Below are 451,063 nucleotides of genomic sequence, written 5' to 3'. Positions count from 1 at the left end.
TGATGCGGCAGGGGTGTTCGCGCGAGGCCTCGGAGGCCGCGCGTACGGCGTCGTAGGCGTTCTCCTCGTCGGTGACGATCACAAGGGTCAGCACCAGGCCCATGGTCGGGCTGCCTATCGCCCGGCGGGCTTCGAGCAGGGCCCGGTTGACCTTGCTGGACGTGGTGTCGGTGAGTTCGGTCCGCATGGGCCAGAGTCTGTCACCGCGTCACCGCCGCTTGCGCGCCGTACCGAAGATCGAGCGGGAGATCTCCCTTCCCAGTTGAGTGCCGATCGAGCGGGCCAGCGAGCGGAACAGCCCGCTCCCCACCACCTGCTCGGCCAGCGAGGGATCCGGCTTCGGTGCGCTGCGCGCGGCCCGCGCGGCTTCCTTCTCCGCCGCCTTGGCCTGCTTCTCGGCCTCGGCGGCGGCCGCGGCGGCCTCCGCCTGCGCCTCCGCGGCGGCCTGTTCGGCGGTGATCTTCTCGTACGCCGACTCGCGGTCGATCGGCTCCGCGTAGCGCGAGTGGAGCAGCGAGGACTTCACGGCCTGCTCCAGGTCCGCCGCCGCGATCGGCCCCATCAGCGACTGCGGGGCCCGCAGCCGGGTCGCCGCGACCGGGGTCGGGGCGCCGTTCTCGCTGAGCACGGTGATGACCGCCTCGCCGGTCCCCAGCCGGGTGAGCAGCTCCTCCAGGTCGTACGCGGAGCGGGGGAAGGTCTTCACGGTCGCCTTCAGCGCCTTGGCGTCGTCGGGGGTGAAGGCGCGCAGTGCGTGCTGCACCCGGTTGCCGAGCTGCGCGAGCACGTCCGCCGGCACGTCCTTGGGGGTCTGGGTGACGAAGAAGACGCCGACGCCCTTGGAGCGGATGAGGCGGACCGTCTGGGTGATGGACGCGAGGAAGGCCTTCGAGGCCCCGTTGAAGAGCAGGTGCGCCTCGTCGAAGAAGAAGACGAGCTTGGGCTTCTCCAGGTCGCCGACCTCCGGCAGGTCGTTGTAGAGGTCGGCGAGCAGCCACATCAGGAAGGTGGAGAAGAGCTGCGGCTTGTCCTGCACCGCCGGGAGTTCCAGTACGGAGACCAGTCCGCGCCCGTCGGCGGCCGTACGCAGGAACTCACTGGTGTCGAACTCGGGCTCGCCGAAGAACTCCGAGGCGCCCTGCTGCTCGAAGGCGGTCAGCGCCCGCAGGATCACCCCGGCCGTCACGGTGGACAGTCCGCCGATCCCCTTGAGTTCGGCTCTGCCCTGGTCGGAGACGAGGAAGGCGACGACCGCGCGCAGGTCCTTGAGGTCGATGAGCTCCAGGCCCTTGGTGTCGGCGTAGTGGAAGATCAGGCCGAGGGACTGCTCCTGCGTCTGGTTGAGCTGGAGCACCTTGGACATGAGCACCGGGCCGAAGCTGGTGACCGTCGACCGGACCGGGATCCCGGGGCCGATCCCGCCGAGCGAGTAGAACTCGCAGGGGTACCCGGTGGGCTCCCACGACTGGGCCACGTCGCGGGCACGTTCGTCGATCCGCCCGCCCGCCGTCCCGGGCGCCGAGATCCCCGAGATGTCGCCCTTGATGTCGGCGAGGAAGACGGGAACGCCGGCCGCCGAGAGCTGTTCGGCGATGAGCTGGAGCGTCTTGGTCTTGCCCGTGCCGGTGGCTCCGGCGACGAGCCCGTGGCGGTTGAGCATCGCGAGGGGGATGCGGATCTGACGCTCGGGCAGGCACCGGCCCTCCCAGAGGAGGGCTCCGAGGTCGAGGGCGGGTCCGGTGAAGGCGTACCCGGCGGCGATCTGCCCGGCGGGTCCCGCGTCGGCGGCGTCGGTTGCCTCGGCCGCGTCAGCCGCGTCGGCTGCCTCGGATGCCCCGGCCGTCCCGCCCGTCTGGTCCGCCGGGACGGCGGAGTCGGTGCTCTCGCTCATGCATCACTCCCCAAATAGCGCTGTTCGTCACTTTTGCACCACCGTCGCGAGGCTGCGCCCGCACGCACCGGCCCGGTAGGCTTTCCGTGTGATCTTCAAGCGCATCGGAAGCGGACGGCCCTACCCCGACCACGGCAGGGAAACCACCCGGCAGTGGGCGGACGTCGCGCCGCGCCCGGTCCGGCTCGACCAGCTCGTGACGACCAAGGGCCAGCTGGACCTCGAAACGCTGCTCGCCGAGGACTCCACGTTCTACGGCGACCTGTTCGCCCACGTCGTGAAGTGGCGTGGCGACCTCTACCTGGAGGACGGGCTGCACCGCGCCGTGCGCGCCGCCCTCCAGCAGCGCCAGGTCCTGCACGCGCGCGTCCTCGAGATGGACTGACGGCTTCGTCTGGATTGCGCCTTTCGGGTCACCATTGACCTATCAGCAGATCATTTAGTAGGCATCGCCACCGGGCCGCACTACGCTGCGCCCATGAGCATGCTCACTCCCCCCGGCATGGGCGGAAAGTACCGCGTCACGGGAGCCGCCTACCCCCGTATGAGTCGTAAGCGGAGCCGTACCCGGATCGTCCTCGCCGTGCTCGGCTCGATCCTTGCGCTGGCCCTGGTCGGCTACGGGGCCCTGCAGCTCATCGACGTGTTCCGGGGCGACAGCCCCAAGCGGAACACGGCTGCGGGTGCCAAGGACTGCCCGACCACGCCTCCCGAAGCCGCTGCCAAGGGCGGCCCCGCCGCCGCCTCCACCGCCTCGGCCGCCGCCAAACCGGCGGTCGTGCTCCCCCCGCCCGGGGAGATCACGGTCAACGTCTACAACGCGACCCCGCGCGCGGGTCTGGCCAAGGCCGTCGGTGACGAGCTGGCCAAGCGCGGCTTCGTGATCGGCAAGGTGGGCAACGCCCCGGCCGACTTCGACAAGAAGGTCCCCGGCACCGGGATACTGCTGGGCTCCCCCACGACCGACAAGGCCGTCTTCTCCGTACTCGGCACGCAGCTCGCCGGCACCACCCAGCAGACCGACACCCGCGAGACCGCGGACGTCGACCTGATCCTGGGCGACGCCTTCAAGGAGCTGAGTACGAAGGAGGACGCGGACAAGGCGCTGGCCCTCCTGGCCAACCCCGCGCCCGCGCCCAAGAACTGCTGAAGCGCCGAACCGCCGCCGTACGGCTCGACGGAGCCGTACGGCCGCAGCGGGCGCCCGTACGGCCCGTACCGCTCTGCTACTCGGCCGAGCCGTACATCCGGTCGCCCGCGTCGCCCAGGCCCGGCACGATGTAGCCGTGCTCGTTGAGCCGCTCGTCCACGGCGGCCGTCACCACCGTCACCGGCGTGCCCGCCAGCTCGCGCTCCATGATCTCGACGCCCTCGGGCGCGGCCAGCAGCACCACGGCCGTGACGTCGTCGGCGCCGCGCTTGATCAGCTCCTGGATCGCCGCGACCAGCGTGCCGCCGGTGGCGAGCATCGGGTCGACGACGTAGACCTGGCGGCCCGAGAGGTCCTCCGGCATGCGCGTCGCGTACGTGGAGGCCTCCAGGGTCTCCTCGTTGCGGACCATGCCCAGGAAGCCCACCTCGGCGGTCGGCAGCAGCCGCACCATGCCGTCGAGCATGCCGAGGCCGGCCCGCAGGATCGGGACGACCAGCGGGCGCGGGTGCGAGAGCTTCACACCGGTGGTCGGGGCGACCGGGGTCTCGATGTCGGCCTGCTCCGTGCGCACGTCCCGGGTGGCCTCGTACGCGAGCAGGGTCACCAGCTCGTCGGCGAGCCGCCGGAAGGTGGCGGAGTCGGTGCGCTTGTCGCGCAGGGTGGTGAGTTTGTGCGCCACCAAGGGGTGATCGACGACCTGCAAACGCACAACATCCTCCAAAACTCAGCCTGCGACCTGCAAAAACGGTCGCACGACGCGACCTGCACCCAAAAGGCTACGCGCTGACGCGGCCCCTTCGCGTCCGAAGCGGCGGCCGCGCCCGGCGCGGCCCTGCGCAAGCTCCCGGCGCGGCCCTGCGGATGCGCCCCGCTCGGACGCCCAGCAGGCTGGACTGATGAGCAACACACCGGTGATCGCGGCCGTCGACGGATCGGAACACAGCCTCAGGGCCCTGGACTGGGCGCGGACCGAGGCCCTCCGGCACGGCTGCCCGCTGTTGGTCGCCCATGTACTGCCCGACCACGCCCAGTTGTATGCGGGACGCCGGGCGTCGCTGCACGACGCCTCGCAGCCCGAGGAGTTCGCCGACCCCGTGCGCGACTGGATCCGGTCCCTGTTCGGTGGTGGCGGCGACGGCTCCGGCGAGGGCGCCGGCGAGGGCTCCGGGCTGCCCGACTGGGTCACGTACGAGGCGCTGGAGGGCTCGGTGCCGGAGGCGCTGCGGGTGATCGGGACGCGGGCCCGGATGCTGGTGATGGGCTCGCGGGGCCGCGGCGGCTTCGCCAGCCTGCTGCTGGGCTCCAGCAGCCGGGCCGTGGCCAGCACGGCCGCCTGCCCGGTGGTGGTGGTCCCGCACGCGGAACGCAGCGCGGACGCCGACGCCGAGGCGGAGGAGTCGGCCGGGCGGGTGGTGCTCGGGCTGCACGCCGCCGAGACCCCCGACGACGTACTGACCTTCGCCTTCATGGAAGCGGCCGTGCGGGGGACCACCGTCCAGGTGGTCTCCGCGTACGCCATCCCGCCCTCGCCGACCCTGGTGATCGACAGCCCCTTCGCCGTGATCCCGCCGGAAGGGCTGGCCGACGAAGGGGACGGCGTACCGGCCGAACGGGAGATGCTGCGGTCCCAGACGGAGCGGCTGGCGCCTTTCCGCGAGCGCTTTCCGGACGTCCCGGTCGAGCAGGCGGCGGTGCCCGGGGACCCGGCCGGCCGGCTGGTGACCGCCTCCCGCGCGGCGGCGCTGGTCGTGGTGGGCCGGCACCACCCCCGACGCACCGCCATGTCCATGATGATCGGCTCGGTGGCCCACGCGGTGCTCCACCACGCGCACGGCCCGGTCGCGGTGGTCCCGACCCTCAAGGACGATGCCTGACCTGCGGCGGGGTGGCATCAAACGGCCCGACCGGGGGAAGGTGGGTCCAAGGGGGGACGACCGACCAGCCCAGGGTGGTGGCCGATGCCCGAGACGCAGCCGAACGACGAGGCGCCGGAGACCGCGGCGCAGCGCCGGGCCCGCCGTGCGCAGTTCCTGCGCGACCTGATGGAGGCGCGCGAGCTGCGCGATCGCGTCCAGCCCCGCCGCGCCCGTGCGGCGCGTATGCGCCAGCAGATGCGGATGCGTACTTTCCGCTGGTAGTCCCCCGGAACTGGCCGACAAGCACCGGCACGCACCCCGATGCACCACCGGCCATCTCCACCACCACCGCCACCATCGCCACGCCACCGCCGACAGCCGCCGATCAGCGATGACCCGGGGCATTCCGGCCCCGCGGACCGGATCCGGCCCGGGCGGGCGTGCACCGCGCGGCCGCCGGCCCCGGCACGCCGCGACACGTCCGGGCCGCACCGCCCGCCCCACACTCCCCGATACGGCCCCGCCGCCCCGGCGCCGCAACCCCGCACGGCCCCCGCCGGGACACGGCGCGGCACGACGCAAGCGCGGAAGACCTCTCGCAAAGCCGCTGTTTCTGCCACGATGCCGATTGGGCGGGGTACGGGCGGCGAGCAGCACAGCCGTTCTGCCCCATCCTCCGGCCGGGGGGACCTCCAACCGGCACGCCTAAGACCAGTGGGAGAGTCACGGTGTATTTCGCCGCACTGCTCGCGCGCACCGAAGACGGGTGGGAAGCGAGCGACATGGAACTCGACGACGTCGAGTCCCTCAGTGATCTGATCGATCTCGCCCGGTCCGCCGCTGTCGACGACGACACGGTGGTCGCCCTCATCGAGCAGGAGGACGCCTGGTTCGGCGTCGTCCGCGTGGACGGCGAGGAGGACCCGCGGTACTTCGTATCGAACGCCTCCGCGGCCGCCCGCAGCTCCTACGGCTCGATGCTGACCAAAGAGCTGCTGGGCAGCGACGAGGAGGACGACGAACTCGACGACCTGGACCTCGACGGCACCGAGGACGGCGAGGAGGATGCCGTCGCCGCGTTCACGGACGAGGACGCCGACGAGGACGAGGCGGGCGGGGCCGGCGCGGAGCCGGTACCGGCCGGTCCGCTCGGCGACCCGATGCTGCTGGACGACCTCGGGGTGACCAACAAACAACTGATGACCCTGGACGGGGACGCCCTCTCGGAGATCGCCGAGTCCCTCGGCGCCACCGAGGTCCTGGAGGCCGTCCGCTAGTGCTCCCCGAGAACACCGGCGATCCCGTACGGGATCCGTGGCGGGACTCCATGCGCCTGGCGCTCCAGGAGGCCGCCCGGGCGGTGCCGGCCGGCGATGTGCCGGTCGGCGCCGTCGTGCTGGGCCCGGACGGGAGGGTCCTCGCCACCGGGTACAACGAACGCGAGGCGACCGGCGATCCCACGGCGCACGCCGAGGTACTGGCGCTGCGCCGGGCGGCCGCCGAGCTCGGGGAGTGGCGGCTTCCGGGGTGCACCCTCGTGGTGACCCTGGAGCCGTGCGTGATGTGCGCGGGCGCGCTCGTGCAGTCGCGGGTCGCCCGGGTCGTCTTCGGCGCGGACGACGAGAAGGCGGGCGCCGCGGGGTCGCTGTGGGACCTCGTGCGCGACCGCAGGCTCAACCACCGCCCGGAGGTGGTCCGCGGTGTCCTCGCGCAGGAGTGCGCGCAGCAGCTGAAGGACTTCTTCCGGGAACTCTGACCGGCCGGAGCGGGACCGGGGAAACCCTGCGCACGGCGTCTGCCACGCCCTCACAGACGCCCCGGAGAGGCTGCGCAGACACCCCGGGGACGCCGATTTCGGCGGATGGGGGTCCTTAGGCTAGGATCCATCTCGGTAGTGTGTCCGAGTGGCCGAAGGAGCTCGCCTCGAAAGCGAGTATGGGGCAACCCATCGGGGGTTCAAATCCCTCCACTACCGCTTCGATCGAGAGCCCCGCCCCGCAAGGGTCGGGGCTCTCGGCGTATGTCCGATCCGCTCTCCGGAGGACACCCGCGTGACCGCCCGCCCCTTCGGCCGTTGTCACGGCATGACCAAGACCCAGCGCATGCTCGCCGCCATCGCCCTCGCGGGGGCCGCCGCGGGCTTCGCCGCTCCCGCCGCCTCGGCCGCCCCGATCTCCCCGCTCACCCTGCCGGACCTGCCGGCGGCCGCCCCGGGCATGCCGGCGGGGGCCCAGCCCGCGTCCGTACAGGAGATCGGGTCGCAGCTCAGCGCCGGCGCGAACCAGCTCAACGCGCTGATGGAACTGCCCAACCATCTCGCCCCGGTCATCGCGCCCGTACAGCCCCTCACGGACCTCGCCGGCGGCCTGCAGTAGGACCCGGGAACATCGCCGGGGCCGGGACGACGCGTTGAAGGCCCCGACCACCGGTCGGGACCTTCGACGCACGGGACGGGGGAAGTGGCATCGGGGGGACAAGCCACTTCCCCCGACGAGGACGGACCTGCCGGTCCGGGCCGCAGTCAGGGGGAAGCTCGCGGCTCGGACCCCGCAGTGAGGTCCTGTCCCTCACCCACCGGTTTCCTGCCAGAACCGGTGGGCTCGCATCAATCGTGCGTCCGCCGCACCCCGCCGCTGCACGGCAAAGGACCCGGAGTACCGGGTCATTGGTCCTTAAAGGACAGGTGAGGGCCCAATCCTGACCGGTTAGACTCACCCGACTTGCAAGGACCGGTTGGGGAGGCCGCCCGCACGTGGACACCAAGAAGCTCATCACGGGTGCCCTCACCGTGTTCGTCCTCTTCGTGATCATCACCCAGCCGAAGAGGGCTGCCGAGATCGTCGAAATAGGCTTCCAGGGGATATCGGATGCCGCATCCGGCATCGGCGAGTTCATGACCGAACTGGTGCGCTGACCCGTACGCTGAAGCGGTTCCCGGACTTCCGGCCCCCCACTCCGACGGGTGGGGGGCTTTTTGTATACCCACCACTGGGCATAATGCCCCCTTATGCCCAACTTGCCCTCAACACGGCGATATACGGTGCTTGCACACAGTGCACATCTCTTGTGATGCTATGACCGCTTTTGATGGATGAGAGTTGACTGAAGGGGTGGCGTGACCGTGCCGGCCAGTACTGCGCCTCAAGTGCCACCCCAGCAGGACCCCCAGGTGCCGCCCCAGTCGGAGCCCCAGCGGGAGATGCGCCAGGAGCCCCTCCAGGCGCCGCCCGAGGAGCCCCCGGTCGCACCGAGACCCCCGAGCAGGGGTGCGGACACCCGGGCCCTCACCCAGGTCCTCTTCGGGCAGCTGAAGGGCCTGGAGCCGGGCACCAGCGAGCACAGCCGGGTGCGCGGGGCGCTGATCGAGGCCAACCTCCCGCTCGTCCGGTACGCGGCCGCCCGCTTCCGCAGCCGCAACGAGCCGATGGAGGACGTGGTCCAGGTCGGCACCATCGGCCTGATCAACGCCATCGACCGGTTCGACCCGGACCGCGGCGTGCAGTTCCCGACCTTCGCGATGCCGACCGTCGTGGGCGAGATCAAGCGGTACTTCCGCGACAACGTCCGCACCGTCCACGTACCGCGCCGCCTCCACGAGCTGTGGGTCCAGGTCAACGCCGCCACCGAGGACCTCACGACCCTCCACGGCCGCACCCCGACCACCGCCGAGATCGCCGAGCGGCTGCGCATCACCGAGGACGAGGTGCTGTCCTGCATCGAGGCCGGGCGCAGCTACCACGCGACCTCCCTGGAGGCGGCCCAGGAGGGCGACGGCATGCCCGGACTGCTGGACCGCCTCGGCTACGAGGACCCGGAGCTGGCCGGGGTCGAGCACCGCGACCTCGTCCGCCACCTCCTCGTACAACTGCCCGAACGCGAGCAACGGATCCTGCTCCTGCGGTACTACAACAATCTGACGCAGTCACAGATCAGCATGGAGCTCGGCGTCTCCCAGATGCACGTCTCCCGACTCCTGGCCCGGAGCTTCGCCCGACTGAGATCCGCAAACAGGATCGAGGCGTAACCGGAACGAGTGGAGATCATTCGCACGTTTCCCGACAGATCGGACTGATCGACTCCAGACCCCTTCTGTCGCTGGAGATATATGTCGACATGGCGCTACAGCGCGTTGCCGACATGTGACATTCTGCGTGAACCGCGTTTGCCGCAGCCCCGCCTCCGGTATTCAGGTGGAGGCTGCGTTCCTCCGACGGGCGCGCCGAACGCGACCGTCCGCGACCTCAAGGGGGTGGCATGTCCGTAGACCAGGGCAGCTCCAAGGTGCTCACGCTCGTCAAGAGCGTGCCTGCGCCGACAGCACCTGTAGCGTCCGACCGCTCGGAAGCCATCGACACCCGTACCCTCTCCCGCTCCCTCTTCCAGCGACTTGCCGCCCTGGATGCGGACAGCCCCGAACGGGCGTACGTACGGGACACCCTGATCGAGCTGAACCTGCCGCTCGTGCGCTACGCGGCCGCCCGGTTCCGCAGCCGCAACGAGCCGATGGAGGACATCGTCCAGGTCGGCACCATCGGCCTGATCAAGGCGATCGACCGCTTCGACTGCGAACGCGGCGTCGAGTTCCCGACGTTCGCGATGCCGACCGTCGTGGGCGAGATCAAACGATTCTTTCGGGACACCTCCTGGTCCGTCCGCGTCCCGCGCCGGCTCCAGGAACTGCGCCTGGCGCTGACCAAGGCCAGCGACGAGCTCGCCCAGAAGCTGGACCGCTCGCCGACCGTGCCGGAGCTCGCCGCCGTGCTCGGGGTCTCGGAGGAGGACGTGGTCGACGGCCTCGCCGTCGGCAACGCGTACACCGCCTCCTCGCTCGACTCGCCCTCCCCCGAGGACGAGGGCGGCGAGGGCTCCCTCGCGGACCGCCTCGGCTACGAGGACACCGCACTGGAGGGCGTCGAGTACCGCGAGTCCCTGAAGCCGCTGCTCGCCAAACTCCCGCCCCGGGAACGGCAGATCATCATGCTCCGGTTCTTCGCGAACATGACGCAGTCGCAGATCGGCGAGGAGGTCGGCATCTCCCAGATGCACGTCTCCCGGCTGCTGACCCGCACTCTGGCACAGCTGCGCGTGGGCCTCATCGGGGAGTGACCAGGCGCCTCGCGCTTCCCAATTGACGATGCGTCAGGAAAACTGGCGCGATGCGAAAGGGATCGCGAGCCGCCGCCACCACCCTCCTCGCCCTGTGCTGCACGGCCGCCGCCGGCCTCACCGGCTGCGGCGGCCCGGCCCGGGACGGCTATGTCGCCGTGGGCGCCGCGGCCCCGGGCCCCGAACGGGGCGCGGGGGAGAACGTGGCACCGCGCGGCCAGGTGGAATTCCAGCAGCTCGGCGCCCCGGACGCGGCGGGCGGAGCCTCCGCGTCCGCAGAATCCCCCGATACGACGTCCGGTCCCGCGGGATCTACGGCCCCGGGCGGTCCCGCCCCGGGCGGAGCCACGACCACCGCCCCCGGCGGCTCCGGGAACACCCCCGGCACGCCCGCAGGGCCGGGCAGCGCCCCACCGCCCCCCGGCACGCCCGCAGGGCCGGGCACGCCGAGGCCGCCCACCGGGCCGACCGCGCCGGGCACGCCGACCGGCCCGCCCACCGGGCCGGGCCCGACCGCGCCGGGCACGCCTGCCTCCACGCCGGCCCGCCTGACGCTGTCCGCGCCGGCCCGGTCGGCCGCGGCCGACCGCTGGTGCGAGCGGGTCACCGTGACCTTCACCAACACCGGGACCACCGCAGCCCGCTCGGGCACGGTGAGCTTCGCGACGCACATCATCGGCGCGCTCGGGGTTGACTGGGCCACGATCACCACGAGCCAGCCCCTGCCGGCGCCCCTGGCGGGCGGGGCCTCGAAGACCCAGGCCTACACGGTGTGCGTGGAGTCCTGGCGGGTGCCGCTGGGCATGCACGTGGACACCCGGAAGGTCACCGCCACCTGGAGCTGAGCCGGGGCGGCCGGGCCAGGGCTGTCGACCCGGGGTGCGCCGGGGCAGGGCGGGGCGAGGTCGGGGCGGGGCGTTCGCGGGGCGCCGCCCGGGGCCGTCAGGTCAGGGCCACCCAGGCCACCACGCCGATGACGAGCACGAGGGCGAGGACCAGCCCCACCTTCACGGCCGGGTTCGAGGACCCGGACCGCTCCTGCTGCTGCTCGGCGCGGCGCTGCTGACGGGATCCGGGACCCGCCTGGCGGGCCGGTGCGGCCTCCTCGACGAAGGCCCGGAACATCTGCGTGCTGCCCGCGGGGTCGTAGTTGCCCTCGGGGACCTGTGAGTTGTGGTTGTCAGCCATGGAGCAGGACCCTAGCCGGTTTTCCGATTCCTTTACCGCCCCACCCCCAGATTCATTTGCCTGTAGCAACCATTCGCTTCTATGGTTGCCTCAAGCAACAAGATGGGGGAACCCGGTGACCGTGCAGACCGCACCCACGACCGAGCGCACTCCGGCCGCCACGGCCATCACGACCACCTCCCCGAGCGCTCCCGGCACTCCGTACGCGGAGCTGGCCCGCCAGCTCACCGGGATCGGCGCGGTCAAGCGCGAGCTCGCCCGGAGCCTGCCCCCGGACTGCCCGCCCGGCGCGGCCGCCGTCCTGACGGTGCTGGACCGGCACGGGGAGATGCGCCTGAGCCGGCTGGCCGAGTTCATGGCGGTCGACATCTCGGTGACCAGCCGGCACGTCACGCACATCGCCGACCGCGGCTGGATCGAAAGAGAGATCGACCCGGTCGACGGACGCTGCCGGATCCTGCGGCTCACCCCGGCCGGACGGGCGCTGCTCGCCGAGCTCGGCGCCCGCTACACGGCCTCGCTGGAACGAGCCCTCCGCGGCTGGTCCCCCCAGGACATCGACGTACTCAACACCCTGCTGGCCCGACTCCGATCGAGCTTCTAGAGGTAAGGAAAGACATGGCCCAGTCGGAGACGACAACCGACACCCCACCCGCGTCCATGGACACCTCCGTGACCATGACCCACCCCCAGATCATGAAGGCGCTGTCCGGGCTGATGCTCGGCATGTTCGTGGCGATCCTGTCGTCCACGATCGTCTCGAACGCACTGCCCCAGATCATCAGCGACCTCGGCGGCACCCAGTCCTCGTACACGTGGGTGGTCACCGCCGCCCTGCTGTCGATGACGGCGGCCACCCCGCTGTGGGGCAAGCTGTCGGACCTCTTCAGCAAGAAGCTGCTGGTCCAGATATCCCTCGTGATCTACGTCCTCGGCTCCGTGGTCGCGGGCCTGTCCCAGAACACCGGCACGCTGATCGCCTGCCGCGTGGTCCAGGGCATCGGCGTCGGCGGCCTGTCGGCCCTGGCGCAGATCGTGATGGCCGCGATGATCTCCCCGCGCGAGCGCGGCCGCTACAGCGGCTACCTCGGTGCGGTCTTCGCCGTCGCCACCGTCGGCGGCCCGCTGCTGGGCGGTGTCATCACCGACACCGAGTGGCTGGGCTGGCGCTGGTGCTTCTACGTCGGCGTGCCGTTCGCGATCATCGCCCTGATCGTGCTCCAGCGCACCCTGCACCTCCCGGTCGTGCGCCGCGACGTCAAGGTCGACTGGCTGGGCGCCTTCCTGATCAGCGGCGCCGTCTCGCTGCTGCTGATCTGGGTCACGCAGGCCGGCGACTCCTACGAGTGGATCTCCTGGCAGACCTGGGCGATGACGGGCGGCGCGCTCGTGCTCGGCCTGCTCTTCCTCCTGGTCGAGTCCCGCGCGAGCGACCCGATCATCCCGCTGCGGCTGTTCCGCAACAAGACCATCAGCCTGGCCTCGGCGGCCTCCCTGTTCGTGGGCATCGCCATGTTCTCGGGCACCGTGTTTTTCAGCCAGTTCTTCCAGTTGGCCCGCGGTGAGTCCCCGACAATGTCCGGAATCCTCACGATTCCGATGATCGCCGGCCTCTTCGTCTCCTCCACCCTTTCCGGTCAGGTGATCACCAAGACCGGAAAGTGGAAGGCCTGGCTGGTCTCCGGCGGCGTCCTGCTGACGGCCGGCCTGGGCCTGCTCGGCACCCTCCGCTACGACACCCCCTACTGGCACATCGCGATCTACATGGCGGTGACCGGCCTCGGTCTCGGCATGATGATGCAGAACCTGGTCCTCGCCACCCAGAACCAGGTGGCCCCCGAGGACCTGGGGGCGGCCAGCTCGGTCGTCACCTTCTTCCGCTCCCTCGGCGGCGCCATGGGCGTCTCCGCACTGGGCGCGGTCATGGCCAACCGGGTCACCCACTACGTCCAGGACGGCCTCACCGCCCTCGGTCCGAAGGCCGCGGCCCTGGGCCACGGCGGCACCGCCGGGGGCGGGATCCCCGACCTGGACAAGCTGCCCGCGCCGTTCCGCGAGGTCATCGAGTCCGCGTACGGGCACGGCGTCGGCGACGTCTTCCTCTACGCCGCCCCGTTCGCGCTGCTCGGACTGGTGCTGGTGGTGTTCATCAAGGAGGTCGCCCTGAAGTCGAAGCCGGCGGCCCACGCCCCGGCCGCGGCTTCGACCGGGGCGACCCCCGCCGAGGCCGTCGTCAAGGCCTAGCCGGCGCCTGCCCGGCCGGTGCGTGAGCGGTGGACGCCCGCCCGGCCGGTGGTTGGCCGGCCAGTGCCTGAGCGGTCGACGCCCGCCCGGCCGGTGCCTTGGCCTCGATGCCCGCGATCAGGACGTCGAGCGCGAGGCAGAAGTCGCCCTCCGGCGCCCGCCGGACCGTCCCGCCGCATCCGTGCAGGAACTGCGAGACGGCCAGGTGGGCGCCGGTCCGTGCCGCGTCCACCAGGCCGGTGGCGTCCAACAGCCGCTGGAGAGCGGCGTCGAAGGCCCGCGCGTGCGGGCCGATGTTCGGGTACGCGGCGGTGAGCGGAGCCACCCATGGGTGGTCCGCCAGCACCCGCCGGTAGCTCCGGGCCAGCGTCTGCAACCGGCCCGGCCAGCCCGCCCCACCGCCCTCCGCCGCACCCGCCGCGGCCGCGGCCGGCAGCCTCACCTCGCCGAGCGCGCGGTCGAGGGCGAGTTCGAGCAGATCCTGCTTGGTGTCCACGTACCAGTACAGGGACATCGCGGTCACCCCCAGCCCGGCGGCGAGCCGCCGCATCGAGAACCGGGCCAGCCCGTCGGCGTCGAGCAGCCGCACGGTGGCGGCGGTGATCCGGTCCCGGTCCAGCCCGGAGGGTGCCTCGCTGCGGCGTCTGGCGGGTGCGGCGGGCCTCGCGGCCAACCACACACTGGTCCGGGTCTCGCCGGGATCGGCCGCGGTCACCATGCAGGCACCCTCCTCACGACAGGTGGATCAGCCCGGAATGCCCGGTCCGCCCTCTTGATGCTAGGGGGTGTCCTGCCGATCGGTCCGGATCAGCGGGCGCGGTCCGGTGCCGTGAGGCCGGATCAGGTCGTCGGAGCCGTCAGGTCGTAGAAGGTGGCTCCGCCGACCGTGGTCGCCTTGAAAGTGGCCTTGACCCAGGTCTCGATGGCCGTGCCGGCGCCGCCGCCCGGGCCGCCCCGGCCGCCGCCACCGGGCATGCCGCCCTCGGCGCCGCCCGTGGTGCCGCCCTGGCCGATGAACCAGTGGATCTTCCCGTCCCGCACGTACGTCCGGAACTGCTCCAGGGTCGGCGAGGGGTCGCTGCCGTTGAAGCCGCCGATCGGCATGACGGGCGCTCCGGAGGCCAGCTGGTAGCTCGCCGCGTTCTGGGAGCCGATGGCGGCCGCCGCCCAGGTGTAGTCGTCGGCGTCGGTGGTGAGGGCCTTCTTCGCCTCGGCGCTCACCCGGGCGCCGTTCAGCAGCCCGCCCGGACCGCCCGGACCGCCCTGGCCACCGCCGAACCGCTCGCCGCCGCGTCCGGCAACCGCACCGCCCGGAACGCCTTGGCCCTGCGGCATCCCGCCCCGGCCGTCCCGGCCCTGCGGCGCGGCGCCCTGCGGCGGGATGCCGCCCTGCTGCGCCCCGCCGGGGCCACCCGGGCCGCCCTGGAGCATCTCGCCGGGACCACCGAGGCCTCCGGGACCACCGGGGCCGCCCATCATTCCGCCCGGCCCGCCCCGGCCGCCCGCCACCGCCGGGCCCGCGGTCACGATGGAGCCGGTGTGCGCGGTGCTCACCGTGGTCAGGCAGTACGCGAACGGCCCGGCCAGGGCCGCCGCCACCCCGAGCGCCGCAGTGGCCTGGAGCATCCTGCGTCCGGCCCGCGCGGCGAAGGGCAGCGCGGCCGCGGCGAGCAGCCCGCCCGCCAGGACCGCCCAGCGCAGCCACGGCAGATAGCCGGTGGCGCGGCCGAGCAGCACGAACGACCAGACCGCCGTCAGGGCGAGCGTGCCGGACAGGGTGATCGCGGCGGCCGCGGCGCCCCGCTCCTCCCACAGCACGGCGACCCCCATGCCGATCACCGCGGCCACGAACGGCGCCAGCGCCACGGTGTAGTACTCGTGGAAGATGCCCTGCATGTAGCTGAAGACGACCGCGGTGATCAGCAGTGAACCGCCCCAGGCCAGGAACGCCGCCCGGGCCATGCCGTCCAGCGAGTCGGTGGCCCGGCGGGCCCGCCAGGTGATCACCAGACCGGCCACGAGCAGGACCAGGGCCGCCGGGAGCAGCCAGGCGATCTGCCCGCCGATGTTGCCCGAGAAGAGCCGGTCGATGCCGGTCTCGCCCCAGCCTCCGCCACCGCCGCCCCCGCGACCGCCGCCGCCGACGCTTCCGGTCTCGTTGCCGTTGATCCGGCCGAGGCCGTTGTAGCCGAGGGTCAGCTCCAGGAAGGAGTTGTTCTGCGAGCCGCCGATGTACGGGCGGGAGGAGGCCGGCCACAGTTCCACGATCGCGACCCACCAGCCGCCGGCCACCACCATCGCGAGCCCTGCCAGCAGCAGCTGCCCAAGCCTCCTGCGCAGCCCGGTGGGCGCGCAGACGGCGTACAGCAGGGCCAGCGGCGGCAGGATGACGAAGGCCTGCAGGGTCTTGGTGAGGAAGGCGAGGCCGACCGCGACCCCGGCCCACACCAGCCACTTGGTACGGGCTCCGTCGAGGGCGCGCAGTACGCAGTACACGGTGACGGTCAGCAGCAGGGTCAGCAGCGCGTCGGGGTTGTTGAAGCGGAACATCAGCGCGGCGACGGGGGTCAGCGCGAACGCGGCGCCGCTCAGCAGCGCGGCCCCGGGCCCGAACTGGCGGCGCACGGCGGCGTACAGCACACCGGTGGTGGCGACGCCCATCAGGGCCTGCGGGACGAGGATCTGCCAGGCGCCGAGCCCGAAGAGCCGGACGGACAGCATCATCGGCCACAGAGCCGCCGGGGGCTTGTCGACGGTGATGGAGTTCCCGGCGTCGGAGGATCCGAAGAAGAAGGCCTTCCAGCTCTCGCTGCCCGCCTGGACGGCGGCGGAGTAGAAGGAGTTGGCGTAGCCGGAGGAGCCCAGGTCCCACAGGAGCAGGACGGCGGTGGCGATCAGCAGGCCGGCGAGTGAGGGGAGTTCCCACCGGGGGCGGGCGACCGCACGGCGGCCGGTGCCGGTGCCGGCGCGGGCCTCGGGTACCGGGAAGAGCGAGGGTGCTGCGGTGGTCATCGAATGTCGTCCTTCGCGGGAGTGTCGCGCCGCTCGGGGAAGACCCAGGCGCGGAAGAGCAGGAAGCGCAGCACGGTGGCGGCGAGGTTGGCGGTGATCAGCACGGCCAGTTCGGTGCCGTGGGCGGGGTCGGCATTGGCCGCTGCGAGTGCGGCGAGCGAGCCGCTGGTGAGGGCCAGCCCGATGCCGAACACCACGAGGCCCTGGGCCTGGTGGCGCACGGCCCGGTCCCGGCCGCGCACCCCGAAGGTGAGGCGGCGGTTGGCGGCGGTGTTGGCGATCGCGGAGAGCAGCAGTGCGGCGCCGTTGGCGAACTGCGGGCCGGTCCCGGCCCGGAAGGCGGAGTACAGGAGCAGGTAGAGCACGGTGGACAGCGCTCCGACGGCGCAGAAGCCGAGCAGCTGGCGGGCCAGTCCGCCCTCGACCCCGGGCAGTGCGGCGCGGTCGCGCGGATCGTCACCGAAGGGGCGGGCGAGCCGGTCCAGCGGGAGCGCGCCGACCGCGAGTGCCCGGCCCACGCGCCAGACGCCCTTGAGGTCCTCGGTGGCGGTCCGGACGATGTGGACGGTGGAGTCGGGGTCGTCGACCCAGTCCACCGGAACCTCGTGGATCCGCAGCCCGGCGCGCTCCGCGAGCACGAGCAGTTCGGTGTCGAAGAACCAGCCGGTGTCCTCCACCAGCGGCAGCAGCCGCTGGGCCACCTCGCGCCGGATCGCCTTGAATCCGCACTGCGCGTCGCTGAACCGGGCCGCGAGGGAGGACCGCAGGAGGAGGTTGTAGGCGCGGGAGATGAACTCCCGCTTGGCTCCGCGCACCACCCGTGAGGACCGGGCCAGGCGGGTGCCGATGGCGAGGTCGGAATGGCCGGAGATCAGTGGTGCGACCAGCGGCAGCAGGGCGTTGAGGTCGGTGGAGAGGTCCACGTCCATGTAGGCGAGGACGGGGGCCTCGGAACCGGACCACACGGTGCGCAGGGCCCGTCCCCGGCCCTTCTCCTCCAGGCGGGTGCTGCGTACGCCGTCCAGTGCGGTGGCGAGCCCCCGCGCGACCTCGGGGGTACGGTCGGTGCTCGCGTTGTCGGCGACCGTGATCCGGAACGGGTAGGGGAAGGTCCGGGTCAGGTGCTCGTGCAGTCTGCGGACGCACGGGCCGAGGTCCTTCTCCTCGTTGAAGACAGGGATCACCACGTCGAGGACGGGCTCGCCGGGCACGGGCGCCAGGGGCGCCCGGGCCGGAAGGGCCCCGGGAGAGGTGTCGGTTCGCATGGTCCGACATTCGCGGGGCGCCCTGTCACCGCTGTGTGCTGAGCCTGTGCCCTGCCTGTGAGTCGCTGCGGTCCGGTCGCGCGTGCGGCAGCAGCACTTCGAAGCAGGTCCGTCCGGGCTCGCTCCGCACGTCGACCCGCCCGCCGTGCGCGGTGACGACGGCCTGGACGATGGCCAGTCCGAGCCCGGTGGAGCCCGCCGCGCGCGAGCGCGAGGCGTCGCCGCGGGCGAACCGCTCGAAAACGCGGGGGAGCAGGTCGGACGCGATGCCGGGCCCGTCGTCCTCGATGCGCAGCCGGACGGCGGATGTTTCACGTGAAACATGGGCGGTGACGGTGGTGCCCGGCGGAGTGTGCGCACGGGCGTTGGCGAGCAGGTTGACCAGAACCTGCTGGATCCGCGCCGGGTCGGCCCGTACCGGGGCCGGCTCGTCGGGCAGGTTCAGGCGCCAGTGGTGCTCGGGACCGGCGGCGCGGGCGTCGCTGACGGCATCGACCACGAGCGGGGCCAGGTCGGTATCGGCATCGGCAGTGGACAGGGGGCGGCCCGCGTCGAGCCGGGCCAGCAGCAGCAGGTCCTCGACCAGGCCGGTCATCCGGGTGGCTTCGGACTCGATCCGGCCCAGGGCGTGCCGGGTATCGGGGCCCGGCTCCTCGCGTCCGCGGCGGGTCAGTTCGGCGTAGCCGCGGATGGAGGCCAGCGGGGTGCGCAGCTCATGGCTGGCGTCGGCGACGAACTGCCGGACCCGCATCTCGCTCTGCTGGCGGGCGGTGAGGGCGGAGGAGACATGGCCCAGCATCCGGTTGAGGGCCGCGCCGACCTGGCCCACTTCGGTGCGGGGGTCGGCCTCGGCGTCCGGCACCCGCTCGTGGAGGGCGGGCTCGCCCTGGTGAAGGGGGAGTTCGGAGACCCGGGTGGCGGTGGCGGCGACCCGGCGCAGCGGGCGCAGGGCGACCCCGACCAGGGCCTGCCCGGCCAGCGAGGCCGCGATCAACCCGGCCAGGGTGACGCAGAGCTCCACCCCCACCAGGGTGCGCACAGTGGAATCGACGTCGCTCAGCGGGAAGCCGAGAGCGAAGCTCCCGTCGGCGGCGATCAGCACCCGGTAGCTGCCGAGGCCCGGAAGCTCGGCGTCCACGGGCTCCGGCTTGCCCTGCGCGGCCTTGCGGGCGGCCTGGGCGAGCGCCTTGCCCTGGGACTCGGTCAGCGGCGGCGGCGGGTCGGCCGACCAGCCGTCGACGCGGGCGTTGCGGGCGGTCCCGACGACGGCCCCGGCGGGATCGAGCCGGATCCCGGCGGCGTCCAGCGGGCTGCCCGGAGCCATGACGAAACCGGCGCTGTTCTCCCGGGCGGGCTTTCCGCCGGGCGCCCGGGCGGCCATCCTGACGGAGGTCTTCAGCTGTTCGTCGAGCTCGGTGACCAGGTACGAGCGCAGGGCGAAGGTGGTGACGGTCCCGATGGCCGCGCCCACCACGGCGATCAGTGCCACCGCCGAGACGACGAGCCGGGTGCGCAGCGACCAGGGCCGGCGGCGGCGCGGCCGCCGTTTCGTGCGCAGGGCCACTACTCGGCCGGCTTGATCAGGTATCCGGCGCCACGCCGGGTGTGGATCATCGGCGGCATGCCGATGCCGCTCTCCAGCTTCCTGCGCAGGTAGGAGATGTAGAGCTCGACCACGTTGGCCTGGCCGCCGAAGTCGTAGGACCACACCCGGTCCAGGATCTGCGCCTTGCTCAGCACGCGCCGCGGATTGCGCATCAGGTAGCGCAGCAGCTCGAACTCGGTGGCGGTCAGGTGGACCTCCCGGGTGCCCCGCACCACCTCGTGGCTGTCCTCGTCGAGGCGCAGATCGCCGACGGCCAGCACCGAGCCGCCGCGCGCGGCCTGCGCCGCGCCGGAGCGCCGGACCAGGCCGCGCAGCCGGGCGACGACCTCCTCCAGGCTGAAGGGCTTGGTGACGTAGTCGTCGCCGCCCGCGGTCAGGCCCGCGATGCGGTCCTCCAGGGAGTCCTTGGCGGTCAGGAACAGTACGGGGACCTGGGGGATCTCCCGGCGCAGCCGCCCCAGGACGGCAAGGCCGTCCATGTCGGGGAGCATGATGTCGAGGACGACCACGTCCGGCCGGAACTCCCGGGCCGCCCGTACCGCCCCGGCACCGTCGCCGGCGCTGCGGACCTCGCAGCCCTCGTAGCGCAGGGCCATGGACAGCAGCTCGGAGAGCGAGGCCTCGTCGTCGACGACGAGGACCCGGCAGGGCCCGCCGTCCGGCCGCACCAGGGCCGTGGGGTGCTGGGTGGACGTGGACGCATGGGAGGTGGTCGTCGCAGTCATACCGACCACGCTGGCCGGTGCCTCTGAGAGCGTTCTTGCGCCTACCTGTGAATTTCCTGAGAAAGGAAAAGGGGCCGGGTCAGCCGTCGAGGCGAAAGAGCCGGGCACCGTTGTCGTGGCAGACCGCGCGCAGCCAGTCGTCGCCGAGGCCGAGCCGTTCGAGGGCCACGAGCTGGTGCTCGTAGGGGTAGGGGATGTTCGGGAAGTCGGTGCCGAGCAGGATCCGGTCGCCGAGGTCCGCGAGCCGTCCGAGGTCACCGGGCGGGAAGCCGCTGAACTGCTCGGAGAAGTCGGTGAAGGCCATGGTGGTGTCCAGGCGGACCTCGGCGTACCGGTCGGCGAGGTCGAGGAAGTCGGCGTACTCGGGCATGCCCATGTGGGCGATGACCAGCGGGAGCCCCGGGTGGCGGGACAGCAGGCGGGCGATCGGATCGGGGCCGGTGTACTTGCCCGGGACGGGACCGGATCCGCAGTGGACCACGATCGGGACACCGGCCTCGGCGAGCAACCCCCAGACGGGGTCGAGCCGCTCGTCGTTCGGGTCGTAGCCGCCGACCTGGAGGTGCGCCTTGAAGATCCGGGCCCCGGAGTCGACGGCGCGCCGGACGTACGGGACCACGCCCTCCTCCGGGAAGAAGGTCGCGGTGTGCAGGCAGTCGGGGGTGCGGGCGGCGAAATCCGCGGACCAGGCATTGAGCCAGGCCGCCATCGCCGGCTTGTGCGGGTAGAGCATGGCGGTGAAGGCGCGGACCCCGAACTCCCGCAGCAGCGCCACGCGCTGCTCCTCCTCGTGCCGGTAGGTGATGGGCCACGCGACGCCGGTCAGCGGGCCGACCGCGTCGAAGTAGTCCCAGACCTTGTCCAGGACCCGCTCGGGCATGAAGTGCGTGTGGACGTCGACCAGTCCGGGCAGGCCGAGCCTTTCCCGGAAGGTGCGGACCGCCTCAGCCGTTGCGGACAAAGCCGTGGCTCCGCTCGACGGTCGCGACGTGCAGGGTGTAGCTCTCGTACCAGTCGGCGCGGCCCTGCTTCATCGCCGCGCGGTGCTCCAGGTCCTCCCGCCACACGGTGAGGGACTCGTGGTCGCGGAAGTAGGCGACGGTGATGCCGAGGCCGCCGGGAGTGCGCGCGGACTCGTACCCGAGGAAGCCGGGATTCGCCCGGACGATCTCGTTCATCCGCGCGAGGGTCTCGGGGTATCCGCTGTCTTCGGCGGTACGTGTGTTGCTGAAAACGGCCATGACATAAGGGGGTTCGAAGGCCGGAACCGGCTGAGTGGTCATGTCGAACACCCTCTGCGGAGAGCCCCCGGCATGTCCACCGGAAACGGCTCCGGGAGGCCAAAGGGATCCAAGTTTTGACCATGCTCGCCGCGGCCCGGACGCCGGCCCGGACGGCGGCCCGGCGCGGTCGGCGCCGGTGTCACGAAGATCAGAACAGCCCGTCCTGGGCGGCGGGAGCACCGGCGGCGGGCGGAATCTGCGCCGTCGGCACCGCCGTCACGGCCTCTTCCCCGGGGGCAGTGAGTTCCCAGCCGGCCAGCAGCCGGGTGTCCACCACGAGCCCGTCCGCGAGATGCAGGTCGGGACCGGCCGCGCCCACCAGCCGGCCCACGACGCAGGCGCCGGGCACCATCTCGGCGAGCACCCGCTCCGGCCCGGCCGCACCGGTCAGGGCGTCCAGCCCGAACACCCCGGCATGGTCGGCCACTTCGCAGTCCACCCGCTCCAGCGACTCGGGCCACCCGGGCAGCGCCGCCGCCCGCGCGTGCAGCTCGGCGACCTCCCGGGCCCGGTCGGTCGCGCCCGGCAGGTGCGCCCGTGCGGCGCGCTTGCGGCTGTACGCGATCCGGTCGGGCACCCCGAGCGCCGCCCGCAGCAGTTCCTCGGTGCGCCGGGTGGCCATCAGCGGACCGCGCCCGAGCCAGGCCCATGTCACCGCCCCCTGCTCCAGCAGCCGGGCGGGCCCGCGCTCCTCGGCGGTGATGCCCACCTTGACCATGCCGGGCCCGAACCAGGCCAGGTAGACCCGGTAGGTCCGCGGATCGGCGGCGTTGGTGTCGGCGGCCACGGAGAACGACCGGTCGAGGCGGGCGCATTCGGGGCACTGCGCGTTCCCGGTGCGGCCCGGCACGGTGTCAGCGGTGGGGCAGGGCGTCCGCTTCCCGGCCCGCCACACCCCGAGGCAGTGCCGCTCCCCGGCTGCGGTGAAGGCGATCCGCTGCCCGTACACGAGCTCGCTCACCCGCTCGCCGCGCCCGTCCCCGTACCACCCGATGGCGGGCCGGCCGTCCTTCCACCGGATCCCGGTGCACCACCACGTCACAGCGGGAGCGGCCGCTCGAAGAAGGTGTCCAGGACGACGGTGGCGTGCGTGCCGCTGACGCCTTTGATGGCGTAGAGGCGGCGCAGGACGTCCTGCAATTGCTCGGTCGACGCCGTGCGCACCTTGACCAGCACGGACGCGCTGCCCGCGATGATGTGCGCCTCCTGGATCTCGGGGATCGCCGCGAAGTCGGCGCCGGACTCGCCCATCCAGGCGTTGGAGTCGACCATCACGTAGGCCAGGACTCCGCTGCCGACGGCGGCCGGGTCGACGTCGACGGTGGTCCGCCGGATCACCCCGCGCTCGCGCAGTTTGCGTACGCGCTCGTGGGTCGCCCCCGCCGAGAGTCCGACGGCCGTGCCCAGGGCGGCGTACGACTGGCCGGCGTCCTGCTGCAGGCGCAGGACGAGCGCACGGTCGATGTCGTCCACGCAATCTTCCTCTCATGGGCCTGTCGACCCTTGCGAAGACGGTACCTGATCCTGCAATCTCACCATCAGACCGAACATAGTTCGGTAGAACTCTTCCAGGGGGAATCGTGTCTGCCATAGCTGACCTCACCTTGTACGAGATCCTGGACGAGCGCTTTCGGACCGGCCGCTGTACGAACGGCGACGCCCGGCTGGAGCGGCTCCACGACGACTGCCGCTGGGCGGAGGGCCCGCTCTACCTGCCCGCCTGGCGCCAACTGGTGTGGAGCGACATCCCCAACGACCGGATGCTGCGCTGGGACGAGGCGACGGGCGCGGTCTCCGTCTTCCGCTCGCCGGCCGGCCACCCCAACGGCAACACCCTGGACCGCGAGGGGCGTCTGGTCACCTGCGAGCAGGGCAACCGTCGGGTCACCCGCACCGAACCGGACGGCAGTCTCACCGTCATCGCCGAGCGCTTCGACGGCAAGCGGCTCAACAGCCCGAATGACGCGGTGGTCCGCTCGGACGGCTCCGTCTGGTTCTCCGACCCCGACTTCGGCATCACCAGCGACTACGAGGGCCACCGGGCGGCCGGCGAGATCGGCGCCTGCAATCTCTACCGCGCCGATCCCGCCACCGGCGAGGTCCGGATGGTCGCCGACGGATTCCTCGGCCCCAACGGCCTCGTCTTCTCCCCCGACGAGAGCGAGCTGTACGCGGCGGACACCCGGGCCGGCCACATCCGCGCCTTCGAGGTCACCGACGACGGCGCCCTCACCCACGACCGGATCTTCACCACCTGCCCCGGGGTCGACAACATCCGCTTCGACGACGGGGGCCGGTTGTGGGCGGCCGCAATGGAGGACGGCGTCCGGTGCTACGCGGCGGACGGCACCCTGATCGGCCGCCTCCGCGTCCCCGAACCGGTCTCGAACATCGCCTTCGGCGGCGCCAAGAACAACCGCCTCTTCATCACCGCCACCACCTCGCTCTACTCCCTGGTGATGTCGGTGACCGGCCTCCCGCGCGTCCTGCGGTAGCCGGCCCGGGCCGCCCCGCCCGGCTACCGGGCGACGAACTGCGTCAGGATCGCCTGCACCTCATAGATGTCGACCCCCTTGGTGAAGGTCTTCTCGATCGGCGTCGAGCTGCCGGATATCCAGATCTTGAGCTCGGCATCGAGATCGAAGTGCCCGGCGGTCTCGACGGAAAAGTGCGTGATGCTCCGGTACGGGATGGAGTGGTACTCCACCTTCTTGCCCGTGAGCCCCTGCTTGTCGACGAGCACCAGCCGCCGGTCCGTGAACAGGATCGTGTCCCGGATCAGCAGGTAGGCAGCATGGACCTGCTCCCCCTGCCCCAGCAGCCGCGCGTAGTCCCGCTGCGCCGACACGGGGTCGACGGTGTGCGCGTTCCCGAACAGTCCCATTGAATGCCCCCGATTTCCGACTTCGAACGATCTTCGGAAACCGTACCGAGGCCGGCGTATGGTCCGCGTCCCCCGCCAGAGCCATCCCACCCCTGACATCCTCCGGGGGACCCCGTCCCCATCAAGGAGGAGACGGGAGCATCGGGGCATACGACGAAGGCCCCGGACTTTCGTCCGGGGCCTTCGTCCTGCTGTGCACTCGGCAGGATTCGAACCTGCAACCTTCTGATCCGTAGTCAGATGCTCTATCCGTTAAGCTACGAGTGCTTGGGCTTCTCGGGGTTTTGCGCCCCGTTGGCCTTGCGAGAACAACAATACATGGACCTCGCCGGGACGCGAAATCCATTAGCCAAACCACTGCTGACCTGCGGAAACGGGCCGGATGAAGATCGTCCGGATGGGCTCGCGCGGAGGGTGCGGCCGACCGGATTGCCCCGGAACGCATCGAAGCCCCGGTCCGTCAGGACCGGGGCTTCGATGAGGTGCGGAGGCGGAGGGATTTGAACCCTCGATGGGTGGTAAGACCCAAACCGCATTAGCAGTGCGGCGCCATAGACCGGACTAGGCGACGCCTCCAGCACACCCTCGCGTACGAAGGTGCGTGCAGATGATGACACAGGCGCAGGGCCCCTCACCAATCCGCTCCCACGGTACTAGGCGGGACGGGCGGAGGGCAAAGCCTTAAAGCGGCCGTGCCACGCAACGTCGGCGGGCCCCTCGTCGTTGAGCAGGCGTACGACGTACGGACGACCTGGAGTGCCCCATGCTGCGTCTCGCCGCCTTCGCCGTCACCTCCGCCCTGGCCGCCGCGGCGGCCGGGCCGCTGCCCCCGCTGCCGCTGGGCCGGCTGCTGGCGACACCCGACCGCCTCACCATCGCCATGGCCGACACCGGGAACCGTCACTTGGACCGGGAGTACCGGCTCGAATGCGACCCCGTCGGCGGCGACCACCCCCAGGCGGAGGGCGCCTGCGCCCGGCTGGACCAGCTCGCCGGGCAGGGGAAGGACCCCTTCGCCCCCGTCTCCAAGCGACAGATCTGCACCATGCAGCACGGGGGCCCCGCGACCGCCCGGATCACCGGAACCTGGCACGGCCACAAGGTGGACGCCACCTTCCGTCGGACCAACGGATGCGAAATCAGCCGCTGGAACGAGTTGGAACCTCTGCTTCCGAGTGGGCGTTCCTGACCTGGGAGGATGCGCAGGATGGGCGGTATCCGCCGCACATCGGCCACCCCACCGCGGGCCTGTGGCCTTAGACTCCTCCCGTGACTTGCCGGTAGTTGTGGTCAGGGAGGAAGCTCGTCGTGAGCAGCAGGCCATCCCGAGGCGCTGCTCGCCTCGCAGCAATACTCGACGCTCTTCCGGACGCGCTGTTGCTCGTCAACGCCAACGGCACGGTCGTCAACGCCAATTCGATCGCTCTCGAGGTCATGGAGAGCCCGGGCACCGGGCTCGTCGGCCGCGGCGTGCTCGACCTCCTGCCCGAGTTCGACTCCAAGCTGATCCCCGGCTCCATGCGCCGGCCCGGCGAGGACGAGGGCGGCCGCGCCAAGCCCAAGCGCATGATCGCGCGCCGCACCGACGGCTCCGAGTTCCCCGTCGAGGTCACCAGCGCCCATCTCGACGGACGCGACGCCTACCGCGAGCCGCAGCCCTCGTACACCGGTGACGAGCTGCTGATGCTCGTGGTCCGGGACCTCTCGCAGACCGTGGACACCGAGGCCGAGCTGGCCCGCTCGCAGCGGCAGACCGAGATGATCCTGCGCGCCGCCGCCGAGGGCGTCGTGGGCACCGACACCGACGGACGGGTGGTGCTGGTCAACCCGGCCGCCGCCCAGATCCTCGGCTACCGTGCCACCGACCTCGGCAACCGCGAACTGCACGGCCTCGTCCAGCACTCCCGCGCCGACGGCTCCCCCTTCCCCTTCGAGGAGTCCCCGCTCGCCGACACCCTGCGCAGCGGACGCAAGCACCGCGTCCGCGGGCAGGTGCTGTGGAACAAGGCCGGGCAGCCGGTCGCCGTCGACCTGACCACCTCGCCCGTGCGGGACGGGGAGCAGCTCGTCGGCGCGGTCATGACCTTCACCGACCGGCGCCCCTACGACGCCCTGGCCGCCCGGCACGCGCAGCTGATGGCCGTCCTCGGCGACTCCCTGCGGGGGCCGCTGGACGAGCTGCGCGGTGAGCTGGCGACGCTGGCCGCCGACGACGCCGGACAGTTGTGGCCCGAGGCCAACCAGCTGCTGCACCACCTGGCCGCCGGATACTCGCGGATGACCACCCTGGTGGACAACGTCCTCGGCTACCAGCGCCTGGACTCCGGCCGTGACCGGCTCTCGAAGAAGAAAGTCCTGATCAACACCGTCGTCGCGGCGGGTGTCGACGGCGCCGTCGAGCTGATCGGCCCGGGGCGCGCGCAGTTCGCCGTCCACGCGCCGACCATCGAGGCCGAGGTGGACGCGGACCGGATCGCGACCGCGCTCGCCCACCTGGTCGCGGACGTCGCCGGCGTGGACGCCACCGGCAAGACCCGTCAGGGCAGTGGCTACAGCGATTCGACGATCGTGGTGGCGGCCGCGCAGCGCGGCGATGTCGTACGGATCGAGGTGCGCGGGCCGTACGAGGGCGGGAACCCGGTCCACGAGCCCATCGTGCGGGGGATCGTGGCCGCGCACGGCGGCGTGCTGCAGACGGTGGAGGTTCCGGGCGCGCCCGGCGGGGCGTACGTGCTGGAGCTCCCGCTCGGCTCGGGTGCCGGGACGGTGACCCTGCCGGAGCCGGCGGAGGAGCCTCCGACGGGTCCGACCACGGACGGCGCGGGCTCCGCCGGGGGCGCCGCTCCCGGCAAGGTTTCCGGCGGTCGGCGCGGCCGGCGCGGTGTGGACGCCTTCCTGGACGACGAGGCCCCAGGCCCCGGCGCCGCGCAGGCGGCACAGGGGGGTGGCGCACTGGCGCTGCCTTCCGGGCGGCGCCGGGCGGGCGAGGCCGGCGAGGCTCCCGAGGCGGGACCCGAGCTCGCGCAGTCCCCGGTGAACCCCGCGGGGCTCGGCACCGGACGCCGCCGCGGCCGGGCCGGTGACGGCAGTGACGGCGCCGACGGCCCGGGTGGACCGGGGCGGCCCGTGCCCCCGCAGGGCACGGCCATGCCCGCGCTCCCGCCCGTACCCGCGGTGCCTCCGGTCCCGGTGACCGAGCATCCCGCCGGACGCCGCCGCGCGCTCGGTGCGGCCGGTCCTGCGCAGCCCGGCGGTCCGGTCCCCGCGACCGGGCTCGGGCCGACGCCCGCTCCCGCGCGGCCCATCGCCCCCGAGGGCGGCTTCGCACTGCCCGCCGGCCCGACCCCGGCCCCCGCTCCTGCTCCCGTCGGGGCCGACTCCGACTCCGAGGCTCCCGCCGGGCGGCGCGGCCGCCGCGTGCTGGGCGCCCCCGCCGGCGAGCCCGAAGCCTCCGCTGTCCAGTCCGCCGAGTCCGCCGAGAACCCCACCGGTCGGCGCCGCGCGCTGGCCGGCGCCCCGGCCTGGCCCGTACCGGCGGCCCGTACGGCTCCCGAGGACGACGATGCCTCCGGCTCGGTCGCGGTCCCCGGTGCGCGCCGTCCGCAGGATGCCCCCGCAGAGGGCCAGACCGCGCAGCCGATCAGCGTGCGCGCCCTCGGCACCCTCGGCCAGGGCATTTCCGTGGACCCGGGCGGCTCCGGCCCGGCCTCCGCGCCCGGTGCGGCTTCCGGGTCCGGGCGCCGTCGCCGGCTGGCCGAGCCCGCCCCGCAGGGCCGGGCCTTTGCGATAGGAGCGCCCGAGGCGGGCGCCGACGAGGGTCCCGAGCCGCTGGACGGCCCTGGCGGCGCCGTCGAGGTGGTCAACCGGCCCGCACCGCGGCCCGTGGACGACGAGCTGCCGCCGGAGCCCCTGGACAACCCGCGCCGGCTGCTGGTGTGGCCCGCGCCCGATGTACAGACCCAGCAGGCGCTCAGCGACCGCGGCTACCGGCCGGTGATCGTGCACTCCCGCGAGGAGGTGGACGCGCAGATCGCCGCGTTCCCCGCCGCGCTGTTCGTCGACCCGCTGACCGGTCCGATCACCCGGACCGCCCTGCAGTCCCTGCGCCAGGCTGCCGTGGCCGCTGAGGTGCCCGTACTGGTCACGGCCGGGCTGGGGCACGCCACGCGCGAAGCGGCGTACGGCGCCGATCCGGCCGTACTCCTCAAGGCGCTGGCCCCGCGCGACAGCGAGCAGCATCCCTCCCGGGTCCTGCTGATCGAGGAGCACGAGGAGATCGCGACCGCGCTGACTGCCGCCCTGGAGCGGCGCGGCATGCAGGTCGCCCGGGCGGGCGCCGACACCGACGCCGTGGAACTGGCGACGCGGATGCGGCCCAACCTGGTGGTCATGGACCTGATGCAGGTGCGCCGCCGGCGGGCCGGGATCGTGGACTGGCTGCGCGCCAACGGGCAGCTGAACCGCACGCCCCTGGTCGTCTACACGACGACCGGCATCGACCCGGCCGAACTGCCGCGGCTCGCCTCCGGCGAGAGCGTCCTCTTCCTCGCGGAGCGTGCCACCACCGCGGACGTCCAGGGCCGCATCGTGGACCTGCTGGCCAAGATCGGCACGAACTAGTAATCCTGGGCCGATGGCCATCACCAACACGAGCGAGCACACCGTCCCCGCCGACAACGGGGAGGTGAACCTGCTCATCGCGCGGCAGGTGGAGCCCGGGCACGAGGAGACCTTCGAGGCCTGGGCGCACGGGATCCTGGAGACGGCCGCGGGCTTCCCGGACCATCTCGGCTACGGGCTCTTCCGCCCGGCGGCGGACGGCGGACCGTGGTTCCTGGTCCACCGCTTCCGCAATCAGGCCGCGTTCCAGCGCTGGCAGGACTCCCCGGAGCGGGCGCAGTGGTTCTCCAACTGCCTCGGCCACCACCACACCGAGATAGCCCGCCGGGAACTGCACGGCATGGAGACCTGGTTCGCGAAGCCGGGTACGACCCGGCCCGCGCCGCCGCGGTGGAAGATGGCGATCAGCTCGGGGCTGGCCATCTTCCCGATCTCGCTGATCGGCAACGCGGTGCTCGGGCCGTACCTGGTGGATCTGCACTTCGTACTGCGGACGGCCGCCTTCGCCGTCGTGTTCAGCACCTTGATGACCTACCTGGCCATGCCCGCGGTCAGCAGGCTGCTGCGGCCATGGCTCACCCGGGGCTAGGCCGGCGGGAACGGCCCGGCCCCGGCGCCCTCAGTCGAGCTTGGTGACGTCCAGCCCGCCGTCCGCGTACTGCTTGCGGATGACCTTCTTGTCGAACTTGCCGACGCTGGTCTTCGGCACCGCCTCGATGAACGTCCAGCGCTCCGGAAGCTGCCACTTGGCGACGGTCTGGGCGAGGAAGTCACGCAGACCCGTGTAATTCACGGTCGCGCCCTCCTTGAGGACGACCGTGGCCAGCGGGCGCTCCCCCCACTTCTCGTCGGGGACGGCGACGACCGCGGCCTCGGCGACCTCGGGGTGCGCCATCAGCGCGTTCTCCAGGTCCACGCTGGAGATCCACTCGCCGCCGGACTTGATGACGTCCTTGGCGCGGTCGGTGAGGGTGAGGAAGCCGTCGGCGCTGATGACACCGACATCGCCGGTCTTGAGCCAGCCGTCGGCGCTGAACTTGTCCTCGGGACGGAAGGGTTCGCCGGACGCGCCCCCGTAGTAGGAGCTCGCGATCCAGTTGCCGCGCACCTCCAGCTCGCCCGCCGACTCCCCGTCCCAGGGCAGGAAGTCGCCGTTCGGGCCGACCAGCCGGGCCTCGACACCCGCCGGGAAGCGGCCCTGGGTGATCCGGTAGGGCCACTCCTCCTCGGCGCTCAGGCCGGCCGGCGGGTGCGCCATCGTGCCGAGCGGGGAGGTCTCGGTCATGCCCCAGGCGTGGCAGACACGGACGCCGAGCTTGTCGTACGCCTCCATCAGGGCGGGCGGACAGGCCGAGCCGCCGATGGTGACCTGCTTCATCGAGGTCAGGTCGCGCGGGTTGGCGGTGACCTCGGCCAGCAGTCCCTGCCAGATGGTGGGGACGGCCGCGGCGTGCGTGGGCTTCTCCCGCTCGATCATCTCGGCGAGTGGGGCGGGCTGCAGGAAGCGGTCCGGCATCAGCATGTTGATACCGGTCATGAAGGTGGCGTGCGGCAGTCCCCAGGCGTTCACGTGGAACTGCGGGACCACGACGAGGGTGGTGTCCCGGTCCGTCAGACCCATCGACTCGGCCATGTTGACCTGCATGGAGTGCAGGTAGATCGAGCGGTGGGAGAAGACGACGCCCTTGGGTTCCCCGGTGGTGCCGGAGGTGTAGCACATCGCGGCCGCCTGGCGCTCGTCCAGCTCGGGCCAGTCGAAGCTGTCGGAGCTGCCGGCGAGGAGCTCCTCGTACTCGTGCACCTGCACGTTCAGGCCCTCGAGCGCGGAGCGGTCGCCGATGCCGCTGACCACCACGTGCTCGACGGTCGGCAGGTGCGGCAGCAGCGGCGCGAGCAGGGGCAGCAGGGTGCCGTTGACCAGTACCACCCGGTCGGCGGCGTGGTTGACGATGAAGACCAGCTGCTCAGGAGGGAGCCGCAGGTTGAGGGTGTGCAGGACCGCGCCCATGGAGGGGATCGCGAAGTACGCCTCGACGTGCTCGGCGTTGTTCCACATCAGAGTCGCAACAGCATCCGACTGCTGCACTCCGAGCTGCTCGCGCAGGGCGCCGGCGAGACGGGTGGCGCGGTTGCCGATCTCGGCGAAGCTGCGGCGGTGCGGCTCAGCCTCCCCGGTCCAGGTCGTGACCTGGGACTTCCCGTGGATCGTCATCCCGTGTCGGAGTATGCGGGTGACGAGGAGCGGTACGTCCTGCATGGTGCTGAGCAAAGCGTCCTCCCGGTGAGCGCTGCGGCGCTGCGGCGGCTACGGATGCTGCCGATTCTGCGCACGTACCGGTCGGCATGTCACTACCCGGGAGTAGAAAGCAGGGCGTGTTTCACGTGAAACATCCCCTGCCGTCCTCACGTTTCACGTGAAACGTCCTCCATCTCACCGGACCGGCGTGAGCTCGGGGTCCTCTCGGAGTTTGCCCAGCGCACGGGAGACCGCGCTCTTGACCGTGCCGACGGAGACGCCCAGCAGCTCCGCGGTCTGTACCTCGCTGAGGTCCTCGTAGTACCGCAGGACGACCATGGCCCGCTGGCGGTCGGGCAGCCGGGTCACGGCGCGCCACATCGCGTCGCGCAGCGCCTGCGCCTCGGCGGGGTCGGGGGTCGGGGCCGCCTCGGTCTCCGGGAGCTCGTCGCAGACGAACTCGTCCACCCTGCGCTTGCGCCACTGGGAGGTACGGGTGTTCACCAGGGTCCGCCGGACGTAGCCGTCCAGGGCCCGGTGGTCCTCGATCCGGTCCCAGGCCACGTACGTCTTCGCGAGGGCCGTCTGGAGCAGGTCCTCCGCATCGCACGGGTTGGCGGTGAGGGAGCGCGCAGTGCGCATCAGGACCGTGCCGCGGGTCCGGACGTACGCCGAGAACGACGGGTACGGCGTCGGGTTCGAGGCGAGCGTGCACACTGGCGTGGTCATGTCTCCACGCTAGGAGCGCCCGCCCGCCATGGGATCGGCCGCAGGTGCCGATGGTGGATCCACCTCAGGTTGTAGGAGTAGGGCCGTCCCCACCCCCTGAAGGTGGAGGGGGTGGGGTGCCGCACGTCGTGGATCTCAGCCGTCGGCGCCGAGGATCAGCCCGGAGGTCGGGACCCCGGTACCGGCCGTGACGAGCGCGTGCGCCGCGCCCGCCACCTGGTTGACCGAGGTCCCGCGGAGCTGGCGGACGGCCTCGGCAATGCCGTTCATGCCGTGCAGGTACGCCTCTCCGAGCTGGCCCCCGTGCGTGTTCAGCGGCAGGGCGTCGGCGGCCACGAAGTCCGCGGCCTCGCCCGGCGCGCAGAAGCCGAACTCCTCCAGCTGCATCAGCACGAAGGGGGTGAAGTGGTCGTAGAGGATGCCGACGTCGATGTCCGACGGCCGCAACCCGCTCGTCCGCCACAGCTGGCGGGCGACGACGTCCATCTCCGGCAGCCCGGTGAGGTCGTCGCGGTAGAAGGAGGTCATGCCCTCCTGCCGTCGTCCGGCCCCCTGTGCGGCCGCGGTGATCACGGCCGGCGCGTGCCGCAGGTCCCGGGCGCGCTCGGTCGTGGTGACGACGACCGCCTGGCCACCGTCGGTCTCCTGGCAGCAGTCCAGCAGCCGCAGCGGCTCCACGATCCAGCGCGAGGCGGCGTGGTCGGCGAGGGTGATGGGCTTGCCGTGGAAGTAGGCGGCGGGGTTGTTGGCGGCGTGTCGGCGGTCGGCGACGGCAACGTGCCCGAAGGCCTCCGGGGTGAGGTTGTAGGTGTGCAGGTAGCGCTGGGCGGTCATGGCCACCCAGGAGGCGGGGGTCAGCAGCCCCCAGGGCAGCGACCAGCCGAGGGCCGCCCCCTCCGCCGAGGGCTCCCGCTGCTGGACCCCGGACCCGAAGCGGCGCCCGGAACGCTCGTTGAAGGCGCGGTAGCAGACCACCACCTCCGCGACCCCGGTGGCGACGGCGAGGGCGGCCTGCTGGACGGTGGCGCAGGCCGCACCGCCGCCGTAGTGGATGCGGGAGAAGAAGGACAGGTCGCCGATGCCCGCCGCCTGGGCGACGGTGATCTCGGGGCTGGTGTCCATCGTGAAGGTGACCATGCCGTCGACGTCGGCGGGGGTGAGCCCTGCGTCGTCGAGGGCGGCGTGCACGGCCTCGACGGCGAGTTTGAGTTCGCTGCGGCCGGAGTCCTTGGAGAACTCGGTCGCTCCGATGCCGACGATGGCGGCGCGGCCGCCGAGCTCGTCGCGGGTGCGGACACTCATGCCGCCACCTCCGCGGTGACCGTTCCGGACACGTGGTGACCGATGCCGTTGGCGCCGACGACCCGGATCTCGACGGTGGTCCCCGACACGGCGGTGACGGTGCCCGTGAGGGTCATCGTGTCGCCCGGATAGTTGGGGGCGCCGAGCCGGATGGCCACCTTGCGCAGGACGGCGCGCGGCCCGAGCCGGTCGGTCACGTACCGGCCGACCAGGCCGTTCGTGGTCAGGATGTTCATGAAGATGTCCGGGGAGCCCTTCTCCTGCGCGAGCGCCGCGTCGTGGTGCACGTCCTGGTAGTCGCGGGAGGCGATCGCGCCCGCGACGATCAGGGTGCGGGTGACCGGAATCTCCAGGGGCGGCAGCGTGTCGCCGACGTTCATGCCTGCTCTCCCTCGGCTGTCGAAGCGGATGCGCCGGACTCGGCGATCGAGGCCCCCAGCTCGGCCAGCAGTTCGCTGCCGCAGCCCAGGTAGGCGTCCAGTTGGCGGCCCCACAGGAAGTGGCGGTGGACGGGGTGGTCCAGGTCGGCGCCCATACCGCCGTGCAGGTGCTGGCCCGCGTGCACGACCCGCTTGCCCGCCTCCGAGGCCCACCAGGCGGCCGTCAGCACGTGCTCCTGTGCCGGAAGGCCCTGGTCGATGCGCCAGGCCGCCTCGTACGCGGTGACCCGGATCGCCTCGGTGTCCATGTACGCGTCGGCCGCGCGCAGCATGACGCCCTGGTTGGTGGAGAGCGGCCTGCCGAACTGCTCACGGGTGGAGGTGTATTCGACCGCCCGGGCGAGGGAGCCCGCGCAGACGCCCGCCTGGAGTCCTGCGAAGGCGGTGCGGGCTGCGGCGAGCGTGTCCTCGTACGCGCCGTCGCGGCCGAGGCGTTCGGCCTCGGCTCCCGTCAGGGTCAGCCGGCCCGCCGACCAGGGGGCGGTGGTCTCCACCGGGGAGGTCCGCACGCCGGGCGCATCGGTCCGTACGAGCCACAGCGACCGGTTCGCGTCCGGGACCAGTACGTGCGTGGCGTCGCGCAACCAGGGCACCGCGGGGGCGGTCCCGGTGAGGCGGCCGCCCTCGGCGGTGATCCGGCCGCGCGCCGGGAAGGCTCCGGTGGCCACCGCGTCGCCCGTGCCGAGGGCGGGCAGCAGGCGGGCGCGCTGCTCGGGGCTGCCGTGGGCGGCCACGGGGAGGATCCCGTACACGCAGGTGGCGGCGTACGGGACCTGCGCCGTGGTACGGCCCTGTTCCTCCAGCAGCAGGACCAGCCCGAGCAGGCCGGTCTCCTCGACCGCGGCGATCAGTCCGGCGGCGGTGAGGGCCTTCCAGAGTTCGGCGTCGCTGCCGGTGCCCGCTTCGGCGAGGCGTTCGTGGGTGGCGAGATCGGAGAAGATCCGGGCGGCGAGGCCGGCCGCGGCGGTCTGTTCCTCGGTGGGGTGGAAATCCATCAGCCTTCGCTCCCTCGGAAGACGGGGAGTTCGAGGCCGTCGTCGACGCGCAGGAACTCCAGCTGGACGGGGAGGCCGATGCGCACCTTGTCGTAGGGCACGCCGGTGATGTTGCTGACCATCCGGACTCCCTCGGCGAGCTCGACGAGTGCGACCGCGTAGGGCGGGTCGAAGGCCGGGAAGGGCGGGTGGTGCATGACGACGTAGCTGAACACCGTGCCGGCGCCGCAGGCTTCGACGGTGTCCCAGTCGGGGCTCGCGCAGGCGTTGCAGCCGGGGAGCCACGGGAAGCGGAGGGTGGCGCAGGCGGTGCAGCGCTGGATCAGCAGTCTGTGCTCCCGCACGCCGTCCCAGAATCCCTGGTTGTCTCGGTTGATCACCGGACGGGGGCGCTGCGCCGGGGGCTGCTTCACCGGCCGGGCGGCGGGCGCGTACTTGAGGATGCGGAAGCGGTGGGTACCGGCGGGCTCACCGTCGGCGCGGACGTCCATGCGGGTGGTCACGAAGTGGCCGGTGCCCAGCTTGGTCGTCTTGCGGGGCGAGACCGACTCGATGACGGCGTCGAAGGTGATCACGTTGCCGGGGCGCAGCGGGCGGAGGTACTCCTGCTCGCAGTCGGTGGCGACCACGGAGGTGAAACCGGCGCTGTCGAGGAGCCCGAGGAGCTCGTCGTAGGCGGAGGAGCGGCCGGCATGGCCGGAGAGGCCACCCATGGTCCAGGCCTGGAGCATGGTGGGCGGGGCGACGGCGTCCGGTCCGGTGTACGCGGGGTTGGCGTCGCCCATCGCCTCGCACCAGTGGCGGATCATCGGCTCGTTGACCGCGTCCTTGCCCCGGCCCCCGGTGGCGGCCGGCTGCCCCTCGAAGGCCGCCAGCAGCCTGAGGAACCGGGCTGCCTCGTCGGCCTCGGTCGCGGCCGACGTCCCGGCCCCGGTCCCGGCCCCGGTCCCGGCCGACGTCCCGGCCGACGTCCCCGCCGCGTCCACCATCCCGTCCGCTTCCGCGTCCGCCGTCATCGCTTCCTCCCCTTCATCCCGAGCCGCATCATGGCGACGATCTCCCTCTGGACCTCGCTGACCCCGCCGCCGAAGGTGTTGATCTGGGCGGCCCGGTTCATCCGCTCCAGCTCGCCGCCCGCGAAGGCCGCGGGGCCCCGGATCAGGGCCTCCTCACCCACCACCTCCTGGCACATCCGGTACACCTCGACGGTGGACTCGGTGCCGAGGAACTTCACCCCGCTGGCATCGCCCGGGGCCAGGGCGCCGCTGCCCACGTCCTGGACCAGGCGCCAGTTGAGGAGGCGTACGGCGGCCAGTCGCGCGTGCGCCTCGGCCAGCCGGGACTGCACCCAGGGCAGGTCGGCGGGCCGCTCTCCGGTGACCGGGTCGGGGGTGCGGGCGTGGTCGAGCGCGTAGGCGTAGAAGTCCTCGGCCTGCATGCCGATGGCGGCGAGGGCCACACGCTCGTGGTTGAGCTGGTTGGTGATCAGGCCCCAGCCCCCGTGCGCGGGACCGACGAGGTGGCCGGCCGGCACGCGGACGGAGTCGTAGTAGGTCGCCGTGGTGGTGAGCCCGCCGACGGTGTCGATGGGGGTCCAGGAGAAGCCGGGGCTGTCGGTGGGCACCAGGACGATGGAGATGCCCTTGTGCTTGGGGGCCTGCGGGTCGGTACGGCAGGCGAGCCAGATCCAGTCCGCGTTCTGGGCGTTGGAGGTGAAGATCTTCTGCCCGTCGATCAGCCAGTCGGCGCCGTCGCGGACCGCCCGAGTGCGCAGGGCGGCGAGGTCGGTGCCGGCCTCCGGTTCGGAGTAGCCGATGGCGAAGACGATCTCGCCCGCGAGGATCCGGGGCAGGAAGTAGTCCTTCTGCTCCTCTGTCCCGTACTTCATCAGGGTGGGGCCGACGGTGTTGAGCGTGACCATGGAGACCGGGGCGCCGGCTCGGTAGGCCTCGTCGAAGAAGACGAACTGCTCGTCGGCGCCGCGGCCCTGGCCGCCGTATTCGACGGGCCAGCCGAGACCGAGCAGCCCGTCGGAGCCGATGCGCCGCAGCAGTTCACGCTGGCGGGCCGGATGCTCGGGCAGGCCGTCCGGCAGCAGATCCTTGAAGTACGCGCGCAGTTCGGCGCGGAGCCGCAACTGGCCTTCGGTCGGGGCGAGGTGCACGGCGCTGGCCTCCCGGCATCACATCATCGAGGGAACCTGACTGTCCGTCAGATTTACCCGTGGTGTCAAGGTCGGAGGACATGCGCGAGGGCGCCTGCGCTACCGGACCCCAGCCGGTCCGGTCGCACAGACGCCCTCAAGAATCGGAGCGGCTCAGGCCGCCACTACCACCAGGGGTAGAAGTTGACCGCGACCGTCGAGTTGGACTGGTCGATGGCGGTGAAGGCCGAGCCGTTCACCTGAGCGGTGTTGTTCTGGTTGGACGCGCCGGAACCGGTGGCCACCTGCTGCGACGTGGACGAGTTGCCGTTGTTGTTGCCGCCCACACCACTGCCGATGATGCTGGCGACGCTCGCATTCGATCCGTCGTTCGCGAAGGAGCCGTTGTCGGCCGAGGCCACACCGCCGAAGAGGGCGACGGCGAGGGGGAGAGCGGCGACAGCAGCGACGACGCGGGCGGTACGGATGCTTGCCATGTCTTTATCCTCCAGAAAACCGAAGTGGGACTTACTCCAAGGCAGTTGGCCGACCGCCTCGGTCGTTCCGTGTGGTGACGACGTCGCGACACCAGAGTTGCCCACCGAATCCCCGGCGAACCACCCCGGACTGCCCGATTCCCCCGCAAGCATGACCAACATCGGATAAACCTCATTCGCGCCCTCGAAGCCCCAGGTCAGCATCCTGGAGGCGACCGAATCCCGTGCCGCACAAGGGATGAAGCGTTCCGCCAGAACGCCGTGTCCCGGACATGCCGAAAAGGGCCGCGCCGTCCGGGAACCCCACCGTCTCCCGGGCCTGCGGCCCTGCAACACCAAGCTTCACGCCCCTTGCGCGCCCCGGCGCAAGCCGGGGTGTTCCAACCGTGCCCCGCTCCGGGGGCACCAGGCAGCGCGATCCACGGTCACGACCGACCGGGCTCCAGCGCCTGCCTCTGCATCTGACCTGCTCTTGTTCGTGCTCTTGCTCGTGCTCTTGCTCCTGCCCGGTGGCGGCGCGTACGCCAGCGAACCGGACCGTGCGACTGGGACTACGGCTGTGATGACGAGTACGACTGCGACTGCGACTGCGACTGCGAGTACGGCTGCGACTGCGACTGCGGTCAAGACCGGTGATACGGAGCTACGCGGCCAGCCGGAGCGCTTCCCGGGCGGCGCCGGCGGATGCTGCGGCGGGCACGGTGGCGAGTGCGGCGGCAGGTGCGGCGACCGGCGTCAGGGTGCGGGCATCGGTTCGCGATCCGGCGCCCATGGCCGCGGCGGTGGTGGAGCGGCGGACGGAGGGGGTCTTGCCATGCGCCTCGGCGCGGATCCGCTGCTTGATGGTCGGCGGCAGCGAACCGCCCCGCATCATCGCCCGCCAGGTCCGTCGGGCCATGACGGCCGGCCGGCGCACGGTGGCGGTGGGAGCGGCGCCCGCGGCGGCGGGGGCCGAGGCGGAGGCCGGGGCGGCCTTGCCGGCGAGGCCGAAGCAGGAGAGGAGGGCCATGAGGGCGGCGAGGACGGAGGTCCAGATCGACGTGAGGGCGCTGCGGTGAGCCATGACGAGGTGCCTCGATTCGTGATGTTCCGACGGGCGGATCTGAATACATTCGTCATGATGTGGCCGCAACCGCACCGCCCCCATCGCCCGCGCCGATCTTCCGACAAACACCACTCGGAAGGACCAAAGCCGGCGCTGGAGGGCCTGCCGGAATCACCGGGGAACGCAGAAGGGGCGCCCCGGAATCGGGGCGCCCCTTGCGCTCAGCACGTGTACTGAGGTGTGGCGGTGGGTGTGGGATTTGAACCCACGGTGACATCGCTGCCACGACGGTTTTCAAGACCGTTCCCTTAGGCCGCTCGGGCAACCCACCTGGCCGGTACAGAGTACCGGCCAGGTGAGGGTGGCGGGGGCGACTGAGGGGTCAGGACGCCTGGGCCTTGTCGTAGGCCGCCTTCACCTCGTTGCCGAAGTAGGGGCCGTACATCCGGTTCGGCAGGAAGGTGTAGCCGAAACTGTTCACCGAGACCTGGGTGCCCAGGCCCGTGGCCTCGTTGAAGTCCTGGAACCAGGGGCCGCCACTGGAGCCGCCGGTCATGTTGCAGCCCAGGCTGTGGTCCTTGGTCAGCAGGAAGTCCTTGCCGCTGTTGCCGCTGCAGTAGACCAGCTTGGTGCCGTCGTACGGGGCCGCCGCCGGGAAGCCGAAGGAGTACATCTTCTTGTTGTAGCCGCCGTTGAAGAGGATCCCCTGGGCGCCGACGGTCTGGCTCAGGGTGTTTCCGTTCAGCGGGGCGACGACGGCGAGGCCGACGTCCATGTTCATGTCCTCGCTCGCGGCCCACTGGTCGGTGGCGAAGGTCTTCGTGGCCGACCACTGCCCGTAGGGCGCGGAGCCATTGTTGTAGGCGGGGACGAAGACCCAGTTCGTGTGCCAGGCCCCCTGGTACTTCACGCAGTGGCCGGCCGTGATGACCGTGCTGCCGTTGGCGCTGGTGATCGAGTCTCCGGAGCAGGAGGCGGTGCGGCCGCCCATCGTGAAGAAGACCCGGCCCGAGGTCTTCACCACGGCGCCGCCGGTCCAGGCGCCGCCCGCCTGCGGGAAGGCCGTGGGGGACGCGGCGGCCGTCGGGGCGATGGCCGTGGGCGTGGCCGACGTGGCGACCGGGGTACGGGACCTGCCGGGTACCGCCGTCACGTCGAGCGGAGTGGCGCTGCGCATCCGCTCCGCGGTCCAGAAGCCCTGGGTGTGCTGCTGCCGGAAGGATGCGGGGGCGTCCGCGGCGAGCGAGGGGGTGGCCGCTGTCAGGGCGCCCGCGACCAGGGCTCCCGCCGCGAGCAGGACGGACAAGGCCGTGCGATGACGATTCACGCATGACTCCTTCTGCCGTGCCCGGGCCGGGTGAGGACACCGGGCAGGGTGGGGGTGAAGAGCGGTCGGTGCGGATCGGCTGTGCGCGGTGCGTCGTACGTGGTGCGGAATTCCGGGGGCAGAGTGGCACGGGAGCGTCGCAATGTCAGCGGGCAGTCAGAACGTTCGGTCGGTTCCGGCCATGAATTGGCCAACTCCCCGCCGTTGCAGCGTCATACGGTGAGCATCACGCCCGCGTACGAAACCCCCGCCACCACCACCCAGGCCCCGAGGCCCAGCGCCGCGGCCCGCCCACCGGTCCGGGCCAGCGTCGGCAGGTGCACGGCGGTCCCCAGACCGAACAGGGCCGCCGCGAGCAGCGCCTCCTGGGCGGTGTGCGCCCACTCCAGCGCTACGTCGGGCAGTACGCCGGTGGCGCGCAGCGCAGCCGCGGCCAGGAACCCGAGAACGAACAGCGGCACCGGCGCCGGCCGGCGGCCCGAGGTGGTGCGCACCCCGCGACGGCGGGCCCGTACCGAGAAGGCCACGGCCGCCACCAGTGGGGCGAGCAGCGCCACCCGCATCAGCTTCACCAGTACCGCCTCGCCGAGGGCGGCGGGGCCCGCTGTCTGCGCCGTGGCCACGACCTGGCCGACATCGTGGACTCCGGCGCCGACCCAGCGCCCGAAGGCGGGGTCGGAGAGTCCCAACGGACCCTGGAGGAGCGGAAGTACGGCTATGGCGAGCGTTCCGCACAGGGTGACCAGAGCCACCGAGGCGGCCACGTCCTCCTCGTCGCTGCCGGACACCTCGCTCACCGCGCCGATCGCCGAGGCGCCGCAGATCGAGTAGCCGGTGGCGATCAGCAGCGGCTGGTCGCCGGGGAGCCGCAGCCGACGGCCCAGCCAGAGGGTGCCGAAGAAGGTGGCCGCGACGACACCGACCACCATCGCCACGGTGGCCCAGCCCAGCCGGAGGACCTGGTCCAGGCCCAGGCCGAGGCCCAGCAGGACGATGCCCATCCGCATCAGCCGGCGCCCTGCCAGAGAGAGACCGGGACGGGCCCCCGCGCGGACGAAGGTCCGCAGCCGCGGCAGGTGGGCCACCGCGATGCCCAGCACCACGGATGCGGTCAGCATCGGCACGGCGGGCACGAGGCGATGGATGCACCATGCCGTCAGCGCTCCACCCGCGGCCATGGCCAACCCGGGCCAGGCAGTGGCTGTTTCACGTGAAACATGCCGGACCGGGGTCCCCTGCGGACGGTGGAGGAGGGCCATCAGTCGACGGGGAGCGTGTAGACGCGACGGATGCTGGTGCCCAGCCGGGAGACGTCGGCGCCATATATGTGCACCGATATCGCCTTGCTCGTACAGGAGTTGCGGACCATGTGGATGTCACCGGGCGGGGCGAAGCCGCAGACCTCGCCCTGGGCGTTGACCACGTCCTCGGTGGCCACCAGCCGGGCAGGGCCGGTGCCGGGCGCGAGGCGGAAGCGGCGTTCGCTCTCCTCCCCCTGGTGCACCCCGGCCACGCACCACGCAACGTGGTCGTGGATGCAGGTCTCCTGCCCGGGCAGCCAGACCAGGGCCACCACCGAGAAGCTGCCGTCGGACTCGGCGTGCAGGATGTGCTGCCGGTACCGCTCCGGGTCCCCTTCCTGCTGGGCCGGGGTCAGCAGGTCGGGCGCGCCGAGGTGCGGGGCGAGACGTTCGCCCACCAGGTACGCGGTGAGGTCGGGAGCCAGCCCCCGCTCCACGACCGTGCGGATCTCACTGACGAGGGCGGCCATCCTCGTGGTGGTACGGGCCGGTGTGGTGGTGGTCATACTGGCAGCGTGCTGCCGTCATTCCATCACGTCCAACGACAGTTATGACCTGAAATCCCTAGCAGGGCTTATGGGTTGGTCAGCATCCGACCCGGTTCCCGGCCACCTGCTTCAGCGCGTCCAGCACCACGGCCGTCGCCGGGATCCGCAAGTGGTCCCGGTAGACGTACGCCGCGATGTGCCGGCGAGCGGCGGGCTGGAGGGCTCGCCCGCAGACCCGGCTCAGCGAGAGGGAGGGCAGCACCAGCGCGGGCATCATCGCCACGCCGAGGCCCTGTGCGACCAGGCTCTGCACCACCAGGTTGTCGTCGGTGGCGAACCGGATGTCTGGCACGAACCCCAGCTCCGCGCACTCGTGCAGGAGGTTCGCGCGGCAGCGCGGACAGCCCGCGATCCACCGTTCCTCGGCGAGGTCGGCCAGGTGCACGGCGCGGCGCCGGGCCAGCGGATGCCCGGTGGGAAGCAGCACCGTCAGCTGGTCCTCCAGCAGCCTGACCTCGGCGACCTCATCCGGAATGGCCTCGTGCAGGCCGGGATAGGTGAAGGCCAGGGTGATGTCGCACTCTCCGCGCTCCAGCCGGCGCAGCGACTCGGGGGGCTCCCCCTCCAGCAGTTCCACCTGTATGCCCGGATGGTCCTTGGCCAGGCCGCTCAGGGCTTCGGGTACGAGGGTGACATTGGCGCTGGGGAAGCCGCACAGCCTGACCCGGCCGGTGCGCAGCCGGGCGTACGCCCTCAGCTGGGCCTCGGCGGCGGAGAGGTTGCCGAGGATGGTCTCGGCGTGCCGGGAGAGGGACTCGCCCGCCTCGGTGAGCTGCATCCTTCGGCCCACGCGGGTGAACAGCGGGGTGCCGACGGCGCGTTCGAGCGCCTTCATCTGCTGGGTGATGGCCGGCTGGGTGTAGCCCAGCACGCGGGCGGCGGCCGAGTACGACCCGGAGGCGACCACCGCGTGAAAGGTCCGTATGTGCCGAGAATCGAACACGACCGAAGCATAAGCGGACGTTGGAGGGGCCGTAGGCGATTCCCGCCTACGGCCCCTCCACGTCGGGTCGCCGCCGCGACCGCTGGTGCTACTTGTCGCCGACCCGGGAGCCGAGCGTGATGTCGACCGTGGTCGGCTTGCCGCCGCGCAGGTAGGTCAGCTTCACGGTGTCGCCGGGCTTGTACGTCCAGATCATGCTGATCAGGGTCGGGCCGCTGTCGACCGGCTTGCCGCCGAACTCGGTGATGACATCGCCCGGCTTCAGGCCCGCCTTGCCGGCGGGGCCGTTCGGGTCGACCAGCTCGTTGGCGGCCGCGCCCTGCTCGGAGATCTTGGCGCCCTCGGACTTGGCCTGGAGGTCCACGGAGACCGAGATCACCGGGTAGACCGGCTTGCCCGTCTTGATCAGCGATTCGGCGACGTTCTTCGCCTGGTTGACCGGGATGGCGAAGCCGAGGCCGATGGAGCCGGCCTGGCCGCCGCCGAAGCCGCCGTTGCCGGCCGACTGGATCGCGGAGTTGATACCGATCACCGCGCCGCGTCCGTCGAGCAGCGGGCCGCCGGAGTTGCCCGGGTTGATCGAGGCGTCCGTCTGGAGGGCGCTCATGTACGAGTTCTTGCTGCCGGTGCCGTCACCGGAGGCGACCGGGCGGTTCTTGGCGCTCACGATGCCGGTGGTGACCGTGTTCGACAGGCCGAAGGGGGCGCCGATCGCGATGGTCGAGTCGCCGACCGCGACCTTGTCGGAGTCGCCGAGCGGCAGCGGTTTGAGGCCGGCCGGCGGGTTCTTCAGCTTGAGGACGGCGACGTCGTAGCCCTGGGCGCGGCCCACGACCTCGGCGTCGTACCGCTTGCCGTCGGAGAACGTCGCGAAGAGCTTGCCGCCGTTCGCGGCCGAGGCCACGACGTGGTTGTTGGTGAGGATGTGGCCCTGCTGGTCGTAGACGAAGCCGGTGCCGGTGCCGCCCTCGCCGTCGCCGGCCGAGGCCTCGATGGTGACCACGCTGGGCAGGGCGCCCGCGGCCAGGCCGGCAATGGAGCCCGCTTCGCGCTTGATGTCCTTGGGGGTCGCGGCGCTGATGGTGGTGGAGCCGGTGCCGTTGTTGCTGCGCTCGGCGGCCCAGTAGCCGACGCCACCGCCGATACCGCCCGCGAGGAGGGCCGCCACCAGCACGCCCGCCACGAGGCCGCCCTTGCCCTTCGGCTTCGGTCCGTGGGCGCCGTCGGCGGCCGGGGGAGCACCCCAGGCACCGCCGCCATGGCCACCCGCTCCGTACGCCGGCACGGTCGGCGGCGGGGGCGGCCAGCCCTCGGCTCCGTGCGCGGCCGGGGCCTGGGGCTGGCCGTACGCGGGGGCGTGACCCTGGCCGTACGCCGGGGCGTGGCCCTCGCCGTAGGCCGGGGCCGGCGGGGCGGCCGGGGGCGCCGCTGCGGGCGGGATCTGCTGGGTGGGCTCGGTACCGGGGGCCGGAGTCGGCGGCAGCTGCTGGGTCACCGGCTCGGGGACGGCGGGCGCGGGGGCCGCATCCTGCGTCTCGGAGGCCGGAGCAGGGGGTGCGGACGGGGCCGCGGGGGGTGTCGGGGCCGCGGTGCCCTCGTTCTCGGTGCTCACAGCGCTCTCTCCTCGTCACACACGGCTTCGGAAAATTCTCTGGCGATATCGGTCCGACTGAACGTTCGACGTGCCGCACAAGTTCCTGGGCAAAGCCTTTCCCATGACCCGTCAGAGCACTGTAAGCCGGACCTGTGCATCTCATCCCATTCTTTATATCCGACATTTCGGATGCACTCATGGGGCCGATGTGTGCCCGAGCCCGGCGCCCGGGGACCTCTCGGTGGCACCATGACCCGGTGACCCACGCAATGCCGCGCACCATCCAGGTCGTCGCCCACCGCGGCGCCTCGGAGGATGCCCCCGAGCACACCCTGGCCGCCTACCGCAAGGCCATCGAGGATGGCGCCGACGGCCTCGAATGCGATGTCCGGCTGACCGCGGACGGCCATCTGGTCCTGGTCCACGACCGCCGGGTGAACCGCACCTCGAACGGCCGCGGCGCCGTCTCCGCCCTGGAGCTGGCCGATCTCGCCGCCCTCGACTTCGGCTCCTGGAAGGACCGCGAGGAGTCCCCCGACTGGGACGCGGACCCCGAGCGCACCTCGGTCCTCACCCTGGAGCGCCTGCTGGAGCTGGTCTCCGACGCCGGACGGCCGGTGCAGCTGGCGATCGAGACGAAGCATCCGACCCGCTGGGCCGGACAGGTGGAGGAGCGCCTCCTCGTCCTCCTCAAGCGCTTCGGCCTGGACGCCCCGCCCGCCGAGGGGCCTCACCCGGTGCGGGTCATGAGCTTCTCCGCACGCTCCCTGCACCGGATCCGCGCTTCCGCCCCGACGATCCCGACCGTGTACCTGATGCAGTTCATCTCGCCGCGGATGCGGGATGGGCGGCTGCCGGCCGGAGTGACCATCGCCGGCCCCGGCATGCGGATCGTGCGCAACCATCCCGGTTTCATCCACAAGCTCCAGGGCGCCGGCCACTCCGTGCACGTATGGACAGTGAACGAGCCGGCAGACGTTCAGCTCTGCGCTGATCTGGGCGTGGAGGCCATCATCACGAACAGACCCCGCCAAGTTCTGTCCCAACTCGGGCGCTGACATCCCGATTTGCACACCCACCACCCCTGGCACGCCAGTAACAGGGTGTGCTCCGGCGCATCCGCTCCGCATTTGGCCAGCATGAATGCGTCAGAGGGGCGCGCTTCGGACTCCTTCGGCGGTTTCCGGTCCAGGCCATTGGGGCATCCAGACCATGCGTGGGGCTAAGGAGGTTCCGGGGGTGGCGTTGGTGGTGGCACAAGAAGTGCCCACGTCGTCGTGCATGGACGTACGCCATGGTCCTGCGGGCGTGGGCGAGGCGAGACACCGGATGCGCGAGCAACTGCGTATCAGCGGTGTGCCCGAATCGGTCGTGGACGATGCCGTACTGATCCTTTCCGAACTGCTCAGCAACGCCTGTCGACACGGCAGGCCCCTGGGCTCTCGGGAAGTCGGGGACGGGGAGATACGCGCCGCCTGGCGCGTCGACAGAGCGGGACGACTGACGGTCGAGGTCACGGACGGCGGCGGGCCCACCCGCCCGGTCCCGGCCACGCCCTCGGTCACCGCACGGGGCGGCCGGGGGCTGAACATCATCAGCGCCCTGGCCCAGGACTGGGGTGTCCGGGACGGAGCGGCGGGTGAGGTCACCGTGTGGGTGATCGTTGCCTGTGGGCCCCGGCACGAGGATTTCGCTACGCGCGTTGCGCCCCCGGCGATCGACTTCAGCACGGCGTTCGACGACCTCGATCCCTGAGCCGGGATCGACGACCGCACGACCGCACGACCGAGCGTCCGCACAGAAGCACGACAGCACCGGCTCGACAGCACAGCAGGACAGCTCGACAGCTCGACAGCAGTACCGGTTCATCCGCACAGGCGGCCGTCCGGGAGCGCACGCCGACCGTGCTCCCGGCCGCACCCAACCGGTTCCGGCGGTACGAACGGCTAGGCTCGCGCCCAGACACGACGCCGTACCGCCGCAACCGGGAGACACGCACGATGGCCAAGAAGCGCCCCGCAGCCAAGACCGCAAAGCCGCAGCTCAACAACGGTGAGATCCCCGTCGTGGGCGCCCGCGAGCCCTGCCCCTGCGGGTCCGGCCGCCGCTACAAGGCCTGCCACGGCGCGGCCGCCGCGCACGCCGTCACCGAGCACGTGCAGCGACCCTTCGAGGGCCTGCCGGGCGAGTGCGACTGGGTCGCCCTGCGCGAGCTCGTGCCCGCAGCCACCGTTCCGCTGTCCCTCAAGGGCGGTCTGCCCGAGGGCGTGCCCTCCGTGACCCTGGTGACCGTACTGCCCATGGCCTGGCCGGCGCTGCGCCGCGAGGACGGGTCCGTCCTCCTCGGCCTGCAGAACGACTCCTCCTCCGGCGACCTCGGCCGCGACATGGCCGACACCCTGGAGCGTGCCCTCGTGGCGGAGCCGGGTACGCCGGTTGCCGCCCGCCGGGTTCCGGCCGAGGGTCCCCGACTTCAGGATCTCCTGGACTCCGACGGCGGTTTCGAGCCGGTTGTGCACAGCGGGTTCGAATTCTGGATTCCGGAATCCGAGAGCGCCCAGAGCGCCTCGCCGGAGATCGCCGCCTCGCTGGAGCGCGCCAACGCGGCCGCCATTCCCACCGTCAAGCTGACCGGCGTGGACGCCGCCTACTGGTGCGAGACCCCGGACAAGAACCACCTGCGCTGGGTCATGCCGCACCCCGAGGAGAAGCTGCTCGACGCCCTCGCGCGGCTGCACGCGGCCGGCACCTCCTCGCTCGGCGAGGGCACGAAGCTCGTCGGCTCCTTCCGCGCGCACGGCCTGATGGTCCCCGTCTGGGACCTGCCCACGGGGGTCACGGCCGACGACGTCGAGAAGCCCGCGGCGGAGTTCGCGGAGCGGCTGGCCGGGGCTCTGGCCACGGACGCCCCGCTGACCACGGAGGAGCGCCGGGCACGTGGCGGACTCACCAACCGCCAGGTGACCCTCAGCTGACCGGGCGCACGCGCGGAGCCGGTGACCGGAGTCACAACTCCCGCTAATCGTCTGCAAATCGGTGTCTGAATATCGGAGATCGAATTTGCGAACAGGCGATCTCTTGTTACCGTTCTTGTAGCCCGGTCGCTGGTGCATCCCCCGTCGCCAGCGACCGGGCCCTTGATTTTCAGGGTGCGGTCAACCGTCACCCGGTGCCGGTGAGTTGCTCCCGGACCTCAAGAGCAGTTCCCCTTCATCATCCGGAACTGCAAACTCCGCTACGGCCGAGTAACCCTCCGGCTCTCCGACCGAGACCTCCTTCGGCGTCTCGCACAGACCCGGCTCGTCGCCCGCTCCCACCGCGCAGCGGATCTGGACCGTGCGCCCGGCCGGCCCCATCATCGTCAGCACCGCATCGAGTGCGCGGCCACTCGTGTTCCGGTAGTAACTCCGGCCCCACGTCCGGCCGTCACCCACCAGGACGCAGGTCTGCGCCTCCACGCCGTGCGGCGAGGACAGTTCGGGACCGCAGCGGGAATCCGTACGCGGCTGCTCGGCCGGACCGGGCTGCTGCGGGCCGCCCGCCGGCGCCGAGTCCGCGGGGGACGTGCGGGAGCGGTCCGAAAGCCCGAGCGCCGAGAACAGGCCGCCGCCCTTTCCGTCGCCCTGACCGGCAAAATCCGGCCCGGCGATCGCTCCGGCGAGCGGGAGCGACAAGATGATCAGCACACCGGCGCCGATACCGATCAGGCGGAGATTCATTCGCCGAAGATAGCGAGGCGGGAAAGGGGCACGGAGATCCCCGCGCCCAATTCCCTTGGAAACTCGTCCCGCTGGCACCCGTACGAGTGATCCTCCGGAGTACCGCAGCTCAGTAGGCGAGCCTGCTGCCTCCGCCGGGCGCACCGCTGCTGGCCTCGACCAGAGCGTCCACGACCGCCTCGACCTCGGGCAACCAGAGACTTACCGCACCTCGCGCCCCTGACGGGCGCCACTCCGCGCGGGGCTCCCGTTCCCAGCGCACCTGGCCGCCGCTGGAGGCTGCGGAGGGCGGCAGCAACAGGTAGCCGCCCTCGCCGTGGAAGCGCAGCGAGGAAGGCACATGATCCTTCGCGTACAGGAGTTCGCCGAGCCGCTCCAGCGAGTACGGCGCCACCATCAGCGCCCAGCGGGTGGGCGTGGCCACGACCGGCCCGAGCCGCATGCCCTGGGCGTCCAGTCGCACGAGGGCACGCGCGGCCGCGCCGGCCGGCAGGCTCACCGCGCACGGCGCGGCCCCGCCGGTGGCCATCAGGACGGGAGCGGTGGGCCGGTTGGTCCACCACCAGGCCACCATCCGGGGATCGGTGGTGGCGGCGAGCAGTCCGGGGTCGAAGGGATGTGCGCCGGGGACGACGCAGTCGGGGTCGGGGCAGGCGCATCGGGCTCCGTCGGTGCCCGACCGGCCTACGCCGGGCAGGACGGGCCATTGCCAGGTGGTGGCGCAGACGAGCGCCGCGTCGAGCAGGGCGGACGTACCGCCGCTCTGTCCCGGGTCGGGGCGCAGGGATTGAAAGCGATCGCGGAGCCGCTGGAGACGCCTTCCGAGGATCTCGCGCATGTGCGCTCGTTCCTTTCCGTTGAACGCCGAGGGCCACATCACACCATGTAACCGGTGTCTCACCACACGTACAGGTTTCGCGTCACTGTCCGCCAGAAGCAGGTTCACACGGTTCGTGCAGATTTCTTACGGGTCCATCAAACGTCCCGCGGGGGTGGAGCGCGACCCGCGCCGACCGCCGCGTCCGGGTGCCGCCGCTAAGGACGACGGCCCGTGCCGAGCGGTTCCCGGCGGCGCCAACTGCCCCCGGGCATCTACGAGTACGTACCCGACCCCCTGAGGAGCCCGCTCAGTCGATCGCAAAAACCGACTGCTTCCAGCTTTTTCCGGCCAAGTTCTAGCCTTGGCTCGACGGTGAGTTGCCGTCCCACGGACACCAGGATTCCCACCTGGGCAATGCTGGACATGCATCCACGTGTGCGTGTAGATGTGGATTCCTTGATGGCGGCGCAGCACGGTCTGGGGGTTTGCGATGCTATTCGGCGAATCGCACCAGGTGGAAAGGCGGACGCCATGAGCGCCCCGCATCTGCCGAAAGTGGCTGGAATCGATCCAGCAGTCACCGTGTCACCGCACACTGCGGCGCCCACGCCCGCCCGGACCACCCCCGCACCGGCCCCTCCGCCCGGCCCGGGCAGTGTCATCCAGGACCGCCTGGCGGGCATGGTCTCGGATCTCACCACCCTGCACGAGCTCACCGAGCGCCTCGCCCGCGCCACTGACCTCGACACATCCCTGCGCGAGTTCCTGCGCGCCGGCGCCTCGCTCGTCGGCGCCCGCCGCGGCCTGATCGTCCTGGAACCCTCCGACGGACTCGGCCCGACCAGCACGATCGGCCTCGGGCTCGGCCACGCGGAGCTCGGCCACATCGAGACCGTGCCGCGCAGCGCCACCTCCTACGGGCGGATCCTCGACGGTCTGCCCGACGCCCAGGGCGGCTCCGAGTTCCTCCCCGAACCGGACGCGCCCCCCGGCACCGGGGGGTTCGCCGCCCCTGTCGACCCACGCCACCGGGAGGTCGCCGCCCGCCTCGGCTACGCCGCCAGCTACGCGCTCCCCCTGACCGCCGAGGCCACCGGCCGGCTCGGCGCGGCCGTCTGGCTCTACGACGAGCAGGCCGAGCCGAGCGACCGCCAGCGCGACCTCGCCGGGCTGTACGTGCGGCACGCCGCCGAGCACCTGGCCCGGATGCTGGAGGTGGAGCGCTCCCGCTCCCACCTGGCCACCGTCGCCGAGGAACTCCTGCCGAGCCGGCTCCCGCGGATCCCCGGGGTACAGCTCGCGGCCCGCCACCACGCGGGACCGCGCGGCGGCGGCGACTGGTACGACGCGCTGCCGCTGCCCGAGGGGGCCCTGGGGCTGGCCGTCGGCTCCGTCACCGGATCCGGGCCGAGCGCCGTCGCCGCGATGGGCCGGCTGCGCGCATCGCTGCGCGCCTACGCCGTCATGGAGGGCGAGGACCCCGTAGCGGTCCTGTCCGACCTCGAGCTGTTGCTGCGCCTGACCGAGCCCGCCCGCTCCGCCACCGCGCTCTTCGCCTACTGCGAGCCCACCGCGGGGTCGCAGTCGGGAGGCCGCGGCAGCAAGATCATCCTGGCTGGTGCCGGGCACACCCCGCCGCTGTTGATCGGCGAGCACCGCACCGAGTACGTGGAGACCTCGCTCTCCGCGCCGCTCGGCATGCTGTCCTGCTGGGAGGCGCCGAGCGTGGAGATCGAACCTGCTCCCGGAGAAACGGTGCTTCTCTACACCGACGGGTTGCTCCACCACACGGGCGACCCGATGGACAGGGCCTACGCCCGGCTCCACGCCGCGGCCGCGGGGGCACCCCGCAGCGCCCGCGACGACCCGGCGGCCCTGTGCGAGCACATCCTGCGGACCGTACTGCCCGGCGGGGAGCCGACCGAGGCCCCCGAGGACATCGTGCTGCTCGCCGCCCGCTTCGAATGATGCCCGCAGCATGTTCCGAATCGTGACGGACGGCACGATTCAGAACAGCCCTCTCCGTACACGCATACGATGGATACGGTCCACACCCAGGTCCGTACCGTCGTAGCTGAGGAGAAGACGTGGCTGACGAGCTCACCCCGGAGACCCCGGAAGAAGAGCAGCCCAAGAAGACGCACAAGCAGCGCAAGAACGGTCTGTACCCGGGCGTCAGCGACGAACTCGCAGAGAACATGCGCACCGGCTGGGCCGACACCGAGCTGCACGGACTGGAGCCGATCGCCCAGGCCACGCACACCCTCGCCCGCCGCGACGCGCTGTCGAGGCGCTTCCCGGGCGAGCGCCTCGTCGTCCCCGCGGGCCGTCTGAAGACCCGCTCGAACGACACCGAGTACCCCTTCCGCGCCTCGACCGAGTACGCCTACCTCACGGGCGACCAGACCGAGAACGGCGTCCTGGTCCTGGAGCCCACCGGGCCGAACGGGCACACCGCCACGATCTACCTGCTGCCGCGCTCCGACCGGGAGAACGGCGAGTTCTGGCTGTCCGGCCAGGGCGAGCTGTGGGTCGGCCGCCGCCACTCCCTCGCCGAGGCCGAGCAGCTCCTGGGCATCCCCGCGAAGGACGTCCGCGAGCTCGCCGAGGCCCTCACCGAGGCCGAGGGCCCGGTCCGCGTCGTGCGCGGACACGACACGGTCATCGAGTCCGCCCTCACCGACAAGGTGACCAAGGAGCGCGACGAGGAGCTGCGCGTCTACCTCTCCGAGGCCCGCGCCGTGAAGGACTCCTTCGAGATCGGCGAGCTGCAGAAGGCCGTGGACTCGACCGTCCGCGGCTTCGAGGACGTCGTGAAGGTCCTGGACAAGGCCGAGGCCACGTCCGAGCGCTACATCGAGGGCACCTTCTTCCTGCGCGCCCGCGTCGAGGGCAACGACATCGGCTACGGCTCCATCTGCGCCGCCGGCCCGCACGCCTGCACCCTGCACTGGGTCCGCAACGACGGCGACGTCCGCTCCGGCGACCTGCTGCTGCTCGACGCCGGTGTGGAGACCCACAGCCTCTACACCGCCGACGTCACGCGCACGCTGCCCATCAACGGCACGTACAGCGACATCCAGCGCAAGATCTACGACGCCGTGTACGAGTCCCAGGAAGCCGGCATCGCCGCGGTGAAGCCGGGTGCCAAGTTCCGCGACTTCCACGACGCCTCCCAGCACGTGCTGGCCGAGAAGCTCGTCGAGTGGGGCCTGCTGGAGGGACCGGTCGAGCGGGTCCTGGAGCTGGGCCTGCAGCGCCGCTGGACCCTGCACGGCACCGGTCACATGCTCGGCATGGACGTCCACGACTGCGCCGCCGCCCGCCGCGAGGCGTACGTCGACGGGACGCTGGAGCCGGGCATGTGCCTGACGGTCGAGCCCGGACTGTACTTCCAGGCCGACGACCTGACCGTGCCCGAGGAGTACCGCGGCATCGGCGTCCGGATCGAGGACGACATCCTCGTCACCGAGGACGGCAACCGGAACCTGTCGGCCGGACTGCCCCGTACCTCCGGCGACGTCGAAGCCTGGATGGCCGCCCTGAAGGGCTGACGTCCGCGCGTCGTACATCGGTGGGCGGGATCCCGTACGGGGTCCCGCCCATCGGCGTTCCTACGACACCTTCAGCAGCGCGTCGTCGCGCCACTTCAGCATCTTGTCGAAGCTCACCACGGCGCCCCGGCCCGGCCGGTTGCGGAAGCGGACGTGGTCGGCGAGCTCGGCGATCAGGTGCAGGCCCCGGCCGTGTTCGGCCAGGGAGGGTCTGCGGCGGGCCACCGTCGCGGGCGGGAACCCCGGACCGGAGTCGGTCACCTCGATGCGGCAGCGGTCCCCGTCCAGATAGGCCGTGACGTGGTACGCCTCGGCATCGTCCGGGATTTCGCCACCTCCGCCATGCTCCACCGCGTTCGCACACGCCTCGCTCAGCGCCACCGAGAGATCGAAGGAGATGTCCGGATCCACCCCCGCGGTCTCCATAGTCCCCAGCAGCAGTCGCCTGGCGAGCGGCACGCTCGCGGCTTCGCGCCTCAAGTGGAGAGACCACCAGATGCTCATACGGTTACCTATTGCCGCCCGCGAGGGGGCGTAAGCGCCCTGCGACCGTCCGAGACGTCAATACGCCCATTCGGCCGATGTGACTTTCCCGAGGAGCGGTGTATGCGGCGGACCCGGATGCTCCGTGCAGAGAGGACTCATGCGGACCTTCCGGACCTGCCGTATGAAGGGTCCAGGGGCAGTGCGATGATGACCCGGCCATGTCTGACCCCCACGCGACGCACGCCGGAGCCGGCCTCCGGCTGATTCGGGCCGCGGTGTTCACCGCGGTCTGTGTCGTGCTGTCCGCGACCGGGCACGCCCTGGCATCCTGCGCGACCGTGCCCTGGTGGTCCCTCTGCCTCGGCTTCCTCGCCGTCTTCGCGGTCGCCGCCCCGCTCGCCGGACGCCGGCGCAGCCTGCCGGGCCTCGCCGCCGCGCTCGCCGCCGGACAGCTCGGCCTGCACGCGCTGTTCGGCGTCGGCCAGCACGGCGCCGCAGCCGCGCAGGCACCGGCCGACGCCGCCGACGTCCCGCTCGCGGAGCTCGCCGCACGGCTGGTCTGCGGGGGCAACTCCGTACCGCTCAGCCAGGCCGATGCCCGGCAGATCCTGGAGGCCGCAGGCCTGGACCCGGCCGCCCTCGCCGAGCAGGCGGGACAGGCCGGGCAGGTCGCACAGGTCGTGGCGCAGGGGCACGGCGCACACGCCCATGTGGCCCAGGCCGTCACCACCGCACCCGCGACCGGTCTGTTCAGCCCGGCCATGCTGGCCGGTCACCTGCTGGCCGCTCTCGCCGCGGGCTGGCTGCTCGGCCGCGGGGACGCCGCACTCTTCCGACTCGTCGAGCTGTCCCGGCGTTCCGCCGAAGCGGCCCCGATCCGGCCGCTGCGCGCCGCGCTGGCGTTCGTACGCGCCCTCGGCGCCGGGCTCCCGGGTACGGCGGCCCGTACCCCGCGGGCCCTGCGGACCGGGTCGGATCCCGCCCTCTCGACCGGCCGGGAAGCACTCCAGCACACGGTGATCCGGCGCGGGCCGCCCGTGGCGCTCACCCTCGCAGCCTGACGCGGCAACCTCCTTCCCGACACTGATCGGGGGCACGGGTGCCGCGAAATCTCCGCGCGCGCCCGTGCGCGGAGCACCGCCATCACTGCTTCCGTGGAGTGTTCCTGCCATGAAGACCTCTCGCGTCTCCATCGCCGCCGCCATCGCCGCCGGTTCCGTCCTCCTCCTCTCCGGCCCTGCCTTCGCCCACGTCGGCGTGCAGCCCGTCGGCGAGGCCGCCAAGGGCGGCTACGCGACGCTCAACTTCAAGGTCCCCAACGAGCGGGACAATGCGTCGACCACCCAGCTGGAGGTCAACTTCCCGGTCGACCAGCCGCTCAGCTCCGTGATGCCGCAGGACGTTCCCGGCTGGACCGTGACGGTCGAGAAGAGCAAGCTCGCCACGCCGCTGACGGTGCACGGCAAGCAGATCAACGAGGCCGTCACCAAGGTGACCTGGTCCGGCGGCAAGATCGAGCCCGGGAAGTTCCAGCAGTTCCCGCTCTCCGTGGGCAAGCTGCCCGAGAACGCCGACCAGATGGTCTTCAAGTCCATCCAGACGTACGACAACGGTGAGGTCGTCCGCTGGATCGAGGAGGCCAAGGAAGGCGCAGCGGAGCCGCAGAACCCCGCACCCGTCCTGAAGCTGACCGCCCCCAAGGGGGACGACCACCACGACAGCGGTGCCAAGGCCGACGGGGCGAAGAACGCCGACAAGGACGCCGAGCACGGCCACGACAAGGCCGCCTCCGAGCACGGCTCCGACACCACCGCGCGCGTCCTCGGCATCGCCGGCATCGTCGTCGGACTCGGTGGCGTCGCCTTCGGCATCGCCTCGCGCCGCCGCTCCGCCTGACCTGACGCGCCCGATGGGCGCAGTCGCACCGATACGTCCGTAGCACCCCCCGATCCCAGGGACATTTCTCCATGCGCACCACACGTGTGACGGTCGCCGCGCTGCTCGCGGCGGCCGCACTCACGCTCACCGCCTGCGGCGGTGAACCCGCCAAGACGAGCGGCGTCACCCAGATCTCCGGCGGCCAGAACAACGCCAAGGCCGCGACCGTGCTGGACCGCCCCTTCGGCAAGCCCGAACTCGTCCTCACGGACACCACCGGCAAGCCGTGGAACCTGCGCGAGCAGACCAAGGGCAAGCCGACCCTCATCTACTTCGGCTACACCCACTGCCCCGACGTGTGCCCGCTGACGATGAGCAACATCGCCGTCGCCAAGAAGGCGCTCCCCCAGGCCGACCAGGACAACCTGCGGGTCGTCTTCGTCACCACGGACCCCGAGAGGGACACTCCCGAGTCCCTCGGCGCGTGGCTCAAGGCGCAGGACCCCTCCTTCGTCGGACTCACCGGGGACTTCGCGACCATCCAGGCCGCGGCCCGCACGCTCGGCATCGGCATCGACGCCGCCACGAAGGACGCCAACGGCAACGTCATCTCCATGCACGGCGCCCAGGTCATCGCGTTCTCGCCCAAGACCGACGAGGGCTACGTCCTCTACGGCGAGGGCACCACCGTCGACGACTACGCCAAGGACCTGCCGAAGCTCGTCAAGGGAGAGAACCCGTGAACGCCCGCACCACCCGCACCCTCGCCGTCGCCCTCTCCCTGACGGCAGCACTCGCCATATCCGGCTGCTCCGGCTCCGACGAGTCCGAGCCGAAGATGACCGTCAGCGGCGCCTTCATGCCCCAGCCCGTGAACGACAAGATGGCCGGCGGGTTCCTGGTCATCAAGAACGGCTCCGGGGCCGCCGACAAGCTCACCGGCGCCACCTCCCCGCTCTCCGACGATCTCCAGATCCACGAGACCAAGGACCAGAAGATGCAGCAGGTCCAGTCGATGGACGTGCCGGCCAACGGCGAGCTGCGGCTGGAGCGCGGCGGCAACCACATCATGTTCATGGGGCTCAAGAACACCCCCAAGGTCGGTGACAAGGTCACCGTCGAGCTCCGCTTCGAGAAGGCCGGCCCGGTCAAGGTCGAGCTGGACGTGAAGGACCGGACGTACAACGCGCAGGCTCCGACCTCTACGGCCGGCAACGGCCACTGACGGACCGAGGAACTGACACGCCATGACGGCCACCGCCCCCGCCCCCTCCACGGCCCGCGCCCGTGCCACGGCACTCCTGCCACGGCTCGCGCTGGTCCTCGCAGCTCTGCTGGCAACCCTGTTCACCGCGGCCTCCCCGGCCACGGCGCACGCCGCACTCACCGCGAGCGACCCCAAGGACGGGGCGGTGGTCGCCACGGCCCCCGCCCAGGTCACCCTGTCCTTCTCGGAGCAGGTGGCCATGGGTGACGACTCCATCCGCGTCCTGGACCCCCAGGGCAAGCGCGTGGACACCGGCGAGCTGCGCGACATGTGCAGCGGCAACACCGTGCGGTACGGCACCGCGCTGCACACCGGCCTGCCGAACGGCACCTACACGGTCGCCTGGCAGGCCGTGTCGGCCGACAGCCATCCGATCTCGGGCGCCTTCACCTTCTCCATCGGGGCGCCCTCGGCCACCGACGTCTCCCTCCCCACCGCGCAGGCGGGCGGCGGCCCCGTGGGGATCGCCTACGGGATCGCCCGCTACCTCTCCTACGCCGGGTTCACCGTGCTCGTGGGTGGCGCCGCCTTCATCCTGCTGTGCTGGCGCCGGGGTGCCGCCGAGCGGTCGCTGCAGAAGCTGGTCGTGCGCGCCTGGGTCACCCTGACCGCCGCCACCCTCGCGATGCTGGTGCTCCGGACCCCGTACACGGGCTCCGGCAACTTCTCCGACGTCTTCGACCTCGACGGGCTCCGGGCCGTGCTGGAGACCAAGACCGGAGCCTCGCTGGTCTCCCGGCTGCTCCTGCTGGGTGCGGCCGCCCTCTTCGTCGCCGTCCTCCTCGGCGTGTACGCGCGCCGCGTGGCGGGCGGCGGACCCGACGAGTCGGACGGGTACCGGACCGGGGACACGGAAGCGTCCGACGCGTCCGACGGAACTGAAGAGGCCGGAAAGCCGGACGGCACCAGCGATCTCACCTTCGGTCTGGCCATGGGCGGCGCTGTCGTCGCCGGCGGTATCGCCGCCACCTGGGCTCTCTCCGAGCACGCCTCCACCGGTATCCAGCCCGGTATAGCCATGCCGGCCGACATCCTGCACCTGATGGCCGTGGCCACCTGGCTCGGTGGTCTCGCCGCGCTGCTGGTCGCCCTCCACAAGGTTCCCGGGATCGAACGCGCGGCTGTCCGGCGCTTCTCCACCGTCGCCTTCGTCAGCGTCCTGGTGCTCGCCGTCACCGGCGTTTACCAGTCCTGGCGCCAGCTCGGCAGCTGGTCCGCTCTCACAGGCACCGACTACGGGCAGCTGCTGCTCCTGAAGGTCGCCCTTGTCGCCGTACTCCTCGGCATTGCCTTCGTCTCCCGCAAGTGGACCGGACGGCTCGCCGACGTCCCCGTTGCCCGTGGGGCAGTCGCCGGGCAGGCCTCGGTCGCTGTTTCACGTGAAACAGCGTCGGACGACGGATCGGAGGTCACCGGCGCCGATGTTTCACGTGAAACAGAGGCCGTGACCGTCCCAGCGGACCCGCAGCGCGCCGCCCAGCTCGCCCGGCAGCGTGCCGCCCGTGAGAGCGCCCGGGAGAAGCAGGTACGCGACGCGGACCCGGACCGTGCCGGTCTGCGGCGCTCCGTTCTCGCCGAGGCTGCCATCGCCGTGATCCTGCTCGCCGTCACCACCGTGCTCACCAGCACCGAGCCCGGACGGGCCGCGGAGCAGGAGACGGGCCGCGGCTCCAGCTCCACCGCCGTCCCCGATCGCGCCGTCAAGATCACCCTGCCGTTCGACACCGGCGGCCCGAACGGCAAGGGGTCCGTCCGGCTCGAACTCGATCCCGGACGGGTCGGCGCCAACACCCTGCACCTCTGGTCCGACTCCGCGGACGGCACGCCGCTCGACCTTCCCGAGATCAAGGTGGCCTTCACGCTTCCCGCCAAGGACATCGGCCCCCTGCCGCTCGTCCCCGAGCAGGCGGCGCCCGGGCACTGGACCGCGTCCGGGGTTCAGCTGCCGCTCGCCGGTGAATGGCGCATCGACGTGACCGTCCGTACCTCCGACATCGACCAGACCACCGTCCAGAAGACCGTGAAGATCGGCTGACCAGCGTGACCGAGAGCAACCCCGACATCGAGATCTCCCGGCGCAGGCTGCTGGGCACCGTCAGCGCCGCAGGCGCCGTCGGGATCGCCCTGGGAGGCACCGGCGGCGCCCTCGCGCACTCCGCGCTCACGGGCCCCGGGAACGGCTCCGCCTCGGGCGCGGCCGGAAGCCTGACCTCCCTCGGTGCCACCAGGGTGGCCTTCCACGGGGACCATCAGGCCGGTATCACCAACCCGCTCCAGGCCAAGGGCCACCTCGTCGCCTTCGACCTTGCCGCCGGAGCGGGCCGCACGGAGGCCGCCGCGCTGCTGCGGCGCTGGTCCGAGACCGCTCGCCGGCTGATGGCGGGCGAGCCGGCCGCGACCGCCGACAGCGGGATCGCCCTCGACGCCGGCCCGTCGTCCCTCACCGTCACCTTCGGCTTCGGCCATTCCTTCTTCGAGCGCACCGGCCTCACCGCCCGCCGCCCCGCCGCCCTCGACCCGCTGCCGGCCTTCTCCTCGGACCGGCTCGACGACCGGCGCAGCCACGGCGACCTGTGGGTGCAGATCGGCGCCAACGACGGGCTCGTGGCCTTCCACGCCCTGCGTGCCCTGCAGAAGGACGCCGGGGAGGCCGCCCGCATCCGCTGGCAGATGAACGGCTTCAACCGGTCTCCCGGCGCCACCGGCACCCCGATGACCGCCCGCAACCTGATGGGGCAGATCGACGGCACCGGCAACCCGAAGCCCTCGGAGCCCGACTTCGACAAGCGGATCTTCGTACCCGCCGCGGGCCCCGGACCGGCCGAGCACGCCTGGATGGGCGGGGGCTCGTACGCCGTGGTCCGGCGTATCCGCATGCTCCTCGACGACTGGGACAAGCAGTCCCTCGCCCAGCAGGAACAGGTCATCGGCCGTACCAAGGCCACCGGCGCCCCCCTGACGGGTGGCGGTGAGACCACCGAAATGGCGCTCGACAAGCTCGGAGCCGACGGCACGCCCGTCATCCCGTCCAACGCCCACGCCCGGATCTCCGCCCCCGAGCAGAACGGCGGGGCCGCCATGCTGCGGCGCCCCTTCTCCTTCCACGACGGGATCGGCGCGGACGGCGCTCCCGACGCCGGGCTCCTCTTCATCTGCTGGCAGGCCGACCCGCTGCGCGGATTCGTACCCGTCCAGCGCAAGCTCGACCGCGGCGACGCGCTGTCGGAATTCATCCGGCACGAGTCCAGCGGCCTGTACGCGGTTCCGCCCGGCCCCCGCAGCGACGAGTACGTGGGGCAGCGGCTGCTCGAAGGATGAACAGCAACCCGGTGGGCGGCACCCCGGCATTAGGCTGATCGCATGTCAGCCACCCGCTTCACGTATCTCGGTCCCGAGGGCACTTTCACCGAGGCCGCCCTGCGCACCCTGCCGGAAGCCGCGACCCGGGAACTCGTCCCGATGGTGTCGGTCCCGGCCGCCCTGGACGCCGTGCGCAACGGCGAGGCGGCCGCTGCCCTGGTCCCGATCGAGAACTCGGTGGAGGGCGGGGTCACCGCCACCCTCGACGAGCTGGCCTCGGGCGAACCGCTGATGATCTACCGCGAGGTGCTGCTGCCGATCGCCTTCGCGCTGCTCGTACGGCCCGGGACCGCCCTGTCGGACGTCAAGACCGTCACCGGGCACCCGGTCGCCCAGCCGCAGGTGCGCAACTGGCTGCGGGCGAACCTGCCCGACGCGATGTGGGAGTCGGCCGCCTCGAACGCCGACGGCGCCCGGCTGGTCCAGGAGGGCCGCTTCGACGCCGCCTTCGCGGGCGAGTTCGCCGCCACCACCTACGGACTCGTTCCGCTGGTGACCGAGATCCACGACGCGGAGAACGCCGAGACCCGTTTCGTGCTGGTGGGACGCCCCGCGCGGCCTGCCGCGCCGACCGGCGCCGACAAGACCTCCGTCGTCCTCTGGCTCGGCGACGACCACCCCGGTGCGCTGCTGGAGCTCCTCCAGGAGTTCGCGGTCCGCGGGGTGAACCTGATGTTGATCCAGTCCCGTCCGACCGGACAGGGCATCGGCAACTACTGCTTCGCGGTGGACGCCGAGGGCCACATCTCCGACCGGCGGGTCAGCGAGGCGCTCATGGGGCTCAAGCGGACGTGCCCGCAGGTCCGCTTCCTCGGGTCCTACCCGCGGGCCGGTGTTGCGCAGAGTGACGTGCGCGCCCCTCGGGCCGGCACCACCGACGGCGACTTCACGGCCGCTTCCGACTGGCTGGGGCGTTGCCTCGACGGTCGGGCGTAGGGCGTCGTCCACTGTCCACAGAGTTATCCACAGGCCGAGATGGGGACCTGGGGACAAGTCGACAGAACAGCCCGACAAGGTCGACAAATCGTCCGGGTGGCTCAGGTTTCGCTCTGGGGAGCGGAAGGTGAACGGTGTCACCTCCGCATCACCGATCAACTCTTTGGGGCGAGCCATTCCCACCCGAATGAGTGTGTGAGGGTGGTTTGAGCCCTGATTCGACCTGACCACCCACCGATCAGGAATGATCTATTCCTGTGTCCACAGATGCAGCACACAGCCTGTGGATAAGATCCGGCTGGGGACAATTCCTGTGGACAAGAACCCCCTCCGCCCCTGCTCAGAGCCTGCTCCGCCGTCGGCATTCTGCCCCTTTTCGGCGAATGGGACCGCTTTTATTGACGCCCCGAGAAGGACTACTTCCGGTCAGTCGCCAAGACTTATCCATTCGTTGCAATTAGGACATAGCGACACGCAGCGTGATATCGGTGTGATCCCCGGAACCCCAGCCCGGTAGCCTGGAGGGGTGATTGACCTCCGGCTGCTCCGTGAAGACCCTGACCGTGTCCGCGCCTCGCAGCGCGCTCGTGGAGAGGACGTCGAGCTCGTCGACGCCCTGCTCTCCGCGGACGAGCGCCGCAGGTCCTCTGGCATGCGCTTCGACGACCTGCGCAATGAGCAGAAGTCGCTCGGCAAGCTCATCCCGAAGGCCTCCCCGGAGGAGCGGGCGGATCTGCTGAAGAAGGCCGAGCAGCTCAAGCAGGACGTCAAGGCGGCCGAGGCCGAGCAGAACGAGGCCGACGAAGCCGCCAAGAGCCTTCTCCTCCAGCTCGGCAACATCGTCCACGAGGACGTCCCGGTCGGCGGCGAGGAGGACTTCACCGTCCTGGAGACGCACGGCACCATCCGCGACTTCGCCGCCGAGGGCTTCGAGCCCAAGGACCACCTGGAGCTCGGCGAGCTCCTGGGTGCCATCGATGTCGAGCGCGGTGCCAAGGTCTCGGGCTCGCGCTTCTACTACCTGACCGGTGTGGGCGCCCTGCTGGAGCTGGCGCTGGTCAACGCCGCGATCGCGCAGGCCACCGAGGCCGGCTTCATCCCGATGCTGACCCCCGCCCTGGTCCGCCCGCGCGCCATGGAGGGCACCGGCTTCCTCGGCCAGGCCGCCGAGAACGTGTACCACCTGGAGAAGGACGACTACTACCTGGTCGGCACCTCCGAGGTCCCGCTCGCCGCGTACCACATGGACGAGATCATCGACGGCGACAAGCTGCCGCTGCGGTACGCCGGCTTCTCCCCGTGCTTCCGCCGCGAGGCCGGTACGTACGGCAAGGACACCCGCGGCATCTTCCGCGTCCACCAGTTCGACAAGGTCGAGATGTTCTCGTACGTCGCGCCGGAGGAGGCCGAGGCCGAGCACCAGCGGCTCCTGGAATGGGAGAAGCAGTGGCTGACCAGCCTGGAGCTGCCGTTCCAGGTGATCGACGTGGCCACCGGTGACCTGGGCGCCTCCGCCTCCCGCAAGTTCGACTGCGAGGCGTGGATCCCCACCCAGGGCAAGTACCGCGAGCTGACCTCGGCCTCGAACTGCGACAGCTTCCAGGCCCGCCGTCTGTCGATCCGCTACCGCGACGGCAAGAAGACGCAGCCGCTGTCCACGCTGAACGGCACCCTGTGCGCCGTACCGCGCACGATCGTCGCGATCCTCGAGAACCACCAGCAGGCCGACGGTTCGGTGCGCGTGCCCCAGGCGCTCCGCCCCTACCTCGGCGGCCGCGAGGTCCTGGAGCCGATCACCAAGTGAGCCCGGCCCCGTTCCCGTACAAGCTCGTCGCGACCGATCTCGACGGCACGCTGCTGCGTGGCGACGACACCGTCTCGGAACGCACCCGTGAAGCGCTCGTCGCGGCCACCGCGGCGGGCGCGGCCCACATCATCGTCACCGGTCGGGCCGTTCCCTGGACCCGGCACGTACTGGACGATCTCGGCTACAAGGGGATCGCCGTCTGCGGGCAGGGCGCGCAGGTCTACGACGCGGGTGCGCACCGGCTGCTGACCTCGGTGACGCTGGACCGGCAGCTCGCCGGTCTGGCGCTGTCGAAGCTGGAGGCCGAGATCGGCCCCCTGGCCCTGGCTGCCAGCCGGGACGGGGTGGACGGCGAGGTGCTGTTCGGGCCCGGTTACCAGGTGCAGGAAGGCCTTCCGGCCATATACCTGGACGACACCAAGGCGCTCTGGACCGCTCCGCTGAACAAGCTCTACATCCAGCACCCGGAGCTGGACGACGACACGCTGGTCAAGGTGGCCCGGGCGACGGTGGGCAGCCTGGTCGACATCGTCATGGCCGGTCCCGGCATCGTCGAGATCCTGCCGCTGGGCCTGACCAAGGCCACGGGCCTGTCGCTGGCCGCGCGCCGGCTGGGGGTCAAGGCGGCGCAGACGATCGCCTTCGGTGACATGCCCAACGACATCCCGATGTTCGGCTGGGCCGCGCACGGGGTGGCGATGGCCAATGCCCATGCGGAGCTCAAGGCCGTGGCCGACGAGGTGACGACCTCCAACGAGGAGGACGGCATCGCCGTGGTGCTGGAGCGTCTGCTGGACGCCGCGTAGCGCGTACGACGGGGGAGAGGTCCGGGGAAGCCCGCGCCGGAAGGCGCGCTCGAAGTGGCTTCCCCGGACCTTTTGTTGCTCCCCGCACCACTCACTCTGCACCTGGGGCAGGTCGCTTACCAGCGAATTTCCGTGCATCAGCCGTGCATCCGGCGGCGGCGCCAGTACGCGACGGTGAGAACGCCCAGCAGCGGACCCCAGAGCAACAGGGGGACGTAGGAGAGGTCGAAGATCCAGCCGGCGAGCCCGGTGGGCGCATCGGGATTCGCCGCGTTGACCTCGCTCCACGTAGAGGCGCCGAGAACCGTGATACCGGTGACTGCGATCGCGCCCAGCGCCGCGGGAACGACGGCCACCAGGGGGTGGAAGCGGCGTCCGCCCAGCAAGGGAACCCAGCGGGGCAGTTCCTCGCCCCACCGCTGGACCAGACCGAGGCTCAACAGGCCCAGGCACTCCTGCAGGACGCTGACGAAGATGAGGACGAGGGACTCGCGGCCCGGGTAGTACGAGTGGTGCAGGTCGCTGCCCGGGCCCCATCCCATGGGGACACCGGCCGCGATCGCGAGCCGCCACGCACAGCTGGGGAGCACGGTCAGTGTGGTGATCCGGGCGAGTCGGCGAAGCCCGGGCGAGACTGCGGGCAGAGCCTGCGATGCGCGAACGACGGTGCGGGGGGTCATCTTCCAAGTCCTGTCCAGGAGGGGCTGGTTGCCGACTCAAGCCTGGTCGGGCGGGCCTGCCGGGACCATCGGCCGATCAGCAGGCCTGTGGCGGCGCCGCGGGGTCCGGCTCTGCCGAACGGCAGATGCTCCGACCCCGCGATCGCTCGTAGGGTCGGCCCCATGACCGTGAACACGCGTGCGCTGTATGCCCCGTTACTGATTGCCGGGTCCGTCGGCGGCCTCCTCGCCGCGTTCCTGGGGGTGCCGGCGGGGTGGGTATTGCTCTGGGTCGGCCTGCTGCTGCCGCTGCTGGCTCTGGTGGCGCGCTTCTCTCCCCTGCGCGCGGGGGCTGTCGCGGCCTCGCTGGGCGTGGCCGCCGTCGCGCTGTGGCCGGTCCCGCTGATGTGGGGGAAGGCCTCGTGGCTGGAGGCCTGCGGGGCGGTGGCGTTCTGGGCGTTGCCCGCGCTCGGGGCCCTGGCCGCCGGAGGCCATCTGCGCCGGCAGGCGAGCCAGATGCGGCAGGCCGTCCGGGACGGCCGACGTGATCAGCAGCTGGAACTGGCGCGGGATCTCCACGACTTCGTGGCGCACGATGTGAGCGCCATCGTGGTCCAGGCCCAGGCGGCCAGGTTCGTGGCGGACAAGGACCCCGAGCACGCGCTCCGGGCACTGGAGCGGATCGAGGCCGCGGGGCTGGGCGCGCTCGCCTCCATGGACCGGACGGTGCACGCCCTGCGGGAGGCGGCAGGCGCGCAGTCCGCCTCGGTCCCCGGGACCTCGGAGCTCGCGGGGCTGGTGGAGCGGTTCGAGGGCGGGGTGCTGGAGGCCGATCCGGCGGCCGTCCGGGAGCTGTCGCGGGAGGCGGACACCACCGCGTACCGGGTCGCGGTGGAGGCCCTGACGAACGTACGCCGGCACGCGCCGGGAGCGGCGGTGGTACGGGTGCGCCTGCACCGGGCCGCGGAGGGAATCGAGCTCAGCGTGGCCAACTCGGCGCCGGCCCGGGGCCCGAGCGCACTGCTGGGGCTGCGCAAGCGGGGCGGAGGAACCGGGCTGGCCGGTCTGCGCGGCAGGGTGGAGGCGGCGGGCGGGACGCTGCGGGCCGGGGCGAGCGCCGACGGCGGGTGGCGGGTCTGTGCCGTTTTCCCGGCGCGGGGACACTCCCTCGGGTGATCATGGCGGCGTGACCACTCGCATCCTGATAGCCGACGACCAAGAGGACATCCGCAGCGGTTTCCGGCTGATCCTCGATTCGCAGCCGGACATGACCGTGGTGGGGGAGGCGGCGGACGGCGAGAGCGCGCTGGCGCTGGCCCGGGAGCTGCGGCCGGACGTGGTGCTGGCGGACATCCGGATGCCGCGGCTCGACGGGCTGGAGGTGACCCGGCTGCTGGCTCCGCAGACGCGGGTGGTGGTGGTGACCACCTTCGACCTGGACGAGTACGTGCACACCGCGCTGCGCAACGGCGCCTGCGGCTTTCTGCTCAAGCGGTCCGGGCCGGCGCTGCTGATCGAGGGCGTGCGGGCGGCGATGGCCGGGGACACGCTGATCAGCCCGCAGATCACGGTGCGGCTGCTCAGCCGGCTGACGCAGGCGGGTCCGGTCGCCCGCCCCGCGGCGCATCCGCTGACGGAGCGGGAGGTGGACATCGTGCAGCTGGTGGCGCGCGGTCTGACCAACGCGGAGATCGGCGCGGAGCTGTTCATCAGTGCGGGAACGGCCAAGACCCACATCGCGAACGTCCAGGCCAAGCTGGGGGCCCGCAACCGGGTCGGCATCGCCGCCTGGGCGTGGGAGCACGGCATCGCGAAGACGGAGACGGAGACGGACACCCCTTAGCCGCCCCCGCCCCAGGAACCCGTGGAGCCCGTGGAGCTCCGGAGCTGCTCGTCATGTTTCACGTGAAACAACGTTGCGGGTGAGCGGCCAGGCGAGCAGGCCGACGGCGAGCGCGATGGCGTGCCCGAGGTCCGTGAAGGTGCCGCCGGTGACCAGAGGGATCCCGAAGAAGGCGAGTACTCCCGCCAGGTAGAGCCATTTCCAGGGGCCGGGCATCCGGTAGGTGAGGACACCGATGGAGGCCGCGAGACCGTAGCTGACGCCGATGTCGACGACGTGGGTCATGCTGTGCGGGGCCCGGTGGTGCTGGATGGCCGTCAGGAGGACCTTCTGGCTGACCAGGGTGGCGACGACATGGGCGGTCGCGACGATCAGGAACCAGCGCGGGGTGCCGAGCCAGCGCTCGACGGGAGCGTGGAACAGCTCGAAGAGCACGGCGTAGAGGGCCAGCGAGGCCGGGTTGGCGATCCAGAACCCGCTGCTGACGAGCGCCCGGACGGGGTATTTGACGAGCTGGGTGATGTTGCTGCTGTTGCGGTGCAGCAGGACCCGGTCGACCTGGTCGGGCGCGATCGCGACGATGATGCTGGTGATGGCGATGATCAGCAGCCAGATGTGCGTTCCGGGCGAGGAGCGTATCCAGGACCGCAGTGGCCTGGACGGCTCCGGCTCGGTGTGCTCGACCATGCACCGATGATGACGCGTGAACCTGTGCCCCGCCCGGCCGGTGGGCCGGGCGGGGCACAGGTTCACGGATTCCGCGGCGGACCTACTCCTCGCCGGCCAGGGTGAGGCGGCGGAGCTTCTGTCCTGCGTAGACGGTGGCTCCGACGGTGACCGCGCAGAGCAGGATCACGGCGGTGGGCAGGCCGACGGTGGCGTCGACGTACCCGTTGCCGGCGACCTTCTCGGCGACGGACAGGGCCCACTGCTGGACGCTGAGGGTCTTGGCCCCGGAGACCAGGCTGCCGAAGAGCGACTCCCAGATCAGGGCGTAGACCAGGCCGAAGACGACCGCGTGCCGGCTGACGGTGCCGAGCAGCAGGAACAGCGCGCTGTAGGCGATCGAGGCCACGAGGGCGGCGATCGTGTAGGCGACGGCGATCTGCTGGCCGTTCCCGTTGAGGATGAATCCGGCGATCAGGGTGGGGATCGCGGAGAAGGCCATCGTGACGGCGATCGCCACGATCAGCTTGGTCATGATGATCTTCGGGCGCTTCACCGGCTTGGCGAGCAGGTAGACGATGGAGCCGTCGTCGATCTCGGGCCCGATGGCTCCGGTGCCGGCGATGACACCGATCAGCGGAACCATGGTGGCGAGGGCGAAGCCCCCGAGGAGGTCGGCCGCGACCTTGTCGTCCACGCCGACGAAGGCACGGACGACGAGAGCGATGACGATCAGCAGGGCGGGCAGCGCGAGAAGGATCAGCGCGCGGCGCCGGCCGAGCAGGGCCCGGTAGGTGAGCCGGGCAACGGTGGGTTCGTACATGGGTGCCAGCTCCTTTCAGGCCGCGACGAGGTAGGAGAAGACCGACTCGAGGGACTCGTCGGAGGGCGAGACCGTCAGCAGCCGGATGCCGTGTTCCCGGGCCACGCGGGGCAGCAGCTCGGTGAAGCGGCCGAAGTCGACGGCCTGGATGCGCAGCGCGCCTTCCTTGAGGTCGACCTCGATGCCCGCGGTGGAGGGGTCGGCGATCAGGGCCGCGGCGAGCACCCGGTCGTCGGTGGAACGGATGAGGTAGCGGTGCGGGCGGTCCGTCATCAGGCGGCGGATCTTGCGGAAGTCGCCGGAAGCGGCGTGCCGGCCGGCCACGACCACCTCGATGTGCGAGGCGAGCTGCTCGACCTCCTCCAGGATGTGGGAGGAGAACAGGACGGTGCGTCCCGCGTCGCCCATGCGCCGCAGCAGGTCCATGAGCTGCATGCGCTGGCGCGGGTCCATGCCGTTGAACGGCTCGTCGAGGAGCAGGACGGCCGGATCGTGGACGAGGGCCGAGGCCATCTTCACGCGCTGGCGCATGCCCTTGGAGTACGTGGAGATCTTGCGGTCCTGGGCGTACTCCATCTCGACGGTGGCGAGCGCCCGCTGGGCTGCCGCGTCGTCGAGGCCGTGGAGTTCGGCGTTGGCGACGACGAACTCCCGGCCCGTGAGGAAGTCGTACATGGCCTCGCGCTCGGGCACGACACCGATCTGCTTGTAGACCTGCTCGTTCTGCCAGATCGGCGCGCCGTCGAGGGTGACGGTGCCCGTGGAGGGGGCGAGGAAGCCGCCCATCATGTTGATGAGGGTGGACTTCCCGGCGCCGTTGGGACCCAGCAGCCCGGTGACACCGGGTCCGATCTTCATGGTCACGTCGTTGACGGCGACGACGTTCCCGAACCAGCGGGAGGTGTGGTCGATGTCGATGGTGGTCACAGCCCGGCCTTCCGGTAGCGGGCCATCAGGGCGGCGTAGGAGCCGACGATGAGGCCGAGGGCGACGAGCAGGTAGAAGACGCCGACGCCGGCCGAGGGACCCTCGCCGCCGGGGAAGGCGGAGGTCGCGCCCAGGAACGCGGTCTGTACGCCGTCGATGAGGGTGATCGGGGAGAACAGGCCCATCCACTCGATGGCCCCGGTGTTCCCGGTGCTGTAGGAGATCCCCTGGACCGCGGTGACCGCGCCGAACGGGATCAGGAGCACCGCGATGATCGCGGCGACGCCGAACCCGCGGCGCGGGGTGAGCGCGGCCATGACCAGGCCGAGGCCCGCGAAGAGCAGCGACAGCAGCAGAACCGACACGAGTCCCTGCCCGAATCCCTTGGTCTGGTGGGAGAAGTCGAACTTCGCCAGGAGCGAGCCGATCCACATGATCAGCAGCGGGGTCGCGGTGAGGATGAACAGGGCCGAGGCCATGGCCGCGTACTTGGCCACGACGTAGTCGACGCGCTCGATGGGCCGCGAGAAGTAGAGCGGCACCGTCTTGAAGCGCAGGTCGCGCGAGACCGACTGCGGAGCCTGGGACGCGAGGAAGAGGCCGATGATCACCTGGGTGGTCAGGGCGTACGTCGTGTACTTGATCGGCAGGTCGGTGGAGCCCGGTACCGCGATGGCGACCGCGACGATGATCAACGCGGGCACGCACATCACCGCGAAGAGGAGCATCGGGAGGACCTTGGACTTCGCGGAGCGGCCGAGTCCGTAGGCGCCGCGCAGGGACTGCGAGAACAGCGACTTGCGGGCGTAGGCGCGGCCGAGCCGGGGTCCGTCGTAGGACCGGTAGCCGATGTTGTGGATCTGGGTCGAGGTGTCAGGCGCCATCGGAACCGGCTCCCTTCTGCTGGACGGTGGGCGAGGGCTGGTCGTTGTCGCGGAAGACCTCCGCGATGTGGTGTCGGCGCTGCTCCATGCGGACCAGGCCGATGCCCAGGTCCGCGACGGTGTCGCGGACGGTGTCGTACGTCTCCTCGCCCGTGGCCTCGACGAGGAGGATGTGGCCGGCTCCGGGCAGGCCCTGCTCCTCTCCGACGTGCAGGGTGACGCCGGCCTCGGTGAGCGCCTTGCGCAGGGCGGCGGTGCCGTCCGGGTGGGTGTCGGAGTCGGTGACCTCGACCGCGAGGGTCGTGGTGATCTGGGTGAAGTCGCTGGTGGAGCTGGAGCGCAGCAGCTTGCCGCCGTCGACGACCACGACGTGGTCGCAGGTCCGCTCCAGCTCACCGAGGAGGTGGGAGGTGACCAGGACGGAGATGCCGAAGTCCGTGTAGATGCGGCGGATCAGGCCGAGCATCTCGTCGCGGCCGACCGGGTCCAGGCCGTTGGTCGGCTCGTCGAGAAGGACCAGCTGGGGGTCGTGGACGAGGGCCTGGGCGAGCTTGACGCGCTGCTTCATGCCGGTGGAGTAGCCGCCGATGGGGCGGTAGCGCTCCTCGTACAGCCCGACGTGGCGCAGGGTGTCGGCGGTGCGCTCACGGGCCGCGGTCGGCGGCAGCCCGGACATGCGCGCCATGTGGACGACGAACTCGGTGGCCGAGACGTCGGGTGGCAGGCAGTCGTGCTCGGGCATGTACCCGACGCGTTCACGGATGGCGCTGCCATGCGTGCGGACGTCGAGGCCGAGCACGGCGGCGCTGCCCTCGGTGGCGGGGGACAGTCCCAGCAGAATCTTGATCAGCGTGGACTTGCCGGCTCCGTTGGCACCCACGAGGCCGGTCACACCAGGCCCGATGTCCAGGGAGAGCCGGTCGAGGGCGGTCACTCGGGGGTACCGCTTGCTCAGGCTTTCGGTCGCGATGACAGTCACGGGTTCGACGTTAGTGGCGCGGCCGGCGTGAAACGTCAGACCTGGAGCTGGATCCCGTCTCAGCCTTCAGGCGTACATGCCCGTACTGGAGGCTGATGTGGACCCGACAACTTTGTCCACAGGTCCGTGCACGACCCTTGACGTGATCTCCGGTCATTGTCACATTCATCAGTGTCAACTTACGTGCGCGTACGGCTACACGGATGGACGGGCTGACATGGCTGGGGACACCAGGCAACGCACCGCGCGACGACTCTCCGCACGACCCGCCGCGGACCTGAGCGGGTTCAGAGAGGTACAGCGCCTCTCGTACGAGTGCGCCGAGGCGGTCGCGGCGCAGTTGCGGCCCGGGGTGACCGAGCGCGAGGCCGCACGCATGCAGCGGGAGTGGCTGCGCGAGCGCGGGGTCCGGGACTGGTTCCACCTGCCCTTCGCCTGGTTCGGGGACCGCACCGCCTTCGCGAACTTCAGGATCCCGCTGCAGTTCTTCCCGACCAACCGGAAGCTGGAGCCGGGGATGCCCTTCATCCTCGACATGGCGCCGGTCTACAAGGGCTACTCGGCGGACATCGGGTACTCGGGCAGCCTCGGGCTCAATCCGGTGCAGGACCGGCTCATGTCCGACCTCCAGGCGCACCGCGTACTGATCCTGGAGCAGGTGCGCGAAGGCCGCTCGCTGCGCGAGATCTACGAGAACGTCGAACGGCTGATGACCCGGCAGGGGTACGCCAACCGGCACCGGGCCTATCCCTTCGGCGTGATCGCGCACAAGATCGACCGGGTCAGGGAGCGGCGCTGGTCGCCGACCGCGTTCGGATTCGGCACGCAGTCCCTCAAGGGGCTGGCCAGTGACGTTCTGCACGGACACCGCGAGGGCTGGTCCCCGCTGTGGAGCCCCTACCACTTCTCCGACCATCCGCCGCAGCCCGGTCTGTGGGCGGTGGAACCGCACCTCGGGTTCCGGGGTACCGGCGCGAAGTTCGAGGAGATCCTGGTCGTCACCGACTCCCGGGATCCCGAGGAGAGCGCGTTCTGGCTGGACGACGATCTGCCGCACGTGCGGCGCTGGGCCGAGGAGAAGGCAGCATGAGCGGCATGAGCGGAGCAGGAGCGGTAGGTCTGACGGGTGCGCGCGAGCGCCGGGTGAGCACCGGCGGGGTCGAGCTGTGCGTCGTCGAGCTCGGTGAGACGGACCGGCCGACCGTGCTGCTGGTGCACGGCTACCCGGACAGCAAGGAGGTCTGGTCCGAGGTCGCCGAGCGTCTCGCGACGCGCTTCCACGTGGTGCTCTACGACGTACGCGGCCACGGGCGCTCCACCGCGCCGCAGCCGCTGCGCGGCGGTTTCACCCTGGAGAAGCTGACCGACGACTTCCTGGCGGTGGCGGACGCGGTCAGCCCGGACCGGCCGGTGCACCTGGTCGGCCACGACTGGGGCTCCGTACAGGGCTGGGAATTCGCGACGGTCGCCCGCACCGAGGGCCGGATCGCCTCCTTCACCTCGATGTCGGGGCCCTCCCTCGACCACTTCGGGCACTGGATCAAGAAGCGGATGGCGCGGCCGACCCCGCGCGCGGCGGCGCAGCTCCTCGGCCAGGGCGCCAAGTCCTGGTACGTCTACATGCTGCACACCCCCGTGCTGCCGGAGCTCGCCTGGCGCGGACCGCTCGGCAAGCGGTGGCCCGCGATGCTCCAGCGCATCGAGAAGGTTCCGGCCGGCTCCTACCCGACGGCCTCGCTGCCCTCGGACGCGGCGAACGGCGCCTGGCTGTACCGCGACAACGTGCGGCCGCGGCTGCGCCGGCCGCGCCCCGACGCGTACGCCCACGTACCGGTGCAGCTGATCACCCCGACCGGGGACGCCTTCCTGTCCGAGCGGCTCTACGACGGTCTGGAGCAGTGGGCGCCGGACCTGCTGCGCAGGACCCTGCCCGCCAAGCACTGGGTGCCCCGGACCCGGCCCGACCAGCTGGCCGCCTGGATCACCGAGTTCGTCACCGACCGGGAGGACCCCGCGACGCGGGCGCCCGAGCAGAAGGCCCCCGGCAAGTACGCCGACCGATTCGGGGGCCAGCTGGTCCTGGTCACCGGCGCGGCCAGTGGCATCGGCCGGGCCACCGCCTTCGCCTTCGCCGAGGCCGGGGCCCGGGTGGTGGCCGTCGACCGCGACGCCGAAGGCGCGGCGCGCACCGCCGACATGGCCCGGCTCGTCGGCGCCGCCGAGGCCTGGGCCGAGTGCGTGGACGTCAGCGACGAGCAGGCGATGGAGAAGCTCGCGGCGAAGGTCGCCGCCGAGTACGGAATCGTCGACGTCCTGGTCAACAACGCCGGGATCGGCCTGTCCGGGTCCTTCCTCGACACCACCACCGAGGACTGGAAGAAAGTCCTGGACGTCAACCTCTGGGGCGTCATCCACGGCTGCCGGATCTTCGGCAAGCAGATGGCCGAGCGCGGCCAGGGCGGGCACATCGTCAACACCGCTTCCGCCGCCGCCTACCTGCCCTCCAGGACCCTGCCCGCCTACAGCACCTCGAAGGCGGCCGTGCTGATGCTGTCGGAGTGCCTGCGCGCCGAGCTGGCCTCCCAGTCGATCGGCGTCTCCGCGATCTGCCCGGGCATCGTCAATACCAACATCACTGCGACCTCGCGCTTCGCCGGCGTGGACGAGGCCGAGGAGAAGCGCCGTCAGGAACGCTCCTCGCGGCTGTACGGGCTGCGCAACTTCCCGCCGGAGAAGGTCGCCGAGGCGATCCTGCGGGCCGTGGTGCGCAACGAGGCCGTCGTGCCCGTGACCGTGGAGTCCAAGGGCGCCCTGTGGATGTCCCGCTTCGCCCCGCGCGCGCTGCGGCGCATCGCGAGGCTGGAGCCGAAACTGTGAGCGGGGCCGCGCACCGGTTCGGCGAGCAGCCGACCGGTCCGCACCCGATCAACCCGCGCCGGGTGGCCTTCGACTGGGCGGGCACCCCACTGCACTGGATACCGGACGAGCCCACGGCCACCCACGTCATCAACGTGCTGCACCTGCTGCTGCCCGCCGGGGAGCGGTGGTTCGTGAAGGTTCTCAAGGAGGGCCTGCCCCTGGTCACCGACCCCGAGCTGCGCAGTGACGTCAAGGGGTTCATGGGCCAGGAGGCCACGCACAGCGTGCAGCACTCCTACGTACTGGACCACCTCGCCGAGCAGCGGCTGCCGACGGAGGCGTACACACGGCACGTGGACTTCCTCTTCGAGAAACTGCTCGGAGAGGCACCGCCGTTCGGGGTACCCGTCACGGCCCAGGAGTGGCTGCGCTTCCGATTGGCCGTGGTGGCCGCGATCGAGCAGTTCACGGCGGTGCTCGGGGACTGGGTGCTGCGTGCCGAGGGGCTCGACCGGGCCGGGGCGGACGAGATCATGCTGGATCTGCTGCGCTGGCACGGCGCGGAGGAGGTGGAGCACCGCTCCGTCGCCTTCGACATGTACCAGCACTGCGGGGGAGCGGGTCTGCCCCGCTACGTGCGGCGCGTCGAGGGCATGGTCGTGGTCGCGCCCGTACTGGCATGGCTGTGGGTGTGGGGGGCTTCGTACCTCATACGCAACGACCCCGAACTGGGCGGTCGGCTGCGCTACTCGCTCCGTGGGCACAACCACGCGGTGGCCAAGGGACTGCTGCCCACGTGGAGAGAGCTCGCCGCGGCCATACCCCGCTACTTCCGGCGGTCGTACCATCCCTCGCAGGAGGGCTCGCTGCGCAGGGCGGTCGAGTACCTTGCGGCTTCACCTGCCGCCCGCGCCGCGGCGGGCGCGGTCGGCCGAGCCGCGATGTCGTAGGGAGCCGGGATTGACCGATCAGGCGGTAGCCGAGTACCGGATCGAGGATCTGGCGCACCACAGCGGGGCGACGGTGCGCACGATCCGGGCGTACCAGGACCGTGGTCTGCTGCCGAAGCCGGAGCGGCGGGGCCGTTCCAACGTCTACCGGGACACGCATCTGGCGCGGCTGCGCCAGATCGCGGACCTGCTGGACCGCGGCTACACCCTGGCCTCCATCAAGGAGCTGCTGGAGGCCTGGGACGCGGGCCGCGGTCTGGGCGGCGTACTGGGGCTGGTCGCCGAGGTGCACGGGCCGTGGACCGACGAGGAGGCGGCCCGGATCAGCCGGGAGGAGCTGAACGAACGGTTCGGCGGCCGGCCCGACGACGACGCGGTGCACGAGGCGTGCGAGCTCGGGGTACTGGAGCGGATCCCGGGGCGCCCGGACCAGTTCCTGGTGCCCTCCCCGCAGGAGCTGGCGGTGGCCGCCGAGCTGTACGCGGCCGGGGTGCCGCTGCCGGCGATCACCGGGCACCTGCGGGAGCTGCGCGGCCAGGTGGAACACATCGCCTCGCGGTTCCTGGAGTTCACCACCGAGCACGTCTTCGCGCGGTACCTCGGGCAGGTGCCGCCGACGGACGCGGACGCGGCCGAGGCGGCGACGATGGTCCGGCGGCTGCGGCCGCTGGCCCAGCAGACCGTGGACGCGGAGCTGGCACGGGCAATGCGCCTGTTCGCGACCCGGCACCTGCAGCGGCACCTGGGGACTGCCGGCGTACCGGGACCGACGGGGCCCTCGCCGGTGGCGCTGCCGGCCGGGACCGTACGGGCGGTGCAGGAGCTGGTGGGCGCCGACCATGTGGCGGAGTTCGTACGGGCGGCGACGGAGCGGGAACTCCAGGCCCGGACGATGAACGATCTGGCGCGCCGGAGCGAACGGTGACCCTGGCGAGGGTGGTTACGGCGGGTCGGGGTTAGTCCACAGGTTCCACAGAGCGGATCACGCGTTTTGCCACCAAAACCCTCCCAAAGGGCTGTGGACAACTGCCCCTTTCCTGTGGGCAACTGAGACGTCGTCTCACCCGGTGGTCTCGTATGCCGCCTTCTCGGGACTCGCTCCGTCCGCCGGGCCGGTCTCCGGAAGGACCGCCGGGACGGTGGCCTCGACCGGCTCCGACTCCGGCTCGGGTGCTGGCGCCGGCGCCGGCTTCGCGGTCCGGCCGCCGCCGCGCCCGGTCCCCGTACAGGAGGGCGGCCAGGGCCAGCCCGAGGATCCCGCCGACCAGCTGGGCGCCGACGAACCCGGGCAGCGACTCCGGGGCTATGCCGGTGAAGGAATCGCTGAAGCTGCGCCCGACGGTGCCGGCCGGGTTCGCGAAGGAGCCGGAGGAGGTGAACCAGATCGCGGCCGCGATGTACGCCGCGACCGCCGCCGGGATGAGCCGGGGGCGGCCGATGCGTCCGAGGCCCTGGATCAGCAGGACGAGGCCGGCGGTGGCGACCACCTCGCCGATGAGCAGGTGACCGCCGTCGCGCACCTGGGTGGCGAAGGTGCCCGGGGTCCGGCCGAACATGACGTCCGCGAGGAGGGCGCCGCCGATGGCTCCGACGCTCTGGGCGGCGGCGTAGACGAGCGCCTCGCGTCCACCCAGGCCCTCGCCGCCGATGCGCCGGGACCACCAGGAGGTGAGGGTGACCACCGGGTTGAGGTGGGCTCCGGACAGCGGCCCGAAGAGGGTGATGATCAGCCCGAGGCCGATGGCCGAGGCGAGCGAGTTGGCGATGAGGGCGACGCCGGTGTCGCGGCTGAGCTCGGCGGCTTTGAGCCCGGAGCCGATCACGACGACGAGCAGGCCGGCGGTACCGACCAGCTCGGCAGCAGCGCGGCGTGACAGTGAGGGTTGGGCTGTCATGGTTTCTCCCCCTGAGCAGAAGTGGCAGCGGAAAATATATTCCGCATCTTGGAATGGCGATAGAGGGGGTCCATGCCGCGTCACCCCCGGAAAAATCCCTGCCGCGTGCCCGCTCGACCGGGCACGCTGGAGCCATGGATGAAAGACGCACCGTCAAGGTGTCGAAGTACGTCTCGAAACACCTGCGACACCAGCCGGAACGGATCGGACTGGTGCTCGACCCCCAGGGCTGGGTGGAGATCGACGATCTTCTGCGCGCAGCCGCCGCACACGGCTTCCCCTTCAGCCGGGCCGATCTCGACCACGTCGTCGCCGCCAACGACAAGCAGCGGTTCGCCGTCGACGGCACCCGGATCCGGGCCAACCAGGGGCACACCGTCGCCGTGGACCTGGACCTGCCGGAGGCCGAGCCGCCCGCGTACCTCTACCACGGCACCGTCGCCGCAGCGCTGGACGCGATCCGCGCCGAGGGGCTGCGCCCGATGGCCCGCCACGATGTGCACCTGTCCCCCGACCGGGAGACCGCCACCCGGGTCGGTGCACGACGCGGCCGGCCCGTCGTGCTCAGCGTGGACGCCGCAGCGATGCGGGCGGCCGGGCACGTCTTCCGGGTCAGTGCCAACGGGGTGTGGCTGGTGGACGCCGTCCCGCCGCAGTTCCTCCGCTTCCAGTAGGTCCGGGCCCGCCCAAATTCACGCAGGGATTGTCCGACCATCCCCCTAATCTGTGAACCACTCCGGGATCTGTGAGGGGGGGACCTCGCGATCACCGAACCATCCCTGTATGTACGCGAGGTGACGCCCTATGACGTCCACGTCCCCGTCCACACCCCACAGCTTCCAGGTCGATCTGCGCGGCTTGGTGGACCTCCTCTCCCACCACCTGTACTCCAGCCCGCGCGTCTACGTCCGCGAGCTGCTGCAGAACGCGGTGGACGCGATCACCGCGCGCCACGCCCTCGAACCGGCGGCCGAGGTCCGCATCCGGCTGTCGGCGTCCGGCGGCCGGGTCACGATCGAGGACAGCGGTATCGGTCTGACCGCCGACGAGGCCCACTCCCTCCTCGCGACGATCGGCCGCAGCTCCAAGCGCGCCGGCGGTGGCAGCGATCTCAACGAGCAGGGGCTCGAGGCCACCCGCCAGGAGTTCCTCGGCCAGTTCGGCATCGGACTGCTCGCGTGCTTCGTCGTGGCCCGTCAGATCCGGGTCGTCACCCGCTCCGCCCGCGACCCCCATGCCGCGCCCGTCGAATGGCTGGCCACCGACGACGGTTCGTACACCGTCCGCGAACTGCCCCACGACGCCCGGCCGGAGCCCGGCACCACCGTTGTCCTTGAGGCCCGCCCGGGCGCCGCCGAATGGGCGGTCCCGGCCAAGGTCGAGGAACTGGCCCGCGACTACGGCTCCCTGCTGCCGTACGAGATCATCTTCGACGACGGCGAGGGCGGCGAACCCCGGCCCATCACCGACCGGCCCGCCGTGTGGGACCGGCCCTTCCCCACCCCGGACGCCCGTCGCGTCGCGCTCGCCGGGCACTGCGCCCAGCTCTTCGGCTTCACCCCGCTCGACACCATCGACCTCGACCTGCCGGTCGCCGGCGTGCGCGGAGTGGCGTACGTCCTTCCCGAACCGACCAGCCCCGCCCACCGGGCCGGACATCGCGTCCACCTCAAGGGCATGCTGCTGACCGAGCGGGCCGACAACCTGCTGCCCGACTGGGCGTTCTTCGTCCGCGCCGTCCTCGACACGGACACCCTGCGGCCCACCGCCTCCCGCGAGAACCTGTACGACGACGAGACCCTCGCCGCCGTCCGCGACGCCCTCGGGGCACGCGTGCGCGGCTGGCTGGCCGAGCTCGCGGCGAGCGATCCGGACCGCCTGGCCGCCTTCCTCCAGGTCCACCACCTCGGTGTGAAGTCCATGGCCCGGCACGACCCCGACCTGCTCGGGCTGATGCTGCCGTGGCTGCCGTTCGAGACCAGTGACGGCTCGATGAGCCTCCAGGAGTTCGCGGCCGCCCACACGGACATCCACTTCACCCGCACCGTCGAGGAGTTCCGCCAGATCGCGCCGATCGCCGCGGCCCACGGGCTCGGCGTCATCAACGCCGGGTACACCTACGACGCGGACCTGCTCGCCCTGCTGCCCGCCGTACGGCCGGAACTGAAGGTCACCGAGCTCGACGCCGGGGCCGTCACCGAACGGCTCGACCCGGTGCCGACCTCGGCCGAACTGGCCCTCGCCCCCTTCCTCGCCACCGCACGCACCCGCCTGGAGCCGCAGAGCTGTGACGTGGTGCTGCGCGCCTTCCAGCCCGTCGCCGTGCCCGCGCTCTACCTCGACGACCGCCAGGCCCGCCAGGAACGCGACCGCACCGCCGCGCTGGAGAGCGCCGACTCCCTGTGGAGCGGCATCCTCGGCGCCCTGCGGGGCTCCGCGCCCCGCGCCCGCCTGGTCCTCAACCACAACAACCCGCTCATCCGCCGGATCGCCGCCCTGCCCGACGAGGCACTGACCGGGACCGCCGTCGAATCGCTGTACGGGCAGGCCCTGCTGATGTCCCAGCGGCCGCTGCGCCCCGCCGACTCGACCCTGCTCAACCGGGCCTTCCTCGGACTCCTGGAATGGGCGACCCACTCCACCGACGACCGCGACGCCCAGGAGGGCCAGAAGTGACGACGCTGACGCGCGAGGAGATCGTGCGAGGCCTGGCGGAGAACCGCGAGACTCCGAACGGCGCCGTACGCAACGCGCACGCCGAGGCCCTGGCCGGCGCGGCGGAGACGAGCGGTGACCGGGCCCTCTTCCGTGAGGCTCTGGACAACCTGATCAATTCCTACCTCTACAGCGCCGAGTCCCCGAAGATCCTGGTGCCCTTCGCCCGGCTGCTCCAGGAGTACGACAAGGACCCGGGCGCCTTCTCCGAATGGGAGGCGCACGCGCTGTTCTGGCAGTTCAAGTGGGTGGCCACGGCCATCTCCGACTCCCCCGGGATCCCGCTGGAGTCGGCCACCGGCTGGCTGGACGAGATGGAGCGCCGCTACCGCATCGCCGGCTACAGCGAGCGTCCCGTGCGCGAGGCCGAGATGTGGCTCGCCGACGCCATCGGTGAGGACGAGCGCGCCGAAGGGGCCTTCCGGCGCTGGCTGGCCGCCGATCGCGACAGCATGAGCGACTGCCGGGCCTGCGAGCTCAACGGTCAGGGCCAGTACTCCGCCCTGCACGGCAACGACGCCGAGGCCCTGGAGATCTGGCGGCCGGTGCTCGACGGGGACCTGACCTGCGCCGAGGAGCCCCACCGGCTGCTCGCCACCTCCCTGCTGCCGCTGCTACGGCTCGGCCGGGCCGACGAGGCACGCTCCCACCACCTGCGCGGCTACCGCATGGCCCGCGGCAACGAGAGCCTGCTGCCGTCGGTCGGCAAGCACATCGAGTTCTGCGCGCTCACCGGCAACGAACCGCGCGGCCTGGAGATCCTGGCCGAACACGCCGCCCATGTGGCTCCGCTCGCCAACCTCGACGACCGGCTGGCCTTCCACGGCGGCATCCTCGTCCTGCTGCGCCGCCTGAAGGAACTGGGGCACGGACGGACCCCGGCCGTGCCCTACGAGGGGAGCCCTCGAACCGTCGCCGAGCTGTACGAGGTGCTGTACGCGGGCTGTCTGGACATCACCCGGCAGTTCGACGCGCGCAACGGCACGACCCGGGTCTCGGACCGGTTCCTCGCGCGGGTCGGCCGGCAGCCGCTGATGCACGAGCTGCCGCTCGGTGTGCGCAGTGCGGCACTCCCCCTGACCACCGCTTCCGCCCCCGTTCCCGCGTCCGTTCCCGCTTCCGCCGCCGTTCCCGCTTCCGCCGCCGTTCCCGTTTCCGCTTCCGCGGGGTCCGGGCCGGCCTCGGCACCGGACGGCTTCCCCGAACTGGTGGAGCGGGCCCGCCGTGCCCGGGAGCTGAGCCATCCGGCTGCGGACGCACTGTGGGCCGAGGTGGCCGTACAGGTGGACGCGCAGCCGGAGGTCGATCCCCTGGTCCGCGCCGACGTCGCGGACCAGCGGGCACTGGCCGCCGCACGGAGCGGAGCCCCAGAGGCGGCGCAGCTGCTGAGCGCGGTCCGGGACGACTACCGGGCGCTCGGCCTCGCCGAGCGCGCGGCGCTCGCGGAGCTGCGGCTGGCCGGAGTGGCAGCGCAGTCCGAAGCCGCGCCCGCGGAGGTCCGGGCACTGGTGCACGCCGCGCTGCGGGCCGCCGAGGCACTGGACGCGGCCGAGCCGCTGCGGGCCCGGCGCATCGCGCTCGCGGAACTGTCCGCGATCCGCATCGAGTCGTACCTGCGCTCGGTGGAGACGGCCGAAGCGGAGGACCACCACGGCCATCACGGAGTGCTGGCCGCCGAACTGACCGAGTTCGTCGCCGCCCACGACGGCGTCCTGGCGGACCTGGTGGCGGAGGCCGAGGAGATGCTGGGCCGGGTGGCCCTGGCGCAGGGCGACCCGGAACGGGCCGTGCCACTGCTGGCGGCGTCGGCCGAGCGGGCCATCGCGGCGGGCCGGCCGTGGCAGTCCGTAGATCCGCTGGTGCTGCGGGCCGGGGTGCTGCTGTCGCTGGACCGCCCCGAGGAGGCGGAAGCGGCGGCGCGCTCCGCGCTGGAGCACGCCGCGGAGGTGACCGATGCCGAGGCGCAGGGCGTCGTACGGCTGACCCTCGCTGACATCCTGCTGCGGCAGGACGACGCGGCGGCGGAGACCGCGGAGCACGCGCTGGCGAGCGCCCACTGGTTCGACCGGGCCGGCCTCACGGCCGACAGTGGTGCGCAGGCCCGGCTGCTGCTGGCCCGGGCGTACGCGGGGAACGGCCGCAGCGCCGAGGCCGTGGAGGTCCTGCAGTCGGCCTTGGCCGACCTGCTGGAGCACGGCGACCAGCAGGCGGTGTTCGTACGGGAGTTCCTCGGTGATCTGCTACGCCGGCTGAACGAGCCCCGCCCGGCGGCGGAGCAGTACCTGCTGGCGGCGGAGATCGCCAAGGGGTGGGAGGATCCGCGTCCGCAGGCTGGTCTCGCGCAGTCGGCCGCCGACACCCTGAGCGACGCGGGACTGGCCGTGGAGGCGGTCGCCGCGTACGAGCGGGCCCTGGAGCTGCACCGGCTGACGGGCGATGCCCCGGTAGCCGAGGTACGGGTCCTGCGCTCCCTGGCCTGGCTGGGGCTGCGTGAGGAGGTCACCGCCGCAACGGTGGCGGGGGCCCGGAAGCGGATGGCGGAGGCGGCCGGAGTGCTGGAGGCGGCGCTCACGACGGAACCCGAAGCACCTGGACTGCGCTCCGAACTCGCCCAGACCTGGCACCAGCTGGCGCAGGTACTCGACCGGTACGTCAGCGCGAACGAGCAGTCCGACGAGGAAGAGGACGGGGACAGCACAGGGACAGGGTCTGTCGCCGACGGCGGATCGGAGTCCGCGACCCGGCTGGACGGGGCGGAGGTGGACGCACTGCGTCTGGAGGAGATCGAGCTGTGGGACCGGGCCGCCCGTGGCTACGCGGAACTCGGCCCCGATTACCTGCGGGACCGGTTCCAGTGCCTGAACAACGCGGCCTGGACGGAGCAGGAGCGGGGCGACGCGCAAGCGGGCGCCGCGCGCGTCTCCGTGTTGATCGACGAAGTCCGGGCACTGCCCGAGGACGACGTGCCCGACTGGGTCCTGCCGTCCGCGGAGCGTCTGCTCGCCCAGTTGAACGAAGGGGAGTAGCAACCGTTGCCGGCGTCGCCGCTCCCACGGAGGAGCGGCGACGGCCGGTGAAGCGGGCGACCGGTGGATCAGCTGTCGAGCTGAGCCAGGGCTTCGGCGGCGATCTTCTCGAACACGGCCTCGTCGGAAGCGAAGTCGGAGTCCGGGATCGGCGCGTGGATCACCAGCTCCGTGAAGCCCAGCTCGCGGTGCCGGCCGGCGAAGTCGACGAACGCATCCACCGACGCCAGCACGGTGTTGGCCTCGGGGGTGAAGCCGGTCAGGAGGATCTTCTCCACGGACTCGGGATCCCGCCCGATTTCCAGGAAGGCCTTGCCGAGTCGCTCGAGTTGCCCGCGCAGGGCCTCCCGCGACTGCTCGGGCGTGCCCTCCTCGAAGAGCTTCGGGTCGCCGGTGGTCACCCAGGCCTGGCCGTGTCGGGCGGCGAGCCGCATGCCGCGCGGCCCGTTCGCCGCGACGGCGAACGGCAGCCGCGGCCGCTGCACGCAGCCGGGGATGTTGCGGGCCTCCTCGGCGGAGTAGAAGGTGCCCTCGTGGCTCACCGAGCTCTCGGTCAGTAGCTGGTCCAGCAGCGGCACGAACTCGGCGAGGCGGTCGGCGCGCTCACGCGGGGACCAGGCCTCCTGGCCCAGCGCTGTCGCGTCGAATCCATTGCCGCCGGCGCCGATGCCCAGGGTGATCCGTCCGCCGGAGATGTCGTCCAGGCTGATGAGGTCCTTGGCGAGGGTCACCGGGTGACGGAAGTTCGGCGAGGTGACGAGGGTGCCCAGGCGCATCCGCTCGGTGGCGGTGGCCGCCGCGGTCAGCGTGGGTACCGCACCGAACCAGGGGCCGTCGCGGAACGTCCGCCAGGACAGGTGGTCATAGGTGTAAGCGGTGTGGAATCCGAGCTGCTCAGCCCGGAGCCACTGATCGCGGCCTCCCTCGTGCCATCGACGTACCGGAAGGATCACCGTGCTCAGACGCAGACTCATGCTCCGAGCCTACGGCGAGCCGATGTTTCACGTGAAACACGGTGTTTCACGTGAAACATCGCCCGAGGTGACAGCCCTCCCTCCCATGGTCGGGACGCCACCGGCCATGGGCGAAGATGGAGCCGTGACCTCGGCTCCCCAGCGCCCGGACGGGCCAACCCCCACGCCCCGGCTCATCGCCACCGACCTCGACGGCACCCTGCTGCGCGACGACAAGTCCGTCTCGCCCCGCACCGTCGCCGCGCTCGCCGCTGCCGAGGAGGCCGGGATCGAGGTCTTCTTCGTCACCGGCCGCCCGGCCCGCTGGATGGATGTGGTCAGCGACCATGTCCACGGCCACGGCCTCGCGATCTGCGCGAATGGCGCGGCGGTGGTGGATCTGCACGCCGGACGGGAATTCGTCCAGGTCAGGGCCCTCCCGCGGGTGGCCGCACTCGCCGTCGTCGATTCCCTGCGGGCTGCCGCCCCCGGTACTTCCTTCGCGGTCGAGCTGACCACCGGCATCAACTACGAACCCGCCTACCCGCCCTTCTTCAAGGACCCGGGCGCCAGAGTCGCCACCGCCGAGAAGCTGCTCCACGAGGACACGGACGAAGACGCCGCGCCCGTGCTCAAGCTCCTGGCCCACCACGCCGAGCTGGCCCCGGACGAGTTCCTGGCACTGGCACGCTCCGCCGCGGGCGAGCACGCGTCGATCACCCGCTCCAGTCCCACCTCCCTCTTGGAAGTCAGCGGACGGGGCGTGTCCAAGGCCAGCACCCTGGCCCTGTGCTGCGCCGAGCGGGGCATTTCCCCCGCCGAGGTCGTCGCCTTCGGGGACATGCCGAACGACGTGGAAATGCTCAGCTGGGCGGGCACCTCGTACGCGATGGGCAATGCCCACCCCGATGTGATCGCGGCGGCGTCCGGCAGTACGGTCGCCAACAACGAGGACGGGGTCGCCCTCGTCATCGAGCGCATCCTGGCCGAACGGACCGCGCAGCAGCAGGCCTGAGAACCTGCCGGCGGGCCTGATCAGGCCTGGCCGGCGGACCGGCTCAGGCCTGGCCGGCAGGCTGGAGCGGGGCCTCCCACACCACGGTGGTCCCGCCGCCGCCCTCCCCGATGCCGGGGCCGTACGAACTCGAACCGCCCAGCGACTCGGCCCGGCGGCGCAGGTTGCGCAGTCCACTGCGGCGGCCGCCCTCGGCGATGCCCACCCCGTCGTCGGCGACCTCCAGCCGGACCCCGGGACGGCCGTCCGCGAGCGTGACGGTCGCGTCGAGCACCACCTCGATCCGGGTCGCCTCGGCGTGGCGGAAGGCGTTGGACAGGGCCTCCCGGAGTGCGGCGATCAGGTTCTTGCCGACCAGCTCGCCGACGACCGCGTCGATCGGCCCGAGGAAGCGGTGCGCAGGCTTGAACCCCAGCGGCACGGCAGCCATGTTGATCTCCCGCAGCACCCGGGTGCGCAGCCCGGACGGGGCCTCCGCGGGGCCCTGCTGGAGGGCGAAGATCGCGGTGCGGATCTCCTGGATCGTCACGTCCAGTTCGTCCACGGCCTTGCCCACGCCGTCGCGCACCTCGGGGACGACGGACCGGCGTTGGGCGCCCTCCAGCATCATCCCGGTGGCGAAGAGCCGCTGGATGACCAGGTCGTGGAGGTCGCGGGCGATCCGGTCGCGGTCCTCGAACACCGCCAGCCGTTCGCGGTCGCGCTGTGCCTCGGCCATCATCAGGGCGAGCGCCGCCTGGGAGGCGAACTGCGTGGCCAGTGTCCGCTCGGCCTCGGTGAAGGGCCGCCCGCCGCGGGCCCGGGGGGTGACCAGTGCGCCCAGGACCCGCCCGCCGCTCTGCAGGGGCACCAGCATGCAGGGGCCGTACTGGCTGGTGAGCTTGCTGATCATGCGGGGGTCGGCCGCCGCGTCGTCCACGAAGACCGGCTCGCCCTCCAGCAGCCGTTCCACCACCGGGCTCTCGGCCGGGAGCACCACACCCAGCGAGCTGGCCGGGTTGTCGGTGGAGACGGCGACGATCTCCATGCCGCCCTCCTCGGCCGGCAGCATCACGATCCCGGCGGCGGAGTCGGCCAGCCGGCGGGCCTGTTCGGCCACCACCGCGAGGGCGTCGTCGGCGTCCCCGCCGGAGAGGAGGGCGGTGGTGACGGCGACCGAGCCGTCGATCCACCGCTCGCGCTGGGTGGCGGCCTCGTACAGCCGGGCGTTTCCGATGGCGATGCCGGCCTCGGTGGCCAGCACCCGGACCATGTGGAGGTCGTAGTCGTTGAACTCGCCGCCGCCGTTCTTCTCGGCGAGGTAGAGATTGCCGAAGATCTCTCCCTGCACCCGGATCGGCACGCCGAGGAAGGTCTTCATGGGCGGGTGGTGCGGGGGGAACCCCGCCGAGCGGGGGTCCTTCGTCAGATCGGCCAGCCGCACCGTGTCGGAGTGCGCGATCAGCGCTCCGAGCAGTCCCCGCTTCCCGTCGGGGCGGTGTCCGATCTTCCGGGCATCAGCGGAGCTGATCCCGTGCGTGACGAAGTCCGAGAGCCCTCGGCCCTCGGTGTCGACGACGCCGATCGCCGCGTAGCGGGCATCCGCGAGCTCGGCCGCGGTCTCACAGATCCGGTCCAGCGTGGAGTGCAGTTCGAGACCGGTCCCGACGGACCTCATGGCCTCCAGCAGCTGCGGGACACGGGCCGTGAGCTCGGTGGACAGGCCGTGCAGGCTCCTGGTGGCCTGCGTGGCGGCCACCAGCGGGTCCGGTTGTCCGGCCGTTTCCGACGACGGATCCGGCGAGGGTTCCGCCGATGGACCCGGCGAGGGATCCGGCGATTCCTGCGGCTGCTGCGCTGACATGGTCCTGAGAGTAGTTAGTCCCTATTGGCGGCGAAAGTTGGCCAAAGTCCCGTCCGTTGCCCTTTCGCGCTCCAGCAGCCGCCTCAGCGGTCCTTCGGAGACGGCCAGCTCCGCGTACGGGCCGCGCTGAACGACCTCGCCGCGGTCCAGCACGAGGACCTCGTCGACCGCCTCCAGGCCGGCCAGCCGGTGCGTGATCAGCACGGTGGTCCGGCCCTCGGTCGCGGCCAGCAGGTCCGCCGTCAGGGCGTCCGCCGTGGCCAGGTCCAGATGCTCCGCCGGCTCGTCCAGCACCAGTACGGGGAAGTCCGCGAGCAGCGCCCGCGCCAGCGCCAGCCGCTGGCGCTGGCCACCCGAGATCCGCTCACCGTGCTCGCCGACCAGCGTGTCCAGCCCGTCCGGGAGCCCGTCGGCCCATTCCAGCAGCCGGGCCGCGGCCAGGGCTTCGCGCAACTGCTCCTCGCTCGCCCCGGTCCGGGCCAGGCGCAGGTTCTCCCGTACCGAGCTGTCGAAGATATGGGCGTCCTGGGCGCACAGGCCCACGAAGGCGCGTACGTCGTCGCCGTCGAGGGTGCGCGCGTCGCTTCCGCCCAGGCTGTATGTGCCCTCGGCCGGATCCAGGAACCGCAGGAGGACCTGCGCCAGGGTGGTCTTGCCCGAGCCCGAGGGTCCGACGACGGCGATGCGGCGGCCGGCCTCCAGGGTCAGGTTCATGTCCCGCAGCGCGGCACGTTCCTGGCCCGGGTGGCGGGCGGTGAGTCCCGTCAGCCGCAGCGGGAACGGCGTGACGGGGGACGCGGCTGCCTGCTCGGGCTCGACGACCGGGACCGGCGCGTCGATGACCTCGTAGACCCGCTCCGCGCTGCGGCGCACCCGCTGGCGGTACTGGACGGCGAGCGGAAGTCCGTTCACCGCCTCGAAGGCGGCCAGCGGCGTCAGGACCGCGACGGCCATGGCCACCCCGGAAAGCCGTCCGTCGTGGACGGCGCCGGCAGCGACGGCCGCCGCGGCCACCACGGTGAGCCCGCACACCAGGGCCGACAGGCCACTGCCCAGTCCGGCCGCGGCCGAGCCCCTGGCGGCGATCCGGGTCAGCAGGCCATCACTCTCCCGCGCCCGTCCCTTGCGGTCCTCCAGAGCGCCGGCCACCGTCAGCTCCGCGGTGCCCGTGAGCAGATCGGCCACCCGGGTGGCGAGCTCGCCCCGGGCGGGCGCGAGCCTGCGCTCGGCGCGCCGGGCACAGGCTCCGCTCACCAGCGGTACCCCGATACCGGCGGCGAGCAGTCCGCCGGCGAGCACGGCTCCGGCCTCGGGCAGCAGCCAGGTGGTGAAGGCGACCGAGCCCGTTCCGACGAGCACGGCGGTGCCGACGGGCAGCAGCCAGCGCAGCCAGTAGTCCTGGAGCGCGTCGGCGTCGGCCACCAGCCGGGCCAGCAGGTCCCCGCGCCGGTGCTCGCGCAGTCCGGCGGGCGCGATGCGCTCCAGTCGGCGGTACACGGAGACCCGCAGGTCGGCGAGCATGCGCAGCACGGCATCGTGGGAGACGAGCCGCTCGGCGTACCGGAAGACGGCGCGGCCCATGCCGAAGGCCCGGGTGGCCGTGACGGCCACCATCAGGTAGAGAACGGGCGGCTGTTCCGAGGCGCGTGAGATCAGCCAGCCCGACACGGCCATCAGGCCGACGCTGCATCCGACGGCCAGCGCCCCGAGCAACAGCCCGAGCCGGAACCTTCCTTGCCAGGCCCGCGCGACGGCCCGCACCCGGCGCAGCGGGTCGTCCGCCGCGGCGGAGCCGGCAGCTCCCGCACCGGCCGGGCCCGATCCCGCCCCGCCTCCGGGCCGCACCCGCTCGGGAGCGGTACCGAGGATCCACTCGCCGGCATCCGGAACACGCTCACCGGCCGTATCGGGGGACAGGAGCCCGGCGCCGACCGCGGAGGCGCCGCGGCGGGGGAGTGGCCGCCCGGCCGACGTCCCCGAGGACGCCCCGGGGCCGTCGCCGGCAGCCAGCGACACCACGCGGTCCGCGACGGCGAGCAGCGCCGGCCGGTGCACGACCAGCAGGACGGTCCGCCCCACGGAAAGCCGCCGGACCGCATCCACGATCCCTGCCTCGGTCTCGCCGTCGAGAGCCGCGGTCGGCTCGTCCAGCAGCAGCACGGGCCGGTCCGCCAGGAACGCGCGCGCCAGGGCCAGCCGCTGCCGCTGTCCGGCGGACAGTCCCACACCGCCCTCGCCCAGCGGGGTCTGCGCCCCGTTCGGCAGGGCGCTGACGAACTCCCAGGCTCCGGCGTCCTTCAACGCCGCGGCCACATCGGCGTCGGACGCGTCCGTGCGGGCCAACCGGACGTTCTCGGCGATCGTCCCGGCGAACAGGTGCGGGCGCTGGGGCACCCAGGCGATCCGGTCCCGCCAGTGCTCCTGCGACAGCTCGGCCAGATCCACCCCCGCGACCCGTACCCGCCCGGTGGTCGGCGTCACGAACCCCAGCAGTACCTGGAGCAGAGTCGACTTGCCCGCTCCGCTCGGGCCCGTGAGGGCCACGCACTCCCCCGGCCCGACCGTCAGGGAGACGGGCCCCGGGGAGTCCTCGCCCCGGCCCTCGTAGCGGACGGCGATCTCCTCGATCTCGATCCGCAGGGGTACGCCGGCCGGCAGCTCGGCCGTACCGGCCGGGCCGGTGGCGGGGGTCTCCAGGACCTCGAAGATCTCCTCGGCAGCCGCCAGCCCTTCCGCGGCTGCGTGGTACTGGGCGCCGACCTGGCGCAGCGGCAGGTACGCCTCGGGCGCCAGGATCAGGATGACCAGGCCGGTGTACAGGTCCAGTTCGCCGTGGACCAGCCGCATGCCGATCGTCACGGCCACCAGGGCCACCGACAGGGTCGCCAGCAGCTCCAGCGCGAAGGAGGAGAGGAAGGCGATGCGCAGCGTGCGCATCGTCGCGCGCCGGTAGTCGTCGGTGATCTTGCGGATGGACTCGGCCTGGGCCTTGGCCCGGCCGAAGACCTTCAGGGTGGGAAGACCGGCCACCACGTCGAGGAAGTGCCCCGACAGCCGGGACAGCAACCGCCACTGGCGGTCCATCCGGGACTGGGTGGCCATACCGATGAGGATCATGAACACCGGGATCAGCGGCAGCGTCACCACGATGATGGCCGCCGAGACCCAGTCCTCGGTGACGATACGGGCGAGCACCGCCACCGGCACGACCACTGCCAGCCCCAGCTGGGGCAGGTAGCGGGAGAAGTAGTCGTCGAGCGCGTCCACCCCGCGGGTGGCCAGTGACACCAGTGATCCGGTCCGCTGCCCGGTCAGCCACCCGGGTCCGAGCTCCGCGGCCCGCTCCAGCAGCCTGCCCCGCAGCTCGGACTTGACCGCCGCGCCGGCCCGGTGCGCGGCCAGTTCCGTCAGCCAGGCGACCAATCCGCGCCCGAGCGCCACGGCCGCGAGCAGCAGCAGTGGCGTGCGGAGCGCCGGGCCGTCGAGCCCCCGCTCGAAGGCTCCGACCACGATCTCGGCGATCAGCATCGCCTGACCGACGACCAGCCCCGCCCCGGCAAGACCCAGGGCCACCACCGCCCCCAGGAAGAGGCGGGTGGACCGGGCGTACCGGAGCAGGCGCGGGTCGATCGGTTTCACGTGAAACATCCCCTCGGGGAGGTCAGCCGGACAGGCGGGTCATGCGTCGCGAGAGGACTCAGTGCACGTCGACGATGTGCTGCGTCCCGATCCGCTTGCGGAACACCCAGTACGTCCAGCCCTGGTAGAGCAGGACGAGCGGGGTGGCCACGGCCGCACACCAGGTCATGATCTTCAGGGTGTAAGGGCTGGACGAGGCGTTGGTGACCGTGAGGTTCCAGGCGTCGTTCAGCGAGGACGGCATGACGTTCGGGAAGAGCGTGAGGAAGAGCATCGCGACGGCCGCCGCGATGGTGACCCCGGAGAGTGCGAACGACCAGCCCTCGCGCCCGGCCAGGTTGAAGCCGAGTGCCGCCACCAGCGCCAGCACCGCGACGACCATCGCGATCAGGCTCGTGCCGTCGCCGCGCGAGACCTGGGTCCAGATCAGGAAGACCAGGGCCAGGACGGCGGTGACGACACCCAGCCGGGTCGCCAGCTTCCGCGAGCGGTCCCGGATGTCACCGACGGTCTTGAGCGAGGTGAAGACCGCGCCGTGGAAGGTGAACAGGGTGAGGGTGACCAGTCCGCCGAGGATCGAGTAGACGTTCAGCAGGTCGAGGAAGCTGCCGACGTACTCCATGTTCTCGTCGATCTTGACGCCGCGCACGATGTTGGCGAAGGCGACACCCCACAGGAACGCGGGGATCAGCGAGGTCCAGAAGATCGCGTGTTCCCAGTTGGTCTGCCAGCGGTCCTCGGAGCGCTTGTGGCGGTACTCGAAGGCGACGCCACGAATGATGAGGCAGACCAGGATGATCAGCAGCGGCAGGTAGAAGCCCGAGAAGAGGGTGGCGTACCACTCGGGGAAGGCGGCGAAGGTGGCTCCGCCCGCGGTGAGCAGCCAGACCTCGTTGCCGTCCCACACGGGCCCGATCGTGTTGATCAGGACCCGCTTCTCCGTACGGTCGCGGGCGAGCAGCTTGGTGAGTACGCCGACTCCGAAGTCGAAGCCCTCCAGGAAGAAGTAGCCGGTCCACAGGACGGCGATGAGTACGAACCAGACATCGTGGAGTTGCATGGTGTGCGCTCCTCGGCCTCAGTACGAGAAGGCCATCGGCCGGTCGGGGTTCTTGTCGTCCCCGCCGATCTTGGTGGGCGGGTTCAGGTCTGCCTCGGTGAGTTCGGGCGGTCCGGCCTTGACGTACTTGACGAGGAGCTTGACCTCGATCACGGCCAGCACGGCGTACAGCAGCGTGAAGCCGATCATCGAGGTGAGCACCTCCGCCTGTGAGACGTGCGGCGAGACCGCGTCCCGGGTGCGCAGGACCCCGTAGACCACCCAGGGCTGGCGGCCCATCTCGGTGAAGATCCAGCCCCAGGAGTTGGCGATCAGCGGGAAGCCCATCGTCCAGAGCGCGACGATCCAGTACAGGTTGGTGAACTTCCGGCTCAGCGGCTTCTTGAAGAGCACCAGGTGCGGGACCTCGTCCTCCCCGGTGCGCAGCTGCGCGGGCAGCAGGAACCGCTTGCGGGTCAGCCACAGCCCCAGTGCCCCGACACCGACGGAGGCCATGCCGAAGCCGATCATCCAGCGGAAGCCCCAGTAGGCGACCGGGATATTGGGCCGGTAGTCGCCGGGACCGTACTTCTCCTGCTCGGCCTTGTTCACGTCGTTGATGCCGGGGACGAAGGAGGTGAAGTCGTCGTTGGCCAGGAACGAGAGCAGGCCGGGAATCTCTATGGCCACCTTGTTGTGGCCCTTGTCGACGTCGCCGTAGGCGAATACGGAGAAGGGCGCGGGCGCCTCGCCGTCCCACAGCGCTTCCGCGGCGGCCATCTTCATGGGCTGCTGCTTGTACATCACCTTGCCGAGCAGGTCACCGCTGATCGCCGTGCCCATGCCGGCAATGATCATGACGATCAGGCCGAGTCGCAGCGAGCTCCGCATCACGGGGACGTGCTTCTTGCGCGCCAGGTGGTAGGCGGAGATCCCCGCCATGAACGCGCCGCCGACCAGGAAGGCGGCCGTGATGGTGTGGAAGAACTGGGTGAGCGCGGTGTTCTGGGTCAGGACGAGCCAGAAGTCGGTGAGCTCGGCGCGGCCCCGCTCCTCGTTGATCCGGTACCCGACCGGGTGCTGCATCCAGGAATTGGCCGCCAGGATGAAATAGGCGGACAGGACGGTGCCGATGGACACCATCCAGATGCAGGCGAGGTGGATCTTCTTCGGCAGCTTGTCCCAGCCGAAGATCCACAGGCCGATGAAGGTCGACTCGAAGAAGAAGGCGATCAGCGCCTCGAAGGCGAGGGGAGCCCCGAAGATGTCGCCGACGAATCGCGAGTAGTCGGACCAGTTCATGCCGAACTGGAACTCCTGGACGATGCCGGTGACGACACCCATCGCGATATTGATCAAGAAAAGCTTGCCCCAGAACTTCGTGGCCCTGAGGTACTTCTCCTTCTCAGTGCGCACCCATGCCGTCTGCAAGCCGGCCGTGAGCGCGGCGAGCGAGATCGTCAAAGGCACGAAGAGGAAGTGATAGACGGTGGTGATGCCGAACTGCCATCGCGCCAGAGTCTCCGGCGCCAAAGCTAGGTCCACGTCCTCGTCTCCTTCGGGTCGCCGTGGTCACAGCCGCAGTTTGCCTGCCGTGTCCCACGCAATACGGGAGTAAGTAGGACACGCTTGTGAACGCGTTCACATTCACAAGCATTATGTCGTACCACTCTCGGCCACCTTCGGGCGGGGTACCCCTCTAGCCAATCGATTCAACAGATTGTTGAATGCGGCTCATGCAGATACGAATCTCGTGGCCCGCGGGCCAGCTCACCGCAACCCTCGAAGAGACCCCGACCAGCAAGGCGCTGGCCGAGGCCCTTCCGATTTCCGCCTCCGCCAACACCTGGGGCGAGGAGGTCTACTTCGACACCGGCGTCTCCGTCGCCCTGGAGGACGACGCACGGCAGGTCGTCGATCCGGGCACGGTCGCGTTCTGGACCGAGGGCGACGCTCTGGCGCTGCCCTACGGCCCCACTCCCATCTCACGCGGGGGCGAGAGCCGCCTGGCGAGCCCGTGCAACGTACTGGGCTCCTTCGACGGCGACCCCCGCCTGCTGTCCACCGTCCGCGACGGCGATCCCGTCCGCGTGGAACTCGCCTGAGCCTGCGAAACGGTCCGGCCGGCAGGACATACCCGGCGGCCACAGCGGCCACAACGGCTCCGAAACCGCCCGGAGCCACCGGAGCTGCCGCAGCTGCCGCAGCTGCCAGAGCTGCCAGAGCTGCTAGAGCTCCTTGAAGAACGCCTCCGCCGTGTGCAGGAAGAGGTCGTTCGCCTCGGTCTCACCGATCGTGACCCGCAGGCCCTCGCCCGCGAAGGGCCGGACCACCACACCGGCCTTCTCGCAGGCCTGCGCGAACTCGGCGGTCCGCTCCCCCAGCCGCATCCACACGAAGTTCGCCTGCGTGTCCGGCACCGTCCAGCCCTGGGCGACCAGCGTCTCGTGGACCCGCGTGCGCTCGCTCACCAGCGCCCCGACGCGGCCCATCAGCTCGTCCTCGGCTCGCAGCGAGGCCACCGCCGCGTCCTGCGCGAGCTGGCTGACACCGAAGGGCATCGCCGTCTTGCGCAGGGCCGCCGCCACCGGCTCGTGGGCCACCGCGAAGCCGACCCGCAGACCGGCGAGCCCGTACGCCTTGGAGAAGGTGCGCAGCACGGCGACGTTCGGGCGCCGGCGGTAGAGCTCGATGCCGTCCGGTACGTCCGTGTCGCGGACGAACTCGCGGTAGGCCTCGTCCAGGACCACCAGGACGTCCGAGGGCACCTGGTCCAGGAAGCGCTCCAGCTCGGCGCGGCGCACGGCCGTGCCGGTGGGGTTGTTCGGGTTGCAGACGAAGATCAGCCGGGTCCGGTCGGTGATCGCGGCGGCCATCGCGTCGAGGTCGTGCACGTCGCCGTCGGTCAGCGGAACCTGCACGGAGGTCGCGCCCGCGATCTGCGTGAGGATCGGGTACGCCTCGAAGGAGCGCCAGGCGTAGATCACCTCGTCGCCGGGGCCGGCCGTCGCCTGGATCAGCGACTGGGCCACACCGACCGAGCCGGTGCCCGTGGCGATGTGCTCGACCGGCACTCCGAAGCGCTCCGCGAGCTCGTTCACAAGGCCGGTGCAGGCCATGTCGGGGTACCGGTTGAAGTTCCCGGCGGCCGCGACCGCGGTCTCCAGCACGCCCGACAGCGGCGGGTACGGGTTCTCGTTCGAGGACAGCTTGTACGCGACCGGCCCTCCGGCAGCAGCCGGCTTGCCGGGCTTGTATGTCGGAATGCCGTCCAGCTCGGCGCGCAGCTTCGGGCTCTTCTCGCTCACCGCAGGTCCTCCTCGACCGTCCCGTACGACGTCGCCGTCGACTCAATACTGCTCACCTTATGAGGATTCCGCCGTTCCGAGAATGGGGGCGCCTGGAATGCGGGGGAGCGCGCGCATATATGCGCGCGCCGGTGGCCTGCGCCGTGGCGCGCATCCCTCGTGCAGGTGAGTTGCGACCGGCCCGAGATCGCATCGTTTTGGCATGCCCGGACCCGACGACAAGCCCCACCCTCACCCTGAGCGACGAAAAGCCTTCATTTCCAAGGTCATTGGGGGTGGCGAACCATGCAGAAACGTGCCTGTCAACGCGTGCATATGCACCCGGACCACCCTCCCCACCGAGCCCTACTATCGGCTCGCCATGACAGCAGCAGGGAAGCATCAGGTGAGCCGGACCGAGACCACCCGGCGGGCCGCCGGCCGACAGGGCCGGGCAGGCATCAGGGACGTGGCCGCCGCGGCGGGCGTCTCCATCACAACCGTCTCCGACGCGCTCAATGGCAAGGGACGGCTGCCCGACGCCACCCGCCGCCACGTTCGCGAGGTGGCCGACCGCCTGGGCTACCGCCCGTCGGCCGCCGCCCGCACCCTCCGTACCGGCAAGTCCGGCCTCATCGGCCTGACCGTGACCACGTACGGGGATGAACCTTTCACCTTCACCGAATTCGCCTACTTCGCCGAGATGGCCAGGGCCGCCACCTCCGCCGCGCTCGCCCGCGGCTACGCCCTGGTCATCCTCCCCGCCACCTCCCGCCACGACGTGTGGTCCAACGTCGCCCTCGACGGCACCGTCGTCATCGACCCCTCCGACCACGATCCCGTCGTCACCGAACTGGTCCGCCAAGGCCTGCCCGTGGTCTCCGACGGCCGCCCCGCAGGCTCCCTCCCCGTCACCGCCTGGGTCGACAACGACCACGAGGCCGCCGTACTCGGCCTCCTCGACCACCTCGCCGCCGCCGGCGCCCGCCGGATCGGGCTGCTGACCGGGACCACCACCGACACCTACACCCGGCTCTCCACCACCGCCTACCTGAACTGGTGCGAGCGCGTCGGCCAAGACCCCGTCTACGAGTCCTACCCCGCCCACGACCCCTGCGCGGGCGCCGTGGCCGCCGACCGGCTCCTCGCCCGCCCCGACCGACCCGACGCGGTCTACGGGCTCTTCGACCCCAACGGCACCGATCTGCTCGCCGCCGCCCGGCGCTACGGCCTGCGCGTCCCCGAGGACCTGCTGCTCGTGTGCTGCAGCGAGTCCACCGTCTACGCCAACACCGAACCGCCCATCACCACCCTGTCCCTCAAACCGCGCCGCATCGGCACCGCCGTGGTGCAGCTGCTCATCGACGCGATCGAGGGAGTGGACACCGGGCGACCCGTCGAACAGGTCGTCCCGACCGAGCTCATCATCCGTACGTCGTCGCAGCGCAGGCAGCCACGCACGACCGTCAGCCCGCCCCGTTCTCCGGCACAGGACTGACCGACAGACCGTCCGGTCGGCCTGTCGAAGGGCCGACCGAGGACAGTCCGACCACCGACCAAGGACCGGCCGAGGATTTCAGCAACACCGATATCGGGAGAAAGCGGTAGGAACGATCGGCTCCGCACAGGATTCACCACCCCTGGTGCGTCACAGAGCGCGAGCCGCATTCCTATGATGGGCGCACGACATCACGGACCCTCCTCCTCGGAGGTCAGGAGGGTCCGCAGGTGTACGGCAGCGCGACGGTGGTGGAGGGGTCGATGACTCAGGGGGCCGGTCAGGGACCCGCGATGCGGACGGACACGCTGCGGGACTTCCGGGTTCCAGTCACCGAGCCCGCCCTGCATGCCGTAGCCACCGGGCTGCCCGACGCACCGCCCGTCTACGGCGAGTACCCGGCGTACTACGAGAGCGGCGCCGCGCCCAGCGTGCCGCCGCAGCCGGGCTACCCGCCGCAGGCGCCCGCGCACCAGCCGGCCGCACACCTGCCGGCCGCGCCGCACCCGGCCGCGCCGCAGCCGACCGCACCGCCGCAGTCGGCCGCACCGCAGCCCGCCGCGCCGCAGGCCCCGTACCCGGACGCACACGCCCACGTGCGCCCCGACGTCGAACCGGCGCACGCGATGACCGAGGCCCCCGACGAGGAGGAGCCGGAGGGCTACACGCCGACCTACCGGGACCTGCCCGTCATCGGCCGCGGCGCGCTCGGCGGCCCCGGCGACACCGTCCAGGTCCAGTACGTGCCCCAGGACCAGACCGCCGGCCCCGGCCCGCTCTACGTCGTCGGAGACGTCCACGGCTACCTCGACGAGCTCGTCACCGAACTCCAGGCCCAGGGCCTGATCGACGCCGAGCGCCGCTGGTCCGCCGGCAACGCCCGGCTCTGGTTCCTCGGCGACTTCACCGACCGCGGCCCCGACGGCATCGGCGTCATCGACCTCGTCATGCGGCTGTCCGCCGAGGCCGCCGCCGCCGGCGGCTACTGCAAGGCCCTCATGGGCAACCACGAGTTGCTGCTCATCGGCGCCAAGCGGTTCGGCGACACCCCGGTGGTCTCCGGAGCCGGCACCGCCACCTTCCAGGCCGCCTGGCTCCTCAACGGGGGCCAGCGCACCGACATGGAGCGCCTGCAGGACGTCCACCTCCAGTGGATGTCGCGGCTGGACGCGGCCGTCCTGGAGGAGGGCCACCTGCTGCTGCACTCCGACACCACGGCCTACCTCGACTACGGCGACTCGATCGAGGACGTCAACGACACCATCCACGAGCTCCTCAACCGCGGCGACGCCGACATCACCTGGGACCTCTTCCGGAAGTTCACCAAGCGCTTCGCCTTCCGCGACGAGGGCACCGGCCCGGCGGCCGTCCGCGAACTGCTCGACACCTACGGCGGCAGCCGCGTCGTCCACGGGCACAGCCCGATCCCCTACCTGCTCGGCGAGGTGGGCACGGAGGACGGCGACGAGTCCCGCGGCCCCGAGGCCGTGGACGGCCCGCACGTGTACGCGGAAGGGCTCGCCATCGCCATGGACGGCGGCGTGACAATGGCAGGCAAACTGCTTGTCGTACAACTCCCCCTGAGCGACTGAGAGCTTACGGAGAGGGGTATTTCCGGAAAGCCCCTGTCACGGCGTGGCGTGGGCGCTCTACCATCGCTCTATCCGTAGCAGGCTCTCCTCCGTTTGTGCCGGCGCCCGGGTCTACGCGGGCATACCGGCTTCTACGGAGCATCGGGGGATGCACATGACCAGCGCTCCGCACCTGCTGACCGAAGACCGGCCGGAGTTCGATCGGCTCGTCGACGAGGCGCTGCGCGCCGCGCACGAGCGGCCCGAACTCGCCACGCTCGGCGAACGGCTGAATGCCGAACAGCTGCGCACCATGGCCCAGGGGGCCAGCGCCCTGCTGGCGGCCGCGGCCGCCGCCGAGTACGTCCACTACGTGAAGGTCCGTGAGGAACGGCGTGACGAGGTACTGACCGCGCCCGCCACGACGGCGGACGAGGACGGCGGGCTGGGCAGCGGGGGCGGCGCGGGCATCAGCGCCGTGGTCGCGGTCCTCGCGCCCGTGCTCGCGGGCACCGCCATGCTGATCTTCCTGCTCGTCGGCTACATCCTGAAGATGATCGAGCCCGAACCGGCCTTCGCCGAAACCATGCTGACGGCGGGTTGGCTCTTCGGCGGGCTCACCGCGGCCGCCCTGCTCTTCGCGGTGATCGGACTGCTGGTGACGGCCGTCCGCAACAGCGCGACCGAGGTGGTCGCGGACGAGACCGAGGCGATACCCGACGAGGTCGCCCGGGCCCGGGAGGCCTGGCGGCACGCCCTTCTGGAGCGCGGCATCATGCCCTTCCTGCGGGACGCACTGGCCGACCCGAGTGCGGGCCCGGGCTTTCCCACCCCCCGCACCCCGGCGGCGGGGCGGATCCCCAACCTGGGCTACAGCCGGCCCGACTTCACGAGCCCGGGCTCCCCGTCGGAGACCCCGCGGCCCGGATACACGCCTCCGGACTTCACGAGCCCGGACTTCGGCGGCCCGGAGCACGAACGGGACTGACGCGGAGCGCGGTCACCGCCCGCGCGCCCCGGACAGCGGACGGACCCGCGACTCCCCCCATGGGTCGCGGGTCCGTCCTGTGTCGCTCCCGCGCTCAGTCGGCGAGCGGCAGGTAGACGCGGCTGCCCGAAGCCGCGAACTCGGCGGACTTCTCGGCCATGCCCGCCCGGATCTCCTCGGCCTTCAGGTCGCCACCGTGCTCACGGCGGATGTCCTGCGAGATCTTCATCGAGCAGAACTTCGGGCCGCACATGGAGCAGAAGTGCGCGGTCTTGGCCGGCTCGGCCGGGAGGGTCTCGTCGTGGAACTCGCGGGCCGTGTCCGGGTCGAGGGCCAGGTTGAACTGGTCCTCCCAGCGGAACTCGAACCGCGCGTCGGACAGGGCGTCGTCCCACTCCTGGGCGCCCGGGTGGCCCTTGGCCAGGTCCGCGGCGTGCGCCGCGATCTTGTACGTGATGACGCCGGTCTTGACGTCGTCGCGGTTGGGCAGGCCCAGGTGCTCCTTGGGCGTGACGTAGCAGAGCATCGCGGTGCCCCACCAGGCGATCATCGCGGCGCCGATGCCCGAGGTGATGTGGTCGTACGCGGGCGCGACGTCCGTGGTCAGCGGGCCGAGCGTGTAGAACGGCGCCTCCTCGCAGATCTCCTGCTGGAGGTCGATGTTCTCCTTGATCTTGTGCATCGGGACGTGGCCCGGGCCCTCGATCATCGTCTGGACGTTGTGCCGCTTGGCGATCATGTTCAGCTCGCCCAGCGTCTTCAGCTCGGCGAACTGGGCCGCGTCGTTGGCGTCCGCGATCGAGCCGGGGCGCAGGCCGTCGCCGAGGGAGTACGTGACGTCGTACGTCGCGAGGATCTCGCAGAGCTCCTCGAAGTTCGTGTAGAGGAAGTTCTCCTTGTGGTGCGCCAGGCACCACGCGGCCATGATCGAGCCGCCGCGCGAGACGATGCCGGTCTTGCGACGGGCGGTCAGCGGCACGTAGGGCAGCAGCACGCCGGCGTGGACCGTCATGTAGTCGACGCCCTGCTCGGCCTGCTCGATGACCGTGTCCTTGTAGATCTCCCAGGTCAGGTCCTCGGCGCGGCCGTCGACCTTCTCCAGCGCCTGGTAGAGCGGCACGGTGCCGATCGGGACGGGGGAGTTGCGCAGCACCCACTCGCGGGTGGTGTGGATGTTGCGGCCGGTCGAGAGGTCCATGACCGTGTCGGCGCCCCACTTGGTCGCCCAGGTCATCTTGTCGACCTCCTCCTCGATGGAGGAGGTGACCGCGGAGTTCCCGATGTTGGCGTTGACCTTCACCAGGAAGCGCTTACCGATGATCATCGGCTCGATCTCGGGGTGGTTCACGTTCGCCGGAAGTACCGCGCGACCTGCGGCAATCTCCTCGCGGACGACCTCGGGGGAGACGTTCTCGCGGATCGCGACGTACTCCATCTCCGGGGTGATCTCACCGCGGCGGGCGTACGCGAGCTGCGTGACGGCGGCGCCGCCCCGGCCGCGGCGGGGCTGCCGGGGGCGGCCGGGGAAGACGGCGTCGAGGTTCTTGAGGCCGCCGCGCGGCGAGGTGTGCTTGATGCCGTCGTCCTCGGGGCGCACGGGGCGGCCCGCGTACTCCTCGGTGTCACCGCGGCTGATGATCCAGTTCTCGCGGAGCGGCGCGAGGCCGCGGCGGACGTCGGTCTCGATCTGCGGGTCGGTGTACGGGCCGGACGTGTCGTAGAGCGTCACGTCCTTGCCGTTGGTGAGGTGGACCTGGCGGACCGGCACCCGGAGGTCGGGCCGGGAGCCCGCCAGGTATCCCTTGTGCCAGCCGGGCTGGCGCTCGGTCCCGTCGGCGTCCTGGCTGACGGCAGGCGTGCGTGCATCCTGAATGGTCATGAGACCTGATCTCCCTACGCCGGCATTACCCGGTAACAGGTTCGGCGGTCGACGCAGCCTCTTCCCGTACGCATCCGTGATGCTCGTACGGTGATCAGCGTCCTCTCAGCCCGGTGCTCCGAGCTCCCGCGTTGTGCAAAGGTGCCCCCACGCTAGCGTCATCCATGGCGTGCTGAACAGTGGGCCCCCTCATCTCTTGCGATGATCTGCTGGTGACGCCCTCGCCGCAGCCCCCCACCGAGCCCACAGCCACCCATGGCCACAACGGCCACGACGGCCACGAGCACGACGGCCACGAGCACGGGAGCCCCGGACGGTCCGCCGGACACGCGCCGGGGCAGTCCGGCGGTCATTCAAACGGCCATGCAAACGGTCCTTCCGACGGACACTCCGGCGGACACCCCGACGGACACTCCGGCGGACACCCCGGCGGACACTCCGGCGGTCACGCCTCGGCGGGGCATGCCCACGGCCACGGCCACAGCCACAGCCACGGGCCGGCCGCCCCCGTCTCGAAGCACCTGCGCAAGGTCATCGCCGCCGTCCTGATCCCCTTCGCGGCCGCCGTCTTCATCGGCATGGCGGTGCTGTGGCCGGGCGGCGCCCCCGACCACGAGCGCAGCGGGGTGGGCTTCGACCGGCAGACCCAGCAGGGCGTGGTCACCACGCTCGAACAGGTCGACTGCAAGTCCGTGAACGCCGCCCAGGTACCGACGACCGCGGCCCCCTCCACCCCCTCGGGCCGCCAGGCACAGGCCGAGCAGACCGGCGAGTGCAAGAAGGCCACCGTCGAGGTCACCAGCGGCCCGGACAAGGGCCGCACCTTCGTGGAGATCGTCCAGCCGGGTGCGCCGCGCCAGTTGGAGGACGGCCAGGAGGTGGTGGTGGCGTACGCGCCGGACGCCCCGCGGGACCTCCAGTACTCGGTGATCGACGTCAACCGCAAGCTCCCGATGGCGCTGCTGGCCGGCATCTTCGCGGTCGCGGTCGTCGTCGTCGGGCGGATGCGCGGGCTGTTCGCGCTGATCGCGCTGGTGGTCAGCTTCGGCGTGCTGACCCTCTTCATCCTCCCGGCCATCCTGCAGGGCTCGAACCCGCTGGTGGTCGCGGTGATCGGGGCGAGCGCGATCATGCTGATCGCGCTCTACATGTGCCACGGGCTGACCGCCCGTACCTCGGTGGCCGTTCTCGGCACGCTCGTCTCGCTGCTGCTGATCGGGCTGCTCGGTTCGGGCTTCATCGACTGGGCGTTCCTCAGCGGCAACACCGATGACAACACCGGGCTGATCCACGGGCTGTACCCGGACATCGACATGAGCGGTTTGCTGCTCGCAGGTGTGATCATCGGATCGCTGGGCGTGCTCGACGACGTGACGGTCACCCAGACCTCGGCGGTGTGGGAACTGCGCCAGGCGGACCCCTCGATGGGACCGCGGGCCCTCTACCGGGCGGCCATCAGGATCGGCCGCGACCACATCGCATCGGTGGTCAACACGCTGGTGCTGGCCTACGCGGGTGCCGCGCTGCCCCTGCTCCTGCTGTTCTCCATCGCGAACAGCAGCATGGGTTCGGTGGCCAACAGCGAGCTGGTGGCGGAGGAGATCGTACGGACCCTCGTGGGCTCGATCGGGCTGGTGGCCTCGGTCCCCGTGACCACGGCGCTGGCCGCGCTGGTGGTTTCTGCCGACCGACCGGGATCCCCGGCCGGCGTGCCGGCCACGGGGCCGGTCCGCGGCCGGGGCCGGCGGCGCAAGCGCTGAAGGTCAGCCGGCGTTCTGCTCGTTCTGGTGCGATTCAGCAAGGATCTTGACGAGGGCCTCGTCGAGGTTCTCCTCGAAGTCGCCCAGGTTGCGCTCCTGTCCGAGCGGAACGATCCGGTCGGTGCGGTCGAGGAACGCGACGAGCGGAGCCGCGCTGGCCCGGAACAGGGCCCGGTCGCCGCCGACCTGGAGTCGGATGTGGACGTCGGAAAGATCTTCGGGGTGGGTGGGGGCGATGTGCACATCGCCGTCACCGCATGGCTTGTTGATGCCGTCGAGGAGAAGTTCCCGGCCGAACGCCCAGGTCACGGGCGCATCTCCGGGAAGGTGGAAGGTCAGGCGGACTGCGTAGGGGTCGCGTGCGTCGTACCGGAGTTCCACCGGAATCCGGAACGAGAGCTCCTCGGAAACGAGGAAGCTCATCATGACCTCTGCCTGTACCGACTCGCGCATTGACTACCCCGCTGTAGTTGAAGTGGCCAGGAATGATCCCCCAGGACCCACTTGACAAGAGTGGTGGAAGCGGTAGCAGATCACAAGGAGTGAGTTTTCAGATACTGATAGAGAACGAGAGGGTGCTCAACAGCGCGCCTACTTCACTCCGTAGCCGATCGACTACATAGAGCAATCGGTCTTCTTGGTGGAGGGGTAGAGAAATAGCCATGGTCGCGGCCGTATCGCCGGCCGTAATGGGGATGGCGGCGCAGATGGTGCCCAGGGCATATTCCTGGCGCTCGATCACCGGCTGCATTCGCCCGAGGGTCGCGATCCGGTTTTCCAGGGACCGCAGATCCCGCACCGTATAAGGGGTGATGGCCTCGACCGGATGGCGGTCGTAGTAGTCCTTGCGCGTCTTCTCGTCGAGTTGCCCGAGCAGGCACTGCCCGATGGCGTGCGCATGGCCGGTCGCCCGGAAGTCGGCCCACTCCTCGCAGGCCGGGCTGGCCGGGGTGTCCGAGACACCCACGACCTCGATCTCACCCTCGCGGTAGACCGCGAAGTAGACGGGGGCCCCGACGGCGTCGCGGAAGTGCGCGAGGGAGTCGAGGATCATGCTGCGACGTTTCTGCTGTAGTCCCCCACCGGCGAGCCGACCCGCAGCCTCGCCCAGTACGAAGACTCCTCTCGCTCTGCGCAGATAGCCCTCGTGCGTGAGGGTGCGCAGCAGGTGGTACGCGGTGGGAAGCGGGAGCCCGGCCTCGCGAGCCAGCTGTTTCGCCGGGGCTCCCTCGCTATGGGACCCCGCCGCTTCGAGCAGCCTCAGCGCGCGCTGCACCGAACCGATCAGAGTCGGCACACCGGCATTGTGAACCGGAGACAAAGCTCACCCCCAGGCGTGGCGGCGGGCCGTTGGGGAGGCCCGCCCTGCGGGGGCCGCCCCCGCGCGTGCCGTGGCTCCTGGGGGTCGTACTCGGCGGCTCGTTTTCATCGCCGCAGGTCAGGGCGGCAGGGCGGAGCGGCGGTACCGGCTTTCGGTGCCCAGGGAACGGCACAGATTGCCACTCTATCCACCGATTCCGGGGAGGTGAGCGGTTTGGCGAGTCATGTTCCCTCACCTGGCTCAATCCCGGGACCACCCGGACCGCTCCCGCCTACCACTCTCCGGAGGAGGACTTCGATCCGCTGCCGCTGAACTTCTTCACCAGGAAGATCAGTCCGCCGACGAGGCCGACGAAGAGGAGCAGCTTGAAGACGAAGCCGATCAGCGCGCCCAGGATGCTGGTGATCACACCGCCGAAGACGAAGAGCGCCAGCAACGGAACCGCGACCCACTTAACCCACCAGGGCATACCTGCGAATATCTGTCGGATGCCGTCCATGTCCTCGACCTCTTCCTCGTCCGTGACTTCCTGCTCCCGATGCTAGGAGTCCACGGACTCGGATCGGGGCCCGCGAGCCCCCGGAGTCCCCTGATCCGCCCCTTAGGGGGATCAGGGCCGCGACCCTCATCCACCCGTGCCGCTCAGCTCTCCGGCGGGGAGAACACCACCATCACCTTCAGGTCCTCGGTGATGTGGTGGAACTTGTGCGGGACACCGGCCGGGACGTAGACGACGCTGCCGCGCGCCACGGTCGTCGTCTCCTCCCCGACCGTGATCGAGGCCCGCCCGCTGACGACGAAGTACACCTCGTCCTGCCGGTGCGGGAGCTGCGGATCGATCTGTCCGGCATCGAGCGCGTACAGCCCGACCGACATGTTCCGCTCGCGCAGGAACTGCAGATAGGCGCCGTCGTTGGCGGCCCGCTCCGCTTCGAGATCGTCAAGCCGGAAGGCTTTCATCGTCGTTGCGCCCCTTGTACTCGATCGTTCCATCGCATCCGCTGATCTGCGGATGTTCCACCAGGATCTTCTCTGCCACGATCAGACACATGACGAATTTCGTAGTCAAGACGCTCGCCAACGCGGCGGCCCTGGCCGTCGCCATCTGGCTGCTTTCCGGCATCACCCTCGACGACGGCAGCAGCACGGGCCGCCGGACACTCACCCTGATCCTGGTCGCACTGGTCTTCGGCCTGGTCAACCTGCTCGTCAAGCCGGTGGTGAAGCTGTTCTCACTGCCGCTGTTCGTCCTGACCCTGGGTCTGTTCACCCTCGTGGTGAACGCCCTGATGCTGCTGCTCACCTCCTGGCTGGCCGGCAAGCTGGACCTCAGCTTCCACGTCGACGGTTTCTGGACCGCGATCCTCGGTGGCCTGATCATCTCGATCGTCTCCTGGGCCGTGAACATGGTCCTGCCCGAAAAGAACTGAACGGGCGGACATGTATCGCGTCTGCTTCGTCTGCACGGGCAACATATGCCGCTCCCCCATGGCCGAGTCCGTCTTCCGCGCCCACGTGGCGGCGGCCGGGCTCGACACCCTGGTCGAGGTGGACAGCGCCGGAACCGGCGGCTGGCACGAGGGGGACGGGGCCGACCCCCGCACCATCGCCGTCCTGGACGCGGCCGGCTACGAACAGGACCACCGGGCACGCCAGTTCCGCTCCTCCTGGTTCGCCCGCCTGGACCTCGTCATCGCGCTCGACGCCGAGCACCAAAGGGACCTCCGGGCGCTCGCGCCCACTGCGCAGGACGCCGCAAAGGTGCGGCTGCTGCGGTCCTACGATCCAGCGGCCTCGGCCGCGCAGACCGACGTACCGGATCCCTACTACGGGCCGCTCGACGGATTCGAGGAGTGCCTGGAGCTGGTCGAGGCCGCGAGCCCCGGTCTGCTGGACGCCGTACGTGATGCCGTGAAGGAGCACCCCGCGTGAACGACTACGCCCCCCAGGAGTCCGGACCGGCCGGCTCGGCCGCGTCCGGGCCCGCCCCTGCCCGGACCGCCTCTGCCCGCCCGGCCGCCGGCCGCCCGGCCGCCGGCGCCCCGGCCGCTTTCGGTGACGGCACCCGGGCCGTCCGGGCCGGACTGCCCGAGGCCGTCAAGAACGAGCCGCCGCTGCCCGGACCGGTCTTCGCCGCCCACTTCCACCTCCCGGGCGATGTCGAGGGCCCGTACGCCTACGGCCGCGACACCAACCCCACCTGGACCCTGCTGGAACGGGCCATCGGGGAACTGGAGGCTCCCGGCGAGGACGTGCACACCATCGTCTTCGCCTCCGGCATGGCGGCGGTCTCTGCCGTCCTCCTCTCCCAGGCGCACACCGGCGACACGGTGGTCCTGCCCGACGACGGCTACCAGGCGCTGCCCCTGCTGCGGGAGCAGCTGGAGGCGTACGGGATCCACGTGCGTACCGCGCCGACCGGCGACGACGCCCAGCTCGCAGCCCTCGACGGAGCCCGGCTGCTGTGGATCGAGACCCCGTCCAATCCCGGCCTCGACGTGTGCGACGTCCGCCGCCTCGTGGACGCGGCGCACGCCGGCGGGACCCTGGTCGCCGTCGACAACACCCTGGCCACCCCGCTCGGGCAGCGGCCCCTGGAGCTGGGGGCGGACTTCTCGGTGGCGAGCGGCACCAAGGGCCTCACCGGCCACGGTGACGTCCTGCTCGGCTACGTCGTCTGCCGCGATCCGGAGCTCGCCGCCCGGGTCCGGCGGTGGCGCAAGATCGTCGGCGCGATCCCGGGCCCCATGGAGGCCTGGCTCGCCCACCGCTCCCTCGCCACGATCCAGCTGCGTGCCCAGCGCCAGTGGGCCAACGCCCTCGCCGTCGCAGAGGCGTTGACGCACCGCACCGACGTCAGCGGGCTGCGCTACCCGGGGCTGCCCACGGACCGCTCCCACAAGACGGCCGCCCGGCAGATGCGCGGCTTCGGCTCGGTGGTCTCCTTCACGCTGCCCGACCGCGCGCACGCGGAGCGATTCATGGCCGCCCTGCACCTGGTCGAGGACGCCACGAGTTTCGGCGGGGTACGGTCCACCGCCGAGCGGCGCGGACGGTGGGGCGGCGACGCCGTGCCGGAGGGCTTCATCCGCTTCTCCGCCGGGGCCGAGGACACCGAGGACCTCGTCGCGGACGTGCTGCGTGCCCTCGACCACGCGGGCCCGGCCTGACCGGCGAGGGACCCCCGCGGCTGGGCGACGGTCCGAGCCTCCCCCCTAGTGGCTCGGACCGCCCCTGGTTCCGCGCGCGAAGAACCATGTGACAAGGCTAATTGACTCTGTGTCAGAGTCCAATCACGGTAACGACAGGGACCTATCTGCATATTTATAGTTGAAGGCCCCCACCGAGAGGTGCCGCGATGGACCTGACCCTGCTGCGCACCTTCGTCGCCGTCCACCGGGCCGGCTCGTTCACGCGCGCCGCCAGCCTCCTCGGCCTGTCGCAGCCCGCCGTCACCTCCCAGATCCGCACCTTGGAACGCCAGTTGGGGCGGCCCCTCTTCCACCGCCGGGCGCGTGGCGTCACCCCCACCGCCGTCGGTGACGAACTGGCCCACAAAGCCGCCCCGCACCTCGACGCCCTGCTGCGGATCACCGAGGCCGAGCGGGAGGCCGCCGGCGCGTTACGCACGCTCCACGTCGCCGGACCCCCCGAGGTCCTGAGCCTGCGCGTGCTGCCCGCCCTCGCCCTCCTCGTCGGCCAGGGCCACACCCTGCGCGCCGCCCCGCAGACCGACGCGGAAGCGGCCCTCGACGGGCTCGCCGCGGGCCACCACGACCTCGTCGTCACCACCGCCCATCCCCGGGGCGGTCTCTTCTCCGCCACCGCGCTGTGCGACGAGGAGCACGTCCTGGTCGCCGCGCCCTACTGGGCCGCTCTCGTCGACAGGGACCGGCTGCGAGCGGAGGGGCCCACCGCCCTGGAGGGCATCCCGCTCGTCGAGGTCCACGAGAGCCTGCCGCTCGTCGCCCGGTACTGGGCCGCCGTCTTCGAGACAGCGCCCGATGCCCGGTCCCTGGCCGCCACCGTGGTCGTACCCGACCTGAGGGCAGTACTGGAATGTGTCCGGGCCGGTGCCGGACTCGCCGTCCTGCCCCGCTACCTGTGCCAGGAGGCCCTCGACAGCGGTCGGGTCGTCGCGCTGGCGGAGCCCGCGGTGCCGCCGCTGCGCACGTGGTTCCTGGTCGTACGGACCGGGAGCCTGGCCCTGGCCCACCTCGCCCGGGCCCACGATCGGCTGCTGGATGCCGCCGTGCACTGGTGAGCCCCTTCTTTTCGGCCCGTGGCGCGTTTCAGAAGCGGAGTGGTGGGCCACTCTTCTCCCATGACCGAACGTCCCGTGGTCAAACGCACCGCCCGCGCGATCCTGCTCGACGGTGACGACCTGATCCTCATCAAACGCACCAGGCCCGGCGTCGATCCGTACTGGCTCACCCCCGGCGGGGGAGTGGAGCCCTCGGACTCCACCGTCGTCGATGCCCTTCACCGGGAGGTCCACGAAGAACTCGGCGCGAAGATCACCGATGTGGTGCCCTGCTTCGTCGACACCGTCGAGCACATCGCCGACCGGGGGGTGACCGGCGTGAAGGTGCAGCACTTCTTCGTCTGCCGCCTCGAATCGATGGACCCGAACCTCCGGCACGGCCCCGAAATCGATCAGCCCGAGGGCGAGTACGAGATCGTCCGCGTGCCCTTCAGCCGGGTGGGCATCGCCGCCGTCCATCTCGTCCCGCTGTCCCTGCGGCACTACCTCGACGGCAACATCGAGGGCGTACGCGCCATGCACGCTCCCGACCTGGGCTGAGAGTGGACTGAGACCGGCGGGCTGCCTCCGGTCTCAGCCGGCGATGCCCGCCAGTTCCTCGACCGCGTCGTGCCGGATCCGCTCGCAGGGAATCCCGATCCGAAGGAGCTCGTCCACTCCGTTGCGGATCATCGCCGGCGGACCCGAGATGAAGGCGTCGTACGAGCTCCACGGGCCGTGCTCGCCCACTGCCTGCGGCAGCTGCCCGGCCAGTCCGTCACCGACCACCGGGCGCACCGACAGCCACGGGTGCGAGCGCTGGAGTCCCAGCAGGGTGTCCTTGTCGTAGAGGTCGCTGTCACTGCGGGCCCCGAAGAACACTTCCACCGGCCGCCGCTCACCGTGTTCGGCCACGTCCTCGATCAGCGCCTTGATCGGAGCGATTCCGGTGCCCCCGCCGAGACACAGCATGCCGTTGTCCGTGGAGTGGTCCACCACCATCGACCCCGCCGGCGGACCGAGGCGCAGTACGTCCCCGGGGCGGGCGTGGCGCACCAGCGCGTTGGACACCCAGCCGGCGGGGACGGCCTTGACGTGGAAGGACAGCAGTCCGTCGGCGCGCGGCGCCGAGGCGAAGGAGTAGTGCCGCCACACCCGCGGCCACCACGGAGTCTCCAGGCTCGCGTACTGGCCGGCCACGAAGGCGTAGGGCTGGTCGGGGCGGACGGTGAGCACGGCGATGTCCGGGGTGCGCAGATCGTGGGAGACCACCTCCGCGTGCCACCACGCGGGAGCCTTCACCTCGTCCTCCGCCGCCGCGTCGATCATGATCTGGGAGATCGCGGTGTACGCCCGCACCCAGGCGGCCTGCGTCTCCGGGCCCCAGCTGTTGTACGCGTACCGGGCCAGCGCTCCGACGAGGGCCTCGCCCACCGCGGGATAGTGACCGGCCATGGTGCCGTACTTGCGGTGCCCCGTACCCAGTCGGCGGAGGTAGGGGACGAGTACGTCGGGGTTGTCGATGTGCTCGGCGGCGGTCAGCAGCGCCTTCAGCAGCCGGTCGCGCTGGGCATCCATGGCTGCGGGGAACATGCCCCGCACTTCCGGGTGCCCGGTGAACACCAGAGCGTAGAAGTACGAGGTCACCCTGTCGGCGACGGGGGCGATTTCCGCGAGGGTCCGGCGGATGAGTACGGCATCCGGTGAGGGCTCGGTCGCGCCGCCCTCGCCGGGTATCCGGGCCGGTTCGCGTCTGGCCGATCTGGTGGGCGGAGCGTCCATGCGGTGCCTCGCTTCGAGCATCTCGGTCGGTCTGCACACGCCACGGCCTATGAATCCGTGGTTCCGGGTTTCACAGCGTGCCAGCCGGCTCAGAGGCCTGCGGGGAAACGCGGAAAATCCGCGTTTCGAACCCACTTTCCTCCTAAGATGCGTCAACTCCCGGGCGCGTCAGCCCTACAAGCTGGTATGCCTCGCGCAAATCCCGACCCTCGTAGACATGGGTGGCCCGCTCGGCCAGAAAAGGCCGCGCATTGACCGCCACCGAGATCGGCACCACGTCGAAGAGCATCGCGTCGGTCACCGAATCCCCGTACGCGACACAGTCGCTCCGGCTCACACCGAACTCCGCGCAGAGCCGGTCCGCCACCCGGACCTTGCCCTCGGGCGTCAGGATCCCCGACTCCTCCACGGGTCGCGTGAAGGGCACCTCCGGGTAGACCGACCCGTGCGCGGCGTGCGCACCCCATTCCAGCAGCATCTCCACGAAGAAGGAGGGCGACAGGGAGATCACGGCGCAGTAGTCCCCGCGGTCCCGGATCTCCTGCCACACGTCCCGGATTCCGGTGAGCCAGGGAGCCCCGTCGAACGCGGCCCGTACGTGCGCGGGCGTCAGCTCGGTCCACAGCGCGTGCGCGGCCACCGAGAACTGGTGCGGCCCCATCTTCTGCGCGCCGAAGGCCCGTTCCAGCTCGGCGATCTCGGCGCTCAGCCCGAGCTGCCGGGAGATCTCGACCGGCGCCGCCGAGCCGTACATCAGCGTCCCGTCGAGATCGAAGAGGTGCAGGAGAGTCATAGCCAGTGAGGCTAGCCGGTCCGTTTCACGTGAAACACCGTGTTTCACGTGAAACATCGTCCGGCGGCTCGAGCCCGGGTATCCGGTGTTTCACGTGAAACATCCTCCCGAACATCCACCCCAAATCCTCTGGACGGCTCCCGGTCCATGATCCAGTCTGGGCCGGTGACACCACCACACATCACCGATCTACCGATCCGGGCGCTGACCGTGGACGATCTCCACCGCTGCGCCGACCTGTCCGAAGATCGCGGATGGCTCCGCGAGGACCACAAGTGGCGTCTGCTCCTCGCCGCCGGAACCGGCTACGGCGTCGATGCCCCGGACGGCCGGGGGCTCGCTGCCTCCTGTGTCGTCACCCGGTACGGCACCACACACGCCGGACCGGAGCTCGCCGCCATCGGCATGGTCCTCGTGGCCGCCCGCTTCGCCCGCCAGGGTCTGGGCCGCCGCCTGATGGCGCACGTCTGCAACGACGTACTCAAGGGCGTCCCCCTCACCCTGCACGCCACCCCGTACGGGCGCCCCCTCTACGAGGAGCTCGGCTTCAAGACGACCGGACGCGCCGAGATGCTGATGGGCGCCTTTCGGCATGAGGGCACCCCCGGGGCGTACGGCACCGCCCGGGTCCGGCCGGCCAACGCCGAGGACCTCCCCCGGATCCTGCGTCTGGACGCGGAAGTCTTCGGAACCGACCGCACGCACATGATCACCCGGCTGCCGGCCTTCGCGGACCGCTTGGTCGTTGCCGAGGACCCCTCCGGGAACGGCGCCCTCACCGGCTATGCAGCGGCCTGGCCCAATATGGACACACAGGTCATCGGCCCGTTGATCGCCCAGGACACCGCGACCGCACAGTCCCTGATCAGCGCGCTCGCTGTGGGTACCGACCGGGTGCTGCGCACCGACGTCGACGTACGGCACGAGGAACTCCTCGCCTGGCTCAAGGACCGCGGACTGGCCTCCGTGGCCTTCAACGCCGTCATGACCCGCGACCTCCCCGGCCTGCCCGGCGACTGGACCCGCCGCTGGGCACCGCTCACCGTGGCCGCGGGCTGAGAGGAACACGCCATCGTGACCAACCTTCCTGAGCTGACGATCCGGCCCGCCACGGCAGCCGATGTACCCGCCGTCGTGGCCATGCTGGCCGACGACCCGCTCGGCGCCACCCGCGAGTCCCCGGACGACCTCGCCCCGTACCTCGCGGCCCTGAAGCGCCTCACCGACGACCCGAACCAGCACCTGGTCGTCGCCGTCCGCGCCGACCGTGTCGTGGGCACCCTCCAGCTGACGATCGTCCCGGGACTCTCCCGCCGGGGAGCCACCCGCGCCATCATCGAGGGCGTCCGCGTACACGCCGAGGAGCGCGGCAGCGGCCTGGGCACCCGGTTCATCGAATGGGCCGTCGAGAAGTCCCGTGCCGAGAACTGCTCGCTCGTACAGCTGACTTCGGACGCGACCCGGACCGACGCCCATCGCTTCTACGAACGGCTCGGGTTCACCGCCTCGCACGTCGGGTTCAAGCTCCAGCTCTGACCGCTCGTTCCGGCAAGCCGGGCCGCCGCGTCGGCGGCCCGGCCTACGATCGGGAGGATGAGCCTCCCCCTCGTCACCACCGCCGAACGCCGCCACCGGCTCGGCCGGCGCCACCGCCTGGCTCCGTCGGCCCGCGCAGCGACGGTGGCGCAGGCCGCGGACTCCGTCGTCGCCCTGCACGCCACGGATGCCGCGACCGTCTTCCTCTCGGCCCGGGCCCGGCTCACCGAGGGTGGCCCGGACCTGATCGAGCGGGCACTCTACGAGGACGTCAGCCTGGTGCGCCTGCTGAGCATGCGCAACACGCTCTTCGCGGTCTCCGCCGAACTCGCCCCGCACGTCGACTCCTCCACCGCCCGCGCGATCGCCGTGAAGGAACGCCGCACCCTCCTCAAACACCTCGACGAGGACGGGCAGGGGCTCGACGCCGCCTGGCTGGCCCGCGCCGAGGCGGCCGCGCTCGCCGCACTCGACGCCCACGGCCCCTCCACCGGGAGCCAGCTGTCCGCGGCCGTACCCGCACTGCGGCAGAAGATCACCATCGGTCGCGGCAAGAAGTACGAAACCGAGCAGGGGATCACCACCCGCGTCATCCGCCTGCTCGCCGCCGACGGGCGGATCCGCCGCGACCGGCCGCGCGGCTCGTGGACCTCCAGCCAGTACCGCTGGGTCCACACCGAGCCCTGGCCCGCTCTGCCCGCCGCCGAGTCCCGTACGGAGATCGCCCGCCGCTGGCTCCGTGCCTACGGCCCCGCCACCGAGGCCGACCTCAAGTGGTGGACCGGATGGACCCTCACGGACACCCGCAAGGCCCTCGCCGCCGTGGGACCCGACCAGGTCCGACTCGAGGACGGCACCACCGCGCTCGTCAGCCCCGGGGACACCGCCCCCGAACCGGCACCCGAGCCCTGGGCCGCGCTGCTGCCCGGCCTCGACCCCACCGCCATGGGCTGGGCCGACCGCAGTTTCCACCTCGACCCCGCCCACCGGAGCGCCCTGTTCGACTACGCCGGCAACATCGGTCCCACCGTGTGGTGGAACGGCGAGATCGTCGGCGGCTGGGCACAGCGCTCCGACGGCGAGATCGTCTTGCGGCTGCTGGCCGACCCCGGCCGCGCCGCCGAAGGAGCGATCACCGCCGAGGCCGCCCGGCTCGCCGCATGGGTGGGAGACGCCCGGATCACCCCGCGCTTCCGCACCCCGCTGGAGCGTGAACTCGTCGCCTGAACCCGCCCCGAACCGTCAGCCGATACCCCGCCAGCCCTGCGGGTCCACCCCGCCGGGCACCGGGGCGTCTGCGTCGTAGGGCTCCCGGGTGAAGACGAAGGACGCCAGATCGAGATGGCTCACCGAGCCGTCCGCGCGGCGCACCGCACGCAGCGTCTCACCGGCGTAGTAGCCGGAGAGCCCGGTCCAGGTGCCGTCCGGCTCGGCCCGGAAGCGAGCCGTGCGCCCGGCGGCGCCCACCGGGCCCAGGTGCAGCAGCCCGTCCGCGCCCAGGCGCACCACCTGGGCCGAAGTGCCCCAGTACCAGGGGCCGCACACCTCCAGCGGCACCCGGTCCGACTCCAGGAACGGTCGCCACTGCCGCGGGAAGGGCGGCTCGGCATCCGCCACGATTCCCACGAGCTCCGCCGCCACCGTCGAGGCCGGCAGCCCCGAGGTGCAGTTCGCCAGCACCACGGCCGCCACGTCGTCGGCCTCGCTCAGCCACAGACCCGCGACGAAGCCGGGCAGCGAACCGCTGTGCCCCGCGAGCCTGCGGGCGCCGACGGCCATCAGCTGCATGCCCAGCCCGTAGCCCGCCTCGGCGAGGCCCGGCTCCGGGGGTGCGGCCGCCGTGCGCATCTCCCGTACGGACTCGGCGCTCAGGACGCGCTCGTCGCCGCGCAGGAGGAAGTCGGCGAACCGTGCCAGGTCCCGCGTCGTGGACCACAGTTGGCCGGCCGCGGCCATGAGCCCCAGGTCCTCCAGCGGCTCGGGCATCATCACGTCCGCCCAGGGATGCACCGCCCAGCCACCCGCGTGCGGGGCTTGCGGCAGTGCGCTCGTACGCCCCAGCCCCAGGGGTTCCAGCACCTCGGCCCGCAGCACCTCTTCCCAGGGCCTGCCGCGCAGGGCTTCGACCAGCGAACCCAGCAGGGTGTAACCGGGGTTGGAGTAGTGGTGCCGGCTGCCGGGCGTGACCCTGAACGGGTCCTCCCCCAGCACGTCGGCGAGTCGGGGCCGCTGCGCGCCGGGGGTCCGCTCCCACCACTCGCCGGGCGTCTCCGCCGCCAACCCGCCGGTGTGGGACAGCAGTTGGGCAATGGTCACCCGGCCGGCCGCGGTGCCCGGCAGGTGCTTGTCCAGGGGATCGGTGAGCGCGAGCAGGCCTTCGTCCCGCAGCCGCATCACGAGGACCGCCGTGAACGTCTTGGTGATCGACCCGATCCGGTACTGGACGTCGCCGTCCGGACCATGCCCCTCGACCGAGGTCCGTGAGCCCTCCCAGACCACTTCACCGCCGCGCAGGACGGCCGCCACCACGGACGGCGCCCGCCCTTCGCTCTGCGCGACCGCGATCCTGTGCCGCAGCGCGCGCCGCGTCGAAGGAAGGAGTTCCAGGCCCTCAGCAAGCTCATCCATGATCGGATGCTACGTGTTGGCCATGTCCACGAAGCGTGAATAGTGGCCCTGGAAGGCCACCGTGATCGTGGCCGTGGGGCCGTTACGGTGCTTCGCGACGATCAGGTCGGCCTCACCGGCGCGGGGGGACTCCTTCTCGTACGCGTCCTCGCGGTGCAGCAGGATCACCATGTCCGCGTCCTGCTCGATCGAGCCCGATTCACGCAGGTCGGAGACCATGGGCTTCTTGTCCGTGCGCTGCTCGGGACCACGGTTCAGCTGGGAGAGCGCGATCACGGGGACCTCCAGCTCCTTCGCCAGCAGCTTGAGGTTTCGGGACATGTCCGAAACCTCCTGCTGACGGCTCTCCGGCCGGCGCGAGCCGCCCGACTGCATCAGCTGGAGGTAGTCGATGACCACGAGCGAGAGGTCGTTGCGCTGCTTGAGCCGACGGCACTTGGCCCGGATCTCCATCATCGACAGGTTGGGGGAGTCGTCGATGTAGAGCGGGGCGGCCGAGACGTCCGGCATCCGGCGGGCCAGCCGGGTCCAGTCGTCGTCCGTCATCGTGCCTGAGCGCATGTGGTGCAGCGCCACCCGGGCCTCCGCCGAGAGCAGACGCATGGCGATCTCGTTGCGCCCCATTTCGAGGGAGAAGATCACGCTCGGCAGGTTGCTCTTGATGGAGCAGGCCCGGGCGAAGTCCAGCGCGAGCGTGGACTTACCCATGGCGGGACGGGCAGCGATGACGATCATCTGGCCCGGGTGCAGACCGTTGGTCAGCGAGTCCAGGTCGGTGAAGCCGGTGGGGACGCCCGACATCTGGCCGCTGCGGGAGCCGATCGCCTCGATCTCGTCGAGGGCGCCCTCCATGATGTCGCCGAGCGGCAGGTAGTCCTCGGAGGTCCGCTGCTCGGTGACGGCGTAGATCTCGGCCTGGGCGCTGTTGACGATCTCGTCGACGTCACCGTCGGCGGCGTAGCCCATCTGCGTGATCTTCGTACCGGCCGCGACCAGGCGGCGCAGGACGGCCCGCTCGTGGACGATCTCCGCGTAGTACTCGGCGTTCGCCGCGGTCGGCACGGACTGGACCAGGGTGTGCAGGTACGAGGCCCCGCCCACCTTGCTGATCTCGCCGCGCCGGGTCAGCTCGGCGCCGACGGTGATCGGGTCGGCCGGCTCGCCCTTGGCGTACAGGTCGAGGATGGCCTGGTAGATCGTCTCGTGCGAGGGCCGGTAGAAGTCATGGCCCTTGAGGACCTCGACGACGTCCGCGATGGCGTCCTTCGAGAGCAGCATGCCGCCGAGCACCGACTGCTCCGCGTCGAGGTCCTGCGGAGGGACGCGCTCGAAGCCGCCGCCCCCGCCGGAGTCCCAGGAGCCGCCCTCGCGGCCCCGGTCGTGCTGTTCGTCCCCGCGGCCACGGCCTTCGCTGTTGCGGCGCGAACGGGCGGGCAGACGGTCACCCGGACCGCTGTCGGCCCAGGGGTCGTCCATGGGCTCGGGCATGCTCACCGGGCCGCCTCCTCCCGTCCGCAACGCGGACCTCGCCGTGTCACTCTTTCTACGACACGGCTCTGACATTTGGGGCACCCGAATCCGCCGTCGGCGGGTCGGGCAACGAACCACGGTAGGCCCGGGAGCGGCGTCAGCCAATCTTGTTATCCACAGGGTGTGTGGATGACATGTGGATGACGGCGCCAATGCTGTGGGTAAGTCGCCGGAAGCTGTGCACGGACCGGGGGACGACGCTGTGGACAAAATCACCCGCGGCATCCCCACACCCTATCTGACCTGCAATTTCCTTCTCCCGAGGCGGGAGTGGGGAAAATTTTTGGCCACTGTCTCGAGATCGCCTCCAACGAGGTGCGCAGAACGTCCCGATCAGCGGACACGTAAGGATCCCAAGAGGGTTGCGTCCATTACCTGTGGAAGATTAGATTGAGGGCATGACACAGGCCCTCGCAGCACCTGAGGCGGGGCCCCGACGGCACGACCGAGAGATATTCGCGCTCGCCGTCCCCGCCTTCGGTGCCCTCGTCGCCGAGCCCCTCTTCGTCATGGCCGACAGCGCCATCGTGGGGCACCTCGGCACCCCCCAGCTGGCCGGCCTCGGCATCGCCGCCGCGGTGCTCACCACCGCGGTGAGCGTCTTCGTCTTCCTCGCCTACGCCACCACCGCGGCCGTCTCCCGCCGCGTCGGCGCCGGTGACCTCCAGGCTGCCATCCGGCAGGGGATCGACGGCATATGGCTCGCCCTCCTGCTGGGCACGGCGGTCGTCGCCGTGGTGCTGCCGGCGGCGCCCTCGCTGATATCGCTCTTCGGGGCGTCCGACGCCGTCACCCCGTACGCGCTCACCTATCTGCGGATCTCGGCCCTCGGCATCCCGCCCATGCTCATGGTCCTGGCCGCCACGGGCGTCATCCGCGGCCTCCAGGACACCCGTACACCGCTCTACGTCGCCATCGGCGGCTTCGCCCTCAACGCGGGCCTGAACGTCGCCCTCGTCTACGGTGCGGGCCTCGGGATCGCCGGCTCCGCATGGGGCACGGTCATCGCCCAGTGCGCCATGGCCGCCGCCTACCTGTTCGTCGTCGTTCGCGGAGCCCTGCGGCACGGCGCCTCGCTGCGTCCCGACGCCGCGGGGATCCGGGCCTGCGCCCAGGCCGGCGCGCCCCTGCTGGTGCGCACCCTGTCCCTGCGCGCCATCCTGATGATCGCGACGGCTGTGGCCGCCCGCCTCGGCGACGCAGATATCGCCGCCCATCAGATACTGCTCTCGCTGTGGAGCCTGCTCGCCTTCGCGCTGGACGCCATCGCGATCGCCGGACAGGCGATCATCGGCCGCTACCTGGGAGCGGGGGACACCGAGGGCGCCAAGGCGGTCTGCCGCCGCATGGTGCAGTGGGGAATCGCCACGGGCGTCGTGCTCGGGCTCCTGGTCGTCCTGGCCCGCCCGGTGTTCATACCGCTGTTCACCAGTGATCCGGCGGTCGAGGCGGCGTTGCTGCCCGCTCTGCTGGTCGTCGCCCTGTCCCAGCCCGTCTCCGGCATCGTGTTCGTGCTCGACGGGGTCCTGATGGGCGCGGGGGACGGTCGCTACCTGGCCCGGGCGATGCTCCTGACGCTCGCCGCATTCGCCCCGGCGGCACTGCTCGTACCGGCCCTCGGAGGCGGGCTGACGGCGCTCTGGTGGGCCATGACGCTGATGATGGTGGTCCGGTTGGTCACCCTCCGGCTGCGCGCCGGCTCAGGTCGATGGCTGATCGCAGGAGCCACCCGCTGAGCGCTGCCGTCCCGCCGTCCCGGTCGTGTTTCACGTGAAACACCGCGGACCGGCGCCCGGATGTTTCACGTGAAACACCGCCGACAACGACGAAGGGCCGCACCCCGTGGGGGTGCGGCCCTTCGAGCGCAGCCCTTAGGCGGCGACGACCTCGATGCCCACGTTCGCGGCCACGTCGGCGTGCAGACGCACGGAGACCTGGTACGAACCGAGGGTCTTGATCGGGGAGCCGAGCTCGACGCGGCGCTTGTCGACCTTCGGGCCGCCCGAGGACTCGATCGCCGTGGCGATGTCGGCCGGGGTCACGGAACCGAAGAGACGACCGGCGTCACCCGCGCGGGTGGCCAGACGGACCTTCACACCCTCGAGCTTGGCCTTGACCTCGTTGGCCTGCTCGATGGTCGCGATCTCGTGGATCTTGCGGGCGCGGCGGATCTGCGCCACGTCCTTCTCGCCACCCTTGGTCCAGCGGATCGCGAAACCACGCGGGACCAGGTAGTTGCGAGCGTAACCGTCCTTGACGTCGACGACATCGCCGGCGGCACCGAGGCCAGAAACCTCGTGGGTCAGGATGATCTTCATTAGTCGGTCACCCTTTCCTTATCGCGCGGTGGACGTGTAGGGCAGCAGTGCCATCTCACGGCTGTTCTTGACGGCCGTGGCGACGTCACGCTGGTGCTGCGTGCAGTTGCCGGTAACGCGGCGGGCACGGATCTTGCCGCGGTCGGAAATGAACTTCCGCAGCATGTTCGTGTCCTTGTAGTCCACGTACGCGGTCTTGTCCTTGCAGAATGCGCAGACCTTCTTCTTAGGCTTGCGCACAGGCGGCTTCGCCATTGTGTCTCTCCTGTGTGATCAAGAAGTGGGGATGCGAGCTGCCCTAGAAGGGCGGCTCGTCCGAGTAGCCACCGCCGGAGCCGCCGGAGCTTCCGCCCCAACCGCCCCCGCCGCCGCCCTGCTGCTGGCCACCGGCCGGCGCGCTGGACGCCCACGGGTCGTCGGAGGGAGCTCCGCCGCCCTGCTGCGGCTGGCCACCGGGGGCTCCGCCCCAGTTGCCACCGCCGCCGCCCTGCTGCTGACCGCCGCCGCCGTATCCACCCTGGCCACCGCGACCGGTGGTCTTGGTGACCTTGGCCGTGGCGTTCTTCAGGCTGGGGCCGACTTCCTCGACGTCCAGCTCGTAGACCGTGCGCTTGACACCCTCACGGTCCTCGTACGACCGCTGCCTCAGCCGGCCCTGCACGATGACGCGCATGCCTCGCTGGAGGGACTCGGCGACGTTCTCCGCCGCCTGCCGCCACACCGAGCAGGTCAGGAACAGGCTCTCGCCGTCCTTCCACTCATTGGTCTGACGGTCGAAGGTGCGGGGGGTGGACGCGACACGGAACTTCGCGACCGCCGCACCCGAGGGGGTGAAGCGCAGCTCGGGGTCGTCGACGAGATTGCCGACGACCGTGATGACGGTCTCGCCTGCCATGGATGAACCTCTCGGCGGGGATTGCTGCTGGGCTGCTGTGCTACTCGATCCCGATTACCGCTGAACCGAAGTTCAGTGGGTCTCGGGGCGAAGGACCTTGGTCCGGAGAACCGACTCGTTCAGGTTCATCTGTCGGTCAAGCTCCTTGACGACCGCAGGCTCGGCCTGAAGGTCGATGACCGAGTAGATGCCCTCGGGCTTCTTCTTGATCTCGTAAGCGAGACGACGACGGCCCCAGGTGTCGACCTTCTCGACCTTTCCGTTGCCCTCACGGACGACAGAAAGGAAGTTCTCGATCAGCGGGGAGACAGCGCGCTCCTCGAGATCGGGGTCGAGGATGACCATCACTTCGTAGTGACGCATGTGGAACCCACCTCCTTTGGACTCAGCGGCCACGGTCGTTCCGTGGCAGGAGGGTCGTGATGCGTAAGCACGGCGTCCGCAGAGCAGACACCGCGCAGCTGTACAGACTACCTGCTCGCGTCCTTCCGGTTGAAATCCGCCGGGAGAGGGCCACAATCTGTATCCATCGGGTGTGCTCGGTGCTATGCCCTCGGCCCCTTGCCGGAGGCAGCCCGCAGCACCGCCAGCTTCAGCCAGGAGGTGCCCTTCCGATGGCACAGGCAATGCGGCCCCCTCAGATCTCCCTGCTCTCCACCGACGGCAAGCCCCACCCGCTGCAGGACACCCTGATGGCGGTCACTCTGACCCTCGGCGCCGTGGCGTTCGTCACGGCCTTCTTCCACAACCTGCACCTGATCAGCTCGTGGGCCGGGCTGATCGGAATCCTGACGGGTGCGTACGGACAGTTCGTCTCCGTCACGACACGCGAGCGCTTCGCGCTGATCATCGGCCTTGGCGCGTCTGCCATCGGCTTCTACCTCGGCATGTTCCACGGCGGGCTCTTCGGGGGCTGACCGGGCCGAGCGGGACACCTCCGCGACAGGGCGCCGGCCGTACACCGGCCCGGGCCCACGGCCCGTCCCCCAGAAGGGTGGCGCCCTTGTCGCAGTAGGCTTCGCGCCATAGCCAGCGAAGCCGCCGGAGGAGACGCCCCGCATGAGCCTGTCCCTGAGGACCATCAGCCGAGAGCAGCATCTGGGTTACCTCCAGAGCCTGCCCTCGGCGAGCCACTGCCAGGTCCCGGCGTGGGCCGACGTGAAGAACGAGTGGCGTTCCGAGAACCTCGGATGGTTCAACGAGTCCGACGAACTCGTCGGAGCAGCCCTCGTGCTGTACCGGCAGCTGCCCAAGGTGAAGCGGTATCTCGCCTACCTGCCCGAGGGCCCGGTCATCAACTGGTACGCCCCGAACCTGGAGGAGTGGCTCCAGCCGATGCTGGCCCACCTCAAGCAGCAGGGCGCCTTCACCGTGAAGATGGGCCCGCCCGTCGTCATCCGACGCTGGAACTCGACCGCCATCAAGGCCGGTATCCAGGACCCGAACGTGAAGCGCCTGCGCGACGTGGAGGCCTCGGTCATCGAGCCGCGCGCCTTCGAGGTGTCGGACAAGCTGCGCCGCATGGGCTGGCAGCAGGCCGAGGACGGCGGCGCCGGCTTCGGTGACGTCCAGCCCCGCTACGTCTTCCAGGTACCGCTGGCCAACCGCTCGCTGGACGATGTCCTCAAGGGCTTCAACCAGCTGTGGCGACGCAACATCAAGAAGGCCGAGAAGGCCGGCGTCGAGGTCGTCCAGGGCGGCTACGACGACCTGCCGACCTGGCAGCACCTGTACGAGATCACGGCCGAGCGCGACAAGTTCCGCCCGCGTCCGCTCAGCTACTTCCAGCGCCAGTGGACGGCCCTCAACTCCGAGGACCCCAACCGGATGCGCCTCTACATCGCCACGCACGAGGGAGAGCCGCTGGCCGCCGCCACGATGCTCACCGTCGGCCAGCACGTCTGGTACTCGTACGGCGCCTCGGCCAACCACAAGCGCGAGGTCCGCCCCTCGAACGCGATGCAGTGGCGCATGCTGCGCGACTCGTACGCCCTCGGCGCAAGCGTCTACGACCTGCGCGGCATCTCTGACACGCTGGACGAGAACGACCACTTGTTCGGTCTGATCCAGTTCAAGGTCGGCACGGGCGGCGAGGCCGTGGAGTACGTCGGCGAGTGGGACTTCCCGCTCAACAAGGTGCTGCACAAGGCCCTGGACATCTACATGTCGCGCCGCTGACCCGGCAGCACCCCGCCCCACACACAGACAGACAGCACCGCTGCACCACGCAGCTTCTCAGGAGAGGTTCCGGACGGGCATGGCGCTCACGCTCTACGTCGACACCGCGCGCTGGCGTGCGCACCAGAAGCAGATCCAGGACCGATTCCCCGGACTGATCCCGGTCTGCAAGGGCAACGGCTACGGCTTCGGCCACGAGCGGCTCTGCGAGGAGGCGACCCGCATGGGCGCCGACATCCTGGCCGTGGGAACGACGTACGAGGCCGCCAGCATCAAGGACTGGTTCGGCGGCGACCTGCTCGTCCTCACCCCGTTCCGCCGGGGCGAGGACCCGGTGCCGCTGCCCGACCGGGTCATCCGCTCGGTGGCCTCGCTGGACGGGGTCCGGGGTCTGGTGGGGGCCCGGGTGGTCATCGAGTGCATGAGCTCGATGCGCCGCCACGGAATCTCCGAGCAGGACCTCGGCCAGCTGCACGCGGCGATCGAGGACGTCCGCCTGGAGGGCTTCGCCCTGCACCTGCCGCTGGACCGGCCGGACGGCTCGGACGCCGTCGAGGAGGTCATCGGCTGGATGGACCGGCTGCGCGCGGCCCGGCTGCCGCTGCACACCATGTTCGTCAGCCACCTGCGGGCCGAGGAACTCGCGCGGCTGCAGCAGCAGTTCCCGCAGACCCGCTTCCGGGCGCGCATCGGCACCCGGCTGTGGCTGGGCGACCACGAGGCGACCGAGTACCGCGGCGCGGTCCTCGACGTGACGCGCGTGGCCAAGGGCGACCGGTTCGGATACCGCCAGCAGAAGGCCGCCTCCGACGGCTGGCTGGTCGTGGTCGCCGGCGGTACCTCGCACGGCGTGGGACTGGAGGCCCCCAAGGCGCTCCACGGTGTGATGCCGCGCGCCAAGGGCGTCGCCCGGGCGGGTCTGGCCACGGTCAACCGGAACCTTTCGCCCTTCGTGTGGGCGGGCAAGCAGCGCTGGTTCGCGGAGCCGCCGCACATGCAGGTGTCGATCCTGTTCGTGCCGTCGGACGCGACCGAGCCGAAGGTCGGCGACGAGCTGGTGGCCCACCTGCGCCACACCACCACGCAGTTCGACCGGGTGCTCGACGCCTGAGTCCGACCGGTCAGTCCTGGGAGCCCGTGCCCCAGGCGACCCGCTGTTCCTCCGAGGGCGTCGCGTACCGCGGCGCCCTCGCCGCGTCCGACAGCACGAACACGTCGTCGGCCTCGTCCAGGACACCGCCGGAGGGGTCGTCCGAACCGTCGCGCCGTACGACGTCCCGCTCGGGCATCAGGATGTCCCGGACGATGACCGCGCAGAGGTACAGGGTGGTCAGCAGGTGGGCGGCGATCGCCAGCTGGTAGCCCTCCACGGGCAGGCCCTGGTGCTTGTCGCCGCTGGACGTGTAGGCGAGGTAGAACCAGATCCCGAGGAAGTAGACGACCTCGCCGGCCTGCCAGATCAGGAAGTCCCGCCAGCGGGGCCGGGCCAGTGCGGCGAGCGGGATGAGCCACAGCACGTACTGCGGCGAGTAGACCTTGTTGCAGAGGATGAAGACGGCGACGACGAGGAAGGCCAGCTGTGCGAACCGGGGCCGGCGCGGGGCGGTCAGGGTGAGCAGTCCGACGGCCCCGCACAGCAGGAGCGTCAGCCCGGTCGCGTACGTGTTGGCACCGTCCAGGGGGTTGCCGGAGCGCTGGGAGATCAGCAGCCACACCGAGCCGAAGTCGATGGGCCGCTCCTGGCTGAAGGTGTAGAACTTCGTCCAGCCGTTCCAGGCGAAGAGCATGATCGGCAGGTTCACCAGGAGCCAGGCCCCGGCCGCGCCGAGCACGGCGGCGCCGAAGGCGCGCCACTTCCCGGCCCGCCAGCAGAGCACGAACAGCGCGCCGAGCAGCAGCACCGGGTAGAGCTTGGCGGCGGTGGCGAGCCCGATGAGGATGCCGAAGAGGAGGGTCCTGCCGCGGGACCACATGAGCATCCCGGCGGCCGTCAGGGCGATGGCCAGCAGGTCCCAGTTGATCGTCGCCGTCAGGGCGAAGGCGGGCGCGAGGGCGAAGAGCAGGGCGTCCCAGGGGCGGCGGCGGTGGGTGCGGGCGACGCACACGGCGATGACCGCCGCGCAGGCCATCAGCATGCCCGCGTTGACCATCCAGTACATCTGTTCGCGGTGCTGCATGGATCCGCTGCCGGGGGTCAGCCAGGAGGCGATCTCCATGAAGAGACCGGTGAGGACCGGGTACTCCAGGTACTCCATGTCACCGGGCAGCCGGTCGAAGTAGGGCGTCAGGTTGTCGGCGAACCCGCGGACCGCGTACAGGTGCGGGATGTCGGAGTAGCAGGCGTGGGTGTACTGGGAGCCGGCTCCCCGGAACCACGCCCAGTCGTAGCACGGCAGCTTCTGGACCATGCCGAGCGCGAACATGCCGATGGCGATGAGGGCCACGACGCGGACCGGGCCCAGCCAGTGCCCACCGAGCCTGGCGTAGCGGCCCAGGGGGCCGCCGATGAACTCACTCCCGGCTGCGGCGACCTCGTCCTGCTGCGTGGGCAGTACGGGGCGGTCCTCGTGCACCTTGGTCATGGGGCTCATCCTGCCGTACCGGGCCGGACATGGGGGAAGGCCGTCGCACGGACGGTGCGACGGCCTTCCTCGCTTCACGGAGCGGCGGTGCGGATCACTCCTGGTCGGAGTCGCTGATCCCGCCGGTGATGCCGCCCGGGCGGCCCGGCCGGCCCGACTGCGACGGGGACGGTGATCCGCTGGCTCCACCGGTGTTCCCGGCGACGGTCCCGGTACTGGTGCCGGTGTTCGCGCCTCCGTTGGTGGTGCCCCGCGTGGTCTCCGGGTCGCAGTACAGCTCCCACGGCCGGCAGGACGGCCGGCCGCCCTTGGACGGGGACGGGGACGGCGGCGGGGAGCTCGGCGGGATCGTCGACGGGGACGGCGACGGCGGGGCGACGGTCGACGGCGAGGGGGAGGGGGCACCGGCGGAGTCGGCGGTGACGCCGAGGTCCTCGGCCTCCGGGAACTTCGTGACCGGGACGTCCTTGAGCGCGTCGCGCATGTACTCGGTCCAGATCACGGCCGGGATGTCACCACCGTGGATGGAGGGGATGTCACCCACGCCGTTCATGGAGATCAGCTTCTTGTCCGCCGAGTTGGGGTCGGTGCGGAAGAGGACGATCGAGGTGGACAGCTCCGGGGTGTAGCCGACGAACCACGCCGACTTGTTCTCGTCCGTGGTGCCGGTCTTGCCGGCGGCCGGCCGGCCCAGCTTCTTGACCTTGGTCGCGGTGCCGTTCTGGACGACGTTCTGCAGGACCTCGGTGATGTTGTCCGCGATCGCGCTGTCCATCGCCCGCTGGTCCTTGGGCTTCTCGAAGCCGGACAGCTGCTCGCCGTTCTTCGCGACCTCGGTCACGGAGTACGGCTCGCGGTGCGTGCCGGAGGCGGCGAAGGTCGCGTACGAGTCGGCCATCCGGATCGCGCTGGGGGTGGAGGTACCGAGGGCCCAGGAGGCGTCGGGGTTCGGGTTCATCGACTCCTCCAGGATGCCGGTGGACTTGGCCAGGGCCCTGACCTTGTCGTGACCGACATCGAAGACGAGCTGGGCGAACGGGACGTTGATGGACTTCTCCATCGCCTCGTTGAGGGTCACGTACCCGAAGGGGGTGGGGCTCTCGTTCTTCTGCTTGAAGGGCTTCCCCGAGGCGTCCCGCAGCGGCCTGCCCTCCCGGTTGTTGATCACCGTGAGGTCGTTCGCCTGGTACTTGCTGTCGACCGAGATGCCCTTGCCCTTGGAGTTCTGGGTGCCGTACTCCATCGCCGCCGCCAGCACGTACGGCTTCCAGGTCGAGCCGACCGGGACACCGCTGGTGTTGGCGTTGTTGCTGAAGTACTTGTGGTCCCAGCCCGGGCCGCCGTACAGCGCGACGATGGCTCCGGTCTTCACGTCCACGGAGGCCCCGCCGAACTGCACGAAGGTGTCGGTGTCCGGGCGTGCCTTCTCGTCGATGAACCCGTTGCGGGTGTCCTCGACCGCCTTGACCAGGGCGTCCACCTTGGGCTTCTGGAAGGTGGTCCGGATCCGGTAGCCGCCCAGGGCCATCTGCTCGGGCGTGATGCCCTTGGTCTTCATCACGTACGCCTTGGCCGTGTCGACCAGGTAGCCGATCTGGCCGGTCATGCCGCGGGTCGACTCCGACTCGGCGCGCGGGGGGAAGTCCGCGTCCGTGTACTTCGCACGCTCGGACTTGTCCATCCGGCCGACCTCGACCTCGCGGTCCAGCACCCAGGCCCAGCGTTCCCGGGCCCGCTTCTCGTTGAGGGCGGGGGTGGCCGAGGCGCCGATGCCGCCGTCCGGGTTGTAGAGGTTGGGGCCCTTCAGCACGGCGGCCAGGAAGGCGCACTCGGCGGGGTTGAGGTCCTGGCTGTCCTTGCCGAAGTAGGCGCGGGCCGCGGCCTGGATCCCGTAGGCGTCCCGGCCGTAGTAGGCGGTGTTCAGGTAGCCCGCGAGGACCGTGTCCTTCTCCTCGGACACACCCAGCCTTATCGCGATGAAGAGCTCGGTGGCCTTCCGCTTCAGCGTCTGGTCGGAGTCCAGGTAGGTGTTCTTCACGTACTGCTGGGTGATGGTCGAGCCGCCCTGGGTGGAGCCGCCCGTGGCCATGTTCCACACGGCGCGGGCGATGCCCATCGGGTCCACGCCCTTGTCGGTCTCGAAGGACTCGTTCTCCGCCGAGATCACAGCGTCCCTCATCGACCGGGGGATGCTGGAGATGGGCACGATCTGCCGGTTCATCGAACCGCCCGTCGCGACCATCTGGCTGCCGTCGGCCCAGTAGAAGACGTTGTTCTGCGCCTGGGCGGCCTTGTTCGGGTCGGGCGTGCTCACCATGGCGATGCCGATACCGGCACCCGCGATGATCACCGCGAAGAAGCCCAGAGCCGTGCCGGAGACGAACTTCCAGGACGGAACGAAGCGCTTCCAGCCGTCCCTGTCGGACCGCGGGTAGTTGATGAGCCGCTTGTCCGGGCGCCCGGCACCGCGCGCGGCGGCACCTCTGCCGCGGCCTGCGGTCCCTCTCTGGGCAGCCCGGCGGCCATCGGCACGGCTGCCTCGGCCGGGCTGCGGCGCGTAGGGGCCGCTGTGCGACGCCGTGGGGACGTCACGCCCGGCCGGGCCCCTTCCGGGGCGCTGTTGGGCGGCGCGGCGGGCTGAGGCGCGTCCACCACCCTCGGGGTGCGGCGGTTTGCGGCGGTGCTCGCTCATCGAACGACTACTCCTCGGGCAGGCGAGTGGCCTGGAAGCGGCAGATTAATTCCGGTCCCCCCCGGTGTCATCGCCCCACAGACTACGCACGCTCAAAACGCGCCCAGTGCCGAAGTTCACCCCAAATCAGGCAACCTGCCTGGTGCGAATCGGTGATGTGACACCGGTCACTACGTCTCCCCTTGTCGATCAGAGCGCCCCGTTCTATCGTCTGGATGTATCGAGTCGATACATCAGCTCGGTATAAAGACTCTGGGGCGGAGGAGAGGCAGGCGGATGAGCAGACGCTCAGGCATCCTCGAATTCGCCGTCCTCGGCCTGCTTCGCGAATCCCCCATGCACGGCTACGAGCTGCGCAAGCGGCTCAATACCTCGCTGGGGGTGTTCAGAGCCTTCAGCTACGGGACGCTCTACCCCTGCCTCAAGACGCTGGTCGCCAACGGCTGGTTGATCGAAGAACCGGGCAACGCCCCGGAGGACGCTCTCGCCGCTTCACTCGCAGGGCGGCGCGCCAAGATCGTCTACCGGTTGACGGCCGCGGGTAAGGAGCACTTCGAGGAGCTCCTCTCCCACACCGGCCCCGACACCTGGGAGGACGAGTCCTTCGCCGCCCGCTTCGCCTTCTTCGGCCAGACCGAACGAGACGTGCGGATGCGGGTACTGGAGGGCCGCCGCAGCCGGCTGGAGGAGCGTCTGGAGAAGATGCGCGCCTCGATCGCCCGGACGCGGGAGCGCCTCGACGACTACACGCTCGAGCTGCAGCGGCACGGCATGGAGTCCGTGGAGCGCGAAGTGCGCTGGCTGAACGAGCTCATCGAGAGTGAGCGGGCGGGACGGGATCGGAGACGAACCGGTCCGTCCGACGAAACTGAAAAATGAGGCCTGCAGCTCGCAGACCTCGTCCGAGAACAAACAGGGAGCAACCGGAATGGGTTCGGTTCGCGTAGCCATCGTCGGCGTAGGCAACTGCGCCGCCTCGCTGGTGCAGGGCGTCGAGTACTACAAGGACGCCGACCCGGCGGCCAAGGTCCCCGGTCTGATGCACGTCCAGTTCGGCGACTACCACGTGCGTGACATCGAGTTCGTCGCCGCGTTCGACGTCGACGCGAAGAAGGTCGGCCTCGACCTTTCGGACGCCATCGGCGCCAGCGAGAACAACACCATCAAGATCTGCGACGTCCCGAACGCCGGTGTGACCGTTCAGCGCGGCCACACCTACGACGGTCTGGGCAAGTACTACCGCATGACGATCGAGGAGTCCGCCGAGACTCCGGTCGACGTGGTCCAGGTCCTCAAGGACCGCGAGGTCGACGTCCTGATCTGCTACCTGCCGGTCGGCTCCGAGGACGCTGCGAAGTTCTACGCGCAGTGCGCCATCGACGCCAAGGTCGCCTTCGTCAACGCTCTCCCGGTCTTCATCGCCGGCACCAAGGAGTGGGCGGACAAGTTCACCGAGGCCGGTGTCCCGATCGTCGGCGACGACATCAAGTCGCAGGTCGGCGCCACCATCACGCACCGTGTGATGGCGAAGCTGTTCGAGGACCGCGGTGTCCGTCTTGAGCGCACCATGCAGCTCAACGTCGGCGGCAACATGGACTTCAAGAACATGCTCGAGCGCGACCGCCTCGAGTCGAAGAAGATCTCCAAGACGCAGGCCGTCACCTCGCAGATCCCCGACCGTGAGCTCGGCGAGAAGAACGTCCACATCGGCCCGTCCGACTACGTCGCGTGGCTCGACGACCGCAAGTGGGCCTACGTCCGCCTCGAGGGTCGTGCCTTCGGTGATGTCCCGCTGAACCTCGAGTACAAGCTCGAGGTGTGGGACTCCCCGAACTCGGCCGGTGTCATCATCGACGCCCTGCGTGCCGCGAAGATCGCGAAGGACCGCGGTATCGGTGGCCCGATCCTGTCGGCGTCCAGCTACTTCATGAAGTCCCCGCCGGTGCAGTACTTCGACGACGAGGCCCTGGCCAACGTCGAGAAGTTCATCAAGGGCGAGGTCGAGCGCTAACCGAACCCAAGGGTCTTACTGACAACTGGACTTCGGCTGTTCTTCCGCGGAGGGTCCCCGGGCAATGTGCCCGGGGACCCTCCGCGTATGTGACCCTTGCCCTCATGCCTGTCGTACGTGATCTGCGCGTACTCCTGCGCCTGAGGGATTTCCGCAACCTGCTCGCCGTACGGCTGCTCTCGCAGGCCGCGGACGGCGTCTATCAGGTCGCACTCGCCACCTACGTCGTCTTCTCCCCGGAGAAGCAGACCTCGCCGGCGGCCATCGCCTCCGCCATGGCGGTACTGCTGCTGCCCTACTCGGTCATCGGCCCCTTCGCCGGAGTGCTGCTCGACCGCTGGCGCCGCCGCCAGGTCTTCCTCTACGGCAATCTGCTGCGCGCCTTCCTCGCCTGCGTCACCGGGATGCTGATCGTCGCGCAGGTGCCGGAGTGGCTGTTCTACGCCTCCGCGCTGTCCGTGACCGCCGTCAACCGCTTCGTGCTGTCCGGGCTCGCCGCATCGCTGCCCCGCGTCGTCGGACCCGATCAGCTGGTCACCGCGAACGCGCTGTCCCCCACCGCCGGAACCCTCGCGGCGGTGGCCGGCGGAGGGCTGGCCTTCCTCGTCCGGCTGCTGGCCTCCGACTCCAACGCGCTCGTCGTCCTCCTCGGAGCCGGGCTCTACCTCTGTGCGGCCCTCGTCTCCCTGCAGCTGGCCATCGGGCTGCTCGGGCCCGACCACCCCGCCGGCCGCGCCCACCCCTCGGTCGCCGAAGGGGTCGCCCTCACCGTGCGGGGCATGGCGGAGGGCCTGCGGCACCTCGCCTCCCGGCGCGAGGCGGCCCGCGCGCTCGCCGCGATGACCATGATGCGGTTCTGCTACGGGGCCCTGTTCGTCATGCTGCTGATGCTCTGCCGCTACGCCTGGTCGGACAACGAGTCCGACGGGCTGGCCGTGCTGGGAGTCGCCGTCGGCGCCTCCGGGGCCGGATTCTTCGCCGCCGCCGTGGTGACCCCCTGGGTGGTGGGCCGGCTGGGCCCCCTCGGCTGGATCACCGTCTGCTCCGCGGGCTCCGCGGTCCTGGTGCCGGCCCTCGGCCTGTTCTTCGCCCCGGGACCGATGCTGGTCGCCGCGTTCGTACTCGGTCTCGCCACTCAGGGCGCCAAGATCGCCACGGACACGGAGGTGCAGTCCCGGGTGGACGACGACTACCGCGGCCGTGTCTTCTCGGTCTACGACGTTCTGTTCAACGTGGCATTCGTCGGTGCGGCGGCGGTGGCCTCCCTGATGCTGCCCACCGACGGGCGCTCCGTGATCCTGATCCTCATCGTGTCCGCGCTCTACGCCGCGACCGCGGTGCTGCTGGCCCGGCAGGAGCGACGTTTCACGTGAAACATCAGCTCTGAGGATCCGCGCGGGGCGATGTTTCACGTGAAACATCGCCCCGCCGTTCGTACCTCAGGCCTGCGTGGCCCACCACTCCTTGAGCGCGACGACCGCCGCGTCGCGCTCCATCGGCCCGTTCTCCAGCCTCAGCTCCAGCAGGAAGGCGTAGGCCTTGCCGATCACCGGGCCCGGGCCCACGTCGAGCACCTGCATGATCTCGTTGCCGTCCAGGTCGGGCCGGATCGCGTCCAGCTCCTCCTGCTCCTGCAACTGCGCGATGCGCTCCTCCAGCCCGTCGTAGGTGCGGGACAGGGCATTGGCCTTGCGCTTGTTGCGGGTGGTGCAGTCGGACCGGGTCAGCTTGTGCAGACGCTCCAGCAGCGGGCCGGCGTCACGGACGTAGCGCCGCACCGCCGAGTCGGTCCACTCCCCGTCGCCGTACCCGTGGAAGCGCAGGTGCAGCTCCACCAGCCGGGACACGTCCTTGACCATGTCGTTGCTGTACTTCAGAGCGGTGAGCCGCTTCTTGGTCATCTTCGCGCCCACCACCTCGTGGTGGTGGAAGGAGACCCGGCCGTCGCTCTCGAAGCGGCGGGTGCGGGGCTTGCCGATGTCGTGCAGCAGGGCCGCGAGCCGCAGGACCAGGTCCGGACCGTCCTCCTCGAGCGCGATCGCCTGCTCCAGCACGATCAGCGAGTGGTCGTAGACGTCCTTGTGCCGGTGGTGTTCGTCACTCTCCAGCCGCAGCGCCGGCAGCTCGGGGAGCACCCGGTCGGCCAGCCCCGTGTCCACCAGCAGTCCCAGACCCTTGCGCGGGTGGGCGGACAGGATCAGCTTGTTCAGCTCGCCCTGGACACGCTCCGCGGAAACGATCTCGATCCGCTCGGACATCGCCTTCATGGCCGCCACGACCTCCGGGGCGACCTCGAAGTCCAGCTGCGCGGCGAACCGCGCCGCCCGCAGCATCCGCAGCGGATCGTCCGAGAACGAGTCCTCCGGGGTTCCGGGAGTGCGCAGCACGCCGGCGGCCAGGTCCTCCAGACCGCCGTGCGGGTCGATGAACTGCTGCTCGGGCAGGGCCAGGGCCATGGCGTTGACCGTGAAGTCCCGGCGGACCAGGTCCTCGTCGATCGAGTCCCCGTAGGAGACCTCGGGCTTGCGCGACGTCCGGTCGTAGGCCTCCGAGCGGTACGTCGTCACCTCGATCTGGAAGTTCCGCACGACGTCCCCGACGCGGGCGTTCTTCTGCGCCCCGACGGTGCCGAAGGCGATGCCGACGTCCCACACCGAGTCCGCCCACGGCCGGACGATCTTCAGAACGTCCTCGGGTCGGGCATCGGTGGTGAAGTCGAGATCGTTGCCGAGACGCCCCAGCAGCGCGTCGCGGACGGACCCACCGACCAGGGCGAGGCGGAAGCCCGCCTCCTGGAACCGGCGGCCGAGCTCGTCGGCGACAGGAGCGACCCGCAGCAGTTCACTGACTGCGCGGAGCTGCACCTGACTCAGGGCACTGGGGTTGTCTTCGTTGGCGTTCGGCACAACAGAAAAGGGTACGTGCCCGGCCCGCCGGGGGCCGCCGCGTTTTACGGGCCCCCGGTACACGGCGCCCCGCCCCGAGACCGATCATGTGGAGCAAGGCGCGGCACTCGCACACAGCGGGCCTCGTTACCATGCGTAGACGCACAAAAGACGACCACTGACACTTCGAGGGACGGGCTAGCGCGTGGCCGAGGCGGCAGACATCCAGGGGGCATCACCCGCTCCTGTCCGGCGCCGGTGGCTGCGGCGCGCGATCGTCCTGCTCGCCGGGACGCCCGTGCTGGCCGCGCTGATCTACGCTCCCGCGCCCCCGGCCGAGGCCGCGCAGGCCTCGTCCGTGGATGTCCAGCTGGTCTCCATGGCCCCCACGGCGCCGGTCAAGGGCGACACCCTCACGATCCAGGGCACCGTGCTCAACACCGGCTCCGAAACGATCACCGACGCCCACGTCGGCCTGCGCGTCGGGCCCGCGCTCACGGACCGCTCGTCCATCGACGAGGCGGCGGAGCGGACCGGCTTCCGGGCCGGCGCCGACCCGGGCGAGATCGACCCGGCCTACGCGGTGAAAATCGCCTCCCTTCCGTCCAAGATCAGCCAGCAGTTCACGCTCACGATCCCGGTGAACAAGCTGGAGCTGGACAAGGACGGCGTCTACCCGCTCGGGGTCTCCCTGTCGGGGGTGACCGACAGCCGGCCGTCCGAGCAGGTCCTGGGCATCAAGCGGACCTTCCTGCCCTGGCAGCCCGAGGCCGCTGCCAAGCGTTCCCAGCTCACCTACGTCTGGCCGCTGATCTCCACCACCCGCGTGACGGCGGAGACGGGCTCCGACGAGCTCCAGACCCCGGTCTTCCTCGACGACTCCCTCGCGGACGAGCTCAGGTCGGGCGGACGCCTGGAGCAGATGGTCACCCTCGGCAAGGACCTGCCTATCACCTGGGTCATCGACCCCGACCTGCTCTACACGGTCGACGCGATGACCAAGGGCTACCGGGTCCGCACCCCGGGCGGCAAGCCCGTCCAGGGCAAGAACAGGGCCGTAGCCGAGCAGTGGCTGAGCTCCCTCGAGGCCGCCGTCCAGGGCAAGAAGGTCGTCGCCCTGCCGTTCGCCGACCCCGACCTCGCCTCCCTCGCCCATCACGGCAAGGACGTCTCGGGCACCCTGGGCCAGCTGCGCCCGGCCACCGACAAGGCGAAGCAGGCCGTCGAGACGGTCCTGCACGTCCCGGTGTCCACCGACTTCTCCTGGCCCGTGGACGGCGCCATCGACCCCTCGATCGTCAACGTCGCCACCTCGGCGGGCGCCCACAACGTCCTCACCCGCAGTGACAGCCTCGTGGAGAGCGGCGCCCTGGGCTACACGCCCTCGGCCGCCCGGCCCATCGGCGCCGGCACCACCGCCGTCGTGGCGGACGCCGACCTGTCCACCGCCTTCCAGGGCGACATGCTGAACGCGGGGACGGCCACGCTCGCCGTGCAGCGCTTCCTCGCCCACAGCCTCGCCCTGAACCTTCAGAAGACCGACGAGCAGCGCAGCGTCGTCGTCGCCCCGCAGCGGATGCCCAGCGTCAGCCAGGTGCAGACGATGGCCGCGGCCGTACGCGGGCTCCAGGCGGGCCGCTGGACGCAGCCCGGGGACCTGGAGGCCGCGGCCGCCGCCAAGCCCGATCCGGGAGCCACCACCCAGGTACCGGGCGCCGGTCAGTACCCCGAGGCCCTGCGCAAGCAGGAGCTGCCGGTGGCGGCCTTCGAGAAGATCCGCACCACGCAGAGCACCCTCGACCGCTTCAAGGTCATCCTCGCCGCGCCCGACCGCGTGGAGATCCCCTTCGGCAACACGACCAACCGGGAGATGTCCACGTCCTGGCGCGGGCGTCCGGACGAGGCCCGCCTCTACCGGGACCAGGTGCAGGAGTACCTGGTCGGCCTCACCGAGAAGGTCAAGGTCATCCCCAAGTCCGACGCCACCCTGTCCGGACACAGCGCCACCATCCCGGTCAGCGTGCAGAACAGCCTGGTCCAGGACGTCCACGACCTGGTCCTGCGCGTGAAGTCCGCGAACCCGAGCCGCCTGATGTTCGGCGAGAAGGGCGAGGCCGAACAGCAGGTCACCGTGCAGGGCGACCACACCCAGACGGTCAAGTTCCCCGCCAACGCCACGGCGAGCGGTCCCGTCGAGGTCACGGCGCAGCTGTACACCAAGGACGGCATCCCCTACGGGAAGGAACGCCGGTTCACGGTCGAGGCCACCGAGATCACGCCCACCGTCATGCTCGTGATCGCCGGTGGTGTGCTCCTCCTGGTGCTGGCAGGCATCAAGATGTACGCCAGCCGCAAGCGCGTCGCGGCACGCGCGGCCGCCGAGGAGAGCACGCAGCCGAGTGACGAGTCCCCGGACACCGGAGCGCAAAGCGCGAACGGGTCCGGCACGAGTGAGACAGTGGACCGTTGATTGACGCCGTGGCCGGTCGGCCTGGGGACGATGAGGTGGGGTTTCGATGAACGCGCCGTACGACGGTGACCGCGCGCAGGGCACTGGTGGGCCTGCGCCCTCCCAGGGCACTGCCCCGGGCACCCCGGTGCCCGGGCAGGTTCCCGTGCCTGCGCCCGCGCCGGACCGTGACCCATACGTCCAGGACGCCTACGACTACGACCCGTACCGGTCCCAGGACCTGTCGGCCCAGGACCCCGTCGCCGAAGTGCTCTACGACCGGTCCGCCCACCCGCCGCCGCCGCCCGGCACCTACCAGGAGCCCGGCCCGCTCTACGCGGCGCCGTCCGCGCCCTCGTACGCCCCGGACCCGCGCGTCTGGGCCCAGACCCCGCCGCCCGAGCCGGACGGCCCCTCGCGCCACCTGCCGTACGGCGACCACGCCACCACCACCCAGTTCGTCGGAGTGGACGCCCTCGTCACCAATGCCGCGGACGAGCAGCCCGAGCCGGACGCGTTCGCGCACCTGTACCGGGACCAGGAGGCGGCCCCCCGCACCCCCGCCGAGGACGCCCCCGTGGCCGCGCCGGCGCCGAGCAAGCCCGCCGGACGCGCCGCCAGCCTCCTGAAGTCCAGTGCGCTGATGGCCGCGGGCACGATCGTCTCCCGCATCACCGGCTTCCTGCGGACCCTGGTCATCGCCGGCGCCATCGGTGTCGGCACCTTCAACGACACGTACCAGATCGCCAACACCCTGCCCACGATGATCTACGTGCTGGTCGGCGGCGGCGCCCTGAACGCCGTCTTCATCCCGCAGCTGGTCCGGGCCATGAAGAACGACAGCGACGGGGGGCAGGCCTACGCCAACCGGCTTCTGACCCTCGTCGTGGTGCTGTTGGCGGGCATCACCACCATCTGCGTCCTGGCCGCACCGGTGTTCATCACGATGATGTCGCCGAAGATCGCCTCCGACCCCCAGCAGATGGAAGTCGCGGTCGCCTTCGCCCGCTATTGCCTGCCCACCATGTTCTTCATGGGCGTCCACGTGGTCCTGGGTCAGATCCTCAACGCCCGCGGCCGCTTCGGCGCGATGATGTGGACCCCGGTCCTCAACAACATCGTCGTCATCGCCACCTTCGGCGCCTTTATCTGGGCCTTCGGCGGCTTCACCACGTCGGGTGTCAACGCCACCACGGTCACCGCCGAAGGCGTGCGCCTGCTGGGCCTGGGCACCCTGCTCGGCCTCACCGTCCAGGCGCTGGCGATGCTGCCATACCTGCGTGACGCGGGATTCAAGCCGCGCCTGCGCTTCGACTGGCGGGGCCACGGCCTCGGCAAGGCCGCCCGCCTGGCCAAGTGGACGTTCTTCTTCGTCCTCGCCAACCAGATCGGCCTCGTCGTCGTCACCCAGCTCGCCACCTGGGCCGGGTCCGTCGCGGAGGGACAGGGCCACCCCGGTACCGGCATCACCGCCTACAACTACGCACTGCTGCTGTGGCAGATGCCGCAGGCCATCATCACCGTGTCCGTCATGACGGCGGTCCTGCCCCGCATCTCCCGTTCCGCGCACGACGGCGACGCCGCGGCGGTCCGCGACGACATCTCCTACGGCCTGCGCACCTCGGCCGTCGCGATCGTGCCCTGCGCCTTCGCGTTCCTCGCCCTCGGTGTTCCGATGGCCACCCTGCTGTACGCCGGCTCGGGTTCGGGCGCGCAGAACATCGGCTACATCCTGATGGCCTTCGGCCTCGGCCTGATCCCGTACTCCATCCAGTACGTCGTCCTGCGCGGCTTCTACGCCTACGAGGACACCCGCACGCCCTTCTACAACACCGTCATCGTCGCCGCGGTCAACGCGGCGGTCTCCGCGCTGTCGTTCTTCGTGCTCCCCGCCCGCTGGGCCGTGGTCGGCATGGCCGCCGCCTACGGCCTCGGCTACGCCGTCGGCGTCGGCGTGGCCTGGCGCCGCCTGCGCACCCGGCTCGGCGGCGACCTCGACGGCGCGCACGTGATGCGCACCTACGCCCGTCTCACCGGCGCCTGCGTCCCGGCCGCCGCCGTGGCCGGCGCGGCCGCGTACGGGGTCACCCAGTGGCTCGGCAGCGGAGTCACCGGCTCCGCCGCCGCCCTCCTCGTCGGCGGAATCGCTCTGGCCGCGGTGTTCCTCATCGCCGCCAAGCGCATGCGGATCGAAGAGCTCAACGCGATGGTCGGAATGGTCCGCGGGCGTTTGGGGCGCTGATGCGCACAACCGTCGCCCCCTTTCGTGTGTCGTGCTTAGCGTCGGACTGTGGGCACAATTGGCATGGCTTCGCAGACTGGCTTTCAGCGCGCAACGGATGGGGAGGCAGGAACGACGGTGGCGGAACGTAGCACGGCTGCCGTCGACGTGGCCGATAACAGTGGCGATGAGCCGCTGGCCGCTCAGGCGGCACAGGCCACGTCCGACGGGGTGGACACCCAGAACGGACGAGCCGCGGACGGACCCATGCCCGACAAGGACGGCGAACGCACCAACCCGGCCCCTGCGGCCGCACCCGAACTCCACAGCGGTCACAAGCTCGCCAGGCGCTACCGGCTGGAAGAGTGCGTCACCCGTGTGGACGGATTCAGCAGTTGGCGCGCGATGGACGAGAAGCTGCGCCGGGCCGTGGGCGTGCACCTGATGCCCGCCGACCACGCGCGGGCACGCTCCGTCCTGGCCGCCGCGCGTTCCTCCGCCCTCCTGGGCGATCCACGGTTCGTGCAGGTCCTCGACGCCGTGGAGGAGAACGATCTCGTCTACGTCGTCCACGAGTGGCTGCCCGACGCCACCGAGTTCACCGCGCTCCTCGCCGCGGGCCCGCTGGAGGCCCACGAGGCCTACCAGCTCGTCAGCCAGGTCTCCCAGGCCATGGCCGCCGCCCACCGCGAGGGGCTCGCACATCTGCGGCTGACGCCCAGCGCGATACTGCGCACCTCCACGGGCCAGTACCGCATCCGCGGCCTCGCCGTGAACGCCGCCCTGCGCGGCATCACCAGCGAGACCCCGCAGCGCGCCGACACCGAGGCCATCGGCGCCCTCCTGTACGCCGCCCTCACCCAGCGCTGGCCCTACGAGAGCGACGCGTACGGCCTCACCGGCCTGCCCAAGGGCGTGGGCCTGATCGCCCCCGACCAGGTACGCGCCGGTGTCCACCGCGGCCTGGGCGAACTCGCCATGCGCGCACTCGCCAACGACGGGGCCACCGCCTCCCGTCAGGAACCCGCCTGCACCACTCCTGACGAGCTGGCCAAGGCGGTGGCCGCGATGCCCCGCATCCGGCCGCCGGAGCCCGCCTTCACCGCCCCGCCCGAGTACCAGCACACCACCTACCAGCAGGGCAGCTACGGCCGTCCCACGCCTCCCGGCGTGAACACCGTCCAGAGCCGGCCCGTCGCGCCTCCGCCGCCGCCGCTGCAGAGCCGCACCGGCCGGGCCCTCAAGTGGGGCGTCGCCGCCCTGCTCATCGCCGCCCTCGGCCTCGGCAGCTGGCAGCTGGCCGACCGCCTCCTGGGACGTGCCAGCCAGATGGGCAACAACGGCACCAGCAACACCAAGACCGACTCCGACGACCGTCCGAAGGATCCCGAGCCCGGTACGCCTCTCGCGCTGTCCAAGGCCACGGTCATCGCCATAGGCGGCGACGCGGTCAAGGGCGAGGACGCCGGGAAGAGCATCGATACCAACGCGGACACGGGCTGGGTGACGCCGCAGTACCTGGGGTACCCGAACTTCGGGAACCTGCCGGGCCGCAAGGACGGCAGCGGAATCATCGTCGACATCGGCAGCGTCAAGAACGTGACCGGTATCGACGTGGACTTCCACGTCGCCGGGCAAGAGGTCCAGGTGCTCGCCGCACCCGAGGCGGCCTCCCACCCGGACTCCCTCTCCGACTTCTCCCAGCAGCTCACGAAGAAGGCAGTCGTGCAGAAGCAGCTGGGGACCACGTTGGAGGCTCCGGTCCGCACGCGGTACGTACTGATCTACGTCACCGAGCTGCCTTCCGACGGCGAGGGCGGCTACCGCGGAGGCATCGACGAGATCAAGGTCCGGGGCACGGATTCCTGAGCCCTGTGCACTCCCACAGCGTCCGCTGCGCCGATGGCGCAGCGGACGCTCGTCTTTCCCGAGCCCAAGCCGTAATCTTCCGCCGGGAGGCGAGGTGTGATGCACGACGCGACGGGCGGCGACGCCAGCGACGCGGACCTGTTGGCCCAGCACGCAGCCGGTGATCCCGATGCCTTCGGGGAGATCGTGCGGAGGCACCGCGATCGTCTGTGGACCGTGGCCCTGCGCACCCTCGGCGATCGCGAGGAGGCCGCGGACGCCGTGCAGGACGCCCTGGTCTCCGCCTACCGGGCGGCCCACACCTTCCGCGGGGAATCCGCCGTCACCACCTGGCTGCACCGGATCACCGTCAACGCCTGCCTGGACCGGGCCCGCAAGGCCGCCTCCCGCAGGACCGCGCCCCTCGACGACACGGACCGCCTGGAGCGCCTTCTGGAGCCCCACGAGTCCGCGGAGGCACCTGCCGAGCGCCACGACCTCCACCGCGAGCTCCTGGCCGCTCTGAGCACCCTCCCGGCCGATCAGCGGGCCGCGCTGGTCCTCGTCGACATGCAGGGATACCCGGTCGCCGAGGCGGCCCGGATCCTCGACGTCCCCACCGGCACCGTGAAGAGCCGGTGTGCGCGGGGCCGGGCAAAACTCGTGCCGCTCCTCACTCATCTGCGCACGAATGCCGGGGATAACACCGCCGCCGAGCGGGGAAGGAACCGGACGCCGGGCTCACCCGTCCCACCAGCGGCAGAACCCCGGCATTCAGACCCAGACGCTGTGAAGGGCGGAGGTGGACGACCGTGAGCCCCACAACCGACACGACCGGCACGATCCGGCACCCGGACGTCTCGGAGATCTCCGACCTGACCGAAGGTCTTCTCTCACCGTCCCGGACCGCCGAGATCGGCCGCCACCTGGACGAGTGCGCCCTGTGCGCCGATGTCCGCGCCTCCCTGGAGGAGATCCGCTCCCTCCTCGGCACCCTCCCGGGCCCGGCCCGGATGCCCGCCGACATCGCGGGTCGCATCGACGCGGCCCTGGCCGCGGAGGCGCTCCTCGACTCCAAGCAGCCGGTCGCCCGGGCCGTCCCGGCCGACCGGGCCCACACACCGCACCGCGCTGTTTCACGTGAAACAGCGCCCGTCGGTCACCCGACCGGCCCAACGGGACCCGGGCGTCGCCGCGCGCGCCGCAGGATCGCCGTCGTCGCGGGTCTGGCCGGGGCCGCCGCCTGTGCCCTGGGCCTCTTCCTGTTCGGCGACTTCGCGGGCACGCCCGCCCACGACACCGCCACCCGCGGCGAGACGTCGGACTCCGCCGAGCAGCCGTCCGCCGCTTCCGGCCGCGCCTACACCGCTCAGGGCCTCCAGGACGACGTCCGCCAGCTCATCGCGGCCGGCCAGGGCGCCAAGACCGCTCCCGAAGAGGGGAACAAGACCCTCGGGCTGGAGAACACCAGCCCCGCTCCCGGGGTCGCACCCGGTGACAAGCGGGTGCCGACTGCGCTGCCCGGCTGCGTCCAGGAGGCCACCGGCCGCCCGGACACTCCGATCGCCGCCGAGCGCGGCAGCTACCAGGGCACCGCCGTCTATCTCGTCGTCCTGCCCCACCCGGCCGACTCCGCGCGCGTGGACGCCTACCTCGTCGACACCGCGTGTGAGCAGAGCGCACCGGAAGCCCCCGGAAAGGTCCTCCTGACGAGCACCTATCCCCGATAGCCGGGGCGTTCGGGGCCGCAGTGGGGCGGGTGGGGAATGCATGCGCCGTAGGATCCGTTGGGTGGGGTGAGAGTCCGCACCGGCCCCCGGTAGGCAGTACGCAGTCCGCAGAGACGAGGAAGAAACCCGTGAGCGACGTTCGAAACGTGATCATCATCGGCTCTGGGCCGGCCGGTTACACCGCCGCCCTGTACACCGCACGCGCTTCGCTCAAGCCCCTGGTCTTCGAAGGTGCCGTCACCGCGGGTGGCGCCCTGATGAACACCACCGAGGTGGAGAACTTCCCGGGCTTCCAGGACGGCATCATGGGCCCGGACCTCATGGACAACATGCGCGGCCAGGCCGAGCGCTTCGGCGCCGAGCTCGTTCCGGACGACGTCGTGTCCGTGGACCTCAGCGGTGAGATCAAGACCGTCACCGACACCGCCGGCACCGTGCACCGCGCCAAGGCCGTCATCGTCACCACCGGCTCCCAGCACCGCAAGCTCGGCCTGCCGAACGAGGACGCCCTCTCCGGCCGCGGCGTCTCCTGGTGCGCCACGTGCGACGGGTTCTTCTTCAAGGACCACGACATCGCCGTGGTCGGCGGCGGCGACACCGCGATCGAGGAAGCCACCTTCCTCTCCCGGTTCGCCAAGTCCGTGACGATCGTCCACCGTCGCGACAGCCTGCGTGCCTCCAAGGCCATGCAGGACCGCGCCTTCGCCGACCCGAAGATCAAGTTCGCCTGGGACAGCGAGGTCGCCGAAATCCACGGCGAGCAGAAGCTCTCCGGCCTCACCCTGCGCAACACCAAGACGGGTGAGACCTCCGAGCTGCCCGTGACCGGCCTCTTCATCGCCGTCGGCCACGACCCGCGCACCGAGCTCTTCAAGGACCAGCTGGACCTCGACGATGAGGGCTACCTCAAGGTCGACGCCCCCTCCACCCGGACCAGCGTCACCGGCGTGTTCGGCGCCGGCGACGTCGTGGACCACACCTACCGTCAGGCCATCACGGCAGCGGGCACCGGCTGCTCCGCCGCCCTCGACGCCGAGCGCTTCCTCGCCGCCCTCGCGGACGCCGAGAAGGCCCACGCAGCGGTCTGACCACCGCTCCGCCCCCGCACCGCTCCACCCCACACCCCGCAGGAAAGAAGAAGGAGGCCGCTGTGGCCGGCACCCTCAAGAATGTGACCGACGCTGACTTCGATGCCAAGGTCCTCAAGAGCGACAAGCCCGTACTGGTGGACTTCTGGGCCGCCTGGTGCGGACCCTGCCGCCAGATCGCGCCGTCCCTCGAGGCGATCGCCGCCGAGCACCCCGAGATCGAGATCGTCAAGCTCAACATCGACGAGAACCCGGCCACGGCTGCCAAGTACGGCGTCATGTCCATCCCGACGCTGAACGTCTACCAGGGTGGCGAGGTCGCCAAGACCATCGTCGGCGCCAAGCCGAAGGCCGCCATCCTGCGCGACCTCGCCGAGTTCGTCGAGGTCAAGACCGCCTGACGCGATCGATGTTTCACGTGAAACGGGGTCGCCCCCTGCATGGGGGCGACCCCGTTCCGCGTTCCGCTCTCACAGCGGCCGCAGCGCCGGCTCCTTGCGAGCCGCACCCAGCAGCCGGTCCAACGCCAGCTCCACGTCTTCCTTCCACGACAGCGTCGAGCGGAGTTCCAGCCTCAGCCGCGGATGCACCGGGTGGGGACGGACCGTCTTGAACCCCACCGCGAGCAGGTGGTCGGCCGGCAGCAGGCACGCCGGCCCCTCCCAGTGCGCGTCCCCGAAGGCCTCGATCGCCCGGAAGCCCCGCCGCAACAAGTCCTTCGCCACCGTCTGGACCATCACGCGCCCCAGCCCCTGGCCCTGATACCCCGGCATGATCCACGCGGTGATCAGCTGCACGGCATCCGGCGACACCGGGCTGGTGGGAAAGGCAGTGGCCCGCGGGACATACGCCGCCGGCGCGTAGAGGACGAAGCCCACCGGAACCTCGTCCACGTAGACCACTCGGCCGCAGGATCCCCACTCCAGGAGGACGGCGGAGATCCACGCCTCCTTCTCCTGCGCCGGATTACCCGCCTTCACGGCGGCCTCGCCACTGACCGGGTCCAGTTCCCAGAACACACAGGACCGGCAACGACGGGGCAGGTCCTGGAGGTTGTCCAGCGTGAGCGGTACCAGCCGACGACCCATGACCGCATCGTATCCACTGGTCGATCGTTCTTCGACAGCAAAGCGAAGGGGCGGACCGCGCCGGTGCACACCGCCGCGATCCGCCCCTCGAGGGCCCGGGGATCACTCCCCGGTGAGCCCCTGCTCCAGCACCCGGCCCTCGCCCGGCGCCAGCGTTCCCAGAATCCGCTCCAGATCCTCCATCGAGGCGAACTCGACGGTGATCTTGCCCTTCTTCTGGCCCAGATCCACCTTCACCCGCGTCTCGAAGCGGTCCGACAGACGCGTCGCGAGCTCGCTGAGCGCCGGAGCAACCCGGGCACCCGCACGCGGACCCTTCGGCTTCACCGCACTCGACGGCTCCGAGGCCATCAGCGTCACGATCTCCTCGACCGCACGCACCGACAGCCCCTCGGCCACGATCCGGTGCGCCAGCTTGTCCTGCTCCTCGGAGTCCTCCACCGAGAGCAGCGCACGCGCGTGCCCGGCCGAGAGCACACCCGCGGCCACCCGGCGCTGCACCGAAGGGGACAGCTTGAGCAGCCGCAGCGTGTTCGACACCTGGGGACGCGAGCGCCCGATCCGGTCGGCCAGCTGATCGTGGGTGCAGTTGAAGTCCTTGAGCAGCTGGTCGTAGGCCGCGGCTTCTTCCAACGGGTTCAGCTGAGCCCGGTGCAGGTTCTCCAGCAGCGCGTCCAGCAGCAGCTTCTCGTCGTCCGTCGCCCGGATGATGGCCGGAATGGCCTCCAGCCCGGCCTCGCGACAGGCACGCCAGCGGCGCTCACCCATGATCAGCTCATAGCGGCCGGGGGCCGACTGCCGCACCACCACCGGCTGGAGCAGACCCACCTCCTGGATGGAGGTCACCAGCTCGGCCAGCGCGTCCTCATCGAACACATCACGCGGCTGACGCGGGTTCGGCGTGATCGCGTCCATCGGAAGCTCGGCGAACGTCGCCCCCGCCACCACATTGGTCTCCGCCTCGGGCTCCGGCTCGGCCACCGGGACGACCGCGAGCGATGTTTCACGTGAAACATCGGCCTGCACGAGCGAAGCAAGCTTCGCCGCCGCGACCCCCCGCTCCGAAGCCAGCGTCGGCACCGCCGACGGAGACGTCGATCCGGCACTGATCACCGGGGGCGTCTTCTCCTGCGGAGCCGCGGGAATCAGCGCACCGAGCCCCCGCCCCAGACCTCTACGTCGCTCACTCACTGGATCCCCTCCGCCACATTCTGCGTGCTGTTCATGCCCGGGCCCAGATGGGCTTGCCGAGCGTCGTACTGCATTCCGACCCCCCGATACGCGATCTCTCGCGCTGCCTCCAGGTAGGAGAGGGAACCACTGGAACCCGGGTCGTACGTGAGCACCGTCTGCCCATAGCTCGGCGCCTCGGAAATACGCACCGACCGGGGGATGCTCGTCCGCAGCACCTCCTTGCCGAAGTGGCTGCGCACCTCCTCCGCCACCTGCGAGGCCAACCGCGTCCTGCCGTCGTACATCGTCAGCAGGATGGTCGACACATGGAGCGTCGGGTTGAGGTGGGCCCGCACCAGATCGACGTTGCGCAGCAGCTGGCCCAAGCCCTCCAGTGCGTAGTACTCGCACTGGATCGGGATCAGCACCTCCGCACCGGCCACCAGGGCGTTCACCGTCAGCAGCCCGAGCGAGGGCGGGCAGTCGATCAGGATGTAGTCGAGAGGCTGGTCGTACGCCTGGATCGCCCGCTGGAGGCGGCTCTCCCGGGCCACGAGCGAGACCAGCTCGATCTCCGCGCCCGCCAGATCGATCGTGGCCGGAGCACAGAAGAGCCCCTCCACGTCCACCACCGGCTGGACGACCTCCAGTAGGGGCCGGCTGTCCACGAGCACGTCGTAGATCGAGGGCACATCGGCATGGTGGTCGATGCCCAGCGCCGTGGACGCATTGCCCTGCGGGTCGAGATCGACCACCAAGACCCGTGCGCCGTGCAGGGCCAGCGAGGCCGCCAGGTTCACGGTCGTCGTGGTCTTGCCCACGCCGCCCTTCTGGTTGGCCACCACGATGACCCGCGTCTGATTCGGCCGGGGCAGCCTCTCTCCGGCACGCCCCAGTGCCTCGACCGCCTGCTGGGCGGCTCGGCCGATGGGGGTGTCGTCGTTGTCTACAAGAGGCGGAGGCAATGTTTCACGTGAAACATCCTCACCCGCCGATTCAGAGCGGGGACCGGGGACCGGATCGGCCACCGGCCCCGCGAGGTTGGCGTCGGACCGCACGGTGTCACTCTCCTCGACATCAGGCTCGCGATGAACAGAGCCTGCCATGTCACCCGGGTCGCGAACCAGCGGGGCCCGTACTCCTGTGGATGAATCCACCGTTGTGGACAACTCCGTCCCCCTTGCGTCCTTGCGGTTGAGGGGGGACGCGGCGGCACGGCCGCGGCTGATGATTCCGTGCAGCAGAGAGCGACGTTTCACGTGAAACACGATGCCCGGACGGAGTCTTCAGGCCGCTACGACACTCCGAAATCCATACCTATAGGGCCCAACACGGATGAAATCTCCGTGCAGGGCCCCGGTCTACAGAGAAATCAGACGACCGTCACCGGCGGCGACGGGTACGTCCCACCCGGGCGGCCTTAGCCCGCTTGGCCGCAAACCTCACCCCGCCGGGGCTCTCTCCCACCTCGACCCGCACCACCGTCGTCAGCGGATCCACCAGACCCTCGCCGACCTGGAGCACCGAGGTCTTCACCACACCCAGCTTCGCCAGCGCCGTCTTCGCCGACACCAGCTCGTCGTCAGCCGTGTCGCCCTTCAGCGCCAGCATCTCGCCGTACGGGCGCAGCAGAGGCACGCCCCAGCCGGCCAGCCGGTCCAGCGGAGCCACCGCCCGCGCCGTCACCACGTGCACCGGCTGGAGCTTGCCCAGGACCTCTTCGGCCCGACCGCGCATCACCGTGACGTGGTCCAGGCCCAGCAGCTCCACGGCCTCCTGGAGGAAGGTCGTCCGCCGCAGCAGCGGTTCGAGCAACGTGATCTTGAGATCCCGCCGCACCAGGGCGAGCGGGATACCGGGCAGACCCGCACCCGAGCCCACGTCGCACACGGTGACGCCCTTGGGCACCACCTCCGACAGCACAGCGCAGTTCAGCAGGTGCCGCTCCCACAGGCGCGGCACCTCACGCGGCCCGATCAGGCCCCGCTTGACTCCCGCGTCCGCCAGCAGCTCCGCGTACCGCACAGCTTCCGGGAAAAACTCACCGAACACCGCGCGCGCCTCTTCAGGCGCCGGGGGAAGCTCAGCTGCCTCCGTCACGGGGACCGTCCTTCCGTACGCATGGTTCTGAAGAACCACGTCTTCAAGGTGAAGCGTCGTTCGCTTGTCAGGCCAGGCTGACAAACATCGGCCCCGCCTGCGACACAGACGGGGCCGAACACATCGCGCCGGCGATCAGGCCGGAAGCACAACGACGAAGCGCTGCGGCTCCTCGCCCTCGGACTCGCTGCGCAGACCGGCGGCCGCCACGGCGTCGTGGACGACCTTCCGCTCGAACGGGGTCATCGGAGCCAGCTTCATCGGCTCGCCGGACGCCTTCACGTCGGCCGCGGCCTGGGCGCCCAGCGCCGCCAGCTCCTCGCGCTTCTTGGCACGGAACCCGGCGATGTCCAGCATCAGCCGGCTGCGGTCCCCGGTCTCCCGGTGCACGGCAAGGCGGGTCAGCTCCTGCAGAGCCTCCAGGACCTCACCGTCACGGCCCACGAGCTTGTTCAGATCACGGCTGGCCGAGTCGCTGACGATCGACACCGCGGCCCGGTCGGCCTCGACGTCCATGTCGATGTCGCCGTCCAGGTCGGCGATGTCCAGCAGACCCTCGAGGTAATCGGCCGCGATCTCACCCTCCTGCTCGAGGCGGGTCAGGGTGTCGCCACTCTCAGCGGCGGCGGTGGTGGTGCCTTCCGTCACGGGAGGGACTCCTTCTTACTTCTTGGGAGAGGGCTTGCTGGGCGTCTGACGCTGCGACTTCGACTGGCGCTTCGGCTGCTGGCGCTTCGCCGTACCGCCGCTCGCCGCATCCGAGTCTGCCGTGGCCTCGGAACTCTTGATCACACTGCCGTCGGGCTGGGCCGCCAGGCCCTGCTTGGTGAGGGCGGTGATGAACTTGCGCTCGTTGTCATTGCGGTCCGGGCCCTTGGCAACGATCGCCGCGACGATCTTCTTCTTGCTCCGGCCCTTCACGTCACCGTGCGAGCTGATGTGCTTGAGCAGGCGGGTCAGGTACTGGTCCTGCGCCATGCTGCCCGGCGTCGGGTTCTGGTTGATCACGTACATCTGCTGACCCATGGTCCAGACGTTCGTGGTCAGCCAGTAGACGAGAACACCGACGGGGAAGTTGATGCCCATGACCGCGAAGATCACGGGGAAGATGTACATCAGCATCTTCTGCTGCTGCATGAACGGCGTCTTGACCGAGAGGTCGACGTTCTTCTGCATCAGCTGACGCTGGGTGTAGAACTGCGACAGCGACATCAGGACGATCATGACGGCGGTGACGATGCGCACGTCGGTGATCGAGGCGTCCAGGCTCGCGGCCTTCGCGGCGCTGTCGGTGAACTTCGCCGCCAGCGGAGCACCGAAGATGTGGGCCTGACGCGCGCTGGCCAGCAGCGGACCGTCGATGTAGCCGATCTCTTTGCCGCTGGCGATGCTGGAGAGCACGCTGTAGAGGGCGAAGAAGAACGGGGACTGCGCCAGGATGGGAAGGCACGAGGAGAGCGGGTTGGTACCCGTCTCCTTGTACAGCTTCATCATCTCTTCGGACTGACGCTGCTTGTCGTTCTTGTAGCGCTCCTGGATCGCCTTCATCTTCGGCTGGAGCGCCTGCATACCCCGCGTCGCCTTGATCTGCTTCACGAAGAGCGGGATCAGACAGATACGGATCAAGACCACCAGGGACACGATGGACAGGCCCCAGGCCCATCCACTGTCCGGCCCGAAGACCGCCCCGTACAGCGAGTGGAACTGGACGATGATCCAGGAAACGGGTGTGGTGATAAAGCTGAACAGACCGGCGATCGTGTCCACTAATCAGGCTCCTTGAGCATTGCGAGATCTACGCAACGCACTGCGCAGCTGCTCGTGCCAACGCGGGCGTTTACGGGGTGGGACATGGTCCACACCACCCGGGGACCACGGATTGCACCGCAGGATCCGCCAGGCGGTCAGGGCCGTCCCCTTCACCGCACCATGCCGGTCGATGGCCGTGTACCCGTAGTGCGAACACGACGGGTAATAGCGGCACACCGGCCCGAGCAGCGGACTGATCGTCCACTGGTACAGCTTGATCAAAGCGAGCAGCGGGTACTTCATCGAGCCACGCCTCCCAGGAGCCGCACCAGAGCGGCATCCAGGTCCCGGGCCAGCTCGTCGGGGCCGGCATCGCCCGCTCCGGGCAACGCTCGTACCACCACCAGGCTACCGGCGGGCAGCTGTGGCAGCCGCTCGCGGACCAGATGGCGAAGACGGCGCTTCACCCGGTTACGTATGACGGCATTGCCGACAGCCTTGCTGACGACGAAACCCGCACGCGTCGAGGGATCGATCTCCCCCGGCTCGTGCGGGTCCGTTGCACCGCTTGTACGTAGGTGGACGACGAGGAGCGGGCGACCAGCCCGACGACCTCGACGTACCGCGCTCGCGAAGTCCTCGCGCCGCCTCAGCCGATTCTCGGGAGACAGCACGACGTCACGACCTGCGTGTTGTTACGCGGAAAGGGCGGCGCGGCCCTTGCCACGACGGTTCGCGAGGATCGCGCGACCGGCACGGGTACGCATCCGCAGGCGGAAGCCGTGGGTCTTGGCACGACGGCGGTTGTTCGGCTGGAAGGTGCGCTTGCTCACTCGGGGGCTCCAGAGAATGAATCGTTGTGGCGGGACATCGCCTGGCTGTCACCGTGCGCCCACGAGGAAACTCGCGTGTTCGCCCGAGTGGCACCGCTAAATGATCACTATTAGTGACCTTCGCCCATCGGTAGGCAGGCGGCAGCAGCCATCGACAACTCGACCTCGTTACGGTACGCGCGGCTACGCCATCCGGTCAAACCGAGCCGACGTGGCCCCACACTGTGCACAGGCTGTGGACAACGACTTGAACCGTACCCGCTGGCCTGACTACCGTTGCTCGACCCCGGATTTTTTGTCCCGACCGTCCCAAAGAACCACACATTCGTGGGACCCCCTGTGAGAGAGCGTGCTCTGTGGCTGACGTACCTGCCGATCTTGCCGCAGTGTGGCCAAGGGTGCTCGAGAAGCTCCTCGGGGAGGGACAGCCGGGGATCGAACCGAAGGACAAGCAGTGGGTCGAGCGGTGTCAGCCCCTGGCACTCGTCGCCGACACCGCACTGCTCGCCGTCCCCAACGAATGGGGCAAGCGCGTCCTCGAAGGCCGCCTGGCCCCGCTGATCAGTGACGCCCTGAGCCGGGAGTGCGGCCGGCCCATCCGGATCGCGATCACCGTCGACGACTCCGCCGGCGAGCCCGCGCCCCCCGCCCCGCCCCAGCAGCAGGGCGGGTACGAGCCCTACGGCGGCCAGCGCCCCGGCGGCGGGAACGGCGAGGACCAGCTCCCCACCGCCCGCCCCGCCTACCCGGACTACCAGCAGCAGCGCCCCGAGCCCGGTGCCTGGCCCCGCGGCGGCCAGCAGGACGACTACGGCTGGCAGCAGCCGCGCCTGGGCGGTTTCCCCGAGCGCGACCCGTACGCCTCCCCGCAGCCGGGCTACATGCAGCAGTCCGAGCCCACCGGCTACGACCAGGGCTCTTACGAACAGCAGAAGTACGAGCAGCAGAAGTACGAGTCCCAGCAGCAGCACCAGGGCCATCAGTACGAGCAGCAGAGCTACGAGCCCCAGCAGTACGAGCAGCCCGCGCCGCGCCAGGCCCCGGGCCGGCCCGCGGCGCCCCCGTCCCCGTCCGGCGGTTCCACCTCGGGCCCGCTGGAGCCGACCGCGCGGCTGAACCCCAAGTACCTCTTCGACACCTTCGTCATCGGCGCCTCCAACCGCTTCGCGCACGCCGCCGCGGTGGCCGTCGCCGAGGCGCCGGCCAAGGCGTACAACCCCCTTTTCGTCTACGGGGAGTCGGGCCTCGGCAAGACGCACCTGCTGCACGCCATCGGGCACTACGCGCGGAGCCTCTACCCCGGCACCCGGGTGCGGTACGTGAGCTCCGAGGAGTTCACCAACGAGTTCATCAACTCCATCCGCGACGGCAAGGGCGACGCGTTCCGCAAGCGCTACCGCGAGATGGACATCCTGCTCGTCGACGACATCCAGTTCCTCGCGAGCAAGGAGTCGACGCAGGAGGAGTTCTTCCACACCTTCAATACGCTCCACAACGCCAACAAGCAGATCGTGCTCTCCTCCGACCGGCCGCCCAAGCAGCTGGTCACCCTGGAGGACCGGCTCCGCAACCGCTTCGAGTGGGGCCTGATCACCGACGTCCAGCCGCCCGAGCTGGAGACCCGTATCGCGATCCTGCGCAAGAAGGCGGTCCAGGAGCAGCTCAACGCCCCGCCGGAGGTACTGGAGTTCATCGCCTCCCGCATCTCGCGCAACATCCGCGAGCTGGAGGGGGCGCTGATCCGGGTCACGGCCTTCGCGAGCCTGAACCGGCAGCCGGTCGACCTGGGCCTGACCGAGGACGTCCTGAAGAACCTGATCCCGGGCGGCGAGGACAGCGCGCCCGAGATCACCGCCTCCGACATCATGGCGGCCACCGCCGACTACTTCGGGCTGACCGTGGACGACCTGTGCGGCTCCTCGCGCAGCCGGGTGCTGGTCACTGCCCGGCAGATCGCCATGTACCTGTGCCGGGAGCTCACCGACCTGTCACTGCCCAAGATCGGGGCGCAGTTCGGCGGCCGCGACCACACGACCGTCATGCACGCGGACCGCAAGATCCGCGCTCTGATGGCCGAGCGCCGCTCCATCTACAACCAGGTCACCGAGCTCACGAACCGCATCAAGAACGCCTGAGCGCGGCCCCCCGAGAGCCGGTTCGGGGCCGCTTCAGGGCTCCTCCCCGCACATGCAGAGGGCGCTCCCGGTCCACAACGGGGGCGCCCTTCTTCGTTCGCGCGCCCCTGACCTGTTCGAATACGCCCCCGCGGGAGCAACTCATCCACAGATTGGGAGACTTTCTTCCGTCCACACCCTGGGGACGCCCCGCGTCGCCCACAATCTGTCCACAGGGGTGCCGGGTGAGGTTCCATCAGGCCAGGTCAGACCCCTGTGGAATTGTGCACAAAGACTGTCCACAGGCTGTGGACGAATATTTCGTCCACAGCACTGTCCACGGCGTTGTCCACCGTCGGCCCACAGGTTTCCACGTCCTGTGCACAGGATCCGGTGCCTTCTCCACACCCTTGTCCACTGTTCGGCAACACACCACCCCCTCTCACCGCCCGGAGTGAAAGCCGTCACACGGATGTAGACGTTTGGGTTGTGGAGTACCGGGGGAAAGCTGGGGACACACCTGTGGAGTAGTCGGGGTCCCCTGGGGACAGCCTGTGCAGAACTTTCTGTTCTCCACAGAGACACGGGGTTGTCCACGGGTGTCACCCACAGGGTCGGTGGATAAAAAACCGGGGTTGACCTGCGAAAACGGGCTTATCCACCGTTTCCACAGGCCCTACTACTACCCCCATAGAGAGTTAGGCCGGTTTCGGTTTTCAAGCGGGTCCTGTGCACAACTCGTCGATCGCCCGCCCCGACGCCTCGCTCCCGACTTGACCGCCGGCCGCACCGACTGTCGGCGCCGTACGTCAGACTGGTCCCCGGCATCGGTCGAGGCATCGACGAGCCGACGACGAAGGCCGGCAGACGAGCGAGCAACAGCAGGAGGCGGTTCCGGTGAAGATCCGGGTGGAGCGCGACGTACTGGCGGAGGCGGTGGCTTGGGCCGCCCGCAGCCTCCCGGCCCGGCCGCCGGTGCCCGTTCTCGCGGGCCTGCTGCTCAAGGCCGAGGAAGGCACGCTGAGCCTCTCCGGCTTCGACTACGAGGTCTCGGCCCGCGTCTCCGTCGAGGCGGACGTCGAGGAGGACGGCACCGTCCTGGTCTCCGGCCGGCTGCTCGCCGACATCTGCCGCGCCCTCCCCAACCGCCCGGTGGAGATTTCCACAGACGGTGTACGGGCGACTGTGGTCTGCGGCTCCTCGCGATTCACACTCCACACCCTGCCTGTGGAGGAGTACCCGGCACTGCCGCAGATGCCGACCGCGACCGGCACCGTCGCCGGCGAGGTCTTCGCCTCCGCCGCCAAGCAGGTGGCCACCGCCGCCGGCCGTGACGACACGCTGCCGGTGCTGACCGGTGTCCGCATCGAGATCGAGGGCGACCGCGTCACCCTGGCCTCCACCGACCGCTACCGCTTCGCGGTCCGCGAGTTCCTGTGGAAGCCGGAGAACCCGGACGCGTCCGCCGTGGCCCTGGTGCCCGCCAAGACGCTCCAGGAGATCGCCAACTCGCTGACCAGCGGTGACACCGTGACCCTGGCGCTGTCCGGCTCCGGTGCGGGCGAGGGTCTGATCGGTTTCGAGGGCGCCGGCCGCCGCACCACCACCCGGCTGCTGGAGGGCGACCTGCCCAAGTACCGGACCCTGTTCCCGACGGAGTTCAACTCGATCGCCGTGATCGAGACCGCGCCGTTCGTCGAGGCCGTCAAGCGCGTGGCCCTGGTGGCCGAGCGCAACACCCCGGTCCGCCTCAGCTTCGAGCAGGGCGTGCTGATCCTGGAGGCCGGCTCCTCCGACGACGCACAGGCTGTGGAAAGGGTCGACGCCCAGCTGGACGGCGACGACATCTCGATCGCCTTCAACCCGACCTTCCTGCTGGACGGTCTGAGCGCGATCGCCTCCCCGGTGGCCCAGCTCAGCTTCACCACGTCGACCAAGCCCGCGCTGCTCAGCGGCCGCCCGGCGATCGACGCGGAAGCCGACGAGACGTACAAGTACCTGATCATGCCGGTGCGCCTGTCCGGCTGACGCCCCGCCTGTCGACGTCGGGCCCGGTCTCGCACGCAGCGGGACCGGGCCCGACGTCGTCCACAGCGGTGCAGGGCGGCGCGACCGGCCCCGGGGGCCCGGTAGGGCCCCGAAGCCGGACCCGTCCCCCTGGAGCGCCCGCAGGGCCCGTCGAGGCGGCCGGGCGTAGGCTCGGACCCGGTGGGCGACCCCCTGCGCGTCCGGCGAGGACACACCCGGGGAAGCCCAGGCAAAGACGGCCACAACGCTTAAGGAACCACCAGATGGAGCTTGGTCTCGTCGGTCTCGGCAAGATGGGCGGCAACATGCGCGAGCGCATCCGCCGCGCAGGCCACACCGTCATCGGATACGACCGCAACCCGGACCTCGCGGATGTCCACAGCCTGCGGGAACTTGTGGACAGCCTGCAGGCCCCCCGCGTCGTGTGGGTGATGGTCCCGGCCGGTGCGGCCACCCAGTCCACGGTCGACGAGCTCGCCGAACTGCTCTCGATCGGCGACATCGTCGTCGACGGCGGCAACTCGCGCTGGACCGACGACGAGAAGCACGCCGGGGAGCTCGCCGCCAAGGGCATCGGCTTCGTCGACTGCGGTGTCTCCGGCGGCGTCTGGGGCCTGGAGAACGGCTACGCCCTGATGTACGGCGGCGAGAAGGACCACGTCGCACGGGTCCAGCCGATCTTCGACGCCCTCAAGCCCGAGGGCGAGTTCGGCTCCGTGCACGCCGGCAAGGTCGGCGCGGGCCACTTCGCGAAGATGGTCCACAACGGCATCGAGTACGCCATGATGCAGGCCTACGCCGAGGGCTGGGAGCTCCTGGAGAAGGTGGACTCGGTCACCGACGTCCGCGAGGTCTTCCGCTCCTGGCAGGAGGGCACCGTCATCCGCTCCTGGCTGCTGGACCTGGCCGTGAACGCCCTCGACCAGGACGAGCACTTGGAGCAGCTGCGCGGCTTCGCGCAGGACTCCGGCGAGGGACGCTGGACGGTGGAGGCGGCGATCGACAACGCCGTGCCGCTGCCCGCGATCACCGCGTCGCTGTTCGCGCGGTTCGCCTCGCGGCAGGAGGACTCCCCGCAGATGAAGATGATCGCCGCGCTGCGCAACCAGTTCGGCGGCCACGCGGTCGAGAAGGCCTAGCCTTCCGCACCGCACAGGACAGCAGGAAGACAGCAGCACAGCACCACAGCGAGCAGTGGGAAGCCGGGGGAGGTCGGCGCCGTATGCACGTTTCGCATCTCTCTTTGGCCGACTTCCGCTCGTACGCCCGGGCCGAGGTTCCCCTCGACCCGGGCGTCACCGCTTTCGTGGGCCCCAACGGCCAGGGCAAGACCAACCTCGTCGAGGCGATCGGCTACCTCGCGACCCTCGGCAGCCACCGGGTCTCCTCGGACGCCCCCCTCGTACGGATGGGCGCGGACCGCGCGGTGATCCGTGCGGCCGTCACCCAGGGCGAGCGGCAGCAGCTGGTGGAGCTGGAGCTCAATCCGGGCCGGGCGAACCGGGCCCGCATCAACCGGTCCTCGCAGGTCAGGCCCCGGGACGTGCTGGGGATCATACGGACGGTGCTGTTCGCGCCGGAGGACCTGGCCCTGGTCAAGGGCGACCCGGGCGAGCGGCGGCGGTTCCTGGACGAGCTGGTCACGGCGCGCTCGCCGCGGATGGCCGCGGTCCGCTCCGACTACGAACGGGTGCTCAAGCAGCGCAACACCTTGCTGAAGTCCGCGGCGATGGCCCGCCGGCACGGCGGGCGCTCCCTGGACCTCTCCACCCTCGACGTGTGGGACCAGCACCTCGCGCGGGTGGGCGCCGAGCTGCTGGCGCAGCGGCTCGATCTGATCGCCACGCTGCTGCCGCTCGCGGACAAGGCGTACGAACAGCTGGCGCCCGGCGGCGGCCCGCTGGGGCTGGCGTACCGGTCCTCGGCCGGGGAGCCGGTCGACAGCGGCACGGCGCGCACCCGCGAGGCCCTCTACGAGGTGCTGCTGGCGGCGCTGGCCGACGTGCGCAAGCAGGAGATCGAGCGCGGTGTGACCCTGGTGGGCCCGCACCGCGACGACCTGCTGCTGCGGCTCGGCGACATGCCCGCCAAGGGGTACGCGAGCCACGGGGAGTCCTGGTCGTACGCGCTGGCCCTGCGGCTGGCCTCGTACGAGCTGCTGCGCTCGGAGGGCAGCGAGCCGGTGCTGATCCTGGACGACGTGTTCGCGGAGCTGGACGCGCGGCGCCGGGAGCGGCTGGCGGAGCTGGTGGCCCCCGGCGAGCAGGTACTGGTGACGGCGGCGGTCGACGACGACGTCCCGGGGGTGCTGGTGGGTACGCGGTTCGGGGTGTCCGGCGGTGAGGTGACCCGGCTGTGAACGATCCCGGCAAGGACCCGCAGGAGGGTCGCAGGACCCCGGAGGCATCCGGGGTGGACCTCGCGCGCCAGGCCCTGGCGGCGGCGCGCGAGCAGGCGCGGGCCCGGGGCAACGCGGCCGGCGGGAAGCGGCGCCAGCAGCCGGGGCTGCGCTCGGGGGCCCGGGCGGACGGCCGGGACCCGATGCCGTTGATGGCGGCGCTGGACCGGCTGCGCACCGAACGCGGCTGGGAGATGCCGATGGCGGTGGCGGGCGTGATGGAGCGCTGGTCGGAGATCGTCGGCCCGGAGATCGCGGCGCACTGTGAACCGCAGCGCTACGAGGACCGTGAACTTGTCGTGCGGTGCGATTCCTCGGCGTGGGCGGCGCAGCTGAAGCTGCTGGCTCCGCAGCTGGTCGCGCGGCTGAACGCGGATCTGGGGCAGGGCACCGTGCGGATGATCAAGGTGCACGGCCCCGGTGGACGGCCGAAGGGGTACGGGCCCTGGCGGGCGCCGGGCAGCAAGGGGCCCGGGGACACCTACGGGTGACGGCCCCCGCCGGGTCGCCCGCCGGGTCCCGTGCCCGGTCCCCTGCGGGGTTGCCCGTGGGCGCTGGACGCAGCCCGCTCCGCGGGCCCCGAGGCGCCGCTCCGGACCCCGCGCCCCGACCGCCGGCGGGGCCGGCGATGAGCAGTTTCGGGTGGCGTCCCTCACGGTAGTCGGAGGTTGACAGCCCGAAGGGCTGGATGCCCGTGTGAGCCTCTTTGAGCCCCTTCCCGGATGTGGGGAGTCGGAGAGAGGAGGTTCAGGGCGGCACATGCGGACTCAGGTACCGGCAAACCCCCATTCATGTCCGTGGTACCGGTAGACTGAAGCGAATCCCGCCGGTTCGCGGGATCGAGCAGACAACGCAGAACGACGCGGCCGCTCCCGCCGGCGCACTTGCTGGTCCGGGGTACGGGCTGCGCTGTGCCAGAAAGGGCGCTTCGTGGCCGATTCCGGCGACTCCAACGAGAAGAATTACGACGCCAGTGCGATCCAGGTCCTCGAGGGCCTGGACGCGGTCCGCAAGCGGCCGGGTATGTACATCGGCTCGACGGGTGAGCGTGGTCTGCACCACCTCGTCTACGAGGTCGTCGACAACTCCGTCGACGAGGCGCTGGCCGGGCACGCGGACACCATCGACGTGACGATCCTCGCCGACGGTGGGGTGCGCGTGGTCGACAACGGTCGCGGTATCCCGGTCGGCATCGTTCCGTCCGAGGGCAAGCCGGCCGTCGAGGTCGTGCTGACCGTCCTGCACGCGGGCGGCAAGTTCGGAGGCGGCGGCTACGCCGTTTCCGGCGGTCTGCACGGCGTCGGCGTGTCCGTCGTCAACGCGCTGTCGACCAAGGTCGCGGTCGAGGTCAAGACGGACGGCCACCGCTGGACCCAGGACTACAAGCTGGGCGTGCCGACGGCCCCGCTGGCCAAGAACGAGGAGACCGCCGAGACCGGCACCACGGTCACCTTCTGGGCCGACGGCGACATCTTCGAGACGACCGAGTACTCCTTCGAGACGCTGTCGCGGCGCTTCCAGGAGATGGCCTTCCTCAACAAGGGTCTGACCCTGTCGCTGACCGACGAGCGCGAGTCGGCGAAGGCCACGGTCGGCGCGGACGACCCCGACGCGGACACGGCCGAGCCGACCGCGCGCACGGTGAAGTACTACTACGAGGGCGGCATCGTCGACTTCGTGAAGTACCTCAACTCGCGCAAGGGCGAGCTGATCCACCCGACCGTCATCGACGTCGAGGCCGAGGACAAGGAGCGCATGCTCTCGGTCGAGATCGCGATGCAGTGGAACTCGCAGTACACGGAGGGGGTCTACTCCTTCGCGAACACGATCCACACGCACGAGGGCGGTACCCACGAGGAGGGCTTCCGCGCGGCTCTGACGGGTCTGGTGAACCGTTATGCGCGCGACAAGAAGCTGCTGCGCGAGAAGGACGACAACCTCGCCGGCGAGGACATCCGCGAGGGTCTGACGGCGATCATCTCGGTCAAGCTGGGCGAGCCCCAGTTCGAGGGCCAGACGAAGACCAAGCTGGGCAACACCGAGGCCAAGACCTTCGTGCAGAAGGTCGTCCACGAGCACCTCAACGACTGGTTCGACCGCAACCCCGTCGAGGCCGCGGACATCATCCGCAAGTCGATCCAGGCGGCCACGGCGCGCGTCGCGGCCCGCAAGGCCCGCGACCTCACCCGTCGCAAGGGTCTGCTGGAGAGCGCCTCGCTGCCGGGCAAGCTGTCCGACTGCCAGTCGAACGACCCGACCAAGTGCGAGATCTTCATCGTCGAGGGTGACTCGGCCGGTGGCTCCGCGAAGTCCGGCCGCAACCCGATGTACCAGGCCATCCTGCCCATCCGCGGCAAGATCCTGAACGTCGAGAAGGCCCGTATCGACAAGATCCTCCAGAACACCGAGGTCCAGGCGCTGATCAGTGCCTTCGGTACCGGTGTGCACGAGGACTTCGACATCGAGAAGCTCCGCTATCACAAGATCATCCTGATGGCGGACGCCGACGTCGACGGCCAGCACATCAACACCCTGCTGCTGACCTTCCTCTTCCGCTTCATGCGCCCGCTGGTCGAGGCCGGCCACGTGTACCTGTCGCGCCCGCCGCTCTACAAAATCAAGTGGGGCCGGGACGACTTCGAGTACGCGTACTCGGACCGCGAGCGCGACGCGCTGGTGGAGCTCGGCAAGCAGAACGGCAAGCGGATCAAGGAAGACTCGATCCAGCGCTTCAAGGGTCTGGGCGAGATGAACGCCGAGGAGCTGCGCGTCACCACCATGGACGTGGACCACCGCGTCCTCGGCCAGGTCACGCTGGACGACGCGGCGCAGGCCGACGACCTGTTCTCGGTGCTGATGGGCGAGGACGTCGAGGCACGGCGCTCGTTCATCCAGCGCAACGCCAAGGACGTCCGCTTCCTCGACATCTGAGTCGGCTCCGCTGACCGCCGCCTGAAAGGACTTCTGACCAGCAATGGCCGACGAAACCACCCCCACCGCCGAGAATCCCGCGGAGGAGCAGCCCGTGCTGCGCATCGAGCCCGTCGGGCTCGAGACGGAGATGCAGCGCTCCTACCTCGACTACGCGATGTCCGTCATCGTCTCGCGCGCCCTGCCGGACGTGCGCGACGGCCTCAAGCCGGTGCACCGCCGCGTGCTGTACGCGATGTACGACGGCGGCTACCGGCCCGAGAAGGGCTTCTACAAGTGCGCCCGTGTCGTCGGCGACGTCATGGGCACGTACCACCCGCACGGTGACAGCTCGATCTACGACGCCCTGGTCCGCCTGGCCCAGCCGTGGTCGATGCGCATGCCGCTGGTGGACAGCAACGGCAACTTCGGCTCCCCGGGCAACGACCCGGCGGCCGCGATGCGCTACACCGAGTGCAAGCTCATGCCGCAGGCCATGGAGATGCTCCGGGACATCGACGAGGAGACCGTCGACTTCCAGGACAACTACGACGGCCGCAACCAGGAGCCGACGGTCCTTCCGGCGCGCTTCCCGAACCTGCTGGTCAACGGCAGCGCCGGCATCGCCGTCGGCATGGCGACCAACATCCCGCCGCACAACCTCCGCGAGGTCGCGGCCGGTGCGCAGTGGGCGCTGGAGCACCCGGAGGCCTCGCACGAGGAGCTCCAGGACGCGCTGATCGAGCGGATCAAGGGCCCCGACTTCCCGTCGGGCGCCCTGGTCGTGGGCCGCAAGGGCATCGAGGAGGCGTACCGGACCGGTCGCGGCTCCATCACGATGCGCGCGGTGGTCGAGGTCGAGGAGATCCAGAACCGCCAGTGCCTGGTGGTCACGGAGCTGCCGTACCAGACCAACCCCGACAACCTCGCGCAGAAGATCGCGGACCTGGTGAAGGACGGCAAGGTCGGCGGCATCGCCGACGTCCGTGACGAGACCTCGTCGCGGACCGGCCAGCGCCTGGTGATCGTCCTGAAGCGCGACGCCGTCGCGAAGGTCGTGCTGAACAACCTCTACAAGCACACCGACCTGCAGACGAACTTCGGTGCGAACATGCTGGCGCTGGTGGACGGCGTGCCGCGCACGCTGTCGATCGACGCCTTCATCCGCCACTGGGTGACGCACCAGATCGAGGTCATCGTCCGGCGCACGAAGTTCCGCCTGCGCAAGGCGGAGGAGCGCGCCCACATCCTGCGCGGTCTGCTCAAGGCGCTGGACGCGATCGACGAGGTCATCGCGCTGATCCGGCGCAGCAACACGGTCGAGATCGCGCGCGAGGGCCTGATGGGCCTCCTGGAGATCGACGAGATCCAGGCGAACGCGATCCTGGAGATGCAGCTCCGCCGCCTCGCGGCCCTGGAGCGCCAGAAGATCGTCGCCGAGCACGACGAGCTCCAGGCCAAGATCAACGAGTACAACGCCATCCTGGCCTCGGAGCAGCGCCAGCGCTCCATCGTCAGCGAGGAACTGGCGGCGATCGTCGAGAAGTTCGGCGACGACCGGCGTTCCAAGCTGGTGCCCTTCGACGGTGACATGTCCATCGAGGACCTGATCGCCGAAGAGGACATCGTCGTCACGATCACCCACGGCGGCTACGTCAAGCGCACCAAGACCGAGGACTACCGCTCGCAGAAGCGCGGCGGCAAGGGCGTGCGCGGCACGAAGCTGAAGCAGGACGACCTCGTCGACCACTTCTTCGTCTCCACCACGCACCACTGGCTGCTGTTCTTCACGAACAAGGGCCGGGTCTACCGGTCCAAGGCGTACGAGCTGCCGGACGCCGGCCGTGACGCCCGCGGGCAGCACGTCGCGAACCTGCTGGCCTTCCAGCCGGACGAGAAGATCGCCCAGATCCTCGCGATCCGCGACTACGAGGCGGCGCCCTACCTGATCCTGGCCACCAAGGGCGGCCTGGTGAAGAAGACGGCGCTCAAGGACTACGACTCGCCCCGTTCCGGCGGCGTCATCGCGATCAACCTCCGGGAGACCGAGGCCGGCGGCGACGACGAGCTGATCGGCGCCGAGCTGGTGTCCGCCGAGGACGACCTGCTGCTGATCAGCAAGAAGGCGCAGTCGATCCGCTTCACGGCGACCGACGACGCGCTGCGCCCGATGGGCCGGGCCACCTCGGGCGTGAAGGGCATGAGTTTCCGTGAAGGTGACGAACTGCTCTCCATGAGCGTTGTGAGGCCGGGTACGTTCGTCTTCACCGCGACCGACGGCGGCTACGCCAAGCGGACGCCGGTCGACGAGTACCGCGTCCAGGGCCGTGGCGGCCTGGGTATCAAGGCCGCCAAGATCGTGGAGGACCGCGGTTCGCTCGTCGGGGCGCTCGTGGTCGACGAGAGCGACGAGATTCTCGCCATCACGCTCGGCGGTGGTGTGATTCGCACGCGCGTCAACGAAGTCAGGGAGACCGGCCGTGACACCATGGGCGTCCAGCTGATCAACCTGGGGAAGCGGGATGCCGTGGTCGGCATCGCGCGCAACGCCGAGGCAGGTCAGGAAGCTGACGAGGTCGAGGCCGACGAGAACGAGACCGAGGTGGCCGACGGACAGGCCGCCGAGGCCGCCGAGGGCACGCAGCCTTCGGCCGGGGAGCACGAGGAGTAAGTCGTGAGTGGAGCCACGGGCGCCGGACCGGCCAAGACTGGAGCGAACGGTGCCCGTGGCCCCGCCGCGGACTCCCAGGGGGGAACCGTGACGGACACCCGAGGACCGCAGCCGGCGGCCGGCGCGGACACCGGCGAGGACAAGCCCGCACAGCCGTACCACCCGCCGCAGGCCTACACGGCGCCCTCGGGCCCGGGGACGCCGCGCGGGGGCACGGGTGGCGGTGCACAGCGCAAGCCGCGCCCGGGGGTCCGTACGGCCCCTCGTACGCGCAAGGCGCGGCTGCGGGTGGCGAAGGCCGACCCGTGGTCGGTCATGAAGGTCAGCTTCCTGCTGTCGATCGCGCTCGGCATCTGCACGATCGTGGCGGCGGTGGTGCTGTGGATGGTCATGGACGCGATGGGCGTCTTCTCGACCGTCGGCGGCACGATCAGCGAGGCGACCGGGTCGAACGAGGGCAACGGCTTCGACCTCCAGTCGTTCCTGTCGCTGCCGCGCGTTCTGATCTTCACCTCGGTCATCGCGGTGATCGACGTGGTGCTGGCGACGGCACTGGCGACGCTGGGCGCGTTCATCTACAACCTGTCGGCGGGATTCGTCGGCGGTGTGGAACTGACCCTCGCCGAGGACGAGTAGGTCCTCCGGCGGAGCGCCCGCGACGGGTCGGATGACCTGCGCAGACGCCTCTGGGCAACGGATTTTGGCCTGACCGGGTCTGTGCGCTAATCTTCAGGAGTCAGCGCGCAGCGCGGATGGGGCTATAGCTCAGTTGGTTAGAGCGCATCCCTGATAAGGATGAGGCCACAGGTTCAAATCCTGTTAGCCCCACAGTGTCGAAGACCCCCAGGCCAAGGCCTGGGGGTCTTTGTCGTTGGGCCAGTTGGTGGGTCGGTCGGTGGGCCGGGAGGTCACCGATCGGTATCGGTCGGTGTGTATTGTTGGGCGCCAGAAGTCCCCTACGTCAACGAAAGACGAGGTCGCGCGGTGAAGAAGCTGCTCCTGGTCGCACTGGCCGCCATCGGCGGGCTCCTCGTGTACCGCCAGATCCAGGCGGACCGCGCCGAGCAGGACCTGTGGACGGAGGCAACTGACTCCGTGCCCTCTGGTTCCGGTGTGTGAGACCCAAGGCTGATCCCATGAAGCCCCGGCTGCCGCTGCGGTCGGGGCTTTGTGCTGTTCTGTGACGAAAACTTACGTTATGCAAAGATTTGACTTGCGCTAGCAAACCCGGGGTGGGCGTGATGGTTCGGGGACGGACGACAGTGTGGGCGGCGGCCCTGGGCCTGGCGGCGGGCCTGCCGGGGGTCGCGTACGCCGAGGGGGCCGCGCCCGGTCCCCTGCCCACCTACCGCGCCGCCGACGGCGCCAGGGCGGTCGAGGGCAAGCCCTCCACCGCGGACGCCCCGCTGATCGAAGCCGGGAACGTCTACGCGGACACGCTCGGACCGGGGGAGCGCGTGTACCGGCTCGTCCTCGACAAGGACGAGTCCAACGTCTACGTCTCCGCGGTGGTGCGGCCCGCGGCGGGTGCGAAGGTCTCCGGCGGCGACGGCATCGAGGTGGAGATCATGACCACCGCCGGGCGCTCCTGCCCGGGCAGCACCGGCCGGGCGAACTTCGGCTACGACGCCTACCCGATCGGCGCGGCCGGCGTCCGGTGGGGCGCGGAGGACGCGGACTGCGCGCCCGCGGGCGTGTACTACGCCAAGGTCACGCGCACCTCGGCCAAGGGCTACGACCAGAGCCCGTGGCCGCTGGAGATCAAGGTCCAGCGGGAGCCCGGCCGCGGCCCGGGCGCCGGCCCCACCACCGCGCCCGGCAGCTGGCCCTCGGGCGCCCCCGCGCTGCCCGGCTCCGAGCCGGTGGCCCGCAGCGGCGGCACCGGCTTCAACGACGCCCGGGCCCTGGGGGCCGGGGTGTGGCGCGACGAGATGCGGCCGGGGCAGACCCGCTACTACCGGGTCCCGCTGGACTGGGGGCAGCAGCTGGGCCTGAGCGCCGAACTGGCCGCCGCGAAGATGACCAAGAGCTACGGGTCCGCCTCGGGCGGGCTCACCGTCTCCCTCTACAGCCCCTACCGCGGGCTGATCTCCGACAAGGACGTCTCGTACGACGGCAAGCAGGCCGGGGTCACCTTCGACAGGACCCCGCCCGTCGCCTACGAGAACCGGTTCGCCAGCGACCGGAGCGTGCAGCCGGTGTCCCTCGCGGGCTGGTACTACGTCGCGGTCACCATGGGGTCGAAGGTCGCCGAGTTCACCGAGGACGCGGCGCCCGTACCGCTGACCCTGCGCCTGGAGGTCGCCGGTACGCCGGCCAAGGCGCCCGCGTACCGGGGCAGTCCGGCCGCGGGCGGCTTCGGGGTCGGCGACGAGGACCGGGCCGCGGCGAAGGAGGGGCTCACCGCCCCGGAGGCCGCCGAGGCGGCCGAGCGGCACTCGGCGATGCGGGTCGTGGCGGGCGCCGGCTTCGGCGCCGGGACGCTCCTGCTGCTGGTGCTCGGCGGCTGGACGCTGCTCGGGCGGCGCGGACGCGGGACTACAGCTGGGTGAGGGCCCAGACGCCCACGGCGAAGCAGAGCAGCGCCGCGGCGAGGAGCGAGGCCACCGCCTTCGGCGGGGGCGGGGCGATCCGGCCGCCCGCGCGCACCAGGGGCCCGGCGGGGGGCGCGGGGACCGGCACGGTGGGCGGCGACAGGTGGAAACTGCCCGTCTCGGAGGGCCCGTACCCGGGCACCTGCGCCGGGACGGCCGGAGCGGCGGGGTACGGCGCCGTCGGGCCCGTGGCGGCGCTCTGAGCCGTGGCGCGCGGGTCGGTACGCGTGGGCTCCGCGGCCACCGTCACGGAGGCCGGGGAGCCTTGGGAGGCGGGCGTGGAAGCCGGAGCCGCCGGCGTCGCGGAAGCGGGGGCGGCGAGGGGGACGGGCGCCTGCGGGGTCGCCGGGCCCGTGCTCCGCGGGTCCGGTCGCCCGGGTCGCTCCGGCGGCCCCTGCGGGCCGAAGCCGGGCGGCAGCGGGCCGAGTTGGTCGAACACCTCCACCGGATCCTCGTCCGGGGCGGGCGGCGGCAGCAGCTCCACGGCCTCGGCAAGGGCCTTGCGCGCCCCCGTGGCCGTCCGGAAGCGGCTCTGGGGATCCGGCTGCAGCAGGCCGGCGATGACGTCCCACAGGGGGGCCGGAACGCCTTCGGGGGCGCCCGGGGTGCCATGGGCGAGGAAGTGCTCCACCAGCGCCCCGGAATCGGGCTTGCGGCCCTGGAGGAGGTACAGGGCGACCAGCCCCACGGCGAAGAGGTCGGCGGGGAAGTCGGGCTCGGCGCCCAGGAGTTGCTCGGGGGCGAAATAGCCCGGCGTGCCGACCACGTAGTCGGTCTCGGTCAGCCGCGGCTCGCCCTTGCGCATCGAGATGCCGAAGTCGGACAGCCGCAGGTGCGGCCGCCCGGTTCCGGTGGCCTCCATCAGGATGTTGGCCGGCTTGATGTCGCGGTGCACCACACCCTCCGCGTGCACCGCCGCCAGCCCCGACAGCAGCTGGTCGAGCAGGGTGCACACGAAACGGGGCGGCAGGGGCCCGTAGTCCCCGATCACATGGCCGAGCGAGCCGCCGCCGACCAGGTCCATGGTGAAGAGGACCTTGTCGTCGTCGGCCGCCCAGCTGGCGGGAGCCAGTACGTGCGGATGGTCGATCCGCAGCGCCTGCTCCCGCACGAACCGCAGGAGCGTGTGCGCGTCGCTCTGCAGGAGGACCTTCGCGGCGACGTAGCGGCGACGGCGGTGGTCCCAGGCCCGCCACACGGCACCCGCGCCCCCGCGCCCGATCGGATCGATCAGCTCGTACCGACCGGCGAAGACCTCACCCATCGCTGTGCCCGTCCCCCGTCACCCGTTGTCCGCCGTCGTGCGTGTCAGTTCTGGTGGGCCTCGTAGTGGGCGACCGCGTCGGCGGTGCGGCCCGCGCCGTACACCCGGAGGAACTCTGCCAGTTCCGGATGGCTGGGGGCGAGGGTGTTCGCCGCGTCGATGATGTCGCCGGCCGCGGAGACCGAGCGCAGCAGCGACTGGATCTCGCGGACGACCCGCTTGACGGTGGGTGCGCCGGAGCCGGTGGTGGTCTGGCCGCTGTTGCTGAGGACGGATCCTCCCTGGGTCTTCTTGATCTCGTCCATCCGGTCGGTGGCCTCCCCCGCGCTGACGCTTCCGTCGGCCACCTGGCCGGCGAGATCCTGGAGGGCCTGGACGCGCTGGACCACGGCCGGGTTCCCGATCTTGGCGCGCTGGCCGCTCATCAGCTGGGACAGCATGGGCGCCGACAGTCCGAGGACGGCAGCGAGGCGGGCCTGGTTCAAGCCGAGGTCATCTATGAGCCGGCGGAAGAGCGCTCCCAGCGGCTCCCCGTACCAACTGCGCTGAAGCTCTCTGGCTCTGGCCGTGGCCTCTTGTTGTACTGCGTCCACTCTTACTACTCCCCTTCGCTGGTGCGAACCTCGCGAGCATCTTACGGAGAGTGGTCGCACGGCGGGAGTCCCTATCATTTTGCGAGATGAGGGGGTACACCCGGTACTCTGTTCTGCGGAACGACCACACCGCCCGCGCGGGAGGGGTGCGTCCACTTCCATGGGGCCTTAGCTCAGTTGGTAGAGCGCTGCCTTTGCAAGGCAGATGTCAGGAGTTCGAATCTCCTAGGCTCCACAGATAAATGCTCTCCGACCTGCGGAAACGCGGTGTCGGAGGGCATTTTTCGTTCCCCCGGCAACGGTCGGCGGGGGTGGCTCCCTGCTGCGTTCCGCCGGTCGGGGGCGCCCCGACGGGTCGGCGACGGGACGAAAACGGGCCACGGCGGACATCTGCGTGCATCGGGGTCGGCTCCGGGGGCCGGTTCGGGAGCCGGGGCCGGGCGGCGACCGGGGCCCGGTCGCGGCCGGGGCGGGGGCGCGGCGGCCCGTTGGCCGAAACGCCGGTTGTCGATCGGACGCCCCGTCAGGCGGCGGCGCCCGCGGAGGGAGTTCCTCCGCGGGCCCCTGAAATCCCGTCTGACCTGGCGCGATACGCTTCGCAAGGCGCTCCAAAACGCGCTATTCCGGGACAGCCTCCGGCTGCTTACGACACGAGTTGTTAACGGTGTATCCGCCATGGAAGTGGCGTACGCCACGGTGGTCGGGCGGTCAATCAAGGTACGGTCACATGCGTACCTCCGTTCGGAGGCGTACCTGCATGCAAGAGGGGGAACTCAGCCATGTCCACGATCCTGGAAACCGAACTCAGCTACTCGAGCACCGTGACCCGGGCCCTGGTGCACAGAGCGGCCGTCTGCGAGGTGTTCCTGACCGACTCCATTCGGCTGGCCGAGGACGAATACTTGATCGCCGCGCAGCTCCCGCGGGTGCACAGCTACTACAACGACCAGGTCACCACGCCCGCTGTATACGATCCGCTGCTCCTCGTCGAGGTCTTCCGCCAGGCGTCGATCTACACCGCGCACACCTTCCTGGACGCCGCCGTCGACGAGAAGTTCATCTTCAACGGCGGCGAGATGATCGTCACCGACGTCACCGCCCTGCACATCGGCGCCCGGCCGGGCCACGCGCAGATCCACGCCCGGCAGGCGGCGCTGAAGCACCGGGACGGGGTCGTCACCGGCAGCACGCTCGACATGGTCCTGACCGTGGACGGGCGGGAGGCCGCGACCATGCGCACCACCTGCCAGTGGATGCCGGGCCGCGCCTGGAACCGGATGCGCGAGAAGGGGCGTGCCGCGCTCGCGCTGGGCACCGCCCGCCCGCACCACACCGGACATCGCGTCGCCCCGATCACCGTGGGCCGCATCTCCCCGCAGAACGTGGTGCTGTCCGAGACCGAGGTGCGCGAGTACGAGGTGCTCACCCAGGTCATCGTCGACCAGGAGAACCCGGCGCTCTTCGACCACCCGCTGGACCACATCCCGGGTGCGCTGATCTTCGAGGGCTTCCGGCAGTCCGCGGTGCACGCCGCGTTCGAGCTGTTCGGCCTCTCGCCGCGGGGGCTCCTCCTCACGCGCGTGGAGACGGACTTCACCCGCTTCGGTGAGTTCGAACTGCCCACCGACTGTCTCGTACGGGTCGTGGAATCGCCGACCGCGGACTCGGTGGCCTTCGAGATCACCATGAGCCAGGAGGAGCAGATCGCCCGGGCCCGGGTGCACCTCACCCTGACCAGCCCCATCGCCGGAGCCCTGCTGAACCGGTTCGGCTACGCCACCGCGGGTGTCTGAGAGCCCGTCATCCGTACCCGGGCGACACAAGGAGATCCCGCAGTGCCCCAGCCCATGATCTGGTTCGACTTCGGTGGCGTGCTCTCGCCGCCGCTCGACGACCTCTTCGACTCGTACCACGTGCGTACGGGCATCACGCCCCGCCAGATGAAGACCGCGCTCGCCGCGGTCGCCGCCGAACTGGGCCACGAACCCCTGGCACCCCTCGAACTGGCCCTGCTCACCGAGCCCGAATGGGGCCGCGCCATGGTCCGGGTCCTTGGGGAGGCCAACCCCGGCATCGACCTGTCCCGTGCGCGCTTCGAGCAGTTCGGGCAGCAGTGGTTCGAGGGGGTCCGCGCCAACCCGGTGATGGTGGCAACCGCCCTGCACGCCAAGGAGCACGGCTACCGGGTCGGCATCCTCAGCAACAACGTTGTCGAGTGGGAGCCCTACTGGCGCGCGATCGTCGAGCCCGTCGGCGAGGTCGACTGCATCGTCGACTCCTGCCGGATCGGCGTCCGCAAGCCCGATCCGGAGATCTTCCGGCGGGCCGAGAAGGAGGCGGGGGTGCCGGCCGAGGAGTGCGTGCTGGTCGACGACCTCGCCGAGAACTGCGCGGCGGCCCGTCGGGTCGGCTGGCGCGCGGTGCAGTTCCGCAACAACGCCCAGGCCGTACGCGACCTGGCGGGCCTGACCGGACTGCCCGCCCTCGTCTGAGGCACCACTCTTCCCCACGGAGCACACATGACCACTACCGTCACGTCCGCGGCCGTCACCGTCGCGGACATACCCCACCTCGATCCCGTCCCGGCCTTCACCGTGCTCGACGAGCGCAGCCCGGAGGGCGTCCCGCTCATCCAGCTGCCCAGCGGCCACAAGGTCATGCACCTGACGCGCTACGCCGATGTGCACAAGGTGCTCACCGACCCTGCGTCCGGCCGCACCGAGACCAACGTCGAGGACGGGCCGAGCTTCCTGCCGACCGTGATGCCGAAGGAGCTGCTGCTCAACCTGGACGCCCCGCACCACGCCCGGGTCCGCGGCTTCGTCTCCGCCGACTACAGCGCGGCGGGCACCGAGCGGCTGCGCCCGGTGCTCGACCGCGTGGTGGACGAGGGGATCGCGCGGCTGCGCTCGGCCGGGTCCCCCGACCTGTTCACCGACCTCGTCGACCGGGTGCCGATCACCGTCAACGCGCACTTCCTCGGCGTACCGATCGAGGACGTGCCGTACTTCCGGCCGTCGGCGCGGATCGTGCAGATCGCCTCGCACGAGGACGTGCCGGACCTGGTGGAGCACTTCTACCGGGTGTACGGATACGTCCAGGACCTGGTCACCGGGGCCCGGCCGGTGGTGCCCGGCGGGCTGATCGACCGCTTCCGCGCCGACCGGGACCGGGCCGAGCCGCCGATGGACGACGCCGAGCTGACCGGCATCTTCTTCGGCTCGCTGCTGGGCGCCGACCAGAACGTGGTGTCGGTGCTGACCAAGTCGCTGTACGCGCTGCTCTCGGCGCCCGCCCTGTGGCGCCGGCTGGCCGACGATCCCGGGATCGCCCCGCGCCTCTCCGAGGAGCTGATCCGGCTGATCCCGCTGGGCACGATCTCCGCGTTCCCGCGCATCGCGGGCCGGGATCTGCAGACGACCGAGGGGCTCGTGCCGGCGGGCAGCGTGGTCTACCCGGACGCCTTCGCCGCCAACCGGGACCCCGAGGCGTTCCCGGAGCCGCTGACCGTCGACCCCGACCGGTCCTCCGCCAAGCGCCACCTGCAGTTCGGCTACGGCATGCACCACTGCATGGGCGCCGCGCTGGCCCGTATGGAGATCGTGACCGTACTGACCCGCTTGGCGCAGGAGTTCCCGGACCTGGCCCTGGCCGTCGACCCGGCCGAGGTGCCCTGGGACAACGGGACGGTGCTGCGCCGGCCCACCTCGCTGCCGGTGCGCTGGTGAGCCGGTGCTCCGGCTGAGGTGAGTGCGGGCCGGTGAGGGCGGGTGCGGTGCTGCGCACCCGCCCTCCGGCGCGCCCGTCAGCGGGGCTCGCCGTACCACTGGCGCAGGGTGCCGGTGAGGGAACCGCCGTCCGGGGCCCAGGCGATGTACCCGTCGGGCCGGACGAGGACGGCGTCCCAGGGCAGCGGCCGGGCGGTGGTCGCGGACACCGTGCGCAGCACGTGGGCCCAGCCGTCGCCCGGAGCGCGGTGGACCGCGCCGGCCTCCCCGAGCAGGAGCAGCAGGGGACGGCCCGGCAGCAGCAGCCGGGTCAGGTCGGTGGGCCCGTCGTCGGTGGTGAGCGGCAGGTTCGGCAGGAACTGGCCCTCCCAGCGGGAGCCGCGTCCGGTGCGGGCGGGGTACACCGTCTCCTGGGCGCTGATCATGTGGCCGATGTGGGTGTTCACGTCGTCGAGCCCGAGGAGTCCGCCGACGAGGTCGCGCAGCGGGTCGAGGCTCGGGTCCGGCCGCATCAGGGCGAGTTGGGCCCGGGTGTTGTCGATGACGCGCGCTCCCGCGGGCCGGCGCTCGGCGTCGTAGGTGTCGAGAAGGTCCTTGCCCGCGGTGCCCGCGAGGGTGTGGGCGAGTTTCCAGGAGAGGTTGAGAGCGTCCTGCAGACCCAGATTGAGCCCCTGCCCGCCCACGGGGAAGTGCACGTGGGCGGCGTCACCGGCGAGGAACACCCGGCCCTGGCGGTAGTCGCGCACCAGCCGGGTGAAGTCGCTGAAGCGGGAGAAGAAGAGCGGGTCGGCCATCGGCACGCCGTGGCCGAGGATGCGCTCGCCCTCCCGGCGCAGTTCGTCGAGGGTGAGCGGGGAGTGCCGGTCGGGGTGCGGACCGCGGAAGTCGATGGTGATGAACCGGCTGTGCCCGTACGGGTTGACGCCCGCGACCGTCCAGCCGCGCGGGGTGCGGTGCCAGCCGTAGGGCACGCTGTCCGGGTCGGTCAGCCGGACCAGGCCGAGCAGGGCGGACACGGTCGCCGGATGGGTGTCCTCGGCGAAGCCGATCAGCTCGCGCACGGTGCTGCGGGCGCCGTCCGCGCCGACGGCGTACTCGGCGGTGAAGTGCCGGACTCCGTCCGGTCCCTGGGTGGTGACCTCGACCGCGTCGGGCCCCTGGCCGATGTCGGTGACGCGGTGTCCGCGCAGCACGGTGACGCCCCGTTCGCGGGCCCGCTGCTCGAAGTCCCTTTCCAGGTCGGCCTGGGAGCGTCCGACGATGGGTCCGGGCTCGGTGGCGGGGGCGGTGATGACCAGTCCCGGCATGCCCGCGAAGTGGAAGGCGTCGGCGGCACTGCGTCCGAGCCGGTCCTCGGTCGCGGCGGGCGCGTGCAGGTGGCCGCGCCGGGCCAGGCCCTGCACGGTGCGGGCGTGGAGCGTGCCCGCCTTGGGCTGGTCGACGGTCCGCGGTTCGGCTTCGAGCACGAGGGTGGACACGCCGTGGTGCCCGAGTTCGGCGGCGAGGAGCATGCCGACGGGCCCGCCCCCGACGACCAGGACCTGGGCGTGGGTGGGAGCGGGGCGGGGGCCGTCCGGGGGTCGGTTCATGGCGCGCGGGTCCTTTCCTGGGTCCGTCCCGGCCGGCCGGTCGCGGTGCGCTGCGCGGACCGCGGTGGTGCCGGCGCGGCGGGACGAGGGTGGCCCGGCGCCTCGACGGGGGATGCGGGCGCCGGGCCGGTCTCGGGTGGTGTCGCGTGGATCGGGTGGGGGACCCGGCGGTCGCCGAGTCCCCCGGGGCGGTCAGGCCGCGTTCTTGGCGGTGCCGCCGCCGCGCAGCAGGGCGGCGACCACGGCGCACAGGACGACGCAGACCGCGGCCAGTCCCCACAGGACGGTGTGGAAGGCGGAGTCGTAGGACTGGGCGAGGAAGTGGGTGAAGCCCTCGGTGTCCACCGCTCCGGAGAGCTCCGTGGCCCGGGCGAAGTCGCCGCCCGCGGCCTGGTCGGCGACCTGGTCCGGCTGCGCGGCGCCGGCGTAGTCGCCGATGCCGTCCTGGATGCGGGTGCCGAGCACGGTCGCGAGGGCCGAGCCGTACACGGCCACGGCGATGGCCTCGCTGCCCAGGCGCAGGGTGTTGAGGAAGCCGGCCGCCATGCCGGCCTTGGCCGGGTCGATCAGTTCCAGCGCCTGGCCGTCGACGAGACCCGCCGACAGGCCCATGCCGGCGCCGGTGACGAGCATCGGCAGGGCGACGACGAGGATCTTCACGTCGGGCGAGAAGAGGGTGAGGGCGAGGTCGCCGACGACGAGGCAGGCGAGGCTGACGTAGATGAGGGTGAGCGCGGAGACGCCGCGGGTGACCAGCTTCGCCGCGAGCATCGGGCAGATCAGCACGGGTGCGGTGAGCAGCAGCATGATCAGGCCGGCGGTGCCGGTGTCACGGCCGGTGGCGGCGGTCAGGTAGCTCGGGAGGTAGGTGAGCATGGTGACGAACCCGAAGGACGCGGCGACCGGCACCAGGCACAGGCCGACGAAGCGCCGGTTGCGCAGCACGCTCAGGTCCAGCATGGGGTGTTCGCGGCGGTTCTCGACGACGGCGAAGATCCCGAGGACCACGACCGCGCCGGCGAACAGCCCCAGCACGCCCGGGCTGCCCCAGCCCCACTGCGAGCCCTGCACGATGGCGGTGGTCAGCAGCACCATGGCGACGACGAACAGCGCGCTGCCCGGTACGTCGATGCTGGCGCCGCTGCCGCCGTCGGCCGGCATGGCCTTGGCGATGGCGGGCACCGCGAGGAGTACGAGGAGCAGGGCGACGGCGTGCACCGCGAACACCCAGCGCCAGCCGAGGCCCTGGACGAGTACGCCGGCCAGCGAGGGGCCGATCGCCACGCCGACGCCGGCGACGGTGCCGAACAGGGCGAACGCCTTGGCGCGCGCCGGGCCGTCGAACACGGTCGCGATGATCGCCGCGCCGCAGGAGAAGATCGCCGCGCCGCCGATTCCGGCGAGTGCGCGGGCGCCGTCGAGCCACAGCACATTGGTGGCGAGCGCGCTGGCCAGCGAGGCCACGGCGTAGACGGCGGCGCCGGCGGCGAAGGCCTTGACCCGGCCGACGATGTCGGCGATGGAGCCCCAGACGAGGGTGAAGCAGGCGAAGGCCACGTTGAAGGCGTTCACCACCCACTGGAGGGGGGCGAGGCCGGCCTGGGTGTCGGCCCCGATGTCGGGGAGTGCGACGGCCGTGCCGGAGATCGACATCGGGACGACGAACACCGCGAGGAGCACGGCGGCCAGGGTCAGGGTGCGGCCCGGCTGACTTTCCGCCTGCACGGGTGGCGCGGCCGACGAGGTGGTCTGCGTACTCATGTGGGCACTACTCCAGGCTCGGTCCGGCCGCCGTGCGACCAGGTTCGGTTTACATCGAACCTTAAGCTGGCACAGATGAGAGGTATGATGCAACCCGTACCTCAGGAAGGAGGGCGCGATGCCCGACGAGGATGGCCACCCCTCCCGCGAGGAGATGAGCCTGTTGACCGTACTGAACGCCCTCTCCGACCCCCTGCGCTACGCCGTCGTCGGCGCCCTGCTCAGGGAGCCGGAAGGCACGGCGCGCACCTGCGCGTCCTTCAACCTCCCGGTCTCGAAGTCGACGATCACCCACCACTTCCGGATCCTGCGCGAGGCGGGCCTGGTCCAGCAGGTGGACCGGGGCAACAGCCGGGCGGCCACCCTGCGCCGCACGGACCTGGACCAGCGCTTCCCCGGACTGCTGGACCTGATCAGCGCCAACCTCTGACCGACCCGGTCCCGCACACGCACCCGCCGGACAACTGATCCCGCACACCCTGCCGCCGCCCCGTGCCGAGCGGCTGCTCCGCCATGCCCCGGACCGGCCACCCGAAGGAGACGAAACATGACGACGCGACAGGAGTTATCTGCCGGCGCAGCCGCCGGGTCCGACCGCGAGGAGACCCCCGACCTGGGCGGACTGCTCGTACGGGCCGCGAGGCGGTTCCCGGAGAACGGACTGCGCTACTGCGCGGGCGAGCGGCCGCCGGGCCACACCCTGTCCACCTACCCCCGCCTGCTGGACGAGTCGCTGCGCCTCCTCGGCGCCCTGCGGGAGGCGGGAGCCCGGCCGGGCCGGGTCGTCGCGCTGATGCTGGAGCGTCCCGAGGACTTCCTGCCGGCCTTCTGGGCCTGCCTGCTCGGCGGGATCACGGTGTGTCCCCTCGTCCCCACCCGCAACGACCCGCAGCGCTGGGCGGAGCGGCTGAACCACGTCGACGCCCTGCTCGACGGCCCGCTGCTGGTCACCGACCGCCGCACGCGCGAGGAACTGCCCGCCGTCACGGTTTCCTCGGTCGCCACGGTCGAGGACCTGGTCGGGGCTGCGGCCGGGACGGACCCGGGCACGGTCGTGACGCGCGCCTGCGGACCGGACGACGTGGCGCTGCTCGTGCTCACCTCCGGTTCCACCGGCGCCGCCAAGGCCGTCCGGCTCACCCACGGCAACCTGCTGGCCTCGATGGCCGCGAAGGCCGCGGCGCAGTCCCTGACCGCGGACGACGTGACCCTCAACTGGATCTCCTACGACCACGTGGCCGCGCTGCTGGAGGCCCACCTCCTGCCGCTGTCCGTGGGGGCCGTGCAGCTCCAGGCCTCGCCGGAGGCGGTGCTCGCCGACCCGCTGCACTTCCTGGAACTCATCGACGCCCACCGGGTGACGATGACGTTCACGCCCAACTTCCTGCTGGGGCTGATCGGCAAGGCCCTGGACCAGCGGCCGACGCCCCCGCGCCTGGACCTGTCCTGCCTGCGGCACATCGTCTCCGGCGGCGAGGCCAATCCCGTGGCCACCGGCGTCGCCTTCCTCGACCGGCTGGCCCCGTACGGGCTGCACCGCGGAGCCCTGTGGCCCGCCTTCGGGATGACCGAGACCTGCGCCGGGAGCATCTACAACCGGGAGTTCCCGCAGGCCGACCGGGGAGCCGAGTTCGCGGCCGTCGGACGGCCGGTCGACGGCCTGCGGATCAGGATCGCGCCGGAGGACGGCGCCACGCCCTGGGCCGACGGCGAGGACGGCGAGATCGGCGAGGTCCAGCTCACGGGCCCGATGATCACCAGTGGCTACTGGAACAACAAGGAGGCGACCCAGGCCGCCTTCACCCAGGACGGCTGGTTCCGCACCGGTGACCTCGGCCGGCTCGCCGGGGGACGGCTGACCCTCGTGGGGCGGAGCAAGGACAGCATCATCGTCAACGGCGTCAACTACTACAGCCACGACATCGAGTCGGTGCTCAACGGCGTCCACGGCGTGGAGAAGTCCTTCGTCGCCGCGTTCCCGACCCGACCGCACGGCAGCGACACCGAGCAGCTCGCCGTCGCGTTCGCCGTCACCCCCGAGGTGGCCGGCGACGACGCGGCGCTCCACCGCGTGATCGTCGCCATCAGGAACAGCGTCGTCCTGCACTGGGGGTTCCGTCCGGCCCTGCTGCTGCCGCTGCCCACGGACGCCTTCCCGAAGACGAGCCTGGGCAAGATCCCGCGCGCGCTCATGCGCCGCAGGCTGGAGGCCGGCGACTACGCGGCACACCTGGCGGCCGTCGAGGAGGCGGTGACCCGGCAGCTCGGCGGTCACGCAGTCCCGGTCGGCCCCGTCGAGGAGACCCTCACCGCGCTGTACGCCGAGCTGTTCGAGGTGGCACCGGAGCGGATCAGCGCCACAGCGAGCTTCTTCGACCTCGGCGGGACGTCACTGGACATCCTGCGCCTCAAGAGCCTGGTCGCCCGGCACTTCCCCGGCGCCGACCTGCCGATCCTCGCGCTCCTCACCGCGCCCAGCGTCCGGGCGCTGGCCGCGCGGATCGAGGCCGGGCGCAGCGCGCAGGCCGCCCCGTACGACCCGGTCGTCGCGCTGCAGACCAGCGGGGACGGGACGCCGCTGTTCTGCGTGCACCCCGGGGTCGGCGAGGTGCTCGTCTTCGTGAACCTGGCCAAGTACTTCGTCCACGAGCGGCCCTTCTACGCACTGCGGGCCCGCGGGTTCAACCCGGGGGAGAAGCCGTTCGAGAGCTTCGAGGAGATGACGCGCACCTACGCGGACGCCATCCGCTCCCGGCAGCCGCACGGCCCCTACGCGATAGCCGGGTACTCCTTCGGCGCGGCGGTGGCCTTCGAGGTCGCCAAACTGCTGGAGGCGGAGGGCGAGCGCGTGGACTTCCTCGGCAGCTTCAACCTGCCCCCGCACATCAAGTACCGCATGGACGAACTCGACTTCGTCGAGACCGCCGTCAACCTGGCGATGTTCCTGGAGCTGATCTCCGAACGGCAGGCGAAGACACTGCCCGGCGAACTGCGCCCGCTGGGCAAGCAGGAACAGCTCGCCCATCTGATCCGGATCGCACCCCGGGACCGGCTCGCCGAGCTCGACCTGGACCTGGAGCGGTTCACCGCCTGGGCGGACCTCGCCGACGGCCTCACCGGCCTCGGCCGGACCTACCGGCCCGGCGGCAGCGTCGCCGGGATGAGCGTCTTCTACGCCGTCCCCCTGCGCGGCACCAAGCAGGACTGGCTGGACAACGAACTCAGGCGCTGGGAGGACTTCAGCCGCGAGGAGCCCCGCTACCTCGACGTGCCCGGAGAGCACTACACCCTCATGGGGCCCAAGCACGTGGCCGCCTTCCAGGCGGTCCTGCGCGCAGAACTGGACCGGGCGCTGGGAGGACCGGAATGCTGACCGGGAAGAAGATCCTGATCACGGGCGCGACGGGACTCGTGGCGCGCACCGTGGCCGAGACGCTCGCGGAGCACAACGAGGTCTGGTGCCTCGGCCGGTTCTCGGACCCGCAGGTGGCAGAACGGCTGCGGGAACGGGGGATGCGCACCTGGCACTGGGACATGGCCCGGGACCCGCTGGACGGCCTTCCCGAGGACTTCACCCACGTACTGCACGCGGCGGTCGAGCGCGGCGGCGGGGACTTCGAGGACGTGGTGGCGGTCAACTCCGTCGCCACCGGCCGCCTGATGACCCACTGCCGGGGCGCCGAGGCCTTCCTCCACGTCTCCACCAGCGCCGTGTACGCCCCCCAGGCGCTCGACCACCTGCACACCGAGGCCGACCCGCTGGCGGCCGCCTCGGCCTGGCTGCCGACCTACCCGGTCGGCAAGCTCGCCACCGAGGGCGCGGTGCGCGCGTTCGCCGTGACGCTCGGCCTGCCCACCACCATCGCGCGGCTCAACGTCGCCTACGGTCCGCACGGCCACGGCGGGCTCCCGGTCATCCTCTTCCGGCAGATGCTGGCCGGGGAGCCGATCGCGGTGCCCCGCGAAGGACAGCACTACTGCTCCCCGATCCACACCGACGACATCGCGCGGCACGTGCCGCGGCTGTGGGCCGCGGCGAAGGCCCCCGCCACCGTCGTGAACTGGGGCGGCGACGAGGTCGTCGGCGTGGCGGACCTCGTGGCCCACATCGGCGGGCTCACCGGGGTGCCGGCCGAACTCGTACCCGGCGACGTCACCCGCGCCGTCAGCGCGTTCGACGGTTCCCGCCGCAAGACCCTCGCCGGCGGGTGCGAGCGGACCTGGCGCGACGGGGTCCGCCAGGCCCTCGAGGCGCACTTCCCCGGCAGCGTCACCGCCACCACCGAGAACTGAGGAACTCCACCGTGAACCGACGAACGACCGACGAACCGCACGTGCTCGGGGTACTGGAGCGCGCGCTCAGCGCCAGTTGCGCGGCCTCGCTGCGCGCCGCCGTGAAACTGGGCCTCGCCGACGCCCTCGGCGACACCCCGGCCACGGCGGACGAGCTCGCCGCGGCCGTGGGCGCCGACCCGGACGCGCTGCGCAGGCTGCTGCGCTCGCTCACCGGCTTCGAGGTCTTCGCCGAGGACCCCGAGGGCCGCTTCGTGCAGACGGAGGTCTCGCGGCTGCTGCGCACCGGCACCCCGGACAGCCTCGACCAGCTCGTGCTGTGGATGACCGAACCGTGGACCTGGGAGCTGTGGGGCCGCCTCGACGAGTCGGTGCGCACCGGGAAGGGCGTGTTCACCGACCTGTACGGCGGGGAGTTCTTCGAGCACGTGCACACCGTGTGGCCGGAGTCCGCCGCCGTGTTCGACCGCGCAATGACCCAGGCGAGCAGGCAGTCCGCCCAGGCCATCGCCGGCGTCCTGCCGCTGTCCGGTGCGCGCACCGTCGCCGACATCGGCGGCGGCCAGGGCTTCCTGCTCGCCTCGCTCCTGGAGCACCACCCCGGCGTCCGGGGGATCCTGTTCGACCGGCCCGACGTGGTCGCGGGCGCCGACGCCCGGCTGCGTGCGGGCGGGGCGCTCGCCGAGCGGGTCCGGCTGGTGGCCGGTGACTGCCGCGAGGAGATCCCCGCGGACGTCGACGCGTACGTCTTCAAGAACATCCTCGGCATGAACGACGAGGACGCCGTCGTCGTCCTCGGCAATGTGGTCAGGACGGCCCGCGCCGGCGCCGGGGTGATCATCGTCGAGAACTTCGTCGACGACGGCCCGGGACAGCGCTTCAGCACCGGGATGGACCTGCGGATGCTCCTGACCGTCGGCGGCCGCAAGCACACCCGGCAGGGGCTGCTCGGGCTCGTCGAACGGGCCGGCCTCGTCGTCCACGACGTGCGGTCGGTCAACTCCTACCAGCACATGATCGAAGCCAGTACGCCCGCCCGCTAGCCGGCCCCGAGGAACGAGATCCGATGGAACGACAGAAGGGCGGACGCGCATGACCGAGGCCGTCGACGTGGTGGTCGTGGGAGCGGGACCCACCGGTCTGCTGCTGGCCGGGGACCTGGCCGCCGCCGGCGTGGGGGTCACCCTGCTGGAGCGGCGCGAACACGCCAACGCCAACATGACCCGGGCCTTCGCCGTGCACGCCCGCACCCTGGAGGTGCTGGACGCCCGCGGGCTCGGCGACGAACTGGTGGCGCTCGGCCGCACGGCCCCCGTGATCGGGGTATTCGGCCGGCTGGAGCTGCGCCTCGAACGGCTGCGCAGCCGCTACCCGTTCGCGCTGATCACCCCGCAGTACAACCTGGAGGGGCTGCTGGAGCGGCGCGCCCTCGCCGCCGGGGTGCGGATCGTACGCGGCGCCGAAGTGGTGGAGCTGCGCCGCCGGGCCGACGGGGTCGACGTGCAGACGGCCGGCGGGGACCGCTTCGCCGCCCGCTACGTCGTCGGGTGCGACGGGGTGCGCAGCGCGGTGCGGCGCCTGACCGGGATCGACTTCCCCGGCCGGTGGGTGGTGCGGTCCGTGATGCTGGCGGACGTGCGGCTGACCGAGGTGCCCGCCGACGCGGTGACCACCAACGCCAACGAGCACGGCTTCGCCTCCCTGGTCCCCTTCGGCGACGGCTGGTACCGGGCGATCGGCTGGGTCGCCGGGGACGACCGGCCCGACGACGCGCCCGTGGAGGCGCAGGAGCTGGCCGGGCTGCTGCGCCGGGTGCTCGGCTCCGACTACGGCATGCACGACCCGCGGTGGATCTCGCGCTTCCACAGCGACGAGCGCCAGGCCGTGCGCTACCGCGAGGGCCGCGTCCTGCTCGCGGGCGATGCCGCGCACGTGCACTCGCCGGCCGGGGGCATGGGCATGAACACCGGGCTGCAGGACGCCGCCAACCTGAGCTGGAAACTGGCCGCGGTGGTGCAGGGCCGGGCCGGCGAGGCCTTCCTCGACTCCTACGAGCAGGAGCGCCACCCCGTCGGGAAGCAGGCCCTGCGGATCTCCGGAGCGATCACCCGGGGAGTGCTCAGCGCCCCGCGCAGCGTCCGGGTGCGCCGGCTGCGCGACGTGGCGATGCCCTGGGTCTCCCGGCTGAGCTCGGTCACCGCGCTGGGGGAGCGACTGCTCTCCGGCATCGGCATCTCCTACCCGGCGCCCTTCGGCAGCCACCCGCTCACCGGCCGCCGGGTGCCCGACCTGCGGCTCGCCGACGGCCGGCGGCTGTACGAGGTGCTGCGCGGCGGGGGCTTCGTCCTGGTCGCCCCGGGGCACCCGGTACCGGGGACGGACTGGCTGAATGTCGTCTCCCCCGCCGGGTCCCTGCGCACCACCTTGCTGATCCGCCCGGACGGCCACATCGCCTGGGCCTGCGAGGAACCGGACCCCGGGCGGCTGCGCGCGGAGTTGGAGCGCTGGCCCGTCCGCGCCTGACTCCCGGGACGCCGAAGACCCTCCTGATCCGCGCGACGGCGGTCAGGAGGGTCTTGTCGTGCTCAGCGGTCGCGCAGTTCCAGCGTGCAGCACTTCACGCTGCCGCCGGCCTTGAGCAGCTCGGAGAGCTCGACCCCGATCGGCTCGAAGCCGCGGGCGCGCAGCTTGGCGTGGAGGCCGGTGGCGGCGGCCGGCAGGAGCACGTGGCGGCCGTCGGAGAAGGCGTTGAGGCCGAAGACGGCCGCGTCCTCGGCACTGGCCAGGATCGCCGTGGGGAACATGGCGCGCAGGACGGCCTGGCTGCCCTGGGAGAAGGCCGCCGGGTAGTACATGACCTCGTCCTCCGACAGTACGGAGAGCGCGGTGTCCAGGTGGTAGTACTCCGGGTTCACCAGCGTGAGCGAGGTGACCGGAAGGCCGAAGAACTCCTGCGCCTCCGCGTGGGAGCGCGGGTCCGTGCGGAAGCCGGTACCGGCCAGCAGGCGGCGGCCGACGGTGAGGATGTCGCCCTCGCCCTCGTTGACGAACTCGGGCCACAGCGTGTCCGTGTAGCCGCGGCTTTCCAGCCACCGCAGGTACGCGGGCCCCTCGGCGGTGCGCTCCGCGTGCCGGAAGCGGGCCCCGAAGACCTTGCCGTCGACGACGGTGGCGCCGTTGGCCGCGAACACCATGTCGGGCAGGCCCTCGATCGGATCTATCTCCTCGACCACGTGGCCGAGTTCGAGGTACAGGTCGCGCAGGCCCTCCCACTGGCTGACGGCGAGCGCGTTGTCCGTGGCGTGCTGCGGGTTCATCCACGGGTTGATCGAGTACGTGACGTCGTAGTGCCGGGGCCGGCACATCAGCAGACGGCGGCGCGTGGCGACCCGGGTGGGGCTCTCGGAACGGTAGAGCACGCCGGCAGGGGTGATGGGCTCGGTGAGCGGCACGAGGGCTCCTTCTCATGGGGTTTCGATGGAAGCCCGACTGCCCGAGGGATGTTTCGGCCAGTCGGATGCGTGTGACGCAACTGATCACTCGGGCCAATGGAAATGGCGCCCGGGATTGACCGGAAGTAACGGCGAACACCGGCCAATCAACCCTCCTGCCGGACCCCCGGCCGAGTTGATTGTCCGTGGCCGGAACGGCTTCCGGGCAATCGGGGGGCGGCGTGGAATGTGGACATCACCCGGAAGGCAACGCAAGGACGCGAACCGTCCTGCCTGACCGTACGAACCTGTCCACCTGTTCCATCTGGAGGTACTTCCATGGCGCATCGCAATGTCGAACTGCTCGCAGTCGGCGCAGGCCCGGCGAACCTGGCGCTGGCGGTCGCCGTCGAGGAGCTCGCACCCGAGCTGGCCGGTGACACCCTGCTGATCGAGCGCGAGCAGGACATCGTCTGGCAGCGGGGCATGCTGCTGCCGGACGCGCTCAGCCAGGTCTCCTTCCTCAAGGACCTGGTCACCATGCGCAATCCGACCAGCAGATTCTCCTTCGTCAATTTCCTGCACTCCCAGGAGCGCCTCGACGCCTTCGTCAACCTGGCGAGTTTTGTTCCTTACCGCAGCGAGATATCCGAGTATCTGCAATGGGTAGCCAATGAACTCGACACGGTGCAGGTCGAATACGGCCGCGAATGCGCCGGCGTCGAGGCGGTGACGGGCGCCGACGGCGAGCTCTCCGGCTGGCTGGTCACCCTGGCCGACGGCGACACCATCGGCTGCCGCTACCTCGTCATCGGCGCCGGCCGCGACGCCCACGTCCCCGCCGTGTTCGACGGTCTGCCCGCCGAGCGCGTCATCCACAGCACCCAGTACACGCAGCGCATCGCCGACGTGCGGGCCGACCTGCCGCACCGCGTCGCGGTGATCGGCGGCGCCCAGAGCGCGGCCGAGCTGTTCGGCGCCGCACTGCGGGATCTGCCCGAGTGCAAGCCGACGATGATCATGCGCTCCATCGGCCTGAACGGCTACGAGAGCAGCAAGTTCACCAACGAGCTCTACTACACGTCCTTCATCGACGAGTTCTACGGCTCCTCGCCCGAGGCGCGCCAGCAGCTGCTCGGCGAGATGTACCGCTCCAACTACGGCGGCCTCTCCCCCGCCACCCTGGACGGCCTGTACCGGCAGTTCTACCAGGACCGCCGCTCCGGACAGGAGCGCCTGGCGATCCACCCGATGACGGACGTCGCCGCCGCCCGCATGGACGGTGAGGAGGTCGTCCTCACCCTCGTCGACCGCAAGTCGGGGGCCGAGCGGGAGATGCGCACGGACCTGGTGCTGCTGGGCACCGGATTCGTCCGCGAGATGCCGTGGGCGGTCAAGGCCCTCGCGCAGTCGATCGGCCTCGAAGAGATCAACGTGAGCCGTCACTACCGGCTCGACCTGGGTCGCCCGGCGACCGGCGCCTGCTACCTGCAGGGCGTCAACGAGGCCACCCACGGCATCGCCGACTCGCTGCTCAGCGTGCTCGCGGGCCGCTCCGCCGAGATCACCGAGGACATCCTCGCGCACCGCGCGACCCGCTCCGTCGAGGTCCCGGAACTGCGAGAGCTCGCGCTCGCCGGCGCGGTCTGAGCACCGCGCACCCCTCACGAGCCGTACCCGCCTGACGAGGAGAGACCGACCCACATGCTCACCAAGCAACTCGACCGCGACGGACTGACGCACGAGAACGGACTGGACGCCCAGCGGCTGCTGCCCTGGCCCGAGCTCAACGCCCCCTTCGAGGGGTCCTGGTGCGTGATCCGCCCCGGCACCGCCTCGACGGCCCACGCCCACCACGAGTACGAGATCTTCATCGCCGTCGCCGGCTCCGCCGTCCTGGAGTCGCAGGGCGTCCGCAAGCCCTTCGTGACCGGGGACATCGTCCACTTCACCCCGGGCTCCGAGCACCGGGTGATCAACGAGTCCGACGCGGACTTCGAGATGTACAGCGTCTGGTGGGACCTCGACATGACACAGCGGTTCGCAGCCCGCCACGAAGGAGTCCAGGCATGACACGCCGTACGGTCATCATCGCGCCGCCGCCGACCCCGAACGGCGACCTGCACACCGGGCACCTGGCGGGCCCGTACCTGGCGGGCGACGTGTACGCACGCTACCTGCGGGCCTCGGACCGCCCGGTGATCTTCACCAGCGGCACCGACGACAGCCAGACCTACGTGGTCTCCAGCGCCGCCCGCGCCGGGCTGACCCCGGAGGAACTGGCCCTGCGCTCCGCGACGCAGATCCGCGCCACCCTGGAGGCGGCCGGCATCTCCGTCGACGGCTTCGCCCCCTTCGACAAGGGCTACCGCCAGACCGTCATCGACTTCGTCACCGACCTCCACAGCGACGGCGCCTTCCGCCTGAAGACGGTGCTGCTGCCGTACGTCGAGGCCACCGGCGAGTACCTGATGGAGGGCCTGGTCGCCGGCGACTGCCCGGTGTGCCTGGTGGAGAGCCGCGGCGGGCTCTGCGAGTCCTGCGGGCACCCCAACAACTTCGACGAACTGCTGCGTCCCCGCTCCACCGTCGACCCGGCCGCCGTGGTCACGCACCGCGAGGCGCAGATCCTCGTCCTGCCGATGGAGGAGTACCGCGACCGGCTCGCCGACTACTACGTCCGCCACCGCGACGTACTGCGCCCGCACACCGCGCAGCTCATCCGGGAGGCGCTGGAGCGCCCGCTGCCGGACTTCCCGATCACCTACCCCACCGCGTGGGGCATCCCGGCCCCCTTCACCGAGACGCCGGGCCAGGTCCTCAACGCCTGGGCCGAGGGCATGGCCGCCTCGATGTACTGCACCTGGTACGCGGCCGAGCAGCTCGGCGAGCACACCGACCGCTTCGACGAGCACTGGCTGTCCGAGCACGGCATCGACCTCGTGTACTTCCTCGGATTCGACAACGTCTACTTCTGGGGCATGACGCACCTGGCCCTGCTGATGGCGCACGGCGACCGGTACGTCGAGCCCCACGCGATCGTGTCGAACGAGTTCTACGAACTGGAGAACCAGAAGTTCTCCACGAGTAAAGGCCACGTGGTCTGGGCCGCCGATCTGGTGGCCGAGGTACCGCGCGACCTCGTCCGCTTCTACCTGGCGCTGACCGCGCCGGAGCACTCCCGTACGAACTTCAGCCGCGAGGCGCTCGACAGCCTGTCGAGCTCCCGGCTGGTCGAGCCGTGGAACCGGCTCGCGGGCCGGCTGGACGAGATGCTCGCCGGGGTTCCGGCGGACGCGCTGCTGCCGGTCTCCGCGACCGGCGCCGAGCAGGCGGGGATCGTCGTCGAGCGGTTCCGCTCCCACTACGAGCTGGAGAGCTTCAGCCTCCACCGGGCGGCGGACCTGATCGTCGTGCACCTCGACCGGTTGCTGAAGCAGGCGGACCGCGTGGCGGTGGACGTCCCGAGCGACCTCGGCGACCTGATCCTCGCCGTCCGGACGCTGACCGCGTGCGCCGCTCCGCTGCTCGTCGACGTCGCGGCCCGTGCCGAGCGGGCCGGGGCCGACCTGAGCCTTCCGGCCGGCGCCTTCGCCGCCGACCCCGTCGCCCCGCTGCGACTCCCCCTCCTGTCCACCGCGGTCGGGGCGTTCGCGCCCGTGGCCGAGCCGGCCGTCATCCGAGCCTGACCTCCGAGGAGCACTGTGTCCACCATCGCCCCGCCCCGTCCCAATCGGGCAGAACGCCTGCTCATCCCCGCGACCTTCATCACCAACCTGGGCAACGGCATCCAGCTCACCGCCGCCTCGTACCTGGTCTTCACCGAGGCCAACACCATGCTCGCGGTCAGCTGGCTGATGATCGCCGTCACCATCCCGCAGGTGGCGCTCTCCCTCTTCTTCGGCAAGCTCGCCGACCGCTTCGACCGCCGCACCCTGGCGATGGTCTCCGACCTGGCCAGCGCGGCCGCCGCGATCGGTCTGCCGGTCTGGCTGCTGCTCGGCGGCAACCCCTCGACCGTCAGCTACGTCGCCAGCTTCATCCTGTCGATCTCCGCGGCCCTCTTCTTCCCGGCCAGCAACGCCCTGATCAAGGAGCGCATCCCGGAGTCCCGGCTCGCCCAGTTCAACGGCAACGCCGAGATCGCCATCCAGGCCGGCACGCTCGCCTCGGCGGCCCTCGGCGGCTGGGTGATCGTCTGGGTCGGCACCACGTCGCTGTTCTACTTCAACGCGATCACGTTCCTGCTCTCCGCCGCCCTGCTGTTCTTCATCGGCCGCCGTCCGGCCGGCCAGGCCATCAGCGCCCCGGAGGCCGCGGCCAAGGCCGCCGCCGCTGCCAAGGCCGCCGCGTCCGGCACCCGCCCGCCGCTGGCCCGTCTCGCGCTGCTCTACATCATCGGCAACATCGTCATCATCGTCGGCAACAGCATCATGCTGGTCCTGGTCATCGACGGCTTCAAGTCCAACGCGGGCTACCTCGGCATCGTCGACGCCCTGTTCGGCATCGGTGCGCTGTTCGCGGCCTGGGCCTTCAAGAAGATCAGTTCCAAGGCCACCGTGCTGAAGACGGCGCTGATCGGCTACCTCGCCTTCGCGGTGCTCCTGTCCATGGAGTCCATCCACCTCTACGCGATGATGGCCGTCATCCCCTTCGCCGCGATCGCCTTCTGCGTGGCCCGCATCTCGGCCCGTACCGCCCTGATGAGCGCGGCGCCCGAGGAGAAGACCGGCTTCGTCTTCGGTGCCACCAACGCCTTCGGCCTCGCGGCCGGCACCACCGCCGTCGTCCTGATCTCGCTCCTGGTCGACTCCACCAACGTGAAGAACGGCTTCTACGCCCTCTCCGCCCTGGTGGTCGTCATCGCCACCCTCACCGTCATCTCGCTCCGCCAGCACGACCGTGAGGTCGCCGCCGCCGAGGCCGCCGCTGCCGCCGTCGAGACCGTGTCCGAGCCCGCCGCGGCGACCGTGTCCGAGCCGGTCGCCGAGCCCGTCGCCGCGGCCGCCCCGGCCGAAGCCGTCCCGGCCAAGGTCTGAGGGGGGTCGGCACAGATGAAGCTGCTCGCGATCGAAGCCAGCCAGAACGCCACCTACTACGTCTCGCGCTACCAGCAGCTCGAGGCCCTCGGGGCCGACGTCCACGTCCTCAACGGAATCGGCACGGAGGACTTCTGGGACGCGGACCGCTACCGGATCGCCGGCTCCAAGCACATCGAGGACATCGTCACGGCCGCCAAGGTCTGGCACGCGGAGGAGGAGTTCGAGGGGGTCCTGACCTTCTCGGAGTCCGGGGTCGTCACGGTGGCCGTCGTCGCCGAGGCGCTCGGCCTGCCGAGCATCGGCCTCGAGGCCGCCCGCACCAGCCGCAACAAGTACCTGATGCGCCAGGCCCACGAGCGCGGCAGCGCGGCGCACCCCGGTTTCCGCTACGCCCCCGACGTCGAGGCCGCCCTGACGGCCGGTGAGGAGCTCGGCTACCCGCTGATCCTGAAGCCCACCCTGGGTGCCGCGAGCAACTTCGTGTTCAAGGTCGACGACCCCGAGGAGATGCGGGCCCGCTTCGCGGACGCCACCGCGGGCATCGAGACCATGACCTGGGCCCTGATGGAGGCCGACGGACTGGACCTGGGCCCGAACGGGATCATCGTCGAGGGCTACCTCGACGGCCACGAGCACCTCATCGAGGCGCTGGCCTGGGACGACGAGGTGTACCTCGGCTCCATCGTGGACCGGATCACCGTCGAGAGCGGGACCTTCGACGACGACGTCCACCACGCGCCGAGCTCCCTGACCCCCGAGCAGATCGCCGCGGTCCACGAGGTGGTCCGGGACGCGGCCCACGCGCAGGGGCTGCGCCGGTCCGTGCTGCACGCCGAGGTGAGGTTCCACCAGGGCCGGCCCTTCATCCTGGAGATAGCGATCCGCCCCGGCGGCGGCGGGCTCGACCACATGGCGCGGATCAGCGCCGGTCACGACCCCATCCGGTGCGTGGTGGACGTGGCCCGGGGCACCGAGCCGGACGTCTCGCACTACGCGCCGACGGGAGTGCACACCGCCGCGATGTGCCTGATCAGCGGGGCGGGAACGGTCGAGTCCATCGAGGTGCCGACCGAGGTGGCCGAGGATCCCGCGCTGTTCTTCCTCAAGATCACGGCCACGGCGGGGACCGTCATCAAGCGTCCGCCGGCGGGCAACAACATCCTCGGTTTCATCGGCGCCACCGGCACCTCCCTGACGGAGGCGCTGACCACCGCGCACGTCGCGGCCGGCCGCATCCGCACCGAGATGAGGCCGGAGCATGGCTGAGACCCCGCGGCGCACGGCCACCAAGCGGCACTACCTGATGTGCCGGCCGACCCACTTCGAGGTGGCCTACGCGATCAACCCGTGGATGAACCCCGACAAGCCGATGGACGCCGACCTGGCGCTCGCCCAGTGGGAGCGCATCCGGGACCTGTACCTCGGGTTCGGGCACGAGGTCTCCTTCATCGACCCGGTCCCCGGCCTGCCGGACATGGTGTTCTCCGCCAACGGCGCCACCGTGGTCGACGGCAAGGTGCTGATCGCGAAGTTCCGCCACCAGGAGCGCGCCGCCGAGGCGGACGCCCACCGGGCCTGGTTCGAGGCCCGCGGCTACACCGACATCCGTGTCCCGCAGTACGTCAACGAGGGCGAGGGCGACTTCGCCCCGGCCGGCCGGCGGATCCTGGCCGGCGCGGGATTCCGCAGCGACCCCGGCGCGCACGAGGAGCTCCGTGAGTTCTTCGGCCTGCCGGTGGTCGGCCTGACCCTGACCGACCCCCGCTTCTACCACCTGGACACCGCGCTGTTCGTCCTCGACGAGGACCTGGTGGCGTACTACCCCGAGGCCTTCTCCGAGGAGAGCCGGGCCGTGCTGCGCGAGCTGTACCCGGACGCGATCCTCGCCACCCGCCAGGACGCCGACGCCTTCGGCCTGAACGCGGTGAGCGACGGACTGAACGTGGTCGTGACGGAGACGGCCACCCACCTGATCGACGAGCTGCGCGCCCGCGGCTTCGAGCCGCACGGCGTGGACATGTCCGAACTGCTGAAGGCCGGTGGCGCGGTCAAATGCATCACTCAGGAGATACGACGCCCGTGATCGATTACGACGGCAGAAGTTTCCGCAACACCGGTTACCCGGCGGGCGAGGACGCCCCCATCGGCCACTACCGCCAGGAAGGCGACCTGCTCTGGGCCGACTTCGACGGGGGCCCGGTCCGCCGGGGCTCGCTGAACGGGCGCGTGGAGTCCGACGGGAACCTCGAATTCGCCTACACGATGGTCCTCGCCGACGGCGAGGTGATCGCCGGGCGGTGCTGGAGCACCCCCGAGTTCCTGGACGACGGACGGATCCGGCTCAACGAGCGCTGGGAGCGCTACGGAGCCCACTCGGACAGCGGTGAATCCGCACTGGAGGAGGTAAGGACATGACCCCGCCCACCACCCCGCTCCGCGGGGGCAGCGTGACCTGGGCCTGCACCAGCGGCTTCAGCCCGGTCTTCATCTTCCCCTTCACCCCGGGCGAGTACTACGGGGTGGCCAACCTGCACGAGTTCCAGACCCTGATGTACCGGCCGCTGTACTGGTACGGCACCGGTGGCCAGCCGACGGTCGACTACGAGCGCAGCCTCGCCGAGCCCCCGCAGTGGAGCGAGGACGGCCGCACGGCGACGATCACGATCAAGCCCTACGCGTGGTCGAACGGCGAGACGGTCAACGCCGACAACGTGATGCTGTGGATGCACCTCCTGGAGGCCGAGAAGGAGAGCTTCGGCGGCTACACGCCGGGCTTCTTCCCCGACAACCTGGCCGGCTACGAGAAGGTCGCCGAGGACAAGGTGAGCTTCACCTTCGACCGCGCCTACTCGCACAACTGGGTTCTGATGAACCAGTTCAGCACCATCACCCCGCTGCCCAGGGCCTGGGACCGCACCGGCGACGACCGGCCGGCCGACGCCACCCACGACCCGGCGCAGGCCTCCGCGGTCTACGCCTACCTGCGGGCCTGCAACGACGAGCGCAAGAGCTGGGACACCAGCCCCGTCTGGAGTGTTGTCAACGGACCTTGGAAGCTGAGCAGTTACACGATCGACGGAGTCTCCGGCGAGGCCGTTCTGGTACCCAACGAGAGCTACTCGGGTCCCAACAAGCCCTACCTGGACGAATTCCGGCTGGTGCCGACCGGCTCGGACACCGAGCAGTACGAGATGCTCCGCCGCGGCCCCGAGGCCCTGGACGGCGTACAGATCGGCTTCCTGCCCTTCGACGAGGTCACCGAGCCGGCCGAGGACCCGGTGCTCGGCGGGCCCAACCCGCTCGGCGAGCACTACGACCTCGTTCCCCAGCTCACTTACAAAATCCATTACTTCCCCATCAACTTCAACAACCCCACCGTTGCCGGAAAGATCTTCAAGCAGCTCTACTTCCGCCAGGCCCTCCAGTCCTGCCTCGACTCCCGGGGCGCCATCCGCGACGTCTACAAGGGCTACGGCTACCCGACCACCGGACCGATCCCGGCCCTGCCCGACAGCCCGCTGCTCTCGCCCGCCGCGCACGAGGACCCGTACCCCTTCGACGTCGAGAGGGCCCGTGCCCTCCTGACCGAGAACGGCTGGGACACCAGCTCCACCCCGGCGCTGTGCGTCCGCGAGGGCACCGGAGCAGGAGAGGCGGGCGAGGGCATCCCGGCCGGCACCCCGCTGCGGTTCTCGATGCGGTACGCCCAGGGACACGAGACGCTGACCGCGGTCATGCGCAAGTTCGCCGCCGACGCCGCCGAGGCCGGCATCGAGATCGTGCTGACCGAGGTCGAGGCGAGCGTCCTGGTCCTGGAGGACACCACCTGCACCCCCGGACCCGACAGCCCCTGCCTGTGGGAGTTCAGCGACTGGAACGGCGGCTGGGGCTACGGTCCCGGCTTCTACCCGACCGGTGAGGCGCTCTACTCGACCGGCTCCTCGGTGAACTTCGGCAGCTACAGCGACCCGAAGGCCGACGAGCTGATCGCGCGCACCGTGGTCAGCGACGACCTGGAGGACCTGTACGCCTACCAGGACTACATGGCGCAGCAGGTCCCGGTGATCTGGATGCCCAACTTCCCCTTCCGGCTGCTGGAAGTGGCCAACAACCTGAAGGGCGTGGCTCCGGTCAACCCCTTCGGACTGATCAATCCCGAGGACTGGCACTACGTCGGCGAGGTGCTCTGATGTACCAGCGGTTGATCGACCTGCTCGACAGCGCTCGGGCCCGGTACCGGCTGATCGACCACGCGGCAGAAGGCCGCACCGACCTGGCCAGCGTCCTGCGCGGCCACCCGCTGGACCAGGCCGCCAAGTGCATCATCGTCCGCGTCAGCATCACCAAGCGGGTCGGCAAGTACGTGCTCGCGGTGGTTCCCGGAGACCGCCAGGTCGACCTGGAGGCGGTCGCCGCCCTGTTCGGCGGCGGGCGGACGGCATTCGCCACGCCCGAGATCGCCGAGCGCCTGGCCGGCAGCGTCTGCGGCACGGTGATGCCGCTCAGCTTCCACCCCGATCTGCACCTCGTCGTCGACGAGAGCCTGATCCTCACCGAAGAGATCTATTTCAACGCGGCCCGCCTGGACCGTTCCGTGGCCCTGTCCACCCCCGACTACCTGGCCATCGCCCAGCCGCAGCTCGCGGCGATCGCGACGGCCGGGGACCGGGTCCTGACCCACTCCGCGAGGTGACGAAGATGACGGAATACGCCAAGACGACCGATGACGGCGTGGTGATCCTGGTCGGCAGCGGACAGCGGGCCTACCGCGAGTACCTGCTCGCGGGCGCCGCCCGGCGCCGCCCGATCTGGATCCTGGACGCGGTGGACCCGACCTGGCAGGAGCAGTACGTACTCGGCTCCACCACGGTGGAACTGCTCGACCGCGAACGCCTCGTGCCCGACACCGAGGGACTGATCAGGGCCGCCGAGGCGGTGGCCGCCGAGCACCGCGTGGTGGGCGTGTTCAGCTACGACGAGACGCTCGTGGTCACCACCGCCCTGATCGCCGAGCGGCTCGGACTGCCCGGTCTGACCTCCCGGGGCGCCGACAACTGCCGCAACAAGCACAACACCCGGCAGCTGCTGACCGCCGCCGGACTGCCCCAGCCGCACTTCGCCTACGTGACCGACGCCGAGTCGGCCCTCGCCACGGCCGACTCCTTCGGCTACCCCGTGGTCCTCAAGCCCCGCGGCATGGGCGCGAGCATCGGCGTCATCCGGGTCGACGACGCGGCCGGGGTGCGTGCGGCCTTCGAGGTCGCGGACGCCGCCAGCCGCGGCGGGAACAGCGACTACGAGGGCGGGGTGCTGGTCGAAGAGTGCGTCATGGGCCCCGAGATCAGCATCGACGGACTGGTCTTCGACGGAGCCTGGACCCCCCTCTTCCTCGCGCACAAGGAAGTGGGTCTCGCGCCCTACTTCGAGGAGACCGGGCACGTGGTCAGCGCCACCGACCCGCTCCTCGCCGACGAGGAACTGCTGGGCATCCTCCGCGACGCCCACCGGGAACTGGGCATCGGCCACGGGATCACGCACACCGAGGTGAAGCTCACCACCCGCGGCCCGGTGATCATCGAGGTGAACGCCCGCCTCGGCGGTGACCTCATCCCCTACCTCGGCAGCCTCGCCACCGGTGTGGAGCCCGGGGAGCTGGCCGCCGAAGTGGCCGCCGGCGTCCGCCCCGAGTGGGCCCCGACCGAGTCCCGCACCGTGGGGATCCGCTTCCTGTACCCGCCGGAGAACGGCACCGTCCGCTCGGTCGACGTACCCGCCACCGCGGACGTACCGGGGCTGCTGGAGACGAACGTGATGGTGGCGCCGGGCGCCACGCTGCTGCTGCCGCCCGAGGGCTACCTCAGCCGGTACGCCAACCTCATCTGCGCCGGCGACACCGTCCTGAGCTGCGAGGAGTCCCTCGCCAAGGCGTCCGCGCTGACCACGATCGTCCTCGACAGCTGACCTGTCGGCCCAACGAAAACGGAAGGGAGGTGTGTGATGTCGGCGAGGGTGACAGTAGTGGGCGGCGGAGTGATCGCCCTGCTCACGGCGGTCGAATGCGTGCTCGACGGACACCGGGTCACGATCGTGGACCAGGGCCCCATCCCGCACAGCAGAGCCACCTCTTTCGACCAGCACCGGATCCTGCGGGCCCTGCACCCCGCGGACCCGCGGACCACCGCGGCCGCACTGCGGGCGCACCGCCGCTGGGTCGAACTGGAGGAGCTGTTCCTGACGCGGTTCTACGAGCAGGTCGGCTCGCTCACCGTGCTGCCGCCCGCGGCGGCCACGGACGCGGCGGCGATGCTGGAGGACGCCGGGGGCAGCGCCAGAGCGCTCACGGCGGCCGGACTGGCCGACCGCTATCCGCACCTGCACGTGGGCGGCGGCCTCGGCGCGGTACTGGAGGACCAGGCGGGCGTACTGCTCGCCGAGCGGGTCCTCGCCGCCTGCGTCGGCTGGCTGAAGTGGCAGCGGGGCATCGAGCTGATCGAGCACCGGGCCGTGACCGCCGTCGACGGCGAGAGCGGCAGCGTACGGCTGGTGGACGGGCGGGTGCTGCGCAGCGACGCGGTGCTGATGGCCGTGGGCCCCTGGTCCCGGGACCTGCTCCCGCCGAGCATCTCCGAGCGGCTGACCCTGTACCGGCAGTCCCTCCTCTACTGCCGCGTGCCCCGGCAGCAGTCGCAGGCCTGGGCGGCGACTCCGGCCATACCGGCCCTGGGCACCGAGGGCGGGGCCTGGCTGATACCGCCGGTGGCGGGCACGGCCCTCAAGCTCACCTCGGCGACCGCCTGCCGGGCGGTGGACGGGATCACCGACTACGCCACCGACCCGTACTGGCAGCGCAAGCTGGAGAAGGAGTTCGGGGACATCCTGCCCGGCTTCGGCCCGGCCTGGGTCACCGCGGCCAAAGACGCCTACTACTCGTCCTTCGCCGAGACCGGCGGCCCGCTGCTGGTCGCCCTCGGCGGCGCGGGATTCGCGTACGCGGCGTGCGGTGGCACATCCTTCAAGTTCGCGCCGCTCATCGCGCGGTCGCTCGCCGACCGGCTGATCGGCAGGAGTCCGTCGCTGATCGGCCTCGGTGCGCTCGACGGACCACCGCTGGACGTCCACACCCCGCAGCTCGCGGGCCTGTGAGCCGGCGGCCGGAGGTGAGGGAGCAGGCAGTGGCAACGGTGGACGACGTACGGCGGCTCGCGCTGAGCCTGCCGAGGACGCAGGAGCACCTGATCCGCGACCGGGTGAAGTTCCGGATCGGCAGCATCGTCTATCTGGCCCTCTCCCGCGACGAGAGCGAACTGGGCTTCGCCTTCCCCAAGGAGGAACGCGCGGCGCTCGTCGCCGCCGAGCCGGCGAAGTTCTTCCTGCCCCGGGAGTCCGATCTGCGCTTCAACTGGGTCGAGGCCCACCTGGGGGCCCTGGACCAGGACGAGCTGACGGAGCTGGTCATCGAGGCCTGGCGGATGGTGGTGCCCGCCAAGGTCGCCCGCGCGCACCTCGACCCGCCGGCCGCGCCGCCGCTTCCGCCGGCGCCGTCCCTGGCCGAACTGCGTTCCTCGGACGAGGTGTTCAACGGCTTCCCGGGCGTGGACCGGAGCTGGCTGGCCCTGCGCGCGGACACCGGATCCGCCCTGGACCTCGCGCGCGCCGAGCACCGCACCGCCCTGCACCGCTGGCTCAACTCCTGGGGCTGCCGCATCCGTTACCCGCGCGAGGGCGAGCCCGACAGGTTCGGGACGGAGCTCGCGGCCTGGTGGCGGCGGCACACCCTGGCGGACGCACCGCTCGCCCGGCTCACCGCACGGGACATCTCCCGGCTGGCCGGCGCCTACGAGGAGCTGGCGGCGCTGCCGATCGGCCGCCGCAGCCTCGGCCCGACCGCCGCGTCCAAGGCCCTGTACGCACTGCGGCCCGACACGGTCATGCCGTGGGACGCGGCCATCGCGCAGCGGCTGTACGGGAGCAGGGACCGGGCCGCCTTCGCCCGCCACCTGGAGCTCGGCCGGACCTGGGCGCGCGCCGCGCTGGAGGCGGCCGGCGGCATTCCGGAGGCGGACCTGTGCGCCGAGCTCGGCCGGCCGGCGGTGTCGCTGGCCAAGGTCCTCGACGAGCACCTGTACGTCACGATCACCCACCGGGCGTGAGACCGCGGGTCCCGGGGCCGCAGGCCCCGGGGCTGCCGACAGCCGGGCTGCCGAGCACCGGGCCGCGGACAGCCGAAAGGCCGCCCGCCGGGTGCGGGGGCGAGCCCTCGCCCACCCCTTGCGCCCCGATCGGCGGCCTCCGCGATGCGGCCGGACTACCTCGACTGCCGTGCGGGCACCTGGCCCCGCGCCGCCGCGGGCGCCGGGTCCTCCTCCGTCGGGTCCGGCTGGGTCAGCGCGTACGCCCGGGCCATCGGCGTCAGCCCGTACTGCCCGGGCAGGTCCGAGTGGTCGAGCAGTCCCGCGTCGAGGAGCCGTTCGAGCAGGTCCTCCACCGGCTGCGCGGACCGCTCGACCAGCATGGCGAGCGCGTCCGTGGACTCGTAGACCACGTTGTCGACGGAGGGCGGGTTCTCGGAGCCGGCGAACTGGCGCAGCATCAGGCGGGCCCAGGGGGTCAGCAACCGGTAGGCGCTGTCGAGGCGGCTGCTCAGCGCGTCGTCCCCGACCTGGAGCCGGGCCAGGAAGCGGCCGGGATCCCGCGGGGCGCCGGGCCCGTCCTGCCCGTCGCCGAGCAGCTCGGCCACGGAGTCCTGGAGCATCCACTCGGGCCGGGCCGCGATGCGCCGGCCCGCCAGGTTGAGGGCCAGCGGCAGGTCCCCGCAGGCGTCGGCGAGACGCAGGCAGGCCCGCGGCTCGGCACCGACCCGGTCCGATCCCAGGATCCGGGCGAGCAGCTCCATCGACTCGTCCCGGTCCAGTGCGGGGAGCCGGATTCGGCCAATTCCGTCGAGCCCCAGCAGCCGCGAGCGACTGGTGATGATGATGCGGCTCTCGGGCGCCGCGACAAGAAGTTCCCGAATCTGGCGCTCGTGCTGGACACCGTCCAGGACGACGAGCACCCTGCGCCGGTTGAGCAGCGATCGGTACAGGCCAATTCTCTGGCCGGGATCGTTCGGGATCCGGTCGGTGGGGATACCGAGCGCCTCCAGGAAACCGCCCGCTATTCCGGCGGCGTCCTTGCGTCCGTCCGCGGCCGGGTCCAGGTTCGCGTAGAGCTGTCCGTCGGGCAGGTTCACGGCGAGTTCGTGGGCGAGCCGCAGGGCGAAGGCCGTCTTGCCGACGCCGACCTGTCCGCTGATCACCAGGGGGGCCGCGGCGCGCTGTTCGCCGTAGGAGGGGGCGGTCAGTGCCCGCGCCCGCTGGAGCACCTCACGCCGTCCGACCAGGGGCTGAGCCTCCATCGGCAGCTGGGACGGCGGGGGCAGCACGGCGCGCACGTCGGCGGCGCGCAGCTCGTTCTCCTGGTGCTGCTGTACGGCCTTGACGGCCGGGCGGGCCGTTCCGTCGTCGCCCTCGGCGCGCGCCGCCTCGTGCCAGCGGCGCTCCCAGCTGGCGCGGTCGCCGCCGCAGGCCTCGGCGAAGGCGAGGGCCACCTGGAGGGTGGGGAGGCGGTATCCGGCGGCCGCGTCGGAGAGCACGGACGCGGAGAACATGGCACGTGTGGCCATGTCACGGTAGCCGGGACTGCCCGCCGCCGTCCGCAGCCTGCGCAACTCCCGGGCGAACGCGGTGACTGGTCCGGCATCGGGGGCCAGTGGTCTCTCCAGTCTTCCCACAGCCTGCTCCTTCGGTACTCGCTCCGTGTGCCGCCTGCTCCGGGCTGCCCATGAACTGTCTGTGTCGCCCTTCCTGATCTGCTACCGGATGCTTACCGCCTGCTAGGGGTAACCCCTATGATCCGGTTGGCATGACCTGGCCAGGGGTCTTGTTCATTGGGGGTGGATGTCCGATGCCGGGGGCGGATGCGGAATCCGGGGAGAGACGAAGCGGGGCTCCTGTGGGGGGCAAGCTGCGCTTCAACGTGCTCGGATCGCTCGAAGGATGGATCGACGACGTACGGCTGAGGCTGGGGGGAGCCATCCAGGAACGGGTCCTGTGCATGTTGCTGCTCGAAGCCGGCCGGGTGGTGCCCGTCGCACGGCTCGTCGAGGCGACGTGGGAGAAGGACCCGCCGGTGACCGCGGCGCACCAGGTCCGCAAGGCCGTCGCCGATCTGCGGCGGCGGATACCCACCGGCAGTGCGGTGATCGCCACCGACGGGCCGGGATACCGCGTGGTGGTGACGGACGAGCAGCTCGACCTGCTGGAGTTCGACACCCTGACCAGGGCGGCCGCCCTGGCCGTGCGGGAGGGCGGGCAGGCCGCGGCCGCCGACGCGCTGCGGGCCGCCCTCGCGCTGTGGCGCGGCTCGGTGCTGTCCGGGGCGGGCGGACCGGTGATCGAGGCCGCGGCGACCGCGCTCGAGGAGCGCCGACTGGCCGCCGCGGAGCAGCTGTTCGACCTGTGCCTCGCCCTGGGCGAGAGCGGTGAGCTCATCTCGGGCCTGCGGGCCCTGATCACCCAGCACCCGCTGCGGGAGACGCTGCGCGGGCAGTTGATGCTCGCCCTGTACCGGTCCGGGCGGCAGGCCGAGGCGCTCAGGGAGTACGGGGAGGTCCGCGAGCTGCTCGTGGACGAGCTCGGGATCGATCCGGGGCCCCGGCTGGCCAGGCTGTACGAGGCGATCCTGCGGGACAGCCCCGAGCTGGCCGCGCCCGAACGGCCCGCGCCGGTGCCGGTCCCGGTGCCGGTGGCCGTCCTGCCCGTACCTGCGGCTCCCGAGCCGGTGGCTCCCGTACCGCAGGAGCCCGAGCCGGTCCTGCCCGCGCCGCCGGTTTCGGAGAGCGCTCCAGAGGCTCCCGCTCCGGGCTCGGCCCCGGCTCCGGCTCCGGACCAGGCTCCGGCTCCGGGCTCGGTTCCGGCGGGAACGGTACGGGAAGAGCCGGGAACGCCGGCCGCGCCGGCCGACGCCCCGTGCACCCTGCCCTACGACCTGCCCGACTTCACCGGCCGCGCCAAGGAACTGGCCGAGCTCTTCGACTACGTGCAGGACGAGGGCCGGGGCGGCGACCGGTACGCCCGGATCGTGGCCATCGACGGCATGGGCGGCATGGGCAAGACCACCCTGGCCGTGCGTGCCGCGCACCGGCTGGCCGGCCGGTATCCCGACGGGCAGCTCCACATCGACCTGCACGGATTCACCCCGGGCCGGGCGCCGGTGACACCGGCCGCCGCGCTCGACAGCCTGCTGCGGACCCTCGGCACGCCGGGCGACCGGATCCCCGAGGACCTGGAGGGGCGCACCGCCCTGTGGCGGTCGAAGCTGGACGGCCGGCGGATGCTGCTCCTGTTCGACAACGCGGTCGACGCGGCGCAGATCAGGCCCCTGCTGCCGGCCTCGCCCGGCTCTCTGGCCCTGATCACGAGCCGGGGGCGGCTGCTGGACCTGGACGGCGTCGAGTGGGTGTCCATCGGGATGATGGAGCCCGAGGACAGCACCAGTCTGATGGCCGAGACCCTCGGCGCGACCCGGGTGGCCGCCGAGCCGGCGGCCTCCGCCGAACTGGCGGAGCTGTGCGGGCACCTGCCGCTGGCCCTGCGGATCGCGACGGCCCGGCTGCGCAACAGGCCGCGCTGGACGGTGCGTTACCTGGTCGAGCGGCTGCGCGACGAGAAGCGCCGGATGGACGAGCTCAGTTCGGGCGAGCGCAGCGTCGCGGCGACCCTGCGGCTGTCCTACCTGGCGATGGACGAGGAGTACCGGACCGCGTTCCGCATCCTCAGCCTGTACCCGTGCGCCGGCACCGACGTCTACTCGGCGGCGGCGCTGCTCGGTACGGCCGTCCGCGACGCCGAGGACGCCCTGGAGTTCCTGCTCGACGTCCACCTGGTCCAGCAGCCCGACATCGGTCTGTACACCTTCCACGACCTGGTGCGCAGCTTCGCCCAGAGCCTGCGGGGCTCGGCGACGGCCGAGGACGACGCGGAGGCGGTCGAGCGGCTGCTCGGCTACTACATGACGACCTCGGACGCGGCCTGCGAGGTGCTGTTCCCCGGCCGTGAGAGCCGCCCCACCGGCATCCCGCCGTACCAGGGGGAGCGGCCGCACTTCCGGGACGCCGAGCAGGCCGTCAACTGGTTCGACCGGGAACAGGTGGGACTTCTGGCGGCCGTGTCGCTCGCCGAGCGGTCCGGCCACGACCGCTACGCGGCCTGTCTGAGCCGCAACATCGGCTTCCACCTGCACGCGCACGGGCAGCTCGACGAGTTCTGGAGCGTCGGGCACCTCGCGGTCGCCGCCGCCCGCCGGCTCGACGATCCGGCGCTCCTCGGCATCAGCCTGGCCAATCTGGGCGCGGCCTGCTGGAAGCTCGGCCGCTTCGAGGAGGGGCTGGAGGTGGCCCGGGAGGCGCGCGCCACCGCGGGCCGCGCCGGGGACCGGCACACCGAGGCGAACAGCGAATCGACCATCGGGCTGCTGCTGTCGATGCTCGGGAGGTACGGGGAGGCGCTCCCCCTCCTGGAGCGTTCGGTGGCGGCGGCCCGGGAACTTGGCAACCCGCGCGCGGAGTCGGAGGGCCTGACCACCCTCAGCACGCTGTACGAGCGGTGGGGCCGCTATCCGGAGGCGGCCGAGGCGGCCCGCCGGGCGATCGAGATCGACCGCGACCTCGGCTACCGCAGCAACGAGATCATGGCCCTGGCCGATCTGGCCTTCGCGCAGGTGGGGCTCGGCGAGTACACGGACGCGGACGCCAGCCTCAAGCGCGCCCGCGACCTGTGCGACGAGACCAGGTCACCGGGTGACGTGGCCCTGGTGCTCGCGCTGTCCGCCCAGGTCGCGCACGAGCGGGGCGACGGCCCGCAGGCCCGCGCGTTCGCCGAGCGCTCCCTGGTCCTCGGCCGCACCAGCGGCGCCCCCATCCGGCTCGCCAAGGTCGAGAACGTCCTGGGGCAGCTCCACATGCTGTGGGGTGAGCACGAGGTGGCGCTGGCCCTGCACGCCCATGCCCACAAGATCGCGGCGCCGATGAGCTTCCGCGCCGAGGAGGCGTCCGCGCTGGTGGGCCTCGCCCAGGCGGCCGAGGCGCTCGGGGATGCCGCGGCCGCGGCCGGACACCGTACGGCCGCCGAGGGGTTATTCGATTTCATGGGCCTGCCGGCGCACCGCCGGACCTACTGACCCCGTACGCGCACGTGCCCCGCACCGGAATCCGGTGCGGGGCACGTGCGTGTGGCGCGCGGCAGGCGGCAGGTCTAGCGGCGGGACGGGGCCGGGGTGGGGGCGGGGGAGGCGACCCCGGGGCCCTTGTCGTCCGCCAGGACCTGGTAGCCGGAGGGCTGACCGGCGTCCGCCGGGCTGCTGACCGTCACACCGACTCCGAACGCCAGAGCCGCGGCGATGATCCCGATCAGTCCAGCCAGCTTGCTGCGCATGTGTGGAACCCCCTGGTGTGTACCCGGTGCGGCTCCCGTGTGGTGCGGTGGCCGCTCTCGACAGGACAAAGAGTGGCCGAGTCCCTTACCGGTCCGTTCCCCTCTCGATACCGCCCGCCGCCGCGGTGCGGGAGCGGTCGGTACCGGCCTGTTCCCGGTCCGGCTCCATGGCCGCCGCGATACGTGATCCCCGGGCGCTGACCAGCACGTCCGTCCGTGTGGTGCCCGATTCGTACCCGGCCAGATCCAGCAGGGCCCGTACCGTCGCGCGGATGCCGGCCTGCTCCGCGTCGTGCAGCGGAGCCGCCGTTCCCTGGGGTGCGATGTCGGCCACCAGGTGCATTCCGTCGACCGTCAGCGTCTCCACCCGGAACTTGGCTCCGGTCAGCAGCTCTTCGACGAGATACGGCGCCGAGTGCCGTGCGGTGACGGCCTGTTCGGCCCACCGGGCGAGTTCGGGACGGTCGCGGACCGCAACGGTCCACCAACACCCGCTCTTGTCGGCTGATTTGATGACCACGGGCAGCGGGAAGTCCTCCGCCAGCGAGCACGCCTCGCCGACCGTCCGCGCCTCCTCGGCGCGAACGGCCGAGGTCCGGCTCTGATTGAGGATGCGCCGGACCGCCACCGCGTCCGGCAGCCGGCCCGCCGGCTTCCCGCGGCTCCCGGAGAGTTCCCGCACCACTTCCTCGGCGGCGGCCGCGGACCCGCGGCCGAGACCCCGTTCGAGATCGCTCGCGAGGTGGAGGATCTGCCCGATCCCGTGCGTGAGGACGGTGTCCGTCAGCAGGGCGCGCAGCGCGGCCGCGTCATCGAAGTCCACCCGCAGGAGGCGCTGGGGCGGTAGCTCCGGGGGCATGCGGGCGTCCCCCGGCCGGGGTTCGGGGTCCGTCACCACCCAGATGTCCAGGCCTGCCACGATCGCGGCGCTCACGAGCCCGGGCCCGGGCCTGACCAGCACTACCCGCTCCGCGGCCTGTCTGATGATCACAGAAATCTCCTCCATCGTGTCTCACGAGGGTGGTGCCGCACCTTCCCGGTCCGTTCCCGTCGTGTTCCCGGCCCGGTGGCGGCGTGCGCCCTGCACCGGCGTCCCCCGGACAGCCCCGTCGCAGGGCCGTGCGGCGCCCGGTGCAGGACAGTGGAGGGAGGTATCGATATCAGGGGGCACCCTCACGCCGGAGGCGTACAGACATGGGACTCTTCGACTTCCTGAAATACGAAAAGAAGAAGGCGCCGGGTGGTGCCGAGAAGGAGCACGCGCAGCAGCAGGCAGCCGGGGAGGCGGGGAGGCCTTCCGCGGGCTCGGCGGCCGACGCCGCCTCGGCCACCCGGGCCGCCGCCGAGCGCATGGCGGCTGCGGCGCCGCCCAAGCGAGGCCCCGCCACCCCGGCCCCCGCGACCCCGACCCCCGGGTCCGCCGCGCACAAGGCCGTGCCCGCGCCGCCGCGGCCCGCCGCGATGCCGAAGCCCGGGCCCTCCTCCGCGACCGCGCCGGGCGCCCTGCACACGCCCACACCCCATTCGGCCGCGCACAAGGCGGTACCGGCTGCCCCCGTGGCCAAGCCCGGGCCCACCGCCAGGAAGCGCACGTACACGGTCAAGGCCGGCGACTCGCTCCCGTCGATCGCCCGCACCGAGCTGGGCAACGAGGCCCGCTGGCGCGAGCTCTACGCCATGAACCGGGGGGTCGTCGGCGCCAACCCCGACCTCGTCCGCCCGGGCATGCTCCTCACCCTCCCCGGCTGAGGGCCGCGCGCGGACCACGGCGACGCGAAGGGGCCCGGATCCTGGTGAACGGATCCGGGCCCCTTCGCGTGCGCCGATCAGAGCTGCTTGTCCTCCGGGCCGGACCCGGCCTCGCGCTCCTTCTCCGCCAGCTCGTCGTCGAAGCTAGCCGGCGCCGCGTCGCGTGCCGACAGCTCGGTGGCCGCCGGCGGTTCGACGAGCCAGTCCGGATTCGACTGCTGGTCCCACCACCTCCACGCCGCATAGGCGGCACACGCCAGTACGCCGACCAGGGCGGCCCCGCGCAGGATCTTGCCGTTGCGCTCGCGCCGTTGATGACGCCGCACCAGCTTCTGCACCTCCTTGGCCGTCACCTGGCCGCGGAGCGCGGCGAAGGCGGCCGTCGAACGTGACGCGGCCTCCTCCGCCATCGGGGTGGCGGCCGCGATCGCGCTCTCGATCTTCGGCTGCGTGTAGTCGGCGGCCTGCCGCGCCGCCCGTGCTGCCTGTGTCGCCGCGCGGTCGACGGGGGGCGGGACATGGGCCCGCGCCGCCTTGAGCCGGGGATGCAGGTGGCAGTCGTACGTCGAACGGGCGTGCTGGGCGGCGCTGCTCGCCGCGTACGACACCTTGGGTGCCAGCCGCTCGTTCGCTTCCTGGGCGTAGTGCACCGCGGCGTCCCTGGCGGATTCCGCGTACGGTGCCACCACTTCCGTCGCGTGACGCACACTCTCCCTGGCACTCTCGGCTGCCAGGCGCATGCTCTCCTTGCCGGTCACGGGATCCTCCTCCTCGGTGGCGGACACAGTTCACCTTTCCACCCTTTGACGGATCATGCCTGCCATATCGCGGACAGGCATGCGTGACAGGGCATACGGGTGGACGATTTCAGTGCCGCGGAGCGCTCCGTGCGACCATCTGGACCGACAGTGATGACTATGGAAGGCAGATCCGTGGCCGAGAAGCTCTACGCCACCCTGAAGACGACCCACGGCGACATCGTGGTCGAGCTGCTGGAGAACTTCGCTCCGAAGACCGTCCGGAACTTCGTCGAGCTGGCCACGGGCGCCCGCGAGTGGACCCGGCCCACCGACGGCCAGAAGACCACGGACCCGCTGTACGACGGCACCGTCTTCCACCGCGTCATCAGCGGCTTCATGATCCAGGGCGGCGACCCGCTGGGCAACGGCACCGGCGGTCCGGGCTACCGCTTCGCGGACGAGTTCCACCCCGACCTGGCCTTCACCAAGCCGTACCTGCTCGCGATGGCCAACGCGGGCCCGGGCACCAACGGCTCGCAGTTCTTCATCACGGTCGCACCCACCGCCTGGCTGACGCGCAAGCACACCATCTTCGGCGAGGTCGCCGACCCGGCCAGCCAGAAGGTCGTGGACGCGATCGCCGGCAGTGCCACCAACCCGCGCACCGAGCGCCCGCTGGACGACGTGATCATCCAGTCCGTGGTCGTCGAGCGGCGCTGACCCACCGGTCCTCCGGGCCGGTCCCCGGCCCGTGCCCCGGCCCCGCTCCCGGGAACCTTTCGGCCCCGCCCGTCCGTACTGGATACGTACGGGACCGGCGGGGCGCCCCCCTGCCTCGCCGCTGATCGAGGGAACCGATGGACACCGACCGTCTGCCGGGCTGCTACCGCCACCCGGACCGCGACACGGGGATCCGCTGCACCCGCTGCGAGCGCCCCATCTGCCCCGAGTGCATGATCAGCGCCTCGGTGGGCTTCCAGTGCCCCGAATGCGTCCGCGAGGGCTCCGGCACCGGGCACCGGCCGACCGCGAACGCGCCGCGCACCGTCGCGGGCGGGGTGGTCGCCGCCGACCCCCACCTGATGACCAAGATCCTCATCGGGATCAATGTGCTGGTGTTCCTCGTGGCGCTCTCCGACCCGGCGCTCGCGATCCAGCTGGAGCTGATCGGCCGGTACCGGGAGTACCTCGGCGGCCCGATCCACGGAGTTTCCACAGGCGAGTACCACCGGCTGCTGACCTCGGTGTTCCTGCACCTGGAGTGGTGGCACATCATCGGCAACATGATCGCCCTGTGGGTGATCGGCGGCCCGCTGGAGGCGGCGCTCGGCCGGGTCCGCTACCTCGCGGTCTTCCTGCTCTCGGGCCTGGGCGGCAGCGCGCTCGTCTATCTGCTGACCGAGCCGTACGTCCCGACCCTCGGCGCCTCTGGTGCCGTCTTCGGCCTGCTCGGCGCCACCGTCGTGCTGGCGAAGCGGCTGCGGTACGAGATGCGGCCGGTGATCGTCATGGTCGTGCTGATGCTCGTGCTGACCTTCGTACCGCTCGGCGGTGCGCTCAGCGTGTCCTGGCAGGCCCATGTGGGCGGCCTGGTCACCGGTGCGCTGGTGGGTCTGGGCATGCTCATGCCTGCCGCCGGCAGGAATCGCGCACTCGTCCAGTGGGGCACCTGCGCGGTGACGTTCCTGCTGGCCGCGACGGTGATCCTGGCCCGCACCGCGGAACTCACCTGATCACACCGGCGTCAACTCTCCACAGAGTTATCCACAGATCTTCTGTCTTTTCCTCAGGTGTGGATGACGCTGTGGATAACTCATGGGGAGAGCTTCCATCAGGGGCTGTGGGGTGCTACTTCCACTGCGTGGATACGCCGAATCCGGCAGCGATAAAGCCGAAACCAACCACAATGTTCCAATTGCCCAGCGCCTCGATCGGCAGCTGGGTCTCGGTCACGTAGAAAACGACGATCCACGCGAGTCCGATCAGGAAGAACGCCAGCATGACCGGAGCGACCCAGCTGCGATTCGTGAGCCGGATGCTCTGCGGCTGCCGCGTGGGCGGCGGCGTGTAGTCGTCCTTCTTGCGGATACGTGACTTCGGCACGAGGGGCTCTCCTGTCGATGCGCTGGGGACCTTGCCTGCCCCGGGCGTCCGTTAGCGTAGTGGACCTGTGGCGTTGAAGGAGAAGGGTACGTTGAGCAATTCCGACGACTCCTCCGCGGGTCCCCGTCGCCGGGCCAGACCGGTCCGGCTGCTGACGGCCGCCGTCTTCGCCCTGGCCGGGCTGCTCTTCGTCACCAGTTTCAACACCTCCAAGGGTACGAACATCCGGACGGATGCATCACTCCTGAAGCTGTCGGACCTCATCAAGGAGCGCAGCCAGGACAACGCGGCGCTGGAGCAGAGCACCGCGGCGGCACGCGGCCGGGTGGACGCCCTCGCCGACCGTGACGACGGCAGCACCAAGGCGGAGGACGCCAAGCTGGCCGCCCTGCGCGCGGCCTCCGGCACCGAGGAGCTGACCGGCAAGGGCCTGACGGTCACCCTCAACGACGCCCCGCCGAACGCCACCGCCCGCATCCCCAACGTGCCCGAACCGCAGCCCAACGACCTGGTGATCCACCAGCAGGACCTGCAGGCCGTGGTCAACGCCCTCTGGCAGGGCGGTGCCGAGGGCATCCAGGTCATGGACCAGCGGCTGATCTCCACCAGCGCGGTCCGCTGCGTGGGCAACACCCTGATCCTCCAGGGCCGGGTCTACTCGCCGCCGTACAAGATCTCCGCCGTCGGCGACCCGGCCGCGATGAAGAAGGCCCTCGCCGCCTCCCCGGCCCTGCAGAACTACCAGCTGTACGTGAACGCGTACGGGCTCGGCTGGAAAGTGGACGAGCACAAGGCGCTGACACTTCCCGGGTACTCCGGCACAGTGGACCTCCACTATGCGAAGCCGGTGGCGCCCACCCCGTGATCGGGTCCGTCCTGACGTCGTACTGCGCCTGGTGGTACGGACGTTCAGCGAGGTGTGCCTGACGGCGGGCACCCTGATCGTGCTCTTCGTCGCCTACGTCCTGCTGTGGACCGGGGTCAAGGCCGACCGGGCCATGGACGGGGAGATGGACCGGATGCGCGACCGCTGGGCGGCGGCCCCCGCCCCCGCCCCGGCTCCCGCCCCCGCACCGCCCACCGCCCCCGCCCCGGCGCCCCAGGCCGGGCCCGGGCCCGAGCGCCAGCCCGCCGGCCGGGCCTTCGCCGAGATGTACGTTCCGCGCTTCGGCCGGGACTGGGTCAAGCCGGTCCTGGAGGGCACGGACCCCGAACTGCTGAAGAAGGGCCTGGGCCACTACGCCGCCACCGCCGGCCTCGGCGCCGTCGGCAACTTCTCGGTGGCAGGACACCGGCGCACCTACGGGGACCCCTTCAAGGACTTCCCGGACCTGCGTCCGGGCGACGAGGTGATCCTCAAGGACGCGAGCACCTGGTACACGTACACCGTCCGCGGCGGCCCCCTGCGCACCCTGCCCACCGACGTCGCCGTCGTCGACCCGGTCCCCGAGAAATCGCCGTTCACGGCGCCCGGCCGCTATCTGACGCTGACGACCTGCGACCCGGAATGGGGACACAGCCACCGGCTGGTCGTCTGGGCGGAGCTGACCGGGACGCGCAGCGCGGACCGGGGCCGGCCGGAGGGTTTGTCCGGGTGACCCACCCTTTCGGGCCGCTGCCTTTAGTCTGTTCGCGTACCGCCCCCGCGGTGCGTTGAACGAACGTGGACGAAAAGGAATCGGGCGGGCATGTACGGCTGGATCTGGCGGCACCTGCCGGGAAACGCGTGGGTACGCGCGCTGATCTCGCTCGTACTGGTCCTCGCGGTGGTCTTCGTACTGTTCCAGTACGTCTTCCCGTGGGCCGAGCCGCTGCTTCCGTTCAACGATGTGACGGTGGACGAGGGATCGGGAGCCACTCCGTGAGCGCGCGCATTCTGGTTGTGGACAACTACGACAGCTTTGTCTTCAACCTGGTCCAGTACCTCTACCAGCTCGGCGCCGAATGCGAGGTGCTGCGCAACGACGAGGTCGGGCTCGCGCACGCGCAGGACGGCTTCGACGGCGTGCTGCTGTCCCCCGGCCCCGGAACGCCGGAGGAGGCGGGCGTCTGCATCGACATGGTCCGCCACTGCGCGCGGACGGCCGTCCCCGTCTTCGGCGTCTGCCTCGGCATGCAGTCGATGGCGGTCGCCTACGGCGGCGTCGTGGGCCGGGCGCCGGAGCTGCTGCACGGCAAGACCTCGCCCGTGCTGCACGAGGGCCTCGGAGTGTTCGAGGGACTGCCGTCGCCGTTCACCGCCACCCGCTACCACTCCCTCGCCGCCGAGCCCGGCACGCTGCCCGACGCGCTGGAGGTCACGGCGCGGACCGAGGACGGGATCATCATGGGCCTGCGCCACCGGGAGCACGACGTCGAGGGTGTGCAGTTCCACCCCGAGTCCGTGCTGACCGAGTGGGGGCACCGGATGCTCGCCAACTGGCTCGTGCGGTGCGGGGACGCGGGCGCGGTGGAGCGCTCGGTGGGGCTCGCCCCGGTGGTGGGCAAGGCCGTCGCGTGACCGCGGTCGCGCCGTCCGCGCCCACGGAGGGCCGGGCCGCGCGACGCAGGGCAGCCCAGGAAGCGGCGAAACAGGCCGCCAGACGCACCCGGCGACGGGGCGGGCGGCGGCGCAGGCGGCCGGCCTCGGGCGGCCCGGTGGTCATCGCGAGCCGGCTGGGCGGAGAGCTGTTCATCACGCTCGGCCTGGTGATGCTGCTGTTCGTCGCCTACCAGCTCTGGTACACGAACCTCCTGGCGGAGCGGGTGGCGAACGGCGCCGCCGGCTCGCTGCGCCAGACCTGGGAACGGGACCCGGGCACCGCCGGGGCCGCCGCGCCGCCCGTGACGGCCTTCGAACCCGGCCAGGGCTTCGCCATCCTGCACATCCCGAAACTGGACGTGAAGGTCCCGGTGGCGGAGGGCATCAGCAAGCCGAAGGTGCTGGACCGGGGCATGGTCGGGCACTACGGCGAGGGCGCGCTGAAGACGGCGATGCCGGCCGACAAAGAGGGCAACTTCGCGGTGGCCGGACACCGCAACACCCACGGCGAGCCGTTCCGCTACATCAACCGGCTGGTGCCCGGGGACCCCGTGGTGGTCGAGACCCGGGACGCCTACTACACGTACGAGATGACCTCGTCGCTCGCGCAGACCCCGCCGACGAACGTGGCGGTCATCAAACCGGTGCCGGAGGGATCGGGATTCACATCCGCGGGCCGGTACATCACGCTGACCACCTGCACCCCGGAGTTCACCAGCACCTACCGGATGATCGTATGGGGCAGGATGACCGATGAACGCCCCCGCAGCCAGGGCCCGCCGCCCGCGCTGACCAGTTAAGGACGAATCAGCAGTGTCTCGTGCCAGCCGCCGCGCCGCGGCCCCGCCCGTCGGCAACCGCAGTGTGCTCGCCGGATTCCTGAGCCTGCTGGGCGAGGTCCTGATCACGGTGGGCCTGGTGCTGGGCCTGTTCGTGGCCTACTCCCTGTGGTGGACGAACGTGCTCGCCGACCGGCAGGCGTCGGCCCGCGGGGACGAGATCCGCCAGCAGTGGCAGGCACCCGAGCAGGCCGCGGGACCGGGGGCGCTGGACACCCGGGGCGGCGTCGGCTTCCTGCACGTGCCCGCGATGAAGAACGGCGAGGTGCTCGTCAAGGCGGGGACCGACCCGGACACCCTCGACGACGGTGTGGCCGGCTACTACACGCAGCCGGTCAAGTCGGCGCTGCCGTGGGACGAGAAGGGCAACTTCGCGCTCGCCGCGCACCGGGACGGCCACGGGGCGAAGTTCCACAACATCGACAAGGTGCGCAGCGGCGACGCGATCGTCTTCGAGACCCGCGACAACTGGTACGTCTACAAGGTCTTCGCGGAGCTGCGCCAGACCTCGAAGTACAACACCGACGTGATCAACGCGGTCCCCAAGGACTCCGGGAGGACCGCCCCCGGCCGGTACATCACGCTCACCACCTGCACCCCGGTTTACACCTCGAAGTACCGGTACATCGTGTGGGGCGAGCTGGTCCGGACGGAGAAGGTGGACGCGAAGCGGACGCCGCCGGCCGAGCTGCGCTGACCGGGCGCAGCCGGCCCCGCGGAAGGCGCCTGGAGGCGCTCCTGACGCCTCCTGAGCCCCACGAGGCCCCCGGAGGCGCATGAGCCCCGTCCGGGGCCGCAGACGGCCGCACAGCGCCAAAAGGTCCGGCCCCTCACCCGCGAACGGGGAGGGGCCGGACCTTTTCCGCCGTGCGGTCGCCCCGAGCAAAGTCGCCCCGAGCGGTCGCCGCGTCGGCGGGCCGCGTTAGTTGTTGCGGACCAGGCCGCCGAAGCCGCCGCCGTTGTTGTTGCCGCCCTGCTGCTGGCCGCCGCCGGCCGTGATGAGGTTCACGGCCTGGCCCGAGTTGACCGGGGTGCCCGGCTGCGGGTCGGTACCCAGCACGATCGCGTTGTCGTCCGAGGGACCGACGACGATGCCGACCTTGAGGTTGGCGCGCCGCAGCTCGTCCTTGTACTGGCCCACCGTGCGGCCGGCGAAGTTCGGTACGGCGGTCTGCGTCGAGGCCTTGGCGATGGTGATGCCCACCGTCTTGCCCACTTCGAGCTGCTGGCCCGGCTGGATCTGCTGCTCGACGACCGTGCCCGGTACGGCTCCGGGGGAGTCGATCTCCGTCACGCTGCCGAGCCGGAGCTTGGCGTCCGTGAGGGCCTTGGCCGCCTCGTCCTTCTTCTTGCCCTTGAGGTCGGGGACCTCGGCCTTGGAGATCTCCTTGGCGACGGTCAGCTTGACGACGCTGTTCTTCTCCGCCTCGGTGCCGCTCTTCGGGTCCTGCTCCAGCACGGTCCCGGCCGGGCGGTCGGACTCCTGGGCCTTGCGCTCGACCTGGAAGCCCTTCTCCTTCAGCTGCTTCTCCGCCTCGTCGAAGCTGAGGCTCAGCACGTTCAGGACCGGGATCTTGGGCGCGCCCGTGGAGATCGTCACCGTGACCGTGGAGCCGTCCGCGACCTTCTCGTCGGGCGCGGGGTTCTGCTTGCAGACGTTGCCCTTGGGCTGGTTGTCGCACGGCTCGTCGGCGCCCTTGACCACCTTGAGGCCGACGGCGTCACCGCTCTTCTGCGCCCGTTCGAGGGTCTGGCCGACCAGCGTGGGCACGGAGGGCCGGTTGTCTGCGCCCTCGCCGAAGAGGGCGCGGCCGATGAGGATCGCGCCGACGAGCACGAGGATGCCCGCCGCCACGAGCAGCACGGTGGACGCCTTGCTCTTCTTCTGGCGGCGGCCGGAGCCCTGGTCGTAACCGCCGTGGCCCTGGTCGCCGTAGCCGTATCCGCCGTCGCCCGGGGGCATCGGCGGCATCATCGACGTCTGGCCGCCGGGGTCGGTGGTGCGCAGGGCGGTGGTGGGCTGGTCGTAGCCCTGGTGCCCGTAGCCGTGACCCTGGTCGGGATAGCCGTAGCCGGCCGCGCCCATGCTGGCGGTGGCGGCGACGGGCTGGCCGTCGAGGCAGGCCTCGATGTCGGCCCGCATCTCGTCGGCCGACTGGTAGCGGTAATCGGGGTCCTTGACCAGCGCCTTGAGGACGATGGCGTCCATCTCGGGCGTGATCTCGGGGTCGAAGTTCGACGGCGGCTGCGGCTCTTCCCGTACGTGCTGGTAGGCGACGGCCACGGGGGAGTCGCCGACGAAGGGGGGCCGGACGCTGAGCAGCTCGTAGAGCAGGCAGCCCGCGGAGTAGAGGTCGGAGCGCGCGTCGACCTGCTCGCCCTTGGCCTGCTCGGGCGAGAGGTACTGGGCGGTGCCGATGACGGCGGCCGTCTGCGTCATGGTCATACCGGAGTCGCCCATGGCGCGGGCGATGCCGAAGTCCATGACCTTGACCTGGCCGGTACGCGTCAGCATCACGTTGGCGGGCTTGATGTCGCGGTGCACGATGCCGGCGCGGTGCGAGTACTCGAGGGCCTGGAGGATGCCGATGCACATTTCCAGGGTGCGCTCGGGCAGCAGCTTGCGGCCCGAGTGCAGCAGCTCGCGCAGCGTGGAACCGTCGACGTACTCCATCACGATGTACGGGATGGAGATGTTGTCGACGTAGTCCTCGCCGGTGTCGTAGACCGCGACGATCGCCGGGTGGTTCAGCGACGCGGCCGACTGGGCCTCGCGCCGGAACCGGGCCTGGAAGGACGGGTCACGGGCGAGATCGGCACGCAGGGTCTTGACGGCGACGGTACGGCCGAGCCGGGTGTCGTGGGCGAGGTAGACCTCGGCCATGCCACCACGGCCGAGCACGTGGCTCAGCTCGTACCGGCCGCCGAGGCGACGCGGCTCTTCCATAACGTTGCAGCCCTCTCCGTCAGTCCCGACCGCACCTGTGTGTGGTCCGGCGGTGTGCTGTTCGCGCAAAGGCTACCGGCCGATCGTCCGTGATCGGTTCGTGGCCACAGGCTGATACTGGACCGGTACCGTACGCTCCGATCGGGGCGGAGTTCAGTGATGTGCGTCACTCCGCTCCGGCCCGTCCCTGTTCGGTCACCCCTGGCTGTTGAGCACTGCCTTCATGACCGCCTGGGCGACGGGGGCGGCGAGACCGCCACCGCTGATGTCGTCGCGGGCGGTGCCCTCGCTGTCCTCGATGACGACGGCGACGGCGACGGGCGAGGTGCCGTCCGGGTTCTCGGCGTAGGAGATGAACCAGGCGTAGGGGCGCTTCTTGTTGCCCTCGCCGTGCTGCGCCGTACCGGTCTTGCCGCCGACCTTCACGTCCTTGATCTTGGCGTTGGTGCCGGTGCCCTTCTCGACGACGTTGACCATCATCTCCTGGACCTTCTGCGCGTTGGCGGCGGAGAGGGGCCGGCTCATCTCCTGCGGCTCGTGCTTCTCGATGATGTCCAGGTTGGGGGCCGTGAGGTGGTCGACCATGTACGGCTTCATCAGCTTGCCGTCGTTGGCGATCGCGGCGGTGACCATGGCCATCTGGAGCGGGGTGGCCGCCGTGTTGAACTGGCCGATGGCGCTCTGGGCGTTGCCGTCCTTGCCCATCTTCTTGTCGTAGATGCTGGCGAAGGCGCGGACCGGGATGTCGATCTTGTCGTTGTTGAAGCCGAACTTCTCCGCGGTCTCCACCATCTTGTCGCGGGTGACCTTGTCGCCCATGTGGGCGAAGACGGAGTTGCAGGAGATCCGCAGGGCCTCGTTGAGGCTGGCCTTCTCGCATCCGGTGTGGGAGTTGGGCAGCTTGGTCTGGGTGCCGGGCAGGATGTACGGCTCGGGGGTGTCCGTCGGGTCGTCGATGTTCTTGACGACGCCGTGCTCCAGGGCCGCGGCCGCGGTGACCACCTTGAAGGTGGAGCCCGGCGGATAGGTCTCGCGCAGGGCGCGGTTGACGAGCTTCTTGTCCTCGCTGTCCTTCAGCTCGTTCCAGGCCTTGCCGTCCGCCGTGGAATTGCCCGCGAAGGTGGAGGGGTCGTACGAGGGGGTGGAGACCAGGGCCAGGATCGCGCCGGTGCGCGGGTCGATGGCGGCGACCGCGCCCTTCTTCTCGCCGAGCTCCTTGAAGGCGGCCTTCTGCGCGTCGGGGTTGAGCGTGGTGACGACGTTGCCGCCCTGCTTCTTCTCCCCGGTGAACATGCCGATGGTGCGGTCGAAGAACAGCCGGTCGTCGTTGCCGGTGAGGATGCCGTCCTCGAGCGATTCGAGCTGGGTGGCGCCGAAGGCCTGCGAGGCGTACCCGGTGACGGGCGACCACAGCGGGCCGTCCAGGTAGGTGCGCTTGAACTTGTAGTCGCTGCCGTCGGTGACCGCGGAGCCGGTGATCGGCTCGCCCTTGACGATGATGTTGCCGCGCTCGGTCGCGTACTGGGCGATCTGGACCCGGCGGTTCTCCTTGCGGGTGCTGAGCTCCTCGGCCTGCACGTACTGCAGCCAGTTGGTGCGGATCAGCAGCGCGAGGACGAGCAGCCCGCAGAACAGCGAGATGCGGCGCAGGGGCTTGTTCATGACGGACGGACCACCTGGGTCATCTCGGAGTCGGGGGACGGGGCGGGAGCCGGTGCGGGGCGGCGTGCGGTGTCGCTGATCCGGATGAGGATGGCGATGAGGATCCAGTTCGCGAGGACGGAGGAGCCGCCGGACGCGAGGAAGGGCATCGTCATGCCGGTGAGGGGGATGAGGCCCATGACGCCGCCGGCGACCACGAAGATCTGGAGCGCGAAGGCGCCGGAGAGGCCGATGGCGAAGAGCTTGCCGAAGGGGTCGCGGGCGGCGAGGGCGGTGCGGACACCCCGCTCGATGATGAGCCCGTAGAGCAGGAGGAAGGCCATCACCCCGGCGAGGCCGAGTTCTTCGCCGACGGTCGAGAAGATGAAGTCGGAGTTGGCGGCGAAGCCGATGAGGTCGGAATTGCCCTGGCCCCAGCCGGCGCCGAGGACGCCGCCGGAACCGAAGCTCATGATCGACTGGCCGACCTGCTCGCAGGCGCCCGAGGTGGCGTAGCAGGCGAAGGGGTCGAGCCAGGCGGTGACACGGGCCTTGACGTGGCTCGCGAAGCTGGCGACGACCACGGCGCCGCCGACCGACATCAGCAGGCCGATGACGATCCAGCTGGTGCGCTCGGTGGCCACGTACAGCATGATCACGAACATGCCGAAGAAGAGCAGCGAGGTGCCGAGGTCGTTCTCGAAGACGAGGACCAGCAGGCTCATCGCCCAGATCATCAGGATCGGGCCGAGGTCGCGGCCGCGCGGCAGGTAGAGGCCCATGAAGCGGCGGCTGGCCAGTGCGAGCGCGTCGCGCTTCACCATCAGGTAGCCGGCGAAGAAGATCGCGATGACGATCTTCGCGAACTCACCGGGCTGGATGGAGAAGCCGCCCACGCTGATCCAGATCTTGGCGCCGAAGACGTCGGCGCCGAGGCCCGGGACGACGGGCAGGATCAGCAGGATCAGGGCGCCGGCCATCGAGATGTACGTGAACCTCTGCAGGACGCGGTGGTCCTTGAGGATCAGCAGGACGGCGGCGAACAGGGCGATGGCGAGCGCCGTGTACATCATCTGGCGGGGCGCGGAGGGGGAGAACGCGCCGAAGGACCGCTTGGCGAGGTTCTGCAGGCGCTCGGACTGGTCCAGGCGCCAGATCAGGACGAGGCCCAGCCCGTTGAGGAGCGTGGCCAGCGGCAGCAGCAGCGGGTCGGCGTACTTGGCGTACCGGCGCACGACGAGGTGCGCGATCCCGGCGAGGGCGCCGAGGCCCAGGCCGTAGAGCACCATGCCGGGGGGCAGGGTGCCGTTGATCGCGAGGCCCACGTTGGCGTAGGCGAACATCGGGATGAGCACGGCGAAGCCGAGCAGCAGGAGCTCGGTGTTGCGCCTGCTCGGCAGCTCGATGGCGCCGATGGTGGTCGTGTTGGTGACAACGCTCATGGTGTGGCAGGCCCCCTGTGCCCGCGTATCTCTACTACTTGCCGCACAGCCCGACCAGCTGCTGCTCTTCGGGAGTCAGGCTGGGGGCGGGTGTCGGGCTGTTCTGCGCCTCGGCGTTCCGGCGTTCCTCGTCCTTCTTGCACGCGGAGACCTGGACCCCCAGATCGTCGAGCTTCTTGCGTGCGGCGTCGAGGCTGCCCTCACTGATGGTGGCTTCGACCAGCTTCCGCTTGAAGGGCGGCAGGTACTTCAGTTCGATGTCGGGGCGATCGGTCTCCACCTTGGAGAGCTCCAGCGGCCCCAGCTTCGGGCTGATGCCGCGGAACAGGGCCACGTGCTCGCCCTTCACGCCCACGTAGAACTGGGTCTGGGTCCAGCGCCAGCCCGCGTAGAGGCCGCCGCCGATGACACCGGCCACGATGAGCAGGGTCAGCGTACGGGTGGTCCACTTGCGCCCTTTGCTGCGGCGCCTGCGGGGGTGGTCGTACGTGTCCTCGTAGGCGGAGTCGCCGTCGTAGGCGTCGGCCTCGCCGAAGGTGCCGTAGCCGTTGCCGCCCTGGCCCTGCTCGGAGTACCCGTAGCCCGGGGCCTCTCCGCTGCCGGGGGGCCCGAAGGCGCCGGGGGGCGGGGACTGGCGGCCGAGGCCCGAGGCCCGGCCGGCCGGGGTCTGCATGGCGTTGCCGCCGTCGAAGAGCTGGTGCTGGTTCTCGGCGACCGCGCCGACGACCACCGGGGTGTCGTTGACCTGGGCGGCGAGGGTGTCGCCGCTGTCGGTGTCGAGCACGTCGGCGACGATGCAGGTGATGTTGTCGGGTCCGCCGCCGCGCAGCGCCAGCTGGATCAGGGACTGCACGGTCTCGCGGGGACCGTGGTAGTCCGCGAGGGTCTCTTCCAGGGTCTGGTGGGAGACGACGCCCGAGAGCCCGTCGGAGCAGATCAGGTAGCGGTCGCCGGCCCGGACCTCACGGATGGAGAGGTCGGGTTCGACGATGTCGCCACTGCCCAGCGCGCGCATCAGCAGGGAGCGCTGCGGGTGGGTGGTGGCTTCCTCCTCCGTGATGCGCCCCTCGTCGACGAGGCGCTGCACCCAGGTGTGGTCCTGGGTGATCTGGGTGAGGACGCCGTCGCGGAGCAGGTAGGCGCGGGAGTCGCCGACATGGACGAGGCCGAGGCGCTGGCCGGTCCACAGCAGGGCGGTGAGCGTGGTGCCCATGCCCTCGAGCTGGGGGTCCTCCTCGACCATGACGCGCAGCTGGTCGTTGGCACGCTGCACGGCCGTGGCGAGGGAGGTGAGGATGTCGGAGCCCGGGACGTCGTCGTCGAGCTGCACGAGCGTGGAGATCACCTCGGAGCTCGCGACCTCGCCGGCGGCCTGGCCTCCCATGCCGTCGGCGATCGCGAGGAGCCGGGGACCGGCGTAGCCGGAGTCCTCGTTCCCTTCGCGGATCATGCCCTTGTGTGATCCGGCGGCGAACCGCAAGGACAGACTCATGCGCACCTGCCCTGTCGACGAAGCTGCCTCCGGGTACAACCGGTCTCGAGCCACACTGCCCACCCTCCGGTCGGGAGCGCGCTCGGGTCCGTGTCCTCGGTGGGACGGATCGCCGCCGCGCGCTCGCTCCGCTCGCTCATTCTCGTACTACTTCCGCAGCTCGATGACGGTCTTGCCGATGCGGATCGGTGCGCCCGGCGGAATGGGCGTCGGGGTGGTCAGCCGGGTCCGGTCGAGATACGTGCCGTTGGTGGACCCGAGATCCTCGACGATCCACTGACCGTCACGGTCGGGGTAGATCCTGGCATGGCGGCTGGACGCGTAGTCGTCGTCCAGCACGATCGTGGAGTCGTGCGCGCGGCCCAGCGTGATCGTCTGTCCGGCGAGGGCCACCGTGGTTCCGGTGAGGATGCCCTCGGAGACGACGAGCTTGGTGGGTGCGCCGCGGCGCTGGCGCTGCTGTGGAGGCGTGGCCTGGCGGCCCGCCTGCTGCGGGGCGCCACCGGCGCCGCCGCCGCCGCGACGGGACCCGCGCTGGGTCACGCGCGTCCCGAAGAGATCGCTGCGGATGACCTGAACGGCCACGATGACGAACAGCCACAGAACGGCCAGGAAACCCAACCGCATGACCGTCAGGGTCAGCTCTGACATTGCCCCCGCTTCACCCTTCGGCTTGCCGGTAAATGATGGTGGTGCTGCCCACGACGATCCGCGAGCCGTCGCGGAGCGTAGCGCGGGTGGTGTGCTGCCCGTCCACCACGATGCCGTTGGTGGACCCGAGATCCTGGATCGTCGAGGGCGTTCCGGTCCGGATCTCACAGTGCCGGCGGGATACGCCGGGATCGTCGATCCGCACGTCGGCTTCCGTGCTTCGGCCGAGTACGAGCGTGGGACGCGAGATCTGGTGGCGGGTGCCGTTGATCTCGATCCAGTGGCGCCGGGGGCCTCCCGAGTTCGCCACGGGGGCGACTCCGGCGGGTCCGCCGGGGGCGGGCCGCCGCGCGCCGGGTCCGCCGGGAGGCGGGGCGCTGGGCATGGGCGGGGCGGCGACCGGCGGATAGCCGTAGCCGCCCTGCGGCTGGTTCTCCGGCGGGTAGCCGTAGCCGCCCTGTGGGGACGGCGGCCCTGCCTGCGGCTGGGAGGTGCTGGAGGCGAGGGTGCGGCTGCGGACCCGGTAGAGCCCGGTGTCGAGGTCGTCGGCCTTCTCCAGGTGGACCTTGATGGGGCCCATGAAGCTGTACCGCTGCTGCTTGGCGTAGTCGCGGACGAGGCCCGCGAGCTCGTCGCCGAGCTGCCCGGAGTAGGGGCTCAGCCGGTCGTAGTCACCGGCGCTGAGCTCGACGATGAAGTCGTTGGGGACGACGGTCCGCTCACGGTTCCAGATGGTGGCGTTGTTGTCGCACTCCCGCTGGAGGGCTCCGGCGATCTCCACCGGCTGGACCTCGGACTTGAACACCTTGGCGAAGGTGCCGTTCACCAGACCTTCGAGTCGCTGCTCGAACCGCTTCAGAACTCCCATGGGGCACCTCCTCCGTCGCTGTCGCCCTGTACTGCTTACTGATCGTATCCACGCGTGGCGGATTCCGGTGGTTCCCCATCGCACCTGTGAGGACGAGTGTTGGTCCTCACAAGCGATCGTAGGGGCGCCCCGGAGACAGTGTCCCGCACCAGGAGCGGAGTGCGGGAGGGGCCGTCCGTACCGGGGTGCGGGGGTGCCGGGAAAGCGATGTGAATCCACCCCGTTCTCCGTGCTAATGTTTCGACGTCGCCAGGGGAACGGCCCGAAAGGGAAGATCCACTGGGGCGCCGCTCGGGCGAGTGGCGGAACGGCAGACGCGCTGGCTTCAGGTGCCAGTGTCCTTCGGGACGTGGGGGTTCAAATCCCCCCTCGCCCACATCGACGAAACGGTCGTCATCGCGAAAGCGGTGGCGGCCGTTTCGTGTTTCTCCCCACTCCCTCGTATCTCCCCCCTTCTTTCCGGTGCTTTCCGGCCAGGAGTGATCCAGGACACGTATACGGGTGTCGGCGGCGCGTACGTGGCCGATGTCGCAGTGGCCGTCCGACTTTCGTCGTGCGGGCCGCGACGAAAGAGGGCGGCCGGGGCGCGCTGCCGGTGTCTAGGGTCGGGCGGGTGGATGCGAAGGCGAAGACGCGTGCCGGCTGGGACTGGCTGAAGGGCCCGGAGCCGTGGACGCGGCGGATGCTGGCGGGGGACCTGGCGCTCGGCGGCGTACTGGCCATACTCGGCCTGGGCGTCGAGGAGGTCAGCGGAGCCTCCGGACGGCGCATGCTGTTCGGCGCCGTGGCCGCGGTGGTGGTGACGCTGATGCGCCGCAGGCTTCCGGGGAGCACGCTCGTCCTCGCCTCCGGGGTGGTCACCTTCCTGCCCGGGGCCTTCTTCGTCCTGCCCCTGCTCGGCTGGTCCGCCGGGCGGCGGATCGTCGGGGTGGGCCGGGCGCTGGCCGCCTTCACGCTGGCCTTCGTGGCGGCGATCGGCTGCAGCGTCGTGGACCAGCGGTCGCAGATGCAGCCCCTGCTCGTGATCGTGTTCTCCACGCTGATGTTCCTGGCGACGACCGTGATGCCGGGTTTGGCCAGCCGGTACTGGTCGCAGCGCCGCACCCTGCTGCGGGCGCTCCAGGAGCGCAACGGCCAACTGCTGCGCGAGCGGGCCATGGTCGCCGGGCAGGCGAGGCTGCGCGAGCGCCAGCGCATCGCCCAGGACATGCACGACAGCCTGGGGCACCAGCTGGCCCTGATCTCCGTGCACACCGGGGCACTGGAGGTGGATCCGCAGCTCACCGACCGCCAGCGCGAGGCGGTGGGGGTGCTGCGGCAGGCATCGGTGGCCGCGATGCACGAGCTGCGCGAGGTCGTCGGCATCCTGCGCGACGGGGTCGAGGCGCCCCCTCCGGTGGAGGAGGCCCAGCCCGCGGCGCGCGGGGTGGCCGGCATCGCGGGGCTCGTGGAGGCGGCGCGGGGCTCGGGCACCGACGTACGGCTGACCGCGTCGGGCCGGCCCAGGCCGCTGGTCGCGGCGTGCGACCACGCCGCGTACCGGATCGTGCAGGAGGCCCTGACGAACGCGTACAAGCACGCTCCGGGGGCGCCGATCACGGTGGAGCTGCGGTTCGAGGACGACTCGCTGGTGGTGGAGATCGCCAACGGGCCGTCGCCCGGCCCGTCGGCCGACGGGGTGGTCTCGGGCGGGCAGGGCCTGACGGGACTGCGCGAGCGGGCCCGGCTGGTCGGCGGGATGGTGCACGCGGGCCCCGCCGACGCCGGTGGGTTCCGGGTGGCCGGGGTCCTGCCGTACGGGGCGGAGCCGGCCGGCGTGGTGGACGTGGCCGACGACTTCGGGCAGCAGACGCAGGCGTACGCACGCGGCCCGCTGCCGGGACGCGGCGGCGAGCAGCCGATGGACTGGGAGGCGGTGGACCGGGAGCTGGCCGTCCGCATGCCCAGCCGCTCCGGCGGTGTCGCGATGGGCTGCGGGATCGCGTTCGCCGCGGTGGTGCTGCTGGTGATCGTGTTCGGCGCCGGAGTGGTGCTGCTGCTGGACTCGGCGAGCGACGCGATGATCGACCGGGACGAGTTCGACGCCGTGCACGTGGGCGACTCGGAGCAGTCCGTCCGCGACCGGCTGCCGACCGGGGAGAACTTCATGACCGCCGGGGCCGCCCGCAAGGGGCCGCCGAGGCCGGCGGGCTCGGACTGTCTGGCCCTGCTGGCCGAGAACCAGCCGAGCGCCCTGGGAACGGACCGGATCTTCCGGTTCTGCTTCCAGGACGGCAAGCTCGTGGAAAAGCAGGAGTACGAGGTCAAGCAGTAGGAGCGCGGGGTGACAGCCGAAGTGATCAGAGTGGTGATCGCCGATGACGAGCCACTGATCCGGGCCGGGATCAGGATGATCCTGACCTCGGCGCCGGACATCGAGGTCGTCGCGGAGGCGGCCAACGGCAGGGAGGCGGTGGACTTGGCCCGCTCGCACACGCCCGACGTGATGCTGCTCGACATCCAGATGCCGGTGATGGACGGGCTGACCGCGCTGGGGGAACTGCGGCGGGCCGCGGTGGAGGTGCGGGCGCTGATCCTGACCACCTTCGGGGAGAAGGAGAACGTGCTGCGGGCGCTGGGCGAGGGCGGCGCGGGATTCCTGCTGAAGGACTCCGCTCCGGGCGAGCTGATCGGTGCGGTCCGGGCGGCCGCCGCCGGGGACGCCTACCTCTCACCGGGGGCGACCCGGCACGTGGTGGACCAGCTCGCGTCCGGGAAGGCCGCCGCGCGCGGTGAGGTGGCCCGGCGCCGGGTCGCGGAGCTGAGCGAGCGTGAGCGCGGTGTGCTGGCGCTGCTGGGCGAGGGTCTGTCCAATGCGGACGCGGGCCGGCGGCTGCACATGAGCGAGGCGACCGTGAAGACGTACGTGAGCCGGATCCTGGCGAAGCTGGACTGCGAGAACCGGGTCCAGGCGGCGTTGCTGGCCAGGGACGCCGGGCTGTAGATACGGTCAGCCCGTTCGGACAGAGATCCATGAAGTGAACGGGTGGGGGCGGCGTCGATGACGGCGGTAGCGGGTCAGCGGATTCCGGACGTGGCGGGGTTCGCGCCGAGAGTGGAGACCGACTCCCCGAAGGAGGCGGGCAAGGCGCTGCGCGCCCGCCTGCCGAGGACGGCGCACGCCGCCTTCACGGCGCCGGCCGACCGGCCGGACGCGGTGCGCGCGGTGGAGGAGTCCAACGCCGGGCGGGTCGCCGAGCTCACCCCGATAAGAGTGGGCCGGATGGCCGCGAACCCCTTCGCGTTCCTGCGCGGGGCGGCCGGGCTGATGGCCCACGACCTGTCCGGTGGTCCGGTGACCGGGGTCGGCGCGCAGATCTGCGGCGACGCGCACGCGGCGAACTTCGGTCTGTACGGGGACGCGCGCGGGCGGCTCGTCATCGACCTCAACGACTTCGACGAGACCGTGTTCGGCCCGTGGGAGTGGGACGTGAAGCGGCTGGCGGCCTCGCTGGTGCTGGCCGGCCGGGTGGCGGGCGCCGACGAGGACACCTGCCGGGCGGCCGCCCTGGACTCGGTGGGCGCCTACCGGCGCACCCTGCGGCTCCTGGCGAAGCTGCCCGCTCTCGACGCGTGGAACGCCATCGCCGACGAGGAACTGGTCTCGCACGCCGACGCCCGCGATCTGCTGGGCACGCTGGAGCGGGTCTCCGAGAAGGCCCGCAACAACACCTCCGCCCGGTTCGCCGCCAAGTCCACGGTGATAGGGCCGGACGGCGGCCGCCGCTTCGTCGACGCACTGCCCGTGCTGCGCCGGGTCGGGGACGCGGAGGCCGCGGCCGTGGCGGCCTCGCTGGGCCCCTACCTCCACACGCTCCAGGGCGACCGGCTGCCGCTGCTGGCCCGGTACGCGATCCAGGACGTGGCCTTCCGCGTGGTGGGCACCGGGAGCGTGGGCACGCGCTCGTACGTGGTCCTGCTGGTGGACCACCGGGGCGAACCGCTGGTCCTCCAGGTCAAGGAGGCCCGCCCCTCGGTGCTGCTGCCGCACCTGTCCGGGCTGGGCTTCGTCTCCGAGCCCGAGGAGCACGAGGGCCGCCGGGTGGTGGCCGGGCAGAAGCGGATGCAGGTGGTCTCCGACATCATGCTCGGCTGGACCACGGTGGAGGGCCGCCCCTTCCAGGTGCGGCAGTTCCGCAACCGCAAGGGCAGCGTGGATCCGGCGGCGCTGGCCGCGAACCAGATCGACGACTACGGGCGCATGACCGGAGCCCTGCTGGCCCGGGCGCACGCGCACAGCGTCGACCCGCGGCTGCTGGCCGGGTACTGCGGCAAGAACGACGAGCTGGACGTGGCGATGGCGGCCTTCGCCGTGGCCTACGCCGACCGCACCGAGGCCGATCACGCGGACCTGGTGGCGGCCGTGCGGAGCGGCCGGATCGCGGCGGAGACGGGGGTCTGACCGGGGTCTGGCCAGCGTCCGACCGGGGTCCTGCCAGGGTCCTGCCGGCCGTGCCGCAGCGGCTGTGGGCCGTGTCGCGGCGGGCGGTGTTTCACGTGAAACACCGCCCGCGCGGACGGGCCGTAGGCTGGCCGGGTGAGCGAGCAGACCGAGCAGCCTGAGCAGACAGTCCCCGGTGATTCCGGTGACTCCTCCGTCACCGGCGGGGAGCGCACGGAGGAGCACACCGAGGAGCGCCCCGAGGCGCGCCTGGAGCGGGCCGTACGAGCCGCCGAGCAGGCGCTGATCGAGTTCGAGATCGCGGTGGAGACCTTCCGGGTCGAGGTGGAGAACTTCTCCCGCCTGCACCACCAGAAGCTCGGCCCCATGTACACGAGGCTCGACGAGCTGGATGCGCTGATCGCCGAGGCGAAGGCGTCCCGCAGCGGCGATCCCGACGATCTGCGGCGGGCGAAGGAAGCGCGCGCGCTGGTCATGCCGATGCCCGGGGTGGAGGAGCTGTTCCACGACTGGCTGGGCTCGGACGGGATCTCCGACGACGCCTCCGCGATGCTGACCGACCGGCCCGTGCGGCCGCCGGAGCGCGTGCGGCCCTCGGAGGAGGTGCGGCGCCTCTACCGCGAGCTGGTCCGGCAGGCCCACCCCGACCTCGCCCAGGAGGAGGCCGAGCGCGAGCGGCGCGACGCCTTCATCGCGCGGGTCAACGCGGCCTACGGGCGGGGTGACGAGCGGCTGCTGCGCGAGCTGGCCGAGGAGTGGGCGGCCGGACCGGCGCCCGAGGCCACGGCGCCGGGCGAGAGCGAGGAGCTGTACGCGCGGCTGGAGTGGCTGGCCCGCCGCAAGGAGCTGTTGTCGCTCGTCGCGTCGGAGCTGGAGGAGAGCGCGATCGGGTCGATGCTGCGGATGGCGCCCGAGGACCCCGACCGGCTGCTGGAGGAGATCGCGGAGCAGCTGCTCGCGCAGGTGTCCGAGCGCGAGGCGGAGCTGGCCGAGGCGCTCGCCGCCGAGTGAGCCCGGTCTGCCCGTACCGGGTGGTCGGATAGGTTGTCAGCAGATCCGTGAAGAGAGAAGGCGACAGCTATGAACTTCGGACCGCTTCCCTCGGTGGACGCCGCCGCGGTGCCCTCCGAAGGCTTTGTCCTCGACGTCCGTGAGGACGACGAATGGGCGGCCGGCCACGTCGAGGGTGCCCTGCACATCCCGATGAGCGACTTCGTGGCCCGCTTCGGTGAGCTGACCGAAGCTGTCGAGGACGGCCGCCGGGTGTATGTGATGTGCCGGGTCGGCGGGCGTTCCGCGCAGGTCACCCAGTACCTGGTGCGCCAGGAGATCGACGCCGTGAACGTCGACGGCGGGATGCAGGCCTGGGACGGTGCCGGGCGCCCGATGGTGACGGACAACGGGAACCCGGCCTTCGTTCTCTAGGCCGTCTCTTCCGCCCTGGACGTCAGGCGAGGGGGTGGGCGGCCAGCAGGTCGCCCAGGGCCTCCTCGTGCGCGGCGGCCGGGCCCAGCTGGAGCTCCAGCTGCTTGGCCCAGGCGTGGTAGCGGTGCAGCGGGTAATCGGTGTCGGCGCCGAAACCGCCGTGCAGGTGCTGTGCGGTCTGCACGACCCGGCGCACGCCCTCCGAGGCCCAGATCTTGGCGACCGCGACATCACCGGAGCTCGGCAGGGGACCGCCGGCGCCACCGGTCGCGGCGTCGAGCCGCCAGGCGGCCTGCCACAGGGTGACCTCCATGGCGCGCAGGTCGATGTACCGGTCGGCGGCCTGGACGGCGACGGCCTGGAACGTGGCCACCGGGAAGCCGAACTGCTCGCGCTTGGCGGTGTACTGACTGGTCATGGTGAGGACGTTCTCGCCGAGTCCGAGGGCCAGCGCGCAGGTCCCGGTGGCGAGGAGCTGGCGGAGCCGCTCCCAGGCCCCCGGGGTCTCGATGAGGTGCGTCGCGGCCACCCGTACGCCGTCGAGGGCGAGTTCGGCGAGGCGTTCCCCGCTGGTGGAGACCTGTTCGGCGAGGGCGAGGCCCTCGGCGGTGCGCGGTACGAGCGCGAGGACGGCCTCGCCCTCGCCCGTGTGGGCGGGTACGGCGATCCAGTCCGCGCCGTGCGCCCAGGGGACGGCGGTCTGGGTGCCCTCCAGGATCCACGCGTCGCCGTCGCGGCGGGCCACGACAGCCAGTTCGGCCGGGTCGTGGCCGGAGCGCCCGTGGGCGGCGGCGGTGAGCACGAGCGTGCCGCGCCCGGCGCCGGGCAGCAGGGCGGCCGCCAGTTCGGGGCTGCCGTGGGCCTGTACGGCCATGGCGGTGGCGCAGTGCTCCAGCAGCGGGACCCGCGCCAGCACCCTGGCGGCCTCGCGGAGCACCAGGCACAGGGCTATCGCGTCCAGGCCCGCTCCCCCGTGCTCCTCGGCGAGGACCAGGCCCAGCAGGTCCGAGGCGGCGAGCCTGCCCCACAGCGGGCGGTCGAAGTCGTCGGCGACGGCTCCCGGGGTCAGCGCGGGGCTGGGCACGCCGTCGGCCGCGACGTCCGCGAAGACGGCCCGGGCCGCCTCGACGGCTGCCTGCTGCTCCTCGGTGAAGGTGAAGTCCACTGCCTGTCCTCCCGCACGTTCGGGTCTGACGGTGTCGCGTCTGACGGTGCGTCAAGATAGAACAGGTTCTTGAAAATGGACAGGCCCCTGTCGGGGGACAGGGGCCTGACCGCAGGGACGCCGTCCCGCTCAGCGGTCGAAGTCGATCTCCACTTCCTCCGTGACCGGGTGCGACTGGCAGGCCAGCACGAATCCGGCCTCCGTCTCCTCGGCCTCCAGCGCGAAGTTCCGCTCCATGCGGACCTCGCCCGAGACCACGAACGCCCGGCAGGTGCCGCAGACCCCGCCCTTGCAGGCGTACGGGGCATCCGCGCGGTTGCGCAGCACGGCGTCCAGCAGGGACTCGCCGTCCTGGACCGGCCAGGTGCCCGAACGGCCGTCGAGCCGTGCGGTCACCCGCCCGTGCGCGGGCGCCGCACCGGTGACGGCGCGGACCGCCGGCGCGGTGTCCTCGACGTGGAAGATCTCCTCGTGCACCCGGGTGCGGGGGACGCCGAGCGCGCCCAGGGTCTTCTCCGCGCCCTGCACCAGGCCGTACGGGCCGCACAGGAACCAGCCCGTCACCTCGGCCACCGGGAGCAGCGCGGGCAGCAGGGCCGCCAGCCGCTCCTCGTCCAGCCGTCCGGACGGCAGCCCGGACTCCTGCTCCTCCCGGGACAGCACCGTCACCAGCTGGAACCGTGCCGGGTACCGGTCCTTGAGGTCGGCGACCTCCTCCAGGAACATCGTCGAGGCCGCCGTCCGGTCGCTGCGCACCAGGCAGAAACGGGCGTCGGGCCGGGCGGCCAGCAGGCTCGCGGCGATCGACAGCACCGGCGTGATGCCGCTGCCGCCGACGATCGCCGCATAGTGCGCCGAGGCCGGGGCGGCGACGGGGTCCAGCACGAAGCGCCCGGCCGGGACCATGACGTCCAGCACGTCCCCCGCGACGATCTCCTTGTGCGCGAAGGTGGAGAACTCGCCGCCCTCCACCAGGCGCACCCCGACCCGCAGCCACGCCGGGCCCGGGCCGTCCGCGGACGGTGCCGGGGAGCAGATCGAGTAGGTGCGGCGGACCTCCGCACCGCCCTCGGGGGCGCTGCGGCGCAGCGTCAGGTGCTGGCCGGGGGCGTGCCGGTAGTCCTCGCGCAGCTCCTCGGGAACGCGCAGGGTCAGTGCCACCGAGTCGTCGGTGAGCCGGTCGACTGCCGCCACCGTCAGCGGGTGGAACGCGCCGTGGCGGGGGGCGGCCATCTACAGCTCCTTGAAGTGGTCGAACGGTTCGCGGCAGGCGGTGCAGCGGCGCAGCGCCTTGCATGCGGTGGAGGAGAAGCGGCTGAGCAGTTCGGTGTCGGTCGATCCGCAGTTCGGGCACCGGACCGACAGGGTCAGCGGGACCGGTCCGCCGGCGGCGTGCGGGCGGGGCGGGGCGATGCCGAACTCGGCGAGCTTGCGGCGGCCCTCGGCGCTGATGTCGTCGGTCGACCAGGCCGGGGCGAGCACCGTGGTCACCCGCACCTCGGGGATGCCGTGGCCGGTCAGGGCCCGTTCGATGTCGGCGGACATGGCCTCGATGGCCGGGCAGCCGGTGTAGGTCGGGGTGAGGGTGACCTCGGCGTGGCCGTCCTCGTGCATCCGCACCCCGCGCACCACGCCGAGCTCGCCGAGCGTCAGCACGGGCAGCTCCGGGTCCGGGACGGAGCCGGCCAGCGCGGCCAGTTCCGCCTCCAGGCGGGTCATTCCGGCGTCGGCGGTCACCATGACGCCCCCGGGTGGCTGCGGTGCAGGTGCTGCATCTCGGCGAGCATCCGGCCGAAGGGCTCGGTGTGCAGGCCCTGCCGTCCGGCGCCGGCCGCCCAGGCACCGGTGCGCGGTCCCTGGGGCAGGTCGAGGCCGGCCCGGTCCAGTACGCCGGTCAGCGCGGCGAGCCAGCGCTGCTCCAGGGCGGCCGGGTCCAGCCCGTCGAGGCCGTCCACCGGCTGGAACATCTCGCCGGTGAACCTCCACAGGGAGTCGAGCGCGGCCCGCATGCGGCTGCGGCTCTCCTCGGTTCCGTCGCCGAGCCGCAGGGTCCACTGCTCGGCGTGGTCGCGGTGGTAGGCGGTCTCCTTGACGGCCTTGGCCGCCAGCGGCGCGAAGGGGCCGTCCCCGCGGGCGAGCTCCCCGTAGACCTCGTGCTGGTAGAAGGAGAAGTAGAGCTGCCGGGCGATGGTGTGGGCGAAGTCGCCGTTCGGCTGCTCGACCAGCTGGAGGTTGCGGAAGGACCGCTCCTCGCGCAGGAACGCCAGCTCGTCCTCGTCGCCGGCCAGGGACAGCAGGATCCGGGCCTGGCCGAGCAGGTCGAGCGCGATGTTGGCGAGGGCGACCTCCTCCTCCAGGACGGGGGCGTGCCCGGCCCATTCGCCGAGGCGGTGGGAGAGGATCAGCGCGTCGTCGCCGAGCGCGAGCGCCGCCGCGGCGGTGGCGCCGGTGAGGCGGGCGGTGTCGGTGGTGTCGGTGCCGGTCACAGGTGGCTCACCCCCTCCGGGATGTCGTAGAAGGTCGGGTGCCGGTACGGCTTGTCGGCGGACGGCGCGAAGAACGGGTCCCGCTCGTCCGGCGAGGAGGCGGTGATCTCGGTGGAGGGCACCACCCAGATGGAGATGCCCTCACCGCGCCGGGTGTAGAGGTCGCGGGCGTTGCGCAGGGCCATCTCCGCGTCGGGGGCGTGCAGGCTTCCCGCGTGCGTGTGCGAGAGGCCGCGGCGCGAGCGCACGAACACCTCCCACAGGGGCCAGTTCTGCGTCATACCCGTGCCTCCTCGTTCTTGCCGGCGGGGTTCGCCGCCTGCTGTGCCGCTTGCTGTGCCGTCTGCTTCCGCGCGTAGGCCGCGGCCGCGTCGCGTACCCAGGCGCCTTCCTCGTGGGCCCTGCGCCGCTGGCCGATCCGCTCCTCGTTGCAGGGGCCGTTGCCCTTGAGCACGTCCCAGAACTCGGCCCAGTCGATGGCGCCGAAGTCGTGGTGCCCGCGCTCCTCGTTCCACTTGAGGTCCGGGTCGGGCAGGGTCAGGCCGAGGGACTCGGCCTGCGGGACGGCGATGTCCACGAACCGCTGGCGCAGCTCGTCGTTCGAGTGCCGCTTGATGCGCCAGGCCATCGACTGCGCCGAGTGCGCCGACTCGTCGTCCGGCGGGCCGAACATCATCAGCGACGGCCACCACCAGCGGTCGACCGCGTCCTGGGCCATCGCGTGCTGGGCCTCGGTGCCCTGCGAGAGGGCGAGGAGCAGCTCGTACCCCTGGCGCTGGTGGAAGGACTCCTCCTTGCAGATCCGGACCATGGCGCGCGCATAGGGCCCGTAGGAGCAGCGGCAGATCGGCACCTGGTTGGTGATCGCCGCGCCGTCCACGAGCCAGCCGATGGCGCCGACGTCCGCCCAGGTCAGGGTGGGGTAGTTGAAGATGGAGGAGTACTTCTGCTTGCCCGAGTGGAGCTTGTCGAGCAGCTCGTCGCGGCTGGTCCCGAGGGTTTCGGCCGCGCTGTACAGGTACAGCCCGTGGCCGGCCTCGTCCTGCACCTTGGCCATCAGGATCGCCTTGCGGCGCAGCGAGGGAGCGCGGGTGATCCAGTTGGCCTCGGGCTGCATGCCGATGATCTCGGAGTGCGCGTGCTGGGCCATCTGGCGCACCAGGGAGGCGCGGTATTCGTCGGGCATCCAGTCGCGCGGCTCCACGCGCTCGTCGGCCGCCACGGCCGCGTCGAATGCCGCCGCGAGCTGCGCGCCCAGGTCAGCAGTCATGCCTGTCCCGTCCGTCCCGTCTGTCCCGAGGGCCGTGTCCGGCCCCGTTTCCGGGGTCACTGCCACCATTCCGGCCCCCTGTGAGAGTCCGCCGTCCGCCCGACCGACCGATCGTTCGGTTCATTCGCTTCAATGGTGAGACGGCGGCCCGTAGGGTGTCAACCTCTGAGGTCAACCCTGTGGACGCCGGACGATCGGGTGGGGATGGATTCGAACGAGCACGAGCCCGCCGAAGGGGCCGCTCCGCCACCCCCGCGAGCGTCCGGAATAGCCGGCCTGTCGACCCCGTACCGGGTCGTGGCCGCCCTGGCGCTGGGGGCGATCGCGGTGGCCGCCTGTACGCACCTCGCATTCGTCTTCCTGCACGTGGCCCCGACCAACACGCTGAGCAAGCAGCACGCCCAGACGATCGACGGCTGGATCTACCCCGAGTTCGAACAGAACTGGAAGCTCTTCGCCCCCAACCCGCTGCAGCAGAACATCGCGGTGGAGGCGCGCGCGGAGGTCCGCGGCCCGGACGGCGAGGTGGCCGCCACCGCCTGGTACGACCTGAGCGCCGAGGACGCCCGGGCCATCCGGCACAGCCTGCTGCCGAGCCACACCCGGCAGAACGAGCTCCGCCGGGCCTGGGACTTCTTCACCGGCTCGCACGACGAGAACAACGAGCCGAACGGCGACCGCGGCCGGCTGTCCGAGGAGTACCTCCGGCGGATCGCGGTGAACCGGCTCGCCCCCCGGCACCCGGACGGGACGCTCCTGCGGATCCAGCTGCGCTCGGCGACCACGGCGGTGCCCGCCCCGAAGTGGAGCACCGAGACCACCGACACCCAGACCTACTACCGGGAGCTGCCGTGGTGGACGGTGTGAAGCGCGCCCGCGCGGCGGCCGGCCGGGCGGCCGCGCAGGTCACCGGGCGGGCGCTGGGCCCGTACCAGAGCGCCGTCGTGCGCATCGGCTTCGCGGCGACCTGGCTCTTCTTCCTGCTGCGCGAGTTCCCGAACCGGGCCGAGCTGTACGGGCCGGACGGGCCCTGGAGCTGGGCACTGGCGCAGCGGCTGATCGACTCCAACCACGCCTTCACGGTGCTGATGTGGTCCGACTCGGCCCTATGGTTCGAGCTCGTCTACGCGGTGTCCGTGCTGGCGAGCCTGGGACTGCTGCTGGGCTGGCGGACGCGGGCGACCTCGGTGCTCTTCATGGTCGGAGTGCTGTCGCTGCAGAACCGCAGCGTGTTCATGGGCGACGGCGGGGACAACGTCATCCACCTGATGGCGGTCTACCTGGTGCTGACCCGGTGCGCGCAGGTGTGGTCGCTGGACGCGCGCCGGGCCCGCAGGCACGGCTCGGCAACGGCCGGGGCGGCCGGTCCGGTGCTGTGGGGCGTGCTGGGCGCGGTGTTCGCCTTCGGCGCGGCGACCGGGCGGTTCGGCCTCGGCTGGCTGGCCGCGTTCGCGGCGGTGTGGGTGGTCTGCGGACTGTGGTGGATGGTCGACCGCTACGAGCCGCAGGGCGAGGGGCGGGCGGCACTGGACGTCCTGGCGAACCTGCTGCACAACGCGGGCATGCTGGTGATCATGGTGGAGGTCTGCCTGATCTACGCGACGGCGGGCTGGTACAAGATCCAGGGGTCCCGGTGGCAGGACGGGACGGCCCTGTACTACCCGCTGGGGCTGGACTACTTCTCGCCGTGGCCGGCGCTGTCGGCGCTGGTGGCGGGCAGTGGGACGCTGGTGATGCTGCTGTCGTACGGGACGGTCGCGGTGCAGGTGGCGTTTCCGTTCACCCTGTTCAACCGGCGGATCAAGAACGTGCTGCTCGCGCTGATGATGCTGGAGCACGCGGGGATCGCGGTGCTGCTGGGGCTGCCGTTCTTCTCCATGGCCATGATCGCCGCGGACGCGGTGTTCCTGCCGACGGGCTTCCTGGTGTGGCTGGGGGCACGGGTCGCCGCGCGGGGCCCGCGGGCGCAGGCGGTGGAGCCCGTGCCGGATGCCGCCGAGCCGCTGCCCGTGCCGGGGCCGCGCTGACGGTGCCCCGCGGCGCCGTTCCACGGGGTCCGGGTGCGAGGAGGCCCGCGCGGCCGGCAGCGTCCGCCCAGACCGTAGGGTCGGGGTATGGACGAGACGGTGCTGGAGTGGCGGGAGGCCGAGCAGGCGGGGGGTCTCGTCGTGCTCGACGGGTTCCATGCGCTCAAGCACGCGCTGCGGTTCGGGGCCGATGTGCGGATGGTCCTCGCCGAGGATCCCGCCGCCGTACGGGCACTGGCCCGCGAGCTGGCTCCGGATGTCGAGGCCGCCGTGGGGCGCCTCGCGCGGCGGGCCGACCTCAAGGGGGTGCTGCCCCGCGTGCACCCCACCGGCGTCGCGGCCCTCGCGGTCCGGCCCGACCGGGCGGCCGGCATCGCGGGGCTGGGGCGGCTGCCTCGGCCGGCGCCCGTGGTCGTCCTCGACAACCCCCGCAACCTCGGCAACGTCGGAGCCGTCGTCCGCCTCGCCGCCGGCTTCGGCGCCACCGGTGTGGTGACCCGCGGAGACCTCGACCCCTGGCACCCGAACGTGGTCCGGGCCGGCGCCGGGCTGCACTACGCCACCACCGTCGAGCGCCTCGCACTGGACGAGCTGCCGCCCGGGCCGCTCTACGCCCTCGACCCCGAGGGCACGGACATCCGCGCCCTCACCCTCCCGGACGACGCCCTGCTCGCCTTCGGGTCGGAACGCCACGGCATCTCACCGGAGCTGCGTGCCCGGGCCGACCACCTCGTCTCCCTGCCGATGCGCCCCCAGGTCTCCAGCTACAACCTCGCCACCAGCGTGGCCATGACCCTCTTCCACTGGGGCGGCCCCCCGGCCCAGGAGCAGGACGGCGATCACGCCTAGAACGCCGCCGACCAGGATCACCGCGGCCGCGCCGAGGGTCGTCCCGTCCGGGTGGACCAGCGCCTGGCCGCGCAGTGCCTGCCAGGTGACCAGCGCGAACGCGGCCGCGTAGACCCCGGACGCCACCAGGGTCAGCCCGACCCGCACCCGCTCCCCGCGCAGCAGTGCGAAGCGTCCGGCGAGGGCGGCCAGTACGAGCACGAGCAGGGGCAGCAGCTGGAGCGCGTGCATGCCGAAGAAGTGCGGGACGCGCAGGTCACCGCCCGTGGTGGACCAGCCGGTGAGCGGCATGGCGGGTCCTCCGTCCGGCACGCCCACGCTGTGGGCGCCCAGTACGGGTGAGTCCTCGACCGCGAGCTGCTCCTCGGTGGGAGTGGCCATCAGGAAGCCGAGTCCGGCCCCGGTGAGGGCGAGGACGGTCGCGATCCGGATCGCCCAGGTGGTGGCCCGGTCGACCACGCGGGTGCGGAAGAGCAGTACGGCGATGACGAGCGTGGCCGTCCACAGGACGACGACGGTGTTGGCCATGGCGCTGTAGATCTGCTCGTCGAAGGGGGTCCGCTGGTTGAAGTGGCTCTGCCGGCCGCGGATCGCCTGGCCGGTGATGAGCAGCATCTCCACCAGGCTGGTCGCGACCACGACCGTCCCGGCCCACCAGGCGGGCCTGCGCAGGCGCGGGCGGGCCGCGACGGCCAACGAGATCATCCAGGCCAGGCTGAGGGCGTAGCCGACGAACGAGACGGCGAACTTGAGGGGTTTGGCCCAGATCGGGGCGCCCACCAGGATCCGGTCGTCGAGGGCGAGGCCCACGGCGGAGCCGACGGCCCACACCGCCATCAGGGCGGCGAACAGGGTCAGTGGACGGTGCCAGGTACGTAACGCGGACAGTGACGCGGACTTCGACGCAGACATGGATCCCCCTGAAGAATGGATAGCGATGCTCGCCGCTATCTGATAGTCCCACTATCTATGATGGGCGGGGAACGGGGCAAGAAGAAACGAGTGAACAGACCATGCGCATCGGAGAGTTGAGCCGCCGTACCGGGGTCCCGGTACCGACGATCAAGTACTACGTCCGGGAAGGCCTGCTTCCCGCGGGCGAGTTGAGCAGTCCCAACCAGGCCAGCTACGACGAGGGGCACGAGCGCCGGCTGCGGCTGATCCGCGCGCTGCTGGAGGTCGGCGGGCTGTCGGTGGCGGCGATCGGCGACGTCCTCGTGGCCATCGACGACAGGGAGCAGCCGGTGCACAAGCTGCTCGGCACCGCGTCCCGGCGGCTGGTACCCGAGTACGGCGACGGCGGCGGCGGCCAAGGCGATGCCGAGGCGGTCCTGGCGCGGGAGAAGGTGGCGCGGCTGATCGAGGCGCGCGGCTGGCGCGTCGGCCCGGAGAACAAGGCCGTCGGCGCGCTGGAGGCCGCGCTCGCCTCACTCGCCCGGGTGGGCCACGGCTCCTTCGCCGAACTCCTCGACGACTACGCCGATGCGGCCGAGCAGGTGGCCCGGGTGGATCTGGAGTACACGGCCCGCCGGGTGGACCGCGAGGACCTGGTCGAGGCGGTCGTCGTGGGCACGGTGGTGGGCGACGCGATGTTCGCGGCCCTGCGCAGGATGGCCCAGGTGGACGCCTCCTCCCGCACCTTCGCTCAGGAGCTGCCGGAGTAGCGCGAGCGGAAGGCGGGAGGAGGCGGGACCACCCGGGCCGGGGTGCTGCGGGGCGCGGTTACGCCTGGCGGCGGACCTCCACCACCCGGAAGCGGTTCGCGACGAAGGCGCCGTCGCACAGGGCCGCGTTGGCCGCCGGGTTGCCGCCGGAGCCGTGGAAGTCCGAGAACGCGGCGGTCTGGTTGACGAACACCCCGCCGGTCAGGTTCAGGGAGAGCTGCGCGGACTCCTCCAGGCAGACCTCCTCGATCGCCCGCTCGGTGTCCGCCGAGGTCGTGTACGCGCCGACCGTCATGGCGCCCTTCTCCCGCACCGTGCGGCGCAGCAGCTCCAGGGCGTCGGCGGTGGTGTCCACGGCCACCGCGAAGGAGACCGGGCCGAAGCACTCGGAGAGGTACGGAGCCTCCGGGTCCGGCTTGGCCGCGTCCAGCTTGACCATCACCGGGGTACGGACCACCGCGTCCGGGAACTCCGGGTTCGCGACCTCCCGGGAGGCCAGCGCGACCTCGCCCAGGGCGGCCGCGGCCTCCAGCCGGGCCTTGACGTCCGGGTTGACCAGCGCGCCGAGCAGCGCGTTGGCCCGGGCGTCGTCGCCCAGCAGGCCGCCGACCGAGGCGGCGAGGTCGGCGACGACCTCGTCGTAGGTCTTGTGGCCGGCGTCCGTCGCGATGCCGTCGCGCGGGATCAGCAGGTTCTGCGGGGTGGTGCACATCTGGCCGCTGTACAGGGACAGCGAGAACGCCAGGTTGGAGAGCATGCCCTTGTAGTTGTCGGTGGAGTCCAGGACGACGGTGTTGACGCCGGCCTTCTCCGTGTACACCTGCGCCTGGCGGGCGTTCGTCTCCAGCCAGTCACCGAACTCGGTGGACCCGGTGTAGTCGATCAGCTTGATCTCGGGGCGGACGGCGAGGGTCTTGGCGATGCCCTCGCCCGGGCGCTCGACCGCGAGTGCCACGAGGTTCGGGTCGAAGCCGGCCTCGGCGAGCACCTCGCGCGCGACCTGGACGGTCAGCGCGAGCGGCAGTACGGCCCGCGGGTGCGGCTTGACCAGCACCGCGTTGCCGGTGGCGAGGGAGGCGAAGAGGCCCGGGTAGCCGTTCCAGGTCGGGAAGGTGTTGCAGCCGATCATGAGGGCGATGCCGCGCGGGACGGCGGTGAAGCTCTTGCCGAGCTCCAGCGGGTCCTTCTTGCCCTGCGGCTTGGACCAGTCGGCCCGGCCGGGCACCCGGGTCTGCTCCTCGTACGCGTAGGCCACGGCCTCCAGGCCGCGGTCCTGTGCGTGCGGGCCGCCGGCCTGGAACGCCATCATGAAGGCCTGGCCGCTGGTGTGCATGACCGCGTGCGCGAACTCGTGGGTCCGGGCGGAGATGCGGGCCAGGATCTCGATACAGACCAGGGCGCGCGCCTCGGGTCCCGCGTCGCGCCAGGCGCCCATGCCGGCCTTCATCGCGGGCAGCAGCACGTCCGGGTCCACATGCGGGTACTCGACCTCCAGCGCCGGGCCGAAGGGGGACACCTCGGCGCCCGTCCAGCCGTCGGTGCCGGGCTGGCCCAGGTCCAGCCGCGTGCCGCGGACGGCTTCGAAGGCGGCGAGCCCGTCGGCGGGGGCGCTCTCGCCGTACGCCTTGGGGTGTTCGGGATGCGGGGACCAGTAGGCGCGGCTGCGGATCGCCGACAGGGCCTGGTCCAGGGTGGGCCGGTGCTTGGCGGACAGCTGGGGGACGGTGAGCTCGGCGGCCATCAGGGACCAACTCCTCGTTGAGCCGGGCGAAGGAGAGCAGACTGGAGTTAGAGTAACCGAACGATCGGTCGGGACAAGAGGGCCCGGCGGACCTGTGGATAAGTGTGTGCGGGAGGATCAGGACATGACAGCAATCGAGCGGTCCCGCACTGTGGCGGTCGTCGGGGCGGGCACCATGGGCCAGGGCATCGCCCAGGTCGCCCTTCTCGCAGGTCATCGTGTGCTGATCTACGACATCAACGCCTCCCTCGCCGCCGATGGCGTCGGTTTCGTCCAGGACCGGGTCGAGCGGATGGCCGCCAAGGGCCGCATCGACCGCGCCGAGGCCGAGGAGGCGGTCGGCCGGATCGCTCCGGCCGGTGACCTCGCGGAGCTCGCGGGAGCCGCCCTCGTCATCGAGGCGGTGGTCGAGAACGTCACCGTGAAGCAGACGCTCTTCGCCGCGCTCGAAGAGGTGGTGTCCCCGGACGCGCTGCTGGCCACCAACACCTCCTCGCTCTCCGTCACCGAGCTCGCCGCCGGGCTCGCGCACCCCGGCCGCTTCCTCGGCCTGCACTTCTTCAACCCGGCCCCGCTGCTCCCGCTCGTCGAGGTGGTCAGCGGCTTCGCGACCGACCCGGACGCCGCCGAGCGTGCGTACCGCACGGTCCTCGGCTGGGGGAAGACGCCGGTCCGCTGCGCCGACACCCCCGGTTTCATCGTCAACCGGATCGCCCGCCCCTTCTACGCCGAGGCCTTCGCGGTGTACGAGGAGCAGGGTGCCGACCCGGCCACCATCGACGCCGTGCTCCGCGAGAGCGGCGGCTTCAAGATGGGCCCCTTCCAGCTGACCGACCTGATCGGCCAGGACGTCAACGAGGCCGTGACCCGATCGGTCTGGGAGTCCTTCTTCCGCAGCCCGAAGTTCACCCCCTCGCTCGCCCAGCGCCGCCTCGTCCAGTCCGGCCGACTCGGCCGCAAGTCCGGGCACGGCTGGTACCCCTACGGTCCGGACGCCGAGACCGCCCTGCCGCACACCGCCGCTCCCGAGGAGGCTCCGGCGAAGGTCACCGTCGTCGGCGACCTCGGCCCGGCCGCCGAGCTGGTGGACCTGCTGGAGGAGGCCGGGATCGCGGTCGCGGCCACCGAGCAGGGCGGCCCGTACATCCAGCTGCCCGGCGAGGGCCAGCTGGTCCTCGCGGACGGCAAGACCTCCGTCGAGTTCGCCGACGTCGTCTACTTCGACCTCGCGCTCGACTACCGCGGCGCCACCCGGATCGCGCTCTCGGCGAGCGAGGACACCAGCGAGCGGACCCTCGCCGAGGCGGTCGGCCTCTTCCAGAAGCTGGGCAAGCAGGTCTCGGTGATCGGCGACGTCCCCGGCATGATCGTCGCGCGGACCGTCGCGATGCTGATCGACCTCACGGCCGACGCCGTCGCCCGCGGCGCGGCCTCCGCGCAGGACATCGACACGGCGATGCGGCTGGGCGTCAACTACCCGCTGGGCCCCTCCGCATGGCACGAGCGGCTCGGCCGGGACTGGGCCTACGACCTGCTGCACCACCTCGACGAGCGCTGTCCCGGCGGCCGGTACGCACCCTCCCTGGCCCTGTTCAAGCTGGGCTACGCCGCGGACGACGAGGAGGGGGCCGCATGACGACGGCCAAGCGGGACACGTACACCCCCGAGACCCTGCTGTCGGTCGCCGTCCAGGTCTTCAACGAGCGCGGCTACGACGGCACCTCGATGGAGCACCTCTCCAAGGCCGCGGGCATCTCGAAGTCCTCGATCTACCACCACGTCACGGGCAAGGAGGAGCTGCTGCGGCGGGCCGTCAGCCGCGCCCTCGACGGGCTCTTCGCGATCCTGGAGGAGCCGGGCGCGGTACGGGGCCGGGCCGTCGAGCGCGTCGAGTACGTCACGCGCCGCACGGTCGAGGTGCTGGTCGGCGAGCTGCCGTACGTGACGCTGCTGCTGCGCGTACGCGGCAACACCCGCACCGAGCGGTGGGCACTGGAGCGCCGGCGCGAGTTCGACCACCAGGTAGCCGACCTGCTCAAGGCCGCCGCCGCGGACGGCGACCTGCGGGCGGACGTGGACATCCGCCTCGCCACCCGGCTCCTCTTCGGCATGGTGAACTCCCTGGTCGAGTGGTACCGCCCGCACTCGGGCACGGGCCCCGACCAGCTCGCGGACGCGGTCGTCCACATGGCCTTCGACGGCCTGCGCACCCTCCGCTGACGCACTCCGCCCCCGAACGTCGCGAGCGCCCCGAACCCACGACGCCCCCGGTACGGCCGTACAGGCCGTACCGGGGGCGTCGTGGCACCCGGACGGCCTACTCCTCGGTGAGGGCCGGGGAGCCGCCGACCGGGCCGGGGCCCGGGCCCGCGTCCAGCAGATCCGTTTCCTCGAACACCAGCAGGGTCCGCGTCGAGAGGACCTCCGGGATGGCCTGGAGGCGGGTCAGGACCAGCTCGCGCAGGGTCCGGTTGTCCGGGGTGTGCACCAGCAGCAGGACGTCGAAGTCCCCGCTGACCAGTGCGATGTGCGCGGCGCCCGGGAGTTCGCGCAGCTGCTCGCGGACCGTGCGCCAGGAGTTCTGGACGATCTTCAGGGTGATATAGGCGGATGCGCCCTGACCTGCCCGTTCGTGGTTGACGCGGGCCGTGAAACCGCGGATCACCCCGTCGTCGATGAGCCGGTTGATCCGGGCGTAGGCGTTCGCCCGCGAGACGTGCACCTGCTCCGCCACCGACCGTATCGACGCCCGGCCGTCCGCCTGGAGCAGCCGCATGATCGACCGGTCGATCGGATCCAGGGGACGGGGTGTGACGGGCGGGACTCCGGAGGCCCCCGGTGCGCCCCCCGGCGAACCCGGTGCGGAACCCGGTCCGGCCATTTGTTCATCCGGCATTGCCCGATGCCTCCCTCTCCTGGACGTCCTGCATCCATCCCAGGGCCCCGGCGCCAGTTTGTCCACAGCCTGGAGCCGCCTGTAGCCAAATTGCGCGGACAACCGAACAATCGGTAGGTGAGGGGCCTCACACCCGGGGCACCCCCTGCCCGCTTCCCACGAGGAGGTGTACGCCGCCATGACGGTCCAAGAGCTGCCCGGTGCCGGTGCGTCCCACCGTTCCACCCCGCCCGCCTGGAGGCCCCGTACGGATGCCGCCCCGCTGCTCCCGGACCCCGAGCCCTACCGGGTGCTGGGCACCGAGGCGGCCGACCGCCTCGACCCGGAGCTGATGCGCCGCTGCTACGCCGAGCTGGTGCGCGGCCGGCGCTACAACGCCCAGGCCACGGCGCTCACCAAGCAGGGCCGGCTCGCCGTCTACCCCTCCACCGTGGGCCAGGAGGCCTGCGAGATCGCGGCCGCGCTGGTCCTGGAGGACCAGGACTGGCTGTTCCCGAGCTACCGCGACACCCTGGCGGCCGTGGCGCGCGGCCTGGACCCCGTCCAGGCGCTGACCCTGCTGCGCGGCGACTGGCACACCGGGTACGACCCGCGTGAGCACCGCATCGCCCCGCTCTCGACCCCGCTCGCCACCCAGCTGCCGCACGCGGTGGGTCTGGCACACGCGGCCCGGCTGCGCGGTGACGACGTCGTCGCGCTCGCCATGGTCGGCGACGGCGGCACCAGCGAGGGCGACTTCCACGAGGCGCTGAACTTCGCCGCCGTCTGGCAGGCCCCGGTGGTCTTCCTCGTGCAGAACAACGGCTTCGCGATATCCGTCCCGCTCGCCAAGCAGACCGCGGCCCCGACGCTGGCCCACAAGGCCGTCGGGTACGGGATGCCCGGCCGGCTGGTCGACGGCAACGACATCGCCGCGATGCACGAGGTGCTGGCCGAGGCCGTCCGGCGGGCCCGGGCCGGTGGCGGCCCGACCCTGATCGAGGCCGTCACCTACCGGATGGAGGCCCACACGAACGCGGACGACGCGACCCGCTACCGCGGTGACGCCGAGGTCGAGGCCTGGAAGGCGCACGACCCGATCGATCTGCTGGAGCGTGAGCTGACCGCCCGCGGGATCATCGACGAGGCGGCGATCGCCACGGCGCGCGAGGAGGCGGAGACGATGGCCGCCGCGCTCCGTGAGGGGATGAACGCGGACCCGGTGGTGGACCCGATGGACCTGTTCGCGCACGTGTACGCGGAGCAGACGGACCGGCTGCGCGAGCAGGCGGCCATGCTCCGTGCAGAGCTGGAAGCCGAGGACCAGGCGTGACGACGGTGGCGGCGGCGAAGTCCGCGAAGTCGGGGACCAAGCCCTCGACGATGGCGCAGGCCCTGACCCGGGCGATGCGCGACGCGATGGCCGAGGACCCGACCGTCCATGTCATGGGCGAGGACGTCGGGACGCTCGGCGGGGTCTTCCGGATCACGGACGGGCTCGCCAAGGAGTTCGGCGAGGAACGCTGCACGGACACCCCCCTCGCGGAGGCGGGCATCCTGGGCGCGGCGGTCGGCATGGCCATGTACGGGCTGCGCCCGGTCGTGGAGATGCAGTTCGACGCCTTCGCGTACCCGGCGTTCGAGCAGCTGATCTCGCACGTGGCGAAGATGCGCAACCGCACCCGCGGTGCGATGCCGCTGCCGATCACGATCCGGGTGCCGTACGGCGGCGGGATCGGCGGCGTGGAGCACCACTGCGACTCCTCCGAGGCGTACTACGTGGCCACGCCCGGCCTGACCGTGGTGACCCCGGCGACCGTCGAGGACGCGTACGGGCTGCTGCGCGCGTCCATCGCGAGCGACGACCCGGTCGTCTTCCTGGAGCCGAAGCGGCTCTACTGGTCGAAGGCCGACTGGCGGCCCGAGGCGCCGACGCCGGTGCCCGGCATCGGGAAGGCGCTGGTCCGGCGGGCCGGCACGAGCGCCACGCTGATCACCTACGGGCCCTCGCTGCCGGTGTGCCTGGAGGCGGCCGAGGCGGCCCGCCAGGAGGGCTGGGACCTGGAGGTCGTCGACCTGCGCTCGCTGGTCCCCTTCGACGAGAACACGGTCGTGGAGTCCGTACGCCGCACCGGGCGCGCGGTGGTGGTCCACGAGGCCGGCGGCTTCGGCGGACCCGGCGCGGAGATCGCCGCCCGCGTCACGGAGCGGTGCTTCCACCACCTGGAGGCGCCGGTGCTGCGGGTGACGGGCTTCGACATCCCCTACCCGCCGCCGATGCTGGAGAAGCACCACCTGCCGGGTGTGGACCGGATCCTGGACGCCGTGGCGCGCCTGCAGTGGGAGAACTGATGCCGCAGGTAATGGAATTCAAGCTTCCCGATCTCGGGGAGGGCCTGACCGAGGCCGAGATCGTCCGCTGGCTCGTGGCGGTGGGCGATGTCGTCGCCATCGACCAGCCGGTGGTCGAGGTCGAGACGGCCAAGGCGATGGTGGAGGTTCCGTGCCCCTACGGCGGTGTGGTCACCGCCCGGTTCGGGGAGGAGGGCACGGAACTGCCCGTCGGAGCACCGCTGATCACCGTGGCGGTGGGGGCGTCGTCGCTTCCCGGCGAGGCTCCGGCCGCGGAGGCGGCCGAGGCCGAGGGCACCGGCAACGTGCCGCGGCCGCTGATCGGTTACGGCGAGGACCACTCGCGCCCGGCGCGTCGGCGACGGGTGCGACCCGTCACCGCCGCGGTGTCGGCGCCCGCCGTCGCCGCTCCGGTGGCTCCGGCGGTCCCCGTGGCTCCGGCGGCTCCCGCCGGGCCGGTGCCGGTGATCTCGCCGCTGGTGCGCAAGCTGGCCAAGGACGGCGGGGTCGACCTGCGCGCGCTGCGCGGGTCCGGCCCCGACGGGCTGATCCTGCGGGCGGACGTCGAGGCGGCACTGGCCGCGCTGCGCGCGCCCGAGCCGGCCCCGGTCGCCGCGGTGGCACCGCCGACGACGGCGGCCCAGGGCGAGCGGATCCCCCTCAAGGGGGTACGCGGGGCGGTCGCCGAGAAGCTGTCGCGCAGCCGCCGGGAGATCCCGGACGCCACCTGCTGGGTCGACGCGGACGCCACCGAGCTGATGGCCGCCCGGGCCGCGATGAATGCCGTGGGCGGACCCAAGATCTCCGTGCTCGCGCTGCTGGCCCGGATCTGCACGGCCGCCCTGGCCAAGTATCCGGAGCTCAACTCCACCGTGGACCTCGCGGCCAAGGAGATCGTCCGCCTGCCGTCCGTGCACCTGGGCTTCGCCGCGCAGACCGAGCGGGGCCTGGTGGTCCCGGTGGTCCGGGACGCGCAGAACCGCAACCCCGAGTCGCTGTCGGCGGAGTTCGCCCGCCTGACGGAGGTGGCCCGGGCCGGGAAGCTGGCTCCCGCGGATCTGACCGGCGGCACCTTCACCCTGAACAACTACGGGGTCTTCGGGGTCGACGGTTCCACGCCGATCATCAACCACCCCGAGGCGGCGATGCTGGGGGTGGGCCGGATCATCGACAAGCCGTGGGTCCACGAGGGGCAGCTGGCGGTCCGCAAGGTGGTTCAGCTGTCGCTGACCTTCGACCACCGGGTGTGCGACGGGGGTACGGCGGGCGGCTTCCTCCGCTTCGTCGCGGACTGCGTCGAATCCCCCGCGGTCCTGCTGCGCAGCCTGTAGCCCGGCGCCGGCCCGGTCCGGTGTCCCGGGGCTCTGCCCGGGCCGGACCGGGCCCGGGCAGAGCCCGGGAAACGGCGAAAGGGCGGGGCGGGGAGAGGCTCCGCGCAGCGGAGCCGACCCGCCCGCTTCACACCGTGAGCAGGAGCTTGCCCACGTGGGCGCTGGATTCCAGCACGCGGTGGGCTTCGGCCGCATCGCGCATCGGGTAGGTCGCGTGGACCACCGGCCGGATCCGCCCCGCGGCCACCAGCGGCCATACGTGCTCGCGCACGGCGGCGATGATGGCCGCCTTCTCCTCCAGCGGACGGGCCCGCAGGGAGGTGGCGGTGATCGCCGCCCGCTTGGCCAGCAGCGCGCCGAGGTTCAGTTCCGCCTTCACCCCGCCCTGCAGCCCGATCACCGCGAGCCGCCCGTTCACGGCCAGCGCGTCCACGTTCCGGGCCAGGTACTTCGCGCCCACGATGTCCAGGATCACGTCCGCCCCGGCCCCGCCCGTCGCCTCGCGCAGCTCGGCCACGAAGTCCTGCTCGCGGTAGTCGATCAGGATGTCCGCACCCAGCTCCTTGCAGCGCGCCAGCTTCTCGGGGCCGCCCGCCGTCACGGCGACCGTCGCGCCCACCGCCTTCGCCAGCTGGATCGCCATCGTGCCGATCCCGCTGGACCCGCCGTGCACCAGCAGGGTCTCGCCGGGGCGCAGCCCCGCCACCATGAACACGTTGGACCACACGGTCGCGACGACCTCCGGCAGCGCGGCCGCCGTCACCAGGTCCACACCCGCCGGGACCGGCAGCAGCTGACCCGCCGGCACGGCCACCCGCTCGGCGTATCCGCCACCGGCCAGCAGGGCGCACACCTCGTCGTCCACGGACCAGCCGGACACCCCCGGACCGATGGCGGCGATCCGGCCGGAACACTCCAGCCCCGGATGGCGCGACGCGCCGGGCGGCGGATCGTAGAACCCCTGTCGCTGGAGTACGTCGGCGCGGTTCACGGCGCTCGCCGCGACCTCGACGAGGACCTCGCCCTCGCCCGGTACCGGATCGGGTACGTCGGCCCAGACGAGGGCCTCGGGGCCGCCGGGCTGCTCGATGGTGATCGCATGCATGGCCCGGAGGCTACGCCACGGTGCGGCTACTCGGCAGGTCCGAGCTTCACCGGCGGCGACGTCGGCGGAGCCGCCCGCACGATGGTGATGAGACGGTCCGTCAGCTGGATCGGGCTCGCGTGCGGATCGTCGTACGGGAGCAGCCGGTGGCCGCGCACCACGCTCACGACCAGGTCCTCGGTGTCCCGGACCGACTTGCCTGCCTCGGACTTGCGGGCGGGGCGTTCGATGAGGTCGAGGCCGCTGCCCTGCTGGATCAGGTCCTCCATCACCGTGCCCGCGCTCGGGCTGAGCACCGAGAGGCCCAGCAGCCGGCCGGCCGCGCTCGCGCTCGTGATGACCGCGTCCGCGCCGGACTGGCGCAGCAGCGGGGCGTTCTCCTCCTCGCGCACCGCCGCGACGATCTTCGCCCCGCGGTTGAGCTGCCGGGCGGTCAGGGTGACCAGGACGGCCGTGTCGTCCCGCTGGGTGGCGATGATGATCTGCCGGGCCTTCTGCAGCTCGGCGCGGAGCAGCACGTCGGAGCGGGTGGCGTCGCCGACGACACCCGTGAACCCTTCCGCGTTGGCCATGTCGATCACCTTGGCGCTGGGGTCGACGACGACGACCTGCTCCTTGGAGAGGCCGGTGGCCAGCAGCGTCTGCAGGGCCGAACGGCCCTTCGTGCCGAAGCCGACGACGACCGTGTGCTCACGCAAGTTCTTCCTCCAGCGCTTGAGCCGCCACTCTTCCCTCGTCCGTTCCGTCAGGACTTCCAGGGTGGTACCGACCAGGATGATCAGGAACAGCACGCGCAGCGGCGTGATCAGCAGGATGTTGATCAGCCGCGCGCTGTCGCTGTACGGGACGATGTCGCCGTAGCCCGTCGTCGACAGCGTCACCGTGGCGTAGTAGAAGCAGTCGAGGAGATCGACCTGCTCGTTGGCGTTGTCGTGGTAGCCGTCGCGGTCGAGCCACACGATGAAGACCGTCAGGAACAGCACGAACAGGGCCATCAGCAGGCGCTTGGTGACCTGGCTCAGCGGGTTCTCGACGATGCGTTTGGGCAGCTTGATGCGCCGGGAGACGAGCTTCTCGTCGGCGCCGCGGGCCATGGAGTCCTGGCCGTGAAGTTTCACGTGAAACATCCTCCAGCAGCCCAGGGCAGATCGAGAATCTCCAGTTCCTGTCCCGACCGTGCGCCCTTCGGCGGTACGACGGCCAGCGCGTCGGCGGCCGCCACTCCGCGCAGCATCGCGGGGCCGTGGTAGCGCAGCGGTACCGCGTGCTCGTCGCTGAGCAGCACCGGAACGAGCCGGGTGTCGTACGGGTGGCCGGGTACGTCGCCCTGCACCGGCGCCGTGTAGCGGGGGCGGCCGCGGCGGCCGGCGAGGGAGCGCAGCAGGGGGTCGGCCAGGGTCAGCAGCCCGGAGACGGCGGCCAGCGGGTTCCCGGGCAGCCCGACCAGGTGGCGCACCGGGGCCCCGTCGGGCGTCCCGGATCCGAGGCGGGCCAGCAGCATGGGGTGGCCGGGGCGCACGGCGACCCCGTCGACGAGCAGTTCGGCGCCCGCCTTCGCCAGCACCGGGTGGACGTGGTCGACGGGTCCGGACGCGGTGCCGCCCGTGGTGACGAGGACGTCGGCGGTGCTCGTGGTGACGGCCTCCAGCAGGGCCGCGGCGCCCTCCGGGTCGTCGCCGAGCAGCCGCGTGCCGATGACCTCGGCGCCGATCCGGTCGATCCAGGGCCCGAGCATGGGGCTGAGGGCGTCGCGCACCAGCCCCTCGTGCGGGAGGCCCTCGGTGAGCAGCTCGTCACCGAGCACCAGGATCTCCACGCGGGGGCGGGGCCGGGTGGTCAGCTCGTCGTACCCGGCGGCCGCGGCGAGCCCCAGCACGGCCGGGGTGACCAGCGAACCGGCGGGCAGCAGCAGGTCGCCGGAGCGGCACTCCTGGCCGCGCGGGCGGATGTCCTGGCCGGTGAGGACGGGCCGGTCCGCGAAGAGCTGGCTGCCGGCCTCGCGGCAGTGCTCGCTGCGGATGACGGCGGTGGTGTCGGTGGGGATCCGGGCGCCGGTGGCGATCCGTACGGCCTCGCCGTCCGTGAGGGGGTCGGGTCGCTCGGAGCCGGCCAGGACGCTGCCGCCGGTGCGCACGCTCCAGGGGCCGGGTCCCGCGACGGCCCAGCCGTCCATGGCGGACGTGTCGAAGGACGGCAGGTCGGTCAGCGCGTCCAGGGAGGCCGCCAGGACCTCGCCGAGGGCGTCGGCGAGGGGCACGCGGTGGGTCCGGGGCCGCACCCGGTGCCCGGCGTCGACGGCGGTCTCCCGGGCCCGTGTCCAGGAGGACGCGCGGTGGCCCCCCGTACCGCCGCCGCTCTCGGGGGCGCGGCTGACCAGGGCCAGGGCCTCGTCGAGGGCCTGCTCGGCGGAGTTCGCGGGGGTCATCCGGAGCCGTTCTGTTCGGCGGAGTCGGCCGCTGCCTCGTCGGCCCACCGCAGCGCCAGGTCGGCCGCCTTGCGGGAGGCCTCGGCGACGGCCTGGGCGGGGTCGGCGCCGGTGGCGGCGGCGTGGGCGGCCGCGTAGCCGACCAGGAAGGTGGTCAGCGGGGCGGCGGGCCGGGCGACGCCGTGGGCGGCGTCCCGGGCGAGGTCGAGCAGGGTCTTGGTGTCGACGGGGAGGTCGATGCCCAGCTCGCTCTTGACGGCGGTGATCCATTGCTCCAGCACGCTTCCATGCTCCCTGATCCGGGCGCGGGCGGCGGCGAGATCGTCCCAGGTGTCGCAGTCGAAGGAGGCGAGTGGCCGGGAGGTGACGCGGGCGAGGTCCAGTTCGGCGGTCAGCGCGCGGAGCGGGAGCCCGGTGAGGGTGCCGTGTTCGGCGGCGAGCAGCGCGATCTCGCGGCGCAGGGGTTCGGCCCGGTAGGCGGCCACCAGCGGCTGGTCGCGGCCGTCGGGGTCCCGCAGCAGCGCGCCGTCCGCGCCGTCCGCGGCGTCCGCGGCGTCCGTGCCGGGCCGGGCGGGGGCCGCCAGGAGGACCCGTACGGTGTCCCGGTCCAGGAAGGGGAGGTCGGCGGAGAGGACGAGGACCAGCTCGGCGGTGGTCTGCCGCAGTCCGGCCTCCAGCGCGGCCACGGGCCCCCCGCCGGGCGGGTCCTCGCGGGTCCAGTGGACCGGGCGCGCGGTGGGGCGGCGGCCGCCGACCACGACGGTGGTCCGGGCGTCGGGGCAGGCGTCGAGGACGCGGTCGAGGAGTGCGCGGCCGCCGACGCTCAGCGCGGGCTTGTCGGCCCCGCCGAGTCGCCGAGCGGCGCCGCCGGCCAGCACGATCGCGTCGTAGCTCATGCCCCTGAGTATGCGGGCCGGTCCGGATGCCGGGTGCGGCGCCGTTGCCGGGGGCGCCGCCCCGGACCCCCGCGCCTCAAACGCCGGCGGGGCTGGGAGGGCGCCTCAAACGCCGGCGGGGCTGAAGGAGGAGGCGGGGCCGGGACGCGTCGGGGGCGTGGGCCGGACCCGCTTCCTGGGTGGTCCGCCGGGGGCTAGAGGTACGGGCCCGAGCGGACCGCGCCGTGCCCGCCGTCCTCGTCGTCGTCGTGCGGCCCGCCCGGCGGGAGGGCGCGGCGCATCTGCTCCAACTGGGCCCGCGCCGCCATCTGCTGCGCGAACAGGGCCGTCTGGATGCCGTGGAACAGGCCCTCCAGCCACCCCACCAACTGTGCCTGGGCAATCCGCAGTTCGGCCTCGGAGGGGATGGCCTCCTCGGTGAACGGGAGGGACAGGCGCTCCAGTTCCTCCACGAGCTCGGGGGCCAGACCGTCCTCCAGCTCCTTGACCGAGGCGGCATGGATGTCCTTGAGCCGGACCCGGCTCGCCTCGTCCAGAGGCGCGGCACGTACCTCTTCCAGGAGTTGCTTGATCATGCTGCCGATCCGCATGACCTTGGCGGGCTGTTCGACCATTTCCGTCACCGGGACCTCGCGCGACTCGTCATCGGCGTCGCCGACCGCCGTCCCGTCCTGTCCCACGATCAGGACGTGCGGGGGGCTGTCCTGCGACCGTTCACTCCTCGGCATCTCCATGCCGTCATTCTCTCGCACACCTCCGTACTCACACGGTGTGCCCCCGTACAGTCGTGATCCACCCTGTACGGGGGCACCGGCCTTGCCGCGTGCTACGCCGCTGCCCGGCGGGCCAGGGCGCCGCTGGAGCGGGTGACGAGGGCCGCCAGCAGGGCCGCGCCCAGCGGGACGACGACGACCAGAGCGCCGAGGGTCTCCCACGGCACGGAGATCGGCACGTACGGCAGGGCTTCCGTCGCCGACGAGTAGCCCTGCTCGATGGAGTGCCTGTAGAGGTCCTCCATCTCCCGCCGCTGCGTCAGGCGCAGGCCGACGGCGGGCAGGATGCCGGCCGCCGAGCCCAGGACGACCCCCATCAGGGAGACCACCCCGCACTGGAAGCCGCTCAGCGTCCGCCGTACCCGGGGGGCCGCGCCCACCGCGGCCAGCGTCTTCAGGTCGGCTTCGGCGTCGGCCTGGGCCAGCCCGGTGGCGATGCCCGCCGCACCGATGGTGACGAGCCCGGCGAAGACGGCGAGGGCGAGCATGACCAGGCTGTTGTCGCCCTGGTAGCCGGCCTCGATGCGCAGGGAGGCCTCCACGCCCATGCGGTCGATCTCGCCGTCGATCCTCTGGCGCTGTTCGGTCGTCGCGCTCCCGTCGAGCCGGAAGTACGAGCCCAGGGGCGCGGTGGCCAGCCCGGCCGTCCTGACCGCCGAGGGCGGCAGGATCAGGTCGACGCCCCAGCTCACGGCCGTGTCGGGCGCCAGGTGGACGGGCAGGACCTTGTCCTCGCCGGGCACCTCCTCGCCGCTTCCGCGCAGGTCCTCGGCGGCCTTCGGGTCGGTGATGATCCGCAGGGTGAGCTTGCCGTCCTTGACCTGGCGCTTGTCGAAGGCGACGGCCCGGCCGGCCTTGAGTGCGGACACGGAGCCCGGGTCGGTGACCGCGAGGATGCCCAGTACCTTCTCGTCGCCGACGAGGACGGGGTGCTGCACGCCGTACCGGCCGTCCTGGCAGCGCCAGTCCTCGCGCAGTTCCCGGCGCTGCGCCTCGGTGAAGGCGTCCATGCCCTGGGGGTTCTCGTAGAGCGGGCAGCGCTGGTCCTTGGGCGTGACGATCTCCGCCCGGCCGCAGCCGGGGTCCGTGGAATACGAGTCGCAGCCCGGCTTGCCGACGACCAGCCGGTCGACGTCCGCCCGCTGGGCCACCGGCATCTCCTTGGAGAGGATCTCGCGCAGGGCGGGCACGTCCTGGTACGCGCCGTTCTCGGAGGCCTCCAGCAGCCCGGTGCCGTGCGGCAGGTCCGCCCGGTACTCGTGCCGCATCTGGATGTCGTTGCTGTGCTGGTACGTGGCCACCGCGACCGTTCCGGCGACGGCGGCGAGCACGGCGGCCACGGCGGGTGCCGTACGCCCGCGGTTGCGCACGGCGTCGCGCAGCGCGAGCCGCGGCGACAGCGGCAGCCACCGGCCGAGCCGGCCGAAGAGGCCGACCAGGACCGGGGTGAGGGCGACGATGCCGAGCTCGGCGATGGCGCTGCCGCCGGCCACGACGGTGCTGCCCAGCTTCGAGGTGGTGCCGTAGAGGGCGATCGCGGCGCCGGCGGCGACGGCGATCAGGCCGATGACGGGCAGCACCCGGTTGGCGCGGCGGATGCCGCGGCGGCCGGTCAGCGAGCTCAGCACGGTCTGCCGGGAGGCGTTGACGGCCGGGACGATCGCGGCCAGCAGGCCGGTGATCACGGCGAGCAGGGCGATGCCGCCCAGCTCCAGCGGCCGGAAGTCGTAGCCGCCGAAGCGGTTGCCCAGCTTCTCCTCCAGCACCGGCCGCAGGACCACGGTGAGCGTGATGCCGAGGACGGTGCCGACGACGGCGGCGACGGCGCCGAGGACCAGGCCGCCGGAGAGCACGATGGAGCGGATGTGGCGGCGGTCGCCGCCGTTGGCGCCGACCAGGCCCAGCTGGCGGCGCGAGCGGCGGGCGCCGACCGCGAAGGCCGGTCCGGCGAGCAGGCAGACCTCCAGCATGGCCAGGCCCACGACGGTGGCCAGGATGGCCGTCTCGACGGCCTGGTTGCCGTCGCGGGTGAACTGCGCCTTCGGCTCGTCCTTGTAGAGCGGGACCTCGGAGTCCGCGGGCGGGTCGAGCATGACGGCGCGGGAGATGACGGTCAGGCCCTTGGCGTTGGCCGCCTTGACCGCGTCCCAGGTGACGCCCTCGCCGCCGACCTTGACCAGGTAGCGCTCGTCGGGGGTGATGCTGCGCCCGCCGGAGGCCTCCAGGGCCTTGTCGAGCGGGGCGAGCAGGGTCCCGGGCGGGGCGATGATCTCGGCGCGGCCGAGAGAGTCCGGTACCTCGTAGGCACCGACGATCTTGTAGGGGCCGGTGGCGCCGCGGGGGGTGACCGAGGAGCCGACGAAGAGGCCGGAGTCCTTCAGGAAGGCCCGGGTGGCGATGACCTCGCCCGGGTTCTCGGGCAGCCGGCCCCGGTCGAACGTGATCATGCCCTTGACCAGGGGGCTGTGCGTGTCGATCTCACGCAGGCCGGTTTCGAGCAGCCCGTGCGTGGTGCGGACCTTGCCGTAGCCGAAGCTGTCCTTGAGGACCTGGGCACCGGCGGGGAAGGCGGAGCCCACGGGCGCCGGCGGGGTGTCCCGCGAGGACTTCGAGGGGTCGTACGCCTTGTAGCCGCCGACGGGCGCGTAGCTCGTGCCGTCGGGGCTCTGGTTGATGGGCCCGCCCATGCCCGAGTGGCTCACGCGGGCGTCGGCGGTGCCGATCATGCGGGAGAGCATCTGGTCGGTGGACAGCTCGGCGCTGCGCAGGGTGAGGTCGGCGGCGCTCACCCCGACGATCGGCAGGGCGAGCATCGCGAGGACGAGGGCGCTGCGGCCCTTGGCGCGCCAGGCGTCGCGGCGCGCGATGCGCAGGGCCGCGATCCAGGAGTGGTACCAGCCTTGGAGCGGAGAGGTCACTGGCCGGCCGCCTGCCCGTGCAGGAGGGAGTCGGCGTGGCTGCGCAGGGTCTCGTCGACCACGCTGCCGTCGCGCAGGAAGACCACGCGGTCGGCCCAGGCGGCGAAGCGCGGTTCGTGCGTGACGAGGATGCCGGCCGCGCCCGCGTCGCAGCGGGCGCGCAGCAGGGCGAGGACGGACTCGCCGGTCTCGGAGTCGAGGGCGCCGGTGGGTTCGTCGGCGAGGACCAGGCGGCGGTCGCCCACGAGGGCGCGGGCGATGGCCACGCGCTGCTGCTGGCCGCCGGACATCTCGTCGGGGAAACGGTTCGCGAGCTGGCCCAGGTTCATCTCCTCCAGCGCGGCGAGCGCGGAGGCACGGGCCTTGCGGGCGGATATCCCGTCGAGTTCCCGGGGCAGTGCCACGTTCTCGGCGGCGGTCAGGGCCGGGATCAGGTTGTAGTCCTGGAACACGTAGCCGATGCTGCGGCGGCGCAGGGCGGCCAGCTGCTTGCGGCTGGCCGTGGTGATGTCGGTGCCTTCGACGATCACGCGGCCGCTGCTCGGGGTGTCGAGGCCGCCGGCGAGGGTGAGCAGCGTGGACTTGCCGGAGCCGGAGGGGCCCATGACGGCGACGAGTTCGCCGGGGTGGACCGAGAGGTCGATTCCGCGCAGGGCGTGCACCTCGGTGGCGCCGCTGCCGTGCGTGCGGACGAGTCGGTCCAACTGCAGCACGGGCTGCTGGGATGTGCGCTGGTCAGGCATGGAGGGTCCCCCCTGGAACGGTGGTTCAGCCACGTCGCGAGCGGGCGGTACGGGGCCGGGTGGTGGTGGTCGGGGCCTGGGTCTCGGCGGCGGCCTGGGGTGGTTCGGGTTCAGCGGCTCTCCGGTCGGCCGGCAGGGAGAGCCGGACGAGCCGGGATTCGCAGTGGTCGAGCCAGCGGGCCTCGGCCTCGGTCTGGAAGATGAGCTGTTCCAGGACGAGCAGCCAGGCCACGTCGTCGCGTTCGTGGGACCGCCCGCTCTCGACCGCGGCCAGCGCCGTGGCCTTGAGCCGGGTGTAGTCCTGCATCGCCTTGATGGTGGCGTGCCGTTGGGACTGGATGACGGCGCGGATGTCCACGCCGGGGGCGCCGACGGCCATGGCGAGCTTGATGGACAGCTCGTCGCGGGGCGGGTTGGCCCGGTCGACGGGCCGTTCGTACCACTGGAACAGCTCGGTGCGTCCGGCGTCGGTGATGGCATACAGGGTGTGGCCGGCGGCGTCCTCGCCGTCGGGGGCGACGAGGCCGTCGCGTTCGAGGCGGGCGAGGGTCGTGTACACCTGCCCGACATTGAGCGGCCAGGTGGAGCCGGTGCGGGATTCGAACTCGGTGCGCAGCTGGGAGCCGTACCGAGGACCCCGTTCCAGCAGGGCGAGTAGCCCGTGGCGGATCGACATACCGAGTATGTATACCGAGTATGTTCACTCTCGGCAACCATCCTCCGGCGTACATCCCCAGGGGGAGACCGCGCGGAGGAGGTGGTCCGGATCCGCTCAGATACCGCGGCGCAGGCGCACTCCGAGGTAGCCCAGGCCCAGCCCCATCAGGGCGAAGCCGGTGCCGAGCGGCAGTATGTGCGCGGCCAGGTCGGCGGCCCGGTCGTTGGCGTCGGTGCCGAGCGCGGTGACCACCGAGGGCGGGCGCTGCGGGTCCGCCTGCGGGGGCGGGGTCGGGTGCGTGCTCGGCGCGACGGCGTTGGGCGGCGGGGTGGGCTCGGTGCGCGGGCGCACCGGCAGCGGCCGGGAGGCCCCCGTGAGCTCGGGGTCGGCGGGCTCGCCGACCGGTCGGCCGGGGCGCTCGCGCCCGACGCCGGCGAGGCTGCCGGCCAGTTCCTCGTAGGGCTCGTCCGGCGGTGCGGGCGCGGGCGCGGGGGCGAGGGCGGGGGTCCGGGCCAGTACGAGGGCGAGTGCGGCGGCCGGGGCGGCCGCGTGCCGGGCCGGGTTGAGGAGGGGGCCCGCGTACGCGGAGGCGGTCGGCACGAGCGCGGCGGCGGCCAGGGCCGCGCAGGCCAGCCAGTGCGGCGGGCGGAAGCCTTGGACCACGGGGGAGCCCCTCCCGTCCCGAGCCGCCTCGCCGCTCGCTGCGCGTCAGAGATATGCGCCCAGATTTGCACAGTGGGACAAAAGCGGCATCCCGGACGCCCCATCGGGGTGCCCGGGATGCCGGTGTGTCGGAACGCGATGCGCTATTCGGGGTTTCCGGTCGACACGGTCAGCGTGTACTCCGTGCCTTCCTTCGCGATCTTGTCGCCTGCGGTCGGGGTCTGGAACAGCACGGTGTCCTTGCCGTACACGGCCTCGTCCTTGTACTCGATCTTGTACTTGCCGCCCGAGGCCTGGATGCACTCCTTCACGGAGAGCAGGTTCTTGTACTTGAGGTCCGGCGCCATGTACTTGCCGGCCTCGCTGTAGTGCTTCACCGGCTCGGTGCACTTCTTCGGGTCGATCGTGCGCGTGGTGTCCGGCCCCTTGAACCCGGGCTTGGCCGAGGCGGAGGCGGAGGCACCCGGGTCCGCCGTCGTCGTTCCCTTGTCCTTGTCGTCGCCGTTCATCGCGATCGCCGCGATCAGACCGCCGACGGCCAGCAGGGCCACCGCGATCGCGCCCACGAGCACCGGCATGTTGCGCTTGCCGTCACCGGCCGTCCCCGAGGCGCCGGCCGCGCCCGTCGGGGAGATCGTGTACGGCGGCGGGGTCTGCGGCCCGTACTGCTGCTGCGGCGGGGGCGTGTGCGGGTAGGCGTAGCCGCCCTGCGCGTGCTGCGGGGCGGGCGTCGGCGCGTACGGGGCCGGCGTCGGGGTGTGCGGAGCCTGGTAGGGCTGCTGCACCGACTGCGGGGGCGCGGAGTAGCCGGACTCCACCGGCGGGAACACGGCCGAGGACACGCCCGCGCCACTGCTCAGCGGGCCCTGGCCCTGCACGATGACCGGCGCCCCGGTGTGTCCGGAGCCCAGCACCCGGGCGACCTCGTCGCCCATGGCCGCGGCCGTGGGGAAGCGCTCGTTCGGGTTCTTCTTCAGGGCCCGCGCCACCAGCGCGTCCATCGCCGGGGTCAGCGACCGGTTGATGGAGGACGGGGCGACCGGCTCCTCCTGCACGTGGGCGTAGGCGATGGCCAGCGGGGAGTCCGCGTCGAACGGGATCCGCCCGGTCAGCAGCTGGAACAGCATGATGCCGACCGAGTAGAGGTCGGAGCGGGCATCGACCCCGCGGCCCAGGGCCTGCTCGGGCGAGAGGTACTGCGGGGTGCCGACGACCATGCCGGTCTGCGTCATCGAGGTGACCCCCGACTGCATGGCACGGGCGATGCCGAAGTCCATCACCTTGACGACGCCGCGCTTGTTCACCATGACGTTGCCGGGCTTGATGTCGCGGTGGACGAGCCCCATCTCGTGGCTGGTCTCCAGGGCGGCCAGCACATCGGCCGTCACCTTCAGGGCCTTCTCCGCGGGCATGGCCCCGTGCTGGCGGACGTCCTCCTCCAGCACCGAGCCCAGCGGCCGGCCCTCCACGTATTCCATGACGATGTAGGGCATGACGGCGCCGTCACCGCGGCCGCCGTTGCCGAACGTCACTTCGCCCTCACCGGTGTCGAAGACCGAGACGATGTTCGTGTGCGACAGTTTCGCTACAGCCTGCGCCTCGCGGCGGAACCGCTCGCGGAAGGACTGCTCGCGGCCGAGGTCGCTGTGCAGGGTCTTGATGGCGACCTGCCGGTCGAGGGCCGAGTCGTACGCCAGGTAGACGGACGCCATGCCGCCCGCACCCAGCAAGTCCCTTAGCTGGTAACGGCCACCGGCCAGAGAGCCGCCCGCGTACTGGCCCTGAGTGCCGTCCTGGCTCATGACTGTTGCTTCCCCTCGGGATGTGTCCCCACGCCGCTGGCCGGGCGCATATGGCGCCCAGTCTGCCCGAGGGCAAGCACACGTCAAGCCAGGTGCCCGTTCCGTGACCACACGGGCACAGGGTGGCCTTGTCCGAACGGTGACCGGTTGCGAGGCTGTAGCGTTCACCGGAGCACCGACGAAGAGGACTACCGCTGAGCGGCGGCCGAGAGATACGACGGCGAGGACTGATGGCACCCGAACCCGAGGGAAACGGCGCCGGGATGACCGATGGTCCTGAGCACTGGGGCGCAGGCGGCCTGGTGGGAGACGGCCGTTACCGGCTGACGCACCGGCTGGGCCGTGGCGGCATGGCCGAGGTCTTCGCCGCCGAGGACGTGCGCCTCGGCCGCACGGTCGCGGTGAAGCTGCTGCGCGCGGACCTGGCCGAGGACCCGGTGTCCAAGGCCCGCTTCACGCGCGAGGCGCAGTCCGTCGCCGGACTCAACCACCACGCCGTCGTCGCCGTGTACGACTCGGGCGAGGACCGGGTCGGCCCGAACACCGTCCCGTACATCGTCATGGAGCTCGTCGAGGGCCGCACCATCCGCGACCTGCTGATCAGCGCCGAGGCCCCGGGCCCCGAGCAGGCGCTCATCATCACCTCGGGCGTGCTCGAGGCCCTCGCCTACTCGCACCAGCACGGCATCGTGCACCGCGACATCAAGCCCGCGAACGTCATCATCACGGAGACCGGCGCGGTCAAGGTGATGGACTTCGGCATCGCCCGCGCGCTGCACGGCGCCCAGTCGACGATGACCCAGACCGGCATGGTCATGGGCACCCCGCAGTACCTGTCGCCCGAGCAGGCCCTCGGCAAGGCCGTCGACCACCGCTCCGACCTGTACGCGACCGGCTGTCTGCTGTACGAACTGCTCGCGCTGCGTCCCCCGTTCACCGGGGAAACCCCGCTGTCGGTGGTCTACCAGCACGTCCAGGACGCGCCGGTGCCGCCCTCGCAGCTGCCGGAGGGCCAGCACATTCCGCAGGAGCTCGACGGCCTGGTCATGCGCTCCCTGGCCAAGGACCCGGACGACCGGTTCCAGAGCGCCGAGGAGATGCGCGGGCTGGTCCAGTACGCGCTGCAGATGCTGCACGAGCAGGGGCCGAACACCGGCACCTGGGGCACCGGCCCGGTCACCATGGCCCTGCCGCACGGGCGCGGCGGCGCTGCCGCCACCACGGCCATGCCCGTGGGCGGGAGCGGCGGTCAACAGCAGTACGGGGCGCACGCCTCGACCTCGCAGTTCCAGCAGCCGATGGTGCCGACGCTGAACCCGGACGACGGTTCGGCCTTCCCCGGCGGCCAGAGCGGCGGCTACGACGGGTACGACGGCTACGACGACCGCGGCGGCGGCAGCAGCCGCTGGAAGGCCTGGCTGTTCGCGGTCCTCGCGATCATCGCGGTCGCGGGCGGCGTGGCGTACGCCGTCAACACCGTGGGCAAGGGCGAGAAGAAGCCGGAGACCACCCAGAGCACCCCGGGCGGCCAGCCGAGCCAGTCCAGCGCCCCGGACGTCCAGCAGTCGCAGCAGACGCAGGACCACTCCCCGTCCAACAATGACAACTCGCCCCAGCCGAGCCGCACCCGGTCGCAGAGCTTCAGTCCGTCGCCCTCGGCCTCGGCGTCCCACTCGCCGTCGGGTTCGGCCTCGCCGTCGGCGACCACGTCGACGAAGCCGACGACCTCCGCGAGCACCAAGCCGTCGACCTCTCCGTCGACGAAGCCCACGGACGCGAGCGGCGGTGGCGCCGGCGGCCCCGGTGGCGGTGGCGGCAACCCCAACTCGGAGGAGTGACGCGGGTCAGAGCGCGTGCTCGTACGCCCGGTCGGGATTCCCGGTCAGCGAGTGCGCGGTGATGAACTGGGGTTCGATACGCATGTAGACGGGGTCGAAGACCTCGCCGTCGACGAAATGCGGAACCGGGCCGAAGAGCTCCAGTTCGGTGGTTGTCGGTTCGCTGACCTGCGCCGTTCCGGTGAACTGCACCGACCAGAGCTGCTGGTCACGGGAATTGAAATTGTCGGCCCCGTACGCCACCACACTGCCGTTGCAGGCCTGGTGGTAGCCGAAACCGGAATGCATTCTCAGCACCACCCGGCCCTCCACCACGATGTGCCGGGCGAGCGCGAGGAAAGGCAGCGCGCGCATGCTGGTGGCCACGCGGCCGTACGGCACCCGGCGCAGCAGTTCGATGGCGTGGAGTTCCTCGGGGGACATGGGGTCCACTCTCGGCTGCCGACACCGTGCCGGGGAAGAGCAGCCCGCCCCGACGACCGGGGACGTTGGTCCCGAATCGGTCAGCGCTTCTCGGCCTGCAGCCGGGCCACGTAGGCGGCGGCCTGGGAGCGGCGCTCCATGCCCAGCTTGGACAGCAGGCTGGAGACGTAGTTCTTGATCGTCTTCTCGGCGAGGTGCAGCCGCTCGCCGATGACGCGGTTGGTCAGGCCCTCGCCGATCAGGTCGAGGATCTTCCGCTCCTGCTCGGTGAGGTTGGACAGGCGGTCGTCGCCCCGGCCGCCCTTGCCGTCCCGCAGCCGCTCCAGCACGCGCGCGGTGGCGACCGGGTCGAGCAGCGACCTGCCGGCGGCCACGTCGCGCACGGCGCTCAGCAGCTCGTTGCCGCGGATCGCCTTGAGCACGTATCCGGAGGCACCGGCCATGATCGCGTCGAAGAGGGCCTCGTCGTCGGCGAACGACGTCAGCATCAGGCACTTGATGTCCTCGTCGCGGGAGCGCACCTCGCGGCACACCTCCACACCGCTGCCGTCCGGGAGGCGGACGTCGAGGACGGCCACGTCCGGACGGGTGGCGGGAATCCGGACCAGGGCGTCCGCCGCGGTACCGGCCTCACCCACGATCTCGATGTCGTCTTCGACCGACAAGAGCTCATGGACGCCCCGACGTACCACTTCGTGGTCGTCCAGGAGGAATACCTTGATTTTTCCGTCTTCGCGCACGAAGTCAGTTTCACACACTCACCCCTTCCCTGCCGGAGTTACCCGGGATAACGTGCCGTTGTTCCCGGCCCCTGCAAGGCTGTGACCAGTGGTTGTTCCCGCCGCTGCGGATTTACTTGGAAATCCAAGCAAAAACGCAGGTCAAACGGGGTTTCGCAGTTATGCGACACACTGGGTAACGTGCATTGCGCAGGGCACTCGCCGGGGCACCTGTCACGCCTGAATCCCCGTACGCGACGCGCACCCACCCCGTGCGCTCGTTACGGATACAGGTGAGCCGCACTGGACCCCGGAGAACCCGGGTGCCGGACCGACGGAGGAGCACACGTGACCGTGGAGAGCACTGCCGCGCGCAAGCCGCGACGCAGCAGCGGCACCAAGCGGGCGGCAGGCGCGGCGAGCGCCGCCAAGCCCGCCGCTGCCACCGCGCAGACGCAGGATGTCGTACCTCAGCTCGTACAGCTGCTGACGCCTGAAGGGGACCGCGTCGACAACGCGGAGAACGCCGAGTTCGCCCCCTTCGTCGCCGACATCACCACCGAGGACCTGCGCGGGCTGTACCGCGACATGGTCATGACCCGTCGGTTCGACGGTGAGGCGACTGCCCTGCAGCGTCAGGGCGAGCTGGGCCTGTGGGCCTCGCTCCTCGGCCAGGAGGCCGCGCAGATCGGCTCCGGCCGGGCGCTGAACGACGAGGACTACGTCTTCCCGACGTACCGGGAGCACGGCGTCGCCTGGTGCCGCGGGGTCGACCCGACCAACCTGCTCGGCATGTTCCGCGGTGTGAACCACGGCGGCTGGGACCCGAACACCAACAACTTCCACCTCTACACGATCGTGATCGGCTCGCAGACGCTGCACGCGACCGGGTACGCGATGGGTGTGGCCAAGGACGGCGCGGACTCCGCGGTCATCGCCTACTTCGGCGACGGCGCGTCCAGCCAGGGCGACGTCGCGGAGGCGTTCACCTTCTCCGCCGTCTACAACTCCCCCGTGGTGTTCTTCTGCCAGAACAACCAGTGGGCGATCTCCGAGCCGACCGAGCGCCAGATGCGCGTGCCGCTCTACCAGCGCGCCCAGGGCTTCGGCTTCCCGGGCGTGCGCGTCGACGGCAACGACGTGCTGGCCTGCCTGGCCGTGACCCGCTGGGCCCTGGACCGGGCCCGCCGCGGCGAGGGCCCGACCCTGGTCGAGGCGTTCACCTACCGCATGGGTGCGCACACCACCTCCGACGACCCGACGAAGTACCGTCGGGACGAGGAGACGGCGGCCTGGGAGGCGAAGGACCCGATCCTGCGCCTGAAGGCCCACCTGCTGGCCACCGGGGGCGCCGACGAGGCGTTCTTCACGGAGCTGGAGGCGGAGAGCGAGGCGATGGGCAAGCGCGTCCGTGAGGCCGTGCGCGCCATGCCCGACCCGGACACCATGGCGATCTTCGAGAACGTCTACGCGGACGGGCACGCGCTCGTCGACGAGGAGCGCGCCCAGTTCGCCGCCTACCTCGCGTCCTTCGAGGAGGGTCACTGATGGCTGTCGAAAAGATGTCGATCGCCAAGGCGCTCAACGAGTCGCTGCGCAAGGCGCTGGAGCAGGACCCCAAGGTCCTGATCATGGGTGAGGACGTCGGCAAGCTCGGCGGCGTCTTCCGGATCACCGACGGTCTGCAGAAGGACTTCGGCGAGGAGCGGGTCATCGACACCCCGCTCGCCGAGTCCGGCATCGTCGGCACCGCCATCGGCCTGGCCCTGCGCGGCTACCGGCCGGTCGTGGAGATCCAGTTCGACGGTTTCGTCTTCCCCGCGTACGACCAGATCGTCACGCAGCTCGCGAAGATGCACGCCCGCGCCCTGGGCAAGGTCAAGATGCCCGTCGTCGTGCGCATCCCCTACGCGGGCGGCATCGGCGCGGTCGAGCACCACAGCGAGTCCCCCGAGGCGCTCTTCGCACACGTCCCGGGCCTCAAGGTGGTCTCCCCGTCGAACGCGAGCGACGCCTACTGGATGCTCCAGCAGGCGATCCTCAGCGACGACCCGGTGATCTTCTTCGAGCCGAAGCGCCGCTACTGGGACAAGGGCGAGGTCGACTTCGACGCCATCCCCGGCGAGCTGCACAAGGCGCGCGTGAGCCGCGAGGGCTCGGACGTCACCCTGGCGGCCTACGGCCCGATGGTGAAGGTCTGCCTGGAGGCGGCGGCCGCGGCGGCCGAGGAGGGCAAGTCGGTGGAGGTCCTCGACCTGCGCTCGATGTCCCCGGTCGACTTCGACGGCATCCAGGCGTCGGTCGAGAAGACCCGCCGGCTCGTGGTCGTCCACGAGGCGCCGGTCTTCCTCGGTGTGGGCTCCGAGGTCGCCGCCCGCATCACGGAGCGGTGCTTCTACCACCTGGAGGCGCCGGTCCTGCGCGTGGGCGGTTTCCACGCCCCGTACCCGCCGGCCCGCCTGGAGGACGAGTACCTGCCGGGCCTGGACAGGGTGCTCGACGCCGTCGACCGCTCGCTGGCGTACTGAGGAGAGCCGTGACCATCCGCGAATTCAAGATGCCCGATGTGGGCGAGGGCCTCACCGAGGCCGAGATCCTCAAGTGGTTCGTCCAGCCGGGTGACACGGTCACCGACGGTCAGGTCGTCTGCGAGGTCGAGACGGCCAAGGCTGCCGTGGAACTGCCGATCCCGTTCGACGGTGTCGTGCACGCGCTCCTCTTCGAGGAGGGCACCACGGTCGACGTCGGCCAGGTGATCATCTCGGTGCAGACCGGTGAGGCCGAGGCCCCGGCCCCGGCCGCCGCCGCGGCGGCTCCCGCCGTCGCTGCCGAGGCTCCCGCCGCCGAGGCCGAGGCCGCGCCCGAGGCGCGCCAGCCCGTCCTGGTCGGCTACGGGGTCTCCACCGCCTCGACCAAGCGCCGCCCGCGCAAGGCCGTGGCGGGCACGGCCGCGCAGAACGGCTCGGCCGCCCCGGTGGCCCCGGCTCCGGCCGCGCCCGCGGCTCCGGCGCCGCTGCCGGCCGTCCCGGCCCAGCCGAGCGGCGAGCGGCCGCTGGCCAAGCCGCCGGTGCGCAAGCTCGCCAAGGACCTCGGCATCGACCTGGCCTCGGTGGTACCCACCGGCGACGGCGGGGTCGTGACCCGGGAGGACGTCCACGCGGCGGCCGCCGCGGCGATCACCCCGCAGGCGGCCGCACCCGCCGCGGCCCCGGCCGCCGCCCCGGCTCCGGTGGCCGCGCCCGTCGCGGTCGTCGCCGCCGCGGCCGACGCCTCGGCACGGGAGACCCGTATCCCGGTCAAGGGCGTCCGCAAGGTCACCGCGCAGGCGATGGTCCAGTCGGCCTTCACCGCGCCGCACGTCACCGAGTTCGTCACGCTCGACGTGACGCGCACGATGAAGCTGGTCCAGGAGCTCAAGGACGACCCGGACCTCGCGGGGCTGCGGATCAACCCGCTGCTGCTCATCGCGAAGGCCGTCCTGGTGGCCATCCGCCGCAACCCGGACGTCAACGCGTCCTGGGACGAGGCGGCCCAGGAGATCGTGCTCAAGCACTACGTCAACCTGGGCATCGCGGCGGCCACCCCGCGCGGGCTGATCGTCCCGAACATCAAGGACGCGCACGCCAAGACCCTCGGCGAGCTGTCGGAGTCGCTGTCCTCGCTGGTCGCCACGGCCCGCGACGGCAAGACCTCCCCGGCGGACATGCAGAACGGCACCATCACCATCACCAACGTCGGCGTCTTCGGCGTCGACACCGGTACGCCCATCCTGAACCCGGGCGAGTCCGCGATCCTCGCGGTCGGTGCGATCAAGCTCCAGCCGTGGGTCCACAAGGGCAAGGTCAAGCCGCGCCAGGTCACCACCCTGGCGCTGTCCTTCGACCACCGCCTCATCGACGGCGAGCTCGGCTCCCGCTTCCTGGCCGACATCGCCGCGGTCCTGGAGCACCCCCGCCGCCTGGTCACCTGGGCGTAGCGGGCAGCAGCACCGCACGACGTACCGCCCGATGGCCGGTCTCCCCCGAGGAGGCCGGCCATCGGCCGTATCCGCGGCGGAAAAGCCCTGCTCGGCGCCGCGCGCCCGTGTGACTATCACCGGATGATCTTTCGTACTGTCACCGCCGATCCCGCAGACCTCGACCGTGCCGTCGCCCACCCGGCCGACGGCCCCGTCCCGGCCCTGACCACCGAGCGGATCCGTGAGGAGCTCGCCGGGAACCGGATCCGGCCCGAGTGGATCTGGCTCGCCGAGGACGCGGACGGGCGGATCCTCGCCCGCGCGCTGTGGTGGGGGCGGGCCGACAGCGAGCGGCCCGTCGCGCTCGACTGCCTCCAGGTCGGCGCGGACGTGGCCGATCCGGCCGCGGTCGCCACCGGGCTGCTGGAGGCCGGTCACGCCGCCTTCGGCAAGCAGCCGGGCTACAACCTGTCGCTGCCCCGCGGCTGGCGGGAGCAGCCGGAGCTGGCCGCGGCCGTCGCCTGGCGCCGGCAGGCCGCCGCCGCGGCCGGGCTGACGCGCGAGATCGAGCGCCTGCGCTACGAGTGGACCCCGGACGCCGGCACCGCGGAGCCCACCGGCCGGCTCGTCTTCCGCGAGGGCACCGACGAGGAGATGCTCGACGCCTTCGTCCGGCTCTCGCACGACAGCCTCGATCTGGCCACGCAGCACGAACTGGAGCTGATGGACGCCGAGCAGCTGGCCCGCGAGGACTTCGACTTCTACCTCGACTGCCCCGGCGAGCGCTCCTGGTGGCGCCTGGCCCACCTCCCGGACGGCCGCCTCGCGGGCCTGGCCGTCCCCTCGGCCACCCCGTACCACCGCAACGTCGGCTACCTGGGCGTCGTCCCGGAGCAGCGCGGTCAGGGCCTGATCGACGAGATCCTCGGTGAGATCACCCGATTCCACGCCGCCGAGGGCGCCGAGCGCATCACCGCGACCACGGACACCGTCAACGTGCCGATGGCCGCCGCCTTCGACCGCGCCGGCTACGAGGTCACCGAGATCCGCCTGGTCCTGGAGGCCCCGATCCGGTGAGCGCGGCACCCGCCCCCCGGGAGGTAATCTCCGCCCGGGGAAGGGGGCCGGGGTGTCCATCGCCGAATTGCAGGTGTACTCCGTCGAGGAGGCCGACGTCACGGGTGGCGTGTGCGTGGTCCGGTGCGTCGGCGGGGTGGCGCGGGCCGGACAGGTCTACGCCGTCGGGGAGTACCGGATGGGCCTGCGCCACATCGAGCGCCACGGGCGGGTCGTCGGTTCCTTCGACGCCGGGCACATTGCGAAGGTCCACCTCGCGGGCGCCATGGTCGCGCTGCTCACCCGGGGCCAGGTGCTGACCTCGGTGCCGCCCGACGGGCACTCGCTGGAGGAACTGGAGGCCTGGCTGGCCACCGATCCGCCGCTGCTGGACGAACCGCACCCGCGGACGCTGCGCGTCCTGGCCGGGGTGCGGATGCGCGACGAGCGGCTGCCGGAGGGGATCCGGCTGCGCTGGGGCCGGATCGCGCTCGCCGCCACCCACCGCTGCGCGCGCGCCGAAGGGGTGCCCGATCTGCTCGGGGCGCCCGAACTGGCCCGCGTACAGGTCTACTTGATCCAGCAGTTCGGCCCGGAGCGGGGCGGCGACCCGGCCGCCCTGGGCCGGGAGCTGCTGGCGCTGATGGATCTGACCCCGGAACAGGCCGCGGCGCAGGGCCGGGTCTGGCGCGACCTGCCGTACCACCGCATCCGGCACCTGCGCCGCATCAAGAGCCTGATCCCGTGGCTGGTTCTCGTCCGTCCCCACCTCGCGGACGGCGGCCCGCTGGCGGCCGCGGTCGACGCCTGGGCTGCGGTGCGGTCCCGGCTTCCGTAGCCGGGAAAAGAACAGGTGACATCGGCTTTAGGACACCGGCATACTGATCGCAGTACGCGGGGGGCTGCGTGCGCCCGACTGTCGCTGGGGGAACAGGACGTCTACCAGTCGTGCGGCGCCGCGGCACCTTCGTGACTCCACGCAGCTTCTCCACGAAGGAACCCCACTGGTGCGTCCCACCCGCACGACGGTCCTGCTGACCGCAGGTCTCGTCACGCTTCTCGGTGCTCCGGCCGCCGCGGCCGCCGAGATCCCGACCAACCTCTACGTCAACAACCAGGACGGCTCCCACTGCTCCGACACCGGAGCCGGTACGCAGGCCGTCCCGTACTGCACGATCTCGGCGGCGGCCAAGGCCGTGCTCCCGGGCCAGACGGTCCGGATCAAGGCGGGCCGGACCTACGACGAGGCCGTCACCATCGACCGCTCGGGAGCGCCGGGCAAGCCGATCCGCTTCGTCGCCGAAGGCGAGTGGGAGGGCCAGCAGGTCGATGTCGGCAAGCTGCTGACCGTCCAGGGCGCCTCCCACGTGGAGCTCGGCCGCCTGTTCACCCGCAGTGGCTTGAAGGTCAGCGGTTCCACCGATGTCGGGCTGGACGGGCTCCGGGCCACGTGGGGCCGGCTCGACTCCGTCGTGGTCGACGGGGCGAGCAAGGACGTCCGGATCACCCGGGGCAATCTGCTCGGCGTCCGGATCGAGGGCGGTGCGCAGGGCACCGTGCTCAGCCGCAACGTCATCACCGGGTCGGCACGGCCGGCGGTTTCCGCGGTCGACGCACCCGGCACCGTCGTCACCAACAACACGGTCTACGGCTACTGCGCCGCCGGCGTTTCGCTCGGTGGCGGCTCGACGGGCTCCGGGCTCTTCAACAACGTGTTCTTCACCGAGGTCCGCAGCAGTTACTGCAAGACCGACGAGCCGCGCAACGCCGTCCTGGTCGCGCAGAGCGCGACGGCCGGCACGCTCGCCGACTACAACCTGGCCACCGGCGTTCCCGTCGCCCCCGTGCAGATTCCGTACAGCTGGGCCGGCACCACGTACGCGGACCCGGCGGCCTTCCACGCCGCGACGGGCCAGGGCGGGCACGACATCCTGACCCCGGGCCAGGACGGCGTCGGTCCGGTCGACGGCTCCCCGACCATCGACTCCGCCGACCCGACGGCGCCGGGCGTCCTGCCCAGTGACTTCGACGGGACCCCGACGGGGGACGACCCGAGGGTCCCCAACACCGGGAAGAACGGCGGTTACCTCGACCGCGGCGCCCACGAGACCCACGACGGCCTGAGCCAGACCTGGATGTACGTCGACCAGACCTGGGCGCCGGCCGGTACGAAGGTGCAGGTGCAGGCCGTCTCCGACAGCCGCTGGCCCACCGCGATGAGCTACCGCGTCGACTTCGGCGACGGGACGGCCCCGGTCGTCACCCGGCAGGGCAACGGCGCCCACGGCCTGGCCACGCACGCCTACAGCAAGCCGGGCGACTACGTGATCAAGGTGACGGCCTTCAACGGCGCCGGTCAGGAGGCCACCACCCAGCAGACGGCCAAGGTGACCCCGGCGGGCCCGCTGACGGCTTCGTTCACGGACACGCCGGTCCTGCCGGGCCCGGACGACAAGGGGCACCTGCCCCCGCTGACCGTCTCCTTCGACCCCTCGGCCTCGGCCACGCCGTGGCCGGTGGACCGTACCGAGGTCGACTACGGAGAGGGCGACCACGAGAGCTTCGGCGGTCTGGCCACCGCCAAGCACACCTACGTCCGCCCGGGCGACTACCAGGTGACCGTCAGGGTCTTCGACGTCAAGGGCAACAAGGCCACGACGACCCGGACCGTGCACGTGGACTACGCCCGCGCGGGCTACGTGGCCACCGAGCCCTTCCGCCTCCAGGACAGCCGCATCAACCACGGCGTCAGCCTTCAGGGCGGGGTCCCCACGCCCGTCGGCATGCCGATCGGGCTCAACCCGGCGGGCAGCGCCTCGGGCGCCATGTCCGCGGCGGTCATCAACGTGACCCTCACCAACGTCACTCAGGACGCCTACCTCGCCGTCTCGCCGGCGCGCGACGACCGGCCCACGACATCGAGCCTCAACGCCCGGGCGGGCGGCACCGTGTCCAACACGGTGACCGTCCCCGTGGGCAGGGAAGGCCAGGTCTGGTTCTACCTCAACGCGGGCAGGGCCGATGTGATCGTGGACTTCGTGGGCTACTACCAGCCGCACTCCGGGCAGAAGTTCAGCCCCGTCGCCCCGACCCGGCTCGCGGACACCCGTACCGCGGGCGGCGCGGTGGCCGGTGGCACGACCCGTACGGTCAAGGTCGCGGGCGTCGCCGGGATCCCGGCGGACGCGCAGGCCGTCGCCGTGAACCTGACGAGCACCGAGGCCACGCAGAACTCCTTCGTGGCGGCCTACCCGGACCCGGCGAAGCGGCCCGAGGTCTCGAACCTGAACCCGGAGCCGGGCAAGGCCAAGTCGAACCAGGCGATCGTGCCGGTCGGCCCGAACGGGACGATCACCCTGTACAACCACACCGGTTCCGCGCACCTGATCGTGGACGCGGTGGGCTACTACGGCAAGGACGGCAAGGCCCTCTACACGCCGGTCGTGCCCAAGCGGCTCGCGGACACCCGTACGACGGGCAAGGTCCCCGCGGGCGGCACCACGACGGTGGCCGGCGTGCCGGCCGGCGCCGTGGGCGCGGTGCTGAACCTGACGGCGACCGAGAGCACCGGCGCGGGCTTCCTGACCGCGTACGGTTTCGGGTCGGCCCGTCCGGAGGCGAGCAGCCTCCAGACGCTGCCGGGCCTGACCATCCCGAACCACGTGACGACCCCGGTCGCGGACGGGAAGGTCAGTGTCTACAACGGCCAGTGGGGCGGTCCCAACCACGTGATCGCCGACCTGCTCGGGTACTTCACCCAGGGCTAGCACGGACAGCACGGACAGCACGGAGCCCCGGCCCCCGCACACCGCGGGGGCCGGGGCTCCGTGCTGTCCGTGCCGTCGGCTCAGCGGGCGGCGTTGCCGAGGACCTTGGTCGGGGTGATGCGGACGACCACGCGGACGTCCTCGGCCGGGGCCTGCTGGTACTCCTTGCCGGCGCCCGGGCCCATGTACTCCTCGGCAATCCGGACGGCCACCGCCCGGCCGATGTCCTCGGTGACGGTGGCCGTGCCGCGGATCTCGGCGTAGAGGAAGGGATTGGCCAGGTCGAAGACGGTGACGCCGACCCGGCCGTCCCGCACGATGTTGCGCTCCTTGCGGCGGCCCTGCTCGGTGGAGATCAGCAGGTCGCCGCCGTCCCGGGTCACCCAGATCACCGAACTCTGCGGGCTTCCGTCGGGGTTGATGGTCGACAGGACGGCGGGGTGCGGCGCGTCGAGCAGCCCCCGCACGGTCTCGTTCAGCTCAGCAGTCATGGCGGCGAGGCTAGCCGGGGGGCCGGCCCGGCCGCCGGGGGATTGCGGCCGGGCCGGCCGACTACCCGAGGTTCCAGGGGATGTTGCGCCAGGGGCTCGCCGGGTCGGTCGTCAGCGCGAGGTGGGCGGCGAGGGCGGTGGTGTACCAGGTGCCGAACTCCTCCTCGTCGAAGTGCAGGCAGCGGCCGAGGACGTACCCGGCGGAGAACTCCTCCCACGAGCGGTACGTGTCGCGGGCGGCCTCCCCGGCGCGCAGGACGGCCTGCTCGGCCTCGTCGACGCTCCCGTAGCGGCAGCCGACGCCCCAGCGGGCCATCTGTGAGGCCCGGCCGATGTCCCAGCCCTCCACCGAGCGGACCCAGCCGTCCGCGGGGAGCAGTCCGTCGGCCCGGAAGCGCTGCTCGTAGCGGGCGATGCGGCCGATGAGGCGCCTGACACCGGCTATCTCCCCCTCCACCTCGGCGGCGGGGCGCGGCTGGGCGACGGTGACCCCGTCGGGGGTGAGCTGCGGCTCGGCGGCGCGTTGGGCGTTGCGGCGCAGGCTCGCCTCGGCGACGTGCCGCCAGTGCTCCACGTCGACCGGCCCGGCGAAGTCGGAGGCGAGGGCGCGCCGGACGCGGAGCGCGAACTCCCAGACGGGGCTGACCATCCCGCAGTCCAGCAGGGTGTGCAGGGTGGAGAGCCAGTCGGAGCGTTCGGTGATGCTCCAGCTCTTCGCGACGCGGCGGCGCTCGTACTGGTAGCCGCTGCCGTGGTAGGCGAGGGAGTTCCAGAACTCGCCGTTGGTCACGGCGAGATGACTGCCGACGGCGAGGCCGTGGGCGACGGGCCCGTGCAGCGGGCCGCCGGTGAAGAGGGCGTGGATCCTGCCCTCGGGCAGGCCGTAGTGCGGGGAGGCCTCCGCGTGGGTGCGCCAGCGGGCCAGGTCGGCCGGGGTGGTGGTGAGGTAGGCCTCGGCGGGGGAGCCCGGGTTCACGGCGAGGAAGGCGGGGTCGTCGGCGGCCCAGACCTCGGAGAACCAGCGCAGGCTGCGGGATTCGAAGACCGTCTCGGGGGTGGGGGCGGGCAGCATGCCGGCGGTGTGGACGACGAGCATCCGGTCCGGGGTGGAGTGGAAGAACACCGAGCCGGGGTGCGCGTCGGACTGTGCGCGGGACTGCGCGACGTACAGCGGTGTGCGGGCCAGTACGTCGAAGTACGCGGCCCAGTCGCCGGCGGTCTTGGCCCCGTACAGCTCTCTCTCGATGACGCTCGGCGCGATCCAGGTCCCCATACGGCCGAGCCTAGCCTTCGACGACGGGGGTGAGGCCGTCGAGTAGGGCCCGCAGGCCCGACTCGAAGAGCGCGTCGAGCCGCAGGTCGTAGCCGTCCTCGAAGGATCCGACCACCTTGGCGAAGGTCGGGAAGCGGCCGGAGTCCACCAGTTCCTGGAGGACGGGGGCGCGGCTGTCCATCCACTGGTCCTCCGACTGGCCCGTGGCGGCTTCGGCGTCGGCCTCCATCTCCAAGTGGACCGCCATGCCCTGGACATGGCTGTAGAGCAGGACGTGGATGTCGAAGAGGGTGTGCGGGTCGAGCCCGTGGCCGTCGAGCGCGGCCAGCATCCATTCGCCGTGGACCAGCAGGTTGGGCAGGAGCAACGGGCGGGTGAGGGAGCTGATCCGGGTCAGCCACGGGTGTTTGCGGTAGACGCGCCACAGGGTGCGGGCGCCCACCTCGATGCGCGTCCGCCAGTGGGCGGGGGCGTCGGCGGGGTAGGACTCCTCGCCGTAGGCGGCGTCGGCCATCAGGAGGATCAGGTCCTCCTTGCTCGGGACGTACCGGTAGGTCGACATGGTCGCGACGCCGAGCCGGGCCGCGACACCGCGCATGGAGAGCGCCGCGAGTCCTTCGGCGTCGGCGATGTCGACGGCGCTGCGGACGATCCGGGCGAGGGTCAGCTCCTGCTCGGAGGCCGGTGTCGCCGGTGTCGCCGGTGCCGCCGGTGCCGCCTGGGCTGCCGAGGTGTGCGCGGCGGCGGACGGACGGCTGCGGGGCGCTGCGGCGGGCGTGGGCGGGGCGGCGGTGGCGACGACCGTGCCGATCCGGGGGCGGGCCTCGACCAGGCCCTCCAGGCGCAGGGTGGTCAGGGCCTTGGTGGCGGTGGCGAGCGCGACGCCCCATTCGGCGGCGATCTGCCGGGTGGAGGGGACCCGATCGCCGGGGGCGAGTTCCCCGTCCGCGATGCGCCGCCGGATCGCGGTGACGATGCGCAGGTAGGGGGGATCCCCGGCCGCGCCTGTGGTCTGCGTCACGTTCTGCCGCCTTCCTGTCCTGTACTAGTGCAGAGGGTAGCAGCGGTGATGTCCCCCGGAGTCGCTCTGACCTAGTACAGCTGAGGAATTTTGCCAGTTGAGAGGCCTGCGCGTACGTCGTACATTCAGGATGCGTACAGCGTACAGACCAGTGAAGGAGCTTCTCATGCGGACCGTGCTCGTCTCCGGCGGCGGCATCGCCGGCCCCGTCCTCGCCCACCGCCTGCGCCGGCACGGCTTCGAGCCCACCGTCGTCGAGCGCGCCCCGGGCCCGCGCGCCGGCGGGCAGGCCGTGGACATCCGCGGCGTCGCCCTCGACGTCGTCGACCGCATGGGCCTGCTGGAGCGGGCGAGCCGCGTACGCACCCGGATGCGCGGCATGTCGATCCTCGGCCCCGACGGCAGCGGGGTGGACCGCTCCACCGAGTCGACCTTCAGCAGCGGCCGGCTCGACGGCGAGGACATCGAGGTGCTGCGCGAGGACCTGGTGCGGATGGTCCACGAACACACCCGCGCGGACGTCGAGTACCTCTTCGGCGACAGCATCACCGGGCTCGACGAGGACGCGAGCGGCGTGCGCGCCCGGTTCACGCACGCGGCGCCCCGCACCTTCGACCTCGTCGTCGGGGCGGACGGCCTGCACTCCACCGTGCGGCGCCTGGCCTTCGGCCCCGAGGAGGACTTCGTCCACCACCTGGGCAGCTACCTCTCGGTGTTCGGCGCGGACAACTTCCTCGCCCTGGAGGACTGGCAGATGTGGCTGCGCGACGGGGACATGGGCTTCGGCATCATGCCGGTGCGCGAGAACACCGAACTCCGGATCGCCTTCGGCTTCGAGTCCGGCCCGCTGGCCCCGGAGCTGCGGACCGGCGACGCCCTGCGGCGGCTCGTCGTCGACAGGCTGGAGTCCCTGCAGTGGGAAGGGGCCCGCCTGGCCGAGGCCGCCCGCAGGGCGCCCGACTTCTACTGCGACGCGATGGCCCAGATCCGCATGGACACGTGGTCGCGGGGCCGGGTCGTCCTGCTCGGCGACGCCGGCTACTGCCCCTCCCCGCTCTCGGGGCAGGGCACCAGCCTGGCCCTGGTGGGCGCCCACGTGCTCGCCGACAGCCTCGCGCAGGCACCGGACGACCACCTCGCCGCGTACGCCCGCTACGAGGAGCGGATGCGCCCCTTCGTCACCCTCAACCAGGCCCTGGCGACCGAGAACCCCGGCGGACCCGCCTCGGAGGAATCCGTGACCCGCGCCAAGCACGCGATCTCGCTGGACGGTTGAGCCCGCGGGAGCGGGCGGCGGCCGCCCCCGCGCCGTGGCACGCCCCCTCGTGCTGCCGCGCGACCGTGCGGACCCCCTTGACGCCCCAGTGCGCCCACGGGACGCTCCCGGGTCTTGAATCCGAACGGTTGCAGCTGGGGGGCCGCCATGCCGGAGGAATCTGTCCAGTCGGTGGGGGAGTTGCGGGCGCAGCTCGTCGCGCGGGGGGCGCGCTGGTCGGTCCTGGAACACCTCGCCGACGAGGAGCCCGTGCCGCGGCCTTCGCTCGGTCTGGAGCCCGGGGCCAACCTGACACCCGCCGAGGACGTGGGGGTGATCGACCTGCCGGGGATCATCGGCCATGCGAGCGGCAATCCGCACCTGACCCGGCGCCGGGCCGCCCACGGGCTGCTGCCCGGGACGCGAGGGACGGCGGTCCCGGCGCGGCCCGCCGCCGTGGACTGGCGCAGCCGCTGGGGCTGGCCGTGGATCACCAGGGTGAAGGACCAGAACCCGTGCGGTTCCTGCTGGGCCTTCGGCGCCGCGGGCCTGGTGGAGTCCATGGCCCGGATCGAGCACGACGTGTGGGCGGAGCGCTCCGAGGGGGACGTGCACGACGGTCTGCGCTTCACCTGCGGGCAGGGCAGCAATCCGGAGACCGCCCTCGACTGGATCACCTCGAACGGCGGGCTCGCCGACCCGGACTGCTGGCCGTACAGCACCCCGCCCGCGGGGCTGCCGGCCGCCCGCCGCGACGCCTGGCGCGCCGAGTACACGCCCAGCTGGGACCGGTCCGGCCGGACCGTGCGGATCACCGACTACGTCCGGCTCGGCGACGTGGAGCAGCAGAAGGTCTGGCTGGACACGGTCGGCCCGCTGACCGCCTGCTTCGACGTCTACGACGACTTCTTCGGGCTCGGCTCCGGCGTCTACCACCGCACCAGTGACCATCTCGCGGGCGGGCACTGCGTGTTGATCGTCGGCTACGACGACGCGGCCGGCTGCTGGCTGTTCAAGAACTCGTGGGGGACGGGTTACCACGTCGGCGGCTACGGCCGGATCGCCTACGGCGAGGTCAACATCGACCACTGGGTCAAGTGCGGCCTGCGCGGCACCAACATCGACCCGTGGACCAAGCGCCGCCTGCACACCGGCAACGTCTACGAGAGCGGCAACGGCCGCGCCCACCGCAACTTCGAGCTCCTCGCCACCACCACGGGCGGCCGTCTCCAGCACTGGTGGCGCGAGGGCGACGCCCCCTTCGCGTGGGCCCGCGCGGACACCTTCGCCCACGACGTCTCCGGCCAGCCCGCCTTCACCGGGACCACCTACAACCGCAACATGGAGTCCCTGCACGTGACGACCGGCGGCCGGCTGCGCCACTGGTACTTCGAGCAGTCCGTGCGCGTCTGGCGCGACGGCGGCGCCTTCGGCCCGGGCGACGCGGCCGTCGGCTCGACCCCGGCGTTCATCCAGAGCGACTACGGCAAGCCGGGCAACTTCGAGGTGGTGGTGCGGACCGCCGACGGACGGCTGAACCACTGGTGGCGCATCAACGGCGCCCCCTGGACCTGGAACGACGGCGGCCGCTTCGCCTCCGGCATCGCCCACTACGGGCCCGCCCTCGTCCAGACCCGCTCCCGCCACCTCGACCTCGTCGCCGCCCTCACCGACGGCCGCATGCAGCTGTGGTGGCGCGACGACCCGAACGGCTTCGCCTGGCGCGCCGGGGAGATCTTCGGCAGCGGTACGGCGGCCGTCTCCGCGCCCTGCCTGATCGAGGGCCAGTACGGGGCCGCCGACGAGGACACCGCCGGGAACTACGAGCTGTGCGTGGCCGTCGCCGGCGGTCGGGTGGAGCACTGGTGGCGCGGCAACGCGGGCGGATCGCCCTGGCGCCGCAGCGCGGTCTTCGGGCACGACGTCACCGCCGTCACCGGGATGCTCCAGGGCAGTTTCGGGTTCAACCTGGAAGTCATCGTCCTGCGCACCGACCGCCGCCTCCAGCACTACTGGCGGGACGGCGCGGGCTGGCACGAGGGGTCGGTGATCGGCCCCGTCTGAGAGGACCGGGCGGGCGTGGAGGTACGGAGCATCGTGCTGGGCCCGGGCGAGTCGTACGAGCTGCGGCTCACCGGGCGCGGCGCGCGCGGGTACGTGTGGACCTGGCAGGTCGGCGGGGACGCGGACGTGGTGACGGTGGCGGAGGGCCCGACGGCCTCCGGCGACGGCCTCCCCGGGGCCCCGGTCGAGCGGACCTACCTCGTCCGGGGCCGCCCGCCGGGTGGGGGCCGGGCCCGGATCCGCTTCGCGCAGGTCCGGCCGCCCTACCCGGACGAGGCCCCGTACGACGAGTTCGTGCTGGACGTGGAGGTCACCGCGGTCACCGGCGCGGCCTGAGGACGCTGCGCTGCACGGCCTCCAGCGGGCCGTGGTCGAAGCGGCGCAGCCACAGCCAGGATCCGGCGGCCAGGGCCAGGCTCACGCCGGCCCACAGTCCCATCACCCACCAGGGGCCGCTGCCGCCGAGGCGCTCGGCGAGGCCCAGCCCGATGCCGTAGCAGAGCAGCATGCAGAGCAGGTTCTGGGCGACGTAGCAGGACAGGGCGCTGCGGCCGACGGAGCCGAGGGCGGTGCGCACGGCGGCCGGGATCCAGCGCCGGTCGAGGGCGATGCCGATCAGGCCGATGTAGCCGAGGGCGAGCAGCGGGGCGGCGCCGTAGCGGCCCAGGAGGTAGAAGTCGGCGCCGCCGAGGGTGGTCGCGGCGTTCAGCGGCAGGCCGAGGCCCAGGCCCCAGGCGGCCATCCGGGTCCGGATGCGGCGGCCCTCGGCGGTGGCGGTGAAGGCGCCCGCGCGGTGCAGCCGCACTCCGAGCAGGAAGAGGAGGACGAGCAGCCCGAAGGAGAAGACCGGCTCGATGCGCAGGGCGAGGAAGTGCTCCAGGCGGAAGGCGATCTGGGCGGGCCAGCCGCCGTGGGCGTACAGCTCGACGGCGGCCGGGTCCGTGTCCTTGGGTGAGCCGTCGGGGCGACCCAGCGCGTCGAGGGTCACCAGGGAGACCAGCGCCAGGTGCACACCGCCGGCCGTCCACATGGCCCACCGCCGCACCTTCTCGGAGCGGGCCAGCAGCCACGCGACGAGCAGGGCGGTGACGGCGTACCCCATCAGCACGTCCCAGGCGAAGACGAGCACGAAGTGCACGGTGCCCTCGACGAAGAGGAAGGCGGCGCGGCGCGGGTAGCGGCCGGGCCATGGGTCGCCGCGGCGGGCGGCGGAGTCGTACTGGATGGCCAGGCCCACCCCGAACAGGACCGTCAGGAGTGCCAGGAACTTGCCGTCGGCGAGGAAGCGGAAGACGCTCTCGGCGAGGTGCGCGGCGGAGGGGTCGGCGAGCGGGTCCGGCGCCTTCAGCGCGCCCTGGAGCACCGACCACTCCGAGCCGGGCGAGGTGAAGATCCAGACGTTGGTCATCAGCGTGCCGAGGATGGCGGCGCCGCGCAGGACGTCCAGGAGGGGGAGCCTGGCGGTCTTCTGTGCCGCCGGGGCGAGCAGGGTGTCGGCCATGGATCCAGCGTCCCGGCGCGCGGGTGCCCGTACGTCCTGCGGGCGGACGAAGGCGGGGTACATCCTTCGATGCAGCGGGAGCGGCCGCGGCTCGTCCCCGTGGGCCGGCGGCCGCGGGTCCACATCCTGGACCCGTCACCGCATGCACCCCTGTTGTATCTATCCTGTGCGCATGCCAGCCCCCGCCAGTACCGTGACCGCCGCCGAGCGGGTCTACCAGCACGTCAAGCAGGGCGTGCTCGACCGCGCCTACGAGGGCGGCACCCTCCTCACCGAGGGCGAGCTCGCCTCGGCCGTCGGGGTGTCCCGCACACCCGTCCGCGAGGCGCTGCTGCGACTGGAGACCGAGGGGCTGCTGAAGCTCTACCCGAAGAAGGGCGCACTGGTCCTCCAGGTCTCCGCGCAGGAGATCACCGACGTCCTCGAAACCCGGCTGCTGGTCGAGGAGTTCACCGTACGCAGAGCCGTGCCGGCCCCGCCGGGCCTGCTGGACCGGCTCGCCGCCCTGCTCGACGAACAGCGCCGGCACGCAGCCGGCGGCGACCTCGCCGCGATGATGGCCGCCGACCGCGGTTTCCACGCCGAGATCGTGCGCAGCGCCGGCAACCAGATCCTGTGCCGCCTCTACGACCAACTGCGCGACCGGCAGCTGCGGATGGGCGTGGCCCTGCTGCACGCCCACCCGGAACGGCTGGACCGCACCCTCGCCGAGCACGCGGAGATCCTGGACGCGCTGCGTGCCGGGGACGCGGAGACGGCGGCCGCGGCGGTCCGCGGGCACATCGGCCGGGTCGAGGCCCTGGTGCGCGGACCGGGCCGGTGAAGGGGCCGGTGAGCGCCTCCCCCGCCAGCGCCGGCATACCCGCCGACCCGCCGGGCGGCGCGAGGGCCGTCGCCGTCTGGGGCATCGGCGTCGCCGTCTACTTCGTGGCGGTGATCTTCCGCACCAGCCTGGGCGTGGCCGGGCTCGACGCGGCCGACCGCTTCCACGTGAACGCCTCGGCGCTGGCCACGTTCTCCCTCCTCCAGCTGCTCGTCTACGCGGGCATGCAGATACCGGTGGGCCTGATGGTCGACCGGCTCGGCACCAAGAAGGTGCTGACGCTGGGCGCGGTGCTCTTCACCGTCGGCCAGCTCGGCTTCGCGCTGTCGCCCTCCTACGGGATGGCGCTCGCGGCGCGGGCGCTGCTGGGCTGCGGCGACGCGATGACCTTCATCTCGGTCCTGCGGCTCGGCACCCGGTGGTTCCCGGCCCGGCGCGGGCCGCTGATGGCCCAGCTGGCCGGGCTGGTCGGCATGGCGGGCAACCTCGTCTCCACCCTCGTCCTCGCCCCGGTCCTGCACGGGGTCGGCTGGACCGCCGCCTTCGCGGGCAGCGCGGTGGCGGGGCTGGTGGTCCTGGTCCCGCTGGTGCTGTTCCTGCGGGACCACCCGGAGGGGTACGGGCCGGCGCCGGTGCGGCGCGCGTCCGGCGCGACCGGTGCGACCGCGGGGTCCGGTGGGTCCGGTGGCTTCGTGCGCCGTCAGATCCGCGAGTCCTGGGCCGAACCGGGTACCCGGCTCGGCCTGTGGGTGCACTTCACCACGCAGTTCCCCGCGATGGTGTTCCTGCTGCTGTGGGGCATGCCCTTCCTGATCGAGGCGCAGGGGCTGTCCCGGACCACCGCGGGCGGACTGCTGACCCTGGTCGTCGCCTCGAACATGGCGCTCGGGCTGGCCTACGGCCAGATCGTCGGCCGCCGCCAGTCCGCGCGGATCCCGCTCGCCCTGGGCACGGTCGCCCTCACGGCCCTGCTGTGGGCGGCGGTCCTCGTGTACCCGGGGGACCGGGCGCCGATGTGGCTGCTGGTCGCCCTGTGCCTGGTCCTGGGCACCTGCGGACCGGCGTCGATGATCGGCTTCGACTTCGCCCGCCCGGCCAACCCGGCGGAACGCCAGGGCACCGCCTCCGGGATCACGAACATGGGCGGTTTCATCGCGTCCATGACCACCCTGCTGACGGTGGGCGTCCTGCTGGACGCCACCGGCGACAACTACCGCATCGCCTTCTCCACGGTCTTCGTCCTCGAAGCGGTGGGCGTGATCAGCATCCTGCGGCTGCGCCCGCTCGCCCTGGCCCGCGAAGCGGACCGGATCCGCGTCACGATCCCCGCGCAGGAGCCGGTGTCCCGGGCGTGCCCGCTGCCGGAAACGGCCGGGCGCGAGGGCCCGTAGGACCGCCGTCCACACCGCCGCCCCTACCCCCCCCGCCCGCGCCCCGCGTCACCGGGCGCGGGAGGGCCGGGCCGCGTCCGCTACGGGGTCACGGAGAACTGCGTGAGGATGGCGTCCGCCAGCTCGACGTCGCCCTCCACCTTCACCCGGTCCGCGACGGTGTGCGCCCGCACCCGGCCCGCCGCCAGCCGCACGTACGTCTCCCAGTCCAGCGTCAGGGTCACCGCCGGGCCCAGCGAGGGCGACTTGTCCACGGTCCCGCGGCCCTCCGCATCCACCCGTACCGTCCGCATGAACTCCAGCTGACCGTGCACGTCGATCACCACGGCCGAGTTCGCCGGCGCGCCCGCCCGCTTGGCCACCACCTTCGGCAGACCGGCCAGCAGTAGGTCCCGCACCACGTACGCGCCCGGCGAGTCCCAGTTCCCGGGGGCCCCCAGCGCCGCCCGCAGGTCCTGCTCGTGGATCCACACGTCGAAGGCCCGCAGCCGCAGCGCCTGCTCCAGCGTCACCTGGTCACCGAGCGGCCCGCGCACCATCGTGTCCGGATCCCGCTTCTCGTTGCGCAGCTGCCGCGAGCGCCGGATCACCGTGTACTCCAGCTCCGAGGTCATCTCCGGCGCGGTGTGGTGACGCCGTACGTCGACCTGCACCTCCATGTACCGGCTGAACTCGTCCACCACGTGCCGCAGGTCCCGCGCCACCGTGTGGATCGGCCGCGGATCCCCGAGCTGCTCGCACTCGATACCGATGATGTGTGACACGACGTCACGGACCGACCAGCCGGGACAGGGCGTCGCCCGGTTCCACTCGCCCTCCGTCAGAGGGAGGACCAACTCGGATATCGCCTCGATGGAGTGCGTCCACGCGTCGGCATAGGGCTGGAGGGCGGGATGCGGATGGACGGTCAACGGGACCCCTCGCGGTGCTGTTCAATGGCGCGTTTTAAGAAGCTGTGGACTCAGTTTCCAAAACTACGCTGCCGGTGAGCACCCCGGCAGTGCTTTCGTGTGACGATCGTAGGCCCGAGTTGACGGCTTGAACGCCAGGACGGTGGTAGTGTGCGCGCCTCGCTGATCCAAATCGCAGTGAACGAGGGCGAGTCGGTGTCTTCCCGACGTACCCGCGTGGCAGAACTCGTACGGGAGCAGGCGGACTCCGATCTCGTCGTCCTGCCGGAGCTGTGGCCGGTCGGCGCCTTCGCCTACGAGCAGTTCGAGACCGAGGCCGAACCCCTGGACGGTCCGACCTACGAGGCCATGTCCGAGGCGGCGCGCGAGGCCGGCGTCTGGCTCCACGCGGGCTCGATCGTGGAGCGCGCGGGCGACGGCTCCCTCTACAACACCGCCCTCGTCCTCTCCCCCGCGGGCGAGCTGGCCGCCACCTACCGGAAGATCCACCGCTTCGGCTTCGACCAGGGCGAGGCCGTGCTGATGTCGGCCGGGGACTCCCTGACGACGGTGGCCCTCCCGGAGCAGACCCTCGGCATCGCCACCTGCTACGACCTGCGCTTCCCCGAGCTGTTCCGCGGCCTGGTCGACGCCGGGGCCACGGCGATGGTCGTCGCGGCGGGCTGGCCCGCGCGCCGCCGTTCCCACTGGACCCTGCTGAGCCGGGCGCGCGCCGTGGAGGACCAGTCCTACGTCCTGGCGTGCGGGCTGGCCGGCACCCACGCGGGCGTGGAACAGGCCGGGCACAGCCTGGTGGTCGACCCGTGGGGCGAGGTGCTGGCCGAGGCGGGCCCCGGCGAGGAGGTCCTCACCGTGGACCTGGACCCGGCCAAGGTCCCCGAGACCCGCGCCCAGTTCCCGGCCCTGAAGGACCGCCGGCTGCGCTGACGGCATCGGGGGTGACCCCGGTGATGCCGTTGACGCCGGTCACCCTGTTGACTCCGTCGACCCCGGTTGGCGCCGGGGTTCGGGGGCAGAGGAGAGGGACGGGCGGCGCCGGCCGCCGGTACCGCGACGAGGACGAGCACGAGAACGAGGAGGCGGGTGCGCCGTGACGCATGACGCAGAGGACGTGCTGGAGGCCGCCCTGGACCCGCACGAGCCCGCCGCCGCGGAGATCGCCGCCCGCCGGCGCGTCCGGGACCGGGCCACCGGCCTGACCCACCACGAGGCGCACGCCGCCCTGGAGTCGGTGCTGGCGGACGCCGGCGACCTGGAGTCCGCCGAACCGTCCGTGCGCGCCGAGGCCGCCGAGTGGCACCGCATCACCGACCTCCTGTTCGACCACGGAGGCCCGTACGCGCCGGACACCGACGCCTACGTCCAGGGCCAGCTCACGGCCCGGGAACACCATCGGGACTGATCCCGCCCTCCCGCTCCTTCTCCGCCATCCGGATCACGCACACCGCGACCGCGATCAGCAGCGCCGCGTCCGCGTCCTCCCGGACCACGTCCACCGCGTACGTCTCGCGCAGGCGGTACCACTGACGCGAGACCAGCGCGAGCAGCTCCCCGTCGTACTCGACCTTGAACTCGCGGTCCAGAATGCGCCCGCTGACGTCGAGCTCCGTGCCCTCGGCCAGGGTCACGCGGAAGTGATTGCGCAGCAGCGAGAGCCGTTTCCGGCGGATCACCGCGAGCCGCTGCTCGTCCCGCTCCAGCGTCATCGCGTCCCGCAGGGTGAACAGCTTCTCCCGCAGGGTGATCAGGATCAGCCCGTCCGGATCCTTCAGCTCCAGCGTGTCCCGGAAGCGCAGCGCCTTCCCGTCGACGAGGAAGGCGTGCCGCCCGTCCTCGTCCTCGATCCAGTAGTCGTCCCCGATGGCCAGCATTTTGTCCCGAACGAGGTATTTCATGCGCTGATCAGTGCCCGCGATAGGTTGCCCTCATGCCCCTGCTCTACGTGACCGACCTGGCGTACCCCGCACGCGGCCGCCGCTACTGCGACGAGGACATATTCCTCACGTCCCGGCTGCGCGCCGAGTTCGACCTGGCCCTGTGCCATCCCGCGGACGCGGAGGCGCTGCTGCCGCTCGGCTTCGACGCGGTGATCGTCCGCAACAGCGGCCCGGTCCTGCACTACCAGGAGGCCTACGACTCCTTCCGCGCGGCCGCCCTCGCCACCGGGGCCCGCGTCTACAACCCGCTCACCGGCCGCGCCGACATGGCGGGCAAGCAGTACCTCCTGGACCTGACGGCCGCCGGCTACCCCGTCATCCCGACGATCGACGACCCCGCCCGGCTCGCGGAACTGCCGCAGGTCCCCCAGTACGCGGTCAAGCCGAAGCAGGGCGCCGACTCCATCGGCCTCACCTTCACCGCGACGCCGGACGGGCCGCCCGGGGCCGTGCTGATCCAGCCGCGCATCGACTTCACGTACGAGGTGTCCTTCTACTTCGTCGACGACGCCTTCCAGTACGCGCTCCACGCCCCCGATCCGGCCCGCCGCTGGGAACTGGCGCCCTACACCCCGACCGACGCGGACCTGGCCTTCGCCCGCTCCTTCGTCGACTGGAACACCCTCGACCACGGCATCCAGCGCGTGGACGCCTGCCGGGCACCGTCCGGCGAACTGCTCCTCGTCGAGCTGGAGGACCTGAACCCGTACCTGTCCCTGGACCTCGTCCCGGCGCCGGTACAGGACGCCTTCGTCGGCGCGCTCACAAGATCCCTCCACACCTTCCTCAGCACCACCGCCTGATGTCAGACCCGGCTGCCAGGCTTTCCCCATGGACAAGCAGACGTTCTGGAAGCTGATCGAGACGGCCCGTGCGGACGCGGAACCGCAGGGGGTGGCCTCGCGCGCGGCGCAGCTCCTCGCGGACAACCCGGAGGCGGAGATAGCCGCGTCCCAGCAGGTGCTGTGGGACCTGCTGGCGGAGTCCTACCGGGCGCCGCTCTGGGCCGCGGCCTACGTGATCAACGGGGGCTGCTCGGACGACGGCTTCGACTACTTCCGCGGCTGGCTCCTCACCCAGGGGCAGGAGGCCTTCGAGACGGCCCTGGCCGACCCCGACTCGCTGGCCGCGCACCCCGCGGTCCGCGAGGCCGCGGCGCAGGGCCTGGAGCTGTGGGACGAGTCCGCCCTCTCCATCGCCTGGACCGCCTACGGGGCGGGCACCGGCCGGGAACTGCCCGCGGACTCCTTCACGATCAGCTACCCGGCCCTGGACCCGTCCTGGGACTTCGACTTCGACGACAGCGAGGAGATGGCGGCTCGACTGCCCCGCCTGAGCGCCCTCTTCGACTACTCGTAGCGGTACAGCAGGGACTCGCGCTCCTGCTGCCGGATCTCCTCGATCGTCAGACCGGGAAGGTCCAGGTGGGAGAGGGTGACCTCGGCCGAGCTGGGCACGGCGTCCTCGGCGAGCCACTGCTCGGGTTGCCACGCGTGGCTGCGCAGGAACGCCTTCGGGCAGTGCTGGTAGGCCTCCTCGACCTCCACCACGATCGCGCTCCGCGGGGGCTTGCCGACGGCGGTCAACTGCTCCAGCAGCCGCGGATCGGCGGACACGCAGGCCCGCCCGTTGACCCGCAGGGTGGTGGCCCGGCCGGGGATGACGAAGACCAGCCCGGCCCGGCCGGTCTCCACGATGTTGTGCGCGGTGTCGAGCCGCTTGTTGCCGGTGGCGTCGGGCAGCGCGAGCGTGAACTCGTCCAGCACGGCCACGAACCCGGGCGGCCCGCCCCGTGGCGTGACGTCACAGGCCCCGTCGGCCCCGGCGCTGGCCACGAACACCAGCGACGACCGCCCGATGACGGCCCGCGCGGCCCCGTGGATCCGGTCGACGGTCTTGCGGCGCGCCATCTCGCCGGGCATCTCGTAGAGCTCGCGCAACCCGTCCGTGCTCTGCACTGCGGTGGCGTTCACGGCATCGAATATCCGCCCGCTCGGCGGCGTGCTGACTGTCACCCCCGCACGCTACCGCCCGGCCCCGCCCGCCGGGGCTGACCAGCTCGGATCGCCCCGCCGAGAACCTTGCCGCATCCGTGTGACCCGGCGTTCATACCCGGATGGCAAGCTTGAAGCATGAACGATGCCGTCCCGGCGCCCACCCCCGCGCCCGCGCCCCGCCGTGCCCGTGTCCGTGCCCCCGAGCTGATCGGCAAGGGCGGCTGGCTGAACACCGGTGGGAAGGAACTGAGCCTCGCCGACCTGCGAGGACGCATTGCGATCCTCGATTTTTGGACTTTTTGCTGCATCAACTGCCTGCACGTCCTGGACGAGCTGCGCGAGCTGGAGGAGAAGCACCGCGACACCGTCGTGATCATCGGCGTGCACTCGCCGAAGTTCGTGCACGAGGCCGAGCACGCCGCCGTGGTCGATGCCGTCGAGCGGTACCAGGTGCACCACCCCGTGCTGGACGACCCCGAGCTCGCGACCTGGAAGCAGTACGCCGTACGCGCCTGGCCCACGCTCGTCGTGATCGACCCCGAGGGGTACATCGTCGCCCAGCACGCCGGTGAGGGGCATGCGCACGCCATCGCGCGCCTCGTCGAGGAGCTGGAGGCCGAGCACGAGGCCAAGGGCACGCTGCGGCGCGGCGACGGGCCGTACGTGGCGCCCGAGCCGGTCGCCGGCGACCTGCGCTTCCCCGGCAAGGCGCTGCTGCTGCCGTCCGGGAACCTGCTGGTGTCGGACTCCACGCGGCACCAGCTCGTGGAGCTGGCCGCCGACGGCGAGAGCGTCGTACGCCGCATCGGCAGCGGCGAGCGCGGCTTCGCCGGGGACAGCTTCAGCGAGCCGCAGGGCCTCGCGCTGCTGCCCGACGGCAAGGTCGTCGTCGCCGACAGCGTCAACCACGCGCTGCGCACCTACGACCCGGCCACCGGGCAGGTGGAGACCGTCGCCGGGACCGGGCGCCAGTGGTGGCAGGGGGCGCCGACCTCCGGGCCGGCGCTGGAGGTGGACCTGTCCTCGCCGTGGGACGTGGCCTGGTGGCAGGGCCGCGTGTGGATCGCCATGGCCGGTGTGCACCAGCTGTGGACCTGGGACCCGCAGGCCGGGACGGTCGAGGTCGCGGCCGGTACGACCAACGAGGGACTGCTCGACGGGCCCGCGGCCGAGGCCTGGTTCGCCCAGCCCTCGGGCCTCGCGGCCGCCGGGGACCGGCTGTGGATCGCCGACTCCGAGACCAGCGCCCTGCGGTACGTGGAAGCCGGTGACGAGGGGTACGTCATCAAGTCCGCCGTCGGCACCGGGCTGTTCGACTTCGGCCATCGGGACGGCGACGCCGCCCAGGCCCTGCTCCAGCACCCGCTCGGCGTGACCGCCCTGCCCGACGGCTCGGTCGCGGTCTGCGACACCTACAACCACGCGCTGCGCCGCTTCGACCCGGCCACCGGGCAGGTCTCGACCCTGGCCACCGATCTGCGCGAGCCCAGTGACGCCGTGCTGGTGGGCGAGGACATCGTGGTCGTCGAGTCCGCCCGGCACCGGCTGACCCGCCTGCGCCTGCCGGAGGAGGCGGTGCGCGTGGACGCGGTCGCCCACCGCACGCAGCGGGCCGCCACCGAGGTGGCTCCCGGCACGCTCCGCCTCGACGTGGTCTTCCAGGCCCCGAGCGGGCAGAAGCTCGACACCCGCTACGGGCCCTCCACCCGGCTGCTCGTCTCCTCGACCCCGCCGGAGCTGCTGGCGGCCGGCGAGGGCGCCGGGAGCGACCTGTTCCGGGAGCTGACGCTGAACCCGGACGTCACCGAGGGCGTCCTGCACGTGTCGGCGATGGCGGCGTCCTGCGACGACGACCCCGCCAACGAGTACCCGGCCTGCCACGTCCACCAGCAGGACTGGGGCGTGCCGGTCCGCGTCACCGCGGACGGCACCTCCCGGCTGCCCCTCGTCCTCGCGGGAATGGACGCCGAGGGGTAGCCGGTACCGGCCTTCCTGGGGGCTCAGCCCTCCAGGAAGGCCACCAGCGCGTTGGCGAGGAGGTACGGGTCGTCCGCGCCGCACAGTTCGCGGGCGCTGTGCATCGAGAGGATCGCGACGCCGATGTCCACGGTCTGGATGCCGTGGCGGGCGGCGGTGATCGGGCCGATCGTCGTGCCGCACGGCATCGAGTTGTTGGAGACGAAGGTCTGCCACGGCACGCCGGCCCGCTCGCACGCGGCGGCGAACACCGCGCGCCCGCTGCCGTCCGTGGCGTACCGCTGGTTGACGTTGACCTTCAGGATCGGTCCGCCGTTGGCGCGCGGGTGGTGCGTCGGGTCGTGCCGCTCGCCGTAGTTGGGGTGCACGGCGTGACCGGTGTCCGAGGACAGGCAGATGGTGCCGGCGAAGGCCCGCGCGCGGTCCTCGTACGAGCCCCCGCGGGCGAAGACTGAACGTTCCAGCACGTTGCCCAGGAGCGGGCCGTCCGCGCCCGTGTCGGACTGCGAGCCGTTCTCCTCGTGGTCGAAGGCGGCCAGCACCGGGATGTGGTCGAGCTTGTCGGCGGTGGAGACCGCCGCCAGCGCCGCCACGCCCGCGTGCACCGACAGCAGGTTGTCCATGCGCGGGCCGGCCACCAGCTCGCGGTCACGGCCCAGGTACGAGGGCGGTTCGATGGAGTGGACCATCAGGTCCCAGCCGGCCACCGAGCCCTGGTCCAGGCCCTCTTCCTCCTCCAGGAAGGCGATCAGGTCGCCCTCCTGGACGTCGCCCAGACCCCAGATCGGCTGCATGTGCCGCTGCTTGTCGAGCTTGAGGCCGTCGCTGTTCACCGACCGGTCCAGGTGGACGGCGAGTTGGGGGACGCGCAGCAGGGCGCGGTCGACGTTCACCAGTCGCTCGGTGCCGTCGCGCAGGGTCAGCCGTCCGGCCAGGCCCAGGTCGCGGTCCAGCCAGGTGTTGAGCAGGGTGCCGCCGTAGATCTCGACGGCGATCTGCCGCCAGCCCTGTGAGCCCGTGTCAGGGAGCGGCTTGACCCGCAGGTTCGGGGAGTCGGTGTGCGCGCCGACGATCCGGAAGGGGGTGTGCGGGGCCGCGCCCTCGGGGACGAACCAGGCGATGAGCGCACCGCCGCGGAGCACGAACTTGCCCCCGGTGCCCGCATCCCAGGCGTCCGTTTCCGACAACTGCCTGAAGCCCGCCTTCTCCAGCCGCTCCGCCGCGTTGGCCACGGCGTGGTACGGCGACGGACTGGCCGTCAGGAAGGTCATCAGATCGTCGGTGTGGCCGCGGTCGAAGCGGGCGGGAGAGCTCATGTGGTTCACCTTAACGACGGTCGTGTTCGCCATGGCCGGACTGCGAGGGATGGCCGGTGCTCAGGGGCCGCAGGGCGGGTGATCTGCGGTCCCGTCGGTTTTCAGCCCGGCGGACGCTCGAATCGGCGCTGCAGCTGCCTGCGCTCGCCCCGGCGGATGCGCGGGAGCATCTCCGGGGTCTGCGGGGAGCGCTGCGCGCGTCTTCTGCGTCCGGCGCAGAAGATACAGGCCTCGCCGGGAGGAGCGTCGGGGTCGATCGGCGCGCCGGGATGTTCGTTGCATCCCGAGGCGTTGCGGGGCCGGGACAGTTCCCGGGCGACGATGAAGGAGCGGTGGAGGTCGTCGGCGATGCGGACGAAGTCCTCCGCGGGCGAGGACAGGCTGAGGTGGAACCTCTGGTCCTCGACGGTACGCAGGTGGGTGCGCAGCACTTCGAGCGTGTACGGGGGGTCCGGTACGGGGTAGCCGAGGCGGCGCTGCTCTCCGGCGGGTGCGGCGGCGGGGCCGCCGTGCCGGCGCTGTCCGAGGCGTCGGCGGTCGTTGCAGATGAGGCAGCGGCCCCATCCTTCGGGCGCCTCGGGGTCGAGGGCGCCGTTGGGGTGCTCGGGGCAGCCCGTGTAGCTCTTGGCGGGGGCCAGTCCGGCGGCCGTCCGGAAGGCCACGTACAGGGCGTCGGCGATGCCGTCGTACTCGGCGGGGTGCGCGCCGTCGTACAGCTCGCGCAGGTGGTCGCCGAGGCTGCCCAGGCTCGCCTGCAGCTCCTTGAGGGCGTACGGACGCCCGGTGGGGACGGAGTACCCCCTGCTGCCGTGCTGATCCTGTGGACTCATGCGTACGAGCGTCCCATGAACGACTGACATAGGGGGAAAGCCGCAGGACAGAGTGGCTGCGGCCGGTGTCGGGTGCCCGGTCCCGGCACGCATCGTGCACGGCTCCTGCACGCTTCCTGCATGCATCCTGCACGCGCCAGCGGCCGGGCCTCCGGGTGGAGGCCCGGCCGCTGTGCGTTCACCGCGTACGGGTGTGACGGGCGGGGCCGGCGGGCGGTGCTGCCTAGAAGGCGGCCTCGTCGAGCTCCATGAGGGAGTTGTCGACGACCTCGGCCAGCTGGCGCTGGACCGAGACGTTCGGCAGGACCTGGGACGCGAAGAACTTCGCGGCGGCGATCTTGCCGGTGTAGAAGGGGACGTCCTTCGGGGCGGCGGTCGCCAGCTTCTCGGCGGCCACGGCGGCGCCCTTGAGGAGCAGGTATCCGACGACCACGTCGCCCGAGGCCATCAGCAGGCGGGTGGTGTTCTGGCCGACCTTGTAGATGTTCTTGACGTCCTCGCCGGTGGCGGTGAGGTCGACGATCATCTGGCCGACGATGGCCTCCAGGTCGACCGCGGCCTTGGCGAGCGCGTCGCGGGCGCCCGCCAGCTCCTCGCCGCCGACGGCCTCGGCCAGGAACTTCTTGATCGTCTCGGAGAGGACGTTCAGCGAGGCGCCCTGGTCGCGGACGATCTTCCGGAAGAAGAAGTCCTGGCCCTGGATGGCGGTGGTGCCCTCGTAGAGGGTGTCGATCTTGGCGTCGCGGATGTACTGCTCGATCGGGTACTCCTGGAGGTACCCGGAGCCGCCGAAGGTCTGCAGGGACTGCGCGAGCTGCTCGTAGGACTTCTCGGAGCCGTAGCCCTTCACGATCGGCAGGAGCAGGTCGTTCAGGCCGATCTCGGCGGAGGCGTCCTCGCCCGCGGCCTGCTTGACCTGGATCTCGTCCTGCACGGAGGCCGTGTAGAGGACCAGGGCGCGCATGCCCTCGGCGTAGGCCTTCTGCGTCATGAGCGAGCGGCGCACGTCGGGGTGGTGCGTGATGGTGACCTTGGGCGCGGTCTTGTCCATGAAGTTCGCGAGGTCCGGGCCCTGCACGCGCTCCTTGGCGTACTCCAGCGCGTTCAGGTAGCCGGTGGAGAGGGTGGCGATGGCCTTCGTGCCGACCATCATCCGGGCGAACTCGATGATCATGAACATCTGGCGGATGCCGTCGTGCTTGTCGCCGATCAGCCAGCCCTTGGCGGGGTGCTGGTCGCCGAAGGTCATCTCGCACGTGTTGGAGGCCTTGAGGCCCATCTTGTGCTCGACGTTGGTGGCGTAGACGCCGTTGCGCTCGCCCAGCTCGCCGGTCTCCCAGTCGAAGTGGAACTTCGGGACGAGGAAGAGCGACAGGCCCTTGGTGCCCGGGCCGTGGCCCTCGGGGCGCGCGAGGACGTAGTGGAGGATGTTCTCCTCCATGTCGTGCTCGCCGGACGTGATGAAGCGCTTCACGCCCTCGATGTGCCAGGAGCCGTCCGCCTGCTGGATCGCCTTGGTGCGGCCGGCGCCCACGTCCGAGCCGGCGTCCGGCTCGGTGAGGACCATGGTGGAGCCCCAGCGCTTCTCGACGGCTATCTGGGCGACCTTCTTCTGCGCCTCGTTGCCCTCTTCGAAGAGGATGCCGGCGAACGCCGGGCCGGAGGAGTACATCCAGATGGCCGGGTTCGAGCCGAGCAGCAGCTCCGCGTAGGCCCAGATGAGGGAGCGGGGCGAGGTGGTGCCGCCGATCTCCTCGGGCAGGCCCAGGCGCCAGTACTCCGAGTCCATGAAGGCTTCGTAGCTCTTCTTGAAGGAGGCCGGGACGGGCGCGGTGTTGGTGGCCGGGTCGAAGACCGGCGGGTTGCGGTCGGCGTCCTCGAAGGAGGCGGCCAGCTCGTTCTCGGCGAGGCGCGCGAGCTCGGACAGGACGCTCTTGGCGGTCTCGGTGTCCATCTCCTCGAACGGACCGGTGCCGTACTGCTTGTCGCGGCCGAGCACCTCGAAGAGGTTGAACTCGATGTCGCGGAGATTCGACTTGTAGTGCCCCATGGCGACGGCTCCGTTAAGGCTCGGGGAGACAGGTTCCTCGTACATACCAATCGGTAACGTAATGATGCTACCCACCGGTAATAAGACGCAACCCCTGACGACTGTGACCAGCGTCAAGCCTGGCGGGAAATCCGTGTCCGACGGCGAGTGGCCGGTCGGTAGGCTTCGCCCCATGTACGGCTACGACCAGAACCCGGGCGCCCAGCAGCAGTACGCGCAGCAGCCCCCGCAGGGCTACGCGCAGCAGGCGCCGCCGCTGTACCCGGAGCCGTCCCCGCCGTCCCTGGGGGACGCGGTCAGGGCCTTCACCACCGGATCCCTCTCCGCGGAGGACTTCCAGCAGATCTTCGCCGGCTCGAAGGTCTACTGCCCGCGTGGCGACACCCCCGGTTTCCTGGCGCTGCACAACACGCAGCAGCCGGTCATCCCCATGTTCACCACGCTCAAGGAGCTGCGGCGGTACGCGGGCAAGGAGTCCAAGTACTTCGTGATCACCGGCGCCGAGGTGATCGACCTGCTGCCGACCGGCTACGGCTTCGTCCTCGACATGGAGGGCGACCACCGGATGGTCTTCGACGCGAAGGCGGTCGAGCAGATGGTCGACTTCGCGATGCGCCGGATGTACGGGTAGCCGTACCGGCTGAAGCCTGACGGGTGGGGGGCGGGGCGATGCTGCGGATGCATTTCACGGCGGAGGACCTGCTCGGCATCCGGTTCGCCGCCGAGCCGCTGCCCCTGGTGGAGCTCGCCATGGCCCTGGTGGCCTGGCAGCGCACCGACGAACCGGCGGTTTTCGGCCGCTGGCGGGCGCGCGCCGGCCAGGAGCTGCCCGGCCGGGTGCGGCCGCTGCTCGACCTGCTGCGCCCCGACGGCGACAACCCGCAGTTCGTCGAACCGTACGCGCGCACCCTCGACGAGGGCCTGGCCGCGGTGCGGGAGGCCGCGCCGCGGCTGACCGGCGAGCAGCTCGCCCGCGCGGCCGCGCGGGCCCCCGGGCCGGATTCCTGGCTGCGCGCCCTGTGGCGCCACGACCCCGCCGCCTGGGACCAGCTCGACGGGGCGATCCGGTCCGGGCACGAAGTGCTGGTGGCCCCGCACTGGGCCCGGATCCGGCAGTCCTTCCGGGCGGACGTCGCCTGGCGCACGCGGCTGCTGGCCACCCACGGCATCAAGGCGTGCCTGGCCAGCACCCACCCGGCGGCCCGCTGGTCGGGAACGGTCTTCGAGGTGGCCCGGCCGCCGCACTACGAGGTCCACCTCGGCGGGCGCGGGCTGATGCTGATGCCCTCGCCGTTCTGGACGGGCCGCCCGCTGGTCGCCGGGCACCCCGACGGGCCGCACGTCCTGCTGTACCCGGCGCTGACCCCGCTGCCGCTGACCGCCCCGGGCCCGGCGGAGGGCCCGCTGGACGCGCTGCTGGGCCGCACCCGGGCGGCGGTGCTCCAGCTGCTCGTGAGCCGGCGCACGACCAGCGAGCTGGCCCGGGACCTCGACATCAGCCTCCCGTCGGTCTCCGAGCACACCCGCACGCTGCGCGCGGCGGGCCTGATCACGACGGAGCGCGACGGCAAGGCGGTCCTGCACTCGGTGACGGGTCTGGGCGTGGACCTCCTGCACAGCGGCGGCTGACCCGCTCCCCGGCCCGCCCTCCGGCCCACTCTTCGGCCCAGCCCGAAAGGATCGCGGCCCGGGCGGCCGTTCCCGACTATCAGTGCGGCGGGGCCCCCACGGGGGAGGGCCCCGCCGCACTGCTGCCCCTCCGCGATCGCCGGGAATGACGCGGGTCGGGGCGATGTTCTGTGCGGGTGTGGCAGAAAGTTCGAGTTTCAACTAAACTCGACGCAGAAGGAGGTCCTGACCATGCCCGCAGTGACTGTTGAGAACCCGTTGACCCTTCCGCGCGTGGCCGAGCCGCAGGCCGCCGTCCCGCGCAAGGTGCTGGCCGTCGTCTCCGCTCCCGGTGGGTTCGAGGGCGAGGGATTCCCGGTGCGCCGCGCGTTCGCCGGGATCAACTACCAGTACCTCGACCCGTTCATCATGATGGACCAGATGGGCGAGGTGGAGTACGCGCCCGGTGAGCCCAAGGGAACGCCCTGGCACCCGCACCGCGGCTTCGAGACCGTCACGTACCTGATCGACGGAACCTTCGTCCACCAGGACAGCAACGGCGGCGGCGGAATCATCAACGGTGGTGACACCCAGTGGATGACCGCCGGTTCGGGCCTCCTGCACATCGAGGCACCGCCGGAGTCCCTCGTCGTGTCCGGCGGGCTGTTCCACGGCCTCCAGCTGTGGGTGAACCTCCCGGCCTCCGACAAGATGATGCCCCCGCGCTACCAGGACATCGGCGGCGGCCAGGTCCAGCTGCTGACCACCCCGGACGGCGGCTCGCTGCTCCGCGTGATCGCCGGCGAGCTGGACGGCCACCAGGGCCCGGGCATCACCCACACCCCGATCACGATGATCCACGCGACCGTCTCGCCGGGCGCGCAGATCACCCTGCCGTGGCGCGAGGACTTCAACGCCCTGGCGTACGTCATGGCCGGGCGCGGCTCGGTCGGCGCGGACCGCCGGCCCGTCCGCACCGGGCAGACGGCCGTCTTCGGCGAGGGCGGCTCGCTGACGGTGCGGGCGGACGAGTCCCAGGACTCCAACGCCCCGGACCTGGAGATCGTGCTCCTCGGCGGACGTCCGATCCGGGAGCCGATGGCGCACTACGGGCCGTTCGTGATGAACAGCCAGCACGAGCTGCAGCAGGCGTTCGACGACTTCCAGGCGGGCCGGCTGGGCCGCATCCCCACCACCGCGCGCACCGGCCTCGGCCACCGCGGCGCCGGTGACGCGGACAGCTGACCGGTCCTACGCGGAGCCTTCGGGCCCGGGCGCCGTCTCCACGGCGTACCGGGCCCGCAGCTCCGAGATCACCCCGAACACGGCGGCGGTCAGCGGCACCGCCAGCAGCATTCCCAGGATCCCGGCGACGCTCGCCCCGGCGGTGATGGCGAGCATCACCACGGCCGGGTGCATCTGCACGGTGCGGCTCTGCACCACGGGCTGGAGCACGTAGCCCTCGATCATCTGGACCAGCAGCACCAGGCCCAGCGCCCACAGGCCGATGACCCAGCCCCGGTCGGCGAAGGCCACCAGGACGGCCACGGCGCCCGACAGGATGGCCCCGAGGTAGGGGATGTAGGCCGTCACGAAGACCAGGGCGGCCAGCCCCAGCGCACCCGGTACGTCGAGGATCAGCAGACCGGCGCCGATCAGTACGGCGTCCACCAGGGCGACGAAGGTGGTGCCCCGCATGAACCCCTCGACCGCCTCGAAGGCGCGCCGCCCCATGGCCTCCATCAGGTCGCCCGAGCGGTTCGGGACGAGGGAGCGCAGGGTGCCCACGGCCCGGTCGGAGTCGCGCAGGAAGAAGAAGATCAGCACCATCGCGAGCAGGACCATCGCGATCATCGACCCCACCGCGCTGAGCCCGGTGACCACGCCCGAGGCGGCCGTGCTGCCGAACTTCGCGAGGAGGTCCTTCGAGTTCGCGGCGATGTCCTCCAGCGAGGTGCCCACCGCCCCGAAGTGCTCGGCGACGAGCTCGCCGGCCCGCCGCAGCGAGTCGACGATCTGGCCGCCGGTCTCGATGAGCGCGAGGACGACGACGTACGTGGCCCCGCCGACGACGCCCACCACGGCGAGGCAGGTCAGGGCCGCGGCCAGCGAGCGGTTCATCTTCATGCGGACCAGCCGCCGGTGCATCGGCCCGAGCAGGGCCGTGCCGAGCACGGCCAGCAGTACGGGCGTCACGGCGGCCTCGAAAACGGTGCACAGCCAGATGCCGACGGCGAGGACCGCGGTGACGAGCAGGACGACACCGCACCAGGCGGCGAGCCGCCGGACGGGCTCCGGCAGGAGGTGATCGGAGGGATTGGACACGGCTGCATCCAATCACGCCCCGCCGAACGCGCCCGAGGGTCTCCCGGGGTCTCAGAACTCGGGGTCGGCGACCGTCTTCGACTGCTCGTGCAGCTCGAACCAGATCGACTTGCCCTCGCCCCGCGGGTCCACGCCCCACGTGTCGGCCAGCATCTCCATCAGCAGCACCCCGCGGCCGCTGGAGGACATCTCGCCCGGCTGCCGCCTGTGCGGGAGCTCGTCGCTGCCGTCGGCGACCTCGACGCGCAGCCGGCGCGCGCCCAGCTCGCCGACCGCCTCCGCGACCAGCAGCGCGTCGCCGTCGGTGTGCGTCAGTACGTTCGTCACCATCTCGGAGACCATCAGCACCGCCGAATCCACCTGGTCGGGGTCCGCCCAGTCGTGCAGCAGCTCCCGGATCTGCTGCCGCGCGCCCGCGATCCGTTCCGGTTCCACCTGGGCCACGGTCAGCACGGTGCGGCGCGCGGGCCGGGCCGGGTGCGCCAGCGCCGGGCCGCGGCCGAGGTGCGCGCTCTCGCGGCACAGCAGCACCACCGCTATGTCGTCCTCGCGGCGGTCGGCGAGCGGACCGGTGGTGTGGTGCGAGGACGGCCCGTGCACGGCCTGCACCAGCAGGTCCGCCAGCCTCTCCAGGTGCGGGGTCCCGAAGTGCGGATCGCCGAGCTGCGCCGCGGCCGGCGGTGCCGCGGGCTCCGACTCGTGCGCGTCGGACTCCAGGACGGCGCGCAGCCGCGCCCAGCCGGTGTCCAGGTCGTGCCCGCCGGTCTCGATGAGCCCGTCGGTGCAGAGCATCATCGTCTCGCCCGGTTCCAGGGTGAACCGGGTGGTGGGGTAGTCGGTGTCGGGGACGATCCCGAGGGGGAGGCCGCCCGCGGTGGGGCGCATCAGGACGGTGCCGTCGGCCATCCGGATCGCCGGGTCGGGGTGGCCGGCGCGGGCCACCTCCAGCAGGCCGGTGCCCGGGTCGCACTCCACGTACAGGCAGGTCGCGAACCGCGGGCTGTGGAAGTCGGAGTCCTGGCCGCCCGCATCGCCGGAGGGGCCGGACTCCTGCGAGGAGCACAGCCCGGCCAGGAAGCGCGAGGCGCGCGAGAGCACCGCGTCCGGCCGGTGGCCCTCGGACGCGTACGCCCGTACGGCGATCCGCAACTGGCCCATCAGCCCCGCCGCGCGGACGTCGTGGCCCTGCACATCGCCGATGACCAGCGCGAACCGGCCCGACGGCAGCGGGATCATGTCGTACCAGTCGCCGCCGACCTGGAGCCCGCCGCCCGTCGGGACGTACCGGGCCGCGATCCGCATGCCGGGGATCTCCGGGCCGAGCTGCGGCATCATCGACCGCTGCAGGCCGGTGGTGAGTTCCCGCTCGGACTCGGCCACCCCGGCGCGCTGGAGCGCCTGGGCCAGCATCCGGGCCACGGTCGTCAGGACGGACCGCTCGTCGGGCGAGAAGGACGCGGGGTGCTTGAAGGCGGCCATCCAGGCGCCCATGGTCCGCCCGGCCACGATCAGCGGCAGGAAGGCCCAGGAGACCCGGTCGAAGCGCTGGGCGAGCGGCCAGGCGGCCGGAAAGCGCCGCTTGTAGTCCTCGGGCGTGGCCAGGTAGATCGCCCGGCCGGTCCGGACGACCTCCGCGGCCGGGTAGTCCGTCTCCAGCGGCATGTCCGAGAAGGTGCCCTCGTCCCCCGGATCGTGCCCGTGGTGCCCGATGAGCGACAGCCGGTCCCCGGCCATGCCGAAGACGGCCAGCCCGTCCGGGCTGAAGCCGGGCATGGACAGCGAGGCGGCGACCCGCAGCACCTCCGCCGTGGACCGGGCCTCCGCCAGGGCTCGGCCCGCGTCCAGCAGGAAGGCCTCGCGGGAGCGCCGCCAGTCGCCGGTGATGGGGGTGTGGGCGGCCGTGGTGCCGGGCTGCGGCTCGGCGATCTCCTGGATGGTGCCGATCAGCTCGTAGTCCGTGGTCCCGTCGGCCGCCCGGTTCTCGACCGGTTTGGAGCGGCTGCGCACGGTCCGCAGGACCCGGCCGTCGACGTCCATGATCCTCAGCCGGGCCTCGGCGAGGGTGCCCTCGGCGACGGCCAGGTTGACGATCCCGTTGATCTCGTTCCAGTCCACCGGGTGGAAACGGGACCGTACGGCGACCTCCGGCAGCACCACCGGTTCGGCGGGCAGCCCGAGGAGCCGGGCGGCCTCGCTGTCGAGGGTGACCGTCCCGGAGGCGTTGTCCCATCTCCACAGGCCGGTCGCGATGGCGGCCAGGACGTCCTCGGTGCGCACTCGGCCATCTTTACAGGTCATATCCGTTACGTGCCTGTTCGCCCGGCCTGTGGACGCATTTGCGCAGGCTGGAGGGAGTGCCCGACCCGTCACCCTCCCGGACGGTAACCTTGGGACGGTTGAATCCACCCTGGTATCGCGTAGAACTGGATGACTGATGCATCGGTACAGGTCCCACACCTGCGGCGAGCTCCGCGCTTCTGACGTCGCCGCCGACGTCCGGCTGAGCGGCTGGCTGCACAACCGTCGAGACCTGGGCGGCATCCTCTTCATCGATCTGCGGGACCACTACGGCATCACGCAGCTGGTCGCCCGCCCCGGCACCGCGGCGAACGAGGCGCTGAGCAGCGTCACCAAGGAGACGGTCGTCCGCATCGACGGCAAGGTCGTCTCCCGCGGTGCCGACAACGTCAACCCGGAGCTGCCGACCGGCGAGATCGAGATCGAGGTCTCCGCGGTCGAGGTGCTCGGCGCGGCCGCGCCGCTGCCCTTCACGATCAACACCGACGACGGTGTGAACGAGGAGCGGCGCCTGGAGTACCGCTTCCTCGACCTGCGCCGCGAGCGCATGCACCGCAACATCATGCTGCGCTCGGCCGTCATCGCCTCGATCCGCTCGAAGATGGTGGCCCTCGGCTTCAACGAGATGGCGACGCCGATCCTCACCGCGACCTCCCCCGAGGGCGCCCGTGACTTCGTCGTGCCGTCCCGCCTGAACCCGGGCAAGTTCTACGCCCTGCCGCAGGCGCCGCAGCAGTTCAAGCAGCTGCTGATGATCTCCGGCTTCGACCGCTACTTCCAGATCGCGCCCTGCTTCCGCGACGAGGACGCCCGCGCCGACCGTTCGCCGGGCGAGTTCTACCAGCTCGACGTCGAGATGTCCTTCGTCGAGCAGGAGGACGTCTTCCAGCCGATCGAGCGCCTGATGACCGAGCTCTTCACGGAGTTCGGCGGCGGCCGCGAGGTCACCTCGCCGTTCCCGCGGATCCCGTTCCGCGAGTCGATGCTCAAGTACGGCAACGACAAGCCCGACCTGCGCGCCAAGCTGGAGCTCGTCGACATCACCGACGTGTTCGAGGGCTCGGAGTTCAAGGCGTTCGCCGGCAAGCACGTGCGTGCCCTGGCCGTCCCGGACACCGCCGCGCAGCCGCGCAAGTTCTTCGACGGCCTCGGCGAGTACGCGATCTCGCTGGGCGCCAAGGGTCTGGCCTGGGTGCGGGTCGGCGAGGACGGTTCCCTGACCGGACCGATCGCCAAGTTCCTCACCGAGGAGAACCTGAAGGTCCTCACCGAGCGCCTGGGCCTGGTCCCCGGTCACGCCGTGTTCTTCGGCGCGGGCGAGTTCGACGAGGTCTCCAAGATCATGTCCGGCGTTCGCGTCGAGGCGGCCAAGCGCGCGGGCCAGTTCGAGGAGAACGTCTTCCGCTTCTGCTGGATCGTCGACTTCCCGATGTACGAGAAGGACGAGGAGACCGGCAAGATCGACTTCTCCCACAACCCCTTCTCCATGCCGCAGGGCGGGATGAAGGACCTGGAGGAGAAGGACCCGCTGGACATCCTGGCCTGGCAGTACGACATCGTCTGCAACGGCATCGAGCTGTCCTCCGGCGCCATCCGCAACCACGAGCCCGAGGTCATGCTGAAGGCCTTCGAGATCGCCGGCTACGAGGCGGAGACCGTCGAGCGCGAGTTCGCGGGCATGCTGCGCGCGTTCCGCCTGGGCGCCCCGCCGCACGGTGGCATCGCCCCGGGCGTGGACCGCATCGTGATGCTGCTGGCCGACGAGCCGAACATCCGCGAGACCATCGCCTTCCCGCTGAACGGCAACGCGCAGGACCTGATGATGGGCGCGCCGACGGTGCTGGAGGAGGCCCGTCTGCGCGAGCTGAACATCGCGCTGCGCAAGCCGGTCGAGACCAAGGCGGCCGAGCGGCCCGTCTCCGACGCGGTCAAGCCGGACGCCGGGTCCCCGCGGGGCTGACGCGCCGGCTCCCCGCCGACCACGACGAAGGCGGCGCCCCTCTCCTCGCCGGAGAGGGGCGCCGCCTTCGTCGTGCGGGTACTAGAACTGCTCCAGGATCCCCTTGGCCAGGGCGGCGGAGGCCAGCTCGGCGGGGGCGGGGCCGGCGTGGAAGAAGCCGGCGTTCTCGGCGTCCAGCTTGCGCAGGAAGTCGAACGCCTTGGAGTCGTGGTCACCGAAGGCGACGAACTGCCAGTGGACCCCCGGGGCGGCGGTGGCGGCGTCGGCCAGGGCCTGCCGGGCGGGCTGGCGGTTGTCGGGGGCGCCGTCCGTCTGGAAGACGACCAGGGCCGGGCCCTCGCCGCCGTCCTTCTGGTAGCGCTCCAGGACGGCCTCCACGGCCACGTGGTAGCTGGTGCGGCCCATCCGGCCGAGCTCGGCGTGGCGGGCCTCGACCCAGGCGCCGTCGTAGCCGTCGAGGGTCAGGTCGGCGGTGCCGTCCACCTCCGTGGAGAAGAACACGGTGTGCACGGTCGCCGCGTCGTCGAGGTGCGAGGCGAGGGCGAGCGCGTGGTCGGCGAGGTGCTGGGCGCTGCCGTCCTTGTAGAACCCGCGCATGGACCCGGAGCGGTCCAGCACGAGGTAGACCTTGGCCCGGGCCCCGGCCTTCCCCTTGCTGCGCAGCACCTGCCCGACGGCCTTGTACGCCCCCACGACCTCGGGAGCCCGCCGCTTGACGACGGCCAACGCCTGAGCGGGACCCTCCAGCGCCCCCGCGGCAACCGGCTCCGCGGGAGCGTCCTGCGCCGCGGGCTCGTCCTGCGCCTCCGGCACGGTGGCGGGCTCAGGCTGCTCCGCAGCAGCGGCGACCGGCTCCGCGGGCTCGTCCTGCGCCTCCGGCACGGTGACCGGCTCCGCCTCGGGGGCGGCCTCGGCCTGTTCCGCAGCAGCGGCGACCGGCTCCGCCGGGGCGTCCTGCGCCTCAGGCGCGGTGGCTTCGGCGGCCACGGCTTCGGCCTCCGGCGCGGCGGCCACGGCCTGCTCCGCAACAGCGGCGACCGGCTCCGCCTCGGCCTGGGCGGCAACCGGCTCGGCCTGGGCCTCCGGCGCGGTGGCGGCCTCGGGCTGCTCCGCAGCAGCGGCGACCGGCTCCGCGGGAGCGTCCTGCGCCTCCGGCGCGGTGGCGGGGTCCGGCTCGGGGGTGGCCTCGGGCTGTTCCGCAGCAGCGGCGACCGGGTCGGCCTGGGCTTCCGCCTCGGGGGCGGCCTCGGCCTGCTCCGCAGGGGCAACCGGCTCCGCGGGAGCGTCCTGCGCCTCCGGCACGGTGACCGGTTCCGCCTCGGCGGCAACCGGCGCGGTGGCGGCCTCGGCCTGCTCCGCAGCAGCGGCGACCGGCTCCGCGGGAGCGTCCTGAGCCTCCGGCGCGGTGGCCTCGGCGGCCTCGGCGGTGACCGGCTCGGCCTGCGGCGTCTCGGCCACGGGCTGTTCCGCGGCAGGGGGCTCGGCCTCGGCCGGGGTGGGCTCCGCCGCCGGGGCGGGGGTTTCTCCGCCGGGCTTCGCCGCAGGCGCACGGCGGGCTTCCGGGACCGTCGGGTCCGCCGCCGGGGCGGGGGCCGTGAGGACGGTGCCGGGCTCGCGGTCGCGCGGGGAGGACTGCGGCGGAACCGTGGGGTTGTCGAAGGACGCCGCCACCAGTTCGGCGGCGACGTCCAGAGGGGTCCGTTCCGCCTGGTTCGGGACAGCGGCCGAAGGGGTGTCCGTAGTGTCCGGAACGGAGTCCGCGGACCGTCCGAATACCTTGCGCAACAAGCTCCGAATACCCATGGGCCAGGCCTTTCGCATGTGTGCGTGCGTCATTTGTCCGTGCTGCGCGGATGATCCCTGCCCAGAGTGGACACGTAAGGTTATCGGCCGCCCGGCTGGATCTTCGGCAGGGGCGCCTTTCGTGGCGTCCGGCTCCCAATCACCCGCAGACCGTTCCTGAACTGCCGCTCCGACGTGCCGGGTTCACCGAGCGTTCATCCCCGCGCCGCCGCTTCGGCGCAACCCGCGCCTACCGTCACGGCTGGATCGTACCGACAGGTTGTCGGCGCCCACGCAGCTACTCGGAGGACACTCGTGCGCAAGCTTCTGCCGTTCATCGGCAACCCGCATGGGAGCGGCCGGTCCGCTCTCACCTGTCGTTACCGCTGTGGCGACGCCTGCTTCCACGAGGTGCCGAACACAAGCGACAACGAGTACGTCGGCGATGTCATAGCCCGCGCCTACTCCCGCCGCTCGATGCTGCGTTCCGCCGCCGTCGTCACGGTCGCCACCGCCGCGGGCTCCGCCGTGGCGTTCGGCGGCTCGGGGCAGACCGCCAACGCCACCCCCTCCGCCGATGCCGCCGCCGCGGGCGCCGGCAAGAGCGGTGAGGCCGCCCGTGGTCTGCGCTTCAAGGCCGTCGCGCCCAACACCGACGACAAGGTCACCATCCCCGAGGGCCACGACCAGAACGTGGTGATCCGCTGGGGCGACCCGATCATCAAGGGCGCCCCGGGCTTCAACCCGGACAAGCAGACCGCTGCCGCGCAAGCCGGACAGTTCGGCTACAACAACGACTTCCTGAGCCTCCTCCCGCTCGGCGGTGACTACGAGCGCCAGCAGCTGCTCGTGGCCAACCACGAGTACACGGACGAGATCCTCATGTTCAAGGCGTACGACCCGGCCAACCCCACCCGCGAGCAGGTGGAGATCGCCTGGGCCGCGCACGGCCTGACCGTGGTCGCCGTCCAGGAGGACCACCGCAGCGGCAAGCTGACCGCGGTCAGCCGCCACCAGCTCAACCGCCGCCTCACCGCCACCAGCGAGTTCAGGCTGACGGGCCCGGCGGCGGGCAGCAGCCTGCTGAAGACCTCGGTCGACCCCACGGGCACCAAGGTGCTGGGCACGCTCAACAACTGCGCGGGTGGCACCACCCCGTGGGGCACCACCCTCCACGGCGAGGAGAACTTCAACCAGTACTTCGCCAACGCCGGCCAGGTCACCGAGCCCACCCAGGCCGCCCGCCTGAAGCGCTACGGCATGACCACCGGGGCCTCCGAGCGCAAGTGGGAGCGGTTCGACAAGCGCTTCGACGTGGCGCAGGAGCCCAACGAGTCCCACCGCTTCGGCTGGGTCGTCGAGCTGGACCCGTACGACCCGCACTCGGTACCCCGCAAGCGCACCGCGCTCGGCCGCTTCAAGCACGAGGCCGCCCAGCCCCGCCTGACCGAGGACGGCCGTCCGGTCATCTACATGGGTGACGACGAGCGCTTCGACTACTTCTACAAGTTCGTCTCGTCGAAGCAGATGAAGAAGGGCAACTCGCGCGCCGCGAAGGAGCACAACCTCACGCTGCTCGACGAGGGCACCCTCTACGTCGCCAAGCTCACCGGTGACTCCCCGGCCGCCGAGCTCGACGGCACCGGCAAGCTCCCCACCGACGGCGAATTCGACGGCTCCGGCGTGTGGATCAAGCTGGCCACCGGCAACGTCTCGCACGTCGAGGGCATGACCGCCGAGGAGGTGTACGTCTTCACCCGCCAGGCCGCCGACAAGGTCGGCGCGACGAAGATGGACCGCCCGGAGGACGTCGAGCCCTCGCCGCGCACCGGCCGCGTCTACATCGCGCTGACGAACAACACCGACCGCGGCAAGCCCGGCAAGGAAGGCGCCACCGAGGCCAACCCGCGCAACCTGAACAAGCACGGCCAGATCCTGGAGCTCGCCGAGAACTTCGACGACCCGGCGGGCGACGGGTTCGCCTGGCGGCTCTTCCTGGTGGCCGGTGACCCGAACGACCCGGCGACCTACTTCGCGGGCTTCCCGAAGGACAAGGTCAGCCCGATCTCCTGCCCGGACAACGTGGCCTTCGACCCGCACGGCAACCTGTGGATCTCCACCGACGGCAACCAGCTGGGCTCCCACGACGGCCTGTTCGGTGTCGCGACGGCCGGCGAGCGCCGCGGTGAGCTGAAGCAGTTCCTGACCGTTCCGCGCGGCGCCGAGACCTGCGGCCCGCTCATCCAGGACAAGCGCGTCCTGGTCTCCGTCCAGCACCCGGGCGAGATCGACGGTGCCTCCGTCGAGAAGCCGCAGTCGGTGTGGCCCGACGGCCCCGGCAAGATCGTCCGTCCGGCGGTCGTGTCCGTCTGGCGCAAGGACGGCCGCAACATCGGTGTCTGACCGGGCCAGTTGACCAGAATCACCCGAAATACTCGAAATATCTGAAGTGTCCGAGGGCGTGTTTCACGTGAAACATGCCCTCGGGCGTCTGATCCGGGCCATCCGCCCGATCCGTTCAATCCCCCGTCGGCACCCTGCCGACGGGGAGCCGGAGCGTCGTCACCGCGCCCCCGTCGGGCGCGTTGGTGAAGCTCACCTCGATCTCCAGCACCGCCGCCTGCCCCATCACGATGGTGAGTCCCAGTCCGTGACCGCGCCCGCGCCCCGGGTCGCCGGTACGGAAGCGCTGCGGGCCCCGCTCGATCAGCTCGGGCGGATAGCCGGGCCCGTGGTCGCGGACCGCCACCACCGGGCCGTCCACGGTGACCTCGACCGGCGGCCGGCCGTGCTTGCCGGCGTTGACCAGCAGGTTGGCGAGGATCCGGTCCAGCCGGCGCCGGTCGGTGACCACGACCATGTCCTGGACCACTTGGACCGAGGCGGCCGGCCCGGCTTCCGACGAGGCCGCGCCGGCTCCGGCGGCCCCGGCGACGGCCCGTTCCACCGCCCGGCCGAGTTCGACCCGGGCGAGGTCGGCCCGTTCGACGCCCGAGTCCAGCCGGGAGATCTCCAGCAGGTCCTCGGTCAGCAGGTGCAGGGCCCTCAGCCGGTTGTTGATCATCTCTTTGGGGCGGCCGTCGGGCAGCAGTGCCGCCGCGGCCAGCGAGCCGGTGAGCGGGGTGCGCAGCTCGTGCGCGACATCGGCCGTGAAGCGCTTTTCCGCCTCCAGCCGCGCCTGGAGCGAGGCCGCCATCGAGTCCAGGGCGTGCGCGACGTCCCGTACCTCGTCGCGGGAGCCCCGCGGCCCCGGATCGTCCCCTTCGGCCGGGAAGTTCACCCGGGCGTCCAGGTCCCCGGCGCTGATCCGGCGGGCCACGGCGGCCGTGGTCGCGAGTCGCCGGCTGATCCGGTCGGCGAGGAACAGGCCGGCCAGCGCCACCACCCCGGCCGCGAGGACCGCGGAGGCCAGGATCGCCGTGTCGATGTCCCGCAGCCGTTCACGGGTGCTCCCGAAGGGGAGCCAGACCGCGAGGGCCTTGTCGTCGGCGGGTCCGGCCGCCCACATGACGGGCTTTCCCTGCTCCAGGCCGACCATGCTGCCGGTCTGCCCGCGTGCGACGAGCTCGCGCAGCGGGCGGGGGAGGTCGGCCGGGTCGAAGGCGGCGTTCACGTCGCCGTGCGCGGTGCCGTACTCGTAGTGGCCCAGGGCGTGGGCCAGCTCGGTGGCCGCGGCCTTGCGGACCTCCCCGACCATCTGCCGGGCGACCACGTTGTGCACCAGGATCCCGAGCGCGGCGGCGACCATGCAGCAGACCATCGTGGTGGTCAGGGCGATCTTCCAGCGCAGGCTGCTCAGCGCGCGCATCGTGCCCCGTTCCCGTCCGGCGGGGTCTGCGTGAGCCCGGGGCAGTCGTCGAGGGTGAGCTGGGAGAGGTTCATGATCCCGGCCTTGGGGTCCCACACGTAGTCGGAGACGGCGACGTAGTCGGGATTCGTCGTGGGTTCGCGGACGGCCAGATGCTCGGCGGCCACCTCCACGCCCTCGAGCACGGCGCGCCGGGACAGGATCCGGGCGATGCTCCCGTCGTCCTGGACGGTGTAGACGCGCAGCTCGCTGAGCCGGCCGTCGATGTCCAGAGCGGTGATGAGCTCCTCCCGGCCGTTGCCCGTCAGGTCGTGCAGGACGGCGGGGCGCACCGGGCAGTCGGGGCCGCCGTCCACAGCCTGTGTGCAGAGCGCGAGCCGCTGGACGGCGCGCGGGTCGACGAGCCGGCCGGTCCCGCCGTCCTGCTCGGTGGCGGAGGTGATGTCGGCCCGTACGACCGACAGCGGGTTCACCCCGCGCATGCTCAGGTCGCTCACCTTGGGCAGCCCGGGGACCACGGCGGCCGTGCCGGGCTTCTGGTCGGCGGCGGGTGGATCGGGGCGGATGTCCTTCCACAGGCTCTTCGGGGCGTGCACGGTGCCCAGGTCGCCCTCGCTCTGCAGTCCCTCCACGTCGGCGCACCCCGCCAGGAGTACGGCGAGGACCATCACGGCCGGGACGCGGTGCATGCTCCGATGCTGCCCCGGGCGACCCCGCCCGGCCCGGGAGGCGGCCCATTCGGGGGACGCCGGCCCCTGCGCCGGCGCCTGCGACCGATCCGGCACCGGCTCCCCGGCCGGTTCCGCGCCGGGGCGGCGCGTCAGGACTCCGGCCGGGTGATGGCCAGGGCCGCCGCGATCTCCTGGTGGACCGGTGCCAGCACGCTCGCCGCCCCGCCCGCGGGCCCGGCGTCGACCCGGACCGGGGTGGAGCTGCTGCGCACCCGTACGGCCAGCTCGCGAAGCTGGTGCGCGATCGTCTCCACCTCGTCGGCGGGGGGTGGGGCGGCGCCGTGGTTGACCCGGACCCGTGCGGCGGTGGTCGCGTCCACGATCCGCTCGACGGCGACCACCAGCGGCCACCAGGCGGCCGCCCGGGCCCCGGTGGGCGGTGGCTCGGTCAGCGCCCGCTGGAACTCGCTGCGCACGCCCGACAGGTCCCGGTAGATGCGCCGCCGGGCCTGGAGGCGGGAGGTCCGGGCCGCCGCGAGCGCGGCCTCGTCCACGACCGGGGCGAAGGCCCTCTCCACGTAGCGGGCGGCGTCGTCCACGGTGTCGGCGAGCCGGTCCCCGATCCGGGTGTGCCAGCTCTCGGGCCACAGCAGGTATCCCGCGACGAGGGTGATGGCGCAGCCGATCAGGCTGTCCACCAGCCGGGGGCGGATCAGGTCGAAGCCCTGGTGGTTGAGGAGGTCGGACAGGAGCAGGATCACCGGGGTGATCGCGGCGGTCTGGAAGGCGTAGCCCTTGACGGAGAACGCGGGGATCAGCCCGGCGAGCACGACCATCACCGGCACGTCCCACCAGCCGCGCGGCACCTCGGCGAGCACGGCGGCCGCGACCACCAGTCCGCCGGCGGTGCCGAGGGCGCGCAGTACGGCCCGGGAGAACACCGAGCCGAAGTCGGGCTTGAGGACGAAGGTGACGGTCAGCGCGACCCAGTAGGACCGCTCGAACTCGATCACCGATACGAGGGACTGCGCGATCCCGATGCACAGCGCGAGCCGCAGCCCGTACCGCCAGGAGGCCCGGGACAGGACCATGTCGCGTACCGCCCGCCGGGCGCGCACCCGCAGGGCGGCGGGCCGGCCGAGCCGGTCGTCCACGTTGTCCAGGTCCGGCCGGGCGACGTGCACGATCTTCGCGGCATGCCGCAGGGCGGCGTCGACGGCCCGTTCGGCCGGGGTGTGCGCGGCGGGCAGGTCCAGTACGGGGGTTCCGGTGCGGCTCTCCTCGACGGCATCGGCCAGTTCCCGTACGGCCGCCGGGATCTCGGGCGGCAGCGGCCGACCGCGCAGGTGGGCGGCGGGCGCGGCCTCCACCAGCGGGATCACCACGTTGAGCTGGGCCAGCAGCCGCACCAGGGAGGGGCTGCGCCCGTGCACCCGGGCCCGGCGGCCGAGCACCAGGTCGTAGGCGTGGTTGATGGCCTGGGTGACCTGGTGACGGCGTTCCTCGTACACGGCGCCGGGGCCGCCGGCGGCCTCCAGGGCGTCGGCCAGGGCCCGGTAGGTGTCGGCCACGGCGGTGCGCTCCGGCTGCCGGCGGCGCAGGGGCCAGCCCAGCAGGGTCAGCGCGAGAACGAACAGTCCGCCCGCGGTCAGCAGCAGCGGGGCCGTCCACCAGGGCTCGGGCAGCGGCAGCCCGGCGCCGATCACGGCGTTGAGCAGGAGCAGCAGTCCGGACACGGAGGCGACCGTGCCGATGGAGGAGATCATCCCGGAGACGAGGGCGATGAGGGTGAGCACTGCGACGGCGAGCCAGCCGTGGCCGTAGACCAGGGTTCCCAGGGCCACGCCGATGGCGCCGAAGAGCTGCGGGACGGCGATGTTGAGGACCCGCATCCGGTAGGCGTCGGCGGTGTCGCCGATCACCCCGGCGAGGGCGCCCATGGAGGCGAGCGCGCCGTACTCGGGCTCGTCGAGGGCGAATCCGACGGCGAGCGGGACGGACATCGCGATCGAGGCGCGGACCACCGCGGCCCACGGGATCGGCGCGGCACTGGGCTTCAGCCCGTTGAGGAGCCAGGAGGGCGGAGCCAGGGGACGGTGCCGGGCTCGCCGCGACGCTATGTGTTCGGTGCGTTCGGTGCTCATTCCCGCTTCCGTGCCCGCCGCTCGCGAATCGGTTCTTCTGGGATCTTCTGCGCTGTTCCGTGTGTGTCGGTACCTTCCGAGCTTATGGGGTGCGGCGTAGTCGGCCCATCACCCATGCGGCCAGCGCGGCGGCGAGCCCGATCAGGAGCACCACCCAGGCGGTGGTGCGCAGGTAGGCGGTGAGGGCGTCGTACACCGCTCCCGCGGCCGGCCGGTCGATGTCGGCGGGCAGATCGTCCAGGGTGAGCCGGCGGCACACGTCCACCGCGAGCCACAGGAGTAGGGCGCCGACCGCCAGTCCCAGGCCGGTGGCGATGACGGCGCGCCGTCGGTGGACGGCGACGGCGATGGCCGTGGCGGCGAGGAGCAGGGTCAGTACAGGGAGCCAGACGCCGGCCACTTCGAGCATGTGGAAGCCCTTCCGGAGAGCGCCGAGATTGTCGTACTCCATGACCTTCACGGTCAGGTGGGTCACCGGGATGCGGTCGGCGAAGGGCACGTCGTCGGCGATGAGGTCGTCCCTGACCTGGGCGATCACGGGTGCGAGGTCGATGGTGAGGGCGTCGCCGTGGCCGGTGGTGAGGGCGTCGAGGAAGGCGGCGTGCGCGGCGCGGTTGGCGGCGTCCCAGGCGGTCCGGTAGGCGTCCGTGCCGGCGAACGAGCGCAGGGCCTCGCCGAGGAGGGTGTCCACCCCGGTCTGGAAGGGCCCCGCGTCGATCTGGCCGGCCAGGGCGCGCGTGACCTGGGTGACGACGACCTCCTGCACCTTCGGGTTCTCGGCGAGGGGGGACATGGCGGCGGTGTACCGGTCGGCGTTGCCCAGCTCGCGGTCGGCCCAGTACGCGACGGCGCTCGCGGGCACCAGGAGGGCCACGAGCACGATGAGTACCGCCGACAGGATGGTGCGCACGTCACCAGGGAAAGCGGACGCGGGGCCGGGCGCGAGCGGTGTTGCTGCGGGTGGGTGGTGGCCGTCGGGCGGCCCGCCGCCCTTGCGCCCATAATCCTGGACATTTAATATCCAGGATATGAGGATGAGCGAGGGCGTCGAGTGGGCGCTGCACAGTTGCGTCAACCTGGCCTGGAGCGGCCCGGACCGGGCCGTGTCGGCGGCGCGTCTCGCCGCGTGGCACGACCTGCCCGCGGCCTACCTCAACAAGCAGCTCCAGGCGCTGGCCCGGGCGGGCATCGTCACCTCCACCCCCGGCCCGCGGGGCGGCTTCCGGCTGGCCCGCCCGCTCGAGGCCATCTCGCTCATGGACGTGGTCGCCGCCGTCGAGGGGCCCGAGGAGGCCTTCCGGTGCGCGGAGATCCGGCAGCAGGGCCCCGGCGCCGGTGCCCCGGCGGCGTACACCGCCGACTGCGCCATCGCGCACGCCATGACCCGGGCCGAACTGGCCTGGCGACGGGCGCTCGCCGCCCAGAACCTCGACGAGATCCGGCAGCAGGCCGAACGGCAGGCTCCCGAGGCCCCCGAGCGGCTGCGGGCCTGGCTCGCCGCGCGGTAGCCGCACGACGGCCGACCGCACCCCACGCACCGGCACGGACACGGACACAGGCACGGGCACAGGCACGGGCACGGCAACAGACACGGACACGGACACGGAACCAGGGAGCTCGGCATGACGCGCAGCATCATCAACCCGGCAGGACTCCACACCCCGACCGACTACGGCTACAGCCACATCGTCTCCGCACCCGGCGAGCAGGTCTTCATAGCCGGCCAGTACGGCTCCGACGAGTACGGCCACGTCGTCTCCGAGGACTTCGCCGATCAGGTCGAGCAGGCCTTCGCCAACCTCCGTACCGCCCTCGCGGCCGTCGGTCTCGGCCCCGGCGACGTCGTCCGCATCGGCACCTACATCGTCGGCCACGACCAGCGGAAGCTGGAGATCCTGCTGAAGCAGCTGCACGCCACCTGGGGCACCGAACTGCCCGCCCAGACCCTGATCGGCGTCGCAGCGCTCGCGCTGCCCGGCATGCTCTTCGAGGTCGACGCCGTGGCCGTGCGGACCCCCTGACCACTGATCCACTTGCCGCCCGGGGGTGGCGGGTGTGCCCTGGATGATGGGAGAGAGGAGCCCGTCATGGCACATGCGGCACCCTCCGCCTACGGGCGGCACCGGCAGTCGGCGGACATGACGCACCTGAGCAAGGGCGCGTACGTGAGGCCACTGCTCCTCGGACTCGTGTACGGCGTCTGGGCCGCCTTCATGAAGCGCCAGATGGGCCCGGTGGACGCGGGCAACGTCTTCTACGGGATCCTGTGCGGCGTGCTCTTCGCCGGGATCATGTTCACCCTGGCCCGGATCGGGCCCCGGCTGAAGCGAGAGGTCCACGCCGCCGCCTACGGCGCCTTCGGCGGTATCGCCGTGGGCTACCTGCACAGCCTCACCGACCAGTCGATCCTCAAGTCCGTCGTGGTCGGACTGGCCGTCGCCGCGGGCGTCGGAGCCATCGCGTTCTACCGCTACTACACCCGCGAGGACTGAAGCGGCCGACCGGCGCGCGCCGGTTCCCGTGCCCGTGGTCGAGGGCAGGGGAACCGGCGCGCCCCGCATGTGCGGGCGGACCCTACGCGGCCGAATCCGCGGTGGCGTTCTGCTGCGGTTCGCTCTCGGCCTCGACGGACGTGCCCGTGGCCTTCGGTGACGCGGCCGGCTCGGTCTGCCGGACCGGCGGGGAGAACCGGGTGACCTCGGCGCGGAGCATGGCGTTCAGTGCGGCGTACGGGTCGATGGGCATGGCTGAACCTCACGGTGCTCAGGGGGGTGTGGGGGGCTGCATCGGGACCTCGGTCCGCTCAGCAGCGCAGGACCACACTCCGCACCGTCCGCCGGGACAGGGGCGGTTCGGCCGCCTCCGCGACCGGCCCGCACGACGGGGCATCCGGGTGTTTCACGTGAAACACCCGGATCGGCGCCCGCCGTACGACGGGCAGCCCGCGCGTGACCGTCCGTACGGCCGCCCGTGACTCGGGGTCGGGGGCCGGATCCGAATGGCCCTCGCCGGGCTCGGGGGACTCGGCGGGAGCGGCCGGCACGCCGGGCGCGCCGGCGGCGGGGCGGAACTCGGCGGCCGCGGCGCCGGCCGGACCGGCGCCGAAGACGCACAGCAGCACGACACAGACCACGGTCAGAGCCCTGGTCAGTGCCGAACGCGCGTCGTGCCTCCCGCTCATGCGAGGGGTGTGCCCCGCCACGCCGAGCGACTCCCGGGCGGACCTCAAGAAGCCCCCGACCGGGGGACGAAGACACCCCCCACGGCTGACAGCCCGCCACCGGACCGCACGGGTTCAGCGCGAGCGGCGCTGTCCGGTCAGCCGGGCCAGTACGGCGGTCTCGCCGCCGACCAGCCGCAGTTGGGCCCGCCCGGCAGGGTCCTCGTGGCCGGAGGACCTGCCGGGGGAGACCCGGACGACGGTGAACACGGCCGTACGGCTGTCGGCGCGGGCGATCTCGATGGTCCGTCCCCGCCGCAACTCGCCGAGGCGAAGGCCCTCTCCGGTCACCACGGCCGTCCCGGCCGCACCCGGCGCCGGACCCCCGCTGTCCCAGGCGGCCTCCCCGCGGTCGCCCGTCAGCGGTACGTCCACGCCCGTGCTCGGAATGCGCAGGCTCAGGGGCCGCGCGGCCCGCAGGGGCCCGGTGACCGTCCGCAGCGGCCCGGGGGCGGTCCGCGGTGACCGGGCTCCCGCACCCGTGCCGTGCTCGCCGGACTGCTCCAGTTCCCGCACCAGACGGCGGTGGCCGGACAGCCCCAACGCCCGCGTGGGCAGTGCGTCGTCGGTGGTCACGGCTGCGGGCCTGGCACCCTCGGTCCGTTGCAACACCACGATGCCGGTGGACAACAGAACCACCGTCAGCGAGGCGACGACCCACTTGGCGCGGGGCATGGGATTCCCTCCAGTCCGGCTCGTGCGGCCGGGTCATGTGAGCAGTGGACACCTCCTCTGCCCGTCGGTACCCCGTGCAACACGGTGGACTGACACTGCGTCACGGGCGTGTCGTCGCCCGATCGGGGAGTTTTCGCAGTTCGCGACGGGTCCGCCCACCGGCTGCCGGGGGCGGCGCGCATGTGCCCGAACGGGTGAGAGCCGTGAGCGGCCGATGGTCTGCGGTGACGGCCGGGGCTCCCCGGGGAATCACATGACGACGGCGGCCGTGCCCGCCCCCATCAGCACGGCGGCCAGGTGCATGGCCGGGTGCCCGTAGTCGCCGTACCAGAGGTGGCGGGCCAGGCCGCCCAGGGCGGCCAGTGCGGCGATGATGCCGATCTGGCCGAACAGCGTGATGGCGCAGCAGGGGGCCAGGAGCAGCAGGAACGAGTTCAGCCAGAACGGGGCAGCGCCCGTCCAGCCCCGCCATTCCCTGATCGCCGTCGCCATGTACTACCGACCCCCTCGTGCTCAACTCGTCGGCTGCACAGCCTCCTTGGGTGCGGAGGTGGGCACAAGGGCTCGTTCGGCTAGAAAACCGAAGGCCAGGCCGAAAGTCGTCCACAGTGCCGTCTGGATGGCCAGGGACGCGAGGCGGAAGTCCCAGATCAATGCGGCGGGGAAGCCCGCCGGGACCTCGTCGATGCCGGGCAACACGGCGTACGAGATGCCGATGAGCAGGGCGAAGGCCGCGCCGGTGACGACCGAGGCGTTCCAGTTGCCCAGCCTCGGCGCGAGCCGTCGCCCGAGGATCAGCGCGCCGGCTGCCAGCAGCACGCTCAGGGCGATCATCAGCAGGTACAGGGCGGTCCGCCGGGCGGCGGTCTCCGGATCGCCCACGGCGGGCGGGTTGGCGGGGTACTTGAAGAACGGCACCAGCGTCACGGTGACGTACAGGCCCCCGGTGACCAGTGCGGCCGTGGCCCGCGGGCCGAATCGGCCGATGCGGCCCAGGGCGAAGCAGAAGACGAGCGCGGCGATGCCGCCGAGCGCGACCGCGTAGAGCAGGACGCCGGTGCCGAGCCCGGCCGTGGCCTGGAGGGCCCGGCTGACCGGGGCCTCCTCGCCGTGGTCGTGACCGGCCGCGGCGGCCTCTTCGATGGCGATGGCCGCGTCCACCTTGGACTCACCGAGGAGGTAGGCGACGAGGAACGCGGCGACCCCGGCCAGCAGGCCGGCGAGCATGCCGCGGACGAGCAGGGTCCGGGGGGAGACCCCACCCGCAGAAGTGGAAGTCATGCTGGTGATCCCCTTGCTGGGACGTCGATCGGTGGCAGGGGAATCAGTGGCAGGGGAACCCGAGCAGGTGGCGGCCGTCGTGCAGCCACTCGTGGATGGTCTCCCCTTCGAAGACCGCGGTGGCGCCCTGCTCGGCGCCGACGAAGTACAGCAGGACGAGCATGAGGATGCCGACGAACACGGCCCAGGGGGCCAGTGCGGAGAGCGAGAGGGGGGCGATGGCGGGTGAGTTCGTCGTGGGCACGGCGGAGTGGGCCATGGCAGAACCTCCAGGGGGAACACGCGTCCCGGTCAGTGGTGCTCGCTACGACGGTGGCGGGTCTGACTTTCCTCCCCCTCCGGGAGGTTTCACAGTGGCGCGACCGTGCCGGATTCTCACCGTGCTTCCGTCGGACCGTCGTCATTCAATTGTGTCGTTTGCGACCGTACCGCGCTTACTCTCCCCTTATGAAGACCCCGTTGGTGCGAGTTCGTCTGGTCAGTTTCCCGCTGGACGCAGCAGCGCGTCAGGGCCGCTTCGGTCACGCGCGGCCGTGCCCCGGACATGAGGGGTTGCGCGGCCCGGACACGGGCGAGTGGGCGGGACGCACCCTGGACGAGGTGGCGGGCCGGGATCCGGCGGCCGTGCGGGCCTGGCTCTCGGATCCGGCGTACGCGCCGCCGGGCGGGGAGTCGGTGGACGCGCTGATCGCCCGCGTCGGGGCGGAGCTGACGGCCCTGCCCGAGGGCACGCACCGGCTGGAGGTCGAGCAGGCCGTCGTACGGGCGGCCGTGGTGCACGCACTGCACCTGCCGGCGGCGGCGTTCTGGCGGCTCGACGTGCGGCCGGAGTCGGTGACCACCCTCACCGGGCGGTCGGGGCGCTGGAACCTCCTGGTGGGGCAGCCGCAGGACGAGCAGCCGCACGTCGCTCCGTAGCCCGGTGAACGGCTTCGGCCCGGACCCCGCGACGCGGTCCGGGCCGAGAGGGCCTGCGCGGGCGCAGGCCCGGGGGGCGGGCGCGGCGCGCTAGGCGACGATCCAGTCGGACGTCGCGATCACCGGCTGCACCCCGTCACGGTGGATGGTGCCCTCGATCAGGCCGTACATCCGGTCGGCGGCGAAGTAGACCTCGTTGTCGTTCTTGAGGCCGAAGGGCTCCAGGTCGACGAGGAAGTGGTGCTTGTTGGGGAGGTTGAGCCGCACCTCGTTGACCTTGGGGCAGTGGTCGAGCACGCGCTCGGCCATCTGGTTCAGGGTCTGCTGCAGCGAGTACGAGTACGTCTCCGCGAAGGCTTCCAGCAGGTTCTTGCGGACCTTCCTGTAGGCCTGGTCCCAGTCGTACCCGCTGTCGTCGGCGGCCAGCGCCGAGTGCGCCCAGCGCGCGGTGACCTTGGTCGCCAGGATGCGGTCGTACGCCTCCTGCAGCGTCGTGTACTTGTCCTTGATGTAGCCGTGGAACTCGGAGTTGGTCGAGTTCATCACCGTCAGGTCCTTCAGGCCCGAGATGACCTGGAGGCCCGTCGTCTCGCTGTAGGTGATCTGCGCGGTGCGCACCTCCTGGCCCTTGCGGACGAAGGAGTGCTGCTCCTTGCGCGTCGGGACCGGGACCCGGTCCCACACGTATTCCTCGATGCGGATCTGGGCCTCGCGGATCGGCTCCTGCGAGGAGACGAAGTGCTTGGCGAGCAGGATGCCGAAGGCCTCGGGGGAGTCGATGCCGTGTTCCTTGCCGAAGGCGTACACCGTGTTCTTGGTGGTGTCGGTCGGCAGGCAGTTGGCGTTGTTGCCGGTGAGATGGACATCGCGGAACTCGCCGCGGAGCGCGACCGAGACGTTGAGGTCGCGGATCTCGTGCCAGGAACCGTCGCCGCCCTTGCGGGTGACCTTGACGATGCGGTTCTCGGCCTTGCCGTACTGGTTCTGTGCCAGGACGTGCTTGCTCATGGCTGTCTTCCTTCGGGTACACGGAGTCCGGCTGACTGGATCCCGTACGCCCGGCGTCCAGCGGAAGGCCCGCTCCCCGCCGTTCGGTCACGGAGGACCGCCCCGGGACTGACGTGCATCCCGGTCCGTAGGTGCTCTGTTCGGATTTCAGCACGTTCACGTGGTGTTCGTAATGGCGCGGAACATCCAAGACAGGCACCCACGGATTGGGCGACCGAATGTTTCGGCAGGTCAGACCGTGTGCGCGTCGGCCACCGAGAGGGCCTCGTCGAGGATCGCCAGCCCCTTGGCCACGTCCTGCGCCGAGATGTTGCACGGCGGCGCGATGTGGATGCGGTTCCCGGCGACGAGCGGCCAGAGCCCGCCCTTCTTGCACGCGGTCCCGAACTCGGCCATCGGGGCGTTGTCCGCCCCCGCCGCGTTGTACGGGACCAGCGGCTCGCGGGTCTCCTTGTCCCGGACGAGTTCCAGGGCCCAGAAGGTGCCGAGCCCGCGGACCTCCCCGACCGAGGGGTGGCGCTCGGCGAGCGCGCGCAGGCCGGGTCCGAGGAGCTCGGCGCCGGTGCGTGCGGACTGCTCGACGATGCCCTCCTCCTCCATGACGTTGATCGTCGCGACGGCGGCCGCGCAGGCCAGCACGTGCCCGGAGTACGTGAGGCCGCCCGGGTAGGGCCGGCGGGCGAAGGTCTGCGCGATGGCGGCCGAGATGGCGACCCCGCCGAGCGGCAGGTAGCCGCTGGTGACGCCCTTGGCGAAGCAGATCAGGTCGGGGGTCACGTCCCAGTGCTCGGAGGCGAACCACGTGCCCGTGCGCCCGAAGCCGACCATGATCTCGTCCAGGACGAAGACGATGCCGAAGCGGTCGCAGAGTGCGCGGACCCCGGCCAGGTAGCCGTCCGGGTGGACGAGCACGCCCGGGGCGCCGCCGACGGTCTCCAGGATGATCGCGGCGATGGACTGCGGGCCCTCGAAGACGATGGTGTCCTCCAGGTGGCGCAGGGCCCGCTCGCACTCCTCGGCCTCGGTGGCCGCGTAGAACGGCGAGCGGTAGGAGAACGGGCCCCAGAAGTGCACGACACCGGCGGTCGCCGAGTCGTTGCCGAAGCGGCGGGCGTCACCGGTCAGGTTGATGGCGGTGGAGGTGGCGCCGTGGTACGAGCGGTACGCGGACAGCACCTTGGGCCGGCCGGTGTGCACCCGGGCCATGCGGACGGCGTTCTCCACGGCCTCGGCACCGGCATTGGTGAAGAAGATCTTGTCGAGGTCGCCGGGGGTGCGCTCGGCGATCAGCCGGGCCGCCTCGGAACGCACGTCGACGGCGAATCCGGGCGCGACGGTGCACAGCTTGGCCGCCTGCTCCTGGATGGCCGCGGTGACCTTCGGGTGCTGGTAGCCGATGTTCGTGTAGACGAGGGCGCTGGAGAAGTCGAGGTAGCGGTTGCCCTGGTAGTCCCAGAAGTACGACCCCTCGGCGCCGGCCACGGCGAGCGGGTCGATGAGCTCCTGCGCCGACCACGAGTGGAAGACGTGCTTCCGGTCAGCGTCTTTCACGGCGGCGAGGGCGTCGGCTTCTGCGTTCATGAAACGAGCGTAGTTGTCCACGATGTGGACCGGGCGGGGACCGGTCCCCCGGCCCCCGCCCGCCGGGTCAGGCCAGGGCCTCGCCGTACAGGCGGAACAGCCGGGGCCCGGGGGCCGGGGCGGCGGCCTCCAGCCGGGCCCAGGCGTCGGACGCCGCCGCCCGGGCCGTCGCGCCGGGCCACGGCTGCGGCAGCAGTTCCGGTGGGAGCAGCGGGTCGGGCAGCATCGCGGCGGAGAAGGCGGCCGCCAGCGCCACGGCGTGCGCCAGTCCGGCTGCCACACCGTCGTTCCCGCCGTGCCCGTCGCCGTCGTCCCCGCCGTCGGCGGTGGCGTCGGCCTCCGCCCCGGCGGGCCGTTCCGCGAGCGCGCGCAGCTCCGCGTACCGCGCCGCGATCTCCGGCAGCGGCCACAGCCGCTCCGCGAGGGCCCGCGGGTCCGAGGTGCCGCCCACGGTCAGGTCCCGGGTGCTCAGGCAGCTCAGCGCCTCCGACAGGCCGAGCTCGGCCGCGTGCGCCCGGACGTACGGGCCGATCGCGTTGGGGGTCACGTACAGACCGCCCTGGACCGGCGCGGCCCCCAGCCCGGTCAGCGCGTCCCGCAGGGAGTCCCGCGCGGCCCGCGCGGATTCCGGTACGGCGAAGGCGAAGGCGTGCCAGAGCCCGTCCCACGGCTCCAGCCCCCGGTCCTGCCGGTACGCGTGCCGGACGAACTCCACCTCCGGTACGAGCGGCAGCCCCGGCCCGTGCTCCGGCCCGTGCTCCGGCCCGGCGGCCCCCGCCAGGCTCAGGACGGCCCGCCGGCCGCGCCCCTGCACCGTGAACCGGCCCTCCGCCACCAGCCGCTTCACGCACAGCCGCACCTGCTGGTCGGTCATCCCGAGCAGCCCGGCGACCTCGTACAGCTCGCCGCCCGCGACCGTCCCGTCCTCCCGGACCAGCGCGTGCACCACCATCCGCGTGGGGATACCGCTCATCGCGCCGCCACCTCCTTGTGCATCGTCGTCACCGCTCCGAATCCCAGCACGTCCCGCAGCCAGGGTGTGCGCTGCACCCGTACCGCCCGGAATCCGTGCCGTTCGTACAGCTCCCGCGCCCGCGGGTTCTCCGCGACCACGTCCAGCCGGATCCGCCGGCACCCCTGCTCCACGGCGATCGCCTCGATCTCCCGCAGGAGCAGGCCGCCGATGCCCCGGCTCCGCTCGGCGGGGTCCACGGCGATGCCGTCCATGACCAGCTCGCCGCGGGCCGGGGTGCGCTCCAGCAGGGCCAGCAGGAACACCCGGTACAGGCCCCGGACCGGCCCGTACTGCGCCCTGACCGCGGCCGCGTCGCCGCCGACCAGACCGCGCCCGGCCAGCTGGTAGCCCGCCACGCCCACCACCCGGCCGCCCTCGGACCCGGCGCCGCCGGACAGCGCGGTCACCGCCCGGTCCGCGTGCAGGTGCTCGGCGATGAACCGCCGTCCGGCCGCCGCGGGGCCGAGCGCGACGCCCAGCTTGCCCGCGAAGGCCTCCCAGTACAGCTCGGCGACGCGCGCGGCGGCCCCCTCGGGCACCCCGCGCCGTACCTCCACGCTCTCCGTCGTCATGTGTGCAAGCATAATGCGTTCGTGACCGCTACGATCGTTTTTGATGTGAGCGAATGAGAGTACGAATCCACGAGTGAGGAATCCGGAGCCGCAGATGACCGAGCCCCGTCCACCCGCACCGGCCCGCAGACTCCGCCGGGCACTGCTGTCCGGCCTCCTCCTGGCCCTCACCACCGCCCTCCTCCTGGCCGGTGTCGTCGTGTGGCAGCAGGACTACGACCTCCACGAGGAGCGCGTCACCGTCCCCGCCGCCGGCCACGACCTCCCCGGCGTGCTCGCCACCCCCACCGGCCGGGGCCCCGGGCCCTTCCCGCTCGTCGTCCTCGTGCACGGCGACGGGGAGGTCGACGCCACCCACGACGGCTTCTACCGCCCCTACTGGGAAGCCTTCGCCCGGGCCGGATACGCCTCGCTCTCCCTCGACAAACCCGCCGACTGGCTCGGCCAGACCATGGACGACCGGGCCCGCGAGACCACCGACGCCCTCGCCTGGGCGGCCCGTACCCGGCCCGAGATCGACCCCGCCCGCATCGGCCTGTGGGGCGCCAGCCAGGCCGGATGGGTCATGCCCAAGGTCGTGGCGCGGGCCCCCGCCCCCGGGGTGCGCTTCGTCATCGCGGTCGGCACCGCCGTGAACTGGGAGCGCCAGGGGGAGTACAACCTGCGGGCCGAGCTGCGCGCCGCCGGAGCCGACGCAGGGCGGACGGAGGCCGCCCTGCGCACCCGGGAGGCCACCCTGGCGCTGCTGCGGCGCGGGGCGGCGTACGAGGAGTACCGCGCGAGCCCGGGCGCCGACCCGGAACTCACCGCGCAGCGCTGGACGTTCATCAGCCGCAACCACACCGCGGACGTCACCGCCGACCTGCGGGCGATGCCGCCCGTCCCGGTGCTGCTGATCTCCGGCGCCGACGACCTGAACGTGGACGGCGCCGAGACCGAGGCGCTGCACCGCAGCGTGCTGGCGCCCGGCACCCTCACGGTCCGCCGCTATCCGGGAGCCACCCACGCCCTGCTGCGCACCGAGGTCGAGCGCTCCTCCTGGCGGCTGGCCCTGACGGCGGTGTTCGCCCCGCGCGCCCTCTTCCCGCCCGGCCTCCTCGCCGACCAGGAGCGCTTCCTGAGGGAGCTCAGCCGCTCAGGGTGACCCGCGCGAGGTCCCGTACGGCCCGCGGCCACCACGCGTCGTCGGCGTCGGCGCGGGCGCCCCGGGCGTCCGCATCGTCCGCGTCGGACCCGTACCGCGCGTACTCCTCGTACTCCTCGTACGTCCCGCCGAGCGCGGCGCGCGCCGCGGCCTCCACCCGGGCCGCGTCGGCGCGCGAGTGGTCCGGTCCGCCGCGCACGGCCAGGGCCGCGGCCAGCAGCCCGGCGGCCTCCCGCGGACGGTCCAGCCGTACCGCCTGATCCGCGACACCGACCAGCACCTGCGCGAGCGTGGGCGCGTGCCGGGCGGCCACGGCCAGTTCGAGGGCCTCGGCGCGGTGCGCGCGGGCGGCTTCCAACTGGCCGTCCGCCGCGTCCAGATACCCGAGGGAATCGAGGAGGACCACCTGGAACACCGGGTGCACGGCCACCTCGCGGACCGCCTCCCCGGCCCGCGCCAGTTCGGCCCGGGCCAGGGCCGGTTCGCCGCTCCACCGCGCCAGGTCCGCCTTGCCGTGGGCCATCATGGCCAGCGCCTCGGGCCAGCCGGCCGCCACCGCGTGCCGCTCCGCCCGCTCCATCGCCGCCGCGCTGCCGGCCGGGTCCCCGGCCAGCCGGCACAGCTGCGCCTGCCTGACCCACGCGTACAGCCGGTCCTCGACGACGCCCAGCTCGCCGATGACCGCCACGGCCTCCTCGTAGTGGCCGATCGCCGCACGGTGGTCGCCGCGCCGGGCCACCAGGTCGGCCAGCAGCGTCAGCGCAAAGGAGATCCCCCAGCGTTCGCCGAGCCCGCGGAACCCGGCCAGGGCCGCCTCGATGGCGGCCTCCGCCTCCGCCGGCGGGCCGCCCGCCCCGAGCAGGGTCTTGGCCCCCTCCAGCCGCGCCTGCGCCCGGACCCAGGGGTCCTCGTCGGCCAGCAGTCCCGCCCACGCGTCCACCGGGGCCGGTGCGCCCCCGCCGGCGCTGCGCAGCAGCCGGTCCATCGGCTCCAGGAAGCGGACCACGGGATGCCGGCTGCCCGTCCGCCCGGCGAGCAGCACCCCCTCGCGGAGCAGTTCCCCGGTGCGCCGGTCGTCGCCGAGTCCCGCCGTCGCGAACAGCACGGCCAGCGCGCAGGCCACGGCCCGGGCCTCGTCGTCGCCGGCGGGGTCCGGCTCGCCGTCCACCGCGGCGGACGGCGGCAGCGCCAGGGCCCGCGCGGCCAGTTCGGCGCCTTCCGCCTTGTGGCCGCCGAGCCACCAGTACCAGCCGGCCGCCGCCACCAGCCGTACGGCCGCCCGCGCGTCGCCCGCCGTCAGGGCGCCGCGCAGGGCCCCGGCCAGGTTGTCGTGCTCCGCGGCGAGCCGCCCGAGCCACTCCAGCTGCTCCGCCCGCCGCAGGTACGGATCCGCGGCGCGGGCCAGTCCGGTGAAGTACGCGGCGTGCGCGCGGCGGACGGCCTCGCGCTCGCCGGCCTCCGCGAGCTTCTCCAGGCCGTAGGCCCGGATCGTCTCCAGCATCCGGTAGCGCCCGTCGCCCGCCGTCACCAGCAGGGACTTGTCGGTCAGCGAGGTGATCAGGTCGAGCACGTCGAAGGCCTCGACCGGGCCGCCCGCGCAGACGCCTTCGGCGGCCTCCACCGTGGCGCCGCCGGGGAAGGCGGCGAGCCGGCGCAGCAGCGTCCGCTCGGCCTCCGTCAGCAGTTCCCAGCTCCAGTCGACCACCGCGCGCAAGGTCCGGTGCTGGCGCGGGGCCGTCCGCGCGCCACCCGTCAGCAGCCGGAAGCGGTCGTCGAGCCGGGCCGCGAGCTGCTCGGGGCTCATGGTGCGCAGCCGGGCCGCCGCCAGTTCGATGGCCAGCGGCATGCCGTCCAGGGCCCGGCAGATCCGGGTCACGGCCGGGGCGCTCTCCTCGGTGACCGAGAAGTCGGGACGGGCGGCCGTGGCGCGGTCGCCGAGCAGCCGGACCGCCGCGTACGACAGGGCCTGCGCCGCGTCCGCGTCCGGGGGCGGGAGGGCCAGCGGCCGCACCGTCCACAGCGCCTCGCCGGTGAGGCCGAGCGGCTCGCGGCTCGTCGCCAGGATGCGCAGCCCGGGGCAGGCGCCGAGCAGCCGTTCGGCCAGCGCGGCGACGGCATCGACCAGGTGCTCGCAGTTGTCCAGGACCAGCAGTGCGGTGCGGGTGCGCAGGGCCGCGGTGAGCCGGTCCAGCGGATCGCCCGCCGCGGGCGCCTGCTCCCGCAGGCCCAGCGCGTTCAGGACGGCCGACGGTACGTCGCCCTCCGCGCCCAGCGGCGCGAGCTCCACCAGCCGGACGCCGTCGGGGAAGCGGGCCGGCAGGGGGCGGGCGCTCTGGATGGCCAGCCGGGTCTTGCCCGCGCCGCCGGGTCCGATCAGCGTGGTGAGCCGGAACCGGTCCAGCAGGGCGGCCACCCGGGCGAGGTCCTCGTCCCGGCCCACGAAACTGGCCAGCCCGGCGGGCAGGTTGGTCGGCGGCAGGGGCGGCACAGCCGCTGGTGACGGCAGAGCCGACGACGGCAACGGCAACGGCAACGGCGACTCCGGCCGCGGTGGGCCCGGGGCGGCCGGCGGCCCCGCGGGGACGTCCAGTTCCCCGCGCAGTACGGCGGTGTGCAGGGCGGACAGCTCGGGCGACGGGTCCACCCCGAGCTCCTCGGCGAGGGCCTCGCGCGCGCTGCGGTAGGCGGTGAGGGCCTCGGCGGGCCGCCCGGCGGCGACGAGCGCCCGCATCAGCGCCCCGACGAGCCGCTCCCGCAAGGGGTGTTCGGCGACGAGGGAGCCGAGCTCGCCGGTGAGCTCCCGGCCGCGGCCGACCCGTAGGTCCGCCTCGATCCGGTCCTCCAGGACCGCCGCACGCAGCTCCGTCAGCCGGGTCACCGGGGCCCGGAAGAACGGCCGAGCGGCCACGTCCAGCAGGGCGGGACCGCGCCACAGCTCCAGGGCGCGGCGCAGCAGGCGGGCGGCGTCCTCGGGATCCCGGGCCAGCGCTCCGCGGCCCGCCGCGGCCAGCGCCTCGAAGCGGACCACGTCCACGGCGTCGGGCTCGACGACGAGGCGGTATCCGGCCGGGTGGGACTCCAGGTCCACGCCGGGCAGGGCCCGGCGCAGCCGTGACACCAGGGCCTGGAGGGCGTTGGTGGCGCCGGCCGGGGGGTCGTCCTGCCAGATGCCGTCGATCAGCAGCTCGGAGGCGACCACGCGCCCCGGTTCGAGCGCCAGCAGGATCAGCAGTGCCCGCAGTCGTGTTCCGCCGACTCCGACGCCGCTTCCGTCCTCACCCCGTACGTCGAGGGGTCCCAGCATCGAGATCCGCATGGCGACATTGTGCGGCGCATACCGGCGGTATTGCCACGGCGTTATCCGAGGGTGTCGGATTAGGTCTGAAATGGTGGGAGTTGAAGGCGGTCCGCAGGATGTCCTTCCGGCCGGGGGCGAGCCCGCGGGGCGAAGTGCGGGCAGTTTAGCGGCACTTTAGCCGGAGTCGCGGCGGCGGTGGGATCGTGGGGTCGCGATTGTTTTGCCGATCCATCACGGGGGAAGTACATGTCTTTCGTTTCCGGGAAATCCGCGATGCGCGTGGCCGTGGCCGCGGTCGCCATGGCCTCCTTCGGCGTGACCGCGCCGCAGGCGTACGCGGTGGACGCCGTTCCTGCCGGGGGCGTGCGGATCTCCGACCGGGCGGACGCCGCCACGCGCGCCGTCGCCGCGGCGCAGCCGGTGGCGGCCGCTGCGACGGCCAACCTGTGCGGCGCCGGCTACGAGCTGACCTTCGCCGAGCAGCTTCCGGACTCGCGGCGCCTCGGCACCCTCTTCACCTACCGCAAGGCCGGGACGGGGTCCTGCGCCGTGTTCGACAACAACCTCGGCACGGCGAAGTACATGAAGCTGAAGCTGTGCGAGACCAAGGGGCGCCCCGCGGGCACGCCGCAGGTGTGCAGCACGGACGAGGGCAACTTCAGCCAGTACGCGGGCCCGGTGCGCGTCAACGACGTGTGCGGGGAGGTCACCGCGATCATGAAGAGCAACAACATCGCGATCATCGACCGCGTGCGCCTCGTGCCGCCCTGCAAGTAACCGGTTCGGTTCGGTCGAGGACGGCCCCCGCAGGTGAAGCGCGGGGGCCGTTCTCCGTCGTCGTGCCGGAAGGGGGAGGGGGAGGGCTATTTGTCGGAGTAGCTGAAGTCTCCTACGGTCCAGGCGCTGACGTCCTTGACCGCGATCCGGTACATCCCGCCGGTCTCGGGGATGCCCAGGGTGCCCTGGAGGATGCGTGCCACATGGAAATGCAGGTGGGAGGGGGCTCCGGCCTGGTGTCTGGCGCCTCGTGCGGGAGAGCTGAAGATCTCGGCGAACGGGCCCAGCTGGTCCGAGTCCCGTAGGACCTCGGCCACCCGCTGACGCCAGACGTTCTCGGGGGCGAGGCGGCCTGTGATGACGGCGCCGTGGACCACGACGGTCAGGGACATCTGATTGGTCTGCTCCGACTCGACCATGGAGGCGAGATCGAGGAGCAGGTCGTCAGGGATCGACATGGGCACGGACTCTAGCAAGGGTGCCGGCGGAGCGGCCGTGCGAATTCAGCGAAACTCCGGAGAACGCGGACGGCCGAGGCCCGCACCCCAGGGTGCTGACCTCGGCCGCGTCTGCGCAGACGTCAGGCGGGAACGATGTTCTCGGCCTGCGGGCCCTTCTGGCCCTGCGTGACGTCGAAGGTAACCTTCTGGCCTTCCTGAAGCTCACGGAAGCCGGAAGAGGCGATGTTCGAGTAGTGGGCGAAGACGTCGGCGCCGCCGCCCTCCTGCTCGATGAAGCCGAAGCCCTTTTCCGCGTTGAACCACTTCACGGTGCCAGATGCCATATGAATTCTCCTTTGGGGCAGTGCCCGGATCCGCACTGTGCGGGACCGGTGTCGCCGTGATGATTGCCCCGACCGGAACGCGTAATTCTCACTGCATGCACCGGAAATAAAAAGTGCGCCCACCGGAAAATCTGGTGAGAGCACTTGTAAGTTTTTTGGGAACCACAACTGCAACGAACGTCACCGTAGCACAGTGGGCCACCGATGGCAGGGAAAAATTCCGCGCGTCCGGACCGAAATTCCGCGTCCGGAGGGGCGAAATTTCGAACCGGGAAATCATATGAACGCCAGGTTTTTTCGCGGAATCGGCCCCGTCGGGACGCGGTAGCGGTGTGGCGCAGGTCACGTGGAACATTCGGCCGGTCCGCGCCCTCCTCCTTCCCGAGAGCCCGTCGAGAAGGGGGACGTCCATGAGGACCGCGGCCGAGCGGGTCGATCCGGCCCCGCTGGTGCGCGCCGCCCAGCGCGGCGACCGGCTGGCCACCCAGGAGCTGCTGGACCTGCTGACCCCGTACGTGGGCCGGCTGTGCGGTCCCATCGCCCTGCAGGACGGTCCGGACGCCACCCAGGAGGCGCTGATCGTGATCTTCCGCAGCATCGGCCAACTCCGGGAACCCGCCGCCCTGTTCGGCTGGGCCCGGGTGATCGCCGTACGGGAGGCCGTACGGGTCGCCCGCGCCGCGGCCCGGTCCGTACCGGAGCCGCTCGACGACGTTCCCGCCCGCGACGATCCGCAGCTCGCGGCCGATGTGCGCGACGTACTGGAGCGGCTGTCCCCGGCGCACCGCGCCGTCCTGGTGCTGCGGGACCTGGAGGGCCTGGACGAGCACGCCGTCAGCGCGCTCCTCGGCGTGCCCGAACCCACCGTGCGGACCCGGCTCTTCCGGGCCCGCCGCAACTTCCGGAAGGCGTGGGGACGTTGAAGGACTCCTGGCCGGTCGTCGCCGAACTCGACGCCGTCCGCAGGCTCCGGGTGATCGCCCGCAGCACTGCGGGCACCAGCTTCGCGGAGTGCGTGGTCGACGCCCCGTTCGACCGGGTCTGGGGGGTCGTCTCCGATCTGGAGAACCAGCTGCCCCTCATGATCACCGACATCGCCTCCTTCACCGTGACCTCCGCCGCAGGGGAGCGGCTGGAAGCGCGGGCCCGCAGCCCGCTCGGCCTGCGGGCGCGCTTCGACATCGTGCTGAGGCCGGGCTGGTGCCTCATGCAGAGCCGGTTCGTGCTGGGCGGCATGGCCGCCGTGGCCGAGCCGGACGGCACCCGGCTGGCCTTCTTCGGCGGCCTGCGCCTCCCGGGCCTCCGGTTGGCCGACCCGGTGCTGCGCCCGCTGATGGCTCCGCTCGGCGCCAGGGCGCTGCGGCGCCTCGCGGCCCGCCTCGACGCGCTCGACGGGTGACGCCGTAAGGCGGCTCCTGCGGATCCCGCAGGCCCGGCGGGATCCGCAGGAGCCGCCCCGGCCGGGCCGGCTCGGATACCGTCGCCCATGGCCCCGCCAACCGGCGCGGGGCCGGGGCCCGTTGCCCCGAATCCGCAGAGCAGGGAGTGTCCCGTGCCCCACGCAGTCGTCGACTACTCGGACTCGCTGACCGGTGCCTTCGACCGGCGGGCGTTCGCGCTCGAACTGCACGCGCTGGCGGTCGAGATCCTCGACACCGCGATCGGCAACTGCAAGACGCGCTTCCACCGCCTGGAGGAGTCCGTCGTGGGGGAGGGCACCGACGGCCGGTCGGTGGTCGTCCACGTCGAGCTGGCCATCGCCCGGGGCCGCACCGCGCAGACCAAGTCCCGGCTGACCCGCGCGGTGCTGGAACTGGTCGAGCGCCACACGGCGAAGGCCGCCGGCCTGGTGGTGCACGCCTCGGTGGACGTCCGCGACCTCGGCGACGCCTACACCAAGAGCGTGACCACGCCCTAGCCCGACCGCCCTGGACCGACCGCCCTCGGCGACCTCCCGGCCCGGCGCCCCGCCGCGCTACGCGCCGATGCGCAGCAGGGCCAGCGTGATGTTGTCCGGGCCGCCCGCGTCGATGGCCGCCTTCCACAGCTCGAAGGCGGCCCTGCCGTCGTCGTGCACCCGCAGCAGCGCCTCGATCTCCTCGTTCGGCACCGGGTCGGTGAGCCCGTCGCTGCACACCAGGTAGCGGTCGCCCTCGGTCACCGCGAGCGCCGCGATGTGCGGGGTGACCTCGTTGTACGCGCGGCTGCCGCCGAGCACCTGGGTGACCGCCGAGGTGGTGCGGTGGCCGGGCGCGGGCGGCGGGCTGTCGTCCACGCTGACCTGGCGCAGTCCGTCCGGCGTCGCGTGGAACACCTTGCTGTCGCCGACGTTGAACGCCAGCAGCGAGTCCGTCAGGACGAGGGCGCCCGCGACCGTGGTCCCCATGGTGGCCAGCTCCGGCCGCCCCTCGGTGGCCGAGTGCACGGCACGGTTGCACAGGTTCAGCGCGTCGGCGACGGCCTCCGGGCCGTCCAGCGTGGAGCCGAGCGAGGACAGCTGGCGCACCACGAGCTCGCTGGCCACCTCGCCGGCCGGCTGGCCGCCCAGCCCGTCCGCGACCGCGACGACGAGCGGTCTGCCGAGGGGGAAGACCAGGGTCTGGGGGCTCTGGGTCACGGTCCCGCACAGGGTCCACGGTCCGATGACGAGGCTGTCCTCGTTGTGCTCGCGCACCAGACCGACATGACTCAGGGCGGTCACAGCTATGTACGGCACCTCGACGTCCCGCCTCTCGGCAATGGAAACGGCCATGGCAAGACCATTGTCGCGCCGCTCCGGCATGCGGGGGGCGGCGCGGCGGAGGACGCTGGTCGTGGAGCCGCCTGTGACCCGACCGGCGGCCCTGCGAGGAAGGACTGCCGCAGATGTTCGCGAGGCTGAGCACCTACCAGGGTTCACCGGTCCCCGCGGAGGGAGACGTGAGCGCGAATTCGGAGGCGATCGTCAGGCAGGTCCAGGACGTTCCCGGCTTCCGGGGTGTCTTCTACCTCGTCGACCGGGCCACGGGCGTGGCCAAAACGCTGACCCTGTGGGACGACGAGCGGACCATGAGCGACAGCGAGGAGGAGGGCGCCCGGATCCGCGAGGAGACCGCCAGGCGCGAGGGCCAGCGGATCATCTCGGTCGAACGCTTCGAGGTGGGCTTCAGCCACCTGCAGCCCTGAGCCGTGGCGCGACGCAGCCCGAAACCGACGTGAATGCACGAGGAGCGATGGCCATGGGCAAGCTCTCGATCGACCAATTGCGAGAACGGGTGCGCGGGGTGGTCGTCACCCCCGACGACGCGTCCTACGACGAGGCGCGCAAGGTCAACAACGCCATGATCGACCGGAAGCCCGCCGCGGTCGTGCGCTGCGCCAACGCGGGGGACGTCATGGCCACGGTCGACTTCGCCCGTGAGAACGGACTCGACCTGGCGGTGCGCGGCGGAGGGCACAGCGTGCCCGGCTTCGGCACCTGCGACGACGGCGTGGTGGCCGACCTGTCCGCGATGCGCGGCGTTCGCGTCGACGCCGCGGCGCGCACCGCCCGCGCGGAGGGCGGAGCGACCTGGGGCGACTTCAACGCGGCCACGTACGCCTTCGGGCTGGCCACGACCGGCGGGATCATCTCCACCACCGGCATCGGCGGGCTCACCCTCGGTGGCGGTATCGGCTACCTGGCCCGCGGGCTGGGCCTGAGCTGCGACAACCTGATATCGGCCGATGTGGTGACCGCGGAGGGACGGCTCGTCGTGGCGAGCGAGGAGGAGAACGCCGACCTCTTCTGGGCCCTGCGCGGCGGGGGCGGCAACTTCGGCGCCGTGACCTCGTTCGAGTACCGGCTGAGCCCCGTCAAGGACGTCTACGGCGGACCGATGCTCTTCGAGCTGAAGGACGCCGCCACCGTGCTGCGCTCCTTCGCCGACCACATCGCCGGGGCCCCGGAGGAGCTGGGCGGCTTCCCGGCCTTCCAGATCGCCCCGCCGCTCCCGTTCATCCCGGCCGACCGGCACGGTGAGCCCTTCGCGCTGATCGTGGCGTGCTGGTCGGGCCCGCTGGACGAGGGGGAGCGCGCCCTGCGGCCCTTCCACGACTTCGCGCCGGTCGTCGCCGAGCACGTGGGTCCGATGCCGTACCCGGCGCTGAACGCGGCCTTCGACGCACTCGTACCGCCCGGCCTCCAGCACTACTGGAAGGCCAACTTCGTGTCCGAGCTGACCGACGACGTGATCGACGCGCACCTGAGGCACGCACCGGGGCTGCCCGCCGTGAACTCGACGGTCCACATCTACCCGATCAACGGCGCCTGCCACCGCGTCGCACCGGACGCGACGGCCTTCGCCTACCGGGACGCCTCCTTCGCCACCGTGATCGCCGGGATGTGGCCCGACCCCGCCACCAACGAGGCCGGTACGGCCTGGGTGCGGGACTACTACGACGCGACCTCCGCACACTCGGAGGAGGGCGGCTACATCAACTTCATGGCCGGCGACGACCAGGACCGGATCAGGGCCAACTACAAGGGCAACTACGACCGCCTGGTCGCGGTCAAGCAGGCCTACGACCCGGGCAACCTGTTCCACCTCAACCAGAACATCCGACCGTAGCGGTCCACCGCGCATGCGAAGACCCCGCCCGGCTCCCCGGGCGGGGTTCTTCGCATACGGGGAGCCGGGCCGCTACTTCGCCGCGGGCTCTGCGGGCTCCGCGGGTACGCGGGGTACGGCGGGCAGCTCGGGGATCGGGGGGCCGACCGGCAGCAGCTCGGTGACCACGAAGGCGACCACGGCCGAGATGATCACGACCGGGATCATCGCCGTGCCGCCGAGCATCAGGACCACCATCACCACGCTGCTCACCGGCAGCCGCAGCGCGCTGGCGGCGGTCGCCGCCATGCCGGCGCCCATCGCGGGCACGGTGCCGAGGCCGGGCAGCGGACCGAGCAGGACGCCCACCACGGCGCCGAGGCACAGTGCGGGGAAGATGGGACCGCCCCGCAGGCTGCCGAGGCAGATGGCGTAGCCGGCGCCCTTGAAGAGCAGGACGCCGATCAGCGCGCCCACGCCCCAGGCGTGCGGGTCGGAGGCGAGCGTGCCGATGGTCGACTGACCCGATCCGGCGATCTCGGCGGGCGAGCGGCCGGTGATGAGCGCGTAGAGGCCGGCGCAGGCCGCGGCGGCCAGGGCGCACTGCACGGTCCGCAGCACGGTCTGCTTCGCGAGGACGTACGAGGCGACGTACCGGGCCCCGGTCAGCACCTGGTGCAGGGCGACGGCGACGGCCGCGGCGATGACCACCGCCCAGAGCACGTCGGGGGCGTCCAGGTGCGGCACGGGCACGCCCAGGTCGAGCTTCAGGCTTCCGACCGGGAGCCCGGTCCAGCGTCCGAGGCCCGTGAAGACCAGGTCCCCGACCCCGGCGGACAGCAGGGACGGCAGCATGACCGCGAACAGCTGCGGCCCGCCCACGCCCGCCACCTCGATCAGCAGCACCGCGGCGATCAGCGGGTTCCCGAAGATCGTCGAGATGGCCGCGGCGGCGCCCGCGGCGCCCACGAGGGCGGTGCCCTGCGGGGTCACGGGTGCCTGGGCGAGGTTGCGGAACAGCAGGGCCAGCCCGCCGCCGAGCGCGATCAGCGGGGCCTCGGGACCCAGCACCGCGCCGAGCGGCAGGCTGGCCACCGCCGCGATCACGACGCCCGGGATGTAGGAGGCGGAGGCCCCGCCGGTGTGCAGGCCCGCTGCGGGGAGGTGGCCGCCGTTGCCGCGCATGTGCGTGACGACCAGGCCGACGACGATGCCGGCGACCAGCAGCAGGGGGAACGGCCACCACCAGGGCGGAACGTCCCAGCCCAAAGCCTTGGGGAGGTCCGCCCACATCACGTGTTCCATCTTGTGGAGCCCGGCGAGGAACCAGAACGACGCGAGGGACACCGGGATGCTGATGAGCGCGCAGAACAGCAGCAGTTTCAGGTATCCGGGGCTGCGGAGGGTCTGCCTGAGGACGTCGGCCTCCTGCGGCTGCGTTCCGCCGGGTGGCGGTTCGGATCGAGGACGCGACTGCGGCATGGCTCACTTCCTTTCCGCTTCCTCGATGGTCCACCCGGGGGGCGCACTTCGCCGCTCAGGGCTCGTCCTCCAGGCCGGGTGCCTGCGAACTCCGCCTGTGCATGCCGATTTTGATCGCCCCGACGAGTGCTTTGGCGATGACCCCGATGAGGATCAGGTCGGCGACCATCTGGGCGGTGACCAGCACCCGGCTGCCCTGGTCGGTGGGGACGATGTCCCCGAATCCCACGGTGGCGAAGGTGGTGATGGTGAAGTAGAGCGCGTCCGTGCGGGTCAGGGGTTCCGAGAACGACGTGGCGTCCTGCTCCGCGAGCAGGTAGTACGTCGAGGAGAACAGCAGCAGGAACAGCGGTACGCCGGTGGCCATCGCCTCCAGAGCGCGCATCCGCGGGAACTGCGCATGGGAGACGGCGGTGATCTGCCAGGCCGTCAGCAGGCCGAAGACCGCCAGCCCGACCACGAGCGTCAGGACGGTGCCGATGCCGAACCCGCCCTCCAGGGGCGCCACGTAGTACAGCGCGGTGAGGAGGGCCACCGAGGACACCGAGCGCAGGACGTGGCCCAGCAGGACGCGTCGGCGCCGGTCGGCTGCTGTGCGTTCCATGGCTTCAGGAGAACGGCCGAACGCCCATCGCGCGACCGGAGCCGGCCGCCGGCATGCGAGTGGCCGGGGTCACCTGTATGAATGGATTACCAGGTGCATGATCGGAGTCGAGCATGGACGACTACCCGCTTCTGAACCTCTTCTGGACGATGTTGTGGTTCTTCGTCTGGGTCATGTGGTTCTTCCTCCTCTTCAAGGTCATCACGGATGTCTTCCGTGATCACTCCCTTGGCGGCTGGGGGAAGGCCGGCTGGCTCATCGTTGTGCTGGTGCTGCCGTTCGTCGGCGTTCTCCTGTACCTGATCTTCCGCGGGCACAGCATGCACGAGCGGGACCGCAAGCAGGCCGAGGAACAGCAGGCGGCCTTCCGCTCCTACGTGCAGCAGGCGGCCGGGACCGGCGGCGGCAGCGCGGACGAGCTGCACAAGCTCTCCGCGCTCAAGGACAAGGGCGACATCACCCAGGAGGAGTTCGACCGGGCCAAGGCCAAGCTCCTGGCCTAGTCCCGTCCCGCGGGCGCCGTGAGGTTGTGGGTCATGCGCTCCAGGACGGTGACGGCGGTGACGTACTCCTCGCGCGTGATCCCCGCCGCCGACGCGGCGCGGAACGCGGCCATCCGCCGTGCGACCTCGGCGGTGCGCAGGCGGCCGTCGTCGGTCGGGGCGAGGCGGCCCGGGCCCGGGCGGGTCACCCAGCCGCCGGCGAGAACCGCCCGGACGGCCGCGGCCAGGGCCTCGCTGCCCGGATCGACCGCCAGGGCGGCCGGCAGGTCCGTATCGCTGATCTGCGGATCGTCCTCGACGGCGTTCAGGACCTGCCAGCCGAGTCGGGTGAGGCCGAATTCGGCCAGCGCGGAGTCCATGGATGCGGTCAGGGCCTGGTCCGTGCGGTTCAGCCAGTAGCCGATGGGCTTCATGTGTCCTGCTCCTGCGAAAGGTCGGAAGGGCGGCGGGTCGGCGGGTCGGCGGGGCGGGGCGGCGTCGGCCGGGTCAGTGGCCGATGAAGGCGGCCGCGTTCTCGCGGGCCCACTGCCGGTAGGTACGGGCGGGAACGCCGAGCAGGGTCTCGGTGGTCTCGCCGATCGCGGCGGGGCCGTGGGTCGCGCCCTCCCACAGGTCGAGCAGCGAGGCGACCATCGGGGCGGGCATGTGCCGGCCCATCTGCTGCTCGGCCTCCGCGCGGGTGATGTGCTCGACCGGGATCGCGCGGCCCAGCGTGTCCGCGAGGACGGCGAGCTGCTCGCGGAAGGTGAGCGACTCGGAGCCGGTCAGGGTGAGCGAGCGGCCGGTGAGGGAGTCGCCGGTCAGGGCCAGGGCGGCGACGTCGGCGATGTCCCCGGGATGGATCGGCGCGATGTGCGCGTCCGGGTAGGGGAGTTGGACCGGCAACGAGCGGCTGACGGGCCGGGCCCAGCCCAGCGCGTTGCTGGCGAAGGCGTCGGGGCGCAGGAACGTGGCGGTGAGCCCGGAGTCGGCGAGGGCGCGCTCGACCGTGAGGCTGTGGCTCGCGAGCGGGTCGCTCTCGGCGCCGGGGGCGAGGACCGAGGACGAGGACAGCAGGACGACGTGCTCCACGCCGGCCGCCTCGGCGGCCTCGACCAGGTCGTGGATGCCGGCGGGCCGGGGGTACAGGAAGACCTGGCGGACACCGCGGAGTGCGGCGGCAAAGGTCTCGGGCCGGTCGAGTACGAGCTCGACGGTCTCGACCCCTGCCGGGGCGGTCGGTTCGGCGGGACGGGCGCTGGCGGCGCGGAGGGGGAGACCGGCGGCGTGCAGCCGGTCGACGACGGCCCGGGCGACCTGGCCGCGGGCGCCGGTGATCAGGACGGTCACGGAAACTCCATTCGTTCGTGATGACATATGCATGCTCACATGCACACGTTTTCATGTCAACACATGTTTGCGAAGCTTCACGTATGTACGATGAGGGGCATGACGAAGCGCGAGCCGGCCACCGACGAGGAACTGCTGGACGCCGTGGGCCCGGCCTTCGGGAAGCTGCGGCGCTCCATGCTCCTGGAGGTCGAGAACCCGATCTCCCAGAAGGACCTCAGCCGCACCCTGGTCCTCAACATCGTCCTGGAGGCCGAGCAGGGCGACGGTCGTGAGATCACCGTCGGCGCCGTGGCCGAACACCTGGGCGTCGACCCGTCGGTGGCCAGCCGCATGGTCTCCGACTCCATCTCCGCCGGCTACCTCGTCCGCGCCGCCTCCCAGCAGGACGGCCGCCGTACGATCCTGCACCTCAGCCCCGAGGGCCGGGACATGATGGACCGCTTCCGGCGCCACCAGCGCGCGGCCTTCGAGTACGTGACGTCCGACTGGACCGAGCGCGAACGCCTCGACTTCGCCCGGCTCATGCTGAAGTACGTCGCCGCCCAGAACGCCCTGCCCCGGCGCTGACGCAGCCCCGGGTCGATGACCCGGGGCTGCGGCGCACGGCGTGCGGTCGGCGGGTTACCTGAGGGAGACCCACTTGGCCGCGCTCGGCACCCCGTACTCGTCCAGCAGGAAGAGCATGTAGTAGCCGGGAGGGGCGTCATTGGCGGAAGGCGGGGCCTGCAGGCGCAGGCTGTTGCCCTGGCGCCTCACGATGTTCAGCTCCAGGTGGCGCTGGCTGGTGTTGAGCGAGTGCGTCGCCGTGGTCGGGGCGAGCAGGACGGCCTTCTTGACCCGGTCGGGGGTGGAGGTCCCCACGGTGAAGGCGCTGTCGTAGCGTAGCGGCCCCTCGGGGGCGCGGTCGAGAACCGGCCGGCTGCCCCGGTGCAGGTAGGACGGCTCGAAGATCTCGATGCTGCCGTTCATGTCGTCGTCGATCTTCGGGTCGTTGGCGAGCTGCTGCAGCTCGTCACCGGTGACCATGATCCGGCCGTCGGGGAGTACGAGCGCGTTGGAGTGGTAGCCGCGCGGCAGCCGCTGCGCCGGTCCCAGTTTCCACTCGCCGAGGGCGTTGCGGGTCTCGATCTGGCGGTACTTCAGATCGGACTTGGGGTTGTAGTCGCCGTTGCCGTAGTCCCGGATGCCGTGGGCGCCGTTGACGGTCAGCAGGCTCGCGTCCGGCAGCAGCAGCGTGTCGTCCTGCGTACGGCCGAAGGCACGGGGCTGCTGCTTCTCCCAGGCGCCGCCGCTGGTCAGGCGGTAGGTGTTGGGGTCCTCCCGGTCGCCGCCGAGGACCAGCACGGAGTCCGGGCCGCGCAGTCCGGCGGGCAGCGGCACGGCGGAACCGTAGCCGCGGTGGATGCCGTCGGGGCGCGCGGGCAGGTCCGTACGGGTCTCCGCGACCGGGTCGAAGGCCCACTGCCTGGTGGCGTGGCGGCCCAGGCCGTACACCTTGCCGTCGCGCAGGGTGAACAGGTGCGGGTAGTCGCTGTCGGCGCCGAACGGCGCGTCCACGCGCAGGGTGTCGGTCGGGACGTCCCGGGGGATCAGGGACTTCTCGAACGGGACGGGGTGGCTCTTGGCGGGGAAGCGCTCGATGACCGAGGTGGAGGTGCCCCAGCCCTGGTCGGTGTGGCCGGACATGATCAGCAGGCGGCCGTCGGGGGCGGTGGCCACGGAGGGGTACCAGCGGCCGACCTCCATGTCCTTGTTCACGGACCAGCCCTCGGTCCACGGGTCGAAGACCAGGGACAGCTTGGCGCCGGCGCCGCCGCCGTAGCCGAGGTTGCCGCCGAAGACGCCGAGCATGCCGTTGGGCAGGAAGGCGTGTCCGGCGCAGAAGAAGGGCGCCGGACGGCTCTCGCCCGTGCCGTCGGGCACGACCAGTTCGGGCGGGGTGACCTTCTTGAAGGCGTCCGGTCCCGTGCCCCGCCGCGGGTCCCACAGGAAGGCGCGGCCGGCGTTGGCCCTGCCCAGGGTGTTGGTCGGCGCGGGCTCCTCGGTCGGGTCGCTCTCCATCCGCTCGAAGGAGAACAGCAGCACCTTGCCGGTCGGGAGCATCGCGATGTGGGCGGCGAAGTCCGGGGACGGGAAGTACTCGGCGAACTGCCCGTACGTCTTGGGGTGGAAGCGCGAGTTCACCTCCCCCTGGGACCGGGTCAGGGAGTTCAGGCTGTCGATCCGGGCGAGCTGGGAGTACCCGCCCAGCTTGAGGAGCTGCTCACGGACCTTCGTATGCTCCTGCGCGTGTTCGGCGCCGAGGGCGGCTCTCTCCTCGGGGCGTGACGAACCGTCGTGTGCGGCCGCCGGGACGGAGGCGGCCAGGGTGGCGGTGGCCAGGGCGGCGGCCGCGAGGACGGAGAAGGTGGCTCGGCGGGCGGCTCGGTCTGTGGTCCGGCGGGCGGACCGGCGCTTGATGCGTGACATGTGACTCCTCACCAGGGCTGCTGATGCAGCGGTGGCCCCGCACGGGGGCATGGGACGCCTACGACGCCCACGAGCACAGACCTATGCCGTCGCGTCGGGTGCCGCACGCCGGGAAGATCGTCACCGCCTCGGGCCGCCCGGGTGACGGCACGGCCCTGAGCTGCGCCGACGCCGGCCCGAAGGTCGCAGGATGATCCCCCGCCCGGCCGCAGCCCGTAGTGATCAAGAGCCGTGCCGCCCCCCTTGGTAAACCGTGACGCGGCGGGCTCGGGGGCGGGGGACGGGCCTCGGTCGCAGCTCCGTGGGACGGTGCCGGATCGGTCAGGATTCGAGAAGCGCCCTCCGTGCAGGCGCAGTTACCGTTCGGCCATGGACATCAGCATTCACATGAGCACCCTCCCGCACGACGACCCGGACGCTTCCGTGGCCTTCTACCGCGACGTCCTCGGCTTCGAGGTCCGCAGCGACGTCGGCCAGGGCAAAATGCGCTGGATCACCGTCGGCCCCGCCGGCCGGCCCGGCCCCGGCATCCTCCTCGCACCGCCGGCCGCCGACCCCGGTATCACCGACGCCGAGCGCCGCACCATCGCCGAAATGATGGCCAAGGGCACCTACGGCTGGATCCTGCTGGCCACCGAGAACCTCGACAGCACCTTCGAGAAGATCCAGGCCGCCGACGCCGAGGTCGTTCAGGAGCCGACCGAGCAGCCGTACGGCGTCCGCGACTGCGCCTTCCGCGACCCCGCGGGCAACCTCATCCGCATCCAGGAACTCCGCTGAGCGGCACACCGACGAAGGGAGCCCGGCCATGTGCCATCCCGCATGGAGACAGGCACTGATCGAGGCGGCGCACCTGTCGGAGCTCGCGCGGCTGCGCCGCGTCCGGGACCGGCTCGACCACGAGTACGCGCGTCCGCTGGACGTCGAGGAGCTCGCCCGCGCCGCGAGCATGGCGGCCGGGCACCTCGGCCGCCGGTTCCGACTCGCCTACGGCGCATCCCCGTACGCCTACCTGACGGCGCGTCGCATCGAACGGGCGACGGCCCTGCTGCGGACGGGCGACCTCGGGCCCGCCGAGGTCGGCCGGGCCGTCGGCTGCGCGACGCCCGGCATCTTCGGCGCCCGTTTCACCGAGCTGGTCGGCATGGCACCGGGCGCCTACGCGCGCACCGTGCGGCCGCCGGCGCAAGCGGTCAGGATTCGAGAAGCATCCGCCCCGCAGCCCCACCTAGCGTGATGTCCATGACCTCCACCGAAACCCTCATCCTCGAGGTGGCCGACACCCAGGCCGCCCACGCCTTCTACTCCGCCTTCGTTCCGGGCACGCAGCTGAGCCTGCGGGCCTCGCAGGCACCGACGACCGGCTTCCGCGGGTGCGCGCTCTCCCTCACCGTCCCCCGCCCGGCCGACGTCGACGCCCTCGTCGCCGCGGCCCTCGCCGCCGGGGCCACCACCCTCAAGCCCGCCTCGAAGTCGTTCTGGGGCTACGGCGGCGTCGTGCAGGCCCCGGACGGGACGATCTGGAAGGTCGCGACCTCCGCCAAGCGGGACTCCGGCCCCGCGACCGGCCGCATCGACGACCTCGTACTCCTGCTGGGCACCGCCGACGTGACCGCGAGCAAGCGGTTCTACGTCGAGCACGGCCTCGCCGTGGCCAGGAGCTTCGGCAGCAAGTACGTCGAGTTCGCCACCCCGGCGAGCCCCTTCAAGGTGGCGCTGTACGGGCGCCGCGCCCTGGCCAAGGACCTCGGCGTCCCGGTCGACGGAACGGGCTCCCACCGGATCGTGATCGGCGGCACCGGCGGCCCCTTCACCGACCCCGACGGGTTCGCGTGGGAGGCCGCGGTACCGGCCCCCGCCCCCGCCGCCTGACCCCGCCGCCCGACCCCACCGCCCAGCCCCACCGCCCGAATCCCCGCCCGGCACCACCACCCGATCAAGCGTTGCGAGAGAGGACCTGCCATGAAGGGCACGCAGACGACGACGAGGAACACCGGCGCGGCCGAGGAGCAGGCCGACGGCTTCACGGACGAGGAACGGGACGCGATCAAGGAGCGCGCCCGGGAGATCAGGGCGGCCGGCCGCCGCCGCGGTGCGCGCGCCGCCAAGCCGGATCCGGAGGCCGAGGTCCTGGCGAAGATCGCCGAGATGGAGGACGCGGACCGGGCCCTCGCCGAACGGCTCCACGCCATCGTCAAGGCCGGTGCACCGGAGCTCTCCCCGAAGCTCTGGTACGGGATGCCCGCCTACGCCAGGGCCGGCAAGGTCGTCTGCTTCTTCCAGAGCGCGCAGAAGTTCAAGACCCGCTACGCCACGCTCGGCTTCAGCGACCCGGCCAACCTCGACGAGGGCACGATGTGGCCCACTTCCTACGCCCTGACGACGCTGACCCCGGCCGACGAGGCCCTGATCGCCGAGCTCATCAGGAAAGCGGTGCGCTGAGCCCTCCCGGCCCCGGCACCCGAAGTCGGGCGGAGCGGTCGTCGAGGGCGGGGCGTCACTTGCCGTCGGAGAAGTTGTGCACGCCCCACCAGCCCGAGGAGTCGTGGTAGAGACCCACGCCCACCTCCGTGAAGTCCGGGTTGACCTGGGCCTTGTAGTGGCCGGGGCTGTGGCGCCACATCGACTGGAACTTCTCGGCGGCCTCCTGGGCGGTCATCGAGGCATCGCTGTACCAGACGATGTTCTCGCCCGTCCACGTCCGCGAGCCGGTCTTCAGGTAGGCGCGGTCGTCCGACGACGAGTGCGAGAACCCGCTCTTCTTCATGTGCTCGGCCCACTTGCGGGCGAAGTCGCTGAGGTCCTGCTTGAGCGCGAGCGGACGCCGTCCGGCGGCGGCGCGTTCGGCGTTCAGCAGGTGCAGGGACAGCGCCTGGGCCTCGCTGACGTCCTGTGTCGTGGTGCGGGCGCCGGGCACCTTGGGGTCCGGGCCGGTCGGGCCGCTGCCGGCCGGGCGGGTGCTCGGCGCGGTGGGCCCGGTGGAGCGTTCGGCCGGGGCTCCGGCGGCCCTCCGGCCGTCGTCCTTCGCCGGCGACGCGGACGCGGCGGCGCCCGGGCCGGGGGTCGCTCCGGCTGCGGAGGTGCTCGTACCGGCCGTGGGGGAGGCGGTGGTGGCGGCCGGTATGAGGTCCGTGTCCGTGCCCGCCGGACTCGGCCGGCCGCCGAGCACCGAGGGGGTGCCTGCCGCCGCCGTGCGGTGCGGGGCCGTGCGGTCGGAGCCGAGGGCGTAGGCCGCGGCTCCGACGCCGGCCAGCAGGACAACGGCGGCCGCCGCCAGCACCGGAGCCCTGCGCCCGCTCCCGCGGTGCCCCGTGGCCCGGCGCGCTCCGCGGCCCGCGGCTCCGTGCGCGCCCCGGCCCCGGCCCCGGACCCGACGCGGCCGGTCGGTCGAGAACTCGTCGTCGTGATCCCGCATCGCATCTCCTCGAAGGTGACGGCCCACCTGGCCTGACACAGAAGGAGACCCGCGGGGCGCGCGGCGATAACACCTTTTCCGCAGGACTACTTGCTCTCCAGCCTCCCGAGCGGGTTCGCGTCGGCCTCCAGCGCCGTGACGGCGGCCTTCCAGCCGCTGTCCTCGCCGAGCAGGGCGCTGCGCAGGTAGGCGGTGCTGAGCTGCTGGATCAGGGCCACGCGTGCGGGGCTCTCGTCCGTCGTCTCCGCGACCTCGTACCCGGGGACGCCCCCCAGCGAGTGTTCCGCGCCGAACAGCGTGAGCAGGCTCTTGTTCCCGGGGCTGTGGGTGTAGGGGTCGGCGAACCAGTCCGGTCCGCGGGTGGACAGGTGGGACTGGTCGTGGTCCCCGGCGACGATCAGGGCGGGGGCCGTCATGGTGTCGAAGGACGGCCTCAGGAAGGGCAGGTTCTCGACGGCGAAGGGGGTGAGGTCGTCGCCCAGCCCGGCCAGTGCGAGCAGTACGCCCGCGCCCACCCGGGGGTCGGACATGTCCTCGCCGGGCGCGCCGTCGGGGCCGAGGACGCGCGCACCCAGCAGCGCGCTCGCCGTCTGCGCGCCCCAGGAGTGGCCGGCGACGGCGATCCGGCCGCGCCCGACGCGCCCGCCGAGGCCCGGTACGGCGGCCTCCAGTACGTCGAGTCCGTCCAGCACCCGGGTCAGGTCCTCGATCCGGATGCGCCAGATCCGCGGCGTACGGGGATCCTCGTGCGGGATGGCGAGCGTCCGGGAGTCGAGGTGGGTGGGCCGGACGACGACGAAGCCCCGGGCGGCCCAGTGGTCGGCGAGCGGGGCGTAGCCGTTCATCGACCAGCCGAAGCCGTGCGAGAACACGATGACGGGCAGGTCGCTGCCGGTCGCGGGGGCGGACACGTGCACCTGGAGGTCCTCGCCGCGGTTCGGGGCGGGCAGGACGACGGGCTGGGCGGAAATCACGGTGGTGAACGCGGACATGGGGGTGCCTTCCACTCGGTTGCTTCTGCCATCATGGGTAAAACGGAACGTCGTTCCGCCGACAATACGGAACACCGTTCCGTTTTACAACCTCATCCATGGAAGGGGCGTCGCAGTGCACGACAGCGAGCGGAGCGCGGGCAGCGCGGCCGACGCGGGCAGCGCGGCCGGATCCCGGCGCAAGGACGTCCGGCGCAATGAGCAGACCCTGCTGGACGCGGCCGCGGCGGTTTTCGTCGCATCGGGCGTCGAGGCACCGGTACGCGACATCGCGGCCAGGGCGGGCGTCGGGGTGGGCACGGTCTACCGGCACTTCCCCACCCGCGCGGACCTGGTCATCGCGGTCTACCGGCACCAGGTCGACGCCTGCGCCGAAGCCGGCCCGGCCCTCCTGGCGTCGAGCCCGACCCCCCACGACGCCCTCGCGCGCTGGGCGGACCTATTCGTCGACTTCCTGGTCACCAAGCACGGTCTGGCGGCCGCCATGCAGGCCGACAACACGGGCTTCGAGACCCTGCACGCCTACTTCCTGGACCGCCTCCTGCCGGTGTGCACCGACCTCCTGGACGCGGCCGCCGCGGAGGGCCGGATCCGCCCGGACCTCACGGCGTACCAACTCATGCGCGGCATCGGCAACTTGTGCATCGGCTCCGAGAACGACCCCGACTACGACGCCCGCCGCCTGACCGCCCTCCTCATCGCGGGCCTGCGCCGACCCGAGTGACGGAATCGGGCCGACCGCGTCAGGCCGTATTGCCCTCCGGCCGGATGCGGGCAGCCGCGGCAGACACCGCACTGACCGTCCCGACCGCGCCGACCAGGGCGAGCACGTCCGCGCACAGGCTCAGGGCCTGGGATCCCGCGGAGCCGGTCGTCGCCAGAACCAGCACGATGACGACGATCACCCACCGGCGCGGATCCCGGTGGTGGTCGAGGACGGTACGTCGGTAGCAGTTCATTGCTCTCCTCGGACGCGAGTGGACTGCGGGCGGTCCTTGAGCCGACAAGGGCCGCTCTTCGCTCAACCAGCATGGTTGAGGGCGCAGTTGCCGGTTGTCAGCACCGAGCTGACAGGCATGCGCCACGATGCTGGTATGACGTCGTCCCAGCACGATCGCTTGAGGAACCTGCTTCTGGCGCTGTCGGATGCCGCGCTTGACCTGGCCAACGACGGAGTGGCCCTCGCGCATCCGCGCGAGGGGGCTGCTCTGGGGCTGGTGATCGCACCGAGCCTCCAGGGCAAGGCCGCTCATGTGGAGGCCCTTGCCTGTGCCGTCCTGCGCCACGCGGGCGTGTCGTGGGACGCGATGGCCGGCAGGTACGACGTCACACGGCAGTCCTTGCACCGAAGGCTGTCCGCCGCCGCTGACCAGGTCGCCGAGAACGCCCAGAAGTTCACGCCGGGGCACGAGCTGTCCGTCCACCAGGAGCTCGGTCTCCTCGCAGGGGCGTGTGAACGCCTGCAGCAGAGCTTCACACCGGAGTTGGAGGCGGCCCCCGAGGTGTGGGAGGTGCGGAGGAAGACCCCGGGCTGGTGGTGGCCGAAAGGCCCGTAGGACGTGCCGCGGCGCGGCTTTCCGCCGATGTCCCTGCCGCGCGCGTTCCGCCTACCTCGGCCGATGATGGGAGTACGGCCGAACACGCGGAGCTGATCATGACGGGTTGGCGTGTCAGGGACTACGCCCAGGACGATCTCGAAGCGGTGATCCGCGTCGACGCGGAGAGCGGCAGGACCGAAGAGCCACCCCTCTTCCCGCTCTCGGACGCCGTCGCGGCCCTCCAGGCCCTCCATCCGGCGGTGGTGGCCACGGCGGACGAGGTGGTCGTCGGCGCCGCGGTGAGCAGGGTGGAGGGTGACCGGGCGTGGATCCTGCGCATCGGCATGGCACCTGTCTGGAGGCAGCAGGGGCTGGGCAGCGACCTGATCACGGCGCTGGAGCACCGGCTGTTCGCCGGCGGCGTCCGCACCGTGTACACGCTCCTGCCCGACGGCGGGACCGGCGCCGCAGCCCTGCACAACTGCGGCTTCGACGCCCGTGCGGGCCTGGTCCTCTTCGAGAAGCGCGGGCGGGTGACCCCGCAGGCGGTCGGCATGCTCGCCTCGCTCGGAGCGGAGCTGCCGCCCGGGGGGCTGTGGCAGAAGGTCGCGGGCATGCAGCGGGAGAAGCAGCTCATCGAACGACGCCTGGTCCTGCCCCTGGCCCACCCCGGACTGGCCGCACAGCACGGGGTGGAGCCGCCGCGGGCGGTGATGCTGTTCGGCCCGCCCGGGACGGGCAAGAGCACCTTCGCGCACGCCACGGCCAGCCGCCTGGGATGGCCCTTCCTCGAACTGTTCCCCGCCCGGCTGGCCGCCGAGTACGGGCTGGCGAGCGGGCTGAACCGGCGCTTCGACGAGATCGCCCGGCTCGACCACGTCCTGGTCTTCATCGACGAGGTCGAGGAGATCGCGGGCACCCGGAGCGGCGCGGACGCGACCGCGGTCGGCGTCGTCAACGAACTGCTCAAGGCGATCGTCCGGTTCCGGAGCCAGGAAGGGCGGCTGCTCGTCTGCGCCACGAACGACGTGACCACGCTGGACCCCGCGTTCCTGCGGCACGGCCGGTTCGACTACGTGCTGCCGATCGGCCCGCCCGACGACCGTGCGAGGACCGCGCTCTGGGAGAGCTACCTGGCCCGAGCGGGCGCGGAGGCCGACAGCGCGGTGCTGGCGACCGCCAGCGAGGGGTTCACCCCGGCCGACATCGCCCATGTGGCGCGCACCGTCTCCCAGGTCCAGTTCGAGCGCACCTTCGACACCGGAACCCGCGCCCGCCCCACCACCGAGGACTACCTGGCGACCATCGGCGGCACCAGGCCCACGGTCAGCGCGGCCATGGCCCAGGAGTTCGCCCGGCAGACCGAGACCTTCGCCCGCATCTAGGAGGTCTCCTTCTCCTCCGCCGCCTCCATGCGCCGGATTCCCTCGTGGGTGAGGGTGACCATCGCGGGAGTGTTGCCGGGTTCCCAGTCGACGGTGATCAGTCCTTCGCCCGCCAGGTAGGTGCAGGCGGCGGCCAGGTCCTGTTCCGGTACGTGGAGGTCGCGCCGCAGCTGTGCTCCGGTGATGCCGAGGAGCCGGTTGCCCTCCACGGCCTCGTACAGGACCCGGAGCACCTGATCGCGGTAGGTCTTGCGTTCGCGGAGTGTGGCCATGACCGCGTCCTTTCGGGCTCAGATCTCGTCGGAGTGTGCGCCGGTGCCGACGGGGGTCCCGCCGGCGGCCGGCCACGAGCGGGCGGGGCCGGCGGGTGTCGCCGTGTCCACGGTGAGGTGGAGGCGGGTGTTGCCGTCGAGGGCGGGGTAGCTGCGCTGCTCCGCGCCGGCGAAACTGCGGCGAAGAGCCTCCGCGACCGCTCGGGCGGCCTCCGGAGTGTGCGCGATGATCCGGACCTCGGCGTGCCCGAGCGACGGCAGTGACTGGGTCTCGATGTACTTCACGTGGGCGTGGTTCCCTTCGGAGCGGGTGAGGGGCGGGCGGGCTCAGCGAGCGGTGTGGTCCGGCAGGCCGGGAGGCCTCGGCAGGGGTTCGCTGAACCGGTAGGCCTCGACCGGGCGTCGTGCTGGGCGTTCAGCAGGCGGATCCAGCGCACGCCGACGCCGATCATGAGGATGATCACCGCGAGGAGGACGACGGTCTCCACGGAGCTCATCTCCCGCCGTTTCCGGGCAGCGGCAGCGGCAGTGGGGTTCGGCCCATCGGGCTCCCGAAGGGGGACATGCAGGCCCCGCCCTCGTCCTCCCAGGTGGCCTCCCGGCGGCGGGTGTCCCGGACGCCGCGCCCGATGACGGACTCGTTGGCCATCAGGACGCCTGCGGTGAGGGTGCTGCCCGGGATCGCGGCGGCGGCCATCAGCCGGGCAGCGGCCGCGGGCTCGGTCTCGGGCGGGATCACCAGGAGGTCCCAGCGGCCGACGGTGTAGGAGAGCAGGATCAGCTTGTCGGGGTCCTGTTCGGTGAACCAGCCCACGTGCAGCACGCGCCCGGCCACGGCAACCGTGTGCGGGACCACCGGCCAGCGTCCGGGGTTCACGCTGACTCGGGTGATGCGCCCCCAGGTCTCGTCCAGAACGGCGGCCAGGGCGGGGAGCTCGGCTTCGAGATCACGCGAGTAGGGCCACCAGGCGCCGTCCAGCTGGCCGGCGAGCGCGGTCTTCGGGGTGAGGGACAAACGGGCCGGGGACGCTGCGGCGAGGTCGCGGGGCGCGGTCCGGTCGAGGATGGTGGTCATGATGCGGACCTGCCCCCGGGCTGCCCGTCAGCAGCCCGGTTTTTAGGCGATCGCCGGGAATGACACCCGCTTGAAAGCCGGTGTGCGAAGTACTCCCGGTGCTTTGACTGTACGCCTGTCCGGGCGGCCTTGACCGGTGTGACCAGGTAATTTCCGGCGGGGCGGTCGAACAAGCGGCAGGAGTACCGTGAACGTACGGCGGGCTGGTGCGCGTCGCGGCCGGGCAAGGGCGTAGGTACTGCCGCCGACCTGCGGCGGCGTATGCCCGCACCTGCAGACGGGCGACCCGCATGGCTGACTCCGACCTTCCCCGCCGATACCCGCTGCTCCTGCCGGACGAGATCCACCGGGCGGTCGAACCGGGTACGGCCTTGCTGCGACTGGAGACCACGCACTCCCGGGAGGGCATCCTGGACGGGGCGTGGTGGCCGCGCTCACGCGACATCGAGACCGAGCTGCCCGCGCTGATCAGTGTGCTGACGGAGCATCTCGGGCCGATCACCCGGGTGGGCGTGGACGCGTCCGCCTGGAACGGCCTCCCGACCCGCCTGGTGATCGACGACCAGGTCGTGCACCTCGACCCCGACCCGGTCGGCGACGACACCGTCCTCATCACGCGTGGCCACAACGACCATTTCGCCCTGCTGGTGGTTCCCCCGGACACCACCGCCGACGCCGCGCGCGAGGCGATGGCCCGCGCCGTCCGCGCCGACAACATCACGCAGGCCGCTCAGATCCTCATCGCCACCACACCCGAACCCGAACCCGAAGCCGAACGCGAACCCGAGGCCGGCGCCGCCGACGCGGCAGGCTGACCCACAACCTCAGCGAGCGAGCGACCGAGCGGCCGAGCGGTCCGAGCAGCCCGAGCGGGTGGGCCGGTTCGGACCGGTGGGACCCGTCGGACCGGTCGGGCCGGTCGGGCCGCTCAGAGCCCCTCGTCGTGCAGGTCCTCCTCGCGCAGCAGGTCGTCCTCGCGGCCGCGCGAGGTCTCCTTCCCCGCGGCCTTCTGTCCCTTTTCCTTCTCGCGGGACGACCTGCCCGGCTGGGGCTGCGCGGGGTCTCCGGGGCGGTGGTGTTCCTGCGCCTCGCGCCCCTTGCCGGGCTCCTTGTGCTTGCCCTGCCTACCGTCCATGACAGCGACTCCTCCTGCTGCGGGCGTACGGATTCCTCGCCGATCACGCTGACACGCACCGCGAGGGTCTGCATCATGTCGACCGCGGGGCGAGGCACACGGATGAGTCCGTCGCCCCCGGTGGCGGTCGTCAGGCCGTTGCCTGCGTCCGGGCCCGGCTGCCGGTTTCCTGCGTCTCCTGCCGTACGACGCGCCGCCGCCGGGACGGCATGCCCATGGTCGGGTTGGCGACGCCCCAGGCCGCGCCCTTGCAGATCAGCTCCTTGTAGCGGGCGGCCAGGCGGCCCGTCAGCGCGCGGTCGACCGCCCGGTCGTCGGCGGTGACGAACTGGATCAGGCCCTCCTTGCGGCCGAGGGAGATGCACTGCTGCGCGTAGCGGATCGAGGCGTGCGGGACCTTGGTGCCGGTGAGACGGGCGGCAAGGGCGTCGGCGGCCTGCCAGGTCATGGGGACGCCCGAGGCGCAGGACATGCGCAGCGGCTTGTCGCCCGGGCCGATCGCCATCGCCGCGTCGCCCACCGCGTACACGTCCGGGTGGGAGACCGAGCGCATCGTGGAGTCGACCACGATCCGGCCGTGGTCGGCGAGCTCCAGCGTGGTGGCCCCGGCGATCGGGTGGACGGCGAAGCCGGTGGTCCAGACCGTGACCGCGGCCGGGATGGTCCGGCCGTCGGCGGTCGTCACGCGGTCCGCCTCCACGCCGTTGACCGCGGTGTGCTCGTGGACGGTGATGCCGAGCCCGTCCACCACCTTCCGCAGGTGGGCGCGGCCCTTCTCCGAGAGCCAGTCACCGAGGGCGCCGTGGGCGGCCAGGGCGACGTCGAGGTCCGGGCGGGCCTCGGCGATCTCGGTCGCGGCCTCCAGGCCGGTCAGGCCGCCGCCGACCACGACCACGGGCCGGCCGGCGTCCAGGGCGGCCAGGCGGTCGCGGAGGCGGAGGGCACCGGGGCGGCTGGAGATCTCGTCGGCGTGTTCGGCGGCGCCGGGGACACCCCCGTCGTTCCAGCCGCTGCCGAGTGCGTAGACCAGAGTGTCGTACTCCAGCTCCTCGGGGCCGTTCGCGGCGGTTACCGCGACCGCCTTGCGGTCGACGTCCACGGCGGTGACCTTCGCGAGCTTCACTTCCACGCCGGTGCCCGCGAACATCTCGTCGAACGGGCGGGGCCTGAGGTCCTGGCCGGCCGCGATCTGGTGCAGCCGGACGCGCTCGACGAAGTCGGGCTCGGGGTTGACGAGGGTGATGGCGACGTCCTCGTGGTGCAGCCGCTTGGCGAGGCGGCCGGCGGCGAGGGCACCGGTGTAGCCGGCTCCGAGGACGACGATGCGGTGCTCCATGTCCGTGCTCCTGTCTGGGCGGGGCTGCCGTGGTCCGGCGTGGTTTCGCCTCTTGAACCGGACAGCCCTCCCATCCCTGACAGGATCCGAGTGTGACCTGCGCCACATCGCCTCAGAGGGTGTGGAGCGGGGCCTCCCCGTGGCCCGCGGCGGCCCACTGCTCGGTCGCGCGGACGAGCTTGTCGGGGTTGACCTGGCTGCGGATCGCGACGATGCCCTCCGCGGTGGCCTCCAGACAGATGATCCCGGCGACCCGGCCGTCCACGACCGCCAGGATGGCGGGCCCGCCGTTGGCGGTCGTGGCGTAGATCTCGGGCGTGCCGCCGACGTGGGCCCGCTTGGCCGCGCTGGGCTTGAACATGCCGCGCATGAACGTCGCGACCGCGAGCGCGCCCTCGAACGCCTTCGCCCGGGCCGGGACCTTCCCGCCGCCGTCGCCCACCGCGACCGCGTCCTGGGTGAGCAGGCGTACGAGGGGTTCGGTGCGGCCACTGGTCGCCGCGGCCAGGAACTCCTCGATAGATCCTCCGGGCGACGGCCTCGTCGATCTCGGTGCGCGCCTTGCCGTCCGCGACGTGCTTCTTGGCCCGGTGGTAGATCTGCTGGCTGGCGGCCTCGGTGATCTCCAGGATCTCGGCGATCTCCCGGTGCGGGTAGTCGAAGGCCTCGCGCAGCACGTACACCGCCCGCTCGCCCGGCGACAGGCGCTCCAGCAGCACGAGGACGGCGTACGACACCGACTCGCGCTGCTCGGCGGTGTCCGCCGGCCCGAGCATCGGGTCCCCGGCGAGCAGCGGCTCGGGCAGCCACCTCCCCACATACGTCTCGCGCCGGGCGCGGGCCGAAGTGAGCATGTTGAGGCACCAGTTGGTGAGGACCTTGGTCAGCCAGGCCTCGGGCACCTCGATCCGCCCGACGTCGGCCGCCTGCCAGCGCAGGAACGTTTCCTGCACGGCGTCCTCGGCCTCGCTCGCCGAGCCGAGCAGCCGGTAGGCAATGGCCTCCAGCCGCGGCCTGGCCATCTCGAACCGGTCCACGTCACTCATGATCAGCGCCATGCCCGCGATCCTAGGCCGTCCGGGCGCCCCGGGAGCGGGCGCGTCGGCCGGAACGGCACCCCCGCGGAGCGGCGGGCCGTCCCCTGGCAGGACACCGACGAGGCCGCCTGGAACGACTCCCTCGACGTGAACCTCACCGCCCACTACCGCACCTGCCACACGGTGACCCCCGGCATGATCGAACGCCGCTGGGGACACGTGCGCGTCCGGAGGACCAGATCAAGCGCCAGCGCGTCCTCCGCCGGGGACGGCCCGAGGACGTCGCGGCCCTGGTGGCGTTCCTCGTGGGTCCCTCCGCGTCGTTCATCACTGGGCAATCCGTCCACGTCGACGGCGGACCGCTGCTGCAATGAGACGCCAACAAGCAAGGAGACAGACCGAAATGAAGGAACGCGTCCGCGCCGTCCTCGTTACCGCCGACGACACGATGCTGGTCATCCGCCGCACGAAGCCCGACATCCCCGAGTACTGGGTCCTTCCCGGCGGAGGCGTCGAGGCCGGCGACGAGTCCCGGGAGGCCGCCCTCCACCGCGAGATCCACGAGGAGATCGCGGGCAAGGCCGACATCATCCGCCTCCTCCACACCGTGGAGTCCGACGAGGAGCTTCAGTTCTTCTACCTCGCCCGCATCGCGACCTGGTCCTTCGACGACCGCACCGGCCCCGAGTTCAGCGCCGAAGGCCGCGGCCAGTACGCGCTGGAGGAGGTCCCGCTGACCGTCGAGGGCCTCGACGGCATCGACCTCAAGCCAGAGGAGATCGCCCACGTCCTGCGGGGTGCCGTCAGCGCCGGAAGCCTCGGAGGCGAGGCCACGCGCTGAGCCTTCGACGCGTCAACACATCGCCAGGGCCGGCAAGGAGATGAGCCGGCCCTGGTGGCACGCCCATCGTTGCCGCCCTCGCCCGCGGTTTCCGAGGCCGAGCGGCGGCCGCTACTGAACCGCCGGAGCACCAGCCTTTGTTCCTGGACGCCCAGCAGGTCCGACTTCGAAGCATGGTCCGGGCGGGGCAGTCCTCGGAGCGAGCTCAGCTGATCCATCAGCTCTCCACCGAGGAGCACCAGCGCAGGCTCGCCGACGACATCGACGCCACCGTCCGCCTCCAGAGGGCGCCAACGGACCGCAGGCATAGCAGCCACGTCGCCGCGGGCGCGGCTCGTGCGCTCGTGTCCGCGCCACCGGCGCCGCCGTGCTGACCATGTCCTGGCTACGAGAGATTCGTTCGGGGCGGAGCGGAGCCTCACCGTGTCAGGTCCCGAGCCGTCGCTCGGCGAGCTCGAGCCAGCTCAGGTACCAGTGGTCGAAACCGTGTCCGGACGGCTTGATCCCCCCGTCCGCCGGCCGCAGGTCCTCCCAGACGGCACCGCGGTGTGGGCCGGTCATCACGAGCAGCCACGCATAACCGCACCCCTGCTCGCTGAGGAACACCGCACCCGCCTCCTGGTCGTCGTACATCTCCTCGTACTGTGCGTCCCAGGCCGCGTGCGCGCGGCGGAACTCGTCGTCGTCCGCGAAGGCGTCCGGTGCGGGCTCCTGCGCCTCGAGTGCGGTGAGCTCGCCCTGTAGCCCCTCTGCCGCGAAGGGCCGTCCGGCGAACTCGGCGGCGGTCTGTTGCGCGGGGTACTTGAGCCCGCTGCCGATCCACTGCCATCCGTCGTCGCCCGGAGCAGGTGTCATCAGGCCGTAGCCGGGACCGGCGCCCCCTCGTCCGACCTGGAGGAGGAAACCCCGGTACCCTGCGGGCAGTTCGGAGCCCAGGTCCGACTCCAGAGCCTGGAGCTGCTCTTCGCTCATGACCGAGCCGAGGCGGAAGCCGTGGCCCCGAGCTCCGAAGATCTCATCCGCCCCGGGCTGCTCAGCGATCCGGAGCACCCGCTCCCGCACTCCTGTCCACACGTCGTCACTCATGGACCCACGTGAGAGATCCTCACACCGCACCGGCACGGGAATTTCCTGAGCGGCAGGGCCGCCGTAACGAAGAGGGCCCAGGTCGCTGACCTGGGCCCTCGCATCTGAGCGGATGACGGGAAATCGGACCTGCGCCACAACTTTGGGAATCTACTGCGCGGAGCGCGTCATGACTGCACCTGACCTGCGAAAACAAGCACCTCGCAACAGGTCGCTGACGGGTCGCTATTTGTGCTCGTCCACTGCATCGTCGGCTCTGCCTTCCGAACCCGGCCCCGGCTCGGACTGGCCGCCGCGTCCGGCGCAATGGGTGGACTCGCAGTCCGGCGTCATCAACTGGCCCCTCTGAGCGCACGATTGACCGGCGCCGTCGCGGCGCGCGGACCTTGGCGAACACGCGCGATCCAACACACGCGGCCGGTGGTGCCCGTGGCGCTGTAGTTGCCGACGACGATGTCGTCGTACCTCCAGGGGGCGGACCGGAGGAGGGCCGTCAGGTCTTGACCGCAGTGTCGTCGCTCACGCCAGGTGCTCGATTGTGACGTCATCCCATCGCTGTGCGAGATATTCCGCGACCAGTCGGCGATGGCAATTCCGTGCACTGTCCTCGCTGCACAGTAGGACTGCATTGTCGAGCGTTTCCCGCCGGATGGTGCCCTCAATCTGACGAGCCTTCATCAATTCGAGGAATTGTACTTCATAGGCCGCCCAGTCGATATCACGCTTTTTGTAGGCGTCGAGCATTTCCTTGGTCGGGGCCAGCTCGGTGAGGTGAGTGTACTGCGCCCCGCAGATCTCGCTCAGGAAGTATTTCAGATCGTCACGCTTAGCGAAACCGGACAGTTGTGAGACGTTGTTGAGTCGAGCATCGATCAGCGTCGTCACTCCGGCTTCACGTAATAGTCCGAAGAATTTTTCGGCGGACTTCTTCGTGAATCCAATGGTGTAAAGTTTCATCCTTTCGCTGTCCCGTCGGCGCGAAGCTCTTCATTTACGTATGCAATCCGTTGTTCCTGACGTTCGAGAGCCTCTTGGAGGCGCTCGGCCGAGGTCCGGAAAAGATCCTCCTGATCGAGCCTGTAGTTGGCCATCAGGCGCTGCATTGCCGAGGTGTGATCCTCGACGTGCCCATCGCCATGAATATGTCCGACAGTGATCCCGTCCTCTTCGAGGACTCGTGAGACGAGCACGCAGCGATGGCAGTCGAGTGGTTCTTGCTCGGTGCACATGACGGCGATTCGCTCGATCCGCGAACCGTTCCGCAGGCGTTTGATTCCGCAGATGAAATTCGATGTCCGGGCAAGACGGTCATATCGTACCCGCCCGTCAGAATAGCAGGTCGGATCTTCGGTGCGCGCACCCAATTCCTTTCCCAGGAACACGTACTTGATATCGGCGTCGGACAGGGCGCGCTCGATGGCGTACCGGTTGAACTGAGGTGTGAATCGACTGACGGGCATCGACCGCACATCGGCGACGGCCGTGATCCCATGTTTCTGCAGCAGGCTCAGGAATGCCGAGATGCTGTGCGTGGAGTGACCGACAGTGAACACGGTATGGGTTGTCATCGTCTGCCGCCTGCTTGAACCTTCACTCGTTCGATTATGGCTGCCACTAATTTGTACACGTGGCCCTCGTACGGTTCGCCGAGACTCACGGTAAGGAAGGATTCTCCCAGTTCGTAGAACCCTTCCGGCTTGGGTAAATACTCTAGCTCATATTCAGGGTCGGTAACTCGCAGTATGTGTGAATTTCCCGCGTAAGAAAAATGGGCACGCAGGGCCCGCTTCTGATCCCCGAACATTGCCCCAGGAGTGTGGACTTGTAACGTCAGGCCGGTGGTGCGTATGAGGTTGAGCGAGTCCGGCAGGGTGACTGCTTCTTCAATCGGAATGCGGTCATTATTTCCGTGGTAGGTGCTGGATCCGTTGATCCATAACGCGCTGGGACGCTGTTCCAGTCCCACTAACCCTCTCCAGTCGGCCCTGTCGATCTTATCCCAGAAAAAGGTTGGGTTAAGGAGCCAATTCTCGCTCTGGAAGTCGTGCGGCTGAGGCCGAATGAGCGCCACGGAGACAATATCGAGGACGTTCGGGTCCGTTCCGTCTGCGTACTGCCTTTCGTAAGTGGATACTTCGCGGTTCGGGCGGGCGCTGACCGGGCGTACCCATTCCCCTGAGCCGTCGGCAAGCATGCCGGCCACGCATCGTCCCGAAAGCTTGCGGGAATTTGCCAGACACACGATCGTCTTTATCAGTGTCATGTGTACCCCCCAAAGAATCTGATGCCTGGACTCCCCGTATAGGGGGGCGGAGCCCACCCATGCGAAGCGGCGACGAGCACAACGATTTTTAATTTCGAAGATCACCCGAAAGTCTACGGCTGGGGTACGTCATTCGTCTGCCGTTCAGGCAAGCGCGATGTTCAAGCCAGGTCCGGGTGCGGGACGCAACGTCACCAGAGCAGCCCGATTGTGGCGATGGTGGCCGCTGAGCTGGTCGTTCTCGACGGTGAGGACGTTCACAGCCCGAGCGAACATCCCGATCTCGGCCTGCTGCGGCTGGTTCTCCTCGACCTTGTCGGCCAGCTCGGTACGGGTGTCGGCCCGCTCCCGCGGCCGGTCGGCCATCGGATCGGGAACCAGGGCTGGAGGCAGCGTCCTTGCGTAGCAGCTCAGGCCCAACGGGCCGCGGGTCCAGCCGATAGCGCCACCGGCGCCACCCAATCCGCGGTTCCCTCCCCTCACGCCACCGCAGCAGCAGAACTTCCAGACCTGGCTGAACTCGCTGCGTGCGGGTGACGTTTCGGGCGGCAGGCCCGCAGAGGTTGCCTATCAGCTCCGCGTAGCCGGCTATCCCGAGTACGAAGTGCCCATCGCACCCGGCACAGGCAAGGGCACCACGCTGATGGTGGACGGCTTCCGGGACAGCGACGGGATGGCCGTCGAGGCCAAGTACGTCAACAACCCGGGCAAGAAGTGCTGCCGGTCGCGTTCAACACCGCGTGGGGGCTCGAATAGGAGCTGCCCGACGCCCCCGTCCCCGAAGTGGCGCGGCCCCGGCTCGTCGAGGCCTTCCTCGCCCACCTCGAAGCCACCGGCCTGGAGTGAAGCGCCGGCGCGGGCGGGACCTCCAGGGGGCACGGCGCCTGCCGCGCGGACGGTGTCCAGGCCGCTGAGCAGGCCCGGCAGGGGTCAAGTCGTGCGCAAGTGGTGCGGGGCTCCTGAATTGGTCTGGACAACGACGAAGGCCCAGGTCGTTGACCTGGGCCTTCGTTCAAGAGCGGATGACGGGAATCGAACCCGCGCTATAAGCTTGGGAAGCTCATGTTCTACCATTAAACTACATCCGCACAGCGGGCCAGTTGCCTGGATCCCTGGCTTTGCACACTCTACCTCATGATCGACCCCGGGTGAATTTGCCGCGGGGTCGTCGTCGTGTGTGGCATGCACCGAGGCGTGTGTGTGCGGGAGTTGGGGCGTACCGTGTGGGTGCGGAGCGGCGGCTGGAGCGGGTACCGATCATCCCCTAATGTGGCGATTCGTCGCAGTACGGCTCGTTGGGGAAAGGGACTCGATGGAGCACACCGTCGTCCGTTGTGCCGAAGGGCACGTTTTCAGTACCGCCTCCTTCCCGCTGCAGCACCTCGGTGCCGGCCGGATCGGGCCCGGGCGGCTGCTGCGGTGTCCGCGGTGTGCGCGGTTGCGGCATGCCGTGCCCGTCGGGGCAGCGGTCAAGCGGTAGCGGACGGGCGCGCGGGCGCCGCTCTCGATTGGGGGTGGCCCGCGCGCTCTGCGTATCCTCGGGACGTGCTTCTCTCTGACAAAGACATCCGGGCCGAGATCGACAGCGGACGGGTTCGCATCGACCCGTTCGAGGAATCGATGGTGCAGCCCTCCAGCATCGATGTACGTCTCGACCGGTTTTTCCGGGTGTTCGAGAATCACCGGTACGCCCACATCGATCCGGCGATCGAGCAGCCGGATCTGACCAGGATGGTCGAGCCGGAGGGGGACGAGGCGTTCATCCTCCACCCCGGTGAGTTCGTCCTCGCCTCGACGTACGAGGTCATCTCGCTGCCCGACGACATCGCCTCCAGGCTGGAGGGGAAGTCCAGTCTGGGCCGCCTCGGCCTGGTGACGCATTCGACCGCCGGGTTCATCGACCCCGGTTTCTCCGGTCACGTGACCTTGGAGCTCTCGAACCTCGCCACCCTGCCGATCAAGCTTTGGCCGGGCATGAAGATCGGGCAGCTGTGCATGTTCCGGCTGAGCTCGCCCGCCGAGTTCCCGTACGGCAGTGAGCGCTACGGATCCAGGTACCAGGGGCAGCGCGGGCCGACCGCCTCGCGCTCCTTCCAGAACTTCCACCGCACCCAGGTGAGGCACGAGGCATGAGCGACGTACGCGAGAACCTGACCTACGACGGCTTCGGGCGCGCCGTGCGCGAGCTGGCGCAGACGATCGCCGACGACGGCTATGAGCCCGACATCATCCTGAGCATCGCCCGCGGTGGCGTCTTCGTCGCCGGCGGGCTGGCGTACGCGCTGGACTGCAAGAACATCCACCTGGTGAATGTCGAGTTCTACACGGGCGTGGGCACCACGCTCGAAATGCCCGTGATGCTGGCGCCCGTCCCCGAGGCGATCGACTTCACGAACAAGAAGGTCCTCATCGCCGATGACGTGGCCGACACGGGCAAGACGCTGAAGCTCGTCCACGACTTCTGCCTCGGCCACGTGGCCGAGGTGCGGTCCGCCGTCGTCTACGAGAAGTCCCACTCGCTCGTGAAGTGCGAGTACGTGTGGAAGAAGACCGACGAGTGGATCAACTTCCCCTGGTCCGTCGAGCCGCCCGTCGTGAAGCGTGAGGGCCAGGTCCTCGACGCCTAGACATCGTGCAGAGATGACGGAAGGGCCCGCCGCGCACAGCTTGCGCGGCGGGCCCTTCGTCCGTGCGGGGCGGGGCGGGATCGGGGCTAGATCGTGCCCAGCTTGATGATCGACAGCAGCGCCACCAGCTGGATCGCGGACGCGCCCAGGGCCTTCGGCCACGGCAGGTCGTGCGTCTTGCTGATCAGCGAGGTGAAGAGGGCGCCGGCCGCGACCCAGGTGGCCCAGCCCAGGACCTGGACGACCATGTTGTCGCCGCCGAGGAACACGGCGAACAGCAGGCGCGGCGCGTCCGTGATGGACATGACGAGCATCGACAGGCCCACGGTGGGCTGCCAGGTGCCGTCGCCGCCCAGCTGGCGGGCCAGCGTGTGGGTGACGGCGCCGAGGATCAGTCCGCAGAGGACAAAGGCCACACCGGCCGACAGGACGATCGGGACGGCCTTCGCGAGGGTCGCGTTGATGGCGTCCTCGCGGGCGTCGTCGAGGCCGAAGACCGCGAGGAGCCCGTAGAGGAAGGTCACGATCAGCGCGGGGCCCCAGACGGCGTAGTCGCGCATCTGGAGGAAGGTCTGCCCCGGCCGCGTCACGATGCCGCGGAGCAGTTCCTTCCACGGCAGCCGCGGACCGGACGGCGCCGCCGAGGCCGAGCCCGCCTGGTAGGTCGCGCCCTGGCCGTACGGGTCCTCGCCGACGGCGAAGACCTGGGTGTGCCCCGGGTTGTCGTTCGTGTAGCCCCCGCCGCCGTGGCCCCCGTGGCCGTACGGGGGCTGCTGCGCGTGCGGCTGCTGCTGCCCGTACGGGTCGAAGTACTCCGGCTCGCCCTGTCCCCCGGCACCCGGCTGCGGCCACTGCTGCTGCGGTGGCGGCCCGCCGACGGGAGGGTAGGGCGGCTGGCCGTACGGCGGCGGCGTTTGCTGCTGACCGTACGACTGCTGCTGCTGCGGGGGTTGTTGCGGAGAGCGGTTGTTGTCCCGGCCGCGTCCGATCCTGAATCCAGCCACGTGATCGAACGTACCTGGTCCGGCGAGCGTCGGTGGCCCGTCGCCCGGAACAGCCACCCTTTGCGGCTGACCTGTGACATCCCTTAGGGGATCCCCGAGGGGTTGTCCCCACCCCCGGACGGCCGCGACCATGCGCCCGATTTACATGCTTGCGTCGCGTTCTGCGGCTTTCCGTTACGTTGTCGATGGAATACGCACATATCGGGTCCGTAGCTTCGTACTCGTCCCCGAACGAGTACGAGAAGAGCCCACACCATGCGCAACACTCGCCGAACCACTCGCCGAACCACTCTCCGCAGCGCCGCCGTCGCCGCCGGAGCAGCCACGCTCCTGGCCCTCCCGGTCGGGTCCGCCTTCGCGGACTCCCCGGCCGTACCGGAGCCGGAGGTGCTGCCGGGGATCGAGCAGCCGTCGGTGGACCCGTCCGTGCCGCCCACGACCGCGCCCACGACCCCGCCGCCGTTCGGGTCGAAGCCGGGGGTACGGACGTACGTCACCGCCGTGAAGCTGGCGGACGGGTCCGTCGCCAAGGTCTACCGGATCAGCAGCAACCACTACGAGGCGGACATCCTCGCCGGCTCCACGAAGCTGGACACGCTGGTCAGCAAGGGCGGAGCCGCGTCGTACGGGCAGAACAACGGCCTGCACGTCGTGCTCCAGCCGAACGGCACCGTCACCTCCTGGATGGACGGCTCGCCGAAGCCGAGGCCGCAGCCCGAGCCGCAGCAGCAGCCGAAGCGCTACGTGAAGCCCGAGATCAGGAAGGAGAGCTCGGTGCGGATCGCCCTGCCGGACTGGCGGGTCGCCAAGCTCGTGGACGGCACCCACGGCAAGCGCGCCGAGATCTCCCGGCCGGACGGCCGCCTGCTCGCCGTGATCGACCCGGAGCGTCCGAGCACGTACCAGGACGGCTGGACGTACAAGCTCGTCCGGGACGGAAAGCGCGTGAAGTTCGTCGTCATCGACGGCAAGGGCGGCGGGAACAGCTGGGTGTACGACTTCAACGGCCGGCTGATCGAGAAGTACACGGTCGTCCCGGCCCGCTGAGTACGCCGGAACGGCCGGTCCCCGCGTGGGGGACCGGCCGTTCCGGTGCTGTGCGTGCCTCGCCCTACTTGGTCTCGGACTTGGTTTCCGACTCCGGCTCGGACTCCGACTCGGATCCGGACTCCGACTCGGACCCGGCTTCAGCGTCGGCGTCCGCGTCCGCCTCGGGCTCGGCCGCTGCCTCGCCCTCCGCCTCGGCCACCGGCTCGGCCTCAGCCGCTGCCTTCGCCGCCGCCTCGGCTTCCGCCTTGGCCTTCGCCTCGGCCTCGGCCGCCGCCTTGGCCTTCGCCTCGGCTTCCGCCTTCGCCTTCGCTTCCGCCTCGGCCGCCGCCTTCGCCGCCGCGGCCTCCGCCTCGGCGGCCGCTTCCGCCTCGGCCTCCGCCGCCAGCGCAGCGAGCTCCGCCTCCGTCGGGCCCGGCGTCTTCACCGAGTCCAGCAGCAGCTGTGCCACATCGACCACCTGGACGTGTTCCTTCGCCTGGCCGTCGTTCTTCTTGCCGTTCACCGAGTCGGTGAGCATCACGAGGCAGAAGGGGCAGGCGGTGGAGACGATGTCCGGGTTCAGGGACAGGGCCTCGTCGACGCGCTCGTTGTTGATGCGCTTGCCGATCCGCTCCTCCATCCACATCCGCGCGCCACCGGCGCCACAGCAGAAGCCCCGCTCCTTGTGGCGGTGCATCTCCTGCTGACGCAGGCCCGGGACGGCGGACATGATCTCGCGCGGCGGCGTGTAGACCTTGTTGTGCCGGCCCAGGTAGCACGGGTCGTGGTAGGTGATCAGGCCGTCGACCGGCGTGACCGGCGTGAGGCGGCCCTCGTCGATCAGGTGCTGGAGCAGCTGCGTGTGGTGGATGACCTCGTACTCGCCGCCCAGCTGCGGGTACTCGTTCGCGATGGTGTTGAAGCAGTGCGGGCAGGTCGAGACGATCCGCTTCGCCGACTTCGGCTTGCGGGTCGAAGGATCTTCGTCGTCCTCGCCGAACGCCATGTTCAGCATGGCCACGTTCTCCTGGCCCAGCTGCTGGAACAGCGGCTCGTTGCCCAGGCGGCGCGGCGAGTCACCGGTGCACTTCTCGTCGCCGCCCATGATCGCGAACTTGACGCCCGCGATGTTCAGCAGCTCCGCGAATGCCTTCGTGGTCTTCTTGGCCCGGTCCTCCAGGGCGCCGGCGCAGCCGACCCAGTAGAGGTAGTCGAACTCGGAGAGGTCCTCCGCGTCCTTGCCGATGATCGGGACCTCGAAGTCCACCTCCTTGGTCCACTCGACGCGCTGCTTCTTCGCCAGGCCCCAGGGGTTGCCCTTCTTCTCCAGGTTCTTGAGCATCGTGCCCGCCTCCGACGGGAACGCGCTCTCGATCATCACCTGGTAGCGGCGCATGTCGACGATGTGGTCGATGTGCTCGATGTCGACCGGGCACTGCTCCACGCACGCACCGCAGGTGGTGCAGGACCACAGCACGTCCGGGTCGATGACGCCGTTCTCCTCGGCGGTGCCGATCAGCGGACGCTCGGCCTCCGCGAGAGCGGCGGCCGGGACACCGGCGAGCTGCTCCGCCGTGGCCTTCTCGTTGCCCTCCATGTCCTTGCCGCCACCGGCGAGCAGGTACGGGGCCTTGGCGTGCGCGTGGTCGCGCAGCGACATGATGAGGAGCTTCGGGGACAGCGGCTTGCCCGTGTTCCAGGCGGGGCACTGCGACTGGCAGCGCCCGCACTCGGTGCACGTGGAGAAGTCGAGGATGCCCTTCCAGGAGAACTGCTCGACCTGCGAGACGCCGAAGTTGTCGTCCTCGCCCGGGTCCTCGAAGTCGATCTCCTTGCCGCCCGAGGTCATCGGCTGGAGGGCGCCGAGCGCCGTGGCGCCGTCCGCGTTCCGCTTGAACCAGATGTTCGGGAAGCCGAGGAAGCGGTGCCAGGCGACACCCATGTTGGTGTTGAGCGAGACCACGATCATCCAGATCAGCGAGGTGCCGATCTTGATCATGGCGGTGAAGTAGATGGCGTTCTGCAGCGCGCTCGCCGAGAGCCCCTTGAAGGCCAGGACCAGCGGGTACGAGACGAAGTACGCGGGCTCGTAGCTGTCCACGTGGTGGATCGCGCCCTCGAGGCCGCGCAGGCACAGGATCGCGAGGCCGATGGTCAGGATGATGTACTCGACGAAGTACGCCTGCCAGGCCTTCGAGCCGGTGAAGCGCGACTTGCGGCCCGCCCGGGAGGGCAGGCTGAGCAGCCGGATCGCCATCAGGACCACGATGCCGAGGACCGTCATCAGGCCGATGAACTCGATGTAGAGCTCGAACGGCAGGAAGCCGCCGACGATCGGCAGCACCCAGTCGGCCTGGAAGAGCTGGCCGTAGGCCTGTGCCAGGGTCGGCGGCAGCGTCAGGAAGCCGATCGCGACGAACCAGTGCGCGAAGCCGACGATGCCCCAGCGGTTCATGCGGCTGTGGCCGAGGAACTCGCGGACGAGGGTGAGCGTTCGGGCCTTCGGGTCGTCCGTACGGCTGCCTGCCGGCACGGGCTGGCCGAGCTTCACGAAGCGGTAGATCTGCGCCACGGCTCGTGCGAGCAGCGCGACGCCGACCACGGTCAGGACCAGCGACACGATGATCGCGGCGAGTTGCATGGAAGGGCTCCTCGGGCGGCACTTACTAAGCGGTAACTTATGAAGTCAAGGCTTGAGGTTACCCATTCCCGACGCCGCAATGTAGCTGAGCGTGCGGTGATCTGTGTCGCTCAGGCGACCCTTTGCCGGTACGCCGCGCGCGGGGTCTGCGCCAGGATCGCGAGGTCCATCCCGAGCCAGTGGTTCTCCACATAATGCCGGTCGAGCAGAGCCATCTCCTCCCAGGGGAGGTCGGAGCGCGCGCTCACCTGCCACAATCCGGTCATTCCGGGGCGTACGACCAGCCGCTCGGGGTGGTCCGTACGGGTCTGCGGGCGCGGCCCGACCAGCGACATCTCGCCGCGGACCACGTTCAGCAGCTGCGGGAGGGCGTCGAGGGCGCAGCGGTCCAGGGCGGCGCCGAGCCGGCCCGTGTCGGCGGTGCGCAGCCGCCAGGTGCGGAAGGGTCGTCCGGCCAGGCCGACCGCGGCCTCCCGGGCGAAGGGGCGGCCGCCCTGGGTCGCGTACAGCAGCGCGGCGGCCGCGGTCAGGGCGGGTGCGAGCAGGATCAGCAGGATTGCCGCTCCGATGAGGTCGAACACCCTTTTCGCCGGCGGGAGCGTGGGGACGCGGACCCGCGGCAGGGCGGCGGTCGGAGTGAGCGGCATGCCAGCACGGTGCCGCATGCCCCCGGCGGTCTTGCGGTGGCGCGCGGCCACGGTGACCCGTTCGGCCCCGGCCCCGCCGTCGGGGCCGAACGGGTCACCGTGCCCAGGGTTGCGCGTAAGGGGCAGCTAAAGGTTGAGCCGACTCGACTCAGCTCTGTTGACGCATGCGCCGCGATGCGGCATGGTTGAGTCTGTTCCACTCAAGTCAGCTGGAGGAATTGAAATGGCACGTGCGGTCGGCATCGACCTGGGCACCACTAACTCCGTCGTCAGCGTTCTGGAAGGCGGCGAGCCCACCGTCATCACCAACGCCGAGGGCGCCAGGACCACGCCGTCCGTCGTCGCCTTCGCCAAGAACGGCGAGGTCCTCGTCGGCGAGGTGGCCAAGCGCCAGGCGGTCACGAACGTGGACCGGACCATCCGCTCCGTCAAGCGCCACATGGGCACTGACTGGAAGATCAACCTGGATGGCAAGGACTTCAACCCGCAGCAGATGAGCGCCTTCATCCTGCAGAAGCTGAAGCGCGACGCCGAGGCGTACCTGGGCGAGAAGGTCACGGACGCGGTCATCACCGTCCCGGCCTACTTCAACGACTCCGAGCGTCAGGCGACGAAGGAGGCCGGCGAGATCGCGGGCCTGAACGTCCTGCGCATTGTCAACGAGCCGACGGCCGCCGCCCTGGCCTACGGCCTCGACAAGGACGACCAGACCATTCTCGTCTTCGACCTCGGTGGCGGCACCTTCGACGTGTCGCTCCTGGAGATCGGCGACGGCGTCGTCGAGGTGAAGGCCACCAACGGTGACAACCACCTCGGTGGTGACGACTGGGACCAGCGCGTCGTCGACTACCTGGTGAAGCAGTTCGCCAACGGTCACGGCGTGGACCTCTCCAAGGACAAGATGGCGCTCCAGCGCCTGCGCGAGGCCGCCGAGAAGGCGAAGATCGAGCTGTCCTCCTCCACGGAGACCACGATCAACCTGCCCTACATCACGGCTTCCGCCGAGGGCCCGCTGCACCTGGACGAGAAGCTCACGCGCGCCCAGTTCCAGCAGCTGACCGCGGACCTGCTCGACCGCTGCAAGACCCCGTTCCACAACGTCATCAAGGACGCCGGCATCCAGCTGTCCGAGATCGACCACGTGGTCCTGGTCGGCGGCTCCACCCGTATGCCGGCCGTCGCCGAGCTCGTCAAGGAGCTCACCGGCGGCCAGGACGCCAACAAGGGCGTCAACCCGGACGAGGTCGTCGCCATCGGCGCCACCCTCCAGGCCGGTGTGCTCAAGGGTGAGGTCAAGGACGTCCTGCTCCTCGACGTGACCCCGCTGTCCCTCGGTATCGAGACCAAGGGCGGCATCATGACCAAGCTGATCGAGCGCAACACCACGATCCCGACGAAGCGCTCCGAGATCTTCACGACGGCCGAGGACAACCAGCCGTCCGTCCAGATCCAGGTCTACCAGGGCGAGCGCGAGATCGCGGCGTACAACAAGAAGCTCGGCATGTTCGAGCTGACGGGCCTGCCCCCGGCCCCGCGCGGTGTCCCGCAGATCGAGGTCTCCTTCGACATCGACGCGAACGGCATCATGCACGTCACGGCCAAGGACCTCGGCACGGGCAAGGAGCAGAAGATGACCGTCACCGGCGGCTCTTCGCTCGGCAAGGACGAGGTCGACCGCATGCGCCAGGAGGCGGAGCAGTACGCGGACGAGGACCTGCGCCGCAAGGAGGCGGCCGAGTCCCGCAACCAGGGCGAGCAGCTCGTCTACCAGACGGAGAAGTTCGTCAAGGACAACGAGGACAAGGTCCCGGCCGACGTCAAGACCGAGGTCGAGGCCGCCGTCTCCGAGCTGAAGGAATCGCTCAAGGGCGAGGACACGGCCGAGATCCGCACCGCGACGGAGAAGCTCGCCGCGGTCAGCCAGAAGCTCGGCCAGGCGATCTACGCCGACGCCCAGGCCGCCCAGGGTGCGGCCGGCGCCGCCGGTGACGCGGGCCAGGCCAAGGCCGACGACGATGTCGTCGACGCCGAGATCGTCGACGACGAGAAGCCGAAGGGCGGCGCTGCCTGATGTCGGAGGAGACCCCGGGTTTCGACGAGAAGCCCGAAGTCCCCGACGCCGGTCAGAACGACGCCGAGCCGAAGGCCGCCGACTCCGCCACGGAGGAGGCGGCGGCCCCGGCCGGGGACGCAAGCCAGGACGTAGCGCTGCTGGCGCAGCTGGACCAGGCCCGTACGGCGCTCTCCGAGCGCACCGCGGACCTCCAGCGGCTCCAGGCGGAGTACCAGAACTACCGCCGCCGGGTGGAGCGGGACCGGATCACCGTCAAGGAGATCGCGGTCGCGTCCCTCCTGACGGAACTGCTCCCGACCCTGGACGACGTCGGCCGGGCGCGGGAGCATGGCGAGCTGGTCGGCGGCTTCAAGTCGGTGGCCGAATCGCTGGAGACGGTCGCCGCCAAGATGGGCCTGCAGCAGTTCGGCAAGGAGGGCGAGCCCTTCGACCCGACGATCCACGAGGCCCTGATGCACTCGTACGCGCCGGACATCACCGAGGACACCTGCGTGGCGATCCTGCAGCCGGGGTACCGCATCGGCGAGCGTACGATCCGTCCCGCACGGGTCGCGGTGGCCGAGCCCCAGCCGGGCGCGGCCCCCAAGTCCGAGTCGGCGGAGGGCGAAGCACCGGACGGCTTGGACACGGATGCCCCCGACAAGGGCTGATGCACCACATGTAGGAGCACGAGAGGAGGGACACCGGGGATGAGCACGAAGGACTTCGTCGAGAAGGACTACTACAAGGTCCTCGGTGTCCCGAAGGACGCCACCGAGGCCGAGATCAAGAAGGCGTACCGGAAGCTCGCCCGTGAGTACCACCCGGACGCCAACAAGGGCGACGCCTCGGCCGAGGAGCGCTTCAAGGAGATCTCCGAGGCGAACGACATCCTCGGCGACGCCAAGAAGCGCAAGGAGTACGACGAGGCGCGCGCCCTGTTCGGCAACGGCGGCTTCCGCCCCGGGCCGGGCGGCGGCGGCTCGTTCAACTTCGACCTGGGTGACCTCTTCGGGGGCCAGCAGCAGGGCGCCGGCCAGGCCGGCGGCTTCGGCGGCGGCCTGGGCGACGTCTTCGGCGGCCTCTTCAACCGCGGCGCCGGCCCCGGTACGGGAACCCGTACCCAGCCGCGCCGCGGCCAGGACATCGAGTCGGAGGTCACCCTCTCCTTCACGGAGGCGGTGGACGGGGCCACGGTCCCGCTCCGGATGTCCTCCCAGGCTCCCTGCAAGGCCTGTTCGGGCACCGGTGACAAGAACGGCACCCCCAGGGTGTGCCCGACCTGCGTCGGCACCGGCCAGGTCTCGCGCGGCAGCGGCGGCGGCTTCTCGCTGACCGACCCCTGCGCGGACTGCAAGGGCCGCGGTCTGATCGCGGAGACCCCCTGCGACGTCTGCAAGGGCAGCGGGCGCGCCCGCAGCTCCCGCACCATGCAGGTCAGGATCCCGGCGGGCGTCTCCGACGGCCAGCGGATCCGGCTGCGCGGCAAGGGTGCGCCGGGCGAGCGCGGCGGTCCCGGCGGTGACCTCTACGTGGTCGTGCACGTCGATTCCCACCCGGTGTTCGGCCGCAAGGACGACAACCTGACGGTGACCGTCCCGGTGACCTTCGCCGAGGCGGCCCTGGGCGCCGACATCAAGGTCCCGACCCTGAACGGACCCTCGGTCACGCTGAAGCTGCCGCCGGGCACCCCCAACGGGCGCACCATGCGGGCCCGCGGCAAGGGCGCGGTCCGCAAGGACGGCACCCGCGGCGACCTGCTGGTCACGGTGGAGGTCGCGGTCCCGACCGAACTGTCCGACAAGGCCCGCGAGGCCCTGGAGATGTACCGCGAGGCGACGGAGTCGCAGGACCCGCGCACCGCGCTGTTCGAGTCCGCGAAGGGAGCATGACCATGGACGGCCGCCGACGACAGTCCTCCCGCCTGGGCGGGGGCTACCAGCTCACCGACGAGACCCCGGTCTACGTGATCTCGGTGGCCGCCCAGCTCTCGGGCCTGCATCCGCAGACCCTCCGTCAGTACGACCGCCTGGGCCTGGTCTCCCCGGACCGGACGGCCGGCCGCGGCCGGCGCTACTCGGCCCGTGACATCGAACTGCTCCGCACGGTGCAGGCGCTGTCGCAGGACGAGGGCATCAATCTGGCGGGCATCAAGCGGATCATCGAACTGGAGAACCAGGTCGCCGCGCTCCAGCAGCGCGTCGCCGAGCTCGCCGCGGCCGTGGACGGCGCGGCGGCCACGCTGCAGGCCCGCGAGGCCCAGGTGCACGCCTCGTACCGCCGGGACCTGGTTCCGTACCAGCCCCCGCAGCCGGGCAGTGCCCTGGTCGTCTGGCGGCCCAGCCCCAAGCGCCCGATGGACTGAGCAGGTCCCTCACCGAGGCCCGCATGCTTCAGGCCCCGTTCCCCTTCCCGGGGGCGGGGCCTGAGGGCTGTCAGAGCCCTTCCCGGTCCGCTTCGTGGTCCTCGTGGTCCGGATGCCCCTCGCAGTCCTGTTCGGGCCCGGAGGGGCGGCCCAGGATGCCGGAACGGGCGATGAGATAGCCGAGCTGGGCGCGGCTGCCGCTGCCGAGGGTGGTGGCGAGCTTGGCGATGTGCGCCCGGCAGGTGCGGACGTTCATACCGAGGCGGCGCGCGATGGCCTCGTCGACGTGACCCTCGATCAGGAGCTGCGCGATGGTCCGCTGCACGCCGGAGATCCCGCCGGGGGTGCTGCGGTACGTCACTTCCTCCTGGAGGGGCACGGCGCGGTGCCAGAGCTGCTCGAACACCTTGATGAGGTAGTCGACCAGGCCCGGGTGGCGCAGTTCCAGGGCGACCCGGCGGTCGTCGCTCACCGGGATGAAGGCGACCGTGCGGTCGAAGATGATGAGGCGCTCGATCAGCTCCTCCAGGGTGCGGATCTCCACCTTGCCCGTCGAGATCCGCTCCACGTAGGCGAGCGTGCCCTGGCTGTGCCGTGCGGTGTGCTGGTACAGGGTCCGTATGCTGACCCCGCGGTCGATCAGCGGCTGGTCGCGTTCCAGGGCCTGGGTGAGGGCCAGGGAGGGCCGCGCTCCGCCCGGCTGGACCGTCAGCACCTCGGTGTGGCATTCGGCCGTCGCGAGGTTCAGGGCGGCGTTGATCTGTTCGAAACCCTCCAGCACCGTGATGGCATGGGTGTTGGCCGGGCTCTGTGCGCTGATGGCAAGGAAAGGCTCGAAAGTGTCGGTGAGATCTACAGCGCTGCGTCGGCGGTCCTGGATCTCACGTTCAATCGGATGAAGCCGTTGAGCCAATGCGACGGACGGGGGAACCGGACGCAGTTGGTTCGCGTCATCCGGGTCGGGTTGCAGAAGAGCGAATTCAAGCAGGCAGGGGGCGTTCTTGATCTCGCCCCGGGCGATCCGGCCGGTGCTCAGCGCGGTCGCGTAGAGCCGCGTCCCCTCGGCGCACATGGACGTGACGGGGTGCGGATGTGTCGCTTTTGTCTCGATTCGCGTCAAATCTCCACCCCCCAGGGTCCTGAACATGCAAGAACATGATGCATCGTCCCTGTGGCATTGACGTGCCTGAATGAGCCATCGTCTGTCACGCGGGGGAGAGGATTCCATCAAGTGAGGACGAAGCCGACCATGTACAAGAGAATGCTTCGCTCGGTGCTTGCCATAGTTTTCTCCGCCGTTGCGGTTTTTGGGGCAGTCAGCGCCGTCGAAAGTGACGCGGGGAGCGCTAGGGACGGTCAGGGCACGAGCCTGACGAGCACGGAGTTCGACACCGGCTGGACCACGGCGCCCGTGGGTAAGTACGCGGACACCGGCTGGACCAGCGGCCGGCTGAGTGGCGGGGGTAAGGACGATACGGGCTGGACCGAGACCCCTGTGACGGTGTCCGCGTGACCCCCGACGACCGCGGCTTCCGCCGCGAGATGGCCTCCGCGTACCGCTCGGGCTGGCAGTTCATCGATCTCGCCACGGCCATCCCCCACCCTGGCGACTCGCTGATGGTCACCCTGTTCGGCCAACCGATCGTCGTCGTGCGCGAGGAGGACGAGGACGTACGTGCCTACCGGTGCCTGCGCCGCCCGCGGGGCGCGCCGCAGCCCGTCCGCTGCGAGGTGCGCTACGGAATGGTCTTCGTCAATCTCGATCAGCGCGACCACCAGCTCTTCGAACCCGATATCACCACCGCCACCCCCCGCAGTGCCTGAAGCGATTCCCCCGTCGTTCCAGATCGCTCAGGCGCTACCCCCACACAACGGCGCCATCGTGGACCTGACCACGATGGCGCCGTTGTGATGTCCGCGTCCAGTGCCTGAACCGGACAAGATGAAGAATCAACCGCCCCAGGGGTGTGTCCGGCCCGACCGGCACGGCACCCCTTCTACGCGCGCCCCATGGCCCGGTCCAGGGTGATCTCCATGACCACGCGGTCGGGATTGGGCGACGGCGTGCGCCCGTAGCGCTCCGCGTAGCGCGCCACCGCGTCGGCGACCGACGCCTCGTCCGTGCGGATCACCGCGCGGCCCTCCAGGGTGGCCCAGCGCCGCCCCTCCATCTGGCAGACCGCGACGCGTGCGCCCTGCGGCTGCGCCTCCTGCGCCACCAGGATGTTGCGCACCTTCTTGCTGTGCCGGTTGCTGATCACCCGGGCCAGGCCGGCCTCCGGGTCGTACGTCACGCCCACCGGCACCACGTGGGGCGTGCCGTCGGGGCGCGGGGTGGTCAGGGTGCAGACGTGCCGCTCCCGCCAGAAGGCGAGGTACTCGGGCGTCGGGTTGAGTACGTCATGGGACATGCGCCGAAGGGTACGGCGCAACGGTGTCCTCAGTTGCCTTGAGTGGAATAGACTCAACTTTGCATACGCTGACGCTGTCAGTGTTGTTGGAGGACGCACCCCTCGGGGAGAGGAGAAGACGCAGTGGACGCCGAGCTGACCAACAAGAGCCGTGACGCGCTGAACGCCGCCACCAGCAGGGCCGTCAAGGACGGCCATGCGGATCTGACCCCCGCGCACCTGCTGCTGGCCCTCCTCGCCGGCGAGGACAACGAGAACCTGACCGACCTGCTGGTCGCCACCGACGCCGACCTGGTCGCCGTGCGCAGCGGCGCCGAGCGGCTGCTCGCGGCCCTGCCCAGCGTCACCGGGTCCACGGTCGCGCCCCCGCAGCCCTCCCGCGACCTGCTCGCCGTACTCGCCGAGGCCGACGCGCAGGCCGGCCGGCTCGGCGACGACTACCTCTCCACCGAACACCTCCTCATCGCCATCGCCGCCAAGGGCGGCGCGGCCGGCGAGGTCCTTTCCACCCAGGGCGCGACGGCGAAGAAGCTGCTCGACGCCTTCGAGAACGCACGAGGAGGACGGCGGGTGACCACCCCCGATCCCGAGGGCCAGTACAAGGCCCTGGAGAAGTTCGGCACCGACTTCACCGCAGCGGCGCGTGAGGGCAAGCTCGACCCGGTCATCGGCCGCGACCAGGAGATCCGGCGCGTCGTGCAGGTGCTCTCGCGCCGTACGAAGAACAACCCGGTGCTCATCGGCGAGCCCGGCGTCGGCAAGACCGCCGTCGTCGAGGGCCTGGCCCAGCGCATCATCAAGGGCGACGTCCCCGAGTCCCTGAAGAACAAGCGCCTCGTCTCCCTGGACCTCGGCGCCATGGTCGCCGGCGCCAAGTACCGCGGCGAGTTCGAGGAGCGGCTGAAGACCGTACTGGCCGAGATCAAGTCGAGCGACGGCCAGATCATCACCTTCATCGACGAGCTGCACACGGTCGTCGGCGCGGGCGCCGGCGGCGACTCCGCCATGGACGCCGGCAACATGCTCAAGCCCATGCTGGCCCGCGGCGAGCTGCGGATGGTCGGCGCGACCACCCTCGACGAGTACCGCGAGCGGATCGAGAAGGACCCGGCGCTGGAGCGGCGCTTCCAGCAGGTGCTGGTCGCCGAGCCGTCCGTCGAGGACACGATCGCGATCCTGCGCGGGCTCAAGGGCCGCTACGAGGCCCACCACAAGGTCGTGATCAACGACAGTGCGCTGGTGGCCGCCGCGACCCTCTCCGACCGGTACATCACCTCCCGCTTCCTCCCCGACAAGGCCATCGACCTCGTCGACGAGGCCGCGTCCCGGCTGCGCATGGAGATCGACTCCTCCCCGCTGGAGATCGACGAGCTCCAGCGCTCCGTGGACCGGCTGCGGATGGAGGAGCTGGCCCTGAAGAACGAGTCCGACCCGGCCTCCATCGAGCGCCTGGAGAAGATCCGCAAGGACCTCGCGGACCGGGAGGAGGAGCTGCGCGGCCTGACCGCCCGCTGGGAGAAGGAGAAGCAGTCCCTCAACCGGGTCGGTGAACTCAAGGAACGCCTGGACGACCTGCGCGGCCAGGCCGAGCGCGCCCAGCGCGACGGCGACTTCGACACCGCCTCCAAGCTGCTCTACGGGGAGATCCCGACCCTGGAGCGCGAGCTGGCGGAGGCCACCGAGGAGGAGGAAGAGGCCTCCAAGACCGGCAGCTCCAAGTCCGCGATGGTCAAGGACGAGGTCGGCCCCGACGACATCGCCGACGTGGTGGGCGCCTGGACCGGCATCCCGGCCGGCCGGCTGCTGGAGGGCGAGACCCAGAAGCTGCTCCGCATGGAGGACGAGCTGGGCCGCCGGCTGATCGGCCAGGGCGAGGCCGTGCGGGCCGTCTCGGACGCCGTGCGCCGCACCCGCGCCGGCATCGCCGACCCGGACCGCCCGACCGGCTCCTTCCTCTTCCTCGGCCCCACCGGCGTGGGCAAGACGGAGCTGGCCAAGGCGCTCGCCGACTTCCTCTTCGACGACGAGCGGGCCATGGTCCGCATCGACATGTCGGAGTACGGCGAGAAGCACAGCGTGGCCCGTCTCGTCGGCGCCCCGCCCGGCTACGTCGGCTACGAGGAGGGCGGCCAGCTGACCGAGGCCGTCCGCCGCCGCCCCTACAGCGTGGTGCTGCTGGACGAGGTGGAGAAGGCCCACCCCGAGGTCTTCGACGTCCTGCTCCAGGTCCTGGACGACGGCCGGCTCACGGACGGGCAGGGCCGGACGGTGGATTTCCGCAACACCATCCTCATCCTGACCTCGAACCTGGGCAGCCAGTTCCTGGTGGACCCGCTCACCCCGGCGGAGCAGAAGAAGCAGCAGGTCCTGGACGTGGTGCGGGCCTCCTTCAAGCCGGAGTTCCTCAACCGCCTGGACGACCTGGTCGTCTTCTCCGCGCTGAACCGGGACGAGCTCGCCCACATCGCGGAGCTCCAGATCGGCCGCCTGGCCCGGCGCCTCGCCGACCGCCGGCTGACCCTGGACGTCACCCCCGAGGCCCTGGCCTGGCTGGCGGACAAGGGCAACGACCCGGCGTACGGCGCCCGGCCGCTGCGCCGCCTGATCCAGACGGCGATCGGCGACCGGCTGGCGAAGGAGATCCTCTCCGGCGAGGTCAGGGACGGCGACACGGTACGGGTCGACGTGGCGGGCGAGGACCTGCTGGTCGGCAAGGCACTCTGAGCTCCCCCGGCCGGCCCCCGGCCCGCTCCGGGCGGGCTCCGGGCGGGCTCCGGGCGGGCTCCGGGCGGGCCGGGGCCGGGCTCCGGGCGGGACGCGTTTCCGCCCGGAGCGGATAGGGCCTCCGGGGCTGGACACGGGGTGGGCGACATGGGGGAGGATGCAGGTATCCGCACGAAGGGAAGTACACGGTGAGCATCGACCCGGCCTCGATTCCGAACTTCGGAGGGCAGCAGCCCGAACCGCAGGCCACAGGACCGGCGGGCCCCGTCGTCCCCGACCAGGATCTGGTCAAGCAGCTGCTGGAGCAGATGGAACTCAAGTACGTCGTCGACGACGAGGGTGACCTCGCGGCGCCGTGGGAGGAGTTCCGTACCTACTTCATGTTCCGCGGCGAGGACGAGCAGCAGGTTTTCTCTGTGCGTACCTTCTACGACCGTCCGCACAAGATCGACGAGAAGCCCCAGCTTCTCGAGTCGATCGACGACTGGAACCGCCGCACCCTGTGGCCGAAGGTCTACAGCCACACCCACGACGACGGCTCGGTCCGCCTGATCGGTGAGGCGCAGATGCTGATCGGCACCGGCGTCAACCTGGAGCACTTCGTGTCCTCCACGGTCAGCTGGGTCCGCGCGTCCATCGAGTTCGACAAGTGGCTCGTCGAGCAGCTCGGCCTGGAGCAGGACATCGACTCCGCCGACGGCGACGACGACAGCAACGGCGACGCCAGCAACTAGCCGTTACAGCGGCACGCGGGCGACCAGCAACAGGTACAGCCCGTAGCCGTACGAGAGCCCGGCCACCACCGCGGTCACCATGACCGCGGTGCGCGGCCGGGCTCTCGCCATGACCGCGGCCACCGGCAGGAGCAGCGGGAAGGCCGGCAGCAGGAAGCGCGGCTTGGACTCGAAGAAGCCCGCCCCGCCGTAGGCCATCACCAGCAGGACCGCGGTGTACGCGAGCAGCGGCAGCGGGGTGCGGTCCAGGAGCAGCGAGGCCGCCAGCAGCCCGGCGGCGGCCAGCAGGACCACCGTCACGGTGGTGGCGAGCGGCACGTGCCCGCCGGTCAGCACCCGCTCCGCCGAGCGCAGCGCCCCGATGCCGAAGTCGAAGCGCGATCCCCAGCTGCGCTGCACGGCGAAGTATCCGCCGAGCGGGTCGTCCACCTTCAGCCCGACGCCGAGGACGTACGCCGCCCAGCCCGCCGGCGCCAGCAGCCCGGCCAGCCACACCTCGGGTTCCCGGGATCTTCGTACGACGATCTCGTGGAGGGCCATGGCCGAGACGGCGGCCGCGACGGCCAGCCCGGTGGGCCGGGTCAGCCCGGCCAGTACGGCGAGGCCCGCGGCCCACAGCCAGCGGCCGCGCAGCAGGGCGTGCAGCGCCCACGCGGCGAAGGCGGCCAGCAGGGCCTCGGTGTAGGCGAGGGTCAGCACCACCGCGTGCGGCAGCGCCGCCCACAGCCCGACGAGCAGCAGTCCGGCGCGCGGGCCGATCACCCGCTCCCCGACCCGGTAGATCCCGAGGGCGGCCACCCCGGCGGAGACCCAGGCGACGAGGAGCGCGGCGGGGACCGTCCCGCCGGGCAGTACCTCGGAGACGACCCGTACCAGGGTCGGGTAGAGCGGGAAGAAGGCGAGGTCGCTCTGCACGGGCCCGGTGCCGGTGGCGGCCTCGGGCCACATCAGGGTCCGCCCGTAGCCGTGGGCGGCGATCCTGAGGTACCAGTCGGAGTCCCAGGACCGGCCGAGCACCTTGAGCGGATCCCGCCCGGCCCACCAGGCCCCGAGGGCGAGCACCAGCACCCCGGCCCCGCGCACGGCGGCGAACACCCCGAGCGCTATCACGGTGGTGGGCGCGGCGGACCGTACGGCCCTGACCGCGCGCATCTCCAGCGGCGACGCGGACACGGCCGCTCTGCCCGTTGCCATGAATCCCGACTTTCCGGCTCGCCGTGGTGGGTCCGCTCACCCGTTGGTGAGGGCTTGGGGCAGGTGCACGACGCACAGCTTCACACCGGCCACACAACCCCGCAAGGACGCTTGGTGACCGGCACGCGAACGCCCGCTCCGGACGGAATCCGCGCCGCGCCCCTAAAGCTCCCGCAGCCGCTCCACGGCCTCCCGCAGGACTTCCTCGCGCTTGCAGAAGGCCCAGCGGACCTGGGTGGCGCCCGCGGACTTGTCGTCGTAGAAGACCTGGTTCGGGATGGCGACCACGCCGCAGCGTTCGGGGAGGGCGCGGCAGAAGGCGAGGCCGTCCTTCTCGCCGAGGGGGGTGATGTCCGTGGTGATGAAGTAGGTGCCCTGCGGGCGGTAGACCTCGAAGCCGGCCGCCGCCAGGCCGTCGGCGAGGATGTCGCGCTTGGCGGCCAGGTCCGCGCGGAAGGTGTCGTAGTACGCGTCGGGCAGGGCGAGGGCCTCGGCGATCGCGTACTGGAAGGGGCCCGAGGAGACGTAGGTGAGGAACTGCTTCGCCGAGCGGACCGCCGTGACCAGTTCCGGGGGCGCGGTGACCCAGCCGACCTTCCAGCCCGTGAACGAGAAGGTCTTGCCGGCCGAGGAGATGGTGACCGTCCGCTCGCGCATGCCCGGCAGGCCCGCCAGGGGGGTGTGGGCGCCTTCGAAGACCAGGTGCTCGTACACCTCGTCCGTGACGACCAGCAGGTCGCGCTCGACGGCCAGCTCGGCGACCGCGGCGAGTTCGGCCGGGGTCAGGACGGTGCCCGTCGGGTTGTGCGGGGTGTTCAGGAGCAGCAGGCGGGTGCGCGGGGTGACGGCGGCGCGCAGTTCGTCCAGGTCGAGGACGAAGGCTCCGGCGTGCGGGCGCAGGGTGACGGGGACGCGCACCGCGCCGGCCATGGCGATGCAGGCCGCGTACGAGTCGTAGTACGGCTCCAGCGCGATGACCTCGTCACCCGGTTCCAGCAGGGCGAGCAGGGACGCGGCGATGGCCTCCGTGGCGCCGGCGGTGACGAGGACCTCGGTGTCGGGGTCGTACGCGAGGCCGTAGAAGCGCTGCTGGTGCGCGGCGATCGCGGTGCGCAGCTCCGGGACGCCGGGCCCCGGCGGGTACTGGTTGCCGAGTCCCGTGAGGACCGCGCGGGAGGCCGCCTGCGCGATCTGCGCGGGACCGTCGGTGTCGGGGAAGCCCTGGCCGAGGTTGATCGAACCGGTGCGGCCGGCCAGCGCCGACATCTCCGCGAAGATCGTCGTGCCGAAGGCCGCGAGGCGGCGGTTCAGGAAGGGGCGGTCGCTGCTCACGGGTGCGCTCATGGGCGTCATCCTGCGGGCAACCTCTGGACTTCCTCAAGTGTGCTTTGGGTCGTACGGGCCGTGGGCATCCCCCCTTCACGCAGGACGCGGGGATCCTGCTCCCCCGGGAAGACCGGGGTGTGAGAGAGGTGGCGGACATGGGGTTCGTCTTCGTTTTCGTGGTGATCGTGGCTCTCTTCGTGGTGGTCCTCCTGAACGCGCTGGGCCGGTCGTCCAGGCGGCGGACCCGGTCCGGCCGCCGGGGCCGCGGCAGCTGGTGGGCGGACGGCGGCTCCTCGTCGAACTCGGGCTGCGGGTCGTCCTCCTCCAGCTGTGGCTCCTCCTCGTCGTGCGGGGGATCGTCCTCCTCGTGCGGCGGCGGTGGCGGGTGCGGCGGATCCAGCTGACGCGGGGCCGCGGGCACCGCGTGTGACGAGGGCGTTCGACGGCCTGACTGCCGCCGGGCGCCCTCTTGTTCGTCGATGCATGACGACGCGCGGGGCGCAACCTGTTGAACACGTGAACTGCGGAGCCCCCGGGGGGATGTAAACCCGTTCAAGTTGGGTAAAAACGCTGTGAGTGCCGTGCCTTTCATGATTCCCTCGGTTGAGTAGACCAGTCCTCGGACCTCCCTGGACTTCCTGTGGACCCGTGCCGGTTTCCCCCCACCCGTGCTTGCTACCGCTGGCGGGCCCCGGCCCATCTCCCTCGCGCGTTTGCGGAGCCGACTCATGCTCACGACCCTCCAGACCTCATACACCGACACGCGTGCCGCCGATCTCGCCTGGGCCCTGGGTCGGGACCGGCTGCCCGCCCTGGCCGTACTGAACCTCGAACTCTCGGGGGCGAAGGTGGAGTTGCGCCTGCTCGGGGCCTCCCACCAGGTGCTCCTGGAGGAGGGGGAGGTGCTCTGCTCGGAGACGGTCGCCTGTATGCCCGGCAGCAGCACGCCGCTGCCGCTCGGCGTGGCCAAGCGGGTCGGCGACTGGGAGTACGAGTTCGCCGCGCGGGTCGAGACCCTGTCGCGCGGGTCCTTCGCCGGGCGGGCCCAGGAGCTGCTCGCATTGGTGGCGGACCACCCGAACGGGCTAGCGGGGACCTTTCCCGGAAGTCCGCACGCCTTCACCGCCATGCTCGCGCAGCGCTTCGAGGGGCAGGTGCGCTGGCGGACCTGGCACGCGTACCCGCAGGAGGGCCAGCTGGTGGCCACCCGCACGCGGGTGGGCGTACGGATGGGGGCACCCGCGACGGCGCTGGAATCACCCGCGCTGCTGTAGCGGGCGCCGGGGCGCGATTATCCCGCCCTGGTTACGCCAACTGGCGGGATCAGCACCCCACTTGCACCCATGTGGGTGACCGGATGCGAGTGGGCGGTGACGTACGGTTCGCTTCATGATCGACCGTTCCGTCCCGCGCCGGGTGCTCCCGGCCCCGGAGCCTCGGCGCGCCGCGACCGTCCCGGCCGCCCTGCCCGTACGGCCCCGGACCGGCCGACTCCTCGTCCTGGCCACCGTGTTCATCTGCGCCGCCTGCGGGCTCGTGTACGAGCTGGAGCTGCTCGCCCTCGGCACCTATCTGATCGGTGACTCCGTCACCCAGGCGTCGGTCGTCCTGTCCGTCATGGTCTTCGCCATGGGCGTCGGCTCCCTGCTCGCCAAGCGCTTCCGCCACCGGCCCGCCTTCGGCTTCGGCGCCATCGAGGCCGGGCTCGCCCTCCTCGGCGGGCTCTCGGCCATAGCGCTGTACGCGAGCTTCGCCTGGCTGGGGGAGTCCCGCCCCGCGCTCGTCGCCTTCTCCTTCGCGATCGGGGTGCTCATCGGCGCGGAGATCCCGCTGCTGATGGTCCTCATCCAGCGGATCCGCAGACAGGACGCGGGCGGAGCCGTCGCCGACCTGTTCGCCGCCGACTACGTGGGCGCCCTCGTCGGCGGCCTCGCCTTCCCCTTCCTGCTGCTCCCGATGCTCGGCCAGCTCACCGGCGCCATGGTCACCGGCACCGTCAACGTGATCGTCGGGGGCGGGCTGGTCCTGTGGCTGTTCCGCCGGGACCTGAGCAGGCGCTGCCGCTGGCTGCTGGTCGCCGCGAACGTGACCGTACTGGCCGTGCTCGCCTCCGCGACGGTCCTCGCCGACGACTTCGAGCGGACCGCCCGGCGCGCCGTATACGGCGGGGAGGTGCGGGTCGCCGTCCAGACCGGGGTGCAGGAACTGGTGCTCACCGGGCCGTCGACCGGCTCCCCGCGCTCCCTCGACCTCTACCTCGACGGGCGGCTGCGGGTCAGCGGCTACGACGAGTACCGGTACCACGAGGCCCTGGTCCACCCCGCGATGACCGGACCGCACGCCCGCGTCCTGGTCCTCGGCGGAGGCGACGGGCTCGCCGCCCGCGAGGTGCTGCGCTACCGGGACGTCTCCTCCGTGACCGTCGTCGAGCTCGACCCGGGCGTGGTCCGCCTGGCCCGCACCGATCCGATGCTCTCCGCGCTCAACGCCCGGGTCTACGAGGACCCGCGGTTGGCCGTGGTCACCCAGGACGCCTTCCGCTGGCTGCGGGGACCGGCCGCCGGCGACGGCTTCGACGTCATCGTCTCCGACCTCCCGGACCCGGGCATCACCCCCAGTACGAAGCTGTACTCGCAGGAGTTCTACGGGCTGGCCGCGCGGGCCCTGCGCCCCGGGGGCCGGATCGCCGTGCACGCCGGACCGCTCGCCACGCGTCCGCGTGCGTACTGGACCGTCGACTCCACCCTCCGCGCGGCCGGGCTGCGCACCGCCCCCTACAGCGCGGGCGGCCGCCTCACGGGCTTCGCCGCCGGCCCCGACCGCACCCCGCTCGGGGTGACCGACGCACCGCCGCAGGACTGGGGCTTCGTCCTGGCCGCCCGGGACCAGGACCCGCCCCTGCGCGTGGACCGCGACACGCCCGCGCTGCGCTCCCTGTCGACCCGCTCCCTGCAGGACGCCGCACGCGACGCGGAACGCACCCGGGTGCCCGGACTTCCCCCGTCGACCCTGCCGCACCCGCGGTATTCGTGACCCGGTGCGGTCTCGTCGGTAGGCTCGACCGCATGGAGCATCAGGTGTTCGTTCCGGTACCGGCAGACGATCTCCGCGCCGTGCTGCGCGACCCCGCCCGGGTGGCCCGGTGCGTGCCGGGACTCCAGCAGGACGCCGACACCGACGCCGGGCCGGTCTCGGGCCGGCTCAAGGTCCGCGTCGGCGGGAGCACCGTGACCTACCGGGGGGCCCTGACCGTCACCGAGCGGGACCCCGGGCACTTCGCCTTCGACGGCGAGGGGACGGAGGTCCGGGGACGCGGGACCGTGAAGTTCGCCCTGGAGCTGCGGCTGACACCCGTCCCGGAGGGGACCCGGCTGGACTTCACCGCCACGGCCACCGCCGACGGGCGCGCCGCCGCCTTCCCGCCCGAGGCCACGGCCACGGCCCTGCAGCGGCTGCTGGACCGGGCGGCCGGGCAGCTGACCCTCGGGTCCGCGCCCGACGACCCGGTGGCCGAGTCCGAGTCCGTGGCCGGCGGGGGCGCGGACGACGTCTCCGAGGTCAGCGCCTCCCTGTTCGAGACCGAAGTGCCGCCTCCTTCCCTGGACCCCTTCCTCGCCGGTCAGTTCGACAGCACCGACGGGGCCCCGCAGCCCCCGGCCGAGGCCGCCCATGCCCGCCGCACCATGATCGGCCGCAGTGCGGAGGAGGTGGACCACGCGCCGCCGCGCGGCCGGTACGCCCCGGTCCCCGCGCCCGCCTCCGCCACCGCCGGCGACAGCCTGCGCTGGATCGCCCCGGCCGCCGCCCTCGCGCTGGCCTCGGCCGTCGTGATCGGCCGGGCCCTGCGCCGTCGTCGCTGAACGGCGGGCCCGCCGCATTAGGGTCGACCGCATGAGTACGCAACTGAGCGCCGGCGGCGCCGAGGTGACGGTCGACCAGGAGAACGGCTGCCGGATCAGCAGCCTGCGCATCGACGGGACGGAACTGCTGCGCCAGGGTCCCAGGTACGGGGCCTTCCCGATGGTCCCGTGGTGCGGCCGGGTCGCGAACGGGCGGTTCCGCGACGGCGCGACCGTCCATCAGATGCCGCTCAACCACCCGCCGCACGCGCTCCACGGCTTCGCCCGCGACGCACCCTGGCGCCCGGCCGGAGCCGGCGCCACCGAGGCCGCCTTCGCCTACGACCTCACCGACCCGTGGCCGTACCACGGCCGGGTGACCCAGGTCGTCTCGCTCGCCGAGGATTCGCTGACCCTCACGATGGGCGTCGAAACGTACGGGGACTCCTTCCCGGCCCAGGTCGGCTGGCACCCCTGGTTCCTGCGCAACCTCGAGGCGGGCGGCCCCGACGCGGAGGTCTCCTTCGAGCCCGCATGGCAGGAGGAGCGCGGCGCCGACCACATCCCCACCGGCAACCGCATCGACCCGAAGCCCCGCCCCTGGGACGACTGCTTCGGGATGCCGCACGGCGTCGACGTCACCCTCACCTGGCCCGGTGCCCTCGAGCTGCGGGTCACCAGCCGGGCCGAATGGGTGGTCATCTACGACGAGGAGCCCGAGGCGGTCTGCGTGGAGCCCCAGTCGGGCCCGCCGAACGGGCTGAACACCCTCCCGCGCCTGGTCACCCCGGTGGATCCGCTGGAGGTCTCCACCACCTGGACCTGGCGCCGTCTCGGCTAGCGACCCCTCGGGCCCCCTTAAGCTCAGGGGCATGAGTGACGTCAATGAAGTAACGCCGTCAGGCACACGCGATGCGCTTCTGCAGCAGATCAAGGACAAGGCCGTCGTGCACGGCAAGGTGACCCTCTCCTCCGGGCTGGAGGCCGACTACTACATCGACCTCCGCCGGATCACCCTCGACGGCGAGGCGGCCCCGCTGGTCGGTCAGGTCATGCTCGACCTGACCGCCGAGCTCGCATTCGACTGCGTCGGCGGTCTGACCCTGGGCGCCGACCCGGTCGCGACCTCGATGCTGCACGCCTCCGCCGCACGCGGTCAGCGCTTGGACGCCTTCGTCGTCCGCAAGGCGCAGAAGGCCCACGGCATGCAGCGCCGCATCGAGGGCACCGACGTGAAGGGCAAGCGCTGCCTGGTCGTCGAGGACACCTCGACCACCGGCGGGTCCCCGCTGACCGCCGTCGAGGCGGTCCGCGAGGCCGGCGGCGAGGTCGTCGCCGTCGCGACGATCGTCGACCGCGGTGCGGCCGGCGCCATTGCCGAGGCCGGTCTGCCCTACCTCACCGGGTACCGCCTCGGGGACCTCGGCCTGTCCTAGGTCCGGCCACCGCGCGAACTGGTGAAGAAGGTCCGCGGCCGCCCCTGCGAGTGGTCTGACCTGGCGAAACACGGCGGCCCGGGATGTTTCACGTGAAACATCCCGGGCCGTTCGCCCACCACGTGAGACCGGCGGGCTGGACCCCCGCGCCGAGTCTGGAAAGATAGGCGCGACGATGACGTCGCCCCCAGGTCAGGGCCCGCAATAAGCACACTCCCCGCACATCCAAGGAGCGGACAGATGCCCATCGCAACCCCCGAGGTCTACAACGAGATGCTCGACCGGGCGAAGGCAGGCAAGTTCGCCTACCCGGCCATCAATGTGACCTCCTCCCAGACCCTGCACGCTGCCCTGCGCGGCTTCGCGGAGGCCGAGAGCGACGGCATCATCCAGATCTCCACCGGTGGTGCGGAGTTCCTGGGTGGCCAGCACAACAAGGACATGGTCACCGGCGCGGTCGCCCTGGCCGAGTTCGCGCACATCGTGGCCGCCAAGTACGACATCACGGTCGCCCTGCACACGGACCACTGCCCGAAGGACAAGCTGGACGGCTACGTACGTCCGCTGCTCGACATCTCCGCCGAGCGCGTGGCCCGCGGTCTGAACCCGCTCTTCCAGTCGCACATGTGGGACGGTTCCGCCGAGACCCTGGCCGACAACCTGGCCATCGGCCAGGAGCTGCTCGCCAAGGCCGTCGCCGCCAAGATCATCCTTGAGGTCGAGATCACCCCGACCGGTGGCGAGGAGGACGGCGTCAGCCACGAGATCAACGACGAGCTGTACACGACCGTCGACGACGCGATCCGCACCGCCGAGGCCCTCGGCCTGGGCGAGAAGGGCCGCTACCTGCTGGCCGCCTCGTTCGGCAACGTGCACGGCGTCTACAAGCCGGGCAACGTCGTCCTGCGCCCCGAGCTCCTCAAGGACCTCCAGGCCGGTGTCGCCGAGAAGTACGGCAAGGCCTCGCCGTTCGACTTCGTCTTCCACGGCGGTTCGGGCTCCACGGCCGAGGAGATCGCCACCGCGCTGGAGAACGGCGTCGTGAAGATGAACCTCGACACCGACACCCAGTACGCCTTCACCCGCCCGGTCGTCGACCACATGTTCCGCAACTACGCGGGCGTCCTGAAGGTCGACGGCGAGGTCGGTACGAAGTCCAAGTACGACCCCCGCACCTGGGGCAAGGCCGCCGAGGCGGGCATGGCCGCGCGCGTCGCCGAGGCGTGCGCGAACCTGCGCTCCACGGGCACCAAGCTGAAGTAGTCGGCCGCAGCGAGCCGTACCGAAGGGCCCGGCCCCCGTCCCGTGACGGAGGCCGGGCCCTTCGGCGTTCGCCCCGGCGAGTGGCCGCGCAGGGAGGTGAACACCCGCTCGGTGACGGTGTGAACCGCCCCCGCACGGGGCCCCGCAGAGGCCCTCGGCCCCGGGTCCGTGCCGCCCCGTACGAGGACGCGGCGTACCGCCGCTCAACCCGGGGGCGGCGGCCCGGCAGACTGGGGGCATGTCCATTCACCAGAACCTGCTCGGGGGCCCCGCCCCCACCCACCTGCCCGACGAGCCGGGCCGCGAGGCCATCGCCGCCGGCACCCCCGCCGTCGAGGTGGCCGCCGCGCACCCCACGTCGTCGCTCGCCTGGGCGGTCCTTGCCGACGAGGCCTTCGCCGCCGGCAACACGGTCGAGTCGTACGCCTATGCCCGTACGGGTTACCACCGCGGCCTCGACGCCCTGCGCCGCGCCGGGTGGAAGGGCCACGGCCCGGTGCCGTGGGAGCACGAGCCGAACCGCGGCTTCCTGCGCGCCCTGAACGCCCTGGCCCGCGCGGCCGAGGCCATCGGCGAGAAGGAGGAGTACGAGCGCTGCTCGACCTTCCTGCGCGACTCCTCCCCGACGGCGGCGGACACGCTGAGCGCCTGATCCCGTACGGCGGGGAGTGACGCGACCGAAATAGTGTGGTCTGCGTCACTCTCCGCTGGAGCGCGGCCGCGACAGGGTCCTATGATGCGGGCAGGGGACCGGGGCTCCACTCACCTCACGGAAGGGGCGGACCGCTACCCGGAAGCACGTGTCGAGGAGACAGCGATGTCGAAAACCCTTGATGCCTCCGGAGTCGGCGGGTCGGACACCCCGAACCTCGACTTCGACGGCACGACCCCGTACGAGGACTACGTCCAGGCGGACGTTCTCACCCACCTCCAGCACCTCCGTTCGGACGACCCGGGCGAGATGGTCTTCCTGGTCACGACCCAGGTCATGGAGCTGTGGTTCACGGTCATCGTCCATGAGTGGGAAACCGCCACGAAGGCCCTGCGCGAGGACCGCATCCCGGTCGCGATGGATGCGCTGAAACGTTCACTCCGCGAGCTGGAGGCCCTCAACGCCTCCTGGCGCCCGCTGGCCCAGCTCACCCCGGGGCAGTTCAACGCCTACCGCTCCGCCCTCGGCGAGGGCTCCGGTTTCCAGTCGGCGATGTACCGCCGGATGGAGTTCCTGCTCGGCGAGAAGTCCTCCTCCATGCTGGTCCCGCACCGGGGCGCCCCGCGCGTCCACGCGGAGCTGGAGAAGGCCCTGCACGAGCCCAGCCTCTACGACGAGGTGCTGCGCCTGCTCGCCCGCCGCGGGCTCCCGGTCCCGGACGCCGTCCTGAACCGCGACCTCTCCCTGCGCTACGAGCCCTCGGCCGAGGTCGAGGCCGTCTGGACCGGCCTGTACGCCGCCCCGGACACGCCCGAGACCGTGGACCTGCACCGCCTCGGCGAGGTCCTCACCGATGTCGCCGAGCTCGTCTGGCGCTGGCGCAACGACCACTTGGTCGCCACCCGCCGCGCCATGGGCGCGAAGACGGGCACGGGCGGCTCGGCCGGTGTGACCTGGCTGGAGAAGCGGGCGACGAAGAACGTCTTCCCGGAGCTCTGGACGGCCCGCAGCTATGTCTGACGACTCCACCGTCACAGCGGCGGACACGAAGGACACGGCGCAGGACACCATGCAGGACACCGCGGAGCACACGGCGAAGGACGCCTCGGCGGACCTGCGCAGCCGTGCGGCCGAGCTGGACGCCGCGGACGGGCTGGCGAAGCTGCGCGAGCGCTTCACCCTCCCCGACGGGGTCGTCTACCTGGACGGCAACTCCCTCGGCGCCCTGCCGGCCGGGGTCGCGGACACCACCGCCGACGTCGTCGCCAGGCAGTGGGGCGAGCTCCTCATCCGGTCCTGGGACGAGAGCGGCTGGTGGACCGCGCCCGAGCGGATCGGCGACAAGCTGGCCCCGCTCGTCGGCGCGGCCCCCGGCCAGGTGGTCGTCGGCGACTCCACCAGCGTCAACCTCTTCAAGGCCCTGGTCGGCGCCGCCCGTCTCGCGGCCCCCGGCCGGACCAAGATGCTGGTCGACGCCGCCACCTTCCCCACCGACGGCTACATCGCGCAGTCGGCGGCCCGGATGACGGGCCTGACCGTCGTCCCGGTGGACCCCTCGGACGCGGCCGAGGCCATGGACGCGGACACCGCCGTGGTGCTCCTCAACCACGTCGACTACCGCAGCGGACGGCTCCACGACCTGCCCGCCCTCACCGCGGCGGCCCGCGCCGCCGGGGCGATCACGGTCTGGGACCTGTGCCACTCCGCCGGCGCCCTGCCGGTCGGTCTGGACGAGCACGCCGTCGACCTCGCGGTGGGCTGCACGTACAAGTACCTCAACGGCGGCCCCGGCGCGCCCGCGTACCTGTACATCGCCGCCCGCCACCAGGCCGGCTTCGACTCCCCGCTCCCGGGCTGGAACGGTCACGCGGACCCCTTCGCGATGACCCCGGCGTTCGAGGCGGCGCAGGGCGCGACCCGCGGCCGCGTCGGCACGCCGGACATCCTGTCCATGCTGGCCCTGGAGTCGGCGCTCGACGCCTGGGACGGGGTGTCCGTCGAAGCGGTACGGGCCAAGTCCCTCGCCCTGACCGACTTCTTCCTCGAGTGCGTGGCGGCGTACGTCCCGCAGGGCCGGGTCGAATCGGTCACCCCGGACGAGCACGAGCGCCGCGGCAGCCAGATCTCGCTGCGGACCGAGAACGCCCGCGAGGTCATGGGCGAGCTCATCTCCCGGGGCGTCATCGGCGACTTCCGCGCACCCGACGTCCTGCGCTTCGGCTTCACCCCGCTCTATGTCGGTTTCGCCGACGCCGAGCGTGCCGCGCGCGCACTGGGTCACGTTTTCGGGTGACTCGGTAGCGAAACGTCACATCACCGGGCGGGCGGGGCTACGGCTCCGTCCGCCCGGTCATATTCCGGGACCTGCACGGAACGGCCCGTTCCAGACTGATACGGTCCCGCTCTGCCGAAACACCGGAACATCTGTCCCCGCTGTCCCACGCGTTACCGAGAGGTTGAGCCGATGACGGACCCCGCCGCAGTGGAACGGGACGCCGCCGAGGCCGCCTCGGCCTTCGCCCATCCGGCCGTGGCACCGGACGCGACCGCCGCGTACGGGGAACACCCCGACCACGTCGTCGACTTCTACGCCCCGCGCGGCGAGACCCGGGGCCCGGCCCCTCTGGTGGTGCTGCTGCACGGCGGTGCGTGGCGGGCCCCGTACGACCGGCAGCACGTCACGCCCTTCGCGGACTTCCTGGCCCGGCGGGGTTTCGCGGTCGCCAACGTCGAGTACCGGCGCGGCAGTACCCTGCCGCACCAGAACGCCGAGGGTCCGGTCGCCGGGCGCTGGCCGGAGACCTTCGACGACGTCGCCGCCGCGATGGACGCCCTCCCGGCGCTGGCGGCCACCGCGCTCCCGCAGGCCGATGTCCGCCGCACGGTGGTCACCGGCCACTCGGCGGGCGGCCACCTCGCGCTGTGGGCCGCGGCCCGGCACGTGCTCGCGTCCGACTCCCCGTGGCGGCTGCCCTCCCCGCCGATGCTGCGCGGTGTGGTGGCACTGGCGCCGATCGCGGACTTCACGGTGGCGCAGGAGCTGGGCGTGTGCGGCGGCGCGAGTGCGCAGCTGCTGGGCGGGGCGGAGCACTGGGAGGAGCGACTGCCGTACGCCGATCCGGCGGCGCTGCTGCCGACGGGGATCGCCACGGCGGTGGTGCAGGGCCGGGACGACATCGTGGTCCCGCAGCAGGTGGCCGAGGCGTACGTGGCGGCGGCCGCGAAGGCCGGGGAGATGGTCGGGCTGACGCTGCTGGACGCGGTGGGTCACTTCCCGCTGATCGATCCGGCGGCGGACGCGTGCGCGGTGGTCGCCGAGGAGATCTCGCAGCTGGCCTGGTAGGTCCCGCAGATTCCGAAGGGGGCATTGTGCGCACTGTCGGACAGAATCACGCCAACTCCCCGCACTCAGAAGGAAATTCCTGATCACACCCGGAAGGATTGTGTACTCTGGAACTTCAATACTGAGCACGTTCAAAAAATGGGGGGGCCGGTGCGCAGTCGCCGTCTCGTAATTTCCGTTGCCGTCATCGCGGCCACGCTCGGTCTCGCGCCGGGCATGGCCCAGGCGGCCGAGCCCGTGGCGCCGCCCGTGTCGGCGCCGAAGCTCGACCTCGACAAGGCCGCGGCGTCGAACTTCAAGACGTTCAGGAGCCCTGCCGAGAAGTCGGTCCGCAAGACCCTGCCGGCTGCCAAGGGGAAGGCAGTCGCGGCCGAGGGCAACCCGGGCCTGAACGTCGTCCTGGCGGCCACGAGCACCACGGCCCACGGGCTGGAGCTGGTGACCGACCTGATCAGCGAGAACGCGTCGCTGACCGTCACCGTCGAGTGGGGCGACGGGCAGCAGAGCGTCGTCGCGGCCTCCGGTGCCGGCCCGCTGACGCACCGGCACTCCTACGCGGAGCTCGGCGAGTACAACATCAAGGTCACGGTGACCGACACCGCGAACGCGGTCCAGGTCGTCAACGAGCTCCCCTACGGCACCGCGGGCTCGGAGTTCACCCCGCTGGCTCCCACGCGCCTCCTGGACACCCGTACCGGGCTCGGCGGGCCCCAGGGCGCCGTGTGGTCCTCCGGTACCGCCCGGGTGAAGGTCGGCGGCAACGCCGGCATCCCCGAGGGGGTCACGGCGGTCGTCCTCAACGTGACCGCCACCGAGACCAGCGACTCCGGCTTCGTCACCGCCTTCCCGGAGGGCGGGGTCCGCCCGAAGACGTCCAACGTCAACTGGGAGAAGGGTCAGACCGTACCGAACCAGGTCATCGTGCCGGTCGGCAAGAACGGCTACGTCGACCTGTACAACGGCAGCTGGACCGGCTCGGCCCACCTGATCGCCGACGTCACCGGCTACTTCACGACGAAGTCGGCCAGCGGCTACACCTCGATGACCCCGGCCCGCTTCGTCGACACCCGCGAGGGTCTCGGCACGTACCGCGGCAAGCTGGGCGGCCAGGGCTCCTTCAGCACCCAGATCAGCGGCCTGCGCGGCGTGCCCCACGGCGTCACCGCCGTCGCGCTGAACGTCACCGTCACCGACCCGGGCAAGTACGGTCACCTGACCGTCTACCCGAGCGGCCAGGCGGCGCCGGACACCTCCAGCCTGAACTTCGCCGCCGGGCAGACCATCGCCAACTCGGTGATCGTGCCGGTCGGCAAGGACGGCAAGATCAGCTTCCGCAACGGCGCCTACGCCGGTATCGACGTTGTCGTCGACGTGGTCGGCTTCTACAGTCCGGACAGCAGGGGCTCCTTCGTCCCGATCTCCCCGGTCCGCCGACTGGACACCCGCGAGCCCAAGGACGCCTTCCACGGGAAGATCCCCGGCGGCTACTTCCTGCCCGTGCCGTTCACCCCCGACGCCGCGGAGGACGGGATCTCGGGCTACGTGCTGAACACCACGGTCACCAACACGGCCAACACCGGCTACCTGTCCGTCGCCCCGGACCCGAACTCGATCGAGGACTACCGCAACGGGACCACCGATCCGGTGGACGCCCCCGGTTCCTCCACCCTGAACTGGACGACCGGCAAGACCGTCGCGAACCTGGTCCAGGCGAGCTCCGGTGAGAACGGCATCGTCGACTTCTTCAACCAGAGCTGGGAGGAGTGGGCGACCGCCGACCTGGTCGTCGACGTCTTCGGCTACTACGAGACCAACTAGTCCGTCGTGTGAGGGCGCCCCGGGATCCGCTCCCGGGGCGCTTTTGCGCGTTCCGGACGCCGGTGTCCCCGAATCCGTGTCCCCGTATCGGGCCCCACCGACGGCCCGTCACTTCGTGCAACGCTCAACCAACCGTCTGCCAGGACACGTCGGGCACCCGGGACTAGCCTGAAAGAGGGATCCGACCTCTGGAAGGTTGCGGACCTATGAAGGTGCAGCGCAGCGGCGCCGTGTTGGCCGCCGCGACAGTGGTGCTCGGGGCCCTGTCCTTGCCGTCCGCCCGGGCGGACGACAAGGACCCCAAGAAGATCTACGAACAGGCGGCGCCCGCCACCGTTCGCGTCGTCGGGAAGTACTCCGAGGGGAGCGGCTTCGTCTACGACGCGGACAGGGGGCTCATCGTCACCAATGCCCATGTGGTCGCCGACGAGCCCTCCCTGAAGGTCGCGGTCGGGGACCAGCCCCCGGCAGCCGCCCGGGTGATCGGCATCGATCCCTGCGAGGACCTGGCGGTCCTGGCGTTCACCTCGAAGCCTGCGGAGCTGAAGGCCCTGGAGTTCGACAAGAGCAAGGAGGTCGAGGTCGCCGACACGGTCACCGCGCTCGGCTACCCGGCAGGGCTCGGCCAGGCGGACCAGAAGGCCATCTACACGGCCGGCTCGGTGCAGAACCCGAACGTCGTGGACGCCGAGCCCTCCACCTCGATGCCGCGCTATCCCGCCACGATCCAGCACTCCGCGACCGTGAACGCGGGCAACTCCGGTGGCCCGCTGCTCAACGGCGAGGGGAAGGTCGTCGGGATCAACTCGCTGGCCGCCACCGGGGAAGTGCAGGGGCAGTTCTACGCCATCAGCGCCGATCACGCCCGTCCGGTGATCGACAGCCTGGCCTCCGGAGTCATGAAGAACGACCCCGGTTGGCGGCTCCTGGCCCTGGACGACCCGGAACTCGGCGCGAACTTCGTCGAGGAGGAGCAGGCCGAGGCGGAGCAGACCCAGAAGAAGCTGATGGACAAGGGTGTGACCGGGGTGTTCGTCGTCAGCACCCGGACGAACTCGCCCGCGGCCAAGGCCAACCTGGGCACGTACGACGTCGTCACTGCGATCAAGGACACCCCGGTGTCCACGGTCGCCGAGGTCTGCGACGTGCTCCAGTCCTCCTCGGCCGGCGAGAAGATCCCGCTGGAAGGCGTGTACTCCGCCAACGCCGACGGCAAGGAGACCAAGTTCGGTGAAGCCTGGTCGGCCGACCTCGTCCTCGAAAAGGGCGGGTCCACCCCCACTCCCAGCCGCTGAGCGAGCTGCCCGGAGGTGCCCGGTACGGCGCGTCTAGCCGTCCGGCTCCGTCCAGCGGTCCGACGTTCCCGGGGCCAGGTGTTCCACCAGTTCGGCCAGGTCCTCGCAGACCTGCTCGATCTTCAGCCGCACATTGTTCTGCTCGGTGACCAGAGCCGCCAGCAGCAGCCCGGTCAGGGCCGCAGCGCCGTTGAGCCCCTGGAGGTTGATCATGACCTCCAGGAGGCTGTGATCGGCGAAGGGCCCGGCGTGGTCGGTGGCCGCCGAGATCGCCAGGACCGAGACCAGGAGGGTGACCGGGGCGCTCCCGGCGAGCTGGAAGCGGACGGCCGCCCAGATGATCACGGGGAAGACGAGGAAGAGCAGCGAGAGGCTGCTCCGGGTGGCCACCAGGGTGACGACGACGACCGTGATCGCCAGCGCCGCCGCCTCGGCCGCGCGGTAACCGTCCAGGGGCCGCCGGGCCGCCACGACCCTGGGCAGCACGAGCAGCAGCGGGGTCAGCACCAGCACACCCATCGCGTCCCCGGCCCACCAGGCGGTCCACACGGGCCAGAACTGCGACATCGGCAGGTCGCCGGTGAGCACCAGCGTCCAGGTTCCGATCGTGGCGCTGATGAGCATGGGCCACAGGCCGCCCAGGAAGACCAGCGCCAGCGCGTCCCGCAGCCGGTCCAGCTCGGTACGGAAACCGGCCTTGCGGAGCATCAGGTACGCGCACACCGGGGCGAGGACGTTCCCCGCGACGATGATCAGACCGGGCGGGTCGAAATCGGTGAGCCGCTCGATGGTGAGGTACGTACCGAGCGCGATCCCCGGCCAGGCCCGCAGGCCCAGCCACAGCAGGGCGGTCACGGCGACTCCGGTCGGCAGCCACAGGGGCGTGACCTCGGCACCGCCCACGACCACGCGCTGGTAGAGGCCGATCAGTCCGCCCGCGTAGTAGGCGAGGGCGACGGCGAGGATCGGCAGCAGAGCTGCGGGCAGACGTCGCCATCCCTCGGTGCGCACCACAGCATCAGACAACAGGCCGAGGCCCGGGCGGGCCGTGACACGCGCTACCGCGCTCTACCTCTACCGTGCGCTACCGGGGTCCGAAGGCGTCGTGGCTGAGGACGAGCACGGCGGCGTCATCGGTGTGGCCGGTGGAGTCGGCCACCTTCATCACCTCGGCGGCCAGCTCGCCCGGATCGGTGCCCGCGGCCTCCCGGACCACCTGGGCCACCCGCTCCAGTCCCACCTCGATCGGGAACTTCGGCCCCTCCACCACGCCGTCCGTGAGCAGGACGATCGACCCCGCCTTCGTCAGGCGGCGCCGGGTGACGGCGTAGCCCGCCCCGGGCATCAGGTTCAGCGGCAGGCCGCCGTCGTCCTCGGCTATGCCGTAGGCGCCGTCGACGGTGGCCCAGACCGCCGGGACATGGCCGGCCCGGGCGGTCTCCAGCTCCCGGGTCTCCGGATCGAAGCGGAGCAGGGTGCAGGTCGCGAAGAGCTCGCGGTCCATGGAGAGCAGCACCTCGTTGGCCCGGCTCAGCACCTCGCCCGGATCGACGACGACACCGGCCACGGCACGCAGACAGATCCGCACCTGCCCCATGAAGGCGGCCGCCTCCACGTCGTGCCCCTGGACGTCACCGATGCAGAAGGCGAGCGCACCCTCCGGCAGCTTGAAGCCGTCATACCAGTCGCCGCCGATGTCCAGGCCGTGCCGGGCCGGCGAGTACCGGGCCGCGGTGCGCAGGCCCGGCAGCGCGGGCAGGGAGGCGGGCAGCATCTCGCTCTGCAGCGCCTCGGCCAGGTCCACCCGGGCCTGCTGGAGCTCCACCCCGCGGCGGGCCTGGTCGGCGAGCCGTCCGAGGGTGCTGAGCAGGTCGGCGCTGGCCGCCCGCGGGGCACGGCGAGGACTCACGGAACGCTCCGAGATGCATCCATCCGTCCCTGCTTCCGCTGCGTGCACAGCCCGTGCACATCATATTTCCGCCCACCCGGAACCCGCCCCCCGAGAGCCGGCCCGCCCTGCTGGGGCGGGCCGAGGCCCCCGCCGGGGGGTGGGGGCTAGTCCCACTGCTCGTCGGCCAGCGAGGCGACCGGCTGCGGCTTGCCGATGACCGCCAGGGCGATGAAGAAGTTGATCTGCCCGATCGCGATCGTGAGGGTGGCCAGGGCCTTCTCGTCGTAGTGCGCGGCGACCTCGGCGTACAGCTCGTCGGTGACCCGCTCCCGCCCGTGCGGGGCGGGCTGGAGGGTGGCCTCCACGAGGGCGAGGGCGGCGCGCTCGGCGTCCGTGAAGTAGGGGGCGTCCTGCCAGGAGGAGACGGCGGTGATGCGCTCCTCGGACTCCCCGGCCTTGCGGAGGAAGCCGGTGTTCAGGATGGTCAGGTAGGTGTTGCCGACGATCTGCCCGGCCCGCAGGTGGACCAGGCTCATGGTGGTGCGCGGGACCGAGCGGTTGCCCGTGGCCCGGAACAGGGCGGCGCTGATGTCGTTCAGCTCGGGGACGAACTCGGCCGGGTTGGGCATCCGCGAGATGGAGGTGTTCGCCATGTCTGCTGTCCTTCGGTCGGTGTCGGGGCGACTCCCGATCGGGGTCTCGATCGGGGTCCACACCGCACTGACCCATGCGCGCGCCCGAATGTGACAGGGGACGGGAAAATTTCGTCCGGCACTTTTTCGCGGCCACCGCGGCCGGCGCGGCCCCCCCCGGTGAACGCCGAAGGGGCGGCGGGCGCGGATGCGCCTGCCGCCCCTTCGGGGGTCCGGTCGGGACTGCCCGGGACTGCCCGGTACTAGAGGAACGAGTTGATCTCGATCGTCTCGGTACGGCCGGGGCCGACGCCGATCGCGGAGATCGGGGCGCCCGACATCTCCTCCAGGGCCTTGACGTACGCCTGGGCGTTCGCCGGCAGCTCCTCGAAGGTCTTGGCCTTGGTGATGTCCTCGGACCAGCCGGGGAGGTATTCGTAGATCGGCTTCGCGTGGTGGAAGTCCGTCTGCGAGTACGGCAGCTCCTCGACGCGCTTGCCGTCGATCTCGTACGCGACGCAGACCGGGATCTGCTCCCAGCCGGTCAGTACGTCCAGCTTCGTCAGGAAGAAGTCCGTGAGGCCGTTCACGCGGGTGGCGTAACGTGCGATCGGCGCATCGAACCAACCGCAGCGGCGGTCACGTCCGGTGGTCACGCCGCGCTCGCCGCCGATGCGGCGCAGGTCCTCGCCGTCCTGGTCGAACAGCTCGGTCGGGAACGGGCCCGCGCCGACCCGGGTCGTGTAGGCCTTGAGGATGCCGATGACACGGCTGATCTTCGTCGGGCCCACGCCGGTACCGGTGCAGGCGCCGCCGGCGGTCGGGTTGGACGAGGTGACGAAGGGATAGGTGCCGTGGTCGACGTCGAGCAGCGTGCCCTGGCCGCCCTCGAACAGCACGACCTTGTCCTCGTCCAGCGCGTTGTTGAGGATCAGGGTGGTGTCGGCGACGTACGGCTTGATCTGCTCCGCGTACTGGAGCATCTCCTCGACGATCTGGGCGGCGTCGATCGCGCGGCGGTTGTACAGCTTCGCGAGGAGCTGGTTCTTGCCCTCCAGCGCCGCCTCGACCTTCTGGATCAGGATCGACTCGTCGTAGAGGTCCTGGACGCGGATGCCGATGCGGTTGATCTTGTCCGCGTACGTCGGGCCGATGCCGCGACCGGTCGTACCGATCTTGCGCTTGCCCAGGAAACGCTCGCCCACCTTGTCGAGGGTCACGTTGTACGGCGTGATCAGGTGCGCGTTGCCGCTGATGAGCAGCTTGGAGGTGTCGATGCCGCGCTCGTTGAGGCCGCGCAGCTCGGAGAGCAGGACGGCCGGGTCCACGACGACACCGTTACCGATGACCGGGGTGCATCCGGGGGAGAGGATGCCGGAAGGGAGAAGGTGCAGTGCGTACTTCTGGTCGCCCACGACGACCGTGTGGCCGGCATTGTTGCCGCCCTGGTAGCGCACTACATAGTCAACGGATCCACCGAGCAGGTCGGTGGCCTTTCCCTTGCCCTCGTCACCCCACTGAGCTCCGAGCAGCACAAGAGCGGGCACAGGCGTACACCTCTTCCGGATGGGGCATGTCCAAGGTCAGGGGGCGTACGACGATGTACACCGCAGGCTGAGCCGTCGGACCGGTACCCCGGAATAGACGAAGGCCCTGGCGCAATAGCGCAAGGGCCTCTTGCACAAAGATGCTACCCGAGGAAGGACCGAGGTGTCGGCTCCAGAGCCCACCATGAGCCATGCGGGCGCGCCGGTAGGCGGTCTGCTCGTGCTCGTCGACCCGGTCGCCCGCCGTCTTGACGGCGAGTCCGTGCGGATCGCGAAGGATGTGTTGTCAGCGGGCGCGGCAGCGAAAATCTGCCTCCCGGATTCGCAGGAGGAATTTGCGCGGGCGCTTGCCCGCCGGGGTCATCGGCGGCTGGTGATCGTCGGTGACGATCGGGCGCTGGTGCGCACCGTGGGGCTGTTGCACCGGGAGCGGGGGCTGGGCGAGGGACCTCTGGCGCTGGTTCCCGTGGGCCCGGTGGGGTCGCTGGGGCTGGCGAGGTCCCTCGGCGTGCCACTTTCGGCCGTCTCCGCGGCCCGGGCGGTGCTCGACGGGTCGGTGCGGATCTGCGACCTGCTGGTCGACGACAGCGACGGGGTGGTGCTGGGCGCGCTGCGGATCCCGCCGGTGCACGGGGTCCCGCGGCCCGCGGGGCCGTCGGTGTGGAGTGCGTACCGCTCGCTGGTGCGGACGCTGGTCCGCCCGGTGGCGGCGGCCGGCGGCACGGGCACGAGCCGTCACCGGCTGCGCGTCGAGGCCGACGGGGTGGTGCTGGCCGACCTGGACCGGCCCGTGGAGGACGTCTCGGTTCGCACGCGGGACGACGGCGGCCCGGCGGAGGTCGTGGTGCGCACCGGCGGCGGCGCCACCGCCGACTCGACGGTGACGGTGAGGGCGCAGACGGTGACGGTGTCGGGCGCGGACTTCCGCTACCGCGCCGACGCGGCGATGACCGGACCGGTCCGCCGCCGTACGTGGACCCTGCGGCCGGGGGCATGGACGCTGACCGTGCCCCGGTGACGGACGGGGCGCTGGGCGAAGCGGGCGAGGCGGGCGAGGCGCTGGGCGAGGCGGGCGGGGCGCGTGAGGCGCTCGGCGAGGCGCTGGGCGACTGGCGGCGCGATGCGCTGCTGCTCTGCCTGCTGCCGGTGTTCTGCTGGCCCGCGCTGGTCGCCGCCGTGCTCGGCCGGCCGCCGGTGCTGGTGGCGGCGCTGTGCGCGGCGCTGGCCCCGGTGCTGCTCGGAGCACGGGAACTGCACGCCGCCCGGCGGGTCCGGCGCGCGCTGCGGGACCCCGCCGTGCGCTGGACCCCGTACGAGGCCGTCGTGGTCCGCGCGCGGTGGCGGCCGCCCGTGCTGGTCCTGGCCGGCGGGCGGCACGTACTGACCCTGGGGGTGCTGGGCCGCCGGGTGCTGCCGCCGCGCCCGTGGCCCCGTACGGCTGCCGCTCCGGCCGTCGTGGTGGTGCGGTGCGCGGGTGACCCGGCCGTGGGCGGGGCCCTGTGGGCCCCGCATTCCGGCGCGCTGGGCTACGCCCGGCCCGCGCGCCCCGCCCGTGCCCGGGTCCTCTCCCGCGGGCGAGGGCGAGGGCGCGGCCCTGGCGCAGCCGTGACGACCCGGACGGGGCCCGGCGACCGGTACGCGCCGGACGGCGGCGGTCAGGCGCCGACGTAGGCCGCGAGGTGTTCCCCGGTGAGGGTGGAACGGTCCGCCACGAGGTCGGTGGGGGTGCCCTCGAAGACGATCCGGCCGCCGTCGTGGCCGGCGCCCGGCCCGAGGTCGATGATCCAGTCGGCATGCGCCATGACGGCCTGGTGGTGCTCGATGACGACGACCGACTTGCCCGAGTCGACCAGCCGGTCCAGCAGGCCGAGCAGCTGCTCCACATCGGCGAGGTGCAGGCCGGTGGTCGGCTCGTCGAGCACGTAGACACCACCCTTCTCCGCCATGTGGGTGGCCAGCTTGAGTCGCTGCCGCTCGCCGCCGGACAGCGTGGTGAGCGGCTGGCCGAGGCTGAGGTAGCCGAGCCCGACGTCGGCGAGCCGGGTGAGGATGCGGTGCGCGGCGGGGGTGTGCGCCTCGCCGTCGCCGAAGAACTCCACGGCCTCGGTCACCGGCATCGCGAGCACCTCGCTGATGTCGCGGCCGCCGAGGTGGTACTCCAGCACCGATGCCTCGAAGCGCTTCCCCTCGCACTCCTCGCAGGTGGTGCTGACCCCGGCCATCATCGCGAGGTCGGTGTAGATGACGCCGGCGCCGTTGCAGTTGGGGCAGGCCCCCTCGGAGTTGGCGCTGAACAGGGCCGGCTTCACCCCGTTGGCCTTGGCGAAGGCCTTGCGGATCGGGTCGAGCAGCCCCGTGTACGTCGCCGGGTTGCTCCGGCGCGAACCGCGGATCGCACCCTGGTCGATCGAGACCACGTCCGCGTCCGGGGAGAGCGACTTGTGCAGGAGTGAGCTCTTGCCGGAACCGGCGACGCCGGTGACGACCGTGAGCACGCCGAGCGGGATGTCGACGTCGACGTCGCGCAGGTTGTTCGCCGTCGCACCGCGGATCTCCAGCGCGCCGGTGGCCTTGCGCACCGACGGCTTGAGCTTCGCCCGGTCGTCGAGGTGGCGGCCGGTGATGGTGCCGGCGGAGCGCAGTCCCGCGACGGTGCCCTCGTAGCAGACGGTGCCGCCCTCGGTGCCCGCGCCGGGGCCGATGTCGACGACGTGGTCGGCGATCGCGATGGTCTCCGGCTTGTGCTCGACGACGAGCACCGTGTTGCCCTTGTCGCGCAGCCGCAGCAGGAGGTCGTTCATGCGCTGGATGTCGTGCGGGTGCAGGCCGATGGTGGGCTCGTCGAAGACGTAGGTGACGTCGGTGAGCGAGGAGCCGAGGTGGCGGATCATCTTGACGCGCTGTGCCTCGCCGCCGGAGAGGGTGCCGGACGCCCGGTCGAGCGAGAGGTAGCCGAGGCCGATCTCCACGAAGGAGTCGAGGGTCAGTTGCAGGGCGGTGAGCAGCGGGGCCACCGAGGGCTCGGTGAGGCCGCGGACCCACTCGGCCAGGTCGCTGATCTGCATGGCGCAGGCGTCGGCGATGCTGATCTTCTTGATCTTCGAGGACCGGGCGCCCTCGCTGAGCCGGCTGCCGCCGCACTCGGGGCAGGTGGCGAAGGTGACGGCGCGTTCCACGAAGGCCCTGATGTGGGGCTGCATCGCTTCCTTGTCCTTGGACAGGAAGGACTTCTGGATCTTGGGGATGAGGCCCTCGTAGGTGAGGTTGACGCCCTCGACCTTGACCTTGGTGGGCTCCCGGTAGAGGAAGTCCTGCATCTCCTTCTTGGTGAACTTGCGGATCGGCTTGTTCGGGTCGAGGAATCCCGACTCGGCGTAGACCCGTACCGTCCAGAAGCTGTCGGACTTCCATCCGGGAATGGTGAAGGCCCCCTCGGCGAGCGACTTGGAGTCGTCGTAGAGCTGGGCGAGGTCGATGTCGGAGACCGAGCCGCGGCCCTCGCAGCGCACGCACATGCCGCCGGTGCGGGAGAAGGTCGCCTTCACGGTCTTCGTCCTGTCGGCGCCGCGTTCGACCGTGATCCCGCCGCTGGCGCGGACGGAGGCGACGTTGAAGGAGTAGGCGCTGGGCGGGCCGATGTGCGGCTTGCCGAGCCGGCTGAAGAGGATGCGCAGCATCGCGTTGGCGTCGGTGGCGGTGCCGACCGTGGAGCGGGGGTCGCCGCCCATGCGCTGCTGGTCGACGGTGATCGCGGTGGTCAGGCCGTCGAGTACGTCGACCTCGGGGCGGGCCAGCGTCGGCATGAAGCCCTGCACGAAGGTGCTGTAGGTCTCGTTGATCATCCGCTGGGACTCGGCGGCGATGGTGTCGAACACCAGCGAGCTCTTGCCGGAGCCGGAGACTCCCGTGAACACCGTGAGCCGGCGCTTGGGGATCTCGATGCTGACGTCCTTGAGGTTGTTCACGCGCGCACCGTGCACGCGGATCAGACCGTGGCTGTCGGCGGCGTGCGGCGTCTGCGGCGTGCGGTCCGGCTCGGTGGCCCTGCTCATCGTGTCTCCATTTCTCGGGCGGGCCGCCTGGGCGGACTCCTGCGGCTGTCGGTCCTCAGTGCTTGCGCGGCTGGTTGAAGCGGAGCATGTTGCCCGCCGGGTCGCGGAAGGCGCAGTCGCGGACGCCGTACGGCTGGTCGACCGGCTCCTGCAGCACCTCCCCGCCGGCGGCCCGGATGCGTTCGAAGGTGGCGTCGACGTCGTCGGTGGAGAAGATCACGCCGCGCAGCATCCCCTTGGCCAGCAGCTCGGCCATCGCCCGGCGGTCGGCCGGGGAGGCGCCCGGGTCGGCGAGCGGCGGTTCGAGGACGATCTCCACGTCGGGCTGGTTGGGGGAGCCGACGGTCACCCAGCGCATCCCTTCGAATCCGACGTCGTTGCGTACTTCCAGGCCGAGGACGTCGCGGTAGAACGCGAGCGCCTTGTCGTGGTCGTCGACTGCGATGAAGCACTGCGAGAGGTTGATGTTCATGCCGTCGACGCTACGAGGAGGGCGTGGATTTCGCTTCTCCGATCCTGACCGGTCGGGTGAAGACCTTGGCGACGCACGCCGGGATGTCGGCGCCGTCCTCGTGGCTGCGGGCCCGGTAGGCGCTCGGGGTCTCGCCGACGAGCTCGGTGAAGCGCGAGCTGAAGGACCCCAGTGAGGTACATCCGACGGCGAAGCAGACGTCCGTGACGCTCATGTCCCCGCGCCGCAGCAGCGCCTTCGCGCGCTCCACGCGGCGGGTCATGAGGTAGCTGTAGGGGGTTTCCCCGAAGGCGGCGCGGAAGCTGCGCGAGAAGTGTCCGGACGACATGAGGGCGACGTTCGCGAGCGCCTGAACGTCCAGCGGTTCCGCGTACGAGCGGTCCATCATGTCCCGGGCGCGGCGCAGCCGTACCAGGTCCTCCAGGTTCATGCGTTCCAGCATGGCACGCGGGCGCCGACCCGTCTGCGGGTATCGGTGCTTCCGGATTCGATCAGAGGGCTTGGCCGGCAGGGCCGAGGCCGAGCGTCGCCCGGTGGGTCCGCCAGCGGTCCATCAGGCCCAGCATCTCGCCCTGCATGAACTCGAAGAAGGCCGCCGTCTCCGCGACGCGCGCCCCGGCCGGGGAGTCCGTGCCGAGGGTGGCCGCGCCCTCGCGCAGGGTCTTCTCCCACAGGGTCAGGACCTGGTCGCGGCGGGTGAAGGTCTCGTACCAGAGCTCGTTGTGCAGGACGTAGCGGTCGCGCCGGGAGCCCGGTTCGCGTTCGCGGCTGACCATGTTGACCTGTGTCAGGTAGGACACGGCGCCCGACACCGCGGCCGGGCTGATCTGCAGCGCTTCGCCCAGTTCCGCCGAGGTCATCGCGGCGCCGTCGCTGGCCAGCAGCTGTGCGAAGACGCGCGCGGCCATCCGCTGCATCCCGGCGTCGGTCAGCTGCGCGGCGAACCGCTCGACGAAACGGGAGACGGCGTCGCCGTCCCGCCGCGCGCCGGCCGCGCCCTCGGTCACGTTCAGGTCCGCCATGTCATCCGCCACCTTCCCGACTTTACGTGATTCTTGAGATTCCCAATCTTCACAAGTTTGTGAAAGTAGCGTACGTTCGGAAACATGACGAAGGCAATCAGCGTTGCCGGCCTCCATAAGGCGTTCGGCCGCACGTGCGCACTGGACGGGCTCGACCTCTCGGTCGCCACCGGCGAGGTCCACGGCTTCCTCGGCCCCAACGGCGCCGGCAAGTCCACCACCATCCGGGTCCTGCTGGGCCTGCTGCGCGCCGACTCCGGCACCGCCGAACTCCTCGGCGGCGACCCCTGGGCCGACGCCGTGTCCCTCCATCGCCGCATCGCCTACGTCCCCGGGGACGTCACCCTGTGGCGCAACCTCTCCGGCGGCGAGGTCATAGACCTCTACGGACGCCTGCGCGGCGGCCTGGACCGGACCCGGCGCGCCGAGCTCGTCGAGCGGTTCGAGCTGGACCCCACCAAGAAGGGGCGCACCTACTCCAAGGGCAACCGGCAGAAGGTCGCCCTCGTCGCCGCCTTCGCCTCCGACGCCGAACTGCTCGTCCTCGACGAACCGACCTCCGGTCTCGACCCGCTGATGGAGGAGGTCTTCCAGAGCTGCGTCGCCGAGGCCCGCGCCGCCGGGCGCACCGTCCTGCTCAGCTCGCACCTCCTCAGCGAGGTCGAGGCCCTCTGCGACCGGGTCAGCATCGTCCGCAAGGGCCGCACCGTGGAGAGCGGCACCCTCGCCGAACTGCGCCACCTCACCCGTACGTCGATCAGCGCCGAGCTCGCCGGCCCGCCGAACGGCCTCGCACACCTGCCGGGCGTGCACGACGTGGAGGTGCAGGGGCTCAAGGTCCGCCTCCAGGCCGACACCGACAAGCTGGACGCCGTACTGCGCTCCCTCACCGCGTCCGGGGTCCGCTCGCTCACCTCGACCCCGCCCACCCTCGAAGAGCTCTTCCTGCGCCACTACACGGAAGAGGCGTCCCGATGACGGACCAACTGGCCGGGACCGGGACGCTGCTGCGGCTCGCCCTGCGGCGCGACCGCGTGATGATGCCGGTGTGGATCCTGCTCACCACGCTCCTGGTGGTGAGCATGCCCGGCTCCCTGGGCAGCGTGTACGCCACCGCCGCCGAACGCGCCCGGGCCGCCGCCTCGATGAACGCCAACAGCTCGATGCGCGCCCTGTACGGGCCGGTCTTCGGCGATTCCCTCGGCGCCCTGACCGCCTGGCGGGGAGGGGTCTACGCCGCCGTCCTCGCGGCCGTCATGAGCCTGGTCATCGTCGTGCGGCACACCCGCGAGGAGGAGGAGACGGGCCGTCAGGAGCTGCTGTCCGCGGCGATGGTGGGACGGCGGGCCCCGCTGACCGCGTCCCTGCTGGCCGCCCTCGCGGCCGACGCGGCGGTCGCCCTGCTGATCGCGGGCGGGCTCGCGGGGCAGGGCGCGCCCGGGGCCCTCGCGCTCGGGCTGGCCGTCGCGGGTACCGGCATGCTCTTCGCGTGCACGGCCGCCATCGCCGCCCAGTTGACGGAGAGCGCCCGCGCCGCCAAGGGGATCACCGCGGCCGCGCTCGGTGCGGCCTTCGTCCTCAAGGCCGCCGGCGACGCCGGTACGCAGGGCGGGCGCTCGGCGCTGACCCGGGTTTCGCCGCTCGGCTGGGTGGAGAACGTACGGGCCTTCGCGGCCGAACGCTGGTGGGTGCTCCTACTGTTCGCCGCCGCCGTCGCGGTGCAGGCGGGCGCCGCGTACGTCCTGGCCGGGCGCCGCGACCTGGGCATGAGCTTCCTGCCGTCCCGGCCGGGGCCGGCCGAGGGGCGCCTGGGCACGGCGGGCGCACTGGCCCGGCGGCTGCAGCGCGGCAGCGTCCTGGGGTGGAGCGCGGCCTTCCTGATCGCCGGTGTCGTCTTCGGCGGGATGGCGGACGGCGCCGCGGACCTGGTCGGCGACAACGACCGGACCCGCGAGATCATCGAGCGGATGGGCGGGTCGGGCGGGTCGGGCGGGTCGGGCGGGTCGGGCGTGCTCACCGACGCCTTCCTCGCCACGATGGCGGGCATGTTCGGCATGGTCGCCGCCCTGTACGCCGTCGCATCCGTGCTCCGGCTGAGCGGCGAGGAGTCGGGGCAGCGCGCGGAGCCGCTGCTCGCGAACGCGGTCGGCCGGCTGCGCTGGGCCGGCGGGCACCTGGCCGTGGCCTTCGGCGGCTCGGCGCTGATCCTGCTGCTGGCGGGCCTCGGTCTCGGCCTCGGGCACGGCCGGGGACTCGGCGCGGCGATCGGTGCCACGCTCGCCCAGCTTCCGGCGGTGTGGCTGATCGGGGCGCTGGCTGCGCTGCTGTACGGGGCGGTGCCCCAGTACGCGGCCGCCGCCTGGGCCGTGGCGGGGGGTGTGCTGGCCCTGGGCTGGATCGGGCCGGCGCTGAACCTCCCGCAGGGCGTCCTGAACCTCTCGCCCTTCGCCCACCTGCCCCGGCTGCCGGGCGCGCAGGCCCTGGACTGGACACCGCTGCTGGCCCTGACCGCCCTGGCGGTGGCCCTGACGGCGGCGGGCCTCGGCGCCCTGCGCCACCGGGACATGATCGCGTAGCCCCGTCCGGGCGGCGGCGGACCGGTGGGCCTGCGGTCCTAGAACTCCACGAGCAGCTGCTTCAGCCCCCGGATGACGTACCCGTCCTGCCACTGCGGCTCCTCGACGAGCCGCAGTGGCGGAACTCCGTCCGCCAGCAGCGCCCCGAAGGAAGCCTCCAACTCCCGCCGCGCCAGCGGCGCCCCGAGGCAGTAGTGGATCCCGGCCCCGAAGGTCAGATGCGGATTGTCGGCCCGTACGAGGTCGAGCGCATCGGGCTCGTCGAACCGCGCAGGATCCCGATTCGCCGATCCGAACAACAGTACGACTTCGGCTCCGCGGGGGATGACGGTGTCACCGATGTGGATGTCGTCGAGCACCCAGCGCTCGAACATCTGGAGGGGAGTGTCGTACCGCATGAGTTCATCCACAGCTGTGGACAACTTTTCGGGATCGCGGCTCGCACGGAGCGCGGCGAGCTCCGCGGGATTGCGGAACAGCGCCCACCACCCGTTGACGGTCGTATTGACGGTGGCCTCGTGCCCGGCGTTCAGCAGGAGCACACAGGTGGAGATCATCTCCTGCTCGCTGAGCCGCCCGTCCTCATCGTGAGCGGCGATCAACCCGGAGATCAAATCCTCACCGGGGCGCGTGCGCCGCTCGGCAATCAGCCCGCGCAGGTACGCGCTGAACTCGACGCTCGCCCGCACCGCACGCCGCGCCGTCTCCTCGTCCGGCCGGAGCTCGAACATCCCGCAGATGTCCGCCGACCAGGGCCGCAGCAACCCCCGGTCCGCCTCGGGCACACCCAGCAGCTCCGCGATCACCGCCACCGGCAGCGGCTCGGCGACGACGCTGAGCAGATCCCCGCCACCGTCCGCGCGCAGCCGCCCCACCAACTCCCCGGCCAGCCGCTGCACGGCGGGCACGAGCCGCTCCACCGTCCGCGGGGTGAACGCCTTCGCGACCAGCCTGCGGACCCGCGCGTGCGCGGGATCCTCCAGGTCCAGCAGGCCGTTGCCGTTGAGCACGTGGAAGGGCTCGTGCTCCGGCGGCGGCGCCTCGCGCCCGAACTCCTCGTGCGTGAACCGGTGGAGGTAGGTCCGCCCCAGCCGCCGGTCCCGCAGCAGCGCACTCACATCGGCGTAGTGCGGCACCAGCCACTGCCCGGTGGCCTCGCACCACACGGCCCGCCCCTGCTCCCGCAACTCCCGGTAGGCCGGGTACGGATCGGCGACGAACGCGGCATCCCACGGATCAAAGCCCATCCCCGCACCCTAAGGGCAGCCGAACCCGATCAGGCGGGTGTCACCAAGCGGGTCTCGTATGCGTACACGGCCGCCTGGGTCCGGTCCCGCAGGCCCAGCTTCACCAGGATCCGGCTCACATGGGTCTTGATGGTGGACTCCGCGACGACCAGCCGGTCGGCTATCTCCGCATTGGACAGACCCTGCGCGATCAGCACCAGCACCTCCGTCTCCCGCTCCGTCAGTTCCCCCGCACCCGCCGGGTCCGCGAGCCTGCGCGCCTCGGAGATCTTCGAGAACTCCACGATCAGCCGCTTGGTCACCGACGGCGCCAGCAGGGCCTCGCCCGCCGCCACCACCCTTACTCCGTCGGCCAGCTGACGGGCCGACGCGTCCTTGAGGAGGAACCCGGAGGCCCCGGCCCGCAGCGCCTGGTACACGTACTCGTCGAGGTCGAAGGTCGTCAGGACCAGCACCTTCGCGTCCGTGTCGGCGGCCACGATCTCCCGCGTGGCCTCCAGGCCGTTCATCCGTGGCATCCGGATGTCCATCAGCACCACATCCGGCCGCAGCGCCGCCACCTGGTCGATGGCCTCCCGGCCGTCGACCGCCTCGCCGACCACCTCGATGCCGTCCATCGCGTTCAGCAGGACGGAGAACCCCTCGCGGACCATCACCTGGTCGTCGACGATCAGCACCCTGATCGTCATGCCTGCTCCCCCTGTGGCTCCGGCACCGGCTCCGGACGGTGGGGCACCGGTATGAACACTGCCACCTCGTACCCGCCATCGGCCGTCCGTCCGGCCGTCATCTCGCCCTCCAGCATGGCCACCCGCTCCCGCATGCCGGTGATCCCGTGCCCGGCGCCCGGCGAGGGCCGCGCATCCCCGGTCGCCGGGTCATTGACGATCCGTATCCCCAAACCGCCCAGGACGTACGAGACCTCCACCCCGGCCGCGGCTCCCGGCGCGTGCCGCAGGGTGTTGCTCAGGGCCTCCTGGATGATCCGGTACGCCGACAGCTCCACGCCCTGGGGCAGCTCCCGCACCGCGCCGGTGATCGTCTTCTCCACGCTCAGCCCGGCCTCCCGCACATTGGCCAGCAGCCCGTCCAGCGAGGCCAGCGTCGGCTGCGGGGCGTCCGGCGCCTCGTAGTCCGCGGACCGCACCACACCCAGCACCCGCCGCAGCTCCGTCAGGGCCGCCACCGCGTTCTCCCGGATGGTGACGAACGCCGCCTCCAGCTCCGGCGGCGGGTTCTTCACCCGGTACGGTGCGGCCTCCGCCTGGATCGCCACCACCGACATGTGGTGGGCCACCACGTCGTGAAGCTCCCGCGCGATCGTGGTCCGCTCCTCCAGTAGCGTCCGCTTGTCCCGCTCGACGGCCGTGACCTCCTGCTGCGCGCTGACCTCGGCCCTCGCGGCACGCCGTATCTGAATGCTGCCGGCGATCACCAGGGCGAAGGCCGAGGTCACCGCCATCTCGGGCAGGTTCGACCCCCAGCGGTTGCCGAGCACCACGGTGAGCGCGAAGCCCAGCGCGAGAGTGAGCGCCCACATCCAGGCCGCCACCCGCGGCCGCGTCCGCAGGGTGACGAGGACCATGACCGCGATGTAGGAGAGGAAGCTGCCCGGGGGCCACGGCCAGTTGACCGCGCCGCCCAGGGCGGCCAGCACCACCGTCATCGCGACGGCCGCCCACCACGCGGCAATCGGCCGCACCAGCGTCATGAGCACCGGGACCGCGGCTATCAGCCCCATGGCGAGCTGGGCCGCATCTCCCAGATACCCCGAGTGCGTATTGACCGTGAACAGCAGGACGAGGAAGGCCAGTGCTGCCACCGCCGCATACTGCCGCCACGGCGCGTACTGACGCAGCACCCGGGGAAGCACCCGCGCGAAGCGCCCGGGGCCCTCCGCCAGCGGCAGCGGCCGGTACGCGAAGGCATCGGTGAGGAGATCCTGGCGCAGGGTCCCGATCACCTCCGATGCCATTCGGAATTCAGGCGTCCGGGCTGTCCCCCCGGTGGTCGTATCGGTCATACACACCACCGTAGGTCCGCACCGCCCTCGTCCGCGTCGGCGCTGATGGGGATTTCCGGGAGTCCCCCTCAAGTACTACGCGGGTGACTCAGTAGCCCGTCGGGCGGATCAGACCGGTCTCGTACGCGAACACGGCCGCCTGCGTGCGGTCCCGCAGGCCGAGCTTCACCAGGATCCGGCTCACATGCGTCTTCACCGTCTGCTCGGCCAGCACCAGGTGCTCCGAGATCTCGGCATTCGACAGGCCCTGGGCGATCAGCGACAGCACCTCGGTCTCCCGCTCGGTCAGCGCCTCGATCCGGGCCCGCGACGGCGCGCGCGGCGCCCCCAGCCGGGAGAACTCCGTGATCAGCCGCTTCGTGATGTTCGGCGACAGCAGAGCCTCGCCGGCCGCCACCACCCGCACCGCCTCGGCGAGCTGGTCGGCCGACGCGTCCTTGAGCAGGAACCCGGAGGCCCCGGCGCGCAGCGCCTCGTACACGTACTCGTCGAGATCGAAGGTCGTCAGCACCAGCACCTTCACGGCGGCGTCCGGCACCGCGGTGATGACGGACGTGGCCTCGATCCCGCCCATCCCCGGCATACGGATGTCCATCAGCACCACGTCCGGGGCCAGCTCGGCGACCTTCGCCACCGCGTCCGCCCCGTCCACCGCCTGCCCCACGACCTCTATGTCTGGCTGCGCGTTGAGAAGCACGGTGAAGCCCTGCCGGACCATCATCTGGTCGTCGGCGATCATCACCTTGATCGGGGTGCTCATGAGGCCTTCTTCGTCTCGGGTGCGAGAACCGCGGGCAGGTCCTGCGGATCCATCGGGAGTACGGCGCTCACCTCGTACCCCCCGTCGGGTCGTGGGCCGGCGGCCAGCTCACCCCCCAGCATGCCTGCCCGCTCCCGCATCCCCAGCAGCCCGTGCCCCGCACCGGGCGAGGGCGGTGCCGACCGGGTCGGCGCGCTGTTCGCGACGCACAGGTGCAGATCCCGCGGCCCGTACGCGATGCCCACCTCCACCCGCGAACCGGGCGCGTGGCGCAGCGCGTTGCTCAGCGCCTCCTGCACGATCCGGTACGCGGTGAGCTCCACGCCCGGGGTCAGCGGACGCCGTATCCCCGCGATCTCGGTCGTGACGTCCAGCCCGGCGCCCCGCACGTTGTCCACGAGACCGTCCAGCTCGGCGAGGGTCGGCTGCGGATGCTGACGGGTCGCGGGATCGTCGGGCTGCTCGGACCGCAGCACGCCCAGCACCCGCCGCAGCTCCGTCAGCGCCTTCAGCGCGTTCTCCCGGATGCCGGCCAGATTCTCCTTGAGCTCCTCGGACGGGTTCTCCACGAGGTGCGGGGCGACCTGCGCCTGGATGGAGATCACCGACATGTGGTGGGCGACGACGTCGTGCAGTTCGCGGGCGATGCGGCTGCGCTCCTCCAGCAGGGTGCGCCGGGCCCGCTCCTCCTCGGTGAGGGTCTCCTGCTCGACGAGCTTGGTCCGGGCGAGGCGGGTGGCCCGCAGCGCATAGCCGAGGATCCCCACGAACGCGAAGAGCAGGGCCACCCCGCCGATGATTGTCTGGCTCTGCGGCGGCCTGAGGACGATGTCGGCCAGCCCGTTGAGGGTGAGGGTGATGCCGATGACCGAGACGGTCACCCGGGGCGGCACCCGCAGGGCGACCATCAGGAGCACGGGCGCCAGTGTCAACGGCCCGGCGGGTGTCCACGGCCAGGACTGCCCCTGGCCGACGTGGTCGTGGATGACCCAGGCGGTGGAGGCCGCGGTGACGAGGGCGAGCCACCAGGCGGCGATCGGCCGGAACATGCTGAGCACGACGGACGCGGAGGTCAGCAGCGACAACCCCAGCACGGCCGAACCGTAGACCTTGTAATGGTCGTTGAGCTGCATCCCCGTGAGGACACCGCAGGGGATGGCCACGTAGCAGAGGACCACATGCGGGAGCCAGGCCAGCCAGCGCGGCCGCGACATCTTCGGCAGCGGGTCCCGTTTCAGGGTGAACAGCTCCCGGGCCAGGCCGCGCGGCAGGCGGGTGCGGTCGTCGGCGGGTGGCGCGCTCTGCTGGTTCACGCCGTCCAGGCTAAGGCGGGCCCTAGACATGGGTGATCTCCTTGGCGGGGCCCGTCCCGGGGCGGGGGACGGCGGTACGGGGAGCACCGGCCGTTCGCGCAGCCGCGGCCGTTCGCGCAGCGGCGGCGGTGGGCGCAACAGCGGCGCTGCGGGCGGCGCGGGACGCCTTCGGGCGGCGTCCGGCCTGCTCGTGCGTACGGAATGCGGCCCAGCAGACCATCAGCGCGGCGGCGAACACCGGCAGCCACAGCAGCCGGGCCGCCGTCCAGCCCACCGAGTCGGGCACGGTGTGCAGTCCGGGCAGGTCGGTCGAGACCAGCAGCCCGAGGGCGGTGACGGCCATCATGGCGGTCTGGTGCCACAGGAAGACGGTCATGGCGGACAGGTTCACCAGGGCCACCCCCGCCCAGGCCGTCGGCCGTCGCACGGCCCGGGCCAGCGGCTCGCGCACCAGCAACGCCAGCCCGCACTGGGCCAGTCCGAAGGTGGCCGCGGCCAGCGTCGGCGGGTTCAGGTTCGAGATCGAGGCCCCCGGAACACCCACCATGGAGGCGGGGTAGCCGCCCCAGAGGACCAGCGCGGCCGTGGCCGCGACGCCCCCGCCGAGCAGGAGCAGCGCCAGTGCCCGCCGGGCGAGGGCCCCGCGGGACCAGGCGGCGCCCAGGGTGAAGGGGACGAGCCAGCCGGCGGCCACATTGACCCAGCCGATCCACTCGGGCCCCTCCAGCCCGAAGCGCCAGAGGTCCACGGCCGCCACCACGGCGAGCGGCCACAGCGGGCCGATCCGGGCCACGAGCGGGGTCGCCGCCGTGAGCGCGGCGAACACCAGCAGGAACCAGAGCGGCGACAGCACCAGCCTGACCAGCGACCGGACGGTGTCGAACTCCGCCCCGCCGATCAGCATGGCGGCCGCGACCACCCCCCAGAGGGCGAGCACCGCCACGACCGGACGGAACAGCCGACCCAGCCGCTGCCCGACCCAGGCGCCGTACGAGATCCCGCGCTCGCGCGCCGATGCGTACCCGCGGGCGGCGACATGACCGCCCACGAGGAAGAAGACGGACAGGGTCTGGAACAGCCACGACACCGGTGCCAGCCACGGCATGTGCTCGAGCGGGCTGGTGGTGCTCAGGCCGCCGTCGCGGGCGGTCAGTGCGGTGACCAGCCAGTGGCCGAGGACCACGCCGAGGATCGCGAGGGCCCGTAGCGCGTCCACGGTCCGGTCGCGCTCGGCGGGGGTGGCCGCTTCGATGCCCGCCGCCAGGGCGGACCAGCGGGCGCGGACTTCAACCATGGTCGGCCTCCGGGTCGGGAGCGGTGGTGCCGAGGACGATGGCGGCCAGGCTGTCGAGGGACGCGGTGCCCGGCTTGAGGTAGTCGCTGTGCCCGACGGCGCCGGCGCGGAAGGCCCGGGCCCCGAAGGCGGGGTCGACGGGGTCGGTGCCGAAACCGATGCCACCGAGCCGGACGTGCGGCACATTCCCGATCCAGTCGCCGTCACCGCGGCCGGCCCAGACCCGGGCGCCGGTCGGCAGCTCCCGGACGGATCCGGCCCCCGTACCGGGGCTGCCGAACAGTGCCATGTCGCCGACCGCGGGGCCGGTGGCCGTCCGGGCGCAGACCACCGAACCGTAGGAGTGGCACAGGAGCGAGAGCCGGGCGCCCGGTCCGGCCAGGCCCCGCAACCGGTCCAGGAAGGGCCCCAGTTCGGCGGCGGCCTCATCGGCCCGGCCGGCGGTCACGACGGTGGTGCTCACCGTCCCCGGGGTGTCGTACCCGAGCCAGGCGACGACGGCGGAGCGCGGATGCTCCCTCTGCAGGCGCTGCTGGAGGGAGAGCGCCCCGGCGCGGAACCTCTCGTAGGTGTCGAGCGTGGTGTCGGAGCCGGGCACCAGGACGGCGACCCGGTCGGCGCTCTCCAGCTCGCCGAAGACCTCGACGGCCCGGCCCCTGCCGCGACCGTCGAAGACGAGGAACTGCGCCGCTCCGGACGCCTCCATGGTGCGCAGCCTGGCCGCCCGGCCGGGACGGTCGGCGTCCTCGGCGCGCCGGACCGCCTCGGCGATGTTGGCGCGGTTCGCGGCATACCGGCTCTGCGGCGCGGCGTCCTCGGCGAACACGGCGGGAGCGGGGGCGGGGACATGCGGGGAGGCGGCGGCGGATATCGGGACGGCGACAGCCGCCGCGACCAAAGCGCCCAGCAGGGTCCGGCGCAGCCGGCCCCTCCCGGCCCCCGCCCGCCGGGAGGCGCGCACCGTGCCCGCCCCGCACACCTCAGCCCCGGCACCCGGCCCGGACCCAGCCCCCGACCCCGTGCCTGGACCGGTAACAGCCCCCGTACCCGCCCCAGTCCCCGTCCCCGTTGCCATGGTCTCTTCCTTCGGTCGCCCGGAAGAGCTGTCAATGCTCTTCTCTGCTACCGAAGTTAGAAATCCGGGCCCGTGGTCCGCGTCACGCCATGGAGCCGTGTTCGCAGGTAGCTCTCAGGTATGACGGGGGATACGTGAGAGGCACGACCACGCCTGATCCGGCGCCTGGACGCTTGTGGCCCCGGCCCGTTCCGGTCAGCGAAGATCCCTTCCGACGCCGCCGGGCAGCGAACGACGACGCGAGCACGGCCTCCTGGAACGCGGACCGGAGCAAGCTGACGGTCAGCGACTTCGACGGCGACGGCAAGGCCGACGTGGGCGTCCTCTACCACTACGGTCAGGACGAGCAGGGCGTGAACCGCACCGGCCTATGCACGTTCACCAGCACCGGCACGGGCTTCAACGCCCCCGCGATGCCGTGGGACAGCGCCCGGGGCACCGGATCCTGGAACTGGTACCGCAGCGACCTGGCCTGAGCCCACCGCCCGCGAGGCCCGTCCGCCCCGATGCGGGTGGCGGGCCTCGCGGCTCAGTCGGCCGCCAGGGGCTCGACGTACCCGGCCCGCCATCGGGGCGCAGGGTCCTGGCCGGGGCTGGTCCAGTACTCCCGAGCCCCCACGACCTCCCCGTCCCGTACGGTCCACAGGGATACGGCCCGGTAGACGACGTGCTCCTGAGGCATCTCCACCTCGGTGACGACGAGGTTCCCGTCGGCCAGGATCCGCAGCAGTTCCACGGATCTCTCGTCCGTACAGCCGTCGTCGCTGATCACGGCTATGAAGTTGGCGCGCCCCACGATGCGCTCACCGCTCACGGGCCATTCGATGACCGCGTCCTCGGCGATGAGTGCGGCCACGCCGTCCCAGTCGCGTGCCTCGATCCGCTCCCACAGACGTGCCACTACCTTCAACGGCTCCATGTGCCGCAGTGTCCGACAGCCCCGTTATACGTAACAAGCTTTGCTTGCAGGCTTATTGACTTCGACATAAACGGTCGACGCTCACTGTCTGCGGTAGGTCAGGGGCGGATTGTCGCTGCCCGCCAGCTCGCGGGAAAGGGTGCCGTCGGGCAGCAGCCGCAGCCGGCTCCAGGCCCCCGGCGTACAGGTCGGCGGGGCGCCGGAGGTGACGGTGGAGGCATCGAGCTCGACGGGTTCGGACGCGCTGCGCAGGGGCGCCGACCAGGCGCAGGCGAAGCCGCTGCCCTCGACGGCCAGGGACATCACCGGGTCGCCGACCGCCCCGCGGGAGAGCGTGAGTGTCCACGTCCGGCCGTCCTGGACGGCCTCCCAGGTGCCGAGGTAGGCCTCGGGCAGAGCGCCGTACGGGGCTGCGGACGCGGAAGCGGACGGGGAAGCGGAAGCCGACGCCGAGGCCGAGGCCGCCGAGGAAGCGGACGCGCTCGGCGTACGGCCGGTGCCCACGGGCGGCCTGGGATCCTCGGCCCCGCTCATCACCGCGTACACGGTGCCGGCGGACAGGACGGCGACGAGCGTGGCCACCACGAGCAGCAGGGCCGTGGACGCGGTCCGCGGCCGCGGCGGCAGTGGCTGCGGCTGGGGCTGCGACACCCCCGGCGGACAGCCCGGATGAGCCGGATAGCCCGGATAGCCCGGGTACGCCGGGTACGAGGGCGCGGGAACGGCGGCGGAGTACGCCGGAACGGCAGGCGCAGGCGCAGGCGGCGGCGGGGCCGCGGCCCGGTCCGGACCGGCGTCCTCCCGGTCCAGCAGCCGTACGGCGTGCCGCCCGAGCCCCGCCACCAGCGGCGCCGGAAGCCAGGGCTCCAGGGCCCGCCCGTCGGCCACGGTGTCGCCCGCGCCGACCCGGGCCAGCACCTCGGCGGGCCCCGGCCGAGCGGCGGGATCCGCGCGCAGGCAGTCCCGTACGAGGTCGTGCAGCTCGGCCGGTACGCCGGTCAGGTCCGGCTCCGCCCCGGTGCTGCGCAGCAGGAGCCCCGCGAGGCCGCCGGGCTGTTCCGCGTCGCCGAAGGGCAGCCGGCCGGTGGCCGCGTAGACCAGGACTGCGCCGAGGCAGAAGATGTCGCAGGCGGCGGTGACGGGTTCGCCGCGGATCTGTTCCGGGGCCATGAAACCGGGGGAGCCGATGACCTCGCCCACCCGCGTCAGCCCGGGGTCCGGCCGGTCGGGTCCCGCCGCGGAGCCGGCCGGGGCGCGGGCGATGCCGAAGTCGATGACGCGGGGGCCGTCGAGGGTGATCAGGACGTTCGAGGGCTTCAGATCGCGGTGCACGATGCCGGCCCGGTGGATGTCCTGGAGGGCGTACGCGAGGCCCGCGGCCAGGATCCGTACGGAACGGCCCGGCAGCGGGCCGAACTCGTGCGCGACGACCTGGCGCAGGCTCGGCCCGGCGACGTAGCCCGTGGCGAACCAGGGGGTCGCGGCCTCGGTGTCGGCGTCGAGGACCGGGGCGGTCCACTCGCCGCCGACGCGACGGGCCGCGTCGACCTCCTGGCGGAAGCGGATCCGGAACTCCTCGCGGGCGGCGAGGTCGTGGTGGACCAGCTTCACGGCCACGGTCCGGCCGCGGTCCGAGCGGGCGAGGTAGACCTGGCCCATGCCGCCGGCGCCCAGGCGGGACAGCAGACGGTACGGGCCTATCTGGTGCGGGTCGTACGGATGCAGTTGCTCCATGGCCGGGTGGTCCCTCCCCGTGCTCCCCGTGCTCGCCGTGCCGAGCGGCTCTGCAGGGAAGGACGGCGGCCGGCTCCGGCCGGTTGCCCACCGCAAGGGTGACCCGACAGCGCCCCCAACCCGACAGCGCCGCCGGAGCCGGCCGACCGCTCCCCCGCATCCGGCCGACAGCGCCCCCAACCCGACCGCTCCCCCGCATCCGGCCGACGGCCCCTCAGGGACCGTCGGACGCCGCCGGACCCGGGATCGCGGCCGCGGCCTCCAGCGTGTCCAGCGCCGTGGCCAGGCGTTCCAGGGCGTGCACGGTCTCCGCGAACGCCGCGTCACCCAGTTCCGCCGCCAGGCGGGCGGCCAGTGCCGCGTGCCCCGGGCCGATCCGGTCCACCGCGTCCCGCCCCTCCTGCGTGGGCCGCAGCAGTTTCGCCCGGCGGTGGGCCGGGTTCGGGGCGTATTCGGCCAGGCCCTTGTCCACGAGCAGGTCGGCGATCCGCTGGACGCTCTGGCGGGTGATGCCCATGCTCCGGGCGATGCCGGCGACGGGCAGCGGCTCCCGCAGTACCGCGCCCAGTACCTGCCACCAGGCGGCCGTCAGGCCGGCCGGCCTGGCCAGTTCCTCCGAGATGGCGAGGAACTGGCCGTTCAGCCGGAACACCCCGAGCGCGGTGCTGCTCAGCAGGTCCTGCCGGGTCCGCGAGTCCATCGCCTCACGCATCGCCCGCCGCCGATGCGGCCATCAGGACCGGGTACGCATCCGGGTCCGAGTCGTGGAAGAGCCCGTACCAGGCGTCCAGGACGTCCGGCTTGTAGACGTCCAGGCGGGCGAAGACCTCGCGGGCGAAGGCCACCGGCTCCGTCGGCCCGGCCGTGATCAGGTCGCCGTCGGTCACCGCGTCGGCCTCGACGTACCCGTCGGCGCCGCCGTAGCCCGGCTGCTCGGCCAGGTAGAAGGAGGCGCCGCTGGTGTGGGTCCGGCCGTCCAGCAGGCCTTCGCGCGCGAGGCCGGCGGTGGCTCCGCAGATCGCCGCGACCGGCACACCGGCCGCCAGGAACTCCCTCGCCTTCGCCGCGAAGGGCGCCAGATCCTCGCTCGTGTCCCACAGGGACGCGCCGGTGAGGATCAGCAGCGAGGAGTCCTCGGGCCGCAGGTCGGCCAGGGCCAGGTCGGGCTGGATGCGCAGACCGCCCATGGTGGTCACCGGCTGCGCCGCGTCGATGCCGACGGTGCGCACGAGGTGGCCGCGCTGGGTGAGGTGCGCCGTGGTGTGGCCCGTCTCCCAGTCCGCGTACGTGTCGTAGACCGCGAGGTGGACGGGCTTGCGCGGGGTCTCGCTCATGGTGCTTTCGCCTCCAGCGTGGTTCCTGCTGATGACAATAGACTGTCATAACGACAGGATGCTGTCAATGCTGGGAGGGGCTTCGGGCCCCCTCGCAGACAGACTGCCGAGAGCGGCAGCCCACCCCCATACAGTCCGCCGATATCCCGCCCCACCTGCGCACTTCTAGCGTGACGCCATGACCCCTCATGTCACCCCGCACACCCTTGCCGCCGTGAAGGACGCAGATCGGAAGCACGTCTTCCACTCCTGGTCCGCCCAGGCCCTGATCGACCCCCTCGCCGTCGCCGGGGCCGAGGGGTCGTACTTCTGGGACTACGAGGGCAAGCGCTTCCTCGACTTCTCCTCCCAGTTGGTCAACACCAACATCGGCCACCAGCACCCCAAGGTCGTCGCCGCGATCCAGGAGCAGGCCGCCCGGCTCTGCACGCTGGCGCCCGGATTCGCCGTCGACGTCCGCTCCGAGGCCGCACGCCTCATCGCCGAGCGGACCCCGGGCGACCTCGACAAGATCTTCTTCACCAACGGCGGCGCCGAGGCCGTCGAGAACGCCGTCCGCATGGCCCGTCTGCACACGGGCCGCGCCAAGGTGCTCTCCACCTACCGCTCGTACCACGGGGCCACCGCCGCCGCGATCAACCTCACCGGCGACCCGCGCCGCTGGCCCTCCGACACGGCCGCCGCCGGCGTCGTGCACTTCTGGGGCCCCTACCTCTACCGCTCCGCCTTCCACGCCACCACCGAGGCCGAGGAGTGCGCCCGCGCCCTCGCCCACCTCGCCGACACCATCGCCTTCGAGGGGCCGCAGACCATCGCGGCGATCATCCTGGAGAGCGTGCCGGGCACCGCCGGCATCATGACCCCGCCGGCCGGCTACCTCGCGGGCGTCCGCGAGCTCTGCGACCGCCACGGCATCGTCTTCATCCTGGACGAGGTCATGTCGGGCTTCGGCCGCACCGGCCAGTGGTTCGCCGCGGACCACTGGGGTGTCACCCCCGACCTGATCACCTTCGCCAAGGGCGTGAACAGCGGCTACGTGCCGCTCGGCGGCGTGGCCATCTCGGACGCCATCGCCGAGACCTTCGCCACGCGCCCCTACCCGGGCGGACTGACCTACTCCGGCCACCCCCTGGCCTGCGCCGCCGCCGTCGCGACGATCAACACGATGGAGGAGGAGGGCATCGTCGAGCACGCCGCCCACCTCGGCGAGAACGTGATCGGCCCGGCGCTCGCCGAGATCGCCGAGCGCCACCCGTCGGTCGGGGAGGTCCGCGGGCTCGGCGCCTTCTGGGCCCTGGAACTCGTACGGGACAAGGAGACGCGCGAGCCGCTGGTCCCGTACAACGCGGCGGGCGCGGACAACGCCCCGATGGCCGAGTTCGCGGCGGCCTGCAAGGCGTCGGGCCTGTGGCCGTTCGTGAACATGAACCGGACGCACGTCGTCCCCCCGTGCAACGTCACGGAGGCCGAGGCGAAGGAGGGCCTGGCCCTGCTGGACGAGGCGCTGACGGTCGCGGACCGCCACACCACGGCCGGCTAGGCCCCGGCGCCCCGGCGCCCCGGCCGGCCCGCCCACCTGCGCGGCGCCCGGCCCGCCCACCTGGCGCGGGGGCCCGCCCACCTGCGTGGGAGCCGGCCCGCCCACCTGCGTGGGAGCCGGTCGGACCGGTCCGGAATCCGCATCCGCACAGCGGGTGCGGATTCCGTATATCGGTTGGCTACCGATCGGTTTTCAGCCGCGTTGTCTGGCCTATGGTGTCCGGAGCTCTACGACAGGAGACGGACCCCTATGCCAGGCAGCGGCGCTGTCACCCGCAACACACTTCGCCAGCAGATCGCGGACGCGCTGCGTGACGAAGTGCTCGCGGGACGCCTGCCTCCGGGGACCGAGTTCACCGTCAAGCAGATCGCCGAGCAGTACGAGGTCTCCGCGACCCCGGTGCGCGAGGCACTCGTGGACCTCTCCGCCCAGGGGCTGCTCGAACTGGTCCAGCACCGCGGCTTCCGGGTGCGGATCTTCACCGTCGACGACTTCCGCGGCATGATCGAGGCCCGCTCGCTGGTCGTGGACGGGATCTTCCGCCGCCTCGCCGAGCGCGGCACCGCCCCCGGCTCCGGCGAGCTGCTCGTGTCGGTGCGCCGCCGGGGCGAGGAGGCGCGACGGGCCGCGCAGAGCGGTTCGCTCGAAGTGCTGATCGGCTACGACCTGCGCTTCTGGCGGGAGCTGAGCGGGCTGGTCGCCAACACCTACATATCCGAGTTCCTGCACCGCATCCGCGTGCAGTGCTGGGTCTTCGCCGTCCCCCACCTCCAGCGCGAGCCGCAGCTTCGGGCGGCGCTGTGGGACGGCCACAGCGAGCTGGTGGACGCCGTGACGCTCGCCGACGCCGACGCGGTGCGCGGCCTCGTACAGGGCTACAACGAGCACGCGCTGGCCTGGGCCGCCCGGCTCTGAGGGCCGAGGTTCTGCGCACCCCTTCGCGGAGGGTGTCCGGGCCACTACGCTGGCCCGATCGGCGACAACGACTGATCGGAGGCCGAGTGGCCTGTGACCTGTGGCTGGTCCCCCTTGTCGACGTGCTGTGCCACAGCCCCGACAACCCCTTCGCGGAAGAGATCGCCTCGTACGACAAGGCGCTGGGTGCCGCCGGACTGCCGTCCGTGCCCGTGTTCGCCTACATGCCGGGCCTGAGCGGGGACGTCGCCCCGGTGGCCGGTTTCGACTACGACGCCCTGCATTTCCTGAGGCGGGCGTACCTGCTCCAGCTCTGCGGGCTGCCCGTGACCCCCGTGGACGAGCTGGGCGGGGACTACGAGCAGCTGCTGGAGATGTTCGAGCCCACGGCCCAGCAGTCGCACCTGGTCTGGCACTACGACCACGCCGGGGCGTACGTCCCGGTGGACTTCGCCGCTCCGCTTGCCAACGAGGAGCTGCTGGCCGGGGGCGGGCCGCTGGGGTCCGTGCAGGGGCTGCTGCGGGAGCTGCTGTTCGTGGCCCCCGCGATCGGGATAGACCCGGGGAACCCGCCCGCCGCGCCGGCGCCGCCCGGGCGGCCGACGCTGCTGGAGGAGCCGGCGGGGCCGATCCCGTACGACGACAGTCCCTTCGCCCGGGAGCGGCACGTATGGCTGGGACTGCACGCGGCTGCGACGCGGAGTCTCGGCCAGGGCTCGATGATCATCTTCAGCTGAGGCGGCGGCCGGGACGGCGGCCGGTGGGCGGGGTACGGGTCCGCTGCGCGCGGCCGCGGCCCCGCCCGTTCCTCAGCGCGGCTGCTCCGGCGGCCGTTGCCGGGGCATGTTCGGTCTGGTGCCCGGCGGCAGCGGGAAGCGGGCGGGCGGGATGTTCGCGTCCGCGCGCCCACCGGAGGACCCCAGCGACTGCATCACCAGCGGCGCGGGCCCGGCCCGGAACTCCACCATCCAGTCCGCCGTCTCCGAGCGCACCAGCTCCGTGATGTCCTCCGAGAAGCGGCGCAGCACGGTCAGGCACCGCTCGGCGGCCTCGCTGGCCGTGCCCTCGGTGGGCCCGAGCACCTCGCGCACGTTCTCCGAGGCCCAGTCGAACTGGAGGGTCTGGAGCCGGCGCTGCACCGCCTGGGCCGTGGCCACGTCCCGCATCCACCCCGAGGTCAGCCCGAAGAACCGGTCGCAGGCCAGCGCGGCCGCACCCAGCAGCAGTGCGAGGTAGCCGTACGTGGAGGCGCCCGGGATCGAGCCGGTCAGCTCCAGCAGCGGCATCGAGGCGCCCGTGACCGCGCCGACGGCCGCCCCGGCGCGCAGCACGCGCGCACCGCGCCGCTTCCAGGCCCGGTCGGACAGGTACCACTCGGCGGTGCGCAGCGCGTCGGCCTCGACCCGCCGGTAGAGCTCGTCGAGCCGCTCGGCGGGCTCGCCCCAGTCCCCGAGGGGGAACGGCCGGCCGGTCAGATCGCCCGCCGCCATCGGTCCGCCGCCTTCCTCCCGGGGATCCCGGGGTGGCCCCTCGGGCTGCATCTCCGGCTGGCTCACCCGGCACTCCCTCTGCCTGCGCTGACGTGTGGTGGTGCGCGTGTGCGCAATGATGCGCATGCTCTTCCTACCTTCGAATGACGGCCGATGGGCGACGATTCCCGGGTTTTCCGCCCGCAAGGAGGTCTCCAGCAGGTACGCGTACGCCCCGACTCTCACTCGAAAGAGTTGGTCCTCACGGCGTAGGGCGCGGGGCCCGGGGAGCACGTAGGCTCGGATTGACCAAGCGTTCCGAAGGTCTCGACGTACGACGTATGGAGTGAGTGCCCTGTGATTCCCGGTGGTGGCCAGCCCAACATGCAGCAGCTGCTCCAGCAGGCCCAGAAGATGCAGCAGGATCTCGCGGCCGCGCAGGAGGAGCTCGCACACGCCGAGGTCGAGGGCCAGGCGGGCGGCGGTCTGGTGCGGGCGACCGTCACCGGTTCCGGCGAGCTGCGTGCCCTGGTGATCGACCCGAAGGCCGTGGACCCCGAGGACACGGAGACGCTCGCCGACCTGGTGGTCGCCGCGGTGCAGGCGGCCAACGAGAATGCGCAGGCGCTCCAGCAGCAGAAGCTGGGCCCCCTGGCCCAGGGCCTGGGCGGCGGCAGCGGTATCCCCGGCCTCCCGTTCTAGCCCTCCTCCCCCCTACCCGACGAAAGAAGGCAGTCCGTTGTACGAAGGCGTGGTTCAGGACCTGATCGACGAACTGGGCAGGCTGCCCGGCGTCGGGCCCAAGAGCGCGCAGCGGATCGCCTTCCACATCCTGCAGGCCGAGCCCACCGACGTCCGCCGCCTCGCGCACGCGCTGCTGGAGGTCAAGGACAAGGTCCGGTTCTGCGCGGTGTGCGGGAATGTGGCGCAGGAGGAGCGGTGCGGCATCTGCCGTGATCCGCGCAGGGACACCACGGTCATCTGCGTCGTGGAGGAGCCGAAGGACGTCGTCGCCATCGAGCGGACGCGCGAGTTCCGGGGCAAGTACCACGTCCTCGGCGGCGCGATCAGTCCCATCGAGGGCGTCGGCCCGGACGACCTGCGCATCCGCGAGCTGCTGGCGCGGCTGGCGGACGGTGCGGTGACCGAGCTGATCCTGGCCACCGACCCGAACCTGGAGGGCGAGGCGACCGCCACCTACCTCGCCCGCATGATCAAGCCCATGGGCCTGAAGGTCACCCGCCTGGCCAGCGGGCTCCCCGTCGGGGGAGATCTGGAGTATGCGGACGAGGTCACGCTCGGGCGGGCCTTTGAAGGAAGGCGACTTCTCGATGTCTGACGCAACGCTGCACGCCCTCGGCCAGGATCCGGACGACTTCGCCGCCTCGATCGCGGACCAGATCGAGTCGTTCATCGTTGCCGTCACCGAAGTGGCCAAGGGCGAGGACCCGGACAGTGCGGTGCCCTTCCTCCTCCTGGAGGTGTCCCAGCTGCTGCTGGCGGGCGGCCGGCTGGGCGCGTACCAGGACGTGCTGCCGGACGAGCGGTACGAGCCCGATCTCGGCCCGGAGCCGGACGTGGACGACCTGCGCGAGCGGTTCGCGATCATGCTGGAGCCGGTCGACGTCTACTCCGAGGTGTTCGACCCCTACGAGCCGCGCAAGGCCCCGGTGGCGCACCGGATCTCCGACGACCTGGCCGACGTGGTCGCCGACCTGCGGCACGGGCTCATCCACCACCAGTCGGGCCGCATCACGGAGGCGCTGTGGTGGTGGCAGTTCTCGTACTTCACCAACTGGGGTCCGACGGCCTCGGCCACCCTGCGCGCCCTCCAGTCGCTGATCGCCCACGTACGCCTGGACCAGCCGCTGGCCGCCCTGGACGGCCTGGACACGGACGAGGACCTGGCCGAGGACGATCTCGCGGAGCAGGCCGGAGCGGTGATGGCCGAGGAGCTCGGTGGTCTCGGCCGCAAGTGAGCGTCCTGATCGGGAACTCATTCTGTGATCTTGTCGTCTCATGATGTGGTACGAGGCGGTCGGATCCCGGTCGCTCGTTACACTGCACCAGCAATGAGACGGACTGAGCGAGGAGCGCACGTGGGCCTTGTCGTGCAGAAGTACGGAGGCTCCTCCGTAGCCGATGCCGAGGGCATCAAGCGTGTTGCCAAGCGGATCGTGGATGCCAAGAAGAACGGCCACCAGGTGGTCGTCGTGGTTTCCGCGATGGGCGACACGACGGACGAGCTGATCGATCTCGCCGAGCAGGTATCCCCGATGCCGGCCGGGCGCGAATTCGACATGCTGCTGACCGCCGGAGAGCGGATCTCCATGGCCCTGCTGGCCATGGCGATCAAAAACCTGGGCCACGAGGCCCAGTCGTTCACCGGTAGCCAGGCAGGCGTGATCACCGACTCGGTCCACAACAAAGCGCGCATCATCGATGTCACGCCGGGCCGAATCCGCACCGCGCTGGACGAGGGCAACATCGCCATCGTCGCCGGCTTCCAGGGCGTGTCCGCGGACTCCAAGGACATCACCACCCTCGGCCGGGGCGGCTCGGACACCACTGCCGTCGCCCTCGCCGCGGCGCTGGACGCCGAGGTCTGCGAGATCTACACCGACGTCGACGGCGTCTTCACCGCGGACCCCCGCGTCGTGAAGAAGGCCCGGAAGATCGACTGGATCTCCTCCGAGGACATGCTGGAGCTCGCGGCCTCCGGCTCCAAGGTGCTGCTGCACCGCTGCGTCGAGTACGCGCGCCGCTACAACATCCCGATCCACGTCCGCTCGTCCTTCTCCGGACTGCCGGGCACCTGGGTCAGCAACGAGAATCCGCAAGGGGACGCGCAGGTGGAGCACGCCATCATCTCCGGAGTCGCGCACGACGTCTCCGAAGCCAAGATCACGGTCGTCGGTGTCCCGGACAAGCCGGGCGAGGCCGCGGCGATCTTCCGCGCCATCGCGGACGCCGAGATCAACATCGACATGATCGTGCAGAACGTCTCCGCGGCCTCCACGGGCCTCACGGACATCTCCTTCACCCTCCCCAAGGCCGAGGGCCACAAGGCCATCGAGGCCCTGGAGAAGGCGAAGGGAGCGATCGGCTTCGACTCGCTGCGCTACGACGACCAGATCGGCAAGATCTCCCTGGTCGGCGCGGGCATGAAGACGAACCCGGGCGTCACCGCCTCGTTCTTCCAGGCGCTGTCCGACGCGGGCGTGAACATCGAGCTGATCTCGACCTCCGAGATCCGCATCTCCGTCGTCACCCGCCAGGACGACGTCAACGAGGCCGTCCGCGCCGTGCACACGGCCTTCGGCCTCGACTCCGACAGCGACGAGGCCGTCGTCTACGGAGGCACCGGACGATGACCCGCACCCGGTCCTCCGGCCCGGCGCTCGCCGTGGTCGGGGCGACCGGAGCAGTCGGTTCGGTCCTGCTCCAGATGCTGTCCCAGCGTGCGGACGTGTGGGGCGAGATCCGCCTGATCGCCTCCGCCCGCTCGGCCGGCCGCATGCTGACCGTGCGCGGGGAGGAGAGCGAGGTGGTCGCCCTCACCGAGGACGCCTTCGACGGCCTCGGACCGGGCGACATCGCCGTCTTCCTCACCCCGGCCGACATCTCGGCCCGGTGGGCGCCCGTCGTGACCGCGCGCGGCGCGGTCGTCATCGACGCCTCCGCCGCCTTCCGCGAGGACCCCGAGGTCCCGCTGGTGGTGCCCGAGGTCAACGGGCACGCCGCACGGATCCGGCCGCGCGGGATCGTCGCCGGTCCGGACTGCGTGACCGCCACCATGATCGCGGCGCTGGGCGCACTGCACTCCGAGTACTCCCTGCGCGACCTGGCCGTCTCCTCGTACCAGGCCGCCAGCGCCGTCGGCCGGGCCGGCTCCGAGGTGCTGCGACGCCAACAGTCGCTGGTCGCCGGCACCTCCCTGGGCGAGCAGCCCGGGGACGTGCGCCGCGCCGTCGGCGAGGACACCGGCCCCTTCGCCGCCCCGCTCGCGCTCAACGTCGTGCCCTGGTCCGGCGAACTGCGCGCGGACGGCTGGTCCTCGCACGAACTGGCGGTGCGCGGCGAGACGCGCCGGATCCTGGACCTGGAGCAGCTCCCGGTGTCGGTGACCTGCGTCCAGGTGCCGGTGCTGATCGGGCACTCGCTGACCGTGCGGGCCCGGTTCGAGCGCGAGGTGGAGGCCCCGCACGCCCGGGAGATCCTGGAGGCCGCGCCCGGCGTGGTGCTCGTGGACGACCCCGCGGCGGGGGAGTTCCCCACGCCCGTGGACGCCGCCGGGACGGATCCCGCCTGGGTGGGACGGGTGCGGGCCTCGCTCGACGACCCGTACGCCCTGGAGTTCTTCGTGTGCGCCGACAATCTCCGCAAGGGCGCAGCGCTGAATGCCACACAGATCGCGGAACTGATCGCGGGTGAATTTGCGTAATTCGCTTTGTAGGATCGGTGCTGATCCCTTGATCAAGGTGATGGCCCGACTGCCGTCTCGATAAGACGGGGCAATCGGGAAGAGCGGGTACGCATGAGGGCAATAGGGATTGCGGCGGTGAGACTGCCTCGCGCGTACAACCCTGATGGGGGGACGCGTGTCCAACTGGCGTGGCAGAGGCACTGCTCGAACCAGTCGTCCGACCGGCGCAGATCGGGATCATCCCGTCGCGCCGGGGTCTCCGCGCGCCCGGCGGCGGTTTCCCCGTGATCGTGCCCGTCCCGCCGGCGGGGCCGTCAGAGGCGCCCGTACGGACCGCCGTACCGATCCTGGGCGGCCTCGTGCCCGCACCGCGCGACAGCGCTGAGGCGGACGGAGCAGCCAAGAGCGAGACGGCCGAGGTGGTGGCCGGCACCACCGTCGACCACCTCACCGCGACCTATCAGGCGCACTACCGCTCGCTCCTGGGCCTGGCCGCGCTGCTCCTCGACGACACCGCCTCCTGCGAGGACGTGGTCCAGGAGGCCTTCATCCGGGTGCACTCCGCCCGCAACCGGGTCCGCGACCGGGAGAAGACCCTGGCGTACCTGCGCCAGACCGTCGTGAACCTCTCGCGGTCCGCCCTGCGCCGCCGCATCCTCGGCCTCAAGCTGCTCTCGAAGCCGATGCCCGACATGGCGAGCGCCGAAGAGGGCGCGTACGACCAGCTGGAGCGGGACGATCTGATCAAGGCGATGCGCGGGCTGCAGCGCCGCCAGCGCGAGGTGCTGGTCCTGCGCTACTTCGCGGACATGACGGAGGCCCAGGTCGCCGAGACGCTCGGGATATCGCTCGGCTCGGTGAAGGCGTACGGATCGCGGGGCATTGCCGCGCTGCGGGTGGCGATGGAGGCTGCGCAGTCATGATGGACGACCACACTTCGCGGGGCGCATCGGCAACACCGGGCGGGGAGGACGAGCTGCGCATCCTGCTGCGCGGGGCCGTCGAGGGCCTCCAGCCCTCCACCGACGCGCTGGAGCGACTGCGCCACGCCGTCCCCGCGCGCCGGACCCGTAACCGCCGGGCCGCCTTCGTGGGCGCCGCCGCCGCGGTGCTGCTCGCCGGGAGCGCCATCCCGACCGTCCTGCACCTGTCCGGAGCCGGCAGCGCGGCCGACGACCACCCGGCCATGGCCGGGCACGGGGAGGCCACGGGGGACCGGCGCGACGCGCACGCCTCCGACCCGCACCAGAACGGATTCGGGGACCGCCCGAGGTCGAGCCGCTCCTTCGGCGACGTCCCGGCCATCGGCGGTGTCACCGGGCAGCCGGACGCACCGGTGGGCTCCCCGGCGGGCGGTCAGACGGCCGGCCCGTCGGGTACCGGTACGACCGCCGGACCCGGTGGTTCCGCCGGGTCGGCGATGGGCTCGGGCCCGATGCCGCCGGTCGCGGCGCCGGGCGTGCCCGGGTGCGGTGCGGTCCAGCTCGGGGTGGTGGGCTCGTCCCGGCCCCCGGAGAACGACGGCAGGGTGTACGGCAGCTTCCGGGTCGCCAACGTCTCGACGCAGGCCTGCGCGGTCACCGGCCAGGACACCGTCACGGCCGCCCCGGCGGCCGGGGCCGGAACCGCCTCGGGCCCCGCGGTCGCGGTGGTCGGCCACACGGCGGGGGACCCGGCGACCGGCCTGTTGCCCGATCCGTCGGCGGCGTCCGCGGCCCTCGTGCTCCCGCCGAACACCGCGTACGAGGTCCGCTTCGCATGGGTGCCGTCGGGGGAGACCTGCGCACCGGGGAACCCGGACGCGGGCGGGAAGCCGCCGCAGACCGACTCCGCGGGCACCTCGGCCGGCGCGGGCAGCGGGATCGCCTCCGACCCAGGGGCCGGAGCGGGCCAGACGCCGTCGGGCGTGGCCGTCTCGCACACCCCGCAGCCGGGGGCCGCGACCACCCGGACGACGATCCCCGAGGCCTGCGGCGGAACGGTGTACCGGACGGGCGCGATCCCGGTGTCCTGAGCGACGCCCTGCCGACCGGTCGCCATGCCGACCGGTCGGATGGACGTCGGGCAGGCCGCGCGGGTCGGGCAGTTTTATACCTACGCGGCGGGTGCCACCAGGCCGGCTTCGGCGTCGCGGATGGTCTCCACCTCGCGGCGGTAGAGCCGGAACCACATGAAGAGCACGAAGGCGGCGAAGACGAACCACTCGCCGGTGTAGCCGAGGTTCTGGAAGGCCTTCAGGTCGAGCCCGGTGTTCGTCGGCGCCTGCGCAGGCACCGGAACCATCCCGTCCGACGGGGTCTGCACGGTCAGCCAGGCGTCGTACAGGTCGTAGGCGACGAGGTTGACCAGCGAGGCCGCCCCGATCACCCCGAGCTGCCCGGCCGGCAGCCCGCCCTGGGTGTGGGCGCCCTTGGTGCCGGAGTTCTCCGACGCCTGCAGGGCCCCGGTGACCTCGACCCGCCCGGTGGGCGGGGCCGGCGCCTTCGCGGGATCCGCCGCCCCCGGCAGCCAGCCCCGGACCACCGGGACGGCCTTGCCGGAGTCGGTCTTCAGCAGGGTCAGCACGTAGAACCCGGACTCGCCGTCCAGTCGGCGCTCGGGCACCAGCAGCTGGTCGCCGTACTCCCCGGCCGCGGCGGCCAGCCGCCCGGAAGTCGTCTTGTCGACCGGGAGCAGCGACTCCAGGGGCTCGGCCACCTGGTCGGCGGGCCGCTCGGCGGACGCCTCCCGGTGGCTGTCGACGCGGTCCTCGAAACGGCCGAGCTGCCAGGAACCCATGAACAGGCAGAAGGGGACGGCGAGCGCGACGAAGACGTTGATCCCCCACCAGCGCGGGGTCAGGAGAAACCGGTGCACCCCACCACGGTACGGGGGGTGCACCGGTCGCCCTCCCGCAGGGTCAGTGCGGCAGGTGCTTCAGCGCGAACTCCAGCTCCATCCGCACCTGCTTGATCCGCTCCTCCACCACCAGCGAGCCGTGCCCGGCGTCGTAGCGGTACACCTCGTGCACCGCCCCGCGCGCCGCGAGCCGGTCCACGTAGTTGTCGATCTGGCGGATCGGGCAGCGCGGGTCGTTCACCCCCGCCGCGATGTGCACGGGCGCCTTCACGGCGTCCACGTACGTCAGCGGCGAGGACGCCTCGAAGCGCTCCGGGACCTCCTCCGGCGTGCCGCCGAAGAGGGTGCGGTCCAGGGCCTTCAGGGCCTCCATCTCGTCGTGGTAGGCCGTCACGTAGTCCGCGACCGGTACGGCGGCCAGCCCCACGGCCCAGGCGTCCGGCTGCGTACCCAGGCCCAGCAGGGCCAGGTACCCGCCCCAGGACCCGCCCGACAGCACCAGGCGCGCCGGATCCGCGAGACCGGAGGAGACCGCCCACGCGCGGACCGCCTCGATGTCCTCCAGCTCGATCAGCCCGACCCGGTGCTTGAGCGCGTCGGTCCACTCGCGGCCGTAGCCCGTCGAGCCGCGGTAGTTGACCCGCACCACGGCGAAGCCGTGGTCCAGCCAGGCCGCCGGGGTCGACGCGAAGGAGTCGCTGTCGTGCCAGGTCGGTCCGCCGTGGATCTCGAAGATCGTCGGGAAGGGGCCCTCGCCGTGGCCCGCCGGCCGCTGCGCGAGCGCGTGGATCCGCCCGCCCGGGCCCTCGACCCATACGTCCTGGACCGGCAGCGAACCGGGCGCCCGGAAGCCGGGCGGGTCCAGTACGACCCCGCCCGCGGTGGACCGTACCGTCGAGGGCTCGGCCGCCGAGGACCACAGGTACTCCACCGTCCCGTCGGGGCGCGCGGTGGCTCCCGACACCGACCCCGGCGGCGTGTCCACGCGTACGAGCTCGCCGGCGGCCAGGTCGTAGCGCCACAGCTCGCTGCGCGCCTCGAAGCTGTGCGCGACCAGCAGGGCGGAACCGTCCGGGTACCACTCGGCGCTCACGTCGCCCGGCAGCTCGATCGCGAGCTCCTCCTCGGCGCCGGTTGCCACGTCCCAGATCATCGGCTCCCAGCGGCCGCGCCGCTGGTGGCCGACGAGCAGCCGGGTGTCGCCGACGACCGGCGCGAAGCCGAGGACCTCCAGGCCCAGCTCCTTCGTCCCGCCGGCGGAGTCGTCCAGCTCGGCGACGGTGCTCCCGTCGAGGGTCAGGACGCGCAGGGAGGAGTGCATCGCGTCGCCGTGCTCGGTGTGCTCCACGGCCACGAGCGTTCCGTCGCGGGACAGGTCGCCGACGCCGGCCGACTCCCGGTGCCGGTAGATCACGGTGGGCGCGGAGCCGTCCGGCCGGACCACGTGGACCGTGGAGCCGCCCTCGTCGGTGGAGCGCCCCACGACGGCCGTCCCGTCCCGCCCGATGGCCAGCCCGGCGGGGTACGAGGGCTCCAGGCCCGGGGTGGCCGGTTCGTCGGGGCCGCCCGCGAAGGGCTGGCGCACCCAGGTGCCGAACTCGTCGCCGTCGGTGTCGGAGAACCACCAGATCCACTCGCCGTCGGGGGAGAGGGTGCCGTCGGTGGTGCCGTTGGGGCGGTCGGTGGCCTGTCGCTGCCCGCCGGTCGCGCGGTCCCAGGCGTAGATCTCGAAGGTCCCGGTCGCGTTGGAGACGAAGAGCGAACGGTCCGGGGCGTCCTCGGCCCAGTCGGGGAGCCCGACGCGCGGTGCCCGGAACCGCTTCTCCCAGTCGGGCATGTCGGGGGTCATCTCGCTGTCGCTGGTCATGCGCCCATTGTGGCCGCAGCGGTCCCCCGGATGCCGACCGCCCGGAACGGGCGCAGAGTGGAACGCATCGGCCGTCCCGTCCGAGGAGGAACGATCATGGCCAAGAAGGCCCACACCGGCCACCACCGCCATCAGGACTCCGAGCGCGCGCAGGCCAAGAACACGGCCGCCGAGGCCCGCGCCAAAGCCGCGGTCCGGGACATCCACAGCACCGCAGCGAAGACCCGCGGCATGCAGCAGAAGGCCCAGGCCAAGCGCGGCTAGAGGTGGTGTCCCGTCGATCGGGCCGGGCCCGCGTTGTCCGGCCGATCGGCGCGGCAGCGCCTAGGCTGGCGCCATGCGGATGATCGTCCGGGGCGCCCGGCTGCTGCACACCCACGGCCTGTGCGACGTCGAGGTCGCGGAGGATGGCCGCATCGCGCGGGTGGTCCCGTACGACGACCAGAAGGAACCACCCGCCACCGGCATCCTCATCGAGGCCCACGGCGGCCTGCTCAGCGCCCCCTTCGTCGAGCCCCACATCCACCTGGACACGGCCCTGACCGCCGGGGAGCCGCGCCCCAACGCCTCCGGCACCCTCTGGGAGGGCATCGCCTGCTGGAGCGAGCGCAAGCAGACCCTGACCCGCGAGGACGTGATCGCGCGGGCCACCGAGGTGCTGCGCTGGCAGGCCGCCCACGGGGTCCTGCACGTGCGGACCCACTGCGACATCACCGACCCGGACCTCACCGCGCTCGACGCGCTGCTCGAGGTCCGCGACCGGGTGCGGGACTTCATGACCCTGCAGATCGTGGCCTTCCCGCAGGAGGGCATCGTCTCCTTCCCCGGCGGCGAGGGACTGCTGCGCGAGGCCGTGGCCCGCGGCGCGGACGTCGTGGGCGCGATCCCGCACTTCGAGGACACCCGCGAGGACGGCGTGGCCTCGCTGCACACCGCCTTCGCGCTGGCCGAGGAACACGGCCTGCGGGTCGACGCGCACTGCGACGAGATCGACGACGAGCAGTCGCGCTTCGTGGAGGTGCTGGCCACCCTGGCCCTGCGCTCGGGGCTGCGCGGCCGTGCCACGGCCTCGCACACCACGGCCATGGGCTCCTACAACGGCTCCTACAGCTACAAACTGCAGCGGCTGCTCTCCCGCTCCGGCATCAACCTCGTCTCCAACCCCTTCGCCAACCTGGGCCTCCAGGGCCGCTTCGACGCCTATCCCAAGCGCCGCGGCCTCACCCAGGTCAAGGAGATGCTGGCGGCCGGGGTCAATGTCGCCTTCGGCCACGACGACGTGATGGACCCCTGGAACCCGCTCGGCACCGCCAACCCCCTGCAGACCGCCCTCGTCGGGCTGTACGCCGCCCAGCTCACCGGCGGCGACGAGGTTCCGCTGGCCTTCTCGATGGTGACGGAGCGCGCGGCGCGGGTGCTCGGCCTCGCGGAGACGGAGTACGGCATCACCGCGGGCGCCCCCGCCTCCTTCGTCCTGCTCCCGGCCCCGTCGCCCGAGGAGGCGATCCGCCGCCAGGTCCGCCCGCGGTACGTCGTCTCGCGCGGGACCGTCCTCGCCGAGACCCCGCCCGCCCCGACCCGGCTCAACTGGCCGGGGGAGCCCCCGTCCGAGGTCGACTTCGGCCGCCGCCTACGCTGACGCCCCATGAAAACGTGGATTCTTGACACCGCATCGGCCCGCGCCGCCCACGAGATCGCCTCGGAATACGCGGACACCACGCTGCTGAACCATTCGGTCCGCTCCTACGCCTTCGCAGCCCAGCACGCGCAGCAGCACGGGCTGGCGTACGACGCGGAACTCCTCTACGTCAGCGCCCTGCTGCACGACCTGGGCCTGACCGCGCCCTTCGACAGCCACACCCTTCCCTTCGAGGAGGCGGGCGGGCACGTCGCGCGCGTCCTGACGGCGGGCCTGGGCTGGCCGGCGGCCCGCCGGGCGCGCGCCGAAGAAATCATCGTCCTGCACATGCGGGACGACGTGAGCGCGGCCGAGGACGTGGAGAGCCACCTGCTGCAGGTCGGCACCAGCGCGGACGTCTCGGGCCTGGGCCTCGCCTCCTTCGATCCCGCCTTCACCGCCGACCTCCTCGCCGCGTACCCGCGGGGCGACTTCGGCGCCGCGTTCCTGGCCCTCGTCGAGGACCAGGCCGTGCGCAAGCCGGACTGCGCGGCCGCCGCGTACGTGGCCGGCGGCGCGGCCACCCGTATCGCGGCCAACCCGCTGGACCGGCCGCAGGCGTAGGCCCGTACGCGGGGGTCACGCATATCGCCCACGGGGTCGGATAGCGTGCCCGCATGTCGTGGGACGAGGACGGAACACCACACCCGCTCGCACTGCGCCGCACCGGCCGCAGCGAACTGGAGCCGGACCGGCTGCCCGAGATGCGGGAGCTGGAGGTGCTCGGCTGGGAGCCGGCGCCCGAGGACCTGCGCTGGGTGTTCCTCCCGTACGTCTGGCCCCCCGCGGCCCGCACCTGGATCCCCGACCGCTCCACCCACTGGGCGGTGGACACCTCCCTCGACGGCCGCGGCCACATCACCGGCGTGGAGTGCGCCCCGCTGCCCGAGCCCGACCTCCGGGACCTCGACCGGGAGGCCGACGAGGCACTCGCCGCGCTCGGCCTCCCGCCCCGCCCGCGCGGCCGCCTCTGGCTGCTCCGCCCGGTCGGCCCCTTCAACACCGTCGGCGCGCTGCTGGCCCACCTCGACGCCCTGGCCTCCGCGGCCCCCGCCGAATCCCTCCTCGCCCTGACCCGGACCACCCTCGCGGAGCTCGCCGAGCCCTGAGCCGTGCCGCGTGGCTACTCTGGATGACAGGGGGCACTGCGGGAGGCGATCTCATGCGTCGGCGCCATCACTTCCACATCGACCACCACGGGCACTCGGTGAGCGCCACGGTCCAGACGGGGCACACCGCCGTCGTGGAGGTCCTGGTCGACGGCAAGGAGACCGGCTACGCCACGACCCACCACGACCACCCGGTGACCGTCCACGTCGAGCTGCCGACGGACCCCCCGACCCAGGTCACGGTCCGCGCGACCCCCGGCCCGGGCCTCCCGCGCTGCATCTTCGAGGCCCCGGCGACGGAACCCCACATCATGTCCCCGCGCCCCTACTGACCCCACCGCCACGCACAAAAGCCAGAGGCCCTCTCCCCGAAGGGAAAGGGCCTCTGGCCTTGTACTCAGCTGTCGGGGTGGCGGGATTTGAACCCACGACCTCTTCGTCCCGAACGAAGCGCGCTGCCAAGCTGCGCTACACCCCGATCGCCGCCTTTGCAGCGCTTGCTGCCCTGGCGACATCGATTACTTTAGCGGACCTCTCGCCGGAGACGAAATCCGGTTTTCGCGGGGCGGTCGCGGGGCCAGGCGCGACCGTGGGCGGTAGTGGTCCGCCGCGACCAGGACGAGGCCGAGGGTGTAGAAGGCGGCGCCCAGGACCAGGGCGTTCACGGCCACGCGGGCGTAGCCGTACTGGGCCACGTCGATGAAGGGGTACGGGTACCGGCGGGCGGTGCCGGGGGCGAGCAGGGCGCCGCGGGTCAGCGCGAAGGCCGCGTACGCCAGCGGGTACGCCAGCCACAGCGCGGCGTGGCGCGGGCGCAGGGTGCGCGGGGCGGTGAGGAGGAGGAAGTCCAGGAGGACGCCGGCCGGGGTGACCGTGTGGAGGAGCTGGTTGGCCACGGCCCGGGCGCCGGTGAGCCTGTCGAGTTCGGCGACGACGTTGAACGGGCTCGACGGGTTGGCGAGGACCAGGTGGAAGACGAGCCCGGTGATCAGGATGAAGAGCAGCACTCCGCCCCGGTAGAGGGGAGCGATGTCGGGCCGGCCCTGCCGGGCGCGCGCCGCGGACGCCCCGAGGACGACCGCGACCAGGATGTTCGTCCAGATGGTGAAGTAGCTCAGGACGACGGGCACGCTCCCGTACGCGCAGTCGATCACCAGCCCCGCCACGGCCGCCGCGCAGATCAGACCGCGGAACACCGCCGGGACGAGGCGCGACGGTGCGGTCATCCCGGCAGCGTATTACGCCTGCGGCGTCAGGGTCAGGAGCGTCGCCTCGGGCGGGCAGGCGAAGCGGACCGGGGTGAAGCGGTTCGTGCCGCAGCCGGCCGAGACGTGCAGGTACGCGCGGTTGCCCTCGGCCTCGTGCGTGGAGAGCCCCTTGACCCGCTTCGTGTCCAGGTCGCAGTTGGTGACGAGGGCCCCGTAGAAGGGGATGCACAGCTGCCCGCCGTGGGTGTGGCCCGCGAGGATCAGCGGGTACCGGTCGGCGGTGAAGGACTCCAGGACGCGCAGGTACGGGGCGTGCACCACGGCCATCGAGAAGTCCGCGTCCGCGTCCGGGCCGCCGGCGACCTCCGCGTAGCGGTCGCGCTTGATGTGCGGGTCGTCGAGCCCGGTGAAGGCCAGCTCCACGCCGTCCAGCTTCAGCCGCGCCCGGGTGTTGGTGAGGTTCAGCCAGCCCGCCGCGTCGAAGGCGTCCCGCATCTCCTCCCACGGGTTGTGGACGGCGCCGACGACCGGCTTGTTGCCGTTCAGCCCGTGCCGGCCCTGTGCCTTCTCCAGCAGGTAGAGCCCGGGATTGCGCAGCCGCGGCCCGTAGTAGTCGTTCGACCCGAAGACGTACACGCCCGGGAACTTCATCAGGGGGCCCAGCGCGTCGAGCAGCTCGGGGATGCCCTCGGTGTCCGAGAGGTTGTCGCCGGTGTTCACGACGAAGTCGGGGCGCAGCCCGGCCAGGGACTGGAGCCAGGCACGTTTCTTGCGCTGTCCGCCGACCATGTGGATGTCGGACACCTGGAGTACGCGCAGCGGGCGCATCCCCCGGGGAAGAACAGGAATCGTGACCCGGCGCAGGCGGAAGGACCGCGCCTCGAAACCGGCGGCATAGGCCACACCCGCGGCCCCCACCGCAGCGATTCCCGCAGCCGCCTTCAGGGGTACTCCGTAACGCGCACGCATGGACCCATCGTCGCAGACCCGGAAAACAGGTGAGCGCCATCCGCCCCGCACCTGGCAGACTCACCTGTATGACCACGCTCAAGGCCAAGCTCCAGGAAGACCTCACGACCGCCATCAAGGCGCGTGACGAGCTGCACTCGTCCACGCTGCGCCTGACCCTCTCCGCCATCACCAAGGAGGAGGTCGCGGGCAAGGAAGCACGCGTGCTCTCCGACGAGGAAGTCCTCAAGGTGATCGCCAAGGAGGCGAAGAAGCGTCGCGAGGCCGCCGAGGCCTTCGCCCAGGGCGGCCGCCCCGAGCAGGCCGCACGGGAGACCGCGGAGGGCGAGTTCCTCGACACGTACCTGCCCAAGCAGCTCAGCGACGACGAGCTCGTCGCGATCGTGACGCAGGCCGTCGAGGAGGCCAGGGCCGCGGGTGCCGAGGGGCCGCGGGCCATGGGCGCCGTCATGAAGATCGTGAACCCGAAGGTCGCCGGGCTGGCGGAGGGCGGGCGTGTCGCCGCCGTCGTCAAGCAGCAGCTCTCGTAGGGCCCCGGAGACGAGCACGAGCAACAGCGGGTAAGAGGGAGGGCCCCGGCCGAAACCGGCTGGGGCCCTCCCTCTTACCCGTCTGCGTACGTACCCGTACCTACTGGTTGTCGCGGCCGCCGACCACGCCGCCGATGTTCGGGTCGATCGAGATCGGCGGGAACGGGGGCTGCGGGTCGGCGCCGCCGCCCGTGGCCCCGTTGGCCCCGGCGGCGGTCTGCCCTCCGGGCCGGCCGCCGGGCTTGCCGTCACCGCCGGGCTTGCCGGGCTTGGACGGGTTGGTGGACGGCTTGTTGCCGCGCGGGCCTCCGGACGGAACGTTCGGCTCCGGGATGCCGACCGTGGTGAAGTTCGAGGACTCGCGGCCGGACAGCGCGCCGGAGACCGCGTCCTTCCAGATCGGGCCGGGCAGACCGCCACCGAAGACCTTGTCGAAGGGCTTGCCGCCGATCACGATGTTCTCCATCGTGATCTTCTTCGCGCCGCCGGAGCCGACCCACACCGCGCCGGACATGTTCGACGTGTAGCCGACGAACCAGGCGTTGTAGCGGGAGTCCGTCGTACCGGTCTTGCCGGCGCTGTCGCGGTCGCTCAGCCCGGCGCGCTCACCGGTACCGGAGTCGACCACTCCGCGCAGCAGGGTGTTGATGGTGTCGGCGGTCGTCTGCGACATCGCCCGCGAGCACTTGCTCTTCGGCACCGAGAGCGCCTTGCCGTGCGCGTCGGTGATCGACTCGATGGCGGTGGGGGTGCAGTAGACGCCGCGGTTGGCGAAGGTCGCGTACGCGTTGGCCATCGTCAGCGGGGACATCTCCTCCGCGCCGAGGGCGATGGCGGGACCGTCGGCCAGCTTCGCCCCGCTCGCCGGGACCACACCGAGCTTCTGCGCCATCTCCGACACCGGGCACAGGCCGATCTCGGAGATCATGTCGACGAAGTAGGTGTTGATCGACTTCTCCATCGCGGTCCGCAGCGCGTAGGGGCCGACCTCGTCCTCGGTCTCGTTCTCCGCCGCTTCGCCCGTGGTGTTGATGTACTGCGAGCCGTCACAGCGGGAGATCGGGCTCGGGTAGTCCATCTTGTTCGGCGCCGGGTACACCTTCGTCGGCGGCATCCCCTTCTCCAGGGCGGCGGCCGCGATGAACGGCTTGAAGGTCGAGCCGACCTGGAAGCCGAAGTTCGATCCGCCCATCCGCTTGTCCACGGAGTAGTTGATCTGGGTCTCGTTCTTCCCGAAGCCGTAGGGCTTGGACTGACCCATCGCCAGTACCCGGCCGGTGCCCGGCTGGACCAGGGTCACGGCCGTCGCGATCGCATCGTCCTGGTAGACGTGGTCCTTGATCGACTCGTTGGCGGCGTCCTGCGACTGCGGGTCCAGGGTGGTGCGGACCGTCAGGCCGCCCTGGTTCCAGACCTTCGCCCGCTCCTCGCGCGTCTTGCCGAAGGCCGCGTCGGTCAGGAACGAGTTGCGCACGTAGTCGCAGAAGAAGCCCGCGCCCTTGACTGCGGTGATGCAGCCGTTCTTCGGCTTGGTGACCTTGAGGGTGAGCGGCTTGGCCTTCGCCGCGTCCGCCTCGGCCTGCGAGACGTCCTTGGTGTCGGCCATCCGCTGGAGGACGATGTTGCGGCGCTTCGTCGCTTCCTGCGTGTCGTTCACCGGGTCGTACCGGCTCGGCGACTGCACGACGCCGGCCAGCATCGCGGACTCCTCCAGGGTGAGGTCCTTGGCCGGCTTGCTGAAGTAGCGCTGGGCGGCGGATTCGATTCCGTAGGCCTGCTGACCGAAGTACGTGATGTTGAGGTAGTTCTCGAGGATCTTCTTCTTCCCGAGCTCCTCCTCGACCTGGATCGAGTACTTCAGTTCGCGGATCTTGCGGCCGAGGCTCTTCTCCTGGGCCTCGCGCACCTTGGTCTCGTCGTCGCCGGCCTCTTCGACGAACACGTTCTTCACGTACTGCTGGGTGAGCGTGGAGGCGCCCTGTGCGGCGCCGCCCTCCTGTGCGTTGCGGTTGACCGCGCGCAGGATGCCCTTGAGGTCGACCGCGCCGTGCTCGTAGAAACGCGAGTCCTCGATGGCGACGATCGCCTTCTGCATGTACGGGGAGATGGCCGTGAGGGGGACCACCTGGCGGTCGCGCGAATAGATGGTGGCGATCAAGCCACCCTCGGCGTCCAGAATCGTGGTCCGCTGGCTCAGCGGCGGAGTCTTGAGATTGGCCGGGATCTCATCGAATCCCTCGACCGTCCCCTTGGCCGCGAGGCCCAGGGCGCCTGCGGCCGGAATCGCCATGCCGGCCAGTACAACCCCGGAGAGAACGGACACCCCGAGGAACTTGGCGGCCTGCTGGCTCCCCGTGAGCCCGCCGCCCGAGCGCTTCTTTCCCATAGGGGGCAGCCTACGTTCTGATTCGCCGGACACACGCGAATGCCTTGGCCTAAGCTGTCCCCAACTGTCACAGCAGTGTGGTGCGACATCAACCCCTCGGCTTGATTTTCACCCTTCCCGAATGGGGTGGACACATGTCCGAATCTGGCCCCTCTGCTGAAGTCGAACCGACGATTGCACCCGAATTGCCGGAATGGTCGGGCATGTCGCCGGATCACTCCGTCGGGTGATCTGCCGCTTACCCATAGTCCGTTCGGACCATTCAAGATTGGGCCCGTCGGGGGTGTTGCACTGTGCCCGCCTTCCGTAACGTCCTCAACTGGCAGCGGTGAATATGCCGCTACCGCCGTGGGGGAGCCTCGATTCGGGAGAGGACGGCGCCGGGATGGGCTGGGTTACCGACTGGAGTGCGCAGGCAGCCTGCCGCACTACCGATCCGGATGAACTATTCGTTCAAGGAGCGGCACAGAACAGGGCCAAGGCGGTGTGCACCGGATGTCCGGTGCGGACCGAGTGCCTGGCCGACGCGCTCGACAACCGTGTCGAGTTCGGCGTGTGGGGCGGAATGACCGAGCGGGAACGACGCGCGCTGCTGCGCCGGCGTCCCACCGTCACCTCGTGGCGACGGTTGCTCGAAACCGCACGTACGGAGTACGAGCGCAGCACGGGCATCCTCACCATGGATGCAGACGCGGAGATCGACGTGTCGTACGAGACTTACGCGGCAGCCGGGTAGACCACACGGCCGCCACGACGTACGAACGCCTACGCTCCGGCCGGTACACCGGCCGCGAGTCGCTCTCCGATCGCCCGCAGCCCGGCGAGGTCGTGCACATCGCCGGGCAGGGCAGCCACTTCCGCCACCGCCACTTCGGGGTGCAGCGAGGTGAAGCGATCGCGTGTGCGCTGTTCGCGCGCGATCACCTGCATGCGCTCGGCGTGCAGGCGCAGCAGTCCTGCCGTGATCCGGTCGACGACCGCGGTGTCGACCGCGATACCGCTGTCCGTGCTACCGGCTCCGGTGTCGTATCCGGTGCCGGGGGAGCCTGTCTCGGGAGAGTCCGCGGTCCGTGTGGTCTGAGCGGTCCGTGCGGTTGGTGCTGTCCGTTCGGTCGGGGTGGACCCGGCGGTCTCGGCGGTTCCCATGGGTTCCGCGCCCGAGTCACGAAGTCCAGCTTTCCCGGACTCCTGATCGACAATGCCGCCTTCTTCAAGATTCTCTGCGGCGGCCAACGCCCGTTCGGCGGACAGCTGGTCGGCGCCACTGCCGTGCACCCGGTTCAGTACCAGACCGGCCAGCGGCATGTTCTCCGCGGCCAGCCGGTCCACGAAGTACGCCGCCTCGCGCAGGGCGTCCGGTTCGGGCGCGGCGACCACGAGGAACGCCGTGCCGGGAGCCTGGAGCAGCCGGAAGGTCGCGTCCGCGCGCGTCCGGAAGCCGCCGAACATCGTGTCCATCGCGGCCACGAAGGTCTGGACGTCCTTCAGGAGCGAGGCCCCCATCAGCTTGCTGAGGGTGCCGGTCATCATCGACATGCCGACATTCAGGAACTTCATTCCGGCCCGGCCGCCCACCTTCGCCGGCGCCATCAGCACCCGGATGAACTTGCCGTCCAGGAAGGACCCGAGCCGCTTCGGCGCATCCAGGAAGTCCAGCGCGGACCGGCTCGGCGGAGTGTCGACGATGATCAGGTCCCAGTCGTCCCGGGCCCGCAGCTGCCCCAGCTTCTCCATCGCCATGTACTCCTGCGTGCCCGCGAAGCCGGCCGACAGCGACTGGTAGAAGGGGTTGGCGAGGATGGCCCGGGCCCGCTCGCCGTCCGCGTGCGCCTCGACGATCTCGTCGAAGGTCCGCTTCATGTCCAGCATCATGGCGTGCAGTTCACCCTCGCCCGCCCCCACGGTCTCCACCCTGCGCGGGGTGTTGTCCAGCGAGTCGATCCCCATCGACTGCGCGAGCCGCCGCGCCGGGTCGATGGTCAGCACGACGGCCTTGCGCCCGCGCCCGGCGGCCCGTACGCCGAGCGCCGCGGCCGTCGTGGTCTTGCCGACGCCGCCCGCCCCGCAGCACACGATGATCCGGGTCTCCGGGTCGTCCAACAGCCGGTCGACCGCCAGCCGCGGCGGAGTGTCCATGCCCACGGTGTCCACCCCCTCGCTCATTCGGCCACCGACTGCTTCCGCAATTCCTTGGCCAGCGCATACAGCCCGGCCAGATCCATCCCCGCACCGAGCAGGGGCAGTTCGTACGTCGGCAGGTCCAGCCCCGTCAGTACGCCGCGCTGCGCGCGCTCCAGCTCCACCCGGCTCGCGTGCTCGGCGGCCTGCGCGAGCAGCGGGTCCACCAGCCGCTCGGCCAGCCCGCCGCGGCGCGCGCCGCCCAGGCCCGCCCGGGACAGCGCCTTCGCCACCTCGGCGCGGTGGTCGCCGGCCGCGCTGCGCAGGGTGTCCTCGTCCAAGTGGTGCGGCCGGACCATGTTGACGATGACCCGGCCGACCGGCAGCCCGGCCGCGCGCAGTTCCTCGATGCCGTCCGCGGTCTCCTGGACGGGCATCTCCTCCAGGAGGGTGACCAGGTGCACGGCCGTCTCGGGGGACTTGAGGACCTTCATGACGGCCTGGGCCTGGTTGTGGATCGGCCCGAACCGGGCCAGGCCCGCCACCTCGTCGTTGACGTTCAGGAAGCGGGTGATCCGCCCGGTCGGCGGCGCGTCCATGATCACGTGGTCGTAGACGTACCGGCCGGCCTTGTCCTTGCGCCGCACCGCCTCGCACGCCTTGCCGGTCAGCAGGACGTCGCGCAGCCCGGGGGCGATGGTCGTCGCGAAGTCGATGGCGCCGAGCTTCTTGAGCGCGCGGCCGGCCGAGCCGAGCTTGTAGAACATCTGGAGGTAGTCCAGCAGCGCCCGTTCGGCGTCGATGGCGAGCGCGAAGACCTCACCGCCCCCGCCGGGCGCCACGGCGATCTTCCGTTCCTCGTAGGGGAGTGCCTCGGCGCCGAAGAGCTGTGCGAGTCCCTGCCTGCCTTCGACCTCCACGAGAAGAGTCCGGCCGCCCTCGCGTGCGAGGGCAAGCGCGAGTGCTGCGGCGACCGTGGTCTTGCCGGTGCCGCCCTTGCCGCTGACCACCTGGAGCCTGCTCACAGCGTCCGAGCCTAATTCCTCCGGTTCCGGTCCGGTGGTGCCGGGTGGTTCTGCCGGAGTGTTCGGGGGCGCGGGCCGCGTCGGCTGCGTCGGTTCCGCGTGCGGCGTGCACCCCGCACGCGAGGCACTACCCTCGCTCCCATGACCAAGAAGTTCGAATATGCGACGGTCCCGCTGCTGGTTCACGCCACCAAGCAGATCCTGGACACCTGGGGCGAGGACGGCTGGGAGCTCGTCCAGGTCGTGCCCGGCCCGAACAACCCCGAGCAGCTCGTGGCCTACCTGAAGCGGGAGAAGGCATGAGCGGCGTCGTCGAGGCGAAGCTGGCCGAGCTCGGCCTGACCCTGCCCGAGGTCGTCCCGCCGCTGGCCACGTACCAGCCGGCCGTGCGGTCGGACTCGTACGTCTTCACCGCGGGCCAGCTCCCGATGATCAAGGGCAACCTGCCGGTCACCGGCAAGGTCGGCGCCGAGGTCTCGGCGGAGCAGGCCAAGGAGCTGGCCGCCACGTGCGCGCTGAACGCCCTGGCCGCCGTGAAGTCCGTCGTCGGTGACCTGGACAAGATCGCGCGTGTCGTGAAGGTGGTCGGCTTCATCGCCTCGGCCCCCGACTTCACGGCCCAGCCGGGCGTGCTGAACGGTGCGAGCGAGCTGCTGGGCGCCGTCCTCGGCGAGAAGGGCGTCCACGCCCGCAGCGCCGTCGGCGTGGCGGTCCTGCCGCTCGACGCCCCGGTCGAGGTCGAGATCCAGGTCGAGCTGGTCGCCGGAGCCTGACCCCTCGGAAGCGTTCCACGAGCCCGGCCGTCCCCGCCCCGCGCGGCGGACGGCCGGGCTCGGCAGCATCCGGCCCGCCGGCGCTCGAGGAGCGGGGACGGGCCCGGCCGCAGCCCTCGAACGCCGGCGCGGCCCGTCCGCGCCGCAGGCCGGAAGGGGTGACCCTCGAACATCGGGCCGGATGGCCGTAGCATCCGCCCATGCCGAATGGTCAGCATGGTCAGCAGCAGCCCCCCGCCGGAGGCCAGTGGTACCCGCCGGAGTGGCCCGACCGCATCCGCGCGCTCGCGGACGGCTCGCTCGTCCCGGTGGAGCCGCGGCGCGCCGCCACCGTGATGCTCCTGCGCGACACTCCCGACGGTCCCGCCGTGCACATGCTGCGCAGGCGGGCCTCCATGGCCTTCGCCGGGGGCGCGTACGCCTATCCGGGCGGCGGGGTCGACCCCCGCGACGAGGAGCACCAGGTCGGCTGGGCGGGCCCGTCGCAGGAGGACTGGGCGGCCCGGCTCGGGACCGACCCGCTCACCGCCCAGGCGATCGTCTGCGGGGCCGTACGGGAGACCTTCGAGGAGGCGGGCGTCCTGCTCGCCGGGCAGACCCCGGACACGATCGTCGGCGACACCACCGGGGACGACTGGGAGGCAGACCGGCAGGCGCTGGTGGGGCGGGAGCTGTCCTTCGCGGAGTTCCTCGACCGCCGCGGCCTGCGGCTGCGCAGCGACCTGCTCGGGGCCTGGGCGCGCTGGATCACCCCCGAGTTCGAGCCCCGCCGCTACGACACCTGGTTCTTCGTCGCCGCCCTCCCCGAGGGCCAGCGCACCCGCAACGCCTCCACCGAGGCCGACCGGACCGTGTGGATCCGCCCGGCCGACGCGGCCGCCGGCTACGACAAGGGCGAGCTGCTGATGATGCCGCCGACCATCTCCACCCTGCGCTCCCTGGAGCCGTACGGGAGCGCCGCGGGGGCGCTCGCCGCCGCCGCCGGGCAGGACCTCGCGCCGGTCCTGGCGCGGGCCGCGCTGGAGGACGGCGAGGTGGTGCTCAGCTGGCCGGGCCACGACGAGTTCACCAAGCGGGTCCGCCCTGCGGGCCCCGCCGGTCCCGCGGATCCCGCGGGCGGCGCAGCTCCCGGAGGCCCCGCATGACCGACGCCGCCGCACTGCCCGGACAGCCCCGCGGAGTGGTCACCTCCGGGCGGGCGACCGCCCGCGCGGTGAACGTCCTGGCTCCCAACGCCTCCGCGATGACCCTCGACGGCACCAACACCTGGCTGGTGTCGGAGCCCGGCTCCGACCTGGCCGTCGTGATCGATCCCGGCCCACTGGACGACGTACACCTGCGGGCCGTCATCGCCGCCGCCGAGCGGGAGGGCAAGCGGATCGCCCTCACCCTGCTCACCCACGGCCATCCCGACCACGCCGAGGGCGCGGGCCGCTTCGCCGAGCTCACCCGTACCAAGGTGCGCGCCCTGGACCCGGCCCTGCGCCTCGGCGACGAGGGCCTGGCGGCCGGGGACGTGATCCGGACGGGCGGGCTGGAGCTGCGCGTGGTGCCGACCCCCGGCCACACCAGCGACTCGCTCTGCTTCCACCTGCCCGCCGACCGGGCCGTCCTGACCGGCGACACCATCCTGGGCCGCGGCACCACCGTCGTCGCCCATCCCGACGGGCGCCTCGGCGACTACCTGGACTCCCTGCGCCGGCTGCGCTCGCTCACCGTGGACGACGGCGTGCACACCGTCCTGCCGGGCCACGGGCCGGTCCTGGAGGACGCGCAGGGCGCCGTGGAGTTCTACCTGGCCCATCGCGCGCACCGGCTCGCCCAGGTCGAGACCGCCGTCGAGAACGGCTTCGTGACGCCGGAGGCGGTCGTCGCCCAGGTCTACGCGGATGTGGACCGGTCCTTGTGGCCGGCCGCCGAATGGTCCGTCCGGGCGCAGCTCGAGTACCTTCAAGATCACGGACTTATCCCCGGAGGGCTCGAATGAACACCGTGTTCCTGCTCGTCGTGCTGGTCGCGACCGCCGGCTGGATCACCTCCACGGTGACCCTGCGGGTGCAGAGCCTCCAGCGCCAGGCGGACCGGGCGGAGCGCCGCCTGGCCCTGGTCCTGGACCACTTCGGCATCGAGGAGCCGGAGCCCGCCGGGATGGACGGGGTACGCGCCCTGCTCGGGGCGGACCGGCAGATCGCGGCGATCAAGGAGTACCGCCGGATCACCGGGGCGGGCCTGGCGGAGGCCAAGCAGGCCGTCGAGGCGCTCGCGGTGACGGAGTCCACCACGTCCACCACGTCCTGAGGCGGGCCCGGCAGGCCGCTCAGCGGCGCAGGCGCGCAGTCTTCGTCCCGTGCCGGGCCGTGTACTCGTCCGCGAGCCACGGACCGAGGTCCTCGACGTACGCGCGCAGTACCTCCGGGTCCGCGACGGGGTCGTCCGCAGCGGCGGCTGCCGCCCGCAGCTGGGCCGCGCGCTCCGGGTAGTACAGGCCGAAGACCTCCGCGGACTCGCCGAGGTCGCTGGTCCAGCCGCCCCACTGCGGCATGACGAGGGTGAAGGCCGTGCGCACCAGGTGCCGAGAGACGAGCCGGCACAGCGTCCGGGACTCCTGCGGGGTCGACGCCTCCCGCACCCGCGTCCGCCACCCGGGCAGCAGTTCGGCCAGGTCCCCGTTGGTCTCGCGGGCGAGCAGGCTGTCCGGACGGTAGCGCGGGAGGTGCTCGGCGAGGTCCGCCCCGAGCAGCGGGGTGCACAGGCAGGCGAGGAACCACCCCAGGTCGAATCGTTCCGCTTCGCTCAGCACGGCGGCCTTGTCCCGGAGCAGGATGCCGACGCCGTCGATCTCCGGGAAGTCCTCGTCGAGCCCGCGCGCGAGCACCTCGGCGGTGTCCCGGTCCTCGTCGGAGGGCTCGTGGTGCAGGACCAGCAGCAGGTTCAGGTCGGAGCGCCCGGGCCGGGCCGTGCCGCGCGGTACGGACCCGTAGAGGTACGCGCTGTGCAGGCGCCGCCCGTACGCCTCGGAGGTGCGCCCCCGTACGGCCGCCACGAGGCCGCGGAACTCGCTCCGTACCTGCCCGAGCGAACCCTCCCGCTCGATGTACCCGTACGCGTCCAGCCCTCTGTGCTCCATGGTTCCACTGTGCCCCTCCGGCCGGCCGGGACGGCCGACCCGGCGCCGTGCGTCAGCCGGACAGCGCTCCTGCGGCGGCACGGGGACGGCACGGGGCGGTCCGGGGCGGTCCGGGGCGGGGAGGCGGGGAAACCACGGAGGGGTCCTGCCCGATCGGGCAGGACCCCTCCAACGGCGGTGGCCGGTGTCAGCGGGAGCGCTTCGCGAGGCGCTCGACGTCCAGCAGGATGACCGCGCGGGCCTCCAGGCGGAGCCAGCCGCGGCCCGCGAAGTCGGCCAGGGCCTTGTTCACGGTCTCGCGCGAGGCGCCGACGAGCTGGGCGAGCTCCTCCTGCGTCAGGTCGTGCACCACGTGGATGCCCTCCTCCGACTGCACGCCGAAGCGGCGCGACAGGTCGAGGAGCGCCCGCGCGACACGGCCGGGAACGTCGGAGAAGACCAGGTCGGACATCTGGTCGTTGGTCTTGCGCAGGCGGCGGGCGACGGCGCGCAGCAGCGCGGTCGCGACCTCGGGCCGGGCGTTGAGCCAGGGCTGGAGGTCACCGTGGCCGAGGCCGAGGAGCTTGACCTCGGTCAGCGCGGTGGCGGTGGCGGTGCGCGGGCCCGGGTCGAAGAGCGACAGCTCTCCGATCAGCTCGCCGGGGCCGAGGACGGCCAGCATGTTCTCGCGGCCGTCGGGGGAGGTGCGGTGGAGCTTCACCTTCCCCTCGGTCACGACATACAGCCGGTCCCCGGGGTCGCCCTCGTGGAACAGGGCGTCACCGCGTGCGAGGGTCACCTCGCCCATGGAGGCGCGGAGCTCCGCGGCCTGCTCGTCATCGAGCGCCGCGAAGAGCGGGGCGCGCCGCAGAACGTCGTCCACGAGTCTCTCTCCTATGTCGACCGGCTCAGGGGACCGTGCTCCCCATTTTGCCGGACGGCTCAAACAGTGCGATCAATCACAAGGATGCCGGACGGACGGGCGTGCTGTGCGGCGAGAGGCCAATCGGAGTCGTGTTACCTGAGGTCCGGGCGGGTGTCAGCGGCCGGCCTTAGGCTGGCCGGGTGTCCAATAAGCCGGTGAGAGCACAGGCCAAGGGGTCCGCCGGAGTGACGGAGCCCCAAAATTCTGCCGTGGGCGAACATGTCCCAGTGAAGACGTCCGCGCGGGCCGCGGCCACCCCTCAGGGCAAAGTTTCGGCCAAGAAACCGAAGTCGGCCAAGCCCGAATCGCGCCTGGCCATGGTGCGCAGGGCGCGGCGCATCAACCGCGAGCTGGCCGAGATCTATCCGTACGCCCATCCGGAGCTCGACTTCCGCAATCCCTTCGAGCTGCTCGTCGCGACGGTGCTGTCCGCCCAGACCACCGACCTGCGGGTGAACCAGACGACCCCGGCCCTCTTCGCCGCCTACCCGACCCCCGAGGACATGGCCGCGGCCGCCCCCGAGGATCTGGAGGAGCTGATCCGGCCGACCGGGTTCTTCCGGGCCAAGTCGAGATCCCTGCTCGGCCTCTCGCAGGCCCTGCGGGACAACTTCGGCGGGGAGGTGCCGGGCCGCATCGAGGACCTGGTGACGCTGCCCGGAGTGGGCCGCAAGACCGCGAACGTGGTCCTCGGCAATGCGTTCGGTGTCCCGGGGATCACCGTGGACACCCATTTCGGCCGGCTGGTGCGCCGCTGGAAGCTGACCGAGCAGGAGGACCCGGAGAAGGTCGAGGCGGAGATCTGCGCGATCTTCCCGAAGAGCGAGTGGACGATGCTCTCGCACCGGGTCGTCTTCCACGGCCGCCGGATCTGCCACGCGCGAAAGCCCGCGTGCGGGGCCTGTCCGATCGCCCCGCTCTGCCCGGCGTACGGGGAGGGCGAGACCGACCCGGAGAAGGCGAAGAAGCTGCTCAAGTACGAGAAGGGCGGCCAGCCGGGCCAGCGGCTGAGCCCTCCCCCGGACTACCCGGGACTGCCGGCCCCGCCGCTGGGCGGCGCCGGGGCGGCCGCGGGCGCGCAGGACGCCGGCGCGTAGGCGCGGATCACCCCGGCACCAAGCACGCAGGGGCGCAGGAACGAAGACGCAGGACGAAGACGCAGGACGAACGCGTAGGAACGAATCGGTACCAGGGCCGCGTTTGCGGTGTGTGGAGACGGTGTTGGACAGGACGACGCGGACAGAGGTGCCCATGACGCGCGGTACGCGGGACGAGACCGGGGCCAGGGTGGGCGCCCGCGAGGGCGGCGCCCCGCCCGTCACCACGGACGGCCTCCCCGGTTGGCTCGATCCCGTCGTCGAGGCGGCCCGGTCCGTCCAGCCGGGCCAGCTGAGCCGCTTCCTGCCGCCCGAGGACGGCGGCGGGCGGCAGTCCGCCGTGCTCGTCCTCTTCGGGGAGGGCCCCCGCGGCCCCGAGCTGCTCCTGATGGAGCGCGCCGGCACCCTGCGCTCGCATGCGGGCCAGCCGTCCTTCCCGGGCGGCGCGCTGGACCCGGAGGACGGCGATCCGCACACCACCGGACCGCTGCGCGCCGCGCTCCGCGAGGCCGAGGAGGAAACCGGACTTGATCCTTCCGGTGTCCAGCTCTTCGGCGTGCTGCCCCGGCTCTACATCCCGGTCAGCGAGTTCGTGGTGACCCCGGTCCTCGGCTGGTGGCGCACTCCCAGCCCCGTCGGTGCCGTCGATCCGGCCGAGACGGCCCGGGTCTTCACGGTTCCCGTTGCCGATCTCACGGATCCCGAGCACCGGGTCATGGCCGTTCATCCGCGGGGTCACCTGGGGCCGGCGTTCACCGTCGAATCGGCTCTGGTCTGGGGTTTCACCGCCGGGGTGATCGACCGGATCCTGCACTTCGCGGGCTGGGAGCGACCGTGGGACCGGTCACGACAGGTCCCACTCGACTGGCGCGCATGAGACGGTGACCCACGTGAACGTGCTGGACATCCTGTTGTTGCTCGCCGCCGTGTGGTTCGCGATCGTCGGCTACCGCCAGGGGTTCGTCGTCGGCATCCTGTCGGTGATCGGCTTCCTCGGCGGTGGTCTCATTGCCGTGTCCCTGCTCCCGCTGATCTGGGACCGGGTGACGGACAACGGCACCCAGGTGTCCACCACGGTCGTCGTGATCGCCGTGGTCGTGATCATCATCTGTGCCTCGATCGGCCAGGCCCTGACCACCCATCTCGGAAGCAAACTGCGCCGCCAGATCACCTGGTCACCGGCGCGCGCGCTCGATGCGACCGGCGGGGCCCTGGTCAACGTGGTCGCGATGCTGCTGGTGGCGTGGCTGATCGGTTCTGCGCTCGCCGGGACCTCGCTGCCCACCCTGGGCAAGGAGGTCCGCAACTCCAAGGTCCTCCTCGGTGTGTCGCGGGTGCTGCCCGACCAGGCGAACACCTGGTTCTCGGACTTCAGCTCCACCCTGGCGCGCAACGGCTTCCCCCAGGTCTTCAGCCCGTTCTCGAACGAGCCCATCACCGAGGTGCGGGCGCCCGACCCGGCACTCGCCAGCAGTCCCGTCGCCGAGCAGGCCAAACGCTCGATCGTGAAGGTCGTCGGCACCGCGCCCAGCTGCAGCAAGGTGCTGGAGGGCACGGGCTTCGTCTTCGCGCCCGGCAAGGTGATGACCAACGCGCACGTCGTCGGCGGCGTCGGCGAGCCGACGGTGCAGATCGGCGGCGAGGGCAAGCTGTACGACGCCAAGGTCGTGCTCTACGACTGGGCGCGCGACATCGCCGTCCTGGACGTGCCGAAGCTGAAGGCCCCGGTGCTGGAGTTCTCCGAGAAGGACGCGGCGAGCGGCAGTGACGCGATCGTCGCCGGCTTCCCGGAGAACGGCGCGTACGACGTCCGCCCCGCCCGCGTCCGCGGTCGGATCAACGCCAACGGCCCGGACATCTACCACCGCGGTACTGTCCGACGGGACGTCTACTCGCTGTACGCGACCGTTCGCCAGGGCAACTCCGGAGGGCCGCTGCTGACCCCCGACGGCAAGGTGTACGGGGTCGTCTTCGCGAAGTCCCTCGACGACCCCAACACCGGTTACGTGCTGACCGTGGACGAGATCCGCGACGACATCCGGATCGGCAAGGACGCCGTACGCCGGGTCGACAGCCAGGGCTGCGCCCTCTGAGTCGCAGTCGCAGCCGCAGCCGGTCCAGCTCCCGTTTCCGCTCCCGCCGGGTCCCTACGTCCGTGGATGGCGCAGGCGCGCGGAGACCCAGCGGGCCCGTCGGCGCAGGATGAGCGGAATCCCGAGGCGGGGGTCGTGGCCGTGCCGGCCGGCCCTCTCGTGGGTGCCCGGCGTAGCTGCCGAGCGTCGTTCGTGCGCGGTGTCACCGTAGTCGTGCGTCCAGCTCATACTCCGAGCTGTGCCCGTGCCCCAAGGTCCGTAATCCCGTCGGGCGCGGCCAATTGGCCTATGCGCCGGGCAATTGAATGCTCGTCGGACAAGCGCACGGGCGAACTGCCGCCCGTTCAGCGGTGGTCGCCGCCCGCGCCGACGGCCCGTCAGCGATCCGGCTCGGAGTCCGCCAGCCAGTTCACCAGCTCGGACGAGAAGGCGACCGGGTCCTCCTCGTGCGGGAAGTGCCCGAGCCCGTCGAACAGCCGCCACCGGTACGGGGCTTCGACGTACTCACCGGAACCGGCCGCACTGCGCGTGCGCATGACCGGGTCGAGCGAACCGTGCAGGTGCAGCGTGGGCACCCGCACCGGCCGCTTCATCCGCCGGTTGAACTGGATCCCGTCCGGCCGCGCCATCGACCGCATCATCCAGCGGTACGGCTCGACCGAGCAGTGCGCGGTGGACGGGATGCACATGGCCCGCCGGTACACGGCCAGGTCCTCGTCCTCGGGGGGCCGCGGACCCGACCAGTCCCGGATCAGATCTCCTACGAGCGCCCCGCCGTCGGCGACCAGCTGCCGCTCGGGAACGAAGGGCCGCTGAAAGCCCCAGATGTGGGAACTCGCCCGTGTCTGACCGAAGTCCGACAGCATCGCCGAGCGCCAGCGGCGCGGATGCGGCATCGACGAGACGACCAGCCGGCGCACCAGCTTGGGCCGCATCACGGCCGCCGTCCAGGCGAGGTAGCCGCCCAGGTCGTGCCCGACCAGCGCGGCGTCGGGCTCGCCGAGGGACCGTACGACCCCGGTGATGTCGAGTGCCAGGTTGGCGGGGTCGTATCCGCGCGGGGTGCGGTCGCTGCCGCCCACACCGCGCAGGTCCATCGCGACCGCCCGGTACCCGGCGTCGGCGAGCGCGGTCATCTGGTGCCGCCAGGTCCACCAGAACTGCGGGAAGCCGTGCAGCAGCAGGACCAGCGGTCCGTCACCCAGCTCGGCGACGTGGAAGCGGGCGCCGTTGGCGGCGACGTCCCGGTGCGTCACCGTCCGGCCGCCGGGGAGGTCGAGCCGTACCGCCGTGGCAGCCGTGGGAGGAACGCTGGAGTCCGGCGTGGGCGCTGTCATGAGGACGAGCGTGCCACACCCACAGCCTTGTCACTCACCGGCCGCGGGTGCGGCTTGACGGTCCCGACCAGCGCGGCGGTCTGCTTGACGGAGGCGATGGACTTCTCCGGCGGCTTGATCTTCTTGAACTTGCGGACGGCGATCAGCACGAGCACGCCCGCGATCAGCAGGAACGCGCTGCCGACGATGAGGAAGGACCATGCGAGCCCGAGCCCGAGGTTGTGGATCCCGTACGCCGCGGCGAAGGTCAGCACCGGGAGCGAGAAGACCGCGAACACTCCTGCGGCGGCGATGGAGGCGGAACCGCTGCCCACGCGCTTGACGTCCTCGCGGATCTCCGCCTTGGCGAGGGCGATCTCGTCGTGCACCAGCGCGGACATCTCGGCGGTGGCCGAGGCGACCAGCTGGCCGAGTGTGAGCTCGGCTCCCTGCGCCTCTTGGTCCACTGCGCTCATCGCTCTCTCCCTCTGTCGTCTGCTGCCGGGCGGCGCGGCTGTCCTGCGTCGTCAGTCAGATCATGCCGGACGGTCGCCCTCGGTGGTGGACCCGGCTGCCGTTTGGAGCGCGGCGGCGGCCGCCTCCTCGGCCTTGCGGCGGTGTTCCGCGGCCCTGTCCTCGTGGATCCTGGCCATCCGCAGGTGGTACTCGGGGTTGTGCTGCTCGTAGATGTCCGGGATGCCGTCGTCGTCCTCGTCGCGCTCCTCGGCGTCGGTGAGCGCCTTGTACCGGCGGTTGCGGAGCTTGAGCATGACGCACGCGAGCGCGGCGGCGATCAGCGAGCCGATCAGGACGGCGGCCTTGACCTCGTCGGTGAGGACGGCGTCGTCGGCGAAGGCGAGTTCGCCGATCAGGAGGGAGACGGTGAAGCCGATGCCGGCGAGCGTGGCCACGGCCAGTACGTCGGGCCAGGCGAGGTCCTCGTTCAGTTCGGCCTTGGTGAAGCGGGCGGCCAGCCAGGTGCCGCCGAAGATGCCGACGGTCTTGCCGACGACGAGGCCGAGGACCACGCCGAGGGTTTCGGGCCGGGTGAAGACCTGGGCGATGGCCTCGTCGGAGAGGGAGACACCGGCGGAGAGGAGGGCGAAGAGCGGTACGGCCAGACCGGCCGACAGGGGGCGCACCAGGTGCTCGATGTGCTCGCCGGGGGACTGCCGTTCGCCGTCGCGGCGGGTGCAGCGGAGCATCAGGCCCATGGCGACGCCGGCGATGGTGGCGTGGACGCCGCTGTTGTACATCAGGCCCCAGATGACCAGGGCGAGCGGAACGTACACGTACCAGCCGTGCACGCCCGTGCGGAGCAGGAACCAGAAGAGGGCCAGTCCCACGAAGGCGCCGCCGAGGGCCAGGAAGTCGATGTCGCTGGTGAAGAACACCGCGATGATCATGATGGCGAAGAGGTCGTCGACGACCGCGAGGGTCAGGAGGAAGGCGCGCAGGGCCGACGGCAGCGAGGTGCCGATGACGGCGAGGACGGCGAGCGCGAAGGCGATGTCGGTCGCGGTCGGGACGGCCCAGCCGTCCGTGGAGCCGTCGCCCGCGATGTTGACGAGTACGTAGACCACCGCGGGTACGGCCATGCCGCAGACGGCGGCGATCACCGGAAGGGCGGCTGCCCGGGCATCGCGCAGATCGCCCGCGACGAGCTCGCGCTTGAGCTCGATGCCGGCGACGAAGAAGAAGATGGCGAGGAGGCCGTCGGCCGCCCAGTGCTGGAGCGAGAGGTCCAGGCCGAGGGACGCGGGGCCGATGTGGAAGGACCGGACGTCGGCGTAGCTGTCGGAGATGGCCGGGATGTTCGCCCATACGAGCGCCGCGATCGCGGCCACGAGCAGCAGCACGCCGCCGACCGTCTCGGTGCGCAGCGCGTCGGCGACGAAGCGGCGCTCGGGCAGGGAGAGCAGGCCGAGCAGCTTGCGGCTCTGGTGGTCGGTGGGGCTGGGCGCGGCCACGAGGGGACACCTCCGGGGGTCGGATCGGACGGCATGGCGAAGCTCATTGCCGACCAGACTTCCCGGCGCACCCTGTGGTCTTTCTTTACGCTTTCAATATTTTACAGGGTGTACGCGAGGACGTATCCGGCGATCATCACTTTAAGCGCGAAAGGGGCACCCGGCGCGGCGCGCCGAATGCCCCTTTCGATGTGTCCCGGTCCGCCCGCAGCACGGGCGGCCGCTCAGTCCTCGCTGCCCGCGGCCGGAAGCTTGCTCTGGATCAGGTCCATCACCGAGGAGTCGGCGAGCGTGGTGACGTCACCGACCGCGCGGTTCTCCGCGACATCGCGCAGCAGGCGGCGCATGATCTTGCCCGAGCGGGTCTTCGGGAGCTCCTGGACCGGCAGGATCCGCTTCGGCTTGGCGATCGGGCCGAGCGTGCTGCCCACGTGGTTGCGCAGCTCCGCGACCAGACCCTCGGTCTCGGAGGCGCTGCCGCGCAGGATGACGAAGGCGACGATGGCCTGACCGGTGGTCTCGTCGGCGGCGCCGACCACGGCCGCCTCGGCGACCGCGGGGTGCGAGACGAGCGCCGACTCGACCTCGGTGGTCGAGATGTTGTGGCCGGACACCAGCATCACGTCGTCCACTCGGCCGAGCAGCCAGATGTCGCCGTCGTCGTCCTTCTTGGCGCCGTCGCCCGCGAAGTACTTGCCCTCGAACCGCGACCAGTAGGTGTCGATGAACCGCTGGTCGTCGCCCCAGATGGTGCGCAGCATCGACGGCCACGGCTCGGTGAGGACCAGGTAGCCGCCCCCGCCGTTCGGGACCTCGTGCGCCTCGTCGTCGACGACGGTGGCGGAGATTCCGGGCAGGGCGCGCTGGGCGGAGCCCGGCTTGGTGGCGGTGACGCCCGGCAGCGGGGAGATCATCATCGCGCCGGTCTCGGTCTGCCACCAGGTGTCGACGATCGGGCAGCGGTCGCCGCCGATGTGCTTGCGGTACCAGATCCAGGCCTCGGGGTTGATCGGCTCGCCGACCGAGCCCAGCACGCGCAGGCTCGACAGGTCGAACTTCGCGGGGATGTCGTCGCCCCACTTCATGAACGTGCGGATGGCCGTGGGCGCCGTGTAGAGGATGGTGACGCCGTACTTCTGGACGACCTCCCAGAACCGGCCCTGGTGCGGGGTGTCGGGGGTGCCCTCGTACATCACCTGGGTGGCGCCGTTCGCGAGCGGCCCGTAGACGATGTAGGAGTGCCCGGTCACCCAGCCGATGTCGGCGGTGCACCAGTAGACGTCGGACTCCGGCTTCAGGTCGAAGACCGCGTGGTGGGTGTACGCGGCCTGCGTGAGGTAGCCGCCGGAGGTGTGCAGGATGCCCTTCGGCTTACCCGTGGTCCCCGAGGTGTAGAGGATGAAGAGCGGGTGCTCGGCATCGAAGGGCTGCGGGGTGTGCTCGGCGGACTGCCGGCCGACCAGGTCGTGCCACCAGATGTCACGGCCCTCGGTGAAGGCGGTGTCCTGGCCGGTGCGGCGCACGACGAGAACGTTCTCGACCTGCGGGCACTTGGCGACGGCCTCGTCGATGGCGGGCTTCAGGGCCGAGGGCTTGCCACGGCGGTAGCCGCCGTCGGCGGTGATGACCAGCTTGGCGTCGGCGTCCTGGATGCGGGAGGCGACGGCATCGGCGGAGAAGCCGCCGAAGACGACGGAGTGGGCGGCGCCGACGCGGGCGCACGCGAGCATCGCGATGACCGCCTCGGGGATCATCGGCAGGTAGACGGCGACCCGGTCGCCGGCCTCGACGCCCAGCTCGGTGAGGGCGTTGGCGGCCTTGGAGACCTCGTCCTTGAGCTCGGCGTAGGTGATCGCGCGGCTGTCGCCGGGCTCGCCCTCGAAGTGGAGGGCGACGCGGTCGCCGTTGCCGGCCTCGACGTGGCGGTCCACGCAGTTGTACGCGACGTTGAGCGTGCCGTCCGCGAACCACTTCGCGAAGGGCGGGTTCGTCCAGTCGAGCGTCTCCGTCGGCTCGGTGGCCCAGGTCAGCCGCCGGGCCTGCTCGGCCCAGAAGCCCAGCCGGTCCGCGTCGGCCTGTGTGTACGCAGCCTCGGTCACATTGGAGGCGGCGGCCAGATCGGCGGGCGGTGCGAACCGCCGCTCCTCCTTGAGCAGATTGGCCAGGCTCTCATTGCTCACGACATCTCCCTTTCCCAGGGTGTCCGTTGTGTCCCCGGGCATAGCTCATCAGTCAGCGGCCCAGGTGACAAGGGGTAGCCGGGAATTGGTTTAGACCTATATCACGACCTGGCCCGCGCGAGAACGGAGTGCGAATGGCCCCTCCCCGCTGCAGGGGGCGGGAAGGGGCCAAACGATTGCACGAATACGGGAGGGTATCGGTTCAGGCGTGCTGGCCGACGCTGTCGAAGACGCGGCAGTCGAAGAAGTCCTCGCCCTCGGACAGCAGATACGCCTGTGCCTCGCCCACGTGGAAGTACATCCCGTGCAGCTCCAGGGTGCCCTCGGCGAGTCGCCTGGCCACCGATTCGTGGGCCCGCAGGTGCTCCAGCTGCTGGACCACATTGGTCAGGCACAGCTGCTCCACGGCGTCCGCCGGGAGCCGGCCGGAGATCCGGGCCCAGGCGTGGTGGCGGCTGGCCATCCGCTCCAGGCTGGGCAGCCCGTGCTTGAGCCAGCGCCGCAGCGGGGTCATCGGGGTGCCGGGCGCGGAGCTGAGCAGGGCCTGCATGGCCCCGCAGCCCGAGTGCCCGCACACGGTGATGCTGTCCACCTTCAGCACGTCCACGGCGTACTCGATGGCCGCGGCGACGGAGTCGTCCGTGGACTCCGCGCCGGGCAGCGGTACGAGATTGCCGACGTTGCGGACCGTGAACAGGTCGCCGGGGCCGCTGGCCGTGATCATGCTGGTCACCAGGCGCGAGTCCGCGCAGGTGAGGAAGAGCTGGGAGGGCCGCTGCCCCTCGCGGGCCAGCCGGGCCAGCTCGTCCCGCACGTGTGGTGCGGTGTCGCGCTGGAAGGCGCTGATCCCGTTGGCCAGTTGACCCGCGCCGCGCCCCCGCAGCGCGGGCGAGGCGGCCTGCTCGGCTGCCGGCTCCGGCTCCGCCGTGGCCTCGGTGCTCGCCGCGGCCGCCTTGGCCGCGGCCGCGGCAGTGACCGTACGGGTGCCTGCGGGGCGGTGGTCGCAGTGGTTCTGCCAGGGCGTCCAGGGCCGGCAGCACTGGTGCGCCCCGCGGCGGGACCGGTCCGCGTGGTGGCTCGCGCCGCCCGGGCCGCCCGCGTCGCTCGCGCCGGGCCCGGTGGGTCCTGCGACCTTCTCGAACGTGTCGGGCTCCCCGGACTCGTCGGACTCGTCGGCGGAGGTGGTGCCCGGCAGCCGCGCCGAGGATCCGGCCCGGCCGGTCACCTCCAGCGTGCCCCCGTGCGCCAGATGGAACTCCTGCCAGTCGTGCAGCGTCTCGTAGGCCGCGTGGTCCATGAACGAGCCGTCCAGCTCGATCACCGCGTGCGCGTCGTGCGGGATCTGGTTCAGCACCCGGCTCAGCCGGGGCACGGCCAGGAAGGTCAACTGCCCGCGCGCCCAAACCCGGTGGACCCCGTTGTCCTCGCGCTCCGCGGTGATCCGGGTCCGCGCGAGCCGGTGCAGGGCCAGGGCGACGGCCACCGCGATCCCGATGGCCACGCCCTCCAGGACCCCGCCGAGCACCACGGCCACGATGGTCGTGCCGTAGACCACGATCTCCCGGTGCCGGGTGACGGTGCGCATGTGCGTGATGCTGACCATCTGCACGCCGACCGCCATCACCAGGGCGGCCAGTGCGGCCAGCGGGATCAGGTCGAGGACCGGGACGAGCAGGCCGGCCGCAAGCACCACCCAGAGGCCGTGCAGCATGGTCGACCTCCGGCTGACCGCGCCGGACTTGACGTTGGCCACGCTCCGGACGGCCACACCCGCGACGGGCAGCCCTCCGAGCGCGCCGGAGACGATGTTCGCCGCACCCTGCCCCCACAGCTCGCGGTTGAGGTCGGCGCGCGGCGGGCGGTTGTCCGTCCGCCGCTCGGAGGCGATCAGCTTGTCGGTCGCGACCGCGGAGAGCAGGGACTGCACACTGCCGACCAGGGCGATGGTCAGGACGGCGGCGAGGATGCCGAGGACGGGGCCGGTGGGCAGCTCGGGCAGGGCGTGGCTGCGCCAGGACGGCAGGTCGACCCGGGGCAGGGCGAGTCCGGACAGCGAGGCGGCGGCGGTGGCAGCGGCCACGGCGGCCAGTGCGGCGGGGGCCTTGCGCAGGGCTCGGCCGGCCCGTCCCGGCAGCCACGGCCAGGCGAGCAGGACGGCGAGGGTCAGGGTGCTGACGCCGAGTGCCGCGGGATGCAGATCGGCCAACTGGGCCGGCAGCCCGAGGACGTTGTCGATGGAGGAGCTCTGGGGGTTGCCGCCGAGCACGATGTGCAGCTGGGCGAGGGCGATCGTCACACCGATCCCGGCGAGCAGACCGTGCACGATGGCCGGGCTGACCATGAGCGCCGACCGGGCGGTGCGCAGTGCGGCGAGGCCGAGCTGGCACGCGCCGGCGAGCACGGTGATGGCGCAGGTGGTGCGCCAGCCGTAGCGCTGGATCAACTCGGCGGTGACCACGGTGAGTCCGGCGGCGGGGCCGCTCACCTGGAGCGGGGCGCCGCCGAGGCGCCCGGCGACGATTCCGCCGACCGCTGCGGCCACCAGCCCGGCCTGGAGCGGGGCGCCGGTGGCCAGGGCGATGCCGAGCGAGAGCGGCAGGGCGATCAGGAAGACGGCGATGGAGGCGGAGAGGTCCGCCGGGAGGTCCTTGCGGATCTCCCGGGTCGGGCGGGTGGGGGAGCTGACTGTCATGGGTTCCCGTCTCCTCGGGGGAGGGATGAAGCGGCGGGAGTCTCAACACTCGGTAAATGGATGGTAATGGAGAGTAAAGGTGAGCGGTGAATAATACGGGCAAATGGCCGACAAATTAGCACGCACGAGTGATTAAGCATTTTGTCCGGCTTGTCATACCTTCCTCAAAGCAGACCGCATGGGACGTTGCGGCGCGGAAGTCCTGCGATGGAACTGCGAGGGAGAGGTGGGGCGGATGATCGCCGCCACGAAGAAGATCGCCGGCGGCCTGGTCGCCACGGCGCTGGTCCTGGGAGCCGCCGGGTGCAGCGTCTCCGAACCCGCCAAGTCCCCGGCTCCAGGGGCCCCGAACGCGCCGAAGGGGGCCGCCGCCCCGGAGGCGCCCGGCAGCGTCAACCGTCCCATCGGCGACGGCTCGACCGCGTACACCGGCACCCAGCCGAACGTGCAGAAGCCGCAGAAGCTGAAGCCCGGCGAAAAGCCACCGCAGTTCGTGGTGTTCTCGTGGGACGGGGCCGGCGAGGACAGTCAGAAGCTCTTCTCGCACTTCCGCGAGGTCGGCAAGAAGTACAACGCCCGCATGACGTACTTCCTCAGCGGCGTCTACATGCTCCCGGAGGAGAAGAGCTCCCTCTACACGGCGCCCCAGCATGCGCCCGGCCGCTCCGACATCGGCTTCGGCGACCTCCAGGGGATCAAGGACACCGCCACCCAGGTCCGCGCGGCCTGGCTGGAGGGCAACGAGATCGGCACCCACTTCAACGGGCACTTCTGCGGCCCCGACGGCGGCGTCGGCACCTGGTCCGTGGACGAGTGGAAGAGCGAGATCAACCAGGCGAAGTCCTTCGTCAAGAACTGGAAGACCAACTCCGGTCTGAAGAACCTGGCGGCGCTCCCCTTCGACTACGACAAGGAACTCATCGGCGCCCGCACCCCCTGCCTCGAAGGCCAGAAGAACTTCATGCTGGCGGCGAAGGACATGGGCTTCCGCTACGACTCCAGCGGCATCAGCAAGCAGATCTGGCCCAAGAAGACGGACGGTCTCTGGGACATCCCGCTCCAGCTGGTGCCCATGCCGGGGCGCGCCTTCGACACCCTGAGCATGGACTACAACTACATGGTCAACCAGTCCGGGACGACCTCCCAGGGCGACCCCTCGCAACACGCCTACTGGGGCGAGCAGATGCGTGACGGCCTGAACCAGGCCTTCGACCGCGTCTACCAGGGCAACCGCGCGCCGCTGATCATCGGCAATCACTTCGAGTCCTGGAACGGCGGGACGTACATGCGCGCCGTCGAGGAGTCCATCAAGACCATGTGCACCCAGAAGGAGGTCCGCTGCGTCCCGTTCCGCGAGCTGGCGGACTGGCTGGACGCGCAGGACCCGAAGGCCCTGGAGTGGATGCGCACCCTCGACGTCGGCGAGTCGCCGAAGGAGGGCTGGGCGAAGTTCCTGACCGCGGGGCCGCCGGCGAAGCCGGCCGCCCCCGCGGGCGTCAAGCCGGCTGCGGAGCAGGCCGAGGGGAGTGGGGACGAGGGCTGACGAGCGCCTCGACCCCCTCGCGCAGGACGAAATCGGGGTCGACCTGGTCCGCCAGGTCGACCCCGGTCTTGGCGTTGCCCCAGCTCTCCGCGTTCTTGAGGTGGAAGCGCACCATCTGCTCGGTGTACCGGGCCCAGTCGCGGTGGGCGTACGAGTCGTCGGCGGCGTCCTGGAGCTCCTGGAGGGCGAACCGGTTGGACGCCTCCAGCAGCTCGAAGGGGGCCGGCCGGCCCTTCTCCATCGCCCGCACCCAGTCGGAGTGCCCCACGGTGACCAGCAGGTCCTCGCCCACCTCGTCCTGGAGGAACTCGATGTCCTCGGGCCCCTGCACCTTGTTCCCGACGACCTTGAGCGCGACCCCGAAGTCCCGCGCGTACTCCTTGTACTGGCGGTAGACGGACACGCCCTTGCGGGTCGGTTCGGCCACCAGGAAGGTCACGTCGAAGCGGGTGAACATGCCCGAGGCGAAGGAGTCCGAGCCGGCCGTCATGTCGACGACCACGTACTCGTCCGGGCCGTCGACCAGGTGGTTCAGGCAGAGCTCGACCGCCCCGACCTTGGAGTGGTAGCAGGCCACGCCCAGGTCGGCCTCGGTGAACGGCCCGGTGGCCATGAGCCGGACGGGCTCCCCGTCGAGCACGAGCGTGCGCGCGCAGCTCTCGTAGACCGGGTTGTCCTCGGTGACCCGCAGCAGGCGCGAGCCGCGCCCGGGCGGAGTGGTCTTGATCATCGCGTCGGCGGACGCGATGCGCGGGTTGGAGCCCCGCAGGTACTCCTTGATCAGGGGCAGGTGCGCGCCGAGGGCGGGCAGCTCGGCGGCCTCCTCCTCGGTGAGTCCGAGCGCGGCGCCCAGGTGCTGGTTGATGTCGGCGTCCACCGCGACGACAGGGGCTTCATTGGCTGCGAGGTGGCGGATGAAGAGGGAGGACAGGGTCGTCTTGCCGCTGCCGCCCTTTCCCACGAAAGCGATCTTCATGTTCACCAAGCGTAGTGGGTTGATAGCAGGGTGTTGTCAAGGTGAGTGAAGAAGACCACTCCAAGGAGGGGTCGGTGCTATGGGTGAGCAGTGCGTAGGCTCCCTACTTATGAGTAGCGCTGCTGACCCGCTGGCCCCCCTGGCCGGCCTCCCGGGTGTCGCCGAGTCCGTGGATTCCGTACGCAAGGCCGTGGACCGGGTCTACGGGCACCGCGTGATGCGCCGCCGCAGCGGTGAGATCACCTCCGAGGCCGCCCTGCGCGGCGCCCGCGGGAGCGCGGCGCTGTCCGGTGCGGACTGGGCGCTGGAGGAGGTGCGCCGCCGGACCGACTTCGGATCGGAGTCGGAGGCCCTGACGGTGGGCGCGGCGCTGCGGCTGACGGCGGAGGCCGGTCAACTGCTCAGCATCTGGCGCCAGTCGCCGCTCCGGGTCCTGGCGCGGCTGCACCTGGTGGCGTGCGGGTCGACGGCGGACGGCGATGTGGTGGGCCGACCCCGGCTGGCGGGCGAGCCGGTCGTCGAGCCGCTGGTGGAGCTTCCGCTGCCGAGCGCCGAGGAGGTCGCCGGCCGGCTGGACGGACTCTCCCGCCTGATCATCGCGGGCGGCTCCGCGCCGGCTCTGATCACGGCGGCGGTGGTGCACGGCGAGCTGCTGGCCCTGCGCCCCTTCGCCTCGTACAACGGGCTCGTCGCGCGGGCGGCCGAGCGGATCGTGCTGATCAACAGCGGGCTGGACCCGAAGGCGATCTGCCCGGCGGAGGTGGGCCACGCCGAACAGGGGACCGAGGCCTATATGGCCGCCTTCGCAGGCTATGTCTCCGGCACCGCGGAGGGGATGGCCGCCTGGATCGCCCACTGCGGCCGGGCGGTCGAACTGGGCGTCCGCGAATCGACGGCGGTCTGTGAGGCCCTGCAGCGCGGCGCGGCCTGACTGCGCCCGTCCGGCTGTCGGGCGCTCGGCTGCCGGACGCTCCCGGCTCTCGGCCCCCGGCTCTCGGACATGGGTTGCGGCGACACCGTCTTGCTTTGGTGTCGCCGCTGGCATTTACGCCCAGTTACCAAGCGTCCTCGATATATGCCCATCAGGTCGGGGTCTTTGCCCGTTACCTGGTGCGGCTGGCCCGTAATCGACGGGTCGACGTCGCGTGGGTGCTCGGCGCTCATGCTTCGGTCCGTGGGCCTTACTGCGTTTTAAAGATGATCCTCTCGGATGTTCTTTGGTCTCGCGGGCCGTTGCTTTATTTGTACTCCGCTTCGGAGCCATGCGAAACCCCTGGCTCCACTTTTTACTTTCCTGGACGATCAAGGGCGAACCGGACGGCCTTTATCCCCGCAGGTCAGGACATTCAGGCAGAGCGGGTGGCGGCCAGGGCGTGGGCTCGGCGCCGGCTCGCGTACCAGACCAGCCCCGCCGTGGCGGCTGCCGCACCCACGGCCGCAGCGGCGACCAGGGCCGGCCGGGTGGGCATGGACAGCCCGGGAAGGCGCTGCTTGAGCCGCACGGGCCGGTTGAAGACGAGGACCGGCCACTCTCGGGCCACGGCCTCCCGCCGCAGCGCCCGGTCGGGGTTGACGGCGTGCGGGTGCCCGACGGCTTCGAGCATGGGGACGTCGGTCGCCGAGTCGCTGTAGGCGTAGCACCGGGTCAGGTCGTAGCCCTCGGACTCGGCGAGCTCGCGTACGGCCTCGGCCTTGGTGGGCCCGTAGGCGTAGTACTCGATCTCGCCGGTGAAGCAACCGTCCTCACCCACGACCATGCGGGTGGCGACGACCCGGTCCGCGCCGAGCATTTCCCCGATGGGCTCGACGACCTCCGCGCCGGAGGTGGAGACGATCACCACGTCGCGGCCCGCGGTGTGGTGGGCCTCGATCAGGGACGCGGCCTCGTCGTAGATGATCGGGTCGATGAGGTCGTGCAGGGTCTCCGCGACGATCTCCCGCACCTGCTGCACGTTCCACCCCTTGCAGAGGGCGGACAGGTACTCCCGCATCCGTTCCATCTGATCGTGGTCGGCGCCGCCGGCCAGGAAGATGAACTGCGTGTACGCGGTGCGCAACACGGCTCGCCGGTTGATCAGGCCGCCTTGGTAGAAGGACTTGCTGAACGTCAAGGTGCTCGACTTCGCAATGACCGTCTTGTCCAGGTCGAAGAAGGCTGCGGTGCGAGGCGAGGAGTGCGGCAAGGGCTGATTTTCCACGCCCCGAGCATATGCGCCCACCATTCGGCGTAAGGTGTGGCGCGTGGGTTTGCCTGAGAAGGCTCTCGGGTACACCATGGAAGTCACGGATCGTTCGCGACCGTGCTAACCCGGTCTGGCTCCTCCCCCCCCGAGTCGGACCGTGGGGACGACCCCCGCTCTCCCCCCCGGCGGGGGTCGTCGCATGTCCGGACGCGGTTCGCGTCCCTGCCTTCGGCCCCAAGTGACCATCCTCCGGCCCCTCCTCTTGCGCGGGGCCGACGCGGCGAAGGCCCTCACCACATCAGACTCGTCACGGTGCGTGATGGTTCCGCCGCGCTCCGGAACTCACCTGCGAGGGTGACCGGGTTATTCACAATCGATGGGTTGTCCACAGTTATCGAGCAAGATCCACTTGTTTTTCCTGATCGCTGCACGGTGATTCCAGCCGCGAAGTCCGTGGCGGAAGCATTTGCAGTGAGAAGGGGGCGGAGATCGTGGCGCGATCGAAGTCGTGTGAAACGCCGGAGTCCGTGGTCGGCGGAAGGAGGACGAGGGCCGGGGTGGGCCCCGACCCCGGTTCCGTGGCCGGATCCACACCCGGCGGCGGGCGGCCGCTGATCATCACCGAGGACCCGCTGCTGCTCGACGATCTGCTGAGGCTGTGCGCCGCGGCCGGTGCCGAACCGCATGTGCACCACGGGCTTCCCGAGCAGGCCGGGGCAGTCGGGGCGGAAGGGGTGGCGCCGGCGGACCCGGGGCTCGGACCGGAGGCGGACGGGGCGGCGGGGAGCGCGGGTTGGGAAACGGCGCCGCTCGTACTGGTCGGCGACGACGCCGCCCGGCGGGTGCGCGGGGCGCCGCGCAGGGCCGGGGTGTTCCTCGTCGGCCGCGAGCTGGACGACCCCCGGGTGTGGCAGCGGGCGGTGGAGATCGGCGCCGAGGAGGTGCTGCGGCTCCCGGACGCCGAGAGCCTGCTCGTCGACCGCATCGCCGACGTGGTGGAGGGGGCCGGCCGGCCCGCCCTCGCCGTGGGAGTCATCGGCGGCAGCGGCGGCGCCGGAGCCTCCACCCTCGCGTGCGCGCTCGCCCTGCGGGCCGCCCGCACCGGGGAGCGGACCATCCTCATCGACGGCGACCCGCTGGGCGGGGGCATGGACGTCCTGCTCGGCGGCGAGAGCGCCGAAGGTCTGCGCTGGCCCGACTTCGCGGCCTCGCGGGGCCGGGTCGGCGCCGGAGCGCTGGAGGAGTCCCTGCCCGAGCTGCACGACCTGCGCGTGCTCAGCTGGGACCGCGGGGACCGGTTGGTGGTGCCGCCCCCGGCGATCCGGTCCGTGGTGGCCGCCGCGCGCCGCAGGGGCGGGGTGGTCGTGGTCGACCTCCCGCGGCGGGTCGACGAGGCCGTGGCCGAGGTGCTGGCCCAGCTCGACCTGGTGCTGATGGTGGTGCCGGGCGAGTTGCGGTCGGTGGCCGCCGCGGGCCGGGTGGCGGCCGGGGTGCGCATGGTGGCCCGGGACGTGCGCGTCGTCGTCCGGGGACGCTGCCCGGGCGGTCTCGATCCGGAAGCCGTGGCCGGGCTGTTGGGGGCTCCGCTGGCCGGGGAGGTTCCGGTCGAGGTGGGGCTCCCCGGGCGGGTGGCCGAGGGGGAACCGCCTGGGTCGCAGGGGCGCAGTGCGCTGGCCCGCTTCTGCGACGGCTTCTGGCAGCGGGCCCTCGGTTCCGCCCAGGGGGTGCCGGCATGAGCGCGGTGCTCCTGGACGCGGTGCGCCGTCGCCTGGCCGAGACCGGGGCGGAACCGACCCCGGCGCGGGTGGCGGCCGCCCTGCGGGCCCAGGGCAGGCTGCTCGGCGACGCCGAAGTGCTCGGGGTGGCCGCCGAGTTACGGTCCGAACTGGTCGGCGCGGGCCCGCTGGAGCCGCTGCTCGCCGACCCGGAGGTCACCGACGTGCTGGTGGCGGCCCCCGACCGGGTGTGGGTGGACCGGGGCGGCGGGCTGGAGTTGACCGGGGTGACCTTCACCGATGCCGATGCCGTGCGCAGGCTCGCGCAGCGGCTGGCCGCCGTGGCGGGGCGGCGCCTGGACGACGCCCGGCCCTGGGTGGACGCCCGGATGCCCGACGGGACCCGGCTGCACGCCGTGCTGCCGCCGGTCTCGGTCGGGTCCGCCTGCCTCTCGCTGCGGGTGGTGCGCCCGCGGGCCTTCACGCTGGAGGAGCTCGTCGCCGCGGGCACCCTGCCGCCCGGCGGGCACCGACTGCTCCGGGACATGGTCGAGGCACGGCTGTCCTTCCTGGTCTCCGGCGGCACTGGAACGGGCAAGACCACGCTCCTCAGCGCCCTGTTGGGGCTCGTCGGGCCCGGCGAGCGGATCGTCCTGGCCGAGGACTCGGCCGAGCTGCGGCCCGACCATCCGCACGTGGTGCGGCTGGAGACCCGGCCCGCCAATCAGGAGGGGGCGGGTCTGGTCACCCTCGCGGACCTGGTCCGCCAGGCACTGCGGATGCGGCCCGACCGGCTGGTGGTGGGCGAGGTGCGGGGCGCCGAGGTGGCGGACCTGCTGGCCGCCCTGAACACCGGGCACGAGGGCGGCTGCGGGACGGTCCACGCCAATGCCGCGGCCCATGTCCCGGCGCGGCTGGAGGCGCTGGGGACGGCCGCGGGGCTCGATCGGGTGGCCCTGCACAGCCAGTTGGCCGCGGCGCTGACCCTGGTGCTCCACCTGGTCCGGGACCGGGAGGGCCGGCGCCGGCTGGCCGAGGTGCACGTGCTGGAGCGGGACGCCGCCGGGCTGGTGGTCACCGTACCGGCACTGCGGTGGGCGGCCCGGGGCTTCGTGCGGGAGCGCGGCTGGGAACGGCTTCGTCCGCTGTTGCGCGGTGCCCGGTGAACGCGGGGGCCGCGCTGCCGGTGCCCCTGTTCGCGGGGGTGCTGTGCGCCGGGGCGGCAGTCTGGGGCCTCGCAGGGGCGGACCGGGTGTCCCGGCGGGCCCGGGTGGTGCTCGCCGCGGGCGCCCCGATGGTTCCGGGCGGGCCACTGCGCCGGGAGCGGCTGCTGATTGCCGTACGGGTGCGGGCGGCGCGATGGCGGGAGTGGTCCTGCCTCGGGGCCGGGCTGGTGATCGCGGCGCTCGGCGGGTCGGTGATCCCGCTGCTGGCGGGGGCGGCCGCGGTGCCGCTGGTACGGCGCTGGCTGCGGGTACGGGCGCGGGTACGGGCCCGGGCCGCGCGGGCCGCCGAGGCGGTGGCCCTGTGTGGGGCGGTGGTGGGTGAGCTGCGTGCGGGCGCCCAGCCGGGGCAGGCCCTGACGGCGGCGATGCGGCGCACGGTCGTCGGACCCGGCGGCCCGGGCGCATTGGAGACCGGCGTCCTGGCCGCGGCGGCGTTCGGCGGGGACGTGCCCGGTGCGCTGCGCCAGGCGGCGCGGGAGCCCGGCGCGGAGGGGCTGGCCGGGATGGCGGCCTGCTGGCGGGTGTCGGTCGACGGCGGTGCGGGACTGGCCGCCGGACTGGAGCGGTTGGAGGGGGCGCTGAGGGCCGAGCGGGACCGGCAGGAGTCGCTGCGGGCCCAGTTGGCGGGGGCGCGGTCGACGGTGCTGGTGCTGGCCCTGCTGCCGCTGGTGGGCCTGCTGATCGGCACCGGGCTGGGCGCGGATCCGCTGCGGGTGCTGCTGCACACCCCCATGGGGTGGGGGTGTCTGGTGGCGGGCGGCGTGCTGGAGGCACTGGGACTGCTGTGGTGCCGGCGGATCGTCCGGGCGGGGGAGCGGTGATGGGCGGGCATCTCGTCCACAGGCTGGGGATTGTCGTATGCCTCGCGGCGGCGGCGCTGTGGACGGTGCGAGAGGTGACCGCGCGGGTCCGGTCGCGGGCGGCCCGGCGCAGGATCGTGGCCCTGCTGGGGGTGGAGCCCGGACTGCGGGGGCCGGTGTTCGGCTCCGCGGTGCGCGGCGCGGTGGCGGTGTGGGCCGGGCCGGCCGGGGTGCTGCTGGCGGGCTGGGTGCTCGTCGGCGGGGTGGCGGGTGTGGCCGTCGGCGGTCTGGTGGCGCTCGGCGTGCGGCGGTGGCGGTCCAGGGCCCGGTCGCCGGTCGCGGTGGATCCGAAGGAGGCGGAGCGTCAGCTGCCTTTTGCCGCGGATCTGTTGGCTGCCTGCCTGGCGGCCGGGGCGGGCCCGGTGGAGGCCGCCGAGGTGGTCGGGGAGTCGCTGGGAGGCCCGGTGGGCGAGCGGCTGGCGAGAGCGGGGGCGGAGCTGCGGCTCGGCGGCGAACCGGGCGCCGCGTGGGGGAGGTTGGCGGAGATACCCGGTGCCCGTGCCCTCGCGGAATGCCTGGAACGGGCCGCCCGGACGGGTGCACCCGCGGCGGAACCGGTCTCCCGGCTCGCCTCCGGGCTGCGGGAGGACCGCGCCCGCAGTGCGGGAGCGCGGGCGCAGCGGGCGGCGGTGCTCGTCACGGCGCCGGTGGGGCTGTGTTTTCTCCCCGCTTTTCTCGCGATCGGGGTCGCGCCGGTGGTGATCGGTATGGCCTCGGGACTTCTCTCGAACACCTGAAGTCGCATTGACCACAGACATCAACAGCGGAAATCCACAGGAGGTTGTCATGAGGATCATCTGGTTTCGTGTACGGAAGGTGTTGGCGGGGCGTGGGGGCGACGCGGGGATGTCGACCTCGGAATACGCCATGGGCACGATCGCGGCCTGTGCATTCGCGGCCGTCCTGTACAAGGTGGTGACGAGTGAAGTCGTCGCCACGGCCCTTCAGTCGACCATCGGAAAGGCGCTCGATGTGCCGTTCTGAGGGCGGGTCACGGGGCGTCCGCGGAAAATCGGACCGGGGATATGTGACGGCGGAGGCCGCCCTCGTGATCCCGGCGCTGGTGCTGTTCGCGGCGCTGCTGGTGTGGGCGCTGATGGCGGCGGCCGCGCAGATCCGGTGTGTGGACGCGGCCCGGGCCGGCGCCCGGGCCGCGGCCAGGTCGGAGCCGGTGGAGGTGGCGGAGGCGGCCGCCCGGGCGGCTGCTCCGCAGGGGGCGCGGGTGGAGCTGGAGCGGGTGGGCGACCTGTGGCGGGTCCGGGTGGCGGCGCCCGCTCCGGGTCCGGGCGGGCTGCCGGTACGGCTCGGCGCGCAGGCGGTGGCCCTGGCGGAGGACAGCGTGGGGCCGCCGCCATGAGCGGGGACCGGGGTTCGGCCACGGTCTGGGCGGCACTGGTGGCGACGGTACTGGGCGCGGTGTTCGGTGGTGTGCTGCTGCTCGGCCAGGCCGTCGTGGCCCGCCACCGCGCGGCGGCGGCCGCCGACCTGGCGGCGCTCGCGGCGGCGGCGACCTGGGCGCACGGGCCGGAGCCGGCGTGCGCGGCGGCCCTGCGGGTGGCCCGGGCACAGGGCGCGGCACTGGGCGGGTGCCTGCTGCGGGGGGAGGTCGCCGAGGTCACCGCGCGGGTCGCGGCGGGCCCCTTCACCCCCGCGGTCCGGGCCCGGGCGGGCCCGCCCGAGCCTCGGCCGGGCTGAGCCCGCGGCCGGGTTGGTTGAGCCCGCAGTCGGGCGGCCCCGGGGCGCTCCCGCAGCCGCCCCGGGCCGCCGCCCGCCGGGCCCCGGAACGTCGATGGGGCCGCGCGCCAGGCTTCGGCAGGGCCGCGCCGGGCCCCGCGGGACTCCTGTCGGGCCCCGCTGGACCCCCTCGGGCCCCGCTGAACCCGGTCAGGCTCCGTGGGACCCCGTCGGGCCCCGCGGGACCCCCGTCAGGACTCGGGGGCTTCGGGGGGCGGGGATTCGGAGAGGAGGCGCGTGAGGAGGCGGATGGCGCCGCGCTTGTGCAGGGGCTCGTTGCCGTTGCCGCACTTGGGGGACTGGATGCAGGAAGGGCAGCCGGACTCGCACTCGCAGGCGGCGATCGCGTCGCGGGTGGCCGTCAGCCAGGCGCGGGCCGTGCGGAAGGCGCGCTCCGCGAAGCCGGCGCCGCCGGGGTGGCCGTCGTAGACGAAGACCGTGGGGAGGAGGGTGTCGGGATGGAGCGGCACGGAGACGCCGCCGATGTCCCAGCGGTCGCAGGTGGCGAAGAGCGGGAGCATGCCGATGGAGGCGTGTTCGGCGGCGTGCAGGGCGCCGCCGAGGATCTCCGGGTTGATCCGGGCCTCGTCGAGCTGGTCCTCGGTCACGGTCCACCACACGGCCCGGGTGCGCAGGGTGCGGGGCGGCAGGTCGAGCTTGGCCTCGCCCAGCACCTCCCCGGTGATCAGTTTGCGGCGCAGGTAGGAGACGACCTGGTTGGTGACCTCGACGGAACCGAAGCAGAGCCGGGCCGAGCCCCACGGGATTTCGGTCTCGGTCTCCAGGATGGAGATGGAGGTGGTGTCACGGGCCGTGGTGGAGAAGGGCGGGTCCGCCTGTTCCACGAGGGCCACGGAGTCCTCCAGGTCCAGGTGCTTCACGAGATACGTGCGGCCCTGGTGGAGGTGGACGGCTCCCTCGTGGACGGCGGTGTGGGCCGCCGACTCGTCGACGGTGCCCAGCAGCCGGCCGGTCGTGGCCTCGACGATCTGCACCGGGCGGCCGCCGCCGCCCCGGATGTCGGTCAGGTCCGAGGCTCGTTCCCGGCGGGTCCAGTGCCAGGCGGTCGCCCGGCGGCGC

General features: G+C 71.5%; 424 protein-coding genes, 9 tRNA genes and 7 pseudogenes (2 of these 440 only partly in view). 235 read left to right on the top strand and 205 right to left on the bottom strand.

Annotation, left to right across the window (positions count from 1 at the left end; genetic code table 11):
• Window positions 1-187 carry the 5' end (the start) of a glucose-6-phosphate dehydrogenase assembly protein OpcA gene (opcA, locus tag B6R96_RS18835; protein WP_030384046.1) on the bottom strand. The gene continues 746 nt to the left of window position 1, outside the view, so the window shows 187 of its 933 coding nt (coding positions 1-187); it begins with the start codon at window positions 185-187; its stop codon lies beyond the left edge, outside the window.
• 21 nt (window positions 188-208) lie between these two features.
• Entirely contained in the window at window positions 209-1,891 is a 1,683-nt protein-coding gene (locus B6R96_RS18830) for a helicase HerA-like domain-containing protein (RefSeq protein ID WP_081523016.1), read from the bottom strand.
• Between the two features lie 88 nt (window positions 1,892-1,979).
• On the opposite strand from B6R96_RS18830, the gene B6R96_RS18825 reads away from it, so the two are divergent.
• Together B6R96_RS18825 and B6R96_RS18820 are read left to right on the top strand one after the other, a co-directional pair.
• Window positions 1,980-2,276: a type II toxin-antitoxin system VapB family antitoxin gene (locus B6R96_RS18825; RefSeq protein WP_030010424.1), complete on the top strand. Its 297-nt coding sequence runs from the start codon at window positions 1,980-1,982 to the stop codon at window positions 2,274-2,276.
• Window positions 2,277-2,369: 93 nt separating this feature from the next.
• Window positions 2,370-3,041 carry a LytR C-terminal domain-containing protein gene (locus B6R96_RS18820; RefSeq protein WP_037858805.1) on the top strand — a complete coding sequence of 224 codons (672 nt, stop codon included), beginning with the start codon at window positions 2,370-2,372 and terminating at the stop codon, window positions 3,039-3,041.
• A gap of 76 nt (window positions 3,042-3,117) precedes the next feature.
• Here the strand turns inward: B6R96_RS18820 and upp are convergent, their stop codons facing one another.
• Window positions 3,118-3,753, bottom strand: coding sequence for a uracil phosphoribosyltransferase (upp, locus tag B6R96_RS18815; protein ID WP_030010426.1), 636 nt, complete (start codon window positions 3,751-3,753; stop codon window positions 3,118-3,120).
• A 187-nt stretch (window positions 3,754-3,940) separates the two neighbouring features.
• Here upp and B6R96_RS18810 point away from each other — a divergent pair, with 187 nt between their 5' ends.
• From B6R96_RS18810 to B6R96_RS38175, 10 genes are all read left to right on the top strand, one after another.
• The gene (locus tag B6R96_RS18810) at window positions 3,941-4,918 is read left to right on the top strand and encodes a universal stress protein (RefSeq protein WP_081523015.1); all 978 of its coding nucleotides are present in this window, start codon (window positions 3,941-3,943) and stop codon (window positions 4,916-4,918) included.
• Window positions 4,919-5,002: 84 nt separating this feature from the next.
• Window positions 5,003-5,182, top strand: a complete 180-nt coding sequence (locus B6R96_RS18805) for a hypothetical protein (protein WP_030384042.1) — start codon at window positions 5,003-5,005, stop codon at window positions 5,180-5,182.
• Between the two features lie 446 nt (window positions 5,183-5,628).
• Entirely contained in the window at window positions 5,629-6,177 is a 549-nt protein-coding gene (locus tag B6R96_RS18800) for a tRNA adenosine deaminase-associated protein (RefSeq protein WP_030384041.1), read from the top strand.
• Window positions 6,178-6,227: 50 nt separating this feature from the next.
• On the top strand, window positions 6,228-6,656 hold the full coding sequence (tadA, locus tag B6R96_RS18795) for a tRNA adenosine(34) deaminase TadA (protein WP_107475718.1): 429 nt from the start codon (window positions 6,228-6,230) through the stop codon (window positions 6,654-6,656).
• A 134-nt stretch (window positions 6,657-6,790) separates the two neighbouring features.
• Window positions 6,791-6,875, top strand: a tRNA-Ser gene (locus B6R96_RS18790).
• Between the two features lie 76 nt (window positions 6,876-6,951).
• Complete coding sequence (locus B6R96_RS18785; RefSeq protein WP_081523013.1) at window positions 6,952-7,275, top strand: hypothetical protein; 324 nt, start codon at window positions 6,952-6,954, stop codon at window positions 7,273-7,275.
• A 377-nt stretch (window positions 7,276-7,652) separates the two neighbouring features.
• Window positions 7,653-7,814 carry a hypothetical protein gene (locus B6R96_RS37710; RefSeq protein WP_184791566.1) on the top strand — a complete coding sequence of 54 codons (162 nt, stop codon included), beginning with the start codon at window positions 7,653-7,655 and terminating at the stop codon, window positions 7,812-7,814.
• Between the two features lie 285 nt (window positions 7,815-8,099).
• A complete protein-coding gene (locus tag B6R96_RS18780) occupies window positions 8,100-8,924 on the top strand; it encodes an RNA polymerase sigma factor SigF (protein WP_237291674.1) in 825 nt (274 codons plus the stop codon).
• Window positions 8,925-9,154: 230 nt separating this feature from the next.
• Window positions 9,155-10,006 (top strand): RNA polymerase sigma factor SigF, encoded by an 852-nt coding sequence (locus B6R96_RS18775; protein WP_030384037.1) that lies wholly within the window; start codon window positions 9,155-9,157, stop codon window positions 10,004-10,006.
• A 608-nt stretch (window positions 10,007-10,614) separates the two neighbouring features.
• Window positions 10,615-10,851 (top strand): hypothetical protein, encoded by a 237-nt coding sequence (locus B6R96_RS38175; protein ID WP_237291454.1) that lies wholly within the window; start codon window positions 10,615-10,617, stop codon window positions 10,849-10,851.
• 97 nt (window positions 10,852-10,948) lie between these two features.
• Here the strand turns inward: B6R96_RS38175 and B6R96_RS18765 are convergent, their stop codons facing one another.
• Window positions 10,949-11,194: a hypothetical protein gene (locus B6R96_RS18765; protein WP_030384035.1), complete on the bottom strand. Its 246-nt coding sequence runs from the start codon at window positions 11,192-11,194 to the stop codon at window positions 10,949-10,951.
• Window positions 11,195-11,360: 166 nt separating this feature from the next.
• Between B6R96_RS18765 and B6R96_RS18760 the strand changes: the two genes are divergently transcribed.
• Both B6R96_RS18760 and B6R96_RS18755 read left to right on the top strand, forming a co-directional pair.
• Complete coding sequence (locus B6R96_RS18760; RefSeq protein WP_237291673.1) at window positions 11,361-11,798, top strand: MarR family winged helix-turn-helix transcriptional regulator; 438 nt, start codon at window positions 11,361-11,363, stop codon at window positions 11,796-11,798.
• A gap of 14 nt (window positions 11,799-11,812) precedes the next feature.
• On the top strand, window positions 11,813-13,438 hold the full coding sequence (locus B6R96_RS18755; protein ID WP_081523010.1) for an MDR family MFS transporter: 1,626 nt from the start codon (window positions 11,813-11,815) through the stop codon (window positions 13,436-13,438).
• Here the strand turns inward: B6R96_RS18755 and B6R96_RS18750 are convergent.
• The 9 genes from B6R96_RS18750 to B6R96_RS18710 form a co-directional block, all read right to left on the bottom strand.
• Window positions 13,428-14,156 carry a TetR/AcrR family transcriptional regulator gene (locus tag B6R96_RS18750; RefSeq protein ID WP_081523009.1) on the bottom strand — a complete coding sequence of 243 codons (729 nt, stop codon included), beginning with the start codon at window positions 14,154-14,156 and terminating at the stop codon, window positions 13,428-13,430. The genes B6R96_RS18755 and B6R96_RS18750 overlap by 11 nt on opposite strands.
• A 122-nt stretch (window positions 14,157-14,278) precedes the next feature.
• On the bottom strand, window positions 14,279-16,450 hold the full coding sequence (locus B6R96_RS18745) for an ArnT family glycosyltransferase (RefSeq protein WP_081523008.1): 2,172 nt from the start codon (window positions 16,448-16,450) through the stop codon (window positions 14,279-14,281).
• Complete coding sequence (locus B6R96_RS18740) at window positions 16,447-17,715, bottom strand: bifunctional glycosyltransferase family 2/GtrA family protein (RefSeq protein ID WP_081523007.1); 1,269 nt, start codon at window positions 17,713-17,715, stop codon at window positions 16,447-16,449. The genes B6R96_RS18745 and B6R96_RS18740 overlap by 4 nt, the downstream gene beginning before the upstream one ends.
• 25 nt (window positions 17,716-17,740) lie before the next feature.
• Entirely contained in the window at window positions 17,741-19,279 is a 1,539-nt protein-coding gene (locus tag B6R96_RS18735; RefSeq protein WP_081523006.1) for a sensor histidine kinase, read from the bottom strand.
• Window positions 19,279-20,046 carry a response regulator transcription factor gene (locus B6R96_RS18730; RefSeq protein WP_030384028.1) on the bottom strand — a complete coding sequence of 256 codons (768 nt, stop codon included), beginning with the start codon at window positions 20,044-20,046 and terminating at the stop codon, window positions 19,279-19,281. Before B6R96_RS18730 ends, B6R96_RS18735 begins: the two co-directional genes overlap by 1 nt.
• 79 nt (window positions 20,047-20,125) lie before the next feature.
• Window positions 20,126-21,007 (bottom strand): amidohydrolase family protein, encoded by an 882-nt coding sequence (locus tag B6R96_RS18725; protein ID WP_081523005.1) that lies wholly within the window; start codon window positions 21,005-21,007, stop codon window positions 20,126-20,128.
• Window positions 20,991-21,329, bottom strand: a complete 339-nt coding sequence (locus B6R96_RS18720) for an antibiotic biosynthesis monooxygenase family protein (protein WP_081525150.1) — start codon at window positions 21,327-21,329, stop codon at window positions 20,991-20,993. The genes B6R96_RS18725 and B6R96_RS18720 overlap by 17 nt, the downstream gene beginning before the upstream one ends.
• Window positions 21,330-21,477: 148 nt before the next feature.
• Window positions 21,478-22,371: a DUF2797 domain-containing protein gene (locus B6R96_RS18715; protein ID WP_081523004.1), complete on the bottom strand. Its 894-nt coding sequence runs from the start codon at window positions 22,369-22,371 to the stop codon at window positions 21,478-21,480.
• The gene (locus B6R96_RS18710) at window positions 22,368-22,802 is read right to left on the bottom strand and encodes an Lrp/AsnC family transcriptional regulator (protein WP_081523003.1); all 435 of its coding nucleotides are present in this window, start codon (window positions 22,800-22,802) and stop codon (window positions 22,368-22,370) included. Before B6R96_RS18710 ends, B6R96_RS18715 begins: the two co-directional genes overlap by 4 nt.
• Before the next feature lie 107 nt (window positions 22,803-22,909).
• On the opposite strand from B6R96_RS18710, the gene B6R96_RS18705 reads away from it, so the two are divergent.
• Window positions 22,910-23,824: an SMP-30/gluconolactonase/LRE family protein gene (locus tag B6R96_RS18705; RefSeq protein WP_203351635.1), complete on the top strand. Its 915-nt coding sequence runs from the start codon at window positions 22,910-22,912 to the stop codon at window positions 23,822-23,824.
• 23 nt (window positions 23,825-23,847) lie between these two features.
• On the opposite strand, the gene B6R96_RS18700 is transcribed toward B6R96_RS18705, so the two are convergent.
• The 3 genes from B6R96_RS18700 to B6R96_RS18690 form a co-directional block, all read right to left on the bottom strand.
• Window positions 23,848-24,213: a PH domain-containing protein gene (locus tag B6R96_RS18700; RefSeq protein ID WP_030384022.1), complete on the bottom strand. Its 366-nt coding sequence runs from the start codon at window positions 24,211-24,213 to the stop codon at window positions 23,848-23,850.
• 194 nt (window positions 24,214-24,407) lie between these two features.
• A tRNA-Arg gene (locus tag B6R96_RS18695) sits at window positions 24,408-24,480 on the bottom strand.
• Window positions 24,481-24,698: 218 nt separating this feature from the next.
• Window positions 24,699-24,789, bottom strand: a tRNA-Ser gene (locus tag B6R96_RS18690).
• A 187-nt stretch (window positions 24,790-24,976) separates the two neighbouring features.
• On the opposite strand from B6R96_RS18690, the gene B6R96_RS18685 reads away from it, so the two are divergent.
• The 3 genes from B6R96_RS18685 to B6R96_RS18675 all read left to right on the top strand — a co-directional run bounded on the left by B6R96_RS18685 (window position 24,977) and on the right by B6R96_RS18675 (window position 29,422).
• A complete protein-coding gene (locus B6R96_RS18685; protein WP_030384021.1) occupies window positions 24,977-25,402 on the top strand; it encodes an SSI family serine proteinase inhibitor in 426 nt (141 codons plus the stop codon).
• A gap of 119 nt (window positions 25,403-25,521) precedes the next feature.
• On the top strand, window positions 25,522-28,833 hold the full coding sequence (locus B6R96_RS18680; protein WP_081523002.1) for a response regulator: 3,312 nt from the start codon (window positions 25,522-25,524) through the stop codon (window positions 28,831-28,833).
• Window positions 28,834-28,846: 13 nt separating this feature from the next.
• Complete coding sequence (locus B6R96_RS18675; protein ID WP_030384019.1) at window positions 28,847-29,422, top strand: antibiotic biosynthesis monooxygenase; 576 nt, start codon at window positions 28,847-28,849, stop codon at window positions 29,420-29,422.
• Between the two features lie 30 nt (window positions 29,423-29,452).
• Here B6R96_RS18675 and B6R96_RS18670 read toward each other — a convergent pair whose 3' ends face one another.
• The 15 genes from B6R96_RS18670 to B6R96_RS18595 all read right to left on the bottom strand — a co-directional run bounded on the left by B6R96_RS18670 (window position 29,453) and on the right by B6R96_RS18595 (window position 43,951).
• Window positions 29,453-31,102 (bottom strand): long-chain fatty acid--CoA ligase, encoded by a 1,650-nt coding sequence (locus tag B6R96_RS18670; protein ID WP_030384018.1) that lies wholly within the window; start codon window positions 31,100-31,102, stop codon window positions 29,453-29,455.
• A gap of 162 nt (window positions 31,103-31,264) precedes the next feature.
• The gene (locus tag B6R96_RS18665; protein ID WP_030384017.1) at window positions 31,265-31,798 is read right to left on the bottom strand and encodes a SigE family RNA polymerase sigma factor; all 534 of its coding nucleotides are present in this window, start codon (window positions 31,796-31,798) and stop codon (window positions 31,265-31,267) included.
• Between the two features lie 135 nt (window positions 31,799-31,933).
• The gene (locus B6R96_RS18660) at window positions 31,934-33,100 is read right to left on the bottom strand and encodes a lipid-transfer protein (protein WP_081523001.1); all 1,167 of its coding nucleotides are present in this window, start codon (window positions 33,098-33,100) and stop codon (window positions 31,934-31,936) included.
• Window positions 33,097-33,480: a MaoC family dehydratase gene (locus tag B6R96_RS18655; protein WP_030384015.1), complete on the bottom strand. Its 384-nt coding sequence runs from the start codon at window positions 33,478-33,480 to the stop codon at window positions 33,097-33,099. Before B6R96_RS18655 ends, B6R96_RS18660 begins: the two co-directional genes overlap by 4 nt.
• Complete coding sequence (locus B6R96_RS18650) at window positions 33,477-34,535, bottom strand: acyl-CoA dehydrogenase family protein (protein WP_081523000.1); 1,059 nt, start codon at window positions 34,533-34,535, stop codon at window positions 33,477-33,479. The genes B6R96_RS18655 and B6R96_RS18650 overlap by 4 nt, the downstream gene beginning before the upstream one ends.
• On the bottom strand, window positions 34,535-35,551 hold the full coding sequence (locus B6R96_RS18645) for a bifunctional MaoC family dehydratase N-terminal/OB-fold nucleic acid binding domain-containing protein (protein ID WP_237291453.1): 1,017 nt from the start codon (window positions 35,549-35,551) through the stop codon (window positions 34,535-34,537). The genes B6R96_RS18650 and B6R96_RS18645 overlap by 1 nt, the downstream gene beginning before the upstream one ends.
• A complete protein-coding gene (locus B6R96_RS18640) occupies window positions 35,548-36,699 on the bottom strand; it encodes an acyl-CoA dehydrogenase family protein (protein ID WP_081522999.1) in 1,152 nt (383 codons plus the stop codon). The genes B6R96_RS18645 and B6R96_RS18640 overlap by 4 nt, the downstream gene beginning before the upstream one ends.
• 164 nt (window positions 36,700-36,863) lie before the next feature.
• Complete coding sequence (locus B6R96_RS18635; protein WP_081522998.1) at window positions 36,864-37,175, bottom strand: hypothetical protein; 312 nt, start codon at window positions 37,173-37,175, stop codon at window positions 36,864-36,866.
• A gap of 643 nt (window positions 37,176-37,818) precedes the next feature.
• Window positions 37,819-38,238 carry a DUF6344 domain-containing protein gene (locus tag B6R96_RS36865; RefSeq protein ID WP_107475539.1) on the bottom strand — a complete coding sequence of 140 codons (420 nt, stop codon included), beginning with the start codon at window positions 38,236-38,238 and terminating at the stop codon, window positions 37,819-37,821.
• 223 nt (window positions 38,239-38,461) lie between these two features.
• Window positions 38,462-38,551, bottom strand: a tRNA-Ser gene (locus B6R96_RS18620).
• 51 nt (window positions 38,552-38,602) lie between these two features.
• Entirely contained in the window at window positions 38,603-39,547 is a 945-nt protein-coding gene (locus B6R96_RS18615; protein ID WP_081522996.1) for a trypsin-like serine peptidase, read from the bottom strand.
• Window positions 39,548-39,759: 212 nt separating this feature from the next.
• Window positions 39,760-40,806, bottom strand: a complete 1,047-nt coding sequence (locus tag B6R96_RS18610; protein ID WP_081522995.1) for a YeiH family protein — start codon at window positions 40,804-40,806, stop codon at window positions 39,760-39,762.
• Window positions 40,806-41,354 carry a cysteine dioxygenase family protein gene (locus B6R96_RS18605; RefSeq protein ID WP_053167539.1) on the bottom strand — a complete coding sequence of 183 codons (549 nt, stop codon included), beginning with the start codon at window positions 41,352-41,354 and terminating at the stop codon, window positions 40,806-40,808. Before B6R96_RS18605 ends, B6R96_RS18610 begins: the two co-directional genes overlap by 1 nt.
• 79 nt (window positions 41,355-41,433) lie before the next feature.
• Window positions 41,434-42,339: a LysR family transcriptional regulator gene (locus B6R96_RS18600; protein ID WP_081522994.1), complete on the bottom strand. Its 906-nt coding sequence runs from the start codon at window positions 42,337-42,339 to the stop codon at window positions 41,434-41,436.
• 88 nt (window positions 42,340-42,427) lie between these two features.
• Window positions 42,428-43,951, bottom strand: coding sequence for a S1C family serine protease (locus tag B6R96_RS18595; RefSeq protein WP_081522993.1), 1,524 nt, complete (start codon window positions 43,949-43,951; stop codon window positions 42,428-42,430).
• A gap of 251 nt (window positions 43,952-44,202) precedes the next feature.
• Between B6R96_RS18595 and B6R96_RS18590 the strand changes: the two genes are divergently transcribed.
• From B6R96_RS18590 to B6R96_RS18580, 3 genes and pseudogenes are all read left to right on the top strand, one after another.
• Window positions 44,203-44,991 (top strand): glycerophosphodiester phosphodiesterase, encoded by a 789-nt coding sequence (locus B6R96_RS18590; protein WP_203351737.1) that lies wholly within the window; start codon window positions 44,203-44,205, stop codon window positions 44,989-44,991.
• A gap of 59 nt (window positions 44,992-45,050) precedes the next feature.
• Window positions 45,051-45,688, top strand: a pseudogene (locus B6R96_RS18585) (ATP-binding protein).
• 245 nt (window positions 45,689-45,933) lie between these two features.
• Window positions 45,934-46,908: a DUF5926 family protein gene (locus B6R96_RS18580; protein ID WP_030384003.1), complete on the top strand. Its 975-nt coding sequence runs from the start codon at window positions 45,934-45,936 to the stop codon at window positions 46,906-46,908.
• A gap of 180 nt (window positions 46,909-47,088) precedes the next feature.
• On the opposite strand, the gene B6R96_RS18575 is transcribed toward B6R96_RS18580, so the two are convergent.
• Both B6R96_RS18575 and B6R96_RS18570 read right to left on the bottom strand, forming a co-directional pair.
• On the bottom strand, window positions 47,089-47,652 hold the full coding sequence (locus B6R96_RS18575; RefSeq protein WP_053701275.1) for a hypothetical protein: 564 nt from the start codon (window positions 47,650-47,652) through the stop codon (window positions 47,089-47,091).
• 109 nt (window positions 47,653-47,761) lie between these two features.
• Window positions 47,762-48,490 carry a bifunctional DNA primase/polymerase gene (locus B6R96_RS18570; protein WP_053701274.1) on the bottom strand — a complete coding sequence of 243 codons (729 nt, stop codon included), beginning with the start codon at window positions 48,488-48,490 and terminating at the stop codon, window positions 47,762-47,764.
• Window positions 48,491-48,886: 396 nt separating this feature from the next.
• Here B6R96_RS18570 and B6R96_RS18565 point away from each other — a divergent pair, with 396 nt between their 5' ends.
• Window positions 48,887-50,440, top strand: a complete 1,554-nt coding sequence (locus B6R96_RS18565; RefSeq protein WP_078971752.1) for a PP2C family protein-serine/threonine phosphatase — start codon at window positions 48,887-48,889, stop codon at window positions 50,438-50,440.
• Between the two features lie 119 nt (window positions 50,441-50,559).
• The gene (locus tag B6R96_RS18560) at window positions 50,560-52,026 is read left to right on the top strand and encodes an aminopeptidase P family protein (protein ID WP_053701272.1); all 1,467 of its coding nucleotides are present in this window, start codon (window positions 50,560-50,562) and stop codon (window positions 52,024-52,026) included.
• Between the two features lie 60 nt (window positions 52,027-52,086).
• On the opposite strand, the gene B6R96_RS18555 is transcribed toward B6R96_RS18560, so the two are convergent.
• Window positions 52,087-52,530: an ATP-binding protein gene (locus B6R96_RS18555; RefSeq protein WP_030383998.1), complete on the bottom strand. Its 444-nt coding sequence runs from the start codon at window positions 52,528-52,530 to the stop codon at window positions 52,087-52,089.
• A gap of 200 nt (window positions 52,531-52,730) precedes the next feature.
• Here B6R96_RS18555 and B6R96_RS18550 point away from each other — a divergent pair, with 200 nt between their 5' ends.
• The 9 genes from B6R96_RS18550 (at window position 52,731) to B6R96_RS18510 (ending at window position 62,566) form a co-directional block, all read left to right on the top strand.
• Window positions 52,731-53,573, top strand: coding sequence for a hypothetical protein (locus tag B6R96_RS18550; RefSeq protein WP_081522991.1), 843 nt, complete (start codon window positions 52,731-52,733; stop codon window positions 53,571-53,573).
• Between the two features lie 109 nt (window positions 53,574-53,682).
• Window positions 53,683-54,408 (top strand): YcnI family copper-binding membrane protein, encoded by a 726-nt coding sequence (locus B6R96_RS18545; RefSeq protein WP_081522990.1) that lies wholly within the window; start codon window positions 53,683-53,685, stop codon window positions 54,406-54,408.
• 71 nt (window positions 54,409-54,479) lie between these two features.
• Complete coding sequence (locus B6R96_RS18540; protein ID WP_053701269.1) at window positions 54,480-55,133, top strand: SCO family protein; 654 nt, start codon at window positions 54,480-54,482, stop codon at window positions 55,131-55,133.
• Window positions 55,130-55,615: a copper chaperone PCu(A)C gene (locus tag B6R96_RS18535; RefSeq protein ID WP_030383994.1), complete on the top strand. Its 486-nt coding sequence runs from the start codon at window positions 55,130-55,132 to the stop codon at window positions 55,613-55,615. The genes B6R96_RS18540 and B6R96_RS18535 overlap by 4 nt, the downstream gene beginning before the upstream one ends.
• Window positions 55,616-55,637: 22 nt before the next feature.
• Window positions 55,638-57,692 carry a copper resistance CopC/CopD family protein gene (locus tag B6R96_RS18530; protein WP_081522989.1) on the top strand — a complete coding sequence of 685 codons (2,055 nt, stop codon included), beginning with the start codon at window positions 55,638-55,640 and terminating at the stop codon, window positions 57,690-57,692.
• A complete protein-coding gene (gene efeB / locus B6R96_RS18525; RefSeq protein ID WP_081522988.1) occupies window positions 57,617-58,975 on the top strand; it encodes an iron uptake transporter deferrochelatase/peroxidase subunit in 1,359 nt (452 codons plus the stop codon). The genes B6R96_RS18530 and efeB overlap by 76 nt, the downstream gene beginning before the upstream one ends.
• A 42-nt stretch (window positions 58,976-59,017) precedes the next feature.
• A complete protein-coding gene (pheA, locus tag B6R96_RS18520; RefSeq protein WP_053167514.1) occupies window positions 59,018-59,953 on the top strand; it encodes a prephenate dehydratase in 936 nt (311 codons plus the stop codon).
• A 526-nt stretch (window positions 59,954-60,479) separates the two neighbouring features.
• The gene (gene serS, locus B6R96_RS18515) at window positions 60,480-61,757 is read left to right on the top strand and encodes a serine--tRNA ligase (protein ID WP_081522987.1); all 1,278 of its coding nucleotides are present in this window, start codon (window positions 60,480-60,482) and stop codon (window positions 61,755-61,757) included.
• Entirely contained in the window at window positions 61,754-62,566 is an 813-nt protein-coding gene (locus tag B6R96_RS18510) for an HAD family hydrolase (protein ID WP_053701264.1), read from the top strand. The genes serS and B6R96_RS18510 overlap by 4 nt, the downstream gene beginning before the upstream one ends.
• Before the next feature lie 137 nt (window positions 62,567-62,703).
• On the opposite strand, the gene B6R96_RS18505 is transcribed toward B6R96_RS18510, so the two are convergent.
• Entirely contained in the window at window positions 62,704-63,246 is a 543-nt protein-coding gene (locus B6R96_RS18505) for a hypothetical protein (RefSeq protein ID WP_159396340.1), read from the bottom strand.
• A 162-nt stretch (window positions 63,247-63,408) separates the two neighbouring features.
• Between B6R96_RS18505 and B6R96_RS18500 the strand changes: the two genes are divergently transcribed.
• Together B6R96_RS18500 and B6R96_RS18495 are read left to right on the top strand one after the other, a co-directional pair.
• Complete coding sequence (locus B6R96_RS18500; protein ID WP_081522986.1) at window positions 63,409-64,401, top strand: sensor histidine kinase; 993 nt, start codon at window positions 63,409-63,411, stop codon at window positions 64,399-64,401.
• Between the two features lie 10 nt (window positions 64,402-64,411).
• Window positions 64,412-65,068, top strand: coding sequence for a response regulator (locus B6R96_RS18495; protein ID WP_081522985.1), 657 nt, complete (start codon window positions 64,412-64,414; stop codon window positions 65,066-65,068).
• A gap of 51 nt (window positions 65,069-65,119) precedes the next feature.
• Here B6R96_RS18495 and B6R96_RS18490 read toward each other — a convergent pair whose 3' ends face one another.
• The 5 genes from B6R96_RS18490 to B6R96_RS18470 all read right to left on the bottom strand — a co-directional run bounded on the left by B6R96_RS18490 (window position 65,120) and on the right by B6R96_RS18470 (window position 69,347).
• Window positions 65,120-65,755 (bottom strand): rhomboid-like protein, encoded by a 636-nt coding sequence (locus B6R96_RS18490; RefSeq protein WP_053701262.1) that lies wholly within the window; start codon window positions 65,753-65,755, stop codon window positions 65,120-65,122.
• A gap of 82 nt (window positions 65,756-65,837) precedes the next feature.
• Window positions 65,838-66,557 (bottom strand): ABC transporter permease, encoded by a 720-nt coding sequence (locus B6R96_RS18485; RefSeq protein WP_030383984.1) that lies wholly within the window; start codon window positions 66,555-66,557, stop codon window positions 65,838-65,840.
• 15 nt (window positions 66,558-66,572) lie between these two features.
• A complete protein-coding gene (locus B6R96_RS18480; RefSeq protein ID WP_030383983.1) occupies window positions 66,573-67,484 on the bottom strand; it encodes an ABC transporter ATP-binding protein in 912 nt (303 codons plus the stop codon).
• Window positions 67,481-68,368, bottom strand: coding sequence for an ABC transporter permease (locus B6R96_RS18475; RefSeq protein ID WP_053167505.1), 888 nt, complete (start codon window positions 68,366-68,368; stop codon window positions 67,481-67,483). The genes B6R96_RS18480 and B6R96_RS18475 overlap by 4 nt, the downstream gene beginning before the upstream one ends.
• The gene (locus B6R96_RS18470) at window positions 68,358-69,347 is read right to left on the bottom strand and encodes an ABC transporter ATP-binding protein (RefSeq protein ID WP_078971750.1); all 990 of its coding nucleotides are present in this window, start codon (window positions 69,345-69,347) and stop codon (window positions 68,358-68,360) included. Before B6R96_RS18470 ends, B6R96_RS18475 begins: the two co-directional genes overlap by 11 nt.
• Window positions 69,348-69,564: 217 nt before the next feature.
• On the opposite strand from B6R96_RS18470, the gene B6R96_RS18465 reads away from it, so the two are divergent.
• Genes B6R96_RS18465 through B6R96_RS18450 form a run of 4 tightly spaced genes read left to right on the top strand, consistent with a single transcriptional unit; the run spans window position 69,565 to window position 74,081 of the window.
• Window positions 69,565-70,437: a M24 family metallopeptidase gene (locus tag B6R96_RS18465; RefSeq protein ID WP_051778837.1), complete on the top strand. Its 873-nt coding sequence runs from the start codon at window positions 69,565-69,567 to the stop codon at window positions 70,435-70,437.
• Complete coding sequence (locus B6R96_RS18460) at window positions 70,434-72,224, top strand: SDR family oxidoreductase (RefSeq protein ID WP_237291451.1); 1,791 nt, start codon at window positions 70,434-70,436, stop codon at window positions 72,222-72,224. Before B6R96_RS18465 ends, B6R96_RS18460 begins: the two co-directional genes overlap by 4 nt.
• Complete coding sequence (locus B6R96_RS18455; RefSeq protein ID WP_081522984.1) at window positions 72,221-73,156, top strand: metal-dependent hydrolase; 936 nt, start codon at window positions 72,221-72,223, stop codon at window positions 73,154-73,156. Before B6R96_RS18460 ends, B6R96_RS18455 begins: the two co-directional genes overlap by 4 nt.
• Before the next feature lie 10 nt (window positions 73,157-73,166).
• On the top strand, window positions 73,167-74,081 hold the full coding sequence (locus B6R96_RS18450) for a MerR family transcriptional regulator (RefSeq protein ID WP_052870593.1): 915 nt from the start codon (window positions 73,167-73,169) through the stop codon (window positions 74,079-74,081).
• Between the two features lie 256 nt (window positions 74,082-74,337).
• Here B6R96_RS18450 and B6R96_RS18445 read toward each other — a convergent pair.
• Window positions 74,338-75,051 (bottom strand): annotated as a pseudogene (locus tag B6R96_RS18445) (aquaporin); the annotation flags it as partial.
• Window positions 75,052-75,185: 134 nt separating this feature from the next.
• Between B6R96_RS18445 and B6R96_RS18440 the strand changes: the two are divergent.
• The 3 genes from B6R96_RS18440 (at window position 75,186) to B6R96_RS18430 (ending at window position 80,792) form a co-directional block, all read left to right on the top strand.
• On the top strand, window positions 75,186-75,725 hold the full coding sequence (locus B6R96_RS18440; RefSeq protein ID WP_030383975.1) for an RNA 2'-phosphotransferase: 540 nt from the start codon (window positions 75,186-75,188) through the stop codon (window positions 75,723-75,725).
• A gap of 130 nt (window positions 75,726-75,855) precedes the next feature.
• Window positions 75,856-77,727: an HSP90 family protein gene (locus B6R96_RS18435; protein WP_081522982.1), complete on the top strand. Its 1,872-nt coding sequence runs from the start codon at window positions 75,856-75,858 to the stop codon at window positions 77,725-77,727.
• Entirely contained in the window at window positions 77,724-80,792 is a 3,069-nt protein-coding gene (locus tag B6R96_RS18430; protein WP_081522981.1) for a hypothetical protein, read from the top strand. The genes B6R96_RS18435 and B6R96_RS18430 overlap by 4 nt, the downstream gene beginning before the upstream one ends.
• A 68-nt stretch (window positions 80,793-80,860) precedes the next feature.
• Here the strand turns inward: B6R96_RS18430 and B6R96_RS18425 are convergent, their stop codons facing one another.
• Window positions 80,861-81,766: an LLM class flavin-dependent oxidoreductase gene (locus tag B6R96_RS18425; RefSeq protein ID WP_081522980.1), complete on the bottom strand. Its 906-nt coding sequence runs from the start codon at window positions 81,764-81,766 to the stop codon at window positions 80,861-80,863.
• A 106-nt stretch (window positions 81,767-81,872) separates the two neighbouring features.
• On the opposite strand from B6R96_RS18425, the gene B6R96_RS18420 reads away from it, so the two are divergent.
• Complete coding sequence (locus B6R96_RS18420; RefSeq protein WP_053701255.1) at window positions 81,873-82,760, top strand: Cof-type HAD-IIB family hydrolase; 888 nt, start codon at window positions 81,873-81,875, stop codon at window positions 82,758-82,760.
• 43 nt (window positions 82,761-82,803) lie between these two features.
• On the opposite strand, the gene B6R96_RS18415 is transcribed toward B6R96_RS18420, so the two are convergent.
• The 4 genes from B6R96_RS18415 to B6R96_RS18400 are packed head-to-tail and all read right to left on the bottom strand — an operon-like array spanning window position 82,804 to window position 90,826.
• A complete protein-coding gene (locus B6R96_RS18415; RefSeq protein WP_237291450.1) occupies window positions 82,804-84,603 on the bottom strand; it encodes a sensor histidine kinase in 1,800 nt (599 codons plus the stop codon).
• Between the two features lie 21 nt (window positions 84,604-84,624).
• The gene (gene cydD, locus B6R96_RS18410) at window positions 84,625-88,242 is read right to left on the bottom strand and encodes a thiol reductant ABC exporter subunit CydD (protein WP_081522979.1); all 3,618 of its coding nucleotides are present in this window, start codon (window positions 88,240-88,242) and stop codon (window positions 84,625-84,627) included.
• Between the two features lie 58 nt (window positions 88,243-88,300).
• Window positions 88,301-89,302, bottom strand: coding sequence for a cytochrome d ubiquinol oxidase subunit II (gene cydB / locus B6R96_RS18405; protein ID WP_030383968.1), 1,002 nt, complete (start codon window positions 89,300-89,302; stop codon window positions 88,301-88,303).
• An 18-nt stretch (window positions 89,303-89,320) separates the two neighbouring features.
• Window positions 89,321-90,826, bottom strand: a complete 1,506-nt coding sequence (locus tag B6R96_RS18400; protein WP_030383967.1) for a cytochrome ubiquinol oxidase subunit I — start codon at window positions 90,824-90,826, stop codon at window positions 89,321-89,323.
• Between the two features lie 191 nt (window positions 90,827-91,017).
• Between B6R96_RS18400 and B6R96_RS18395 the strand changes: the two genes are divergently transcribed.
• A complete protein-coding gene (locus tag B6R96_RS18395; RefSeq protein WP_106977413.1) occupies window positions 91,018-91,386 on the top strand; it encodes a cyclophilin-like fold protein in 369 nt (122 codons plus the stop codon).
• A gap of 123 nt (window positions 91,387-91,509) precedes the next feature.
• On the opposite strand, the gene hisC is transcribed toward B6R96_RS18395, so the two are convergent.
• Window positions 91,510-92,589 carry a histidinol-phosphate transaminase gene (gene hisC / locus B6R96_RS18390; RefSeq protein WP_053167484.1) on the bottom strand — a complete coding sequence of 360 codons (1,080 nt, stop codon included), beginning with the start codon at window positions 92,587-92,589 and terminating at the stop codon, window positions 91,510-91,512.
• Between the two features lie 361 nt (window positions 92,590-92,950).
• Here hisC and B6R96_RS18385 point away from each other — a divergent pair, with 361 nt between their 5' ends.
• The 3 genes from B6R96_RS18385 to B6R96_RS18375 all read left to right on the top strand — a co-directional run bounded on the left by B6R96_RS18385 (window position 92,951) and on the right by B6R96_RS18375 (window position 96,625).
• Window positions 92,951-94,066: a LacI family DNA-binding transcriptional regulator gene (locus B6R96_RS18385; protein ID WP_030028209.1), complete on the top strand. Its 1,116-nt coding sequence runs from the start codon at window positions 92,951-92,953 to the stop codon at window positions 94,064-94,066.
• Window positions 94,067-94,314: 248 nt separating this feature from the next.
• Window positions 94,315-95,658 (top strand): metallophosphoesterase, encoded by a 1,344-nt coding sequence (locus B6R96_RS18380; protein ID WP_081525145.1) that lies wholly within the window; start codon window positions 94,315-94,317, stop codon window positions 95,656-95,658.
• Between the two features lie 148 nt (window positions 95,659-95,806).
• Window positions 95,807-96,625, top strand: a complete 819-nt coding sequence (locus B6R96_RS18375; protein WP_053701252.1) for a hypothetical protein — start codon at window positions 95,807-95,809, stop codon at window positions 96,623-96,625.
• A gap of 94 nt (window positions 96,626-96,719) precedes the next feature.
• Here B6R96_RS18375 and thiC read toward each other — a convergent pair whose 3' ends face one another.
• A complete protein-coding gene (gene thiC, locus B6R96_RS18370) occupies window positions 96,720-98,504 on the bottom strand; it encodes a phosphomethylpyrimidine synthase ThiC (RefSeq protein ID WP_081522978.1) in 1,785 nt (594 codons plus the stop codon).
• A 209-nt stretch (window positions 98,505-98,713) separates the two neighbouring features.
• On the opposite strand from thiC, the gene B6R96_RS18365 reads away from it, so the two are divergent.
• Window positions 98,714-100,264 carry a YibE/F family protein gene (locus B6R96_RS18365; RefSeq protein ID WP_384818953.1) on the top strand — a complete coding sequence of 517 codons (1,551 nt, stop codon included), beginning with the start codon at window positions 98,714-98,716 and terminating at the stop codon, window positions 100,262-100,264.
• Between the two features lie 3 nt (window positions 100,265-100,267).
• Here B6R96_RS18365 and B6R96_RS18360 read toward each other — a convergent pair whose 3' ends face one another.
• The 4 genes from B6R96_RS18360 to B6R96_RS18345 all read right to left on the bottom strand — a co-directional run bounded on the left by B6R96_RS18360 (window position 100,268) and on the right by B6R96_RS18345 (window position 102,545).
• Window positions 100,268-100,717, bottom strand: a complete 450-nt coding sequence (locus B6R96_RS18360; protein WP_030383960.1) for an SsgA family sporulation/cell division regulator — start codon at window positions 100,715-100,717, stop codon at window positions 100,268-100,270.
• Window positions 100,718-100,814: 97 nt separating this feature from the next.
• On the bottom strand, window positions 100,815-101,561 hold the full coding sequence (locus B6R96_RS18355; protein ID WP_199917881.1) for an IclR family transcriptional regulator: 747 nt from the start codon (window positions 101,559-101,561) through the stop codon (window positions 100,815-100,817).
• A 295-nt stretch (window positions 101,562-101,856) separates the two neighbouring features.
• Window positions 101,857-102,084 carry a DUF5326 family protein gene (locus B6R96_RS18350; RefSeq protein ID WP_184791580.1) on the bottom strand — a complete coding sequence of 76 codons (228 nt, stop codon included), beginning with the start codon at window positions 102,082-102,084 and terminating at the stop codon, window positions 101,857-101,859.
• Between the two features lie 143 nt (window positions 102,085-102,227).
• A complete protein-coding gene (locus B6R96_RS18345) occupies window positions 102,228-102,545 on the bottom strand; it encodes a cupin domain-containing protein (protein ID WP_030383957.1) in 318 nt (105 codons plus the stop codon).
• 89 nt (window positions 102,546-102,634) lie between these two features.
• Here B6R96_RS18345 and B6R96_RS18340 point away from each other — a divergent pair, with 89 nt between their 5' ends.
• From B6R96_RS18340 to B6R96_RS18320, 5 genes are all read left to right on the top strand, one after another.
• On the top strand, window positions 102,635-103,015 hold the full coding sequence (locus B6R96_RS18340; RefSeq protein WP_030383956.1) for a phage holin family protein: 381 nt from the start codon (window positions 102,635-102,637) through the stop codon (window positions 103,013-103,015).
• A 10-nt stretch (window positions 103,016-103,025) separates the two neighbouring features.
• Window positions 103,026-103,517, top strand: coding sequence for a low molecular weight protein-tyrosine-phosphatase (locus tag B6R96_RS18335; RefSeq protein ID WP_030383955.1), 492 nt, complete (start codon window positions 103,026-103,028; stop codon window positions 103,515-103,517).
• Window positions 103,514-104,755 carry a cystathionine gamma-lyase gene (locus tag B6R96_RS18330; RefSeq protein WP_261341246.1) on the top strand — a complete coding sequence of 414 codons (1,242 nt, stop codon included), beginning with the start codon at window positions 103,514-103,516 and terminating at the stop codon, window positions 104,753-104,755. The genes B6R96_RS18335 and B6R96_RS18330 overlap by 4 nt, the downstream gene beginning before the upstream one ends.
• A gap of 188 nt (window positions 104,756-104,943) precedes the next feature.
• Window positions 104,944-105,849, top strand: a complete 906-nt coding sequence (locus tag B6R96_RS18325) for a LysR family transcriptional regulator (protein ID WP_081522976.1) — start codon at window positions 104,944-104,946, stop codon at window positions 105,847-105,849.
• A gap of 60 nt (window positions 105,850-105,909) precedes the next feature.
• Window positions 105,910-106,389, top strand: a complete 480-nt coding sequence (locus B6R96_RS18320; protein WP_030383952.1) for an NUDIX domain-containing protein — start codon at window positions 105,910-105,912, stop codon at window positions 106,387-106,389.
• A 33-nt stretch (window positions 106,390-106,422) separates the two neighbouring features.
• Here B6R96_RS18320 and B6R96_RS18315 read toward each other — a convergent pair whose 3' ends face one another.
• Both B6R96_RS18315 and B6R96_RS18310 read right to left on the bottom strand, forming a co-directional pair.
• Window positions 106,423-107,610 carry a globin domain-containing protein gene (locus tag B6R96_RS18315; protein ID WP_234437609.1) on the bottom strand — a complete coding sequence of 396 codons (1,188 nt, stop codon included), beginning with the start codon at window positions 107,608-107,610 and terminating at the stop codon, window positions 106,423-106,425.
• A 142-nt stretch (window positions 107,611-107,752) separates the two neighbouring features.
• Window positions 107,753-108,403, bottom strand: coding sequence for an HAD family hydrolase (locus tag B6R96_RS18310; RefSeq protein ID WP_081522975.1), 651 nt, complete (start codon window positions 108,401-108,403; stop codon window positions 107,753-107,755).
• 165 nt (window positions 108,404-108,568) lie between these two features.
• On the opposite strand from B6R96_RS18310, the gene B6R96_RS18305 reads away from it, so the two are divergent.
• From B6R96_RS18305 to B6R96_RS18295, 3 genes are read left to right on the top strand one after another with little or no spacing between them, the layout of a single operon-like run.
• Window positions 108,569-109,462: a GNAT family N-acetyltransferase gene (locus B6R96_RS18305; RefSeq protein ID WP_237291449.1), complete on the top strand. Its 894-nt coding sequence runs from the start codon at window positions 108,569-108,571 to the stop codon at window positions 109,460-109,462.
• A gap of 15 nt (window positions 109,463-109,477) precedes the next feature.
• Window positions 109,478-109,939 carry a GNAT family N-acetyltransferase gene (locus tag B6R96_RS18300; RefSeq protein WP_081522973.1) on the top strand — a complete coding sequence of 154 codons (462 nt, stop codon included), beginning with the start codon at window positions 109,478-109,480 and terminating at the stop codon, window positions 109,937-109,939.
• A 57-nt stretch (window positions 109,940-109,996) separates the two neighbouring features.
• On the top strand, window positions 109,997-111,166 hold the full coding sequence (locus tag B6R96_RS18295; protein ID WP_081522972.1) for a winged helix DNA-binding domain-containing protein: 1,170 nt from the start codon (window positions 109,997-109,999) through the stop codon (window positions 111,164-111,166).
• 15 nt (window positions 111,167-111,181) lie between these two features.
• Here B6R96_RS18295 and B6R96_RS18290 read toward each other — a convergent pair whose 3' ends face one another.
• Both B6R96_RS18290 and dnaB read right to left on the bottom strand, forming a co-directional pair.
• Window positions 111,182-112,567, bottom strand: coding sequence for a serine hydrolase domain-containing protein (locus tag B6R96_RS18290; RefSeq protein WP_081522971.1), 1,386 nt, complete (start codon window positions 112,565-112,567; stop codon window positions 111,182-111,184).
• 9 nt (window positions 112,568-112,576) lie between these two features.
• On the bottom strand, window positions 112,577-114,043 hold the full coding sequence (gene dnaB / locus B6R96_RS18285; protein ID WP_030755420.1) for a replicative DNA helicase: 1,467 nt from the start codon (window positions 114,041-114,043) through the stop codon (window positions 112,577-112,579).
• A gap of 452 nt (window positions 114,044-114,495) precedes the next feature.
• Here dnaB and B6R96_RS18280 point away from each other — a divergent pair, with 452 nt between their 5' ends.
• The gene (locus B6R96_RS18280) at window positions 114,496-115,833 is read left to right on the top strand and encodes an MATE family efflux transporter (protein ID WP_081522970.1); all 1,338 of its coding nucleotides are present in this window, start codon (window positions 114,496-114,498) and stop codon (window positions 115,831-115,833) included.
• 135 nt (window positions 115,834-115,968) lie between these two features.
• Here B6R96_RS18280 and rplI read toward each other — a convergent pair whose 3' ends face one another.
• The 4 genes from rplI to rpsF all read right to left on the bottom strand — a co-directional run bounded on the left by rplI (window position 115,969) and on the right by rpsF (window position 117,673).
• Window positions 115,969-116,415, bottom strand: coding sequence for a 50S ribosomal protein L9 (gene rplI / locus B6R96_RS18275; RefSeq protein WP_030008386.1), 447 nt, complete (start codon window positions 116,413-116,415; stop codon window positions 115,969-115,971).
• Between the two features lie 18 nt (window positions 116,416-116,433).
• On the bottom strand, window positions 116,434-116,670 hold the full coding sequence (gene rpsR / locus B6R96_RS18270) for a 30S ribosomal protein S18 (RefSeq protein WP_005315025.1): 237 nt from the start codon (window positions 116,668-116,670) through the stop codon (window positions 116,434-116,436).
• Between the two features lie 43 nt (window positions 116,671-116,713).
• Window positions 116,714-117,310 carry a single-stranded DNA-binding protein gene (locus tag B6R96_RS18265; protein ID WP_053167464.1) on the bottom strand — a complete coding sequence of 199 codons (597 nt, stop codon included), beginning with the start codon at window positions 117,308-117,310 and terminating at the stop codon, window positions 116,714-116,716.
• A gap of 72 nt (window positions 117,311-117,382) precedes the next feature.
• A complete protein-coding gene (rpsF, locus tag B6R96_RS18260; RefSeq protein WP_004950685.1) occupies window positions 117,383-117,673 on the bottom strand; it encodes a 30S ribosomal protein S6 in 291 nt (96 codons plus the stop codon).
• A 251-nt stretch (window positions 117,674-117,924) separates the two neighbouring features.
• Between rpsF and B6R96_RS18255 the strand changes: the two genes are divergently transcribed.
• The 3 genes from B6R96_RS18255 (at window position 117,925) to B6R96_RS18245 (ending at window position 120,599) form a co-directional block, all read left to right on the top strand.
• Window positions 117,925-118,227, top strand: coding sequence for a hypothetical protein (locus tag B6R96_RS18255; protein WP_030008388.1), 303 nt, complete (start codon window positions 117,925-117,927; stop codon window positions 118,225-118,227).
• 142 nt (window positions 118,228-118,369) lie between these two features.
• On the top strand, window positions 118,370-119,488 hold the full coding sequence (locus B6R96_RS18250) for a lipid II:glycine glycyltransferase FemX (RefSeq protein ID WP_030383942.1): 1,119 nt from the start codon (window positions 118,370-118,372) through the stop codon (window positions 119,486-119,488).
• A gap of 79 nt (window positions 119,489-119,567) precedes the next feature.
• Window positions 119,568-120,599, top strand: a complete 1,032-nt coding sequence (locus B6R96_RS18245; protein ID WP_030383941.1) for an alanine racemase — start codon at window positions 119,568-119,570, stop codon at window positions 120,597-120,599.
• Window positions 120,600-120,609: 10 nt separating this feature from the next.
• Here B6R96_RS18245 and B6R96_RS18240 read toward each other — a convergent pair whose 3' ends face one another.
• Together B6R96_RS18240 and B6R96_RS18235 are read right to left on the bottom strand one after the other, a co-directional pair.
• Window positions 120,610-122,070: a glycosyltransferase family 87 protein gene (locus tag B6R96_RS18240; RefSeq protein ID WP_081522969.1), complete on the bottom strand. Its 1,461-nt coding sequence runs from the start codon at window positions 122,068-122,070 to the stop codon at window positions 120,610-120,612.
• Between the two features lie 94 nt (window positions 122,071-122,164).
• Window positions 122,165-124,387: a transglycosylase domain-containing protein gene (locus B6R96_RS18235; protein WP_237291448.1), complete on the bottom strand. Its 2,223-nt coding sequence runs from the start codon at window positions 124,385-124,387 to the stop codon at window positions 122,165-122,167.
• Window positions 124,388-125,038: 651 nt separating this feature from the next.
• On the opposite strand from B6R96_RS18235, the gene B6R96_RS18230 reads away from it, so the two are divergent.
• The 3 genes from B6R96_RS18230 to B6R96_RS18220 all read left to right on the top strand — a co-directional run bounded on the left by B6R96_RS18230 (window position 125,039) and on the right by B6R96_RS18220 (window position 128,146).
• Window positions 125,039-125,641, top strand: a complete 603-nt coding sequence (locus B6R96_RS18230) for a PadR family transcriptional regulator (RefSeq protein WP_030383938.1) — start codon at window positions 125,039-125,041, stop codon at window positions 125,639-125,641.
• A gap of 49 nt (window positions 125,642-125,690) precedes the next feature.
• A complete protein-coding gene (locus B6R96_RS18225) occupies window positions 125,691-126,773 on the top strand; it encodes an inositol-3-phosphate synthase (RefSeq protein WP_030008394.1) in 1,083 nt (360 codons plus the stop codon).
• A gap of 104 nt (window positions 126,774-126,877) precedes the next feature.
• On the top strand, window positions 126,878-128,146 hold the full coding sequence (locus B6R96_RS18220) for an MFS transporter (protein WP_053167461.1): 1,269 nt from the start codon (window positions 126,878-126,880) through the stop codon (window positions 128,144-128,146).
• A 66-nt stretch (window positions 128,147-128,212) separates the two neighbouring features.
• Here the strand turns inward: B6R96_RS18220 and B6R96_RS18215 are convergent, their stop codons facing one another.
• Window positions 128,213-129,679, bottom strand: a complete 1,467-nt coding sequence (locus B6R96_RS18215; RefSeq protein ID WP_053167459.1) for a CCA tRNA nucleotidyltransferase — start codon at window positions 129,677-129,679, stop codon at window positions 128,213-128,215.
• Window positions 129,680-129,863: 184 nt separating this feature from the next.
• Here B6R96_RS18215 and B6R96_RS18210 point away from each other — a divergent pair, with 184 nt between their 5' ends.
• From B6R96_RS18210 to trxA, 7 genes are all read left to right on the top strand, one after another.
• Complete coding sequence (locus B6R96_RS18210) at window positions 129,864-132,128, top strand: DUF6049 family protein (RefSeq protein WP_030383935.1); 2,265 nt, start codon at window positions 129,864-129,866, stop codon at window positions 132,126-132,128.
• Between the two features lie 46 nt (window positions 132,129-132,174).
• Window positions 132,175-134,349, top strand: coding sequence for a murein biosynthesis integral membrane protein MurJ (gene murJ, locus B6R96_RS18205; protein ID WP_081522967.1), 2,175 nt, complete (start codon window positions 132,175-132,177; stop codon window positions 134,347-134,349).
• A gap of 117 nt (window positions 134,350-134,466) precedes the next feature.
• Window positions 134,467-136,197, top strand: a complete 1,731-nt coding sequence (locus B6R96_RS18200) for a protein kinase family protein (RefSeq protein ID WP_030383933.1) — start codon at window positions 134,467-134,469, stop codon at window positions 136,195-136,197.
• 99 nt (window positions 136,198-136,296) lie between these two features.
• Entirely contained in the window at window positions 136,297-136,992 is a 696-nt protein-coding gene (gene sigM, locus B6R96_RS18195; RefSeq protein WP_081522966.1) for an RNA polymerase sigma factor SigM, read from the top strand.
• On the top strand, window positions 136,989-137,906 hold the full coding sequence (locus B6R96_RS18190; protein WP_081522965.1) for a hypothetical protein: 918 nt from the start codon (window positions 136,989-136,991) through the stop codon (window positions 137,904-137,906). The genes sigM and B6R96_RS18190 overlap by 4 nt, the downstream gene beginning before the upstream one ends.
• Window positions 137,907-138,034: 128 nt before the next feature.
• Window positions 138,035-138,994: a thioredoxin-disulfide reductase gene (trxB, locus tag B6R96_RS18185; RefSeq protein WP_081522964.1), complete on the top strand. Its 960-nt coding sequence runs from the start codon at window positions 138,035-138,037 to the stop codon at window positions 138,992-138,994.
• A gap of 62 nt (window positions 138,995-139,056) precedes the next feature.
• On the top strand, window positions 139,057-139,395 hold the full coding sequence (trxA, locus tag B6R96_RS18180) for a thioredoxin (protein WP_030383929.1): 339 nt from the start codon (window positions 139,057-139,059) through the stop codon (window positions 139,393-139,395).
• 69 nt (window positions 139,396-139,464) lie between these two features.
• Here trxA and B6R96_RS18175 read toward each other — a convergent pair whose 3' ends face one another.
• The 9 genes from B6R96_RS18175 to rpmH all read right to left on the bottom strand — a co-directional run bounded on the left by B6R96_RS18175 (window position 139,465) and on the right by rpmH (window position 145,937).
• The gene (locus B6R96_RS18175; RefSeq protein ID WP_030383928.1) at window positions 139,465-140,082 is read right to left on the bottom strand and encodes a GNAT family N-acetyltransferase; all 618 of its coding nucleotides are present in this window, start codon (window positions 140,080-140,082) and stop codon (window positions 139,465-139,467) included.
• Between the two features lie 102 nt (window positions 140,083-140,184).
• The gene (locus tag B6R96_RS18170) at window positions 140,185-141,273 is read right to left on the bottom strand and encodes a ParB/RepB/Spo0J family partition protein (RefSeq protein WP_030383927.1); all 1,089 of its coding nucleotides are present in this window, start codon (window positions 141,271-141,273) and stop codon (window positions 140,185-140,187) included.
• Complete coding sequence (locus B6R96_RS18165; RefSeq protein ID WP_078626056.1) at window positions 141,270-142,361, bottom strand: ParA family protein; 1,092 nt, start codon at window positions 142,359-142,361, stop codon at window positions 141,270-141,272. Before B6R96_RS18165 ends, B6R96_RS18170 begins: the two co-directional genes overlap by 4 nt.
• A 277-nt stretch (window positions 142,362-142,638) precedes the next feature.
• Entirely contained in the window at window positions 142,639-143,355 is a 717-nt protein-coding gene (gene rsmG, locus B6R96_RS18160; RefSeq protein WP_052870555.1) for a 16S rRNA (guanine(527)-N(7))-methyltransferase RsmG, read from the bottom strand.
• Between the two features lie 135 nt (window positions 143,356-143,490).
• Entirely contained in the window at window positions 143,491-144,003 is a 513-nt protein-coding gene (locus B6R96_RS18155) for a Jag family protein (RefSeq protein ID WP_030383924.1), read from the bottom strand.
• A gap of 15 nt (window positions 144,004-144,018) precedes the next feature.
• On the bottom strand, window positions 144,019-145,122 hold the full coding sequence (gene yidC, locus B6R96_RS18150; RefSeq protein WP_053167452.1) for a membrane protein insertase YidC: 1,104 nt from the start codon (window positions 145,120-145,122) through the stop codon (window positions 144,019-144,021).
• Between the two features lie 3 nt (window positions 145,123-145,125).
• Entirely contained in the window at window positions 145,126-145,407 is a 282-nt protein-coding gene (gene yidD, locus B6R96_RS18145; protein WP_076043740.1) for a membrane protein insertion efficiency factor YidD, read from the bottom strand.
• The gene (gene rnpA / locus B6R96_RS18140; protein WP_078626055.1) at window positions 145,404-145,778 is read right to left on the bottom strand and encodes a ribonuclease P protein component; all 375 of its coding nucleotides are present in this window, start codon (window positions 145,776-145,778) and stop codon (window positions 145,404-145,406) included. The genes yidD and rnpA overlap by 4 nt, the downstream gene beginning before the upstream one ends.
• A 21-nt stretch (window positions 145,779-145,799) precedes the next feature.
• Complete coding sequence (rpmH, locus tag B6R96_RS18135; protein WP_008741645.1) at window positions 145,800-145,937, bottom strand: 50S ribosomal protein L34; 138 nt, start codon at window positions 145,935-145,937, stop codon at window positions 145,800-145,802.
• 356 nt (window positions 145,938-146,293) lie between these two features.
• Between rpmH and dnaA the strand changes: the two genes are divergently transcribed.
• The 11 genes and pseudogenes from dnaA to B6R96_RS18075 all read left to right on the top strand — a co-directional run bounded on the left by dnaA (window position 146,294) and on the right by B6R96_RS18075 (window position 160,610).
• Window positions 146,294-148,072 (top strand): chromosomal replication initiator protein DnaA, encoded by a 1,779-nt coding sequence (gene dnaA, locus B6R96_RS18130; RefSeq protein WP_078626054.1) that lies wholly within the window; start codon window positions 146,294-146,296, stop codon window positions 148,070-148,072.
• Between the two features lie 876 nt (window positions 148,073-148,948).
• A complete protein-coding gene (gene dnaN / locus B6R96_RS18120; RefSeq protein ID WP_030008411.1) occupies window positions 148,949-150,079 on the top strand; it encodes a DNA polymerase III subunit beta in 1,131 nt (376 codons plus the stop codon).
• A gap of 185 nt (window positions 150,080-150,264) precedes the next feature.
• Window positions 150,265-151,218: pseudogene (gnd, locus tag B6R96_RS18115) on the top strand (phosphogluconate dehydrogenase (NAD(+)-dependent, decarboxylating)); the annotation flags it as partial.
• 83 nt (window positions 151,219-151,301) lie between these two features.
• The gene (gene recF, locus B6R96_RS18110; protein ID WP_030383920.1) at window positions 151,302-152,438 is read left to right on the top strand and encodes a DNA replication/repair protein RecF; all 1,137 of its coding nucleotides are present in this window, start codon (window positions 151,302-151,304) and stop codon (window positions 152,436-152,438) included.
• Entirely contained in the window at window positions 152,435-152,968 is a 534-nt protein-coding gene (locus B6R96_RS18105) for a DUF721 domain-containing protein (RefSeq protein WP_030383919.1), read from the top strand. Before recF ends, B6R96_RS18105 begins: the two co-directional genes overlap by 4 nt.
• Before the next feature lie 418 nt (window positions 152,969-153,386).
• A complete protein-coding gene (gene gyrB / locus B6R96_RS18100) occupies window positions 153,387-155,408 on the top strand; it encodes a DNA topoisomerase (ATP-hydrolyzing) subunit B (RefSeq protein WP_030383918.1) in 2,022 nt (673 codons plus the stop codon).
• A 43-nt stretch (window positions 155,409-155,451) separates the two neighbouring features.
• Window positions 155,452-158,058 (top strand): DNA gyrase subunit A, encoded by a 2,607-nt coding sequence (gyrA, locus tag B6R96_RS18095; protein ID WP_053701238.1) that lies wholly within the window; start codon window positions 155,452-155,454, stop codon window positions 158,056-158,058.
• Window positions 158,059-158,145: 87 nt separating this feature from the next.
• The gene (locus tag B6R96_RS18090) at window positions 158,146-158,694 is read left to right on the top strand and encodes a DUF3566 domain-containing protein (RefSeq protein ID WP_030383916.1); all 549 of its coding nucleotides are present in this window, start codon (window positions 158,146-158,148) and stop codon (window positions 158,692-158,694) included.
• A gap of 118 nt (window positions 158,695-158,812) precedes the next feature.
• Window positions 158,813-158,886: transfer RNA gene (locus B6R96_RS18085), tRNA-Ile, on the top strand.
• A gap of 156 nt (window positions 158,887-159,042) precedes the next feature.
• Complete coding sequence (locus B6R96_RS38170) at window positions 159,043-159,177, top strand: DLW-39 family protein (RefSeq protein ID WP_208809277.1); 135 nt, start codon at window positions 159,043-159,045, stop codon at window positions 159,175-159,177.
• Between the two features lie 122 nt (window positions 159,178-159,299).
• Complete coding sequence (locus tag B6R96_RS18075) at window positions 159,300-160,610, top strand: hypothetical protein (RefSeq protein WP_237291447.1); 1,311 nt, start codon at window positions 159,300-159,302, stop codon at window positions 160,608-160,610.
• Here B6R96_RS18075 and B6R96_RS18070 read toward each other — a convergent pair.
• The gene (locus B6R96_RS18070; RefSeq protein ID WP_081522962.1) at window positions 160,597-161,916 is read right to left on the bottom strand and encodes a serine/threonine-protein kinase; all 1,320 of its coding nucleotides are present in this window, start codon (window positions 161,914-161,916) and stop codon (window positions 160,597-160,599) included. The genes B6R96_RS18075 and B6R96_RS18070 overlap by 14 nt on opposite strands.
• Before the next feature lie 44 nt (window positions 161,917-161,960).
• Window positions 161,961-162,509 (bottom strand): helix-turn-helix domain-containing protein, encoded by a 549-nt coding sequence (locus B6R96_RS18065; RefSeq protein ID WP_030383913.1) that lies wholly within the window; start codon window positions 162,507-162,509, stop codon window positions 161,961-161,963.
• 162 nt (window positions 162,510-162,671) lie between these two features.
• On the opposite strand from B6R96_RS18065, the gene B6R96_RS18060 reads away from it, so the two are divergent.
• The 4 genes from B6R96_RS18060 to B6R96_RS18045 all read left to right on the top strand — a co-directional run bounded on the left by B6R96_RS18060 (window position 162,672) and on the right by B6R96_RS18045 (window position 166,237).
• Window positions 162,672-162,744: transfer RNA gene (locus B6R96_RS18060), tRNA-Ala, on the top strand.
• Window positions 162,745-163,288: 544 nt separating this feature from the next.
• A complete protein-coding gene (locus tag B6R96_RS18055) occupies window positions 163,289-164,302 on the top strand; it encodes a ScbA/BarX family gamma-butyrolactone biosynthesis protein (protein WP_081522961.1) in 1,014 nt (337 codons plus the stop codon).
• A gap of 42 nt (window positions 164,303-164,344) precedes the next feature.
• Window positions 164,345-165,001 carry an HAD family hydrolase gene (locus tag B6R96_RS18050; protein WP_234431601.1) on the top strand — a complete coding sequence of 219 codons (657 nt, stop codon included), beginning with the start codon at window positions 164,345-164,347 and terminating at the stop codon, window positions 164,999-165,001.
• A gap of 27 nt (window positions 165,002-165,028) precedes the next feature.
• On the top strand, window positions 165,029-166,237 hold the full coding sequence (locus tag B6R96_RS18045; RefSeq protein ID WP_081522960.1) for a cytochrome P450: 1,209 nt from the start codon (window positions 165,029-165,031) through the stop codon (window positions 166,235-166,237).
• A 77-nt stretch (window positions 166,238-166,314) separates the two neighbouring features.
• Here the strand turns inward: B6R96_RS18045 and B6R96_RS18040 are convergent, their stop codons facing one another.
• Together B6R96_RS18040 and B6R96_RS18035 are read right to left on the bottom strand one after the other, a co-directional pair.
• Window positions 166,315-167,826: an FAD-dependent monooxygenase gene (locus B6R96_RS18040; RefSeq protein WP_081522959.1), complete on the bottom strand. Its 1,512-nt coding sequence runs from the start codon at window positions 167,824-167,826 to the stop codon at window positions 166,315-166,317.
• 192 nt (window positions 167,827-168,018) lie between these two features.
• The gene (locus tag B6R96_RS18035) at window positions 168,019-169,587 is read right to left on the bottom strand and encodes an MFS transporter (protein WP_030383908.1); all 1,569 of its coding nucleotides are present in this window, start codon (window positions 169,585-169,587) and stop codon (window positions 168,019-168,021) included.
• A 118-nt stretch (window positions 169,588-169,705) separates the two neighbouring features.
• Here B6R96_RS18035 and B6R96_RS18030 point away from each other — a divergent pair, with 118 nt between their 5' ends.
• The 5 genes from B6R96_RS18030 to B6R96_RS18010 all read left to right on the top strand — a co-directional run bounded on the left by B6R96_RS18030 (window position 169,706) and on the right by B6R96_RS18010 (window position 176,403).
• Window positions 169,706-170,017, top strand: coding sequence for an ArsR/SmtB family transcription factor (locus B6R96_RS18030; protein WP_030383907.1), 312 nt, complete (start codon window positions 169,706-169,708; stop codon window positions 170,015-170,017).
• A 117-nt stretch (window positions 170,018-170,134) separates the two neighbouring features.
• Entirely contained in the window at window positions 170,135-172,960 is a 2,826-nt protein-coding gene (locus B6R96_RS18025) for a non-ribosomal peptide synthetase (RefSeq protein WP_081522958.1), read from the top strand.
• The gene (locus tag B6R96_RS18020) at window positions 172,954-173,880 is read left to right on the top strand and encodes an NAD-dependent epimerase/dehydratase family protein (protein WP_081522957.1); all 927 of its coding nucleotides are present in this window, start codon (window positions 172,954-172,956) and stop codon (window positions 173,878-173,880) included. Before B6R96_RS18025 ends, B6R96_RS18020 begins: the two co-directional genes overlap by 7 nt.
• An 11-nt stretch (window positions 173,881-173,891) precedes the next feature.
• Window positions 173,892-174,923 carry a methyltransferase gene (locus B6R96_RS18015; protein WP_081522956.1) on the top strand — a complete coding sequence of 344 codons (1,032 nt, stop codon included), beginning with the start codon at window positions 173,892-173,894 and terminating at the stop codon, window positions 174,921-174,923.
• 49 nt (window positions 174,924-174,972) lie between these two features.
• Complete coding sequence (locus B6R96_RS18010; RefSeq protein ID WP_053701230.1) at window positions 174,973-176,403, top strand: FAD-dependent monooxygenase; 1,431 nt, start codon at window positions 174,973-174,975, stop codon at window positions 176,401-176,403.
• 62 nt (window positions 176,404-176,465) lie between these two features.
• Here B6R96_RS18010 and ddaH (B6R96_RS18005) read toward each other — a convergent pair whose 3' ends face one another.
• Window positions 176,466-177,332: a dimethylargininase gene (gene ddaH, locus B6R96_RS18005; RefSeq protein WP_030383902.1), complete on the bottom strand. Its 867-nt coding sequence runs from the start codon at window positions 177,330-177,332 to the stop codon at window positions 176,466-176,468.
• Between the two features lie 318 nt (window positions 177,333-177,650).
• Here ddaH (B6R96_RS18005) and B6R96_RS18000 point away from each other — a divergent pair, with 318 nt between their 5' ends.
• Genes B6R96_RS18000 through B6R96_RS17945 form a run of 12 tightly spaced genes read left to right on the top strand, consistent with a single transcriptional unit; the run spans window position 177,651 to window position 190,503 of the window.
• The gene (locus B6R96_RS18000; RefSeq protein WP_053701229.1) at window positions 177,651-178,961 is read left to right on the top strand and encodes a SidA/IucD/PvdA family monooxygenase; all 1,311 of its coding nucleotides are present in this window, start codon (window positions 177,651-177,653) and stop codon (window positions 178,959-178,961) included.
• 54 nt (window positions 178,962-179,015) lie between these two features.
• Complete coding sequence (locus B6R96_RS17995) at window positions 179,016-179,384, top strand: cupin domain-containing protein (protein WP_030383900.1); 369 nt, start codon at window positions 179,016-179,018, stop codon at window positions 179,382-179,384.
• Entirely contained in the window at window positions 179,381-181,000 is a 1,620-nt protein-coding gene (locus B6R96_RS17990; RefSeq protein WP_030383899.1) for a class I tRNA ligase family protein, read from the top strand. Before B6R96_RS17995 ends, B6R96_RS17990 begins: the two co-directional genes overlap by 4 nt.
• Before the next feature lie 15 nt (window positions 181,001-181,015).
• A complete protein-coding gene (locus B6R96_RS17985) occupies window positions 181,016-182,350 on the top strand; it encodes an MFS transporter (RefSeq protein WP_081522955.1) in 1,335 nt (444 codons plus the stop codon).
• A 15-nt stretch (window positions 182,351-182,365) separates the two neighbouring features.
• Window positions 182,366-183,619, top strand: coding sequence for an ATP-grasp domain-containing protein (locus tag B6R96_RS17980; RefSeq protein ID WP_081522954.1), 1,254 nt, complete (start codon window positions 182,366-182,368; stop codon window positions 183,617-183,619).
• Window positions 183,612-184,436, top strand: coding sequence for a dimethylargininase (gene ddaH / locus B6R96_RS17975; protein ID WP_030383896.1), 825 nt, complete (start codon window positions 183,612-183,614; stop codon window positions 184,434-184,436). Before B6R96_RS17980 ends, ddaH (B6R96_RS17975) begins: the two co-directional genes overlap by 8 nt.
• A complete protein-coding gene (locus tag B6R96_RS17970; RefSeq protein ID WP_030383895.1) occupies window positions 184,433-184,768 on the top strand; it encodes a hypothetical protein in 336 nt (111 codons plus the stop codon). Before ddaH (B6R96_RS17975) ends, B6R96_RS17970 begins: the two co-directional genes overlap by 4 nt.
• Complete coding sequence (locus B6R96_RS17965; RefSeq protein ID WP_081522953.1) at window positions 184,765-186,543, top strand: ABC transporter substrate-binding protein; 1,779 nt, start codon at window positions 184,765-184,767, stop codon at window positions 186,541-186,543. The genes B6R96_RS17970 and B6R96_RS17965 overlap by 4 nt, the downstream gene beginning before the upstream one ends.
• On the top strand, window positions 186,543-187,046 hold the full coding sequence (locus B6R96_RS17960) for a YbaK/EbsC family protein (RefSeq protein WP_030383893.1): 504 nt from the start codon (window positions 186,543-186,545) through the stop codon (window positions 187,044-187,046). Before B6R96_RS17965 ends, B6R96_RS17960 begins: the two co-directional genes overlap by 1 nt.
• Window positions 187,047-187,051: 5 nt before the next feature.
• Entirely contained in the window at window positions 187,052-188,314 is a 1,263-nt protein-coding gene (locus B6R96_RS17955) for an ATP-grasp domain-containing protein (RefSeq protein ID WP_081525143.1), read from the top strand.
• A gap of 36 nt (window positions 188,315-188,350) precedes the next feature.
• On the top strand, window positions 188,351-189,496 hold the full coding sequence (locus B6R96_RS17950) for an NAD(P)/FAD-dependent oxidoreductase (protein WP_053701223.1): 1,146 nt from the start codon (window positions 188,351-188,353) through the stop codon (window positions 189,494-189,496).
• Window positions 189,497-189,525: 29 nt separating this feature from the next.
• A complete protein-coding gene (locus B6R96_RS17945; protein ID WP_081522952.1) occupies window positions 189,526-190,503 on the top strand; it encodes an MmcQ/YjbR family DNA-binding protein in 978 nt (325 codons plus the stop codon).
• A 155-nt stretch (window positions 190,504-190,658) separates the two neighbouring features.
• Here B6R96_RS17945 and B6R96_RS17940 read toward each other — a convergent pair whose 3' ends face one another.
• On the bottom strand, window positions 190,659-192,122 hold the full coding sequence (locus B6R96_RS17940; protein ID WP_107470012.1) for an NB-ARC domain-containing protein: 1,464 nt from the start codon (window positions 192,120-192,122) through the stop codon (window positions 190,659-190,661).
• A 173-nt stretch (window positions 192,123-192,295) separates the two neighbouring features.
• Between B6R96_RS17940 and B6R96_RS17935 the strand changes: the two genes are divergently transcribed.
• Window positions 192,296-195,568, top strand: coding sequence for an AfsR/SARP family transcriptional regulator (locus B6R96_RS17935; RefSeq protein WP_107475536.1), 3,273 nt, complete (start codon window positions 192,296-192,298; stop codon window positions 195,566-195,568).
• A 74-nt stretch (window positions 195,569-195,642) separates the two neighbouring features.
• Here B6R96_RS17935 and B6R96_RS17930 read toward each other — a convergent pair whose 3' ends face one another.
• Together B6R96_RS17930 and B6R96_RS17925 are read right to left on the bottom strand one after the other, a co-directional pair.
• Window positions 195,643-195,822, bottom strand: a complete 180-nt coding sequence (locus B6R96_RS17930; RefSeq protein WP_030383887.1) for a hypothetical protein — start codon at window positions 195,820-195,822, stop codon at window positions 195,643-195,645.
• Between the two features lie 85 nt (window positions 195,823-195,907).
• The gene (locus B6R96_RS17925) at window positions 195,908-196,813 is read right to left on the bottom strand and encodes a hypothetical protein (RefSeq protein ID WP_081522951.1); all 906 of its coding nucleotides are present in this window, start codon (window positions 196,811-196,813) and stop codon (window positions 195,908-195,910) included.
• Between the two features lie 203 nt (window positions 196,814-197,016).
• Here B6R96_RS17925 and B6R96_RS17920 point away from each other — a divergent pair, with 203 nt between their 5' ends.
• The gene (locus tag B6R96_RS17920; protein WP_081522950.1) at window positions 197,017-197,571 is read left to right on the top strand and encodes a LysM peptidoglycan-binding domain-containing protein; all 555 of its coding nucleotides are present in this window, start codon (window positions 197,017-197,019) and stop codon (window positions 197,569-197,571) included.
• 77 nt (window positions 197,572-197,648) lie between these two features.
• On the opposite strand, the gene B6R96_RS17915 is transcribed toward B6R96_RS17920, so the two are convergent.
• Window positions 197,649-198,356: a DUF5324 family protein gene (locus tag B6R96_RS17915; RefSeq protein ID WP_107084750.1), complete on the bottom strand. Its 708-nt coding sequence runs from the start codon at window positions 198,354-198,356 to the stop codon at window positions 197,649-197,651.
• 147 nt (window positions 198,357-198,503) lie between these two features.
• On the opposite strand from B6R96_RS17915, the gene B6R96_RS17910 reads away from it, so the two are divergent.
• Together B6R96_RS17910 and B6R96_RS17905 are read left to right on the top strand one after the other, a co-directional pair.
• Window positions 198,504-199,031, top strand: a complete 528-nt coding sequence (locus B6R96_RS17910) for a peptidylprolyl isomerase (RefSeq protein WP_030383883.1) — start codon at window positions 198,504-198,506, stop codon at window positions 199,029-199,031.
• Between the two features lie 137 nt (window positions 199,032-199,168).
• Window positions 199,169-200,044, top strand: coding sequence for a rhomboid family intramembrane serine protease (locus tag B6R96_RS17905; RefSeq protein ID WP_053701218.1), 876 nt, complete (start codon window positions 199,169-199,171; stop codon window positions 200,042-200,044).
• 115 nt (window positions 200,045-200,159) lie between these two features.
• On the opposite strand, the gene crgA is transcribed toward B6R96_RS17905, so the two are convergent.
• Complete coding sequence (gene crgA, locus B6R96_RS17900; protein ID WP_030383881.1) at window positions 200,160-200,414, bottom strand: cell division protein CrgA; 255 nt, start codon at window positions 200,412-200,414, stop codon at window positions 200,160-200,162.
• Between the two features lie 91 nt (window positions 200,415-200,505).
• Between crgA and B6R96_RS17895 the strand changes: the two genes are divergently transcribed.
• The 6 genes and pseudogenes from B6R96_RS17895 (at window position 200,506) to B6R96_RS17875 (ending at window position 204,471) form a co-directional block, all read left to right on the top strand.
• Window positions 200,506-201,279 carry a DUF881 domain-containing protein gene (locus B6R96_RS17895; protein WP_053167405.1) on the top strand — a complete coding sequence of 258 codons (774 nt, stop codon included), beginning with the start codon at window positions 200,506-200,508 and terminating at the stop codon, window positions 201,277-201,279.
• Window positions 201,251-202,012, top strand: coding sequence for a class E sortase (locus B6R96_RS17890; RefSeq protein WP_081522949.1), 762 nt, complete (start codon window positions 201,251-201,253; stop codon window positions 202,010-202,012). The genes B6R96_RS17895 and B6R96_RS17890 overlap by 29 nt, the downstream gene beginning before the upstream one ends.
• A 90-nt stretch (window positions 202,013-202,102) precedes the next feature.
• The gene (locus B6R96_RS37705; protein ID WP_030011120.1) at window positions 202,103-202,279 is read left to right on the top strand and encodes a hypothetical protein; all 177 of its coding nucleotides are present in this window, start codon (window positions 202,103-202,105) and stop codon (window positions 202,277-202,279) included.
• Window positions 202,276-202,914: an aminodeoxychorismate/anthranilate synthase component II gene (locus tag B6R96_RS17885; RefSeq protein ID WP_030383878.1), complete on the top strand. Its 639-nt coding sequence runs from the start codon at window positions 202,276-202,278 to the stop codon at window positions 202,912-202,914. The genes B6R96_RS37705 and B6R96_RS17885 overlap by 4 nt, the downstream gene beginning before the upstream one ends.
• A 140-nt stretch (window positions 202,915-203,054) precedes the next feature.
• Window positions 203,055-203,735: pseudogene (locus B6R96_RS17880) on the top strand (class E sortase); the annotation flags it as partial.
• A 13-nt stretch (window positions 203,736-203,748) separates the two neighbouring features.
• Window positions 203,749-204,471 carry a class E sortase gene (locus B6R96_RS17875; RefSeq protein ID WP_053701216.1) on the top strand — a complete coding sequence of 241 codons (723 nt, stop codon included), beginning with the start codon at window positions 203,749-203,751 and terminating at the stop codon, window positions 204,469-204,471.
• 225 nt (window positions 204,472-204,696) lie between these two features.
• Here B6R96_RS17875 and pknB read toward each other — a convergent pair whose 3' ends face one another.
• The 6 genes from pknB to B6R96_RS17840 all read right to left on the bottom strand — a co-directional run bounded on the left by pknB (window position 204,697) and on the right by B6R96_RS17840 (window position 212,815).
• A complete protein-coding gene (pknB, locus tag B6R96_RS17870) occupies window positions 204,697-206,721 on the bottom strand; it encodes a Stk1 family PASTA domain-containing Ser/Thr kinase (RefSeq protein WP_081522947.1) in 2,025 nt (674 codons plus the stop codon).
• A 195-nt stretch (window positions 206,722-206,916) separates the two neighbouring features.
• On the bottom strand, window positions 206,917-208,383 hold the full coding sequence (locus B6R96_RS17860; RefSeq protein ID WP_079405560.1) for a peptidoglycan D,D-transpeptidase FtsI family protein: 1,467 nt from the start codon (window positions 208,381-208,383) through the stop codon (window positions 206,917-206,919).
• Window positions 208,380-209,804 (bottom strand): FtsW/RodA/SpoVE family cell cycle protein, encoded by a 1,425-nt coding sequence (locus B6R96_RS17855; protein WP_053701213.1) that lies wholly within the window; start codon window positions 209,802-209,804, stop codon window positions 208,380-208,382. Before B6R96_RS17855 ends, B6R96_RS17860 begins: the two co-directional genes overlap by 4 nt.
• A gap of 34 nt (window positions 209,805-209,838) precedes the next feature.
• Window positions 209,839-211,296 (bottom strand): PP2C family protein-serine/threonine phosphatase, encoded by a 1,458-nt coding sequence (locus B6R96_RS17850; protein WP_030383872.1) that lies wholly within the window; start codon window positions 211,294-211,296, stop codon window positions 209,839-209,841.
• A gap of 147 nt (window positions 211,297-211,443) precedes the next feature.
• Entirely contained in the window at window positions 211,444-211,947 is a 504-nt protein-coding gene (locus B6R96_RS17845; protein WP_030013067.1) for an FHA domain-containing protein FhaB/FipA, read from the bottom strand.
• A gap of 10 nt (window positions 211,948-211,957) precedes the next feature.
• Window positions 211,958-212,815, bottom strand: coding sequence for an FhaA domain-containing protein (locus B6R96_RS17840; protein WP_053167394.1), 858 nt, complete (start codon window positions 212,813-212,815; stop codon window positions 211,958-211,960).
• A 293-nt stretch (window positions 212,816-213,108) separates the two neighbouring features.
• On the opposite strand from B6R96_RS17840, the gene B6R96_RS17835 reads away from it, so the two are divergent.
• From B6R96_RS17835 to B6R96_RS17810, 6 genes are all read left to right on the top strand, one after another.
• A tRNA-Leu gene (locus tag B6R96_RS17835) sits at window positions 213,109-213,191 on the top strand.
• Window positions 213,192-213,428: 237 nt separating this feature from the next.
• Window positions 213,429-215,129, top strand: a complete 1,701-nt coding sequence (locus B6R96_RS17830; protein ID WP_081522946.1) for a sensor histidine kinase — start codon at window positions 213,429-213,431, stop codon at window positions 215,127-215,129.
• Between the two features lie 9 nt (window positions 215,130-215,138).
• Window positions 215,139-215,798, top strand: coding sequence for a response regulator (locus B6R96_RS17825; protein ID WP_081522945.1), 660 nt, complete (start codon window positions 215,139-215,141; stop codon window positions 215,796-215,798).
• Between the two features lie 57 nt (window positions 215,799-215,855).
• Window positions 215,856-217,256, top strand: coding sequence for a DUF2252 domain-containing protein (locus B6R96_RS17820; RefSeq protein ID WP_081522944.1), 1,401 nt, complete (start codon window positions 215,856-215,858; stop codon window positions 217,254-217,256).
• Between the two features lie 249 nt (window positions 217,257-217,505).
• Window positions 217,506-218,267, top strand: coding sequence for a J domain-containing protein (locus B6R96_RS17815; RefSeq protein ID WP_106977409.1), 762 nt, complete (start codon window positions 217,506-217,508; stop codon window positions 218,265-218,267).
• 69 nt (window positions 218,268-218,336) lie between these two features.
• Window positions 218,337-218,681: a rhodanese-like domain-containing protein gene (locus tag B6R96_RS17810; protein ID WP_030383866.1), complete on the top strand. Its 345-nt coding sequence runs from the start codon at window positions 218,337-218,339 to the stop codon at window positions 218,679-218,681.
• A gap of 22 nt (window positions 218,682-218,703) precedes the next feature.
• On the opposite strand, the gene B6R96_RS17805 is transcribed toward B6R96_RS17810, so the two are convergent.
• The 6 genes from B6R96_RS17805 to paaA all read right to left on the bottom strand — a co-directional run bounded on the left by B6R96_RS17805 (window position 218,704) and on the right by paaA (window position 223,671).
• The gene (locus tag B6R96_RS17805; protein ID WP_030383865.1) at window positions 218,704-219,846 is read right to left on the bottom strand and encodes an acyl-CoA dehydrogenase family protein; all 1,143 of its coding nucleotides are present in this window, start codon (window positions 219,844-219,846) and stop codon (window positions 218,704-218,706) included.
• 129 nt (window positions 219,847-219,975) lie between these two features.
• Window positions 219,976-221,079, bottom strand: coding sequence for a 2Fe-2S iron-sulfur cluster-binding protein (locus tag B6R96_RS17800; protein WP_030383864.1), 1,104 nt, complete (start codon window positions 221,077-221,079; stop codon window positions 219,976-219,978).
• Window positions 221,080-221,586, bottom strand: coding sequence for a 1,2-phenylacetyl-CoA epoxidase subunit PaaD (paaD, locus tag B6R96_RS17795; RefSeq protein ID WP_030383863.1), 507 nt, complete (start codon window positions 221,584-221,586; stop codon window positions 221,080-221,082).
• Complete coding sequence (gene paaC, locus B6R96_RS17790) at window positions 221,580-222,332, bottom strand: 1,2-phenylacetyl-CoA epoxidase subunit PaaC (protein ID WP_081522943.1); 753 nt, start codon at window positions 222,330-222,332, stop codon at window positions 221,580-221,582. Before paaC ends, paaD begins: the two co-directional genes overlap by 7 nt.
• Window positions 222,329-222,613: a 1,2-phenylacetyl-CoA epoxidase subunit PaaB gene (gene paaB, locus B6R96_RS17785; RefSeq protein WP_030009045.1), complete on the bottom strand. Its 285-nt coding sequence runs from the start codon at window positions 222,611-222,613 to the stop codon at window positions 222,329-222,331. Before paaB ends, paaC begins: the two co-directional genes overlap by 4 nt.
• The gene (gene paaA, locus B6R96_RS17780; RefSeq protein ID WP_078626047.1) at window positions 222,610-223,671 is read right to left on the bottom strand and encodes a 1,2-phenylacetyl-CoA epoxidase subunit PaaA; all 1,062 of its coding nucleotides are present in this window, start codon (window positions 223,669-223,671) and stop codon (window positions 222,610-222,612) included. The genes paaB and paaA overlap by 4 nt, the downstream gene beginning before the upstream one ends.
• A 135-nt stretch (window positions 223,672-223,806) precedes the next feature.
• Here paaA and B6R96_RS17775 point away from each other — a divergent pair, with 135 nt between their 5' ends.
• The 3 genes from B6R96_RS17775 (at window position 223,807) to B6R96_RS17765 (ending at window position 226,478) form a co-directional block, all read left to right on the top strand.
• Window positions 223,807-224,469: a DUF5819 family protein gene (locus tag B6R96_RS17775; RefSeq protein WP_237291446.1), complete on the top strand. Its 663-nt coding sequence runs from the start codon at window positions 223,807-223,809 to the stop codon at window positions 224,467-224,469.
• Complete coding sequence (locus B6R96_RS17770; RefSeq protein WP_107475534.1) at window positions 224,454-225,629, top strand: HTTM domain-containing protein; 1,176 nt, start codon at window positions 224,454-224,456, stop codon at window positions 225,627-225,629. The genes B6R96_RS17775 and B6R96_RS17770 overlap by 16 nt, the downstream gene beginning before the upstream one ends.
• Before the next feature lie 87 nt (window positions 225,630-225,716).
• Window positions 225,717-226,478 carry a TrmH family RNA methyltransferase gene (locus tag B6R96_RS17765; protein WP_081522942.1) on the top strand — a complete coding sequence of 254 codons (762 nt, stop codon included), beginning with the start codon at window positions 225,717-225,719 and terminating at the stop codon, window positions 226,476-226,478.
• Here the strand turns inward: B6R96_RS17765 and B6R96_RS38165 are convergent.
• A pseudogene (locus tag B6R96_RS38165) lies at window positions 226,434-227,315 on the bottom strand (hypothetical protein); the annotation flags it as partial. The gene B6R96_RS17765 and the pseudogene B6R96_RS38165 sit on opposite strands and share 45 nt — an antisense overlap.
• A 176-nt stretch (window positions 227,316-227,491) precedes the next feature.
• On the opposite strand from B6R96_RS38165, the gene B6R96_RS17755 reads away from it, so the two are divergent.
• Window positions 227,492-228,142 (top strand): MerR family transcriptional regulator, encoded by a 651-nt coding sequence (locus B6R96_RS17755; protein ID WP_081522941.1) that lies wholly within the window; start codon window positions 227,492-227,494, stop codon window positions 228,140-228,142.
• A 58-nt stretch (window positions 228,143-228,200) separates the two neighbouring features.
• On the opposite strand, the gene paaN is transcribed toward B6R96_RS17755, so the two are convergent.
• Entirely contained in the window at window positions 228,201-229,883 is a 1,683-nt protein-coding gene (paaN, locus tag B6R96_RS17750; RefSeq protein WP_030383856.1) for a phenylacetic acid degradation protein PaaN, read from the bottom strand.
• A gap of 124 nt (window positions 229,884-230,007) precedes the next feature.
• Between paaN and B6R96_RS17745 the strand changes: the two genes are divergently transcribed.
• Both B6R96_RS17745 and B6R96_RS17740 read left to right on the top strand, forming a co-directional pair.
• Window positions 230,008-231,519, top strand: a complete 1,512-nt coding sequence (locus tag B6R96_RS17745; protein WP_081522940.1) for a 3-hydroxyacyl-CoA dehydrogenase — start codon at window positions 230,008-230,010, stop codon at window positions 231,517-231,519.
• Complete coding sequence (locus B6R96_RS17740; protein ID WP_053167380.1) at window positions 231,516-232,103, top strand: TetR/AcrR family transcriptional regulator; 588 nt, start codon at window positions 231,516-231,518, stop codon at window positions 232,101-232,103. Before B6R96_RS17745 ends, B6R96_RS17740 begins: the two co-directional genes overlap by 4 nt.
• A gap of 97 nt (window positions 232,104-232,200) precedes the next feature.
• Here the strand turns inward: B6R96_RS17740 and B6R96_RS17735 are convergent, their stop codons facing one another.
• On the bottom strand, window positions 232,201-232,779 hold the full coding sequence (locus B6R96_RS17735; RefSeq protein ID WP_081522939.1) for an Lrp/AsnC family transcriptional regulator: 579 nt from the start codon (window positions 232,777-232,779) through the stop codon (window positions 232,201-232,203).
• 178 nt (window positions 232,780-232,957) lie between these two features.
• Between B6R96_RS17735 and pdhA (B6R96_RS17730) the strand changes: the two genes are divergently transcribed.
• Genes pdhA (B6R96_RS17730) through B6R96_RS17720 form a run of 3 tightly spaced genes read left to right on the top strand, consistent with a single transcriptional unit; the run spans window position 232,958 to window position 236,441 of the window.
• On the top strand, window positions 232,958-234,091 hold the full coding sequence (gene pdhA, locus B6R96_RS17730) for a pyruvate dehydrogenase (acetyl-transferring) E1 component subunit alpha (RefSeq protein WP_081525140.1): 1,134 nt from the start codon (window positions 232,958-232,960) through the stop codon (window positions 234,089-234,091).
• Between the two features lie 50 nt (window positions 234,092-234,141).
• Window positions 234,142-235,110, top strand: a complete 969-nt coding sequence (locus B6R96_RS17725; RefSeq protein ID WP_037858887.1) for an alpha-ketoacid dehydrogenase subunit beta — start codon at window positions 234,142-234,144, stop codon at window positions 235,108-235,110.
• The gene (locus B6R96_RS17720) at window positions 235,110-236,441 is read left to right on the top strand and encodes a dihydrolipoamide acetyltransferase family protein (protein ID WP_081522938.1); all 1,332 of its coding nucleotides are present in this window, start codon (window positions 235,110-235,112) and stop codon (window positions 236,439-236,441) included. The genes B6R96_RS17725 and B6R96_RS17720 overlap by 1 nt, the downstream gene beginning before the upstream one ends.
• A gap of 127 nt (window positions 236,442-236,568) precedes the next feature.
• On the opposite strand, the gene B6R96_RS17715 is transcribed toward B6R96_RS17720, so the two are convergent.
• The 10 genes from B6R96_RS17715 to B6R96_RS17670 form a co-directional block, all read right to left on the bottom strand.
• Entirely contained in the window at window positions 236,569-237,546 is a 978-nt protein-coding gene (locus B6R96_RS17715) for an NAD(P)H-quinone oxidoreductase (RefSeq protein WP_030383849.1), read from the bottom strand.
• 26 nt (window positions 237,547-237,572) lie between these two features.
• Entirely contained in the window at window positions 237,573-238,673 is a 1,101-nt protein-coding gene (locus B6R96_RS17710) for a potassium channel family protein (protein WP_078626045.1), read from the bottom strand.
• Window positions 238,661-239,971, bottom strand: a complete 1,311-nt coding sequence (locus tag B6R96_RS17705; RefSeq protein ID WP_081522937.1) for a molybdopterin molybdotransferase MoeA — start codon at window positions 239,969-239,971, stop codon at window positions 238,661-238,663. Before B6R96_RS17705 ends, B6R96_RS17710 begins: the two co-directional genes overlap by 13 nt.
• Window positions 239,968-240,867 (bottom strand): NTP transferase domain-containing protein, encoded by a 900-nt coding sequence (locus tag B6R96_RS17700; protein WP_081522936.1) that lies wholly within the window; start codon window positions 240,865-240,867, stop codon window positions 239,968-239,970. Before B6R96_RS17700 ends, B6R96_RS17705 begins: the two co-directional genes overlap by 4 nt.
• Window positions 240,868-241,061: 194 nt before the next feature.
• Complete coding sequence (locus B6R96_RS17695; protein ID WP_031155904.1) at window positions 241,062-241,601, bottom strand: bacterial proteasome activator family protein; 540 nt, start codon at window positions 241,599-241,601, stop codon at window positions 241,062-241,064.
• Between the two features lie 92 nt (window positions 241,602-241,693).
• Window positions 241,694-244,453 (bottom strand): ABC transporter permease, encoded by a 2,760-nt coding sequence (locus B6R96_RS17690; protein WP_081525139.1) that lies wholly within the window; start codon window positions 244,451-244,453, stop codon window positions 241,694-241,696.
• 101 nt (window positions 244,454-244,554) lie between these two features.
• Window positions 244,555-245,301, bottom strand: coding sequence for an ABC transporter ATP-binding protein (locus B6R96_RS17685; protein ID WP_053167369.1), 747 nt, complete (start codon window positions 245,299-245,301; stop codon window positions 244,555-244,557).
• A gap of 25 nt (window positions 245,302-245,326) precedes the next feature.
• Window positions 245,327-245,977: a PadR family transcriptional regulator gene (locus B6R96_RS17680; protein ID WP_037858757.1), complete on the bottom strand. Its 651-nt coding sequence runs from the start codon at window positions 245,975-245,977 to the stop codon at window positions 245,327-245,329.
• A gap of 96 nt (window positions 245,978-246,073) precedes the next feature.
• Window positions 246,074-246,622, bottom strand: a complete 549-nt coding sequence (locus B6R96_RS36855; protein ID WP_107475532.1) for a hypothetical protein — start codon at window positions 246,620-246,622, stop codon at window positions 246,074-246,076.
• A 143-nt stretch (window positions 246,623-246,765) separates the two neighbouring features.
• Complete coding sequence (locus B6R96_RS17670; RefSeq protein WP_030383841.1) at window positions 246,766-248,424, bottom strand: protein kinase domain-containing protein; 1,659 nt, start codon at window positions 248,422-248,424, stop codon at window positions 246,766-246,768.
• Between the two features lie 230 nt (window positions 248,425-248,654).
• Between B6R96_RS17670 and B6R96_RS17665 the strand changes: the two genes are divergently transcribed.
• Window positions 248,655-250,262 (top strand): protein kinase domain-containing protein, encoded by a 1,608-nt coding sequence (locus B6R96_RS17665; RefSeq protein WP_081522934.1) that lies wholly within the window; start codon window positions 248,655-248,657, stop codon window positions 250,260-250,262.
• A gap of 6 nt (window positions 250,263-250,268) precedes the next feature.
• Here the strand turns inward: B6R96_RS17665 and B6R96_RS17660 are convergent, their stop codons facing one another.
• Together B6R96_RS17660 and B6R96_RS17655 are read right to left on the bottom strand one after the other, a co-directional pair.
• Complete coding sequence (locus B6R96_RS17660) at window positions 250,269-250,685, bottom strand: pyridoxamine 5'-phosphate oxidase family protein (protein WP_081522933.1); 417 nt, start codon at window positions 250,683-250,685, stop codon at window positions 250,269-250,271.
• A gap of 80 nt (window positions 250,686-250,765) precedes the next feature.
• Entirely contained in the window at window positions 250,766-251,425 is a 660-nt protein-coding gene (locus B6R96_RS17655; protein ID WP_030383838.1) for a response regulator, read from the bottom strand.
• 327 nt (window positions 251,426-251,752) lie between these two features.
• Here B6R96_RS17655 and pdhA (B6R96_RS17650) point away from each other — a divergent pair, with 327 nt between their 5' ends.
• The 6 genes from pdhA (B6R96_RS17650) (at window position 251,753) to B6R96_RS17625 (ending at window position 260,185) form a co-directional block, all read left to right on the top strand.
• A complete protein-coding gene (pdhA, locus tag B6R96_RS17650; RefSeq protein ID WP_030383837.1) occupies window positions 251,753-252,952 on the top strand; it encodes a pyruvate dehydrogenase (acetyl-transferring) E1 component subunit alpha in 1,200 nt (399 codons plus the stop codon).
• Complete coding sequence (locus B6R96_RS17645; protein WP_030383836.1) at window positions 252,952-253,932, top strand: alpha-ketoacid dehydrogenase subunit beta; 981 nt, start codon at window positions 252,952-252,954, stop codon at window positions 253,930-253,932. Before pdhA (B6R96_RS17650) ends, B6R96_RS17645 begins: the two co-directional genes overlap by 1 nt.
• Window positions 253,933-253,961: 29 nt before the next feature.
• A complete protein-coding gene (locus B6R96_RS17640; protein ID WP_081525138.1) occupies window positions 253,962-255,380 on the top strand; it encodes a dihydrolipoamide acetyltransferase family protein in 1,419 nt (472 codons plus the stop codon).
• Between the two features lie 123 nt (window positions 255,381-255,503).
• Window positions 255,504-256,439: a GNAT family N-acetyltransferase gene (locus B6R96_RS17635; protein ID WP_079405579.1), complete on the top strand. Its 936-nt coding sequence runs from the start codon at window positions 255,504-255,506 to the stop codon at window positions 256,437-256,439.
• A 52-nt stretch (window positions 256,440-256,491) separates the two neighbouring features.
• Entirely contained in the window at window positions 256,492-257,256 is a 765-nt protein-coding gene (locus B6R96_RS17630) for a hypothetical protein (RefSeq protein ID WP_081522932.1), read from the top strand.
• Between the two features lie 169 nt (window positions 257,257-257,425).
• The gene (locus B6R96_RS17625) at window positions 257,426-260,185 is read left to right on the top strand and encodes a PKD domain-containing protein (RefSeq protein WP_081522931.1); all 2,760 of its coding nucleotides are present in this window, start codon (window positions 257,426-257,428) and stop codon (window positions 260,183-260,185) included.
• Between the two features lie 80 nt (window positions 260,186-260,265).
• On the opposite strand, the gene B6R96_RS17620 is transcribed toward B6R96_RS17625, so the two are convergent.
• The 3 genes from B6R96_RS17620 to B6R96_RS17610 all read right to left on the bottom strand — a co-directional run bounded on the left by B6R96_RS17620 (window position 260,266) and on the right by B6R96_RS17610 (window position 262,970).
• Complete coding sequence (locus B6R96_RS17620) at window positions 260,266-260,676, bottom strand: PPOX class F420-dependent oxidoreductase (protein ID WP_030383831.1); 411 nt, start codon at window positions 260,674-260,676, stop codon at window positions 260,266-260,268.
• Window positions 260,677-260,737: 61 nt separating this feature from the next.
• Window positions 260,738-261,949 (bottom strand): DUF1266 domain-containing protein, encoded by a 1,212-nt coding sequence (locus tag B6R96_RS17615; protein ID WP_081522930.1) that lies wholly within the window; start codon window positions 261,947-261,949, stop codon window positions 260,738-260,740.
• A 10-nt stretch (window positions 261,950-261,959) separates the two neighbouring features.
• Window positions 261,960-262,970: a TetR/AcrR family transcriptional regulator C-terminal domain-containing protein gene (locus tag B6R96_RS17610; protein WP_081522929.1), complete on the bottom strand. Its 1,011-nt coding sequence runs from the start codon at window positions 262,968-262,970 to the stop codon at window positions 261,960-261,962.
• A gap of 166 nt (window positions 262,971-263,136) precedes the next feature.
• Between B6R96_RS17610 and B6R96_RS17605 the strand changes: the two genes are divergently transcribed.
• From B6R96_RS17605 to B6R96_RS17595, 3 genes are all read left to right on the top strand, one after another.
• A complete protein-coding gene (locus B6R96_RS17605) occupies window positions 263,137-264,246 on the top strand; it encodes an FAD-dependent monooxygenase (protein ID WP_081522928.1) in 1,110 nt (369 codons plus the stop codon).
• A gap of 147 nt (window positions 264,247-264,393) precedes the next feature.
• Complete coding sequence (locus B6R96_RS17600) at window positions 264,394-266,289, top strand: C1 family peptidase (protein WP_081522927.1); 1,896 nt, start codon at window positions 264,394-264,396, stop codon at window positions 266,287-266,289.
• A 15-nt stretch (window positions 266,290-266,304) separates the two neighbouring features.
• Window positions 266,305-266,625 carry a protease inhibitor I42 family protein gene (locus B6R96_RS17595; RefSeq protein WP_081522926.1) on the top strand — a complete coding sequence of 107 codons (321 nt, stop codon included), beginning with the start codon at window positions 266,305-266,307 and terminating at the stop codon, window positions 266,623-266,625.
• Here B6R96_RS17595 and B6R96_RS17590 read toward each other — a convergent pair.
• Complete coding sequence (locus B6R96_RS17590; protein ID WP_081522925.1) at window positions 266,609-267,790, bottom strand: DUF418 domain-containing protein; 1,182 nt, start codon at window positions 267,788-267,790, stop codon at window positions 266,609-266,611. The genes B6R96_RS17595 and B6R96_RS17590 overlap by 17 nt on opposite strands.
• 172 nt (window positions 267,791-267,962) lie before the next feature.
• Between B6R96_RS17590 and B6R96_RS17585 the strand changes: the two genes are divergently transcribed.
• Together B6R96_RS17585 and B6R96_RS17580 are read left to right on the top strand one after the other, a co-directional pair.
• Entirely contained in the window at window positions 267,963-268,613 is a 651-nt protein-coding gene (locus tag B6R96_RS17585) for a GntR family transcriptional regulator (RefSeq protein WP_030383824.1), read from the top strand.
• A gap of 8 nt (window positions 268,614-268,621) precedes the next feature.
• Complete coding sequence (locus tag B6R96_RS17580) at window positions 268,622-270,004, top strand: MFS transporter (RefSeq protein WP_107475713.1); 1,383 nt, start codon at window positions 268,622-268,624, stop codon at window positions 270,002-270,004.
• An 80-nt stretch (window positions 270,005-270,084) separates the two neighbouring features.
• Here the strand turns inward: B6R96_RS17580 and B6R96_RS17575 are convergent, their stop codons facing one another.
• Window positions 270,085-270,915 (bottom strand): maleylpyruvate isomerase family mycothiol-dependent enzyme, encoded by an 831-nt coding sequence (locus tag B6R96_RS17575; protein WP_030383822.1) that lies wholly within the window; start codon window positions 270,913-270,915, stop codon window positions 270,085-270,087.
• Between the two features lie 150 nt (window positions 270,916-271,065).
• Here B6R96_RS17575 and B6R96_RS17570 point away from each other — a divergent pair, with 150 nt between their 5' ends.
• Complete coding sequence (locus B6R96_RS17570) at window positions 271,066-271,842, top strand: carbon-nitrogen family hydrolase (protein WP_030383821.1); 777 nt, start codon at window positions 271,066-271,068, stop codon at window positions 271,840-271,842.
• A 163-nt stretch (window positions 271,843-272,005) separates the two neighbouring features.
• A complete protein-coding gene (locus tag B6R96_RS17565; RefSeq protein WP_234437604.1) occupies window positions 272,006-272,317 on the top strand; it encodes a hypothetical protein in 312 nt (103 codons plus the stop codon).
• On the opposite strand, the gene B6R96_RS17560 is transcribed toward B6R96_RS17565, so the two are convergent.
• Window positions 272,289-272,810, bottom strand: a complete 522-nt coding sequence (locus tag B6R96_RS17560) for an LURP-one-related/scramblase family protein (protein ID WP_081522923.1) — start codon at window positions 272,808-272,810, stop codon at window positions 272,289-272,291. The genes B6R96_RS17565 and B6R96_RS17560 overlap by 29 nt on opposite strands.
• 32 nt (window positions 272,811-272,842) lie before the next feature.
• On the opposite strand from B6R96_RS17560, the gene B6R96_RS17555 reads away from it, so the two are divergent.
• Entirely contained in the window at window positions 272,843-273,655 is an 813-nt protein-coding gene (locus B6R96_RS17555; RefSeq protein WP_081522922.1) for a hypothetical protein, read from the top strand.
• Between the two features lie 28 nt (window positions 273,656-273,683).
• Complete coding sequence (locus tag B6R96_RS17550) at window positions 273,684-274,211, top strand: DUF4240 domain-containing protein (RefSeq protein WP_081522921.1); 528 nt, start codon at window positions 273,684-273,686, stop codon at window positions 274,209-274,211.
• Here B6R96_RS17550 and B6R96_RS17545 read toward each other — a convergent pair.
• Window positions 274,202-274,867, bottom strand: a complete 666-nt coding sequence (locus tag B6R96_RS17545) for an MSMEG_1061 family FMN-dependent PPOX-type flavoprotein (RefSeq protein ID WP_081522920.1) — start codon at window positions 274,865-274,867, stop codon at window positions 274,202-274,204. The two genes, B6R96_RS17550 and B6R96_RS17545, sit on opposite strands and share 10 nt — an antisense overlap.
• A 117-nt stretch (window positions 274,868-274,984) precedes the next feature.
• On the opposite strand from B6R96_RS17545, the gene B6R96_RS17540 reads away from it, so the two are divergent.
• Window positions 274,985-276,826 (top strand): NHL domain-containing thioredoxin family protein, encoded by a 1,842-nt coding sequence (locus B6R96_RS17540; RefSeq protein WP_081522919.1) that lies wholly within the window; start codon window positions 274,985-274,987, stop codon window positions 276,824-276,826.
• A gap of 23 nt (window positions 276,827-276,849) precedes the next feature.
• On the opposite strand, the gene B6R96_RS17535 is transcribed toward B6R96_RS17540, so the two are convergent.
• The 3 genes from B6R96_RS17535 to B6R96_RS17525 form a co-directional block, all read right to left on the bottom strand.
• A complete protein-coding gene (locus tag B6R96_RS17535) occupies window positions 276,850-278,142 on the bottom strand; it encodes a M18 family aminopeptidase (RefSeq protein ID WP_030383814.1) in 1,293 nt (430 codons plus the stop codon).
• A gap of 101 nt (window positions 278,143-278,243) precedes the next feature.
• Window positions 278,244-278,972: a hypothetical protein gene (locus B6R96_RS17530; protein WP_081522918.1), complete on the bottom strand. Its 729-nt coding sequence runs from the start codon at window positions 278,970-278,972 to the stop codon at window positions 278,244-278,246.
• 223 nt (window positions 278,973-279,195) lie between these two features.
• Window positions 279,196-281,022, bottom strand: a complete 1,827-nt coding sequence (locus B6R96_RS17525; RefSeq protein WP_053167338.1) for an acyl-CoA dehydrogenase — start codon at window positions 281,020-281,022, stop codon at window positions 279,196-279,198.
• A gap of 172 nt (window positions 281,023-281,194) precedes the next feature.
• Between B6R96_RS17525 and B6R96_RS17520 the strand changes: the two genes are divergently transcribed.
• The 3 genes from B6R96_RS17520 to B6R96_RS17510 all read left to right on the top strand — a co-directional run bounded on the left by B6R96_RS17520 (window position 281,195) and on the right by B6R96_RS17510 (window position 283,875).
• Window positions 281,195-281,653 carry an SseB family protein gene (locus B6R96_RS17520; protein ID WP_030383811.1) on the top strand — a complete coding sequence of 153 codons (459 nt, stop codon included), beginning with the start codon at window positions 281,195-281,197 and terminating at the stop codon, window positions 281,651-281,653.
• A gap of 38 nt (window positions 281,654-281,691) precedes the next feature.
• A complete protein-coding gene (locus tag B6R96_RS17515) occupies window positions 281,692-282,651 on the top strand; it encodes an ArsR/SmtB family transcription factor (RefSeq protein WP_030383810.1) in 960 nt (319 codons plus the stop codon).
• 231 nt (window positions 282,652-282,882) lie between these two features.
• Entirely contained in the window at window positions 282,883-283,875 is a 993-nt protein-coding gene (locus B6R96_RS17510) for a pirin family protein (RefSeq protein ID WP_081522917.1), read from the top strand.
• 6 nt (window positions 283,876-283,881) lie between these two features.
• On the opposite strand, the gene B6R96_RS17505 is transcribed toward B6R96_RS17510, so the two are convergent.
• Both B6R96_RS17505 and B6R96_RS17500 read right to left on the bottom strand, forming a co-directional pair.
• Entirely contained in the window at window positions 283,882-284,955 is a 1,074-nt protein-coding gene (locus B6R96_RS17505; protein ID WP_037858746.1) for an AI-2E family transporter, read from the bottom strand.
• A 51-nt stretch (window positions 284,956-285,006) separates the two neighbouring features.
• Window positions 285,007-287,232 (bottom strand): ATP-binding SpoIIE family protein phosphatase, encoded by a 2,226-nt coding sequence (locus tag B6R96_RS17500; RefSeq protein ID WP_081522916.1) that lies wholly within the window; start codon window positions 287,230-287,232, stop codon window positions 285,007-285,009.
• 157 nt (window positions 287,233-287,389) lie between these two features.
• Between B6R96_RS17500 and aspS the strand changes: the two genes are divergently transcribed.
• Window positions 287,390-289,213 carry an aspartate--tRNA ligase gene (aspS, locus tag B6R96_RS17495; protein ID WP_030383806.1) on the top strand — a complete coding sequence of 608 codons (1,824 nt, stop codon included), beginning with the start codon at window positions 287,390-287,392 and terminating at the stop codon, window positions 289,211-289,213.
• A gap of 81 nt (window positions 289,214-289,294) precedes the next feature.
• Here aspS and B6R96_RS37700 read toward each other — a convergent pair whose 3' ends face one another.
• Window positions 289,295-291,001 (bottom strand): VWA domain-containing protein, encoded by a 1,707-nt coding sequence (locus B6R96_RS37700; protein ID WP_335755541.1) that lies wholly within the window; start codon window positions 290,999-291,001, stop codon window positions 289,295-289,297.
• Between the two features lie 309 nt (window positions 291,002-291,310).
• Between B6R96_RS37700 and B6R96_RS17485 the strand changes: the two genes are divergently transcribed.
• A complete protein-coding gene (locus B6R96_RS17485; protein WP_081522915.1) occupies window positions 291,311-293,398 on the top strand; it encodes a PhoX family protein in 2,088 nt (695 codons plus the stop codon).
• A gap of 115 nt (window positions 293,399-293,513) precedes the next feature.
• Here B6R96_RS17485 and B6R96_RS17480 read toward each other — a convergent pair whose 3' ends face one another.
• The 4 genes from B6R96_RS17480 to B6R96_RS17465 all read right to left on the bottom strand — a co-directional run bounded on the left by B6R96_RS17480 (window position 293,514) and on the right by B6R96_RS17465 (window position 298,528).
• The gene (locus B6R96_RS17480) at window positions 293,514-294,803 is read right to left on the bottom strand and encodes a sensor histidine kinase (RefSeq protein ID WP_081522914.1); all 1,290 of its coding nucleotides are present in this window, start codon (window positions 294,801-294,803) and stop codon (window positions 293,514-293,516) included.
• On the bottom strand, window positions 294,791-295,492 hold the full coding sequence (locus B6R96_RS17475; RefSeq protein WP_237291445.1) for a hypothetical protein: 702 nt from the start codon (window positions 295,490-295,492) through the stop codon (window positions 294,791-294,793). Before B6R96_RS17475 ends, B6R96_RS17480 begins: the two co-directional genes overlap by 13 nt.
• Window positions 295,493-295,623: 131 nt before the next feature.
• On the bottom strand, window positions 295,624-297,618 hold the full coding sequence (locus B6R96_RS17470; RefSeq protein ID WP_081522913.1) for an FUSC family protein: 1,995 nt from the start codon (window positions 297,616-297,618) through the stop codon (window positions 295,624-295,626).
• 82 nt (window positions 297,619-297,700) lie between these two features.
• Entirely contained in the window at window positions 297,701-298,528 is an 828-nt protein-coding gene (locus B6R96_RS17465) for a hypothetical protein (protein ID WP_053167328.1), read from the bottom strand.
• 124 nt (window positions 298,529-298,652) lie between these two features.
• Here B6R96_RS17465 and B6R96_RS17460 point away from each other — a divergent pair, with 124 nt between their 5' ends.
• From B6R96_RS17460 to B6R96_RS17450, 3 genes are all read left to right on the top strand, one after another.
• On the top strand, window positions 298,653-299,126 hold the full coding sequence (locus B6R96_RS17460) for an RrF2 family transcriptional regulator (protein WP_030383799.1): 474 nt from the start codon (window positions 298,653-298,655) through the stop codon (window positions 299,124-299,126).
• A gap of 114 nt (window positions 299,127-299,240) precedes the next feature.
• A complete protein-coding gene (locus B6R96_RS17455; RefSeq protein ID WP_081522912.1) occupies window positions 299,241-299,639 on the top strand; it encodes a RidA family protein in 399 nt (132 codons plus the stop codon).
• A gap of 66 nt (window positions 299,640-299,705) precedes the next feature.
• The gene (locus B6R96_RS17450) at window positions 299,706-300,110 is read left to right on the top strand and encodes a hypothetical protein (protein ID WP_081522911.1); all 405 of its coding nucleotides are present in this window, start codon (window positions 299,706-299,708) and stop codon (window positions 300,108-300,110) included.
• 82 nt (window positions 300,111-300,192) lie between these two features.
• Here B6R96_RS17450 and B6R96_RS37285 read toward each other — a convergent pair whose 3' ends face one another.
• The 6 genes from B6R96_RS37285 to B6R96_RS17425 form a co-directional block, all read right to left on the bottom strand.
• Window positions 300,193-300,363: a hypothetical protein gene (locus B6R96_RS37285; RefSeq protein ID WP_159396338.1), complete on the bottom strand. Its 171-nt coding sequence runs from the start codon at window positions 300,361-300,363 to the stop codon at window positions 300,193-300,195.
• A gap of 58 nt (window positions 300,364-300,421) precedes the next feature.
• A complete protein-coding gene (locus B6R96_RS17445) occupies window positions 300,422-300,799 on the bottom strand; it encodes a hypothetical protein (protein WP_081522910.1) in 378 nt (125 codons plus the stop codon).
• A gap of 114 nt (window positions 300,800-300,913) precedes the next feature.
• A complete protein-coding gene (locus B6R96_RS17440; protein WP_081522909.1) occupies window positions 300,914-301,513 on the bottom strand; it encodes a class F sortase in 600 nt (199 codons plus the stop codon).
• A 249-nt stretch (window positions 301,514-301,762) separates the two neighbouring features.
• Window positions 301,763-302,005, bottom strand: a complete 243-nt coding sequence (locus tag B6R96_RS17435; RefSeq protein ID WP_030383794.1) for a hypothetical protein — start codon at window positions 302,003-302,005, stop codon at window positions 301,763-301,765.
• A 21-nt stretch (window positions 302,006-302,026) separates the two neighbouring features.
• Complete coding sequence (locus B6R96_RS17430) at window positions 302,027-302,794, bottom strand: CbtA family protein (RefSeq protein WP_081522908.1); 768 nt, start codon at window positions 302,792-302,794, stop codon at window positions 302,027-302,029.
• Window positions 302,795-302,837: 43 nt separating this feature from the next.
• Window positions 302,838-303,053: a CbtB domain-containing protein gene (locus tag B6R96_RS17425; RefSeq protein ID WP_030383792.1), complete on the bottom strand. Its 216-nt coding sequence runs from the start codon at window positions 303,051-303,053 to the stop codon at window positions 302,838-302,840.
• A gap of 188 nt (window positions 303,054-303,241) precedes the next feature.
• Here B6R96_RS17425 and B6R96_RS17420 point away from each other — a divergent pair, with 188 nt between their 5' ends.
• Entirely contained in the window at window positions 303,242-303,712 is a 471-nt protein-coding gene (locus tag B6R96_RS17420; RefSeq protein ID WP_078937623.1) for a histidine phosphatase family protein, read from the top strand.
• A gap of 90 nt (window positions 303,713-303,802) precedes the next feature.
• On the opposite strand, the gene pucL is transcribed toward B6R96_RS17420, so the two are convergent.
• From pucL to B6R96_RS17400, 4 genes are all read right to left on the bottom strand, one after another.
• Complete coding sequence (gene pucL, locus B6R96_RS17415) at window positions 303,803-304,720, bottom strand: factor-independent urate hydroxylase (protein ID WP_081522907.1); 918 nt, start codon at window positions 304,718-304,720, stop codon at window positions 303,803-303,805.
• Between the two features lie 231 nt (window positions 304,721-304,951).
• The gene (locus B6R96_RS17410; RefSeq protein WP_081522906.1) at window positions 304,952-306,301 is read right to left on the bottom strand and encodes an aspartate aminotransferase family protein; all 1,350 of its coding nucleotides are present in this window, start codon (window positions 306,299-306,301) and stop codon (window positions 304,952-304,954) included.
• Between the two features lie 67 nt (window positions 306,302-306,368).
• Entirely contained in the window at window positions 306,369-307,274 is a 906-nt protein-coding gene (locus B6R96_RS17405; protein ID WP_081522905.1) for a PaaX family transcriptional regulator C-terminal domain-containing protein, read from the bottom strand.
• On the bottom strand, window positions 307,271-307,888 hold the full coding sequence (locus tag B6R96_RS17400; protein WP_081522904.1) for a GNAT family N-acetyltransferase: 618 nt from the start codon (window positions 307,886-307,888) through the stop codon (window positions 307,271-307,273). Before B6R96_RS17400 ends, B6R96_RS17405 begins: the two co-directional genes overlap by 4 nt.
• A 94-nt stretch (window positions 307,889-307,982) precedes the next feature.
• Between B6R96_RS17400 and B6R96_RS17395 the strand changes: the two genes are divergently transcribed.
• A complete protein-coding gene (locus B6R96_RS17395; RefSeq protein WP_081522903.1) occupies window positions 307,983-309,032 on the top strand; it encodes an alpha/beta hydrolase family protein in 1,050 nt (349 codons plus the stop codon).
• Here B6R96_RS17395 and B6R96_RS38160 read toward each other — a convergent pair.
• A complete protein-coding gene (locus B6R96_RS38160; RefSeq protein ID WP_081522902.1) occupies window positions 309,016-312,348 on the bottom strand; it encodes an AfsR/SARP family transcriptional regulator in 3,333 nt (1,110 codons plus the stop codon). The genes B6R96_RS17395 and B6R96_RS38160 overlap by 17 nt on opposite strands.
• A 228-nt stretch (window positions 312,349-312,576) precedes the next feature.
• On the opposite strand from B6R96_RS38160, the gene B6R96_RS17385 reads away from it, so the two are divergent.
• Window positions 312,577-313,107 (top strand): hypothetical protein, encoded by a 531-nt coding sequence (locus B6R96_RS17385; RefSeq protein WP_081522901.1) that lies wholly within the window; start codon window positions 312,577-312,579, stop codon window positions 313,105-313,107.
• An 86-nt stretch (window positions 313,108-313,193) separates the two neighbouring features.
• Here the strand turns inward: B6R96_RS17385 and B6R96_RS17380 are convergent, their stop codons facing one another.
• Together B6R96_RS17380 and B6R96_RS17375 are read right to left on the bottom strand one after the other, a co-directional pair.
• Complete coding sequence (locus B6R96_RS17380) at window positions 313,194-313,565, bottom strand: hypothetical protein (protein ID WP_081522900.1); 372 nt, start codon at window positions 313,563-313,565, stop codon at window positions 313,194-313,196.
• A 122-nt stretch (window positions 313,566-313,687) separates the two neighbouring features.
• Window positions 313,688-313,891, bottom strand: a complete 204-nt coding sequence (locus B6R96_RS17375) for a cold-shock protein (RefSeq protein ID WP_030011983.1) — start codon at window positions 313,889-313,891, stop codon at window positions 313,688-313,690.
• Between the two features lie 410 nt (window positions 313,892-314,301).
• Here B6R96_RS17375 and B6R96_RS17370 point away from each other — a divergent pair, with 410 nt between their 5' ends.
• From B6R96_RS17370 to B6R96_RS17360, 3 genes are all read left to right on the top strand, one after another.
• A complete protein-coding gene (locus tag B6R96_RS17370) occupies window positions 314,302-314,814 on the top strand; it encodes an RNA polymerase sigma factor (protein ID WP_030383782.1) in 513 nt (170 codons plus the stop codon).
• The gene (locus B6R96_RS17365) at window positions 314,802-315,290 is read left to right on the top strand and encodes a hypothetical protein (protein WP_081522899.1); all 489 of its coding nucleotides are present in this window, start codon (window positions 314,802-314,804) and stop codon (window positions 315,288-315,290) included. Before B6R96_RS17370 ends, B6R96_RS17365 begins: the two co-directional genes overlap by 13 nt.
• Window positions 315,291-315,443: 153 nt before the next feature.
• The gene (locus B6R96_RS17360) at window positions 315,444-315,809 is read left to right on the top strand and encodes a 5-carboxymethyl-2-hydroxymuconate Delta-isomerase (RefSeq protein ID WP_030383780.1); all 366 of its coding nucleotides are present in this window, start codon (window positions 315,444-315,446) and stop codon (window positions 315,807-315,809) included.
• Window positions 315,810-315,866: 57 nt separating this feature from the next.
• On the opposite strand, the gene B6R96_RS17355 is transcribed toward B6R96_RS17360, so the two are convergent.
• On the bottom strand, window positions 315,867-316,607 hold the full coding sequence (locus B6R96_RS17355) for a PP2C family protein-serine/threonine phosphatase (protein ID WP_081525136.1): 741 nt from the start codon (window positions 316,605-316,607) through the stop codon (window positions 315,867-315,869).
• Between the two features lie 203 nt (window positions 316,608-316,810).
• On the opposite strand from B6R96_RS17355, the gene B6R96_RS17350 reads away from it, so the two are divergent.
• Complete coding sequence (locus B6R96_RS17350) at window positions 316,811-317,056, top strand: hypothetical protein (protein ID WP_234437600.1); 246 nt, start codon at window positions 316,811-316,813, stop codon at window positions 317,054-317,056.
• Window positions 317,057-317,109: 53 nt separating this feature from the next.
• Window positions 317,110-318,480, top strand: a complete 1,371-nt coding sequence (locus tag B6R96_RS17345; RefSeq protein WP_081522898.1) for an FAD-binding oxidoreductase — start codon at window positions 317,110-317,112, stop codon at window positions 318,478-318,480.
• A gap of 72 nt (window positions 318,481-318,552) precedes the next feature.
• Here the strand turns inward: B6R96_RS17345 and B6R96_RS17340 are convergent, their stop codons facing one another.
• Together B6R96_RS17340 and B6R96_RS17335 are read right to left on the bottom strand one after the other, a co-directional pair.
• Window positions 318,553-319,941, bottom strand: a complete 1,389-nt coding sequence (locus tag B6R96_RS17340; protein WP_081522897.1) for a chloride channel protein — start codon at window positions 319,939-319,941, stop codon at window positions 318,553-318,555.
• A gap of 55 nt (window positions 319,942-319,996) precedes the next feature.
• On the bottom strand, window positions 319,997-320,545 hold the full coding sequence (locus tag B6R96_RS17335) for a potassium channel family protein (protein WP_081522896.1): 549 nt from the start codon (window positions 320,543-320,545) through the stop codon (window positions 319,997-319,999).
• A gap of 113 nt (window positions 320,546-320,658) precedes the next feature.
• On the opposite strand from B6R96_RS17335, the gene B6R96_RS17330 reads away from it, so the two are divergent.
• Window positions 320,659-321,048, top strand: a complete 390-nt coding sequence (locus B6R96_RS17330; RefSeq protein WP_030383774.1) for an SHOCT domain-containing protein — start codon at window positions 320,659-320,661, stop codon at window positions 321,046-321,048.
• On the opposite strand, the gene B6R96_RS17325 is transcribed toward B6R96_RS17330, so the two are convergent.
• Together B6R96_RS17325 and B6R96_RS17320 are read right to left on the bottom strand one after the other, a co-directional pair.
• Window positions 321,045-321,461 carry a hypothetical protein gene (locus B6R96_RS17325; RefSeq protein WP_081522895.1) on the bottom strand — a complete coding sequence of 139 codons (417 nt, stop codon included), beginning with the start codon at window positions 321,459-321,461 and terminating at the stop codon, window positions 321,045-321,047. The genes B6R96_RS17330 and B6R96_RS17325 overlap by 4 nt on opposite strands.
• A gap of 73 nt (window positions 321,462-321,534) precedes the next feature.
• A complete protein-coding gene (locus tag B6R96_RS17320; protein WP_081522894.1) occupies window positions 321,535-322,377 on the bottom strand; it encodes an NAD(P)H-binding protein in 843 nt (280 codons plus the stop codon).
• Between the two features lie 99 nt (window positions 322,378-322,476).
• Here B6R96_RS17320 and B6R96_RS17315 point away from each other — a divergent pair, with 99 nt between their 5' ends.
• On the top strand, window positions 322,477-322,947 hold the full coding sequence (locus tag B6R96_RS17315) for a MarR family winged helix-turn-helix transcriptional regulator (protein WP_078937621.1): 471 nt from the start codon (window positions 322,477-322,479) through the stop codon (window positions 322,945-322,947).
• 54 nt (window positions 322,948-323,001) lie between these two features.
• Here B6R96_RS17315 and B6R96_RS17310 read toward each other — a convergent pair whose 3' ends face one another.
• On the bottom strand, window positions 323,002-324,849 hold the full coding sequence (locus B6R96_RS17310; RefSeq protein ID WP_261341245.1) for a galactose oxidase early set domain-containing protein: 1,848 nt from the start codon (window positions 324,847-324,849) through the stop codon (window positions 323,002-323,004).
• Between the two features lie 369 nt (window positions 324,850-325,218).
• Between B6R96_RS17310 and B6R96_RS17305 the strand changes: the two genes are divergently transcribed.
• The 4 genes from B6R96_RS17305 (at window position 325,219) to B6R96_RS17290 (ending at window position 327,291) form a co-directional block, all read left to right on the top strand.
• Entirely contained in the window at window positions 325,219-325,629 is a 411-nt protein-coding gene (locus tag B6R96_RS17305; RefSeq protein ID WP_052870429.1) for a VOC family protein, read from the top strand.
• Between the two features lie 28 nt (window positions 325,630-325,657).
• The gene (locus B6R96_RS17300) at window positions 325,658-326,086 is read left to right on the top strand and encodes a helix-turn-helix transcriptional regulator (RefSeq protein WP_081522892.1); all 429 of its coding nucleotides are present in this window, start codon (window positions 325,658-325,660) and stop codon (window positions 326,084-326,086) included.
• Window positions 326,087-326,091: 5 nt separating this feature from the next.
• Window positions 326,092-326,721, top strand: a complete 630-nt coding sequence (locus B6R96_RS17295; protein WP_081525135.1) for a glyoxalase — start codon at window positions 326,092-326,094, stop codon at window positions 326,719-326,721.
• A gap of 90 nt (window positions 326,722-326,811) precedes the next feature.
• Window positions 326,812-327,291, top strand: a complete 480-nt coding sequence (locus B6R96_RS17290; RefSeq protein WP_081522891.1) for an iron chaperone — start codon at window positions 326,812-326,814, stop codon at window positions 327,289-327,291.
• A 55-nt stretch (window positions 327,292-327,346) separates the two neighbouring features.
• On the opposite strand, the gene B6R96_RS17285 is transcribed toward B6R96_RS17290, so the two are convergent.
• Together B6R96_RS17285 and B6R96_RS17280 are read right to left on the bottom strand one after the other, a co-directional pair.
• Window positions 327,347-328,264: a CAP domain-containing protein gene (locus B6R96_RS17285; protein ID WP_081522890.1), complete on the bottom strand. Its 918-nt coding sequence runs from the start codon at window positions 328,262-328,264 to the stop codon at window positions 327,347-327,349.
• An 86-nt stretch (window positions 328,265-328,350) separates the two neighbouring features.
• Window positions 328,351-329,256, bottom strand: coding sequence for an alpha/beta hydrolase family protein (locus B6R96_RS17280; RefSeq protein WP_081522889.1), 906 nt, complete (start codon window positions 329,254-329,256; stop codon window positions 328,351-328,353).
• Between the two features lie 115 nt (window positions 329,257-329,371).
• Here B6R96_RS17280 and B6R96_RS17275 point away from each other — a divergent pair, with 115 nt between their 5' ends.
• Window positions 329,372-329,980, top strand: a complete 609-nt coding sequence (locus tag B6R96_RS17275; RefSeq protein WP_081522888.1) for a TetR/AcrR family transcriptional regulator — start codon at window positions 329,372-329,374, stop codon at window positions 329,978-329,980.
• Between the two features lie 19 nt (window positions 329,981-329,999).
• Here the strand turns inward: B6R96_RS17275 and B6R96_RS17270 are convergent, their stop codons facing one another.
• Window positions 330,000-330,215, bottom strand: a complete 216-nt coding sequence (locus B6R96_RS17270; RefSeq protein WP_081522887.1) for a hypothetical protein — start codon at window positions 330,213-330,215, stop codon at window positions 330,000-330,002.
• Between the two features lie 159 nt (window positions 330,216-330,374).
• Between B6R96_RS17270 and B6R96_RS17265 the strand changes: the two genes are divergently transcribed.
• Both B6R96_RS17265 and B6R96_RS17260 read left to right on the top strand, forming a co-directional pair.
• Window positions 330,375-330,812: a hypothetical protein gene (locus B6R96_RS17265; protein ID WP_159396337.1), complete on the top strand. Its 438-nt coding sequence runs from the start codon at window positions 330,375-330,377 to the stop codon at window positions 330,810-330,812.
• A 98-nt stretch (window positions 330,813-330,910) separates the two neighbouring features.
• Window positions 330,911-332,179, top strand: a complete 1,269-nt coding sequence (locus tag B6R96_RS17260; protein ID WP_081522885.1) for an ATP-binding protein — start codon at window positions 330,911-330,913, stop codon at window positions 332,177-332,179.
• Here the strand turns inward: B6R96_RS17260 and B6R96_RS17255 are convergent.
• The 3 genes from B6R96_RS17255 to B6R96_RS17240 all read right to left on the bottom strand — a co-directional run bounded on the left by B6R96_RS17255 (window position 332,176) and on the right by B6R96_RS17240 (window position 333,526).
• On the bottom strand, window positions 332,176-332,451 hold the full coding sequence (locus tag B6R96_RS17255) for a hypothetical protein (RefSeq protein WP_081522884.1): 276 nt from the start codon (window positions 332,449-332,451) through the stop codon (window positions 332,176-332,178). The two genes, B6R96_RS17260 and B6R96_RS17255, sit on opposite strands and share 4 nt — an antisense overlap.
• 18 nt (window positions 332,452-332,469) lie before the next feature.
• Window positions 332,470-332,736, bottom strand: a complete 267-nt coding sequence (locus B6R96_RS17250; RefSeq protein ID WP_078971733.1) for a hypothetical protein — start codon at window positions 332,734-332,736, stop codon at window positions 332,470-332,472.
• Window positions 332,737-332,944: 208 nt separating this feature from the next.
• Window positions 332,945-333,526, bottom strand: coding sequence for a DUF5994 family protein (locus tag B6R96_RS17240; RefSeq protein WP_081522882.1), 582 nt, complete (start codon window positions 333,524-333,526; stop codon window positions 332,945-332,947).
• Between the two features lie 290 nt (window positions 333,527-333,816).
• Here B6R96_RS17240 and B6R96_RS17235 point away from each other — a divergent pair, with 290 nt between their 5' ends.
• Window positions 333,817-334,341: a DUF5994 family protein gene (locus tag B6R96_RS17235; protein WP_081522881.1), complete on the top strand. Its 525-nt coding sequence runs from the start codon at window positions 333,817-333,819 to the stop codon at window positions 334,339-334,341.
• Window positions 334,342-334,454: 113 nt separating this feature from the next.
• Here the strand turns inward: B6R96_RS17235 and B6R96_RS17230 are convergent, their stop codons facing one another.
• From B6R96_RS17230 to sigJ, 3 genes and pseudogenes are all read right to left on the bottom strand, one after another.
• Window positions 334,455-334,661, bottom strand: coding sequence for a hypothetical protein (locus B6R96_RS17230; protein ID WP_051778815.1), 207 nt, complete (start codon window positions 334,659-334,661; stop codon window positions 334,455-334,457).
• 130 nt (window positions 334,662-334,791) lie between these two features.
• Window positions 334,792-335,997, bottom strand: coding sequence for an NAD(P)/FAD-dependent oxidoreductase (locus B6R96_RS17225; protein ID WP_081522880.1), 1,206 nt, complete (start codon window positions 335,995-335,997; stop codon window positions 334,792-334,794).
• A 112-nt stretch (window positions 335,998-336,109) separates the two neighbouring features.
• A pseudogene (sigJ, locus tag B6R96_RS17220) lies at window positions 336,110-337,055 on the bottom strand (RNA polymerase sigma factor SigJ).
• 83 nt (window positions 337,056-337,138) lie between these two features.
• Here sigJ and B6R96_RS38795 point away from each other — a divergent pair.
• A complete protein-coding gene (locus tag B6R96_RS38795; protein WP_335755571.1) occupies window positions 337,139-337,408 on the top strand; it encodes an SDR family oxidoreductase in 270 nt (89 codons plus the stop codon).
• 29 nt (window positions 337,409-337,437) lie between these two features.
• Window positions 337,438-337,875, top strand: a complete 438-nt coding sequence (locus tag B6R96_RS17210; protein ID WP_081522879.1) for an NUDIX hydrolase — start codon at window positions 337,438-337,440, stop codon at window positions 337,873-337,875.
• 426 nt (window positions 337,876-338,301) lie between these two features.
• Here B6R96_RS17210 and B6R96_RS17200 read toward each other — a convergent pair whose 3' ends face one another.
• The 5 genes from B6R96_RS17200 to B6R96_RS17180 form a co-directional block, all read right to left on the bottom strand.
• Complete coding sequence (locus B6R96_RS17200) at window positions 338,302-338,961, bottom strand: SMI1/KNR4 family protein (RefSeq protein ID WP_159396336.1); 660 nt, start codon at window positions 338,959-338,961, stop codon at window positions 338,302-338,304.
• Window positions 338,962-339,480: 519 nt separating this feature from the next.
• Complete coding sequence (locus tag B6R96_RS17195) at window positions 339,481-339,918, bottom strand: DUF488 domain-containing protein (protein WP_081522876.1); 438 nt, start codon at window positions 339,916-339,918, stop codon at window positions 339,481-339,483.
• Window positions 339,915-340,529 carry a DUF488 domain-containing protein gene (locus B6R96_RS17190; RefSeq protein ID WP_081522875.1) on the bottom strand — a complete coding sequence of 205 codons (615 nt, stop codon included), beginning with the start codon at window positions 340,527-340,529 and terminating at the stop codon, window positions 339,915-339,917. The genes B6R96_RS17195 and B6R96_RS17190 overlap by 4 nt, the downstream gene beginning before the upstream one ends.
• A complete protein-coding gene (locus tag B6R96_RS17185; protein WP_081522874.1) occupies window positions 340,526-341,224 on the bottom strand; it encodes a dual OB domain-containing protein in 699 nt (232 codons plus the stop codon). Before B6R96_RS17185 ends, B6R96_RS17190 begins: the two co-directional genes overlap by 4 nt.
• Window positions 341,225-341,368: 144 nt before the next feature.
• On the bottom strand, window positions 341,369-341,590 hold the full coding sequence (locus B6R96_RS17180) for a hypothetical protein (RefSeq protein ID WP_081522873.1): 222 nt from the start codon (window positions 341,588-341,590) through the stop codon (window positions 341,369-341,371).
• A gap of 238 nt (window positions 341,591-341,828) precedes the next feature.
• Here B6R96_RS17180 and B6R96_RS38790 point away from each other — a divergent pair.
• A pseudogene (locus B6R96_RS38790) lies at window positions 341,829-341,900 on the top strand (restriction endonuclease fold toxin-2 domain-containing protein); the annotation flags it as partial.
• Window positions 341,901-342,241: 341 nt separating this feature from the next.
• On the opposite strand, the gene B6R96_RS17170 reads toward B6R96_RS38790, so the two are convergent.
• Window positions 342,242-342,312 (bottom strand) — tRNA-Gly (locus B6R96_RS17170).
• Window positions 342,313-342,769: 457 nt separating this feature from the next.
• Between B6R96_RS17170 and dcd the strand changes: the two genes are divergently transcribed.
• Window positions 342,770-343,357: a dCTP deaminase gene (gene dcd / locus B6R96_RS17160; RefSeq protein ID WP_030726605.1), complete on the top strand. Its 588-nt coding sequence runs from the start codon at window positions 342,770-342,772 to the stop codon at window positions 343,355-343,357.
• On the top strand, window positions 343,354-343,851 hold the full coding sequence (locus B6R96_RS17155; RefSeq protein WP_030383735.1) for a phosphoribosyltransferase: 498 nt from the start codon (window positions 343,354-343,356) through the stop codon (window positions 343,849-343,851). Before dcd ends, B6R96_RS17155 begins: the two co-directional genes overlap by 4 nt.
• A gap of 86 nt (window positions 343,852-343,937) precedes the next feature.
• On the opposite strand, the gene B6R96_RS17150 is transcribed toward B6R96_RS17155, so the two are convergent.
• Window positions 343,938-344,855 (bottom strand): Yip1 family protein, encoded by a 918-nt coding sequence (locus B6R96_RS17150; protein WP_081522872.1) that lies wholly within the window; start codon window positions 344,853-344,855, stop codon window positions 343,938-343,940.
• Between the two features lie 255 nt (window positions 344,856-345,110).
• On the opposite strand from B6R96_RS17150, the gene B6R96_RS17145 reads away from it, so the two are divergent.
• A complete protein-coding gene (locus tag B6R96_RS17145; protein WP_081522871.1) occupies window positions 345,111-345,902 on the top strand; it encodes a hypothetical protein in 792 nt (263 codons plus the stop codon).
• Window positions 345,903-345,966: 64 nt separating this feature from the next.
• Here the strand turns inward: B6R96_RS17145 and B6R96_RS17140 are convergent, their stop codons facing one another.
• Window positions 345,967-348,525, bottom strand: a complete 2,559-nt coding sequence (locus tag B6R96_RS17140; protein ID WP_237291444.1) for a (Fe-S)-binding protein — start codon at window positions 348,523-348,525, stop codon at window positions 345,967-345,969.
• Between the two features lie 110 nt (window positions 348,526-348,635).
• The gene (locus tag B6R96_RS17135) at window positions 348,636-349,172 is read right to left on the bottom strand and encodes a sugar transferase (RefSeq protein WP_081525134.1); all 537 of its coding nucleotides are present in this window, start codon (window positions 349,170-349,172) and stop codon (window positions 348,636-348,638) included.
• 223 nt (window positions 349,173-349,395) lie between these two features.
• Here B6R96_RS17135 and dnaK point away from each other — a divergent pair, with 223 nt between their 5' ends.
• The 4 genes from dnaK to B6R96_RS17115 are packed head-to-tail and all read left to right on the top strand — an operon-like array spanning window position 349,396 to window position 353,590.
• Window positions 349,396-351,243: a molecular chaperone DnaK gene (gene dnaK, locus B6R96_RS17130; RefSeq protein ID WP_030383730.1), complete on the top strand. Its 1,848-nt coding sequence runs from the start codon at window positions 349,396-349,398 to the stop codon at window positions 351,241-351,243.
• Complete coding sequence (gene grpE, locus B6R96_RS17125) at window positions 351,243-351,896, top strand: nucleotide exchange factor GrpE (RefSeq protein ID WP_030383729.1); 654 nt, start codon at window positions 351,243-351,245, stop codon at window positions 351,894-351,896. The genes dnaK and grpE overlap by 1 nt, the downstream gene beginning before the upstream one ends.
• A 39-nt stretch (window positions 351,897-351,935) precedes the next feature.
• On the top strand, window positions 351,936-353,117 hold the full coding sequence (gene dnaJ / locus B6R96_RS17120) for a molecular chaperone DnaJ (RefSeq protein ID WP_030383728.1): 1,182 nt from the start codon (window positions 351,936-351,938) through the stop codon (window positions 353,115-353,117).
• A gap of 2 nt (window positions 353,118-353,119) precedes the next feature.
• The gene (locus B6R96_RS17115; RefSeq protein ID WP_030383727.1) at window positions 353,120-353,590 is read left to right on the top strand and encodes a heat shock protein transcriptional repressor HspR; all 471 of its coding nucleotides are present in this window, start codon (window positions 353,120-353,122) and stop codon (window positions 353,588-353,590) included.
• 70 nt (window positions 353,591-353,660) lie between these two features.
• Here B6R96_RS17115 and B6R96_RS17110 read toward each other — a convergent pair whose 3' ends face one another.
• Window positions 353,661-354,737: a hypothetical protein gene (locus B6R96_RS17110; protein WP_063782604.1), complete on the bottom strand. Its 1,077-nt coding sequence runs from the start codon at window positions 354,735-354,737 to the stop codon at window positions 353,661-353,663.
• Window positions 354,738-354,821: 84 nt separating this feature from the next.
• On the opposite strand from B6R96_RS17110, the gene B6R96_RS17105 reads away from it, so the two are divergent.
• Both B6R96_RS17105 and B6R96_RS17100 read left to right on the top strand, forming a co-directional pair.
• A complete protein-coding gene (locus tag B6R96_RS17105) occupies window positions 354,822-355,103 on the top strand; it encodes a hypothetical protein (RefSeq protein ID WP_030383725.1) in 282 nt (93 codons plus the stop codon).
• A 29-nt stretch (window positions 355,104-355,132) separates the two neighbouring features.
• Window positions 355,133-355,414 (top strand): (2Fe-2S)-binding protein, encoded by a 282-nt coding sequence (locus B6R96_RS17100; RefSeq protein WP_051762453.1) that lies wholly within the window; start codon window positions 355,133-355,135, stop codon window positions 355,412-355,414.
• Between the two features lie 173 nt (window positions 355,415-355,587).
• On the opposite strand, the gene B6R96_RS17095 is transcribed toward B6R96_RS17100, so the two are convergent.
• Entirely contained in the window at window positions 355,588-356,001 is a 414-nt protein-coding gene (locus B6R96_RS17095; RefSeq protein WP_030383723.1) for a pyridoxamine 5'-phosphate oxidase family protein, read from the bottom strand.
• 123 nt (window positions 356,002-356,124) lie between these two features.
• On the opposite strand from B6R96_RS17095, the gene clpB reads away from it, so the two are divergent.
• Window positions 356,125-358,725 carry an ATP-dependent chaperone ClpB gene (gene clpB / locus B6R96_RS17090; protein ID WP_081522869.1) on the top strand — a complete coding sequence of 867 codons (2,601 nt, stop codon included), beginning with the start codon at window positions 356,125-356,127 and terminating at the stop codon, window positions 358,723-358,725.
• 188 nt (window positions 358,726-358,913) lie between these two features.
• Window positions 358,914-359,459 (top strand): YbjN domain-containing protein, encoded by a 546-nt coding sequence (locus B6R96_RS17085; RefSeq protein WP_030383721.1) that lies wholly within the window; start codon window positions 358,914-358,916, stop codon window positions 359,457-359,459.
• A gap of 3 nt (window positions 359,460-359,462) precedes the next feature.
• Here the strand turns inward: B6R96_RS17085 and B6R96_RS17080 are convergent, their stop codons facing one another.
• Together B6R96_RS17080 and B6R96_RS17075 are read right to left on the bottom strand one after the other, a co-directional pair.
• A complete protein-coding gene (locus B6R96_RS17080; protein WP_081522868.1) occupies window positions 359,463-360,653 on the bottom strand; it encodes a hypothetical protein in 1,191 nt (396 codons plus the stop codon).
• A gap of 162 nt (window positions 360,654-360,815) precedes the next feature.
• A complete protein-coding gene (locus B6R96_RS17075; RefSeq protein WP_443069909.1) occupies window positions 360,816-362,006 on the bottom strand; it encodes a pyridoxal phosphate-dependent aminotransferase in 1,191 nt (396 codons plus the stop codon).
• Between the two features lie 247 nt (window positions 362,007-362,253).
• On the opposite strand from B6R96_RS17075, the gene B6R96_RS37275 reads away from it, so the two are divergent.
• The 13 genes from B6R96_RS37275 to B6R96_RS17010 all read left to right on the top strand — a co-directional run bounded on the left by B6R96_RS37275 (window position 362,254) and on the right by B6R96_RS17010 (window position 375,625).
• Window positions 362,254-362,409 carry a hypothetical protein gene (locus B6R96_RS37275; protein ID WP_159396335.1) on the top strand — a complete coding sequence of 52 codons (156 nt, stop codon included), beginning with the start codon at window positions 362,254-362,256 and terminating at the stop codon, window positions 362,407-362,409.
• Window positions 362,410-362,707: 298 nt separating this feature from the next.
• On the top strand, window positions 362,708-363,253 hold the full coding sequence (locus tag B6R96_RS17065; protein WP_053701135.1) for a DUF2617 family protein: 546 nt from the start codon (window positions 362,708-362,710) through the stop codon (window positions 363,251-363,253).
• A gap of 115 nt (window positions 363,254-363,368) precedes the next feature.
• On the top strand, window positions 363,369-365,012 hold the full coding sequence (locus tag B6R96_RS17060; RefSeq protein WP_030383717.1) for a polyamine aminopropyltransferase: 1,644 nt from the start codon (window positions 363,369-363,371) through the stop codon (window positions 365,010-365,012).
• A 32-nt stretch (window positions 365,013-365,044) separates the two neighbouring features.
• A complete protein-coding gene (locus B6R96_RS17055) occupies window positions 365,045-365,839 on the top strand; it encodes an SRPBCC family protein (RefSeq protein ID WP_081522866.1) in 795 nt (264 codons plus the stop codon).
• A gap of 31 nt (window positions 365,840-365,870) precedes the next feature.
• Window positions 365,871-366,659, top strand: a complete 789-nt coding sequence (locus B6R96_RS17050; protein ID WP_053701133.1) for an aldose epimerase family protein — start codon at window positions 365,871-365,873, stop codon at window positions 366,657-366,659.
• Window positions 366,660-366,690: 31 nt separating this feature from the next.
• A complete protein-coding gene (pyrE, locus tag B6R96_RS17045; RefSeq protein ID WP_081522865.1) occupies window positions 366,691-367,254 on the top strand; it encodes an orotate phosphoribosyltransferase in 564 nt (187 codons plus the stop codon).
• 240 nt (window positions 367,255-367,494) lie between these two features.
• Window positions 367,495-368,517, top strand: a complete 1,023-nt coding sequence (fbaA, locus tag B6R96_RS17040; RefSeq protein ID WP_081522864.1) for a class II fructose-bisphosphate aldolase — start codon at window positions 367,495-367,497, stop codon at window positions 368,515-368,517.
• Window positions 368,518-368,755: 238 nt separating this feature from the next.
• Window positions 368,756-369,169, top strand: a complete 414-nt coding sequence (locus B6R96_RS17035; RefSeq protein WP_053167184.1) for a DUF3151 domain-containing protein — start codon at window positions 368,756-368,758, stop codon at window positions 369,167-369,169.
• A 165-nt stretch (window positions 369,170-369,334) separates the two neighbouring features.
• Entirely contained in the window at window positions 369,335-370,189 is an 855-nt protein-coding gene (locus tag B6R96_RS17030; protein WP_030383711.1) for a tryptophan 2,3-dioxygenase family protein, read from the top strand.
• A 49-nt stretch (window positions 370,190-370,238) separates the two neighbouring features.
• Window positions 370,239-371,462: a kynureninase gene (gene kynU / locus B6R96_RS17025; RefSeq protein ID WP_081525132.1), complete on the top strand. Its 1,224-nt coding sequence runs from the start codon at window positions 370,239-370,241 to the stop codon at window positions 371,460-371,462.
• Window positions 371,463-371,633: 171 nt separating this feature from the next.
• Window positions 371,634-372,512: an alpha/beta hydrolase gene (locus B6R96_RS17020; protein WP_081522863.1), complete on the top strand. Its 879-nt coding sequence runs from the start codon at window positions 371,634-371,636 to the stop codon at window positions 372,510-372,512.
• Between the two features lie 150 nt (window positions 372,513-372,662).
• Window positions 372,663-374,330 carry a hypothetical protein gene (locus tag B6R96_RS17015; protein ID WP_159040171.1) on the top strand — a complete coding sequence of 556 codons (1,668 nt, stop codon included), beginning with the start codon at window positions 372,663-372,665 and terminating at the stop codon, window positions 374,328-374,330.
• 206 nt (window positions 374,331-374,536) lie between these two features.
• The gene (locus B6R96_RS17010) at window positions 374,537-375,625 is read left to right on the top strand and encodes a S1C family serine protease (RefSeq protein WP_081522862.1); all 1,089 of its coding nucleotides are present in this window, start codon (window positions 374,537-374,539) and stop codon (window positions 375,623-375,625) included.
• A gap of 33 nt (window positions 375,626-375,658) precedes the next feature.
• Here B6R96_RS17010 and B6R96_RS17005 read toward each other — a convergent pair whose 3' ends face one another.
• The 4 genes from B6R96_RS17005 to B6R96_RS16990 form a co-directional block, all read right to left on the bottom strand.
• Complete coding sequence (locus tag B6R96_RS17005) at window positions 375,659-376,639, bottom strand: MASE1 domain-containing protein (RefSeq protein ID WP_081522861.1); 981 nt, start codon at window positions 376,637-376,639, stop codon at window positions 375,659-375,661.
• A gap of 70 nt (window positions 376,640-376,709) precedes the next feature.
• A complete protein-coding gene (locus B6R96_RS17000) occupies window positions 376,710-377,534 on the bottom strand; it encodes a PP2C family protein-serine/threonine phosphatase (protein ID WP_030383705.1) in 825 nt (274 codons plus the stop codon).
• Window positions 377,535-377,680: 146 nt separating this feature from the next.
• Complete coding sequence (locus tag B6R96_RS16995; protein ID WP_053167174.1) at window positions 377,681-378,169, bottom strand: carboxymuconolactone decarboxylase family protein; 489 nt, start codon at window positions 378,167-378,169, stop codon at window positions 377,681-377,683.
• Window positions 378,170-378,411: 242 nt separating this feature from the next.
• Complete coding sequence (locus B6R96_RS16990) at window positions 378,412-379,695, bottom strand: adenylosuccinate synthase (RefSeq protein ID WP_030383703.1); 1,284 nt, start codon at window positions 379,693-379,695, stop codon at window positions 378,412-378,414.
• Window positions 379,696-379,879: 184 nt separating this feature from the next.
• On the opposite strand from B6R96_RS16990, the gene B6R96_RS16985 reads away from it, so the two are divergent.
• Window positions 379,880-380,713: a hypothetical protein gene (locus B6R96_RS16985; protein WP_053701129.1), complete on the top strand. Its 834-nt coding sequence runs from the start codon at window positions 379,880-379,882 to the stop codon at window positions 380,711-380,713.
• On the top strand, window positions 380,689-381,366 hold the full coding sequence (locus B6R96_RS16980; RefSeq protein WP_159396334.1) for a hypothetical protein: 678 nt from the start codon (window positions 380,689-380,691) through the stop codon (window positions 381,364-381,366). The genes B6R96_RS16985 and B6R96_RS16980 overlap by 25 nt, the downstream gene beginning before the upstream one ends.
• Here B6R96_RS16980 and B6R96_RS16975 read toward each other — a convergent pair.
• The 4 genes from B6R96_RS16975 to B6R96_RS16960 all read right to left on the bottom strand — a co-directional run bounded on the left by B6R96_RS16975 (window position 381,351) and on the right by B6R96_RS16960 (window position 385,241).
• Window positions 381,351-383,747 carry an ATP-binding cassette domain-containing protein gene (locus B6R96_RS16975; protein ID WP_081522859.1) on the bottom strand — a complete coding sequence of 799 codons (2,397 nt, stop codon included), beginning with the start codon at window positions 383,745-383,747 and terminating at the stop codon, window positions 381,351-381,353. The two genes, B6R96_RS16980 and B6R96_RS16975, sit on opposite strands and share 16 nt — an antisense overlap.
• 55 nt (window positions 383,748-383,802) lie before the next feature.
• The gene (locus tag B6R96_RS16970) at window positions 383,803-384,219 is read right to left on the bottom strand and encodes a VOC family protein (protein WP_081522858.1); all 417 of its coding nucleotides are present in this window, start codon (window positions 384,217-384,219) and stop codon (window positions 383,803-383,805) included.
• Window positions 384,220-384,229: 10 nt separating this feature from the next.
• The gene (locus tag B6R96_RS16965; RefSeq protein ID WP_030383698.1) at window positions 384,230-384,649 is read right to left on the bottom strand and encodes a helix-turn-helix domain-containing protein; all 420 of its coding nucleotides are present in this window, start codon (window positions 384,647-384,649) and stop codon (window positions 384,230-384,232) included.
• A gap of 61 nt (window positions 384,650-384,710) precedes the next feature.
• Window positions 384,711-385,241 (bottom strand): GbsR/MarR family transcriptional regulator, encoded by a 531-nt coding sequence (locus B6R96_RS16960; protein WP_081522857.1) that lies wholly within the window; start codon window positions 385,239-385,241, stop codon window positions 384,711-384,713.
• 84 nt (window positions 385,242-385,325) lie between these two features.
• Here B6R96_RS16960 and B6R96_RS16955 point away from each other — a divergent pair, with 84 nt between their 5' ends.
• A complete protein-coding gene (locus tag B6R96_RS16955; RefSeq protein WP_030383696.1) occupies window positions 385,326-386,219 on the top strand; it encodes an ABC transporter ATP-binding protein in 894 nt (297 codons plus the stop codon).
• Complete coding sequence (locus B6R96_RS16950) at window positions 386,216-387,817, top strand: ABC transporter permease (protein ID WP_081522856.1); 1,602 nt, start codon at window positions 386,216-386,218, stop codon at window positions 387,815-387,817. The genes B6R96_RS16955 and B6R96_RS16950 overlap by 4 nt, the downstream gene beginning before the upstream one ends.
• A gap of 38 nt (window positions 387,818-387,855) precedes the next feature.
• Here the strand turns inward: B6R96_RS16950 and B6R96_RS16945 are convergent, their stop codons facing one another.
• The 7 genes from B6R96_RS16945 to B6R96_RS16915 form a co-directional block, all read right to left on the bottom strand.
• Window positions 387,856-389,064 (bottom strand): cytochrome P450, encoded by a 1,209-nt coding sequence (locus tag B6R96_RS16945; protein WP_081522855.1) that lies wholly within the window; start codon window positions 389,062-389,064, stop codon window positions 387,856-387,858.
• A gap of 29 nt (window positions 389,065-389,093) precedes the next feature.
• Window positions 389,094-389,753 carry a response regulator gene (locus B6R96_RS16940; RefSeq protein ID WP_030383693.1) on the bottom strand — a complete coding sequence of 220 codons (660 nt, stop codon included), beginning with the start codon at window positions 389,751-389,753 and terminating at the stop codon, window positions 389,094-389,096.
• A complete protein-coding gene (locus B6R96_RS16935) occupies window positions 389,750-391,087 on the bottom strand; it encodes a sensor histidine kinase (RefSeq protein WP_081522854.1) in 1,338 nt (445 codons plus the stop codon). Before B6R96_RS16935 ends, B6R96_RS16940 begins: the two co-directional genes overlap by 4 nt.
• A gap of 88 nt (window positions 391,088-391,175) precedes the next feature.
• Window positions 391,176-391,847, bottom strand: a complete 672-nt coding sequence (locus B6R96_RS16930) for a response regulator (RefSeq protein ID WP_030383691.1) — start codon at window positions 391,845-391,847, stop codon at window positions 391,176-391,178.
• On the bottom strand, window positions 391,844-393,160 hold the full coding sequence (locus B6R96_RS16925; RefSeq protein ID WP_237291443.1) for a sensor histidine kinase: 1,317 nt from the start codon (window positions 393,158-393,160) through the stop codon (window positions 391,844-391,846). The genes B6R96_RS16930 and B6R96_RS16925 overlap by 4 nt, the downstream gene beginning before the upstream one ends.
• Before the next feature lie 22 nt (window positions 393,161-393,182).
• Complete coding sequence (locus tag B6R96_RS16920; protein WP_237291442.1) at window positions 393,183-394,454, bottom strand: acyltransferase family protein; 1,272 nt, start codon at window positions 394,452-394,454, stop codon at window positions 393,183-393,185.
• A complete protein-coding gene (locus B6R96_RS16915; RefSeq protein ID WP_203351633.1) occupies window positions 394,447-395,415 on the bottom strand; it encodes an alpha/beta hydrolase in 969 nt (322 codons plus the stop codon). Before B6R96_RS16915 ends, B6R96_RS16920 begins: the two co-directional genes overlap by 8 nt.
• Before the next feature lie 287 nt (window positions 395,416-395,702).
• On the opposite strand from B6R96_RS16915, the gene B6R96_RS16910 reads away from it, so the two are divergent.
• Window positions 395,703-396,005 (top strand): hypothetical protein, encoded by a 303-nt coding sequence (locus tag B6R96_RS16910; protein WP_203351632.1) that lies wholly within the window; start codon window positions 395,703-395,705, stop codon window positions 396,003-396,005.
• 53 nt (window positions 396,006-396,058) lie between these two features.
• On the opposite strand, the gene B6R96_RS16905 is transcribed toward B6R96_RS16910, so the two are convergent.
• The 4 genes from B6R96_RS16905 to B6R96_RS16890 form a co-directional block, all read right to left on the bottom strand.
• Window positions 396,059-396,448: a nuclear transport factor 2 family protein gene (locus B6R96_RS16905; protein WP_081522850.1), complete on the bottom strand. Its 390-nt coding sequence runs from the start codon at window positions 396,446-396,448 to the stop codon at window positions 396,059-396,061.
• Window positions 396,449-396,529: 81 nt separating this feature from the next.
• On the bottom strand, window positions 396,530-398,182 hold the full coding sequence (locus tag B6R96_RS16900) for a serine/threonine-protein kinase (protein ID WP_081522849.1): 1,653 nt from the start codon (window positions 398,180-398,182) through the stop codon (window positions 396,530-396,532).
• A 214-nt stretch (window positions 398,183-398,396) separates the two neighbouring features.
• Window positions 398,397-398,894 (bottom strand): MarR family winged helix-turn-helix transcriptional regulator, encoded by a 498-nt coding sequence (locus B6R96_RS16895; RefSeq protein WP_199829242.1) that lies wholly within the window; start codon window positions 398,892-398,894, stop codon window positions 398,397-398,399.
• Window positions 398,887-399,516: a DJ-1/PfpI family protein gene (locus tag B6R96_RS16890; protein ID WP_081522848.1), complete on the bottom strand. Its 630-nt coding sequence runs from the start codon at window positions 399,514-399,516 to the stop codon at window positions 398,887-398,889. Before B6R96_RS16890 ends, B6R96_RS16895 begins: the two co-directional genes overlap by 8 nt.
• 178 nt (window positions 399,517-399,694) lie before the next feature.
• Between B6R96_RS16890 and B6R96_RS16885 the strand changes: the two genes are divergently transcribed.
• The 3 genes from B6R96_RS16885 (at window position 399,695) to B6R96_RS16875 (ending at window position 402,708) form a co-directional block, all read left to right on the top strand.
• Window positions 399,695-401,056 carry an aspartate aminotransferase family protein gene (locus B6R96_RS16885; protein ID WP_081522847.1) on the top strand — a complete coding sequence of 454 codons (1,362 nt, stop codon included), beginning with the start codon at window positions 399,695-399,697 and terminating at the stop codon, window positions 401,054-401,056.
• Window positions 401,057-401,305: 249 nt separating this feature from the next.
• Window positions 401,306-401,971 carry a GntR family transcriptional regulator gene (locus tag B6R96_RS16880; protein ID WP_030383682.1) on the top strand — a complete coding sequence of 222 codons (666 nt, stop codon included), beginning with the start codon at window positions 401,306-401,308 and terminating at the stop codon, window positions 401,969-401,971.
• 86 nt (window positions 401,972-402,057) lie between these two features.
• Window positions 402,058-402,708, top strand: a complete 651-nt coding sequence (locus B6R96_RS16875; RefSeq protein ID WP_030383681.1) for a hypothetical protein — start codon at window positions 402,058-402,060, stop codon at window positions 402,706-402,708.
• A 72-nt stretch (window positions 402,709-402,780) separates the two neighbouring features.
• Here B6R96_RS16875 and B6R96_RS16870 read toward each other — a convergent pair whose 3' ends face one another.
• Window positions 402,781-403,527, bottom strand: a complete 747-nt coding sequence (locus B6R96_RS16870) for an SLATT domain-containing protein (RefSeq protein WP_030383680.1) — start codon at window positions 403,525-403,527, stop codon at window positions 402,781-402,783.
• Window positions 403,528-403,797: 270 nt separating this feature from the next.
• Here B6R96_RS16870 and B6R96_RS16865 point away from each other — a divergent pair, with 270 nt between their 5' ends.
• The 7 genes from B6R96_RS16865 (at window position 403,798) to B6R96_RS16835 (ending at window position 409,880) form a co-directional block, all read left to right on the top strand.
• Complete coding sequence (locus tag B6R96_RS16865; RefSeq protein ID WP_078626035.1) at window positions 403,798-404,142, top strand: YbaB/EbfC family nucleoid-associated protein; 345 nt, start codon at window positions 403,798-403,800, stop codon at window positions 404,140-404,142.
• A gap of 37 nt (window positions 404,143-404,179) precedes the next feature.
• The gene (gene recR, locus B6R96_RS16860) at window positions 404,180-404,779 is read left to right on the top strand and encodes a recombination mediator RecR (protein ID WP_030383678.1); all 600 of its coding nucleotides are present in this window, start codon (window positions 404,180-404,182) and stop codon (window positions 404,777-404,779) included.
• Window positions 404,772-405,419: a DUF5063 domain-containing protein gene (locus tag B6R96_RS16855; protein WP_030383677.1), complete on the top strand. Its 648-nt coding sequence runs from the start codon at window positions 404,772-404,774 to the stop codon at window positions 405,417-405,419. The genes recR and B6R96_RS16855 overlap by 8 nt, the downstream gene beginning before the upstream one ends.
• 120 nt (window positions 405,420-405,539) lie before the next feature.
• A complete protein-coding gene (locus B6R96_RS16850; protein WP_030383676.1) occupies window positions 405,540-406,814 on the top strand; it encodes an aspartate kinase in 1,275 nt (424 codons plus the stop codon).
• Window positions 406,811-407,884: an aspartate-semialdehyde dehydrogenase gene (locus tag B6R96_RS16845; protein ID WP_081522846.1), complete on the top strand. Its 1,074-nt coding sequence runs from the start codon at window positions 406,811-406,813 to the stop codon at window positions 407,882-407,884. Before B6R96_RS16850 ends, B6R96_RS16845 begins: the two co-directional genes overlap by 4 nt.
• A 170-nt stretch (window positions 407,885-408,054) precedes the next feature.
• On the top strand, window positions 408,055-408,789 hold the full coding sequence (locus B6R96_RS16840) for a SigE family RNA polymerase sigma factor (RefSeq protein WP_384679285.1): 735 nt from the start codon (window positions 408,055-408,057) through the stop codon (window positions 408,787-408,789).
• Entirely contained in the window at window positions 408,786-409,880 is a 1,095-nt protein-coding gene (locus B6R96_RS16835) for a hypothetical protein (protein ID WP_081522845.1), read from the top strand. The genes B6R96_RS16840 and B6R96_RS16835 overlap by 4 nt, the downstream gene beginning before the upstream one ends.
• Before the next feature lie 80 nt (window positions 409,881-409,960).
• Here the strand turns inward: B6R96_RS16835 and B6R96_RS16830 are convergent, their stop codons facing one another.
• Both B6R96_RS16830 and B6R96_RS16825 read right to left on the bottom strand, forming a co-directional pair.
• The gene (locus tag B6R96_RS16830; RefSeq protein WP_081522844.1) at window positions 409,961-410,722 is read right to left on the bottom strand and encodes an SURF1 family protein; all 762 of its coding nucleotides are present in this window, start codon (window positions 410,720-410,722) and stop codon (window positions 409,961-409,963) included.
• A gap of 43 nt (window positions 410,723-410,765) precedes the next feature.
• A complete protein-coding gene (locus B6R96_RS16825; protein WP_081522843.1) occupies window positions 410,766-412,571 on the bottom strand; it encodes a S9 family peptidase in 1,806 nt (601 codons plus the stop codon).
• A 96-nt stretch (window positions 412,572-412,667) separates the two neighbouring features.
• Between B6R96_RS16825 and B6R96_RS37270 the strand changes: the two genes are divergently transcribed.
• From B6R96_RS37270 to B6R96_RS16805, 5 genes are all read left to right on the top strand, one after another.
• Window positions 412,668-412,835: a hypothetical protein gene (locus B6R96_RS37270; RefSeq protein ID WP_158720973.1), complete on the top strand. Its 168-nt coding sequence runs from the start codon at window positions 412,668-412,670 to the stop codon at window positions 412,833-412,835.
• 73 nt (window positions 412,836-412,908) lie between these two features.
• Entirely contained in the window at window positions 412,909-414,210 is a 1,302-nt protein-coding gene (gene codA / locus B6R96_RS16820; RefSeq protein WP_234431593.1) for a cytosine deaminase, read from the top strand.
• A 6-nt stretch (window positions 414,211-414,216) separates the two neighbouring features.
• A complete protein-coding gene (locus B6R96_RS16815; RefSeq protein ID WP_030383669.1) occupies window positions 414,217-414,813 on the top strand; it encodes an HD domain-containing protein in 597 nt (198 codons plus the stop codon).
• Between the two features lie 53 nt (window positions 414,814-414,866).
• Window positions 414,867-415,358 carry a DUF5956 family protein gene (locus tag B6R96_RS16810; RefSeq protein WP_053701111.1) on the top strand — a complete coding sequence of 164 codons (492 nt, stop codon included), beginning with the start codon at window positions 414,867-414,869 and terminating at the stop codon, window positions 415,356-415,358.
• A 53-nt stretch (window positions 415,359-415,411) separates the two neighbouring features.
• Window positions 415,412-415,690 carry a hypothetical protein gene (locus tag B6R96_RS16805; RefSeq protein WP_030383667.1) on the top strand — a complete coding sequence of 93 codons (279 nt, stop codon included), beginning with the start codon at window positions 415,412-415,414 and terminating at the stop codon, window positions 415,688-415,690.
• A gap of 72 nt (window positions 415,691-415,762) precedes the next feature.
• On the opposite strand, the gene B6R96_RS16800 is transcribed toward B6R96_RS16805, so the two are convergent.
• The 3 genes from B6R96_RS16800 to B6R96_RS16790 form a co-directional block, all read right to left on the bottom strand.
• Window positions 415,763-415,836 (bottom strand) — tRNA-Pro (locus tag B6R96_RS16800).
• A 40-nt stretch (window positions 415,837-415,876) separates the two neighbouring features.
• Window positions 415,877-416,584, bottom strand: a complete 708-nt coding sequence (locus B6R96_RS16795; RefSeq protein WP_081522842.1) for a Pr6Pr family membrane protein — start codon at window positions 416,582-416,584, stop codon at window positions 415,877-415,879.
• Window positions 416,585-416,596: 12 nt separating this feature from the next.
• Window positions 416,597-417,535, bottom strand: a complete 939-nt coding sequence (locus tag B6R96_RS16790) for a metallophosphoesterase (protein ID WP_030383665.1) — start codon at window positions 417,533-417,535, stop codon at window positions 416,597-416,599.
• Window positions 417,536-417,603: 68 nt separating this feature from the next.
• On the opposite strand from B6R96_RS16790, the gene B6R96_RS16785 reads away from it, so the two are divergent.
• Window positions 417,604-418,065, top strand: a complete 462-nt coding sequence (locus tag B6R96_RS16785) for a GatB/YqeY domain-containing protein (protein WP_030383664.1) — start codon at window positions 417,604-417,606, stop codon at window positions 418,063-418,065.
• A gap of 100 nt (window positions 418,066-418,165) precedes the next feature.
• Here the strand turns inward: B6R96_RS16785 and B6R96_RS16780 are convergent, their stop codons facing one another.
• Window positions 418,166-420,451: a transglycosylase domain-containing protein gene (locus B6R96_RS16780; protein WP_081522841.1), complete on the bottom strand. Its 2,286-nt coding sequence runs from the start codon at window positions 420,449-420,451 to the stop codon at window positions 418,166-418,168.
• A 385-nt stretch (window positions 420,452-420,836) separates the two neighbouring features.
• On the opposite strand from B6R96_RS16780, the gene B6R96_RS16770 reads away from it, so the two are divergent.
• Window positions 420,837-421,187: a WhiB family transcriptional regulator gene (locus B6R96_RS16770; protein WP_030009547.1), complete on the top strand. Its 351-nt coding sequence runs from the start codon at window positions 420,837-420,839 to the stop codon at window positions 421,185-421,187.
• 29 nt (window positions 421,188-421,216) lie between these two features.
• Here B6R96_RS16770 and B6R96_RS16765 read toward each other — a convergent pair whose 3' ends face one another.
• Entirely contained in the window at window positions 421,217-422,614 is a 1,398-nt protein-coding gene (locus B6R96_RS16765; RefSeq protein WP_081522840.1) for an ArsA family ATPase, read from the bottom strand.
• A complete protein-coding gene (locus B6R96_RS16760; protein WP_030383661.1) occupies window positions 422,611-423,594 on the bottom strand; it encodes an ArsA family ATPase in 984 nt (327 codons plus the stop codon). The genes B6R96_RS16765 and B6R96_RS16760 overlap by 4 nt, the downstream gene beginning before the upstream one ends.
• A 141-nt stretch (window positions 423,595-423,735) precedes the next feature.
• On the opposite strand from B6R96_RS16760, the gene B6R96_RS36840 reads away from it, so the two are divergent.
• The 5 genes from B6R96_RS36840 to B6R96_RS16740 all read left to right on the top strand — a co-directional run bounded on the left by B6R96_RS36840 (window position 423,736) and on the right by B6R96_RS16740 (window position 426,665).
• Window positions 423,736-423,897 (top strand): DUF4177 domain-containing protein, encoded by a 162-nt coding sequence (locus B6R96_RS36840; RefSeq protein ID WP_007264966.1) that lies wholly within the window; start codon window positions 423,736-423,738, stop codon window positions 423,895-423,897.
• Complete coding sequence (locus B6R96_RS16755; protein ID WP_081522839.1) at window positions 423,894-424,367, top strand: RidA family protein; 474 nt, start codon at window positions 423,894-423,896, stop codon at window positions 424,365-424,367. The genes B6R96_RS36840 and B6R96_RS16755 overlap by 4 nt, the downstream gene beginning before the upstream one ends.
• A gap of 200 nt (window positions 424,368-424,567) precedes the next feature.
• On the top strand, window positions 424,568-425,512 hold the full coding sequence (locus B6R96_RS16750; protein WP_051778802.1) for an NUDIX hydrolase: 945 nt from the start codon (window positions 424,568-424,570) through the stop codon (window positions 425,510-425,512).
• Window positions 425,509-426,354: an MBL fold metallo-hydrolase gene (locus B6R96_RS16745; protein WP_081522838.1), complete on the top strand. Its 846-nt coding sequence runs from the start codon at window positions 425,509-425,511 to the stop codon at window positions 426,352-426,354. The genes B6R96_RS16750 and B6R96_RS16745 overlap by 4 nt, the downstream gene beginning before the upstream one ends.
• Entirely contained in the window at window positions 426,351-426,665 is a 315-nt protein-coding gene (locus B6R96_RS16740) for a ribosomal protein L7/L12 (RefSeq protein WP_081522837.1), read from the top strand. Before B6R96_RS16745 ends, B6R96_RS16740 begins: the two co-directional genes overlap by 4 nt.
• A gap of 19 nt (window positions 426,666-426,684) precedes the next feature.
• Here the strand turns inward: B6R96_RS16740 and B6R96_RS16735 are convergent, their stop codons facing one another.
• Both B6R96_RS16735 and B6R96_RS16730 read right to left on the bottom strand, forming a co-directional pair.
• Window positions 426,685-427,494, bottom strand: a complete 810-nt coding sequence (locus B6R96_RS16735; protein ID WP_081522836.1) for a nucleotidyltransferase domain-containing protein — start codon at window positions 427,492-427,494, stop codon at window positions 426,685-426,687.
• A 187-nt stretch (window positions 427,495-427,681) separates the two neighbouring features.
• A complete protein-coding gene (locus B6R96_RS16730; protein WP_003981529.1) occupies window positions 427,682-428,356 on the bottom strand; it encodes a Crp/Fnr family transcriptional regulator in 675 nt (224 codons plus the stop codon).
• Between the two features lie 269 nt (window positions 428,357-428,625).
• Between B6R96_RS16730 and nth the strand changes: the two genes are divergently transcribed.
• From nth to B6R96_RS16715, 3 genes are all read left to right on the top strand, one after another.
• A complete protein-coding gene (gene nth, locus B6R96_RS16725) occupies window positions 428,626-429,495 on the top strand; it encodes an endonuclease III (protein WP_237291441.1) in 870 nt (289 codons plus the stop codon).
• 154 nt (window positions 429,496-429,649) lie between these two features.
• Window positions 429,650-430,372, top strand: a complete 723-nt coding sequence (locus B6R96_RS16720) for an NUDIX hydrolase (RefSeq protein WP_053701104.1) — start codon at window positions 429,650-429,652, stop codon at window positions 430,370-430,372.
• 13 nt (window positions 430,373-430,385) lie between these two features.
• Window positions 430,386-431,588 (top strand): MarP family serine protease, encoded by a 1,203-nt coding sequence (locus B6R96_RS16715; protein WP_030383653.1) that lies wholly within the window; start codon window positions 430,386-430,388, stop codon window positions 431,586-431,588.
• Between the two features lie 377 nt (window positions 431,589-431,965).
• On the opposite strand, the gene B6R96_RS16710 is transcribed toward B6R96_RS16715, so the two are convergent.
• The 5 genes from B6R96_RS16710 to B6R96_RS36835 all read right to left on the bottom strand — a co-directional run bounded on the left by B6R96_RS16710 (window position 431,966) and on the right by B6R96_RS36835 (window position 439,746).
• Window positions 431,966-432,925, bottom strand: a complete 960-nt coding sequence (locus B6R96_RS16710; RefSeq protein WP_081522834.1) for an alpha/beta fold hydrolase — start codon at window positions 432,923-432,925, stop codon at window positions 431,966-431,968.
• Complete coding sequence (locus B6R96_RS16705) at window positions 432,922-433,380, bottom strand: phage holin family protein (RefSeq protein WP_030383651.1); 459 nt, start codon at window positions 433,378-433,380, stop codon at window positions 432,922-432,924. Before B6R96_RS16705 ends, B6R96_RS16710 begins: the two co-directional genes overlap by 4 nt.
• A gap of 60 nt (window positions 433,381-433,440) precedes the next feature.
• Window positions 433,441-434,874: a Na+/H+ antiporter NhaA gene (gene nhaA / locus B6R96_RS16700; RefSeq protein WP_081522833.1), complete on the bottom strand. Its 1,434-nt coding sequence runs from the start codon at window positions 434,872-434,874 to the stop codon at window positions 433,441-433,443.
• Between the two features lie 224 nt (window positions 434,875-435,098).
• Entirely contained in the window at window positions 435,099-437,096 is a 1,998-nt protein-coding gene (acs, locus tag B6R96_RS16695; RefSeq protein ID WP_203351631.1) for an acetate--CoA ligase, read from the bottom strand.
• 160 nt (window positions 437,097-437,256) lie between these two features.
• Window positions 437,257-439,746: a SulP family inorganic anion transporter gene (locus B6R96_RS36835; RefSeq protein ID WP_107475528.1), complete on the bottom strand. Its 2,490-nt coding sequence runs from the start codon at window positions 439,744-439,746 to the stop codon at window positions 437,257-437,259.
• A gap of 235 nt (window positions 439,747-439,981) precedes the next feature.
• Between B6R96_RS36835 and B6R96_RS16680 the strand changes: the two genes are divergently transcribed.
• Window positions 439,982-441,289 carry a hypothetical protein gene (locus B6R96_RS16680; protein WP_081522831.1) on the top strand — a complete coding sequence of 436 codons (1,308 nt, stop codon included), beginning with the start codon at window positions 439,982-439,984 and terminating at the stop codon, window positions 441,287-441,289.
• Here B6R96_RS16680 and B6R96_RS16675 read toward each other — a convergent pair.
• Window positions 441,243-442,265, bottom strand: coding sequence for an ATP-binding protein (locus B6R96_RS16675; protein WP_081522830.1), 1,023 nt, complete (start codon window positions 442,263-442,265; stop codon window positions 441,243-441,245). The genes B6R96_RS16680 and B6R96_RS16675 overlap by 47 nt on opposite strands.
• Window positions 442,266-442,374: 109 nt before the next feature.
• Here B6R96_RS16675 and B6R96_RS16670 point away from each other — a divergent pair, with 109 nt between their 5' ends.
• Window positions 442,375-443,196, top strand: a complete 822-nt coding sequence (locus B6R96_RS16670; RefSeq protein WP_081522829.1) for an oxidoreductase — start codon at window positions 442,375-442,377, stop codon at window positions 443,194-443,196.
• Window positions 443,197-443,611: 415 nt separating this feature from the next.
• Here the strand turns inward: B6R96_RS16670 and B6R96_RS16665 are convergent, their stop codons facing one another.
• On the bottom strand, window positions 443,612-444,487 hold the full coding sequence (locus tag B6R96_RS16665; protein ID WP_051778799.1) for an HAD family hydrolase: 876 nt from the start codon (window positions 444,485-444,487) through the stop codon (window positions 443,612-443,614).
• 539 nt (window positions 444,488-445,026) lie between these two features.
• Between B6R96_RS16665 and ssd the strand changes: the two genes are divergently transcribed.
• From ssd to B6R96_RS16630, 7 genes are all read left to right on the top strand, one after another.
• Window positions 445,027-446,184, top strand: coding sequence for a septum site-determining protein Ssd (ssd, locus tag B6R96_RS16660; protein ID WP_237291440.1), 1,158 nt, complete (start codon window positions 445,027-445,029; stop codon window positions 446,182-446,184).
• Complete coding sequence (locus B6R96_RS16655) at window positions 446,181-447,329, top strand: TadA family conjugal transfer-associated ATPase (RefSeq protein ID WP_081522827.1); 1,149 nt, start codon at window positions 446,181-446,183, stop codon at window positions 447,327-447,329. Before ssd ends, B6R96_RS16655 begins: the two co-directional genes overlap by 4 nt.
• Window positions 447,326-448,210 carry a type II secretion system F family protein gene (locus B6R96_RS16650; protein WP_237291439.1) on the top strand — a complete coding sequence of 295 codons (885 nt, stop codon included), beginning with the start codon at window positions 447,326-447,328 and terminating at the stop codon, window positions 448,208-448,210. Before B6R96_RS16655 ends, B6R96_RS16650 begins: the two co-directional genes overlap by 4 nt.
• A 74-nt stretch (window positions 448,211-448,284) precedes the next feature.
• Entirely contained in the window at window positions 448,285-448,986 is a 702-nt protein-coding gene (locus tag B6R96_RS16645; protein ID WP_335755540.1) for a type II secretion system F family protein, read from the top strand.
• A 49-nt stretch (window positions 448,987-449,035) separates the two neighbouring features.
• Entirely contained in the window at window positions 449,036-449,233 is a 198-nt protein-coding gene (locus B6R96_RS16640) for a DUF4244 domain-containing protein (protein WP_081522826.1), read from the top strand.
• Complete coding sequence (locus tag B6R96_RS16635; RefSeq protein WP_081522825.1) at window positions 449,220-449,606, top strand: TadE family type IV pilus minor pilin; 387 nt, start codon at window positions 449,220-449,222, stop codon at window positions 449,604-449,606. The genes B6R96_RS16640 and B6R96_RS16635 overlap by 14 nt, the downstream gene beginning before the upstream one ends.
• On the top strand, window positions 449,603-449,944 hold the full coding sequence (locus B6R96_RS16630; RefSeq protein ID WP_081522824.1) for an Rv3654c family TadE-like protein: 342 nt from the start codon (window positions 449,603-449,605) through the stop codon (window positions 449,942-449,944). Before B6R96_RS16635 ends, B6R96_RS16630 begins: the two co-directional genes overlap by 4 nt.
• A gap of 230 nt (window positions 449,945-450,174) precedes the next feature.
• On the opposite strand, the gene B6R96_RS16625 is transcribed toward B6R96_RS16630, so the two are convergent.
• On the bottom strand, window positions 450,175-451,063 hold the 3' end of the coding sequence (locus B6R96_RS16625; protein ID WP_081522823.1) for a DEAD/DEAH box helicase. The gene runs 1,583 nt beyond the window's last position; the window shows 889 of its 2,472 coding nt (coding positions 1,584-2,472); its start codon lies beyond the right edge, outside the window; it ends in the stop codon at window positions 450,175-450,177.

The organism is Streptomyces sp. Sge12 (genome assembly GCF_002080455.1).
Classification (GTDB): domain Bacteria; phylum Actinomycetota; class Actinomycetes; order Streptomycetales; family Streptomycetaceae; genus Streptomyces.
Note: the sequence above shows the minus strand (reverse complement) of the source record. Positions and strands in the feature narration are given on the sequence as shown.

Coding starts and splice junctions, on each gene's coding strand:
- B6R96_RS18830 (WP_081523016.1), bottom strand. CDS start 1,891: ATGAGCGAGAGCACCGACTCCGCCGTCCCGGCGGACCAGACGGGCGGG.
- B6R96_RS18820 (WP_037858805.1), top strand. CDS start 2,370: ATGAGCATGCTCACTCCCCCCGGCATGGGCGGAAAGTACCGCGTCACG.
- B6R96_RS18810 (WP_081523015.1), top strand. CDS start 3,941: ATGAGCAACACACCGGTGATCGCGGCCGTCGACGGATCGGAACACAGC.
- B6R96_RS18805 (WP_030384042.1), top strand. CDS start 5,003: ATGCCCGAGACGCAGCCGAACGACGAGGCGCCGGAGACCGCGGCGCAG.
- tadA (WP_107475718.1), top strand. CDS start 6,228: ATGCGCCTGGCGCTCCAGGAGGCCGCCCGGGCGGTGCCGGCCGGCGAT.
- B6R96_RS18780 (WP_237291674.1), top strand. CDS start 8,100: ATGCGCCAGGAGCCCCTCCAGGCGCCGCCCGAGGAGCCCCCGGTCGCA.
- B6R96_RS18775 (WP_030384037.1), top strand. CDS start 9,155: ATGTCCGTAGACCAGGGCAGCTCCAAGGTGCTCACGCTCGTCAAGAGC.
- B6R96_RS18765 (WP_030384035.1), bottom strand. CDS start 11,194: ATGGCTGACAACCACAACTCACAGGTCCCCGAGGGCAACTACGACCCC.
- B6R96_RS18755 (WP_081523010.1), top strand. CDS start 11,813: ATGGCCCAGTCGGAGACGACAACCGACACCCCACCCGCGTCCATGGAC.
- B6R96_RS18750 (WP_081523009.1), bottom strand. CDS start 14,156: ATGGTGACCGCGGCCGATCCCGGCGAGACCCGGACCAGTGTGTGGTTG.
- B6R96_RS18745 (WP_081523008.1), bottom strand. CDS start 16,450: ATGACCACCGCAGCACCCTCGCTCTTCCCGGTACCCGAGGCCCGCGCC.
- B6R96_RS18740 (WP_081523007.1), bottom strand. CDS start 17,715: ATGCGAACCGACACCTCTCCCGGGGCCCTTCCGGCCCGGGCGCCCCTG.
- B6R96_RS18730 (WP_030384028.1), bottom strand. CDS start 20,046: ATGACTGCGACGACCACCTCCCATGCGTCCACGTCCACCCAGCACCCC.
- B6R96_RS18720 (WP_081525150.1), bottom strand. CDS start 21,329: ATGACCACTCAGCCGGTTCCGGCCTTCGAACCCCCTTATGTCATGGCC.
- B6R96_RS18700 (WP_030384022.1), bottom strand. CDS start 24,213: ATGGGACTGTTCGGGAACGCGCACACCGTCGACCCCGTGTCGGCGCAG.
- B6R96_RS18685 (WP_030384021.1), top strand. CDS start 24,977: ATGCTGCGTCTCGCCGCCTTCGCCGTCACCTCCGCCCTGGCCGCCGCG.
- B6R96_RS18675 (WP_030384019.1), top strand. CDS start 28,847: ATGGCCATCACCAACACGAGCGAGCACACCGTCCCCGCCGACAACGGG.
- B6R96_RS18665 (WP_030384017.1), bottom strand. CDS start 31,798: ATGACCACGCCAGTGTGCACGCTCGCCTCGAACCCGACGCCGTACCCG.
- B6R96_RS18660 (WP_081523001.1), bottom strand. CDS start 33,100: ATGAGTGTCCGCACCCGCGACGAGCTCGGCGGCCGCGCCGCCATCGTC.
- B6R96_RS18655 (WP_030384015.1), bottom strand. CDS start 33,480: ATGAACGTCGGCGACACGCTGCCGCCCCTGGAGATTCCGGTCACCCGC.
- B6R96_RS18650 (WP_081523000.1), bottom strand. CDS start 34,535: ATGGATTTCCACCCCACCGAGGAACAGACCGCCGCGGCCGGCCTCGCC.
- B6R96_RS18645 (WP_237291453.1), bottom strand. CDS start 35,551: ATGACGGCGGACGCGGAAGCGGACGGGATGGTGGACGCGGCGGGGACG.
- B6R96_RS18635 (WP_081522998.1), bottom strand. CDS start 37,175: ATGGCAAGCATCCGTACCGCCCGCGTCGTCGCTGCTGTCGCCGCTCTC.
- B6R96_RS36865 (WP_107475539.1), bottom strand. CDS start 38,238: ATGGCTCACCGCAGCGCCCTCACGTCGATCTGGACCTCCGTCCTCGCC.
- B6R96_RS18610 (WP_081522995.1), bottom strand. CDS start 40,806: ATGGCCCTCCTCCACCGTCCGCAGGGGACCCCGGTCCGGCATGTTTCA.
- B6R96_RS18605 (WP_053167539.1), bottom strand. CDS start 41,354: ATGACCACCACCACACCGGCCCGTACCACCACGAGGATGGCCGCCCTC.
- B6R96_RS18590 (WP_203351737.1), top strand. CDS start 44,203: ATGCCGCGCACCATCCAGGTCGTCGCCCACCGCGGCGCCTCGGAGGAT.
- B6R96_RS18580 (WP_030384003.1), top strand. CDS start 45,934: ATGGCCAAGAAGCGCCCCGCAGCCAAGACCGCAAAGCCGCAGCTCAAC.
- B6R96_RS18575 (WP_053701275.1), bottom strand. CDS start 47,652: ATGAATCTCCGCCTGATCGGTATCGGCGCCGGTGTGCTGATCATCTTG.
- B6R96_RS18570 (WP_053701274.1), bottom strand. CDS start 48,490: ATGCGCGAGATCCTCGGAAGGCGTCTCCAGCGGCTCCGCGATCGCTTT.
- B6R96_RS18565 (WP_078971752.1), top strand. CDS start 48,887: ATGCTGGACATGCATCCACGTGTGCGTGTAGATGTGGATTCCTTGATG.
- B6R96_RS18555 (WP_030383998.1), bottom strand. CDS start 52,530: ATGAGCATCTGGTGGTCTCTCCACTTGAGGCGCGAAGCCGCGAGCGTG.
- B6R96_RS18550 (WP_081522991.1), top strand. CDS start 52,731: ATGTCTGACCCCCACGCGACGCACGCCGGAGCCGGCCTCCGGCTGATT.
- B6R96_RS18545 (WP_081522990.1), top strand. CDS start 53,683: ATGAAGACCTCTCGCGTCTCCATCGCCGCCGCCATCGCCGCCGGTTCC.
- B6R96_RS18540 (WP_053701269.1), top strand. CDS start 54,480: ATGCGCACCACACGTGTGACGGTCGCCGCGCTGCTCGCGGCGGCCGCA.
- B6R96_RS18530 (WP_081522989.1), top strand. CDS start 55,638: ATGACGGCCACCGCCCCCGCCCCCTCCACGGCCCGCGCCCGTGCCACG.
- efeB (WP_081522988.1), top strand. CDS start 57,617: ATGGCGCATCGACGTGACCGTCCGTACCTCCGACATCGACCAGACCAC.
- pheA (WP_053167514.1), top strand. CDS start 59,018: ATGTCAGCCACCCGCTTCACGTATCTCGGTCCCGAGGGCACTTTCACC.
- B6R96_RS18505 (WP_159396340.1), bottom strand. CDS start 63,246: ATGACCCCCCGCACCGTCGTTCGCGCATCGCAGGCTCTGCCCGCAGTC.
- B6R96_RS18500 (WP_081522986.1), top strand. CDS start 63,409: ATGACCGTGAACACGCGTGCGCTGTATGCCCCGTTACTGATTGCCGGG.
- B6R96_RS18490 (WP_053701262.1), bottom strand. CDS start 65,755: ATGGTCGAGCACACCGAGCCGGAGCCGTCCAGGCCACTGCGGTCCTGG.
- B6R96_RS18485 (WP_030383984.1), bottom strand. CDS start 66,557: ATGTACGAACCCACCGTTGCCCGGCTCACCTACCGGGCCCTGCTCGGC.
- B6R96_RS18475 (WP_053167505.1), bottom strand. CDS start 68,368: ATGGCGCCTGACACCTCGACCCAGATCCACAACATCGGCTACCGGTCC.
- B6R96_RS18465 (WP_051778837.1), top strand. CDS start 69,565: ATGGCTGGGGACACCAGGCAACGCACCGCGCGACGACTCTCCGCACGA.
- B6R96_RS18460 (WP_237291451.1), top strand. CDS start 70,434: ATGAGCGGCATGAGCGGAGCAGGAGCGGTAGGTCTGACGGGTGCGCGC.
- B6R96_RS18440 (WP_030383975.1), top strand. CDS start 75,186: ATGGATGAAAGACGCACCGTCAAGGTGTCGAAGTACGTCTCGAAACAC.
- B6R96_RS18435 (WP_081522982.1), top strand. CDS start 75,856: ATGACGTCCACGTCCCCGTCCACACCCCACAGCTTCCAGGTCGATCTG.
- B6R96_RS18425 (WP_081522980.1), bottom strand. CDS start 81,766: ATGAGTCTGCGTCTGAGCACGGTGATCCTTCCGGTACGTCGATGGCAC.
- B6R96_RS18420 (WP_053701255.1), top strand. CDS start 81,873: ATGGGCGAAGATGGAGCCGTGACCTCGGCTCCCCAGCGCCCGGACGGG.
- B6R96_RS18415 (WP_237291450.1), bottom strand. CDS start 84,603: ATGTCAGCGCAGCAGCCGCAGGAATCGCCGGATCCCTCGCCGGGTCCA.
- cydB (WP_030383968.1), bottom strand. CDS start 89,302: ATGCAACTCCACGATGTCTGGTTCGTACTCATCGCCGTCCTGTGGACC.
- B6R96_RS18395 (WP_106977413.1), top strand. CDS start 91,018: ATGCAGATACGAATCTCGTGGCCCGCGGGCCAGCTCACCGCAACCCTC.
- B6R96_RS18385 (WP_030028209.1), top strand. CDS start 92,951: ATGACAGCAGCAGGGAAGCATCAGGTGAGCCGGACCGAGACCACCCGG.
- B6R96_RS18375 (WP_053701252.1), top strand. CDS start 95,807: ATGCACATGACCAGCGCTCCGCACCTGCTGACCGAAGACCGGCCGGAG.
- thiC (WP_081522978.1), bottom strand. CDS start 98,504: ATGACCATTCAGGATGCACGCACGCCTGCCGTCAGCCAGGACGCCGAC.
- B6R96_RS18360 (WP_030383960.1), bottom strand. CDS start 100,717: ATGCGCGAGTCGGTACAGGCAGAGGTCATGATGAGCTTCCTCGTTTCC.
- B6R96_RS18350 (WP_184791580.1), bottom strand. CDS start 102,084: ATGGACGGCATCCGACAGATATTCGCAGGTATGCCCTGGTGGGTTAAG.
- B6R96_RS18345 (WP_030383957.1), bottom strand. CDS start 102,545: ATGAAAGCCTTCCGGCTTGACGATCTCGAAGCGGAGCGGGCCGCCAAC.
- B6R96_RS18340 (WP_030383956.1), top strand. CDS start 102,635: ATGACGAATTTCGTAGTCAAGACGCTCGCCAACGCGGCGGCCCTGGCC.
- B6R96_RS18335 (WP_030383955.1), top strand. CDS start 103,026: ATGTATCGCGTCTGCTTCGTCTGCACGGGCAACATATGCCGCTCCCCC.
- B6R96_RS18325 (WP_081522976.1), top strand. CDS start 104,944: ATGGACCTGACCCTGCTGCGCACCTTCGTCGCCGTCCACCGGGCCGGC.
- B6R96_RS18320 (WP_030383952.1), top strand. CDS start 105,910: ATGACCGAACGTCCCGTGGTCAAACGCACCGCCCGCGCGATCCTGCTC.
- B6R96_RS18315 (WP_234437609.1), bottom strand. CDS start 107,610: ATGGACGCTCCGCCCACCAGATCGGCCAGACGCGAACCGGCCCGGATA.
- B6R96_RS18310 (WP_081522975.1), bottom strand. CDS start 108,403: ATGACTCTCCTGCACCTCTTCGATCTCGACGGGACGCTGATGTACGGC.
- B6R96_RS18295 (WP_081522972.1), top strand. CDS start 109,997: ATGAGCCTCCCCCTCGTCACCACCGCCGAACGCCGCCACCGGCTCGGC.
- B6R96_RS18290 (WP_081522971.1), bottom strand. CDS start 112,567: ATGGATGAGCTTGCTGAGGGCCTGGAACTCCTTCCTTCGACGCGGCGC.
- dnaB (WP_030755420.1), bottom strand. CDS start 114,043: ATGGACGACCCCTGGGCCGACAGCGGTCCGGGTGACCGTCTGCCCGCC.
- B6R96_RS18280 (WP_081522970.1), top strand. CDS start 114,496: ATGACACAGGCCCTCGCAGCACCTGAGGCGGGGCCCCGACGGCACGAC.
- rplI (WP_030008386.1), bottom strand. CDS start 116,415: ATGAAGATCATCCTGACCCACGAGGTTTCTGGCCTCGGTGCCGCCGGC.
- rpsR (WP_005315025.1), bottom strand. CDS start 116,670: ATGGCGAAGCCGCCTGTGCGCAAGCCTAAGAAGAAGGTCTGCGCATTC.
- B6R96_RS18265 (WP_053167464.1), bottom strand. CDS start 117,310: ATGGCAGGCGAGACCGTCATCACGGTCGTCGGCAATCTCGTCGACGAC.
- rpsF (WP_004950685.1), bottom strand. CDS start 117,673: ATGCGTCACTACGAAGTGATGGTCATCCTCGACCCCGATCTCGAGGAG.
- B6R96_RS18255 (WP_030008388.1), top strand. CDS start 117,925: ATGGCACAGGCAATGCGGCCCCCTCAGATCTCCCTGCTCTCCACCGAC.
- B6R96_RS18250 (WP_030383942.1), top strand. CDS start 118,370: ATGAGCCTGTCCCTGAGGACCATCAGCCGAGAGCAGCATCTGGGTTAC.
- B6R96_RS18245 (WP_030383941.1), top strand. CDS start 119,568: ATGGCGCTCACGCTCTACGTCGACACCGCGCGCTGGCGTGCGCACCAG.
- B6R96_RS18240 (WP_081522969.1), bottom strand. CDS start 122,070: ATGACCAAGGTGCACGAGGACCGCCCCGTACTGCCCACGCAGCAGGAC.
- B6R96_RS18235 (WP_237291448.1), bottom strand. CDS start 124,387: ATGGTGAGCACGCCCGACCCGAACAAGGCCGCCCAGGCGCAGAACAAC.
- B6R96_RS18230 (WP_030383938.1), top strand. CDS start 125,039: ATGAGCAGACGCTCAGGCATCCTCGAATTCGCCGTCCTCGGCCTGCTT.
- B6R96_RS18225 (WP_030008394.1), top strand. CDS start 125,691: ATGGGTTCGGTTCGCGTAGCCATCGTCGGCGTAGGCAACTGCGCCGCC.
- B6R96_RS18220 (WP_053167461.1), top strand. CDS start 126,878: ATGCCTGTCGTACGTGATCTGCGCGTACTCCTGCGCCTGAGGGATTTC.
- murJ (WP_081522967.1), top strand. CDS start 132,175: ATGAACGCGCCGTACGACGGTGACCGCGCGCAGGGCACTGGTGGGCCT.
- sigM (WP_081522966.1), top strand. CDS start 136,297: ATGCACGACGCGACGGGCGGCGACGCCAGCGACGCGGACCTGTTGGCC.
- B6R96_RS18175 (WP_030383928.1), bottom strand. CDS start 140,082: ATGGGTCGTCGGCTGGTACCGCTCACGCTGGACAACCTCCAGGACCTG.
- B6R96_RS18165 (WP_078626056.1), bottom strand. CDS start 142,361: ATGGCAGGCTCTGTTCATCGCGAGCCTGATGTCGAGGAGAGTGACACC.
- yidD (WP_076043740.1), bottom strand. CDS start 145,407: ATGAAGTACCCGCTGCTCGCTTTGATCAAGCTGTACCAGTGGACGATC.
- recF (WP_030383920.1), top strand. CDS start 151,302: ATGCACGTTTCGCATCTCTCTTTGGCCGACTTCCGCTCGTACGCCCGG.
- gyrA (WP_053701238.1), top strand. CDS start 155,452: ATGGCCGACGAAACCACCCCCACCGCCGAGAATCCCGCGGAGGAGCAG.
- B6R96_RS18075 (WP_237291447.1), top strand. CDS start 159,300: ATGGTTCGGGGACGGACGACAGTGTGGGCGGCGGCCCTGGGCCTGGCG.
- B6R96_RS18070 (WP_081522962.1), bottom strand. CDS start 161,916: ATGGGTGAGGTCTTCGCCGGTCGGTACGAGCTGATCGATCCGATCGGG.
- B6R96_RS18055 (WP_081522961.1), top strand. CDS start 163,289: ATGTCCACGATCCTGGAAACCGAACTCAGCTACTCGAGCACCGTGACC.
- B6R96_RS18045 (WP_081522960.1), top strand. CDS start 165,029: ATGACCACTACCGTCACGTCCGCGGCCGTCACCGTCGCGGACATACCC.
- B6R96_RS18040 (WP_081522959.1), bottom strand. CDS start 167,826: ATGAACCGACCCCCGGACGGCCCCCGCCCCGCTCCCACCCACGCCCAG.
- B6R96_RS18035 (WP_030383908.1), bottom strand. CDS start 169,587: ATGAGTACGCAGACCACCTCGTCGGCCGCGCCACCCGTGCAGGCGGAA.
- B6R96_RS18030 (WP_030383907.1), top strand. CDS start 169,706: ATGCCCGACGAGGATGGCCACCCCTCCCGCGAGGAGATGAGCCTGTTG.
- B6R96_RS18025 (WP_081522958.1), top strand. CDS start 170,135: ATGACGACGCGACAGGAGTTATCTGCCGGCGCAGCCGCCGGGTCCGAC.
- B6R96_RS18020 (WP_081522957.1), top strand. CDS start 172,954: ATGCTGACCGGGAAGAAGATCCTGATCACGGGCGCGACGGGACTCGTG.
- B6R96_RS18010 (WP_053701230.1), top strand. CDS start 174,973: ATGACCGAGGCCGTCGACGTGGTGGTCGTGGGAGCGGGACCCACCGGT.
- B6R96_RS18000 (WP_053701229.1), top strand. CDS start 177,651: ATGGCGCATCGCAATGTCGAACTGCTCGCAGTCGGCGCAGGCCCGGCG.
- B6R96_RS17995 (WP_030383900.1), top strand. CDS start 179,016: ATGCTCACCAAGCAACTCGACCGCGACGGACTGACGCACGAGAACGGA.
- B6R96_RS17990 (WP_030383899.1), top strand. CDS start 179,381: ATGACACGCCGTACGGTCATCATCGCGCCGCCGCCGACCCCGAACGGC.
- B6R96_RS17980 (WP_081522954.1), top strand. CDS start 182,366: ATGAAGCTGCTCGCGATCGAAGCCAGCCAGAACGCCACCTACTACGTC.
- ddaH (WP_030383896.1), top strand. CDS start 183,612: ATGGCTGAGACCCCGCGGCGCACGGCCACCAAGCGGCACTACCTGATG.
- B6R96_RS17965 (WP_081522953.1), top strand. CDS start 184,765: ATGACCCCGCCCACCACCCCGCTCCGCGGGGGCAGCGTGACCTGGGCC.
- B6R96_RS17960 (WP_030383893.1), top strand. CDS start 186,543: ATGTACCAGCGGTTGATCGACCTGCTCGACAGCGCTCGGGCCCGGTAC.
- B6R96_RS17955 (WP_081525143.1), top strand. CDS start 187,052: ATGACGGAATACGCCAAGACGACCGATGACGGCGTGGTGATCCTGGTC.
- B6R96_RS17950 (WP_053701223.1), top strand. CDS start 188,351: ATGTCGGCGAGGGTGACAGTAGTGGGCGGCGGAGTGATCGCCCTGCTC.
- B6R96_RS17935 (WP_107475536.1), top strand. CDS start 192,296: ATGCCGGGGGCGGATGCGGAATCCGGGGAGAGACGAAGCGGGGCTCCT.
- B6R96_RS17930 (WP_030383887.1), bottom strand. CDS start 195,822: ATGCGCAGCAAGCTGGCTGGACTGATCGGGATCATCGCCGCGGCTCTG.
- B6R96_RS17920 (WP_081522950.1), top strand. CDS start 197,017: ATGGGACTCTTCGACTTCCTGAAATACGAAAAGAAGAAGGCGCCGGGT.
- B6R96_RS17905 (WP_053701218.1), top strand. CDS start 199,169: ATGGACACCGACCGTCTGCCGGGCTGCTACCGCCACCCGGACCGCGAC.
- B6R96_RS17890 (WP_081522949.1), top strand. CDS start 201,251: ATGCGAAGCCGGTGGCGCCCACCCCGTGATCGGGTCCGTCCTGACGTC.
- B6R96_RS37705 (WP_030011120.1), top strand. CDS start 202,103: ATGTACGGCTGGATCTGGCGGCACCTGCCGGGAAACGCGTGGGTACGC.
- pknB (WP_081522947.1), bottom strand. CDS start 206,721: ATGGAAGAGCCGCGTCGCCTCGGCGGCCGGTACGAGCTGAGCCACGTG.
- B6R96_RS17860 (WP_079405560.1), bottom strand. CDS start 208,383: ATGAACAAGCCCCTGCGCCGCATCTCGCTGTTCTGCGGGCTGCTCGTC.
- B6R96_RS17855 (WP_053701213.1), bottom strand. CDS start 209,804: ATGAGCGTTGTCACCAACACGACCACCATCGGCGCCATCGAGCTGCCG.
- B6R96_RS17850 (WP_030383872.1), bottom strand. CDS start 211,296: ATGAGTCTGTCCTTGCGGTTCGCCGCCGGATCACACAAGGGCATGATC.
- B6R96_RS17845 (WP_030013067.1), bottom strand. CDS start 211,947: ATGTCAGAGCTGACCCTGACGGTCATGCGGTTGGGTTTCCTGGCCGTT.
- B6R96_RS17840 (WP_053167394.1), bottom strand. CDS start 212,815: ATGGGAGTTCTGAAGCGGTTCGAGCAGCGACTCGAAGGTCTGGTGAAC.
- B6R96_RS17820 (WP_081522944.1), top strand. CDS start 215,856: ATGACGGCGGTAGCGGGTCAGCGGATTCCGGACGTGGCGGGGTTCGCG.
- B6R96_RS17810 (WP_030383866.1), top strand. CDS start 218,337: ATGAACTTCGGACCGCTTCCCTCGGTGGACGCCGCCGCGGTGCCCTCC.
- B6R96_RS17800 (WP_030383864.1), bottom strand. CDS start 221,079: ATGGCCGCCCCCCGCCACGGCGCGTTCCACCCGCTGACGGTGGCGGCA.
- paaD (WP_030383863.1), bottom strand. CDS start 221,586: ATGGTGACCGCCGACGCCGGAATGACCCGCCTGGAGGCGGAACTGGCC.
- paaB (WP_030009045.1), bottom strand. CDS start 222,613: ATGACGCAGAACTGGCCCCTGTGGGAGGTGTTCGTGCGCTCGCGCCGC.
- paaA (WP_078626047.1), bottom strand. CDS start 223,671: ATGGTGGCAGTGACCCCGGAAACGGGGCCGGACACGGCCCTCGGGACA.
- B6R96_RS17775 (WP_237291446.1), top strand. CDS start 223,807: ATGGATTCGAACGAGCACGAGCCCGCCGAAGGGGCCGCTCCGCCACCC.
- B6R96_RS17765 (WP_081522942.1), top strand. CDS start 225,717: ATGGACGAGACGGTGCTGGAGTGGCGGGAGGCCGAGCAGGCGGGGGGT.
- B6R96_RS17755 (WP_081522941.1), top strand. CDS start 227,492: ATGCGCATCGGAGAGTTGAGCCGCCGTACCGGGGTCCCGGTACCGACG.
- paaN (WP_030383856.1), bottom strand. CDS start 229,883: ATGGCCGCCGAGCTCACCGTCCCCCAGCTGTCCGCCAAGCACCGGCCC.
- B6R96_RS17745 (WP_081522940.1), top strand. CDS start 230,008: ATGACAGCAATCGAGCGGTCCCGCACTGTGGCGGTCGTCGGGGCGGGC.
- B6R96_RS17740 (WP_053167380.1), top strand. CDS start 231,516: ATGACGACGGCCAAGCGGGACACGTACACCCCCGAGACCCTGCTGTCG.
- B6R96_RS17735 (WP_081522939.1), bottom strand. CDS start 232,779: ATGCCGGATGAACAAATGGCCGGACCGGGTTCCGCACCGGGTTCGCCG.
- pdhA (WP_081525140.1), top strand. CDS start 232,958: ATGACGGTCCAAGAGCTGCCCGGTGCCGGTGCGTCCCACCGTTCCACC.
- B6R96_RS17725 (WP_037858887.1), top strand. CDS start 234,142: ATGGCGCAGGCCCTGACCCGGGCGATGCGCGACGCGATGGCCGAGGAC.
- B6R96_RS17720 (WP_081522938.1), top strand. CDS start 235,110: ATGCCGCAGGTAATGGAATTCAAGCTTCCCGATCTCGGGGAGGGCCTG.
- B6R96_RS17715 (WP_030383849.1), bottom strand. CDS start 237,546: ATGCATGCGATCACCATCGAGCAGCCCGGCGGCCCCGAGGCCCTCGTC.
- B6R96_RS17710 (WP_078626045.1), bottom strand. CDS start 238,673: ATGTTTCACGTGAAACTTCACGGCCAGGACTCCATGGCCCGCGGCGCC.
- B6R96_RS17705 (WP_081522937.1), bottom strand. CDS start 239,971: ATGACCCCCGCGAACTCCGCCGAGCAGGCCCTCGACGAGGCCCTGGCC.
- B6R96_RS17700 (WP_081522936.1), bottom strand. CDS start 240,867: ATGAGCTACGACGCGATCGTGCTGGCCGGCGGCGCCGCTCGGCGACTC.
- B6R96_RS17695 (WP_031155904.1), bottom strand. CDS start 241,601: ATGGAGATGCCGAGGAGTGAACGGTCGCAGGACAGCCCCCCGCACGTC.
- B6R96_RS17690 (WP_081525139.1), bottom strand. CDS start 244,453: ATGCTCGCCCTGCCGATCGTCGGGGTGAGCGCCGCCGACCTCACCCTG.
- B6R96_RS17685 (WP_053167369.1), bottom strand. CDS start 245,301: ATGCCTGACCAGCGCACATCCCAGCAGCCCGTGCTGCAGTTGGACCGA.
- B6R96_RS17680 (WP_037858757.1), bottom strand. CDS start 245,977: ATGTCGATCCGCCACGGGCTACTCGCCCTGCTGGAACGGGGTCCTCGG.
- B6R96_RS17670 (WP_030383841.1), bottom strand. CDS start 248,424: ATGAGCCAGGACGGCACTCAGGGCCAGTACGCGGGCGGCTCTCTGGCC.
- B6R96_RS17665 (WP_081522934.1), top strand. CDS start 248,655: ATGGCACCCGAACCCGAGGGAAACGGCGCCGGGATGACCGATGGTCCT.
- B6R96_RS17660 (WP_081522933.1), bottom strand. CDS start 250,685: ATGTCCCCCGAGGAACTCCACGCCATCGAACTGCTGCGCCGGGTGCCG.
- B6R96_RS17645 (WP_030383836.1), top strand. CDS start 252,952: ATGGCTGTCGAAAAGATGTCGATCGCCAAGGCGCTCAACGAGTCGCTG.
- B6R96_RS17640 (WP_081525138.1), top strand. CDS start 253,962: ATGCCCGATGTGGGCGAGGGCCTCACCGAGGCCGAGATCCTCAAGTGG.
- B6R96_RS17635 (WP_079405579.1), top strand. CDS start 255,504: ATGATCTTTCGTACTGTCACCGCCGATCCCGCAGACCTCGACCGTGCC.
- B6R96_RS17620 (WP_030383831.1), bottom strand. CDS start 260,676: ATGACTGCTGAGCTGAACGAGACCGTGCGGGGGCTGCTCGACGCGCCG.
- B6R96_RS17615 (WP_081522930.1), bottom strand. CDS start 261,949: ATGGGGACCTGGATCGCGCCGAGCGTCATCGAGAGAGAGCTGTACGGG.
- B6R96_RS17605 (WP_081522928.1), top strand. CDS start 263,137: ATGCGGACCGTGCTCGTCTCCGGCGGCGGCATCGCCGGCCCCGTCCTC.
- B6R96_RS17600 (WP_081522927.1), top strand. CDS start 264,394: ATGCCGGAGGAATCTGTCCAGTCGGTGGGGGAGTTGCGGGCGCAGCTC.
- B6R96_RS17590 (WP_081522925.1), bottom strand. CDS start 267,790: ATGGCCGACACCCTGCTCGCCCCGGCGGCACAGAAGACCGCCAGGCTC.
- B6R96_RS17585 (WP_030383824.1), top strand. CDS start 267,963: ATGCCAGCCCCCGCCAGTACCGTGACCGCCGCCGAGCGGGTCTACCAG.
- B6R96_RS17560 (WP_081522923.1), bottom strand. CDS start 272,810: ATGAAATACCTCGTTCGGGACAAAATGCTGGCCATCGGGGACGACTAC.
- B6R96_RS17555 (WP_081522922.1), top strand. CDS start 272,843: ATGCCCCTGCTCTACGTGACCGACCTGGCGTACCCCGCACGCGGCCGC.
- B6R96_RS17550 (WP_081522921.1), top strand. CDS start 273,684: ATGGACAAGCAGACGTTCTGGAAGCTGATCGAGACGGCCCGTGCGGAC.
- B6R96_RS17540 (WP_081522919.1), top strand. CDS start 274,985: ATGAACGATGCCGTCCCGGCGCCCACCCCCGCGCCCGCGCCCCGCCGT.
- B6R96_RS17535 (WP_030383814.1), bottom strand. CDS start 278,142: ATGAGCTCTCCCGCCCGCTTCGACCGCGGCCACACCGACGATCTGATG.
- B6R96_RS17530 (WP_081522918.1), bottom strand. CDS start 278,972: ATGAGTCCACAGGATCAGCACGGCAGCAGGGGGTACTCCGTCCCCACC.
- B6R96_RS17525 (WP_053167338.1), bottom strand. CDS start 281,022: ATGGGGCACTACAAGTCGAATCTCCGCGACATCGAGTTCAACCTCTTC.
- B6R96_RS17520 (WP_030383811.1), top strand. CDS start 281,195: ATGTACGGCTACGACCAGAACCCGGGCGCCCAGCAGCAGTACGCGCAG.
- B6R96_RS17515 (WP_030383810.1), top strand. CDS start 281,692: ATGCTGCGGATGCATTTCACGGCGGAGGACCTGCTCGGCATCCGGTTC.
- B6R96_RS17510 (WP_081522917.1), top strand. CDS start 282,883: ATGCCCGCAGTGACTGTTGAGAACCCGTTGACCCTTCCGCGCGTGGCC.
- aspS (WP_030383806.1), top strand. CDS start 287,390: ATGCATCGGTACAGGTCCCACACCTGCGGCGAGCTCCGCGCTTCTGAC.
- B6R96_RS17480 (WP_081522914.1), bottom strand. CDS start 294,803: ATGCGCGCGCTGAGCAGCCTGCGCTGGAAGATCGCCCTGACCACCACG.
- B6R96_RS17475 (WP_237291445.1), bottom strand. CDS start 295,492: ATGCACCGCGTCCCGGCCGTGATGGTCCTCGCCGTACTCCTGGCGGGG.
- B6R96_RS17470 (WP_081522913.1), bottom strand. CDS start 297,618: ATGAGCACCGAACGCACCGAACACATAGCGTCGCGGCGAGCCCGGCAC.
- B6R96_RS17460 (WP_030383799.1), top strand. CDS start 298,653: ATGAGCGAGGGCGTCGAGTGGGCGCTGCACAGTTGCGTCAACCTGGCC.
- B6R96_RS17455 (WP_081522912.1), top strand. CDS start 299,241: ATGACGCGCAGCATCATCAACCCGGCAGGACTCCACACCCCGACCGAC.
- B6R96_RS17450 (WP_081522911.1), top strand. CDS start 299,706: ATGGCACATGCGGCACCCTCCGCCTACGGGCGGCACCGGCAGTCGGCG.
- B6R96_RS37285 (WP_159396338.1), bottom strand. CDS start 300,363: ATGCCCATCGACCCGTACGCCGCACTGAACGCCATGCTCCGCGCCGAG.
- B6R96_RS17445 (WP_081522910.1), bottom strand. CDS start 300,799: ATGAGCGGGAGGCACGACGCGCGTTCGGCACTGACCAGGGCTCTGACC.
- B6R96_RS17440 (WP_081522909.1), bottom strand. CDS start 301,513: ATGCCCCGCGCCAAGTGGGTCGTCGCCTCGCTGACGGTGGTTCTGTTG.
- B6R96_RS17435 (WP_030383794.1), bottom strand. CDS start 302,005: ATGGCGACGGCGATCAGGGAATGGCGGGGCTGGACGGGCGCTGCCCCG.
- B6R96_RS17430 (WP_081522908.1), bottom strand. CDS start 302,794: ATGACTTCCACTTCTGCGGGTGGGGTCTCCCCCCGGACCCTGCTCGTC.
- B6R96_RS17425 (WP_030383792.1), bottom strand. CDS start 303,053: ATGGCCCACTCCGCCGTGCCCACGACGAACTCACCCGCCATCGCCCCC.
- B6R96_RS17420 (WP_078937623.1), top strand. CDS start 303,242: ATGAAGACCCCGTTGGTGCGAGTTCGTCTGGTCAGTTTCCCGCTGGAC.
- pucL (WP_081522907.1), bottom strand. CDS start 304,720: ATGAGCAAGCACGTCCTGGCACAGAACCAGTACGGCAAGGCCGAGAAC.
- B6R96_RS17410 (WP_081522906.1), bottom strand. CDS start 306,301: ATGAACGCAGAAGCCGACGCCCTCGCCGCCGTGAAAGACGCTGACCGG.
- B6R96_RS17405 (WP_081522905.1), bottom strand. CDS start 307,274: ATGAGCGGTATCCCCACGCGGATGGTGGTGCACGCGCTGGTCCGGGAG.
- B6R96_RS17400 (WP_081522904.1), bottom strand. CDS start 307,888: ATGACGACGGAGAGCGTGGAGGTACGGCGCGGGGTGCCCGAGGGGGCC.
- B6R96_RS17395 (WP_081522903.1), top strand. CDS start 307,983: ATGACCGAGCCCCGTCCACCCGCACCGGCCCGCAGACTCCGCCGGGCA.
- B6R96_RS38160 (WP_081522902.1), bottom strand. CDS start 312,348: ATGCGGATCTCGATGCTGGGACCCCTCGACGTACGGGGTGAGGACGGA.
- B6R96_RS17385 (WP_081522901.1), top strand. CDS start 312,577: ATGTCTTTCGTTTCCGGGAAATCCGCGATGCGCGTGGCCGTGGCCGCG.
- B6R96_RS17380 (WP_081522900.1), bottom strand. CDS start 313,565: ATGTCGATCCCTGACGACCTGCTCCTCGATCTCGCCTCCATGGTCGAG.
- B6R96_RS17375 (WP_030011983.1), bottom strand. CDS start 313,891: ATGGCATCTGGCACCGTGAAGTGGTTCAACGCGGAAAAGGGCTTCGGC.
- B6R96_RS17370 (WP_030383782.1), top strand. CDS start 314,302: ATGAGGACCGCGGCCGAGCGGGTCGATCCGGCCCCGCTGGTGCGCGCC.
- B6R96_RS17345 (WP_081522898.1), top strand. CDS start 317,110: ATGGGCAAGCTCTCGATCGACCAATTGCGAGAACGGGTGCGCGGGGTG.
- B6R96_RS17340 (WP_081522897.1), bottom strand. CDS start 319,941: ATGCCGCAGTCGCGTCCTCGATCCGAACCGCCACCCGGCGGAACGCAG.
- B6R96_RS17335 (WP_081522896.1), bottom strand. CDS start 320,545: ATGGAACGCACAGCAGCCGACCGGCGCCGACGCGTCCTGCTGGGCCAC.
- B6R96_RS17330 (WP_030383774.1), top strand. CDS start 320,659: ATGGACGACTACCCGCTTCTGAACCTCTTCTGGACGATGTTGTGGTTC.
- B6R96_RS17325 (WP_081522895.1), bottom strand. CDS start 321,461: ATGAAGCCCATCGGCTACTGGCTGAACCGCACGGACCAGGCCCTGACC.
- B6R96_RS17315 (WP_078937621.1), top strand. CDS start 322,477: ATGACGAAGCGCGAGCCGGCCACCGACGAGGAACTGCTGGACGCCGTG.
- B6R96_RS17310 (WP_261341245.1), bottom strand. CDS start 324,849: ATGTCACGCATCAAGCGCCGGTCCGCCCGCCGGACCACAGACCGAGCC.
- B6R96_RS17305 (WP_052870429.1), top strand. CDS start 325,219: ATGGACATCAGCATTCACATGAGCACCCTCCCGCACGACGACCCGGAC.
- B6R96_RS17300 (WP_081522892.1), top strand. CDS start 325,658: ATGTGCCATCCCGCATGGAGACAGGCACTGATCGAGGCGGCGCACCTG.
- B6R96_RS17295 (WP_081525135.1), top strand. CDS start 326,092: ATGACCTCCACCGAAACCCTCATCCTCGAGGTGGCCGACACCCAGGCC.
- B6R96_RS17290 (WP_081522891.1), top strand. CDS start 326,812: ATGAAGGGCACGCAGACGACGACGAGGAACACCGGCGCGGCCGAGGAG.
- B6R96_RS17285 (WP_081522890.1), bottom strand. CDS start 328,264: ATGCGGGATCACGACGACGAGTTCTCGACCGACCGGCCGCGTCGGGTC.
- B6R96_RS17280 (WP_081522889.1), bottom strand. CDS start 329,256: ATGTCCGCGTTCACCACCGTGATTTCCGCCCAGCCCGTCGTCCTGCCC.
- B6R96_RS17270 (WP_081522887.1), bottom strand. CDS start 330,215: ATGAACTGCTACCGACGTACCGTCCTCGACCACCACCGGGATCCGCGC.
- B6R96_RS17260 (WP_081522885.1), top strand. CDS start 330,911: ATGACGGGTTGGCGTGTCAGGGACTACGCCCAGGACGATCTCGAAGCG.
- B6R96_RS17255 (WP_081522884.1), bottom strand. CDS start 332,451: ATGGCCACACTCCGCGAACGCAAGACCTACCGCGATCAGGTGCTCCGG.
- B6R96_RS17240 (WP_081522882.1), bottom strand. CDS start 333,526: ATGACCACCATCCTCGACCGGACCGCGCCCCGCGACCTCGCCGCAGCG.
- B6R96_RS17235 (WP_081522881.1), top strand. CDS start 333,817: ATGGCTGACTCCGACCTTCCCCGCCGATACCCGCTGCTCCTGCCGGAC.
- B6R96_RS17230 (WP_051778815.1), bottom strand. CDS start 334,661: ATGGACGGTAGGCAGGGCAAGCACAAGGAGCCCGGCAAGGGGCGCGAG.
- B6R96_RS17225 (WP_081522880.1), bottom strand. CDS start 335,997: ATGGAGCACCGCATCGTCGTCCTCGGAGCCGGCTACACCGGTGCCCTC.
- B6R96_RS17210 (WP_081522879.1), top strand. CDS start 337,438: ATGAAGGAACGCGTCCGCGCCGTCCTCGTTACCGCCGACGACACGATG.
- B6R96_RS17200 (WP_159396336.1), bottom strand. CDS start 338,961: ATGAGTGACGACGTGTGGACAGGAGTGCGGGAGCGGGTGCTCCGGATC.
- B6R96_RS17195 (WP_081522876.1), bottom strand. CDS start 339,918: ATGAAACTTTACACCATTGGATTCACGAAGAAGTCCGCCGAAAAATTC.
- B6R96_RS17190 (WP_081522875.1), bottom strand. CDS start 340,529: ATGACAACCCATACCGTGTTCACTGTCGGTCACTCCACGCACAGCATC.
- B6R96_RS17185 (WP_081522874.1), bottom strand. CDS start 341,224: ATGACACTGATAAAGACGATCGTGTGTCTGGCAAATTCCCGCAAGCTT.
- B6R96_RS17180 (WP_081522873.1), bottom strand. CDS start 341,590: ATGGCCGACCGGCCGCGGGAGCGGGCCGACACCCGTACCGAGCTGGCC.
- B6R96_RS17155 (WP_030383735.1), top strand. CDS start 343,354: ATGAGCGACGTACGCGAGAACCTGACCTACGACGGCTTCGGGCGCGCC.
- B6R96_RS17145 (WP_081522871.1), top strand. CDS start 345,111: ATGCGCAACACTCGCCGAACCACTCGCCGAACCACTCTCCGCAGCGCC.
- B6R96_RS17140 (WP_237291444.1), bottom strand. CDS start 348,525: ATGCAACTCGCCGCGATCATCGTGTCGCTGGTCCTGACCGTGGTCGGC.
- B6R96_RS17135 (WP_081525134.1), bottom strand. CDS start 349,172: ATGCCGCTCACTCCGACCGCCGCCCTGCCGCGGGTCCGCGTCCCCACG.
- dnaK (WP_030383730.1), top strand. CDS start 349,396: ATGGCACGTGCGGTCGGCATCGACCTGGGCACCACTAACTCCGTCGTC.
- grpE (WP_030383729.1), top strand. CDS start 351,243: ATGTCGGAGGAGACCCCGGGTTTCGACGAGAAGCCCGAAGTCCCCGAC.
- dnaJ (WP_030383728.1), top strand. CDS start 351,936: ATGAGCACGAAGGACTTCGTCGAGAAGGACTACTACAAGGTCCTCGGT.
- B6R96_RS17115 (WP_030383727.1), top strand. CDS start 353,120: ATGGACGGCCGCCGACGACAGTCCTCCCGCCTGGGCGGGGGCTACCAG.
- B6R96_RS17110 (WP_063782604.1), bottom strand. CDS start 354,737: ATGTTCAGGACCCTGGGGGGTGGAGATTTGACGCGAATCGAGACAAAA.
- B6R96_RS17100 (WP_051762453.1), top strand. CDS start 355,133: ATGGCCTCCGCGTACCGCTCGGGCTGGCAGTTCATCGATCTCGCCACG.
- B6R96_RS17095 (WP_030383723.1), bottom strand. CDS start 356,001: ATGTCCCATGACGTACTCAACCCGACGCCCGAGTACCTCGCCTTCTGG.
- B6R96_RS17080 (WP_081522868.1), bottom strand. CDS start 360,653: ATGGCAACGGGCAGAGCGGCCGTGTCCGCGTCGCCGCTGGAGATGCGC.
- B6R96_RS17075 (WP_443069909.1), bottom strand. CDS start 362,006: ATGACGCCCATGAGCGCACCCGTGAGCAGCGACCGCCCCTTCCTGAAC.
- B6R96_RS17065 (WP_053701135.1), top strand. CDS start 362,708: ATGCTCACGACCCTCCAGACCTCATACACCGACACGCGTGCCGCCGAT.
- B6R96_RS17060 (WP_030383717.1), top strand. CDS start 363,369: ATGATCGACCGTTCCGTCCCGCGCCGGGTGCTCCCGGCCCCGGAGCCT.
- B6R96_RS17055 (WP_081522866.1), top strand. CDS start 365,045: ATGGAGCATCAGGTGTTCGTTCCGGTACCGGCAGACGATCTCCGCGCC.
- B6R96_RS17050 (WP_053701133.1), top strand. CDS start 365,871: ATGAGTACGCAACTGAGCGCCGGCGGCGCCGAGGTGACGGTCGACCAG.
- pyrE (WP_081522865.1), top strand. CDS start 366,691: ATGAGTGACGTCAATGAAGTAACGCCGTCAGGCACACGCGATGCGCTT.
- fbaA (WP_081522864.1), top strand. CDS start 367,495: ATGCCCATCGCAACCCCCGAGGTCTACAACGAGATGCTCGACCGGGCG.
- B6R96_RS17035 (WP_053167184.1), top strand. CDS start 368,756: ATGTCCATTCACCAGAACCTGCTCGGGGGCCCCGCCCCCACCCACCTG.
- B6R96_RS17030 (WP_030383711.1), top strand. CDS start 369,335: ATGTCGAAAACCCTTGATGCCTCCGGAGTCGGCGGGTCGGACACCCCG.
- kynU (WP_081525132.1), top strand. CDS start 370,239: ATGCAGGACACCGCGGAGCACACGGCGAAGGACGCCTCGGCGGACCTG.
- B6R96_RS17020 (WP_081522863.1), top strand. CDS start 371,634: ATGACGGACCCCGCCGCAGTGGAACGGGACGCCGCCGAGGCCGCCTCG.
- B6R96_RS17010 (WP_081522862.1), top strand. CDS start 374,537: ATGAAGGTGCAGCGCAGCGGCGCCGTGTTGGCCGCCGCGACAGTGGTG.
- B6R96_RS16995 (WP_053167174.1), bottom strand. CDS start 378,169: ATGGCGAACACCTCCATCTCGCGGATGCCCAACCCGGCCGAGTTCGTC.
- B6R96_RS16985 (WP_053701129.1), top strand. CDS start 379,880: ATGAGCCATGCGGGCGCGCCGGTAGGCGGTCTGCTCGTGCTCGTCGAC.
- B6R96_RS16980 (WP_159396334.1), top strand. CDS start 380,689: ATGGACGCTGACCGTGCCCCGGTGACGGACGGGGCGCTGGGCGAAGCG.
- B6R96_RS16975 (WP_081522859.1), bottom strand. CDS start 383,747: ATGAGCAGGGCCACCGAGCCGGACCGCACGCCGCAGACGCCGCACGCC.
- B6R96_RS16970 (WP_081522858.1), bottom strand. CDS start 384,219: ATGAACATCAACCTCTCGCAGTGCTTCATCGCAGTCGACGACCACGAC.
- B6R96_RS16965 (WP_030383698.1), bottom strand. CDS start 384,649: ATGAACCTGGAGGACCTGGTACGGCTGCGCCGCGCCCGGGACATGATG.
- B6R96_RS16960 (WP_081522857.1), bottom strand. CDS start 385,241: ATGGCGGACCTGAACGTGACCGAGGGCGCGGCCGGCGCGCGGCGGGAC.
- B6R96_RS16955 (WP_030383696.1), top strand. CDS start 385,326: ATGACGAAGGCAATCAGCGTTGCCGGCCTCCATAAGGCGTTCGGCCGC.
- B6R96_RS16950 (WP_081522856.1), top strand. CDS start 386,216: ATGACGGACCAACTGGCCGGGACCGGGACGCTGCTGCGGCTCGCCCTG.
- B6R96_RS16945 (WP_081522855.1), bottom strand. CDS start 389,064: ATGGGCTTTGATCCGTGGGATGCCGCGTTCGTCGCCGATCCGTACCCG.
- B6R96_RS16940 (WP_030383693.1), bottom strand. CDS start 389,753: ATGACGATCAGGGTGCTGATCGTCGACGACCAGGTGATGGTCCGCGAG.
- B6R96_RS16935 (WP_081522854.1), bottom strand. CDS start 391,087: ATGACCGATACGACCACCGGGGGGACAGCCCGGACGCCTGAATTCCGA.
- B6R96_RS16930 (WP_030383691.1), bottom strand. CDS start 391,847: ATGAGCACCCCGATCAAGGTGATGATCGCCGACGACCAGATGATGGTC.
- B6R96_RS16920 (WP_237291442.1), bottom strand. CDS start 394,454: ATGGTTGAAGTCCGCGCCCGCTGGTCCGCCCTGGCGGCGGGCATCGAA.
- B6R96_RS16905 (WP_081522850.1), bottom strand. CDS start 396,448: ATGGAGCCGTTGAAGGTAGTGGCACGTCTGTGGGAGCGGATCGAGGCA.
- B6R96_RS16900 (WP_081522849.1), bottom strand. CDS start 398,182: ATGGAGCAACTGCATCCGTACGACCCGCACCAGATAGGCCCGTACCGT.
- B6R96_RS16895 (WP_199829242.1), bottom strand. CDS start 398,894: ATGCGTGAGGCGATGGACTCGCGGACCCGGCAGGACCTGCTGAGCAGC.
- B6R96_RS16890 (WP_081522848.1), bottom strand. CDS start 399,516: ATGAGCGAGACCCCGCGCAAGCCCGTCCACCTCGCGGTCTACGACACG.
- B6R96_RS16885 (WP_081522847.1), top strand. CDS start 399,695: ATGACCCCTCATGTCACCCCGCACACCCTTGCCGCCGTGAAGGACGCA.
- B6R96_RS16880 (WP_030383682.1), top strand. CDS start 401,306: ATGCCAGGCAGCGGCGCTGTCACCCGCAACACACTTCGCCAGCAGATC.
- B6R96_RS16855 (WP_030383677.1), top strand. CDS start 404,772: ATGTCTGACGCAACGCTGCACGCCCTCGGCCAGGATCCGGACGACTTC.
- B6R96_RS16845 (WP_081522846.1), top strand. CDS start 406,811: ATGACCCGCACCCGGTCCTCCGGCCCGGCGCTCGCCGTGGTCGGGGCG.
- B6R96_RS16835 (WP_081522845.1), top strand. CDS start 408,786: ATGATGGACGACCACACTTCGCGGGGCGCATCGGCAACACCGGGCGGG.
- B6R96_RS16825 (WP_081522843.1), bottom strand. CDS start 412,571: ATGACCAGCGACAGCGAGATGACCCCCGACATGCCCGACTGGGAGAAG.
- B6R96_RS37270 (WP_158720973.1), top strand. CDS start 412,668: ATGGCCAAGAAGGCCCACACCGGCCACCACCGCCATCAGGACTCCGAG.
- codA (WP_234431593.1), top strand. CDS start 412,909: ATGCGGATGATCGTCCGGGGCGCCCGGCTGCTGCACACCCACGGCCTG.
- B6R96_RS16815 (WP_030383669.1), top strand. CDS start 414,217: ATGAAAACGTGGATTCTTGACACCGCATCGGCCCGCGCCGCCCACGAG.
- B6R96_RS16810 (WP_053701111.1), top strand. CDS start 414,867: ATGTCGTGGGACGAGGACGGAACACCACACCCGCTCGCACTGCGCCGC.
- B6R96_RS16805 (WP_030383667.1), top strand. CDS start 415,412: ATGCGTCGGCGCCATCACTTCCACATCGACCACCACGGGCACTCGGTG.
- B6R96_RS16795 (WP_081522842.1), bottom strand. CDS start 416,584: ATGACCGCACCGTCGCGCCTCGTCCCGGCGGTGTTCCGCGGTCTGATC.
- B6R96_RS16790 (WP_030383665.1), bottom strand. CDS start 417,535: ATGCGTGCGCGTTACGGAGTACCCCTGAAGGCGGCTGCGGGAATCGCT.
- B6R96_RS16785 (WP_030383664.1), top strand. CDS start 417,604: ATGACCACGCTCAAGGCCAAGCTCCAGGAAGACCTCACGACCGCCATC.
- B6R96_RS16780 (WP_081522841.1), bottom strand. CDS start 420,451: ATGGGAAAGAAGCGCTCGGGCGGCGGGCTCACGGGGAGCCAGCAGGCC.
- B6R96_RS16770 (WP_030009547.1), top strand. CDS start 420,837: ATGGGCTGGGTTACCGACTGGAGTGCGCAGGCAGCCTGCCGCACTACC.
- B6R96_RS16765 (WP_081522840.1), bottom strand. CDS start 422,614: ATGAGCGAGGGGGTGGACACCGTGGGCATGGACACTCCGCCGCGGCTG.
- B6R96_RS36840 (WP_007264966.1), top strand. CDS start 423,736: ATGACCAAGAAGTTCGAATATGCGACGGTCCCGCTGCTGGTTCACGCC.
- B6R96_RS16755 (WP_081522839.1), top strand. CDS start 423,894: ATGAGCGGCGTCGTCGAGGCGAAGCTGGCCGAGCTCGGCCTGACCCTG.
- B6R96_RS16750 (WP_051778802.1), top strand. CDS start 424,568: ATGCCGAATGGTCAGCATGGTCAGCAGCAGCCCCCCGCCGGAGGCCAG.
- B6R96_RS16745 (WP_081522838.1), top strand. CDS start 425,509: ATGACCGACGCCGCCGCACTGCCCGGACAGCCCCGCGGAGTGGTCACC.
- B6R96_RS16740 (WP_081522837.1), top strand. CDS start 426,351: ATGAACACCGTGTTCCTGCTCGTCGTGCTGGTCGCGACCGCCGGCTGG.
- B6R96_RS16735 (WP_081522836.1), bottom strand. CDS start 427,494: ATGGAGCACAGAGGGCTGGACGCGTACGGGTACATCGAGCGGGAGGGT.
- B6R96_RS16720 (WP_053701104.1), top strand. CDS start 429,650: ATGACGCGCGGTACGCGGGACGAGACCGGGGCCAGGGTGGGCGCCCGC.
- B6R96_RS16710 (WP_081522834.1), bottom strand. CDS start 432,925: ATGACAGCGCCCACGCCGGACTCCAGCGTTCCTCCCACGGCTGCCACG.
- B6R96_RS16705 (WP_030383651.1), bottom strand. CDS start 433,380: ATGAGCGCAGTGGACCAAGAGGCGCAGGGAGCCGAGCTCACACTCGGC.
- acs (WP_203351631.1), bottom strand. CDS start 437,096: ATGCCCGGGGACACAACGGACACCCTGGGAAAGGGAGATGTCGTGAGC.
- B6R96_RS36835 (WP_107475528.1), bottom strand. CDS start 439,746: ATGACAGTCAGCTCCCCCACCCGCCCGACCCGGGAGATCCGCAAGGAC.
- B6R96_RS16680 (WP_081522831.1), top strand. CDS start 439,982: ATGATCGCCGCCACGAAGAAGATCGCCGGCGGCCTGGTCGCCACGGCG.
- B6R96_RS16675 (WP_081522830.1), bottom strand. CDS start 442,265: ATGAAGATCGCTTTCGTGGGAAAGGGCGGCAGCGGCAAGACGACCCTG.
- B6R96_RS16670 (WP_081522829.1), top strand. CDS start 442,375: ATGAGTAGCGCTGCTGACCCGCTGGCCCCCCTGGCCGGCCTCCCGGGT.
- B6R96_RS16665 (WP_051778799.1), bottom strand. CDS start 444,487: ATGGTGGGCGCATATGCTCGGGGCGTGGAAAATCAGCCCTTGCCGCAC.
- B6R96_RS16655 (WP_081522827.1), top strand. CDS start 446,181: ATGAGCGCGGTGCTCCTGGACGCGGTGCGCCGTCGCCTGGCCGAGACC.
- B6R96_RS16640 (WP_081522826.1), top strand. CDS start 449,036: ATGAGGATCATCTGGTTTCGTGTACGGAAGGTGTTGGCGGGGCGTGGG.
- B6R96_RS16635 (WP_081522825.1), top strand. CDS start 449,220: ATGTGCCGTTCTGAGGGCGGGTCACGGGGCGTCCGCGGAAAATCGGAC.
- B6R96_RS16630 (WP_081522824.1), top strand. CDS start 449,603: ATGAGCGGGGACCGGGGTTCGGCCACGGTCTGGGCGGCACTGGTGGCG.